The organism is Pseudomonas oryzae, assembly GCF_900104805.1.
GTDB classification, from domain to species: Bacteria; Pseudomonadota; Gammaproteobacteria; order Pseudomonadales; family Pseudomonadaceae; genus Geopseudomonas; species Geopseudomonas oryzae.
The window spans coordinates 2790525-3241388 of record NZ_LT629751.1; the positions used below are offsets into that span (position 1 = coordinate 2790525).

Here is a 450864-nt window from a genome sequence, read left to right on the forward strand (position 1 = left end):
GCTCGCCCAGATCGCGGAACGCCGGCACCGCGGCGAGCATGACGAAGGTCACCGTCATCATCGGCACCACCGCGAACAGGGTGGTGTAGGTCAGCGCCGCCGCACTCTGTGGAATGCGATCGGCGAAGAAGTTCCGGTACAGATGCACCACGAACCCCCGGATCGCCTGCAACAGTTCGAGCATTCCCTCTCCTTGGCTCCTCACGACCACCCGGATGGTTCTGGGGTAGTGGCCGACCCGGTTAGAATAGCGCCCTCCCCCATCCACGGGCCAACCGACATGACCGAACTGATCCTGTACCACAACCCGCGCTGCTCGAAATCCCGTGGCGCGCTCGAACTGCTCGAAGCGCGCGGCCTGCAGCCGCAGGTGGTGCGCTACCTGGACACCCCGCTGTCAGCGAGCGAGCTGCGCGCACTGCTCGGCAAGCTCGGCTACAGCGCGCGCCAGCTGCTACGCAGTGGCGAGGAGCTGTACAAGGAACTCAACCTCGACGATCCGGCGCTCGACGAGGCGGCGCTGATCGACGCGATGGCCGAGCATCCGCGCCTGATCGAGCGGCCGATCCTGGTCGCCGGCGACAAGGCGGTGGTCGGCCGGCCGCCGGAGCGTGTGCTGGAGCTGCTGCCGTGAGCGAACCCTATATCCTGGTGCTCTACTACAGCCGCCACGGCGCCACCGCCGAGATGGCCCGGCAGATCGCCCGCGGCGTCGAGCAGGGCGGCCTGACCGCGCGCCTGCGCTGCGTGCCGGCGGTTTCCCCCGAATGCGCGGCGGTGGCCCCGGAAATCCCCGAGGAAGGCGCCATCTACGCCAGCCTCGACGACCTCAAGCACTGCTCCGGGCTGGTCCTCGGCAGCCCGACCCGCTTCGGCAACATGGCCGCACCGCTCAAGCATTTCCTCGACAGCACCAGCAGCCTGTGGCTGACCGGCGAACTGGTCGGCAAGCCGGCCGGCGTGTTCACCTCCACCGCCAGCCTGCACGGCGGCCAGGAAAGCACCCAGCTGTCGATGATGCTGCCGCTGCTGCACCACGGCATGCTGGTCTGCGGCCTGCCCTACAGCGAGAGCGCCCTGCTGGAAACCCGTGGCGGCGGTACGCCCTACGGCGCCAGCCACCATGCCGGAGCCGATGGCAAACGCCCGCTCGACGAGCACGAGAGCGCACTGTGCCGCGCCCTGGGCCTGCGCCTGGCGCAGACCGCGCTGAAACTGGGGAGCTGAGATGGCCAGAAAGAACAAACCGCTGCCGGCGCTGGACTGGCTGGAGCCCCGCATGCGCCTGGCGCGCTGGCTGAGCCTGGCGCTGCTCGTCGCCCTGATCGCCCTGCTCGGCGTCTGGTACCTGCTGATCGTCGACCTGCACGGCGCGCGCCCCTGGGTGATCCTCGGCGTGCATCTGCTGCCGCTGGCGATAGTCACCCCCGGCATCCTGCTCGGCAACGTGCGGGCACATGCCTGGGCGTGCTATGTGCTCAACCTGTACTTCATCCAGGGCGTGGTGACCGCCTTCGAGCCGGGGCGGCTGCTCTACGGCAGCCTTGAGGCGGCGGTCAGTACCCTGCTGTTCTGCAGCGCCCTGCTCTACACGCGCTGGAGCTACCAGTACCAGCGCAAGCTGGCGGGGGAGTGAGCGTAAGGGGGGGATTAGTCCGTCAGGCTGGCCATCACGATGCCTGACGGCATCGGTGGCGGGTTACGCCGCGCTGCGGCTAACCCACCCTGCACCAGCCTCACCAGCCGAGGGTTTCCTTGAGGAACGGGATGGTCAGCTTGCGCTGCGCCTGCAGCGAGGCGTGATCGAGCTGCTCGAGCAGGTCGAACAATGAGTTCATGCTGCGCGAGCCGCGGGTGAGGATGAAGCGGCCGACTTCGTCGGTCAGGTGCAGACCGCGGCGCGAGGCACGCAGCTGCAGGGCGCGCAGCTTGTCCTCGTCGGACAGGCCATGGAGCTGGAACACCAGGGCCAGGGTCAGCCGCGACTTGAGGTCGGGCAGCTTGATCGGCACCTCGCGCGGCGGTGCCGAGGCCGACAGCAGCAGTCGGCGGCCGGCGTCGCGCAAACGGTTGAACAGGTGGAACAGCGCCTCTTCCCAGGTCGGATGACCGGCCACCAGGTCCACCTCGTCGATGCACACCAGGTCGCACTGCTCGAGGTTGTCGAGCAGCTGCGGGCCGTACATGGCCACTGCATCCAGCGGCAGGTAGACCGCACGGCCGCCGAACTGCTCCATGCGCAGGCAGGCCGCCTGCAGCAGGTGACTGCGGCCGACGCCGGGCGCCCCCCACAGGTAGATGAGGTTCTCCGCCCAGTCGGCGTCGGTTTCGCACATGCGCTCGACGTACCCCAGGGCGGCCGCATTGGCGCCGGGGTAGTAGTTGGCGAAGGTGGCGTCGTCGCGCAGACGCACACCGAGGGGCAGCTGGATGGGTTTCATGGGGACTCCGACGACTCCTGCGAGCCGCCACCCGACTCTCCGTAAAGTGCCGACAGTTTATAGAAGTCGTGCACATGGCGCAGCAGCACCATGATCACCGCCGCCACCGGCAGGGCCAGCAGCACGCCGGTGAAGCCGAACAGCTGGCCGCCGGCGAGGATGGCGAAGATCACCGCCACCGGATGCAGGCCGATGCGATCGCCGACCAGCAGCGGGGTCAGCCACATGCCCTCGAGCAACTGACCGACGGTGAACACCACCAGCACGCCGAGCAGCGGATACCAGTCGAGACCGAACTGGAACAGCGCCGCCACCAGCGCCGCACCGATGCCGACCACGAAGCCCATGTACGGCACGATGCTGGCCAGGCCGGCGAGCAGGCCGATCAAGAGGCCCAGCTCGAGGCCGACGGCCATCAGGCCGCCGGCGTACACCAGCGCCAGCGTCAGCATCACCAGCAACTGGCCGCGCAGGAAGGCGCCGAGCACCTCGTGGCATTCGCCGGCGAGCAGCACCACCAGTCCCTCGCGGCGGCGCGGCAGCAGGTTGCGCAGGTGGGCAAGCATCACATCCCAGTCGCGCAGCAGGTAGAAGCTCACCACCGGGATCAGCAGCAGGTTGCCCAGCCAGGCCAGCAGGGCCAGGCTCGAGGCGGTGACCTGGGAGAGCAGCAGGCCGGCGATGTCGGTGGCCTGGCCGAGGTGTTCGGCGAACATGACCTTGAGGCGGTCGAAGCGCCAGAAGTCGGCGCGCAGACCGAGCTGCTGCTGCAGCCAGGGCAGCGCCGTGCCCTGCAGCCAGTCGAGCATCTGCGGCGCCAGCTCGTAGAGGCGCACCAGCTGCTTGCCGAGCAGCGGCAGCAGCACCAGCAGCATGGCCAGCAGGATCAGGCTGAACAGACTGAACACCGCGACCACCGCCCAGGTACGCGACAGGCCGCGCGCCTCCAGACGGTCGACCAACGGGTCACCGAGGTAGGCCAGCAGCAGGCTGACCAGGAACGGCATCAGCACCGGCTGCAGCTGATGGATCAGCCAGCCGATCAGGACCAGGGCCACCAGCCCCAGCCAGCTGCGTGAATCGCTCAACATGGGCACACTCCGTTGCATCCCCGAACCGGCCCGCGGGCCGTGCGCTTACCAGGCAAAGCGCAGGCGCTTGGCGTCGGCGGCCGGCACCTGCATGGGCTGCACCGGCGCCGCTTGGGCGTCGACCGGCACACTCGCCGCCGGCACCTCGTGCAGACGGCCGAGCTGCAGCTGCGCCCGCAGCTGCTCCGGACTGGCATCCACCTGGTAGACCAGCGTGGCGCCGTCCACAGCCTGCAGGCGCGGGGCGAAAGGCGCGAGCAGACGCTGCAGGGCGGCGTAACGGGCCAGATCGTTGCCCTGCACCTCGAGAGTCAGGGCCTGCGCGGCGCCGCCCTTGCCGAAGCGCGCGGCGAGCTGCTCGCTGACATCCAGCATCAGCGCATCGGCCAGCGCCGCCTGGGTCGCCCCCCGGCTGCTGCCACCGACCTTGTCGCTGCCCAGCCACAGCTGCCAGTCGCCCTGCCAGCCATCGTTGCCGGGACGCGCCACCACGGCGAGCAGGGCGTCGGCGGCATAGCGCGCGGAAGCCTCCTGCAGCGCCTGGGCATCGCTGCCGCGCAGAGTCTCGGCATTGGCCAGCAGCTGCTCGTTGAGATCGCCCAGCGGCAGGCTCAGCGCCACACCGCGGTTGCTCGCCGCGCCGCGCAGCGCCTCGGCCCCCTCCAGCCCCTCGGCCAGCAGGGTGCTGCCACCCTCGCCCTCGGTCAGCCACCAGGCCAGCACACTGGCGCGCTCGCTATTCAGCAGGGTCAGCCCGGCGCCGCGCAGGGCGTTCTGACTGAGCACCGGATCGAACACCACCGACAGGGTGACAGGCTCACCGGACTCGTAGACGTACTGCTGCACCAGTTGCTCCGGATCGGCCAGCAGCGGTTGCAGACGACTGTCCTGGGCCGCCTCGCGCTTGCCGGTCAGGCGCACCACCAGAGTCTGCAGGGCGCGGCTCATCGCCGCGGCGCGCTCGGCCTGATCCTGCGAGGCTACCGGTTCGCGTACCTCGTAGAGGCCCTCGACCTGCGCGGCACCGGCCGACAGGGTGGCGAACAACAGGCAGAAGGCAAACAGTCGGGCGAACAGGCGCATGCGGGCATCTCGGCAGGGGAAGGGCGCGCATCCGGCGCGCGCCATGAACAAAGCCTATACCTTAAACAGCCGTCTGGATCGCGGCAACCGCCCGGATGGCCGCTATCTCGCGAGAATGCTAGAATCGCGCGCTTTCCTGCACTTCCCTCAAAGGCCCGTATTCATGAGCAAGCAACCCTCCCTGAGCTACAAGGACGCCGGTGTTGACATCGACGCTGGTGAAGCACTGGTCGAACGCATCAAAGGCGTGGCCAAGCGCACCGCGCGCCCTGAAGTGATGGGCGGTCTGGGCGGCTTCGGCGCCCTGTGCGAAATCCCCGCCGGCTACAAGCAGCCGGTGCTGGTCTCCGGCACCGACGGTGTCGGCACCAAGCTGCGCCTGGCGCTGAACCTCAACAAGCACGACAGCATCGGCCAGGATCTGGTCGCCATGTGCGTCAACGACCTGGTGGTGTGCGGCGCCGAGCCGCTGTTCTTCCTCGACTACTACGCCACCGGCAAGCTCAACGTCGACGTGGCCGCCACCGTGGTCACCGGCATCGGCGCCGGTTGCGAACTGGCCGGCTGCTCGCTGGTCGGCGGCGAGACCGCCGAGATGCCGGGCATGTACGAGGGCGAGGACTACGACCTGGCCGGCTTCTGCGTCGGCGTGGTGGAGAAGAGCGAGATCATCGACGGTTCCAAGGTGGTCGCCGGCGACGCGCTGATCGCCCTGCCCTCCTCCGGCCCGCACTCCAACGGCTACTCGCTGATCCGCAAGATCATCGAGGTCGCCGGTGCCGACATCGAGAGCGTGCAGCTGGACGGCCAGCCGCTGGCCGACCTGCTGATGGCGCCGACCCGCATCTACGTCAAGCAGTTGCTCAAGCTGATCAAGGAGACCGGCGCGGTCAAGGCCATGGCCCACATCACCGGCGGCGGCCTGACCGAGAACATCCCGCGCGTGCTGCCGGCCGGCACCCAGGCGATCATCGACGTGGCCAGCTGGACCCGCCCGGCGGTGTTCGACTGGCTGCAGCAGAACGGCAACGTCGACGAGCGCGAGATGCACCGCGTGCTCAACTGCGGCGTCGGCATGGTCATCTGCGTGGCCCAGGAGCAGGTCGACGCCGCCCTGGCCAGCCTGCGCGCCGCAGGCGAAACCCCGTGGGTAATCGGCAGCATCGCCACCTGCGGTGACGAGGCCGAGCGCGTGGTGCTGAACAACCTGAAGGCGCACTGATGGCCGATACCTGCAATGTGGTGGTGCTGATCTCTGGCTCCGGCAGCAACCTGCAGGCGCTGATCGACAGCCAGGGCGCGGGTAACCCGGCGTGCATCCGCGCGGTGATCTCCAACCGCGCCGATGCCTACGGCCTGGTCCGTGCGCAGAACGCCGGCATCGCCACCGCCGTGCTGGATCACAAGGCGTTCGAAGGCCGCGAGGCCTTCGATGGCGCGCTGATCGAGGCGATCGACGCCTACCAGCCCGACCTGGTCGTGCTGGCCGGTTTCATGCGCATCCTCAGCCCCGGCTTCGTCCGTCACTACGCCGGCCGCCTGCTCAACATCCACCCCTCGCTGCTGCCCCGCTACAAGGGCCTGCACACCCACCAGCGCGCGCTGGAGGCGGGGGATGCCGAGCACGGCTGCAGCGTGCACTTCGTCACCGAGGAACTCGACGGCGGCCCCCTGGTCGTACAGGCCGTGGTCCCGGTGCACGCGGACGACACGCCACAGACGCTGGCCAGCCGCGTGCAGATCGGCGAGCATCACATCTATCCGCTGGCGGTGCGCTGGTTCGCCGAAGGGCGCCTGCGCCTCGGCGAACAGGGTGCCGAACTGGATGGCGCCCCCCTGTCGGCCAGCGGCCAGCAGATCCGCGACCTGCCACTGTCTCGCTGAGGCCGTGGCGGGCACCCGCAACTCAAGGAGATTCGCCATGCGACGCGCGCTAATGCTTGCCCTCGCGCTGTGCGGCCTGCCCGGCGCAGCCCAGGCACTGGAGCCGTTCAACGCCCAGTACACCGCCGACTGGCAGCAGATGCCGGTCAGCGGCAGCGCCTCCCGCCAGCTGGAGCAGAGTGCCGACGGCAGCTGGAAGCTGGTGTTCCAGGCGTCGATGCTGGTCGCCGGGCTGAGCGAGGAAAGCCACTTCCGCTACGACAACCAGCGCTTCGTGCCGATCAGCTACCGCTTCGAGCGCAACGGTCTGGGCAAGAGCAAGAAGGTCGTCCACGACTTCGACTGGAAGGGCAAGCTGGTCACCGGCATCGACCGCGACCATCCGGTACGGCTGGTGCTCAAGAGCGGCCTGCTCGACAAGTCCACCTACCAGCTGGCGCTGCAGGAAGACGTCGCCACCGGCAAGAAGACCCTGAGCTACCAGGTGCTCGACGGCGACGAGATCGAGACCTACGACTTCCGCGTGCTCGGCGTGGAGCAGGTACCGACCGAGGTCGGCCAGGTCGAGGCGATCAAGGTCGAGCGCGTGCGCGACCCCACCAAGTCCAACCGCCAGACCGTGCTGTGGTTCGCCAAGGACTGGGGCCACCTGCTGGTCCGCCTGCATCAGGTGGAGAAGGACGGCAAGGAATACCAGATCATGCTCAAGCAGGGCACGGTCAACGGCCAGGCCGTGCAGGGCAAGTAGGCCCACCCCGCTCGACCGACACCCGGCCTCGCGCCGGGTGTCTGCTTTGTGCCTCCCGTCATCGACCTGCCGCACACGCAAACCTGCTAGCCTGAGCAGGCACCCATGCGACAACTGCGGGGCCCGCCATGAGCAGCACCTACCGGCCACTGGCCTGCGACCTACACGACTATCTGGAAATCGCCTGCCTGTACGGCTATCGCCTGCGCATCGAACTGGACGACGGCAGCTGGCTGAGCGCGCGGGCGCTGGACACCCGCACGCTGCCGAACAAGGAAGAAATGCTGCTGGTGGAGGCAGCCGGCGCGCAACGCCAGCTGCGTCTCGACCACCTGCGCGCCATCACCGCGCTGACGCCCGGCGCCCGCTTCGGGCGGGTGGCGTTCAAAAGCTGAGGCGGACGGCCATCACCACATCAGGTCGTCGGGCACCACGAAGTCCTTGTACGGATCGTCCTCGTCCGCAGCCGACTCGACCACGGTGTTGAGCAGGATGATCCGGTGCGGCTCGCGCTCCTGGACCTTGAGCGCCGCCTCGCGGGGAACCAGCTCGTACTTGCCTTCCAGGCGCACGATGGCCAGGCTGCCGCGGCTGAGCTTGTCGCGCAGCAGCGGGTTGACCGCGATGCGCTTGACCTTCTTGTCGTCGACGAAGTTGTAGTAGTCGTCGCCATTCAGGCGCGGCAGGCGGGTGCCCTCGATCAGCTGCTTGACCTGGGCGGCCAGCGCCTTCTTCTGCGCCTTCTCCTGCTGCTGGCGGTTCAGCTCCTGGTCGCGCGCCTGCTTCTCGGCCTGCGCCTTGAGCGCCGCCTCGCGCTGCGAGTCGTCCTTCTCCGCCTGGCCCTTGTGCTCCAGACGCTGCTGCTTCTGCTTCTGCTTGACGGCCTGCTTGGCCTGCTTCTCGTTGACCAGGCCTGCCTTGAGCAGCTGGTCGCGTAGGGAAAGACTCATGACGTACCTTGTGTCCGACGAATCCGGCAGGGTGCCGCGCCCGCAGGAAGCGGCACCGGAAAGAATCCAGCTGGGGACCTAGCCGCAGGCGGGGCCTTCGCGCTCCAGGCGCTTGGCCTCGCCCCACAGGGCATCCAGCTCTTCGAGGGGACAATCTTCCATGCGCCGACCGGCTGTGCGCAAGGCCTGTTCGATGAACTGGAAACGCCGCTCGAACTTGCCGTTGGCCGCGCGCAGCGCCGCCTCCGGCTCGACTTTGAGATGGCGGGCCAGGTTGACCACCACGAACAGCAGGTCGCCGACTTCCTCGGCGATGTGCTGCTGATCGCCCTCGGCCATCGCCTCGAGCACCTCGTCGAGCTCCTCGCGCAGCTTGTCCAGCACCGGCAGCGGCGCCGGCCAGTCGAAACCGACCTGGGCGGCGCGCTTCTGCAGCTTGGCTGCCCGCGACAGCGCCGGCAGCGCCTGGGGAATGTCGTCGAGCAGCGACAGCTGCTCCGGCGCGCCGGCCTTCTCGGCACGCTCCTCGGCCTTGATCTCCTCCCAGCGCTGCTTGATCGCCGCCTCCGACAGGCGAGCCAGATCCGGCGCGCCGTACAGGTCGCCGTCGGGGAACACGTGCGGATGGCGGCGCAGCAGCTTGCGGGTGATGCCGTCGACCACCTGGGCGAAGTCGAAGCGCCCCTCCTCGCGGCCCAGCTGGCTGTAGTAGACCACCTGGAACAGCAGGTCGCCGAGCTCGCCGGGCAGATGCTCGAAGTCGCCGCGCTCGATGGCGTCGGCCACCTCGTAGGCCTCCTCCAGGGTGTGCGGCACGATGCTGGCGTAGTCCTGCGCAAGATCCCAGGGGCAGCCGTACTGCGGGTCGCGCAGGCGGGCCATCAGGTGCAGCAGGTCGTTCAGTTGATACATGGCAGGTTCCGGGTTCGGTGATGCAGCGCGCGCCACGGCGCGGGCAAGGGGCCAACCGCCCCACCCCGCGCCGCGGCGACGCCCTGCCGTCGGCAGCCGCTCAGCTCGCGCGGCTGCGTTTGGCCTCGATGATGTTGGGCAACTGGGCGATGCGCGCCAGCAGCCGGCCGAGGGCGGCCATGCCGGGGATCTCGATGGTCAGGCGCATGTTGGCGGTGTTGTCGCTCTTGTCCGACTGGGTGTTGACCGCCAGCACGTTGATCTTCTCGTTGAGCAGCACCTGGGTGACGTCGCGCAGCAGGCCGGAACGGTCGTAGGCGCGGATCTGGATGTCCACCGGATAGGTCTTCGCCGGCGCCTGGCCCCAGCTGACCTGGATGATCCGCTGCGGCTCGCGCTCGCCGAGCTGCAGCACTGCCGGGCAGTCCTGGCGGTGGATGCTGACGCCGCGCCCCTGGGTGATGTAGCCGACGATCGCATCGCCCGGCACCGGCTGGCAGCAGCCGGCCATCTGGGTGAGCAGGTTGCCGACGCCGAGGATCTGGATCTCGTCGGCGCCGCCGCTGCGCGCGCTCGCCGGGCGGCGCGGCAGCAGCTCGAGCTGGTCGAAGCCGCGCTCGGGCTCGAGCAGCTGCTGGGCGGCGTTGACCACGTGGGCCAGGCGCAGGTCGCCGGCGCCGAGGGCGGCGAACAGGTCCTCGGCGTTCTTCAGGTTGCACTTCTCGGCCAGCTTGTCGAAGTCCACCCCCTGCAGGGCCAGGCGGTTCAGCTCGCGCTCGAGGTAGCTCTTGCCGGCGATCACGTTCTGGTCGCGCGCCTGCAGCTTGAACCAGTGGATGATCTTCGCCCGCGCCCGCGAGGTGGTCACGTAGCCGAGGTTGGGGTTCAGCCAGTCGCGGCTTGGCGCACCGTGCTTGCCGGTGATGATCTCCACCTGCTCGCCGGTCTGCAGGCTGTAGTTGAGCGGCACGATGCGCCCGTTGACCTTGGCGCCGCGGCAGTTGTGGCCGATCTCGGTGTGCACCCGATAGGCGAAGTCCAGCGGCGTGGCGCCGGTGGGCAGGTCGATGGCGTGGCCGTCGGGGGTGAACACGTAGACCCGGTCCGGCTCGATGTCGACGCGCAGCTGCTCGGCCAGGCCGCCGATGTCGCCCAGTTCCTCGTGCCACTCGAGCACCTGACGCAGCCAGGCGATCTTCTCCTCGTAGTGGCTGGAGCCCGACTTGACGTCGGTGCCCTTGTACAACCAGTGCGCGCACACGCCCAGTTCGGCTTCCTCGTGCATGGCCTGGGTGCGGATCTGCACCTCGAGCACCTTGCCTTCCGGGCCGATCACCGCGGTGTGCAGCGAGCGATAGCCGTTTTCCTTGGGGTTGGCGATGTAGTCGTCGAATTCCTTGGGAATGTGCCGCCACAGGGTGTGCACGATGCCGAGCGCGGTGTAGCAGTCGCGCACCTCGGGCACCAGCACGCGCACCGCGCGCACGTCGTAGATCTGGCTGAATTCCAGGCCCTTGCGCTGCATCTTCCGCCAGATCGAATAGATGTGCTTGGCCCGGCCGCTGATGTCGGCCTCGATGCCGGTGGCGGTCAGTTCGTCGCGCAGCTGCTGCATCACCTCGTTGATGTAGCGCTCGCGGTCCAGGCGCCGCTCGTGGAGCAGCTTGGCGATCTGCTTGTACTGCTCGGGCTGCAGGTAGCGGAAGGACAGATCCTCCAGCTCCCACTTGATGTGACCGATACCCAGGCGATGGGCCAGCGGCGCGTAGATGTCGAACACCTCGCGGGCCACCCGGTAGCGCTTCTCGTCGGGGGCGTTCTTCACCGCGCGGATGGCACAGGTACGCTCGGCCAGCTTGATCAGCGCCACGCGCACGTCGTCGATCATCGCCACCAGCATCTTGCGCAGGTTCTCCACCTGCGCCTGGCTGCCGAGCACCAGCGACTCGCGCGGGTTGAGGCTGGCGCTGATCGCCGCCATGCGCAGCACGCCTTCGACCAGCTTGGCCACCTGCGGGCCGAAACGCCGTGCCACCTCTTCGAGCTCGGCCTTGTCCTCGCGCACCGCGCGGTAGAGCACGGCAGCCACCAGCGACTCCTGGTCGAGCTTGAGATCGGCGAGGATCTCGGCGATCTCCAGGCCGGTGCGGAAGCTGGACATGCCCTCGGCCCAGATGTGCTTCGCGGCGATGGCCTGCTGCTCGGCCTCGCGAGCGAACTCGCAGGCCTTGCGCAGACTGTCCCGGTCGAGAGCCGGATCGACATCGAGGATGTGATCCAGCCAGGCCTCGAGGTTGATGCTGCCATCGGTGTTGACCGGCTGTTGCGCTCTTACCTGTACCATCGTTTGTCACCTTGTCTGCCACGGTGCGTCATGGCGCACCTGGTCCAGGGCCAAGCCTGGCCCTGATCATGCCGACCTTCTATGGGTCGGTCCGCTTTGGCAGGTCGTCGAACGATGCCGGCTGCTGCGCCGTCAACGTGACCACGACCCGCTACGGACGCTCCGCGTCCGCCTCGAACAACGCCATCGCCTCGACATGCGCCGTCTGCGGGAACATGTCGAGGATGCCGGCGCGCTTCAGGCGATAGCCCTGTTGCGCCAGCAGTGCCGCGTCGCGCGCCAGCGTGGCCGGGTTGCACGACACGTAGAGTATGCGCCGGGCCCCCAGACCGCGCAGCTGCGCGACCACCGCCGCCGCGCCGTCGCGCGGTGGATCGAGCAGCACCGCGGCGAAACCGCCACGCGCCCAGCTCGCCTGCCCCAGCGGCTGAGACAGGTCGGCACGGTAAAAGTGCGCATTGCCCTGCCCGTTGGCGGCGGCATTGGCCGCCGCCCGCTCGACCATCGCCTGCACGCCTTCCACGCCGACCACCTCGGCCGCCCGCCGGGCTAGCGGCAGGGCGAAGTTGCCGAGACCGCAGAACAGGTCGAGCACCCGCTCGTCGGCTTGCGGCGCCAGCCAGTCGAGCGCCTGGGCGAGCATCGCCTCGTTGACCGACGCATTGACCTGGACGAAATCGCCGGGCCGCCAGGCCAGGGTCAGATCGTCGGCCTCAAGCCGGTAACCCAGCGGCTGCGCCGGATCGTCGGCCTGCGGCTCTCCTTCCGCCTGCCACCACAGCTGCGCCCCCTGCGCCGCGCAGAAGGCGCGCAGTGCGGCGCGGTCCTCCTCTGCCAGCGGCTGGATCAGGCGCACCAGCAGGGCATTGGCGGTGCCGTGGAACAGCTCGGCATGGCCGATCGCCTGCGGCTTGCGCAGTCCGCGCAAGACCTCGGGCAGCGCGGCGAGCAGCGGTTGCAAAGCCTGTACCAGCACCGGGCAGTGGTCCAGATCGACTATCGCCTGACTTGCCGCCGCGCGGAAACCGACTTCCAGCTGCCCGCTTTTGGAGCTCCAGCGCACCGCGATGCGGGCGCGCCGCCGATAGCCGAACTCCGGCCCGACCAGCGGCGGCGCCCACTCGGCGGGCTCCAGTGCCGCCACCCGGTGCAGCTGCTCGGCCAGCGTGCGCTGTTTCAGGGCGAGCTGCTCGGCGTGCGGCAGGTGCTGCAGGGTGCAGCCGCCACAGCGCCCGGCCAGCGCGCAGTGCGGCTCGCGGCGCAGCGCACTGGCGACCAGCACGCGCTCGACACGCGCGTCCACCACCTGGCTGCGCGCCGCCAGCACGCGGGCCTCGACCTCCTCGCCGGCCAGGGCACCGACGACGAACCAGGTGCGTCCGCCTTCATGGGCGATGCCCCGGCCGTCGTGCGCCAGGCGTTCGATGGTGAGGCGCTGCTTCTTGCCGACCGGCAGTTGCGCGGCGCGCGAACCGCCGCTCGGCTGGAAGCGCAGCCCTGTAGTGCGTTTGGCCATCAGGCGACCTGCAGAATCAGTGTAGGGTGCGCCACGCGCACCGAGTGGAAAACGGAGTGAGCGGCCGCTTCAGGCCTGGGGCGCGTCGTAGACCCCGGTGGACAGGTAGCGGTCGCCGCGATCGCAGATGATCGCCACCATCACCGCGTTCTCCACCTCGCGCGACAGGCGCAGCATGGCCGCCACCGCGCCGCCCGAGGAGACGCCGCAGAAGATGCCCTCCTCGCGGGCCAGACGGCGCATCACCGTTTCGGCCTCGTCCTGCGCCATGTCGATCACCCGGTCGACCCGGCTGGCGTCGAAGATCTTCGGCAGGTACTCCTGCGGCCAGCGGCGGATGCCGGGGATGGCCGAGCCTTCCTGCGGCTGCAGGCCGACGATCTGCACCGCCGGATTCTGCTCCTTGAGGTAGCGCGAGGTGCCCATGATGGTGCCGGTGGTGCCCATCGAACTGATGAAGTGGGTGATGGTGCCCTGGGTCTGCCGCCAGATTTCCGGGCCGGTGCCCTCGTAGTGGGCCACCGGGTTGTCCTGGTTGCCGAACTGGTCGAGCACCTTGCCGCGGCCCTCGGCCTGCATCTTGAGCGCCAGGTCGCGGGCCCCCTCCATGCCCTCGGCCTTGCTGACCAGCACCAGCTCGGCGCCGTAGGCGGTCATCGCCGCCTTGCGCTCGGCGCTCATGTTGTCCGGCATGATCAGGATCATCCGGTAGCCCTTGATCGCCGCGGCCATGGCCAGGGCGATGCCGGTGTTGCCGGAGGTGGCCTCGATCAGGGTGTCACCGGGCTGGATGTCGCCCCGCAGCTCGGCACGGTTGATCATCGACAGCGCCGGGCGATCCTTCACCGAGCCGGCCGGGTTGTTGCCTTCCAGCTTGACCAGAAGGGTGTTCGAGGTTTGTCCCGGCAGACGCTGCAGGCGTACCAGCGGGGTGTTGCCGATGCAATCGGCAATGGTGGGAAACTGCACGGTCATGGCGCGCTCGGGTCATCGCAAGGCAAGGGAGGCCTATGATAACGACAAACGGCGCCGGTCGATAACACGGGACGGTAGTAGCTTATTCCTTACCGCAATAAGTAAACCGCTCTGCGCAGGGCGTTTCGCCTGTTCCGGCTGCGACGCTTTTGTCCGTCGCCGGGCAGACGCTACACTGCGGCGACCTTCACCCCTCGGGAGCATGGACGTGTTCGACAAACTGGGCATCAAGGGCCGCGTTCTCCTGCTGACCCTGCTGCCGGCCAGTCTGCTGGCGCTGTTCCTCGGCGGCTACTTCGTCTATGTCCAGCTGTCCAACATGCACCAGCAGCTCAGCGAGCGCGGCCAGCTGCTGATCGAACACCTGGCGCCGCTCAGCGCGCGCCTGCTGGCCGCCGGCGACGCACCGCTGCTCGAGCGCCTGGCCACCCAGACCCTCGAGCAGACCGACGTGCGCGCCGTGGCGCTGCTCACCCCGCAGGGCGACCTGCTCGCCCACGCCGGCCCGCGCATGCGCACCGCGCCCCCCGAACGCCTGGCCAACGCGCTCAGCCAGACCAGCAGCGCCAGCGCCACCCGCTTCCTGCTGCCGGTGTACGGCGCGCACCGGCAGATCGGCGGCCACGCGCCGTCCGACGAGGACGACCGGCTGCTCGGCTGGATCGAGCTGGAGCTGTCGCACCAGGGCACCCTGCTGCAGGGCTACCAGAGCCTGCTGACCAGTCTGCTGGTGACCCTGGTCGCGCTGCTGATCAGCGCCGTGCTGGCCCTGCGCATGAGCCGGGCGATCAACCAGCCGCTGCAGCAGATCAACCAGGGCGTCGCCCAGATCCGCGACGGCAAGCTCGACACCCGCCTGCCGGGCTTCGGCAGCCACGAGCTGGACGAGCTGGCCAACGGCATCAACCGCATGGCCGAGTCGCTGGAGAACGCCCGCGAGGAGCTGCAGCACAACGTCGAGCAGGCCACCGAGGACCTGCGCAGCACCATGGAAACCATCGAGGAGCAGAACATCGAGCTCAACATGGCGCGCAAGGAGGCCCTGGAGGCCAGCCGGATCAAGTCCGAGTTCCTCGCCAACATGAGCCACGAGATCCGCACCCCGCTCAACGGCATCCTCGGCTTCACCAACCTGCTGCAGAAGACCGGCCTCAACAGCCGCCAGCTCGACTACCTGCACACCATCGAGAAGTCCGCCGACAACCTGCTGGCGATCATCAACGAGATCCTCGACTTCTCGAAGATCGAGGCCGGCAAGCTGGTCCTCGAGCACGTGCCGTTCAACCTGCGCGACCTGATCCAGGACACCCTGACCATCCTCGCGCCCTCGGCCCACGAGAAGCACCTCGAGCTGGTCAGCCTGATCTACCGCGACACCCCGCAAGCGCTGGTCGGCGACCCGCTGCGCCTCAAGCAGGTGCTCACCAATCTGGTCAGCAACGCCATCAAGTTCACCCGTCAGGGCAGCATCGTGGTGCGCGCCATGCTCGAGGAGGACCGCGGCGACCATGCCCAGCTGCGCATCAGCGTGCAGGACAGCGGCATCGGCCTCTCCGAGGCCGATCAGCGCAACCTGTTCCAGGCCTTCAACCAGGGCGAACACACCGGCGCCCGCCATGCCGGCGGCACCGGCCTCGGCCTGGTCATTTCCAAGCGCCTGATCGAGCAGATGGGCGGCGAGATCGGCGTGACCAGCGAGAGCGGCGAAGGCGCCGAGTTCTGGCTGGTGATCAACCTGCCCAAGGCCGCCGACGACGGCGACGAGCTGCCGCGCGCCCTGCTCGGCGGGCGCTGCGCCGCGCTGCTGGAAAGCCACGAACTGACCCGCCAGTCGCTGCGCCATCAGCTCGAGGACTGCGGCATGCAGGTGATCGAGTTCGGCAGCCTCGACGCGCTGATCGAGGAAGCCTCGCTGCGTCAGCACGGCAACGCGCCACTGGGCATCGCCCTGGTCGGCGTCAACACCCGCGAGCACCCGCCGGAACGGCTGACCCGCCAGCTGTGGGAGCTCAACCAGCAGGGCTGCCAGGCGCTGCTGCTGTGCCCGACCACCGAACAGGCGCTGTACCACGCCAGCGTGCCGGAAAGCCACGGCCAGCTGCAGTCCAAGCCGGTGTGCACGCGCAAGCTGCAGCGCACTCTGATCGACATGCTCAGCCCGCGCGTGCAGCGGGTCGAGGCCGCCGGCGCCAGCTCCGCCCCCCACGCCACGGCCAGCCGTGCGCCGCGCCTGCTGTGCGTCGACGACAACCCCGCCAACCTGATGCTGGTCAAGACCCTGCTCGGCGACATGGGCGCCCAGGTCACCGCCGTGGACAACGGCTACGACGCCCTGCGCGCGGTCAAGCAGGACAGCTTCGACCTGGTGTTCATGGATGTGCAGATGCCCGGCATGAACGGCCGCGAGGCCACCGAGGCGATCCGCCTGTGGGAGGCCGAGCAGAAGCAGACGCCGCTGCCGATCGTGGCGCTGACCGCCCACGCCATGGCCAACGAGAAACGCGCCCTGCTGCAGTGCGGCATGGACGACTACCTGACCAAGCCGATCAGCGAGCGTCAGCTGGCCCAGGTGGTGCTGAAGTGGACCGGGCTGTCGCTGCACAATGGCGATCCGATCGAGGCGCAGCTGCCCGAGCGCGGCAGCGCGACAACCGAGCTGCTGGTGCTCGATCCGGCCGAGGGCCTGCGCCTGGCAGCCGGCAAGCCCGACCTGGCTGCCGACATGCTCAACATGCTGCTCGACTCGCTGGGCGCCGATCAGGCCGCGATCCGCGAGGCGCGCGCCAGCAACGACCGCAGCGCGCTGATCGAGCACATCCACCGCCTGCACGGCGCCACCCGCTACTGCGGCGTACCGCAGTTGCGCGCCGCCTGCCAGCGCAGCGAAAGCCTGCTCAAGCAGAACGCCCCGGCCACCGTCGCCCTCGACGAGCTGGACGCCGCCATCAGCCGTCTGGCCGAGCAGGCGAGCCGAACCACGCCGGAAACGGCGTCCTGACCCGGAGTTCCCCGTGCGCCTGACCCTGTTCAGCAGCAAACCCTACGACCGCGACAGCTTCGCCGCCGCCAACCAGGCGCACGGCTTCGAGCTGCACTTCCTCGAGGCGCGCCTGGATACCGACACGGCGGCGCTGGCCAGCGGCAGCGAGGTGATCTGCGCCTTCGTCAACGACGACCTGTCCGCCCCCGTGCTGGAGCAGCTCAAGGCCGGTGGCACCCGCCTGATCGCCCTGCGCTCGGCCGGCTACAACCACGTCGACCTGGCCGCCGCCCAGGCTCTCGACCTGCCGGTGGTACGGGTGCCGGCCTATTCGCCGCATGCGGTGGCCGAGCACGCCGTGGCACTGGTGCTGGCCCTCAACCGGCGCGTCCACCGCGCCTTCAACCGCACCCGCGAAGGCGACTTCTCCCTGCACGGCCTGACCGGCTTCGACCTCTGCGGCAAGACCGTCGGAGTGATCGGCAGCGGCCAGATCGGCGCGGTGTTCGCGCGCATCATGCTCGGCTTCGGCTGCGACGTGCTGCTCCACGATCCGCACCCCGACGCCGCGCTCGAGGCGCTCGGCGCGCGCTACGCCGGCGTCGACGAGCTGCTCGCCACCAGCGACATCCTCAGCCTGCACTGCCCGCTGACGCCCGCCACCCACCACCTGATCGACCAGGAGAGCCTGGCGCGCATGAAACCCGGCGCCATGCTGATCAACACCGGCCGCGGCGCGCTGGTCGACACCCCGGCGCTGATCGACGCGCTGAAGAGCGGCCAGCTCGGCTACCTGGGCCTGGACGTCTACGAGGAGGAGGCCGACCTGTTCTTCGAGGACCGCTCCGACCAGCCGCTGCAGGACGACGTGCTCGCCCGTCTGCTGACCTTCCCCAACGTGATCATCACCGCCCACCAGGCCTTCCTCACCCATGAGGCGCTGGCCGCGATCGCCACCACCACCCTGGACAACGTCGCCGCCTGGCAGGCCGGGCAGCCCAGCAACCGCGTGCTGCGCTGAAGCCTCGCGGGCAGCGTGCTAGCATGAGCGCACTGCCCGGAGGCTCCATGACCGAACACGATTTCCGCTACAACCTGCTCAACCCGCAACACACCCTCACCGAGTGCCGCGCCCTGGCCCCCGGCCACTATCAGGTCACCGGCAACGGCGGCTCGATCCTGAGCGGCGACAGCCTGCTGGTCACCCTCAAGGGCAGCCGCGACCTGTGCATGCGCCTGACCGTGGAGAAGGTGCGCCACCTGATCAACCCGCCCGGCCAGTGGCTGGCGGTGGCCCGCGGGCCGGCATTCCGCGAGCTGAACATCCACACCTGGCAGGTGGCCTGCGATGGCTGCGGCGCGCAGCTCGATCTCGAGTTCGCCGTCGACGGCGCGCTGGGCGACAAGGCGCGTGCGCCGGCGGCCGAGGCACGCCTCGCCGAACTGGGCTGGCACAACCGCGCCGGCCGCCATCTCTGCCCGGGCTGCAACGCCAAGGAGGCCTGATGAGCCGCAGCATCCTCGCCGGCGCCTGCGCCGCCCTCGCCCTGAGCGGCTGCGCCAGCGCACCGCCGGCCCTCGAGCAGGAGCGCACCTACCGCGTCGAATGGCTCGGCGCCCTGCCACGGGTGGAGCGCAGCTATGTGACCATCACCTTCGGCGCCGACGACCGCGCCTACGGCACCGGCGGTTGCAACCACTGGTTCGCCGGCTACGGCATCGAGGGCGAGATCCTGCGCTTCAGCCGGGTCGGCAGCACCCGCCGCCTGTGCTCCCCGGAGCTGATGGAGCAGGAGCAGCGCTTCTTCGACAGCCTGCGCCAGGTGCGCCGCTGGGACCTCTCGCCGCTCGGCGAGCTGCGCCTGTGGCCCGAGCAGGGCAAGCCGTTGCGCCTGCAGCCCGAGGGCTGACCTGGCCCGCCCTCCTCGCCCGCTCAGAACAGCGCCAGCTGCTCGCCGCCTTCGCTCAGGTCGAGCAGGCGCACCCCCACGCCGATCAGCCGCACCGGCTTGCCGCCACGCGCGAAGGCGGCCGCCAGCAGGCGCTGGTAGCTGTCGGCGTCGCGACCGGCGCCGGCCTGTTCCAGGGTGGTGTGAGTGAAGTCGTGGAACTTCAGCTTGACCAGCGGCTTGTCCGCCCGGTAGCCGCTGTCCAGCCGCGCCAGGCGCCGCTCCAGCTGCTCCAGCAGCGCCGGCAGCTCGACCTGGCAGGCGGCCAGGTCCGGCAGGTCATGATCGAAGGTGTGCTCGACGCTGACGGTCTGCCGGCGCCGCTCCACCTGCACCGGGCGCTCGTCGATGCCGTGCGCCAGCTGCCAGAGGCGCTCGCCGAAGCTGCCGAACTCGCGCAGCAGCGCCAGCCGCGGCCACTCGCGCAGGTCGCGGCAGCGCTGGATGCCCAGGCGCGCCAGACGCTCGGCGGTGACCTTGCCCACTCCGTGCAGACGCGCCACCGGCAGCGCGGCGACGAACGCCTCCACCTCGCCAGGGGTGATCACGCACAGGCCGTCCGGCTTGTGCCAGTCGCTGGCGATCTTGGCGAGGAACTTGTTCGGCGCCACCCCGGCCGACACCGTGATGTCCAGCTGTTCGCGCACCCGCCGGCGGATGTCCTGGGCGATGCGCGTGGCGCTGCCGGCAAAGTGCGCCGCCTCCGAGACGTCCAGATAGGCCTCGTCCAGCGACAGCGGCTCGATCAGCTCGGTGTAGTCCTGCAGGATGGCATGGATCTGCTGCGAGGCGGCCTTGTACGCCTCGAAGCGCGGCCGCACGATGAGCAGCTGCGGGCACAGCGCCAGCGCCTGCCGCGAGGCCATCGCCGAGCGCACACCGAAGGCACGCGCCTCGTAGTTGCAGGTGGCGATCACCCCGCGGCGGTCGGGGGCACCGCCGACCGCCATCGGCCGCCCGGCCAGGCGCGGGTCGTCGCGCATCTCGATGGCGGCGAAGAAGCAGTCGCAGTCGATGTGGATGATCTTGCGCACAGGCAGGCGGCGGGGCCGGACTCTGGAAATGACGGGCAGGCGGTCAGTGTAACGCCGCCGCAGGGGCAAATGCTGCAATCCCCCTGCAAGCCCCGCCGGACGGGCTCTGCAGGGGCATCCGCAGCCGGAGCCGAGCACATAACTGCTTGATCCGGCGTCAGTTTTTTCAGAACCCCGCTTGACAGCCCGGCGTTTTCCCGTAGAATCGCCGCCCACAGACGCGGGGTGGAGCAGTCTGGTAGCTCGTCGGGCTCATAACCCGAAGGTCGTAGGTTCAAATCCTGCCCCCGCAACCACATTCGAAAAGGCCATTCTCCGGAATGGCCTTTTTCGTTTCCGCCGCCGGCATTTTCGCGGCAAGTCATTGATTCAGAAAAACTATTGGTTGACTACCAGCCATTTGCGAGTAGAATGGCCGCCATCAGACGCGGGGTGGAGCAGTCTGGTAGCTCGTCGGGCTCATAACCCGAAGGTCGTAGGTTCAAATCCTGCCCCCGCAACCATATTCGAAAAGGCCATTCTCCGGAATGGCCTTTTTCATTTGCGCCGCCGCAACCGCGCCGGCTGTCCTCAGCTTGGCTTAAGCTTGCCCGTCTAGACTCCAGCGCATCGACTTTCAACGGATGCCAAGGAGCACTCGATGGCCACCACCGCTTCCCGCTACAGCCCCCTCAATATCGCCCTGCACTGGCTGATGCTGCTGCTGATCGCCGCGGTCTACGCCTGCATCGAACTCAAGGGCAACTTCCCCAAGGGCAGCGACATCCGTGAAGGCCTCAAGTACTGGCACTTCGTCCTCGGCCTGAGCATCTTCGCCCTGGTCTGGCTGCGCCTGCTCGGCCGCCTGCTGGGCAAGGCCCCGGCGATCCTGCCCAAGCCGCCGGCCTGGCAGACCGGCCTCGCCCACCTGATGCACCTGGCCCTGTATGCCCTGATGATCGGCATGCCGCTGGTCGGCTGGCTGATCCTCAACGCCGAAGGCAAGCCGGCGCCGTTCTTCGGCCTGGAACTGCCGCTGCTGGTGCAGAAGGATCACGGCCTGGCGGAAACCCTCGAGGAACTGCACGAGTTCGGCGGCCAGGCCGGCTACTTCCTGATCGGCCTGCACGCCCTCGCCGGCCTGTTCCACCACTACGTGGTGCGCGACAACACCCTGGCGCGCATGCTGCCCGGCCGCGGCTGAATCCCGGCCTGCCCATCCAGCCCCGCCCGCTTCGCGCGCGGGGCTTTTCGTTTACCCGCGCGGCACTGGCCAAGCGCGCCGGGCACCGCTAGAATTGCGCACTTTTTGATCAAGGCGCCTGCCGGGCGCTCTCCGAGGTTAGTCTGCATGTCCACCGCCACGCCCAAAGTCGGTTTCGTTTCCCTCGGTTGCCCGAAGGCGACCGTCGACTCCGAACGCATCCTCACCCAGCTGCGCATGGAGGGCTACCAGATCGTCCCCTCCTATGAGGATGCCGACGTGGTGGTGGTCAACACCTGCGGCTTCATCGACAGCGCCAAGGCCGAGTCGCTGGACGCCATCGGCGAGGCGCTGGCGGAGAACGGCAAGGTGATCGTCACCGGCTGCATGGGCGTGTCCGAGGACAGCATCCGCAACGTGCACCCCAGCGTGCTGGCGGTCACCGGCCCGCAGCAGTACGAGCAGGTGGTCAACGCGGTGCACGAGGTGGTGCCGCCGAAGGTCGACCACGACCCGTTCGTCGACCTGGTGCCGCCGCAGGGCATCAAGCTGACCCCACGCCACTACGCCTACCTGAAGATTTCCGAGGGCTGCAACCACAGCTGCTCGTTCTGCATCATTCCGTCGATGCGCGGCAAGCTGGTCAGCCGCCCGGTCGGCGAGGTGCTGTCCGAGGCCGAGCGCCTGGTCAAGGCCGGGGTCAAGGAGCTGCTGGTGATCAGCCAGGACACCAGCGCCTACGGCGTCGACCTCAAGTACAAGCTGGACTTCTGGAACGGCCAGCCGGTGAAGACCCGCATGCTCGAGCTGTGCGAGGCGCTGTCCGGCATGGGCGTGTGGGTGCGCCTGCACTACGTCTATCCCTATCCCAACGTCGACGACGTGATCCCGCTGATGGCCGAGGGCAAGCTCCTGCCCTACCTGGACATCCCCTTCCAGCACGCCAGCCCGAAGGTGCTCAAGGCCATGAAGCGTCCGGCCTTCGAGGACCAGACCCTGGCGCGGATCAAGAAGTGGCGCGAGATCTGCCCGCAGCTGACCATCCGCTCGACCTTCATCGTCGGCTTCCCCGGCGAGACCGAGGAAGACTTCCAGTACCTGCTCGACTGGCTGACCGAGGCGCAGCTCGATCGCGTCGGCTGCTTCCAGTACTCGCCGGTCGAGGGCGCCCCGGCCGAGGAGCTCGGCCTCGAAGCCGTGCCGGACGAGGTCAAGCAGGAACGCTGGGAGCGCTTCATGGCCCACCAGCAGGCGATCAGCGCCGCGCGCCTGCAGCTGAAGATCGGCCAGGAGATCGAGGTGCTGATCGACGAGGTCGACGAGCAGGGCGCCATCGGCCGCTCCGCCGCCGACGCGCCGGAGATCGACGGCAACGTCTACGTCGACAGCGACCAGCTCACGCCGGGCGACAAGGTGTGGGTGCGCGTCACCGACGCCGACGAGTACGACCTGTGGGCCGAAGTCATCTGAGACTTCCCCGCCCCGCCCTCCGACGAGCCCGGCCCAGCGCCGGGCTCGTCGTCTCTGGGCCGGGCCCGGCAAATGCGCTGTAATGGTGCCTCGTCCTGTGCACGGAGGCGCCCATGAATCCCTGGCTGCATATCCTCGGCCTGACCCTGCTGCCCGGTCTGGCCATGCCGCTCGGCGGCCTGCTCGCCTCGCGCGAGCACATCCACCCGCGCTGGCTGGAAACCGAGCTGCGCCATGCGGTGCTGGCCTTCGGCGCCGGCGCCCTGCTCGCCGCGGTCGCCCTGGTGCTGGTGCCGGAAGGCATGCGCGGGCTGCCGATCTGGCTCACCGCACTGTGCTTCGCCGGCGGCGGCGCCCTCTTCATGCTGATCGACCGCCTGCTCGCCGCCCATCGCACCTCGGCCAGCCAGGCGGTCGACATGCTGCTGGACTACATTCCGGAAACCCTCGCCCTCGGTGCCGCCGTCGCCCTCGGCAGCCACGCCGGCCTGCTACTGGCCGGACTGATGGCCCTGCAGAACCTGCCCGAAGGCTTCAACGCCTATCGCGAGATGCACCGCGATGCCCGCTTCGGCACCGGCCGCGTCCTCGGCCTGTTCACCCTGATCGCCCTACTCGGCCCACTGGCCGGGATCTGCGGCTACCTGTGGCTGGCCCCGCACCCCGAGGTGGTCAGCGCGATCATGCTGTGCGCCTCCGGCGGCATCCTCTATTCGGTGTTCCAGGACATCGCGCCACAGGTGCGCCTGCAACGGCACTGGGCGCCGCCGCTGGGCGCGGTCGCCGGCTTCCTGCTCGGGATGATCGGCCAGTCGCTGGGCGCCTGAGCCCTGCGACCTTTGCCGGGATGACAGGGCGACCATCACCCGCCATGCTTGCCGAAGGCCCTCGGCCCGCCATTTCGCGAGAAGACTCGATCATGCCCAGCCACCAACCGGCCCAACGCCACCTCGTCAGCAGGCACCTGCTGCTCGCTTCCGGCCTCGCCCTGCTGACCGCGTGCAGCGGCCCCGCCCCGGCGCCGCAGGCCGGAGCTGCACTGCTGCACGGCCACCTGGCGCTCGGCCCGTATGGCGAGGCCTTCCTGCCCTGCGGCGCCAGCCAGCCGCTGCAGGTGGTCGCCGCCCCCGCCGTCGGTGAGCGCCTGCAGGCGGAATACCTGGACCTGGTCGGCGAACCCCACGAGGAGGTCTTCCTGCGCCTGCGAGGCCGGCAGCTGGCCGCGGAATGCACCGGCTGCCCGCCGCGCCTGCAGGTGGAGCAGATCCTCGAACTGCAGGCGGCCGCCCCGGGCGACTGCCGCTGAACCGCAGCGGCGTTCCGCCCGACCCGCCGACTCGTTAAGATCATCACGATTCCGGGGCCACCGCCCCGGCCCGCGCCGCGGCGCGCTCACTTCAGGATGAGTACCCCACGATGAGTTCTGCCTCCCGTTTCGCCCCCATGCCCGATGCCAACGGCTACTTCGGCCCCTACGGCGGCCAACTGGTACCGCCGGAACTCAAGCAGGTGATGGACGAGATCGACGCCGCCTACGAGGAGATCCGCCAGCGCGAGGACTTCCAGCAGGAGCTGGCCAGCCTGTTCGCCGACTACGTCGGCCGCCCCAGCCCGATCTTCCACTGCCGCCGCCTGTCCGAGAAGCTCGGCGGCGCGCAGATCCACCTCAAGCGCGAGGACCTCAACCACACCGGCGCGCACAAGATCAACCACTGCCTGGGCGAGGCGCTGCTGGCCAAGTTCATGGGCAAGACCAAGGTGATCGCCGAAACCGGCGCCGGCCAGCACGGCGTGGCCCTGGCCACCGCCTGCGCGCTGGTGGGCATCCCCTGCGAGATCCACATGGGCCAGGTGGACATCGAGAAGGAACACCCCAACGTCACCAAGATGAAGATCCTCGGCTGCAAGCTGGTGCCGGTGACCCGCGGCGCGGCGACCCTCAAGGAGGCGGTGGACAGCGCCTTCGAGGAATACCTCAAGGATCCGCACGACTTCATCTACGCCATCGGCTCGGTGGTCGGCCCGCATCCGTTCCCGAAGATGGTCCGCGACTTCCAGTCGATCATCGGCAACGAGGCACGCGCGCAGTTCCTCGCCAGGCACGGCCGCCTGCCCGACCACGTCGCCGCCTGCGTCGGCGGCGGCTCCAACGCCATGGGCATGTTCACCGCCTTCCTCGACGACGAGAGCGTCAACCTGGTCGGCGTCGAGCCGGCCGGCGAAGGCCTGGACAAGGACGGCCGCCACTCGGCCACCCTGTCCAAGGGCAAGCCGGGCGAGCTGCACGGCATGGCCTGCTACGTGCTGGAGGACGCCGAGGGCAACCCGGCGCCGGTGCACTCGATCGCCTCGGGCCTCGACTACCCGGGCGTCGGCCCGCAGCACAGCTACCTGAAGGACCTCGGCCGGGTGAACTATGAAACCGCCAGCGACCAGGAGTGCCTGGACGCCTTCATGACCCTGTCGCGGGTCGAGGGCATCATCCCGGCGCTGGAGAGCGCCCACGCGGTGGCCTGGGCGATGCGCGTGGCGCCGAGCCTGCCGCAGGATGCGCACATCTTGGTCAACCTGTCCGGGCGCGGCGACAAGGACGCCGACTACGTGGCCAAGCTGCTCGGCCTGTAAGGCACAGGGGCGTGCATGGGCGTATCATGCCCGCCCCGCCCGCTCTCCGTTCAGACTCCCGCCATGCACCACAGCGTCAGCCCCGTCGGTTACCTGCGCTCCTGCTTCAAGGAGAAGTTCGCCATCCCGCGCCAGCCGCAGCTGGCCCCGGCCGCGCGCGGCGTGCTGGAGCTGCTGCCGCCGTTCGACAGCGGCGAGGCGGTGGCCGGGCTGGAGCAGGTCAGCCACGTCTGGCTGCTGTTCCTGTTCCACCAGGCGCTGGAGGACACTCCGCGTCTCAAGGTGCGCCCGCCGCGGCTGGGCGGCAACCGCTCCCTCGGCGTGTTCGCCACCCGCGCCACCCACCGCCCCAACGGCATCGGCCAGTCGGTGGTGAAGCTGGACAAGGTGGAGGCCGGGCGCCTGCACCTGTCCGGCATCGACCTGCTCGACGGCACCCCGGTGCTGGACATCAAGCCCTACGTGCCCTACGCGGATATCGTCGGCGAAGCGCACAACGCCATCGCCGACGCGCCGCCAGCGCCCATCGCGGTCGACTGGGAGGATGCGGCGCTGGCCCAGGCCGGCGAGCAGGCGCTGCGCCTGGGCCAGCCGGTGGTCGAGCTGATCGAGCAGTGCCTGGCACAGGACCCGCGTCCGGCCTATCAGATACCGGCGCCGGAGCGGCGCTACGGGGTGCGCTTCTGGGACCTGCAGGTGCGCTGGCACTATCCGCAGCCGGATCGCATCCGCGTGCTGGAGGTGGTGCGCGAGCCGGCGTAGGGTGGGAAACGGCCGCAGGCCTTTCCCACCAGCCAGCCCCGATCGGGCGGAACATCGCTGCGCGGGTTTTCCACAGGGCGGCCCTCCCCCTACTCCGGCTGCGCGGCGGCGACGCCAACGAAAAACGGCGGAGCCCCGCATGGGACTCCGCCGTTTTCCGTTGCGCGGTGCGTCTTATTTTTCGACGAAGGCGCGCTCGATCAGGTAGTCGCCCGGATCGCCCATGCGCGGCGAGACCTTGAGGCCGAAGCTGTCCAGCACCTGGCTGGTCTCGTCGAGCATGCTCGGGCTGCCGCAGAGCATGGCGCGGTCGTCCTGCGGGTTGATCGGCGGCAGGCCGATGTCGGCGAACAGCTTGCCGCTGCGCATCAGGTCGGTCATGCGGCCCTGGTTGCGGAACGGCTCGCGGGTCACGGTCGGGTAGTAGATCAGTTTCTCGCGGACCATCTCGCCGAAGTACTCGTGCTGCGGCAGCTCGTTGGTGATGAAGTCGGCATAGGCCAGCTCGCTGACCCAGCGCACGCCGTGGACCAGGATCACCTTGTCGAAGCGCTCGTAGGTTTCCGGATCCTGGATCACGCTCATGAACGGCGCGAGGCCGGTGCCGGTGCCGAGCAGGTACAGGTGCTTGCCCGGCAGCAGGTCGCTGAGGATCAGGGTGCCGGTGGGCTTGCGGCTGACCATCAGCTCGTCGCCCGGCTGCAGGTGCTGCAGGCGCGAGGTGAGCGGGCCGTTCGGCACCTTGATGCTGAAGAACTCCAGATGCTCTTCGTAGTTCGGACTGGCGATGCTGTAGGCACGCATGAGCGGGCGACCGTCCACTTCCAGACCGATCATCACGAACTGGCCATTCTCGAAGCGCAGTCCCTGATTGCGGGTGGTCTTGAAGCTGAACAGGGTATCGTTCCAGTGGTGGACGCTGACGACGCGCTCGCTCACCAGGTTGCTCATGACGTGACTCCTTGCAGGATGAAGGTACCGGCCGGCACCGTTGCGCATCATTCTAGGCAGGCGCAGAATATCCGTGAAATTTATATTTAAAATATAGTCTATCAGTTATATAGATATGCGATTTACCCTCAGACAATTGCAGGTCTTCGTCGCAGTGGCCCGGCTGGAAAGCGTCTCGCGCGCCGCCGAATCGCTGGCGCTGTCGCAGTCGGCCGCCAGCACCTCGCTGGCCGAGCTGGAGCGCCACTACGACAGCCCGCTGTTCGACCGCATCGGCAAGCGCCTGAGCCTCAGCGCCCTGGGCAACCAGCTGCTGCCCAAGGCGGTGGCCCTGCTCGACCGCGCCGAGGAGATCGAGCAGCTGCTGCAGGGCAAGAGCGGCTTCGGCTCGCTGCAGCTGGGCGCGACCCTGACCATCGGCAACTACCTGGCCACCCTGCTGATCGGCCGCTTCATGCAGGCGCATCCCGAATGCCGGGTGCGCCTGCATGTACAGAACACCAGCCACGTGGTGCAGGGCGTGGCCCAGCATGGCCTGGACCTCGGCCTGATCGAGGGCGACTGCCAGCACCCCGATGTCGAGGTGCAGCCGTGGGTGGAGGACGAGCTGGTGGTGTTCTGCGCGCCGCAGCACCCGCTGGCGCGCCAGGGCACGGCGAGCCTCGACGAGCTGGTGCAGGAAGCCTGGATCCTCCGCGAACAGGGCTCCGGCACGCGGCTGACCTTCGACCAGGGCATGCGCCATCACCCGATGCCGCTGAACATCCGCCTGGAGCTCGAACACACCGAGGCGATCAAGCGCGCGGTGGAGTCGGGCCTGGGCATCGGCTGCATCTCGCGCCTGGCCCTGCGCGACGCCTTCCGCCGCGGCAGCCTGGTGGCGGTGGAAACGCCGGAGCTGGACCTGCGCCGCCAGTTCAGCTTCATCTGGCACAAGCAGAAGTACCAGAGCAGCGCCATGCGCGAGTTCGTCGAGCTGTGCCGCAGCTTCACCGCCGGCGCCCAGCGCAGCGACGAGATCCGCCTGCAGGAGATTCCCTGAGCCAGGAGAAGGCCCGGCTCAGCCGAGCAGGATGATGCCCCACACCAGGGCGATCATCGCCAGCACCACCGACTGGGCGGCGCTGCCCATGTCCTTGGCGTTCTTCGACAGCGGATGGCGCTCCAGGGAGATGCGGTCGATGGCCGCCTCCACCGCCGAGTTGAGCAGCTCGACGATCAGCGCCAGCAGACACACGGCGACCAGGATCGCGCGCTCGCCGCGGCTGACGTCGAGCCAGAAGGCCAGCGGCACCAGTGCCGCGTTGAGCAGCACCAGCTGGCGGAAGGCGGCCTCGCCGGCAAAGGCGGTACGCAGGCCGTCCCAGGAATAGCCGGCGGCATTGACGATGCGCTTGAGGCCGGTACGGCCCTTGAAGGGAGAAAGCATGAACAGGCGTCCATTCGATTGCAGAGACGGCAGTCTGCCGCAGGCGTGCTGAAGAGAACGTTAAGCGCCTCTGCGCGCGGCAGCGGTCAGGCGGCCGGCATCGACTCCATCTGCTGCAGCAGCAGCGCGGCCTGGGTGCGGGTACGCACGCCGAGCTTGCGGAAGATGGCGGTGACGTGGGCCTTGACCGTGGCCTCGGAGACGTTCAGCTCGTAGGCGATCTGCTTGTTCAGCAGGCCCTCGCAGACCATGGTCAGCACGCGGAACTGCTGCGGGGTCAGGCTGGCCAGTCCCTCGCTGGCGGCGCGCACCTCATCGGACATGGCGGCGGCCTCCTCGAGCTGCGGCGGCCACCAGGCATCGCCGTCGAGCACCGCGCGCACCGCATCCTGGATGGTTTCCAGCGGACTGGACTTGGGGATGAAGCCGCTGGCGCCGAACTCGCGCGAGCGCTGCACCACGGCCGCCTCTTCCTGGGCAGAGACCATCACCACCGGAATCTGCGGGTACTGGCCACGCAACAGGACCAGGCCGGAGAAGCCGTAGGCGCCCGGCATGTTGAGGTCGAGCAGGACCAGATCCCAGTCGCGCTTCTCGTTGAGGCGTGCCTCCAGCTCGGCGATACTGGCCACCTCCACCAGATGGGCGTCCGCTCCGAGCCCCATGGTCAACGCCTGCTGCAGAGCGCTTCGGAACAACGGATGGTCGTCGGCAATCAGTATTTCGTAGGCGGCCATGATAAGTCCTGTTGTTGTTCTGAACGGGCGAGTCGCGAGCGGCGCTCAGGATGCCGAGCACACCCTACCCGGTCAAGATAAATACCCGGAAAACCCCTAGGGACTTGGTAGCGCGACAACGCCAGCGCTACACAAGTTCACTGATTCTACCCGTTCGCCAGCGTTTTTCGCCTTTTTTCTGAGGTCCCCCCTGCCATGCACCGCCAATCCCTGCGGGCCGATCTGCTGATGCTGCTCACCGCCCTGATCTGGGGTACCACCTTCGTCGCCCAGCGTCTGGGCATGAACGAGATCGGCCCGTTCCTCTATACCGGGCTGCGTTTCGCCCTCGGCGCGCTGGTACTGCTGCCGCTGCTGCTGCGCCGCCCGGCCGGCGCCGTGGTCGAGCCGCTGAACCGCAGCCTGCTGGCCGGCGGCGTCCTGCTCGGCCTGGCCCTGACGGTCGGCATCAACCTGCAGCAGGTCGGCCTGCTGTTCACCAGCGTGACCAACTCCGGCTTCATCACCGGCCTATACGTGATCATGGTGCCGCTGCTCGGCCTGCTGATCGGCCAGCGCGCCGGCCTCGGCACCTGGGTCGGCGCCAGCCTGGCGGTATTCGGCATGGCCCTGCTGAGCATCGGCCCGGATTTCCATATCGCCTCCGGCGACTGGCTGCAGCTGGCCGGTGCGGTGGTCTGGGGCGTGCACGTGCTGCTGGTCGGCGCCCTGGCCAGCCGCCACGACCCGCTGCGCATCGCCTTCCTGCAGTTCGCCACCTGCGCGGCGATCAGCCTGCTGCTGGCCGTGGCGTTCGAGGAGCTGCAGCTCGACGCCATCCTGCGCGCCGGCCCGGCGGTGCTGTACGGCGGAGTGATCGCCGTCGGCATCGGCTACACCCTGCAGGTGGTGGCGCAGAAGCACGCCATCGCCTCGCACGCGGCGATCATCCTGTCGCTGGAGGCAGTGTTCGCCGCCATCGCCGGCGCCCTGGTGCTCGACGAGTCGCTGTCGGCGCGCGGCTACCTGGGCTGTGTGCTGATGTTCGCCGGCATGCTCGCCGCCCAGCTGTGGCCCAAGCGCCGTGCGACGGTGGCCGCTCAGGGCTGAACGAAGGGGCGCAGGCGCTGGTGCGCCTCGCTCTGCTCGTCCAGCGGCAGCTGGCGCTTGAAGCTCAGGTAGCGCTCGCTGAACACGTCGAGGTAGGCATCCAGCGCTTCGGCGGCCTGGCGGTCGCCGGCCAGCTCCAGGCACAGCGCCGCCACCTCGGCGGTGCACAGGTGCTCGCCGCGGGTCGAGCGGCGCAGGCGATAGCGCGAGTGCTGCTCGGGGCTCAGGCTGAGCACCGGGAAGCGCTCCAGGTAGGGACTCTTGCGAAACATCTTGCGCGCCTCGGTCCAGGTGGCGTCGAGCAGGACGAACAGCGGGCGCTTGCCGCCGGCCGGCGCGACCGTCTGCACCACCCGCTCGGGCGCGGCGTATTCGGCGGGAAACACGATGTAAGGCTGCCACTGCGGATCGTCGAGCAGCGCCAGCAGGCGCTCGTCCACCTCGATGCGCGACCAGCAGAAGGCGCTGTTGTCGGCCACCAGGTCGGCGATCAGCCAGCCGGTGTTGCTCGGCTTGAGCGCCTCGATGTCGTGCATCAGCAGGCACACGCCGGAGCGCGCGGCCACCTGCGGCCGCCAGGCGCACAGGCAGTGGCTGAGCGCCAGCCGGCAGTCCGGGCAGCGCGGCATGCGCGAGCCGCGGGCGACGAAGGGCTTGGCGCTGCGGGCAAGGCGCTCCGCGCGCAGACGGGCGACGCTGTTGCTCATCGGCAGGTCCTGGCAGGAAGGATCGACAAGGGCGCACGGCTCGCTGGGCGGCCGCGCCGGGGCGCGGCAGTCTAGCAGAGCCATGCCCGGGCGAGGCGCGTATCATGCGCCGACGCGAACCCGCCAGCCGACGGCGGGTCGAAGCCTCGGATCTCCAGGAGACAGACTCGTCATGCGCCGCATCGCCCCCCTGCTCGCCACCCTGCTGGCCACCTGCTCCGTGCAGGCCGCCTCGCTGCAGGATTTCGAACTCAACAAGCTGCTCAAGGACGTGGCCCGCAACAGCAGCGTCGGCACCCCGCGGGCGATCAACGAGGACATTCTCGACCAGGGCTACACCGTCGAGGGCAACCAGCTGATCAACCACCTCAGCGTGCGCAGCAGCCATGCCCAGCAGATGCGCAGCAACCCGGACGCCATGCGCAGCCAGCTGCGCGCCAGTGTCTGCAACAACCCCGGCTACCGCCAGCTGCTGGCCAAGGGCGCGGTACTGACCTACGCCTTCAGCGAGTACAAGAGCAATCGCCCGGTGGCGACCGAACGCTTCCAGGCCAGCGACTGCGCGGTCAGCAAGTAAGACCGCCAGCCACCGGCCGGCATTGTCAGCGCAGCAGGGTCGGATCGCCCTTGCCGGCCACCGCGGCGGCCTCCTCGCCGGTCAGCAGCGCGGTGCGCGGCACGTCCAGCAGGCGCGCACAGGCGGCCAGCACGTTGGCCCAGCAGCCACGGTTGGCGAACAGCATGCCCGCCTCGTCGAGCGTGCCACCGCGGTTGCGGTAGCCCAGCGCCGCGCTCTGGCTGGCATCCGGCAGGATCGGCCACAGGTGACCGCGCGCCACCTCCGGGCGCATGTGGGTGAGCAGCACGCGGCCGCGCATGGCCTGCGGGAACAGCCGCTCACGCAGGCTCTCGTCGGCCACCGCCTGCTGCTCCAGCAGGTCGCGCGGCGCGCGGAAGCGTCCCGGCTCCTGCAGGTAGACCAGCCGGTAGGGGACCCGGGCCTCCGCCAGGCGCCGGGCTGCCCGCTGCATCTCGGCCAGCTGGTAGCTGCCGTTGGCGATCAGCAGCAGCGGCTCGTGACCGGGGTTTTCCGCCACCACGATGGCGCCGTCGCGGGCCAGCTGCTGCGCCTGGGCTGCATCGAACACGCAGGGCCGCTCGCGCTTGGGCACCACCAGGCAGGCCAGCTGGCCGCGCGCCTGATAGATCTGCGGCAGCAGCGCCAGGGTGCTGTTGTGGTCGGCGGGAAACAGCACCCGCACGCCATCGCTCATCTCGCCGAGCAGCGCCTCGCAGAAGGTCGGATCCTGATGCGACTGCTGGTTCTTGCCGTTTTCCCAGGTGTGCGAGGTGGCCACCAGCGGCCAGCCGAGCCAGCCGGCCGGCCGACCGACCTCGCGCTGCTGGCGGGCGAAGGTCAGGGTCTGACGCACCGCGCCGAGCATCTTCACGCAGAACGCCTCGTAGCTGGCCACCAGGTTGAGTCCGCCCTGGTTGGCCAGGCAGGCGGCGACCACCGCCTCCTCGTTGAGCGCGGTGATGATCTTGCCGTCCAGCGCCTCGTTGTCGTTCTCCGGCGCGCAGACCCGATGCTTGAGCGCCCGCAGCACGCCACCCAGGCGGTTGCTGGCCAGCTCGTCGGGGTTGCCGACCCGCGGGCGCAGCTGCGGATTGCTGGCCACCAGTTCGACGAAGAAGCGGTCGATGGCGCTCATCGGCGAGCAGGCCTGGTCGTGGAAGTGCAGCGCGGGGATCTGCGGCAACAGCGGCCGGCGCACGGCCAGCGGGTGATCGCGCTCCAGCGGCCGCCCGCCGCGCAGGGCGGCGAAGCGGGCCAGCGCCGCGTCCAGCTCGTCCGGCGCCACCCACAGGGCGGCCACGCCGTCGTTGAACAGCCGGCGCACCTCGGCGTCGTGGCGCGGATTGCCCGGCAGCGGCAGGTTGTGCGCGGCGTTCTCGCCGGCCCCGAAGAAGCCGAAGCCCTTGACCGTCTCGGCGATGGCGAAGGGGATCGGCAGCGGATAGTCGAGGATGCCGCGCGCCAGCTCGTCGACCCGGTGCGTCAGGTGCTGCTCCATCTCGTGCAGGGCGCAGACGAAGGCGGCCGGATCGCGGCCGTCGCAGCGCAGCGGATCGAAGCCACAGCGTCGCAGGTGCTCGACGAAATCGGCCAGCCCCTGCGGGGTGCCCAGCTCGGTGCGCTGTTCGATGCGCCGGCCATTGGCGATCAGCACCGGCAGGGCCACGCCGCAGTCATCGGCGCGCCACCAGCGCGGCATCCAGTCGCTGCCGCGCTGTTCCTCGGCGGCGCCGTCGGAGAGGAAGGCCACCAGGGTCTCGCCGGGCAGCGGCTGATGGGCGTACTGCAGTTCGGCGAAGCCCAGGTAGCCACCCTCGGCGATGCCGCCGGCGGTATGCGGACTGACGTGGCTGCCCAGCGGCACGCCCGGCAGGCCATCGGCCGCCTGGGCATAGCTATAGAAGTCCGCCACCAGGCGACTGAGGCCGGCCTCGTCGCGCCCGTAGCGCGCGGCCTGCTCGGCATGCAGGTTGCCGGTGAGCACGTTGAGCGCCTCGATCGCCGCCACGCAGTGGCCCTGGCCGAGGGTCCAGGCGCGGGTCTCGCCGGTCAGCGCATTGAGCGCCAGGTAGCCGGCGTAGGCCGGCACCAGGTTCAGCGCGCCGCCGGTGTGCCCCTCGGGATGCTCCTTGAAGTCGTCGCCTTGCAGCGGCGCGCCGTCGAGGCGCACGCGGCGGGCGTAGGTCATGTGCGCCACCAGCCAGAGGCCGGCGCAGGTCAGCCGGTCGAGCGCCTGCAGCAGACGGTAGACGCTGGCCAGGTCCGGCTGCCGGCCGGACTGCACCAGGCGGTGGGCAAGGCGGAACACCGCCGCCTGGGTCGCCGGGGTGTGCAGCAGCGGACCGCAGCCCCCGGCCCACTCGGCGAACGCCGGCTCGGCGCGGGCGTGGGCTTGCAGTTCTTCGACGCAAGGCAAAAGCTGGGTCATGGAACAAGACTCCGGGGCAGGCCTGGGAGTAGTCTAGAACCATGACACCCTCCGCGGCTGATTTGCATCAAGCCCCTGCCGCATGCCTGGCAGGCAGCCGCGTCACTCGCGACAAGGAGTTCTTATGGCGCTTCTCACCTTCATGGGAGCCATCCAGCAGGTCACCGGCTCTCGCTACCTGATCGAGACGCGCGACGGCGCCCGGGTGCTGCTGGAGTGCGGCATGTGCCAGGGCCGGCGCGAGGACGAGGCGCACAACAGCGCCCCCTTCGCCTTCGATCCCCGCCAGCTGGATGCGGTGGTCATCTCCCATGCGCACATCGACCACAGCGGCCTGCTTCCGCGTCTCGCGGCCGAGGGCTACCGCGGGCCGGTGTACGCCACCACCGCCACCTGCGAGCTGATGCAGCTGATGCTGCTGGATGCCGCGCAGATCCAGGAAAAGGACGCCGAGTGGGAGAACAAGTGGCGCGCGCGCATGGGCCGCGCGCCGGTGGTGCCGCTGTACACCACCCTCGACGCCGAGGCCGCGCTCAAGCTGCGCCGGCCGGTGGAGTACGGCCAGCGGGTGGAGGTGGCGCGCGGCATCGGCGTGACCTTCCATGACGCCGGGCACATCCTCGGCTCGGCGATCGTCGAGCTGGACGTACACGACCACGGCCTGACCCGCCGCGTGGTGTTCTCCGGCGATCTGGGCAACTCCTGCACGCCGCTGATGCGCGACCCGACGCCGCTGAGCGAGGCCGACGTGGTGCTGATGGAGTCGACCTACGGCGACCGCGACCACCGCTGCGACGCCGACACCCTGGAGGAGCTGGTCGACATCCTGCAGCAGGCCCACCGCGATGGCGGCAACGTGCTGATCCCGGCCTTCGCCGTCGGCCGCACCCAGGACCTGATCTTCCACCTCGGGCGCTTCTACCAGCAGGGCCGGCTGCCGCAGCAGGCCGTGTTCCTCGACAGCCCCATGGCGATCCAGGCCAACGCAATCTACCACCGCTTCCACGAACAGTTCGACCCCAAGGATCGCGAGATGCTGCGCAACAACGGCGTCACGCGCGTCGAGGACTGGCTGCCGATCCTGCGCTGCACACCCAAGGCGGAGGATTCGATGGCGATCAACCGCATCCAGAGCGGCGCGATCATCATCGCCGGCAGCGGCATGTGCAACGGCGGGCGCATCGTCCACCACCTCAAGCACAACCTGTGGCGCAAGGAGTGCCACATAGTGTTCCCCGGCTACCAGGCCCAAGGCACCCTCGGCCGCGCCATCGTCGACGGTGCACCGACCGTGCGTGTGTTGCGCCAGCGCATCGCGGTGAAAGCCAAGGTGCACACCCTCGGCGGCTTCTCCGCGCACGCCGGGCAATCGCAGCTGCTCGACTGGGTGAAACACTTCGATCACCGCCCGGAGCTATATTTGGTACATGGGGAACTGGAAAAGATGAAAGTGCTGCAACAGGCACTACATGATCGCTTGCAGTGGACTGCCAACATCCCGGAACCGGGTGAGCAGATCGCACTCTGAGCGACAGACAACAAGGAGTGGGTTATGCCTTACGAGTCCGATGACTATCTGTCGAGACACTTCCAGACCAGCGCCATCGACCTGGGGGAAAAGGTCGATGAACTGCTCGCCCTGAGCGTGCCGCCCGGAAGTCCCAACCACGCCCTCTACCACGAGATGCTGATGACCGTGGTGCGCATGGCCGAAGCCGACCGCAATCGCTGGGACGCCAAGATCATGATGCAGACCCTGCGCGAGATGGAGAGCGCGTTCAGCATGCTCGAGCAGTTCAAGCGCCGGCGCAAGGTCACGGTGTTCGGCTCGGCGCGCACCAAGCCCGATCATCCGCTGTACCTGCAGGCCCGCGACCTCGGCCGCCTGCTCGCCCACCACGAGCTGATGACGGTCACCGGCGCCGGCGCCGGGATCATGGCCGCCGCCCACGAGGGCGCCGGTCTCGAGCACAGCCTGGGCTTCAACATCACCCTGCCGTTCGAGCAGCGCGCCAACGACGTGGTGCACGATACCGGCAACCTGCTGCCGTTCCACTTCTTCTTCCTGCGCAAGCTGTTCTTCGTCAAGGAGGCCGACGCCCTGGTGCTCTGCCCCGGCGGCTTCGGCACCCTGGACGAGGCGCTGGAGGTGCTGACCCTGATCCAGACCGGCAAGAGCCCGATCGTCCCGGTGGTGCTGCTCGACGTGCCGGAAGGCCGCTACTGGAAGGATGCCCTGCACTTCATCCGCGAGCAGCTGGAGGAGAACGGCTACATCCTGCCCAGCGACATGAACCTGCTCAAGCTGGTGACCAGTGCCGAGGAAGCGGTGGTGGAGATCACCCACTTCTATCGCAACTACCACTCCAGCCGCTGGCTCAAGGGCCTGTTCGCCATCCGCATGAACCGGCCGCTGAACGCCCATGCCCTGGCCTACCTGCACGACGAGTTCGCCGACCTGTGCGTGGAGGGTGGCTTCCACCAGCAACCCTACTGCGAGCTGGAGCAGGACGAGCCGGAGTTCCGCCACCTGATTCGCCTCGCCTTCCAGTTCAACGGCCGCGACCAGGGCCGCCTGCGCGAGCTGATCAACTTCATCAACCTGCCGGAGAACTGGCAGCGCTCCACCAGCCAGGCCTGAACAGCGCACCAGCCAAGCCCCCGACCGGCAACGGTCGGGGGCTTTTTCATGGGCGACCCGCTCAGGCGCAGGCAGCGCTGCCCGTGCTCAGCCTTGCTGGGCGCTGAAGTGGCCGAGGCTCACCCCGTCGCTGTCCTGATGGGTCGGCATGACCCTGACCCGTGCATGGCGCTGCAGGGTCACGCCGAGGAAGAAGGCCGGCGCGCGCATCCACGACAGCAGCATCAGGCCGATGCCCAGCAGCGAGATGACCATGGCGATCACGAACACCAGGCCGATGCCCGCCACCTCCGAGCCGCTGCCGAACTCCGGCGAGATGCTGTCGAGCATGGTCTGGGCGAACACCACGGTGAGGATTGCCCCGCCCAGCAGCGGGCACAGCCCGCGCAGGAAGAAGTGCCGCCAGCTATCGAACAGACTGTGGCGGAAATACCAGACGCAGGCGAAGGCGGTGAGCGAGTAGTAGAAGCAGATCATCATGCCCAGCGCGGCGATGGTGTCGGTCAGCACGTTCTCGCTGAGGGTGCGCATGATCACGTAGAACAGCGCGGCGGCCAGGCCGGCGCAGACGGTGGCGTAGCGCGGCGTCCGCGAGCGCGGGCAGACGCTGGCGAAGCGCTCGGGCACCGCGCCGAAGTGGCCCATGGCCAGCAGGGTGCGCGCCGGCGAGACGAAGGTCGACTGCAGCGAGGCGGCGGTGCTGGCCAGCACCGCGATCGACATCAGGATCGCCAGCGGCCCCATCACCGGCCCGGCCAGGTGGGCGAAGACGTTCTCCTGGATGTACGGATTGCCCAGGCCGACGCCCTCGCTGCCGGTCCCGGAGAACTGCAGGGTGGCGATGGCGGTGAACAGGTACAGGCCGAGGATCAGCAGGACGGTCAGCGCGGCGGCCAGCCCCGGCGTCTGGTGGCTGCCGACCGACTCCTCGCTGACCGACAGGCAGACGTCCCAGCCCCAGAAGATGAAGATCGACAGCGACAGACCCGCCGCCAGCGCCGAGAAGGAGTCGACGCCGAACGGGTTGAACCAGTCCAGGCTGAACTCGACGGCCGGCGCCGCCGACGTGCCGTTCAGGGCGGCGATGCCGAAGCCGATCAGCACCAGCAGCTGCAGGCCGACCAGGGCGTACTGGAAGCTCATGGTGGAGCCGATGCCGCGGCAGCAGATCCACACCGCGAGGGCGATGAACAGGCAGCAGGTGACGACGTTGAGCAGCAGGTTGCCGCTCAGCTGCGCCAGCTCTTCCCGGCCGGTGAGCTGCGCCAGCAGCAGATAGAAGAAGTCCACCGCCACCCCGGCCAGATTCGACAGCACGATGATGGTGGCGATCACCAGGCCCCAGCCGCCGATCCAGCCGATCATCGGTCCGAAGGCGCGGGTCGACCAGGTGAACGAGGTACCGCTGTCGGGCTCGGCGGCGTTCAGCTCGCGATAGCCGAGCGCCACCAGCAGCATCGGCAGGAAGCCGATGATGAAGATCGCCGGCAGATGCACGCCGACCTCGCGCACCGTCGGTCCGAGCGCGCCAGTCAGGGTGTACACCGGCGCGATGGTGGAAATCCCCAGGGCGATGCCGCCGATCAGGCCCAGGCTGCCGCCGGCCAGCCCTTTCCGTGCCCCGGCCCCTGGCCGGGGCGATGCAGTCGTTGCAGTCATGAGTTGTTCCCGTCGTTCTTGGAGTTGTTGTCAGGCTGGCGCCCTAGCGGGCAGAGGTGTGCAGGCGCGGGATGGCGGGGTCCGCCTGGCGGGCGGCGAGGCGTGCCGCGCAGGCCGCGCGGAACGCCTCGAACAGGCGCAGGGACACCGGGTTGTCGGCGAAGCGCCACTCCGGATGCCACTGCACGCCGAGGGCGAAGGCGGCACTGCCGACCACGCTAACCGCCTCGACCAGGCCATCGGGCGCCAGCGCCTCGACCCGCAGGCCCGGCGCCAGGCGGTCGATGCCCTGGCTGTGCAGCGAGTTGACGGCGAACGTCGGCGGCAGGCCCAGGCGCTCGAACAGCCCGCCGGGCTGCACCGCGACGCTGTGCTGCGCGGCGTACTGCTCCGCCACCGCCACCTCCTGCGGCTCGCGGTGGTCCAGGTGGTCCGGCAGCTCGTGCACCCGCTGGTGCAGGCTGCCGCCGAGGGCCACGTTGAGTTCCTGGAAACCGCGGCAGATGCACAGCACCGGAACCCCCAGGTCCAGCGCGGCGCGCAGCAGCGGCAGGGTCAGGCGGTCGCGCTGCGCATCGTGCAGGGTGCCGGCGGCGCTGGCCGGGCCTTCGTAGTGGTGCGGCTCAACGTTGGATGGCGAGCCGGTGAACAGCACGCCATCCAGCCGCTCAAGCAGGCGGCGCGGGTCGATCGCCTCGTCGCGCGCCGGCAGCAGCAGTGGAATCCCGGCAAAGCCGGCCGCTTCGACGTACTTGTCGCCCACGGTGTGCGAGGAGTACTTGCCCAGTTGCTGGCGGCAGGCGGTCACGCCGATCAGGGGAGCGTATGACATAGGTAAGGGACGTCCTGTGGATCCGGAACGCAGCGTCCGGCTCAGATGCTCAGCCGGTCGCGCAGTTGGTAGTAGGTGGCCCCCAGCGCGGTGAACGGCACGCGGAACAGGCGCCCGCCCGGGAACGGGTAGTGCGGCAGGCTGGCGAAGGCGTCGAAGCGCTCGGCCTGGCCGCGCAGGGCCTCGGCCAGCAGCTTGCCGGCCAGGTGGGTGTAGGTCACGCCGTGGCCGCTGCAGCCCTGGGAGTAGTAGACGTTGTCGCCGATCCGCCCGACCTGCGGCAGGCGCGACAGGGTCAGCAGGAAGTTGCCGGTCCAGGTGTAGTCGATCTTCACGTTCTTCAGCTGCGGGAAGGTCTTGAGCATCTTCGGCCGGATGATCGCCTCGATGTCCGCCGGGTCGCGCGCCCCGTAGACCACACCACCGCCGTAGATCAGGCGCTTGTCGGCGCTCAGGCGGAAGTAGTCGAGCAGGTAGTTGCAGTCCTCGACGCAGTAGTCCTGCGGCAACAGGCTGGCGGCCAGCTCGTCGGACAGTGGCTCGGTGGTGAGCACCTGGGTGCCGCAGGGCATCGACTTGGCGGCCAGTTGCGGCAGCAGGTTGCCCAGGTAGGCGTTGCCCGCGACTATCACGAAGCGCGCCGCGACCTCGCCGGCGGCGGTGTGCACCACCGGCCGCGCACCATGCTCGATGCGCGTCGCCGCGCTCTGCTCGTAGATGGCGCCGCCCAGCGAGGCGACCGCCGCGGCCTCGCCCAGGGCCAGGTTGAGCGGGTGGACGTGGCCGCCGCTCATGTCCAGCATGCCGCCGACGTAGCGCTCGCTGCCCACCACGCGACGGATGCCGTCATGGTCGAGCAGCTCGAGCTGGTGATGACCGTAGCGCTCCCACAGCTTCTTCTGCGCCTCCAGATGACGCACCTGCTTGCCGGTCAGCGCGGCGAACACGCCGCCGTCCTTGAGGTCGCACTGGATGTTGTAGCGGGCGATGCGCTCGCGAATGATCCGCCCGCCCTCGAAGGCCATGGCGCCGAGCAGCTCGGCGTGGCGGATGCCGACGGCGCGCTCGATCACGTCGATGTCGCGGCTGTAGCTGTTGACGATCTGCCCGCCATTGCGCCCCGAGGCGCCGAAGCCGACCTTCGCCGCTTCCAGCACCACCACGCTGAAGCCGCTCTCGAGCAGGAACAGTGCGCTGGACAGGCCGGTATAGCCCGCGCCGATGATGCAGACGTCCGCCTCGACACGGCCCTTGAGCACCGGGTAGTCGACCTGCGGGTTCCGCGAAGCGGCGTAGTAACTGCTGACATGTTGCGTCATGGTAAGACTCCTTGCCGTTGCCGGTCGGGCAGCGGCCTCACAGCTTGATCCAGGTGGCCTTAAGCTCGGTGTACTTGTCGAAGGCGTGCAGCGACTTGTCGCGGCCATTGCCGGACTGCTTGAAGCCACCGAAGGGCGCGGTCATGTCGCCGCCGTCGTACTGGTTGACCCACACGCTGCCGGCGCGCAGCGCCTTGGCCGCCCGATGCGCCCGGGACAGGTTGCCGGTCCAGATCGCCGCGGCCAGGCCATAGATGCTGTCGTTGGCGATGGCGATGGCCTCTTCGGTGGTGTCGAACGGAATCACCGTCAGCACCGGACCGAAGATCTCCTCGCGGGCGATGCGCATCTGGTTGTGCGCCTCGTCGAAGATGGTCGGCTCGAGGTACACGCCGCCGGTTTCGCTCAGGGTCTGCCGGCCGCCGCAGAGCAGCCGGGCGTTGTCCGCCTTGCCCGCCTCGATGTAGGACAGCACGCTGTTCAGGTGGCCCTGGTCGACCAGCGCGCCGACGCGGGTCTGCGGGTCCAGTGCATGGCCGACCTTCCAGCCCTGGAGCGCGGCGACCACCAGCGGCATGAACTTGTCCTTGATCGAGCGCTGCACCAGCAGGCGCGAACCGGCGGTGCACATCTCGCCCTGGTTGAAGCAGATGGCCATCGCCGCCGCCTCGGCGGCCTCCTGCAGGTCGGGCGCGTCCTCGCAGACGATGTTGGCGCTCTTGCCGCCGGCCTCCAGCCAGACCCGCTTCATGTTCGACTCGCCGGCATAGATCATCAGTTGCTTGGCGATCCGGGTCGATCCGGTGAACACCAGGGTGTCGACGTCCATGTGCAGGGCCAGCGCCTGGCCGACGGTGTGGCCGTAGCCGGGCAGCACGTTGAGCACGCCGGCCGGGATGCCGGCCTCCAGCGCCAGCCGGGCCATGCGGATGGCGCTCAGCGGCGACTTCTCGGACGGCTTGACGATCACCGAGTTGCCGGTGGCCAGCGCCGGGCCGAGCTTCCAGGCGGTCATGATCATCGGGAAGTTCCACGGCACGATGGCGGCGACCACGCCGACCGGCTCGCGGGTCACCAGGCCCAGCTCGTCGTGCGGCGTGGCGGCCACTTCGTCGTAGATCTTGTCGATCGCCTCGCCGCTCCAGCGGAGGGCGCGCGAGGCGCCGGGCACGTCGACGTTCAGCGCGTAGTGGATCGGCTTGCCCATGTCGAGGGTTTCCAGCAGCGCCAGCTCCTCGGCATGGGCGTCCAGCAGGTCGGCGAAGCGGATCATGATCCGCTTGCGCTCGACCGGCTTCAGGCGCGACCAGACCCCGGACTCGAAGGTGGCGCGGGCGTCGCGTACGGCGACCTCGGCGTCGGCGGCATCGCAGCTGGCGATGCTGGCCAGGAAGCGGCCATCCACCGGGCTGACGCACTCGAAGGTGGCGCCGGAAGCGGCTTCCCGGTATTCGCCACCGATGAAGGCGCGGCCTTCCAGGTGCAGGCGCTTGGACAGGTTTTCCCAGTATTCGCGGGTCAGAGCAGTCATCGAGAGCCTCCCGGCCTCATACCGTGTGCAGGTACCAGTTGTATTCCAGGTCGGAGATCGACACCTCGAACTCCGCCAGCTCGCTTTCCTTGCAGGCGACGAAGACGTCGATGTACTCCGGGCTGATGTACTGGTTGAGCACTTCGCTGTCGTCCAGCGCGCGCAGGGCATCGCGCAGGTTGTTGGGCAGGCTCTGCTCCAGCTGCTCGTAGGAGTTGCCCTCGATCGGCGCGCCCGGCTCGATCCGGTTGGTCAGGCCGTGGTGAATGCCGGCGAGGATCGCCGCCATCATCAGGTAGGGGTTGGCATCGGCGCCGGCGACGCGGTGCTCGATGCGCACGGCGTCGGCGCTGCCGGTCGGCACCCGCACCGCCACGGTGCGGTTGTCCAGGCCCCAGGACGGCGCATTGGGCACGTAGAACTGCGCGCCGAAGCGGCGGTAGGAGTTGACGTTGGGACACAGGAAGGCCATCGAGGCCGGCATGGTTTCCAGCACGCCGCCGATGGCGTGGCGCAGCGCGTCGTTCTCCACCGGCTCCTCGCTGGTGAAGATGTTGCGCCCGGTGGCCTTGTCGAGCAGCGAGATGTGCACGTGCAGACCGTTGCCGGCCTGGCCCGGGTAGGGCTTGGCCATGAAGGTGGTGTCCATCTCGTGGTCGTAGGCGATGTTCTTGATCAGGCGCTTGAGCAGCACCGCGTAGTCGCAGGCCTTGAGCGCGTCCTCGACGTGATGCAGGTTGACCTCGAACTGCGCCGGGGCGCTTTCCTTGACGATGGCGTCGGCCGGAATGCCCTGCTCCTTGGCGGCCTCCAGGATGTCCTGCAGGCAGTCGGCGTATTCGTCGAGGTCGTCGATCAGGTACACCTGGGTCGACTGCGGCCGCTTGCCGGAGATCGGCGAGCGCGGCGGCTGCGGGCGGCCGTTGAGGTTGTCCTGGTCGATCAGATAGAACTCCAGCTCGAAGGCCGCGCAGATCGCCAGGCCCATGGCGTCGAACTTGGCCACCACGCGGCGCAGCACCTCGCGCGGGTCGGCGAAGAACGGCTGACCCTCCAGCTCGTGCATGCTCATCAGCAACTGGCCGGTCGGGCGCTTCTGCCAGGGCTCATTGGCCAGGGTGCCGGGAATCGGGTAGCAGACGCGGTCCGCGTCGCCGATATCCAGGCCCAGGCCGGTGCTCTCGACCGTCGAGCCGTTGATATCCAGGGCAAACAGCGAGGCCGGCAGGTTGATGCCCTTCTCATACACCTTGCGCAGGCTGGCGCGTTCGATGCGCTTGCCGCGCACCACGCCGTTCATGTCGGCGATCAGCAGGTCGACGTATTGGAGATCAGGGTGAGCGACGAGGAATTCGCTCACTTCGGAGGAATCTATGACGCACGGGGAGACCGACGACATGGCTTTACATCCTTTGGTTTTATTGGGGCAGCAACTCGAAGCAAGCCGGCCTCATCAGCGAGGCGGAGCGGACCTGGTCCTGCTTCTCGGTTTTCCGTCAGCACCGCCTGCGCCTTGCCAGGCCGGCGGCTTGCTGTTTGCTCGATCCTTCGTCCGGATTCTATGATGTGCCTTCACGCAACAAACATTGGCACTCAGACAAGCGAAGATTGCACCGATGCAATACAAGATCAGCCATGCCGACCTGAACCTGGTTCTCGCCCTGGTGCGCGGCGGTTCGCTGGCGCGCGCCGCCAGCCTGCTGCGGGTGGACGTGTCGACCGTGTTCCGCGCCATCCGCCGTCTGGAAACCGAGCTGGGCAGCACCCTGTTCACCAAGAGCCGGCGCGGCTACCTGCCCACCGGCATCGCCCAGGCGCTGGCCGAGCGCGCGGAGCAGGCCGAACTCGCCCTGGAGACGGCGCAACTGGTGCTGGAGCAGGGCGAGCAGGTGGTCAGCGGCACCGTGCGCCTGACCTGTACCGATGCGGTGCTCAACCACCTGCTGTTGCCCGCCCTCGCCGAGGTCATGCCGCGCTATCCGGCTCTGTCGCTGGAGCTGGTCACCTCCAGCAGCTTCGCCAACCTCAGCCGCCGCGATGCCGACATGGCTTTGCGCCTGACCAACACGCCGCCGGAGCACTTGGTCGGGCGCTGTCTGGGCAGCACAAGCTACAAGGTCTACGGCGTTGCAGCGTTCCGCGCGACGTTCGCCAGCCAGCCCGCCAGCGTGCCTTGGGTCGGCCCGGATGACGTGCTGCCGGATCACCCGACGGTGGTCTGGCGCCGCCAGCAGCTTCCCGGCATGCTGTCACGCTATCGCTGCAGCGACATGTCGGCGGTCGCGCAACTGGTCAACGCCGGCTTGGGCGTGGCCGCGCTGAGCGACTTCATGGCCGACGACCTGCCCAACGCCGAGGCGCTGAGCGATGCCCTGCCCGGCTGCAATACCCAGCTGTGGCTGCTGACTCGCCCGGACTGCCGCGCCCTGCGCTCGGTGCGCACGCTGTTCGACGAACTGGGGCCGCTGATCCGTGCCCGCCTGGACGAGCCCGCCCGTCCCGACATGGACGAAGGCTGAGCCGCCGTTGTCGCGGAGGCGGATCATCGGTCGTTGCGGCCAGCGATCGTACAGCTCCAGCCCGACACGCCCATGCACGGTTGGCGTCTGCCGACCGGCAATCCGCATTGCCAGGCACGGGGGCGCGAAAAAGAAAAACCCCGGACAGACTGACTGTCCGGGGTTCGATGATGGTGCTCCACCGCTGCCACGGGAGTGCTCCGGGGGAGCCGTTCAGGCCTCGGGATCCATGCGCCCCTGCAGCAAGCGAGTGATGGCGCCGACGGCAAAACCCCGATACGCCAAAAAACGCCCCTGCCGGGCGCGCTCGCGGGCGTCAGTGGGCAGGCAGCCGAACTTGCGCTGCCAGGTCTCGCGCAGGCACCGGTTCCAGTCGATGTCGGAGCTCTCCAGCGCCAGGGCAATCGCCTCGGCCTTCACCCCCCGCTGCTGCAGCTCGTCGCGGATGCGCAGCGGCCCCCAGCCCTTGGCCGCGCCGCTGGCGATGTAGCTGGACAGGTAGCGGTCCTCGGACAACAGCCCCTGCTGCTCCAGCAGGTCCAGCGCCGACTCGATGCAATCGGACTGGGCGCCACGGCGCAGCAGCTTGCGGCCCAGCTCGACACGCCCATGCTCGCGGCGCGCCAGCAGGTCCATGGCCGCCCGCCGCACGGCGGCGGGTGTGTCGAGCTGCGCGGACATGGACGTTTAGATGTCCATTTCCACGTCGGCGTCTTCCTCGCTGGCGGCCGTCACCTTGAGGTTGGCGTTCTGGCCGAGCAGCTGGGAGCGGATCGCGCTGTCGAGGGTCTGGCAGATTTCCGCATTGTCCTCGAGGAAGCGCGCGGCATTGGCTTTGCCCTGGCCGATCTTGCTGCCCTGGTAGCTGTACCAGGCGCCGGACTTCTCGATCAGGCCGAGCTGCACGCCGAGGTCGATGATCTCGCCGGTACGGTAGATACCCTTGCCGTAGAGGATCTGGAACTCGGCCTGGCGGAACGGCGGGGCCATCTTGTTCTTCACCACCTTGACGCGGGTCTCGTTGCCGATCACCTCGTCGCCTTCCTTGACCGAGCCGATGCGGCGGATGTCCAGACGTACGGAGGCGTAGAACTTCAGCGCATTGCCGCCGGTAGTGGTTTCCGGACTGCCGAACATCACGCCGATCTTCATGCGGATCTGGTTGATGAAGATCACCAGGCAGTTGGCGTTCTTGATGTTGCCGGTGATCTTGCGCAGGGCCTGAGACATCAGGCGCGCCTGCAGACCGACGTGCTGGTCGCCCATCTCGCCTTCGATTTCCGCTTTGGGCACCAGGGCCGCCACCGAGTCGACGATAACCACGTCGACCGCGTTGGAGCGCACCAGCATGTCGGTGATTTCCAGGGCCTGCTCGCCGGTGTCCGGCTGGGAGACCAGCAGGTCATCGACATTGACGCCGAGCTTGGCGGCGTAGTCGGGGTCGAGCGCGTGCTCGGCATCGACGAAGGCGCAGGTGGCGCCCTGCTTCTGGGCCTGAGCGATCACCGACAGGGTAAGGGTGGTCTTGCCCGAGGATTCCGGACCGTAGATCTCGACGATACGCCCCTTGGGCAGGCCGCCGATGCCGAGGGCGATATCCAGGCCCAGCGAGCCGGTGGAGATGGCCGGTACCGCCTGGCGCTCGTGGTCGCCCATGCGCATCACCGCACCCTTGCCGAACTGACGCTCGATCTGACCCAGGGCCGCGGCCAGGGCACGCTTCTTGTTCTCGTCCATTGAAGTCCTCTCGTTTCGGAGCGGCCTGCAGGCCACGATCAACTGTATAATTAGCCAGTATTATTCCACAGGGCAGGACACCCGCCTACCCCTCGGCGGGATTTTCCCCTGCCGTCAGTCGCAACAGCCCCTCGAGGGCCCGTGCCACGGTGCGCTCGCGCACCGTCTGGCGGTCCCCGGGGAAGTGACAACGGCAACTGAACACTTGCCCCGCCGCCTGCCAGGCCAGCCATACGGTGCCCACCGGCTTGTCCGGCGTACCACCATCCGGGCCGGCGATGCCGCTGACCGCCACCGCCAGCGCCGCCCCGCTGCGCTGGCAGGCGCCATGTGCCATCGCCTCGACCACCTCGCGGCTGACCGCGCCGACCGTGGCGAACAACCTCTCCGGCACATCCAGCTGCAGGCTCTTCTGCCGGTTGGAATAGGTGACGTAGCCGGCCTCGAACCACTGCGAACTGCCGGCAATCCGGGTGATGGCTTCGGCAATCCCGCCACCGGTGCAGGACTCGGCGGTGGTGACCTGCAGTTGCCGCGCTTGCAGCGCTTCCCCCAGCCGTGCGGCCAGGTGGGTAATGCGATCCATGATTGCGCCTCCGGGGTTAAGCCTGTCCGGGCGATACCGTACACTAGCCGCTTTTGCGAATTGAAGCCGGACCGCGATGAGCAACGATTTCTCCGCCCACACGCCGATGATGCAGCAGTACCTGAAGATCAAGCAGCAGCATCCCGATCAGTTGCTGTTCTATCGCATGGGCGACTTCTACGAGCTGTTCTATGCCGATGCGCAGAAGGCGGCCAAGCTGCTCGATATCACCCTGACCGCACGCGGCCAGTCGGCAGGCCAGCCGATCCCGATGGCCGGTATCCCGTTCCACTCCGCCGAAGGATACCTGGCGCGCCTGGTCAGGCTCGGCGAGTCGGTGGCGATCTGTGAACAGATCGGCGATCCGGCGACCAGCAAGGGCCCGGTCGAACGTCAGGTGGTACGCATCATCACCCCCGGTACGGTGAGCGACGAGGCGCTGCTCGACGAGCGCCGCGACAACCTGCTGGCCGCCCTGCTCGGCGACGAGCGCCTGTTCGGCCTGACGGTACTGGACATCACCAGCGGCCGTTTCAGCGTGCAGGAAATCAAGGGTTGGGAAGCACTGCTGGCCGAACTCGAGCGGCTCAATCCGGCCGAGCTGCTGATCCCCGACGACTGGCCGCAGGATCTGCCGGCAGAAAAGCGCCCCGGCGTGCGCCGCCGCGCGCCCTGGGACTTCGACCGCGCCACTGCGCTCAAGGCACTGTGCCAGCAGTTCGGCACCCAGGACCTCAACGGCTTCGGCTGCCAGGGCCTGACCCTCGCCATCGGCGCCGCCGGTTGTCTGCTGCTCTATGCCCGCGAAACCCAGCGCAGCGCCCTGCCGCACATCCGCAGCCTGCGCCACGAGCGTCTCGACGATGCCGTCGTCATGGATGCCGCCAGCCGACGCAACCTGGAGCTGGACACCAATCTCGCCGGTGGTCGCGACAACACCCTGCAGAGCGTGGTCGACCGCAGCATGACCGCCATGGGCAGCCGCCTGCTGTGCCGCTGGCTGAACCGCCCGCTGCGTGACCGCTCCATTCTCGAAGGCCGTCAACAGGCCATCCGCTGTCTGCTCGACGACTATCGTTTCGAAAACCTGCAACCGCGACTCAAGGACATCGGCGACGTCGAGCGCATCCTCGCCCGCATCGGTCTGCGCAGCGCGCGTCCGCGCGATCTGGCCCGCCTGCGCGATGCGCTGGCGGCCCTGCCCGACCTGCAGCAGCACATGAGCGAGCTGGAGGCGCCGCACCTGCAGGAGCTGGCCGGCAGCATCCGCACCTATCCGGAACTGGCGGAGCTGCTGGCCAGGGCGATCATCGACAACCCGCCGGCGGTGATCCGCGACGGCGGTGTGATCAAGCGCGGCTACGACGCCGAGCTCGACGAGCTGCAGCTGCTCAGCGAAAACGCCGGCCAGTACCTGATGGACCTGGAGGCACGCGAAAAGGCACGCACCGGCCTGCCCAACCTCAAGGTCGGCTACAACCGCATCCATGGCTACTATATCGAGCTGCCGCGGGTGCAAGCCGAACAGGCGCCCGCCGACTATATCCGCCGGCAGACGCTCAAGGGCGCGGAACGCTTCATCACTCCCGAGCTCAAGGCCTTCGAGGACAAGGCGCTGTCGGCCAAGAGCCGTGCCCTGGCCCGCGAGAAACTGCTCTACGACGAACTGATCGAGACTCTGATCGAGCAGCTGGCGCCACTGCAGGACACTGCCGCCGCCCTTGCCGAGCTGGATGTGCTGAGCAACCTGGCCGAACGTGCGTTGAACCTCGACTTCAACTGCCCGCGCTTCGTCGACGAACCCTGTCTGCGCATTACCCAAGGCCGCCACCCGGTGGTCGAGCAGGTGCTGACGACGCCCTTCGTCGCCAACGACACCGTGCTGGACGACAGCACGCGCATGCTGATCATCACCGGTCCGAACATGGGCGGTAAGTCGACCTACATGCGCCAGACCGCACTGATCGTGCTGCTGGCACACATCGGCAGCTATGTGCCGGCCGAAGCCTGCGAGCTGTCGCTGGTCGACCGCATCTTCACCCGCATCGGTTCCAGCGACGATCTGGCCGGCGGACGCTCGACCTTCATGGTCGAGATGAGCGAGACAGCCAGCATCCTGCACAACGCCAGCGAGCGCAGTCTGGTGCTGATGGACGAGGTCGGCCGCGGCACCAGCACCTTCGACGGCCTCTCGCTGGCCTGGGCCGCAGCCGAGCACCTGGCCCGACAGCGTGCCTTCACCCTGTTCGCCACTCACTACTTCGAACTGACCGTGCTGCCGGAAAGCGAACCGGTAGTGGCCAACGTGCACCTCGATGCCGCGGAGCACGAGGAACGCATCGTCTTCCTGCACCACGTGCTGCCGGGCCCCGCCAGCCAGAGCTATGGTCTGGCGGTGGCGCAACTGGCCGGCGTGCCGGATCCGGTCATCCGCCGTGCCCGCGAGCATCTCGCGCGCCTCGAGCAAACCAGCCTCCCCCATGAGATCGCTAGCGTTGCGCCCAGCAAGAAGAACAACAAGGCCGCGCCAGTGCAGCCCGACCTGTTTGCCATGCAGCCGCACCCACTGCTGGAGGAGCTGGAACGACTCAGCCCCGATGACCTGAGTCCGAGACAGGCACTCGAGCTGATATATGCTTGGAAGACCCAGCTATAACGAAGCAGATACCAAGCTGCTAGAATCCCGCGCGCCATGCCGTGGCTGGCGCCTGCCCGTCTGAGGAGATAAAAGAACATGACCTTCGTCGTTACCGACAACTGCATCAAGTGCAAGTACACCGACTGCGTAGAAGTCTGCCCGGTGGACTGCTTCTACGAAGGCCCGAACTTCCTGGTGATCCACCCGGACGAGTGCATCGACTGCGCCCTGTGCGAGCCCGAGTGCCCGGCCCAGGCCATCTTCTCGGAAGACGAGGTACCGGAAGACCAGCAGGAATTCATCGAGCTCAACCGCGATCTGGCAGAAGTGTGGCCGAATATCACCGAGAAGAAAGATGCTCTGGCTGACGCCGAAGAGTGGGATGGCGTCAAGGACAAGCTGCAGTATCTGGAGCGCTGATCAAGCGATCAGCCACCGCAGCGAGCAAGCCCCGACTAGTTCGGGGCTTTTTTCGTCTGCTGGAAAAGCAAGGGGCTTGCCTGGAGCTCACACCGGGAACCCGCCACAGCCTGGGCCTGTGTCTATGGAGCGAGGCACTCGGCAGCAGCACGTGACAGGGACTGGCTCCCCTGCCTGTTGATTGCCGTCAGGCTTGCCTGACGGCGATGGCGCGTGACCATCGCGGACCAGCGCCGCAGCTCCGGCCCTAAAGGCTTCTCCCGCCGGCGCGATAGGCCACCCGAGGCAAGCTTTTCGGCCCGAAAAGACGAAACCCCGACCAGCATGTGCTGATCGGGGTCTCTGTATAGGTGCTTGACGATGACCTACTCTCACATGGGGAAGCCCCACACTACCATCGGCGATGCGTCGTTTCACTGCTGAGTTCGGGATGGGATCAGGTGGTTCCAACGCTCTATGGTCGTCAAGCAATTCGGTTGGGGCATCGCCGTGGCGCTACCCCGAATCGGGTACGTGATAGTCGTATTCGGTAATTTGCGGTTCTGCAAGCTTTCGGCCTGTCTCACGCAAACAATCAGATTGTTTGGGTGTTATATGGTCAAGCCTCACGGGCAATTAGTACTGGTTAGCTCAACGCCTCACAACGCTTACACACCCAGCCTATCAACGTCGTAGTCTTCGACGGCCCTTCAGGGAGCTCGAGGCTCCAGTGAGATCTCATCTTGAGGCAAGTTTCCCGCTTAGATGCTTTCAGCGGTTATCTTTTCCGAACATAGCTACCCGGCAATGCCACTGGCGTGACAACCGGAACACCAGAGGTTCGTCCAACCCGGTCCTCTCGTACTAAGGTCAGCCCCTCTCAAATCTCAAACGTCCACGGCAGATAGGGACCGAACTGTCTCACGACGTTCTAAACCCAGCTCGCGTACCACTTTAAATGGCGAACAGCCATACCCTTGGGACCGGCTTCAGCCCCAGGATGTGATGAGCCGACATCGAGGTGCCAAACACCGCCGTCGATATGAACTCTTGGGCGGTATCAGCCTGTTATCCCCGGAGTACCTTTTATCCGTTGAGCGATGGCCCTTCCATACAGAACCACCGGATCACTAAGACCTACTTTCGTACCTGCTCGACGTGTCTGTCTCGCAGTCAAGCGCGCTTTTGCCTTTATACTCTGCGACCGATTTCCGACCGGTCTGAGCGCACCTTCGTACTCCTCCGTTACTCTTTGGGAGGAGACCGCCCCAGTCAAACTACCCACCATACACTGTCCTCGATCCGGATAACGGACCAGAGTTAGAACCTCAAGATTGCCAGGGTGGTATTTCAAGGATGGCTCCACGCGAACTGGCGTCCACGCTTCAAAGCCTCCCACCTATCCTACACAAGCAAGCTCAAAGTCCAGTGCAAAGCTATAGTAAAGGTTCACGGGGTCTTTCCGTCTAGCCGCGGATACACTGCATCTTCACAGCGATTTCAATTTCACTGAGTCTCGGGTGGAGACAGCGCCGCCATCGTTACGCCATTCGTGCAGGTCGGAACTTACCCGACAAGGAATTTCGCTACCTTAGGACCGTTATAGTTACGGCCGCCGTTTACCGGGGCTTCGATCAAGAGCTTCGCTTGCGCTAACCCCATCAATTAACCTTCCGGCACCGGGCAGGCGTCACACCCTATACGTCCACTTTCGTGTTTGCAGAGTGCTGTGTTTTTAATAAACAGTCGCAGCGGCCTGGTATCTTCGACCGGCATGGGCTTACGTAGTAAATACTTCACCCTCACCGGCGCACCTTCTCCCGAAGTTACGGTGCCATTTTGCCTAGTTCCTTCACCCGAGTTCTCTCAAGCGCCTTGGTATTCTCTACCCGACCACCTGTGTCGGTTTGGGGTACGGTTCCTAGTTACCTGAAGCTTAGAGGCTTTTCCTGGAAGCATGGCATCAACCACTTCGCATTCTAAAAGAACGCTCGTCATCAGCTCTCGGCCTAGATTTCCCGGATTTGCCTAAGAAATCAGCCTACCACCTTAAACTTGGACAACCAACGCCAAGCTGGCCTAGCCTTCTCCGTCCCCCCATCGCAGTAACTAGAAGTACAGGAATATTAACCTGTTTCCCATCGACTACGCTCTTCAGCCTCGCCTTAGGGACCGACTAACCCTGCGTCGATTAACGTTGCGCAGGAACCCTTGGTCTTTCGGCGTGGGAGTTTTTCACTCCCATTGTCGTTACTCATGTCAGCATTCGCACTTCTGATACCTCCAGCGAGCTTCTCAACTCACCTTCACAGGCTTACAGAACGCTCCTCTACCGCTCATCCAAAGGATGAACCCGTAGCTTCGGTGTGTGGTTTGAGCCCCGTTACATCTTCCGCGCAGGCCGACTCGACTAGTGAGCTATTACGCTTTCTTTAAAGGGTGGCTGCTTCTAAGCCAACCTCCTAGCTGTCTAAGCCTTCCCACATCGTTTACCACTTAACCACAACTTTGGGACCTTAGCTGACGGTCTGGGTTGTTTCCCTTTTCACGACGGACGTTAGCACCCGCCGTGTGTCTCCCACGCTGACACTTCCAGGTATTCGGAGTTTGCATCGGTTTGGTAAGTCGGGATGACCCCCTAGCCGAAACAGTGCTCTACCCCCTGGAGTGATACGTGAGGCGCTACCTAAATAGCTTTCGAGGAGAACCAGCTATCTCCGAGCTTGATTAGCCTTTCACTCCTATCCACAAGTCATCCCCTACCTTTTCAACGGGAGTGGGTTCGGTCCTCCAGTCAGTGTTACCTAACCTTCAACCTGCTCATGGATAGATCGCCCGGTTTCGGGTCTATACCCAGCGACTAAACGCCCTATTAAGACTCGCTTTCGCTACGCCTCCCCTATACGGTTAAGCTCGCCACTGAATATAAGTCGCTGACCCATTATACAAAAGGTACGCAGTCACCTAACAAAGTAGGCTCCCACTGCTTGTACGCATACGGTTTCAGGTTCTATTTCACTCCCCTCTCCGGGGTTCTTTTCGCCTTTCCCTCACGGTACTGGTTCACTATCGGTCAGTCAGTAGTATTTAGCCTTGGAGGATGGTCCCCCCATGTTCAGACAAAGTTTCTCGTGCTCCGTCCTACTCGATTTCACTTCAAGGACCCTTTCGCGTACGGGGCTATCACCCACTATGGCCGCACTTTCCAGAGCGTTCCGCTAAAATCCAAGAAGCTTAAGGGCTAATCCCCGTTCGCTCGCCACTACTAAGGGAATCTCGGTTGATTTCTTTTCCTCAGGGTACTTAGATGTTTCAGTTCCCCTGGTTCGCCTCTTGCACCTATGGATTCAGTACAAGATACCCGGCTTGTGCCGGGTGGGTTCCCCCATTCAGAGATCTCCGGATCAAAGTCTGTTTGCCGACTCCCCGAAGCTTATCGCAGGCTACCACGTCTTTCATCGCCTCTGACTGCCAAGGCATCCACCGTATGCGCTTATTCACTTGACCATATAACCCCAAGCAATCTGCAATCCGAAGATCTGATTTCCTGCGGTCATTGTGCGTGAATACGACATTCGCCGAAAACTTGCGCTTGAACTCGCAAATTTTACCTTGACGTGGATGAGTGCAGTGAAAACACTCACCCAGTCTACTTCTATCACTTACCCGAATTTTTAAAGAACGTTCTGGCGCAAAGACCAGAAATCAGTATTCCCACATCAGCCGCACCTGGCGAACTGACTGAATACTCATTTCTGAGCTTTCGGCGATTAAATGGTGGAGCCAAGGAGGATCGAACTCCTGACCTCCTGCGTGCAAAGCAGGCGCTCTCCCAGCTGAGCTATGGCCCCATCTTTCGATCGGCCTGCGCACCACGACAATTGGTGGGTCTGGGCAGATTCGAACTGCCGACCTCACCCTTATCAGGGGTGCGCTCTAACCAACTGAGCTACAGACCCAATCGCCTTTCGCGAGTGAATCAAGCAATTCGTGTGGGAGCTTATGAAGAAGCTGGGATCTTCGATTAAGGAGGTGATCCAGCCGCAGGTTCCCCTACGGCTACCTTGTTACGACTTCACCCCAGTCATGAATCACTCCGTGGTAACCGTCCCCCCGAAGGTTAGACTAGCTACTTCTGGAGCAACCCACTCCCATGGTGTGACGGGCGGTGTGTACAAGGCCCGGGAACGTATTCACCGTGACATTCTGATTCACGATTACTAGCGATTCCGACTTCACGCAGTCGAGTTGCAGACTGCGATCCGGACTACGATCGGTTTTGTGAGATTAGCTCCACCTCGCGGCTTGGCAACCCTCTGTACCGACCATTGTAGCACGTGTGTAGCCCTGGCCGTAAGGGCCATGATGACTTGACGTCATCCCCACCTTCCTCCGGTTTGTCACCGGCAGTCTCCTTAGAGTGCCCACCATAACGTGCTGGTAACTAAGGACAAGGGTTGCGCTCGTTACGGGACTTAACCCAACATCTCACGACACGAGCTGACGACAGCCATGCAGCACCTGTGTCTGAGTTCCCGAAGGCACCAATCCATCTCTGGAAAGTTCTCAGCATGTCAAGGCCAGGTAAGGTTCTTCGCGTTGCTTCGAATTAAACCACATGCTCCACCGCTTGTGCGGGCCCCCGTCAATTCATTTGAGTTTTAACCTTGCGGCCGTACTCCCCAGGCGGTCAACTTATCGCGTTAGCTGCGCTACTAAGTTCTCAAGGAACCCAACAGCTAGTTGACATCGTTTACGGCGTGGACTACCAGGGTATCTAATCCTGTTTGCTCCCCACGCTTTCGCACCTCAGTGTCAGTATCAGTCCAGGTGGTCGCCTTCGCCACTGGTGTTCCTTCCTATATCTACGCATTTCACCGCTACACAGGAAATTCCACCACCCTCTACCGTACTCTAGCCCAGTAGTTTTGGATGCAGTTCCCAGGTTGAGCCCGGGGCTTTCACATCCAACTTGCTGAACCACCTACGCGCGCTTTACGCCCAGTAATTCCGATTAACGCTTGCACCCTTCGTATTACCGCGGCTGCTGGCACGAAGTTAGCCGGTGCTTATTCTGTTGGTAACGTCAAAACTGCAGGGTATTAACCGGCAGCCCTTCCTCCCAACTTAAAGTGCTTTACAATCCGAAGACCTTCTTCACACACGCGGCATGGCTGGATCAGGCTTTCGCCCATTGTCCAATATTCCCCACTGCTGCCTCCCGTAGGAGTCTGGACCGTGTCTCAGTTCCAGTGTGACTGATCATCCTCTCAGACCAGTTACGGATCGTCGCCTTGGTGAGCCATTACCCCACCAACTAGCTAATCCGACCTAGGCTCATCCGATAGCGTGAGGTCCGAAGATCCCCCACTTTCTCCCGTAGGACGTATGCGGTATTAGCGTTCCTTTCGAAACGTTGTCCCCCACTATCGGGCAGATTCCTAGGCATTACTCACCCGTCCGCCGCTGAATCAGGAAGCAAGCTCCCCTCATCCGCTCGACTTGCATGTGTTAGGCCTGCCGCCAGCGTTCAATCTGAGCCATGATCAAACTCTTCAGTTCAAATCAATCCGGGTTTTGAGAAAACCCTAAACTTGGCTCAGCAATCGCAAAAAACTCTCGAATTCACGAGTGTTGCTTGTGATGCTGATAATCTTGCGATCACCAGTCTTACCCCACAAGCACCCACACGAATTGCTTGATTCAACTTGTTAAAGAGCGTTTCGATCAGACTCTGCGGAAGCTTTCGTCTCAACCGAGGCCGCGCATTCTACAGCAGCCTTTTAACCTGTCAAGCGACTTTCGAAAATTTTCTTTTCGATTCAACCGCTTGCGCTTCAGCGCAGCACCAGGCCACCGAAGCGAGGGAGATGAATCATACAGCAACCGGAGCCACTGTCAACCTCACCTCCGCAGCGCCATCCGCTTCGCGGAACAGCGCCGACAAAACCGGAGCCTTGCCACTCACGACCGTAACCTGAAGACAACCCCTTGATTTTCAAGGACTTTCAGCTCACCGCCGGGAGTGGTGCGCATTATAGAGCGGCAAATCTGGACGTCAACGCTTATTTCAAACTTTCGCCCAATCGGACCATCAGCCCACCGACGGAGAAGGCTTCTTGCGCTTGGGCGCAGTGAAGCCATCCCCCAGGGTAGCCGCTGGCGGTCGCTTGTCGCCCTTGCGAGCCGGAGACTTGCCAGCAGCCTTGGCAGTGCTGCCCGCCTTCTTCGCCTGTTTCTTTTTCTTGCTGCCAGCGGCCTTGCCGGAAGCCTTGAGCTTCTTCGGCCCCTGATAGCTGCCCTGCAGCTCCTTGATCAGCCGGCGCTCGAAGGACTGCTTGAGGTAACGCTCGACGCTGGACATCAGGTTCCAGTCGTTGTGGCAGATCAGCGAGATGGCCAGCCCCGCCTGTCCCACGCGCCCCGCACGCCCGATACGATGCACGTACTCGTCGCCGCTGCGCGGCATGTCGAAGTTGATCACCAGGTCGACGCCCTCGATGTCGAGGCCGCGGGCCGCCACATCGGTGGCGATCAACACATTGATGTTGCCCTGACGCAGCCGTTCGACGGCCAGCTTGCGCTCCTCCTGGGTCTTCTCGCCATGCAGCACATAGGCCTTGACGGCAGAGGCACGCAGCACACCGGCCAGACGATCTGCCTGGGCGCGGGTATTGGTGAAAACGATGGCCTGGGCAAAGGCTTCATGCGCCAGCAGCCATTGCAGCAGGCGCTCCTTGTGCGGCACGTCATCGGCCGTGATGATCTGCTGGCGGAGATTCTCGTTCAGATCGTCACGACGATTGAGCAATAGCATCTGCGGCTCGCGCAGGACCTCGCTCACCACATGCCCGAGGGCACGCTCGCCGGCTGTTGCGGAGAACAGCATGGTCTGCCGCTCCGGCGGACAGGCTCCGGCGATCTTCAGCACGTCCTCGCTGAGCCCCATGTCGAGCATGCGATCCGCCTCGTCGAGCACCAGCACTTCGATATCATCCAGTTGCAGGCTGCCCGTCTCGAGATGGTTCAGAACACGTCCCGGCGTACCGATCACGATCTCGGGATTCTTGCGCAGTGCCGCCGCCTGCTCCTTGAAGCCTTCACCGCCGGTTACCAGTCCGGCCTTGAGGAAGGTGAACTGCGCGAAGCGCTCGATTTCCTTGAGCGTCTGTTGCGCCAGCTCGCGGGTCGGCAGCAGAATCAGGGCTCGCGCACCAGCCTGCGGCCTCGGAGTCTCCAGCAGACGGTGGAGCAGGGGCAACACGAAGGCGGCCGTCTTGCCGCTGCCGGTCTTGGCAGTCACCCGCAGGTCGCGCCCATCCAGCGCCGGCGGAATGGCCGCCGCCTGCACCGCCGTGGGTTCGACAAAGGACAACGTGGACAACGCCTTGAGCAAACGCTCATGCAAACCGTAATCAGCAAACACAACCTACCTCGGATGTTCGATATCGTCGGTGCATAGACTAACCCGAGTCGACCTCCGACAGTTGCTTTCCTCGGAGAAAGCCCACGCTCATCCGCCGTACTGCGCCGCCTCCGCACCCCGCAGCTGCCTGCGCAACAGATGGGCACTGTCCAGCCCGACCAGCAGCACCGCCAGCCAGATCGGCCCATAGGTCAGTAGCTGCGCCACACTGAAAGCCTCACCCAGAAGTGTCACGGCGACCACGAACAGCAGTGCCGGCTCGACGTAACTGAGAATACCGAACAGCCCCATGGGCAACAGACGACTGGCGGCCAGCATGGTGGCGAACGCCAGCGCACTCAGCACGCCCAGCCCAGCCAGCAACCACCACAACCGGGGCGCAGCATCGAAGAGCCCCGGCTCGGCCTGCCCGATGACCAGCAGCGCCAGCGGCACCAGCACCAGCATCTCCAGCACCAGGCCGCTCAAAGCGTCCAGCCGCATCCAGCGGCGCAGCATGAAATAAGGCACATAGCCGAGGGCGCTGAGCGCCGTATAGATGGAAAAAGCCCGAGTGAGCCAGAGTTCGTGCAACACGCCGATGGCCGCGCAGCAGACCGCCAGCACCTGCAGCGGGCGCAACCGCTCGCCGTAGAACAGCCGCCCGGTCAGTACCAGGGCCAGCGGCAGCAGGAAATAGCCCAGGGCGACATCCAGGGTGTGGCCGGTCAACGGTGCCCAGATGAACACCGCCCATTGCACACCCATCAGCAGTCCGGACAGGATCAGCGCCGCCAGCAGACGCGGCTCACGCCGCAGACGCTCCAGTGCCTGGCGCAGCAGACCGAGCTGACGCATGGCCAGCATCAGCAGGAGCACCGCCGGCAGGCTCCAGAGCACCCGCTGGGCGATGATCTGCGTGCCGTCCAGCGGCTCGAGCAGCAGCACATAACCGGGAATCAACGAAAACAGCAGCGACGCGCTGATCGACAACAGCACGCCTCGCCCGGACAGGATCATTCACCTTGCCTCCAGCCGGCGAGCCATGGCGGGTACGGCATTGCACCTTCCCGCAGCCAAACGCGGCCAATCAAATCGCACCAAAACAGTGCAATACTAACGTGTTTCGGTATGACCGAGTAGCCGCAGAACGACAAAAAACGGCCGCACAAGGCGGCCGTGAAAGAGCCGCGCGCGAGCGCGCGGCGAGGCAATGCAGATCAGACCGCTTCAGCCAACTGGGCACGCGCCCTGGCCAATCCCTCGATCGCGGCGTCGCCGCCCATGTTCAGGCCTTCGGCATGGATGAAGCTGACATCGGTGATGCCGATGAAAGCCAGCGCCTGACGCAGGTAGGGTTCCTGATGGTCGATCGGAGTTCCCGCGTAGACACCTCCCCGAGCAGTCAGCACATAGGCGCGCTTGCCCTTGAGCAGCCCCTGGGGCCCCTCGGGGGTGTACTGGAAGGTGACCCCGGCGCGCAGCACATGGTCCAGCCACGACTTCAGGGTGCTGGGAATGGTGAAGTTGTACATGGGCGCCGCCAGCACCAGCACGTCGGCTGCCAGCAGCTCCTCGGTCAGCAGGTCGGAACGCTCGCGTGCAGCCCGCTCCACCTCGCTCTGCTCCTCCACGGGCTTCATCCAACCGCCCAGCAGATCGGCATCCAGATGCGGGACCACCTCGCGTGCCAGATCGCGGATCTTCACCTGATCCTGCGGATTGGCCTTTCTCCACTGAGCGACGAACTCCCCGGTCAGCTGACGGGAAATCGAGCCTTCATGACGAACACTGCTTTCAATGACGAGTACATTGGACATCTGCATCGGTCTCCACTGGATCATGCGCTGGTCGATGGAGCGCAGGTTAGGTGGAACAACATCGATAAAAAAGCGGAAAAAACCGCTACGAACAATCGATCAAATTGATGTATTTTCGAGGCATGCCCAAGCACCCAACGCTCCGCCAAACGAAACAGAGGCCGCCACATGAAAGCTCCCCGCGTCACCCTCGATCAATGGCGCACCCTGCAGGCAGTGGTCGACCATGGCGGCTTCGCCCAGGCGGCCGAGGCCATGCACCGCTCGCAGTCGTCGATCAGCTACACGGTGGCACGCATGCAGGAACAGCTGGGCGTGCCGCTGCTGCGCATCGACGGACGCAAGGCCGTACTCACCGAGGCCGGCGCCCTGCTCCTGCGCCGCTCCCGGCAGCTGGTCAAGCAGGCCAGCCAGCTGGAGGAGCTGGCCCATCACATGGAACAGGGCTGGGAAGCCGAAGTGCGTCTGGTGGTCGACGCCGCCTACCCCACTGCCCGGGTGGTCAGCGCCCTGTCCGCATTCATGCCGCAGAGCCGAGGCTGCCGGGTACTGCTGCGCGAGGAGGTGCTGTCCGGTGTCGAGGAAGCGCTGGTCGAGGGCGAGGCCGACCTGGCGATCAGCGGCCTGATCCTGCCCGACCAGCTCGGCAGCGACCTGGCCAACGTCGAGTTCGTCGCCGTCGCCCATCCCGATCATCCGCTGCACCGCCTGCAGCGTGAACTGAACTTCCAGGACCTGGAAACCCAGTTGCAGATCGTCACCCGCGACTCCGGCCGGCGCCAACCGCGCGATGTCGGCTGGCTGGGAGCCGAGCAGCGCTGGACCGTCGGCAGCCTGTCCACCGCCGCCAACTTCGTCGCCAGCGGCCTCGGCTTCGCCTGGCTGCCACGCCACCTGATCGAACCGCACCTGCGCGAAGGCTCACTCAAGCCGCTGCCACTGGGCAACGGCGACCGCCGGGAGATCCGCTTCTTCCTCTATCCGAACAAGGAACGCCAGATGGGGCCCGCCACCCGAATCCTCAGCGAACTGCTGCGCCAGCACGCGCCGACGGGGGGCTGAGCCGGCACAGCGCAGGAAACCTCCTGCGAATTCGACCGTCCTACTGCTATATCCACTTTCACCACCCCACACAGGAAGTCCGCACATGCTGAAAAAACTTGCCCTGGCCGCCTGCGCCTTCGGTTTCTCCGCCGGCCTGCTGGCCGCCGAAGCGCCTCGCGTCCTGCTCGATACCACGCTCGGCGACATCGAGATCGAACTGAACGCCGAAAAGGCACCGATCAGCGTCGAGAACTTCCTCGCCTACGTCGACAGCGGCTTCTACAACGGCGTGCAGTTCCACCGCGTGATCCCGGGCTTCATGATCCAGACCGGCGGCTTCACCGCCGACATGCAGCAGAAGGACACCCGGGCGCCGATCAAGAACGAAGCCGACAACGGCCTGCACAACGTGCGCGGCACCCTGGCCATGGCCCGCACCCGCGACGTCAATAGCGCCACCAGCCAGTTCTTCATCAACCTGGCCGACAACGACTTCCTCGACAACGGCAAACGCGACTTCGGCTATGCGGTGTTCGGCAAGGTAGTCCGCGGCATGGAAGTGGTCGACCAGATCGCCGGCGCGCGCACCGGCAATCGCGGCATGCACCAGAACGTGCCGGTCGAGCCGGTACTGATCGAGTCGGCCAAGCGCCTGTAATCCGCCCCCACCATGGGCTGCGCCCGGCGCAGCCTATGCCTGCCGATAGGGTAGCGCCAAGCGCGCCTCGGCAGCGTAGGCTCGTACCCCAGCGCGCTCCTCCGCGAGGAAATCCGCGACTGCCGCACGCAGCCCCGGATGCAGCAGATAGTGCCAAGAGCGCGTCAGCACCGGCTCGAAACCACGGATCAGCTTGTGCTCGCCCTGGGCGCCGGCATCGAAACGCCGCAAGCCAAGGGCAATCGCCTGCTCCAGCCCCTGGTAGAAGCAGGTCTCGAAGTGCAGGCGGTCGAAGTCGCCCAGACAGCCCCAGTAGCGGCCATACAGACAGTCGCCGTCCGCCAGGAAGAATGCCATGGCCACCAGCCGCCCGGCCTGGCGCGCCAGCACCACGCGAATCGACTCGGGCATGCGCGCCGCCAGCAGGCTGAAGAATGCGCGACTCAGGTAGGGGCGCTGGCCACGCACCGCGTAGGTGTTGGCGTAGCAGGCATGCACGAAATCCCATTCGGCCTCGATCAGTTGGCCACCGCTGCGCCAGTCGAAGTCGATCCCCTGCCCCGCCACCTGCTCACGCTCCTTGCGCAATTGCTTGCGCTTGCGCGAAGCCAGGGCGTCGAGAAAGTCCTGGAAGTCGCGATAACCGCGGTTGAACCAGTGGAACTGGCAACCGAGGCGCTCCAGCCAATCGCCGCGCCCGGCGATGATCCCGTCGGCGAAGGCGTCGGTGAAGTTCACGTGCAGTCCGGACAGCCCCTCGGCCGCCAGTTGCGCCGTGACCTCATCGAGCAGGCGCCCAGCCGCCACGGCATCCCTGGCCAGCAGACGCGCACCGCCCACCGGCGAGAACGGCACCGCCGCCAGCAGCTTGGGGTAATAGGCGATGCCGGCCCGCGCGCAGGCGTCGGCCCAGCTCCAGTCGAACACGTATTCACCTCGCGAATGGCTCTTCAGGTAGGCGGGCATGGCGGCCAGCAGCTGGCCATCCGCAGCGCGCAGCAACCGGTGCGCCGGCTGCCAGCCGGTGCGCGCACTGACGCTACCGCTGTCCTCCAGCGCAGAAAGAAAGGCGTGGCGCAGGAACGGCTGGGCGTCGGGCAACAGACCATCCCATTCGGCAGCGGGGAGCGCGGTGATGGCGGGGAGCGTTTCGAGCGTCATCGCTACAGTCTGGCGTGCCGCACAGACGAAAAAAAGCCCCGCCGAAGCGGGGCTTGAAGGGGTATTCCGGATGAAGCGCGCTGCTTAGAACACGTACTGGGCGCGGAACACGATGCCGTCGCCATCATCGTCGCCGACGGCGTTTTCAGCATTGTCAACCGAGGTCTTGACGTAGACGCCGCTCAGCTTGACCGCTTCGTTGGCGTACCAGTTCACACCCAGGTTGTGCACCTTGGCTTCCACGTCGTCGGTGGCAACGATACCGACAGAGTCATCCTCGACGCTGATGTTGTCGTAGCGATAGAACACTTCCCAGGCACCGATCTGCTTGTTGGCCGGCTTGATCTTGTCGAACTTGCCCAGCTTGTAGTCACGCGCTTCGCCGGTCAGGGTGTAGGCGACCTGAGCGTAGTAGCCCTCAGCCTCGATGTCGTCGACGGCACTGCTGTCGGCGTCCAGCTCACGAGTGATGTATTCACCCTGAATCGAGAACGGGCCGCTGGCGAAGGCTGCCTCCAGGCCGATGGCGCTGTCGTCGGCGTAATCGCCGGCAACGAACTTGGCACCACCCAGGGTCAGGCGGTTGCCGTTGGTGCCCGCATCGTTGCCACCGCCAGTGGAGACACCGCGCATGCCCAGACGGCTCTTGATGGAAGCGTCGCCGGCGGCATCGGACAGATCACGCTGGGCGTAGTTGACGCCCAGGTGCAGCACGTTGCCGGCTTCGTGCATCGGCGCGAACACACCGCGCAGGTTGAACTGCTTGACGCTGTTGCCGTCTTCGTCGTTCTGATCCTTGGCACTCAGACCGGCAGAGCCGAACAGCGAGGCACCTGCAGTGCCGGAAACCTCGATGCCCAGGCCGTTCTGATGACCGTTGGCCCAGTCGACCAGATCGTAGGCGGCGTTACGCTCCTGGGCGGTCACCCACTTGGAGCTGGTGGCCTTCTCCAGACCGAAGGCCGGGTCGAAGCGACCGACCTTGATGGTCACCGGAGCGAAGCCGGTGTAAGCGATGGAGGCTTCATCGAAGTAGCCGTCTTCGGAGCTGCCGGCGTTGTGGGAGAAGTCGTAGTTGATCTGGTAGGCCCAGTCGCGGTAAGCCACGCCGCCGATCTCCAGGAAGGCGCGACGGAAGTAGGCGGCGTCGGCGTTGTCACCATTTTTGGTGTAGAAGCCGTCGAAAGTGCTGTAGTCGGCCTGCAGACGACCACCGATCTTGAAGCTGAACTCCTTGTCGGTGGTGCCCACTTCCAGGCCGCCCTTGGTCTTGACGACCAGATCGGCGCCGTCGGTGGTCACGGTACCGGCAATGGCGTGGGAAGAGATGGCCAGGGCCAGGGCGCTGGCGGCAACGCCGGCGAAATGCTTGCGGATCATTGAAGGTTTCCCCTATTGGTCTTTAGCGTTGGTAAACGTGCGGGCCTGGCCCGTTTGTTTCTGGGGGGAATATTCGCGAGCGGATGTGTCAGCTCCATTGCTCATATGTAAAGTTTTTATGACAACGGAACTTTTTGCGCCGCAACTGCATAAAAAACAACCAACCGCTCTAGCCCGAGGCTTTCCGCCGCACAGAAAGCGAGTCAACCAGTTACAGACGGGAGCGCAGGGCACCGAACGGAACGGCTGATAGCAGCCGGGATGCGCTCGACCGGAGCGCCTTTCGTCGACGGATTGCCCGTCAGCGCGCCATCCCCTACCCTGCCAGCAGACGGTCTCCGCTGCGGCGGAGCGATCAGCGCAACGCGGAGGCGCGTCATGTCCACCCCCAAGCTCGGCCACTACGCTCTCGGCGCCATCGCCGCCTGTTTCCTCGTCAACCTGCTGCTGCGGGCCTGGCTCAAGGTCGGTGGCGTTTTCGCCACCCTGCTGGCCGCCATGCTGGTGGCCGCGGGCCTCGCCCTGGTGTTCCGCTGGCGCACCGGGCGCCGGCCTTATGCGGTGGAGCGCCGGGTACTGGTCGGCCTCTATGCCCTGGGGCTGGGCCTGCTCTACCTGGGCCTGCTGGCGCTGATGTACCTCAAGGAGGAGCCCGGCCTGGCCGGACAGCTGCTGTTCGCCGCCCACTACGCCACCTATCCGCTGCTGGCCTGGTTCGCCCTGGCTCCCGAGCGCGAGCGCCGCGACGAGTGAACCGAACGCGCCCCGCGCTGACCAAGGCGCACCTCCTGCCGTTTTAGTGAACGATGAACGCCATACGCGACCGATCACCGACCGCCACCGACCTGCCCGCCGTCCTGGCCGGCCCGCTGCTGCGCCGCGTCGAAGCCCGGCGCCTGGTGCTCTGGCTGGTCGGCTCCCGCCCGCTGGATCTGCGCCTGCAGCTCGCCTGGGACACCCCGCACGGACTGACGGAGCTCGACCTGCCGCTCGACGAGTCCCGCTGCCAGCACCTGGCCATCGGCCGCCACGCCTGCCTGCATCTGATCGACGTGCATTTGGACGAGCCGCTGCCGGCCGACACCTTCATCTATTACGACCTGCATCTGGCGGAGCACAGCAGCGCCCTGGCCATCGCCGACTGGGCGCCGCACCTGCTGTACCCGGGCCAGCGCCGACCGAGCTTCGTGCGCCGCGGCCGCCTCGACCACCTGCTGCACGGCTCCTGCCGCAAGCCGCACCACCCGAGCAAGGACGGCCTGTTGCAGGCCGACACCCTGCTCGCAGCCAGCCGCGAGCAGCCCGGCGAACGTCCAGCGCTGCTACTGCTGAGCGGCGACCAGGTCTACGCCGACGACGTGGCCGGGCCCATGCTGGCAGCCATCCACCACCTGATCGAACGTCTCGGCCTGTACGGCGAGCACCTCGACGGCGCCACGGTCAGCACCAGCGAGGCACTCTACGCCCACCCGGCCTGCTACTACCGGCGCGAAGACCTGCTGCCCGCCTACACATCCAACGAGGAGCTGCGCGAGCGCTTCTTCGGCGGCGTCCGGAAACCGGTGTTCACCAGCGCCAACGCCCACAACCATCTGGTCACCTTCGCCGAAGTGCTGGCCATGTACCTGCTGGTGTGGTCGCCCGAACCCTGGCGCCTGATCGCGCCGCGCATGCCGGAACTGCCCGAGCATCTCGCCCCCCGCTACCGCGAGGAGGAAAAGGTCATCCGCGCCTTCGTCGACGACCTGCCGCAGGCGGCGCGGGCCCTGGCCCAGCTGCCGTGCCTGATGATCTTCGACGACCACGACATCACCGACGACTGGAACCTCTCGGCGCGCTGGGAGGAAAGCGCCTACGGCCATCCGTTCTCACGACGCATCGTCGGCAACGCCCTGCTCGGCTACCTGCTGTGCCAGGGCTGGGGCAACTGCCCGGACGCCTTCGCCGCCGAGCTGCCGGCGATCCGCGAGCTGCTCGCCGCACCGGACCAGCAGCAGCGCCTGCGCACCGAAGTGCAGGACGCCGTCATCGGTCGCCTGCTGGCCTTCACCCACTGGCACTACAGCCTGCCCGGTCAGCCGCTGCTGCTGGTACTCGACACCCGTACCCGCCGCTGGCGCAGCGAAAGCACCCTCAGCCGTCCCTCCGGACTGATGGACTGGGAAGCCCTCTGCGAGCTGCAGCACGCCCTGCTCGACGAGCCGGCGGTGGTCATCGTCTCTCCGGCCCCGGTGTTCGGCGTCAAGCTGATCGAGATCGTCCAGCGCCTGTTCACCTGGGCCGGCTACCCGCTGCTGGTCGATGCGGAAAACTGGATGGCCCACCGCGGCGCGGCCAAGGTGATGCTCAACATCTTCCGCCACTCGCGCACTCCGGCGAACTACGTGATCCTCAGCGGCGACGTGCACTACTCGTTCGCCTACGAGGTGCACATACGGCATCGCGATCGCGGCCCGCGCATCTGGCAGATCACCAGCAGCGGCATCAAGAACGAATTCCCCAGGCGCCTGCTCGACTGGTTCGACCGCCTCAACCGCTGGCTGTACGCCCCACACTCGCCGCTCAACTGGTTCACCAAGCGCCGCAGGATGCAGATCACCCCGCGCATCCCCAGCCGCAGCCAGCGTGGCGAGCGCCTGTGGAACGGCTCCGGCCTCGGCCAGGTACGCCTCGACGAACAGGGCCGCCCCTGCGAGATCCGCCAGCTGAACGCCGATGGCTCGCAGCCGACGCGCTTCGAGGTGACCGAGCGGGAAGAACTCGCGACTGAACCCGCCGACGCACGGCACGGATGACGAGACAACCTGCTCCGACCAAGCAGCCCTGGCTTGACCCCGATCAGGCCATCAGCAATACAGACAACAGAATCTGACACTAAAATGCCATTAGTGCGCCCTGCAAAACATGATCAGGACTCCCAGATGATGCGCGTGGACTCGACCATTTTCGCCCTGTTGTTCGCTGTGCTGCTGGCACAATCCGTCCACGCCGAAACCCTGCGTGTTGCCACCGAGGGCAATTACGCACCGTTCAGCTATCATGACGAGTCCGGCACGCTGAGCGGTTTCGACGTAGAGATAGCGCAAGCACTGTGCCAGCAGATGCAGGTCGAATGCGAAATCCAGACGATCGTATGGAGCGACCTGATCCCCAGCCTGGAGTCCGGCAAGATAGACATGATTGTCGCCAGCATGGCACGGACCCCGGAACGGGAACTGCGGGTCGATTTCAGCGACTACTACTACCAGTCCCACTCGGTATTCGCCGGGCGTACCGATATCGCCACCGACACCTCGCCCGAATCGCTGGCCGGGTTACGCCTTGCAATCCTCGGCGGCACCATCCAGGCCGCCTTTGCCCAGGAGCGTTATCCGCACAACCCCCTCCTGCTGGTCGCCAACCAGGAGGAGGCCTTCGACCTGCTGCTGGCCGGCAAGGCCGACCTGGTGCTTTCCGACACCATCAACCTGCTCGACTTCCTGCAGCAGCCCGAGGCAGTCGGCTACGACTTCATCGGTCCCCCGCTGCTCGCCGAAACCCTCAGCAGCAAGGCGCACATCGCCGTGCGCGAAGGCGATAGCCGCCTATTGCAGCGCCTCAACCACGCGCTGGAGGAAATCCGCCTGAACGGCGCCTACGACCGCATCAACCGTCACTATTTTCCCTTCAGCATCTATTGAGCACCCAGAGCATGAGTGACTCGCGCCCGCCTGCGCGCTTTCGTCCACGCCTGGCCACTACCGTGCGCCTGGCGCTGGGCGGCGCACTCCTGCTGTTCACCCTCACCCTGTTGCTGTCCATGCCGCTGCTCGGCGGCATCGTCGACAAGGCCAACCGGGTACGCGACGAGTATCTGCCCGACCTGACCCGCTGGCGCTACAACACCCAGCGTATCGAACAACTCTTCGGCTTCATCCAGACCATCTACTGGAGCAACGACGCCCTGGTCGTGCGTAGCAGCCGCCTGCAGGCACAGGTACTGCTCGACAGCTTCCCCCCCGACAGCGAACTGGCGGCACAGGCCAGGCGGATCATCCTCGCCATCCAGACCCTGGCCCGACTGCGCGACAGCCAGCGCGTCGCCTTGAACGCGGTACGAACCGAGGCTGGCAGCCTGCTCCGCGAGGATATGCCGTCCGGCCCCAGCAGCGACCACCTCGTACGCTTTGCTGCAGCCTGCAGCCGCCTCGGCCTGATCGGCACCGACTGGCGGGCACTACGCCAGGAAGCCGGCAACCTGCCAGCCCCCCTCGACCCCGCGGCACGGGATGCCATTGCGCGCCTGCAGGACCACTTCGCACAGCTGCAAGCGCTGGAAATACAGGTCGAACAGACCCACCGGCAGGCGCTCGAGCAACAGAAACTACTGGCGGCCACGCTCAATACCGACACCGCACTGAAGACCCAACAGATCGCCAAGGCCGTCGGCCACGAAGCGACCCTGCTCCGCAGCTACGGTTTGCTGACCCTGATGCTGCTCGGTGCCATCACCCTTGGCGTGCTGTACATCTTCCAGCGCTTCCTGCTGCGCCCGATCCTGCTCTGCAACCAGGCGCTGGAGCAGCTGAACAACGAACGTTCCGCCCAGTTACCCGAGCGCACGCTGTTCCGCGAACTGGACACCATCTGCCAAAGCGTCCGCCAGTACGGCGACATGACCAAGCAGCTGCAACGTGCCAATCGCGACCTGATGCAGCTCTCCCAGCAGGATGGCCTGACCGGCCTGAGCAATCGGCGCCATTTCGATAGCGTACTGGCCACCGAGCATGCGCGAGCCTGCCGCCATGGCCATGAGCTGGCCCTGCTGCTCATCGACGTCGACCACTTCAAGGTGCTCAACGATCGTCACGGCCACCTGTTCGGCGACGACTGCCTGCGGCAACTGGCGACCGTGCTGCGCAGCTTCAGCTGCCGCCCTGGTGATCTCTCTGCCCGCTACGGCGGAGAGGAGTTCGCTCTGATCCTGCCAGAAATGAGTCTGGAACAGAGTCGGCAACTGGCCGAGCGCGTACGACAGGCCATCGCCGAACTCGCCACCCCCACCGACTCGGGCGAAATTGTCCACTTCACAGCCAGTGTTGGCCTGATCCACACTAGCAATGCCCCGCGCCACACAGCGCAGAGCATGATCCACCAGGCCGACCTCGCCCTCTATCGGGCCAAGCAACTGGGTCGCAACCGGGTGGAAGTCGCCGAGGAAACGGTCCAGCAGAGCTGACTTGTCCCAGGCGAGAAATACGACCGGAGAAGAGCATGCTGCCCCGTACCCTCGAAGAGCTGGACGCCCTGCGCGACGAGTGCAAGGCCATGGTGACCAAGCGCGCCGGCCTTTCCGCCGGTGCCGCGGTGCTGCCGATCCCCGGCCTCGACCTGGGCGCGGACGTCGCCCTGCTGATCGAGCTGATCCCGGCGATCAACCAGAAATTCGGTCTGAGCCCGCAGCAGATCGAGGGGCTCGATCCGAAGATCAAGCGGGTGATCCTGATCGGCGCCACCAGCCTGGGCAACAACCTGATCGGCAAGTGGGTGACCCAGCAACTGATCATGCAGATGCTGCAGCGCATCGGCATCCGCGTCGCCAGCAAGACCGCGGCGAAGTTCGTCCCCTTGCTCGGCCAGGCGCTGGCCGCCTCGATCAGCTTCGGCGCGATGAAGCTGCTCGGCAACGCTCATGTCGAGGACTGCTACAAGGTGGCCAGGCAGGCGCTGCTGGCACGGGAGCCTGAGCCGGTACGGGTGATCGAGGTGACGCCGGAGATGGTCGAGGTCGCCCGCCCCTGAAGACACGCCAGCGTCCCCGCTCTGTCGCTGCGTCCGGCAGCGGCGCTCTGCCGGACGCAACACGTCAAGGTCATTTCTCAAGCCTGGTGATCTTGGTGCCCTGGATGCCGATGCCCGCCATCAGGCCCTTCTGCTCGAAGACGAAGGCGTAGATGTCGTCCTTCATAGTAGCGGTGGTGGCGTTCTGCGCCATGCCCTCGTCCACCACCACCACGGTCGGGCCGATCCCCACCTCGAACCCCTCCACCTTGTTCAGCGCCTGGAAGGCCGCATCGGTCATGAACATCATCGCGTAGCCGTACTTCTGCACCCCGGCCTGCAGCCCGTAGGAGGCGCCGGCGGTGCTGTAGTAGCCGGCCGTCTTGCCGCCCTGGAACAGCACCCCCTCGCCATACTGACCGCCGACCACCAGACCGGCCTTGGTGATGCTCGGGAACACCAGGATCGCCTTGGCCTTCTCGCCCAGCACCTTGGCCGCCGGCACCTGCGCATACAGCGACTGCAGGGCGGCCCTGGATTCCCTGTCGAGTTCCGCGGCATCCGCGGCGCGGACCGGGATGGCCACAACGACCAGCCAGATGCCGATGATCGCGGCGAGCAACATCTGCCAGGCCTTGCTCACAGGCATGCGGGGCACAGCGACCGCCTCGGCGCGCGAGACGGACTGGACAAGCTTCATGATTCACCTCCGTTGCAGGAAACACTCGGCGTGATCCAGCCACTTCGAGTCAGGAAACGACGCCTGCCCACGCTGGACGATGCGTGCGGGTATGCACCTGAAGAACGCTAGTCGGTGGCTCGGAGGCGGTCAATTGCCCGGGGCGAACGCCGGGCCGTGCCGGCAAGAGGCGCGCTGCAGCAGCCTCCCGTCCAGGCGCTCTCCCGCAGCGGCATCGCCGGCCGTCAGGCCTCCACCGCCGCCCACTGCTTGTTCAGGCGCTTGTCCGACACCGCCACCCGGGTGCCGAGCTGCTGCGCCCACAGCGATACCCGGTACTCCTCGAGCATCCAGCGATACAGTGCCAGCTCGGGATCGCGCTTGCCTTCCTGGGCGTGCTTGGCGGCGCGCGCCTGGTACTGCTCCCAGTAGCCGGCCAGCTCGCCGCTCCACACCCGGTCGCGCTGCAGCTGGCTGCCGACCTTGTCCAGGCGCTGCTCGATGGCCTTGAGGTAGCGCGGATACTCCTTCAGCCACTCGGCCGGGGTCTGGCGGACGAAGCCGGGGTAGACCAGCTGGGCCAGTTGGGCCTTGATGTCGTTGAGCGCCACCGCCATGGCCAGGTCGATGCGCCCCTTGAAGCGCTTCTGCAGGCCGTGCCAGAGCTTGAGGATCTCCAGCACCAGCTTCGCCAGGCGCTCGGCGTGCTCGCTCCAGCTGCCGCGCTTGCGCTCGGCCAGCGCAGCCAGCGCCGCGCCGTCGCGCGGCAGCGGGCTTTGTCCGTCGAGGATGCAGCTGTCCAGGCTGGCCAGCAGGATGTCCTCGACCAGCGCCTCGACGCGGCCCAGCTCGCGATAGAGCAGGCCCATCTCGGTGATCCCTGGCAGCTTGGTGCGCAGGTACTTGGCCGGCTCGGCCAGCTGTTGCAGCAGCAGGCGCTGCAGGGCGCGGCGGTGCTGGAATTCGGCCTCGGCCTGGGTCGGGAAGCGCCCCTCCTTGACCGCGCCGCCGTCCTCGACCAGCGCCGGGTAGACGGTCAGCGACAGCCCGGCGATCTTCTGCTGGGTGCTCTGCGCCACGCTGAAGCCCTTGGCCTCCACCGGCCTGGCCTCGGCCTTGCTCTCGGGAATCGCCAGCGCGGCCTGGCTGGCTTCGGCGAAGCGTGCGGTCAGCTCGGCCAGGTCGCGGCCCTCGCCGAGGAACTTGCCGCGCGCGTCGACCACCTCGATGTTCATCTTCAGGTGGCTCTCCAGCTGGGCGGCGGACTCCGCCCAGGCCTCCTCCGGCACGCGGGCGCCGGTCATCCGCTGCAGTTCGCGGCCCAGCGCCTCGGGCAAGGCGCCTTCGCCGAAGGCCAGCTTGGCCAGCGCGGCGCCGACGAAGTCCGGCACCGGCACGAAGTTCTTGCGCAGCGCCTTGGGCAGGCCGCGCACCAGCGCCACGCACTTGGCCTCCAAGAGGCCCGGCACCAACCAGTCGAGGCGCTCGGCCGGCAGCTGCGGCAGCAGCGGCGCCGGCACCCGCACGGTGACGCCGTCGCGCGGGTGGTTGGGCTCGAAGTGGTAGGACAGCGGCAATTGCAGGCGACCGATGCTCAGGCTGTCCGGATACTGCTGGGCGGTGACCTCGCGGGCCTCGCGGGCCAGCACGTCCTCCTCGCGCATGATCAGCAGCTGCGGGTTCTTCGCCCCCTCGCGCTTGTACCAGTTCTCGAAGCTGGCGGTCTGGTAGATGTCCTGCGGCAGCCGCGCGTCGTAGAAGGCGAACAGGGTTTCCTCGTCGGCGAGGATGTCGCGGCGGCGCGCCTTGGCTTCCAGCTCGTCGAGCCGCTCCAGCAGCTGGCGGTTGGCGGTGAGGCAGCGGGCACGACTGTTGATCTCGCCACGCACCAGGCCCTCGCGGATGAACAGCTCGCGCGCGGCCGGCGGATCGATGGGGCCGTAGTGCACCGGCCGGCGACCGACGATGATCAGCCCGTACAGGGTCACCTGCTCGTAAGCCACCACCTGGCCGCGCTTCTTCTCCCAGTGCGGCTCGAGGTGATTGCGCTTGAGCAGGTGCGGCGCCAGCGGCTCAATCCAGTCGGGGTCGATCTTCGCCACCATGCGCGCGAACAGCTTGGTGGTCTCCACCAGCTCGGCGGCCATCACCCACTGCGGGCGCTTGCGGCCGATCACGCTGGACGGGTGCAGCCAGAAGCGCCGCTGGCGGGCGCCGTTGTAGTCGCCCTCCTCGGTCTTCTGGCCGATCTGGCTGAGCAGGCCGGCGAGCAGCGCCTTGTGCACGGCAGCGTAGTTCTTCAGGGTCTGCGCGGCCTGCTGGCGTTCGTCCTGGGCGGCCACGGCGTGGCGGGCGCGCTGGTCGAGCTGGCCGCGGCCCTTCTGCGGCTGCTCGGTGGACAAGGCTGCGCCGTTGTCCACCCTACCCTCGCCGATCTCCGGCGCTTCCAGCTTGTTCAGCGGCAGCTTGAGGTCGCGGCAGGTCAGCAGCAGCTGGCGGTGAGCGTCGCGCCACTCGCGCAGGCGCAGGTAGTTGAGGAAGTTCTTGCGGCACCAGTTGCGCAGGGCGTTGGCGCCCAGCGCCTGGCGCTGGGCCTCGAAGCCGTGCCACAGGTTGATCAGCGCGGCGAAGTCGGAATCGGGGTTCTTCCACTGCGCGTGGGCCTGGTCGGCGGCCTGCTGGCGCTCCATCGGCCGCTCGCGCGGGTCCTGCACCGACAGGGCGCTGGCGATGACCAGCACCTCGGCGAGGCTGCCCTGCTGGGCGCCTTCCAGCAGCATGCGGCCCAGGCGCGGGTCGATCGGCAGGCGCGCCAGCTGGCGGCCCAGCGGGGTCAGCTGGTTGTCGCGGCTGACCGCCGAGAGCTCCTGCAGCAGGTTGAAGCCGTCGCTGATCGCCTTGCCTTCCGGCGGTTCGATGAACGGGAAGTCCTGGATGTCGCCGAGGCGCAGATGGAGCATCTGCAGGATCACCGCGGCCAGGTTGGTACGCAGGATCTCCGGATCGGTGAACTCGGGACGGGAGAGGAAATCCTCCTCGCTGTACAGGCGGATGCAGATGCCCGGCTCGACCCGGCCGCAGCGACCCTTGCGCTGGTTGGCGCTGGCCTGCGACACCGCCTCCACCGGCAGGCGCTGCACCTTGGCGCGGTAGCTGTAGCGGCTGATCCGCGCGGTGCCGGAGTCGATCACGTAGCGGATGCCCGGCACGGTCAGCGAGGTCTCGGCGACGTTGGTGGCCAGCACGATCTTGCGCCCGCCGGCCGGCCTGAAGATCTTCTGCTGCTCGGCCGGAGTCAGCCGCGCGTACAGCGGCAGCACCTCGGTGTGGCGCAGGTTGGCCTTGCGCAGCACCTCGGCGGCCTCGCGGATCTCGCGCTCGCCGGGCAGGAACACCAGCACGTCGCCAGGGCGCTTGCCCACCGCGCGCTCGTGCGCCTCGATCTCGTCGAGGGCGCGCAGGATGCCCTGGTCCACCGACAGGTCGTCGAACAGCGCCTCGCCGTTCTCGTCCAGTTCGGCGGCCAGCGGCCGGTACCAGGTCTCCACCGGGTAGGTGCGCCCGGAGACCTCGATGATCGGCGCATCATTGAAGTGCTTCGAGAAGCGCTCCAGGTCGATGGTCGCCGAGGTGATGATCACCTTGAGGTCGGGACGGCGCGGCAGCAGGTTCTTCAGGTAGCCGAGCAGGAAGTCGATGTTCAGGCTGCGCTCGTGGGCCTCGTCGACGATCAGCGTGTCGTACTTCTCGAGGAAGCGGTCGTGCTGGGTCTCGGCGAGCAGGATGCCGTCGGTCATCAGCTTGACCAGCGACTGCTCGCCGCTGTGGTCCTCGAAGCGCACCTGGTAGCCGACCAGCTCGCCGAGCGGGCTGCCCAGCTCCTCGGCGACGCGGGTGGCGACGCTGCGTGCGGCCAGCCGGCGCGGCTGGGTGTGGCCGATCAGGCCGAATAGCCCACGGCCGGCCTCCAGGCAGATCTTCGGCAGCTGGGTGGTCTTGCCCGAACCGGTCTCGCCGGCGATCACCACCACCTGATGCCGCTCGATGGCCGCGCGGATCTCGTCGCGGCGCGCGGCGATCGGCAGGGCGTCGTCGTAGCGGATGCGCGGCACGCTGGCGCGGCGCGCTGCGACCTTGGCCTTGGACACCTGGAAACGCTCCAGCCACTGGGCCAACCGGGCCTCGTCCCACGCCGGCGTGCCGGCCTGCTTGCGCAGTTCGTGCAGCTGCCGGCGCAGGCGGTGGCGGTCGGCGTTGAGCACCTGGTCGAGGTTGTTCAGCAGCTGGTCGAAGGCGGGTACGGCGTCACTCATCGGGCGGGCATCGGCTGGGATCGTCGGAAGGCGGCGATTGTCGCAGATTTGCCCGCCGCCGGGTCAGCCCTCGGCAGGGCTGGCCGGCAGTGCCGCATGGCGCCCGAGCGCCAGCCAGACACCCAGGGCGACGAGGCTCAGGGTCACGCCCGCCGCACAGACAGCGGCCCAGCCGAACGCATCGAACAGCGCCGCCGAGGCCAGCGAGCCCAGCGCGCCACCGGCGAAATAGCCGGTCATGTAGCCGGCATTGATCCGGCTGCGCGCCTCCGGGCGCAGCCGGTAGACCTGATTCATGTTGCTGACGTGGGTCAGCTGCACGGCCAGATCCAGCAGCACCACTCCGGTCAGCAGCGCCACCAGCGAGCTGCCGGCACCAACCAGCGGCAACCAGGACAGGGTAAGCACCACCAGTCCCAGCGTGGTGGCCTGCGCGCCGCGACCGCTGTCGGCCATGCGCCCGGACAGATTGGCGGCCAGCGCACCGATCGCACCGACCACGCCGAACAGGCCGATCACCCCGTCGGAGTAGCCGTAGGGCTCGGCCGACAGCAGGAAGGCCAGCGGCGTCCAGAACATGGCGAACAGCGCGAAGCTCAGCGCGCCGAGCAGGGTACGCAGGCGCAGCTCGGACTCCTCGCGGAACAGCCTCGCCACCGAGAGCAGGAGCCGTGGGTAGCTGATGCGCTCGGCGTGGCGATAGCGCGGCAAAGCGAACCACAGCGCCAGCGCGGTAACCGCCATCACCGCCGCCGCCACAAGGTAGACGCTGCGCCAGCCGGACATGGCCGACAGACTGCCGGCCACGGTGCGCGCCAGCAGGATACCCAGCAGCAGGCCGCTCATCAGCGTACCGACCACCCGCCCGCGCTCGGCAGGCGCGGCCAGGGTCGCCGCGAAGGGCACCAGTACCTGAGCGACCGCGGAAAAGGCCCCGGCCAGCGCCGTGCCGACCAGCAGTACGGCGAAATTCGGCGCGAAGGCACTGAGCAGCAGACCGCCTGCGATCAACAGGGTCATGCCGACGATCAGCCCGCGGCGCTCCCACAGGTCGCCGAGCGGCACCAACAGCAGCAGTCCGAGCCCGTAGCTGACCTGGGCGGTGGTGACCAGCACGCCGGCCCGGGAGTAGGACAGGCCGAACTCTTCGGCAAGGGTCTGCAGCAGCGGTTGGTTGTAGTAGTTGCTGGCCACCGCCACACCCGTGGCGAAGGCCATCAGCAGTACCAGCCAGCGGCTCAAGGAGGGAGTCGGGTGTTCGCGCATCGTCTTGACCTCGCCTGGGAGGAGCGCAGTATCGACCCGGCAAGGCAATGACAGAAATGAATTGTTATGATCATGACCATCTCATAATGAGATGAGCCAATGAACCTCAAGCAACTCGAATTCGCCATCGCCCTCGCCGAGGAAGGCAACTTCACCCGCGCGGCACAGCGCTGCAACGTGGTGCAGTCCGCGCTCAGCCATCAGATCGCCCGCCTCGAGGAAGAGCTGGGCACCCGCCTGTTCGAGCGCCGGCCGCGCAAGGTCGTGACCACCCCGGCCGGCGAGGCCCTGCTCAACGAGGCGCGCCTGATCGCCGAGGCGACCCGGCGGATTCCTGCCCAGGTGGCCGCCGTGGCCGGCGAGGTGAGCGGCAGCCTGACCGTGGGCACGATCTCCTCGCTGGATCTGTTCGACATCGTCGAGCTGCTGGCGGCCTTTCACGGTCGCTTCCCCCAGGTCGACATCGGCCTGCGCCAGGAGCACAGCGACCTGTTGCTGGAGGAAGTACGCAAGGGCAGCATCGATCTGGCGTTCATCGGCGTCGCGGCCAGCAAGCCATTGCCCGGCGTCGAGAAGCGCCTGCTGGTCGAGGAAGAACTGGTCGCGGTCCTGCCGCCCGAGCACCCGCTGGCCGCCCGCACACGCCTGCGCCTCGAGGAGCTGCAGAGCCTGCCGCTGGTGGACTTTCCCGCCGGCAGCAGCGCCCGCCAACAGACCGACGAGGCCTTCGCGGCGCTCGGCCTGAGTCATCGGGTGCGTTTCGAGATCAGTCACATGCTGCTGCTGGAACGCCTGGTCCGTGGCGGTCTGGCGATCGGTCTGGCCCCGGCCAGCAGCGCCGCCACCTTCGCCGGTCTGCTGCGCATCCCGGTGTCCGACGCGCCCAAGCGCCGGGTGTTCGCCATCTGGCCGAACAACCCGACTCCGGCTACCCGCGAACTGCTCGCCGAGCTGGACAGCCTCCTGGCCGCCAGCCCGGTCGGCTGACTCAGGCCGCCGTGCGCTTCTTCAGCTCCTGCTCGCGCAGCTCGCGGCGCAGGATCTTGCCGACGTTGCTGGTCGGCAGGCTGTCGCGGAACTCCACGTGGCGCGGCACCTTGTAGCCGGTGAGGTTGGCGCGCATGTGCGCCAGCACCTGCTCCTCGCTCAGCTCGGCGCCGGGCTTGCGCACCACGAACACCTTGACCGCCTCGCCGGTGCGCTCATCCGGCACGCCGATGGCCGCCCCGATCTGCACGCCAGGCAGCTTGGCCAGCACGTCCTCCAGCTCGTTGGGATACACGTTGAAGCCGGAGACCAGGATCATGTCCTTCTTGCGGTCGACGATGCGGATGTAGCCGTCCGCCTGGATCACCGCGATGTCGCCGGTCTTCAGCCAGCCGTCGGCGCCGAGCACCTCGGCGGTGGCCTCCGGACGCAGCCAGTAGCCCTTCATCACCTGCGGGCCCTTCACGCACAGCTCGCCGGGAGCATCGAGGCCGAGGTCGTTGCCGGCCTCGTCGATCACCTTGCACAGCGTCGAGGGCAGCGGCATGCCGATGGTGCCCGGCTGATTGAAGCCGGACGGATTGACCGACACCACCGGGCTGGTCTCGGTCAGACCATAGCCCTCGCAGATCGCACAGCCGGTGATCTCCTGCCAGCGCTCGGCGGCGGGACGCTGCAGGGCCATGCCGCCGGAGATGGTCAGCTTCAGCGCCGAGAAGTCGAGGCGGCGGAACGCCTCGTCGTTGCACAGGGCGACGAACAGGGTGTTGAGACCGACGAACACGCTGAACGGCCACTTGCCCAGTTCGCGGACCATGGCCGGCAGGTCGCGCGGATTGGTGATCAGCAGGTTGTGGTTGCCGGCCTGCATCATCGCCATGCAATGAAAGGTGAAGGCATAGATGTGGTACAGCGGCAGCGGCGTGACCACCAGCTCGCGGCCGTCCTCGAGGGTGGCGCCCATCACCGCATGGCACTGCAGCATGTTGGCGATCAGGTTGCGATGGGTGAGCATGGCCCCCTTGGCCACCCCGGTGGTACCGCCGGTGTACTGCAGCACCGCCACCTCGTCGGCCTTCGGTTGTGCCTCGCGCAGCGGCCGACCGCGCCCGCGCGCCAGCACCTCGGTGAACTTCACCGCCTGCGGCAGGTGGTAGTGCGGCACCATTTTCTTCACGTAGCGCACCACACCGTTGACCAGCCAGCGCCTGAGCGGCGGCAGCAGGTCGCCGACCTCGGTGACCACCACATGGCGGATCGCGGTGTGCGGCAGCACCTGTTCGGCCAGGTGCGCCAGGTTGGCCAGGCAGACCAGCGCCTTGGCGCCGGAGTCGTTGAACTGGTGCTCCATCTCCCGCGCGGTGTACAGCGGGTTGGTGTTGACCACCACCAGGCCGGCGCGCATGGCGCCGAACACCGCGACGGGGAACTGGATCAGATTGGGCAGCTGGATGGCGATGCGGTCGCCCGGCGCCAGGTCGGTGTGTTCCTGCAGCCAGGCGGCGAAGGCGCCGGACAGCTCGTAGAGTTCGCCGTAGCTGAGGGTGCGGCCGAGGTTGCTGAACGCGGGCTTGCCGGCGTAGCGCTGGCAGGAATCGCGCAGCACGGCGAGGACGCTGGGATAACTGTCGGGATCGATGCTGGCGGGAATCCCGACCGGGTACTTGTCCATCCAGAAGTGTTCGTTCATCGCGGTGTTCCCCGAGCACTGCGCCTGCGGCCGGACCACGCGAGGCGCATCCTGCGCCGCGGCCCACCCTGGCACTCTTGTTGTTTATGGCCCACGCCTCGCTGAACCGCAAGCCGCGGGCTCAAGGACGGCCGTCGAGGATAACAGCCCCCTCCGCCAGCAACCAGCGACGCTCCCGGAGACCTGCCGGCAAGCGGACCTGGTTCATGGATCGACGTGGCGACCGGTCATCGCCCGGCGCTTGCGCGCGGGGCGCGAGGACTACAATGCGGCCATGACCGCTGTGGATTGCCGAGCATGCGTCACGACAGTTTCCGCCTGTGCGCCAGGGACGACTGTCAGCTGCAGGGTTACCGCTGGGTGCCGGAACGGGAGCCGCGCGCCTTGCTGCAGATCGCCCATGACGTGGCCGAGCACGCCGGCCACTACGCCGAACTGGGCGAACGGTTGTGTGCGTCCGGCTATGGCGCCTACGCCCTCGATCTGCGCGGCCAGGGCGCGTCGGGCTGCGCGCATTGCACCGCGCACGCTGGCTGGCACAAGGTGATCGACGACCAGCTCGAACTCAATCACCTGATCCGCCGCCACTTCCCGCAGGTGCCGATCATCCTGCTCGGCCACAGCCTGGGCGGCGCCATCGCCCTCGCCTACCTGCTGCGCTACAGCTGCAGCGTGCATGCCGCGGTCCTCAGCACCTCCAGCTTCGCGCCGCTGTGGCGCTGCCGGATCGCACGTCTGCTGGCCCTGCTGGAGGCCTGGCGCCAGGGACCGCTCGGACGCAGCGGGTTGCTCCCGCACCTGGCGCTCGGCGGCCTCGGCCTGCCCCTGCCGGGCGAACGCACGCCCTTCGACAGGTCGACGCCGAACGCTTATATTGCTGCACCGCACAACGAGCTGCGCTGGACCAACCAGCTGTGGCTCGACCTGTTCGGCGGTCTGGAGGAGATCGCCTCGCGCCAGGCGCTGGCACGCATCGACGCCGAGCTGCCCCTGCTGGTGATCGGCCGCGGGCGCGCGCCGTTCGGCCACGGCCATCGCCTGCAGGAACTGTATCGCGCCCTGCGTGCGGCGGGACTGAACAGTGTCGAGCTGAAGCTGTACCCTGAGGCCCGTCACGCGCCGTTCCACGAACATGACCGCGACGCGGTGATCGACGATTTGCTTGACTGGCTCGCGCATCTCCCTGCGCGCCAGCCCTACTGCCCCCTCGAGGAGAATGCATGAGCCTGGTAGAAAACACGCCCTACGAAGAACTGCAGGTCGGCCAGAAGGCCAGCTACCAGCACAACGTGCAGGAGCGCGACGTGCAGCTGTTCGCCGAAGTGTCCGGCGACCGCAACCCGGTGCACCTGGACGCCGAGTACGCCGCCACCACCCAGTTCAAGGAGCGCATCGCCCACGGCATGCTCACCGGCGCACTGATCAGCGCCGCCATCGCCACCACCCTGCCGGGGCCGGGGACCATCTACCTCGGCCAGAACCTGCGCTTCACCCGTCCGGTGAAGCTGGGCGACGCGCTGAACGTCGAGCTGGAAGTGCTGGAGAAGCTGCCGAAGAACCGCGTGCGCATCGCCACCCGCGTGCTCAACCAGCAGGGCAAGGCGGTGGTCGAGGGCGAGGCGGAGGTGATGGCGCCGCAGGAGAAGCTGCGCATCGCCCTCACCGAGCTGCCGCCGATCACCATCGGCTGACGGCTCCGCATACGGCACAACACCTGCGATAGCCGCGGGCGTTGTGCCGTCAGGACGAGCGAACCGGAAAAATCGCGGACAAAAAAACGGGCGACCGAAGTCGCCCCAAATGCCTTGCGTGCTCTGTGTGTCGGAAAGGATCAGCTGCTCTTCTTGCCCTTCTGGGCGTCCTTCCAGACGAAATATCCGAATCCACCGAGGAAACCTGCGGTAAGGATGACGATGACGATGCCTGCGAGTACTACTTCGTCCATAAACATGGTGGTGTCCCCCGCTCAATTCTGTTCCGTGTCGCTGTTGGGATCAGAATAGCGATGCCCTCCCCCGGGAAATTGACTCGGATCAACAGCCGGCCCGGCCTCGCCGGCGAAGGCATAGCAAAGCTGACATAGATCAACGGAACGGCCCCATCCAGAGGCGCCGGTCCCTCTGCCGGGCAGGACAGCGCCGCCGGGCGAGCGGATGGCGCTCACCGGCACCTCAACGGCGCGATACGGAAAATCGGCAGAAATGACCGAAGCGGTAATGGCCCGCCCGGCTGGAGCGCGACCATCAGGCCACGGAAAAGCCGCTAACGCTTCTTCGGCTTGCCCTTGGCCTTGCGCTGCCTGCCTGCTGGCAGCGGCAATGCCTGCTCGAAAGCCTGGCGGACCTCCTGCAGGCGCTTCTCGTGCAGGTCATGGATGCGCCGCTCGCGCTCGGCGGTGAAGTCGATCGGGGTATCGGCAGCCATGGCGGTACTCCTGCGGCGGGATGGGGTGGCTAGAGGATACTCCTTCCATCGCCCCGCGTGGCGCCACGCAGCGCCGCGGCGCGCTTGCCTTTGGCCTGCCTCTCGCGCTTCCGCTAAAATGCCCGCCTTTCTTTTTCGTGTCTGGAGACATGCATGGCGCAGTATCAACCGGGGCAACGCTGGATCAGTGACAGCGAGGCGGAACTGGGTCTGGGAACCATCCTCGCACAGGACGGCCGCCTGCTCACCGTCCTCTATCCGGCGACCGGCGATACCCGCCAGTACGCGCTGCGCAACGCGCCGCTGACCCGCGTGCGCTTCTCCCCCGGCGACGAGATCACCCACTTCGAGGGCTGGAAGCTGACCGTGCAGGAGGTCGAGGATGTCGACGGCCTGCTGGTCTACCACGGCATCAACGCCGACAACGCAAGCTGCTCGCTGCCGGAAACCCAGCTGTCCAACTTCATCCAGTTCCGCCTGGCCAGCGACCGTCTGTTCGCCGGACAGATCGACCCGCTGCCCTGGTTCGCCCTGCGCTACCAGAGCCTGCAGCACGCCAGCCGCCTGCAGCAGTCCGCACTGTGGGGCCTGTCCGGCGCGCGCGCCCAGCCGATCGCCCACCAACTGCACATCGCCCGCGAGGTGGCCGACCGCGCCAGCCCGCGCGTGCTGCTCGCCGACGAGGTGGGTCTGGGCAAGACCATCGAGGCCGGTCTGATCCTGCATCGCCAGCTGCTCTCCGGCCGCGCCCGCCGCGCGCTGATCCTGGTGCCGGAGAACCTGCAGCACCAGTGGCTGGTGGAGATGCGCCGGCGCTTCAACCTGGAAGTCGCCCTGTTCGACGCCGAGCGCTTCCTCGAGAGCGACGCCGACAATCCCTTCGAGGACTGCCAACTGGCGCTGGTCGCCCTCGACTGGCTGCGTGACGACGGTCGCGCCCAGCAGGCCGTGCTGGACGCCGGCTGGGACCTGCTGGTGGTCGACGAGGCGCACCACCTGGTCTGGCATCCGGAAGGCGCCAGCGCCGAGTACCAGTTGGTCGAGGAGCTGGCCGGGCGCATTCCCGGCGTGCTGCTGCTCACCGCCACCCCCGAGCAGCTCGGCCTGGAAAGCCACTTCGCCCGCCTGCGCCTACTCGACCCGGACCGTTTCCACGATCTCGCCGCCTTCCGCGCCGAGAGTGCCCAGTACCAGCCGGTGGCGGCTGCGGTGCAGGAGCTGCTCGACCACGGCAAGCTGTCTCAGGAGGCCCGCGCCGCCATCCACGGTTTCCTCGGCAGCGAGGGCGATGCCCTGCTGGCCAGCGTCGAGGGCGGCGACGAGGAGGCCCGCGCGCGGCTGATCCGCGAGCTGCTCGACCGCCACGGTACCGGCCGCGTGCTGTTCCGCAACACCCGCGCGGCGGTGCAGGGCTTCCCCGAGCGCCAGCTGCATCCCTATCCGCTGCCGAGCCCGGCCGAATACATGGAACTGCCGGTCGGCGAGCACGCCGACCTCTATCCGGAAGTCGGCTACCAGGCGCAGCTGGAAGACGGCAGCGACGACAGCCAGCACTGGTGGCGCTTCGACCCGCGCGTCGAGTGGCTGATCGACACCCTGAAGATGCTGAAGAAGACCAAGGTGCTGGTGATCTGCGCCCACGCGGAGACCGCCCTCGATCTCGAGGAGGCGCTGCGTGTGCGTTCCGGCATCCCGACCACGGTGTTCCACGAGGGCATGAGCATCCTCGAGCGCGACCGCGCCGCCGCCTTCTTCGCCGACGAGGAGTTCGGCGCCCAGGTGCTGATCTGCTCGGAGATCGGCAGCGAGGGCCGCAACTTCCAGTTCGCCCACCACCTGGCGCTGTTCGACCTGCCGGCCCACCCCGACCTGCTCGAGCAGCGCATCGGCCGCCTCGACCGCATCGGTCAGCGTCACACCATCCAGCTGCACGTGCCCTACCTGGAGAACAGCGCCCAGGAGCGCCTGTTCCACTGGTACCACCAGGGCCTGAATGCCTTCCTCAATACCTGCCCGACCGGCAACGCCCTGCAGCAGCAGTTCGGCCCGCGCCTGCTGCCGCTGCTGGAAGGCGGCGACGACGGCGCGTGGGAGCAACTGCTGGCCGAAGGCCGCGCCGCCCGCGAGGCGCTGGAGGCCGAGCTGCACCAGGGCCGCGACCGCCTGCTGGAGCTCAATTCCGGCGGCGCCGGCGAGGGCGAGGCGCTGGTAGCGGCGATCCTCGAGCAGGACGAGGAGTTCGCCCTGCCGATCTACATGGAGGAACTGTTCAACGCCTTCGGCATCGACAGCGAGGACCACTCGGAGAACGCGCTGATCCTCAAGCCCAGCGAGAAGATGCTCGACGCCGGCTTCCCGCTCGGCAACGACGAGGGCGTCACCGTCACCTACGACCGAAACCAGGCGCTGGCCCGCGAGGACATGCAGTTCCTCACCTGGGAACATCCGATGGTGCAGGGCGGCATGGATCTGGTGCTGTCCGGCTCGATGGGCAACACCTCGGTGGCGATCATCAAGAACAAGGCGCTCAAGCCCGGCACGGTGCTGCTCGAACTGCTCTACGTCAGTGAGGTGGTGGCGCCGCGCGGCCTGCAGCTGGGCCGCTACCTGCCGCCGGCGGCGCTGCGCTGCCTGCTCGACGCCAACGGCAACGACCTCGCCGCGCGGGTCAGCTTCGAGACCCTGCACGACCAGCTGGAAAGCGTGCCGCGCATCAGCGCCAACAAGTTCATCCAGGCCCAGCGCGACGTGCTGGCCAAGCTGATCGCCAAGGGTGAGGCCAAGGTCGCCCCGCAACACGCCGAGCGGGTGAGCGAGGCGGCCCGCCGCTTCGCCGCCGAGCAGGAAGAAGAGCTGGCGCGCCTGGAGGCCCTGCGCGCGGTCAACCCCAGCGTGCGCGACAGCGAGCTGGACAGCCTGCGCAAGCAGCGCGAGCAGGGCATCGCCCTGTTCGACAAGGCCGCCCTGCGCCTGGAGGCGATCCGCGTGCTGGTCGCCGGCTGAGCCGGCGACGGGAAGATGGGCAGCGCTGCGCGGTTGCCCAACCCATGCCAAGGCCGGCCATCGTAGGGTAGAAAACTCGCGTAGCGATTTTCTACCCGCTCTGCGCGCCGAGGCCGGGTGGTGGACAATCGTTGCGCGAGTCGTCCACCCTACCCCGGCGCGTCACTTCCGCTCCGCAGCGGCCTCTTGCCACTGCGCCAGCCACTCCAGGCTGGCCGCGCTACCCGCCTCTCCCGGCCGATACTCGGCCGCCAGCCAGCCTGCGTAGCCCGCCTCGCCGAGCGCCGCCAGCGCAGCGGCAAAGTCGACGCTGCCGCTGCCCGGCGCACCACGCCCCGGGCAGTCGGCGAACTGCACATGGCCGATGCGCCCGCCCAGGGCGGCGATAGACGCCGACAGATCCAGCCCCTGGCGAGCCATGTGGTAGAGATCGAGCTGGGCGGCGAAATTGGGATGATCCACCGCCTCGACCAGCAGGTTGAGGTCGTCCGGGGTATTGATCAGGAAGCCCGGCATGTCGATCGGATTGATCGCCTCGGCCAGCACGCGGACGCCCAGCGGCGCGAAGGCTTCGGCGCTGCGCCGCAGGTTGCCGACCAGGGTGGCCAGCGCCGCCTCGCGCTCCACGTGCTCGGCCAATCGTCCGGGCAGCACGTTGACGAACTGCGGGCGCACGCTGGCGGCGTAGACCAGCGCCTGGGCCAGCGCCGCGTCGAACTCGGCCTGGCGCTCGGGCACCGCGGCCAATCCCGGTCCGCCGCTCATCAGGTCGCCGGCGGGCAGGTTGATCAGCACCAGCGGCAACCGGGCGTCCTTCAGCGCGGCCTTCAGCTCATGCGCGGCCAGCTCGTAGGGAAACTGGATCTCCACCCCGGCGAAGCCGGCCTCGGCCGCCGCCGGGATGCGCTCGCGCAGCGGCAACTCGGTGAACAGCAGCGACAGGTTGGCGGCGAGCTTCATGCCTGCTCCTCCTGGCGGAACATCTCGACCAGGGTCGCCGGATCACGTTCGAGGTTGCCCTGGCTGCCGTGCAGGCGCATCAGCTGCGCCGCCAGGCCGCTCATCGGCGTAGCCGAGCCCTGCTCGCGCGACAGCTTGACCGCGGTGTCGAGATCCTTGAGCAGGGTACGCACGTGCCACTTGATCGGCTCGAAACGGCTCTCGGCCATCTGCGGGGCGAGGATCTGCAACGGCTTCGAGTCGGCGAAACCGCCGGCCAGCGCCGGCGCCAGCAGACTGGCGTCCACCCCGGCCTGCTCGGCCAGCGCCACCACCTCGGCGATCACCAGGGCGTTGCAGGCGACGATCATCTGGTTGCACACCTTGCTCACCTGGCCGGCGCCGACCTCGCCCATGCGCGTCACGCGCTGGCCGAGGTGGGCGAGGATCGGCCGCAGGCGCTCGATGTCGTCCGCCGCGCCGCCGGCCATGATCGCCAGCGTGCCGGCCTCGGCGCCCGGGGTGCCGCCGGACACCGGCGCATCCACCCAGCGCATGCCGCAACGCTCCTCCAGCTCGATGGCCATCTCGCGGGTGGCCGCCGGGTCGGAGCTGGAGAAGTCCACCAGCAGTTGCCCCGGCAGGCCGCTCTCGGCGATGCCGCCCGGCCCGAACACCACCTCGCGCACCGCTCCGGTGTCGGCCAGGCAGAGCATGACGATGTCCGCCTCGCGGCACAGGTCGCCCGGACGCACCACCAGCTGCGCGCCGGCATCCACCAGCGCCTCGCACTTGCCCGGGTTGCGGTTCCACACGCTCAGGGGGAAGCCGGCGGCCAACAGGCGGCGGCTCATCGGCAGGCCCATCAGGCCGATGCCGGCAAAGGCCAGGGAAGGCGGGGTCGACATCGCGGACTCCAGTCGGTATAAGAGGCCGCCATTTTAACCCCCTGGGGCGCCGCACCGACATTCGACCAGCGATCCCCTATACTCACAGCCGTTTTTTCCGCTATTGAACCGGAGAACTCCCATGCTCAAGCGTACCCTGGCGCTGGCCGCCGGCATTGCCCTGTCCGTTTCCGCCGTGGTGGCCAACGCCGCCGACGTCCTCAAGGTTTCCGCCATTCCCGACGAGGCCCCCACCGAGCTGCTGCGCAAGTTCAAGCCGCTTGGCGCCTACTTGGAGAAGGAGCTCGGCATGCCGGTCGAGTTCGTCCCGGTGGCCGACTACGCCGCGGTGGTCGAAGGCATCGCCGCCGACCGTGTCGACCTGGCCTGGCTGGGCGGCTTCACCTTCGTGCAGACCCGTCTGAAGACCGGCAACGCCATCCCGCTGGTACAGCGCGAGCAGGACGAGAAGTTCACCAGCAAGTTCATCAGCGCCGATCCGGCGGTGAAGTCGCTGCAGGACCTCAAGGGCAAGACCTTCGCCTTCGGCTCGGTGTCCTCCACCTCCGGCAGCCTGATGCCGCGCTACTTCATGCAGAAGGACGGCATCGTTCCCGAGCAGTTCTTCTCCCGCGTGGCCTTCTCCGGCGCGCACGACGCCACCGTCGCCTGGGTACAGGCCGGCAAGGTCGACGCCGGCGTGCTGAACGCCTCGGTGTGGGACAAACTTGTCGCCGCCGGCAAGGTCGACACCGCCAAGGTGCACGTGTTCGCCACCACCCCGACCTACTACGACTACAACTGGACCGTGCGCGGCACTCTGGATCCGGCGCTGACCGCGAAGATCAAGCAGGCCTTCCTCGCCCTCGACCCGGCCAACCCGGAGCACAAGGCGATCCTCGACCTGCAGGCCGCCAGCCGCTTCATCGAGACCCAACCGGAAAACTACGCCGGCATCGAGGAAGCCGCCCGCGCCGCCGGCCTGCTGAAGTGAGCATCCGCCTGACCGGCGTGGGCCTGACCCACGCCAACGGTCGGCGCGCCCTGCAGGAAGTCGATCTGACGGTCAGCCGCGGCGAGCGGCTGGCCATCATCGGGCCGTCCGGGGCGGGCAAGACCACCCTGCTGCGTCTGCTGGCCACCAGCCTGCAACCGTCCGAGGGCCGTCTGCAGCTGCTCGGCGGCGAGCCCTGGCAGTTGCCCGCTGCAGCGCGCAAACGTCTGCGCGCGCGCCTCGGCCTGATCCACCAGAGCCCGCCGCTGCCGCCGCGCCAGCGGGTGGTCACCGCGGTGAGCGCCGGCCGCCTCGGCCAGTGGCCGCTGTGGAAGGGCCTGCTCAACCTGCTGCATCCGCTCGACCCGGCCGGTGCCCGCGAAGCCCTCGCCCGCCTCGATCTGGCCGACAAGCTGTTCGAGCGCTGCGACCAGCTCTCCGGCGGCCAGCTGCAGCGCGTCGGCATCGCCCGCGTGCTCTACCAGCAGGCCGAGCTGATCCTCGCCGACGAGCCGGTGTCGGCCATGGACCCGGTGCTGGCCGGCCATACCCTCGGCGTGCTCACCCGCGAGGCAGAGGCCCGCGGCGTCACCCTGCTGGCCAGCCTGCATGCGGTGGAGCTGGCGCTCAACCACTTCCCGCGCATCGTCGGCGTGCGCGACGGGCGCATCGCCTTCGACCTGCCCACCCACGCGGTGACCCCGCAAGCGCTGGACGCCCTGTACGCCAACGAGCAGCTGGAGCAGTCCCACCCCGCATCGCCGGTAGCGCCCCCTCAGCTGGTGACCATCCCGCGATGCTGAGCACCGGCACACCGCGCGACCCCGCCGCCCTGCCGCGCCTGCTGCTGACCCTTCTGGCGCTGGCCCTGCTGTGGCCCGGCATCCAGCTCAGCGAGCTGAGCCTCGGCGTGCTGCTCGACGGCGACAACGCCGCGACCATGGGCAGCTTCGTCGCCGCCTTCTGGCCGCCGGCGCACAACGGCGAGTTCCTCGTCATGCTCGGCCGCGCCACCCTGGAAACCTTGGCCATCGCCACCGCCGGCATGGCCCTGGCCTGGCTGCTCGCCGTGCCCTGCGCACTCGCCGCCACCCGCGTGCTGTCGGTATCGGCCGTGGCCCGCGGCGGACGCCCGCGCTGGTGGGCCAGCGCGCTGCGCTGGCCGGTGCGCCTGCTGCTGATCGTGCTGCGCAGCATCCCGGAGATCGTCTGGGCGCTGCTGTTCGTCCGTGCCGTCGGCCTCGGTCCCACCGCCGGCGTGCTGGCCATCGCCATCACCTACGGCGGCATGCTCGGCAAGGTCTACGCGGAGATCTGCGAGTCGGTCGACCCGCGCCCGGCGCGCGCCCTGCTCGCCGCCGGCAGCCCGCGCCTGGCGGCGTTCGCCTACGGTGTGCTGCCCAACGCGGCGGCGGAGATGCTGTCCTACACGGTGTACCGCTGGGAGTGCGCGATCCGCGCCTCGGTGGTGATGGGCTTCGTCGGCGCCGGCGGCCTCGGCCAGCAGATCGACCTGTCGCTGCGCATGTTCGCCGGCGGCGAGGTGGCCAGCATGCTGCTGACCTTCTTCGCCCTGGTGCTGCTCGCCGACCAGCTCAGCCGCCTGCTGCGGAGCCGCCTGACATGAAGCGCGCGTTCAACTACGGCCTGCTGCTGGCGATCCTGCTGGCGGTCGCCGCGTCCTTCATCGGCCTCGGCCTGGATTTCTCGGGACTGACCAGTGCGCGCAGCCTGGCGCTGATGGCCGACTACGCCGCCGGTTTCTTCCCCCCCGACCTCTCCGGCGCGCACCTCGCCGCCATCGGCCGCGCCAGCCTGGAAACCCTGGCCATGTCGGCGCTGGGCACCCTGCTCGCGGCGCTGCTCGGCCTGCTGCTGGCGCTGCCGGCCGCCGGGCGCTTCGGCTCCGTCGCCGGAGCCCTGGCGCGGCTGCTGCTCAACGCCCTGCGCTCGATTCCGGAACTGGTGTGGGCGGCGCTGATGGTGCTGGCCGCCGGCCTCGGCCCCAACGCGGGCACCCTGGCGCTGGCCCTGCACACCGCCGGCGTGCTCGGCCGGCTGTTCGCCGAGGCGCTGGAGAACACCCCGAGCGAACCGGCCGAGGCGATCCGCCTGGCCGGTGGCGGCCGGGTGACGGCCTTCGTCTACGGCACCCTGCCCGGGGTCTGGCCGCAACTGGTCGCCTACATGCTGTACCGCTGGGAGAACAACATCCGCATGGCCAGCGTGCTCGGCTTCGTCGGCGCCGGCGGCCTCGGGCAGATGCTCTACGTCAGCCTCAGCCTGTTCCAGCAGGCCCAGGCCGCCACGGTGATCCTCGCCATGCTGCTGCTGGTGCTGGCGGTGGACGCACTGAGCGGCTGGGCGCGCCAGCGCTGGGTCAGTCACTGACCTCCGTCAGAGGTCCGCGTTCGGGTCGTGGGCGCTCAGCGGCCCGCCGACCGCCGCCCTGAGCTTGCCGCGCAGATCCTCGAAGGTGGCATCGAACTCCTTGTGATGACGCACGACCGGGCTGTGGTTGGGCGGCATCCCGTGCCGGGCCACGACCTTGCCGATGGCGCCCGCGAAGTTGAATGCGGTGTCATGGGACATCTCGAAGGCTTCCTCGAAAGCCTTGCCATCGATCTCGCCGACCATGCGGAAGTGCACCACCGGCCCCGCCTTGGAGCCCGGGCGCACCTCGTAATAGAGATCGACGTTGTAGGTCGGCAGGCCCAGGGCAGCGACCGGGTTGGAGACGTGTACATGGCCGGGCTCGAACATGGCGTCACTCCTCGTGGCGGAAACTGCTGACAGTCTAGACCAGCCCCATCCATGCGCCCGTGCCGCACCCGATCAGTGCAGGGCAGGCGCCGCCACGCGCTCCTGGACCAGCACCCAGGGCGCCACCACCACGGCCCACAGCTGCGGATCGCGCGCCAGGTAATCCTCGGCATCCAGCACTTCCAGCTTGCGCAGTTCGCCGCTGGCCAGCCACTGGGCGATCCTGCGCTTGTCGTCCTCGGCCAGAGCCTCGGCGACCCCGACCAGATCCAGAGTGCCCTCCACGCGCAGCACGGCGCCGCGCGCGAAGAACGGTTGCAGTTCCTGCCAGGAAATCGCCGCTGTTTCGCCGAGCAGCTTGGTATAGAGAGTGCTAGGTTCTGAAGTAGGAGCAGACATGGGGATCACCTTCTATCGGGGGCGCCATGATAGCGCCAGTCAATCGGCAGGCAAGCCTTCACTCTCGGCTGTCATGCAGCGCAAAATGTCGGGACGCCGCCGGGTACTGGCTTTTTGCGTTCTGACACGGCAACTTAGGCGCGGGATCAGAAGCTTGTTGCAGATTGGCGGCTGAGCCCCGGTCTGCACCACATAAAACGAAGACAACAGTGGAGCATTTATGAGCAAAGTCACAGGGAAGCTTTCCCGCCTGTTCGCCGCCATGGCCCTGGCCGGAGTGGCCAGCCACAGCTTGGCTGCCGACGACACCATCAAGATCGCCATCGCCGGCCCGATCACCGGCCCGGTCGCCCAGTACGGCGAGATGCAGTTCGTCGGCGCGGAAATGGCCATCGAGCAGATCAACAAGGCCGGCGGGGTCAACGGCCAGAAGCTCGAAGGCGTGCACTACGACGATGCCTGCGATCCCAAGCAGGCCGTGGCGGTGGCCAACAAGATCGTCAACGACGGCATCTCCTTCGTCGTCGGCCACCTCTGCTCCAGCTCCACCCAGCCGGCGTCCGACATCTACGAGGACGAAGGCATCCTGATGATCAGCCCGGCCGCCACCAGCCCGGACATCACCGCGCGCGGCTACCAGATGATCTTCCGCACCATCGGCCTGGACAGCCTGCAGGGCCCCACCGCCGGCAAGTTCATCGCCGAGACGATCAAACCGGCCAACGTCGCGGTGATCCACGACAAGCAGCAGTACGGCGAAGGCATCGCCACCGCGGTCAAGCAGACCCTGGAGCAGGGCGGCGTCAAGGTCGGCCTGTTCGAAGGCATCAACAGCGGCGACAAGGACTTCTCCTCGCTGATCGCCAAGCTCAAGCAGGCCGGCGTCGACTTCGTCTACTACGGCGGCTACCACCCGGAGCTCGCCCTGCTGATGCGCCAGAGCGCCGAGAAGGGCCTGAAGGTGCGCTTCATGGGACCGGAAGGCGTCGGCAACTCGGAAATCTCCGCCCTCGCCGGCCCGGCCTCCGAAGGCATGCTGGTGACCCTGCCGAAGTCCTTCGATCAGGATCCGAAGAACCAGGCGCTGGTCGAGGCGTTCAAGGCCAAGAAGCAGGATCCGTCCGGCCCGTTCGTGTTCCCGTCCTACGCCGCCGTGCAGGTGATCGCCGAGAGCATCGACAAGACCGACAGCACCGACCCGGTGAAGGTAGCCGAGGCCCTGCGCAGCAATACCTTCGAGACCCCCACCGGGGCGCTCGCCTTCGACGAGAAGGGCGACCTGAAGGACTTCAGCTTCGTGGTCTACGAGTGGCACGCCGACGGCAGCAAGACCCTGGCGAAGTAACGAAACCGTCCGGCCGGGCACCTACCCGGCCGCGACACCCCCAGGCAGCACCGGCGGCGGATCCCGCCGGTGGCTGCAGGATCCGATCTCTGCGCGGCCGGCCAACCGGCCCGTACGACCTGGTGTAGGCAAAGCTCCGGACGCATGGACCACCGGATCGGCCAGCGGCCGAGGCTCGCACGCACCCGTCACACCCGCGCGAAGATCCTCAGGAGAGGCGTCATGCCCGAGCTCTACCACTACCTGCAACAACTGGTGAACGGCCTCACGGTCGGCAGCACCTATGCCCTGATCGCCATCGGCTACACCATGGTCTACGGCATCATCGGCATGATCAACTTCGCCCACGGCGAGGTGTACATGATCGGCTCCTACGTGGCCTTCATCGCCATCGCCGGTCTCGGCCTGCTGGGGTTGGACAGCCTGCCGCTGGTGATGTTCGCCGCCTTCGCCGCCAGCATCATCGTCACCAGCGCCTACGGCTACAGCATCGAGCGAGTCGCCTACCGCCCGCTGCGCGGCAGCAACCGGCTGATCCCGCTGATCTCGGCGATCGGCATGTCGATCTTCCTGCAGAACCAAGTGCTTCTGGCCCAGGACTCCAAGGACAAGGCCATCCCCAACCTGCTGCCGGGCAACTTCGTGTTCGGCGAAAGCACCATGAGCGGTGTGGTGATCTCCTACATGCAGGTACTGATCTTCGTCGTCACCCTGGCGACCATGCTCGGTCTGACCCTGTTCATCTCCCGCTCGCGTCTCGGCCGCGCCTGCCGCGCCTGTGCCGAGGACATCAAGATGACCAACCTGCTGGGCATCGACAGCAACCGCATCATCGCCCTGACCTTCGTCATCGGCGCCGCCCTGGCCGCGGTGGCGGCGGTGCTGCTGGGCATGCAGTACGGCGTGATCAACCCGCACATCGGCTTCCTCGCCGGCATCAAGGCGTTCACCGCCGCCGTGCTCGGCGGCATCGGCAGCATCCCCGGCGCCATGCTCGGCGGCCTGCTGCTCGGCGTGGCCGAAGCGTTCGGCGCCGACTTCTTCGGCGACCAGTACAAGGACGTGGTGGCCTTCGGCCTGCTGGTGCTGGTGCTGCTGTTCCGCCCCACCGGCATCCTCGGCCGCCCGGAGGTGGAAAAGGTATGAACCACTCGACTACTGGCAAGAATCTCAAGACGGCCTTCTTCAGCGCCCTGCTGGTGCTGGCGGTGGCCTATCCGGTGCTCGGCCTCAAGCTGACCACCGTCGGCGTGCGCGTCGAAGTGCACGGCGCCAGCGCGGCCACCCTGTGGACCATCGCCGCCTGCGCGCTGGCCATGTTCGTCTGGCAACTGCTGCGCGATCGCTTCGCCGCCGCCTGCGCCGGCGCGCCGCGCCTGCCCAGCCTGCCCAGCGGCGCCGGCAACTTCCTCACCCAGCCCAAGGCCCAGCTCTGGGTGGTGCTCGGCCTGGTGGTGGTCGGCCTGATCTGGCCGTTCTTCGCCTCGCGCGGCGCGGTGGACATCGCCACCCTGATCCTGATCTACGTGATGCTCGGCCTCGGCCTGAACATCGTGGTCGGCCTCGCCGGGCTGCTTGATCTGGGCTACGTCGGCTTCTACGCCGTGGGCGCCTACAGCTACGCTCTGCTGTCGCACTACTACGGTCTGGGTTTCTGGGAATGCCTGCCGATCGCCGGGGCGATGGCCGCGCTGTTCGGCTTCCTGCTCGGCTTCCCGGTGCTGCGCCTGCGCGGAGACTACCTGGCCATCGTCACCCTGGGCTTCGGCGAGATCATCCGCATCCTGCTGCGCAACATGACCTGGCTGACCGGCGGCCCCAACGGCATCAGCGGCATCGACAAGCCGACCCTGTTCGGCCTCAGCTTCGATCGCCGCGCGCCGGAGGGCATGCAGACCTTCCACGAGTTCTTCGGCATCGCCTACAACTCCAACTACAAGGTGATCTTCCTCTACCTGATCGCCCTGCTGCTGGTGCTGCTCACCCTGTTCGTGATCAACCGCCTGCTGCGCATGCCGCTCGGCCGCGCCTGGGAAGCCCTGCGTGAGGACGAGATCGCCTGCCGCGCGCTGGGCCTCAACCCGACGCTGATCAAGCTGTCGGCATTCACCCTCGGCGCCTGCTTCGCCGGTTTCGCCGGCAGCTTCTTCGCCGCGCGCCAGGGTCTGGTCAGCCCCGAGTCGTTCACCTTCATCGAGTCGGCGATCATCCTCGCCATCGTCGTGCTCGGCGGCATGGGCTCGCAGCTCGGCGTGATCCTCGCCGCGGTGGTGATGATCCTGCTGCCCGAGCTGGCCCGTGAATTCAACGAATACCGCATGCTGATGTTCGGTGCCCTGATGGTGCTGATGATGATCTGGCGGCCGCAAGGCCTGCTGCCGATGCAGCGTCCGCACCTGGAGGTACGTCAATGAGCCGCTCCCTGCTTGAAGTCCGCGACCTGTCCATGCGTTTCGGCGGCCTGCTGGCGGTCAACGGCGTGGCCCTCGACGTCCAGGAGAAACAGGTGGTGTCGATGATCGGCCCCAACGGTGCCGGCAAGACCACGGTGTTCAACTGCCTGACCGGCTTCTACCAGCCCACCGGCGGCAGCATCAAGCTGCGCGACGAGGCGATCCAGGGCCTGCCCGGCCACCAGATCGCCCGCAAGGGCGTGGTGCGCACCTTCCAGAACGTCCGCCTGTTCAAGGACATGACCGCGGTGGAGAACCTGCTGATCGCCCAGCATCGCCACCTCAACACCAACTTCCTCGCCGGCCTGCTGAAAACCCCGGCGTTTCGCCGCAGCGAACGCGAGGCCATGGACTTCGCCGCGCACTGGCTGGAGCGCGTCGACCTGCTCGAGGTGGCCAACCGTCCGGCCGGCACCCTGGCCTACGGCCAGCAGCGCCGCCTGGAAATCGCCCGCTGCATGATGACCCGCCCGCAGCTGTTGATGCTCGACGAGCCGGCCGCCGGCCTCAACCCGCGCGAGACCGAAGAGCTCAAGCAGCTGATCGGCGTGCTGCGCGACGAGCACGGCGTCACCGTGCTGCTGATCGAGCACGACATGCATCTGGTGATGAGCATTTCCGACCACATCTACGTGATCAACCAGGGCACCCCCCTGGCGGACGGCACGCCGGAGCAGATCCGCAGCAACCCGGACGTGATCAAGGCCTATCTGGGGGAAGCCTGAACCATGTTGAGATTCGAGAACGTCTCCACCTTCTACGGCAAGATCCAGGCGCTGCACGGGGTCAGCCTCGAGGTGCAGAAGGGCGAGATCGTCACCCTGATCGGCGCCAACGGCGCCGGCAAGTCCACCCTGCTGATGACCCTGTGCGGCAGCCCGCGCGCCGCCAGCGGCAGCATCCGCTACCTCGGCGAGGAGCTGGTCGGCCAGGATTCCTGCCACATCATGCGCAAGAGCATCGCCATCGTCCCCGAAGGGCGGCGGGTGTTCGCCCGCCTGACGGTGGAGGAGAACCTGGCCATGGGCGGCTTCTTCAGCAGCAAGGATGACTACCAGGAGCAGATGGACAAGGTGCTCGGCCTGTTCCCGCGCCTCAAGGAGCGCTTTGCCCAGCGCGCCGGCACCATGTCCGGCGGCGAGCAGCAGATGCTCGCCATCGGTCGCGCGCTGATGAGCAAGCCGCGCCTGCTGCTGCTCGACGAGCCGTCGCTGGGCCTGGCGCCGATCATCATCCAGCAGATCTTCGACATCATCGAACAGCTGCGCAAGGACGGCGTCACCGTGTTCCTGGTCGAGCAGAACGCCAACCAGGCGCTGCGGCTGGCCGACCGCGGCTACGTGCTGGAGAACGGCCGCATCGTCCTGCAGGACAGCGGCGAGGCACTGCTGGCCAATCCGGAGGTGCGCAAGGCCTACCTGGGCGGCTGACGATCCAGAAGGTGCGCGCGGCGCACCCTACGCTCGGGCCGCGCTCGTGCTGTAGGGTGCACCGCGCGCACCACAGGCGGCCGCCAATGAATCGCAGGCACAAAAAAGGGCGACCGAAGTCGCCCTTTTTCTCGATCAAGCAGAACTTAGTTCTGGTTGCTCATCTGAGCCTTGATCAGGTCGCCGATGGTGGTCGGACCGGCGCTCACGTCTTGCTTGCGCAGTTCCTTCATGGCTTCCTTCTCGTCGTCGACGTCCTTGGACTTGATCGACAGGCTGATCACGCGGCTCTTGCGGTCGATGCTGATGATCTTGGCTTCGACTTCGTCGCCTTCCTTCAGCACGTTGCGCGCGTCTTCGACGCGGTCACGGCTGATTTCGGAAGCCTTCAGCACGCCTTCCACTTCGGTGGCCAGGGTGATGACGGCGCCCTTGGCGTCGACTTCCTTCACGGTGCCACGGACGATGGCGCCTTTCTCGTTCAGGGCGGCGTAGTTGGAGAACGGATCGTCTTCCAGCTGCTTGATGCCCAGGGAGATGCGCTCGCGCTCCGGATCCACGGACAGGATGACGGTTTCCAGCTCGTCGCCCTTCTTGAAGCGACGCACGGCTTCTTCGCCGGCTTCGTTCCAGGAGATGTCGGACAGGTGAACCAGACCGTCGATGCCGCCTTCCAGACCGATGAAGATACCGAAATCGGTGATCGACTTGATGGTGCCGGAAATGCGGTCGCCCTTGTTGAAGTGGCCGGAGAACTCTTCCCACGGGTTCGGCTTGCACTGCTTGATGCCGAGGGAGATACGACGGCGCTCTTCGTCGATGTCCAGAACCATGACTTCCACTTCGTCGCCGACCTGAACGACCTTGGACGGGTGGATGTTCTTGTTGGTCCAGTCCATCTCGGACACGTGCACCAGACCCTCGACGCCTTCTTCCAGCTCGGCGAAGCAGCCGTAGTCGGTCAGGTTGGTGACGCGAGCCTGCACGCGGGTGCCTTCCGGATAACGGGCCTTGATGGCGACCCACGGATCTTCGCCCAGCTGCTTCAGACCCAGGGAGACGCGGTTGCGCTCGCGGTCGAACTTGAGGACCTTGACCTCGATCTCGTCACCGACGTTGACGATCTCGGACGGATGCTTGATGCGCTTCCAGGCCATGTCGGTGATGTGCAGCAGGCCATCGACGCCGCCCAGGTCGACGAACGCACCGTAGTCGGTGAGGTTCTTGACGATACCCTTGACCTGCTGGCCTTCCTGCAGGGATTCCAGCAGGGCTTCGCGCTCGGCGCTGTTCTCGGCTTCCAGCACGCTGCGACGGGAAACGACAACGTTGTTGCGCTTCTGGTCGAGCTTGATGACCTTGAACTCGAGTTCCTTGTTTTCCAGGTGGGCGGTATCGCGCACCGGACGGACGTCGACCAGCGAACCCGGCAGGAAGGCGCGGATGCCGTTGATGTCGACGGTGAAGCCGCCCTTGACCTTGCCGTTGATGATGCCCTTGACCACTTCTTCGGCAGAGAACGCGGCTTCCAGAACCAGCCAGGACTCGGCGCGCTTGGCCTTCTCGCGGGACAGCTTGGTCTCGCCGAAGCCATCTTCCACGGCGTCCAGCGCAACGTGGACTTCGTCGCCGACCTTGATGGTCAGCTCGCCCTGCTCGTTGTAGAACTGCTCGACCGGGATGACGCCCTCGGACTTGAGGCCGGCATGCACGGTAACCCAGTCACCGTCGATGTCGACCACGATGCCGGTGATGATGGCACCCGGCTGCATGTCGAGGGATTTCAGGCTTTCTTCAAAAAGTTCTGCGAAGCTTTCGCTCATGTTCATACCTGTTGATCAAGGGCACAGGGAATATGCCCGATCCGCACCCCAGCCGGCACGGGTTCGTTTGTCATAGAGAGGCGGCGGAATTGGACTGGTTTCCGTCCGCCTCGCTGGGTCATCCGGCCAGATCGCGCGCGGCGATTTCGGCAAGGATGCGCTCCAGTACCTGCTCGATCGAGAGCTCGGTGGAGTCCAGCAGAACGGCGTCTTGCGCCGGCTTCAGCGGAGCCACGGCACGCTGCGTGTCGCGCTCGTCGCGCGCACGGATCTCTTCCAGCAGACTGCACAGATTAGCATCCGGCACCTTGTCCTTCAACTGCAGGTAGCGGCGGCGGGCGCGCTCCTCGGCGCTGGCGGTGAGGAAGACCTTCAACGGTGCGTCGGGAAATACCACGGTGCCCATGTCGCGACCGTCGGCGATCAGCCCCGGCGCCACGCGGAAATCGCGTTGGCGCTGCAGCAGCGCGCTGCGCACCGAGGGCAGCGCAGCGACCTGCGAGGCGCCGGCACCCGCCTGCTCGGTGCGCAGCTCGTCGCCGACCTCCTCGCCCTCCAGCAGGATGCGCTGGCCGTGCATGCCTTCGGCAGCGGCGACGAACTGCACGTCGAGGTTGGCGGCCAGCGCCTGCAGCGCCGCCTCGTTGTCCAGGGCGATGCCATGCCGTCCGGCGGCCAGCGCCAGCAGGCGGTACAGCGCGCCGGAGTCGAGCAGATGCCAGCCGAGCTGACGCGCCAGGCGGCTGCACACAGTGCCCTTGCCCGAACCGCTCGGCCCGTCGATGGCGACGACCGGTGGCAGCGTGATCATTGCTCGCCTTCCCTGGCCACGCGCACGCCGACCTCGCCGCACAGGGCGAGGAAGTTGGGGAACGAGGTGGCCACGTTGGCGCAGTCGTGGATGCGGATCGGCGCGCTGGCGCGCAGCGAGGCGATGCTGAACGACATGGCGATGCGGTGGTCGCCGTGCGCCCACACTTCGCCACCGCCGATCGGGCCGCCGTCGATGACGATGCCATCCGGGGTCGGCTCGGCCTTGACGCCGCAGGCCTTGAGGCCGTCGGCCATCACCTGGATGCGGTCGGACTCCTTGACCCGCAGCTCCTCGGCGCCACGCAGCACGGTGCGCCCTTCGGCGCAGGCGGCGGCGACGAACAGCACCGGGAACTCGTCGATGGCCAGCGGCACCAGATCCTCGGGAATCTCGATGCCCTTGAGCTTGGCGCTGCGCACGCGGATGTCGGCCACCGGCTCGCCGCCGACCACACGCTGGTTTTCCAGGGTCAGATCGCCGCCCATCAGTTTGAGGATGTCGATCACCCCGGTACGGGTCGGGTTGATGCCGACGTGCTCGAGGACCAGCTCGGAGCCTTCGGCGATGCTCGCCGCGACCAGGAAGAAGGCCGCCGAGGAGATGTCCGCCGGCACCTCGATGTGGGTGGCGGTGAGCTGGTGGCCGCTCTCAACCTTGGCGGTGGCGCCCTCGACGCTCACCGGATAGCCGAAGCCGCGCAGCATGCGCTCGGTATGGTCGCGGGTCGGCGCCGGCTCGGTCACCGAAGTTTCGCCGGCGGCGTAGAGGCCGGCGAGCAGCAGGCAGGATTTGACCTGGGCGCTGGCGATCGGCATGTCGTAGTGCATGCCGGTCAGGCGCTGGCCGCCCTTGATGGTCAGCGGCGGACGGCCTTCCGGACCGGTCTCGATCACCGCGCCCATCTCGCGCAGCGGCTTGGCCACGCGGTTCATCGGCCGCTTGGACAGCGACGGGTCGCCGGTCAGCACGGTGTCGAACGGCTGCGCGGCGAGCAGGCCGGAGAGCAGGCGCATGGAGGTGCCGGAGTTGCCCATGTACAGCGGGCCGGCCGGCGCCTTGAGGCCGTGCAGGCCGACGCCGTGCACGGTGACGCGGCCATGGTGCGGGCCTTCGATCACCACGCCCATGTCGCGGAAGGCCTGGATGGTGGCCAGGGCGTCCTCGCCCTCGAGGAAGCCTTCCACCTCGGTGGTGCCCTCGGCCAGCGAGCCGAGCATGATCGAGCGGTGGGAGATGGACTTGTCGCCCGGGACGCGAATCCGTCCGCTCAGGCTGCCGCCCGGTTGGGCCAGGAAGATCAGGTCGTTGGAATGCATGGCGTCCACATAGGCCCGTTGGGCCAGGATTTTGCTGAAATGCTCGCGGGCGACGCGGGCGCGGGTAAACACGCCCAGCAGGTGATGCCCGTCCCCTTGGTCGATCGCCTCGCGCAGCACGTCGAGGTCGCTGCGGAAGCGGTCGAGGATACGCAACACCGCCTCGCGATTGGCGAGGAAGATGTCGTGCCACATCACCGGGTCGCTGCCGGCGATGCGGGTGAAGTCGCGAAAGCCGCCGGCGGCGTAGCGGAAGATCTCCAGATTCTCGCTCTGGTGGGCCAGCGAGTCGACCAGGCCGAAAGCCAGCAGGTGCGGCAGGTGGCTGGTGGCGGCGAGCACCTCGTCGTGGTGCTCGACGCTCATGTGTTCGACGTCGGCGTCCAGCGCGCGCCACAGGCGGTCGACCAGCGCCAGCGCGCTGGCGTCGGTCTCGGCCAGCGGGGTTAGGATCACCTTGTGGCGGCGGTACAGCTTGCCGTTGGCCGCCTCCACGCCGCTCTTCTCCGAGCCGGCGATCGGGTGGCCGGGCACGAAGCGCGCCACCCGCGCGCCGAAGGCGGCGCGCGCGGCGCGCACCACGTTGCCCTTGGCGCTGCCGACGTCGGTGAGCACGGCATCGCCCAGCTCGAAGGTGGCCAGTTGGGCCAGCACCTTCTCCATGGCGATGATCGGCACCGCCAGCATGATCGCGTCGGCGCCGACGCAGGCGGCGGCCAGCTCGCTCTCGCAGCGGTCGACCACGCCGAGCTGCACCGCCAGACGGCGCGACTCGGCGTCGAGGTCGACACCGACCACCTCGCGGCACAGCCCCCTGTCGCGCAGCCCCTTGGCGAAGGAGCCGCCGATCAGGCCGAGGCCGACCACCACCAGGCGGCCGACGATGGGCTCAGCCTTGCGTTCAGCCACGATCGAGCACCTGGGCGAGCGCCGCAAGGAAACGGGCGTTCTCCGCCTGGGTGCCGATGGACACGCGCAGGAAGGTCGGCATGCCGTAACCGGCCACCGGGCGCACGATCACGCCGCGTTCGAGCAGCCCCTGGTTGATCGGCGCGGCATCGCAGCCGAAATCGACGGCGAGGAAGTTGCCCTTGCTGGGAATCCACTTCAGACCCAGCGCGGCCAGGCCGGCCTCCAGCTGGGCCATGCCGGCAGCGTTGACCCGACGCCCCTCGGCCAGGTACTCGGCGTCGTCCAGCGCGGCGCAGGCGGCGACCAGTGCCAGGCTGTTGACGTTGAACGGCTGGCGCACACGATTGAGCACGTCGGCCACCTGTGGCGAGGAGGCGGCGTAGCCGACGCGCAGGCCGGCCAGGCCGTAGGCCTTGCACAGGGTGCGGGTGACGATCAGGTTCGGGTAGCGCGCGAGGTATTCGAGGCCGTTGGGCAGTTCGGAACCCTCGGCGAACTCGATGTAGGCCTCGTCGAGCACCACCAGCACGTTCTGCGGCACGCGGGAGAGGAAGGATTCCAGCGCCTGCGGGCCGAACCAGGTGCCGGTCGGGTTGTTCGGGTTGGCGACGAACACCACGCGGGTGTTGGCGTCGATGGCCGCCAGCATGGCCTCCAGGTCGTGGCCGTGGTCCTTCGCCGGCACGGCACGACCCTCGGCGCCGGTGGCCTGAGTGGAGATCGGGTAGACGGCGAAAGCGTACTGGCTGAACACCGCGTTCAGCCCCGGTGCCAGCCAGGCGCGGGCGATCAGGTCGAGCACGTCGTTGGAGCCGTTGCCCAGGGTGATCTGCGCCGGATTCAGGCCGAAGCGCTCGCTCAGCTTGGCCTTGAGCGCATAGCCGCTGCCGTCGGGATAGCGGGTGATGTCGCCCAGCTCGGCGCGGATCGCCTCCAGCGCCTTCGGCGACGGGCCGAGCGGGTTCTCGTTGCTGGCCAGTTTGACGATGCCAGCCGGATCGAGGTTCAGCTCGCGGGCCAGTTCGTCGACCGGCTTGCCCGGCACGTAGGGGGACAGCTTCTGCACGCCCGGCACGGCCAGGGCGAGAAAATCACAGCTCATCGGTTTGCCTCCGGCAAGGATCGCCGGCCGCGGGGCAAGGGCGACCCGGGCCGGCGCAGACGCGTTTTACAGTACTGCCTTGGGGTAGGAGCCGAGCACCTTCACGGCGACGGTGTCCTGGCGGATCTTCTCGAGCACACCCTTGACCAGCGGATCGTGCTGGTGACCGACGAAGTCGATGAAGAACACGTAGGTCCACTTGCCGCTACGCGACGGACGGGTCTCGATGCGGGTCAGGTCGATGCCGTTCTGGTGGAACGGCGCCAGCAGGTCGTGCAGCGCCCCCGGCTTGTTGTTGGTGGAGACGATGATCGAGGTCTTGTCGTCGCCGGTCGGCGGCACTTCCTGGTTGCCGATGATCAGGAAGCGCGTGGAGTTGTCCGGGCGGTCCTCGATCTTCTCGTACAGCTTGCTCAGCCCGTACAGCTGGGCCGCCATGTCGCCGGCGATCGCCGCGCTGTTCCACTCGCTCTTCACCCTTTTCGCGGCGTCGGCGTTGCTCGACACCGCCACGCGCTCGACGTTCGGGTAGTGCGCGTCCAGCCACTTGCGGCACTGCGCCAGCGACTGCGCATGCGAGTAGATGCGCGAGATCTTGTCGGTCTTGGTGGTCTCGCCGACCAGCAGGTGGTGGTGGATGCGCAGCTCCACCTCGCCGCAGATCACCAGGTCGTGCTCGAGGAAGCTGTCGAGGGTGTGGTTGACCGCGCCCTCGGTGGAGTTCTCCACCGGCACCACGCCGAAGTTGACCGCACCGGCGGCCACCTCGCGGAACACCTCGTCGATCGCCGCCATCGGCTGGCTGATCACCGCGTGGCCGAAGTGCTTGAGCGCGGCAGCCTGGGTGAAGGTGCCTTCCGGACCGAGATAGGCGACCTTGAGCGGATGCTCGAGGGCCAGGCAGGTCGACATGATCTCGCGGAACAGCCGGGCGACCTCTTCGTTGCCCAGCGGCCCCTTGTTGATCTCCATGATGTGCTTGAGCACCCAAGCCTCGCGCTCGGGGCGATAGAACACCGGCTTCTCGCCGGGCTGCAGCGACGCCATCTTGACCTGGGCCACCTGTTCGGCGCAGCGGGCGCGCTCGCTGATCAGCTCGAGAATCTTCTCGTCAAGGCTGTCGATGCGCACCCGCAGGGCCTGCAGCTGCTCCTTCTCGCTCATCAGCCGTGCTCCTTCTCGAACTCGGCCATATAGGCGACCAGCGCCTGTACCGCGTCGAGGCCGACGGCGTTGTAGATCGAGGCGCGCATGCCGCCGACCGAGCGATGCCCCTTGAGGTTGAGCAGCCCACGCGCCTCGGCGCCGGCGAGGAAGGCCTTGTCGAGCTTCTCGTCGGCCAGACGGAACGGCACGTTCATCCACGAGCGGGCATTGTGGGCGATCGGGTTGGTGTAGAAGTCGCTGGCGTCGATGGCGCCGTACAGCAGTTCCTGCTTGGCGCGGTTGCGCCGCTCCATCTCCTCGAGACCGCCCTGCTCCTTGACCCAGGCGAACACCAGGCCGGACAGGTACCAGGAGAAGGTCGCCGGGGTGTTGTACATCGAGCCGTTGTCGGCGGCGACCTTGTAGTCGAGCATGGTCGGGCAGATCGAGCGGGCGCGGCCCAGCAGGTCCTCGCGGATGATCGCCACCACCAGGCCGCTCGGGCCGATGTTCTTCTGCGCGCCGGCGTAGATCATGCCGAACTGCGACACGTCGAGCGGACGCGAGAGGATGTCCGAGGACATGTCGACCACCAGCGGCACCTCGCCGGTCTGCGGCACCCAGTCGAACTGCAGGCCGCCGATGGTCTCGTTGCTGCAGTAGTGGACATAGGCGGCATCCTTGGAGAGCTGCCAGTCGTTCTGTCCGGGGATGGCGAAGTAGTCGTAGGCCTTGGCGCTGGCGGCGACGTTGATGTTGCCGAAGCGGCGCGCTTCCTCGATGGCTTTCTTCGACCAGATGCCGGTCTCGACGTAGTCGGCGACGCCGTCCTCGGGCAGCAGGTTGAGCGGGATCTGGGCGAACTGCTGGCTGGCGCCGCCCTGCATGAACAGCACCTTGTAGTCGGACGGGATGCTCAGCAGGTCGCGCAGGTCCTGCTCGGCCTTCTCGGCGATGGCGACGTACTCGTCGCTGCGGTGGCTCATCTCCATCACCGACAGGCCCTTGCCGTGCCAGTCGAGGAGTTCGGCCTGGGCGCGCTCGAGCACCGCGGTGGGAAGGGCGGCCGGGCCGGCGCAGAAGTTATAGGCTCGCTTGCTCACGTCTTTCTCTCTCATTCACCGATGACCGCCGCCCGGGGCGACGGTGCGCTGTCAATCTTGTAAGGCGGTCAGCCCGCGGGGCCCGGCTCACGCCCGGCCCGCCGCCGCTCACTCCTCGCTGCCGGCCAGCTCGCCAACCTCGTCGTCGACCGGTTCCTCGCCGTTGTCCGACGGCTCCTGCACCCGCTCTAGGCCGACCAGGGTCTCGCCCTCGGCCAGCTTGATCAGGGTCACGCCCTGGGTGTTGCGGCTGAGCAGCGACACCTCGTCGACGCGGGTACGCACCAGGGTGCCCTGATCGGAGATCAGCATGATCTCCTCGCCTTCCTGCACCTGGATGGCGCCGATCAGCGGACCGTTGCGCTCGTTGGTGACCATGGCGATCACCCCCTGGCCGCCACGGCCGCGGCGCGGGAACTTGGACAGCGGGGTGCGCTTGCCGTAGCCGCGCTCGGAGGCGGTGAGGATCTGCGCGCCCGACTCGGGAATCAGCATGGAGATCAGCTGCTGGCCGCCGCCCAGCTTCATGCCGCGCACGCCGCGGGCGTTGCGGCCCATGGTGCGCACCACGCTCTCGGCGAAGCGGATCACCTTGCCGGCGCTGGAGAACAGCATGACCTCGCGGGCGCCGTCGGTGATCGCCGCGGCGATCAGGGTGTCGCCCTCGACCAGGTCCAGGGCGATCAGGCCGGCCTTGCGCGGGCGGCTGAACTGCACCAGCGGCACCTTCTTCACGGTGCCGAAGGCGGTGGCCATGAAGATGTAGGCGCCGGTCGGCTCGGCGACCAGTTCGGCGGTCTCGCCCTCGGCCTCTTCGGCGGCCTCGGCGGCTTCGACCACTTCGCCCTCGATCACCACGCTTTCGGCGTCCAGATCGTCCTCGCCGCCCGACTGCTGCAGGGCTTCCAGATCGACCTGGAGCATGGCGGTGATGCGCTCGCCCTCGTCCAGCGGCAGCAGGTTGACCAGCGGGCGGCCGCGCGCGGTGCGCGACGCCTCGGGGATCTCGAAGGTGCGCAGCCAGTAAACCTTGCCCTTGCTGGAGAACAGCAGCAGGGTGGCGTGGCTGTTGGCCACCAGCAGGTGCTCGACGTAGTCCTCGTCCTTCACTCCGGTGGCCGACTTGCCCTTGCCGCCGCGGCGCTGCGCCTGGTAGGCGGACAGCGGCTGGCTCTTGGCGTAGCCGCCGTGGGAGATGGTCACCACGCGCTCTTCCTCTGGGATGAGGTCTGCGATGGTCAGATCTTCCTGGCTGGCGCGGATCTCGGTGCGGCGGGCATCGCCGAACTCGGCCTTGACCTTCTCCAGCTCCTCGCGGATCACTTCCATCAGCCGCTCGGGGCTGGTGAGGATGCGGATCAGCTCGCCGATCTGCACGAGGATCTCCTGGTACTCGGCGAGCAGCTTCTCGTGCTCGAGGCCGGTCAGGCGGTGCAGGCGCAGCTCGAGGATGGCCTGGGCCTGCTCGGGCGACAGATGGTACTTGCCACCCTGCAGGCCGTACTGCGGATCGAGGTCGTCCGGGCGGCAGGCGTCGGCACCGGCGCGCTCGACCATCGCCTCCACCGCGCTGGATTCCCATGCGGTGGCGATCAGGCGTTCCTTGGCCTCGGCCGGGGTCGGCGAGGACTTGATCAGCTCGATCACCGGGTCGATGTTGGACAGCGCCACCGCCTGGCCTTCGAGGATGTGACCGCGCTCGCGGGCCTTGCGCAGCTCGTAGACGGTACGGCGGGTCACCACTTCGCGGCGGTGACGGACGAACACCTCGAGCATGTCCTTGAGGTTCAGCGTGCGCGGCTGGCCGTCGACCAGCGCCACCACGTTGATGCCGAACACGCTCTGCATCTGGGTCTGGGCGTAGAGGTTGTTGAGCACCACCTCGCCCACCTCGCCACGGCGCAGCTCGATGACCACGCGCATGCCGTCCTTGTCGGACTCGTCGCGCAGCTCGCTGATGCCCTCGATCTTCTTTTCCTTGACCAGCTCGGCGATCTTCTCGATCAGGCGCGCCTTGTTCAGCTGGTAGGGCAGCTCGGTGATGACGATCTGCTGGCGGCCGCCGCCCTTCTCCATCTCCTCGATCTCGGCGCGCGCGCGGATGTAGATGCGCCCGCGGCCGGTGCGATAGGCCTCGATGATGCCGGCGCGACCGTTGATGATGCCCGCGGTCGGGAAGTCCGGACCGGGGATGAACTGCATCAGCTCGTCGACCGACAGCTCGGGGTTGTCGATCAGCGCCAGGCAGCCGTCGATCACCTCGCCGAGGTTGTGCGGCGGGATGTTGGTGGCCATGCCCACGGCGATACCGCTGGAACCGTTGACCAGCAGGTTGGGGATCTTGGTCGGCATGACCGCCGGAATCTGCTCGGTGCCGTCGTAGTTGGGCACCCAGTCGACGGTTTCCTTGTCGAGGTCGGCGAGCAGCTCGTGAGCCAGCTTGGCCATGCGCACTTCGGTGTAACGCATGGCCGCGGCGTTGTCGCCGTCCACCGAGCCGAAGTTGCCCTGGCCGTCGACCAGCATGTAGCGCAGCGAGAACGGCTGGGCCATGCGCACGATGGTGTCGTACACCGCGGTGTCGCCGTGTGGGTGGTATTTACCGATCACGTCGCCGACCACACGGGCGGACTTCTTGTACGGCTTGTTCCAGTCGTTGCCCAGCTCGCTCATGGCGAACAGCACGCGCCGGTGCACAGGTTTCAGACCGTCGCGCGCGTCCGGCAGGGCGCGCCCGACGATCACGCTCATCGCATAGTCGAGGTAGGACTGCTTCAGCTCGTCTTCGATATTGACCGGGAGGATTTCTTTGGCCAGTTCGCCCATGAGAAGCCTGGTTCCTTTGATCTAGGCGGGGCTGCCAGAGCAGCCCGAACGCGCAATGCGAGAGGCCCGCTCACGGGCCTATATAAACCGCCGGAGCTTACCACAACCGCCGTCCCGGGCACATGCGACCCGGGCCGGCTCAGTGCAGGCGCTTGCGGCACATCAACTGGGCCATCTTTTCCGCGTCCGGGCGCTCGACCACGCCCTTCTCGGTGACGATGGCGTCGATCAGGTCGGCCGGGGTGACGTCGAACACCGGGTTGACCGCCTCGACCTCGGCAGCCACGCGCTTGCCGCCGACCTCGAGCAGCTCGCGGCCGTCGCGCTCCTCGATCGGGATGTCGTCGCCGCTTTCCAGGTTCATGTCGATGGTCGAGCTGGGCGCCACCACCATGAAGCGCACGCCGTGGTGCATGGCGTTGACCGCCAGCTGGTAGGTGCCGATCTTGTTGGCCACGTCGCCGTTGGCGGTGATGCGGTCGGCGCCGACGATCACCCAGCTGATGCCCTCGGTCTTCATCAGATGCGCCGCGGCGGCGTCGGCGATCAGGCTCACCGGCACCTGCTCGTTGGCCAGCTCCCAGGCGGTCAGCCGCGCGCCCTGCAGCCACGGGCGGGTCTCGTCGGCGAACACCCGCTCGACCAGACCGGCGACGTGGGCGGCACGGATCACGCCGAGGGCGGTACCGAAGCCGCCGGTAGCCAGCGCGCCGGTGTTGCAGTGGGTCAGCAGCTTCTGCGGCGAGGCGTCGTGACGACGGATCAGCTCGACGCCGAGCTGGGCCATGGTCAGGTTGGCCTCGCGGTCGCTGTCGTGGATGCCGACCGCCTCGGCCTCCAGGGCGGCGAGCACGTCGTCGCCGTCGGCCAGACGGTTGAGGCGCTCGCGCATGCGCTCCAGCGCCCAGAACAGGTTGACCGCGGTCGGCCGCGACTCGGCCAGCACGCGGAAGTCCTCCTCCAGCGCCGCCTGCCAGTCGCCGCCGGCCGCCAGCCGCGCGCGGGCGCCGAGCACCACGCCGTAGGCGGCGGCGATGCCGATCGCCGGCGCGCCGCGCACCACCATCAGGCGGATCGCCTCGGCCACCCCGGCGGCGCTGTCGTAGCGGTGCCAGGTTTCCTCGAACGGCAGCACGCGCTGGTCGAGCAGATACAGGGCGCCATCGCGCCAGTCGATTGCCTTGACCTTTTCCGCTGCCAGCAATTGCTCACGCATTGGGGGACTCCTCGCCGATTCCTGAAAAAGCCGCCGAGTATACCCCCTTGCGCCGGCCACGGCCGCTTCAAGACGGCCACGCCAGCCGCTACACTCGCAGGCCGTCAAGCCGCTGCACCGGAAGCCCCCATGCCCAGCACCACCGCCCCCCTGGACCTGCTCCTGTTCCCCGAATGGATAGTGCCGGTGGAGCCGGCCGGCGTGGTGTTGCGCGATCATGCCCTGGGCATCCGCGACGGCCGCATCGCCCTGCTCGCCCCGCGCCAGCAGGCGCTGGCCGTGCCGGCCACCGAGCGCCGCGAGCTGCCCGGCATGCTGCTCGCCCCCGGCCTGGTCAACGCCCACGGCCACGCGGCGATGAGCCTGTTCCGTGGTCTGGCCGACGACCTGCCGCTGATGACCTGGCTGCAGGAGCACATCTGGCCGGCCGAGGCCAAGTGGGTCAGCGAGGAGTTCGTCCGCGACGGCAGCGAGCTGGCCCTCGCCGAGCAGATCCGCGGCGGCATCACCGCCTTCTCCGACATGTACTTCTTCCCCCACGTCGCCAGCGAGGTGGCGCACCGCGCCGGCGTGCGCGCGCAGATCACCATCCCGGTGCTGAACTTCCCGGTGCCCGGCGCCCACGACACCGACGAGGCGCTGCGCCGCGGCCTCGAGCTGTTCGCCGACCTGCGCCACCACCCGCGCATCCGCGTGGCCTTCGGCCCGCACGCGCCCTACACGGTCAGCGACGACCGCCTGGAGCGCGTGCGCGTGCTGGCCGAACAGCTCGACGCCGGCATCCACATGCACGTGCACGAAACCGCCTTCGAGGTGCAGCAGGCCCTCGAGCAGCACGGCGAGCGCCCACTGGCGCGCCTGGCGCGCCTCGGCCTGCTCGGCCCGCGCTTCCAGGCGGTGCACATGACCCAGATCGACGATGCCGACCTCGCCCTGCTGGTGCAGCACAACGCCAGCGTGATCCACTGCCCGGAGTCCAACCTCAAGCTGGCCAGCGGCTTCTGCCCGGTCGAGCGCCTGTGGCAGGCCGGCGTCAACGTCGCCATCGGCACCGATGGCGCGGCCAGCAACAACGACCTCGACCTGCTCGGCGAGACGCGCACCGCGGCCCTGCTGGCCAAGGCGGTGGCCGGCTCGGCCACCGCGCTGGACGCCCACCGCGCCCTGCGCATGGCCACCCTGAACGGCGCCCGCGCCCTCGGCATAGCCGACGAGTGCGGCTCGCTGGAGGCCGGCAAGAGCGCCGACCTGGTGGCCTTCGACCTCTCCGGCCTGGCCCAGCAACCGGTCTACGACCCGGTCTCGCAACTGGTCTACGCCAGCGGCCGCGACTGCGTGCGCCATGTCTGGGTCGGCGGCAAGCCACTGCTCGACGATGGTCGCCTGACCCGCTTCGACGCAGACGAACTGAGCGCCAAGGCACGCGCCTGGGGCCAGCGCATCGCCGGGGCCTGAGGAGTGGGGTGCGCCATGCGCACCGTCCCTCCCCTTGTGCTGCGCACCGCGCACCCTACGCAAGGCCGCCCGCCCCCAATCCGCCCAAAAACTGGCAAGATAGGCGGCTGACGCATCCAGCCTTGCCAACGGAATCCGCACCATGAGCAACGTCGATCACGCCGAAATCGCCAAGTTCGAGGCCCTCGCCCATCGCTGGTGGGACCGCGAGAGCGAGTTCAAGCCGCTGCACGAGATCAACCCGCTGCGGGTCAACTGGATCGACGAGCGCGTCGGCCTGGCCGGCAAGACGGTGCTCGACGTCGGCTGCGGCGGCGGCATCCTCAGCGAGTCGATGGCCCTGCGCGGCGCCCAGGTGACCGCCATCGACATGGGCGAGGCGCCGCTGGCGGTGGCGCGCCTGCACCAACTGGAGTCCGGCGTGCAGGTCGACTACCGGCAGAGCACCGCCGAGGCGCTGGCCGCCGAGATGCCAGGCCAGTTCGACGTGGTCACCTGCCTGGAGATGCTCGAGCACGTGCCCGACCCGGCCTCGGTGATCGCTGCCTGCCAGCGTCTGGTCAAGCCCGGCGGCCAGGTGTTCTTCTCGACCATCAACCGCAACCCCAAGGCCTATCTGCTGGCCATCGTCGGCGCCGAGTACGTGCTGAAGATGCTGCCGCGCGGCACCCACGACTTCCGCAAGTTCATCCGCCCCTCCGAGCTGGGCGCCTGGTGCCGTGACGCCGGCCTCGCGGTCAAGGACATCGTCGGCCTGACCTACAACCCGTTCGCCAAGACCTACAAGCTGGGCAGCGACGTCGACGTCAACTACATGATCCAGACCCGGCGCGAGGCATGAGCGGCATGCGGCTACGAGCGGTCCTGTTCGACATGGACGGCACGCTGGTCGACAGCGCGCCGGACTTCATCGCCATCTGCCAGGCCATGCGCGCAGTGCGCGGCCTGCCGCCGCTGGAGCCGCAGCGCATCCGCGACCAGGTGTCCGGCGGCGCGCGGGCGATGGTCGCCTGCACCTTCGGCCTCGACCCCGAGCACCCCGAGTTCGAGGGCCTGCGCCAGGAGTTCCTCGAGCGCTACCAGGAGCACTGCGCGGTGCTGACCCGGCCGTTCGACGGCATCCCCGAGCTGCTCGCCGACCTCGAGCGCGCCCGCCTGCGCTGGGGCGTGGCGACCAACAAGCCGCTGCGCTACGCCGCGCCGATCATGCAGCGTCTCGAGCTGGCCGAACGCGCGGCGGTGCTGGTCTGCCCCGACCACGTGGCACGCAGCAAGCCCGATCCGGAGATGCTCCTGCTGGCCTGCACGCAACTCGCCCTCGACCCGTGCGAAGTGCTCTATGTCGGAGACGACGCCCGCGACATCGAGGCCGGCCGCGCCGCCGGCACGCGCACGGTGGCGGTGCGCTACGGCTACATCCACCCCGACGACAACCCCGCGCACTGGGGCGCCGACCTGGTGGTCGACCACCCGCGCGAGCTGCGCGAGGTGCTGGACCGCGCGCTGTGCGGCTGCTGAGCCGTCCGGCGCGCGTTCGACTTCCGGCGCATAGCCGCTGCCGCGGCGCTGCGCGACACTCGACTGTAGACGCACGGGCAACGGCCCAGCCTGCCCACGGCCGCGACAGCGGCGGCCAGCACTGCATCGCCCGCCCACGCCGGGCCCGGCTACGCGATTTCGATTCGACGAGGCACTACCCATGTTCCAATACTCCGCCCGCCCCGACCTGCTCAAGGATCGCGTGATCCTGGTCACCGGCGCCGGCCGCGGCATCGGCGCCGCCGCTGCGCGCAGCTTCGCCGCCCATGGCGCCACGGTGATCCTGCTCGGCAAGACCATCGAGCACCTCGAGGAGGTCTACGACCAGATCGAGGCCGCCGGCGGCCCGCAGCCGGCGATCTTCCCGTTCAACCTGGAAACTGCCCAGCCGCACCAGTACGACGACCTCGCCGCCACCATCGAGCGCGAGTTCGGCCGCCTCGACGGCCTGCTGCACAACGCGGCGATCCTCGGCCCGCGCACGCCGATCGAGCAGTTCAGCGGCGACAACTTCATGCGCGTCATGCAGGTCAACGTCAACGCGGTGTTCATGCTCACCAGCGTGCTGCTGCCGCTGCTCAAGCTGTCCAGCGACGCCTCGGTGGTGTTCACCTCGAGCAGCGTCGGCCGCAAGGGACGCGCCTACTGGGGCGCCTACGCGGTGTCCAAGTTCGCCAACGAGGGGCTGATGCAGGTGCTCGCCGACGAGGTCGACGGCACCTGCGCGGTGCGCGCCAACAGCGTCAACCCCGGCGCCACCCGCACCGGCATGCGCGCCCAGGCCTACCCGGGCGAGAATCCGCTGCAGAATCCGCTGCCCGAGGACATCCTGCCGGTCTACCTGTACCTGATGGGGCCGGACAGCGCCGGGGTCAACGGCCAGGCCTTCGACGCCCAGTGACCCTCCCGCGGCTGGCCGTCCCATGGCCAGCCGTGCCCGCCTCCCTGCGGCGCCGCGCGAGCCGCGCCGCAGAGCCTTCCCCGATCACGACCTTGGTCGCAAGTCACTGACGGCGCGGCACTTTGCTGCCACACTCTGGCCATCCCGAATCACCGGAGTCGCCCTTTTCCATGTCGCTGTCCAGTGGGCTGATCACCGCGGTCGCCCTCCTCTACATGGCCGCCCTGTTCGCCATCGCCTTCTATGGCGACCGCCGGCAGAACCGCGGCATCAGCCGCCCCCGCCTGCGCGCCTGGATCTACAGCCTGTCCCTGGCGGTGTACTGCACCAGCTGGACCTTCTTCGGCTCGGTCGGCCAGGCCGCCGAGAACCTGTGGTCGTTCGTGCCGATCTATCTCGGTCCGGTGCTGCTGATGCTGTTCCTGCCGCAGATGCTGGCCAAGATGATCCTGATCAGCAAACAGGAGAACATCACCTCGATCGCCGACTTCATCGCCGCGCGCTATGGCAAGTCGCAGCCGCTGGCCATCGTGGTGACCCTGGTCTGCCTGGTCGGCGTGCTGCCCTACATCGCCCTGCAGCTCAAGGGTATCGTCCTCGGTGTCAACCTGCTCACCGGCGCCAAGGCCGACGCCAACGGCGTCGGCGCCCAGGACACCGCGCTGGTGGTGTCGCTGATCCTCGCCCTGTTCACCATCCTGTTCGGCACCCGCAACCTGGACGCCACCGAGCACCACCGCGGCATGGTCATGGCGGTCGCCTTCGAGTCGATCATCAAGCTGCTGGCCTTCCTTGCCGTCGGCGCCTACGTCACCTGGGGCCTGTTCGACGGCTTCGCCGACCTGCTCGACCGCGCGCAGAACACCCCTCGCCTGGACGACTACTGGCGGCAGCCGCTGGACTGGGCCTCGCTGCTGGTACAGACCGGCGTGGCGATGATGGCGATCGTCTGCCTGCCGCGGCAGTTCCACGTCACCGTGGTGGAGAACATCGAGCCGCGCGACCTCAACCTGGCGCGCTGGGTGTTCCCGCTGTACCTGCTGCTGGCCGCGCTGTTCGTGGTGCCGATCGCCCTGGCCGGGCAGATGCTACTGCCCGCCGGAGTCGTTCCCGACTCCTTCGTGATCAGCCTGCCGCTGGCCGAGGCGCATCCGGCGCTGGCCCTGCTGGCCTTCATCGGCGGCGCCTCGGCGGCCACCGGCATGGTGATCGTCGCCAGCGTCGCGCTGTCGACCATGATCTCCAACGACATGCTGCTGCCCTGGCTGCTGCGCCGGCACAGCGCCGAGCGCCCCTTCGAGGTGTTCCGCCACTGGCTGCTGTCGGTACGGCGGATCAGCATCATCGCCCTACTGCTGCTGGCCTACGTGATCTACCGGCTGATCGGTCCCAACATCAGCCTGGCCAGCATCGGCCAGATCGCCTTCGCCGCGATCACCCAGCTCGGCCCGGCGATGTTCGGCGCGCTGTACTGGAAGCAGGCCAACAGCCGCGGCGTGTTCGCCGGCCTGGCGGTGGGCGCGCTGCTGTGGTTCTACACCCTGCTGCTGCCGCTGGTGGCCAGCGGCATGAAGTGGTCGCTGGCGCAGCTGCCCGGCCAGCAGTGGCTGGCGACCAACCCGCTGAGCCTGCCGCTGGACGGGGTGACCCAGGGCACCCTGCTGTCGCTGTGCGGCAACTTCCTGACCTTCGCCCTGGTCTCCTGGCTGTCGCGCACCCGGGTGTCCGAGCACTGGCAGGCCAGCCGTTTCGTCGGCCAGGAGGCTTCGGTACGCCCCAGCCCGCGCATGCTGCTGGCGGTGCAGGTGCAGGACCTCTTGATGCTGGCGGCGCGCTTCGTCGGCGAGGAGCGCGCGCGGCAGAGCTTCATCCGCTTCGCCTACCGCCAGGGCAAGGGCTTCAGCCCCAACCAGACCGCCAGCGGCGAGTGGATCGCCCACACCGAGCGTCTGCTCGCCGGCGTGCTCGGCGCCTCCTCGGCGCGCGCGGTGGTCAAGGCGGCCATCGAAGGGCGCGAGATGCAGGTCGAGGACGTCGTGCGCATCGTCGACGAGGCCTCGGAGGTCCTGCAGTTCAACCGCGCCCTGCTGCAGGGCGCGATCGAGAACATCTCCCAGGGCATCAGCGTGGTCGACCAGTCGCTGCGCCTGGTGGCCTGGAACCGCCGCTACCTGGAGCTGTTCGAGTATCCCGAGGGGCTGATCAGCATCGGCCGGCCGATCGCCGACATCATCCGCTACAACGCCGAGCGCGGCCTGTGCGGCAAGGGCGATCCGGACATCCACGTGGCCAAGCGCCTGTACTGGATGCGCCAAGGCACCGCGCACACCTCCGAGCGGGTGTTCCCCAACGGCCGGGTCATCGAGCTGGTCGGCAATCCGATGCCTGGCGGCGGTTTCGTCATGTCGTTCACCGACATCACCGCCCACCGCCAGGCCGAGGATGCGCTCAAGGAGGCCAACGAGAGCCTCGAGCAGCGTGTCGCCGAGCGTACCCGCGAGCTGTCCGCGCTCAACGAACAGCTGTCCGAGGCCAAGGCCCGCGCGGAAAGCGCCAACCAGTCGAAGACCCGTTTCCTCGCCGCGGTCAGCCACGACCTGATGCAGCCGCTCAACGCCGCGCGGCTGTTCTCCGCGGCACTGGCCCATCAGGAGGCGCTGCCCGGCGAGGTGCGCGACCTGGTGCAGCACCTCGACTCCTCGCTGCGCTCGGCCGAGGACCTGATCGCCGACCTGCTGGACATCTCGCGTCTGGAGAGCGGCCGCTTCACCCCCGAGCGCAGCGCCTTCGCCCTCGACACCCTGTACGACGCCCTCGGCGTGGAGTTCCGCGCCCTCGCCCAGGAGCAGGGCATCGACCTGCGCATCCGCGCCAGCAAGCAGCGCGTCGACAGCGATCCCAAGCTGCTGCGCCGCGTGCTGCAGAACTTCCTGACCAACGCCTTCCGCTACGCCAAGGGCAAGGTGCTGCTCGGCGTGCGCCGCGACGGCCGCCACCTGCGCCTGGAGGTGTGGGACCGCGGCCCCGGCATCCCGCCGGACAAGCTCAAGGTGATCTTCGAGGAGTTCAAGCGCCTCGACAGCCACCAGACCCGCGCCGAGAAGGGCCTGGGCCTCGGCCTGGCGATCGCCGACGGCCTCTGCCAGGTGCTCCAGCACAAGATCGAGGTGCGCTCCTGGGTCGGCCGCGGCAGCGTGTTCAGCGTGCGCGTACCGCTGGCGCGCGGCCGTGCCGTGCCGCTGGCCCGCACGCAGACCGCGGGCGCCACGCCGCAGCCGCTCAACGGCGCCCAGGTCTGGTGCATCGACAACGAGGACAGCATCCTCACCGGCATGCGCAGCCTGCTCAGCCGCTGGGGCTGTCAGGTGCAGACCGCACGCACACGCACCGAATGCGAGCAACTGCTCGCCCAGGGCGGCCTGCCCGAGCTGGTGCTGGCCGACTTCCACCTCGACCACGGCGAGACCGGCCTGGCGCTGATGGGCTGGCTGCGCGCCCACCTCGGCCAGCCGGTGCCCGGCGTGGTGATCAGCGCCGACGGCCGCGCCGAGCTGATCGCCGAGGTGCACGCCGCCGGCCTCGACTACCTGAGCAAGCCGGTCAAGCCGGCGGCGCTGCGCGCGCTGCTCAGCCGCCACCTCAAGCTGCGCTGACCGGCGCGCCCCCGCCTCGGGGGCGCACGGCAGGAGATTCCCAGGGGGCGTTGGTAGACTGAACCTACCCGCCTGCCAAAGGACTGCCCATGACGCCCGAGCTCGACGTCCTGCTGGACCTGGCCAGCGCGCTGGCCATCGGCCTGCTGATCGGCGCCGAACGCGGCTGGAGCGCGCGCGACGGCGCCGACGAGCGCCTCGCCGCCGGCGTGCGCACCTTCGGCCTGGTCGGCCTGCTCGGCGGCCTGGCCACGCTGCTCGCCGGCCACTTCGGCGCGCTGGTGTGGGTCGGCGTGCTGCTCGCCCTGGCCATTCTCAGCACCACCGCCTACGTGATCGGCCTGCGTCACGATCCCGACCAGGGCCAGACCAGCGAGATCGCCCTGCTGCTGGCCTTCCTCCTCGGCAGCCTGGCGCTGGCCGACAGCCGCCTGCTGGCCGCCGGCTGCGCGGTGGTGGTGGCCCTGCTGCTGCGCCTCAAGGAGCCGATGCATGCGGCGCTGCGCCGGCTGTCCGCCGCGGAGCTGTCCGGCGCGCTGAAACTGCTGTTCATCTCGCTGGTGCTGCTGCCGGTGCTGCCCGACCGCGGCTACGGCCCCTGGCAGGTGTTCAACCCCTACGTCACCTGGTGGATGGTGGTGCTGATCGCCGCCCTGGGCTTTGCCGCCTACGTGGCGGTCCGCCTGATCGGCACCCGTCACGGCCTGCTGCTGACCGCCCTGCTCGGCAGCGTGGTGTCCTCCACCGCCATGACCCTCACCCTCGCCCGCCTGCATGGCCAGCGCGAGCTGCACGCCCTGCTCGCCAGCGGCCTGCTAGGCACCTCGGCGCTGGTGTTTCCGCGGGTACTGCTCGAGGTGGCGGTGATCAACCCGCCGCTGGTGCAGGGGCTGCTGTGGCCGCTGGCGGCCGCGACGCTGGTCTATGCCCTCGGCGCCCTGTACTGGTGGCAGCGGGCCAAGGCGACGGAGCTTGACGCGGCAGCCGAGCCACCGCTGCAGAACCCCTTCGAGCTGGGTCCCGCGGTGCGCTTCGCCCTGCTGCTGGCGCTGATCCTGCTGCTGGTGGAAGTCGCCCGCCGCGAGCTGGGCGACCTCGGCGTCTACCTGGTGTCGGCGCTGTCCGGCATGACCGACGCCGACGCCATCACCCTGTCGCTGTCGCGCAGCGCCCTCGGCGGGCTGGACCCACAGGTGGCGGTACGCGGCATCGCCCTGGCGGTGCTCAGCAACAGCCTGATCAAGGGCGTGCTGATCGCCCTGCTCGGCGGGGCGCGCCTGGCCCTGCTGACCCTGCCGATCATGGCCGCCGGTCTCGCTCTCGGCGTCAGCCTGCTGCTCTAGGCCGGGTCCTCGTCCAGCGCCAGCGGCAGGCTGGCCGAGCGCGCCAGCCAGTCCGCCGGCAGGCTCTTGCTGGCGCGGGCGCCGAGCAGCTTGAGCTGTTCGCTGCGCGAAATCAGGTCACCGCGTCCGGCGGTGAGCTTGTTGCGTGCGCTGGCGTAGGCCTTGTCGAGCTGCTGCAGGCGATTGCCGATCTCGTCGAGGTCCTGGACGAACAGCACGAACTTGTCGTACAGCGCGCCGGCGCGCTCGGCAATCTCGCGGGCGTTGAGGTTCTGCCGCTCCTGGCGCCACAGGCTGTCGATCACCCGCAGGGTAGCCAGCAGGGTGGTCGGGCTGACGATCACGATGTTCTGCGCGAAGGACTCCTGGAACAGCGTCGGCTCGGCCTGCAGGGCGGCGGCGAAGGCGCCCTCGAGCGGCACGAACAGCAGCACGAAGTCCAGGCTGTGCAGGCCTTCGAGGCGCTGGTAGTCCTTGCCCGACAGGCCCTTGAGGTGGCTGCGCAGCGACTGCACGTGCTGCTTGAGCGCCTGCGCCCGCGCCGCCTCGTCCTCGGCGGCGACGTACTGCTGGTAGGCGGTCAGGCTGACCTTGGCGTCGACCACCACCTGGCGCTCGCCGGGCAGACGCACCAGCACGTCGGGCTGGAAGCGCTCGCCGCCGGCTCCGCGCAGGCTGACCTGGGTGTCGTACTCGCGGCCTTTCTCCAGCCCGGCGTGCTCGAGCACCCGCTCGAGCACCAGCTCGCCCCAGTTGCCCTGGGTCTTCTGCCCCTTGAGCGCGCGGGTCAGGTTGGTCGCCTCCTCGCCCAAGCGCTGGTTGAGCTGCTGCAGGCGCTCCAGCTCCTTGCCCAGCGAGAAGCGCTCGCGCGCCTCCTGTTGATAACTCTGCTCGACGCGCTGCTCGAAGCTGTGCAGGCGCTCGCGCAGCGGATCGAGCAACTGTGCCAGGCGCTGCTGGCTGCTCTCGGCGAAGCGCTGCTCACGCTCCTCGAAGATCTTCCCGGCCAGTTCGGCGAACTGCGCCCGCAGCTCGTCGCGCGCCGCCTGCACCTCCTCGAGGCGCTGCTGGTGGCCCTGCTGCTGCTCGCGCAGCGCGCTGGCCAGCGCCGCGCGTTCGGCGGCGAGGTCGCGCAGTTCCTCCTCGCGCTGCAGGCGCTCCTGCTGCCACTGCTGTGCCGCTTCGACGGCCTTCTGCCGCTCGGCGCCGAGCAGTTGGCTCTCACGGCGCAGCGCGGCGTTCTCGCCCTGCAGGGTCAGCAGCAGACGTTGCTGGCTCTGCAGTTCGGTCCTGGCCTGGTCGAGACGCTCGCCGAGCTCACCGCGCGCCTGCTCGCTGGCCGCCAGGCGCTCTTCCAGCACGCCTGCCTGCTGCAGCGCCTGACCGCGCTGCTGCTGCAGCCGCCAGAGCAGGATGCCGGCCGGCAGGGCGGCGGCGACAAGACCGAGCAACAGGCTGGATAACTCGAAGGGCATGAGCGAACTCCACAGGCGATGCCGGCGAGTATAACTGCGGCGGACCGACTGAACCGCGCTGGCCTGCGGCCCGGAGCGTTCAATCCACAATTACTGTGGATAACTGGGTGGACAAATTCCGGACAGATCGTCCCGCGCCCTACAGCGCATGGCCCGCAGACAATCTGGTTGTTTTTTGACCAGCGCTTTTATGCTTGTTTTTCAACGGATTATTGCTTCAGGTCATGAGCGCGCGGACGCACCAACGGCGTGCCGCCTGGCTGCGCGCCTGCGCCACGATTCTGTGCACAAGCTCACACGGCGCCTCCGTCTGGCACCACACCGGCGCCTGCTGCGCCGACCCGGCGCCATCATCCGGTGCACAAACGAAGGGGGCCGGCTGCTTGCGCAACCGGCCCCCGGTGAACAGCTCGCCGCAGACGCCTTACAGCGGCTTGCCGCGGTTGCCGTGCTGGCTGACAAACTGCTGGACGGCCTTCAGGTCGTTGGCCAGCACGGTGCAGCGCTCCTCGCGCTGGAACAGGTCGGCCAGATGCGCCGGCAGTTGCGGCGCCTCGCCGACGCCGGCCTTCTCCACCGCTTCCGGGAACTTGACCGGGTGCGCGGTGCCGAGCACCACCATCGGCAGGGCCAGGCTGCGGCGGCACTCGCGGGCGGCCTTGACGCCGATCGCGGTGTGCGGGTCGAGCAGGTAGCCGGTCTCGCCATGCACCTCGGCGATGGTCGCGCAGGTCGCCTCGTCGTCCACCGCCAGCGAGTCGAACAGGCGGCGCGCCTCGGTCCAGCGGTCGTCGGCGACCGCCAGCTTGCCGGTGGCCTTGAACTCGTCCATCAGCTTCGCCACTTCCAGACCGTTGCGGCCGTGCAGGTCGAACAGCAGACGCTCGAAGTTGGAGGAGACCATGATGTCCATCGACGGCGACAGCGACGGATGCAGGGTGTCCTTGTCGTAGCGGTTGCCGGACATGAAGCGGTGCAGGATGTCGTTGCGGTTGGTGGCGACGATCAGCTGGTTGATCGGCAGGCCCATGTTGCGCGCCAGGTAGCCGGCGAAGATGTCACCGAAGTTGCCGGTCGGCACCGAGAAGGCCACCGAGCGGTGCGGCGCGCCGAGCTGCAGGGCGGCGTGGAAGTAGTAGACGATCTGAGCCATGATCCGCGCCCAGTTGATCGAGTTGACCGCCACCAGACGGGTGCCCTTGAGGAAGCCCTGGTCGGCGAAACTGGCCTTGACCATCTCCTGGCAGTCGTCGAAGTTGCCTTCGATGGCGATGTTGTGGATGTTGTCGCCGAGGATGGTGGTCATCTGCCGGCGCTGCACTTCGGACACGCGGTTGTGCGGGTGCATGATGAAGATGTCGACGTTCTCGCAGGCCTTGCAGCCCTCGATGGCCGCCGAGCCGGTGTCGCCGGAGGTGGCGCCCATGATCACCACGCGCTCGCCGCGCTTGGTCAGCACGTGATCGAGCAGGCGGCCGAGCAGCTGCAGGGCGAAGTCCTTGAACGCCAGGGTCGGGCCCTGGAACAGCTCGAGCACCCACTCGTTGGCGCCCAGCTGGGTCAGCGGCGCCACCGCCTTGTGGGCGAACACGCCGTAGGTCTCTTCGAGAATCCGCTTGAAGTCGGCGTCGGCGATGCTGCCGGCGACGAACGGGCGCATCACCCGGAAGGCCAGCTCGTGGTACGGCAGGCCGGCCCAGGAGGCGATCTCCTCGACGGTGAAGCGCGGCAGGTTTTCCGGCACGTAGAGACCGCCGTCGCTGGCCAGGCCGGCGAGCAGCACGTCTTCGAAGTTGAGGGCCGGGGCCTGGCCGCGGGTACTGATGTAACGCATGGGAAAAACCTTCGGTGCGGGCTGCCGGTCAGACCGGCAGCCGTTGACGGATTAGTTGAGCTGCTCGACGCGGATGCGCACGACCTGGCCGGCGACGCCCTCGAGGGCTTCCAGGGCGGCGATGGCGTCGTTGATCTGCGCTTCGCACACGCGGTGGGTGACCAGGATCATCGGCACCAGGCCGTCATGCTCCTCGGCTTCCTTCTGCATGATCGACTCGATGTTGATGCCGCGCGCGGAGAGGATGCTCGCCACCTGAGCCAGCACGCCCGGATGGTCCTTGGCCTGGATGCGCAGGTAGTAGGCGCTCTCGCAAGCCTCGATCGGCAGGATCGGATGGTCGGACAGCGCATCCGGCTGGAAGGCCAGGTGCGGCACGCGGTTCTCCGGGTCGGTGGTCAGCGCGCGGACCACGTCGACCACGTCGGCCACCACCGCCGAGGCGGTCGGCTCCATGCCGGCGCCGGCGCCGTAGTACAGGGTGCTGCCGACCGCGTCGCCGTTGACCATCACCGCGTTCATCACGCCGTTGACGTTGGCGATCAGGCGGTCGGCCGGAATCAGGGTCGGGTGCACGCGCAGCTCGATGCCGGCCTCGGTGCGGCGGGCGACGCCCAGGTGCTTGATGCGGTAGCCCAATGCCTCGGCGTAGTTGACGTCGGCGGTGGTCAGCTTGGTGATGCCCTCGGTGTAGGCCTTGTCGAACTGCAGGGGAATGCCGAAGGCGATGGAGGCGAGGATGGTCAGCTTGTGCGCGGCGTCGATGCCCTCGACGTCGAAGGTCGGGTCGGCCTCGGCGTAGCCCAGCGCCTGGGCTTCCTTGAGCACGTCGTCGAAGGCGCGGCCTTTCTCGCGCATCTCGGTGAGGATGAAGTTGCCGGTGCCGTTGATGATGCCGGCCAGCCAGTTGATGCGGTTGGCGGACAGGCCCTCGCGGATCGCCTTGATCACCGGGATACCACCGGCCACGGCGGCCTCGAAGGCGACGATGACGCCCTTCTCGCGCGCCTTGGCGAAGATCTCGTTGCCATGCACGGCGATCAGCGCCTTGTTGGCGGTGACCACGTGCTTGCCGTTGTCGATGGCCTTGAGCACCAGCTCGCGGGCCACGGTGTAGCCACCGATCAGCTCGATGACGATGTCGATTTCCGGGTTGGCGACCAGTTCGAACACGTCACCGGTGATGGGGGTACCGGTGGTATCGCATTGCGGGTTGGCGTCACGCGCGGCAATCTGGGCCACTTCAATACCACGCCCGGCACGGCGGGCAATCTCCTCGGCATTGCGTTTGAGCACATTGAAGGTACCGCCACCGACGGTTCCCAACCCACAGATACCTACTTTCACCGGTTTCACGCTCAGTTCCCCATCTTCACTACGCAGAACGGCCGGGAATCCCGGCCGATTAAAAGATCCGCACATTACGAACTGGTGGATTGTTAGTCAATCCGCCAGCATCAGTTGCTCTTGGCGGCGAAGGCGGCCTGGGCCAACTGCGGCGCCGGCTGGTAGCCGGGAATCATCTGGCCGTTGGCCAGCACGATGGCCGGAGTGCCGCGCACGCCGATCATCTGACCCAGCTGGTACTGCTTCTCCACCGGGTTGTCGCACTGCGCCGCCGGCACGTCCTGGCGCTGCTTGGCCAGGTCCATCGCCGCCTGGCGATCCTTGGCGCACCACACGCTGACCAGGGTGTTGTAGCCATGGCTGCCGACGCCCTGACGCGGGAAGGCGACGTAGCGCACCTCGACGCCACGGCGGTTGAGCTCGGGCACTTCGCTGTGCAGTTTCTGGCAGTAGCCGCAGTCGGTATCGGTGAACACGGTGATGTGGGTCTTCTTCTCCGCCTTGGCGTCGGCGGGGAATACCACCATCTCGGCCGCCGGGATGGCGTTGATCGCCTTGGCCACGCCCTTGCTCTCGGCCTGCTCGGTGAGGTTGACGGTCTTGCCGTCCTTGACCTGGAACAGGAAGCCCTGCAGGACGAACTGGGCGTCGGCGCTGGTGTAGAGCAGACGCCCGCCCTTGAGCTGGACCTGGTAGAGGCCGGGCATCGGGCTTTCACTGATCGCCTCGATCGGCAGGTCCGGCTGCAGCGACTTCAGGGTCTGGCGGATGGCCTCGTCCGGCTCGGCGGCGAGGGCAACGGCGCTGGCCAGGCCGAGAGCGGCGGCAGCGAGGAAACGGGGCAGGCGCATGGGAACTCCTTGCGGCAACAGCGACTGGAAATAAGAAAGCCTAACACATCCACCCCACCACCCCGCTGTGCCGTCACGCACGCTGCCGGGCGGCGCTCAGCCGCGGGGATGGTGCTCGGCGTGCAGGGCCTGCAGGCGGGCACGCGCCACATGAGTGTAGATCTGCGTGGTCGACAGGTCGCGGTGGCCGAGCAGCATCTGCACCACGCGCAGATCGGCGCCGTGGTTGAGCAGGTGGGTGGCGAAGGCATGGCGCAGGGTGTGCGGCGACAGCGGCTTGTCGATCCCGGCACGGCGCGCGTGCAGCTTGATGCGGTGCCAGAAGGTCTGCCGGGTCATCTGCTCACCGCGCAGGCTGGGAAACAGCACGTCGCTGGGCCGGCCGATCAGCAGCTCGTCGCGGGCCTGGCGCAGGTAGCGCTGCAGCCAGACGATGGCCTCCTCACCGAGCGGTACCAAGCGCTCGCGGGCTCCCTTGCCGAACACCCGCACCACGCCCTGGCGCAGGTTGACCTGCTCAAGGGTCAACGCCACCAGTTCGCTGACCCGCAGGCCGCAGGCGTAGAGCACCTCGAGCATGGCGCGGTCACGCAGGCCGAGCGCCTCGCCGCAGTCCGGCGCGGCCAGCAGCGCTTCGACGTCGGCCTCGCTGAGGGTATGCGGTACCGCCCGCGCCTGGCGCGGCAGGTTGACCAGCAGGGTGGGATCCTCGGCGACCACGCCCTCGAACTGGCAAAAATGGTAGAAGCCACGCAGGCAGGACAACAGGCGGGCGGTGGAGCGCGCGTGATAGCCGTTGTCGAGACGCCAGCCGAGGTGCTCGCGAATCAGCTCGCGATCGACCCGCTCGAGATCGAAGCCGCGCTCCGTCAGCCAGCGGCGGAACAGCGCGAGGTCGCTACCGTAGGCCTCGCGGGTATGCCGCGCCAGACCCTTCTCCAGCCAGAGGGATTCGAGGAAACGTTCGATCAGCGGATGAGCGGGTGCGGACATGACAGGCGGTCGACAGCCTTGGGGCAGACCAGTCTGGCACGCTGCTCGGCTGGCGACCAGCCCGGCCGCCGCGGACCGCTCACGACAGCGCGGCGGGCAAACGCCAGGCATGAAAAAAGCAGCCCGAGGGCTGCTTCTTTCTGCTCAGGGAAGCGGGTCTTAGACCAGCTTCTCCTTGATGCGGGCGGCCTTGCCGGACAGGTCGCGCAGATAGTACAGCTTGGCCTTGCGCACGTCGCCGCGACGCTTGACGGTGATGCTGTCGACCAGCGGGCTGTAGGTCTGGAAGGTACGCTCGACGCCGAAGCCGCTGGAGATCTTGCGCACGGTGAAGGCGCTGTTCAGGCCGCGGTTACGCTTGCCGATCACCACGCCTTCGAAGGCCTGCAGACGCTGACGGTCGCCTTCCTTCACCTTCACCTGGACGATCACGGTGTCGCCGGGGGCGAACGCCGGGATCTCTTTGTTCATCTGTTCAGCTTCGAGCTGCTGAATGATCGGGTTCTTGTTGCTCATGCTGTGCTCCATAGACAAGCCTGCGGCCTGCCATCGATACGTTAACTATCGTTCTGCTGGCGGATATATTCGTCCAGCAGCTTTTTCTCTTCTCCAGAAAGCGAGCGACTATCCAGAAGATCGGCTCGGCGTTCCCAGGTACGCCCCAGGGCTTGTTGCAAACGCCAGCGCCGGATGTGTTCGTGGTTGCCGCTGAGCAGCACCGGCGGAACACTTTTGCCCTCGTACACCTCGGGTCGGGTGTAGTGCGGGCAATCGAGCAGGCCGTCCGTAAACGAGTCCTCCTCGGCGGAATCTGCATGCCCCAACGCTCCGGGCAGCAACCGCGTAACCGCATCGATCAGCACCATGGCCGGCAGCTCACCGCCGGACAGGACATAATCGCCGATCGACCATTCCTCATCCACGTGCGTCTCGATGAAACGCTCGTCGATGCCTTCGTAACGCCCGGCGATGAGGATCAGACGCTCCTCCTTCACCAGTTCGCGGACAGCCGCCTGGTCAAGACGACGCCCCTGCGGCGACAGGTAGATCACCTTCGCCACTCCGCCTGTGGCCGCCTTGGCAGAAGCCAGGGCCAGCTCCAGCGGCTTGATCTTCATCACCATCCCCGGGCCACCGCCGAAGGGCCGGTCGTCCACCGTCTGGTGGCGGTCCTCGGTGTAATCCCGCGGATTCCAGCAGTGCAGTTGCAGGAGTCCCTGCTTCACCGCGCGGCTGGTGATGCCGTACTCGCTGATGGCGCCGAACATTTCGGGGAACAGGCTGAGAACGTCTACCCGCATGGGTCAGAAATCCGCATCCCAGTCCACCCGCATCTCGCCGGCGGCCAGGTCGATGTGCTGCACGCATTGCTCCGTGTAGGGCAACAGGCGCTCGCGATCGTCCAGACTGCCCGCGCAGGGCTTCACCACCAGCACGTCATTGGCGCCGGTTTCCAGCAAGTGATCGACCCGACCGAGCAGTTGCTCGTCCTGGTTGATGACCTTCAGACCTTCCAGCTGATACCAGTAGTACTCGTCATCTTGCAGTGCCGGCAGCTGGCTGCGCGGAACACAGATGAGGAATCCGGTATAGCCACGGGCCTCGTCGCGATCGTCGAGCCCCTTGATCTTGACAGTCAGCGCCTTGCCTTGCAGGCGCCCGCTTGCCAGTTCGACCTGACGAACCTCGCCATCGCGCGTGAGCGTCCAGTGACGGTAATCCAGCAGGTTATCCAGCGGATCGGTGTAGGAATAGACCTTCACTTCCCCGCGGATGCCATGCACCGAAAAGATTTTGCCGAGTACGACCAGATCCTCGGCGGGTGCCGGCGTATGTTGCATGATCAAGGACTCAGGCTTTCGCCGCTTCCTTGAGCAGTTGGGCAGCGCGCTCGGACGGCTGGGCGCCCTGGCTCAGCCAGTACTGGGCACGCTCGGCGTTCACGGAGAGACGCACTTCACCACCAGTGGCGACCGGGTTGAAGAAACCGATGCGCTCGACGAAACGGCCGTCACGGGCGGAGCGGCTGTTGGTCACGGTCAGGTGGTAGAAAGGGCGCTTCTTGGAGCCGCCACGAGCAAGACGGATGGTTACCATTGAACTTCGTTCCTGTAGTAGGTGCTTGCAAAAGCTGTATGCACACTAGGGCCCACGGCCCGAAAGGCCGCACATTTTAAGGATTATCCCGGAAAAAGCAAAGCCATTTTGCGGCACGCGCCATGGCGCGCACCGTTCCGGGGCATCCTCGCTGTCGCGCGCGGCCAGGCCGCGCACTACGTCCGGCGATCTCGCTTGCGCGACACCGCCGATCGATCCTCACATCTTCGGCATGCCGCCCGGCATCAGGCCGCTCATGCCGCGCATCATCTTGGCCATGCCGCCCTTGGCGGTGACCTTCTTCATCATCTTCTGCATCTGCTTGTGCTGCTTGATCAGGCGACCGACGTCCTGCACCTGGGTGCCGGAACCCAGCGCGATGCGGCGCTTGCGCGAACCGCTGATCAGCTCCGGATCGCGACGCTCGGCGGGGGTCATCGAGTTGATGATCGCCTCCATCTGCTTGAACTGCTTCTCGGCGACGTTCTGCACGTTGCCCATCTGGCCGAGATTGACACCGCCGAGCATCGGCAGCTTGTCCATCAGGCTGCCGAGGCCGCCCATGCTCTTCATCTGCTGCAGCTGGTCGCGGAAGTCCTCGAGGTCGAAGCCCTTGCCCTTCTTCAGCTTCTGGGTGAGCTTGGCCGCCTTCTCGCGGTCCATGGTCTGCTCGGCCTGCTCGATCAGGCTGAGCACGTCGCCCATGCCGAGGATCCGCGAAGCCACGCGGTCGGGATGGAACGGATCGAGCGCCTCGCTCTTCTCGCCCATGCCGAGGAACTTGATCGGCTTGCCGGTGATGGCGCGCACCGACAGCGCGGCACCGCCGCGCGCGTCGCCGTCGACCTTGGTCAACACCACGCCGGTCAGCGGCAGGGCATCGTTGAACGCCTTGGCGGTGTTGGCGGCATCCTGGCCGGTCATGGCATCGACGACGAACAGCGTCTCGATGGGGTTGATCGCGGCATGAACCTGCTTGATCTCCTCCATCATCTCGTCGTCGACGTGCAGACGACCAGCAGTGTCGACGATCACCACGTCGATGAACTTCAGCTTGCCCTCGGCGATGGCCGCACGGGCGATGTCCACCGGCTTCTGGCTCAGGTCGGAGGGGAAGAAGGTGACCCCGACCTCGCCTGCCAGGGTCTCCAGCTGCTTGATCGCCGCCGGGCGGTAGACGTCGGCCGACACCACCAGCACCGACTTCTTCTTGCGCTCCTTGAGGAAGCGCGCCAGCTTGCCGACCGTGGTGGTCTTGCCCGCGCCCTGCAGGCCGGCCATCAGGATCACCGCCGGCGGCGCGGCGTTCAGCGCCAGGTCCTCGTTGGCCGCCCCCATCAGCTCTTCCAGCTCGGCGCGGACGATCTTCACGAACGCCTGGCCCGGCGTCAGGCTCTTCGACACCTCGGTGCCGACCGCACGCTCCTTGACCTTGTTGACGAAGTCCTTGACCACCGGCAACGCCACGTCGGCCTCGAGCAGGGCCATGCGCACTTCGCGCAGAGTGTCCTTGATGTTGTCTTCGGTCAGCTTGGCGCGCCCGGTGACGTTGCGCAGCGTCTGCGACAGACGGTCGGTCAAATTCTCGAACATGCACGTTCCTTTAACGAGGGAGCTTGCGGCAAGGCGCGGGATTATAGCCGAGAGCTCCGCGCGCCGACACCGCCCGCAGGCTTTCGTGGATAGCCGGTCTGTGCCAAACTCGGCAACTTCGAGGCTTTCCCCACAAGGACTTATGACGCCTTTGCTGCCCAGCCTGGCGGCGGCCGGCCTGTACGCCGGCGCGGCCCTGTACCAGGCCCTGCTGCTTTCCCGTCGCGCGCTGCCGGACAAGCGCCTGCTCGGCCTGGTCGGCCTGCTGGCCCTGGCGGCCCATGCCTTCGGCCTGCGCCTGCTGCTGATCCACGACGGCGCCCTGCTGCTCGACTTCTTCAACGCCGCCAGCCTGGTGGCCGCCGCGGTGATCGCCCTCACCCTGCTGGCCAGCCTGCGCATTCCGGTGGAGAACCTGCTGGTCCTGCTGTTCCCGCTGGGCAGCCTGACCACCCTGCTGGCCCTGCTGCCCGGCGGCACCACCCAACCGATCGTGGAGGAGCCGGGCATCCTCGCCCACATCCTGCTGTCGATCCTCGCCTACGGCCTGCTGACCATCGCCGTGCTGCAGGCCCTGCTGCTGCTGCTGCAGAACCACCAACTCAAGCACAAGCACCCCTCCGGGATCATCCGCAACTTCCCGCCACTGCAGACCATGGAGAGCCTGCTGTTCGGCTTCCTGTGGGGCGGCTGGAGCCTGCTGTCGCTGTCGCTGCTGTCCGGCTGGCTGTTCCTCGAGGACCTGTTCGCCCAACATCTGGTGCACAAGACCCTGCTCGCCTGCCTGGCCTGGGTGACGTTCGGCGTGCTGCTGTGGGGCCGCCACCAGCTCGGCTGGCGTGGCGGCAAGGCGATCCGCTGGACCCTGGCAGGCTTCCTGCTGCTGATGCTGGCCTACTTCGGCAGCAAGCTGGTCCGCGAATTCATCCTGCACATCTAATCCAGTAGGACAGCCACTGCCGTGGACGACTACCATTCGGGCCTGCTGTTCGGACTGCTGGTGTTCCTGATCGCCTGTTCGGCGTTCTTCTCCAGCTCCGAGACCGGCATGCTCAGCCTCAACCGCTACCGCCTGCGCCACCTGGCCCGCGAGGGACACAAGGGCGCCCGGCGTGCCAGCGAACTGCTCAGCCGCCCCGACCGCCTGCTCGGCACCATCCTGGTCGGCAACAACGTGGTCAACATCCTCGCAGCCTCCATCGCCACGGTGATCGCGGTGGATCTGTGGGGCGAGGCCGGCATCGCCATCGCCACCGTCGCGCTGACCGTGGTCATCCTGATCTTCGGCGAGATCACCCCCAAGACCCTGGCCGCCCTGCGCCCGGAGCAGGTCGCCTACCCCGCCAGCCGCCTGCTCCTGCTGCTGATGCGCCTGCTCTACCCACTGGTGTGGCTCACCGGGGCGATCAGCAACGGCCTGCTGCGCCTGTTCGGCGTCGACCCGGCGCAGAGCCGCCAGGAAAGCCTGTCCACCGAGGAGCTGCGCAGCGTGGTGCGCGAGGCCGGCGGCGGCCTGCCGCTCGACCGGCAGAACATGCTGCTGGGCATCCTCGACCTGGAGAAGGTGTCGGTCAACGACATCATGGTCCCGCGCAGCGAGGTGGTCGGCATCGACCTGGAGGACGACCTCGAGCAGATCGTCACCCAGCTGCGCAGCACCAGCCATACCCGCCTGCCGGTGTACCGCCACGACCTCAACCAGATCGAAGGGGTGGTGCACATGCGCCGCATCGCCCGCCTGCTGACCCACAGCCAGCTGACCCACGAGACCCTGCGCAGCGCCTGCGTGGAGCCCTACTTCGTGCCGGAGAACACCCCGCTGTCGACCCAACTGATCAACTTCCAGCAGCGCAAGAGGCGCATGGGCATAGTGGTCGACGAATACGGCGAGGTGATCGGTCTGGTCACCCTCGAGGATATCCTCGAGGAGATCGTCGGCGAGTTCACCACCCAGCCCGACCTGCACGAGCAGGAGGTTCACCCGCAGGAGGACGGCAGCTACCTGGTCGACGGCAGCGCCAACATCCGCGAGGTCAACCGCGAACTCGGCTGGCACCTGCCCTGCGACGGTCCGCGTACCATCAACGGACTGGTCACCGAGGCCCTCGAGCACATTCCCGACAGCAGCGTGTGTCTAAAGATCGGCCCCTACCGCCTGGAAATCCGCGAGGCGACCAACAACCGGGTGCAGAGCGTGCGCATCTGGCGCAGCGCCGGCGAATCCGCCCCGCACTGACTCCGCAATGCAAAGGGCCGGCCCCTCGCGGGTACCGGCCCTTGCTCAGCACACGCCGCTTACAGCTCGACGCTCACCGCCGCCGCTGCCGCCAGCGCCTTGCGGCGCGCCGCCTCGATCGACTCGTCGCGCGCCAAGGCCACGCCCATGCGCCGCTGGCCGCTGACCTCAGGCTTGCCGAACAGGCGCAGCGCGGTATCCGGCTCGGCCAGCGCCGCGCCGAGATTGCCGAAGCGCACCTCGCGCGATTCGCCCTCGACCAGGATCACCGCCGAGGCCGACGGGCCGAACTGGCGGATCGCCGGGATCGGCAGGCCGAGGATGGCCCGCGCGTGCAGGGCGAATTCGGAGAGGTCCTGGGAGATCAGGGTCACCAGGCCGGTGTCGTGCGGGCGCGGCGACACCTCGCTGAACCACACCTGATCACCCTTGATGAACAGCTCGACGCCGAACAGGCCACGCCCGCCGAGCGCCTCGGTCACCGCGCGGGCGATGCGCTCGGACTCGGCCAGCGCCTTGGGACTCATCGCCTGCGGCTGCCAGGACTCCTGGTAGTCGCCCTTCTCCTGGCGATGGCCGACCGGCGCGCAGAAGGTGGTGCCGCCGATGTGGCGCACGGTGAGCAGGGTGATCTCGTAGTCGAAGTCGATGAAGCCCTCGACGATCACCCGCCCCTTGCCGGCGCGACCGCCCTCCTGAGCGTAATCCCAGGCCTTCTGCACGTCGGCCTCGCCGCGCAGCAGGCTCTGGCCCTTGCCGGAGGAGCTCATGATCGGCTTGACCACGCAGGGGAAGCCCAGCTCGGCGACCGCCGCGGCGTAATCCGCGAAGCTGTCGGCGAAACGGTACGGCGAGGTCGGCAGGCCCAGCTCCTCGGCGGCCAGACGGCGGATGCCCTCGCGGTTCATGGTCAGCCTGGCGGCGCGCGCGGTGGGCACCACGGTGAAGCCTTCGGCTTCCAGCTCGACCAGGGTATCGGTGGCGATCGCCTCGATCTCCGGGACGATGTAGTGCGGCTGCTCCTGCTCGATCACCGCGCGCAGGGCGGCGCCGTCGAGCATGCTGATCACGTGGCTGCGGTGCGCCACCTGCATGGCCGGGGCGTTGGCGTAGCGATCGACGGCGATCACCTCGCAGCCCAGACGCTGCAGCTCGATGACGACTTCCTTGCCCAGCTCGCCAGAGCCGCACAGGAGTACACGGGTCGCGCTCGGCGACAGCGGGGTTCCGATCATGGTCACGGAAGCTTTCCTCAGAGGGGGTTCAACAGTCCTGCGGCCAGGGCGCGCTCGCGGCAGCGCTCGAGCACCGCGCGGCGCTCGGCATTGTCCATGCGTCCCCAGCGGGTGATTTCCTCGCCACTGCGCTGGCAGCCGACGCAGATGTCGTCGTCATTCAGTGCGCAGACATACACGCAGGGCGAGGCGACCGGTTTTTCCTGCCCGACCATCAGTCGTGCTGCTCGGCCAGTTCGCGGGCGTAGCGGCGGGCATTGTCCACGTAGTGGGCGGCATTGCGCTTGAGGCCTTCGATCTGCTCCTCGGTCAGCTGGCGCACCACCTTGCCCGGCACGCCCATCACCAGGCTGCCGTCGGGAATCTCCTTGCCCTCAGGGATCAGCGCGCCGGCGCCGATCAGGCAGTGCTTGCCGATCTTCGCGCCGTTGAGCACCACCGCGCCGATGCCGACCAGGCTGTGGTCGCCGACGGTGCAGCCGTGCAGGGTGACCTTGTGGCCGATGGTGACGCCCTTGCCGATGCTCAGCGGCCAGCCCATGTCGGTATGCAGCACGCTGCCGTCCTGCACGTTGCTGCCCTCGCCGACGTGGATCAGCTCGTTGTCGCCGCGCAGCACGGCGCCGAACCACACGCTGGCATCGGCGTCCAGGCGCACCTTGCCGATCAGGCTGGCATCGGGCGCCACCCAGCTGTCGGGATGGGCTTCTACACGGGCATCGCCCAGTCGGTACTTCATCGGCAGGCTCCTCGGCGAGCTCAACGGTAGTGGACGAAATGCGCCGGCGGTTCGCGCAGCTGGATGCCGGCATCGTAGATCAGGTTGACCAGCTCGACGATCATGATCGCGGTCAGCCCCCAGATCTTGAACCCGGCGTAGCGATAGCTCGGCACGTACCAGCTGTAGCCGAGGTAGTCGATGCGGTGGGTGATCTCGCGCGGATCCTCGCGGAAGAACTGCAGCGGCACGCTGAACACTTCCTCGATCTCGTCGCGGTTGGCAAGGAAGTCGACGCGCTCGGGAATGAAGCCGACGTAGGGGGTGACCTGGATGCCGTGGCGGGAGATCTGCGTGCTGAGCGGGCCGACCACCTCGACCAGGCCAGGCGCCAGCCCCACTTCCTCCTGCGCCTCGCGCAGGGCGGTGATCACCAGCGAGGCATCTTCCGGGTCGCGGCGCCCGCCGGGGAAGGCCACCTCGCCGCCGTGGGTGGACAGCCCGCTGGCGCGCAGGGTCAGCACCAGCTGCGGGTCCGGGCTGCGGGTGATCGGCATCAGCACCGCGGCTTCGGGAAAGCGCTGCTCGCTGGGCAGGGGACTGGGACTGTGGGCCTGCACACGTTGGCGCAGCTCATCCAACATGGGCTGATCTCGTCATCATCGATTCTTCATCGAATCATGGCATGAAACCGCCGGGGCGCCCAAGCCCCGCCGCGACACCGCCTTTTGCCGCCCCGCCCTTTCGCCGGCCACGCGGCTCACCTAAAATTCCCATCACCACCGATACCGGCCGCCGCTGCGGCCCGAAACTCGCTTCAGCGTGACCATCAGCCCTCGCGGCACGCTGCATGAACAACCGGCCGCCGGGCTGACGGCCACTTGGTTTGCACTGGAATGCCTGTCATGCGCTGGTTGATCGTTTTCGCCTGTCTGCTGTTCACTACCCTGACCCAGGCCATGAGCACGCCGGGCTTGGACTCGGGTACCCGGGTCGACAAGGTGCTGGTGGTCAAGTCCGAACGCAAGCTGCACCTGCTCAGCCGCGGCGAGATCCTCAAGAGCTACCGCGTCTCGCTGGGCAAGCAGCCCAACGGCCCCAAGCGCTTCCAGGGCGACAAGCGCACCCCCGAGGGCTTCTACTGGATCGACTGGCGCAAGCCCAGCGACAAGTACAACCTGTCCATGCACATCTCCTACCCCAACGCGCAGGACCTGCAGCACGCCCGGGAAAAGGGCCTGCCGCCCGGCGACATGATCATGATCCACGGCACGCCGCTGGATGACGAATATCCCGAGTGGTACTTCCACACCCTCGACTGGACCGAGGGCTGCATCGCCCTGCGCAACCACGACATGCGCGAGGTGTGGAGCCTGGTGAAGGACGGCACGCTGATCGAGATCCGCCCCTGACCTCCCCCACCCCTGCATGAAAAAGGCGCCGGCATCGAAGGATGCGGCGCCTTTTTCATGCAGGCCGACGACGGCGTCCGCGTCAGAACACCATGTCCGACAGCCGCCAGACATCGAAGGCCGGCGTCTCGTAGGGATGGCTCTGCTTGAGCGCCTTGACCGCGGCGTGGATCAGTTCGTCGGCCACCACCATCTCCACCTTCCACTCCGCCACCCGCGCCAGCTCGCCTTGGGCGCCGAGGTAGGGCTGACTGCCCGGCAGCGGATGGAACTGCCCCTCGCCGAGGGTCTGCCAGCAGCAGCTGTCGTACTCGCCGATGCGTCCGGCTCCGGTGGCGAAGATGGCGGCCTTGACCGCCTCCAGATGGGTTTCGGGAACGAAGAAACACAGCTTGTACATCGAAGTCTCCGGCACGAAGAAGTGAATCGGCAGCAACAGCCCCAGCTATCCTGCCACAACCGCTGGCCGCCTGACGCCTCTTCCTTGACGCTTGGTCAGCGCCATCCACCGACAGCCGCCGCCGACGGCAGACAGAAAAACGGCGCCCGTTGTGCAACGGGCGCCGTCGATCCGGCGAGGCCGCCGCCGGCGCAGGGCACCGGCGGCAGTACCGCGGATCAGTCGACCCAGACCCGCGCGTTGCGGAACATGCGCATCCAGCCGGCGTCTTCCTGCCACTCGTCCGGGCGCCAGGAGTTCTGCACGGCGCGGAACACCCGCTCCGGGTGCGGCATCATGATGGTGACGCGACCGTCGCGGGTGGTCAGGCCGGTGATGCCGCGCGGCGAACCGTTGGGGTTGGCCGGGTAGCTCTCGGTGACCTTGCCGTGGTTGTCGACGTAGCGCAGTGCCACCAGGCCGGACAGGTCGGTCTGCAGCAGGGCTTCCTCGCTGGCGAACTCGGCGTGGCCCTCGCCGTGGGCGACGGCGATCGGCAGGCGCGAGCCGGCCATGCCCTGCAGGAAGATCGACGGCGACTCCTGCACCTGGACCATGGCGACGCGCGCCTCGAACTGCTCGGAACGGTTGCGCACGAAGCGCGGCCAGTGGTCGCTGCCGGGGATCAGCTCGACCAGGTTGGAGAGCATCTGGCAGCCGTTGCACACGCCGAGGGCGAAGCTGTCCTTGCGCGCGAAGAAGGCGCTGAAGTTGTCGCGGGCGCGGCCGTTGAACAGCACCGACTTGGCCCAGCCGCCACCGGCGCCGAGCACGTCGCCGTAGGAGAAACCGCCGCAGGCCACCAGGCCCTTGAAGTCCTCCAGGCTGACGCGACCGGCGATGATGTCGCTCATGTGCACATCGACCACGGCGAAACCGGCGCGATGGAAGGCGGCCGCCATCTCGGTCTGGCCGTTGACGCCCTGCTCGCGCAGGATCGCCATGCGCGGACGCGCACCCTTGGCGATGTAGGGCGCGGCGACGTCTTGGTTGACGTCGAAGCTGAGCTTGACCGACAGGCCCGGGTTGCTCTCGTCAAGCAGCAGGTCGTACTCCTGCTCGGCGCACTGGGCGTTGTCGCGCAGGCTCTGGATGCGGTAGCTGGTCTCGCTCCAGATGCGCTGCAGGATGCGCCGCTCGGCGCGGTAGACCACCTCGCCGGCCAGGCTCAGGCGGATGTCGCCGCCGGCGACCGGACGGCCGATGCGCTGCACGCAGTCGGCGAGGCCGGCGGCGGCGAAGCGGGCGATCACCTCGGCGCTGTCGGCGGCACGCACCTGCAGCACGGCGCCCAGCTCCTCGCTGAACAGCGCGGCGCCGAGCGCCTCATGGTTGCCGGCGATGGCGTCGAGCTGCAGATCCAGGCCGCAGTGGCCGGCGAAGGCCATTTCCACCACGCTGGCCAGCAGGCCGCCATCGGAACGGTCGTGGTAGGCCAGCAGCTTGCCGTCGGCGTTGAGGCCCTGCACGGTGTCGAAAAACGCCTTGAGGTCGGCAGCGGCATCGACGTCCGGCGCGCTGCGGCCGATCCGGCTGTAGACCTGGGCGATGATCGAGCCGCCCAGGCGGTTCTGGCCGCGGCCGAGGTCGATCAGCAGCAGCTCGCTGTCGCCCTGGTCCAGGCGCAGTTGCGGGGTCAGGGTCTGGCGGATGTCCTGCACCGGGGCGAAGCCGGAGACGATCAGCGACATCGGCGCGGTGACGCTCTTGTCCTCGCCCTCCTCCTGCCAGCGGGTCTTCATGGACATCGAGTCCTTGCCCACCGGGATGGTGATGCCGAGCTGCGGACACAGCTCCATGCCGACCGCCTTGACGGTGTCGTACAGGCGGGCATCCTCGCCCGGGTGGCCGGCGGCGGCCATCCAGTTGGCCGACAGCTTGATGTCAGAAATCTTCGCGATGCGCGCAGCGGCCAGGTTGGTCAGGGTCTCGCCGATCGCCATGCGCCCCGAGGCCGGAGCGTCGAGCACCGCCAGCGGGGTCCGCTCGCCCATCGCCATGGCCTCGCCGGTGTAGACGTCGAAGGCGGTGGCGGTGACGGCGCAGTCGGCCACCGGCACCTGCCACGGGCCGACGAACTGGTCGCGGGCCACCAGGCCGGTGATCGAGCGGTCGCCGATGGTGATCAGGAAGCTCTTGCTGGCGACGGCCGGGTGACGCAGCACGCGCTCGACCGCTTCGCCCAGCTCGAGGCCGACGGCGGAGAAGTCGTCGCCCAGCTCGGCCTCGCGGCTCACCGAGCGGTGCATGCGCGGCGGCTTGCCGAGCAGCACCTCGAGCGGCAGGTCGACCGGGTTGTTGCCGAAGTGCTCGTCGTGCACGGTCAGGTGGCGCTCTTCGGTGGCCTCGCCGACTACCGCGAACGGGCAGCGCTCGCGCTCGCAGATGGCCTTGAAGGTTTCCAGGTCGGCGGCGTCGACGGAGAGCACGTAGCGCTCCTGCGACTCGTTGCACCAGATTTCCAGCGGGCTCATGCCCGGCTCGTCGTTGGGCACGTTGCGCAGCTCGAAGCGGCCGCCGCGACCGGCGTCGTTGATCAGTTCCGGCAGGGCATTGGACAGGCCGCCGGCGCCGACGTCGTGGATGAACTTGATCGGGTTCTTGTCGCCCATCTGCCAGCAGCGGTCGATGACCTCCTGGCAGCGGCGCTCCATTTCCGGGTTCTCGCGCTGCACCGAGGCAAAGTCGAGATCGGCGGAGCTGGCGCCGGTGGCCATCGACGAGGCGGCACCGCCACCCAGGCCGATCAGCATGGCCGGGCCGCCGAGCACGATCAGCTTGCCGCCGACCGAGATCTCGCCCTTCTGCACGTGCTCGGCGCGGATGTTGCCGAGGCCGCCGGCGAGCATGATCGGCTTGTGGTAGCCACGCACTTCCTCGCCGCGCGGGGTGTCGATGGCCTGCTCGAAGGTACGGAAGTAGCCGGTCAGGTTGGGACGGCCGAACTCGTTGTTGAACGCGGCGCCGCCCAGCGGGCCCTCGATCATGATGTCCAGCGCGCTGACGATGCGCTCGGGCTTGCCGTAGGGCTTCTCCCAGGGCTGCTCGAAGCCGGGGATCTGCAGGTTGGAGACGGTGAAACCGACCAGGCCGGCCTTGGGCTTGGAGCCGCGACCGGTGGCGCCCTCGTCGCGGATCTCGCCGCCGGAGCCGGTGGAGGCGCCGGGGAACGGGGCGATGGCGGTCGGGTGGTTGTGGGTCTCCACCTTCATCAGGATGTGCACCGGCTCCTGATGGGCAGCGTACTCGTGGCTGCCCGGCTGCGGGAAGAAGCGCCCGGCGGTGAAGCCCTCGATCACCGAGGCGTTGTCCTTGTAGGCGGACAGCACGCCTTCGCGGTGCATCTCGTAGGTGTTCTTGATCATGCCGAACAGCGACTTCTCCTGCGCCTGGCCGTCGATGTCCCAGCTGGCGTTGAAGATCTTGTGGCGGCAGTGCTCGGAGTTGGCCTGGGCGAACATCATCAGCTCGACGTCGTGCGGGTTGCGCCCCAGCTCGACGAAGTTCTTCACCAGGTAGTCGATCTCGTCCTCGGCCAGGGCCAGGCCCAGCTCGACGTTGGCGGTTTCCAGCGCGGCGCGCCCGCCAGCGAGCACGTCGACCACGGTCAGCGCCTTGGGCTGGGCGTGGCTGAACAGCGCCTCGGCCTCCTCCATGCGGCCCAGCACCAGCTGGGTCATGCGGTCGTGCAGCGCGCTGGCGACGGCCTGGGCGTCGGCGTCGGACAGCTCGCCGGCCACGTAGTAGGCGATGCCGCGCTCCAGCCGCTGGATCTTGGCCAGACCGCAGTTGTGGGCGATGTCGGTGGCCTTGCTCGACCACGGCGAGATGGTGCCGAAGCGCGGCACCACCAGGAACAGGCGGCCGCTGGGCTCCTGCACCGGGACGCTCGGGCCGTACTGCAGCAGGCGCGCCAGCACCTGTTCCTCGTCGCCGTCCAGTGCGCTGGACACCTCGGCGAAATGGGCGAACTCGGCGTACAGGCCGGCGACCGCCGGCACTTTCTGGGTCAGTTGCTCGAGCAGTTTGCCGTGACGGAAGGCAGAAAGGGCGGGGGTGCCGCGCAGGATCAGCATTGTCGGAACAGCCTCTTGGGCAAGGAGTGCGAAAGACTGGGCATTCTAGCGCAAAGCGCCCAGCCCGGCACCCGCAGCCGTCGGCGCGTGCGCTCGCGGTCGCGCCCTGTACCTTCGATATATGGTCCGCCGCCCGCCATTGCGTATACTCCAGCCATGCAGAAACTCAATGCACCCCGCCGGGGTCATAGCGCCTGGTGGCTGGCCACCCTCCTTCTCCTGCTGCTGAGTGCTTGCGGCGAAGCGCCCACTGCCCTCGAGCGCATCCAGGAGGAAGGCGTGCTGCGCGTCATCACCCGCAACAGCCCGTCCACCTACTACCAGGACCGCAACGGCGAGACCGGCTTCGAGTACGAGCTGACCCAGCGCTTCGCCGAGAGCCTCGGCGTCAAACTGCAGATCGAGACCGCCAACAGCCTCGACGAACTGTTCGCCCGCCTCAACAGCCCCGCCGGCCCGCACCTGGCCGCCGCCGGCCTGGTCGAGTCCGCGCGCCGCGCGCCGATGGCGCGCTTCAGCCACCCCTACCTGGACATCACCCTGCAGGTGGTGCACCGCAACGGCCAGCCGCGCCCGACCCAGGCCGAGCAGCTGGTCGGCAAGCGCATCACCGTGGTCAAGGGCAGCATCCACGCCGAACGCCTGGCCGAACTCAAGCAGCGCCTGCCCGCCCTGCAGTACGAGGAGTCCGACGATGTGGAGGTGGTCGACCTGCTGCGCATGGTCGACGAGGGGCAGATCGACCTGACCCTGGTCGACTCCAACGAACTGGCGATGAACCAGTTCGCCTTCCCCAACGTGCGCGTCGCCTTCGACCTCGACAGCAACCAGCACCTGGCCTGGGCGGTGCCAGCGGGTGCCGACGACAGCCTGCTGCAGGCGATCAACGCCTTCCTCGAGCAGGCCGAACGCGACAAGACCCTGCAGCAGCTCAAGGAGCGCTACTACGGGCACATCGACGTGCTCGGCTACGTCGGCACCTACACCTTCGCCCGCCACCTGCAGCAGCGCCTGCCGCGCTACGAGCCGGACTTCCGCAAGGCCGCCGAGAAGCACAAGATCGACTGGCGCCTGCTGGCCGCCATCGGCTACCAGGAGTCGATGTGGCAGGCCGACGCCACCTCCAAGACTGGCGTGCGCGGCCTGATGATGCTTACCCAGCGCACCGCCCAGGCGGTCGGCGTGGCCAATCGCCTGGATCCGCGGCAGAGCATCCAGGGCGGCGCGCGCTACTTCATCCAGGTCCACGCCGAACTGCCGGACAGCATCGAGGAGCCGGACCGCACCTGGTTCGCCCTGGCCGCCTACAACATCGGCAGCGGCCATCTGGAGGACGCGCGCAAGCTGACCCAGGCCGCCGGCCTGAACCCCGACAAGTGGCTGCACGTGAAGAAGATCCTGCCGCGCCTGGCGCAGAAGCAGTGGTACAGCAAGACCCGCTACGGCTACGCCCGTGGCGGCGAGCCGGTGCACTTCGTCAACAACATCCGCCGCTACTACGACATCCTCACCTGGGTCACCCAGCCGCAACTGGAAGGCAGCCAGGTCGCCGACAGCGGTCTGCACCGCCCGGCGGTGGACAAGACGCCCAAGCCCGAACCGCAGCTGTGAACCGCCTCAACCCTTCTGCCGGCGCAGGCGGAAGAACTCGCTGAGGATCGCCCCGCACTCCGCCGACAGCACCCCGCCCTCGACCAGCAGGCGATGGTTGAGGAAGGCCTGTTCGAAGAAACGCCCGCGGCTTTCCACCACTCCGGCCTTGGGCTCGGTGGCGCCGTAGACCACGCGGGCCACGCGCGAATGGATGATCAGCCCGGCGCACATGCTGCATGGCTCGAGGGTCACGTACAGGGTGCTGCCGACCAGGCGGTAGTTCTCGAGATTGCGCGCCGCATCGCGGATCGCCACCATCTCGGCGTGGGCGCTGGGGTCGTGGGTGGAGATCGGGCAGTTGAAGCCGCGACCGACGATCTCGCCGTCGACCACCAGCACCGCGCCCACCGGCACCTCGCCCCGTTCGGCACCCTCGGCGGCGAGCGCCAGCGCCTCGCGCATGAAGCGCTCGTCCTGGCTGCGGTCGATGATCACGGGTCTTTTCATGGGCGGTCCGGCGGCATCAAAGAAGCCCGCCAGTTTGGGAAAAGCCGGCACGGAGTCAAGCCCGCACAGCCCGAAGGCTGCCCTCAGGACCGCAGGGTAGAAAACTCGCGCAGCGATTTTCTACCGATGAGCACAGGGCACGGCGCTGCCTGGTAGACAATCGCCGACGCGAGTTGTCCACCCTACCCAACCTTCCCCCTACACCACCGCGATGGCCGCCATCAGCCCGGTTTCCATATGGTCGACGACGTGGCAGTGGAACATCCAGGTCCCGGGATTGTCGGCCACCAGCGCCACCCGCGCGGTCTCCTGCTTGCCTAGCAGGTAGGTGTCGGTGAAGTACGGCGTGATGCTGCGGCGGTTGGAGTCGAGCACCTTGAAGCTCATGCCGTGCAGGTGGATCGGGTGCTGGTACTGGCTGAGGTTGCGCAGCTCGAGGATGTAGCTGCGCCCCTGCCCGAGGGTGGCGATGGGCCGCTCGGCGCAGCTCTTGTCCTTGATGTCCCAGGCCTGGCCGTTGACCTGCCAGAAGCTGTGCGCCGCGCCCTGCGCCAGGTTGGTCGACACCGCGCCGGCCCACTCGAAGTTGAAGCGCAGGGTCTCGGCCGTCGCCAGATCCGGCTCGGCGATCGGGTTGGCCGGCAGCGCCGACGGCCAGTCGCCGGCCGCCTCGCCGCTGGCCACGCTCTTCAGCGTCGCCAGGCGCAGCGGCCCGTTGCGCAGCGGCAGTTCGGTGCCGGCCGCCGGCACGCGCAGGGCCAGCTCGATGCGCATGCCCGGCCCCAGCCAGTACTCCTTGCCCAGCGGCTGCGGCGCCACCGGGTTGCCGTCGAGGGCGTAGATGCGCGCCTCGGCCTGCGGCAGGTTGAGGCGGTAGGTCAGGGTGTTGTCGAGGTTGAGGATGCGCAGGCGGACGATCTGCCCGGCCGGCAAGTCGAGGGTCGGCGCGTGCACGCCGTTGACCGTCGACAGCCGGCCGGCGGTGCCGCCGCGCGCCGCCTCGCGCGGCACGCTGAAATCGGTGAAGGCGCCCGCCGCGTCCACGTGCCAGCTCTTCAGGCTCAGCGTGCGCTCGTGGCGGAAGCCGCTCGGCTCGCGCTCCTCGACGATCAGCGGGCCGACCAGACCGCGGCCGAGCTGCTCGCCGCTCGCGGTGTGCGGGTGGTACCAGAAGCTGCCGGCATCCGGGAGCTGGAAACGGTAGTCGAAGTATTCGCCCGGCAGCACCGGCAGCTGCGACACGTAGGGCACGCCGTCCATCTCCAGCGGCAGGCGGATGCCGTGCCAGTGGATGGTGCTCGGCTCGGGCAGGCGGTTGACGAAACGCACCCGCAGCCAGTCGCCCTGGCGCGCACGCAGCTCGAGGCCCGGCGCCTGGCCGCCGTAGGCCCAGGCGCTGGTGGTGCGCCCGGGCACCAGCTCGACGTCCAACGGCGCGGCGATCAGCTCGTAATCATGCGTGACCGCCTCGGCCGGCCGGCCCAGCCAGTAGCGCGTCCCGCCGCCGGCGATGCCGAGCACGCCGAGGCCGGCCAAGCCGGTGAGGACTTGTCTGCGGGTGAAGGACATAGCGGAGCCTCGCTTGCGAAAACAGGGGGACGCTGCGCCGGCCGGACACTTGACCGCGGACGCAGATGACAGAGTTTCTCATTTTCTTCGGCAGCGATGCGAGCCCCGCCTGCGACAGAACCGCGCTGTCGACGGGCCGCCTGGCTCAGCCGGCGAACAGTCGGGTCAGCGCGTGCAGTCCCAGACCGACCATCCCGCCGACCAGGGTGCCGTTGATGCGGATGTACTGCAGGTCCTTGCCGACGTTGTGCTCGAGCAGGGCCACCAGCTCGTCGCTGTTCCAGCGCTCGACCCGCTCGGCGATGTAACGGCGGATATCCTCGCGATGACGCTCGACCAGCAGCGGCGCCACCTCCAGCAGCTGGTCGTTGATCCAGCGGCGCATCGCCTCGTCGCGCTCCAGCGCCTCGCCCAGACGCAGGCACAGACGTACCAGACGGCGGCGAATGGTCGAGTCGGCGGCGACCAGGTCGGCCTGCAGGCAGTCGACCAGCTCGTCCCACAGCCCGCGCAGGTAGCCGGCCAGCGCCGGGTGGGCGAGCAGCTGCTCGCGGATCTGCTCGCCCCTGAGGCGGAATTCGGGATCCTCCTTGAGCCGGGCGACGAAGCGCAGCATGCAGGCGTCGAACTTGCCGCGCAGTTCGTGCCGGGGATCGCGGCTGATCTCACCGATCAGCTCGGAAACCCGCCGCACCAGCTTGTCCGCCGACCACTGGCCGGCCTTCTCGTCGAGCGGGATGTCCTTGCCGAACAGACGAAAGCGCAGCGCGCTGAACTCGCTGGACAGGCCGGCGGCGATGCGCTGCTGCACCGCCTCGTCCTGCAGCAGCAGGTCGAGCTGGGCGAGCAGCTCGTCGAGCATCGCCTGGTGGCGACGCTCGTAGGTGAGCATGTCGAGCAGCTGGCCGCCGAGGCGCGCCAGGTCGACCTCGCGCAGACGGCGGGTGGCGCTGCGCTGGATGAACTGGCGCACCCGCTCGTCGCGCAGGGCGTTGATACCGTAGCGGGCCACGCCGACCAGCTGGCGGCCGAGCGCCTCGGCGTTGGCCGGTTGACGCAGCCAGCCGGCCAGCCGCGTGGCGGCGTCGAAGGCCTCCAGCTTGGCCATCACCTGCGGCGTGGCGAGGAAGTGGGTGCAGATGAAGTCGGCCAGGTTACGGCCCAGGCGCGCCTGCTTGCGCGGGATGATCGCCGTGTGCGGGATCGGCAGGCCCAGCGGATGGCGAAACAGTGCGGTGACCGCGAACCAGTCGGCGATGGCGCCGACCATCGCCGCCTCGGCGAACGACTGCAGGTAGCCCCAGCCCGGATGCCGGGGCAGCAGGTGGGTGGCCAGCGCATAGAGCGCGGCGGCCAGCAGCAGCAGAGCGAAGGCGATGGCCTTCATGCGCGCCAGGGGGGAACTCCATGGGGACATCGGACACTCCTTGCCGGTCGGTCCCTGCAGCATAGCGAGCCGGGCAGACGCCGAAAATGCGAAAGGGCAGCCGCAGCTGCCCTTTCGCCCTCACACCGACACAGGCCGATGGATCATTCCCACTCGATGGTCGCCGGCGGCTTGCTCGACACGTCGTAGGTGACGCGGGAGATGCCCTCGATCTCGTTGATGATGCGGTTGGAGACCTTCTCCAGCAGCTCGTAGGGCAGGTGCGCCCAGCGCGCGGTCATGAAGTCGATGGTTTCCACCGCACGCAGGGCGACGACCCAGGCGTAGCGGCGGCCGTCGCCGACCACACCGACCGACTTGACCGGCTGGAACACCACGAAGGCCTGGCTGGTCTTGTGGTACCAGTCGAAGTTGCGCAGTTCCTCGATGAAGATGTGGTCGGCGCGACGCAGCAGGTCGGCGTACTCCTTCTTCACCTCGCCGAGGATGCGCACGCCCAGGCCCGGGCCCGGGAACGGGTGGCGGTAGACCATGTCGTAGGGCAGGCCGAGCTCGAGGCCGATCTTGCGTACCTCGTCCTTGAACAGCTCGCGCAGCGGCTCGACCAGCTGGAACTGCATGTCTTCCGGCAGGCCGCCGACGTTGTGGTGCGACTTGATCACGTGGGCCTTGCCGGTCTTGGCGCCAGCCGACTCGATCACGTCCGGGTAGATGGTGCCCTGGGCGAGGAACTCGACGCCTTCCAGCTTCTTGGCTTCCTCGTCGAACACCTCGATGAAGGTGCGACCGATGATCTTGCGCTTCTGCTCCGGATCGCTGACCCCGGCCAGGCGACCGAGGAACAGCTCCTCGGCGTCGGCGCGGATCACCTTGACGCCCATGTTCTCGGCGAACATGGCCATCACCTGATCGCCCTCGTGCAGACGCAGCAGGCCGTTGTCGACGAATACGCAGGTCAGCTGGTCGCCGATGGCGCGGTGCAGCAGCGCGGCGACCACCGAGGAGTCGACGCCGCCGGACAGGCCGAGCAGCACCTTGCGGTCACCGACCTGGGCGCGCACGGAGGCGATGGCGTCCTCGACGATGTTGGCCGGGGTCCACAGCGCCGCGCAGCCGCAGATGTCGAGGATGAAGCGCGACAGGATGCGCCCGCCCTGCTTGGTGTGGGTCACTTCCGGGTGGAACTGCACGCCGTAGTAGCAGCGGTTGTCGTCGGCGATGGCGGCGATCGGGCAGCTCGGGGTGCTGGCGACGATATGGAAGCCGGGCGCCAGCTGGGTCACCTTGTCGCCGTGGCTCATCCACACGTCGAGGCTCAGCAGACCGTCGTCGTCCATGTGGTCCTCGATGCCGTCGAGCAGGCGGCTCTTGCCGACCAGGTCGACGCGGGCGTAGCCGAACTCGCGCAGGTCGGAACCCTCGACCTTGCCGCCGAGCTGCTCGGACATGGTCTGCATGCCGTAGCAGATGCCGAACAGCGGCACGCCCAGGTCGAACACCGCCTGCGGCGCGCGCGGGCTGTCCTCCGCGTGCACCGACTCCGGTCCGCCGGCGAGGATGATGCCGCGCGGGTCGAAGGCACGGATCGCCTCGTCGTCCATGTCGAACGGATGGATCTCGCAGTACACGCCGATCTCGCGCACGCGGCGAGCGATCAGCTGGGTGTACTGGGAACCGAAGTCGAGGATCAGGATCCGGTGAGCGTGAATGTCTTGATGGGCCATGGCCGTCTCTCGTAGCGAATTTCACAAACGACACGGGGCTGCATCACACAGCCCCGTATCGCCAGGTCAGAAGCTCGGCAATCAACCGACGCGGTAGTTGGGCGCTTCCTTGGTGATCTGTACGTCATGCACGTGCGACTCGGCCATGCCGGCGCCGGTGATGCGCACGAACTGCGGCTTGGTGCGCATCTCCTCGATGGTGGCGCAGCCGGTGTAGCCCATGGAGGCGCGCAGGCCGCCCATCAGCTGGTGCACGATGGCGGCCAGGGCGCCCTTGTACGGCACGCGGCCTTCGATGCCTTCCGGCACCAGCTTCTCGGCGCCGGCGGCGGAATCCTGGAAGTAGCGGTCCGAGGAACCCTGGGCCTGGGCCATGGCGCCCAGCGAGCCCATGCCGCGGTAGGACTTGTAGGAACGGCCCTGGAACAGCTCGACCTCGCCCGGCGCCTCTTCGGTACCGGCGAACATCGAGCCCATCATCACCGCGTTGGCGCCGGCGACGATGGCCTTGGACAGGTCGCCGGAGAAGCGGATGCCGCCGTCGGCGATCATCGGCACGCCGACCGCGGCCAGCGCGGCGGAAACGTTGGCGATGGCGCTGATCTGCGGCACGCCGACGCCGGCGACGATGCGGGTGGTGCAGATCGAGCCCGGGCCGATGCCGACCTTGACCGCGTCGGCGCCGGCCTCGACCAAGGCCAGGGCGGCCTCGGCGGTGGCGATGTTGCCGCCGATCACCTGCAGCTCGGGGAAGTTCTCCTTGACCCAGCGCACGCGGTCGATCACGCCCTTGGAGTGGCCGTGGGCGGTGTCGACCACCACCACGTCGACGCCGGCGGCGGCCAGCGCGGCGATGCGGTCGCCGGTGTCGGCACCGGTGCCGACGGCGGCGCCGACGCGCAGGCGACCCTGCTCGTCCTTGGAGGCCAGCGGGTAGCTCTTGGCCTTCTCGATGTCACGGAAGGTGACCAGCCCGCGCAGGTGGAACTGGGCGTCGACCACCAGCATCTTCTCGATGCGGTGCTCGTACAGCTTGGCCTTGATCTCCTCGAGACCGGTGCCTTCCAGGGCGGTAACCAGACGCTCCTTGGGAGTCATGATCGCCGCCACGGTGTCGCCGGCGTTCGGCTTCACGCGCAGGTCACGGCCAGTGACGATGCCGACCAGCTCGCCGCCAGCCACCACCGGGAAGCCGGAGAAGCCGTACTCGCGCACGCGGGCCAGCAGGTCGATGATCTTGGTGTCCGGGGTCACGGTCACCGGATCGCGCACGATGGCGGTCTCGTGACGCTTGACCTTGCGCACCTCGGCAGCCTGCTGCTCGATGGTCATGTTCTTGTGGATGATGCCGATGCCGCCTTCCTGGGCCATGGCGATGGCCAGGCGGGCTTCGGTCACGGTGTCCATGGCAGCGGAAACCAGCGGGATGTTCAGCTCGATGCCACGGGTCAGGCGGGTCTTGAGGGAAACATCCTTGGGCAGAACCTCGGAATAACCGGGGATCAGGAGAACGTCGTCGAAGGTCAGGGCTTCTTGGCTGATACGCAGCATGGCGGGGGCTCCCGGACGGGAAAAATGGAAGCGCGGCATTATACCCGGCACGGGGCTTGGGCTCAACGCGGCTGGTCACCTGTCAGCGCCCGACCACCGACCAGACTCAGCTCGGCGACCTTGTCGCGGCGCTGGGCCAGGTAGCGGGTGCAGCTGACGCGCAGGAAGGAGGCGAAGTTGACCACCTCGCCGCGGTAGTCCATGACCTCCTCGTACAGCTTGGCGATCAGCTGGTTGGTGGTCATGCCGTCGACCTCGGCGATCTCGCGCAGGATGTCCCAGAACTGGTTCTCCAGGCGCAGGGTGGTGACCACGCCGCGGATGCGCAGCGAGCGCGAACGCGACTCGTAGAGGATCGGGTCGGCCTTGACGTACAGCTCGCACATGACGTTTCCTCTCCCGGGCATGGCACCGGCAGCGCCGGGGTGGTGGACAGGGCTGCGCCGTTGTCCACCCTACCAACTGGCGGCGCAGCCTTCGTAGGGTAGAAAACTCGCGCAGCGATTTTCTACCGTCCCACGGCGCGGACTACAGCTCGATGCGCGTGCCGAGCACCTGAAGGAAGGCCGCCAGCCAGGCCGGATGCGCCGGCCATGCCGGGGCGGTGACCAGGTTGCCGTCGGTGTGCGCCTGATCGACCGGAATCTCCATGTAGCGGCCGCCGGCCAGGCCGACCTCCGGCGCGCAGGCCGGGTAGGCGCTGCACGCGCGCCCCGAGAGCACGCCGGCGGCGGCGAGCAGCTGGGCGCCGTGGCAGATCGCGGCGATCGGCTTGCCGGCCTGGGCGATGGCCTGCACCAGGGCGATCACCTCGGCATTCAGGCGCAGGTACTCCGGCGCGCGGCCGCCCGGCACCACCAAGGCGTCGTAGTCGGCGGCCTGCACGGCAGCGAAGTCGAAGTTGAGGGCGAAGTTGTGCCCCGGCTTCTCGCTGTAGGTCTGGTCGCCCTCGAAGTCGTGGATCGCGGTGCGCACGCTCTGCCCGGCGCTCTTGCCCGGGCACACCGCGTGCACGGTATGGCCGACCATCGACAGTGCCTGGAACGGCACCATCACTTCATAGTCCTCGACGTAGTCGCCGACCAGCATGAGGATCTTCTTCGCAGCCATGGTTCTCTCCCTGTCAGGTGGTGAAGATCGCTGCAGTATCGACCATGGCGCGGCGAGCGGGTAACAGCCGCCTACTACAGGGCATGTCTCAAGGATCGACCCGCACCAGCCGCATGGCAAAGCCGAGGCGCTCGGCGAAGGCGTCGAGGAAGTCCTGGCGGAACCGCGCCTCGCTCCAGCCGTTGAAGATGAAACCCAGGTCGGAGAAGCCGCACGGCTGCAGGAACAGGAAGCCGTTGATGTCGTCCTCGAAGCCGCATTCCGGGCAGATGAAGTTGTCGGTCTCCCCCGGCCACCATTGCTCCAGGCTGTCGAACAGCGGCGCGCCGATCTCCTGACGGCACTGCGGGCAACCGGCCTCCTCGCGAAAGTCGCGGGTCGGCGTGTAGATGCAGCGCCGGGTCACGATCTCCAGGCCGTTGTGCGGCTGGCCGAACGGCAACCGCTCGGGGTGCTCGACCACCCGCCGTGCGCCCGGGGCGATGGCGTAGGCCATGCCGTTGCCGCCCTGCCCGCAGGTGGTCGGCAGCGCCGCGACAATCTCGCGTCTGACCAGCCAGTTGAGCAACTGGCGCTCCTTGGCCTCGTGGGCTGGAACGCTGGAGATCTGCGGGACGAGGATGATCTGTGCGGTCATGGTGGCAGGCCGGCTGGGGAGAGCCGGGCAGCTTAGGCGCTGGCGCGGACAAATCAAGTCCGCCGGACGGCGCACCTCGAATTGAAGGCCAGGGTACAGGGCAGGAAGAACAGGACCAGGCCGATGTCGACCGCCTGCTCGCCACCGACGGAATCACTGTCGCTCCCGCCGCGCGCTCGGCTTATCATGCCGGCCATGCTCAACGATCCCTTCCAGCGGCTCGGCCTCGATCGCGAGGTCCTGACCGTCAGCCAGCTCAACCAGCGCGCCCGCCACCTGCTCGAGGACGTGTTCCCCCAGGTGTGGGTCGAGGGCGAGATCTCCAACCTGGCGCGGCCCTCCTCCGGGCACGTCTACTTCAGCCTCAAGGACGCCGGCGCCCAGGTGCGCTGCGCGCTGTTCCGGTCCAGCGCGGCGCGCGTGCGCCAAGCGCTGCGCGACGGCCTGGCAGTGAAGGTGCGCGGCAAGGTCTCGCTGTTCGAGGGCCGCGGCGACTACCAGATGATCCTCGACGCGGTGGAGCCGGCCGGCGACGGCGCGCTGCGCCTGGCCTTCGAGGCGCTCAAGGACAGGCTGGCCGCCGAGGGACTGTTCGCCGCCGAGGGCAAGCGCGCCCTGCCCGCCCATCCGCAGCGCGTCGGCATCGTCAGCTCGCCGAGCGGCGCGGTGATCCGCGACATCGTCAGCGTGTTCCGCCGCCGCGCGCCGCAGGTCGAGCTGACTCTGGTGCCCACCGCGGTGCAGGGCGTCGATGCCAGCGCGCAGATCGTCCGCGCGCTGCAGCTGGCCGACCGCCAGGGCTTCGACGCGCTGATCCTCGCCCGTGGCGGCGGCTCGCTGGAGGACCTGTGGTGCTTCAACGAGGAGGCGGTGGCGCGCGCCATCGCCGCCTGCGCCACGCCGATCGTCAGCGCCGTCGGCCACGAGACCGACGTGACCATCGCCGACTTCGTCGCCGACCTGCGTGCGCCGACGCCTTCGGCCGCCGCCGAGCTGCTCGCCCCCGACTCCAGCGACCTGCAACGCCGCCTCGACGGCCTGCAGCGCCGCCTGACCCTGCGCATGCAGCATCTGCTGGCCGCCCGCCAGCTGCAGCTCGACGGCCTGCGCCAACGCCTGCGCCATCCCGGCGAGCGCCTGCGCCAGCAGGCACAGCGCCTCGACGATCTCGAGCTGCGCCTGCGCCAGGCGATGGATCGCCAACTGCAGGTCGGCCACGAGCGCCTGGCGCGCCTCGATACGCGCCTGGCCGCGCAGCATCCCGAGCGCCTGCTCGCGTTGCTGCGCCAGCGTCTCGAGCATCTGGCCGAGCGCCTGCCGCGCGCCATGCACACCCGCCTGCGCGAACGCCGCCAGCAGCTGGAAGCCGCCGCGCAGACGCTGCAGGTGGTCAGCCCGCTGGCCACCCTCGGCCGCGGTTACAGCATCCTGCTCGACGCCAGCGGCCGCGCCGTGCGCCGCGCCGTCGACACCGCGCCGGGCCAGCGCCTGACCGCCCGGCTGCACGAGGGCGAGCTGGCGCTGCGCGTCGAGGAAGGCCCGGCGACGCCGGGCACGCTGGAACTGCCGTTGTAGGGTGGGTCAGGCCGTAGGCCGTAACCCACCAACCGGCCGCCAGGCCGGCAAGCGCGATGCCGGGCGGCATCGATGGTGGGTTACGCCGCGAGCGGCTAACCCACCCTACGTCACTGTAGGGTGCGCCGCGCGCACCACAAACCTCATGGTGCGCACAGCGCACCCTACGTCACTCAGCCGCCAGGCCTGCGGCACTCCCCGACAGCCGTCACCTCAGTACAGATCGCGCCGATAGCGTCCGGCCTCCTGCAGCTCGGCCAGCGCCGCCGCGCCGAGCAGCTCGCGCAGCACGCCATCGACGCCCTGGCCCATGCCCTCGAGGCTGCCGCAGACGTAGATGGCCGCGCCCTCGGCCAGCCAGGCGCGCAGCTCGTCGGCCGCCGCGCGCAGGCGGTCCTGCACGTAGACCTTGTCCGCCTGATCGCGGGAGAACGCTAGGTCGAGACGCTGCAGATGGCCTGCGGCCTGCCAGGCCAGCAGCTCGTCGCGACAGAGGAAGTCGTGCGCGGCGGTACGCTCGCCAAAGATCAGCCAATTGCGCTGCTGCCCGCGCCAGGCGCGCTCGCGCAGCAAGCTGCGCAGGCTGGCCAGGCCGGTGCCGTTGCCGATCAGCAGCAGCGGGCGGTCGTCCTCGGGCAGGTGGAAGCCGCTGTTGCGGCGCAGACGCAGCGGCGCCGTGGCGCCCTCGGCCAGCTGCACGCACAGCCAGCCGGAACACAGGCCCGGCGTGCCGTCGGCATGCAGGTGCAGGCGGACGATCAGTTCCAGCGCACCGTCGTCGGCCAGCGAGGCGATGGAGTAGCTGCGCGGCCGCGCGCCGGCCTGCGGCGGCAGGATCTCGACCAGATCACCGGCCTGCCAGCGCTGCCCGACCGGCACCTGGAACGCCAGGCGCCAGATAGGTGCGGCGGCACTGCCGGGGTTGAGCCACTGCTTCTCGCGCAGCGTCCACGCGCTAAAGCCGGTCTCGGCCTCGGGCTGCGGCGGCGTGCTGCCGGTCAGCTCGCCGAGCAGGACACGCCAGCGCTGCAGCGCCGAGTGGTCGCCGTTGTCGACCTCCACCGGGGCGAACAGGCTGCGCGCGCCCTGGCCCTGCAGCCAGTCGTGCAGCTGGCGACCGAAGCCGCAGAAGCGCTGGTACTGGCGGTCGCCGAGACCGAGCAGGGCATATTCGAGATGGCGCAGGTCGAACTCGCCGGCCAGCACCCGGCGCACGAAGCCGCGCGCGCTGTCCGGCGCCTCGCCGTCGCCGAAGGTGCTGACCACGAACAGCGCGCGTTCGGCGCCGCGCAGGTCACGCTCCTCGAGCTGGGCCAGCGAGCGCACCTGTACCGTGGCGCCGGCGGCCTGCAGCTGGCCGGCGGTCTGCCAGGCCAGTTGCTCGGCGAAACCGTTCTGGCTGGCGAAACCGATCAGCCAGGGTTGGCCGTTGCCGTTCGCATCTGCCAGAGACTGGCGCCCGGCGCGGGCGGCGCGCCGCGAGCGACGCCGATCCAGATAGAGCTGCCAGCCGGTTATGAAGAACAGCGGCATGGCCAGGCTGGCCAGCAGCATGAGGATGCGCCCTGGCTGGCCGAAGTAGTCGCCGGTGTGCAGCGGGTAGACGCTGCTCAGCAGCTGCTGCACGCCGCTCTTGTCGGCGTAGCGCTGGTGCTGCAGCAGCTTGCCGTCGGCGTCCAGGCTGACGCGGTTGAAGGCGCGGTTGTGTTCGGCGGCCTGCGGCAGGTACATCACCTGCAGCGGCTGACCGGCGCGCTCGGGCAGGCGCAGGTTGGCCAGGCTGTAGTCGTCCTGCACGGCCAGACGGAAGGCCCGCCACTGCGCGTCGATGCTCGCCGACGCACGCGGCGCCTCGGCCTGCGCCTGGCCCTGCGGCGGCGGTCCGCGGCGACCGCCCGCCCCGCCCTTCTGCGGCGCCGGCTCGCCGGCCAGGGTATGCACGCCGTCGCGGTACCACTCGTAGGACCAGTAGAGGCCGGTCAGCGCCGCCAGCAGGTAGGCCAGCAGCACCCAGGTACCGGCCACCGCGTGCAGGTCCCAGAGAAAGCCGCGCCCCGTGCGCCGCCAGTCGAGGGTCAGCCAGGCGCGCCAGCTGCCGGCCCGGCGCGGCCAGCGCAGGTACAGGCCGGACAGACAGAGGAACACCAGTGCCAGGGTGGCCGCGCCGGTGATCGGCTTGCCGGCGTCGCCCATGGCCAGCCAGCGGTGCAGCTGCATCAGGAACTGGAACAGGCCGGCGCCACGCGCGGCGCCGAGCACCTCGCCGCTGTAGGGATCGGCGTACAGCGTCTCGCCGCGCGGCCCGCCGCCGCTGACGCTGACCTTCACCGCGTCCAGCGCGTCGGCGGAGAAGGTCAGGCCGAGCACCGCGCGCCCGGGCAGTTGCTCGCCGACGCGGGCCAGCAGCGCGTCTGGACTCAGCGCCCGCGCGCCGACGGTCGGCTCGACGCTCAGCACGCCGGGATTGATGAGGCGCAGCAGCTCGTCCTGGTAGGACAGGCTGGCGCCGGTCACGCCCATCAGCGCCAGCACCAGCCCGGCGCTGATGCCCAGCAGCCAGTGCAGCTGGAAGAGGATTTTCTTGACCACCTGGGATCACCTGATCGCTATGCCGCGGCTGCGGCGAAGTTGAACTCGGACGCGGCGGGAAACCGCTTCGCACCGCCCTCGACTGCGGTGGTGCGAAGCGATTTTATTCGAGAATGATTTTCAACAAATCGCCTTTACCCAACCTTTACCCGTGCGTGGCACGGGCGGGAAGGCCGGTCATCACAGGGCCCAGCGGCGCAGCAGGTTGTGGTACACGCCGGTGAGCTGTACGCTGGCGGCGTGGTCGGCGCCGAGTTCCTGGTTGAGGCGCTGGATGCCGGTGTCCAGGTCGAACAGCAGGGTGCGCTGGCCGTCGTCGCGCACCATGCTCTGGATCCAGAAGAACGAGCAGACCCGCGCGCCGCGGGTGACCGGGCTGACCCGGTGCAGGCTGGTGGAGGGGTAGAGGATCAGGTCGCCGGCCGGCAGCTTGACGCTGTGCGCGCCGTAGGTGTCCTCCACCACCAGTTCGCCGCCGTCATACTCGTCGGGGCCGGTGAAGAACAGGGTGGCCGACAGGTCGGTGCGCACCCGCGAGCCGCTGGCGCGGTCGAGACGCACCGCGTTGTCCACGTGCAGGCCGAACGACTGGCCGCCCTGGTAGCAGTTGAACAGCGGCGGGAAGATCCTGTCCGGCAGCGCCGCGGCGATGAACAGCGGGTTGCGCTCCAGCGCCTGGAGGATCAGCGCGCCGATCTGCCGCGCCTCGGCGCAGTCCTCGGGCAGTTGCAGGTTGTCCTTGGCCATCGCCGACTGGAAGCCGGCGGTGCTCCTGCCGTCAGCCCAGGGCGCCTGCTGCAGCAGGCGGCGGCAGTCGAGAACCTGTTCCGGAGTGAGCACCCCGGGAATGTGCAGCATCATGGCGTTGCGCTCCTGGTACGGCGAAGCCCCGCGGATGCGGGGCTGGCCTGGACGTGAGGATCAGAAGGAATAGTTGGCCGAGAGGATCGCCGCACGGGCGTCGCCGTACTCGATCGCCGAGGAGCGCGCGTCGGTGCCGGGGTTCTGCCGCACCCGCTCCACATAGTCCTCGTCGAACAGGTTGTTGACGTTCAGCTGCAGGTCGAGATTCCTGCTGACCCGGTAGCCGACCATCGCGTTGTGCAGCCAGTAGTCATCCAGCTTGGCGGTGTCGGTGGAGGTCACGTTGCGCTCGCTGACGTAGCGGGCGCCGTAGCCCAGGGTCCAGCCGGCCGGCAGCTCGTAGGTGGTCCACAGGTTGAGCGAGCGCGGCGGGGTGTTGCCCAGCGCCTGGCCCTCGCGGCTCGGGTCGCTGAGCGACTTGAGGGTCTCGCTGTCGAGGAAGGTGTAGTTGGCGTAGACGTTCCACTGCTCGCTGATCTTGCCGGTCACGCCCAGCTCGACGCCCTGCACGCGCTGCTCGCCGGCCAGCACGTAGGAGCCGTCGGCCAGCTCTTCGCGGGCATCGGTCTTCTCGACGCGGAACAGCGCGCCATCCAGCTGCAGGCGACCGCCCAGCAGTTCCCACTTGGTGCCCAGTTCCCAAGTCTCGTTCTTCTCCGGCGACAGGTCGGCGGTCGTGGCGCTCACGCCGACGCCGCTGGTGGCGAGGAACTCGGCCGAGGGGTTGAACGAGGTGCCGTAGGCGACGTAGATGCGCCCGTTGTCGGCCGGCTTGTACACCAGGCCGGCACGGCCGCTGAGCTGCTCGTCGCTGGTATCCAGGTCGGTGACGGTGCCGGCCGGCAGCGCGGTGTTGCGGTACTCGCCGTCGAGCCAGTCGTAGCGCAGGCCGAGGCTCAGGTCCCACTTCGGATCGAGGGCGATGGTGTCGAAGACGTAGAGCGCCTTGGTGTCCAAGGTGGTTGCGGTGTCAGCGGTACGGGTCTTGTCGACCGGGCCACTCCAGTAGCCTGGCGGGTTGCTCAGGTCATAGCCGTCGGCCGGATAGAGTGCGGTGCCCAGGCCGTGGTTGTAGGTGATGCGCTCGTAGTCCTCGCGGGAGATTTCCGCACCGGTGACCAGGGTGTGGCCCAGGCCGAAGGTGTCGAAGTAGGCGGTCAGGTTGGTCTGGTTGATCCACATGTCGGTGGTGACGTCGCGGCCGTAGGCCTGCGGGCCGGCCGGCTTGTAGTTGCCGGCGCTGACCCCGCTGACGTTGACGTGGGACGCGGAGACCACGGTGTCGCGGTCGATGCGGCTGTAGCGGGTCAGGTTCTGCAGGCTCAGGCTGTCGCTGAACTCGTGCTCCAGCTTGACGCTGAAGGCGTCGCTCTCCACCTCGTCCTTGTCGAGGTTCTTCCAGCCGAAGTAGGCCTCGCGGTCGACGCCGGCGAGCTTCTTGCCGTCGCGGGCCGGCACGCCGTAGTCGGGCAGGTTGTCGTCGGTCTGGTGGAAGTAGCTCAGGGTGAGGCGGGTGGCGTCGCTCAGGCCGAGGGCCAGGGACGGGGCGATGCCCCAGCGCTGGCGGTCGATCTCGTCGCGGCCCGGCACGTCGTTCTCGTGGGCCATCAGGTTGAGGCGGAAGGCGCTGTCGGTGCCGACGCCGTCCAGGGTCTGGTTGGTGTCCAGGGTCAGGCGCTTGTAGTTGTCGGTGCCGAGGCTGGCGCCGAGCCGGGTGAAGTCGCGCTGGCGCGGCTGCTTGCTGACCTGGTTGATGCTGCCGCCGGTGGTGCCGCTGCCGCCGAACACCGAGTTGGGGCCCTTGATCACCTCGACAGCCTCGATGTTGAAGGTGTCGGTGCGGTTGGTCTGCGCACTGTCGCGCAGGCCGTCGATCTGCATGTTGGCGTTGGCGCTGAAGCCGCGGATGTTGATGCTGTCCCCGGAGCCGCCGCCGCCCTCGCCGGCGTTGAAGGTGATACCGGAGACGTTGGACAGCACCTGGCGCAGGCTCAGAGCCTGCTGCTCCTCGATCACCTGCTGCGGCACCACGCTGATGGTCTGTGGCGTGTCCAGCAGCGGTGCGGTGTATTTCGGCGAGGACACCGACTCGGTCTTGTAGCCGCTGCCCTGCTCGCCCTGCACGCTGACGCTGTCTAGCTGCAGGGCACCCTGCTCCTCCGCCAGGGCAGGAATGGCCAGCGAGGCCACGGCCAGGCCGACGGCTGAAGCCAGCAGGCGCTGGGGTTGACGGGACGAAGCCTTGATGAATGCACGCATGAGAATCTCTCCCTGTACTTAATGGGATGCGATTCTATTTGAGAAATACTATCAGTAAAGATCAGGACAAGGTCTTTACGTTTTCTTTACATTCGCACCGGAACCCTCCGCCAGGCAGAAACGACAGACCCCGCCGGAGCGGGGTCTGTCGTGCGGTTCGGGATGCCGGGAAGGGCGTCAATCAGTCCAGGTAGTAGGCCTTCAGCGGCGGGAAGCCGTTGAACTCCACAGCGCTGTAGCTGGTGGTGTAGGCGCCGGTGGACAGCCAGTACAGGCGGTCGCCGCTGGCCAGGTTCAGGGGCAGGCCGTACTTGTAGTGCTCGTACATGATGTCGGCGCTGTCGCAGGTCGGGCCGGCGATCACCACCTCTTCCATCTCGCCCTTCTTCTCGGTCCAGATCGGGAACTTGATGGACTCGTCCATGGTTTCGATCAGGCCGGAGAACTTGCCGACGTCGGTGAACACCCAGCGCTCCACGGCGGTGCGCGACTTGCGCGCCACCAGCACCACTTCGCTGACCAGGATGCCGGCGTTGGCGATCAGCGAGCGGCCCGGCTCGAGGATGATTTCCGGCAGCTCGTCGCCGAAGTCTTCCTTGAGGAAGCGGATGATTTCCTCGGCGTAGGTTTCCAGGCTGTTGGTCTTGGCGATGTAGTTGGCCGGGAAGCCGCCGCCCATGTTGATCATCTTCAGCTCGATGCCGTCTTCTTCCTTGAGGCGCTCGAAGATCACCTTGACCTTGGCGATGGCGGCGTCCCACACGGAGATGTCGCGCTGCTGGCTGCCGACGTGGAAGGACACACCGTAGGGCACCAGGCCGAGGTCACGGGCGAGGATCAGCAGATCCATGGCCATGTCGCTCTGGCAGCCGAACTTGCGCGACAGCGGCCAGTCGGCGGTGGTGGAACCCTCGGTGAGGATGCGCACGTAGACCTTGGCGCCCGGGGCGGCCTTGGCGATGTTGCGCAGGTCGGCCTCGGAGTCGGTGGCGAACAGGCGCACGCCCTTGTCGTAGAAGTAGCGGATGTCGCGGGCTTTCTTGATGGTGTTGCCGTAGCTGATGCGCTCCGGGCCGACACCCTGGGCCATCACCTTGTCCAGCTCGTAGATCGAGGCGATGTCGAAGTTGGAACCCTTGTCCTTGAGCAGGTCGATGATCTCGACCGCCGGGTTGGCCTTGACCGCGTAGTAGGTCTTGGCGAACGGGAAGCAGCTGCCCAGCTGATCATAGGCGCGGGAAATGGTGGGCAGATCAATCACCACGAAGGGAGTGTCTTTCTGGTCGGCGAGCGCCTTCATCTTCTTGAAGGTGTCGCGATCGAAATAGTCTTCAACCTTGATGGACATGCATGGGCTCCAAAATGGCAAAACAAACGACAAGTGAATGTGGTGGAGTGGCCCGTGGGCCGCGAACGCCTGATCAGTTTCCCCACTTTGGTTCGCCTACTTCCCAAGGCATGTCGCCGAAAGCAAAAAGGTCAACCGGCGGGCAGGTTGACCTTGCTGTCTCGTCGTCAGTACTTGAGCCGGATGGATCGTTTCCAGCATGAGCGTTCGGGCGCGAACTTTAGGACCATGGGGGGGCAAGATCAACCAGAAATTTCCTCAATTTTCCCCCTTTCATCACTCGCGGCTTTTCCGGGGGGCGCATCCGCTATAATCGCCGCCTTTTCTGACAGACCGACTACTCGTCGACGGGTTCCCTTTCCGATGACCACTCAGGCCGCCGAAGTCGCGAAGCGCCGTACCTTCGCCATCATTTCCCACCCCGATGCGGGCAAGACCACCATCACCGAGAAGCTGCTGCTGATGGGCAAGGCGATCGCCGTCGCCGGCACGGTGAAGTCGCGCAAGTCCGACCGCCACGCCACCTCCGACTGGATGGAGATGGAGAAGCAACGCGGCATCTCGATCACCACCTCGGTGATGCAGTTCCCCTACCGCGAGCACATGATCAACCTGCTCGACACCCCCGGCCACGAGGACTTCTCCGAAGACACCTACCGCACCCTGACCGCGGTGGACTCGGCGCTGATGGTCCTCGACGGCGGCAAGGGCGTCGAGCCGCGCACCATCGCGCTGATGGAAGTCTGCCGGCTGCGCGACACGCCGATCGTCAGCTTCATCAACAAGCTCGACCGCGACATCCGCGACCCGATCGAGCTGCTCGACGAGATCGAGGCGGTGCTGAAGATCAAGGCCGCGCCGATCACCTGGCCGATCGGCTGCTACAAGGACTTCAAAGGCGTCTACCACCTCGGCGAGGACAAGGTCATCGTCTACCAGCCGGGCCACGGCCACGAGCGCATCGAGCAGATCGTCATCGACGGTCTCGACTCCGACGCGGCGCGCGCGCATCTCGGCGACCAGTACGACAGCTTCGTCGAGCAGCTCGAGCTGGTGCAGGGCGCCTGCCATGAGTTCGACCAGGACGCCTTCCTGCGCGGCGAGATGACGCCGGTGTTCTTCGGCACCGCGCTGGGCAACTTCGGTGTCGACCAGGTGCTCGACAGCATCGTCGACTGGGCCCCGCAGCCGCTGTCGCGCGCCGCCCACGAGCGCGTGGTGGAGCCGACCGAGGAGAAGTTCAGCGGCTTCGTGTTCAAGATCCAGGCGAACATGGATCCCAAGCACCGCGACCGCATCGCCTTCATGCGCATTTGCTCCGGTAAATACGAGAAGGGCATGAAGATGCGCCACGTGCGGATCAAGAAGGACCTGAAGATCGCCGACGCTCTGACCTTCTTCTCCAGCGAGCGCGAACAGCTGGAGGAGGCCTACGCCGGCGACATCATCGGCCTGCACAACCACGGCACCATCCAGATCGGCGACACCTTCAGCGAAGGCGAGGTGCTCGGCTTCACCGGCATCCCGCACTTCGCCCCGGAGCTGTTCCGCCGCGTGCGCCTGAAGGACCCGCTGAAGTCCAAGCAGCTACGCCAGGGGCTGCAGGAGCTGGCCGAGGAAGGCGCCACCCAGGTGTTCTTCCCCGAGCGCAACAACGACATCATCCTCGGCGCGGTCGGAGTGCTGCAGTTCGACGTGGTCGCCAGCCGCCTCAAGGAGGAATACAAGGTCGAGTGCGCCTACGAGGCGATCAACGTCTGGTCCGCGCGCTGGATCGAGTGCAGCGACGAGAAGAAGCTCAAGGAGTTCAAGGACAAGGCCTACGAGAACCTCGCCGTCGACGGCGGCGGCCACCTGACCTACCTGGCGCCGACCCGCGTCAACCTCAGCCTGATGGAAGAGCGCTGGCCGGACGTGAAGTTCCGCGCCACCCGCGAGCACCACTGACGCCCCGCCCCAGCCCGCGCCCGCTTCCGCCCGGAAGCGGGCCGCGCCTACCCCTCCTCACCCCGCCGGTGCCGCCACCAGTGCTCTCGTCTCGCCGCGCTTGAGCAGCGCGTAGAGCACGCCGGTCAGCAGGCTGCCCGCCACTATCGCCAGCAGGTAGGGCAGCGCGTGGTTGATCGCGTTGGGGATCAGCAGCACGAACAGGCCGCCGTGCGGCGCCATCAGCTTGCAGCCGAAGTACATCGACAGCGCGCCGGTCAGTGCGCCGCCGGCGACACTGGCGGGGATCACCCGCAGCGGGTCCTTGGCGGCGAACGGGATGGCGCCCTCGGAGATGAAGCACAGGCCCAGCACGCCGGCGGCCTTGCCCGCCTCGCGCTCGCTCTGGGCGAACTTGCGCCGCGCCAGCAGGCTGGCGATGGCCATGCCCAGCGGCGGCACCATGCCGGCAGCCATGGTCGCCGCCATCGGCGCGTAGCTCTGCGAGGCCAGCAGGCCCACCGAGAAGGCGTAGGCGGCCTTGTTGACCGGCCCACCGAGGTCGACGCACATCATGCCGCCGAGCAGCAGGCCGAGGAGGATGGCGTTGGTGCTGCCCATGCCGTCGAGGAAGGCGGTCAGCCGGGCGAGCAGGCCGGCCACCGGCGCGCCGACCAGGTAGATCATCACCAGGCCGGTGAACAGGCTGGCCAGCAGCGGGATGATCAGGATCGGCTTGAGCGACTCGACGCTGGCCGGCAGGCGCACCCAGCGGGCGATGGCGCGCGCCGAATAGCCGGCGAGAAAGCCGGCGATGATGCCGCCGATGAAGCCGGCACCGAGCGTGCCGGCCAGCAGGCCGCCGATCATCCCCGGCGCCAGGCCCGGGCGGTCGGCGATCGAGTAGGCGATGTAGCCGGCCAGCACCGGCACCATTAGCTTGAACGCCGCGTCGCCGCCGATCTGCATCAGCGCGGCGGCCAGCGTGCCCTGCTCCTTGAACGCCTCGATGCCGAACACGAACGACAGGGCGATCAGCAGGCCGCCGGCCACCACCATCGGCAGCATGTAGGACACCCCGGTGAGCAGGTGGCGGTAGGCACCGCCCTGCGCGGCCTTCGCCGGCGGCTCGGCGCTCGTGCTCCCGGTCGGACGGGCGGCATCCAGCAGCACGCCCTCGCGCAGCGCCTTCTCCAGGGTCTCGCGCGGCTGCTTGAGCGCGGTGCCGGTGCCGCAGCGGTAGACCCTCTTGCCGGCGAAGCGGCTGGTATCCACCTCGATGTCGGCGGCCAGCAGCACCGCGTCGGCGGCGGCGATGGCCGCGGCGTCGAGCAGGTTGCGCGCGCCCACCGAGCCACGGGTCTCCACCTGCAGCTGGTAGCCGAGCCGGGCGGCGGCCTGCTGCAGCGCCTCGGCGGCCATGAAGGTGTGCGCCACGCCGGTCGGGCAGGCGGTGATCGCCACCAGCTTCGGCCGGCCGCCGGACGCCAGCGGCCGGGCGGCAGGCTCGAACGGCGCGGCCCGCTCGGCGGCCTCGCGCAGGAAGCGCTGCGGCTCCTGCAGCGCCTCGGCCGGGGTCGCCTGCACCAGGCGCTTGCCGGCGAAGCGGACGAGATCCAGTTCGGCGGTACGCACCACCACCACCAGCTCGGCGGCGGCGATCTCCTGCGTATCGAGCGGCGCCCCGATCGCCCGCGGATCATGCACCTCGACCCGGGTGGTCCAGCCCAGCTTGTGGGCGGCGGCCTCGAGCAGGCGCGAACAGAGCACGCTGGTGACCCTGCCATCGGGGCAGGCGGTGACGATCAGCAGATTCATCGCGGAAAACCTCTAGTCGTTCTTGTTCTGGTCGAGGGGCTGGATGCGCACTTCGCCTTCGAGGCGCGCCAGCTGCTCGCGGTCGTGGATGCCGAAGCCGAGCTGGGTGACCGCCTGGGCGGCGACGGCGGTGGCCAGGCGCAGGCTGCGCTCGGCCGGCCAGCCCTCGAGCAGGCCGTGCAGCAGACCGGCGAGCAGCGAGTCGCCGGCGCCCACCGTACTGACCACCTCGACCTGCGGCGGTTGCGCGCCAAGGGCGATGCCCGGGCCCAGCCAGCAGACGCCCGCGGCGCCGCGCGACAGCAGCACATGCTGGATGCCGCGCGCACGCAGCGCAGCGGCCGCCTGCAGCAGCTCCGGCAGCGCGGGCCGGTCGAGGCCGCACAGCTCGGCCAGCTCCTCCTCGTTGGGCTTGACCAGCCAGGGCGCGGCGTCCAGACCGGCGCGCAGGGGAGCGCCGCTGCTGTCCAGCGCCAGCGGCAGGCCGAGCGCCCTGAGTCGGCCGAGCAGCGCGGCGAACCACTCGGGACTCACCCCGCGCGGCAGGCTGCCGGCCACCACCACGGCGTCGTGGCCGGGAGCGAGCCGTTCCAGCGTCGTCCACAGCGCGTCCAGATGGGCGGCCGCGACCTGCGGGCCCGGGCCGTTGAGGTCGGTGACGCGCCCGCCGGCCTCGGCCAGCTTGACGTTGCTGCGCGTCTCGCCGGGCACGCGGACGAAGGCGTCGACGAAGCCGCGGCGGGCGAACAGCGCCTCGAACGGCGCCGCGTTGTCCTCGCCGAGGAAGCCGGCGACGGTCAGGCGGTGGCCGAGGTCGGCGAGCACCTGGGCGACGTTGAGACCCTTGCCGGCGGCGTGGCTGCTCTGCGCCAGGCAGCGGTTGACCGCGCCGGGGCGCAGGGCGTCGAGGCGCAGGGTCAGGTCCAGCGCCGGATTGAGGGTCAGGGTCAGGATGCGCGCCATCAGAGGCCCTCCTCGACCAGCGCGCGCACCGCACCGGCGCTTTCCGCGGCGAGCGCGCGCTGCGCCAGGGCGCGGCTGCAGGCGTAGTCCAGCTCGCGCACGCGCGCCTTGACCAGCGGGATGGCGCGCGCTGAGACGCTCAGCTCGTCGACGCCGAGGCCGACCAGCACCGGCACGGCGAGCATGTCGCTGGCCAGTTCGCCGCACACGCCGACCCACTTGCCGTGGGCGTGAGCCGCCTCGACGGTCATGCCGATCAGGCGCAGCACCGCCGGGTGCAGGCCGTCGGCCTGCGCCGACAGGCTGGGGTGGCCGCGGTCGATGGCCAGCGCGTACTGGGTCAGGTCGTTGGTGCCGACGCTGAAGAAGTCCACCTCGCGGGCCAGCACCGGCGCCAGCAGCGCCGCCGAGGGCACCTCGACCATGATGCCGAGTTGCAGGTCGGCGACCGGAATCTCCGCACGCAGGCGCAGGGTCAGGTCGCGGGCGTGGCGCCACTCCTCGACGCTGCCGACCATGGGGAACATGATGCGCAGCGGCCGGCCGGCGGCGGCGCCCAGCAGGGCGCGCAGCTGGGTCTCGAGGATCTCCGGGCGCTGCAGGCTGAGGCGGATGCCGCGCACGCCGAGGAAGGGATTCTCCTCCTCCGGCAGCGGCCAGTAGGGCAGCGGCTTGTCGCCGCCGACGTCGAGGGTGCGCACCACCAGCGGCCGCCCGTCGAGGCCGTCGAGCACGCGGCGGTACTCGTGCTCCTGGGTCGCCTGGTCCGGCGCCTCGGGATGGGCCATGAACACCAGCTCGGTGCGCAGCAGACCGACGCCCTCGGCGCCCAACTCGACCGCCGCGCTGCTTTCAGCACTGGCGCCGATGTTGGCCGCCACCTCCACGGCATGGCCGTCGCGGGTCGCCGCCGGCGCATGGCGTTCGGCATGCGCGCGTTCCTGGCGCTGGCGGGCGACCTCTCGCTCGCGCTGCGCCTGTTCGAGGGTCTGCGCATCGGGGGCGACGCGCAGCACGCCACGGTCGCCATCGAGCAGCAGCGGCGTGCGCTGGGCCAGCGCCAGCACCTCTTCGCCGGCGCCGACGATGGCCGGAATGCCCAGCGCGCGGGCGATGATCGCGCTGTGCGCGGTGGCGCCGCCGCGCGCGGTGAGGATGCCGGCGACACGGCGGCGGTCGAGGCCGGCCACGTCGGAGGGCGCCACCTCGTCCATCACCAGGATGTAGGGCTCGTCGGGCGCGCTCGGCGCCTCGACGCCACACAGGTGGGCGAGCACCCGCCGGCCGATGTCGCGCAGGTCGGCGGCGCGCTCGGCGAGCAGCGCATCGTGCAGCGCCTCCTGCTGCTGCGCCGCCGCCTCGGTCTCGGCGTGCCAGGCCGCCTCGGCGCTGAAGCCGTCGAGCAGACGCGCCTCGACGTCCTCGCGCAGCGCCGGGTCGCGCAGCATGGCCAGATGGGTGACGAAGATGTCGCGGATGCTGGCGTCCTCGCTGGCCTCGACCAGCCGCTGGATGTCCGCCGCGACCTGTGCCAACGCGCTGTCCAGGCGCTGGCGCTCGGCCAGCAGGCCGTGGCCGCGCTGTGGATAGTCCAGCGCCAGCGGCGTGCGCACCAGCGCCGGGCCGATGACGATGCCCGGCGCGGCGGCGACCGCCTGCAGGCGCGCGCCGGCCGGTGGCGCCTGCGGGCGGCTGACCTGCGGGCTGCTGGCGACGGCTTCCGCGGCTGGCGGCGCGCCGGCGCTCGACAGCGGCTCGATGGCCTCGCCGAGGCCGGCCAGCACCGCCGCCTCCAGCGCCGGCAGGGCGTCGGCGGCGATCGCCGGCTCGGCGCTGAATTCCAGCACCTGGCCGCGCCGCGCGCCGAGCGCCAGCAGCTTGCTCAGGCTCTTCACCGACACGCCGCGGCCGGTCTCGCCGGCCAGGCGGATGCGGATCTCGCCGTGGAACGCTTGGGCGATCTCCACCAGCTCCTTGGCCGGGCGGGCATGCAGTCCGTGGGCGTTGGCCAGGGTGACGCGCCGGCTCGGCCAGTCCTCCGGCAGCTCGGCGCCGAGCGCCTCGAGCACGCTGCGGCTGCTGGTCGCCTGGCTGAAGGTAGCGCCGCGCCCCTCGATCAGCAGGTCACACAGGCGCTCGAGCAACTGGCCGGGCGCCTCGCCCAGGCTGGCCAGGCAGAACAGGCCGCTGAGCGGCTGGCCATGGTGCTGCAGCGGCTGCGCGGGGGTGACGAAGGCCAGGCCGGGCTGGCGCACCGCCTGCTCGCTGTGCAGCCACCACAGGCCCTCGCCGAGCGGCAGCGGCTCGCCGCGGGCCAGCCCGGCGGTGAAGCCGGCGGCGACGCAGCCGGCCTTCTTCAGCAAGCGTGCGCCCTGCCAGAGCAGGTCGTCGAGATCCTCGGCGGCGACGCCCAGGCCGATCAGCTGGCTGTCCAGCGCCAGCTCCTTCGGTGCGCCCTGCAGCAGTTCGACGATGGCCGCGGCGCTGGCCGCCGCGCGCAGCGCCTGGCTGAGGTCGCCCTCGCCGAGGGCGCGGGTCAGCAGCTGCAGCAGGTGCAGGTGCTCGTCGGAACGCGCGGCGATGGCGATGGCCAGGTAGGCGCGCTGGCCGCCGCCCCAGTCGACGCCTTCGGGGAACTGAATCAGTCGCACGCCGGTACGATGCACCTGGTCGCGGGTTTCCGGGGTGCCATGGGGAATGGCGATGCCCTGGCCGAGGTAGGTCGAGCCCTGCCCTTCGCGGGCCTGCATGCCGGCGAGGTAGCCCGGCTCGACCAGTCCGTCGGCGGCCAGCCAGTCGGCCAGCAGGGCCAGCGCGGCGGCCTTGTCCGGGACGCGCTGGCCCATCCGAATCTGCGCGGCAGTCAATTCCAGCATGGAGGTCTCCTCAGCTCTTGGTGTTGTTGGCAAGGCAGTCGCCCTATCTGCTGAATCGTTTCATCAAGTGATAGCACGTTACCCGAAAATGAGCGATCCTTGAACCCCAGCCATCCGACCGCCGACAGGATCCGCCGCGTGAAGCTTTCCGACATCGCCCGCCTCGCCGAGGTCTCAGTCACCACGGCCAGCTACGTGATCAACGGCCAGGCCGCCGCCCGGCGCATCAGCCCGGCCACGGTGGAACGCGTGCAGGCTGTGGTCGAGCGCTACGGCTACCGCCCGGACCAGCAGGCCGCCGGCCTGCGCCGCGGGCAGAGCCGCTGCCTGGGCTTCATCCTCCCCGACCTCGAGAACCCCAGCTACGCGCGCCTGGCCAAGCTGATCGAGCAGCGCGCCCGCGCCGCCGGCTACCAGCTGCTGGTGGCCAGCTCCGACGACGATCCGACCAGCGAACGCCAGCTGCTCGAGCTGTTCCGCTCGCGGCGCTGTGACGCGCTGATCGTCGCCAGTTGCCTGCCGGCCGACGACCCCACCTACCCGCGCCTGGTCGAGGGCGGCCTGCCGGTGATCGCAGTGGACCGCGCCCTCGATCCGGCGCGCATCCGCTCGGTGGTCAGCGACGACCGCGAGGCGGCCATCCAGCTCACCCGCACCCTGCTGACCCCGCCGCCGCGGCACATCGCACTGATCGGCGCGCGAGCCGAGCTGCCGATCAGCCAGGCCCGCGAACAGGGTTTCCGCAAGGCGCTGGACGGTTTCACAGGCACCGTCAGTATCGGCCACGCCGAGGAGTTCAGCCGCGCCGGCGGCCAGCGGCAGATGCGCGCCCTGCTCAACGGCGCCGCCGGCCTGCCGGATGCGCTGGTGTGCACCGCCTACGTGCTGCTCGAGGGGGTGTTCGACGCCCTGCGCGAACGCCCCGAGGCCGCCGAGCGCACCCCGCGCCTGGCGACCTTCGGCGACAACCAATTGCTCGACTACCTGCCGCAGCGCATCAACGCCATCTCCCAGCAGCACGAGCGGATCGCCGAGAGTGCCGTCGCCTGGGCGCTGCAGGCGATCGAGCAGGGCCGCTACCAGCCCGGCGTGGAGGCCATCGAGCGCACCCTCAGGCGCCGCCAGCCATGAGCCGCTGGCGACCGGGCGACAAATCGCCGATGCTGTGCGCATGCGCCTGATCGATACCCACACCCACCTCGACTTCCCCGACTTCGACGCCGACCGCGCCGCCGTGCTGGCGCGCAGCCGCGCGCTGGGCGTGGAGAAGCTGGTGGTGCTCGGTGTCTACCAGGCCAACTGGCAGCGCCTGTGGGATCTCGTGCGGGGCGAGGATGGCCTGTACGCGGCGTTCGGCCTGCACCCGATCTATCTGCAGGAGCACCGCGCCGAGCATCTCGCCGAGCTGCGTGGCTGGCTGGAGCGTCTGGCCGGCGAGCCGAAGCTGTGTGCCCTCGGCGAGTTCGGCCTCGACTGGTACGTCGAGGGCCTCGACCGGGAACGCCAGCAGGCGCTGTTCGAGGCGCAGCTGGCGCTGGCCTGCGAGTTCGAAGTGCCGGCGCTGCTGCACGTGCGCCGTGCCCACGCCGCGACCATCGCCACCCTGAAGCGCTACCGCCCCACGCGTGGCGGCATCGTGCACGCCTTCGCCGGCAGCGCCGAGGAGGCCAGGGAATACCTCAAGCTCGGCTTCCGGCTTGGCCTCGGCGGCGCCGCCAGCTGGCCGCAGGCCAACCGCCTGCGCAAGGTGGTGGCGCAGCTGCCGCTGGAGGCCATGGTGCTGGAAACCGATGCGCCGGACATGGCGCCGAGCATGCACCCCGGCCAGCGCAACAGCCCGGAGTACCTGGCGGAGATCTGCGCCGCGCTGGCCGAGCTGCGCGGGGTGACGGCGACGGAGCTGGCCGAGGCCAGCACGCGCAACGCCTGCGCGCTGTTCGGCTGGGACTGAGCGCTGCCCAAGCGGATCGCCGGAGCCCCCGGCGCCAGGAGCCCGGGGGATGGGACCACCATTGTCGCGGCGTAGGCGACGCCCCTACAGCAGCAGAATTCCCAGCGCCAGCGCGCTGTACCAGATCAGCCCGGCGCGCTGCAGCAGGCTCCACAGCTCATCAAGGGTCTCCAGCCCACCGCCCTCGCCCGGGGTGTCGCTCGCTGCGCGACCGGCGTCGGCCACCAGCTGCGCGGCGCTGGCCGGGAAGTCGAGCAGGCGCGGCCACAGCACGCGATTGGCGCTGACGAAGTTGCCGGCCAGCGCCAGGCTGAGCGCCAGCAGACGTGCCGGCAGCCAGTCCAGCATATGGCGCAGGCGCACGGCGTAGCCACGCAGCTCCTCGCCTTCGGCATGCTCGCCGAGCAGCGCCAGCAGACGATAGGCCAGCGCCGGCAGCGGCCCACCCAGCGCGTACCAGAAGATAACCGCGAAGAAACCCTCGTAGGCCTGCCAGAGCAGGAAACCCTGTACCTGGCGGAGCAATCCGGGGGCGTCCTCGGCCTGCAGGCCGAGATCGCGCTCAGCCTCCAGGTAGGCCGCCTGGGTGTCGCCGCGCTGCCAGCGCGCGCGGAACGGCGCCAGACTGTGCTGCGGATCGCCACGGCCCAGGCTCCACAGCAGCAGGGCCACATGCAGCGGCAGCAGCAGCCAGCCGTAGGCCAGCGGCGCCAGGCTCCACAGCAGCAGACCGACCAGCAGCAGCGGCACGCCGAGCACCAGCAGCAACTGCAGCGCCGCCTGCCCCTGCAATCGCGGGGCGCTCTCCAGGCGGGCCAATACCCGGCGCAGCAGCTCGTCGCGCTGCAGGTGCATGCGCCAGCGGCAGAGCTTCTCGAGGAGGAGGATCAGCACCAGGACCAGGAAATTCATGCCGACACCTCGACGAGCAGGGAGGCCCGGTAGCGCGTCCAGTCGAAGGCCGGACCGGGATCGGTCTTGCGCTCGGGCGCGATGTCGCTGTGCCCGCAGATGCGTTCGGCGGTGATGGCCGGATACACGCGCATCAGCTCGCGGGTCAGCTCGCCCAGGGCGGCGTACTGGGCGTCGCTGTAGGGCAATTCATCGGTGCCCTCCAGCTCGATGCCGAGGGAGAAGTCGTTGCACTGCTCGCGCCCGGCGAAGCACGACACCCCGGCGTGCCAGGCGCGTTCGTTGCAGGAAACGAACTGGGTCAGACGGCCGTCGCGCTCGATCAGGAAGTGCGCCGACACCTGCAGGTGGGCGATGCCGGCGAAATACGCATGGCCCTGCGGATCCAGGCGGTTGAGGAACAGGTTCGCCACCTCGCCGGTGCCGAACTGCCCGGGTGGCAGGCTGATGTTGTGGATGACCAGCAGCGACACCTCGCCGGCCGGTCGGGCATTGCAATTGGGCGACGGGCAGCGGCGTGCGCTGTCGCACCAGCCCGTGGTTGCATCGATATGCATCGGAACTCCTGAAAACCAGCGCCGCCCGCTCCGGGCGGCGGCATCCTGCCTGTCACTCTAGAACAGCGGGCCGGTGCGGCCAAGGCGGCGACTTGCGCGCCGCCTCACCGAGGCCACGGCATTCCAGCCTATAATCCGCCGAAAACGTACAGGGAGCCCGTCATGCCCAACCTCCGTCTTGCCGATCTCGGCGCCGAAATCACCGCCAACGTGCGCGCCGCGCTCGCCGAGGATATCGGCAGCGGCGACATCACCGCCCAGTTGATCCCCGTCGAGCGCGTGGCACGCGCCCGGGTGATCACCCGCGAGGCCGCCACCATCTGCGGCACCGCCTGGGTAGACGAGGTATTCCGCCAGCTCGATCCGCGCGTGCAGGTGGTGTGGAACGTGGCCGACGGCGAACGCGCCATGCAGGATCAGACCCTGTTCAGCCTGGAAGGTCCGGCGCGCGCCCTGCTCAGCGGCGAGCGCAGCGCGCTGAACTTCCTGCAGCTGCTCTCCGGAGTGGCCACCCGCTGCCGCGAGTACGCCGATCTGGTCGAGGGCACCGCAGTCAAGCTGCTCGACACCCGCAAGACCCTGCCAGGCCTGCGTCTGGCGCAGAAGTTCGCGGTCACCTGCGGCGGCTGCCACAACCATCGCATCGGCCTGTACGACGCCTTCCTGATCAAGGAAAACCACATCGCCGCCTGCGGCGGCATCGCCCAGGCCGTCGCCGCCGCCCACCGGATCGCCCCGGGCCGCCCGGTGGAAGTGGAAGTCGAGAACCTCGACGAACTGCGCGAGGCGCTGGACGCCGGTGCCGACATCATCATGCTCGACGAACTCGACCACGACGACATGCGCACCGCCGTCGCCCTCACCGCCGGCCGCGCCAAGCTGGAAGCCTCCGGCGGCATCAACCGCGACAACCTGCGCAGCTACGCGGAGACCGGGGTGGACTACATCTCCATCGGCACCCTGACCAAGGACGTCAAGGCCATCGACCTGTCGATGCGGCTGAGCCTGTGAGACTGGCATCCGCCAACCCCACAGGAACGAAAAAGGCCCGCAAGTTGCGGGCCTTGTTGTTTCTGGTGCCGGAGACAGGAGTCGAACCTGCGACCTTCGCATTACGAATGCGCCGCTCTACCAACTGAGCTACACCGGCTGAAAACGTGGCGCGAAGGCTATCATTGAGCCCGGCGTAGACGCAAGGCAGGCGCGTAAGGCGTTGGGTCGACGATGGGCGCCTGCCCCAGCAGCAGGTCGGTGAGCAACTGGCAGGACGCCGGCGCCAGTACCAGGCCGTTGCGGAAATGCCCGCAGTTCAGCCACAGGCCGTCATGCTCGGGAACCGGGCCGATGAAGGGGATGCCGTCCGGCGAGCCCGGACGCAGGCCAGCCCAGTGCTTGACCACCTCAGCCTCGGCGAGCGCCGGCAGCAGCTCGATGGCCGAGGCGCGGAGGCTGTCCAACGCCTCGCCGGTCGGCGTCTTGTCGAAGCCCTCATACTCCAGGGTACTGCCGACCAGAATGTGGCCGTCGCGACGCGGAATCGCATAGCGACCGCCCGCCATCACCATCGCCGGCAGGAAGTCCTCGGCACACTTGAACAGGATCATCTGTCCCTTGACCGGCTCCACCGGCAGCTCGAGACCAAGGGTCTTCAACAGTTCGCCACTCCAGGCACCCGCCGCCACCACCACCGCATCGGCACGCAGCTCGCCCTGGGCAGTCTGTACACCGACCACCCGACCGCTCTCGCGCAGGAACCCCTCGACTGCGCACCGCTCGCGGATCTCGACATTCGGCAAACATTCCAGCGCCGCCCTGAGCGACCTGAGCAGGCGCGGATTGCGCACGTTGGCGACACCGGCCATATGAATCGCATGCCGATAGCCGTGACCCAGCGGCGGCACCGCCACCTCGACCTCGGCCATCGGCACCGACCGCAACGGCCGATCCTCGCGCTCAGCCCAGGCCAGCGCTTCGGCCTCGTCCTCCAGATCCAGCCAGTACAGCCCGGTGACGTGCACCTCGGGATCGACGCCGCCCTCCTCGATCAGCCTTTCGGCCAGGCGCGGATAGAAATCCTGCGACCAGTGCGCCAGCGCCGTCACCGCCTCGCTGTAGCGCCAGGGATACAGCGGCGAGACGATGCCGCCACCTGCCCAGGATGCCTCGCTACCGACCGCGGATTGATCGAGCAAGGTGACAGAACAGCCGGCCTGGGCCAGCAGGCGCGTCGACTGCAGGCCGATGGCTCCGGCGCCGATGATGAGGATGTTGTGCATGGGGGTGCCTTTGCAAAAAATAAGCCCGTACGCTTCACAAAAAGAGTACGGGCTTGATTTTACGCCTCTATAACTATCCTGACTGCGTCAGGATCAACCTGTCGGGCAGGTTCCATCCGTTGTTTTGCTGACCGCCGTGCGACCAGTCGCGGAAATAGAGACAACACGCTCCTGACTGCCGGCGCTGGGACTGAAGCGGCAGATTCGCAGAGTGGCCTGTGTCGCCCCCACGCCCGAAGGGGTGAAGGCAATGCTCGTCAGGTCGGCTGCTGTGATCTGGTAACCCGCAGCCAACGCTTCCTGGCGATGGAGAACGGTGCCCTCGGACAAGACAATCCAGCCCTGCTCCCAGGTGCCGCCACAGCTAGTGCCATTACTGGACGCGCAAAGCGTCACACTTCTGCTGCGTTTTATCGCCTCGCTGCGCGCCAGCTGAGCGCTGGCCGCCAAGCTGTTCGCATAGGAACGCAGCCGACTGCTCAGCGAAAACTCGTTGAAGGACGGCATGGCGATGCTCGCCAGCACTGCCACGACAGCAAGGGTTACCATCAGCTCGATCAAAGTGAAACCGCATTGCCGCCATCTCACCGTGCTCGCCGCGCCACCACACGACTCGGGCACTTGCCCCGTTTGCGCAGTCATGATTAGTTCTGCCCATCCTCGATATTCCAGTACACCCGCGCCTTCGGCTGGGCGGCAACATTCGGCGCCGGCGCCTCACCGCCCTGGAGGGGGGACTCCGGATTGGCGCCAATCACGAAGGGCACCGTGGTTCCATCGTCGAGCGTCACCATCCCCGCCACCGGCGACGGCGGCAGCCCCCCACCAGCAATCTCCTCATAGCGATTCCCGGTGCCATTCATACTCTCGGCATTGGTATAGCTGACGTTGAAGACATGGGAAGTCCCCAAGGTCGGACACTGGCCAGCGACATAATGTTGGGGAATGTGGGTGCTGAAGGTCACTACCCCGTAGACAGTGATCGCCGAAGTTACCACCTGCTCATCGTCCTGCAGCTCCAGATACCAGCCCTTCTGGTTGTTGACCACAGTCTCGGTGGGCGAATCGTCAGTGACACCAATCCGGTACAGCGAACTCAGGCAGACAACCGAAGGGGCGCCACTAGGAATGGAGCAAGTGCTGCGCTCACTGGTCAGCCAAGTCGAATCTGTCGGAATATCACGCACCATATAGAAGTGGTTGGCCACCTTGGTGGCGGCACTGGCCACCCCATCATCATTATTCTCCAGAGGCTTTTCGCGGTCACCGGAACCGACCAGCACATAATGGGTATTGCCGTCCACCACCACATCCGGAGCGAACATGAACTTGCGGTTGGCATTGCAACTACTCAATGTGTCGCAACCAAGGGAAGCAATCGGCATCATGCTCCAGCTGTCTTTGCTTAGCTCGCCGATGGTGAGACGATAGATATTGCCACCCAGATCCGCAGCGTAGGCATAGTCAGCCATGCCGTCAGCGCCATTCAGCAGGGTCACATCACCAACTACGCCCCGTGCGGTCTCGAAGCTGCGGAGAACCTTGCCCGACTCGGCTTCCAGAATATAGATATGGTTGCCTTTGGCAGACGAGTCGCAGTTGTTGTTGCGAGTGCCATCGTCGTAATCCTCGCAGTTGTCATAGCCCCCCCCCATGATCAACAGCGGCTTGCTGCCAGCTTCATAACCCGCGGCGAAAAAGGGCTTGGCCGACGACCAAGTCTGCCCCAGGTCACTGAGATTGTCGCTGCATCCAGTGGTGAGGGAGAGATCCGCCGGGCAGCCGATTCGCCATTGGAGGCGGGGTGACGCCGGATTGCTGACGTCCAAGGCGTACAGAGCACGTCCACCGCGACGCATAGCGGCAAAGATCCAACCATCACTACCTCGCTTGTAGGCGGTCACAGGACCATCGAAGCCATAGCGTTTTGGCTCGGGTTGAGGAGTTCCTTCCACACGGGGGTAATTGGGGAAGTCGATACCTATGGTGTTGTCTCGAATACGCTTGATATGAGGGTAGAACTCCGGCGGCATGAACGACCACAACTCCTGGCCCGGCCCGCGCCCCGAGGTACCGATGCTGCCATCGCCATCCCGGTTACCATTGACCGCACGCAGCAAGCCGTCGTTACCGCCGTAGAACACCACCACTTCCTTGTTGGTATCGCTACTGCCAAAGTTGATCGCCACCGGACGCGAGTGCACCACGTCGCCGTGTACCGAGGGCCGCACTGTGCTGGAGATTGTGCCAGTGGTATCGATGAACTCGCTGGCCGCACCGGCGTCGGCGCCACGCGCCCAATTGATCAGGGCATCACGCTCAGTACTGGAGGTACTGGTCAACCCCAAATCGGTAGAGGTGATCGCAGTATTGCCGGTCGCGAAGTTAGTCAGTGTCGTACAATTACCCGGAGCACAGGTCTTGACCACCCGATCAGGCGCGCTAGCCAGGACCAGCGGCCCCGTAGTACGGAGCTTGTAGGCTTGGGCGCCCTTCTCAACCATGTTGCCATCCGGATAATCCGCCCAAGGTGAGCCTACTGAGATGCAGCCGCCGGCTTTGGCCCCACGTACCTTGCTCCAGTAGGGCAACGTTGCGCTGCTCCAGTAATTCTCGACCGCCTTCGGGGTCCAGAAGCTGCGCACGCATTCGGCAACGAATCCCGTCTTCGTGTTGATTGCCGATACGCCGTCAGCGTCCTGCAGCACCAGCTCATCGCCCGCCATGCCCATCTTGTACTGCTTGAGGTTGCCCGCCCAGCGTGGCAGAGCCTTCTCGTCGGGACGGAACATGCCGACGAACACCTGGTTGAGGTAGGTACCCTGGGTGTTAACACTCACCGGCAGGCTGACAGAGGCGAACACGCTGCTGACCGACTTGATTTCGGAGAGCGCTGTACCGAGAGCTAAGGCAATGGCATTCTCGTTGTTGGCGACAAAGTATTTGCCGCCGCCATTTTCCTCCGACATGCTGCGTAGCAGACGAGTGTGCTCAGCGCTGGGCTGGGCATTGTAGACGTCGATGGCATAGGTGATGACATTCTGGAACCCCTTGGCCGGACTGACGTCGGTCTGATACATGAAGCGTGCTATCTCGTCAGCATAACGGACATCCGAGGAAGAGGTCGCATAGATCTGCTTGGTCGGATCCTCGCCGACATTGCGTAGCAACGCCGCAGCTGCATCCTCCCGCGGACCTGGCCACCCATTGCCAATCAGGATCACATAGTTCTTGGCCTTGCAGACCTCGGTGCCGGGAGATGCCGGGTTGTATCGGGTCTGCGCGGCATCGGCGAAGGCCAACGGATCACGCAGGGAGTATTCTGCATCACCTGAGTAGCGATAGGGGCCGAAGTGGGTCGAACCCTGAGGAGAACCCGGGATATCACTGTAGGCTTGGGCTACGCTGGTATAACCACCGAAGTACTTGAACACCTCGAACATAGCGCGGTCATAACCCACCGAAGAGGCAACCGTATTTTCCGGATCATTGAAATTAGTGAGAATATTATCGATCTTGGCAATGAATGCTGCACGATTGGCCGCGGTCATTTCCATGACCCGCGAGCGCACATAGCCGCCATCGGGGACCGCGGAGCTTTTAGCATCATTGAGCATCATCAGACCGATATTGACCTTGGCATTACCGTCCTCATCGGCGTCCAGACTCTGAACCACCCGCTTGATAGCTCGCAACTCCGACTCACCCTGCGCAGCCCCATCCGGCCAACGCTGTGACTGTCGAGACCAGTTGGTCGAGTTATCCAGCAGAATGATCACATTGGGATAATCGCTACTCGACTGAGACTCCGCACCAACGAATAGATCAATGTCCTCGGCAAGAGCAGTGGAACTGATGGCCGACAGCAATGCTACTGCCAGCAGGGCTTTCCCGAATCGAATTTTCATCATTTGATTCCTTGGCAATCCTTGTGAGCGCCGCAAAGGGCAAAACTCGCCTGATCAGGCTGGCGTCGGACAATTGCTGTTGTTCTTCTTGGCTTCGGAGAGCAGCACACGGATCCCCGAACGTACCAGTACCGAGGCACCTGTCACCGGATCACTTACGGTGGCACGGATATCCCAGACCGTATTCCAAGTGTAACTGGTCACCACGACCAACTGGGCACTGCTGGGTGCAGTCGCATCTGCCATGGTGGCATTCACGCAAACTGGGGTAGCGATCTGCACGGTATAATCCGTGACACCGTCATTATTCAGATCGATATTCGTCGTACTCTCTGCCGGAGAGCCGGAAAAATTGCCACTAGCCAGAATCTCAATCGCCATATTGGCCGCGGCAATCGCCTCGTCGCGACTTTGCATGTTGGCGACGGCCTTGAGATTGGTGCCACTCATGGTGAAGGCACTGCTGACCATCAGGGTGAACAGCAGCAGCATGATGAGGCCGACTACCAGAGTCGCACCACGCTGGGCTCGAGGAAGGGCTATCCGACTCATGGCGTCTCCCTGCGTCCGGAAACATTGTTCAGGCGAACTGTACTGGAGAATACATGGCGCTTAAAACCATCATTGAACGGCCCCAGCGTGGTCGTACCCAATGTATAGGTTTTCGTATCCACGTACCCATTCGTCCGCTCGCGACTACGCACCAGCACATACAACTTCACGGCCACAACATCCTCTAGGTCATCGGCAGTACAAACGCTTGCCGCCGGCTCGGTCGAAGGCGCCGTCGTATCTGCCGCGCGATTTGCCGTCGGGCACCTGATGAACCTGTCGGGCGAACCGTCCCCCCGGTTGGTCGCCGTGGTCTTGTTGTCCGAATCAGTCCAAGCCACTCTCTCGGTGTAATCCACATCCTCGCTGGTGCCGGCCTTGCTCACCTCATCGATACCAAGCTCAACCCGAAAACCTTCTACGCCCTCGACGAGGGCCTGTGCCGACAGCTGCTCGGGATCACCGCCACCGCTAGGCACCCCAAAAGAGGAGCGCATTAAAGTCGGGACACCATCCCCCGGATTAACTGCATAATCGCGGATATAATAGATATTCGATATGAAGCGACGTTTAGGGGCCGCATCAATACACGTCGACCCCGATTTCAGATTAAAACCACTCGTATCGAGGATGTAACTCGGAATGTAGTAGGTCGCCCCCACCGCCGGGACAGTTGCCCAGGGACTCACTATGGCCTTGCGGGTAGCCCCCTCGTAATCCAGAATCTCCCGCGCCTGACCGACTCCCGAACCATTCACGACATAGACCCGCATGCCGTTGTAATAATTGGAATCACTTGCCGCCAAGGCTGCAAGGGTTATACCTGTGGCATCTGCATCCTGCGCCACACCGAAGTTATCCTGCGTGCACCACGAGTTCTGAAAATACAGCTCACCGTCGACATCTGGACAAGCAGATCCGCTCGCCGTCGAGGCTACACAGGTATCAGCATATCGAACGACCAAAAGGTCGGTGTTCGCCTGCTGATTATCGATATCGCAAGTCGCCGGCGCAGTGTCGTAGGCCTGCACGGGAATCCCCAGCAGGTTATTGCGATGTATCAGCTTGGTTGCGCTGTCAGGGCTTGAAGCAGTCCGCCCCCATTCTGCATAGGGTCGACATGGGTCCGGCACGCCTGTCGGGCGTTCAGGAATCGCCGGATAGGCGCCCGTCTCAGCGGTGATACCGAGAGCCGACATATCCAGCGAAAAACTTCCTGCACCGGAAGTAAGATCGTCAAATTCAGGAACAAAACCATCCCAGAAGCCGGCATGAGTCAGATCTTTCTGCAGGATCTGGACGGCGAAACGGCCATTCTCAATCAGGGCGTTGGTTCTCGCCATTTCATCATTGGTGCGACTCACATTCAGGTAAAGCGTCAGGATAGCCATCATGATGAGGAGGCCAATTGCCGAGGCGACCATCAGTTCGACAAGATTGAGGCCAGCCTGGCTACGCGCGGAAGAGAAACTCCCGACAGACTTCATTTTCATAGATCGGCAATCCGGACAATGGTGGTCACGACACGGCGGCACAAGTCATTGCTACATGCAGAACCGTTCACCCCGTCGTATTGATTAGCCCCGCAACTGACACTGGCCGGCGGCGCCGAAATAGGCCCCATTCCCTGCCAGGCAACCGTTATCAGGTATTCGCCACTGCCGAGAGACTCCACACAGCCACGCCCGCCGATCATGGCTCCCAGCTTGCTGGCAGTTGAACCGCTGCCAACGCTCTCCGCGGCTCCCTGCAAAGCCATGCACCATTCCGCATGATCAATCTGCTGGCGCGTACTGCTAGTCGACACCGTGGAGCAGGTCATCCCAGTGCCCAACGCGCCCGTACTCGTTACATAGTCCGCCGCCCGGTTGCGGTTCGTAGCGATACGGCTAGCCATGTCGTCGAGCAAGAGCAGTGCCTGAGAACGCTGGTAAGCCTCCATTTCCGACATCTGCAGGCGTGACTGCAGTCCGGCCACACCGAGAAGACCGATGGAAAGGATCAGGATGGTCACCAACACCTCGATCAGCGTCACGCCACCCTGCCGCCGCAAATTGAGTTGTCGAGCCATATTCACCATTTCCCTGCCGGTGTTTTGACCCCGTCGCTGCCAAGCGTCAGATCGCCATCAGCGACCTGAGTGCCTGTCGCGGTAAAGGTGATGGTATAAGTGGGCATGGCGCCTGCCCCCAAGGTGATGTCGTAGCTATAGCGGCTGCTGACGTCGCTGGGCAGCGCAAAGCCCGAAGCTTCGAGCTGGGCCTTACTCGCATAGCTGCGATTGGCCAGCAGGTACTGCTGCTGACGATTGGCAATATCCATCATCTGCGCTTGAGCAGCGGCACGGTTGCCTCGGATGACATATTGCTGGTAACTCGGGTAGGCAATGGCCGCCAGGATGGCAACGATTGCCACTGTGATCAGCAGCTCGATGAGAGTGAATCCACGCTGTCTTTTCAGTTCCACTGCGCCACCTTCCACGTGTTTCGTCCGATTCTTTTGCATCCTGCCCCCCCAAAAAACGGGACGGCCTCTTGAAGGGCCGCCGGGATTATCCCTGCTTGCCCCCCTGCGATTGACTTGGGGCAGACGCTCTTTCAAGTATTGTGCTGCGAATGATTGCATCCCCGCCGACCAAAGGTGAGCACGAAGTCGACAACTGGCGCATTTCCCGTAATGGTCGGCAAGTCGCTGTGAAGCAGTGCAAATTTCAGCAATGCTTGCACGGCATGCATGGGCACAAGGGCCGGAGTTTGGGTAGCCTTGACTCGCTTCCCGCAGGGCACGGAAAACCTCACGAGACAGAGTGCACGGATGCCATGTCTGACAACAATCGCGGCTTCACCCTGATCGAAGCACTGGTAGCGCTGGCGCTGCTGGCCATACTCAGCGGCCTGGCAGCCCCGAGCCTGAGCCAGTTTATGCATGCGCAGCAGATTCGCCGCGCCAGTATCGATCTCGCCAGCGCATTCATCCTCGCACGCCAGGAAGCGATCACCCGGCAGCGAGCGGTGATCATCACCAACATCGCGGGAAACTGGGCGAACGGCTGGCGGATGTTCGTCGACCAGGACGGCGACGGAATACAAGACAGTGGCGAGCAGCAACTGCGGGTCAGCGACGGCATCGCCGATGGCGTGCGCATCAGCGGCAACACACCGGTCAGTCGTTACGTGCGCTACACACCTTCGGGCGAGGCCAAGCTGCAGAGCGGCGCCTTCCAGGCAGGCACCATCACCCTGTGTCACCGCGACGGGCAACAGGCGATGCGCAAGCTGGTCCTCAGCGCGACCGGACGACTGCGCACGCTCAAGGAAGCCGCAGGCACCTGCTGACTCCGGCCGGTTGGCTCAATCCTCCTGCACCACCCGCAGCTCCTTGGGCATCGAGAAGGTCACGTTCTCCGGACGCCCGTCGAGCTCGACCACCTCGCCGGCGCCCCACTCGCGCAGACGCGCGATGACGCCCTGGACCAGCACCTCGGGTGCGGACGCGCCGGCGGTGATGCCGATCCGCTGCTTGCCGTCGAACCATGCACGCTGCAGGTCCTCGGCGCCGTCGATCAGGTAGGCGGGGGTGCCCATGCGCTCGGCCAGCTCGCGCAGGCGGTTGGAGTTGGAGCTGTTGGGACTGCCGACCACCAGCAGCAGGTCGCAGTCATGAGCAAGCTGCTTGACCGCATCCTGGCGGTTCTGGGTGGCGTAGCAGATGTCGCTCTTGCGCGGCCCCTGGATGGCGGGGAACCTGGCACGCAGCGCGTCGATCACCTTGGCGGTGTCGTCCATCGACAGGGTGGTCTGGGTGACGTAGGCGAGCGCCGCGGGGTTGCGTACTTCCAGGCGGGCGACGTCGCCCTCGTCCTCGACCAGGTAGATGGCGCCGCCGCTGCGGCTGTCGTACTGGCCCATGGTGCCTTCCACCTCGGGGTGGCCGGCGTGGCCGATGAGGATGCATTCCTCGCCGTCACGGCTGTAGCGGGCGACCTCCAGGTGCACCTTGGTGACCAGCGGACAGGTGGCGTCGAACACGCGCAGGCCGCGGCGCGCCGCCTCGTCGCGCACCGTCTGGGAGACACCGTGGGCGCTGAAGATGACGATCACGTCATCCGGCACCTGGTCGAGCTCCTCGACGAAGATCGCACCGCGCGCGCGCAGCCCCTCGACCACGAACTTGTTGTGCACCACTTCATGGCGCACGTAGATCGGCGGGCCGAACACGTCGAGGGCACGGTTGACGATCTCGATGGCGCGGTCGACACCGGCGCAGAAGCCGCGGGGATTGGCGAGGGTGATTTGCATGGGGAGTCTCGGCACGCGGGGATTCAGGGGAGCGCACGCCAGGCCTATGGCCTGGTTGGCGGGTTACGGCCTGCGGCCTAACCCGCCCTACAACAGGCTCAGGCCGGCTGCACGTCGACGATTTCCACGTCGAAGGTCAGGCGCTTGCCGGCCAGCGGGTGGTTGAAGTCGATGGTCACCTGGGCGTCGTCGAAGTCCTTGACCACGCCGGGCAGTTCGGCGTTGGCGGCGTCGTTGAAGATGATCAGCAGGCCTTCGGAGAGCTCCATGCCCTCGAAGCTGCCGCGCGGCATGACCTGCACGTTCTGCGGGTTGGGCTGGCCGAAGCCGTGCTCCGGCTCGATGGCCAGCGAGCGCTTGTCGCCGGCCTTGAGGCCGTAGAGCGCCTGCTCGAAACCGGGCAGCAGGTTGCCGTCGCCGACGGTGAAGGTCGCCGGATTCTTGTCGAAGGTGCTGTCGACCACGTCGCCCGACTCGAGCTTGATGGCGAAGTGCAGGGTTACCTGGCGATCGGGGCCGATGCGCTGTTCAGTCATTGCGGTCTCCGCTTTTCTCGGATTTGAACATGTCCAAGGCCAGCAACACGGCGCCGACGCTGATGGCGCAGTCGGCGACGTTGAAGGCCGGGAAATACCAGCGGTTCTGCCAGTGGACCAGGATGAAGTCGATCACGTGGCCATAAGCCACGCGGTCGAACAGATTGCCCAGCGCGCCCCCCAGCACCAGCGCCAGCCCCAGCGCCAGCCAGCCCTGGCCGCGGCGCGGCAGGCGCCTGAGCCAGACCACCAGCACGGCGCTGACGCCGAGGGCGATGGTTGCGAACAGCCAGCGCTGCCAGCCGCCGTGATCGGCGAGGAAGCTGAAGGCGGCGCCGGTATTGTAGGCCAGGGTCCAGCTGAAGTAGCCGGGCACGACCACGACCTGCTGGTACATCTGCAGGCTGTTGTCGAAGTGCAGCTTGCTGAGCTGATCGAGGACGAAGACGATCCCGCTCAGCCACAGCCAGGGCAGAGCGGAGGTGCGGGTGCTCATGCGCCACACCCCTCCGCGTGCCGTAGGGTGGACAACGCGCGCAGCGCTTGTCCACCGTCCATCGGCACACACGGTGGACAAGGCTGCGCCGTTGCCCACCCTACCTGGATCGGCAGGCGATCAGGCATGCTCGCGCACCTCGCCTGCACCGTGCACGTTGTCGATGCAGCGGCCGCACAGCTCCGGATGCTCGGCATGCTGACCGACGTCCTCGCGGAAGTGCCAGCAGCGCACGCACTTGCCGTGCGCGGACTTGACCACGCGCAGCTTGAGGCCGGCCAGTTCGCTGTCCACCGCATCGGCCGGGGCGTCGGCCAGCGGTGCCAGGCTGGCGGCGGAGGTGATCAGCACGAAGCGCAGTTCGTCGCCCAGCCTGGCCAGCTTGGCGGCCAGCGCTTCCTCGGCGTACAGGGTGACCTCGGCCTGCAGGTTGCCGCCGAGGGTCTTGGCGTTGCGCTGGTTCTCCAGCTCCTTGTTGACCGCGGCCTTGACCGCCATCACCTCGGCCCAGAACTCGCGGCCCAGCTCTTCGCCAGCGTCCAGTTCGAACAGGCCGTCGTACCAGGTGTTGAGGAACACCGACTGGTTGCGCTCGCCCGGCAGGTACTGCCAGATCTCCTCGGCGGTGAAGGCGAGGATCGGCGCGATCCAGCGCACCAGCGCCTCGGCGATATGGAACAGCGCGGTCTGGCAGGAGCGGCGTGCCTGGCTGTCGGCGGCGGTGGTGTACTGGCGATCCTTGATGATGTCCAGGTAGAAGCCGCCCAGCTCCTGCACGCAGAAGTTGTGCACGCGCGAGTAGACGTTCCAGAAGCGGAACTGCTCGTAGGCCTCGTTCAGCTCGCCCTGCAGCTGCGCGGCGGCATCCACCGCCCAGCGATCCAGCGCCAGCATCTGCGACGGTTCGAGCAGGTCGGTAGCCGGGTTGAAGCCGCTGAGGTTGGAGAGCAGGAAGCGCATGGTGTTGCGGATCCGCCGGTAGGCGTCGGCGCTGCGCTGGAGGATCTGCTTGGACACCGCCATCTCGCCGGAATAGTCGCTGGAGGCCACCCACAGGCGCAGGATGTCGGCGCCCATGCTGTCGGTGACTTCCTGCGGGGCGATGACGTTGCCCAGCGACTTGGACATCTTGCGGCCGTTCTCGTCGACCACGAAGCCGTGGGTCAAGAGGCCGCGGTACGGCGCGTGGCCGTCGATGGCCGCACCGGTCAGCAAGGACGAGTGGAACCAGCCGCGATGCTGGTCGGAGCCTTCCAGATACAGGTCGGCGCGCGGACCCTGGTCGTGGCCCATCGGATGCGAGCCGCGCATCACGTGCCAGTGGGTGGTGCCGGAGTCGAACCAGACGTCGAGGGTGTCGCTGATCTTGTCGTAGTCGGCAGCCTCGGCGCCGAGCAGCTCGGCGGCGTCCAGCTTGAACCAGGCCTCGATGCCTTCCTGCTCGACGCGCTGGGCGACCTGCTCCATCAGCTCTACGGTGCGCGGGTGCAGCTCGCCGCTGGCCTTGTGCAGGAAGAACGGGATCGGCACGCCCCAGTTGCGCTGGCGCGAGATGCACCAGTCGGGACGGTTGGCGATCATCGCGTGCAGGCGCGGCTTGCCCCAGCCCGGATAGAACTCGGTCTGCTCGATGGCGTCGAGCGCGCGCTCGCGCAGGGTGGCGCCCTGCTCGGGCTGCTTGTCCATGCCGACGAACCACTGCGCGGTGGCGCGGTAGATCAGCGGGGTCTTGTGCCGCCAGCAGTGCATGTAGCTGTGCTGGATGCCCTCGTGCTTGAGCAGCGCGCCGACCTCCTCCAGCTTGGCGACGATCTGCGGGTTGGCCTTCCAGATGAACTGGCCGCCGAAGAACGGCAGGTCGGCGACGTAGACGCCGTTGCTCTGCACCGGATTGAGGATGTCGTCGTTGCTCATGCCGTAATGCTTGCAGGAGCGGAAGTCGTCCTCGCCATAGGCCGGCGCCGAGTGGACGATGCCGGTGCCGGCGCCCAGTTCGACGTACTCGGCCAGGTACACCGGCGAGAAGCGCGCGTAGAACGGGTGACGGAAGCGGATGTGCTCCAGCGCGGCACCCTTGGTGGTGGCGACCACCTCGCCCGCCAGGCCGTAGCGGGCCAGGCAGCTTTCCACCAGTTCGGCGGCCAGCACCAGCAGGCGCGCGCCGGTGTCGACCAGCGCGTAGTCGAATTCGGGGTGGACGTTGAGCGCCTGGTTGGCCGGGATGGTCCACGGGGTGGTGGTCCAGATCACGATGGCGGCCGGCTTGGCCAGCTCGGCCAGACCGAAGGCTTCGGCCAGCTTGCCGGCGTCCTCGATGGCGAAGGCCACGTCGATGGCGTCGGACTTCTTGTCCTGGTATTCCACCTCGGCCTCGGCCAGCGCCGAGCCGCAGTCGAAGCACCAGTTGACCGGCTTGAGGCCCTTGAACACGAAGCCGCCCTTGACCATCTCGGCCAGGGCGCGGATCTCGCCGGCTTCGTTGGCGAAGTTCATGGTCTTGTACGGGTTGCTCCAGTCGCCGAGCACGCCGAGGCGGATGAAGTCGGCCTTCTGCCCCTCGATCTGCTCGCTGGCGTAGCTGCGGCACAGCTCGCGGGTCTTGTCCGCCGGCAGGTTCTTGCCGTGGGTGACCTCGACCTTGTGCTCGATCGGCAGGCCGTGGCAGTCCCAGCCCGGCACGTAGGGCGCATCGTAGCCGGCGAGGGTCTTGGAGCGGACGATGATGTCCTTGAGAACCTTGTTGACCGCATGGCCGATGTGGATGTTGCCGTTGGCGTAGGGCGGGCCGTCGTGCAGGACGAACTTCGGTCGGCTCTCGCCGAGGGCGCGCAACTGGCCGTACAGGTCGATGTCGCCCCAGTACTTGAGGGTTTCCGGCTCGCGCTGCGGCAGCCCGGCCTTCATCGGGAATGCCGTTTCCGGCAGGTTCAGGGTCGCTTTGTAGTCGGTCATTTCAGGTTCTCTAACGGTTGACCCTGCCAGTGGGCACGGGCGGCGGCGATGTCCGCGGCGATCGCCGACTTCAGTGCCTCCAGGGAGGCGAAACGCTGTTCGTCGCGCAGCTTGCGGTGAAACTGCACCACCAGACGCCGGCCATAGAGATCACCGGCAAAGTCCAGCAGATGTACTTCGAGATGGGCGCGGCCGTCGCCCTTCACGCTCGGCCGCGTACCGATGTTGGCCACCCCTGGCCAGCGCCGGCCATCCACCTCGGTGCTGACCAGATAGACGCCCTGCAGCGCCGGGCGCAGACGGTTGAGCTGCAGGTTGGCGGTCGGCGCACCCAGCTGGCGGCCGAGCTTCTGACCATGCAGCACGCGCCCGCTGATCCGGTAGGGACGCCCGAGCAGACGCTCGACCGCGGCGAAATCGCCGGCGGCGAGTACCTCGCGCACCCGCGTGCTGCTGATCCGCTCGCCGTCCAGCTCGATGGTGGCGGCCGACTCCACGGTGAACCCCTCGCGCGCTCCGGCCTCGACCAGCAGGGCGAAGTCGCCGGTACGGCCCTTGCCGAAGCGGAAGTCGTCGCCCACCTCGAGGTGCGAGACGCCCAGCCCCTCGACCATGATCTGGTGGATGAACTGCTCGGCGGACAGCTCGCGCAGGCGGCGGTTGAAGGTCAGGCACAGCACCCGGTCGACACCGACCTCGCGCAGCAGCTCGAGTTTCTCGCGCAGGCTGGTGATCCGCGCCGGCGCACTGTCCGGAGCGAAGAATTCGCGCGGTTGCGGCTCGAAGATCACCACGCAACTGGGCAGACCGGCTTCTGCCGCGCGCTCGCGCAGTCGCGCCAGCACCCCTTGGTGCCCGCGATGTACACCGTCGAAATTGCCGATGGTGGCAACACAGCCCCGGTGAGAGGGCCGCAGGTTATGGAGACCTCGGACCAGCTGCATAGCACGCGTCTTGTTTACAAAGTGGTCGATTATACCCATGCAATGGGGATCAGGCGTAGGCCCTGTTTGTCCCCCGCCCCACACTCAGTGACGCAGGTGGCGCATGCGCAGCCCCAGCAGGACCATGGCCCCCACGTAGGCGACGATGCCGCCCCCCACCAGCAGGCTCAGCTCGCCGGCGCGACGTTGCCAGCCCCAGGCGAACCACTCGACCGAGGGCGCGTTCAGCCACCAGACCAGCGCCACCATGGCGGCGCAGCCAGCCAGCAGGCGCAGGCCGAACAGCCCCCAGCCCGGCGCCGGGCGGTAGACACCCGCCTTGTACAGCCCCCAGAACAGCAGGACGGTATTCAGCATCGACGACAGCGAGGTGGCCAGCGCCAGGCCGACGTGCTGCAGCGGCCAGATCAGGATCAGGTTGAACGCCATGTTGGCGACCATGCACTGCACGGCGATGCGCACCGGCGTCTTCAGGTCCTGACGGGCGAAGAAGCCCGGTGCCAGCACCTTGATCAGCATGAAGGTGAGCACGCCCAGCGAGTAGGCCTCCAGCGCGTTGGCCGCCTGCACCACGTCCGTCTCGGTCATCTTGCCGTAGTGGAACAGGCTGGCGATCAGCGGTTCGGAAAGGATGGCCAGAGCCAGCGCTGCCGGCACGCCGACCAGCAGGACCATGCGCAGCGCCCAGTCGATGGTCGCCGAGAACGCCTTGGGATCATCGCCGGCGTGCTGGCGCGACAGACTCGGTAGGATCACCGTGCCGATGGCGATACCGAAGGCGCCCAGCGGTAGCTCCGACAGACGGTCGGCGTAGTACAACCAGGACACGCTGCCGGACTGCAGGAAGGAGGCCAGCACGGTGTCCAGCAACAGGTTGATCTGACTGACCGACACCCCGAACAGCGCCGGCACCATCAGCGTCATGATCCGCTTCACCCCCTCGTCATGGCGATTGGGCCGCGGCACCGGCAGCAGCCGGATGCGCGCGAGGAACGGCAGCTGGAACAGCAACTGGGCCAGACCGGCGATGAACACCCCCCAGGCCAGCGCCATCACCGGCTGGTCGAAGTAGGGCGTGAGGAACACAGTGGCGCCGATCATGCAGACGTTGAGCAGCACCGGGGTGAAGGCCGGCACGGCGAAGCGCCCGTAGCTGTTGAGGATGCCGCCGCAGAAGGCGGTCAGCGAGATCAGCAGCAGATAGGGAAAGGTGATGCGCAGCAGCTCGCCGGCCAACGCGAGCTTTTCCGGCTCGCCGCGAAACCCCGGGGCGAACAGCATGATCAGGTAGGGCGAGGCCACCACGCCCAGCGCGGTGATCGCGGTCAGGGTCAGACCGAGGGTCCCGGCCACCCGATCGACCAGTTGCTTGACCTCAGCCAGGCTGCGTTGCGCGCGGTACTCGGACAACACCGGTACGAAGGCCTGGGCGAAGGCGCCCTCGGCGAACAGGCGGCGCATGAAGTTGGGAATCTTGAAGGCAATGAAGAAGGCATCCGCCGCCGGACTCGAACCGAAATAGGCCGCCACCACCATGTCGCGCACCATGCCCAGCACCCTGGACAGCAGGGTCATCACGCTGACCACTGCGCTGGAGCGCAATAAACCGCTTTTGGCAGACTCGCCGGACATGCTTTAATCCCCACCCCTGCAAAGGTCGGCGAGTTTAAGCCAGCGCCAGCCCGTCCGACCAGCATCCAGCGGCCGCCACTGCCCCTTGACAATGCCTACCGGCATCGGCATGATTCGCGGCCTTATTTACTTGGTATCCCCAGTTTTCGAGGAGCTCGACGGTGGCCAACTCCCCCTCCGCCAAAAAACGCGCCAAACAGGCTGAGAAGCGCCGCAGCCACAACGCCAGCCTGCGCTCGATGGTGCGTACCTACATCAAGAACGTGGTCAAGGCTATCGACGCCAAAGACCTGGCCAAGGCTCAGACCGCCTACACCCTGGCTGTGCCGGTGATCGACCGTATGGCCGACAAGGGCATCATCCACAAGAACAAAGCTGCTCGTCACAAGAGCCGCCTGAACGGCCACATCAAGGCCCTCGCCCAGGCTTAAGCTTCTGTTCCGACAAGAAACCGGCTTCGGCCGGTTTTTTGTTGCCCGCAGAAAAGTATCGGACGCTCGCGCGTGGCGAGCGCCCTGCCCCGTCAGGCCTGCTCCGAGGCGAGATCCACACGCGGCGCCGCCTGGTAGCGTGCCGTGCGCCAGGCCGCCAGCATCGCACCGCCGGCGCAGACCAGCATCACCAGCGCCATCGGCCGCGCCGTACCATCGTGCAGCACACCGACCAGCGCCGCCGCCAGCGCGGCGATGCCGAACTGCAGGCTGCCGAGCAGCGCCGAGGCGCTGCCGGCATGGCTGCCCTGCCCGGCCATCGCACAGGCCGAGGTGTTCGGCATCACCAGCCCAAGGATCGCGATGCAGCCGAACAAGGGCGGCAGCAACGGCCACAGCTCCGCCGGCTGCAGCGCCGCGACCACCAACAGCGCCAATGCACAGAACAGATAGAAGGCCACGCCACGCGGCACCCAGAAGGCCGGACCACGCTCGCGCAACAGACGGGAATTGAACTGGGCAACCAGAATGAAACCTGCCGCGTTGCTGCCGAACAGCCAGCCGTACTGCTGGGCCGGCACCCCGTAGAGGTCGATGAACACGAAAGGCGAGCCGGCAATGTAGGTGAACATCGCAGCGATCGCCAGACCGCCGGTCAGCGCATGACCGATGAACACGCGATCCGCCAGCAGCAGCCGGTACTGCCGCCAGGCTCCGCCCAGCGGTGCCGGAGGCGCTTCCTGCGGGCGAGTCTCCGGCAGATGGCAGTACACCAGCAGCAGACAGAGCGCCGCGAACAGGCCGAGACCGACGAAGATCGCCTGCCAGCCCGAGTGCTGCAGCAGGAAGCCGCCCAGCAGGGGAGCGAGGATTGGCGCCAGCCCCATCACCAGCATCAGCCGGGAGAACACCCGCGCCGAGGCCACCGGATCGCACAGGTCGCGCACCACCGCCCGCGAAATCACCATCCCCGCGCAACCACCGAGCGCCTGAACGAAACGCGCAGCCACCAGCCACTCCAGACTCGGCGCCAGACTGCAGGCCAGCGAGGCCAGGGTGAACAGGGCGACACCGAACAGCAGCGGCCGACGCCGACCGAAGCGGTCCGCGAGCGGACCATAAAGCAGCTGACCGACGGCCAGACCGACGAAGTAGGCCGCCAGGCTGAGCTGGACATGCTCGACGTCGGTGGCGAAGAAACGCGCCAGCGCCGGAAAGGCCGGCAGGTAGAAGTCGATGGCCAGCGGCGCAAACGCCGTCAGGGCACCAAGGATCAGCAGGATTCGCAGGGACATCAGCACTCCGGGCAGGAACGGGCGCCATCGGAAGCGCACCACGAGGCGGTCATTTTTAGATACATTCACCCACGTTTGTAAATACGTCCACGATAATTAGCCTGTCTGTCGCCCCGCGACACTCCCCCGCCTGTCGAGGTTCACGGATGCGCCGCACCAAAGAAGAAGCCGAACGAACCCGCTGCGAACTGCTCGCCGCGGCCGAGCGTCTGTTTCTCGAGCAAGGCGTGGCGCACACCTCCCTGGAGCAGATCGCCCGCGCCGCCGGTGTCACCCGTGGCGCCCTCTACTGGCATTTCGCCAACAAGGCCGACCTGTTCCACGCCATGCTCGAGCAGGTGCGCCTGCCTCCGGAGCAGATGGTCGCCCGACTGGCGCACTGCACCGATCACGACCCGCTGCTCACCCTGCGTGAACTGTGCGTGCAGGCCATGACCGGCCTGAAACACAACCCGCAGAAACGGCGGATCTTCACCATCCTGCTGCACCGCTGCGAATTCACCGACGAACTGCGCCACGCCCAGGAACGCCACGAGGCCTTCGTCAACCAGTTCATCGACCTGTGCGAGGAGCTGTTCGCGCAAGCAGCCCGCCAGGGGCGCCTGTCCCCGGGGCAATCGCCGCGACTGGCGGCCCTCGCCCTGCACGGCCTGGTCGTCGGCATGCTCAGCGACTGGCTGCGCGACTCCGGACTGTTCGACGTCGAGCGCGACGCCCCGCTGATGATCGACGCCCTGCTCCGCGGCCTGGTCCGCGACTGGCCTGCCACCCCCTGATCGCACACTGTTCATCGCGGGTTCGCACGACTGTAACCGCCGCGGGGTAAATAGCTGCCATCGATTCACGGAGCAGCACCATGTCGACCCTCACCGAACTCGCCAAACAGATCGCCGAGCTGTACCCGCTCCAGGACAAGACTGCCGGCAAGCGCTATCGCATCGTCAGCGAGCTCGCCGGCCTCACCGAACTGGAAGAGGTCAGCGGCAAGCCGCGCTACATTCCGACTCGCGCACTCCAGGACGACACCATCTGGGACCTCGCCGGCTGAAGAAACCGCTGTTCAGCGCGCCACCCTGCCGAGCGCACCGAGATCGAACGTCCCGCTATCGCTGAAACGGCGACTGCCCAGAGGCGCGCCACCGAGCTTGCCACGCAGTACGTAGGGCACCCGATGCAGCCGCTCAGGCTCCGTCAACCCCAGCGCCTGGCGCACCGCCGAAAATGCCGAGATGCTCACCGGCACGACCAGCAGCGTTTCGCCGAAGCGGGGCACGCTGCCGCGCTGGTCGCTGACCCCGCTGGCCAGCGGACGATCATTGACGCGCAGTTCGACGGCCACCCCCTCGTATGGCAGTTCGCGGTCATTGGGGTTCTGCACCCTCAGCTTGAGGGCAAAACGCATCTCCAGCCCTTCACCGGGCAAAGGGTCGAGCCCGACCAGATGGATATTGAGCGGATCGCGCCCGCCCAAGCCGGCGCAGCCACCCAGGACGAACAGCGTCATGCCTGCCAGCAGCAGGCGATACCAGCGGGCGCGCGACAGGACAGCATCAACGGACATGAGCGAGAACCTCTCGGACGGTGGACGGATCCATGACCAGCACAAGTATCGCCCCGTGCGCCCATGCCTGCCCGCAAGCGGTGCACATCTCGCCCACGGCACGGCGCCCGAAAAGCCCGACAGTGCACCACGAATGGTCACAACCGTCGATCTAGACTGATGCGACGCTGGCGAGAAGGGGCATGAAGGCCCAGCTGCCAGATCGCCCCCCAGGAAAAGACCACACACTTACAAGTGGCATCCGATTTGCTTTTGCCTTGGCGGTGCAATGTCACCTTTCAGACAACACCCTTAAGCCATCACGAGGAAGAACCATGGCTATCGCGATCAACTGGACTGCCGATTTCGAGACGGGTATCGACATCATCGACGAGCAACACAAGCGGATCTTCGAATACCTCAAGGAGATCGACCAGGCGATCTCGCAGCGCTCCATCACGGCGATCGAAAAGGTCATCCGCTCGCTCATCGACTACGCCATCTCCCACAACACCTTCGAAGAAAGCCTGATGGAGCGGGCCGGCTATCCGATGCTGCAGGCACACCACGACGTGCACGAGCGCTTCAAGGAACGCGCCCACGCCTACCTCGACCGCTTCGACAACGGCGAAGACCCGATCCGCCTGGCCCGCGAGGTACGCGGCGACATCGGCCTGTGGCTGACCAACCACATCCGTTGCGAGGACAAGCACTACGTCAACTACGTCAAGCGCGATCTGGAAGGCGGCTTCGTCGCGCGGATGATCAACAAGATCTTCGGCTGAAGGCAGCGAACATCCGCACCGGCCGCCATCAGGGGCCGTGCGGACCAACGGGAAAGAGGATCCCCGCAAGGGCTCGCGGGACCGGGCCGATGCCGCCGATCGGCACCGCAGAAAGCACAAAGCCCCGGATATCCGGGGCTTTGTGTCAGGGTTTGGTGGAGCCGGGGGGATTTGAACCCCCGTCCGCCAGCTCTCCGCTATCGGTTCTACATGCTTATCCCAGTCTATTGAGTTAACCCATTGCGGCCCGACGGGCAGGGTGCTTTGGGCGAGCTGTATGAGTTTTAGCCGTTACGTCTACAGCGAACTTGGCGGCGATCCTGTTCTATCTGACAGTCTCTTCGGGTTTACAGGCATCCCCTGGAGACTGCTGGGGCATTAAGCCGCCAGAGCGTAGTTGTCGTCGTTGGCAACTATGAGTTTGTAACAGCGAATTTACGAGTTCTGTTACCAGCTCGGCATGCCCCTCAAGTTTTGTAACCGGCGTCGAATCCTAATCGGCCCCTGGGTACTTCTGCTTGCTAGGTTGGAGCACAGTGTACGGCAAAGGTTCCCTGCGGCCAAGTCTGCGGTACAGTTGGCAGCCGCCCGACCGACCGGAGGACGGGCACCGACGCGGGTGCCGCGGCCATAGGCAAAAACGATCCTGCTGATTTTTGCAATCAATTATGCCTAAGCTACTGCCGCGGGTAGGATGCACCCCGTCAACAAGCTTTCAACCCCCTGAAGGAGTTCAGTGAATGTCCCTCATCAACACCCAGGTTCAACCGTTCAAGGCCAACGCTTTCCACAACGGCGAGTTCATCCAGGTCACCGAGGAGTCCCTGAAGGGCAAGTGGTCCGTGCTGATCTTCATGCCGGCTGCCTTCACCTTCAACTGCCCGACCGAGATCGAAGACGCCGCTGACAACTACGCCGAATTCCAGAAGGCCGGTGCCGAGGTGTACATCGTCACCACCGACACCCACTTCTCCCACAAGGTCTGGCACGAAACCTCCCCGGCCGTCGGCAAGGCCCAGTTCCCGCTGGTTGGCGACCCGACCCACCAGCTGACCCGCGCCTTCGGCGTGCACATCGAGGAAGAAGGTCTTGCCCTGCGCGGCACCTTCGTGATCAACCCGGAAGGCGTGATCAAGACCCTGGAGATCCACTCCAACGAGATCGCCCGTGACGTCAGCGAGACCCTGCGCAAGCTGAAGGCCGCCCAGTACACCGCCGCCAACCCGGGCCAGGTCTGCCCGGCCAAGTGGAAGGAAGGCGCCGAGACCCTGACCCCGTCGCTGGATCTGGTCGGCAAGATCTAAGCAACCTCCAGAGGTTGTCGCGTCGCGAGGGCTGCTACCCGGCCCTCGCGCTGCCTGAATGCCCGGGTGGGATCCGCCCGGGCATTTTCATATCCGAATTTCGCCAAAGGAATACCGTCGCCATGTTGGATGCCAACCTGAAAACCCAGTTGAAGGCCTACCTCGAAAAGGTCACCCAGCCCTACGAGATCGTCGCGACCCTGGACGACGGTGAGAAGTCCCGCGAGCTGCTCGCCCTGCTCGAGGACATCAACGCCCTGAGCGACAAGATCGCCCTGAACACCGCAGGCCAGGACGCCCGCAAGCCTTCGTTCGGCTTCCGCCGCGACGGCCAGGAGATCGGCCCGCGCTTCGCCGGCATCCCGCTGGGCCACGAGTTCACCTCGCTGGTGCTGGCCCTGCTGCAGGTCGGCGGCCATCCGCCAAAGATTTCCGACGAGCAGATCGCGCAGATCAAGGCGCTCGACGGCGACTACCAGTTCGAAACCTACTACTCGCTGTCCTGCCACAACTGCCCGGACGTGGTGCAGGCGCTCAACCTGATGGCGGTGCTCAACCCGCGCATCAAGCACGTGGCCATCGACGGCGCGCTGTTCCAGGACGAGGTGAACCAGCGCCAGATCATGGCGGTGCCGAGCGTCTACCTCAACGGCGAATCCTTCGGCGCCGGCCGCATGGGCGTCGAGGAGATCCTCGCCAAGCTGGACACCGGCGCCGGCGCCCGCGACGCCGAGAAGCTCAACGCCAGGACCGCCTTCGACGTGCTGGTGGTCGGCGGCGGCCCGGCCGGCGCTTCGGCGGCCATCTACGCCGCGCGCAAGGGCATCCGCACCGGCGTCGCCGCCGAGCGCTTCGGTGGCCAGGTGCTGGACACCATGGCCATCGAGAACTTCATCTCGGTGCCGGAAACCGAAGGCCCGAAACTGGCCCGCGCGCTGGAAGAGCACGTGCGCCAGTACGAGGTCGACATCATCAACCTGCAGCGCGCCAGCAAGCTGATCCCGGCCGAAACCGGCGACGGCCTGCACACCGTGCAGTTCGACAACGGCGGCGAGCTGAAAGCCAGGACCGTGATCCTCGCCACCGGCGCGCGCTGGCGCGAGATGAACGTGCCGGGCGAGCAGGAGTACCGAGGCCGCGGCGTGGCCTACTGCCCGCACTGCGACGGCCCGCTGTTCAAGGGCAAGCGCGTGGCGGTGATCGGCGGCGGCAACTCCGGCGTCGAGGCGGCCATCGACCTGGCCGGCATCGTCGCCCACGTCACCCTGCTGGAGTTCGGCGAGCAGCTGCGCGCCGACGCGGTGCTGCAGAACAAGCTGCGCAGCCTGGCCAACGTCACCGTGATCACCATGGCGCAGACCACCGAGGTGCAGGGCGACGGCCAGAAGGTCACCGGGCTGGTCTACAAGGACCGCCACAACGACGCGGTACACGAGGTCGCGCTGGAAGGCATCTTCGTGCAGATCGGCCTGCTGCCCAACAGCGACTGGCTGAAGGGCACCCTGGAGCTCTCCCGCTTCGGCGAGATCGTGGTCGACGCCAAGGGCCAGACCAGCGTGCCCGGCGTGTTCGCCGCCGGCGACGTGACCACCGTGCCGTACAAGCAGATCGTCATCGCCGTCGGCGAGGGGGCCAAGGCCGCGCTCTCCGCCTTCGACCACCTGATCCGTCAGGGCTGATCGACCTGCCCCGCCAGCGCCGCCCTCTCCCGCCGGAGGGGCGGCGCTGGCGTTTCCGCCGCGCTACTTGGCGCGCAGCGCCGCATTGAGGTTGTCGACCACCTCGGCCCAGTCGGCGTCCTCGAGAATCTCCTCGCGCAGGAAGGCGGCCTGGGCGGGCGTCCAGAAGCTCGCATCGGCCAGCTGGACATCCTCCGCCAGCGGTGAGTGGCGCTCGAGGAAGTCCTTGATCGAGGCGTTGTCGTTGGGCAGCCCCAGCTGCTCGAACAGGTGATGGAAGGCGTGGATCGGCTGGTCCATGGAGTCCTCCGGCTATGCCCGTGGGGTGGATGGGATCAGCACAGAGTATTGCCCAGCCTCGCCGAGGCTGCCGGACAAGCGACGGGGTGTCGTCCGCGCGTCAGCTGACGCCGAGGGTGACCGCCGTCAACGCCGCATAGCGCGCGCCCTTGGCCAGGGTGACACAGAGCAGCACGATCCAGAACGACTCGCGCATCACCCCGGCCACCACGGTGAGCGGGTCGCCGACCACCGGCAGCCAGCTGAGCAGCAGCGACCAGCGACCGTGGCGCTGGTACCAGCCCTGGGCGCGCTCGAGATGCTGCTCGCGCACCGGGAACCAGCGCTTGTGGCGAAAGCGCTCGAGGTACAGGCCGAGCAGCCAGTTGAGCAGCGAGCCGAGCACGTTGCCGGCGGTAGCCACCGCCAGCAGACTCAGCACCGGGTGCTGTTCGGCGAGCAGCAGGCCGACCAGCAACGCCTCGGACTGCAGAGGCAGCAGGCTGGCGGCGCCGAAGGCGGTGAGGAACAGGCCGAGATAGACGGACAGATCGAACATGATGCGCTGGCAGGCCCCGTCGGCTTGAGCGCCGCTTAGGCGTCTTCCTCGCGGATGGTGGCGTAGTCGAAGCCATAGACATCGCTGAACCACACCGGACTGCCCTCGGCCATGCCACCGTAGGTGATGCGCAGCGCCAGCAGGCTGGCACCGTAGCCAAGATCCTGCAGACGCTGACGGAACAGGTCGCGATAGAAACTGCTCGCCTCCTCGTACTCGGCGCTGGCACGCGCCTCGTCGTCGGGGAAGCGCACGTCCAGTTCGGCGTCGAAGCGTTCGAAACGCTCCGAGAAGTCGGCCGAGGCGTAGACGAACTCGTCCTCCTCGCCACCGAAGACGAAGGCCAGGTGCTCGCAGGGGGTTTCCAGGTACTCGTCGTCCTGCTCGACGAACTGCTGCTGGCCACAGATCGGGCAATGTACCCTGGGCGGCTGCAAGCCGAACGGCTGCTCGATGGAAACGTAACCCACCTGACCGATGGACGCGCAAGCGTTGTCCTGCATGAAATCCTCGCTGAGTCGACCCGAAACGACACGGGGCGACTGATCGGTCGCCCCGCGGGTGGTGCAAGTTTACGGTGTCGCGCGCGACGAGGGGTGGAAATTCGCCGCAGTCTGTCGCGTTTCAGAGCTTCCAGGCGTAGGCGATGCCGAAACTGTCCTGCTGCATCTTCAGGTCCACCTCGCCGCCGCCGAAGGCCTGCGGGATCGAGTCGCTGCCCTTGAGCTCCTCGCTGAAGGCATGGGCGTAGAACAGGCTGATCTCGTGGTCGGCCACCGGCGCCCAGGTCGCGCCAAAGGTCAGGTGCTCGCGCACCACGCCGGGCGCCAGGGTATTGAAGAAGGTCTCGCCCTTGTCCAGCGCCTGGTCGGCCCAGCTGTAGCCGCCGCGCAGGGTCAGTTGCGGACTGACGGCGTAGCTGGCCCCCAGCTTGTAGACGCGGATGTCCTCCCAGCCGAAGTTGGGCCCATCCTCGGAGCCGAGCCGGTGGCCGTCGAACAGCACGCTGACCGGATTGGAGATGGCCTTCACGTCGCTGTAGTCGATCTGCTGCACATCGGCGGCCAGGGTCAGCCGGTCGGAAGCCTGCCAGGCCAGGCCGATGCCGTAGTTCTCCGGGATGTCGAAGCTGCCGTGGTCGGCGAACAGCCCCTCGTAACGCTCGAACTTGCCGGTCCTGATCTTCGACGACCAGGCCACGCCGAGGGTCAGGCTGTCGCTGAGCCGGCCGTTCCAGCCCAGGCGCAGCCCCCAGCCATCGGAATGATCATGGCCATTGTCGCTGACCTTACCCGGCGCCTCGGAAGTCATCGCGTCATCGAAGCGACTGAGACCACGCGCCTCGAAACGCTGGTAGGCATAGTTGAGAGCGACGCCGATGGTCTGTCGCTCGCTGATACGCCAGGCCAGCGACGGGGTGACGAACACCTGGGCCAGGTCGACGCCGGCGTCGCCGTGACTGCCGTAGGCGGCGAAGGGATTGCGGCCGTAGTCGGTGTTCATGCCACCGTTGGCGTACACGGCCAGGCCGAAGGCCAGGCGCTCGTCGAGCTGGCGGGTGTAGCCGAACTCGGGAATCAGGAACGCCTCGGTATCGTTGCCGTCGTAGCGGCCATTGGCGCCCGGCACGGGAGAGCCGCTGATGGCCACGCTGCGATCGGGACGGAACCAGGTGACGCCGAGATCCAGGCGGTCGCCCACCAGCGCCGTGCCGGCCGGGTTGCTGGCGGCAGCCAGGGCATCCTGCGGCAGGGCGAAGCCGACGCCGGCCATGCCGAGCGACTTGATGCCGTAGCCGTGAGCGAAATAACCGTTGGTGGCGAGGGCTAGCGGGCTGATGGCGGCGCTACCCAGCAGCAGGGCAGCGAGAAGCGGCTTGTGGAACGACATGGAGATCCCCCGAAAACACGTGGCCGCCAGAGGCCGGCCGGAACGGAGGCAATCCTAAACAAAATATATAATGTTTAATTATAATATTAGCTAATATTTTAATTCCTGATGGATCTATAGAGGCATCCACTGACGCTGTCGCCCTCGCCAGGCGGCCTGGCGCAGACCTAATCCCCGGCGGCCTGCGGGCAGTACAGCTGATAGAGCGTGCCGAGCAGCACCAGCATCTTCGGCTCGGCGATCGAATAGAACATGCGCTTGCCGTCGCGGCGGGTCTGTACTAGGCCCTCGTTGCGCAGCACGGCCAGCTGCTGCGACAGGCTCGGCTGGCGCAGGCCGAGGATCTCCTCCAGTTCGCCGACCGACTGCTCGCCCTGGCTCAACTGACAGAGCAGCAGCAGGCGGTCCGGGTTGCCGAGCGTGCGCAACACGCTAGCCGCCTCGGTGGCAGCGGCACGCATCAGCTGCATGTCGAGATCGGCTTGAACTTCGGTCATGGACGGGAACTCCTTGTGGCGCTGACCTGCGGATGCGAAAGGCAAACATTATCACCCGAAGCCGCTGCCAGCGTCACGGACACTCCCGAAGCCCCGCCCTCAACCGCCGGTGGCATTCATGAAGCGCAGCACCTGCACCTCGCCACTGCTGGCGAACTCGTGACGCAGCGGCTTGCGCTGCAGGGCGGCCTCGATCGCCTCGAGCAGCGGGCGGTCCTCGGTGGGATGCCGACGCACCAGGCCGCGCAGATCCAGCGAGTTCTCGTGCCCCAGACACAGCAGCAGACGGCCCTCGGCGGTCAGGCGCAGACGGTTGCAGCTCGAGCAGAAGTTGTGCGAATGCGGCGAGATGAAGCCGACGCGGGTCTGCGGGTGACCCTCCAGGCGTACGTAGCGCGCCGGCCCGCCGCTCTGCTCGGGGCTGTCGAACAGGTTGTAGCGCTCGGCGATGCGCGCACGCACCTCGTCGCTGGAGCAGAACGCCTCGCCACGGTCGCGACCGACCTGCCCCAGCGGCATCTCCTCGATGAAGCTGATGTCCAGCCCCTTGGCCACGGCGAAGTCGACGAGCGCCGTCACCTCGTCGTCGTTGCGCCCCTTCATGATCACGCTGTTGAGTTTGATCCGCTCGAAGCCGGCCTCGCGCGCCGCCTCGATGCCGGCGAGCACCTGGGCGAGATCGCCGGTGCGGGTGATCGCGTGGAATTTACCGGCATCCAGACTGTCGAGGCTGACGTTGAGGCGCCTGACCCCGGCTTCGACCAGCGGTCGGGCGAGCTTGCCGAGCTGCGAGCCGTTGCTGGTCATCACCAGCTCGCGCAGGCCGGGCAGCTCGGCGATCTGCCGGCACAGGTCGACGATGCCGCGGCGCACCAGCGGCTCGCCGCCGGTCAGGCGGATCTTCTTCACGCCGAGGCCGACGAACAGGCGGGCGAGGCGAACGATTTCCTCGAAGCCGAGCACCTGCTGGCGCGGCAGGAAGGTCATGTCCTCGGCCATGCAGTAGACGCAGCGGAAGTCGCAGCGATCCGTCACCGACAGGCGCAGGTAGTCGATCTTGCGACCATGGCCGTCCAGCAACATGGCGTCGTTCATTCGCTCAGCTCCTCATGGCCGCGCCGGGCGGGTTGCGCGCACAATGCAAGGAGCGCACCAACACCGCGCCATCGCGGGCGATTGCCCTTGGCTGAATAGTTAAGCACACCGCTCGGCTTTGCGTCCGTCCCGACAGCGACAGGCGACGCACCGGAATGCGGCATGTCGCCCCGCCCTACCGCAGCGACGCACCACCGCCGGGCGCGGCCGGCTCACTCCCAGCGCCGCGCCGCCGCCTGGTCGCTGTCGCGGCCATCGACCCAGCGCGCACCGTCCGGAGTGTCCTCGCGCTTCCAGAACGGCGCGCGGGTCTTCAGGTAGTCCATGATGAAGTTGCAGGCGTCGAAGGCGGCCTGACGATGGGCGCTGGCGGTGCCGACGAAGACGATCGGCTCGCCGGGCAGCAGATGGCCGACGCGGTGGACGATGGCCACGCCATGCAGCGGCCAGCGCGCGCGGGCCTGCTCGACGATGCCGGCGAGCGCCTTTTCGGTCATCCCCGGATAGTGCTCGAGGGTCATCGCCGCCACCGGGTCGCCGTCGTTGTAGTCGCGCACGTAGCCGACGAAGCCGACCACCGCGCCGATGCCGACGTTGGCGGCGTGCAGCGCCTCCAGTTCGACTCCGGGCTGGAACGCCTCGTGTTGGACGCGGATCGCCATGTCAGCCTCCGGTCACCGGCGGAAAGAAGGCCACCTCGTCGCCGTCGGCGAGCGGCTCGGCGAGGCTACACAACTCCTGGTTGCGCGCACACATCAGGCTGTTCTCGGCGAGCACCTGCCAGGCGCCGCCGCGCGCCAGCAGCAGGCTGCGCAGCGCCTCGAGCGAACCCAGCTCGGCCGACCACGGCAGGCTTTCGCCGTCACAGTCCAGCGCCTCGCGATAGCGGGCGAAATAGCGCACCTCGATCATGCCGATTCCTCCGCGCGGTAGTCGCCGCTCTTGCCGCCACTCTTCTCCAGCAGGCGCACGCGCTCGATGGTCATGCCGCGATCCACCGCCTTGCACATGTCGTACAGGGTCAGCGCGGCGACGCTGGCGGCGGTCAGCGCCTCCATCTCCACCCCGGTCTGCCCGGCCAGCTTGCAGCGCGCGACGATGCGCACCGCGTCGCCGCCCTGCGGCTCCAGCTCGACACGGATGCCGGTGAGCAGCAGCGGATGGCACAGCGGGATCAGTTCGTGGGTCTTCTTCGCCGCCATGATGCCGGCGACCCGCGCCACGGCGAACACGTCGCCCTTAGGATGGCCGCCGCCGACGATCAGCGCCAGGGTATGCGGCTGCATGCGCACCAGTGCCTCGGCGCAGGCCTCGCGGGCGGTGGCTGCCTTGTCGGTGACGTCGACCATGTTGGCATGGCCGCGGGCATCGAGGTGGGTCAGCGCGGCACCGGTCGGTGCCGCCGGCTGGCCGGTGGGCGCCTCGCCGGAGCCGGCGGGCACCGCCGGACGGAGCACGGCCGTCACCAGCGCATCGGGAGTGTTCAGGTTGGCCAGGCGCGGATCGTCCTGGGCGCAGCCCAGCACCTGGGCGTCGGCGCCGAGCAGGAAGCGCATCGGGCTGCGCTCGCCGGCCTGCCAGAGGCGCTCCAGCTCGCCCTGCAGGCTGCGCGGAATCATGCAGAACAGCGGCTCCAGCTGGGCGCCGCGGCGCAGCATCAACGGCCGCTGCGGCTCCTGCGCCGCCTGGTGGCGCATCGCCGAGAGCAGGTCGTCGTCGATCTGCGGCGCGTCGCAGGGCAGCACCAGCAGCCAGTCGTGACGCATCGCGGCGAGGCCGGCGCGGATGCCGGCCAGCGGGCCGGGGAAGTCGTCGCTGTCGTCCATCACCAGCTGATCGGCCCACAGCGCGTAGCTCTCGGCGTTGCGGTTGCAGGAAATGATCAGGTCGTCGGTGATCGGCTGCACCCGCTCGCTCAGGGTGGCGATCAGCGGGCGACCGGCGAACTCCACCAGCCCCTTGTCCACCCCGCCCATGCGCTGCCCGCGCCCACCGGCGAGCAGCAGAACGGAACAGGGTGGCAGGTCGACAACTGCGGACATGGCGATTCTCCAGGCGGGGTCATGGCAGCGATGTTACACCGCCACGGCAATGCTGCCAGCCGACCCGTTCACCTGCCGGAGCGCATCCGTGCGCCCGCCGAACTGCCGCGACGCTCAGCCCTCCGGCTGCTCCAGCGCGGTGACCAGCGCCTTGAGGAAGCGCGCCGCCTCGCCGCCGGTGACCGCGCGGTGATCGAAGGTCAGCGACAGCGGCATCACCGGGTGGACCTCGACCCGGCCGTCGACCGCCACCGGCTGGTCGCGGATCACCCCGGCGCCGATGATCGCCACCTGCGGCGGCACCACGATGGGGTTGGCGTAGCGGCCGAACAGGGTGCCGAAGTTGGACAGGGTGATGGTCGCGCCCATCATCTCCTGCGGCGGGATCGAGCGCGCCTTGACCGCCTCGCGCATGCGCCGCATGCCCTCGCGCAGGTCGTCGCCGCTGCGCCCGCCGACGTTGCGCAGCACCGGCACGAACAGGCCGTCGGGGGTGTCCACGGCGATGCCGAGGTCGACCTGGTCGTGCTGGCGGATGGCCATGGCCTTGCCGTCGAACCACACGTTGAGCCCCGGCTCGGCCTGGCAGGCGGCGGCGATGGCCTGCGCCACGCGCACCAGCGGCTCACGGGCGGCCGCCGGCCAGCGGCTGAGGTCGGCGTCCTCGACCAGCACCACCGGCACCACCTCGGCATGCGCGCGCGCCATGTTCAGCGCCATGCTGCGCCGCACACCGCGCAGGCGCTCGCCGCCGAAGCTGGTGCGCGCGCTCGCGGCCGCCGCCTCGACATCGGCGCGGGTGATCAGGCCGTCGGCGCCGGAGCCGGTGAGCCCGGCCAGCTCCACACCGAGCTGGCGGGCCAACTGGCGCACCGCCGGGGTGGCGCGCGGCGCCAGGTGCTCGCGGGTCGAGGGTGCGGCGCCGACGAAGAAGCTGTCGCCCGCCCCGCCCTCGCCGGCCTCCAGCTTGCCGACCACGGTGCCGGTGTCTTCGCCCTCGCCCTCGTAGGCGAGCAGCGGCTCGCCGACGTGGAGGATGTCGCCCTCGGCGCCGTAGGTCTTCAGCACCACGCCGTCGTAGGGTGCGGGAATGTCGACGATGGCCTTGGCGGTCTCCACCGAAACCAGCAACTGGTCGGCCTTGACGCTGTCGCCGGGCTTGACGTGCCACTGGACGATTTCCGCCTCCTGCAGGCCTTCGCCGAGATCGGGCAGCTTGAAGTGTTTCATGGCGATTCTCCGTAGGGTGCGCCATGCGCACCGGTCGCTTCAGTCCATGGGGATGCGCACGGCGCACCCTACAGGCTCCGGCGTGGTTCAGACCGTAGGGTGGAAAGCGACCACAGGTCTTTTCCACCGCATCGTGCAACGGTGGACAAGGCTGCGCCGTTGCCCACCCTACCGATTAGCGTTCCTCAGGCGTAGTTCAGCACCGTATCGCAGGCGGCGAGGATGTCGCCGGCGTCCGGCAGGTAGTACGGCTCCAGGCGGTACAGCGGCGGCGGGATGTCCGGCGCGGTGACCCGCTGGATCGGCGCGTGCAGGTCGAGCAGCGCGCGCTCGTACAGACTGGCGGCGATCTCCGCGCCCACCCCGCAGGTCTTCGGCGCCTCGTGGACGATCACGCAGCGGCCGGTCTTGCGCACCGAGGCCTCGAGGGTGTCGAGATCCAGCGGCTTGATGCAGGCGACGTCGATCACCTCGGCACTGACGCCGCGCTCGGCCAGCATGCTGGCGGCCTGCAGGGTCTCGTGCACGCTGGCGCCCCAGCTGACCAGGGTGAGGTCGCTGCCCTCGCGCAGGGTGAAGCAGCTGTCCAGCGGCAGGCGTCGCCCATCGTCCTCCAGCGGCTGCGGGTTCATCCGATACAGGCGGGTCGGTTCGAGGAAGATCACCGGATCCGGATCGTCGATGGCCGCCAGCAGCAGGCCGTAGGCGCGCGCCGGCGACGAGGGGATGACCACGCGCAGGCCGGGGATGTGGGCGAACAGCGCCTCGGTGGCCTCGCTGTGGTGCTCGGGGGCGCGGATGCCGGCGCCCATCGGCGAGCGCACCACCAGCGGGCAGCTCAGCCGGCCGCGGGTGCGGTTGCGCATGCGCGCGGCGTGGGAGATCAACTGCTCCATGGCGGCATAGATGAAGCCGAGGAACTGGATCTCCATCACTGGCTTGAGACCCTGGGCAGCCATGCCGATCGACAGGCCGGCGATCATGTTCTCGGCCAGCGGCGTGTCGATCACCCGCTTGAAGCCGAAGGCGTCGCGCAGGCCGAGGGTGGCGCGGAACACGCCGCCGTTGACGCCGATGTCCTCGCCGAGCACCACCACGTCGTCGTCCTCGCGCATGGCGCGGTGCAACGCCAGGTTGACCGCCTCGAGCAGGGTGTACTTCTTGTCACTCATGATCGGATCCTCCCTGGCGCCGGGCGACGCGCTCGGCGAACTGCTCGCGCTGTTCGGCCAGCGCGGCCGGCCAGCTGGCGTAGAGGTGCTCGAATACCTCCTGCGGGTCCTGCGCCGGGGTCGCCTCGTAGGCCTCGATGGCCTGCTGCAGTTCGGCCTGGCACTCGGCGATCAACGCCTGCTCGCGCGGCTCGTCCCACCAGCCGCGCTCGACCAGGAAGTTCTGCAGACGCTTGATCGGCTCCTCGTGCCAGGCCTGGTTGACCTCCTCGGCGCTGCGGTAGCGGGTGGCGTCGTCGGCGGTGGTGTGGTCGCACAGCCGGTAGCTGATGCACTCCAGCACCGTCGGCCCCTTGCCGTGGCGGGCGCGGTCGATGGCCAGACGCAGGCGCTCGACCACCGCGATCACGTCGTTGCCGTCCACCTGCTCGCCGGCGAAACCGCCGCCGATCGCCTTCTGCGCCAGGGTCGGCGCGCCGCACTGGATGCGCCGCGGCACCGAGATGGCCCACTGGTTGTTGTTGACCACGAACACCACCGGCAGCTGCCAGGCGCCGGCGACGTTGAGCGCCTCGAGGAAGTCGCCCTTGCTGGTCGCGCCGTCGCCGCAGGTGACCAGCGCCACCCGCGCCTCGCCGCGGACCTTGATCGCGGTGGCCACCCCGCAGGCGTGCAGGGCCTGGGTGGCGATCGGCACGCACAGCGGGAAGTCGGCCTGCGCGGAGGGCGCCTGGAAGCGGCTGCCGCGCTCGTCGCCGCCCCAGTACAGCAGCATCTCGGCCATGCTCACCCCGCGCAGCAGCTGGGCGGCGCTGTCGCGGTAGTAGGGCAGGAACACGTCGTCGCCGCGCAGCAGGCTGCCGATCGCGGTACCGACGGCCTCTTGGCCGAGGCTGGAAGCGTAGGTACCGACCCGGCCGGTACGCTGCAGGGCGATGACCTTCTGGTCGAACAGGCGGGTGCGCTGCATGGCGCGGTACAGCCCGACCACCCGCGCGGCGTCCTCGGTCCAGTCGGGCAGCGGGCCGAGCGGTCGGCCCTCGGGGTCCAGATAGCGGGTGTACGGCAGGTCGATGCGGGAGTGCGGCATGGCTTCCTCCTTGGCACCGCTCAGGTGCATGGGCGGCCGGCGGAACGTCCGCAGGCCGGGAGCGACGACTCAGGAACCGTAGATCAGGCGCTCGGCCAGGCTGTCGGCGACCCGCGCCGGCGAGCGTTGCTCGGCGTGGGCCTCCGTGTAGATTTCCTCGAGACGGTGGCCGATCTTCGCCAGATGCGCGGTGATCTCGGCGTGGCTGTGCCCCTGGTGCTGCAGGGCGACGAAGATCAGGCCGCCGGAGTTGATCACATAGTCCGGCGCGTAGAGGATGCCGCGCGCCGCCAGCTCGTCGCCCATCTCCGGACTGTCCAGCTGGTTGTTGGCGGCTCCGGCGATCGCGGCGCAGCGCAGCTTGCCGATGCTCTGCGGGTTGATCACCCCGCCCAGGCCGCAGGGCGCGAGGATGTCGCAGGGCACGGTGAGCAGCGCGTCAGCGGCCACCGGCTGGGCGCCGAGCTGCTCGACCGCCAGCTCCAGGCGGCCCTCGTCGATATCGCTGACGATCAGCCGGGCGCCGGCGACGGCCAGGTGCTCGGCGAGGGCGAAGCCGACGTGACCGAGGCCCTGCACGGCGACGCACAGCCCGTCCAGGCTGTCGCTGCCCAGGCGCGCCCGCGCGGTGGCGCGGATACCGGCGAACACGCCCAGAGCGGTATGCGGCGAGGGATCGCCGCCGGCGGTGGTGCTGGTGACGTGGCGGGTGTACTGGGCAATGCAGTCCATGTCGGCGCCCGAGGTGCCGCTGTCGACGGCGGTGATGTAGCGGCCGCCGAGCTTGTCGATGAAGCGGCCGAAGGCCTCGAACAGCGCGGCGCGGCTGGTCAGGTGCGGCGGGCGGATGATCACCGCCTTGCCGCCGCCCAGCGCCAGGCCGGCCAGCGCCGCCTTGTAGCTCATGCCCCGGGCCAGGCGCGCGGCATCGCGCACCGCGCTCTCCTCGTCGGGATAGGGCAGATAGCGACAACCGCCGAGGGCAGGACCGAGGTTGGTGTTGTGGATGGCGACGATGGCGTGCAGGCCGGTTTGCGGGTCGCAAGCCAGGTGCAGCTCTTCGACGCGCACGGCTTCCAGGGTGGCGAACATGAGACGGACTCCTGACTGGTCTGTGAATACAGGCGTTGTCGCCGGGACTCCCCACCGCCAGGCCGAACCCGCGTCGCGGCAATCCCGCGCCACACCCCGTCTGCCCTGCGGCCCTACACCCTCACCTGCGTGCCCCTCGCAACGCTTCTGTCCTTGAGTATAGGCAGCGCGCGTGGCCAGGCAATCACAGCAGTTTGGCCGCCAGACGTGCCAGCCACGGTTCGGCGTCCTCGGCGGGGGTCACCGTCTCGCTGGCGTCCAGCTGCAGCTGCGACTGCAGATCGCGCATGCCCAGGGCCAGCAACTGCATGTGCGCCTGCAGGGCGGCGGCACAGAAGCTCTCGCCGTAGGCGGTATCGCCCAGGCCGATCACCGCCAGCGGCCGGCCCCGCCAGTCGGGCTGGCTGGCGACCAGCTCGTCGAGCAGTTCCTGCAGGGTGTCCGGCATCTCGCCCATGCCGGTGGTCGAGGTCACCACCAGCAGCGCCTGGGGGTCGAGCGCCAGCAGCTCGGCGCAGCCGATGCGCGGCAGGTGACGGGCATCCAGACCGGCGTCGCGCAGCAGCTGCTCCGCGTGGAGGGCCACCTCTTCGGCGGCGCCGTAGACAGATCCCGAGAGAATTGCGAGTTGAAGCATGGCTGGCTCCCTGGCCGATTCGGCAAAGCCGGCATTATGCGTCAATCCGCAACCCGCCCGCCGCCATGACGACAGGCGCGGGACGGCGACCGGCGTGGATTGTCGCCGCCGGCAACGCCGGCTTAAATTGTGCAGAACATGTACAGAGATGCATACCATGCAAAACAATCCGAGCTGGCCGCTGACCCTCTACTACGACGGCGCCTGCCCCCTGTGCGCCCGCGAGATCCGCCTGCTGCGCCGGCACGCCAGCGCCGCACGCCTGCAACTGGTGGACATCGCCGCGGCCGACTTCGACCCCGCACCGCTCGGCCTCAGCCTGGCCCGGCTGCAGGAGCGCCTGCACGCACGCTTCGCCGATGGCCGCTGGGTCAGCGGCCTGGATGCCACCTTCTGGAGCTGGTGCGCCGCCGGGCTCGGCCGCTGGGCCGCACCGCTGCGCTGGCCGCCGCTGCGCCCGTTGCTGGAGCTCGCCTACCGGCTGTTCTGCCGTCTGCGCCCGCACCTGGGCTGGCTGCCGCACCCGGACGGCGCCGCACGCTGCCGGTCCGAGGGCTGCGCCCTGCCCCGTGCCGAGCGGCGACACCGGCCCTGACCCGGAAAACCACTACACAAAGTGTACAAACACACACGAATCGCACAACAAATCAGATGCCGCCGCCATTACACACCAAAACAAAAATCCTTCAAAAACAATTAGTTGAATAAATTCTGCGCAGACTGCCGACAATCATGGCGTACAAACCGTTGTACAAGAGGCCATCCTGCGCTAGTGTTTCCCGCGGTTCAGCCGGTAACCCGTCCCGCACTTGTCAGGTACCCGGCGGTCTTGCCGCTGAACCATCCCCATTTTCCACGAGGCACGCATGAGCCAGTCCGCCGCTCCCATCCTGATCACCGGCGCCAGCCAGCGAGTCGGGTTGCACTGCGCGCTGCGGCTGCTCGATGCCGGCCAGCCGCTGATCGTCAGCTACCGTAGCGAACGCCCGGCGCTCGACGAGCTGCGCCGGCGCGGCGCGCTGACCCTGCCGGCGGACTTCTCCAGCGAGGCCGGCATCCTCGCCTTCATCGACCTGCTGCACAGCCACACCGACCGTCTGCGCGCCATCGTGCACAACGCCTCGGACTGGCTGCGCGAGGAACCGGGCGAGGAGGCGGCAGCCTTCGCGCGCATGGTCAGCGTGCACATGCTGGCGCCCTACCTGATCAACCTGCGCTGCCGCGCGCTGCTCGAGCGCTCCACCCCGGCGGACATCGTGCATATCACCGATGACGCGGCCCGTCGCGGCAGTGCCAATCGTGTAGCCTATTGCGCCAGCAAGGCCGGCCTGGAAAACCTGACCCTGTCGTTCGCCGCGCAGTTCGCCCCGCGCATCAAGGTCAACGCCATCGCGCCGGCGCTGGTGATGTTCCAGGCGCACGACGACGCGCAGTACCGCGAGAAAACCCTGGCCAAGTCGGCCCTCGGCATCGAGCCGGGGCCGGAAGTCATCTACCAGAGCCTGCGCTACCTTCTGGACAACCCCTACGTCACCGGCACCAGCCTGTGCGTCAACGGCGGCCGCCATCTCGTCAAGTGAAACGGGCGCACGCCGCCACTGAGGACCCCGACATGAGCGATCAACTGTCGCAAATCACCGAGCATTACCGCGAAATCCTCCTCGGCCTCGGCGAGGACCCCGAGCGCGAGGGGCTGCTGGATACGCCCAAGCGCGCCGCCAAGGCCATGCAGTACCTGTGCCGCGGCTATCAGCAGACCCTCGACGAGATCGTCAACGGCGCGCTGTTCGCCTCGGACAACGACGAGATGGTGATCGTCCGCGACGTCGAGCTGTACTCGCTGTGCGAGCACCACCTGCTGCCGTTCATCGGCAAGGCCCACGTCGCCTACATCCCCACCGGCAAGGTGCTCGGCCTGTCCAAGGTGGCGCGCATCGTCGACATGTACGCCCGCCGCCTGCAGATCCAGGAGAACCTCACCCGGCAGATCGCCGAGGCGATCCAGAGCGTCACCAACGCCGCCGGCGTGGCCGTGGTGATCGAGGCGCAGCACATGTGCATGATGATGCGCGGGGTGGAGAAGCAGAACTCGGTGATGAACACCTCGGTGATGCTCGGCGCCTTCCGCGAGTCGGTGAACACCCGCCAGGAATTCCTGCAACTGATCGCCCGGAGCAAGTAAATGCCACGACTGGAACCCGGCATGGCGCGCATCCGCGTCAAGGACCTGCGCCTGCGCACCTACATCGGCATCAAGGAGGAGGAAATCCTCAACAAGCAGGACGTGCTGATCAACCTGACCATCCTCTACCCGGCCCAGGAAGCGGTGCAGGGCAACGACATCGGCCAGGCGCTGAACTACCGCACCATCACCAAGGAGATCATCCGTCACGTCGAGGAGAACCGCTTCGCCCTGCTCGAGCGGCTGACCCAGGAAATCCTCGACCTGGTGATGGCCAACCCGCAGGTACGCTACGCCGAGGTCGAGGTCGACAAGCCGCACGCGCTGCGCTTCGCCGAGTCGGTGTCGATCACCCTGACCGGCCACCGCTGATCCCGCGGCGGCTCTTATGATCGCCGCCTCCGCGCCGTCCAACCTCCCAGCGAGTCCGCCATGACCGAACAGCAACGCCTCGAACTGGAAGCCGCCGCCTTCCGCCGCCTGCTCCAGCACCTGAGCGCGCGCAGCGACGTGCAGAACATCGACCTGATGAATCTCGCCGGCTTCTGCCGCAACTGCCTGGGCAAGTGGTACAAGGCCGCTGCCGACGAACGCGGCATCGAGCTGTCCGCCGAGGACGCCCGCGACACCATCTACGGCATGCCCTACGCCGAGTGGAAAGCCCAGCATCAAAAAGAGGCCACGCCCGAGCAGCTGGCCGCCTTCGACCAAGCGAGCAAGAAATGACCGCACTCACCGACTTCCGCGCCGCCCTGCGCAGCGGCAACCACGTCTTCGCCGACACCCTGGCGTTCATCGCCGCCCACTACGACTACATGCCGCAGGCCTTCGTCAACGGCAGCGTGGAGAACGCCGCCGGCCAGAACGAGGGCTCCTGCAAGCTGCTCGGCCTGGCCCTGCTCGAGGGTCTCGGCGACGAGGAAACCCTGCTGGCCTTCGGCGAGCACTACCGCAGCGTGCTGGCCACCCCCGAGGGCAGCGACCACGGCAACATCCGCGCCCTGCAGGCCTCGGGCCTTGCCGGCGTGCGCTTCGCCGAGCTGCCGCTCGTGCGCAAGGGCTGAGCCCGCGCCCGTCCCGGCCGGAGCGCAACGCGCGCGGCCGGGTCAGTCTTCAGCACACCCCCATCCCCTGCATCAGCAGCATCAGCCCGCCCTGCCGCCAGCCCCACCAGGCCAGCGCCAGCAGCGCCGCCAGCAGCGCCGCCAGCAGCAGTCCACCGCCCAGCCAGGGCAGCGCACGACGCATCAGGCCGCCCCCGCCTGCAGGCGCGCCACCGGCTGCTCGCGCACCGGCCAGTTGAGCAGCGCGGCCATCACGCTCAGACCGACGCAGATCTGCCAGACCAGCTCGTAGCTGCCGGTGCGGTCGTACAGCCAGCCGCCCAGCCAGCCGCCCATGAACGAGCCGAGCTGGTGGAACAGGAAGACGATGCCGCCGAGCATCGACAGGTTGCGCACGCCGAACAGGGTGGCCACCGTGCCGTTGGTCAGCGGCACCGTGGACAGCCAGAGGAAGCCCATGGCCATGCCGAAGGCGTAGGCCGTCCACTCGCTCAGCGGCGCCCAGAGGAAGGCGACGATCACCACGCCGCGGGTCAGGTACAGGGCGGCGAGCAGTTTCGGCTTGGCGTAGCAGCTGCCCAGCCAGCCGGCGGTGTAGGTGCCGAACACGTTGAACAGCCCGACCAGCGCTAGCACCGTGGTGCCGACCTGCGCCGGCAGGTGCTGGTCGACCAGGTAGGCCGGCAGGTGCACGCCGATGAACACCACCTGGAAGCCGCAGACGAAGAAGCCCAGCGCCAGCAGCCAGAAGCCGGAATGCCCGGCGGCCTCGCGCAGCGCATCAAGGAGGGTCTGCGCCGGGCCGTGGGCGACCGGCTGCGCCGGCGCGCGCAGCAGCGCCGCCAGCGGCAGGATCAGGGCGATCAGCACGGCCAGCGCCAGCAGCGCGCCCGACCAGCCGAGCCAGGTGATCAGGCCGAGGCTGCCGGGCAGCATGACGAACTGGCCGAACGAGCCGGCCGCGGCGGCGACGCCCATGGCCATGCTGCGTTTCTCCACCGGCGCGGCCTGCCCCACCGCACCGAGCAGCACCGAGAACGAGGTGCCGGACAGGCCGAGGCCGATCAGCAGGCCGGCACTCAGCGACAGCGAGGCGGGACTATCGGAGAAGGCCATCAGCGCCAGGCCGGCGACGTACAGCACGCCGCCGATCAGCACGGTGCGCTTGACCCCGAAGCGGTCGGCGAAGGCGCCGGTGAACGGCTGGATCAGGCCCCAGATCAGGTTCTGCAGGGCGATGGCGAAGGCGAACACCTCGCGGCCCCAGCCGAACTCGGCGCTCATCGGTGGCAGGAACAGGCCGAAGCCGTGGCGCACGCCCAGCGACAGGGCGAGGATCAGCGAGCTACCCAGCAGCATCCAGCCGCAGTGGCGCCAGAGCGAGGTCATGACTATCTCCTTGAGGCAAAAAGCGAGCATATCACTCGGGTATGCGCTTGCCGACCGCCCCACTCCGGGGACGGCCCGGCCATCGGTTACACTGGCGCATCCGCATTTCCGCCACGAGACCGCCATGCCGATCCGCCACGCCATCGTCCACCTGATCGACAAGAAGCCCGACGGCAATCCTGCCGTGCTGCACGCCCGCGACAGCGAGCTGGGCGAATCGCAGGCCATCGACAACCTGCTGGCCGACCTCAACGACAGCTACAACGCCAAGCCGAACAAGGTGTGGGGCCTGTTCCACGAGGAGTCCGGCGCCTTCCCGTTCAGCGGCTGGCTGGCCGACTACCTCGACGGCGGCCGCGACTTCGTCGCCTTCAGCCGCCAGGCGGTCGAGCACCTCAAGCAGCTGATGGAGCAGTCCAACCTGTCCACCGGCGGCCACGTGCTGCTCGCCCACTACCAGCAGGGCATGACCGACTACCTGGCCATCGCCCTGCTGCACCACAGCGAGGGCGTGGCGGTCACCGACAGCCTCGAGGTCACCCCGGCCAAGCACCTCGACCTCGGCCAGCTGCACCTGGCCGCGCGCATCAACCTGTCCGAGTGGCGCAACAACCAGACCTCGAAGCAGTACATCTCCTTCATCAAGGGCAAGGGCGGCAAGAAGGTCTCCGAGTACTTCCGCGACTTCATCGGCTGTCAGGAGGGGGTCGATGCGCCGAGCGAGACGCGCACCCTGCTCAAGGCGTTCAGCGACTACGTGGAGAGCGAGGACCTGGCCGAGGAGCAGGCCCGCGAGAAGACCGAGGCGCTGGTCGACTACGCCAGCAGCCAGGCACGCCGCGGCGAACCGATCGCCCTCGAGGAACTCTCCGAGCTGATCGACGAGGAGCAGCCGCGCGCCTTCTATGAGCACATCCGCAACAAGGACTACGGCCTGGCCCCGGAGATCCCGGCGGACAAGCGCACCCTCAACCAGTTCCGCCGCTTCACCGGCCGCGCCGAAGGCCTGTCGATCAGCTTCGAGGCGCACCTGCTCGGCTCGCAGATCGAATACGACGAGAGCAGCGACACCCTGATCATCCGCCAGCTGCCGAGCAAGCTGAAGGACCAGCTCAAGCGGCGCAAGGACTGAGCGCCATGCCGCGCCTGCCCGACACCCTGCTCGACGCCTGCCTCGGCGATCCGCGCGCCCCTCGCGTGGCCGATGCCGAGCGCCTGTGCGGCCTGGCGCGCGAGGAGGCACGGGCGCAGCTCGCGGCGCTCAAGCCCTGGCTGGCCGAGCAGCAGACCCTGCTGCGTGCGCGGCGCCAGGAAGCGCTGCTGGTCTGGCTGCAGGGAGCGGACTGCGCCGGCAAGGACGGCGCCATCCGCCAGGTGTTCGGCGGCCTCAACCCGCAGGGCCTGCGGGTGCACGCCTTCTGCCAGCCGAGCGCGGCCGAGCGCGCCGAAGGCTTCCTCGAACGCTACCAGCGCTGCCTGCCAGCGCCCGGCGAGCTCGTGTTGTTCAACCGCACGCCCTACGAGGGCGTGGCCTGCGACCTGTTCGACGGCTTCATCGACGCCGCCGCCATCCCCGCCCGCCTGGCGCAGCTGGCCGCCTTCGAGGACGAGCTGGCCGGGCGCGGCATCCGCCTGCTCAAGGTCTATCTGCAGATTTCCCGCGTCGAGCAGAAGGCACGCCTGCGCAAGCGCCTGCTCGATCCGCGCAAACACTGGAAGCTCGGCGCCGAGGACCTCGCGGCGCACCGCCAGTTCGATCAGCGCGAAGCGCACTGGGCCGGCATCCTCGCCGCCAGCCAGCGCCCGCAGGCGCCCTGGCGGCTGATCCCGGCCAACCACAAGTGGCTGCGCGACATCCTGCTGGCCAGCCTGGTCGCCCGCGAATTCGAGCAGCTCGGCCAGCGCTGGCCGAACCCACCGCTGCCGTTCGGCCTCGACGAGCTGGAGCGGGCCTGAACCCGCCCCCGCACTGCGGGGTGCTCGCCCAGCCCGTAGGGTGGGTCAGGCCGCAGGCCGTAACCCACCAACCGGCCGCCAGGCCGGCAATCGGGATGCCTGTCGGCATCCTTGGTGGGTTACGCCGCGTTGCGGCTAGCCCACCCTACGGATCAGGCGCGGTTGCCGACCACCCGCTCACCAGCCGCTCCTTGGCCGGCTTGGCCAGGCGCTTGATCGCCCGCTCGCGCGACAGCGCCGCGCCCTTGCCGGCGCAGGCCTCGACGTAGACCAGCGCCTGCGCCGGGCTGCTGTGGAAGAAGCGCGCGCCCCTGCCGCTCTGGTGCGCGGCGAAGCGCCGCTGCGGGTCGTCGCTGATCCCGCAGTACAGCGCCCCGTTGGCGGCGCGCACCAGATAGACAAACCAGGGCTTGTCGGCGTCGGCCATCGCGCCACTCCTCTGCGAAAAGGCCGAATTATCGACCTCCGCCACGGAACCGTCATGGGCCGGGTGCACAGCCCGGCGCAACTGGTGATAATTGGACGGTTGCGGGCATGCCGTCCGCCCGCACCAGAAGCCGCAGTCGCGCCGCCCGCCGGCGCGCCAGTCACTTCCCCGTCAACCCGGATATGCCCATGGACGATCGCCAACCCCTGATCCTCGAACCCGCCGAGCCGGCCCGCGCCTGCGTGATCTGGCTGCACGGCCTCGGCGCCGACCGCTACGACTTCCAGCCCCTGGCCGAGGCGCTGCAGCGCGTGCTGCACGGCGTGCGCTTCGTGCTGCCGCAGGCGCCGACCCGCCCGGTGACCATCAACGGTGGCTGGAGCATGCCGTCCTGGTACGACATCCTCGCCATGGCCCCCGAGCGCGCCATCGACGTCGCCCAGCTCGAGGCGTCCGCCGGCGAACTGCTGGCGCTGATCGAGGCGCAACAGGCCGCCGGCATCCCGGCGCAGCGCATCGTCCTCGCCGGCTTCTCGCAGGGCGGCGCGGTGGTGCTGCACACCGCCTTCCGCCGCTGGGCCGGCCCGCTCGGCGGCGTGCTGGCGCTGTCCACCTACGCGCCGACCTTCGCCGACACGGACCAGCTCGGCGCCATCCAGCGCGAACACCCGGTGCTCTGCCTGCACGGCCGCCACGACGAGGTGGTGCCGCCGGACCTCGGCCAGCGCGCCCACGACTGGCTGGTCGCGCGCGGCGTGGCGGTGACCATGCGCACCTACGCCATGGGCCACGAGGTGATCGACGAGGAGGCCCGCGACATCGCCCGCTGGCTGGCCGAACGCTTCAGCCACTGAGCGGCCCGCGCCGGCAAGCGCCGGGAACGTGGCGCGCCCTGAGCGGAAAACCCCGGCAAACGGCTCGCCGGCGCCGGCCGGGGCGCCGCGCGGCTTCGCCCTGCCGGCATCTTGCTTTACACTGCAGTCTGTATCTTTCCCACGCAGATCGAGATCACCGTGCTCAAGGCACTCAAGAAAATCTTCAGCAAAGACGCCGAACTGGCGAAGCAGACCGTCAGCCCCGCCGCTGACGCCCCCACAGGCGCCGCCAGCGACCGCGCCGAGACCGCCCCCGCCGCCACCGAGGCCAAGCGCCCGCCCGAGCGCGGCGACGGCGAACGCCCGCGCAAGCCGCGCAACGACAAGCCCCGCACCGAGAAGAGCGGCGACAGCAAGCCGCGCGGCGAGAAGAGCGACAAGCCCGAGAAGAACGCCGAAGCCCCGGCCAAGGCCGCCCGCCCGCGCCGCGAGCGCGCACCGCGCAAGCCGGCGGTGGACAACTGGAAACCCGAGGACTTCGCGGTCGAGCCGATGGAAGGCAAGACCCGCTTCCACGACTTCAACCTGGATGCGCGGCTGATGCACGCCATCCACGACCTCGGCTTCACCTACTGCACGCCGATCCAGGCCCAGGTGCTCGGCCATACCCTGCGCGGCCGCGACGCCATCGGCCGGGCGCAGACCGGCACCGGCAAGACCGCCGCGTTCCTGATCTCCACCATCACCCAGCTGCTGATCACCCCGCCGCCCAAGGAACGCTACATGGGCGAGCCGCGCGCGCTGATCATCGCGCCGACCCGCGAGCTGGTGGTGCAGATCGCCAACGACGCGCGCGACCTGACCAAGCACACCGGCCTCAACGTGATGAGCTTCGTCGGCGGCATGGACTTCGACAAGCAGCTCAAGCAGCTGGAAAGCCGCTACTGCGACATCCTGGTCGCCACCCCCGGCCGCCTGCTGGACTTCAACCAGCGCGGCGAGGTGCACCTGGACATGGTCGAGGTGATGGTCCTCGACGAGGCCGACCGCATGCTCGACATGGGCTTCATCCCGCAGGTGCGGCAGATCATCCGCCAGACCCCGTACAAGGGCGAGCGGCAGACCCTGCTGTTCTCCGCCACCTTCACCGACGACGTGATGAACCTCGCCCAGCAGTGGACGGTGAACCCGGCGATCGTCGAGATCGAGCCGGAGAACGTCGCCAGCGACACCGTCGAGCAGCACGTCTACGCGGTGTCCGAGGCCGACAAGTACAAGCTGCTGTACAACCTGGTCAGCCAGAACAACTGGGAGCGGGTGATGGTGTTCGCCAACCGCAAGGACCAGGTGCGGCGCATCGAGGAGCGCCTGACCAAGGACGGCATCAGCGCCGCGCAGATGTCCGGCGACGTGCCGCAGCAGAAGCGCATCAAGGTGCTGGAAGGCTTCCGCGAGGGCAAGATCCGCGTACTGGTGGCCACCGACGTCGCCGGCCGCGGCATCCACGTCGACGGCGTCAGCCACGTGATCAACTTCACCCTGCCGGAAGATCCGGACGACTACGTGCACCGCATCGGCCGTACCGGCCGCGCCGGCGCCAGCGGCACCTCGATCAGCTTCGCCGGCGAGGACGACGCCTTCGCCCTGCCGCCGATCGAGGAACTGATCGGCCGCAAGATCCAGTGCGAGATGCCGCCCGCCGAGCTGCTCAAGTCGGTACCGCGCCAGCGCTGAGCCCCTCCCCCCCTGCCGCGCCGGCGGCAGGGGCCTCCTTCATCGCGTTGCCCTGCCCCGCCATGTTCCGACTGCCCCGCCTGCTGACCGTCCTGCTGCTTGCCCTCCTCGCCCCCGCGGCGCTGGCCGAGGGGTTCCTCTCGCGTCTGCTCGACCGCCCGGTGCCCGGCGGCGTGGCGGTGGTCGATCTGGGGGACGCCCCGGCGCGACCGGGCGCCCGCTACCAGGACAAGCCGCTGCTGGTGGTGCGCGAGGACGACCGGCGCTGGATCGCCGTGGTCGGTGTGCCGCTGAGCGCCAAGCCGGGGCAACAGCGCATCGAACTGGACGACGGCAGCCAGCGCAGCTTCACGGTCGGCCCGCGCGACTACCAGCAGCAGCACATCACCCTGAAGAACAAGGAGCAGGTCAATCCCAGCCCGGCCAACCTCAAGCGCATCGACCGCGAGCTGGCCGAGCAGAGCGCGGCCTATCGCCGCTTCAGCGCGCGCCAGCCGAGCAACCTGCTGTTCGACAAGCCGGTCGCCGGCCCGCTGTCCAGCCCGTTCGGCCTGCGCCGCTTCTTCAACGGCGAGGAACGCAACCCGCACTCCGGCCTCGACTTCGCCGTGCCGGCCGGCACCCCGGTCAAGGCGCCGGCGGCGGGCAAGGTGATCCTGGTCGGCGACTACTTCTTCAACGGCCGCACCGTGTTCGTCGACCACGGCCAGGGGCTGATCAGCATGTTCTGCCACCTGTCGCAGATCGGCGTGAAGGTCGGCGACGAGCTGGCGCGCGGCGCCGTGCTCGGCAAGGTCGGCGCCACCGGGCGCGCCACCGGCCCGCACCTGCACTGGAACGTCAGCCTCAACGACGCGCGGGTCGACCCGAGCATCTTCATCGGCGCCTTCCGTCCCTGACGGGCCGCGCCGGCTAAGCTTCACCTGAGTCCCCATCCGGGCGCGCCCCGGCGGCCGCCGTTCCCGGCGATCAGGAGAAGCTCATGCCCGGCGACCTTGCTCTGGCCCTCGACTGGCTGCAGACCCGCCCCTACCTGTACACCACGCTGAGCGTCGCCCTGCTGCTGGCCATCGCCTGGCTGGCCAACTGGACCGTCAAGCACCTGCTGGCGCGCGCCCTGCACCGCACCCTCAGCGCCACGCCGCTCGGCCGCCACCTGCCCAGCTACGAGCAGAGCATCGTCCGCCGCCTGTCGAACATAGTGCCGGCGCTGATCCTCTCCAGCGGCGTCGCCCTGGTGCCCGGCCTGCCCCCGGCGGCGGTGGCAGTGGTGGAGAACGTCTGCCGGGCCTTCATCGTGCTGACCATCGCCCTGGCCATCGGCGGCGCGCTCAAGCAGGCCAACCGCCTTTACGAGCAGCGCCCGGACGCCCACCTCAAGCCGATCAAGGGCTACCTGCAGGTGCTGGAGATCGCCGTCTACGCGCTGGCCACCATCCTGATGCTCGCCACGCTGATCGACCGCTCGCCGCTGATCCTGCTCTCCGGCCTCGGCGCCATGGCCGCGGTGCTGCTGCTGATCTTCCAGCACACCCTGCTGTCGGTGGTGGCCAGCGTGCAGATCTCCTCCAACGACATCCTCCGCGTCGGCGACTGGGTGGAGATTCCCGAACTGAATGCCGACGGCGACGTGATCGACATCGCCCTGCACACCGTCCGGGTGCAGAACTGGGACAAGACCATCACCTGCATCCCGACCAAGCGCTTCATCAGCGACCCGTTCAAGAACTGGCGCGGCATGCACGAGTCGGGCGGCCGGCGGATCAAGCGCAGCCTGTACCTGGACCAGAACAGCGTGCGCTTTCTGGTTGCCGCGGAGGTCGAACAGCTGCGCCACTTCGCCCTGCTGCGCGACTACCTCGGCCAGAAGGAGAGCGAGCTGGAGAAATGGAACCTGATGCTGCGTGAGCAGGGCGCGGCGCCTCTCAACCAGCGCCGCCTGACCAACCTCGGCACCTTCCGCGCCTACGTGGAGATCTACCTGCGCCACAACCCGCAGATCCGCCAGGACATGACCCTGCTGGTGCGCCAGCTCGCCCCCACCGCCACCGGCCTGCCGCTGGAGCTGTACTGCTTCACCGCCACCACCGCGTGGGCCGACTACGAACGCATCCAGGCGGACATCTTCGACCACCTGCTGGCGATCCTGCCGGAGTTCGGCCTGCGCGTGTTCCAGTATCCGAGCGGCGCCGACCTGCGCGAGTGGCGGACACCGGCGGCCGAGGCCGCCGGGCCGACCATGGCACCGTAGGGGAGAAGACGCGCGCAGCGATCTTCTACCGCCCCTCCGCACTGCCGGCGGTGGACAATCGCTGGCGCGAGTTGTCCACCCTGCGGCTCGCAAACTGCCGCTCCGCAGCCAGAGGTCAGGGCGGCGGCATGGCTCAGAAGCTCAGGTCGACCCGCGTCCAGAAGGTACGCCCCGGCTCGTTGACGCGGGTCTCGGCGGGGAAGCCGAAGCCGCTGTTGCCGGCCAGGTTGAGGTGTTCCGAATAGGCCTTGTCCAGCAGGTTGTCGACGCCGGCGCTGAGCTTGAGCTGCTGGCTGACCCGCCAGGCGCCGTTCCACGCCAGCACGCCGAAGCCGGCGCTCTCGTCGAAGTCCTTGCCGACCACGTTGCCCTGGTTCTCGGCGATGCGGTTCTGCGCCGCCACCACGCGCCACAGTCCGCTGGTGCTCCAGTTGCCCTGCTCGTAGGTCAGCCCGAGGCGCGCCTCCAGCGGCGGGATCTGCGGCAGGGAGCGGTCGTCGGAGGTGTTCTCGCCCCAGGCGTAGGCCAGGGTCGCATCGCCCTTCCAGTTCGGCGTGAAACGGTAGGCCAGCCCGGCCTCGGCGCCGGCGATGCGCGCGTCGACGTTCCTCACCACCGTGCGGGTCATGCCGGCCATGATTCCCGGCACGTAGTCGAACAGGATGTAGTCCTCGACCACCCCGGCGTAGGCCGAGGCCCAGGCTTCCAGCGGCCCCTGGCGGTACTGGATGCCCAGATCGAGCTGGCTGGTCTTCTCCGGCCTGACCGTCTCGAAGGCCTGGATGCTGCCCACCGGACCGGCGCTGGCGGAGAACAGCTCCCAGTAGTCGGGGAAACGCTCGGCGTGACCGAGACCGGCGTACCAGGTGGCCGGCACGGCCTGCAGATCCTGTTCGTAGCGCAGGAAGCCGCTGTACAGGGTGTCGTGGCGTTCCTCGTCGGCGCTGGGGTTGGCCCAGGTCTCGCTCTTCATGGTCATCGGGTTGTGGCTGGTGAAGCTCTGCCGATAGTCGTGGGCCTCGGCGCGGTCCAGGCGCGCACCGCCGATCAGGCGCTGGTCACGGTCGAGCGTCCAGGTCAGCTCGCCGAACAGGCCGTAGTTGTGGGTGTCGGCGTCCTTGTTCCACGGGAACTGGTCGGCGTCGGTGTAGCTGCCGCTCATCATGTTGTAGCTGGAGGCACGCTTGCGGTGCTCGCTGCGCTGGGCGTCGACGCCGCCGACCAGCTCGACGTCATCCCAGCGCCAGGTGCCGGCGACCCGCCCGCCGAGGGTGCGGCGGTCGACGTTGCTGGCCATCGGGTTGCGCATCATCGCCATGCTGGCCTTGGGGTCCGGCTCGCGCAGGCGGAAGTTGTCCATCACGTGGTCGGCGTAGTTGTAGTAGAGGTTGGCGTCGAGGCCATGGAACACCTCGCCGATGTAGCTCTTCTTGAAGCGCAGGGCGAGGCTCTCGCGGGCGAACTGGGTGCCGTCCATGCCGCGCCCGGCGTAGCGCGACTCACCGTCGCTCTTGCCGGCGCTCAGCTCGAGGAGGGTGTTGGCGTCCGGGGTCCAGCCCAGCGCCACGTCGCTGTTCCACTTGTCGAAGCGCGACGGCAGCGTGTCGCCGTTGCCGTCTTGGTAGTCGTCGGCCTGCGAACGGTTGGCCAGCACCCGCGCGTAGCCGTCGCGGCTGCCGGCGGCGGCGTCGACGCTGCGGTCGAAGCGGCCGTTGGAGCCGGCCAGCAGACTGGTGTCGAGGCGCCAATCGGGCCGGTCGAACTGCTCGGGGTCACGCTCGAACAGCACGGTGGCCGCCGAGGCGCCCGGCCCCCACAGCACGCTCTGCGGCCCCTTGATCACGGTCAGGCGGTCGTAGCTCTCCGGGCTGATGTAGGAGCTCGGCGAGTCCATGCGCCCCGGGCAGGCGCCGAGCATCTCGCCACCGTTGCTGAGCAGCTTGATGCGCGAGCCGAACATGCCGCGGAACACCGGATCGCTGTTGACCCCGCCGTTGCGGATGGCGGCGAAGCCGGGGATGGTCTTCAGGTAGTCGGCGCCATCGCTGGCCGGCACCGGCTGGCGCGGCTGCTTGGGACTGGTGACCACGGTCAGCGGCGACTTGGGCGCCACGCTGGTGATCACCAGCGGCGCGACTTCCTCGTCGGCGGCACCTTCGCCTGCTTGAGGCTCGGCCGCGTGCAGCGGCAGCGCCAGGGCGCCGAGCAGCGCGGCATGCGCCGGCCACCAGCGGCGCTGGAACGGATTCAGGGCGAACGGACGGGACAGGCGCGACTGCGCCAGGGACGGACGGACAAAAACGGACATGTCGGTATTCCACGCGAAAGACGGACTGCAGCACGTCCGGCGGACGCGCAGCAGCGCGCCGGCTGGCGGACGGCGGTTGGATGCGAGTCAGGCGTGGAACAACGGGGGGGCGCGCGGCTGGCGCGCGTGCGGCGGCGCCTGCGGCAGGCTCTGCGCCGGCGGCTGGTACTGGTGAACGAGACTGGTCGGCGCCGGCAGCGCCAGCTGCAGGCTGGGCGGCAGCGGCGGATGGCCGGTCAGCAGGTTGCAGTAGCCGCACTGCTCGAGGCCCTGCACCCAGAGGGGGGGATCCTGGTCGGCCCGGGTCTGCGGCAGCTCGGCGCAGTGCAGGGCCTCCAGGTCGATCAGCACCAGCGGCAGGCTGTCCAGCGCGCGCAGCTGCGAGTACAGCGGGCCGGCGAACGCCATGAGCATGGCGAACAGGCCAAGCCAGGCTGCCAGACGCATGCGCCCTTGCCGAATCACCCGATGTGCTCTCCCTGGAACGGATCTGCGGCCATGGCCGCCGCGAATGGCCGGGATGATCGCACAGGGCCAGGCTCGCGACCTAGTGCGACACGGCGCCGCAGACAGTCCCGCTCGCTACGCGCCGGGCCGGGCGGCGCCGCGCGGCGCACACGGCCCCGTCCGCTCGCGGCAGCAAAATCTCCGCGCAATAACCACAAACAGAATCGACAAAAGCAGGCACAAAAAGTCTCGATAGAGCATAAAGTGGCCGATTATTCCAATTTTCCAACAATGCTTGCCATTCACGCGCAACGAACGCTAGGGTTGGTGCCATGAACGCTTCCCACACCCTCATCCTGCTGCGGCAATACCTCAGCCTGCGCTTGGTCAGTCCGCGACTGCGCAGCTGAATACCGCCTCGCCGCCTCCGTATTGCCCGCCGCCCCGCGGCCCCGTTTCCAGGAAATCCGCCATGCCCATGCTGAAGAATCCGTCGACCAAGTACCGTCCGTTCCCGCAGATCGACATCCCCGACCGCACCTGGCCGAGCAAGGTGATCGACAAGGCGCCGATCTGGCTGTCCTCCGACCTGCGCGACGGCAACCAGTCGCTGATCGAGCCGATGGACGCCGACAAGAAGCTGCGCTTCTTCCAGTGCCTGGTCGCCGTGGGCGTCAAGGAGATCGAGGTGGGCTTCCCCTCGGCCTCGCAGACCGACTTCGACTTCGTGCGCACCCTGATCGAGGGCGGCCACATCCCGGACGACACCACCATCCAGGTGCTGACCCAGGCCCGCGAGGACCTGATCACCCGCACCTTCGAGTCGCTCAAGGGCGCGAAGAAGGCCATCGTCCACTACTACAACGCCACCGCGCCGAGCTTCCGCCGCATCGTCTTCAACCAGGACAAGGCCGGGGTGATCCAGATCGCCGTCAACGCCGGGCAGATCATCAAGCGCCTGGCCGCGGAGAATCCGGAAACCGAGTGGCGCTTCGAGTACTCGCCGGAGATCTTCAGCTCCACCGAGCCGGAGTTCGCCGTCGAGGTGTGCAACGCGGTGATCGAGGTGTTCCAGCCGACCCCGGCCAACAAGCTGATCCTCAACCTGCCGGCGACCGTCGAGGCGGCCACCCCGAACGTCTACGCCGACCAGATCGAGTGGTTCTGCCGCCACGTCGACCGTCGCGACAGCGTGCTGGTCAGCCTGCACACCCACAACGACCGCGGCACCGGCGTGGCCGCCACCGAGCTGGGCCTCTTGGCCGGCGCCGACCGCGTGGAAGGCTGCCTGTTCGGCAACGGCGAGCGCACCGGCAACGTCGACCTGGTCACTGTGGCGCTGAACCTGTACACCCAGGGCGTCGACCCCGAGCTGGACTTCTCCGACATCGACGGCGTGCGCAAGGTGGTCGAGGAGTGCAACCAGTTGCCGGTGCACCCGCGTCACCCCTACGTCGGCGACCTGGTGCACACCGCCTTCTCCGGCTCGCACCAGGACGCGATCCGCAAGGGCTTCGCCCAGCAGGATCCGGACGGTGTCTGGGAGGTGCCCTACCTGCCGATCGACCCGGCCGACATCGGCCGCAGCTACGAGGCGGTGATCCGCGTCAACAGCCAGTCGGGCAAGGGCGGCATCACCTTCCTGCTCGAGCAGGAGTACGGCATCAGCCTGCCGCGGCGCATGCAGATCGAGTTCAGCCAGGTGGTGCAGCGCGAGACCGACCGCCACGGCCTGGAGATGAGCGCACGGCAGATCCACGACCTGCTGGTCGAGGAGTACCTCAACGGTCCGGCCACCTTCGCCCTCAAGGGCCATCGCCTGCAGGAAGAGGACGGCATCACCAGCGTCGAGGTGGAAGTCGAGAACGCGGGCGCCGTGCAGAAGCTGCGCGGCACCGGCAACGGCCCGCTGGAGGCGCTGGTCGCCGCCCTGCCGGTCAGCGTCGAGGTGATGGACTACAGCGAACACGCCATCGGCGGCGGCAGCAACGCCAAGGCCGCGGCCTACATCGAACTGCGCGTCGACGGCGGCCGCCCGCTGCATGGCGTCGGCATCGACGGCAACCTGACCACGGCGAGCTTCCGCGCCCTGTTCAGCGCGCTGAACCGCGCCCTGCGCCAGAGCGAGGCGCAGGCGGCCTGAGGCTGAACCGAGCGCTACCCCGAACGCCCCGGCCCGTCAGGTCCGGGGCGTTTTCGTTGCGACTCAGAAATCCACCTTGCCCCGCCCGGCCTTGATCGCCCCGCGCTTGCTCTTGCCCTCCAGCCGGCGCTGCTGCGAGCCCCGCGTCGGCTTGGTCGGCCGCCGCGCCTTCTCAACCTTGGCCACGCTGCGGATCAGCTCGGCCAGGCGCGCCAGCGCATCGGCGCGGTTCTGCTCCTGGGTGCGGTACTGCTGCGCCTTGATCACGATCACCCCTTCGGCGGTGATGCGTTGGTCGCGCAGCGCCAGCAGGCGCTCCTGATAGAACGCCGGCAAGCTGGAGGCGCGGATGTCGAAGCGCAGGTGCACAGCGCTGGACACCTTGTTGACGTTCTGCCCGCCGGCGCCCTGGGCGCGGATCGCGGTGAGCTCGATCTCGCTGTCGGGCAGATGGACGGCATTGGAGATTTCCAGCATGGCGAACTCACGGCAGGGTGAACCCGCACAGGATACCCCCGTAGGGGCGAATGCATTCGCCTCACCAAGTGTCTGGCGAATGAATTCGCCCCTGCAGGAAATCTCCGGAGCCGCGCACATCCTTCGCAAGCAACTGTTTTGACTGACTTTTCGATCAGCCGCGGTAGAATCCCCGGCAACCGCATGGATGCGTTTCTCAGTTCGTCGTCGAGATTGCCATGCGTCGCCTGCTCGTTCTCCTGCTCGCCCTCCTCCCGCTCACCAGCGTCCATGCCGAAGCCCCGCGCACCTTCCGCGAAGCGAAGAAGATCGCCTGGAAGCTGTATGCCGACCGTCCGGTGGACTTCTACTGCGGCTGCGAATACCGCGGCAACCGTGTCGATCTGGACAGCTGCGGCTACCAGCCACGCAAGAACGCCAACCGCGCCGGTCGCATCGAGTGGGAGCATGTGGTGCCGGCCTGGGTGATCGGCCATCAGCGCCAGTGCTGGCAGCAGGGCGGGCGCAAGAACTGCACCAGCAACGACCCGCTGTTCAGCCAGGCCGAGGCCGACCTGCACAACCTGGTGCCGGCGGTCGGCGAGGTCAACGGTGACCGCAGCAACTTCGGCTTCGGCATGCTCAGCGCCAAGCCCACCCAGTACGGCGCCTGTCCGTTCGTGGTCGACTTCAAGCAGCGCACCGCGATGCCGCCGGAGTACACCCGCGGCGCCATCGCACGCATCTACCTGTACATGAGCGAGCGCTACCAGCTGCGCCTGTCGAAGCAGGACCGCCGCCTGTACGACATCTGGAACCGCCAGTATCCGGTCAGCGAGTGGGAGCGCTGGCGCAACCAGCGCATCGCCTGCGTGCAGGGCAACGCCAACCCGCATGTCGGCGCGGTGGACCTCAAGCGCTGTGAGCGCCGCGACAGGCAGCTGGCCTACAACTGAGGTCAGCGCGGAGCAACGGTGCGGGGATGCCGCATGGTCCCCATCGGACGCCACCGCGCAGGGGTGCCGCATGCATCGCCTCGCAATCGATGCGCCGGATGGTGCGCATGGCGCACCCTACAGTCCCCGCCGGACGCGCGCCGCGCGCACCAACTCGCCCTGCCGCACGGTCAGGCGATGGACGGCAGCCGACACCGCGGGCTAAGGTGACGCTGAGCTGGCAGAAGGAGAAGGCGATGCGACATGGAGCTCTGCACGCGGCACTGGGTCTGACGGTCCTTGCCGCCCTGGTGGTTTCCGGCATCGCCCCCTACGACCGCGCCACCTGGTGGCTGGAGGTCTCGCCGGTGCTGATCGCCGCGCCGCTGCTGCTCGCCAGCTACCGACGCTTCCCGCTGACCGACCTACTCTACCTGCTGATCGCCCTGCACAGCCTGGTGCTGATCCTCGGCGGCGCGCATACCTACGCGCGGGTGCCGGCCGGCTTCTGGGTGCAGGAGCTGCTGGAGCTGCAGCGCAACCCCTACGACAAGCTCGGTCACTTCATGCAGGGCCTGGTGCCGGCGCTGATCGCCCGCGAGATCCTCCTGCGCGGGGGCTTCGTCGCCCGCGGCAGGATGCTGGCCTTCCTCTCGCTGTGCGTGGCGATGGCCATCAGCGCGGTCTACGAGCTGATCGAATGGTGGGTGGCGCTGCTCGCCGGCGGCGGTGCTGTGGAATTCCTCGGCACCCAGGGCGATCCGTGGGACACCCAGGCCGACATGTTCTGGGCGCTGCTCGGCGCCACTGCCGGCCTGCTCGGCCTGACGCGCCTGCAGGATCGACAGATCGCCGCGTTGCCGCGGGGGCAGACGCAGGGCGGGAGCTGACCCGCCCTGGCGGGGACTCAGCCGATCTTGTGGCCGTGGGCCTGCTGGTCGGCGTGGTAGGACGAGCGCACCAGCGGGCCGGAGGCGACGTTCTTGAAGCCCATCTTCTCGCCTTCCTCGGCGAACCAGGCGAAGGTGTCCGGGTGGACGAAGCGCTGCACCGGCAGGTGGCTGCGCGAGGGCTGCAGGTACTGGCCGAGGGTCAGCATGTCGATGTCGTGCTCGCGCATGCGCTGCATGGTCTCGATCACTTCCTCGTCGGTTTCGCCGAGGCCGAGCATCAGGCCCGACTTGGTCGGCACGCCCGGCACGCGCTTCTTGAACTCCTGCAGCAGATCCAGCGACCACTCGAAGTCCGAGCCCGGGCGCGACGACTTGTACAGGCGCGGCACGGTTTCCAGGTTGTGGTTGAACACGTCCGGCGGCTCGGTGGCAGTGATGTCGAGGGCGATCTCCATGCGCCCGCGATAGTCCGGCACCAGGGTCTCCAGCTGCACGCTGGGCGACAGCGCGCGGATCTCGCGCAGGCAGTCGGCGAAGTGCTGGGCGCCGCCGTCGCGCAGGTCGTCGCGGTCCACCGAGGTGATCACCACGTACTTCAGGCGCAGGTCGGCGATGGCCAGTGCCAGGTTCTTCGGCTCGTCCGGGTCCAGCGCGTTCGGCCGGCCGTGGCCGACGTCGCAGAAAGGGCAGCGGCGGGTGCAGATGTCGCCCATGATCATGAAGGTGGCGGTGCCGCCGGAGAAGCACTCGCCGAGGTTCGGGCAAGAGGCTTCCTCGCACACGCTGTGCAGCTTGTGCTGGCGCAGCAGCTGCTTGATGCGCTCGACCTCGGGGGTCACCGGGATGCGCACGCGGATCCAGTCCGGCTTGCGCGGCAGCTCCTCGGTGGGAATGATCTTCACCGGGATGCGCGCGACCTTCTCGGCGCCGCGCAGCTTGACCCCGGCCTCGACCTTGGCCGGCCCCTTGGTGGTGTTGTCCACAGTGCTCATGTCAGCTCCAGCCCTCCCGCGAGGGTCTCGTATTCAGCGTAGCCAAGCTGGCCGACCAGCTGGCGAACCAGCGCGGCACGCACTTCGGCGAGTTCGATCGGCCCTTGGGCCAGATCCTTGAGTTGGGTCATCGCCATGCCGGCATAACCGCAGGGATTGATGCGGCCGAACGGCTCCAGATCCATGTCGACGTTGAGCGCCAGGCCATGGAAGGAGCGGCCGTGGCGGATGCGCAGGCCGAGCGAGGCGATCTTCGCCGCGCCGACGTAGACGCCCGGGGCGTCCGGCTTGGCGTAGGCCTCGATGCCGTACTCGCCGAGCAGGGCGACCAGGCTGGCCTCCATGCGGCTGACCAGCTCGCGCACGCCAAGGCCCGAGCGGCGCACGTCGAGCAGCAGGTAGGCGATCAGCTGGCCGGGACCGTGGTAGGTCACCTGGCCGCCGCGATCGGCCTGCACCACCGGAATGTCGCCGGGCATCAGCAGATGTTCGGCCTTGCCGGCCTGGCCCTGGGTGAACACCGGCTCGTGTTCGAGCAGCCAGATCTCGTCCGGCGTGTCGGGGCCACGCTCGTTGGTGAAGCGCTGCATCGCCTGCCAGGCCGGCTGGTAGGGCAGCCGGCCCAGCTCGCGGACCCGCAGGGCGGTCATCACAGCACCATGTGCACGCGGCCGGTGGCGCGCAGGTCGAGGTGGATCGCCTGCAGCTGCTCGAGGCCGGTGGCGCGGATCGCCACCTGCACCGAGACGAAGCGGCCATTGCTGCTGTCGCGCATGGTCAGGGTGGTGACGTCGAGGTCCGGCGCATGGCGGCGGACGATGTCGATCACCAGGTCGGCGAAGCCTTCGCCGGCGTCGCCGATCACCTTGATCGGGTAGCCATGGCAGGGGAATTCGATCTTCGGGGCCTGGACTTCGGGAGTAGCGGTCTTGGTATCGGTCATGGTCGTGGCGGGCTTGTGGCCCGCGATGCGGACGCCCCCGGTCGGGGCGCCCGGCTCAGGTCAATGGATCAGTTGAACAAACCGTAGAAAAACAGTCGGATACTATCCCACACACGGCGGAAGAAACCACCCTCCTCGACGGCCTCGATGGCCACCAGCGGCGCGCTGTGCAGCACCTGCTCGCCGAGACGCACCTCGACCTTGCCGACTTCCTGGCCGGCGGCCACCGGGGCGACGATCATCGGCTGCAGGCTCATGCTGGCCTGCAGCTTGTCCATCTGGCCGCGCGGCAGGGTCAGGGTCAGGTCCTCGGCGAGGCCGGCCTTGAGCTGGCGCGTGGCGCCCTTCCACACCGGCGCCTGGGCCAGTTCGGTGCCCTTCTGGTAGAAGGTGCGGGTCTCGAAGAAGCGGAAGCCATAGGTCAGCAGCTTCTGGGTCTCGGCGGCACGCGCCTGCTCGCTGTTGGTGCCGAACACCACGGCGATCAGGCGCTGGCCGTCACGCACCGCGGAGGCCACCAGGCAGTAGCCGGCTTCCTCGGTGTGGCCGGTCTTCAGGCCGTCGACGGTCTTGTCGCGCCACAGCAGCAGGTTGCGGTTGGGCTGCTTGATGTTGTTCCAGAGGAACTCCTTCTGCGCGTAGATCGAGTAGTGCTCCGGATCCTCGTAGATGATCGCGCGGGCCAGGCGGGCCATGTCGTGCGCCGAGGAGTAGTGCTCCGGGTGCGGCAGGCCGGTGGCGTTCATGAAGTGGCTGTTGCTCATGCCGAGCTTGGCGGCGGTGGTGTTCATCAGGTCGGCGAAGGCGTCCTCGCTGCCGGCGATGTGCTCGGCCACCGCGACGCTGGCGTCGTTGCCGGACTGGATGATGATGCCGTGCAGCAGGTCGCCGAGGGCCACCTGGGTGCCGACCTGGACGAACATGCGCGAGCCACCGGTACGCCAGGCGTGCTCGCTGATGCTCACCGGGTCCTTCTCGCCGATCTGGCCCTTGCGGATTTCCAGGGTGGCGATGTAGGCGGTCATCAGCTTGGTCAGGCTGGCCGGCGGCAGGCGCTCCTCGGCGTTGTGCTCGACCAGCACCTTGCCGCTGGCGGCGTCCATCAGCAGGTAGGCCTTGGCCGCCAGCTGCGGCGGCGCCGGAACGACCTGGTCGGCGGCCCAGGCGGCGGGCGTCACGGCCAGCAGGACCAGCAGGAACAAGCGGTGCACGAAGGTGGTGATGTTCATCCGTCTCTCGAAAATTGCGAAGTAGGTCAATCAGGCCCTTGCGGGCATTACAACTGCCGCTGGGCGGTCAATCCGGCCGCACCAGCTTGGGCTGGCCGAGGCTGGCCAGGCGTACACTGTCCTGCAGCTGCAGGACCTCATCCTGAGTGTCGATCGGCCCCAGGCGCACCCGGTGCAGCACCTGCTGGTTGCGCACGACCGAGCTGATAAACACCGGGGCAGTCCCCACCACTCCGATCAGCTTGGCCTTGAGGAGTTCCGCAGCGTCCGGGTTGGCGAAGGCGCCCACCTGGAGATACAGCCCAGCGGCTGGTGCAGAAGCGTTTTTTTTTACCGCCAGCTCGCCGGGCGACACCGCGGCGGCATGCTGCGCCACCGGCGGGGTCCAGGTCTCGATCGGCGCGACCGGCGGCTGCGCCACCGTGCGCACCTCGGTCGGCGCCGGCAGGGCGAGCGGCTTGGCATTGCTGGCGTAGGCGCTGGTCGGCGCGGTCAGCGGCACCGGGCGGCCCTGCTGGGCCCACCACTGGTAGGGGTCGATGCCCTCGACCTTGACCCGCGCGGTGCCGCTCTCGGCGTAGCCGAGCTTCTTCGCCGCGGCGAAGGACAGGTCGATGATCCGGTCGGAGTAGAACGGCCCGCGGTCGTTGACCCGCAGGACCACGCTGCGGCCGTTGTCCAGGTTGGTCACCCGCACGTAGCTGGGCAGCGGCAGGGTCTTGTGCGCCGCGGTCATGCCGTACAGGTCGTAGGTCTCGCCGTTGGCGGTGGCCTGGCCGTGGAACTTGGTGCCGTACCAGGAGGCGATGCCGGTGGCGCGGTAGTTGCGCGCGTCCTGGATCGGGTAGTAGGGCTTGCCGAACACCGTGTAGGGGGTCGCCTTGACCGGGCCGTTGTGCGGCATCGGCACGGCGTCGGGGATGCGCGACACGTCGACGTCCCACCAGGGTTCGCCGTCCTTGTGCGGCCGGGCGTAGTTGCCCGGCCCGGAGATCGCCCCGCCCTCGCCGACCGGCGGGCGCGAGGTGGTGCAACTGGCCAGCAGCAGGCCGGCGGCGATCAGCGCCAGCGGCGCGAGAGCGCTCCCTCTCATCCTCACAACTCCTGGCGCTGCTGCTGCAGCGCGACCGAGAGCTGATGCACGGCCATGGCGTACATCACGCTACGGTTGTAGCGGGTGATCACGTAGAAGTTGGGCAGGCCCATCCAGAACTCGTCGCCCTGCGAGCCGTCGAGGCGGAAGGCGGTCACCGCGAAGTTCTCGTCGACCTTGTCCAGCGGCTCCCAGCCGAGCTGGCGCAGGTCGGCGACCGACTTGACCGGCTCGAGACCGGCGGTGAGGCCGTCGGCGAAGCGCACGCCGGAAACCCGCGCGCGGGTCACCACCGGATCGCCGGCGACCCAGCCGTGGTTGTGGAAGTAGCTGGCCACGCTGCCGATGGCGTCCACCGGGTTCTTCCAGATGTCGATGTGGCCATCGCCGTCGAAGTCGACCGCGTAGGCACGGAAGCTGCTCGGCATGAACTGCGGCAGGCCCATGGCGCCGGCGTAGGAGCCGGTGATGGCGAGCGGATCGACCTGCTGCTCGCGGCTGAGCAGGAGGAACTCGCGCAGCTCCTTGCGGAAGAAGTCGGCGCGCGGCGGATAGTCGAAGCCGAGGGTCGCCAGCGCGTCCATAACCCGCCAGCTGCCGGTGTTGCGGCCGAAGAAGGTCTCCACACCGATGATCGCCACGATCACCTGCGCCGGCACGCCGTAGTCGCGCTCGGCACGCGCCAGTGCGTCGGCGTGGCGGCTCCAGAACTCGACGCCCTGGGCGATGCGCGCGTCGGTGATGAAGATCGGCCGGTACTCCTTCCACGGCTTGACCCGCTCGGCCGGCCGCGAGATGGCGTCGAGGATCGGCTGCTTGCGCTCCACGCCGGCGAACAGCGCTTGCAGTTCGGGCGCGGCGAAGCCGTGGTCACGCACCAGCTCGCCGATGAAGGCGTCGAGCTGGGGCGAATTCTGGTAGTCGCCGGCCAGCGCCGGCGCGGCGCAGCCGATCAGCCCCGCCAGGGCGATCCGGCCCATGCCATGCCGCGCCCACGCGCGCAGTCTGTGCATCGTGCTCTTCACTCTCGGTCTCAATGCTGCAGTCTCAAACCTGGGCGATCCACTTTCGATGGGTGTGGATCGACATCAAAATTCCGAAGCCGGACATCAGCGTCACCAGCGAGGTTCCGCCGTAACTGATGAAGGGCAAGGGCACCCCCACCACCGGCAGCAGTCCGCTGACCATGCCGATGTTGACGAACACGTAGATGAAGAAGGTCAGGGTGATACTGCCTGCCAGCAGCTTGCCGAACAAGGTCTGCGCCTGCACGGTGATCACCAGGCCGCGGGCGATCACCAGCAGGTAGACCAGCAGCAGCAGGCAGACGCCGACCATGCCGAACTCCTCGCTGAGGACGGCAATGATAAAGTCCGTATGACTTTCCGGCAAAAAATCCAGGTGCGACTGGGTGCCCAGCAACCAGCCCTTGCCGAACACCCCGCCCGAGCCGATCGCCGCCTTGGACTGGATGATGTTCCAGCCGGTGCCCAGCGGATCGCTCTCCGGATCGAGGAAGGTGTGCACGCGCTGCTTCTGATAGTCGTGCAGCACGAAGTACCACATGCCCACGGCGATCGGCACCGCCGCCGCCGCCGCGCCGATGATCCACAGCCAGCGTAGGCCGGCGATGAACAGCACGAAGGCGCCGGACACCAGGATCAGCATCCCGGTGCCGAGGTCGGGCTGCTTGAGGATCAGCGCGAAGGGCACGCCGATCAGCAGCAGGGCAATGGCCAGGTGCTTGAAGCTGGGCGGCAGGCTGCGCGTCGACAGATACCAGGCGATAGTCATCGGCATGATCAGCTTCATGAACTCCGAGGGCTGGAAGCGGACCACCCCGGGAATGTTGATCCAGCGCGTGGCCCCCATCGCCGTGTAGCCGAAGAATTCCACGCCGAGCAGCAGCAGCACGCCGCCGGCGTAGGCCAGCGGCGCCCAGCGCGCCATGAAGCGCGGCTCGATCTGCGCGATGATGCACATCGCGGTGAGGCCGATGCCGAACGAGGTGGTCTGCTTGATCAGCAGCCCCCAGTGCTTGCCGCCGGCCGACCACAGCACGAACAGGCCGACCACGCCGAGCAGCACCAGCAGCAGCAGCAGCGGGCCGTCGATGTGCAGGCGCTGCAGCAGGCTGGAGCGGCGGCGCAGCACGTCGTCGCTGGACAGGGTGCGGTCGAAGTTACTGGTCACGGGGCACCTCGGCGGTCTGCGGCGGAGCGAACTCGGGCTTCAGGCGACCCTGCTCGTCGAGCAGCCAGGCGTCCAGCACCTGCTTGGCCACCGGGCCGGCCACGCCCGAGCCGGACTCGCCGTTCTCCACCATCACCGCCACGGCGATCTTCGGATCGTCGGCCGGGGCGAAGGCGACGAACAGCGCGTGGTCGCGATGGCGCTCGCGCACCTTGTTGCGGTCGTACTTCTCGCCCTGGCGGATCGCCACCACCTGCGCCGTGCCGCTCTTGCCGGCGATCAGGTAGGGCGAGCCGAGGCCGATCTTGTGCGCGGTGCCGCGGGCGCCGTGCACCACCTCGATCATGCCGCGGGTCACCTGGTCCCAGTAGCGCGGATTCCTGGCGACGATGTCCGGCGGCGTGTCGCGCTCCTCGAGCAGGCCGGCGGCCATCAGCTGCTCGGCGCTCAGGCCGTCGGCGTCCTTGAGCAGCCGCGGGCGCACCCACTTGCCGCGGTTGGCGATCAGCGCGGTGGCCTGGGCCAGTTGCAGCGGGGTGGTCAACATGTAGCCCTGGCCGATGCCGGTGATCACCGTCTCGCCGGGGAACCAGCCCTGGCGACGGTTGACGCGCTTCCACTCGCGCGAGGGCATCAGCCCGGCGGCTTCCTCGAACAGGTCGAGGGATACCCGCTGGCCGAGGCCGAAGGCGCTCATGTACTGGTGCAGGCGGTCGATGCCGAGCTTGATCGCCAGGTCGTAGAAATAGGTGTCGTTGGAGCGCGCCAGGGCCAGGTTGAGGTCGACCCAGCCGTCGCCGCTGCGGTTCCAGTTGCGGTACTTGTGGCTGTTGCCGGGCAGCTGGTAGAAGCCGGGGTCGTAGACCCGGGTGGCCGAGTTGACCACTCCGGCGTCGAGGCCGGCCAGCGCCACCTGCGGCTTGACCGTCGAGCCGGGCGGATACAGGCCGCGCAGCACGCGGTTGTACAGCGGCCGGTCGATGGAGTCGCGCAGCGCCGCGTAGTCCTTGAAGCCGATGCCGGTGACGAACAGGTTGGGGTTGAAGCTCGGCTGGCTGACCATCGCCAGCACGCCGCCGGTGGCCGGCTCGATGGCGATCACCGCGCCGCGACGGCCGGCCAGCGCCGCCTCGGCGGCCTCCTGCAGCTGCAGATCGAGGTGCAGGCGGATGTCCTTGCCGGGCACCGGGTCGGTGTGCTTCAGCACGCGCAGCACGCGGCCGCGGGCGTTGGTCTCGACCTCCTCGTAGCCGACCTGGCCGTGCAGCACGTCCTCGTAGAACTTCTCCGCACCGGTCTTGCCGATGTGGTGGGTGCCGCTGTAGTCCACCGGATCGAGCTTCTTCAGCTCCTGCTCGTTGATCCGCCCGACGTAGCCGACCGAATGGGCGAAGTGCTCGCCCTGCGGGTAGTGGCGCACCAGCTGGGCGACCACGTCGACCCCGGGCAGGCGGAACTGGTTGACCGCGACGCGGGCGATCTGCTCCTCGGTCAGCTCGAACAGCACCGGCACCGGTTCGAACGGCCGGCGCCCCTGGCGCAGGCGCTTCTCGAACAACGCGCGCTCCTCCTCGCCCAGCTCGAGCACCTCGACGATGGTGTCGAGCACCTTCGCCCAGTCGCCGGCGCGCTCGCGGGTCACGCTGAGGCTGAAGCTCGGCCGGTTGTCGGCGATGATCACCCCGTTGCGGTCGTAGATCAGCCCGCGGGTCGGCGGCAGCGGCTGCACGTGGATGCGGTTGTTCTCCGCCAGGGTCGAGTGGTGCTCGTACTGGATCACCTGCAGGTAGAACATCCGCGCCACCAGCACGCCGGTGAGCAGCAGCACGCAGATCGCGCCCACGACGGCGCGACTACGCACCAGACGGGCGTCGCGTTCGTGGTCCTTGAGCTGGATCGGCTGCGGCATGGGGCGGAGGCGGAAACCGTTACTTGTGGTACGGGTGGCCGGACAGCACGGTCCAGGCGCGGTAGATCTGCTCGCCGAGCAGCACGCGCACCAGCGGGTGCGGCAGGGTCAGCGGCGACAGCGACCAGCGCTGCTCGCTGCGCGCGCACACCTCCGGCGCCAGCCCTTCCGGGCCGCCGACCATCAGGTTGACGGTGCGCGCGTCGAGGCGCCAGCGGTCCAGCTCGGCGGCCAGCTGCTCGGTGCTCCACGGCTTGCCATGGACCTCGAGGGTGACCACGCGTTCCCCGGGCTGCACCCGCGCCAGCATCGCCTCGCCTTCCTGACGGATCAGGCGGGCGATATCGGCGTTCTTGCCGCGGGTGTTGAGCGGAATCTCCACCAGCTCGAGGGTCAGCTCGGGCGGCAGGCGCTTGACGTACTCCTGCCAGCCCTCCTCGACCCAGCGCGGCATCCGCGAGCCGACGGCGATCAGTCGGATGCGCATGCCGGAGGCTTACTCGTGGGCCTGCTGGGCGCGGCTCTGCTCGGCGCCCTGCCACAGGCGCTCGAGGTCGTAGAACTGGCGGGTGGCCGCCTGCATGACGTGCACCACCACGTTGCCGAGGTCGATCAGACCCCATTCGCCGGCGTCCAGGCCTTCGCTGCCGATCGGCCGCACGCCCTGCTCCTTGGTCTTCTCCAGCACGGTGTCGCACAGCGACTTGACATGGCGGCTGGAGCTGCCGGTGGCGATCACCATGAAGTCGGTGATGCTGGTCTTCTCGCGCACGTCGATGGTGAGGATGTCCTGACCTTTCAGTTCTTCCAGGGCGGCGATGACCACCTGGACCAGTTGTTCGGCTTGCATTGTCGAATGTTCACTCTTGGGTAGATGGGGTGGCACGGTACAGACCGTGCGCATGGATATAGGCCAGCACCGCGTCGGGCACCAGGAAGCGGATCGAGCGGCCGGCGGCCAGACGCTCGCGGATCCCGGTGGCGGAGATCGCCAGCGGCATCTGCCAGACGAAGGCGATCTGCCCGGCCGGGCCCCGGAGCGACTGCGGGTCGCTCACGCTGCGCGCGGCCTGCAGGTCGCGCAGCGCTTCCGGCGCCTCGCTGTCGGCGTCCGGGCGCTGCAGCACGACGATGTGGCAGTGGTCGAGCAGTTCCTGCCAGCGGTGCCAGGTCGGCAGGCCGCAGAAGGCGTCCCAGCCGACCAGCAGCAGCAGCTGGACCTCGCCGCCCAGCTCGGCGCGCAGCGATTCCAGGGTATCGATGGTCCACGACGGCTTGTCGCGCCACAGCTCGCGGTCGTCGACCGTCAGCGGCGCCACGCCCTCCACCGCCAGGCGCGCCATGTCCAGGCGCTGCTGCGCGCCGACCTGCGGCGTGCCGCGGTGCGGCGGCCGCGCGCTGGGGATCAGGCGCAGCTCGTCGAGGGCGAACAGTTCGGCCACCTCGAGCGCGGCGCGCAGGTGGCCGATATGGATGGGGTCGAAGGTGCCGCCGAGCAGACCGATGCGTTGGGTCATCAGCCGCGCACGTGACCGTCGCCGAATACCACGTACTTCTCGCTGGTCAGCCCTTCCAGGCCGACCGGGCCGCGGGCGTGCAGCTTGTCGGTGGAGATGCCGATCTCGGCGCCCAGGCCGTACTCGAAGCCGTCGGCGAAGCGGGTCGAGGCGTTGATCATCACCGAGCTGGAGTCCACCTCGGTGAGGAAGCGCCGCGCGTCGGTGAAGTTCTCGGTGATGATCGCATCGGTGTGGTGCGAGCCGTAGTGGTTGATGTGCGCGATGGCCGCCTCGAGGCCGTCGACCACGCGGATCGACAGGATCGGCGCGTTGTACTCGGTGTGCCAGTCCTCCTCGCTCGCCTCCAGCACGCCGCCGCCGAGCAGCGCGCGGGTCGCCGCGCAGCCGCGCAGCTCGACGCCCTTGGCGCGGTAGATGTCGGCCAGCGGCGGCAGCACGCGCTCGGCGATGTCCGCGTGCACCAGCAGGGTTTCCATGGTGTTGCACGGCGCGAAGCGCTGGGTCTTGGCGTTGTCGGCGACGCGGATCGCCTTGTCGACGTCGGCGGCGACGTCGATGTAGACGTGGCAGATGCCGTCCAAGTGCTTGATCACCGGCACCCGCGCGTCGCGGCTGATGCGCTCGATCAGGCCCTTGCCGCCGCGCGGCACGATGACGTCGACGAACTCGGGCATGGCGATCAGCTGGCCCACCGCGGCGCGGTCGGTGGTTTCCACCACCTGCACGCAGGCCGCCGGCAGGCCGGCCTCGGCCAGGCCCTGCTGGATGCAGGCGGCGATGGCGCGGTTGGAGTGGATCGCCTCGGAGCCGCCACGCAGGATGGTGGCGTTGCCGGACTTCAGGCACAGGCTGGCGGCGTCGATGGTCACGTTCGGCCGCGACTCGTAGATGATGCCGATCACGCCGAGCGGCACGCGCATCTTGCCGACCTGGATGCCCGACGGCATGTAGCGCATGTCGCGGATGGTGCCGATCGGATCGGGCAGGCCGGCGACCTGGCGCAGGCCCTCGATCATGTCGTCGATGCGCGCCGGGGTCAGTGCCAGGCGGTCGAGCATGGCCTCGTCGAGGCCGTTGGCGCGGCCGTTGTCGAGGTCCTGGGCGTTGGCGCGGATCAGTTCCTCGCGCGCGGCGTCGAGGGCGCGGGCGGCGGCCAGCAGGGCGTTGTTCTTCTGCGCGGTGGTGGCGCGCGCAGTGACGCGCGAGGCCTCGCGCGCGGCGCGACCCAGGCGGGTCATGTAATCGAGTACGGACTCGGTCATGGTCTCGGCGATCCGGCTGCGGAAAAAGTGCTCGATTATAGCCGCGCCGCCGCCCTGCGCCCAGCGCAAGCAGGCGGACGGTGGTTTAGCGTGCGTTGCCACATGTTGCTACCATCGACGCAAACCGAGCCGCCATCGCCCCGCATGCCCACTCCCGACCGCTCCCTGCCCTGGCCCGCCGCCCGCCCGCTGGCCGACGCCTTCTTCGATCGCGACGCCTGTCTGCTGGCCCGCGAGCTGCTCGGCAAGGTGATCCGCCACCGCGTCGGTGACCTGTGGCTGAGCGCGCGGATCATCGAGACCGAGGCCTACTACCTGACCGACAGGGGCAGCCACGCCTCGCTCGGCTACACCCACAAGCGCCGCGCGCTGTTCATGGACGGCGGACACATCTACATGTACTACGCGCGCGGCGGCGACTCGCTGAACTTCAGCGCCCACGGCGCCGGCAACGCGGTGCTGATCAAGTCCGGCTTCCCCTGGCAGGACGCGCTGAGCGGCGCGGATTCGCTGGCACGCATGCAGGCCAACAACCCCGACCGCCAGGGCCGGCCGCGCCCCCCGGAGAAGCTGTGCGCCGGACAGACCCTGCTGTGCCGCGCCCTCGGCCTCAAGGTGCCGGAGTGGGACGGCGCACGCTTCGACTGGCGCCGCCTGTTCGTCGAGGATGTCGGCGAACGGCCGGCGCAGATCGTGCAGACCACCCGCCTGGGCATCCCCCGCGGGCGCGACGAGCACCTCGAATACCGCTTCGTCGACGCCGACCACGCCCGCCACTGCACGCGCAACCCGCTGCGTCGCGGCCAGCGCGCAGGCACGGACTTCCATCTGCTCGAGGTCAAGGAGCACGACGCATGAGCCAGTGGTTCGACACTCTCACCGCCTGGCTGGGCGCCCACCCCGAGTGGCTGGGCCTGGCCCTGTTCCTGATCGCCTGCATCGAGTGCCTGACCATCGTCGGCATCGTGGTGCCGGGCACCGTGCTGCTGTTCGCCGTCGCCGCCATGGCCGGCAGCGGCGTGCTCAGCCTGTGGGAGACCCTGCTGCTCGGCTACGCCGGCGGCCTGTTCGGCGATGCGCTGTCCTATGCCCTCGGCCGGCGCTTCCACCAGGACATCCGCCGCCTGCCGCTGCTGCGCGATCACCCGGAATGGCTGGCCCAGGCCGAGTTCTACTTCCAGCGCTATGGGGTCGCCAGCCTGCTGCTCGGCCGCTTCATCGGCCCGCTGCGGCCGATGCTGCCGACCGTGGCCGGCATGCTCGACATGCCGCTGCCGCGCTTCGTCGCGGTCAGCCTGGTGGCCGCCGCCGGCTGGGCGCTGGTCTACCTGCTGCCCGGCTGGATGACCGGCGCCGCGCTGCGCCTGCCGCTGCCGGAGGGTTTCTGGTGGCAGGCCGGGGTGCTGGCCGGCGCCCTCGCCGCCCTGCTCGCCCTGATCGGCCAGGCCAGCCTGCGCGAGCGGCGCTCGGCGGCGCCGCTGGCCGCCGCACTGAGCACGCTGCTGCTGGTCGCCCTGTTCGTCGGCTGGCGGCAGTTCGCGGTGTTCGACCAGGCGCTGCTGGCGCTGGCGCAGCGCCTGCGCAGCACGGCGCTGGACGACTGGATGGTCCGCCTGACCCACCTCGGCGACTTCGCCGTGCAGCTCGGCGCCGGCCTGCTGCTCGGCCTGCTGCTGGCGCTGGCGCGGCAGTGGCGCGCGCTGCTGTTCGCCACCCTCAGCCTGGCCGGCACCGCGCTGGCCAACCATGGTCTCAAGCTGCTGTTCGCCCGCGCCCGCCCTGAGATCCTCGCCCAGCCGCTGGACAGCTTCAGCCTGCCCAGCGGGCACAGCTCGGCGGCCTTCGCCTTCTGCCTGGTGCTCGGCGTGCTGGCCGGGCGCGGCGCGCCGGCGCGGGTGCGCCTGATCTGGCTGCTGCTGGCCGGCCTGCCGGCGCTGGCCATCGGCCTGTCGCGGATCTACCTGGGGGTGCACTGGCCGACCGACGTGCTGGCCGGCGCCCTGCTCGCCGGCAGCCTCTGCGCCCTTGCCCTGCACCTGGCGCAGCGGCGCACGCCGCTGCCCGCCCTGGGCCGGCTGGGCTGGGGCCTGCCGCTCGCCGTACTGCTCGGCGCCGGCCTGCTCGCCGCGCTCGGCGGCGACGCCGCGGCGTACCGCCACTGAGCGCCCCCTTGCAGGAGCCAGCCTGCTGGCGATGCCTGGAGCAGCCGATCGCCAGCGCGCTGGCTCCTACGGGAGCGGCGCCGCGGCCCGCGGTCAGGCCACCAGCGCCACCACCAGCGGCAGCAGGATCGCCGTGGCGCCGCCCATCAGGCTCATCGCCAGCGCCGAGAAGGCGCCGGTCTCCTCGCCCTCCTGCAGGGCCTGGGCGGTGCCCACCGCGTGGGCGGTGAGGCCCAGCGCCATGCCGCGCGCCGCCGGGTTGCGCACGCCGATGCGGGTGAGCAGCGCCGGGCCGAGGATGGCGCCGATCACCCCGGTGATCAGCACGAACACCGCGGCCAGCGCGGCGATGCCGCCGAGCTGCTCGGCGACCAGCATGGCGATCGGCGAGGTCACCGACTTGGGCAGCAGGGTCATCTGCATCACGTGGTCGGCGCCCAGCAGCCAGGCGAAGCCGATGCCCAGCGCGGTGGCCAGGCTGCCGGCCAGCGTCAGGGTGATGAGGATCGGCCAGAGCAGCTGGCGGATGCGCTTGAGGTTGAGGAACAGCGGAATGGCCAGGGCCACGGTGGCCGGGCCGAGGAACACGCTGAGCATGCTGACGCTGGCGCGGTACTGGGCGTAGTCGATGCCGCACAGCAGCAGCACGCCGATCACCAGGGTCATCGACAGCAGCACCGGCTGCAGGAACACCAGGCGGGTGCGCTCGAACAGCGCCAGGGCCAGCTGGTAGGCGCCGAGGGTGATGCCGAAGCCGAACAGCGGGTGCTCGAGGATGGCCTGCAGGGCGGCCGCGAAACTGCCCGTCATGCCTGCCGCCCCTTGCGCTGCTGGCGCTCGATCAGCCGCTGCATCAGCCAGCCGGCGAACAGCATGGCGATCAGCAGCGACAGCACCAGGGTGGCGCTCAGCGCCCAGAAGTCGGCGGCGATCGCCTCGGCGTAAACCATCACCCCCACCGCCGGCGGCACCAGCAGCAGCGGCAGGTAGCGCAGCAGGGCGCCGCCCGCCTCGCCGATCGGCGCCGGCACCTCGCCATGCCAGACCAGGAAGACGAACAGCAGCAGCATGCCGATGATCGGCCCCGGCAGCATCGGCAGCAGCAGCACGTTCAACCCCGTGCCCAGCAGCTGGAACAGGACCAGCCAGCTAATTCCACGCAACAGCATCACAATATCTCCTTGAACACGGCAGCATTATAAAAGCGTCCACAACGATTACACTTGGATTGAATGCATCGACTGGCGGCGCCCTGCCCAGAGCCTCTGCCGCCACCTCGCCGTGCAGGCGACCACCCCCGGACAAATAGAACGAGCAGCCATGCCGCATACCAACAAGCCCCGCAACCTGCTGATCTTCGGTGCCAGCGGCCTGACCGGCGAGCACCTGCTCGACCGCGTGCTCAGCGAGCCCACCGTGCAGCGAGTGGTGGCCCCCAGCCGCAGGCCGCTGTCGGCGCACCCGCACCTGCACAACCCACGCGGCAATCTGTTGGAAATCCTCCAGCAGCTCGAAGGTCCGCTGGACACGGTGTTCTGCTGCCTGGGCAGCCCGATCACCCAGAACAGCTCGGAGGCCAGCTTCGCCGCCATCGACCGCGACCTGGTGGTGGCCTGCGCTCAGCGCGCCCGCGAGCTGGGTGCGCGACACCTGCTGGTGGTCAGTTCGCTGGGCGCCGACCCGCACTCGCGGGTGCCCTACAGCCGCATCAAGGGTGAGATGGAGGAGCTGCTCAAGGCCCAGGGCTGGCCGCAGCTGACCATCGCCCGCCCCTCGCTGCTGCTCGGCCAGCGCTGCGACGCGCGTCTGCTCGAGCAGGTCGTCTCACCGATGGCACGGATCCTGCTGGGGAAGTGGCGTGCCATTTCGGTGTGCGCCCTGGCTCGGGCGCTCTGGCGCCTGGCCCTGGAAGACGGCCAGGGCGTGCGGGTGGTCGAGTCGGACGAGCTGCGTCGGCTCGGGCGCTGAGGCCCACATCGGGGTGGCGAGCGGCGGCGGGAACGCCCGACCGCCGATCCACAAGCCGCGACACAGCGGCGAACGCCACAACCCTCGAGGGACCCGACATGACCGTATTCACTTCCTGGCAAGCCCAAGGCCTCACCGGCAACGCCGTGCTGGAGGCGCAGCACTGCTGGCTCGGCCAACTGGCCGAAGGGCTCAGCGCGCGCCTGCAGAGCGACAGCTCGCCGGCGGCGGTCGGTACCTGTCTGGAGCGCCTGCTGAGCGGCCTGCTGCAGTCGCTGGTCAGCGCCGAGGACGCCGTGCAGGCGCAGGGTCTGCCGGTGGAGGCACTGGTCGAGGAACACAACCGGCTGTGCCTGGAAGTGCTCGAGCTGCTGCGCCGCCACGAGCGCGGCGCGCACGTCGGCCTGGAGCTGCTCGACCTGCTGCACGGCTGCCTGGGCAGTCGCGATCTCTACACCCGCCACTGAATCGCCAGCGCACCATTACGGTGCAGGCTTGAACGCAACGCGCAAAGCCGGGCACGCCTGCGACGAGGCGGCCCGGCTGACGGCCGAAAAGACTCACGACCGGCGGGGCCGCCTGGCGCGGCCCCGCCCGCTCGCTTACTCGTTGACCTGGCGCAGGTGCGGCGCCGGCTGCTCGGCGCCAAGGTTGGCCAGCATGCGCTCGCTGTACCAGTCGAGGAAGTTGATCACGCCGAACTCGTAGGTCTTCGAGTACGGACCCGGCTGGTAGGCGCTGGAGTTGATGCCCTTCTGATTCTCCTCGGCCAGGCGGCGGTCCTGGTCGTTGGTGGCGTCCCACACCTTGCGCAGGTTTTCCGGATCGTAGTCGACGCCCTCGACGGCGTCCTTGTGCACCAGCCACTTGGTGGTGACCAGCGACTCCTGGGCGCTGATCGGCCACACGGTGAAGTTGATCATGTGGTCGCCCATGCAGTGGTTCCACGAGTGCGGCAGGTGCAGGATGCGCATCGAGCCGAGGTCGGGGTTCTGGATGCGGCCCATCAGCTTCTTGCTGCCCTGGCTGCCGTCCATGGTCATCGACACGGTGCCCTTGAGCAGCGGCATGCGCACGATGCGGTTGCGCAGGCCGAAGCTGGCGTGGGCGTAGGGGATCTTCTCGCTGTCCCAGGCGGCGGCCGAGGCGGCCACGTGGTCCTTGAACTCCTGGGTGGCACGCGGGTCGGTGACGTCGTCCCACTCCAGCAGGGTGTTGAGCAGCTCCGGGTGCGAACCGCTGCAGTGGTAGCACTCGCGGTTGTTCTCCATCACCAGCTTCCAGTTGGCCTTCTCCACCAGGGTGGTCTGCACCGCCACCTTGGTGTTCTCCATGTCGTAGGGCTCCATGTAGTGGGCCAGGGTGGCGAGGAAGTCGTCGATCGCCGGCGGGTTGTCGGCCAGCGAGACGAAGATGTAGCCGCCGGCGGTCTTCACGTTGACCGGCTTGAGGCCGTACTGGTTGAGGTCGAAGTCGTCACCCATCTCGGTGCCGGCGAACAGCAGGCGGCCGTCCACTTCGTAGGTCCACTGGTGGTAGGGGCAGACCAGCTTGGCGACCTTGCCCTTGTCGCTGGTGCACAGGCGCGAGCCGCGGTGGCGGCAGACGTTGTGGAAGGCGTGCACCACGCCTTCGGCGCCGCGGATGACGATGATCGGGTTGTCGCCGATCTGCAGGGTCAGGTAGTTGCCCTTGGCCGGGATCTCGCAGGTCATGCCGGCGATCAGCCATTCCTTGTAGAAGATCTCCTGCAGGTCGATCTGGTGCAGGCGCTCGTCGGTGTAGAACGGCTGCGGCAGGGAGAAGGTGTGGTCGCGAGTCTGCAGCATCTCGGCGGTGGCCTTGCGGGCGGGCTCCAGCACGTCGCCCAGGCTCAGATTGGTTTTGGCATCCATCGGTGGCTCCTCTGCCGGCATGCGCCGCCGGCTCTCGAAAGTGGCTGATACGGTTGCTACGCAAGGTCGCACCACCGGTCCCTCTCGCTTGGCGCCGAACGCGACCCGTCATGGCGGGTGGGAGGGCCGGAGCGCTTGAAAACCTTCTCGCTCGGCTGGAAACGAGTGTGGGGGCGACACCTCCCGCGACCTTATCCGTGCGCGACACGACCGGATCCGTTTCCGACGACTCCACCCCAGACGCCATCGGCAGGTCGCGATGAGCATGGGAATGTCGCGGACAGGTAAATGGCCCGCCGGAGGCATGCGCACAATCGCCTCAACAGAGCGCGGCGGAGCGCCCCACGGGGGCGTCCACTGCAGAGAAAATCCCGCGACCTTGCGCCGGGATCACAGCCAACGTGCAGAGGTGAGCATGTCCAACTTCCTCAATCCGGTCAGTACCCAGACCTGGACCAACGGCCGCCATCTGGTCCGCTGCGTCAAGGTGATCCAGGAAACCGCCGACGTGCGTACCTTCTGCTTCATGGCCGACCAGCCGATGGTGTTCTTCTTCAAGCCCGGCCAGTTCGTCACCCTGGAGCTGACCATCGACGGCGAGCCGGTGATGCGCTCCTACACCATCTCCAGCTCGCCCTCGGTGCCCTACAGCTTCTCGCTGACCATCAAGCGCGTGCCCGGCGGCAAGGTGTCCAACTGGCTGCACGACAACCTCAAGGAAGGCGACCAGCTCCCGGTGCACGGCCCGGTCGGCCTGTTCAACGCCATCGACTTCCCCGCCGACAAGGTGCTCTACCTGTCCGGCGGCGTCGGCATCACCCCGGTGATGTCGATGGCGCGCTGGTTCTTCGACACCAACGGCGAGGTCGACATGGTGTTCGTGCACAGCGCGCGCACGCCCAAGGACATCATCTACCACCGCGAGCTGCGCCACATGGCCTCGCGCATCGAGAACTTCAAGCTGCACCTGATCTGCGAGAAGTACGAGATCGGCGAAACCTGGGCCGGCTATCGCGGCTACCTCAGCCAGAAGATGCTCGAGCTGATCGCCCCCGACTTCATGGAACGCGAGGTGTTCTGCTGCGGACCGACGCCGTACATGAACGCGGTGCGCCGCCTGCTCGAGGCCAACGGCTTCGACATGCAGCGCTACCACGAGGAAGCCTTCGGCCCGACGCCGGCCGAGGTGCGCGAGGAGGCCCAGGAGCATGCCGCCGAGGCGGCCGAAGCCGCCCAGCAGCCGGTCGGCGAACAGCGCCTGGTGGAGTTCACCGCCACCGGCAAGAGCGTGCACATCAAGCCCGGCGAGACCGTGTACGCCGCCGCCGCCAAGGTCGGCCTGCACATCCCCAAGGCCTGCGGCATGGGAATCTGCGGCACCTGCAAGGTGCTCAAGACCACCGGCGAGGTGAGCATGGAGCACAACGGCGGCATCACCGACGAGGATGTCGCAGAGGGTTACATCCTGTCGTGCTGCAGCGTGCCGCAGGGCGACGTGACCATCGACTACTGAGCCCCGCCGCCGGGCGCCGCGCAGACGGCGCCCGGCCAGGCTGCTCAATAAATCGCCAACCCCGCCCAGGCCGCACCGCTGCTGGTCCGCAGCCATCGTCGCACACGTTGTCCACAGACTGCCGCACCGAAACTGTGGTCAGCCTCCGAGTTGTCCACAGTCAGCGCGCGGGTCTCGTCTGGTTTGCCCACAGCCCCGGACCGCTACCGGGGGTTGCGCAGAAAATCACCAATCCCGCGCAGGCCACGCCGCTGCCGGCCCGCAGCCATCGCCGCACACGTTATCCACAGACTGCCGCACCGAAACTGTGGCCAGCCGCCCGGGTTCTCCACCGCCGGGACGCGGCCTGCGTGCACCTGTCCAGCGTCCGGGGCCGGCGCCGGACCGCTGCGCAAAAAACCAGCAATCGCGCGCAGCCCCCGCCGTTGCTGGCCTGCAGCCATTGCCGCACATGTTGTCCACAGACTGCCGCACCGAAACTGTGGCCAGTTGCCCGGCCGCGCAACGGCAACCGCTCGAAATTTGCCCAATCGCCGGGAAGCCGCGGCCCGCCTGCGCTGCAGCCGGCTGCCGACACGTTATGCACAGCCCCGTCCACCGCCCCTGTGCACAACTGCCGGAATCGGCCTGTGGACAAGCGCGCAGGGCGAATGCGGACACTTTCGCGTCGAACCTGGACAGTTCTTCCCCGCGGCCGCCACCGACAATCAACCGCAATCCGCGTCATCCGGTTGAGGAGTCCGTCATGGCCATCAGCGTGTTCGACCTGTTCAAGATCGGTATCGGCCCGTCCAGCTCGCATACCGTCGGCCCCATGCGCGCCGCCGCCCTGTTCGTCGGCGCCCTGCGCGAGCGTCGCCTGCTCGAGCGCGTCACCCGCCTCGAGGTGCGCCTGTACGGCTCGCTGTCCGCCACCGGCGTCGGCCACGGCAGCGACCGCGCGGTGATCATGGGCCTGATGGGCGAGTGGCCCGACAGCATCGACCCGGCCTGCATCGCCCCGCGCATCGATGAGTTGCTCGCCAGCGGCCGCCTGCTGCTCGACGGCCGCCTCGCGGTGCCCTTCGACTGGGCGCGCGACATGCGCCTGCTCGACGAGAACCTGCCCTACCACCCCAACGCCATGACCCTGATCGCCTGGGGCGAAGCCGGCGAGCTGCGTCAGGACACCTACTACTCGGTCGGCGGCGGCTTCGTGGTCGACGCCGAGCAGGCCGCCGCCGGCCAGCTCGACCAGGACCACACCCGCCTGCCCTACGAATTCGACAGCGCCGCCGAGCTGCTGAGCCTGTGCCGGCAGCACGGCCTGCGCGTCTCCCAGCTGATGATGGAGAACGAGAAGGCCTGGCGCAGCGAGGCGGAGATCCGCGCCGGGCTGATGCGCCTGTGGCAGGCCATGCGCGAGTGCGTGGACAACGGCCTCAAGCACGAAGGCACGCTGCCCGGCGGGCTCAACGTGCAGCGCCGCGCGGCCAAGCTGCATCGCAGCCTGCAGCAGCTGAGCAAGCCCAACGTGATCGGCTCGACCCTGAGCGGCATGGAGTGGGTCAACCTGTTCGCCCTGGCGGTCAACGAGGAGAACGCCGCCGGCGGGCGCATGGTCACCGCGCCGACCAACGGCGCGGCGGGGATCATCCCGGCGGTGCTGCACTACTACGTGCGCTTCAGCCCGGCGGTGAGCGAGGCCGACGTGGTCGACTACCTGCTCGCCGCGGCGGCGGTGGGCATCCTGTGCAAGAAGAACGCCTCGATCTCCGGCGCCGAGGTCGGCTGCCAGGGCGAGGTCGGCTCGGCCTGCGCGATGGCCGCGGCGGGGCTGGCCGAGGTGCTCGGCGCCACCCCGGCGCAGCTGGAGAACGCTGCCGAGATCGGCCTGGAGCACAACCTCGGGCTGACCTGCGACCCGGTCGGCGGGCTGGTGCAGGTGCCGTGCATCGAGCGCAACGCGATCGCCGCGGTGAAGGCGATCAACGCGGCGCAGATGGCGCTGCGCGGCGACGGCGAGCACTTCATCTCGCTGGACCGGGTGATCCGCACCATGCGCGACACCGGCGCCGACATGCACGACAAGTACAAGGAGACCTCGCGCGGCGGCCTCGCGGTCAGCGCCATCGAGTGCTGAGCGCCTGCCCATCTTTGAGGAGATCCGCCCCATGACCGCCATGTTGAACCGGGCGCCCGCGCCGCGCCCCCTGGAATCCATCGCCTTCCTGCTGGTCGAGCACTTCAGCCTGGTCGCCCTGGCCGCCGCGCTGGAACCGCTGCGCCTGGCCAACCAGCTGAGCGGCCGCGGCCTGTTCCGCTGGCACACCCTGACCCTCGACGGCCGCCCGGTGCGCGCCAGCAACGGCATGCTGGTCGCCCCGGACGGCGCGGCGCGTGGCCAGCAGGCGGACGCCCTGATCCTCTGCGGCGGCGACGGCAGCACGCGCCTCGACGACCCCGCGCATGCCCGCCTGCTGCGCGAGCAGGCCACCCGCGGCGTACACCTCGGCGCGCTCGGCTCGGGCAGCTGGACCCTGGCGCGCGCCGGCCTGCTCGACGGCTACCAGTGCAGCACCGCCTGGGAATGCCGCGCCGACCTGCACGCGGGCTTCCCGGCCGTATCGCTCAGCCCGCAGAGCTTCGTCCTCGACCGCGACCGCTACACCGCGGCCGGCGGCACCGCCGCCATGGCGATGATGCTGCAGCTGATCGGCCGCAGCCACGGCGCCGAGCTGATGGCGGCGATCGACGAGACCCTGGCCGGCGCCCACCTGCCGGCCGCCCCCGAGGCGCCGCGCCTGCCGCCGTCGCGCCTGCGCGGCATCGGCCATCCCAAGCTCAAGGAGGTGATCCAGCTGATGGAGAACAACCTCGAGGAACCCATCGACCTCGAGCTGCTGGCCGGCTACATCGCGCTGTCGCGCCGCCAGCTGGAGCGCCTGTTCCAGAAGCATCTGTACTGCTCGCCGTCGCGCTACTACCTCAAGCTGCGCCTGCTGCGCGCCCGGCAGATGCTCAAGCAGACCGACCAGCCGATCGTCGAGGTGGCCAGCGGCTGCGGCTTCCTCTCGGCGCAGAGCTTCTCGCGCTGCTACCGCGAGCACTTCGGCATCCCGCCGAGCAACGAGCGGCCGAGCCGCGCGCGGGTGTGCCGGACGCTGGTGCACTGAGTTTTACGGGTCACATGCACCACCCTTGGACCCGCCCGCGCCAGGTGCGCGGTGCGGGTTCTTTTTTGCCCGTGCGGACATTCGCCGCCGAGCAGCTCCGCTGCGGGTTGCCGCGAGCTGCGCCTGTTGCGCCCTCCGGGACAAGTCACTGTCTCCCGGCCTCGCCCTCCTCCGACACGCTCTGCCCCCTCCCGGGCGCCCTCCCTTGCGTCGCTCAAGCCCAGCGAAAGTGGCTCGCCCCAAGGGCGCAATCACAGCTGCCGCATCGCCCGCGGCTACGGCGACCATCCCACTTTCCGCCCTGGACACCCCTGCGAACCCCACAGCGGATCCGACCAACTTCGGGTCGGAAACGTGCAAAAACCCGCCGCCCCCCTCTGTTGGAATGAATCCAACGACGCCCCACTGCCCTGAGCGTCGTCCACCGAACAACCACAAGGATTCACGCCATGCAGATGCCCCAAACCCTCCGGATCCGGAACGGCGAAAAGGTCAACTCGACGTTCTCCGCCCAGGAATACGCCAACCGTCAGGCCAAACTGCGCGCCCATCTGGCGGCAGAGAACATCGACGCGGCGGTCTTCACCTCGTACCACAACATCAACTACTACAGCGACTTCGTGTACTGCTCGTTCGGCCGCCCCTACGCCCTGGTGGTGACCCAGGACGCCGTGACCAGCATCAGCGCCAACATCGACGGCGGCCAGCCGTGGCGCCGTACCGTGGGCACCGACAACATCGTCTACACCGACTGGCAGCGCGACAACTTCTTCGTCGCCATCCAGCAGGCGCTGCCCAAGGCCCGCCGCATCGGCATCGAATACGACCACCTGAACCTGCAGAACCGCGACAAGCTGGCCGCCCGCTACCCGGAAGCCGAGCTGGTCGACGTCGCCGCCCCGTGCATGCGCATGCGCATGATCAAGTCCGCCGAAGAACACGCGATCATCCGCCATGGCGCCCAGGTCGCCGACATCGGCGGCGCGGCGGTGGTCGAAGCCCTGCGCGACCAGGTGCCGGAATACGAAGTGGCCCTGCACGCCACCCAGGCCATGATCCGCGAGATCGCCAAGCGCTTCCCGGACGGCGAGCTGATGGACACCTGGACCTGGTTCCAGTCCGGCATCAACACCGACGGCGCGCACAACCCGGTGACCTCGCGGCGGGTGAACAAGGGCGACATCCTCAGCCTGAACTGCTTCCCGATGATCGCCGGCTACTACACCGCGCTGGAGCGCACCCTGTTCCTCGACCACTGCTCCGACGACCACCTGCGCCTGTGGGAAGTCAACGTCAAGGTGCACGAGGCCGGCCTCAAGCTGATCAAGCCGGGCATGCGCTGCTCCGACATCGCCAAGGAACTCAACGAGATCTTCCTGGCCCACGACGTGCTGCAGTACCGCACCTTCGGCTACGGCCACTCCTTCGGCACCCTCAGCCACTACTACGGCCGCGAGGCGGGCCTGGAGCTGCGCGAGGACATCGACACCGTGCTGGAGCCGGGCATGGTGGTGTCGATGGAGCCGATGATCATGCTGCCGGAAGGTCTGCCGGGCGCCGGCGGCTACCGCGAGCACGACATCCTCATCGTCAACGAGAACGGCGCCGAGAACATCACCAAGTTCCCCTACGGCCCGGAGAAAAACATCATCCGCAAGTAAACGCCATCGCCAGCCGGCGGCGGGCACCAGGTCCTGCCCGCCGCCCGGCCGGAGCAATGCGCGACGTGACGTGACGCAAGCGGGTCCCGTCTCCGGCCAGCCCCGCGCTGCGCGCCGGAATCGCCACACGCGACGACCGCCGGAACCTTCCGGCGTCCGCCGCCACGCTTGAACTACCAGCTGCCGAACTATCCATTACAAAACAACAGAGGTGTGGGCGATGGTCAGGTTAAACTGCAGCACTCTCCGTCCCGGAGATTGCTGCGCGACATGCGCAGTGCGCGAAGAGGGTGTCCGGCTTTGGGCACCAGTTGCAACGAGAGGGATCGAAACGGGCAATCAACCCTGTGGAGGTGCCCGATGAGCACGCTCAACGATTCCCTGGTCTACGGCGCCACCGGCCGCAGCGACTCCATGGCACAGCGCAGTACCCTGCGCCGCGCGGCCACCGCCAGCTTCATGGGCAACTTCGTCGAATGGTTCGACTACGCCGCCTACGGTTACCTGGCGGCGGTGATCGCGGTGGTGTTCTTCCCGGCGGCCGACAAGACCACCGGTCTGCTCGCCACCTTCGCGGTGTTCGCCATTTCCTTCATCGTCCGCCCGGTCGGCGGCATCATCTGGGGTCACATCGGCGACCGCTACGGCCGACGCAACGCCCTGTCGCTGTCGATCCTGATCATGTCCGGCTCGACCTTCTGCATCGCCCTGCTGCCGACCTACGCCCAGGTGGGCATGCTCGCCCCGCTGCTGCTGCTGCTGATCCGCCTGGTGCAGGGCTTCTCCGCCTCCGGAGAGTACGCCGGCGCGGCGGCCTTCCTCGCCGAGTACGCCCCGGACCGCAAGCGCGGCTTCTACACCTGCCTGGTGCCGGCCAGCACCGCCGCCGGCCTGCTGTTCGGCTCGCTGTTCGCCGCCGGCCTCTACTCGCAGCTCGACAGCGAACAGCTGCACAGCTGGGGCTGGCGCCTGCCGTTCCTGCTCGCCGCCCCGCTGGGCCTGATCGGCCGCTACATCCGCCTGCACCTGGAGGACACCCCGAAGTTTCGCGAGATGGAGAAGGCGCTGGAGAAGAAGGAGGGCAGCCACAAGGCGCCGATCGGCGAACTGCTCGGCGTGCACCGCAAGCGCGTGCTGGTGGCCATCGGCGTCACCTGCCTCAACGCGGTGGCCTTCTACCTGATCCTCAGCTACATGCCGACCTACCTGTCCACCGAGATGGGCATGAGCGAGACCGACTCGTTCCTCGCCTCCACGGTGTCGCTGGCCACCTACATCGGCTTCATCTTCCTGATGGGCATGCTGTCCGACCGCTTCGGCCGCAAGACCATGCTGATCGCCGCCTCGCTGCTGTTCCTCGCCATCACCGTGCCGCTGTTCACTGCCCTGCAGGGGCAGACCTTCGCCTTCATCCTGCTGATCCAGATCGCCTTCGGCCTGATGTTGGCGATGAACGACGGTACCCTGCCGTGCTTCCTCGCCGAGGTGTTCCCCACCCGCGTGCGCTACACCGGCTTCGCCTTCAGCTTCAACACCGCCAACGCGCTGTTCGGCGGCACCGCGCCGTTCATCGCCACCTGGCTGATCAGCCAGACCGGCGACAAGATGGCCCCGGCCTGGATGCTGGTCGGCGCGGCGGGCGTGGCCCTGCTGGCGATGCTGTGCATCCGCGAGACCGCCCACCAGGCACTGAGCGACTGAAACCCGCGATCCTGACAACTTCGGGTCGGATTCGTACAAAAAGATCACCCCGATATCTGCTATCAGGTCCCATCCATGCAGCCAGGCTCCCTGCGGAGCCTGCGCTGCCCTGCGAACAGAGGACACCGGCCCGGCCTCGGGCCGTCCGCTCCACGGAGAACAACAATGAGCAAGAGCGTTTTCGTTGGCGAACTGACCTGGAAGGAATACGAGGCGCGGGTCGCCCAGGGCGACTGCGTGCTGATGCTGCCGGTCGGCGCGCTGGAACAGCACGGTCACCACATGTGCATGAACGTCGACGTGCTGCTGCCCACCGCGGTCTGCCAGCGGGTCGCCGAGCGCATCGGCGCCCTAGTGCTGCCGGGCCTGCAGTACGGCTACAAGTCGCAGCAGAAGTCCGGCGGCGGCAACCACTTCCCCGGCACCACCAGCCTGGACGGCGCCACCCTCACCGGCACGGTGCAGGACATCATCCGCGAGCTGGCCCGCCACGGCGCGCGTCGCCTGGTGCTGATGAACGGTCACTACGAGAACTCGATGTTCATCGTCGAGGGCATCGACCTGGCCCTGCGCGAGCTGCGCTATGCCGGCATCCACGACTTCAAGGTGGTGGTGCTGTCCTACTGGGACTTCGTCAAGGACCCGGCAGTGATCGAGCAACTCTACCCCGAGGGCTTCCTCGGCTGGGACATCGAGCACGGCGGCGTGTTCGAGACCTCGCTGATGCTCGCCCTCTACCCCGGCCTGGTGCACCTGGACAGGGTGGTCGACCACCCGCCGGCGACTTTCCCGCCCTACGACGTGTTCCCGGTGGACCCGGCGCGCACGCCGGCGGCGGGCACCCTGTCGTCGGCGAAGACCGCCAGCCGAGCGAAGGGTGAGCTGATCCTTGAGGTATGCGTCAGCGGCATCGCCGAGGCCATCTACCAGGAATTCCCGCCATCCGACCGCGCCTGAGGCGCGCCAAGCCTCGCCCTGAACCACCGAACAGCGACTTCAACAACAAATACAAAAGGATCCGCGCGATCCGAGAGGAAGTTTCAGCTATGTCGAATTCAGACGCACACAAAGAGTACGGTCTCAGCAAGATCGCCCCGCACGAGCGCAGCTACGGCTTCGTCGATACGGTCTGGACCTGGTTCGGTTCAGGAGTCAACACCGGCTCCTGGTTCTTCGGTGGCATGGCAGCCGCGCTGGGCATGATGTTCGTGCTGCAATACAGCGTGCTGTGGCTACCGCTGATGATGATTCCCTGGGCGGCGGTCGCCTACATCGGTTACCGCTACGGCGCCAGCACCGCGGTGGTGGCGCGTCCGTCGCTGGGCACCAAGGGCTCGCGCCTGACCGGCGTGGCCCAGTTCCTGGTGCTGATCGGCTGGCCCAGCGTGAACAGCTTCATCGCCGCCATCTCCCTCACCCACGTGTTCGGTGCCGCGTTCGACTGGCCGGTGTTCGGCCAACCGGGCTCGGCGGGGCCGATGGTGCTCGGCATCCTGCTGACCGCCGTAGCCCAGGGGGTGATCACCTTCCTCGGCCATGAGGCGATCCGCTACCTGGAGCGCATCGCCGGCATCCTGCTGCTGGTGCTGGGCGGCTGGGTCACCTGGATCGTCCTGTCGAAGTGGAACCTGGAGCAGATCATGGCCTTCCAGGTGCAGAATCCGACCCACAGCGTGGCCTTCTTCATCGATCTGGCCTTCGGCTTCTCCTGGACCTGGGCACAGGTCGCGGACTTCTCGCGCTTCGCCAAGACCGGTCGGGCGGCCACGGTGGGCAGTTGGCTGGGCCTGAACATCGGTCAGGGCTGGTTCATGCTGATCGGCGCCATCGGCACCATCGGCGTGGCGTTGCAGACCGGCAGCATCGACCCGAACAACTCCGATCCGAGCTCCACCCTGGCCACCCTGGGCCTGGGCCTGGTGTCCTTCCTGGTGCTGATCTTCGCCACCGTGAGCACCAACGTCACCGTGCTCTACGGTTCGGGCATGGGCCTGCTGGGCGCCTTCAAGAGCCTGACGCCGAAGAAGGCGCTGGCGATCATCGTGGTGCTGCAACTGGCGCTGTGCTTCGTACCGATGGCGTTCGACTCGTTCCTGCACTACTTCGAGTCGTTCCTCGGCGTGATCGGCGGCCTGTTCATCCCGCTGTGGACCATCATCCTGGTGGACTACTTCTGCGTGCGCGGCAAGCGTCTGTCCGATGCCGACCTGTTCGCCGAAGCCGGCGGGGCCTACTACGGCAGCACCGGCTGGAACGCGGCAGGGATCGCGTCGCTGACCCTGGGCTTTGCCGTGTACTTCGTCCTTGCCCACGGCTTCAAGGACATCGCCGCGCAGATCACCGCCAGCTTCCCGGCGATCGTGGTCTCCGGACTGGCCTACTGGCTGCTGGCCAAGAAAGCGGTGGTAGCCGTGCGCAGCGGGGTCGGGCAGAGCGCCTGACGACCTGTGCTGCTGAAGAATGCCGCTCCCCACCAGGGGCGCGGCATTTTACTTGCTGCCATCAACGCAAAACCCCGCACCAGGCGGGGCTGCGGATGACGCCCGAGCGCGCCTCAGGCGTCGCCGTCGCGCTGTACCGGCACGAACGGCCGCGGCCAGTTGAGCAGCTGGCTCGCCCTGGCCAGCTGGTCGCTGACCATCTCCAGCGCCTCGCTGCCGCGCTCGCCGCCGAGCACCTCGCCGATCAGGTGGTGCGCCTGATCCACCAGCTCGGCGATGGCGATGCGCTCCTGCGCGCGCCATTCCAGTTCCAGCTCCAGCGCCCGGTCCGCGGGCGCCGGGCTCCGCTCGCCGCCGCACTGGCCGCAGCATGCGCGCGGATCGTCTGGGTTCACATTGGTCTTGCAGTTCATTCGAAGTCCCTCTCCATCGTCGCTCGCCGTCGAGCCCAATCGCCCGCACAGTGTCGCCCGCGACGGCGAGGTGGCCGTTGACCTGCTTAACACTTCGCCCAGCCGGTCAGGCGCGGAAGCTTGATCCAGAGCAAGCCCGCGGCTTGGCGCCGCTGCTCGGGGGCCAGCGCCCGCGCTACTCCCGCCGGTCCACGCGGCGGAACACCTGCGCCTCGTACTTCGGATAGAGGTGGCTGACGCTGCGGATCAGCTCGAAGCGGGTCAGGCTGATGGCGGCGAAGCGCTCGGGGATGGGCGCGCGCATGGTCTCGTTCATGTCCAGGCCGGCGGCCACCGAGTCGCGCAGCAGGCCGTCGAGCCAGCCGAGGTAGTCGCGCATCTGCGCGAAGGGTTCGCGCCCCGTGGCGACCGGGCCGTGGCCGGGCACCAGCAGCTTGTAGGGCAGCTGCTCCAGCGCGGCCAGATCGGCCAGCCAGACGTCCAGCCCCGGGGTCTGCGGGGTGGTCAGGGCGCGCTGGTAGAACACCAGGTCGGCAGCGAACAGCACGCCGGTGCTCTGGTCGAAGATCGCCAGGTCGGCGCCGGTGTGACCGCTGAAGGCCAGCAGCTGCAGGCGGTGGCCGCCGATCTCGCGCACGCCGGGCTCCAGCGTCTCGCCGGGCAGGACCAGTTCGGTGCCGCGCATCCAGTCGCCGAGCAGGCGGTACATGTTGTCGGCGAACGCCGGGCCCTGCTCGGCGAGCAGCTCGCGGGTGTGCGCCAGGGCGGCGATCGGCACATCGCTGAAGGCCTGGTTGCCGAACACGTGGTCGGGGTGGTGGTGGGTGTTGATCACCAGGGCGATCGGCTGCTCGGTGACCCGGGCGATGGCGGCGCGCAGCGCCTCGCCGTAGCGCTTGGAGATGCCGGTGTCGATCAGCACCACGCCGGCGTCGGTGACGATGAACGCGACGTTGACGATGTTGCCGCCGTTGGCCATCTCGAAATTGGCGGTGCTGCCCTCCACCAGCCAGGTGTCCTCGGCGATCTGCCGCGGCTTGAGGTCATAGGCCAGTTCGGCCGCGGCCAGCGGCAGGCTGAGGAAGATCGCCACGAGCATGCTCCAGAATCGCATGATGCCTCCTTTGCGGTGCAATGGGTGCGCATGCCGCACCCTACTGTTCTGCGCCCCGAACCGTAGGGTGTGCCACGCGCACCATCCGGCACCACGCTGACGGAACACTCAGAACGCCGCCTCGAATTCGTTGCCGTTGTTGTCGCGCAGCCACAGCTGCTGGCCGGCGTCCTTGTCGCCCAGTTGCAGGGTCAGGGTCGGGTTCTCGCTGACCGAGGGGTGCAGCTCCAGGTCGGCCAGCACCTCACCGCCGGCGCCGCGCAGTTCGGCGCGCTCGATGTAGAACTCGGGGATGCCGCCGGTCAGGCCGTTGTCCATCGGGTGGGCGATGCGCAGACGCAGGCGGCTGCCGTCGCCCTGGGCGAAACGCGCGCCGAACACCTCGCCGAGGTGCTCCTCCCAGCCGGCCTGGGCGCGCACCGCGCTCGGCGCGGTGCAGCCGCCGCCGGCGGCGTCGATGCGCGTCGAGCCGACGTGCCAGACGCCGTCGCGGGTCAGCACCGCGGCGCGCAGCGGGGTGGCCTGCTCGACGCGGATGTTGAGGGCGATGCGCGGCGCCACCGGCCCGCTGGGGAAGAAGGTGAAGATGTGCGGGATCGGGTTCAGTTCGGCCCAGGCGATGATGCGCACCACCTCCTGGCCGAGGGCGGTGGCGTCGATGCTGATCGGCACCTGACGCGAGTCCTCGGCGAACGGCGGCGCGCTGAGCACCACGCGCTCGTCGAACTCGTAGGGCGCCTCGCCGAGGAAGCGCGTCTGGTGGAAGCTCCACATCGCCGACTGCAGCGGGTCGGCCTCGCCGGCCCAGGCGGAGCTGCTCAGCAGCAGCCAGCCAAGGGCCAGGCCCATGCTCCGAATGGTCATGCCTTGCCTCCTTTCCCGTAGGGTGCGCCGTGCGCACCCAGACCTCTGCCGGTGCGCACGGCGCACCCTGGGTACTGATGCTGTCCTGGCTCCGGCGCGGGGAGCGTCCGCCGACGCGCCCACGCCGGAGCGGGGGCGCGAGCATCACTCGCCGCGGGTCTGCGCCTGCACCTCGCCCTCGTACAGCTCCGGCACCTCGTAGCGCAGGCCGTAGTTGGCGTAGATCTTCGCCAGCTCGCCGGAGCCGATCAGCTCGACCAGCCCGCCTTCCAGGGCGTAGGCCAGCTGGCGGTTGCTTTCGTGCACGGCCATGCCGATGTCCCACTGCTGGCGGCCCATCTCCGGGTAGGCGTTGTCGGCCGCCTTGAGCTGCGGATCGTGCGCCTCGTGCAGCAGCCAGTCGACCTCGCCGCGCATGGCCATCACCGCGTCCACCTCGCCCTTGCGCATGGCGGCGAAGGCCAGCGGCGGATTGGCGTAGTGGTGGGTATTGCGGCTCATCCGCCCGCCGAACACCGAGCTCATGTAGAACGACGGCACGCTCTCCAGCTCGACGCCGATCGGGTGGTAGCCGAACACCGCGACGCTGGGCACTTCCTTGAGCCGGCGGGTGTCGTGGGCCACCTGCCAGCGCTCGCGCTGGTAGGGGCCGAACATCACCACCAGCTCGTTGACCAGCTCGCCCAGCTCGTTGCGCTTGAACGAGAAGTTGCGGTCGTAGGGCACCCGCAGCATCACGTCGGCGAGCTGCTCGGGACGCAGGTAGTGGCCCTTCCAGATGAAGTTGCGCAGGTCGTCGTCGAGCTTCTCGCCCGGGGTGACCCACATCAGTTCCAGACGCAGGCCCTGGCTGTCGGCCAGCTTCTGCGCCAGCTCGACGTCGACGCCGCGCGCCTGGCCGTCCTGCTGGAAGCTGTAGGGGGGGAAGTCCTCGTACACCGCCACCTTGAGCACACCCGAGGCGACGATGTCATCGAACGGCCGGACCTGCGCCTGCGCGCCCTGGGCGAGCAGCAGCAGGCTTGCGAACACCAGGGCGAGCAGGCGCATGGCGGGTTACTCCGAAACGGCGACGCTTTCCAGGTAGGTGCGGATGGCCCACAGGGCTTCCTGGCTCAGGTAGTCGGCCATCTTCGGCATGTACACGCGACCGTCGCGCACCGCGCCGTTGATCACCCGCTCCTTGAACCACTCGTCGCCGTCGATGCCGGCATCGAGCATGCGCAGGTCGGGGGCGATGCCGCCGGAAACGGCGTCCAGGCCGTGGCAGCGGGCGCAGTTCTGGGTGTAGGCGGATTTGCCGATCTCCACGGCATGGGCATTCTTCTCATAGGGCGCGCGGTAGGGGTTCTCGTCGCGCCATTCGCTGCCCAGCTGCTCCAGGTCGCTGGTGTTCACCGCCTGCGGGGTGACGTCACCGTGAGCCATGACCTGGGAAGCGACACCGAGTGCCAGGGTAGCCAGCAGGGCGGGCAGGAATTTCTTGTTGTTCATGACGGAACCTCGTTTCGATGCGGTGCAAGGCGGTGCATTCCAGGACGCGGAATGCGTTGATCTCATCTTAGGGAGGCAGTGACCAGCGTCAGTATTCTGCTTTGGTGTCCGCAACCTACTCCCTTGGTAGGAGATGCCCCGGGAGGCCTCTGTCCCGCCCTCGGAACATGAAAACAAGCCATTGTTTCGAAAGGGATTTTTTCCCGGGTTCGGCGGGAAGCCTTCCCTATCGCGGCACGCCGACGCGGACCACCATCGGGGTGAGCGGCTGCCCAGGCAGCCTTCCACCACCCTTCAGGGAACCGCCCCATGACAACAAGAGAGACTCTGCCCTCCGCTGTGCGCCCGCTCGGTCGCGCCATCCACGGCCTGGTGCTGGCCGCCGGCCTGGGCCTCGGCCTACCGGCCCTGGCCAAGCCGGTCAGCTGGGAGGACATCGCCAACGACCACCTCACCACCGCCGACGTGCTGCAGTACGGCATGGGCACCAGCGCCCAACGCTACAGCCCGCTGGCGCAGGTCAACTCAGGCAACGTGTTCAAGCTGACCCCGGCCTGGTCCTACTCCTTCGGCGACGAGAAGCAGCGCGGCCAGGAGTCCCAGGCCATCGTTCACGACGGGGTGATCTACGTCACCGGCTCCTATTCGCGGGTGTTCGCCATCGACGCGCGTACCGGCAAGCGCAAGTGGACCTACAGCCACCGCCTGCCCGACGACATCCGCCCGTGCTGCGACGTGGTCAACCGCGGCGCCGCCATCTACGGCGACAAGATCTACTTCGGCACCCTCGACGCCGCGGTGGTCGCGCTGAACAAGGACACCGGCAAGGTGGTGTGGAAGAAGAAGTTCGGCGACCACGGCGCCGGCTACACCATGACCGGCGCGCCGACCATCGTGAAGGACCAGAAGACCGGCAAGGTCATGCTGATCCACGGCAGCTCCGGTGACGAGTTCGGCGTGGTCGGCCAGCTGTTCGCCCGCGATCCGGACACCGGCGAGGAAATCTGGATGCGCCCGTTCGTCGAGGGCCACATGGGCCGTCTGAACGGCAAGGAGAGCACCCCGACCGGCGACGTCAAGGCGCCGTCCTGGCCGGACGATCCCAAGTCGCCGACCGGCAAGAAGGAAGCCTGGAGCCACGGCGGCGGCGCGCCCTGGCAGAGCGCCAGCTTCGACCCGGCGACCAACACCATCATCGTCGGCGCCGGCAACCCGGCGCCGTGGAACGGCTGGGCGCGCACCAGCGAGGGCGGCGATCCGAAGGACTACGACAGCCTGTACACCTCCGGCCAGGTCGGCGTCGACCCGAGCACCGGCGAGGTGAAGTGGTTCTACCAGCACACCCCCAACGACGCCTGGGACTTCTCCGGCAACAACGAGCTGGTGCTGTTCGACTACCAGGACAAGGCCGGCAAGACCGTCAAGGCCACCGCCCACGCCGACCGCAACGGCTTCTTCTACGTGGTCGACCGCGCCAACGGCAAGCTGCAGAACGCCTTCCCGTTCGTCGACAACATCACCTGGGCCAGCCACATCGACCTCAAGACCGGTCGCCCGGTGGAGGTCGAGGGCCAGCGTCCGCCGCTGCCGGAACCGGGCGAGAAGCACGGCAAGCCGGTCGAGGTCTCGCCGCCGTTCCTCGGCGGCAAGAACTGGAACCCGATGGCCTACAGCCAGGACACCGGGCTGTTCTACGTGCCGGCCAACCACTGGAAGGAGGACTACTGGACCGAGGAGGTCACCTACAAGAAGGGCTCCGCCTACCTCGGCCAGGGCTTCCGCATCAAGCGCATGTACGACGACCACGTCGGCATCCTGCGCGCGATGAACCCGACCACCGGCAAGGTGGCCTGGGAGCACAAGGAGAAGCTGCCGCTGTGGGCCGGCGTGCTGGCCACCAAGGGCAACCTGGTGTTCACCGGCACCGGCGACGGCCTGTTCAAGGCCTTCGACGCCAGGACCGGCAAGGAGCTGTGGCAGTTCAACGTCGGCACCGGGATCATCTCGCCGCCGATCACCTGGGAAATGGATGGCGAGCAGTACATCGGCGTGACCGCCGGCTACGGCGGCGCGGTACCGCTGTGGGGCGGCGACATGGCCGAGCTGACCAAACCGGTCGCCCAGGGCGGCTCGTTCTGGGTGTTCAAGCTGCCGAGCTGGGACAGCAAGACCGCCCAGCGCTGAGGACCTGGCAGGAAAAACCGGGCGTCTCTCCGCCGCCCGGCTTCTGGCGGGGGCGCCCGGTGCGTCCCCGTCCTTTTTCCGCTCACCGCCCGTAGGGTGCGCCGTGCGCACCTCCCCTCTTCATGGTGCGCACGGCGCACCCTACAGGAATGCTGCCATGAGTCCTCTTCTGCTTCTGCCGCTCGCCCTGCTGTCCCTTGCCAGCCATGCCCACGCCGACGACGACGGCGTCACCGTGATCAACGGCTGCCGCCTGCAGGCGGAAAGCCGCTGCCCCGGCGCCGACCTGCGCGGCGCCGATCTGCGTCATCTGGACCTGCGCCGGATCGATCTGTCCGGCGCCGACCTCTCCGGCGCCGACCTGCGCCACGCCAGGCTCGACCTCGCCAACCTGGAGAAGGCCAGGCTGACCAAGGCCGATCTGACCCGCGCCAGCCTGCAGCAGGCAAACCTGCGCCTGGCCGACTTTTCCGGCGCCCGGCTGGTGGCGATCAACGGTTGGGCCGCGCACGGCCAGGCCGCGCGCTTCACCGGTGCCGACCTCTCCGCCGCCAACCTGGAATTCGCCCGCCTGTCCGCGGCGCGCCTGCACGACGCCAACCTCAGCGCCGCCAACCTGGAGATGGCCTGGCTGAGCAAGGCCGACTTCAAGGGCGCCACCCTGCGCGACGCCAACCTGCAGGAAGCCAAGATCAACGACGCCAATCTGGAAAACGTCGACCTCAGCGGCGCCCGGCGCCACTACGCCACCTTCCAGGGCACCAACATGGAAGGCTGCAGGGAGTGCCCGCTGGATTGGGAGAAGTGAGAGAGAACCGGATTTGTAGGGGCGAATTCATTCGCCAGATACCTCGCAAAGGCGAATGAATTCACCCCTACAGGCTCGACACTCAGACGCAGCGGCGTAGGGTTGGCAACTCGCGCAGCGATTGCCTACCAACCGGGCTGCGGCACGGGAAGCGGGAGATAACCGCTGCGCGGGTTTTCTACCCTACGGCCCTGTCCTGCGGCCTGCCCTACGCCCCCGCCTGCCCCACCCGCAGCAGCCCGGTATCGATGGCCAGGTGCACCAGCTCGCCCTGGCTGGCGACCTGCAGCTTGTTCTTCAGCAGGGTCTGGTAGTTGGACACCGTCTTGGCGCTGATGCACAGCTTCTCGGCGATCTGCCGCAGGCCGACGCCGCGGGCGAGCATCACGAAGATCTCCAGCTCGCGCTGGGTCATGCCGCGCAGGCGCGGGTCCTGGTCGTCCTGGCCGGCGCAGGCCAGCGCGGTGGCCAGGCCGTGCTCGAGGTAGGTCTGCCCGGCCAGCACCTTGCGCACCGCCTCGAGCAGCACCTGCGGCGCCGCGCACTTGGTCAGGTAGCCGCAGGCCCCGGCCTCCAGCGCCTTGCGCACCACCGGCAGCTCGTCGTGCATGCTGAAGAACAGCACGCGCAGCCCGGCGTGGCGCGCCAGCAGGCGCCGCGCGGTCTCCAGGCCGCTGATGCCGGGCAGGCCGACATCGAGGATCAAGAGGTCCGGGCAGCCGCGAGCCACCAGCTGGATGGCCTCCTCGCCGCTGGTCGCCTCGCTCACACTCACGTCATCGAGCAGGGTCGCCAGCAGGCTGGCGTAGCCCTGGCGCACCACCGCATGGTCGTCGACTATCAGGATGTGCATGTCGTCCACTCCCGCCATGGAATCTCCACGCACAGGCGCAGGCCGCTAGGCGCGACGCCGTGCAGTTGCAGGGCGGCGCCGAGGCAGCGCGCCCTCTCGCGCATCGAGCGCAGGCCGACGCCCTCGCGCAGGTTGGTCGGCAGGCCGCGACCGTCGTCGCACACTTCCAGGCGCAGCAGCGCGCCACGGCAGCTCAGGACCACCCGCACCCGACTGGCGCCGGCATGCCGGGCGACGTTGGTCAGCGCCTCCTGCAGCAGGCGGTAGACGTGGGCGCGCGCCTCGTCGTCCAGCCGCGGCAGCGGCGCGTCCAACTCCAGTTCGCAGGCAATGCCCTGCTGCGCCTGCCACTGCTCGACGAGCTGGCGCGCCGCCTCGCCGAGGCCCAGGCGCTCCAGCACCACCGGATAGAGATCGCGCACCAGACTGCGGAAGCTCTGCTGCATCTGCTCGCCGTTGTCCTGCAGGCGCCGGCTGATCGCCTCGACCTGCGCCGGCGACTCGCGGCAGGCGTCGAGCAGGTAGAGCTGGGCGCGCATGCCGGCGAGGATCTGGCCGAGGTCGTCGTGCAGGGTCTGCGCCAGACGGGTACGTTCACGCTCCTGGGTGGCCAGCAGCGCGGCGGTCAGCGTCTGGTTGTCGGCACCGGCCTGCTGCAGGGCCTGGGCCATGGCGTTGACCTGGCCGGCCAGCCGCCGCGCCTCGGGCTGCGCATAATCGGGCAGACGGGTGTCCAGCGCGCCGCCGGCGATGCCCTGCAGGGCGCGCAGGATGTCGGTGAGCAGATCGAGGCCGCGGCGTACCAGCCAGGCGCTGGTGCCCAGGCACAGCAGCCAGGCGCCGGCGAACAGCGCCAGCAGCTGCAGCAGCGACTCCCACACCTCCTCCAGTTCGTCGGCGGGACTGACGCGGATGCTCAGCGCCCGCCCGTCGACCAGCGCCACGCGGTACACCGGCAGGTCGGCGAAGCGCCCGGCCAGCCAGGCGCCCAGCGGGTTGCCGCCCAGCGGGTTGCCGCCCTGTGGATCGCCGGCCGGCAGGTTGTCCGGCGCGGAGGTGGCGGCGCCGTCGCCCCAGTCCAGTTCGAGATGGCGCAGGTTGGCAGTCAGGCTCGCGTCGAGCAGCGCCGGATCGTCCGCCGCGCGCAGGGCGAGGAAACGCGCCACGCTGTCGGCCGCTTGCAGCTCGCGGCGGATGTCCAGCTCAGCCTGGCGCAGCAGCAGCGCCAGGCAGACCAGCAGTACGGCGAGGAACAGGCCGCTGACCAGCAGGCTGGCGCGCCCCAGAGCGGAAAGCGGCGCAGTCATGATTGAACTCTCCGAAGGCGCAGAGCCTGTTCACGATCTTGCGAGCCGAGGCCAGACAAGACCTCGGCAACCCAGCGGAGTCGCGAGCCCTGCGGGCCAGCCTGTGGCTGTCACTCCGCAGCGCTGTGCTTCAACGCAGCATGGCTGACGCACAGCTGATCCAGGACCGGCTCTCAGCGCACCACGAACACGCCGAGCATGCCCTTGCCTTCCAGGCCCTTGGCATAGAAGCGGTACTTGCCCGGCTTGATCGGCACGAAGAAGATCTCGGCCTCGCCGGCGTCCTCGAACTCCAGCTCGTTGAGGGTGGTCGCCTTGACCTCGACGCCACCGGCCTCGACCTTGCGCAGGTAGATGGCGCTGGCGAATTCCGGCGCCTGGAAGGCGTACTCCTTGCGCCCGCTGGCGATGATCTTCAGCTGGTAGGCCTTTCCGGTCTCCAGCTGATACTCGGTGCGCGACAGGCTGTAGTCGCTGGCTTCCGAGCCGAGCACCAGGTCGGGCAGCGCCTCGGTGCGGCGGGTCAGGTCGCCGGCGGCCTGCACGGGATCGAAGCCGATCATGCCGAGGATCAGCAGGACGGGCAGGGCCAGGGTTCTGAGCGGGGACATGGGCAAGGCTCCTGTAGTTGTTGTTCTTGCAGCCCATGCTAAGAGCTGCCCCCAGCGGCCGAATCAGTACCTTGGTACCGGTCCGGCGGTACTTTCTGCATATTTGCCAGCTCCGCCACCCTTCCTAAGCTGGCAGCAACCCCATCGGAGGCTGCCATGCGTACCTTGCTGCCCTGCCTGTTCACCGCCCTCGGCCTGCTCGCCGCCGGCCCGGCCAGCGCCGATCTGGAAGTGCGCATCGGTTATCTGGGCTATACCCCGGATCGCGGCCCGGTGCTGTCCAACGTCATCCCCGAGCCGACCGACGCCGGCCGACGCGGCGCCGAGCTGGCCATCGAGGACAGCAACAGTACCGGACGCTTCCTCAAGCACAGCTACCGCCTGGACAGCGCGGAGGCCGCGACCCCGGCGGCGCTGCTCGAACAGGCGCGCGCCCTGCACGCCAGCGGCCTGCGCCTGTTCGTGGTCAACGCCCCGGCCGACAGCCTGCGCCAGCTGGCCGCGGCCCTGCCGGACAGCCTGCTGCTCAACGCCGGCAGCGCCGACGACAGCCTGCGCACCGACGCCTGCGCCACCAACCTGCTGCACACCCTCCCCAGCCGCGCCATGCTCGCCGACGCCCTCGGCCAGTTCCTCGCCGTGCGCAAGTGGAACCGCGCCCTCCTGATCCCCGGCCCGACCGCCGACGACCAGGCCTACGCCGACGCCCTGCGCCGCGCCGCCAAGCGCTTCGGGGTGAAGATCGTCGCCGAGAAGCCGTGGAGCTTCGACAACGACCAGCGGCGCAGCGCCCAGGCCGAGATGCCGCTGTTCACCCAGACCGCCGAGTACGACGTGGTGCTGGTCGCCGACGAGCGCGGCGATTTCGGCGAGTACGTGCCCTACCACACCTGGTACCCGCGCCCGGTGGCCGGCACCCAGGGCCTGACCCCGACCGGCTGGCACAAGACGGTGGAAACCTACGGCGCCGCCCAGCTGCAGAAGCGCTTCGAGGAGCACGCCGGGCGCTGGATGAACGACCGCGACTTCGCCGCCTGGATCGCCGTGCGCAGCCTCGCCAGCGCGGCGAACAAGCTCAAGAGCAGCGACCCCGCGGCGATCCGCCAGCTGGCGCTGTCCGACCAGCTGCCGCTGGACGGCTTCAAGGGCCGCAAACTGAGCTTCCGCGCCTGGAACGGCCAGCTGCGCCAGCCGATTCCCGTGGTCCACCCGCGCGCGCTGGTCACCACCTCGCCGCAGGACGGCTTCCTGCACCCGGTCACCGACCTCGACAGCCTGGGCTTCGACCGCCCGGAAAGCCGCTGTCGCCTCAACGAGAAGGATCTCTGAGCCATGCGCTATCTCTGGCTTCCCCTGCTGCTGTGCAGCCCCCTGGCCCTGGCCCAGGAAACCAGCGACCTGAGCTACGAGGCGTACATCGATAGCGACAAGCGCATCAAGTGCCTGTACGGCTACGCCGCCGAGAAGACCGGCAACCATGCGGCGGCCATGCAGATCTTCGGCGACTGCATCGAGCGCTGGAACGACGTCTACTCGATGATATGGCTGGCGCAGATGTACGAATCCGGCTCCGGCATGCCGGTCGACCTGGCCAAGTCCGCCGAGCTGATACGCCGGGGCGCCACGCAGCCGGATGACGCGCCCTACGTCAGCCTGGCCCGCTACCACTGGGGCGCGGCCCTGACCGAAGGCCGCGGCGTACCCGCCGACCCGCTGGAGGGCCGCCGCTGGCTCGAGAAATCGGCCGCGGCCGGCGAGAGCGAGGCCATCAGCTATCTGCAGCGCCTGGCCACGGATGCCGCCGCCCCCCGCCAATGACAAAAAGAAGGTAGACATCCCATGCACAAGTCCCGCCTTGCCCACCTGATCGCCGCCCCGCTGCTGCTCGCCGCCGGCAGCAGCTTCGCCGCCACCGCCTACGTGTCCAACGAGAAGGACAACAACCTCAGCGTGATCGACCTCGACAAGCTGGAGACGGTGGCGACCATCGACGTCGGCATGCGTCCGCGCGGTCTGGCGCTATCCCACGACAACAAGCTGCTGTACATCTGCGCCAGCGACTCCGACCGCGTGCAGGTGATGGACCTGGCCACGCGCAAGATCGTCAAGGAGCTGCCCTCCGGCGCCGACCCCGAGCAGTTCGCCCTGCACCCCAACAACCGGTGGCTGTACATCTCCAACGAGGACGATGCGCTGGTCACCGTGGTCGACGTCGACAGCGAGCAGGTGCTCGGCCAGATCGACGTCGGCGTCGAGCCGGAAGGCATGGCGGTCAGCCCGGACGGCAAGTGGGCGGTGAACACCAGCGAAACCACCAGCATGCTGCACTGGATCGACACCGCCACCAACCAGCTGGTCGACAACACCCAGGTCGACCAGCGCCCGCGCCACGTCGAGTTCAGCCAGGACGGCAAGTGGCTGTGGGCCTCGGCGGAGATCGGCGGCACGGTGACGGTGATCGACGTCGCCACCCGCCAGCCGGTGAAGACCCTGACCTTCGCCATCAAGGGCGTGCATCCGGACAAGGTGCAGCCAGTGGGGGTCAAGCTGACCGCGGATGGCAAGTACGCCTTCGTTGCCCTCGGCCCGGCCAACCACGTGGCGGTGGTGGATGCCAGGACCTACGAGGTGCTCGACTACCTGCTGGTCGGCCGCCGCGTCTGGCACATGGCCTTCACCCCCGGCGAGCAGCAGCTGCTGACCACCAACGGGGTCAGCGGCGACGTCTCGGTGATCGACGTGGCCAGCCGCAAGGTCACCAAGTCGATCAAGGTCGGCCGCTACCCGTGGGGCGTGGTGGTGACGCCATGATCGGCCTCGAGGTGAAGGGCGTGAGCTTCGCCTACGGCGCGCGCCAGGCGCTGGCCGGGCTGGACTTCAGCCTGGCGCCGGGGCGCTTCAACGCCCTGCTCGGCCCCAACGGCGCCGGCAAGTCGACCCTGATCGCCCTGCTCACCCGCCTCTACGAGCTGCAGGAGGGCGACATCCGCATCGGCGACTGCTCGATCCGCCAGCAGCCGCGCCGCGCGCTGGCGCAGATCGGCGTGGTGTTCCAGCAGAGCACCCTCGACCTCGACCTCTCGGTGGAACAGAACCTGCGCTACCACGCCGCCCTGCACGGCCTGCCGCGCGGCGTGGCGGCCGAGCGTATCGAGCTGGAACTGGCCCGCCAGCAGCTCACCGAACGCCGCCGCGAGCCGGTACGCGCGCTCAACGGCGGCCACCGCCGGCGGGTGGAGATCGCCCGCGCGCTGCTGCACAGGCCGCAACTGCTGCTGCTCGACGAGGCCAGCGCCGGCCTCGACCCGGCCAGCCGCCAGGCGCTCAATCGGCACGTGCGCCGGCTGTGCGCCGAGGACGGCCTCACTGTGCTGTGGACCACCCACCTGTTCGACGAGGTGCAGGCCGACGACCCGCTGCTGATCCTCCATCGCGGCCGCCTGGTGGCACGCGGCACCGCGGCCAGCCTGGCCGCTGAAGGCGAAGACCTGGCGGCCAGCTTCGCGCGGCTGACGGAGGTGGCGGCATGACTACCGGCACGCACGCCCTGCGTAGGGTGCGCCCTGCGCACCAGCGGCCACCCGCGGACCCTCGGTGCGCACGGCGCACCCTACCGAGCCCCACCCATGCCCGCCTTTCTGGAATGCCTGCGCGGCATCGTGCTGCGCTTCGGCCAGCGCCCTGCGCACCAGCCGACGCAGGTCGCGGCATGAAGAGCCCCTCGCTGTGCGCAGACATGCCGCATGGTCGTAGGGTGCGCCCTGCGCACCAGCGGCCGAGCCGTAGACCATCGGTGCGCACCGCGCCCCCTACCGAGACCCGCCCATGACCGCCTACCTGGAATGCCTGCGCGGCATCGTGCTGCGCGAATGGCTGCGCTTCGTCCAGCAGCGCTCGCGCTTTCTCAGCGCGCTGGTGCGCCCGCTGCTGTGGCTGCTGGTGTTCGCCGCCGGTTTCCGCGCGGCGCTGGGCATCGCCATCATCGAGCCCTACGACACCTACATCACCTACGAGACCTACATAGTCCCGGGCCTGGCCTGCATGATCCTGCTGTTCAACGGCATGCAGGGCTCGCTGTCGATGGTCTACGACCGCGAGATGGGCAGCATGCGCGTGCTGCTGATGAGCCCGCTGCCGCGGCCGTTCCTGCTCGCCGCCAAGCTGCTGGCCACCAGCCTGCTGTCGCTGCTGCAGGTCTACGCCTTCCTCGCCATCGCCTGGCTGTACGGCGTGCAGCCGCCGGCCTGGGGGCTGCTCTACGCCCTGCCGGCGCTCTTGCTCGCCGCGCTGATGCTGGCGGCGCTCGGCCTGCTGCTGTCCAACGGCATCCGCCAGCTGGAGAACTTCGCCGGAGTGATGAACTTCGTGATCTTCCCGCTGTTCTTCCTGTCCTCGGCGCTCTACCCGCTGTGGAAGATGCGCGAGGCCAGCGAATGGCTGTACTGGCTGTGCGCGCTCAACCCGTTCAGCCACGCCGTCGAGCTGGTGCGCTTCGCCCTCTACGAGCGCCTGAGCGTCACCGCCCTGCTGGTCTGCCTGGGCGTCACCGCGCTGTGCAGCGTGCTCGCCGTGCTGACCTTCAACCCCCAGCATGCCGCCTTGCGGCGCAATGCCTGAGGCGCGCGGGGGCGCCATGCCCCCGCCGCCGGTCGGACTTTTTCCGCGAATTACTACTTTGGTACTGCCTATCGCCCTCCATCGCAGGATTCCCAAAGCATTGCGCCTGAACGATAAATAGTCGCAAACAACAAGGGGAACCCCCGCCATGTCGCGACTGCTCGCCGCCGTGCTCTGTCTGCTGCTGCTGTTCGCCCTGCTGCCCGCCCGAGCCGGCGAGGAGCAGCTGTTCTCCGTCGACGGCTATCGCCTGGACCGCTACCGCAGCCCCACGCCGACCAGCGTCGAGGGCGCGCAGACCATCGACACCCTCACCCTGCAGCGCATGCTCGAAAGCAGCCAGCCGCCGCTGCTGATCGACGTGTTCCGCCGCCCCTGGCTGCACGGCCAGTTCGTCGGCGACGAGCCGCACCAGAACATCCCCGGCAGCCTGTGGCTGGCCAACGTCGGCGAGGGCCGGCTGGAAGCGCAATGGCAGGACTACTTCGCCCACTACCTCGACCAAGCCAGCGGCGGCGACCGCGCCCGGGCGCTGGTGCTCTACTGCAAGTCCGACTGCTGGCTGTCGTGGAACGCCAGCAGGCGTGCCGCCGCGCTGGGCTATACCCGGCTGTACTGGTACCGTGACGGTATCGATGCCTGGCAGCAGGCCGGCCTGCCGGTGCAGGACGCCACCCCCGCGCCGCTGCCTTGAGCGCCACTCCATCGACAACGACAAGAATCCAGGTGAAGCCCATGTACAAGATCCTGATCGCCGATGACCACCCGCTGTTCCGCGAGGCCATCCACAACGTCATCGCCGACGGCTTCCCGGACAGCGAGGTGATGGAAACCTCCGACCTCGACAGCGCGCTCGTCCTGACCCAGGAGCACGACGACCTCGACCTGATCCTGCTCGACCTGAACATGCCGGGCATGCACGGCCTCAACGGCCTGATCACCCTGCGCAACGAGGCGCCGACCATCCCGGTGGTGATCGTCTCCGCCGAGGAGGACAAGCAGATCGTCCTGCAGGCCATCACCTACGGCGCGGTCGGCTTCATCACCAAGTCCTCGCCGCGCGCGCAGATGACCGAGGCCATCGAGCAGATCCTCAACGGCAACGTCTACCTGCCCTCGGACATCATCCGCGCCAGCAAGCAGACCCCGCGCCGCGCCAGCCACGAGGAACCGGGCATCCCGCCGGAACTGCTGCAGGCGCTGACCCGCAAGCAGCTGCTGGTGCTCGAACGCATGACCAAGGGCGAGTCCAACAAGCAGATCGCCTACAACCTCGACATCGCCGAAACCACGGTCAAGGCCCACGTCTCCGCCATCCTGCGCAAGCTCGGCGTGCACAACCGCGTGCAGGCCATCCTCAGCGCCGGCGACATCGACTTCAGCGCCTACCTGCGCCGCTGAGCCCCCACCCTGCCTGCCGCCCACAGGGAAGTGGGCCACCTGCCAGCCGTGGCCGCTCCGCCGCCCGATTCCGCTACCCCGCCTCTTGAACTAGGCTGAAACTGTGGCGCCGACCACCGCGGGCGCCAACCTGCACGGGTAGCGCGGCCATGCGCGTGATAGCGAACATCGACGTCCCGGAACTCGCTCCGGCGATCGACTTCTACCGCAACGCTCTGGGCCTGCAGCTGGGGCGCATCCTCGACGACGACGTCGCGGAACTGCTCGGCGCAGGCATCACCCTCTGTCTGCTGCGCCACGCCGCCAGCTCGCCGCCCGTGAAAACGCTGCCGCTGCAACGCCATTACGCTCGGCACTGGACACCCGTGCACCTGGACTTCGTGGTGGACGATCTCGCCGCCGCCACGCAACGGGCACTGGCCGCCGGGGCAGTGCAGGAAAGCGCCTGTGTCGAGTGGCGGGGCTCGAAATGCATCAGCTTCGCCGACCCCTTCGGCCACGGCTTCTGCCTGATCGAGTTTGCCGGGGAGACCTACGCCCTCGACAGCGCCTGACCTTGCGCGCCCCGCAGGGTGAGCCACGCGCACCATCCATGCCTCACTCGCCGAAAGCGCCGCAGGACTCGGCCTCGATGCCCCAGTCGGCGGGATAGCGCCCCTCACGCACCAGCCGATGAAAACTCGACCACGGCCAGTCGACGACCCGCGCCACCAGGCCATGCCGCACAGGATTCCAGTGCAGGTAATCCAAGTGCCGCCGATAGTCGTCCTCGTCGCGGATCAGGTGCTCCCAGAAACGCCGCTGCCAGATCCCGCGCTCGCCGCGCAGCTGGCGGCTCAGGCTGAGCGCGCCACTCCCCGGGCAGTCCTGGCTGACCTTACGCTTGATCATCGACCAGCGGCGACCGAAATCGGCGTCATCCGCCGGCAGTTGCCAGAGGCAATGCAGGTGGTCGGGCAGCAACACCCAGCCGTGGATGACGAACGGATGGCGCTGACGCACCTCCTGGATCGCCCGGCGCAGGCTCAGGCGCATCCCGGGTCGGATCAGCAGTGGGCGGCGCTCGTGAGTGACCACGGTGAAGAAATACAGCGCTCCCGCCTCCCGGGAGCGGCGATATTCGGACATTCCCTGTCCCTCGTCTGGCCCATGTCGGCGGCCAGCATAGGAACAGCGCGCCGTCCCATGCCGTGACGGTGCGCACGGCGCACCCTACAGAAGCAGCCGCCCCGTAGGGTGCTCCACGCGCACCGCAAGCCTGCAGCGGATGACGCCGGCGGAGGAATCCGCGCGAGCCAGCGCGCCGCTCAGTCCGCCGCGAAGCAGTACAGCAGCCCCGCGCCGCCCGACGAGGCCAGCGCCGCGGTGCCGCAACCGCCGCGCGACAGGTGCGAGGAGTTCCACGAACGCGCCGCGGCGCTGTCGTCCAGGCCGCGGCGGTCGTGGTGGCCGACCATGGCCGCGCCAGTGGTGCTGCTGGTCCAGTTGCCGCAGGTACGGTCCTCGTCGCCGGCAAAGGCGGTGCCGTCCGGCTGCGAGCCGGTGAGGATGTCGTGCATGTTGGGCGCATCGCCGCGGCCCTTGACCGGCAGGCCGCGCTCGTCCAACCCAGTCTCCTTGGTCAGGTTGTTGTCGCCATGCAGCTGCGCGACATCCTCGGCGATCAGCACACCCCTGGCGTTGTGCCAAGGCCCCGTGCCGATGCGCTCACGGGCGTGGACCGCCGGCTGGCCGTCGCGGGCGCTGGCGCTGAGGTAGGCACGCCAGGTATGGCCGCCGGCCCCGGCCGCCTCGGCGAGCTGCTGGCAATGCGCATCGGCACCGGCCAGGCCGCCGAGGTCGGCGCCCTGGCCGGTGCCGACGCTGGTGACGAAGAAGGTCATGGCGGGTTGCTCGGCGTGCACGGCGACACTGCAGGCCATAGCCAGCGCGGCGCAGGCCGCCTGGCGGGTGAGACGGTTCGGGAACATGGGCAGCTTCTCCTGTGGATAAGTGCACCATCCCTGGACGGTGGGAGATGACCTGTTCAGCCTAGCCGAGAGCGCGAGCCGCGCCGCACCTAACCCTACCCCCTTCCCCGCTCCAGCAGATGGCTCATCGCCGTCTTCAGCTTCATCGGCCGCACCGGCTTGTGCATCAGCACGTGGCCGAGATCGCGCATCTGCTGCTTGAGGTCGTTGCTGTAGTTGGCGGTGATCATCAGCACCGGCAGCTGCGCGCTGCGCCGGGCGTTGAGTTCCTGGACCAGCTCGGCGCCGGTGTGGCCGTTGTCCAGGTGGTAGTCGACGATCAGCAGGTCCGCCGTGCCGCCGACGGTATCGACCTGGCGGGCGAGGTCGTCGCCGGACAGCGCGGTGACCACCTGGCAGCCCCAGCCCTCCAGCAGGGTGCGCATGCCGGCGCAGATCGCCGCGTCGTTGTCGACCACCCACAGCCGCGCGCCGCGCAGGTGTTCGCCGGGCGGCGGCGGCAGTTCGCTCTGCTCGCGCGGGCGCACCACGTTGCGCGCGTAGGGCACCTCCACGGCGAAGCAGGAGCCGTAGCCCTCGCGCGAGTGCACACGGATGCGGTGGCCGAGCATGCGCACGATCTTGTCGACGATGGCCAGGCCCAGGCCCAGGCCGCGGTCCTGGGTGGCGCGCACCGGGGCGCCGCGCTTGAACTCCTGGAAGATCTCCTCGCGCTTGTCCTCGGCGATGCCGGCGCCGGTGTCCCACACCTCGATCGACAGCCCGCCCGCGCGGCGTCGGCAGCCGAGCAGCACGCGGCCCGTGGCGGTGTAGCGGATGGCGTTGCTGAGGAAGTTGCGCAGCACCCGCGCCAGCAGCTGCATGTCGCTCTTGACCAGCGCCGAGCTGGGCACGAAGTCGAGGGTGAGGCCCTCGCTGGCGGCGATCTGCCGGTATTCGGCGGCGAGGTTGTCGAGCAGGTCGGCGACGGCGAAGGCGCCGACGTCGGGCTTGATCACCCCGGCGTCGAGCTTGGAGACGTCGACCAGGGTGCCGAGCAGGCTCTCCACGTCCTCCAGCGAGTTGCTGACGTTGCGCACCAGCCCGGCGCCGGGCGCCGGGATCGGCTGTTCGAGCAGCGCGCTGGTGAACAGCCGCGCGGCGTTGAGCGGCTGCAGGAGGTCGTGGCTGACCGCGGCGAGGAACTTGGTCTTCGACAGGTTGGCCTGCTCGGCCTCGCGCTTGGCCTCGCGCAGGCGCGCCTCGGCGCGGGCGCGCTCGGCGATCTCGTCGCGCAGCTGGCTGTTCACCGCGGTCAGCTCGGCGGTGCGCTCGCGCACGCGCTTCTCGAGGTTCTGGTAGGCCTGGTGCAGCGCCTCGGCGGTGCGCCGGCGCTCGGTGATGTCGCGGATCAGCACGAAGATGCCGAGCACCTCGCCGCCCGGCTGGCGGTTGGGCACGTAGGAACGCAGCATGTAGCGCTCCTGGCCATTGAGGTTGCGCTCGGCCACCTCGAAGGTGACGCACTCGCCGGCGAAGGCGCGCTCGATGTACGGCTCGAGCAGGCGGTAGTGCTCGTCGCTATGCACCTCGTGGATGCTCTGGCCGAGCATCGCGCCGCGCGGCCAGCTGTACCACTCGTCGTAGACCTTGTTGGTGAACTCGTAGGTCAGCTCGCGGCTGATGTAGGCGATCAGCGCCGGCACCTGGTCGGTGATCAGGCGCACCCAGCGCTCGCTCTCGCGCAGGGTCTCGGCGTAGTGGTGGCGCTCGGTGATGTCGGTGTAGGTGTTGACGAAGCCGCCGGCCGGCATCGGGTGGGTGCGGATCTCCAGCACCCGGCCGTCGGCCAGGCGCTGCTCGCGCTCGAGCAGCGGGCGGCCGCCGGCGTCTCGGCTGGCCGGGGTGAGCAGGGCCACCTCGCTGCTCGCCATCACCTCGGCGAACGGCAGGTGCGGCTCCATCGGCGCCAGGCCGGTGAGCTCGAGGAAACGGCCGTTCCACAGCTCCAGTTCGCCCTCGGCGTTGATCACCGCGACGCCCTGGGACAGGTTGTCCATGGTGCGCTGCAGCAGGCGCGACTTCTGCGCCACCGCCTGCTCGCGGCGCACGGTCTCGTTGAGCTTCACCTCGGTGATGTCGATGTAGAGGATCACCAGGCCGCCCTCGCGGGTCGGCCGCTCGCTGACCTGCACCCAGCGGCCGTCGTGCAGGCGGTAGATCGGGCGCTGCTGGTCGGCGCCGCCGTGCGTCTCGACCACCAGGCCGGAGCTGATCGCCAGGCGGCGCATCTCGGTGAGGCGCATGCCGCGGCGGATGCGGCTGTGCATGTCGCCCCACAGCGCCCGGAAGCGGCGGTTGCACAGCAGCAGGCGCTGTTCGGCGTCGAACAGCACGAAGGCATCGGAGATGCTCTCGATGGCGTCGATCAGGTGCTGGTGGGCGGTCTCGGCGCGGCCGCGCGCCTCGCTGAGCAGCGCGTTGCTGGTGCGCAGCTCGGTCATCGCCCGGTTCAGCGCGTCGGTGCGCTCGCGCACCTGCTCGGCGAGCACCACCGAGTGCTGGAAGGCGGCGTAGGACTCGGCGCCCTGCGGCCCGGAGGTCTCGACGCGCTCGATCAGCGCGGCGTTGATCCGCTCCAGCTTGGCGTTGCGCGCCGCCAGCTCGGCGAGCTGCGCGCGCAGTTCAGCGACACAGGCCCCGTCCGGGTCGGCCGATGGCGACGCCGGTGAAGGTCTGGTTGATGTGCATGCCATTGAACTGCTCCCCGTAGGTGTTGAAGCCGATCACCCGCTGGCGCACCAGCAGGCCGGCGGTGTCGGCGACCATGCCGCGCGCCTCCACCTCCATGCGGCGCAGGAAACAGTCGCAGCCGATGGTCAGCAGCAGCGGCCCGAGGCGCTGCTGCAGACCGTCGAACAGCGCCTGCAGGTTGGGCAACAAGGGACCGGGCTGCATGGCGGTGAGGACGATGCCGTTCTCCACCGCGCAGTAGAAGGTCAGGCTCAGGTCGGCGTTGACCCGCTGGATCGAGCGCACGTAGTACTGCTCGCCGAGGCGCACCGCCAGCGGGTGCAGGGCGAAGGTCGGCAGGTCGAGCTGCTGCGGGTCGACGCCGAGCAGGCGGGCGTACTCCAGCGCCGCCGGTTCGGCGTTGAGCTCGAACACCGTGCGGCTGGCCGGGTCGGCGGCGGTGACCACCAGCTTCTCGCCCAGAGGCTGGATGTGATGGGTGGTGAACACCTCGAAGTCCAGCGCGGTGTGCACCAGCACCACCACCGCCGAGCCGGTGTGGAAGCGGCCGTCGTGGTAGACGTGGGTACGCGTCAGGTAGTTGTCGTCGCCGGCCGAGCCGCCGAAGTGCGGGATGCTGCCGAAGGCGGCATTCAGCGCCGAGAGCACCAGCTCCTCGCGGCTGGACAGGCCGTCGAGCAGGGTCAGCGCGAAGCTGTGCCCGGCCACCGGCTCCAGGCGGCTGCCGCGGCATTCCTCGACCAGCTGGGCGACCACCTGCTGGGCGTCGAGCAGACTGAAGCTGTCCAGCGCGTCGATGCGCGCGGCGGCGATGGAGAAGCTGCGGTGGTCGAAGCCGACGGCGCTGACGCAGCCGCGGCCGTAGCCCTGCGGGGTGATTTCGCCGGCGGTGGTGCAGCCGACCAGGCGCACGCCGCCGAAGTACTGCTCCAGCGCGGCGGCCAGCGCCGGCAGGTCGTACTCCGCGCTGCAGAAGAACAGCACGCAGCCGAGGTGCGGGTGCATCAGCTGGCGGGCCAGGTCCTGGGCCACGCTTTCCGGGTCATTCGACTCGGACAGGGCCATGCGGACGACGTCGTTCAGATCTTCTTCCACGTCGCCTCCGGACCGGTAGAACAGACAGACGGGATCATTCTAGAAAGGCACGGGCGGGCGGCTAATGCTACTTGGGTACTGCCCGCCCCCACCTTTGGAGGGGTGTGGCGGGCGCCGGGCCCGCCAATGCGACGGGGCGGCGGCAGGAACCCAAGGTTCCCCGCGCGCCGCCCCGTCGCTGGTTACTGCAATTCGCGCCCCGCCGGGGGATGGAAGGGCCGCTCGACGTCCTTCCACCGCTGCGCATCGACGCCAGGACACCCACGGTCGCCCTGTCGCCTACCCCGGCCGGAGCCCCGCTCTTAGAAGCTCAGCGCGGCGCCGAAGGCGATGGTGCGGGTTTCCTCGTCGAGGGCGTCGGTATCCTTGCCGGCGATCTCGACCTGGTTCAGCTCGGCGACCAGCTTGAGGTTGTCGTTGACGTCGTGGAAGAAGGCGATGCCGCGGGTCTCGTAGTCGGCGGCGGTGCCCAGGCCGTTGCCGTCGTCCTCGGTCTTGCCGTAGGACAGCGCCACGCGGTTCTTGCCGAAGCGGTAGGAGCCCTGCAGCAGGTAGCCGTCGCTGTCGATCTCGCGCAGCTGCGCCTCGCCGGCGTTGTTGGTGTAGAACGGGTTGATGCCCTCGGCCTGGAAGCCGGACGCGGTCAGCGACAGGTTGCCCATCTTGGCCTGCACGCCGTAGCCGACGCCGGTGGAGTCGACGCTCTCGACGCTGTCGTCGGTGTTGTCCGAGCTCTGCTGCATGCCGTTGACCCAGGAGTAGATCTGCGCGCCGCCGACTTCGAACTGGTAGGTGATCTCGGTCTCGAAGCGCGGCGCGTCCTGGTAGGCCTTGTCCAGGTCGGAGCTGGCGTCGTCGGTGGTGTCCACCGGATCCATGATGCCGGCGGCGATGCGCAGGCCGCTCATCACCGGCGAACGGTAGGTGATCTGCGAGGTCGGGAACGGGTACGGGTAGCCGGTGCCGATGTTGCCGAACGACACGCCGCCGAAGTCGACCAGACCCAGGGTGTCGCTGACCTGGCCGTAGCCGGTGAGCATCTCGTCGAGCAGGATGTTGGAGCGGGCGAACAGGCCGAAGTCCTTGCCGAACAGCACCTCGCCCCACTCGGCGCCGGAGGCGGTGCCGTAGAACTGACGCACGTCGATGGCGGTGGCGGTGCCGTTGGTCTCGCTGTCGTTGATGGTCACCCAGAACGAGGAGCGGCCGCCGAGCTTGAGGTCGTCGACCTGCTTGCCGAAGTTGAAGCCGATGTAGTTGGGCAGGAAGCCCATCTTGACGCGCGACTGGTCGCGGTCGAACTGCTCGCCGGCACGATCGATGTCGCTGTTGACATAGAAGGTGTTGAAGTAGCCGTCGGTGGAGAAGGTGGTGCCATCCTTGTCGTACAGCACGATCTCGGCCGAGGCGGGCAGGCTGATTGCCAGGGCGGTGGCAGCCGCCAGGAGGGAGTAGCAGGCTTTCTTGTTGTTCATCGTTATTGTCTCCGCTTGCGTCAGGACGACTGCCTGATCCAACAGTCGAGCGGATTATCCGGAGCGCCCCTGCCCGCCCCGTATTCTGCGCAAGCGCCGGAAACCTTGTGCTTTGGCACGCCAGTACGGTGCGCGTCGGAAGCCGCTCATCCCTGGCGGGCGAAGGTCGTGCTACTTGTGCACGCCATGCAGTGCTTTGGGAGTAACCGGGGTGCTGCTGATAGCGATCCAGACGCCTGGCCGAAAACTAACCGAACGGTTAATTCCGTTCGCTGATCGCACGAAACGTGCCGGCCAGCGCCACTCCGCGCCGGCCAGCGCGGATAATCCCGGTCATCCTCTCCCCGTGGCCGACAGCGGCCGCCTCGCCGGATCGCGCGCATGCCCGACATCCTCGCCATCACCGCCCCGATCTTCATCCTCATCGGCCTGGGCTTCCTCTCGGCCCGCGCCGGCCTGCTCAGCCGTGAGCAGTTCCGCGGCATCGGCACCTTCGTCATCTCCTTCGCCCTGCCCGCCCTGCTGGTCAAGGCGCTCGGCGAGCGGCCGGTCGCCGAGGTGCTCAACGCCGGCTACCTGCTGGCCTACGGCCTGGCCTCGCTGGCGGTGTTCGCCGGCGGCTTCGCGGTGTCGCGCTGGCTGCGCCGGGACAGCCGGCAGGGTGCGGCGCTCGCCGCCATGGGCATGTCGGTGTCCAACAGCGGCTTCATCGGCTACCCGGTGGTAGCCATGGTGCTCGGCCCGCCGGCGGCGCTGGCCATGGCGCTGGGCATGCTGGTGGAGAACCTGCTGATGATCCCGCTGGCCATGGTGCTGGCCGAAAGCGGGCGGCAGCGCGGCGCCGGCCCGCGGCAGATGCTGGCGGAGATCGCCCGGCGCCTGGCGCGCAACCCGATGCTGGCCGGCATCGTCGGCGGCCTGGCGCTGTCGCTGCTGGAGCTGCGCCTGCCGCCGATCCTGCAGCACAGCGTCGACCTGCTCGCCCAGGCCTCGGCGCCGGCCGCGCTGTTCGTCATCGGCGGCTCGCTGTACGGCCTCAGGGCCGGCGGCATGCTCGCCGACATCGGCCAGGTGGCGCTGGGCAAGCTGGTGCTGCATCCGCTGGCGGTGTTCGCCGCCTTCGCCCTGGTGCCGGGTCTGGACCCGACGCTGAAGGTCGCCGCCCTGCTGTTCGCCAGCGCGCCGATGATGAGCATCTACCCGATCCTCGGTCAGCAGTACGGCCTCGAGCAGCGCTGCGCCGCGGCGCTGGTGGCGGCCACCGCGCTGTCGTTCTTCAGCATGAGCGCACTGCTCGGCGTGCTGCCGCAGCCGCCGGTCCACTAGCCGGCCCCACCACGGCGACCGGGACTATTCTGAACAGATCCCCCGCCACGCCGAGACCGCCATGCACGCCTCCCTGCCGCGGCAGCCCGCCGGGCTGACCGGCCTGCGCACCAGCGTCCTTCTTCCGCTCGCCCGCGTCCGCTACTGCGCCCATCAGGACTCCTGCGGCAGCGGCGCCACCTCGGACTGAGACGGATGGACGGCCGCAAGCTGGCGCTGCTCGGCCTGCTGCTGGCGCTGGTCGTGGCGTTCTTCGTCCTCGATCTCGGCCAGTACCTCGACCTCGCCCGGCTCAAGGCCGAACAGGCGGCGCTGGCCGGCGAGGTCGCCGCCCACCCGTGGCGCGCCGCCGGGCTGTTCCTGCTGTTCTACGTGACGGTCACCGCGCTGTCGGTGCCCGGCGCCGCCCTGCTGAGCCTGGTCGCCGGGGCGCTGTTCGGCCTGCTCGAGGGCACCCTGCTGGTGTCCGTCGCCGCCACCCTGGGCGCCACCCTGGCCATGCTGAGCAGCCGCTTCGTGCTGCGCGACTGGGTGCAGGGCCGCTGCGGCCCGCTGCTGGAGGGCATCGACCGCGGCCTGGCGCGTGACGGCGCCTTCTACCTGTTCGCCCTGCGCCTGGTGCCGGCCTTTCCGTTCTTCCTGATCAACCTGGCCATGGGCCTGACCCGCCTGCCGCTGCGCACCTTCGCCTGGGTCAGCCTGCTCGGCATGCTGCCGGGTACCCTGGTCTACGTGAATGCCGGCCGCGAGCTGGGCCAGCTGGACAGCCTGGCCGGCATCCTCTCCCCCGGCCTGCTCGGCGCCTTCGCCCTGCTCGGCCTGTTCCCGCTGCTGGCCCGCCGCCTGCTCGACACCCTGCGCGCGCGGCGGGTGCATGCCGGCTGGGAGCGGCCGCGGCGGTTCGACCGTAACCTAGTGGTGATCGGCGCCGGCTCCGGCGGGCTGGTCAGCGCCTACCTCGCTGCCGCCCTCGGCGCGCGGGTGACCCTGATCGAGAAGGGCGCGATGGGCGGCGACTGCCTGAACCGCGGCTGCGTGCCGTCCAAGGCGCTGCTGCGCTCAGCGCGCTTCGCCGGCGAACTGCGCAAGGCCGCACGCCTGGGCTGGCGGGCCAGCGGCGAGGCGGACTTCGCCGCGGTGATGGCACGGGTGCAGCGGGTGATCGCGCGGGTCGCGCCGCACGACTCGGCCGAACGCTACCGCGAGCTGGGCGTCGAGGTGATCGAGGGCGCGGCGCGCCTGGTCGCGCCCTGGACGGTGGAGGTGGCCGGCCGCCGGCTGACCAGCCGCGCCATCGTCATCGCCAGTGGGGCGCGGCCGCTGCTGCCGGACATCCCCGGCCTGGAGCTGGTCGAGCCGCTCACCTCGGACAGCGTGTGGCACCTGCGCGAACGTCCGGCGCGCCTCCTGGTGCTCGGCGGCGGGCCGCTCGGCTGCGAGCTGGCGCAGGCCTTCCAGCGCCTGGGCTGCCAGGTCAGCCTGGTGGAGATGGCCGAGCGCCTGCTGCTGCGCGAGGACCGCGAGGCCGGCGCGGCGGTGCAGGCGGCGCTGGTCGAGGATGGCGTGGCGCTGCACCTGCGCCATCAGGCGCTGCGCTTCAAGGTGGTCGACGGCGAGCGCCAGCTGGTGTGCCGCGACCTCTCCGGCGGCCATCCGCTGACGCTGGGCTTCGACCGCGTGCTGCTGGCGCTCGGCCGGGTGGCCAACCTCGAGGGCCTGGGCGTCGAGGCGCTCGACCTGGTGCGTCGGCCCAACGGCAGTCTGGAGACCGACGAGTACCTGGCCACGCGCTTTCCGCACATCTTCGCGGTGGGCGACGTCACCGGTCCCTGGCAGTTCACCCATGCGGCCGCGCACCAGGCCGGCTATGCGACGATCAACGCGCTGTTCGGCCATCTCTGGCGCGTCAGGGCCGACTACCGGGCGATCCCCTGGGCCACCTTCACCGCGCCGGAGGTGGCGCGGGTCGGCCTCAACGAGCAGGAGGCGCGCGAGCAGGGCATCGCCCACGAGGTGACCCGCTTCGAGCTGGCGGAGCTGGACCGCGCCATCGCCGACGAGGCCGTCGACGGCTTCGTCAAGGTGCTGACGGTGCCGGGCCGCGACCGCATCCTCGGCGCGACCATCGTCGGCGAGCACGCCGGCGAGCTGCTCGCCGAGTTCGTCCTGGCCATGCAGCACGGCCTCGGCCTCAAGCGCCTGCTGCGCACCGTGCACATCTACCCAACCCTGGCCGAGGCCAACAAGTACGCCGCCGGCGCCTGGCAGCGCGCCCACGTCGCGCCGCTGCTGGTCGAGGCGCTGCGCCGCTTCCACGCCTGGCAGCGCGGCAAGCGCCGCCATCGCCGGGAAAAACCGGCCGAGGGTTGAGCGGCGCTCAGTCGCTGAGCAGCCAGCGCCACGCCGCGCCGCCCAGCGCGCCGGCGGCATCCTGCAGGCCGGTGCGGGTCAGGCGCTGCAGTTCTGCACGGACCGCCCGCTCATGCTCCGCATCGCGCCCGCCCAGCCAGTCGCTGCAGGCGCGCACCAGGCGGGCACGCCGGCCGGCCGGCGCGGCCAGGCCGTCCAGCGCCGCCTGGCGGGCCTGCTGCAGGCGGGCCGCGTCCAGATCGGCCAGGCTGGCGGCGAAGTGGTCGAGAAAGGCGTGGATCGCTCGACGCAGCTGCTGGCTGTCGGCATGCGGCGACTGCACGCCGAACTGCAGCTCGGCGCCCTCCTCGCCGGCGAGGAAGCGGCTGAACAGCGCGTAGCCGAGCCCCTGCTCGACCCGCAGCGCCTGGTAGAAGGCGTTCTGCTGCAGCACCGCCAGCAGCCGCCAGGCCGCCTCCTGCCGGGCCGCGCCGGGCGCCGCCAGCACACGCAGCAGCGCGGCGTGCTCGCCGCCGCCGAGGTCGAGTGACACGACCTGCTCGCCGGACGGCCAGGTCGGCACCGCGCAGGACGGCGCGCCGGCGGCCAGGGCGAATCCGGGCGGGAGGCAGGCCGCCGGCGCCCCGAACGGCCGCGCCAGGCGTGTGGCAGTGGCGAGGAAGTCGTGCAGCAGACGGCGCAGCGCGGCATCGTCCAGGGCATCGAGCGACAACTCCTCGGTCGCCACGCCGGCCAGGCGCCACTGCGCCGCCGGATGGGCCAGCAGGCGGCGCAGCAGCAACTGCTGCGCCTCCGCGGCGCGGCGACGCTGCAGATCGGCGCGCCACTGCGCCGGCTCGCCCTGCGCCAGCGCCTCCAGCAGGCGCTCCAGCACCGCCGGCAGGCTACCCGCCGGGCCGCTCAGGCAGCCGCGCAGCTGGCCGGGACGCGCCAGCGTCTGCCAGTCGTGGCCGAGTCGGGCGGCGCCGTGCAGGGCCTGCTGCCAGTGCCCGGCCAGCGCCGTCTCGCCCAGCTCGGCGGCCAGGCGGGCGGCTGCGCTGGCGTGTTCCGCCCGCCACAGCAGCAGCAGGGCGGCATGGCCGGGGCGCAGGGCCGGATGCGCTTCCGCCACGCCGCCGACAGGCGCGCCGAGAAAGGGATTGGCCGCCGCCGGCTGCCAGTGCGGCGACACGAGCGCCGGCAGCCCGGCCAGCGGCGCGACCTGGCACCGCAGGGGAAACCAGGGGGTCGGCTCGCCGGCGTCCAGGCGCGCACGCGCGCCCTGCACGATCGGCGCGAGCGGCTCGGCCAGCGCCAGGCCGGCGAGCAGCGCTACCGGCTCCGTCGCTGCCGCCCAGGGCTGCCAGTCGGCGTCCTGCCGCGCCCAGCGTTCCAGCCACAGGCCGGCGCGCTCCATCGGCGCCAGTTCGCTCTCCTGCCAGGCGCGCTCGCGCGCCAGCGCTCGCCACTCGGCCGCGCCCGGCGCCAGCGCCGGATCCCGGCGCAGGCAGCGCAGCCAGTCGACGCACAGCGCGGCAACCGCCGCTTCCTGCCCCTCGCCCGCCGCCAGCAGGTCCAGACGCAGGCCGAGCAGGCCCGCGCCGTCAGCGCCGGCCAGCCAGTCGAGCGCCAGCTGCTGCGCCCAGCCGCGCGCGCGCAGCTCGGCCAGCAGGCCGCCGGCCGCCGGCTGGCTGGCGGCCTCGCGCAGCAACGCCAGCAGCTCGTCCTCCTGCGCCGGCAGCAGGCGCAGCGGCAGCCACAGGCTCATGCGCCGCAGCGCCTGCGGCTGCTCCAGCAGCAGCTGCCGCGGCCCCTGCCCTACCGGCCACGGTGCCGGCCAGCACGGCGGCGCCGGCGGCTCGCCCGCCGGCAGGCCGGCACCCAGTTCGCGGGCCAGACGCTCCAGCTCGTCCAGCGGCTGCGGCCCGCTGAGCAGCAGGCGCAGGCCGGCGCCGCGATAGTGGCGGGCATGCCAGGCGCGCAGCGTGGCGAGCAGGCGCGGATCGTCGGTGTCGAGGGTGTCGCGGTTGCCGGCATGGAAGCGCGCCAGCGGGTGGTCGGGGTGCAGCAGCCCGGCCAGGGCGCCCTGCAGCTGGCAGTCGGCGTCGGCGCAGCGCGCGCGGTACTCGGCGTCGAGCACCTCGCGCTCGGCCGCCAGACGCGCGTCGTCGAGCAGCGGCCGGGCCAGCAGGTCGACCAGCCGGCCCAGCGCCGGCGCCAACTCGCGGGCCGGCACTTCCAGGTAGTAGAGGGTCTGCAGGTTCAGGGTGCGCGCGTTGTAACGGCCGCCGCAGCCGTGCACGTAGTCGGCGAACGCGGCGATGCCGGGGTGTCCGGCGCTGCCGAGGAACAGGCCGTGCTCGAGAAAGTGCGCCAGCCCCGGCCATTCGGGCGGCTCGTGGCAGCTGCCGGCCGCCACGCTGGCGGCGACGGCGGCGCGCGGCGCCTCGGCATCGTGCAGCAGGGCGACCCGCACGCCGTTGTCGAGCCGCAGGGTGCGCCGCGGCAGGTGGGGAAATTCGAGGTCCATGGGCCTGGGCTTGTCGCTGGGGTGAGCTTGCAGCATCCGCCCAGGCCGGTCGGCGGGCAACCCTGCGCAAGTCGCAGGCGCCCGCGACCAAAGTAGCGATGTCGCCATGCAAAAAAGGCGCTGCATCGCTGCAGCGCCTTGGCTCAGGCCTCGTGCCGGCCGGCGACCGGCGCGGGGATCACTGCTGGTAACCGCCCTGGCTGCCCTGGGCGCCCGGCAGCGGACGCAGGTTGATTTCCACGCGGCGGTTCTGCTGACGACCGGACTCGGTGGCGTTGCTGGCGATCGGCTGGTCCGGGCCGGCGCCGCGGGTGGTCACCCGGCTCGGGTTGACGCCCTGGGACAGCAGGTAGTTGGCCACGCTCTGCGCCCGGCGCTGGGACAGGCCCATGTTGTACTGGTAGCCGCCGACGTTGTCGGTGTGGCCGACGATCTCGATGCTGTTCTGGTCGAACTGCTTGAAGGAGTTGGCCAGGTTGTTCAGCGGGGCGTAGAAGTCGCTGGAAATGTCGGCCGAGGCGGTGGCGAAGGTGATGTTGCCCGGCATGATCAGCTGGATGTTGTCGCCCTGGCGCTGCACCTCGACGCCGGTGCCCTGCATCTGCTGGCGCAGCTGCTCTTCCTGCTTGTCGGCGTAGTAGCCGTAGCCCGCGCCGCTGGCGCCACCGATGGCGGCGCCGATCAGCGCGCCCTTGCCGCGGTTGTCGTGGCTGATCAGCGCGCCGGCGGCGGCACCGGCCAGGGCGCCGAGGCCGCCGTACTTGGCGGTCTTGCTCATGCCGGTGGACTCGCCGGTCTGCGCACTCTGATCGTAGGGGTTCTGCGTGGCGCAGCCGCTCAGCACGGCCATGGCGACGGCGGACAGGATCAGACGACTCGACAGTTTCATTACGGACTCTCCTTGGACGATTCAGGCCCGCCAATGCGGGCAACTGGCCATTAGAGACCGACGGCGGCAATAAATTCCCGCCAGCCGGCCTCTCAGGCGCGGATGAACGGATTTTCGCGCATTTCTTCCCCCAGCGTAGTCTGCGGACCATGGCCTGTGATCACGGTCGCATCCTCGTCGAGGGTGTACAGGCGCTGTCTGATCGAGCGCTCGATGGTCGCGTAGTCGCCGCCCCACAGGTCGGTACGGCCGATGCCGCGGCGGAACAGGGTGTCGCCGGCGATCAGCAGCTTGGCGTCGGCGAACCAGAAGCTCATCGACCCCGGCGTATGCCCCGGGGTGTGCAGCGCCACGCCGCAGCCGCAGGCCAGCTCCTCGTCGTCCTGCAGATACTGGTCGGGCGCCGGCACCGGGGTGTAAGGCACGCCGAACATGCGGCACTGCAGCTCCAGGCTGTCCCACAGGAAACGGTCGTCCTCGTGCAGGTGCAGGGTGGCGCCGGTGCGCTCCTTCATCTGTCCGCTGGCGAGGAAATGATCGAGGTGGGCGTGGGTGTGGACGATGCTGACCAGCTTGAGGCCGTGCTTGTCCAGACGCGCCATGATCAGCTCCGGATCGCCGCCCGGATCGACGACGATCGCCTTCCTGGTCAGCGGATCGCCGATGATGGTGCAGTTGCATTGCAACGGCCCGACGGGAAAGGTTTCGCGGATCAGGGCGGGCTGGGCGGTCATGGACGGGAGCTCCGAAGGGGCAGCGGGCACAATCGGCTTATGGTAGCGCGAAACGGGGCGGGCCAGACCGCGGGGTGCAGCGGCGCTCAGTAGTAATACCAGCGCAGCCCCACCTGCACCTCGCTCTGCGGGGCGGCGCGCTGACTGAAGTAGCGCTCGGCGGACAACCGCAGGCCGAGGTTGTGACCGAGCTCGATCTGCTGCTCGAGCGTCAGGCTGCGGCGCACCTCGCCGCTATGGAAGTAGTCGCCGCGCGCCTCAAGCAGCAGGTTGCCGGCGCGGTTGCGCCACAACAAGCCGGTGTCGAAGCCGGCGGCCGGGCTGAACCAGGCGGCGAAGTCGCGGTTGTGCTCGACGCGCGCGGTGGCCAGGGTAAAGGCCAGCAGGTCGTCGCCGAGCTGCCAGCTCAGACCGCCGCCACCGTTGAGGTGGCCGACCAGCCGCTGCCCGTCGTCCGCTCCGGGCACCCGCTCCAGGCCGCCGGCGATCTGCCAGGACCACGGTCGGAGCAACTGGGTGCGCGGTGTCAGTGAGCGGATGCCGGCGAGGTCGAGCTGCTGCAACTGCCAGTGGTTGCCCTCGTACTGGCGCAGCTTGAGCTGGGCGATCTCGATCTGCGCACCGAGCGGGAAACCGTACAGGTTGTCGGTGAGGTCATGGTAGGCCATGCGCAGGCCATACTCGGCATAGGCGCGGTCTTCGCGGCTGCCGACGGCGAACTGCAGGGTGCGCGAGTCGTGGCCGTCTTCCGGCAGGCCGGGGCGCTCGATGTCCAGGCGGGGCGGCGGATTCCGGTTGATCGCCTGCAACAGGCGGTAGCTGCGCGCGGCGCTGTCCGCATCGCGCTCGGCCCCGGCGACCTGGTAGCGCACCAGGCGGTAGGCGCCGTCCTGAATCAGCGCACGCCGCTGCTCCGGCAGGGTCTCGAAGCCGGCGGCGCCCAGCTGGTCGGCATCGGCCGCCAGCTGCTGCACCCACAGCTGCTCTGCCGGCACCAGCGGCGCGGCGCGGCTCAGCAGCTCGCGCTCGCGGGAGGGCCGGTAGTCGATGCGCTCGACCAGCTCGGCGCGCTTAACCGCGCGCACGGTGTCGGCGGGGATGGCGGTGAGTGGGAACTGGGCGGTCAGGCCGAGGCCCGGACGGGCGATCTCCAGCAGTTCGAGGAGGCGGTAGGAGCAGTTCTCGTCGAAGAAGAAGTAGTCGAACTGGATCTGCTTGAGCTCCCAGACGTGCTCGAGCATACGCCCGGTTTCCTCGGGCGTCAGGTTGAGGCGGTACTCCCACAGGTCGCGGTTTTCCAGGCGGCTGTATTCGCCGATCTTCTCGCGGTACGGCAGCAGGGCGAACAGCCCCGGGTAACCGCCCATCAGGCCCTTCCAGGCATACAGGATGCTGTTGTCCATGCCCTCGATGGTGGCGCCGAAGTTCAGCGCATAGCTGAGTAGCGCAGTGCCGTTGGCGTCGCTGCCGGGTGGGTCGATGCGCAGCAGGGTGTGGCCGAACATCGACGACGGGCTGTTCAGGTAGGCGGCCGGAAACACCAGCACGCTGGAGTGCGGATCGATGTCGGCGTACCAGGCGCGATACTCCGGGCACTCGACCAGCGGCAGGTCGGTGAGCGCCAGGCGCTCGCGCAGCCAACGGGTGCGCGCCGGGTAGATACATTGTGGATGGCGGTCGCCCAGCGCCGGATCGCGATACAGCGCCTCCAGCGTGGCGCTCAGCTCGGCGGCCGGGTCTGTGGCTCCCGTGGCGGCGAGGAAGAACTCGTCGTCGTCGACATAGCTGCGCCACCCGCCGAGCTTGCCGCTCTCGTAATGACCGAGGGACAACCAGTAGGCGTCGCCGGCCAGGGCCGCGAGGCGGGCGGAATCGATCTGCGGGGCGGCCTGCGCGGCGGCGCAGGCGACGGACAGCAACAGCGGGAACAGGCGTCGCAGCATGGACAGTCAACGGCGGGAGAATGCGAAGGTGCCCGCCGCAGCGGGCACCCGGGGAAAGGGGCGGCCGGCGGCCGCCCGCGGGCTCAGGCCTTCCCGGCGTACTGGGCCAGGCGTGCGTCGCGCTTGAGCACGTCCAGGGTGGCGGCATGCACCTGCTCGGCGGTCACGTCGGCAGAGCTGAAGATTTCCGCGAAGTGCTCGTGGGTCACTGCGGCGAAGTGGGCGCGGTCTTCCGGCTTGACGCCGAGCACCACGGCGTAGGTGGTCAGGGCTTCGCCCTCGCCCTTGGCCATGTCCTCGGACAGCTCGGTCATGATGCCGCTGAGCACCAGCATCGACTTGCCGTCATAGGTCAGGGTGCCCTTGGTCGAGCAGCCGTTGGTACCGGAAGTCATGCCGAAGGTGGCGTTGCCGGAGGTGCCGTTGGTCAGAGAGGCGACCAGGTGCGACGGCAGGCCCTTCTGACCTTCGAACAGCATGTTGCCCCAGCCGCAACCCGGGCCGCCCGGGGCTTCGGCGAAGGCGTTGAGGGAGGCGATGGCGAACAGGGAGCCCAGCAGAATCCGTTTCATGTCTTGTCTCTTCTTCACGTGAATGAGCCGGCCGGCATCCACGCCGGCCTGGAACTGAGCTTTTTGTAATAAGGCGGCAATGTCAAGGCGAATGACCGGCACACTGTGCGGCAATTCGCTTCAGAAGCGCAGCCCCAGCTCCAGGCCGATCTGGTCGCGGTCGACCTGGGTGCTGTAGCGGCCACCGGAGTAGTCGGTCCAGTTCAGGCTGACGCTGTAGCTGTCGCGGTAGGCGGCGGCGATGCCCAGGGTAAGCGCCTGGCGCCCCTCGACGAACACCGCCTCGGGCGCGGGCGAATGGCCGTCGACGTCGTGCGCCCAGGACAGGCTCGGCGCGAGGTCGAGACCGGCGAAGGCGCGCGGGTACTCCCAGCGCGCCTGCAGGCTGTAGCCCCAGGCGTCGCGGCTGGTGAAGCCGGCGTTCTCGCAGTAGCGCCCGGTCGCGCCGGCGGGCAGCGCGCAGCCGCCGGCCTGCGGACCGGGGCCGAACAGCGGGTCGCGGCCATGGCGCCCGGCGAGTTCGCCGACGTGGATCCACGCCAGCTCGCCGGTCAGGGTCAGCCGGCTAGCGCCCATCACCCCGTCGAAATGGTGCTCCAGGCTGCTCTGTAGCTGGCTGACCCCCGCCCGCTGCCAGGCGGCCTGCGCCTGGCCGCCGGCCAGAGCGTCGCCGAGCGCGGGCTGCAGCGGCGCATGCGGGCGATGGCTGAGTTCGCCGCGCCAGAGGCTGCCGCCGGCCAGGGTGGTGGCGAAGCTCAGGCCGTACAGGCGGATGCCCTCGGGCCAGGCGAGGAAGTAGCCGTCCGCGTCCAGCCCGGTCAGCGGCAGGCGACTGTGGTACTCGAGCACGTAGGCGGCGAAGTCGGTGTCCAGCGGCGCGTGGTGGTAGCGCAGGGCCAGGCCGTACTGGCCGCCGTCGCCGGGCTCGCGGTCGGCGCCGCGCGGCAGCGGCGCGCCGCCGGGTCGCGCCAGCCGGTCGCAGCCGGCGGCCTGGTAGTCGCCCGGGGCGAGGAAGGTGGCGCAGTCGTCCAGCGTGGTCGGCCGCCATTCCAGCTGGTAGAAGGCCTCCAGGCTCAGCGCGTCGTTCAGCTCCTGCGCGGCGTGCAGCAGGTTGACCGGCAGGCGCCCCTCGCGCAGCGGCGCCGCCGGCTGGCGCCAGATCGCCGCGTCGAACGGGTTGATAGCGTCGATGCCGCCGGGAATCAGCACGCCCTCGCCCCAGAACAGCAGCTGGCGGCCGAGCCGCAGGCTGCCGGGCTGCCCGGCGACGACGTGCTGGCGCCAGACGAACGCCTCGAGTAGCTCGCTGCCGGCGGCCTGCGCGCCGCGCGCGCGGCCGTGGTCGTCGATCGCGGCGAACGACCGCGCCTCGTCCTCGAGTTCGATGTCGTACCAGTAGCGGCCGCTGAGGTACAGGCCGCGCTCGCCCGACTTCAGCTCCAGGCCGTGCCAGCCGCTGAAGCGCTTGCTGAAGGTCTCGCCGCGCTTGAAGTTGAGCCGGCCGTCGTCGCCACTGGCCGCCGGCGCGGTGCCGCCGTTGGCGACGCCGATCAGCTCGCGCGCGGCGCTGTCGGTGGCCCAGCGCGCGCGCAGTGCCAGCTCGCTGTCGAGCTGCCCCTCAAGCGCGCCGAGATTGAACGACACCGCCAGTGCCGGCGAGGCCAGGCTGGCCGCCAGCGAGGCGGCCAGTACCGGCTGGATTGTGCTTGTCGACGCCACCGCGCCTCCCCTTGCTGCTGATCCGCTCCCTGCCGGACGAGGTGCCCGGCGCAGCATTATCGGACAACTGGCCGCGCCGGTGGTTTACCGCGTTCGCGCCTCTTGCAGTCGACCGCCCAAGGTGTAGAGTCGCCTTTAGTGCACCGCAACAAGAACGCCAAGAAAGCGAGGAACTCCCGATGTCCGAGATCGTGATCGTCAGCGCCGCCCGTACCCCGATGGGCGGCTTCCAGGGCAGCCTGTCGCCCCTCAGCGCGCCGCAACTGGGCGCGGTCGCCATCCGCGCCGCGGTGGAGCGCGCCGGCATCGCCGCCGCCGACGTCGACGAGGTGATCATGGGCTGCGTGCTGGCCGCCGGCCTCAGGCAGGGCCCGGCGCGCCAGGCGGCGCTGGACGCCGGCCTGCCGAGCGCCACCGGCTGCACCACCATCAACAAGCTGTGCGGCTCGGGGATGAAGGCGGTGATGCTGGCCCACGACCTGCTCAAGGCCGGCACCAACCGGGTAATGGTCGCCGGCGGCATGGAGAGCATGTCCAACGCGCCCTACGTGCTGGAGAAGGCGCGCAGCGGCCTGCGCATGGGCCACGCCGAGCTCAAGGACCACATGTTCCTCGACGGCCTGGAGGATGCCCGCACTGGCCGGCTGATGGGTTCGTTCGCCCAGGAGACCGCCGACCGCTACGGCCTGACCCGCGAGGCGATGGACGCCTACGCCATCGAGTCGCTGCGCCGCGCCCAGGCCGCCATCGCCAGCGGCGCGCTGGCCGCCGAGATCATTCCGGTCAGCGTGGCCACCCGCAAGGGCGAGGTGCTGGTCAGGGACGACGAGCAGCCGCTGAACGCCACCCCGGAGAAGATCCCCAGCCTCAAGCCGGCGTTCCGCAAGGACGGCAGCATCACCGCCGCCAACTCCAGCTCGATCTCCGACGGCGCCTCGGCGCTGCTGCTGATGACCGCCGAGGAGGCCCGGCGCCGCGGCCTGCAGCCGCTGGCGCGGATCGTCGGCCACGCCACGCAGAGCCAGGAGCCGGGCGAGTTCACCCTCGCGCCGGTCGGTGCGCTGCACAAACTGTTCGCCCGCACCGGCTGGAGCAAGGCCGACGTCGACCTGTTCGAGATCAACGAGGCCTTCGCCATGGTCACCATGCTGGCGATCCGCGAGCACGACCTCGACCCCGCGCGGGTCAACCTGTTCGGCGGCGCCTGCGCCCAGGGCCACCCGATCGGCTCGACCGGCGCGCGGATCATCGTCACCCTGATCAACGCACTGCGCCGCAAGGGCGGCCGGCGCGGCGTCGCCGCGCTGTGCATCGGCGGCGGCGAGGCCACCGCGCTGGCGCTGGAGCTGCTCTGAAGAACAGGTGGGCACGGCGCACCCTGCCCGGCCAGGCCCGGAGGGTGCGCCGTGCCCACCACTGTCTTATCCCACCTCGCTGAGGGCCAGACGCACGCCGAGGGCAATCAGCACAACGCCCATCACCCGGTCGAACCAGTGGCCCAGGCGGGCGAAGCCGGCGCGTACCCGGCTCTGGCTGAACAGCAGCGCCACCGCGCAGAAGAACGCCGCGGTGGCGCCGGCCAGGTAGACGCCATAGCCGGCCTGGATCAGCCGCGGGGTGTGCGGGTCGATCACCACGGTGAACAGCGAGAGGAAGAACAGCGTGGCCTTGGGGTTCAGCGCGTTGGTCAGGAAACCGCTGGCGAAGGCGCCACGGCCGCTGCGCGCGACGCCGTCGGCCAGCGCTTCCAGGACCGCCGGATCGGCCGGCCGGGCGCGCAGGGCGCGGAAGCCGATGTACAGCAGGTAGGCCGCCGCCAGCCACTTGAGGAGGGCGAACAGCAGCAGCGACTGCGAGACGATCAGGCCGATGCCGAGCAGCGAGTAGGCGACGTGCAGGAAGATCCCGCAGCCGACGCCGAGGGCGGTGAAGAGGCCGGCGCGGCGGCCGTGGCTGACGCTCTCGCGGATCACCACGGCGAAGTCCGGGCCGGGGCTGGCCACGGCGAGCAGGTGGACCAGCGCCACGGTGAGAAACTCCGTCCAGTACATTCAGGGCTCCTGGGCAAGGGGGTACGCGGTGTCCGGGCTGCCAGCGCCGGCGCTTTCCGCTAGGCTGCGGCGATGATAGCGCGCCGCTCCCGGCGGCGCCCGCCCAGCCCCCGCAAGGACAGTCCCATGACCCGAGCCGTATTCCTCGACCATCCCTCCCTCGATCTCGGCGACCTCGACCTGGCGCCGCTGCGTGCGCTGTTCGCCGAGCTGGTGCTGCACGAGCAGAGCGCGCCGGAGCAGGTCGCCGAGCGCCTCAGGGGCGCGCAGGTGGCGATCAGCAACAAGGTGAAACTGGACGCCGCCACCTTCGCCGCCTGCCCCGAGCTGAAGCTGGTGCTGATCGCCGCCACCGGCACCAACAACGTCGATCTGGCCGCCGCGCGCGCCCACGGCGTGACCGTGTGCAATTGCCAGGGCTACGGCACTCCCTCGGTGGCCCAGCACACCCTGATGCTGCTGCTCGCCCTGGCCACCCGCCTGCCCGACTACCAGGCGTCGGTGCGCGCCGGGCGCTGGCAGCGGGCCAGTCAGTTCTGCCTGCTGGATTTCCCCATCGTCGAGCTGGAGGGCAAGACCCTCGGCCTGCTCGGCCACGGCGAGCTGGGCAGCGCGGTGGCGCAGCTGGCGCGCGCCTTCGGCATGCGCGTGCTGCTCGGCCTGCTGCCCGGCCGCCCGGCGCTGGACGGTCGCCTGCCGCTGGACGAGCTGCTGCCGCAGGTCGACGCGCTGACCCTGCACTGCCCGCTGACCGCAGAGACCCGCCACCTGATCGGCGCCCGCGAGATCGCCCTGATGAAGCCGACGGCCTTCCTGATCAACACCGCGCGCGGCGGCCTGGTCGACGAGCAGGCGCTGGCCGACGCCCTGCGCGCCGGCCACCTGGGCGGCGCGGCCAGCGACGTGCTCAGCGTCGAGCCGCCCAAGGACGGCAATCCGCTGCTCGCCGCGGACGTGCCGCGGCTGATCGTCACCCCCCACAGCGCCTGGGGCAGCCGCGAGGCGCGCCAGCGCATCGTCGGCCAGTTGGCGGAAAACGCCGCGGCCTTCCTCGCCGGCGCGCCGATGCGGGTGGTGTCGTAACGAATCTCGTAGGGTGGGAAACCGCCGCAGGCGTTTCCCACCATCGGCGGCAACGGGAGAGCGCTGCGCAGCGGCCCCTTGGTGGACAAGACCTGCGGTCGTTGTCCACCCTACGCTGCAGCAGGTTTGCCAGCCGTCCGCGCTTTGCCTAAGCTGCCCGCCCTTTTGTTCCGGAGGTGTCCATGGATCCGCGTAGCGAAGTGCTGTTGCGTCAGGCCGAACTGTTCGCCGGGCCCGTGCTGCTCGCCGGCCTGCCGACCGATGGCCTGCTCAGCGAACTACCCGAGGCGCAGGGCTGGAGCTGGCAGTGGGACGTGCACAGCGCCATCGCGGCGCGCTATCCGGGGCGCTGCCGGTTCGCCACCCAGGTACCGGATGCGCCGTTCGGCGGCGCCGTGCTGTTCCTGCCCAAGTCGCGCGAGCTGACCGACTACCTGCTCGCCGCCCTGGCCGCGCGCCTGCCCGGCGCGCCGCTGTGGCTGGTCGGCGAGAAGCGCGCCGGCATCGAGCGCGCCGCCAGGCAGCTGCAGCCGTTCGGCCGCCCGCGCAAGCTGGACAGCGCGCGGCACTGCCAGCTGTGGCAGGTGACGGTCGACCACGCGCCGGCGGCGCCGCAGCTGGAGGCCCTCGCCCGCCGCTACCCGCTGGCCAGCGCCGACGGCGAGCTGCAGGTGGTCAGCCTGCCCGGGGTGTTCAGCCACGGTCGCCTGGACGTCGGCTCGCGCCTGCTGCTCGAACACCTCGACGGCCTGCCCGAGGGCGCGGTGCTCGACTTCGGCTGCGGCGCCGGGGTGCTCGGCGCCGCCTTGCTGCGCCGCTACCCGGCCAGCCGCCTGCACCTGCTCGACGTCGACGCCTTCGCCCTGGCCAGCAGCCGCCTGACCCTGGCGGCCAACGGCCTGGCCGGCGAAGTCATCGCCGGGCGCGGCATCGCCGATGCGCCGCACGATCTGGCCGCCATCGTCAGCAACCCGCCGTTCCACCAGGGCGTGCACACCGACTACCAGGCCACCGAGCAGCTGCTGCGCGACGCCGCCCTGCACCTGCGCCCCGGCGGCGAGCTGCGCCTGGTGGCCAACAGCTTCCTCAGGTACGCGCCGCTGATCGAGCAGCACCTCGGCCCCTGCACGGTGCTGGCCGAGCGCGACGGCTTCCGCATCTATTCGGCGCGCCGACGCTGAGCCCGTGATGGTGCGCGCGACGCACCGACACCCCGCCGATGCCTTGCCTCTCGCGCCGCCCTTGGGCACAATGCGCGCCGTCCTGAGGGAGTAGTCTGCCGCCGAGCGATTCGGCGGCGTGCGCGTCAACACACTTGGTCCGCAGACCATGGCGCGCACAACCGGCACCGGCCAGCCCGGCGCCACGGTTCGACAAGACTCATGACACTCACAGCCGACCCGGGGCGGGCAGGCCGTGCGTGTCATGCCGTCGTTGTCCCGCCCCTTTGGAATGCCTGATGGAAGCCCTGCAATCCCTGTTCGTCCCCACCGGCCTGGTGGCCCTCGCCGAGATCGGCGACAAGACCCAGCTGCTCGCCCTACTCCTCGCCGCCCGGTTCCGCCGCCCCTGGCCGATCATCTGGGGCATCCTGGTCGCCACCGTCGCCAACCACTTCGCCGCCGGCGCCATCGGCAAGTGGGTCGCCTCGTTCTTCAGCGAAGCCGCGCTGAGCTGGATCCTCGCCGCCTCCTTCCTCGCCGTCGCTGCCTGGATGCTGGTGCCGGACCAGATCGACGAGGAGGAGGAAGCCTCGCACTTCAAGCGCTACGGGCCGTTCCTCACCACCCTGATCGCCTTCTTCATCGCCGAGATGGGCGACAAGACGCAGATCGCCACGGTGATGCTGGCCGCGCAGTACGAGTACTTCTGGCTGGTGGTCGCCGGCACCACCCTGGGCATGCTGATCGCCAACGTGCCGGTGGTGCTGGCCGCGCACTTCTCCGCCGACAAGCTGCCGATGACGCTGATCCACCGCATCTCCGCGCTGTGCTTCGTCGCCCTGGCCGGCTACGCCGCCTGGAACGCGGCCAAGCTGAGCGGCTGGCTCGGCTGAGGCGCGGCAGGCACATGTAGGGGCGAGCCTGCCGCGCGCAGGCATACGGATCGCCAGCAGGCTGGCTCCTGCAGGGAACCGCGTCGCCGTTCCACCTCCGTCCGATAGCCGTCTGCCGACAAACGGCTTACCCTCTCGAAATGTGGGGGATGACAAGGAGTAGAAGAATGTCCCGGCTCACGCGCGTTCCGCTGTTCACCGCCTGGCGCCAGACCCTGCTGGCCGGCTACGGCCCGCAGGCCCTGCGCGGTGACATTCTCGCCGGTCTCACCGTCGGCATCATCGCCATCCCGCTGGCCATGGCGCTGGCCATCGCGGTCGGCGCGCCACCGCAGCACGGCCTGTACACCGTGCTGATCGCCGCGCCCTTGATCGCCCTGACCGGCGGCTCGCGCTTCAACATCTCCGGCCCCACCGCCGCCTTCGTGGTGATCCTGCTGCCGATCGTCCAGCAGCACGGCCTGTCCGGCCTGCTGCTGTGCAGCATGCTCGCCGGGCTGATCCTCATCGCCCTCGGCCTGCTCAAGGCCGGCCGGCTGATCGAGTTCGTGCCCTACCCGGTGACTCTCGGCTTCACCGCCGGCATCGGCGTGGTGATCGCCGGCCTGCAACTCAAGGACGCCCTCGGCCTGACGGTGAGCGGCAGTGCCGCGCACTTCCCCGAGCAGATGTACCACCTGCTGCTCGCCCTGCCCAGCGCGCACGCCGGCGATGCGCTGGTCGCCATCTGCACCCTCGGCGTGCTGATCGCCTGGCCGCGCCTGGTGCCACGGGTGCCCGGCCACCTCGCCGCGCTGGCGGTGGGCAGCCTGCTCGGCCTGCTGCTGGAGCTCGCCGGGCTCGGCGTCGCCACCCTTGGCGAGCGCTTCAGCTACACGGCAGATGGCCTGACCCACCCGGGCATCCCGCCCTACCTGCCGGGTTTCGCCCTGCCCTGGCAGCTGCCGGATGCCGCGCCGCTGAGCCTGGCACTGATCCGCGAGCTGCTCGCCCCGGCGATGGCCATCGCCATGCTCGGCGCCATCGAATCCCTGCTCTGCGCGGTGGTCGCCGACGGCATGAGCGGCAGCAAGCACGACTCCAACGGCGAGCTGATCGGCCAGGGCCTCGGCAACCTGATCGCCCCGCTGTTCGGCGGCATCACCGCCACCGCGGCCATCGCCCGCACCGCCGCCAGCGTGCGCGCCGGGGCCTTCTCGCCGCTGGCGGCGCTCGTCCATGCCGGCGTGGTGCTGGCCGCCATGCTGCTGCTTGCGCCGATCTTCAGCTATCTGCCGATGGCAGCGCTGGCCGCGCTGCTGCTGATGGTGGCGTGGAACATGGCCGAGGCGCCGCACGTGGTCCACACCCTGCGCATCGCGCCGCGCAGCGACGTGCTGGTGCTGCTTACCTGCCTGGTGCTGACCGTGGCCTTCGACATGGTGCTGGCGGTGGGTGCCGGCCTGCTGCTGGCCGCCGGCCTGTTCATCCGCCAGATGAGCGCGCTGACCGACGCGGCGCCGCTGCCGCGCCAGTTCCACCAGGCCCTCGGCGACCTGCCCGAGCACGTCGCCGCCTACGCGATCCGCGGCCCGCTGTTCTTCGGCGCGGCGGAGAAGGCGCTGAACACCCTGCGCCGCTTCACCCCGGGGGTGAAGGTGGTGATCGTCGATCTGAGCGCGGTGCCGCTGCTCGACATGACCGCGCTGGCGGCGCTGGACACCGTGCTGCGCGACTACCGACACCACGGCGTCGGCCTGATCCTCAGCGGCACCAGCTCGCGGGTGCGCCTGCAGCTGCGCCGCGCCGGCATCCACCTGCACAGCCAGCAGCTGGCCTACGTGCACGACCTCGATCAGGCGCGCGGCAAGGCGCTGAGGTGGCTGGAGGAGAAGGGGGAAGCGGCCGTTGCCGCCGAGTCCGCGTAGAGTGGATTAGGCTGCAAGCCGTAATCCACCAACCAGGCGGCAGGCCTGGCATTACCATGCGCGACCTCGCGGTCGCGATGCTGGGTTACGCCGCTGCGCGGCTGACCCACCCTACCAAAGGCCTCACATGCCCTTGACGGCGAAGATCCCCGGCGCGTTGCGCCAGTAGCCCTTGTAGTCCATGCCGTAGCCGAAGATGTAGCGGTCGACGCAGGGCAGGCCGACGTAGCTGGCGTCCATGTCCGGGCGGGCCTTGCGGTCGTGCTCCTTGTCGATCAGCACCGCGGTGTGCACCGCGCTGGCGCCGGCGTGCTTGCAGTAGTCGACGATGGCGGCCAGGGTGTGTCCCTCGTCGAAGATGTCGTCGATGATCAGCACGTCGCGGTCGATCAGCGACATCTCCGGCTTGGCCTTCCAGAACAGCTCGCCGCCGCTGGTTTCGCCGCGGTAGCGGGTGGCGTGCAGGTAGGACAGCTCGAGCGGGAAATCCAGCTGCGGCAGCAGCTTGCCGGCGAAGATCAGCCCGCCGTTCATCACGCAGAACACCAGCGGGTTGCGCTCGGCGAGGTCGCGGTTGATCGCCCCGGCCATACGCGCGATGGCGGCATCCAGCTCCTCGGCGGTGTACAGGCAGTCGGCTTCCGCCATCACCTGGCGGATGTGGGCGAGATCGACGGACATGGACTAGGTCTCCCGGCAAGTGGGCCCGGTGCGGGCAGGCAAAGGGGGCGAAAGGTACTGATCCGCCGACCATCCGGCAAGTCTCGGCGGACGGCCAGCGCGGGGTACTCGGCCAGCGGCGGGCGGATGCTTTACTCTATGCCACCTTGCCCAGTTTCGCCGGAGACCCGCCATGCCAGTGCACGAAATTCGCCACCCGCTGATCCGCCACAAGCTCGGCCTGATGCGCCGCGCCGACATCAGCACGAAGAATTTCCGCGAGCTGGCCCAGGAGCTCGGCGCCCTGCTGACCTACGAGGCCACCCAGGACCTGCCGCTGGAGGACGAGCACATCGAGGGCTGGTGCGGCACGGTCAAGGTCGAGCGCATCGCCGGCAAAAAGATCACCGTGGTGCCGATCCTGCGCGCCGGCATCGGCATGCTCGACGGCGTGCTCAGCCTGATCCCCAGCGCCAAGGTCAGCGTCATCGGCCTGGCGCGCGACGAGGAGACCCTCGAGGCGCAGACCTACCTGGAGAAGCTGGTGCCGGAGATCGACCGCCGCCTGGCGATGATCGTCGATCCGATGCTGGCCACCGGCGGCTCGCTGATCGCCACCATCGACATGCTGAAGAAGGCCGGCTGCAAGGAGATCCGCGCCCTGGTGCTGGTCGCCGCGCCCGAGGGCATCAACGCGGTGGCGGCCGCCCACCCGGAGGTGCGCATCTACACCGCCTCCATCGACGAGCGTCTCAACGAGCACGGCTACATCATCCCCGGCCTCGGCGACGCCGGCGACAAGATCTTCGGCACCAAGCAGAAGGACGCCTGAGCATGGCCAACCCGCCCATCGCGCCGGCGGCCGAGCCGACCTGGCGCCAGGCGCTGGCCGGCGCGCAGATGCTGTTCGTGGCCTTCGGCGCGCTGGTGCTGATGCCGCTGATCACCGGTCTGGATCCCAATGTCGCGCTGTTCACCGCCGGCCTCGGCACCCTGGTGTTCCACCTCGTCACCGGCGGTCGGGTGCCGGTGTTCCTCGCCTCCAGCTTCGCCTTCATCGCGCCGATCCTCGCCGCCAAGGGCGAGTTCGGCCTGCCGGCGACCATGGGCGGGCTGGCCGCGTCGGGGGTGATGTACATGCTGCTGGCCGGCGCGGTGCGCCTGAAGGGCACCGGCTTCATCGACCGCCTGCTGCCGCCGGTGGTGATCGGCCCGGTGATCATGGCCATCGGCCTGGGCCTGGCGCCGGTGGCGGCGAACATGGCGATGGGCAAGTCCGGCGACGGCAGCAGCGTGCTGGTGCCCTACGCCACCGCGCTGTGGATCTCCCTGCCGGCGCTGGCCACCACGCTGATCGTCGCGGTGCTCGGTCGCGGCCTGCTGCGGCTGATCCCGATCCTGTTCGGCGTCGCGGTCGGCTACGCCATGGCCTTCCTGCTCGGCGCGGTCGACACCGCCGGCGTCGCCGCGGCGCCCTGGCTGGCGATGCCGGCCTTCGTCGCCCCGGAGCTGCACTGGGGCGCCATCCTGTTCATGCTGCCGGTGGCCATCGCCCCGGCCATCGAGCACATCGGCGACGTGCTGGCGATCGGCAGCGTGACCGGCAAGAACTACCTGCAGAAGCCCGGCCTGCACCGCACCCTGCTCGGCGACGGCCTGGCCACCAGCGGCGCCGCGCTGCTCGGCGGGCCGCCCAACACCACCTACTCGGAGGTGACCGGCGCGGTGATGCTGACCCGCAACTTCAACCCGCGGATCATGCTGTGGGCGGCGATCATCGCCATCGTGCTGGCCTTCGTCGGCAAGTTCGGCGCCGCGCTGCAGAGCATCCCGGTGCCGGTGATGGGCGGCATCCTCTGCCTGCTGTTCGGCTCCATCGCGGTGGTCGGCATGAACACCCTGATCCGCAACCAGATCGACCTGTCCGAGCCGCGCAACCTGGTGATAGTCGCGGTGACCCTGGTGTTCGGCATCGGCGGCATGGTGATCGGCGACAGCGGCATGGGCCTCAAGGGCATCTCGCTATGCGGTATCGTGGCGATCCTGCTCAACCTGCTGCTGCCCGGCGCGGGCGGCTGGCACATCAAGGCACTCGATGGACAAGACGCGAAACATGACTGACGCAAGCCGCCCCACCCACAAGCCGCGCCCGCTGATCGACCTGGCGGTGAGCATCCTGCTGCCCTCGGCGGTGCTGATGAAGCTGAGCAGCCCCGAGCGCCTAGGCGCCGACGGCGCGCTGCTGCTGGCGCTGGCCTTCCCGCTGGGCTGGGGCGCCTTCGAGCTGCTGCGCTACCGCAAGTTCAACTTCATCGCCCTGCTCGGCCTGGTCAGCGTGCTGCTCACCGGCGGCATCGGCCTGCTGCAGCTGGACAGCCGCTGGCTGGCGGTCAAGGAAGCGACCATCCCCGGCATCATCGGCCTGGCCGTGCTGTTCTCCACGCGCACCAGCAAGCCGCTGATCTACAGCCTGCTGTACAACCCCAGCGTGCTCGACGTCGAGCGCATCCAGCGGCAGCTGGCGGCGCACGGGCAGACCGCCGCCTTCGAGCGCCGCCTGCTCAACGCCACCTACTGGCTGAGCGCCACCTTCTTCTTCTCGGCGGCGATGAACTACATCCTCGCCCGCTGGCTGGTCACCAGCCCGGCCGGCAGCGAGGCGTTCAACGCCGAGCTGGCGCACATGAACCTGCTCAGCTACCCGATGATCGCCATCCCCTCGATGCTGATGCTGCTGGCGATCCTCTACTACCTGTGGCGCACCATCCACGACCTCACCGGGCTGAGCCTGGAGGAGATCATGGCGGCGCAGCACCGCGACAAGCACTGAGCGGCGGGAAAGAAATGACCGAGCGGCGCCCATTCGGCGCCGCTCTCGCATAGAATGCGCGGCCGTTTTTCCCGGAGCCGCTCCCATGACCCTCGCCTCGCCCGCCCGCGCCTGCGGCATCGACTTCGGCACCTCCAACTCCACCGTCGGCTGGCTGCGTCCCGGCGCCAGCAACCTGATCGCCCTGGAGGACGGCAAGGACACCCTGCCCTCGGTGCTGTTCTTCAACTTCGAGGAGCAGCGTCCGGCCTTCGGCCGCCAGGCCCTCGGCGAGTATCTGGACGGCTACGAGGGGCGCCTGATGCGCTCGCTGAAGAGCCTGCTCGGCTCGCCGCTGCTCAGCAGCGCCACCACCGTGCTGGGCAGCGCGCTGCCGTTCACCCAGATCCTCGGCCTGTTCCTCGGCGAACTGAAGCAGCGCGCCGAGGCCGCCGCCGGCCGCGAGTTCGAGCAGGTGGTGCTCGGCCGTCCGGTGTTCTTCGTCGACGACGACCCGGCCGCCGACCGCGAGGCCGCCGACACCCTGATCGAGGTCGCCCGCACGCTGGGCTTCAAGGACATCTCCTTCCAGTACGAGCCGATCGCCGCGGCCTTCGACTACGAGGCCGGCATCGACCGCGAGGAGCTGGTGCTGATCGTCGACATCGGCGGCGGCACCTCGGACTTCTCGCTGGTGCGCCTGTCGCCCGCGCGCCGCGTCCTGGCCGAGCGCCAGGCCGACATCCTCGCCACCGGCGGCGTGCACATCGGCGGCACCGACTTCGACCGCCAGCTCAGCCTGGCCGGGGTGATGCCGCTGTTCGGCTACGGCAGCCGGATGAAGAGCGACGCGCTGATGCCGACCAGCCACCACATCAACCTGGCCACCTGGCACACCATCAACGCGGTGTACGCACAGAAGTCGCGGATCGCCCTGGAGAACATGCGCTACGACATCCAGGATCCGACCGGCATCGACCGCATGCTGCGCCTGATCGAGCAGCGTGCCGGCCACTGGCTGGCCATCGAGGTGGAGGACAGCAAGATCGCCCTGACCGAGCAGGAGAGCCGCAGCATCGACTTTTCGCGCATCGAGGCGGGCCTGGCCGCCACCCTGACCCGGCCGCTGTTCGAGGAGGCCATCGCCGGCTCGCTCGAGCGCATCAATGCCAGCATCGAGCAGCTGCTGAGCGATGCCGGGGTCCGTGCCGAGGAAGTCGACACGCTGTTCTTCACCGGCGGCTCGAGCGGCATCCCGGCCCTGCGCCAGCACGTCGCCACGCGCCTGCCCAACGCCCGTGCGGTGGAAGGCAACCGCTTCGGCGGCATCGGCAGCGGCCTGGCCATCGAGGCCGGCAAGCGCTACGGCTGAGCCGCCGGGCGGCTGGGCTTGGGAATGCAAACCATCTAGAATGTGACTGCCGTCACATGGCAGGCGCCGCGTCCAGCGCGGCCCGCCGCTGACGGTTCGGCGCGGCCGGTCGCGCGCGAAATCCCGTCCCGGCCGCAGTTCAGGGACCGGAATCCCAGGTACAGGGCGTACGCTGCATGGCGATGAACGACAACAACCTCATGCGTCTGCAGCTGTTCGGCATGCTGGCGCTGGTGTTCGTGCTCACCCTGGCGCTGGGCGGTTACCTCACCGTGCAGCAGTCGCGCAGCTTCCGCGCGCAAAGCGCCACCCTGGAGGCCGCCGCCCTCGACGAGCAGGCCGCGCTGCTCGAGTCCTCGCTGAGCACCCTGCACGACCAGCTCGATCTGCTGCGCGACAGCGCCGAGCAGGTGCTGCGCCGCAAGGTCCGCGAGCAGGTCGACGATGCCGTGCAGCTCGCCCGGGCCATCTACCGCAACGAGCACGGCCGCCGCCCGGACGGCGAGGTACGCCGGCTGATCGTGGAGAGCCTGCGGCCGCTGCGTTTCTTCGACGGCAACGGCTACTTCTTCATCGACGACCTGGCCGGCAACTGCGTGCTGCTGCCGATCAGCCCCGAGCGCGAGGGCACCTCGCTGCTCGACAACCGCGACGCCGATGGCCGCTACGTCATGCGCGACCTGCTGGCCGCGGTGAGTAACCCGAGCCGGCGCGGCTTCACCCGCTACCGCTGGTACCGGCCGGGCTACGATCGCGAAATGGCGGAGAAGATCGCCTATGTGCGGGTGTTCGAGCCTTTCGGCTGGCTGATCGGCACCGGCGAATACCTCTACAAGATCGAGGAAGAGCTGCAGCAGCAGGCCCTGCGCCAGCTGCGCGCCACGCGCATTGGCAAGAACGGCTACGTCGCCGTCATCCATCGCGACGGTCGGGTGCTGCTGTCACCGAGCAACCCGAGCGCCGAGGGGCGCCACGTGGACGAGTTGCCGGAGGACGAACGCGCGGTGATCCACAGCATCCTCGAGACCAGCCGCCAGGGCGGCGGCCTGACCCGCTACCACTGGCGCAGCCTCACCGCCCCCGATCTGGAGAGCAAGCTGTCGCTGGTCAGCAACCTCGACGAGTGGGGCTGGATCCTGGTCAGCGGCGTGTACATCGACGATCTGCAGGCCGACCTGGCGCAGCGCCGGCGCGAGCTGGAACGCAGCCTGCACGAGGGCTACCGCACCACCGCCCTGGCCCTGGTGCTGGTGATGCTGCTCGCCCTGCTTCTCGCCTTCGGCCTGTCGCGCTGGCTGAGCCACCGCTTCACCCGCTACCAGCGCGACATCGACGCCGGCCACGCGCACCTGCGCCGCTGGGCCGAGTCCGACCCGCTGACCCAGTTGCCCAACCGCACCAGCCTGCGCGCCCGCCTCGACGAGGCCATCGTCTACGCCGAACGCGACGGCCTGAGCTTCGCCCTGCTGTTCATCGATCTCGACCGTTTCAAGAACATCAACGACTCGCTCGGCCATGCCGTCGGCGACGAACTGCTGATCCAGGTGGCGCAGCGGCTGAGCGCCGCCCTGCGCATCAGCGACACGGTCAGCCGTCTGGGTGGCGACGAGTTCGTCGTGCTGCTGGAGAACCTCACCAGCAGCAACCAGGCGGCGCAGGTGGCCAGCGCCCTGCTGCAGGCCAGCAGCGGCCTGTACAGCGTCGGCGGGCGCGAGCTGGCGATCACCATGAGCATCGGCATCGCCATGTTCCCCGCCGACGGCCGCGACGGCGAAACCCTGCTGAAGAACGCCGACGCCGCCATGTACCATGCCAAGTCGACCGGGCGGAACAACTTCCAGTTCTTCGCCGCAGCGATGAACACCCGGGTCAGCGAGCACCTGGAGCTGGAAAACGCCTTGCGCCAGGCGCTGGCGCGCGGCGAGATCAGCCTGCACTACCAGCCGCTGGTCGACCTCACCAGCGGCGAGCTGAGCGGCTGCGAGGCGCTGATGCGCTGGCATAGCCCGACCCTCGGTCAGGTGCCGCCGGACAAGTTCATCCCCATCGCCGAGGACAGCGGCCTGATCCTCGGCCTCGGCGAGTGGGCGCTCAACGAGGCCTGCCGCCAGGTCGCGGCCTGGATCGCCGAGGGTCTGCCCCCCCTGCCGGTATCGGTGAACGTGTCGGCGGTGCAGTTCCGCCACGGCGACCTCGCCCGGCAGGTCGAGGACGCCCTGCAGCGCAGCGGCCTGCCCGCCCACCTGCTGGAGCTGGAGCTGACCGAAAGCGTGCTGGCGGAGAACCGCGCCCAGGTCGGCCACACCCTGCACAGCCTCAAGCGCCTGGGCGTGCGCCTGGCGATGGACGACTTCGGCACCGGCTACTCGTCGCTGAGCTACCTCAAGCACTTCAAGCTCGACACGCTGAAGATCGATCGCTCGTTCGTCAGCGGCCTGCCGCGGGACAGGGATGCCACGGCGCTGACCACCGCGATCATCGGCATGGCCCGCGCGCTGGGCATGACCTGCATCGCCGAGGGCATCGAGACCGCCGCGCAGCGCGAGTTCCTGCGCCAGCAGGACTGCGCGCGCGGCCAGGGCTACTTCTTCTCGCGGCCGCTGTCGGCCGAAGCGCTGGGCGCGCTGCTGGCCAGCCGCCGCGCGGATGACCCGGCGGCCGGCGGGACTACCTCGCTCAGTACCTGATGAAGTGTTCGCGGTAGTGGCGCAGCTCGGCGATGGAGTCGCGGATGTCGTCCAGCGCCAGGTGGCTGCTGTTCTTCTTGAAGGACTCCCTGACCGCCGGCGCCCAGCGCGCGGCCAGCTCCTTGAGGGTGGAGACGTCGATGTTGCGGTAGTGGAAGAAGGCCTCCAGCCGCGGCATGTAGCGCACCAGGAAACGGCGGTCCTGGCCGATGCTGTTGCCGCACATCGGCGACACGCCTTCCGGCACCCACTGGCGGAGGAACTCGAGGGTCAGCCGCTCGGCCTCGGCCTCGTCGAGGCGGCTGTCGCGCACCCGCTGGGTCAACCCGCTCTTGCCGTGCTGCTCGATGCACCAGGCATTCATGTTGGCCAGCACCTCGTCGCTCTGGTGGATCACCAGGCTCGGCCCCTCGGCCAGCACGTTGAGCTGCGAGTCGGTGACTATGGTTGCCATCTCCAGGATGACGTCGGTGTCCGGCTCCAGACCGGTCATTTCCAGGTCGATCCAGATCAGGTTCTGCGGGTTCTGCATGGCGGGGATCCTCGGTTGGTCCGCGCATTCTAGCAGGCCGCGGGCGGCCTCCTGCGGCGCCCTGGCGTGCTAGACTCGCCGCCGAATTCATCCACGGAAGCATCATGGCCAAACGCCAACTGACCCGCCGGCAGAGCTGGCGCATCGAGAAGATCCAGGAGGAGCGCGCCGCCCGCGCCGCCAAGCGCGAATCGCGCGCGGTGGAGGAGCTGGAAGGCGGCGACCTCGGTGCCGAACAGAACGGCCTGGTGATCGCCCACTTCGGCGTGCAGGTCGAGGTCGAGGCGCTCGACGGCGAGCTGGCCGGCCAGGTATTCCGCTGCCATCTGCGCGCCAACCTGCCACCCCTGGTCACCGGCGACCGCGTGGTCTGGCGGGCGGGCAACCAGGGCATCGGCGTGATCGTCGCGCAGCTGCCGCGCGCGTCCGAGCTGTGCCGCCCGGACATGCGCGGCGTGCTCAAGCCGGTGGCGGCCAACGTCGACCAGATCGTCATCGTCTTCGCCCCGCTGCCCGAGCCGCACGCCAACCTGATCGACCGCTACCTGATCGCCGCCGATCACGCCGGCATCCAGCCGCTGCTGCTGATGAACAAGGCCGACCTGATCGACGAGCACAACGCCGCCCGTCTCGACGCCCTGCTGGATGTCTACCGCGCCCTCGGCTACCCGCTGCTGGAGGTCTCCGCGCACAACGGCAACGCCCTGGACGAGCTGCGCGCCCGCCTCGACGGGCGGATCAGCGTGTTCGTCGGTCAGTCCGGGGTCGGCAAGTCGTCGCTGGTCAACACCCTGCTGCCCGGCGTCGACCTGCGCGTCGGCGCGCTGTCCGAGCTGACCGGCAAGGGCACCCACACCACCACCACCGCGCGGCTGTTCCACTTCCCCGGCGGCGGCGACCTGATCGACTCGCCCGGCATCCGCGAGTTCAGCCTCGGCCACGTCACCCGTGCCGACGTCGAGGATGGCTTCATCGAGTTCCGCGAGCTGCTCGGCCGCTGCCGCTTCCGCGACTGCCAGCACGACCGCGAGCCCGGCTGCGCCCTGCTCGGCGCGCTCGCAGAAGGCCGCATCCATCCGCAGCGCCTGGCCAGCTACCGGCACATCATCGCCAGCCTGCCCAAGGACGAGTATTGAGCAGGAGTCCTGCGTAGGCTGGACAACGGCGCAGCCTTGTCCTCCATGGTCAGGCTCACTACTGCCGGTTTTGCGCAACAGCCAGTCCTGCGTAGGGTAGAAAACCCGCGCAGCGGTTTTCTACCGACTCACGCCGCAGCCTGACTGGTGGACAAGCGCTGCGCGCGTTGTCCACCCTACGGCGCGCCGGCGCATTTCAGTACACTCCACCCTTTCCCCTGTCACCGGAGCACGCCATGTCCGCCTTTTCCGACCTGCCGCTGGTGATCGAGCCGGCCGAGCTGGCCAGCCGCCTCGACGCGCCGGAACTGATCCTCGTCGACCTGAGCCCCGCCGCCCGCTACGCCGAGGGCCACATTCCCGGTGCGCGGCACGTCGATCCCAAGCGCACCCAGCTCGGCCAGCCGCCGGCGCCCGGCCTGCTGCCGGTGTGGAGCGACCTGCAGGCACTGCTCGGCGAGCTGGGCCACCGCGCCGACGCCGTGTACGTGCTGTACGACGACGAAGGCGGCCCCTGGGCCGGGCGCTTCGGCTGGCTGCTCGACCTTATCGGCCACCGCAGCTGGCACCACCTCGACGGCGGCCTGCAGGCCTGGCTGGCCGAGGGCCGCGAGCTGTCCACCGCGGTGCCGGCGCCGGTCGGCGCCCCGGTCCCGATACAGCCGTGCGCCGACGTGCTGGCCAGCCGCGAGTACCTGCTCGAGCACCTCGACGACTCGCACCTGCTGATCTGGGACGCCCGCTCGGCGGAGGAGTACCGCGGCGAGAAGGTGCTGGCGGCCAAAGGTGGCCACATCCCCGGCGCCATCAACCTGGAGTGGACCGACTGCCAGGACAGGAGCCGCGCCCTGCGCCTGCGCGCGGACCTCGCCGGGCTGCTCGCCGCGCACGGCATCACCCCGGACAAGGAAATCGTCACCCATTGCCAGACCCACCGCCGTTCCGGCTTCACCTACATGGTGATGCGCGCGCTCGGCTACCCGAACATCAAGGCCTACCCCGGCTCCTGGTCGGAGTGGGGCAACCATCCCGATACACCGGTGGAACGCTAAGGACCTGCCATGACTCTCAAAGAACGCCTGTTCCTTCTCGGCCAGTACCTGCTGCCGCACCATGCCCTGTCGCGCCTGATCGGCCTGGCCGCCGAGTGCCGCGCCGACTGGTTCAAGAACCCGCTGATCAGCGCCTTCGTGCGCCGCTACCAGGTCGACATGAGCGAGGCCGACATCGGCAACCCGCACGCCTACGAGCACTTCAACGCCTTCTTCACCCGCGCCCTGCGCGAAGGCGCGCGCCCACTGGACACCACCCCCGGGGCGATCCTCAGCCCGGCCGACGGTGCCATCAGCCAGCTCGGCAGCATCGAGCACGGCCGCATCTTCCAGGCCAAGGGCCACAGCTTCAGCCTGCTCGAACTGCTCGGCGGCGACACACAGCTGGCCGCGCCCTTCATGGGCGGCCAGTTCGCCACCGTCTACCTGTCGCCGAAGGACTACCACCGCGTGCACATGCCGCTGGCCGGTACCCTGCGCGAGATGGTCTACGTGCCGGGCAAGCTGTTCTCGGTCAACACCTTCACCGCCGAGAACGTCCCCGACCTGTTCGCCCGCAACGAGCGGGTGGTCTGCCTGTTCGACACCGAGCGCGGGCCGATGGCGGTGGTGCTGGTCGGCGCGATGATCGTCGCCAGCGTGGAGACGGTGTGGGCCGGCCTGGTCACTCCGCCCAAGCGCGCCCTCAAGCACTTCCGCTACGGTACGACGGCGCAGGAGCCGATCCAGCTGGACAAGGGCGCCGAACTCGGTCGCTTCAAGCTCGGCTCCACGGCTATCGTGCTGTTCGGCCCGGATCAGGTACGCTGGGCCGACGGCCTGGGTGCCGGCACGCCGCTGCGCATGGGCCAGCAACTGGGGCTGCCGCAGCGCTGACCCGGTCGAGGCGCCGCCGGCGGGAACCGCGGCGTCCTGCCGCAGGTCAATATCGGCAGGCGTCTTTTCGCTAGACTGGCCCGTCTCGATCCGCGCGCCAGGGAGCGGCGCTCGGGTCCGGCGCCGGCCAGTCTTTCCACAGATCCGAGCGAGGCACCATGGACCTGCATTCCGCCTTCGACCTGCTGCACGTCACCCCGCCGGACCTGTCGAGCCTGTCCTTCGCTGCCGCGCAGCCGGCGGCACTGAGCCGCTGGCTCGCCGAGCTGCCCAAGGCCAACCTCGGCGAAACCACCCGCCGCCTGTACCTCGCCGTGCAGGAGCTCAATCGCCTGCAGACCGGCCCGGCCACGCGCCTGCAGCTGCTCGAGCTGCTGCAGCCGGAGCTGCAGTTCGCCTGCGCCCAGCTGGAGAAACAGCTGCGCAGCCCGGTGGTGATCCTCGATAGCCGCCGCCAGCAGATCGCCACCCTCTGGCACGCCCTGCTGCTGCAGCTGGCCCGCGCCGCCAAGCTGGCCGCCAGCGAGGCCCGGCGCCTGGCCGCCGGCGACGAGCAGCGCAGCCTGACCGCGCGCGCGCTGCGCCTCGCCCTGCAGGCGCTCTACCAGCTGCTGTGCCAGCATCACGTGCTGTACACCCCGCCCAGCCAGGGCTTCTGGCTGGAGCTGCACCAGCTGTACCGCTTCGCCACCAGCCAGCAGCTCGAACGCCTGGCGCTGCCGGCCGGCGCTCTGGCCACCCTGAGCATCGAGCAGAGCTATCTGGCCTGCCTGCTGCTCGCCTGCGCGCGCACCAACCAGCTGCGGCCGCAGGCCATCCTGCGGCTCGGCGAGGTGCTGCCGGCGTGGAGCCGGCTGGCCCGCCTGCAAGCCGCGCACGCCACCGACAGCCTGTTCGCCTTCGCGCCGGCCACCGACAGCCCGCCGCGCTACACCAAACTGTTGCAGGACGAAGCCCCGGAGCAGCTGCGCGGTCTCAGCGTGCAGGCGCTGGTCGGCGTGCTGCAGGAGTACCTGGCCCTCGATGCCGCGCAGCGCCGGCGCAGCCCGCTGGCGATCCCCGACGGGCTCGACGACGACCTGCTGCAGCACCTGTGCAGCGCCTGGAGCGCACCGAGCGAACGCAGCTTCCGGCGCATCTCCGGCAGCGGCCGGATCAGCGCCTGCCTGGGGATCAGCGCCCTGCACTACCACCTGGCCGGCCGCCGCCGCTTCGCCGACTTCCTGCAGTTGCGCGAGGAGGAGCTCAGCGCCGACTTCCAGCGCCATCATCGCGAGCGCGACCCCTGGGCCAAGGCCTTCGATGCCAGCCGCAACGAGGATCTGCTGAACAACCCGCACCGGCAGATCGACTATGCCCCGGGCAAGGCCGCCCCTGCAGCCGCGGAGCAGGACGGCGAGGAGTACCCCCGCCACCAGCTGCAGGTGATCAACCACAGCCCCGGCGGCTACTGCCTGGCCTGGGACGGCAGCTCGCCCGAACAGCTGCAGACCGGCGACCTGATCGGCCTGCAGCACCCCGACGAGCAGGGCTGGCACGTCGCGCTGATCCGCTGGATCCGCCAGCCGCGCGGCAGCGGCCTACAACTGGGCATCGAGCTGCTCGCGCCGCGCGCCCAGCCCTGCAGCCTGCGCACCGTGCAGGCCGACGGCAGGCCGGGGCAGCACCTGCGCGGCCTGCTCATCGGCGCCATTCCGGCTCTCGGCCGCCCACCGCTGCTGATCGCCCCGCATCTGCCGTTCCAGCAGGGACAGCGGGTCCTGCTGCATGTCGATGGTCGCGACCAGCGCATCCTGCTGAGCCGCCGCCACGTGCTCAGCGGCAGCTTCAACCAGTTCGAGTATCGCTCCCTGGACCCCGCCGAAGCCCCCAAACGGAAGCCGGTCACAGCTTTGAGCCTGGTCGACGACGGGCCGGCGGAAGATTTTGACTCACTTTGGCAGTCCTTGTAGATTCCTCCGCATCCTCCCCATTTCCGCGTCGTGTGCGCCCTTCCGGCGCCGGTTCCAGGCCGTCCATGCCCAGCGAAAAGAAAACCGTCCGCCTCCTGCTCCTCGAGGACTCGCAGAACGAAGCCGAGCGCCTCATCAATCTGTTCCGCAATGCCGGACACGCCACCCGGGCCCACCGCCTGACCTCGGACGACGATCTGGCCGAAGCCCTGCAGCAGACCTGGGATCTGCTGATCGCCGCGCCGCAGAGCGAGAACCTCGAGCCCTGCGACGCCCTGAACGCCATCCGCCGCCAGGGCAAGGACCTGCCCTTCCTGCAGCTGCTGACCGGCAACGACGGCGAGGCGATCACCGAGGCCCTGCTGCTCGGCGCCCAGGACGCCCTGCCGCAGGGCGACGACGAGCGCCTGATGCTGGTGGCCGAGCGCGAACTGCGCAACCTCGAGGAGCGCCGCGCGCGCCGCAGCGCGGAAATGGCGCTGCGCGAGGCCGAGAAGCGCTGCCAGCTGCTGCTGGACAGCTCGGTGGACGCCATCACCTACGTCCACGACGGCATGCACATCTACGTCAACCGCGCCTACGTGGACCTGTTCGGCTACAGCGACGCCGACGACATCGCCAGCATGCCGATGATCGACCTGATCCAGGGCAGCGACCAGGCCGCGTTCAAGGACTTCCTCAAGACCTACCAGCACAGTAGCGAAGCCGCCGAGCTGCACTGCGGCGGGGTCCGCGAGGACGGCAAGCAGTTCCGCGCACGCATGACCTTTTCGCCGGCCACCTACGACGGCGAACCCTGCACCCAGGTGGTCATCCGCGTGGAGAACGACAACGCCGAACTGGAAGAGAAGCTGCGCGAGATCAGCAGCCAGGACCTGGTCACCGGCCTGTTCAACCGCGTGCACTTCCTCGAGCTGCTCGACCAGGCGGTCGGGCGCGCGGTCAACGGCGGCACGCCGGCGACCTTCGCCCTGCTGCGCATCGACCGTTACGCCAACCTGATCGGCGAGATCGGCCTGGCCGACAGCGACCTGCTGCTGGCCGACTGCGCGCAGCTGCTGCGCCAGCACTTCGGCAGCGGCGCCCAGCTGGCACGCTTCGCCGACGACAGCTTCGCCGTGCTGCTGCCCGGCCCGGCCGCTCAGGCCGAACAGGACCTGCGCAGCCTGCTGAAGAAGATCGAGGGGCACCTGTTCGAGATCGCCGGACGCACCGTGCAGATCACCTTCAGCATCGGCGCCGCCGGACTCGACGAGCGGACCGCCCAGGCCGCCGCGGTGGTCGAGCGCGCCCTCCGCTGCGCCGAGCGCCTGAGCGACGGCAACGGTCTCAGCGTCTACGACCCGGCCGAAGAACTGGCTGCCGCCGCCAGCCGCGGCAATCTGGTCGCCATCGTCCAGCAGGCGCTGGATGGCAACGGCTTCCAGCTGCTGTTCCAGCCGATCATCAGCCTGCACGGCGACGAGCGCGAGCACTATGAAGTGCAGCTGCGCCTGAGCAGTCCGCAGGGCGAGCCGATCGCCGCCAGCGATTTCCTCGCCGCCGCGCAGCAGGCCGGCCTCGCCGCCAGGGTCGACCGCTGGCTGCTGCTCAACGCCATCCGCCAGCTCACCGAGCATCGCGCCAAGGGTCACAACACCCGCCTGTTCGTGCCGCTGGGCGCCGCCAGCCTGCAGGACCCGACCCTGCTGCCATGGCTGAGCGCCGCGCTCAAGGCCGCCCGCCTGCCCGCCGACGCGCTGATCATGCAGCTCGGCGAGCCGGACGCGGTGGCCTACCTCAAGCAGGCCAAGGCGCTCAGCCAGGGGCTGGGCCAGCTGCACTGCAAGGTGGCGCTCAGCCAGTTCGGTGGCGCGCTCAACCCGTTCAACACCCTGCGCCACCTGCAGGTCGACTTCGTCAAGCTCGACCCGCAACTGCTCAACCAGCTCGACGATGCCGAACAGCAGGAAAACCTGAAGACGCTGATCGGCGGACTGCATGCCCAGGCCAAATTGAGCATCGTGCCCGGGGTGGACAACCCCAGCGTGCTGACCACCCTTTGGCAGACCGGGGTGAACTACGTGCAGGGCCTGTACCTGCAGGGGCCGAGCGCGAAGATGGACTACGAGTTCTCCTCCGGCGAGGAGTGAGTTTTCCGGCTGCATGAACGAAAAAACCGCCGTGATGGCGGTTTTTTCGTTGTGGGGCTTACCTCACTCGCGCCCTTCGCGATCGCGATGGCCGAGCAGGTAGAGGATGCCGTCCAGGCCGAGGGTGGAGATCGCCTGCTTGGCCGACTGCTTGACCAGCGGCTTGGCGCGGAAGGCCACGCCCAGGCCGGCGATGGCCAGCATCGGCAGATCGTTGGCCCCGTCGCCGACGGCGATGGTCTGTTCCAGACGCAGGCCTTCCTGCTCGGCGAGCTGGCGCAGCAGGTCGGCCTTGCGCTGGGCGTCGACGATCGGCTCCACCGCCACGCCGGTGACCTTGCCGTCGACGATCTCCAGCTCGTTGGCGAACACATAGTCGATGCCGAGCTTGGCCTGCAGCTGGCGCGCGAAGTAGGTGAAGCCGCCGGAGAGGATGGCGGTCTTGTAGCCGAGGCGCTTGAGTTCGGCGAACAGGGTTTCCGCGCCCTCGGTCAGGCGCAGCGAGGCGCCGATGCCTTCCAGCACCTCCTCGGACAGCCCCTTGAGCAGCGCCAGGCGTTCCTTGAAGCTGGCCCGGAAGTCCAGCTCGCCGCGCATCGCCCGCTCGGTGATCTCGGCCACCTGCTCTCCGACCCCAGCGGCCTTGGCCAGCTCGTCGATCACCTCGGCCTCGATCAGCGTCGAATCCATGTCGAACACCGCCAGGCGGCGGTTGCGGCGGAAGATGGTGTCCTGCTGGAAGGCGATGTCGACGTTGAGCTCCTGGGCCACGCTGAGGAACTCGGCGCGCAGCGCCGCCGAATCGGCCGGCTCGCCGCGCACCGAGAACTCGATGCAGCCCTTGCCGCGCTCGGCCGGGGTATCCAGCGGCATGCGCCCGGACAGGCGGTCGATGTGGTCGATGTTCAGGCAGTACTTGGCGGTGATCGAGCTGACCCGGTGCAACTGTTCGGCGGTCACCTTACGCGTCAGCAGGGTGACGATGTGGCGGGCCTTGCCCTGGCCGCCGACCCACTGCTGGTAGTCGGCCTCGGAGACCGGGGTGAAGCGCACCTGCTGGTCAAGTTCGTAGGCGGTGAACAACACGTCCTTGAGCACCGCGGACGCCTGGGCGCCGGGCGGGATCTCGACCAGGATGCCGAACGACAGGGTGTCGTGGATCACCGCCTGGCCGATGTCGAGGATGTTCACCCCCCCCTGGGCCAGCACACCGGTGACGGCGGCGGTCAGCCCCGGGCGATCCTCTCCGGTAATGTTGATCAGGACGATTTCACGCACGGCGCACCTCGCGGAACTGAAAACGCGGCATTTTACCTACAAAGCGCCGCGCCTGCAGTGTGGTTTCCCGATCGGCGAACGCACCGCTATACTTTGCCGCCATCTCCTCTCAGAGCCGAGCCCCACTCGTGAACCGGCCCGCGCCCGTCAAATCCGACAACTTCTTCCTCGTCCTCTTCGGCGCCCTGCGTCGGCGGCGGCTTCCCATCGCCCTGCGCACCGTCAGCCACAGCCTGGCCCTGGTGACCGTGGTCATGCTGGCCTTCGCCTGGGTGTTCAACTACCAGGCCGGCCAGGTCATGCAGGAACACAGCGAGGCGGTCGGCGAAAGCCTCAAGCGCCAGGCGGTGACCTCGGCCACCGAGCTGCTGGCGGCCAACGACCGCCTCAGCCTCAAGGTGATGCTCGACAAGCTCGCCGACAACCCGCTGGTCGCCCACGTGGTGGTGCACGGCGTCGACAACCGCATCATCGCCGAAGCGGGCCACCGCCCGCCGCAGGCCGTGCTCGGCCGCTCGGAGGGGGTGTTCTCCGCGCCCATCGCCTTCCAGGAAGTCGCCGCCGGGCAACTGCACCTGACCCTCGACATGCAGCAGTTCCGCCAGCCGCTGACCATCAGCCTGCAGAACTTCGGCCTGCTCGGCCTGATCGTGCTGATCGCCACCCTGTTCCTCAGCCTGCGCCTGGGCAGCCAGCTGGCACTGCCGCTGCGCCAGCTGCGCCTGTGGCTGCGCGATCCGGACGATCCGGCGCCGGCCCACGACCGTCAGGACGAGATCGGCGACCTGGCGCGCCAGCTGCAACAGCGCCTGGTGCCGCCGAAACCGCAGCCCAGCGCGGCGGCGTTCGACGACACCATCGTCGAGGATGGCGAGGACATGTTCGAGGGGCTGGAGAACCTGCTCGACGAGCGTCGCCCGGCGCCGCCGGGCAAGCCGGCCCCTCGCGCCCCCCAGGCGCTGGCGGACGACGAGCTGGAGCTGGATGAGGCGGCGCTCGGCCTGGACCCGGCCGAGCTGGCGCCAGCGCCCGGCCCCGCAGCGCGACCGCCGCTGCCGGTGGTCGCCAGCGCCGTGCTGGCGATCCAGCTGGGCGGCCAGGAAGAGCTGCAGCGCCGTCTGCCCCAGCAGCGCCTGCGCGAACTGCTGCAGCGCTATCGCGACTGCCTGGAGCGCGCCGCCACCCTGTACGACGGCGACCTGCAACGCCTCGGCGACGGCGGCAGCCTGATCCTGTTCCATGGCAACCAGTCCGGCGAGAACTTCCTGACCCGCGCACTGTGCTGCGGCGAGCTGCTGCGCGCCCTGGGTCATGCCCTGCAGATCGAGGTGGCCGACTGCGGCCTGACCCTGCGCCTGCAGCTCAGCCTGAGTCGTGGCGAAGGGCTGTACGGCCTGCCGCTCAGCGAGCTGCTGCTGCAGCCCGCCGTGCAGAGCACGCTCGGCCTCAACGGCCACAGCCGCAACCTGCTGCTGCTCGATCCGGAGCTCGGTGCCGACCCGGACCTGCGCACGCGGGCGCGCATCCGCGCCCTGGCCAACCCTGCCGGCGCCAGCTGCATCGAGCGCCTGCAGGACCCGCTGCCGGCGCGCCTGGAGCAGCAGCTCGGGCAGATGCTGCAGCGCGCCTGAGCCTTACCCACGCCCTGAAAACACGACGCCGCCCCGGTTACCCGGCGCGGCGTCGTGTTTTCAGGGGAAGATCCCGCTCAGAAGCGATACACCTCGGTGGTCGGCCTGACCACCGGGATTTGCGGCACATCGGCCTTGCGCTCCTGACGCTGGCGCTTCGGCTCCACCGCTGGCGGGGTCCGCGCCGCCGCTGCCCGGCTCATGTTGCCGACCGCCGTGGCCATCTGCGTCGCTAGGCTCTGCAGCAGTGCGCTCTGCGCCCGCACCTGGTCGCCCAGATCGCCGTTGTGCTTTTCCTCCAGACGCACCACGCGGCTGTCGCGCATGGTGCCCTCGCCGTCCAGCAGACGCCACTGCGCCTCCAGCACCGCCGGCTGGAACGGCCCGGAGTCCAGACGGCTGATGCTCAGCAGCAACTGCGCCTCGGGCTTGAAGCCGACGCGATCGGGGTACAGCGCCAGGCGGCTGCTGTCCAGGCGTACGGCCAGCTGACGCAGCAGCAGCTGCGCCACGTCGTCCTGCAGGTTACCCGCCCAGCGCGCCTGCGCGCTGATCGCCAGGGTATCGTCGACCTGGCGTTGCACCAGCGACTCGCGCTGCAGGTAGTCGGCCAGCTTCAGCGGACCGAGCAGCACCGCTACGCCCTGGCCGCTCTGCGGCACGGCGGCACCGCTCTGCTGCAATTGATAGAACTGGGACGGCGGCGTCGCCGCGCAGCCCGCCAGCGCGAACAGCGCGGCGAGCCCCAGGTTGCGGATCAGGCGTGGAACACCCATGAAGAATTCACCGTTTCTTGCCAAAAATAAGCGATTCAGGCTGCTGCTCGAGGCTTTCCGCCGTGCGCTGCAGGGCCTTGCTGGCGCGCCCCAGATCCTCCAGCGCCTGCAGCAACTGGTACTGCGCCTCCGACTCCGGACCGAGGCTGCGCCCCAGCGCCTGCGTCTGCTCGAGCGCAGCGCGCGCACTCTGCGCCGCCAGGCGTAGATCGCCGATGGCCGCGCGCAGCTCGACGCTGCCGTGGCGCGCATTATCCAGCAAAGGCGGGATTTGTCGCTGCAGTTCTTGAGTCAGATTCTCAAGATTACCCAGGCTCACCGCCAGACTGGCCAATCCGCCGTGCAGCTCCGGCGAAGTAGTCAGGCGCTCCAGCGCCTGCAGGCTGTGGTGGGCCGACAGCACCATCTCGCGCAGCGGCAATTCGCGCAGGGTGCCGACCAGATCACGCAACAGGTTGGCTACCTGGTCGACCCGCGACGGCACGCTGGGGATCGCCGGCAGGTCGAGCTCGTTGGGCTGGCGCACATAGCCGGCCTGACCGGGGAACAGGTCCAGCGCCACTATGGCCTTGCCGGTCAGCAGGCTCTGCGTCTGCAACTGCGCGCGCAGGCCGCGCTCGACCAGTTGCTCGACCACGCGGTCGAAGCGCCCGCGCTCGCTGCCGACCCCGGGATCGATGCGCAGCACCACCGGCATCACCACATCCCGCAGCTCGGCGTCGTAGGACAGGCGGATCTCGCGCACGGTACCGACCTTGACCCCGCGATAGGTGACGTCGGCACCGACGTCGAGGCCGTCCAGCGCGCCGGTGAAGTACACCACATAATCGCTCGGCTGGCTGAACCAGTTGTCGCGACCGAGCAGCAAGAGGCCGCTGACCAGCAGGGCCACGCCAGCGAGGAGGAAAGCACCGATCCAGAACGGCTTGCGGGTTTCGCTCATGACAGGACCTCCGCGGCGTGCGGCCCCTGGCCGCGACGCAGGAAACGCTGCACCGTGGGGTGCGGACATTCGTCGAGCAGCTGCGCCAGCGGCCCGAGGGCGATCTGCGTGCGCGACTGATGATCGAGGAACAGACAGGTGTCGGCCACCGCGTAGATGCTCGGCAGCTCGTGGGTGACCAGCACGATGCTGGCCTTGAGGCTGTCGCGCAGCTGCAGGATCAGCTCGTCTAGGGCCAGCGAACTGAGCGGATCGAGGCCGGCCGACGGCTCGTCGAAAAACAGCACCTCGGGGTCGAGCGCCAGGGCACGGGCCAGGCCGGCGCGCTTGCGCATGCCGCCGGACAGCTCGGCCGGATACAGCTCATCGCAGCCGGCCAGGCCGACCAGCGCCAGCTTGAGCGCGGCCAGCTCGTCCAGCTCGGCGCGGCTCAGGTGCGGGTGATAGGCGGCCAGCGGCAGGCAGATGTTGTCGCGCAGGGTCATGCCGCTCCACAGTGCGCCGCCCTGGTAGAGCACGCCGAAGTGCCGCTGCAGGGCGGCCCGCTGATCCGCATCGCGCGCCCAGAAATCCTCGCCGTGCAGCAGCACACGCCCGGCCAGCGGCGCCTGCAGGCCGATCAGATGGCGCAGCAGGGTGCTCTTGCCGCAGCCGCTGGCGCCCATGATGACGAACACCTCGCCGCGACGGATGGCAAAGTTGAGGTCGTGCTGGATCACCCGGCTGCCATAGCCGGCGCTGAGGTGCTCCACGCGCAGGACGACCTCGTTCATCTCAGATCCCCAGCTGGGTGCAGATCAGGGTGATCAGCGCATCGCTGACCACCAGCGCGACTATGATGCTGACCACCGCGCGGGTGGTGGCCTGGCCGACCGCCTGGGCGTTGCGCCCGCAGGCCAGGCCATGGTGGCAGCCGATCAGACCGATCAGCACGGCGAACACCAGACTCTTGAACACCCCGAGCAGGAAGTCGCCCAAGCCGATCAGCTTGAGACTCTGGTTGAGGTAGAGCGGCGCGGAGATGTCGAACAGCCCGGCGCCGATGATGAAGCCACCGAGGATGCCCAGCGCATCGGCGAACACGCAGAGCAGCGGCATGCTGACCAGCAGCGCCAGCAGGCGCGGCAGGACCAGGAATTCCAGCGGCGGGAAGCCGAAGGTCTTCAGCGCGTCGATCTCCTCGTTGGCCTGCATGCTGCCGAGCTCGGCCGCGTAGGCCGCGCCGGTGCGGCCGGCCATGATCACCGCGGTCATCAGCGCGCCCATCTCGCGGGTCATGCCGATGGCCACCATGTTGGCGATGTACAGCTGGGCGCCGAAGGCCTCCAGCTGGGCCGCGCCGACGAAGGCGAGGATCAGGCCGACCAGGATGGCGATCAGCGCGACGATCGGCAGCGCGCCGGGGCCGCACTGGGCCAGCGCGGTCCAGAAGTCGGCGGCGCGCATGCGCGCGCGCCCCCCCAGCAGGCGGCCGAGGGCGAGGATCACCTCGCCACAGAAGCTGCACGCGGCGCCCAGCCCCCCCTGCACGCGCAGGGCCAGCAGGCCGAGGCGCGACACCGGGCCGAAGCGCGGCGCGCTCTCGCCGGCCTCACCGGACGGGGCGGCCGCCATCTGCAGCAGGCGCGTGACCCCCTCCGGCAGGTTGGCGTGCCGCAGCGCGCGCTGCTCCTCGTCGGCCAGCCGCTGCAGGCGGCGCAGCACGGCCAGCAGGCTGCTGTCCCAGGCCTGCAAGGCCTCGACCCGCAGCAGCAGGCTGGTCGGCTTGTCCGCCAGACTGTGCCAGACGGCCTGCAGGTCGGGCTTGACGGCGGCCAGCGTCCAGCTGCCGGACAGACGCAGCACCGCCGCACCGTCCTGAGTGCCGGTCCAGGCCAGTTGCGCCTGTGCTTGTTCTGCTTCCGCCATCCACCCTCCCTGATGGCCTGCCACAGTGGCCAGCCACCCTAGTCGATCCTCGGCCGCAGGGCGGACAACTCGCGCAGCGATTGTCCACCTGTCGAGCGCGCAGGGGGTAACTCGCGCAGCGATTACCTATCAACAATGCCGGCACCGAGTCATCGATTGGCAGAAGATCGCTACGCGAGTCTTCTACCCTACCGACCAGCCGAGATGCTGCCAGACCGTCGCCGGCGCGGCCAGGGCGCCACTATTCCACCAGCAGCGCATCCACGCGCTGGAAGCCGCGCGGCAGCAGGCTGCCGCGGCGCCCGCGCTCCCCTTGGTAATGCTCCAGATCATCGGCGCGAAGCGACAGGGTGCGCTTGCCGGCCTGCAGCACCAGGGTCGCGCCCTGCGGCAGCACCGTCAGGTCGACCAGGTACTCCTCGCGGCTGGCCACCCGCTCGGCGGGGATGCCGATGATCTTGTTACCCTTGCCCTTGGCCAGCTGCGGCAGGTCGGCGACCGGGAACACCAGCAGGCGTCCCTCGCTGGTCACCGCCGCCAGGCGATCGCTGCCCAGCTCGCGCAGCGGCCGCGGCGCCATCACCTTCGCCCCCTCGGGCAGGGTCAGCAAAGCCTTGCCGGCCTTGTTCTTGGCCTGCAGGTCCTCGCCCTTCACCACGAAACCATAGCCGGCATCCGAGGCCAGCACATACAGCGCGTCATCCTCGGGCAGCAGCACGCAGTCGAAGCTGGCGCCGGCCGGCGGACTCAGGCGGCCGGTGAGCGGCTCGCCCTGACCGCGCGCCGAGGGCAGCGAATGGGCCGCCAGCGAATAGCTGCGCCCGCTGGAGTCGAGGAACACGGCAAACTGGTTGGAGCGCCCCGGCGCGGCGGCCTTGAAGGCGTCGCCGGCCTTGTAGGAGAGCGCCGCGGCGTCGATGTCGTGCCCCTTGGCGCAGCGCACCCAGCCCTTCTCGGAAAGCACCACGGTGACCGGCTCGGTGGGCAGCAGGTCGGTCTCCGACAGCGCCTTGGCCTCGGCGCGCGCGACCAGCGGCGAGCGGCGCTCGTCGCCGTACTTCTCGGCGTCCTCGAGCAGCTCCTTGCGTACCAGCTTCTTCAGCTTGGTCTCGCTGCCGAGCAGGGCCAGCAGCTTGTCGCGCTCCTTGGCCAGCTCGTCCTGCTCGCCGCGGATCTTCATCTCCTCGAGGCGCGCCAGCTGGCGCAGGCGGGTATCAAGAATGTAGTCGGCCTGCACCTCGGTCAGGGCGAAGCGCTCCATCAGCACGGCCCTGGGCTGGTCCTCCTCGCGGATGATGCGGATCACCTCGTCGAGGTTGAGGAAGGCGACCAGCAGGCCCTCGAGCAGGTGCAGGCGCTTCTCCACCTTGTCCAGGCGGAACTGCAGGCGGCGGCGCACGGTCTGCACGCGGAACACCAACCACTCGCTCAGCAGCTGACGCAGGTCCTTGACCTGCGGCTTGCCGTCCAGGCCGATGACGTTGAGGTTGACCCGGTAAGAGCTTTCCAGCTCGGTGGTGGCGAACAGGTGCTGCATCAGCTCGTCGAGGTCGACACGGTTGGAGCGCGGCACGATGACGATGCGGCAGGGGTTCTCGTGGTCGGACTCGTCGCGCAGGTCGGCGACCATCGGCAGCTTCTTGGCCTGCATCTGGCCGGCGATCTGCTCGAGCACCTTGGCCCCGGAGACCTGGTGCGGCAGCGCGGTGACGACGATCTCGCCGTCCTCCTTGCGGTACACCGCGCGCATGCGCACCGAGCCGCGGCCGCTCTGGTAGATCTTCAGCAGATCGCTGCGCGGGGTGATGATCTCCGCCTCGGTGGGGAAATCCGGCCCCGGCATCAGCTCGCACAGGCGCTCCACCGTGGCCTGCGGCTCGTCGAGCAGGGTCACGCAGGCGCGCGCCACCTCGCTCAGGTTGTGCGGCGGCACGTCGGTGGCCATGCCCACGGCGATGCCGGTGGTGCCGTTGAGCAGCAGGTTGGGCAGTCGCGCCGGCAGGGTCGCCGGCTCGTCGAGGGTGCCGTCGAAGTTGGGCACCCAGTCGACGGTGCCCTGGCCCAGCTCGGCGAGCAGCACCTCGGAATAGCGCGACAGGCGCGCCTCGGTGTAGCGCATGGCGGCGAACGACTTGGGATCGTCCGGCGCACCCCAGTTGCCCTGGCCGTCGACCAGCGGATAGCGGTAGCTGAACGGCTGGGCCATCAGCACCATGGCCTCGTAGCAGGCACTGTCGCCGTGCGGATGGAACTTGCCGAGCACGTCGCCGACGGTGCGTGCCGACTTCTTGTGCTTGGCGTCGGCATCCAGGCCCAGCTCGCTCATCGCGTAGACGATGCGACGCTGCACCGGCTTGAGACCGTCGCCGATGTGCGGCAGGGCGCGGTCCATGATCACGTACATGGAGTAGTTGAGATAGGCCTGTTCGGTGAACTCGGCCAGCGAGCGGCGTTCGACGCCTTCCAGGCTCAGATCGAGGGATTCGCTCATGTGCGTCCTCTGAAAACTCGTGTATTCGGGGCGCGCCCGCCGCAGGCCGGCGCACCGGATAAGTGGGTCAGCCGTTCCAGCCGCCCGCGGGCGCGGCGAACTGCAGGATCAGCGGACGGCGCTCGCCGGCGGCATTCGGCGCGCCGCCGTTGTCCAGGCCGATCCATACCGCCGAATCGTCCAGCCACAAAGCCTCGGCCACCCCGTAGGGCGTGTCATAGCGCAGGCCGGGAGCCAGCGCGGCGGCGGCGAACGACCAGCAGCGCTCGGCCGCGCCGCTATCCGCGTCGCGGCGGCAGACGCGATGCTGCAGGCGTTCCAGGCTGTACAGCTTGCCGGCGTGCCAGCTCAGGCCGGTGAAGTCCAGCGGCTGTGCCGCGCTGCCCGGCGGATCCAGCGGACGCAGCGCGCGGCCGCTCTCGGCCAGCAGCACGCAGCCGGCCTCCGCGCAGCGCCAGCGCTCGCGACCCTGCTGCAGGGCAAGCAGTCCGCGCCCCTCGCGCTCGGCGGCCAGCCACAGGCGGCTGCCGTCCGGCTGCACCGCCAGCCCCTCGAGCAGGGCATTGAAGTGCAGCAGCAGGCCACGGGCGCGCGCCTGGCGCAGCAGCTGCGGCGGCAGCTCCAGCCAGCGCGCTGCGCCGAAACTCGGCAGCTGCAGCACGCCGACCTGGCTCTCGCTGAGCAGGTAGCGGTTCCCCCCGGCATCGCAGGCCAGGCCCTCGAAGTCCAGGGCACCGCCGCGCAGCGGCGCCAGCAGGCGGTTGCCGGTACTCAAGCCCCAGGGCAGACCGCTGGGCGGTGGCGGCGGGGCGACGAACGCCTCGCCCCGCGCCAGCCAGCGACCATCCCCAGGCTGCAGCCGGTACAGGCGATCGTCCTCGCGGTCGGAGACCGCCCACCAGGCGCCATCGGCGCAGCGCGCCAGACCGGACAGGTTGCCGGACGGCATGTCGTCCACCGGCAGGGCCGCCTGCAGGGTCAGCTCCGCCAGCGGCGCCTCGGCGCGGGCCGGCAGGCCGGGCAGCAACGTCAGCATGCCGGCCAGCGCCAGCCAGGCGGACCTCACACCAGCACCTCGGCGAGGTTGCCCTTGCTCTCCAGCCAGCTCTTGCGGTCGCCGGCGCGCTTCTTGGCCAGCAGCATGTCCATCACCTCCTGGGTGCCGGTGAAGTCCTCAAGGGTCAGCTGCACCAGGCGGCGGGTATTGGGATCCATGGTGGTTTCGCGCAGCTGCAGCGGATTCATCTCGCCGAGCCCCTTGAAGCGGGTGACCTGCGGCTTGCCGCGCTTCTTCTCGGCGGCCAGGCGCTCGAGGATGCCGTCGCGCTCGGCCTCGTCGAGGGCGTAGTAGACCTCCTTGCCCAGGTCGATGCGGTACAGCGGCGGCATGGCGACGTAGACGTGACCAGCCTCCACCAGCGGGCGGAAGTGGCGGACGAACAGGGCACAGAGCAGGGTGGCGATGTGCAGGCCGTCGGAGTCGGCGTCGGCGAGGATGCAGATCTTGCCGTAGCGCAACTGGGACAGGTCCGCCGAGCCCGGATCGATGCCGATGGCCACGGCGATGTCGTGCACCTCCTGGCTGGCCAGCACCTCGCTGCCGTCCACTTCCCAGGTGTTGAGGATCTTGCCGCGCAGCGGCATGATCGCCTGGAACTCCTTGTCGCGCGCCTGCTTGGCGCTGCCGCCGGCCGAGTCACCCTCGACCAGGAACAGTTCACCGCGCATCGGGTCCTGGCCGGCGCAGTCGGCCAGCTTGCCGGGCAGCGCCGGCCCTTGGGTGATCTTCTTGCGCTCGACCTTCTTGCCGGCCTTGAGGCGCCGCCCGGCGTTGCTGATCGCCAGTTCGGCCAGCGCCAGGCCCAGCTCGGGATGCTCGTTGAGCCACAGACTGAAGGCGTCCTTGACCACCCCGGAGACGAAGGCCGCCGCCTCGCGCGAGGACAGGCGCTCCTTGGTCTGCCCGGAGAACTGCGGCTCCTGCATCTTCATCGACAGCACGAAGGCGATGCGCTCCCAGACGTCCTCCGGCGCCAGCTTGACCCCGCGCGGCAGCAAACTGCGGAACTCGCAGAACTCGCGCATGGCGTCGAGCAGGCCCTGGCGCAGGCCGTTGACGTGGGTGCCGCCCTGCGCGGTGGGGATCAGGTTGACGTAGCTCTCCTGCACGCTCTCGCCGCCCTCCGGCAGCCACAGCAGCGCCCAGTCCACCGCCTCGCGGGTGCCGGCCAGGCTGCCGCAGAACGGCTCCAGCGGCAGGCGCTCGAACTCGCCGACCGCATCGGCCAGATAGGAGCGCAGGCCGTCTTCGTAGAACCACTCGACCTTCTCGCCGCTGGCCTTGTCCTCGAAGGACACGCTGAGGCCCGGGCAGAGCACCGCCTTGGCCTTGAGCACGTGCTTGAGACGGCTGATGGAGAACTTGGACGAATCGAAGTAGCTGGCGTCCGGCCAGAACTGCACGCTGGTACCGGTGTTGCGCCTGCCGACCGTGTCGACCACCTCCAGCTCACTGGCCTTGAAGCCGCCCTCGAAGGTCATGCGGTACTCGTTGCCGTCACGCCTGACGCGCACCTCGACGCGGGTCGACAGGGCGTTGACCACCGAGATGCCGACGCCGTGCAGGCCGCCGGAGAACTGGTAGTTCTTGTTGGAGAACTTGCCGCCGGCGTGCAGCTTGGTGAGGATCAGCTCGACGCCGCAGACGCCCTCCTCCGGGTGGATGTCCACCGGCATGCCGCGGCCGTCGTCGATCACCTGCAGCGAGTTGTCCTCGTGGAGGATCACCTGCACGCTCTTGGCGTGGCCGGCCAGCGCCTCGTCGACGCTGTTGTCGATGACCTCCTGGGCCAGGTGGTTGGGCCGGCTGGTGTCGGTGTACATGCCGGGGCGCTTGCGCACCGGATCGAGACCGGAAAGGACCTCGATGGCTTCGGCGGTATAGGTGGTATTGGCCATGGATGAACTGTTCTGTCTGGCAAGAAGGGTCGCCCGCCGGCAGCGGCCGTCGGGCAGGAATTCAGGAGCGCCGGGCCGGCGACAGGCCGGCGAAGGCCAGCAGCTCCGGGATGCGCGCGGCGAATCCCTGGTAGCCATGGTCACCGCCTTCGGCGATCTCCAGCGTGCAGTAGCGGTAATAGTCGGCGGCGTCGCGGTAGTCGAGGGTTTCGTCGCCGGTCTGCAGCCACACCACGAAACGCTGCGGATCGCGCGGCGGCGGCACCTCCAGCTCGGCCAGCGCAGCGACGTGCTCGGCGGTCAGCTCCCAGCTCTCGCCACTGTAGTAGTTGCGCTGCGGGCCGAGGTAGCCGGCGAAATAGCGCTGCACGCGCACCGCCGGGTTGATCAGCAGGGCCTTCAGCGCATGCCGCTCGGCAAGCCAGGTCGCATAGTAGCCACCGAGGGAACTGCCGACCAGCACGGGACGCCCAGCCGCGGCGACCTCCGCCTCCAGCTGGGCGATGGCGCAGCGCGGGTCATGGTGCAGCGCCGGGACGCGCAGGCGGTCGGCCAGGCCCAGGCGCGCGCAGGCGGCGATCAGCTCGCGGGCCTTGAGCGAAGCCGGCGAGCTGTTGAAGCCATGAATGTAGATGAGGGTCGGCTGCGGGAGCATCGACGGCGCCTTCAGACTGTATGGATATACAAGGAAAGCATTATCCGGCGTGCGGGTTCAAGCCCGGCGCGGCACGAACCGCAGGGTGCGTCATGCGCACCGCGGAATTTTCACGCACGAATGGTGCGCAACGCGGCGAACTTCCCTGCGCCACGCAGAGCGGAACAGGCCACATCCACCGCGGCCTCAGTAGCCCTTGATGCTGTAGTCGACCACGAAGTCGATGCCGCTGACCCGCGACACCCCGGTCGCCAGCGAACCGTCGGCATGCAGGTGCAGCCAGCGGTAGCCGGGCGCCTCGCTGCTGACCTGGAAATCCTCGCTACCGGGCGCGAACTGCACGCAGGTGGACGGCGAAGCCAGCAGGCGCACATCGTTGCGCAGCAGATCGACCTCCTGGTGCACATGCCCCCAGAGGATGCAGCGCAGATTCGGATAACGGTCGGTCACCGCGAACAGGGCGTCGGGATTGCGCAGACCGATGGGGTCCAGCCAGCTGCAGCCGACCGGCACGGGATGGTGATGGAAACTCAGCAGCACGTGACGTTCGCCTGCGCCGGCCAGGGCCTCGTCGAGAAGCTGCAGCTGCCCGGCGTCGAGCTGGCCGAACACCGTGCCGGGGATGCTGGAGTCGAGGGTGATCAGCCGCCAGTTGCCGAGGTCGGTGACCATCTGCAGGTGGGGACGGTCGGCGCAGGCGAGCTGCATGACCTGCGACTCGTCGTGATTGCCGGCGAACCAGCGCGACGGCGCCTCGAGCGGTGCGATCAGCTCGGCGAAGCGCCGATAGGATTCGAGGGAGCCATCCTGCGACAGGTCGCCACTGGCCAGCAGCAGGTCGATGTTCGGCTGCTCCTGCAGCACCAGCTCCACTACCCGGCGCAGGCTGTCCGCGGTATCCATGCCCAGCAGACGGCCCGCCGCCTCGGCGAACAGGTGGCTGTCGGTGAGCTGCACCACGACGAGCGGGGCGGACTGTGCTGGGGACTTGGCGCTGAACAAAGGCCGTCTCCTGTCGGCGATGGACCCGCAAATTGCGGAAAGTTAATGGTGGCATGTCGCCAGGGCGGTGGACCGCTATACGGTTCACACTACCGGCGAACGAGCGAATGATCTACCGGGTTTTCCGCCAGATGGCCACACTGCAGGTAATGGCCGAGCCATTCACCGAGGAACAGGTTGAGCTGGCTCTTTTCGTCGGGCTGGTGCATGCGCGGATTCGGGTAGACGTAGCGCGGCAGCAGGCGCCGGCAATGTTCGGCACCGGTGACCTCGGCCATGCGCGCATCGTGATAGACGCGCACCTCCAGACGTGGCGTCGGCAGCCAGGCCAGCGCCGGCTCCTCGTGCACCTCCACGGTGCTGGTATAGGGGCCGGCCTCGGTGACCTTGAGCGCCAGCACCGCCAGCGGCGTGTCACCGGCACTCAGCGCCAGCCGGCGCAGTGCCGGCTGCTCGCGCATGCCCGGCAGCAGACGCATCAGCCGCGCGTAGTTGGCCTCACAGGTCGCCTGCAGGCCAGCCAGATCGACCCGGTAGCGCTCGGCCAGCGCACTCACCGCCATGTCCGCCGCACCCGCTCGCGGTTCAGCGCCAGCCACTGCAGGGCGATGATGCTCGCCGCGTTGTCGATGCGCCCGGACTCAACCGCCGCCAGCGCGGCGTCGAGGCTCATGGGCAGCACGCGGATGTCCTCGCCTTCCTCGACCAGGCCATGGATGCCACCGGCGCCGCGGCTGTCGCAGCGACCGACGTAGAGGTGCACGCGCTCGTCGCTGCCGCCCGGCGAGGGGTAGTAGGCGGCCACCGGCCACAGCTCGCCGAGGGTCAGCCCCGCCTCTTCCAGGGCCTCGCGACGGGCCACCTCCTCCGGCGTCTCGTCCTTGTCGATCAGCCCGGCGACCAGCTCCAGCAGCCAGGGGTTGGCGCTCTTGTCCATGGCGCCGACGCGGAACTGCTCGATCAGCACCACGGCGTCGCACTGCGGATCGTAGGGCAGCACGCAGACCGCATCGTGTCGGACGAACAGCTCGCGACTGATCACCGGCCCCATGCCGCCATCGAACAGCTCGTGGCGCAGGTGCACGCGATCCAGCGCATAGAAGCCGCGAAAGCAGGCCTCGCGCTCGACGATTTCCACCTTAAGTTCAGTCGTTTTCGGCGACTCGCTCATATACTTCCCCCACCCCGCAAGCGCACGTGCCGATCGCCGCGCGCAGAAAATTGCCAACCACACCGGGGAGCCGAGTCCCGCCGACTCGTCACCCTACCCAGCATTGCCTTTCCGCTCAAGGAGTCCCATGCGTCTTTCCACCCTTTTCGCCCTGACCGGTCTGCCGCTGCTCGCCGCCTGCCAGTTTCTCGCTGCGCCGAGCGCACCGCCGGCCCCGCAGCGCCTGGCGTGGGAGCAGCGCCCGGCGGAGTGCGCGCGCGAGCGCTGCAGCCTGGTCAATGTCGACACCCTGAAGTTCGCCGACGAACCGCGCCTCACCGCGCTGATCGAGCAGGCCCTGCTGGCTATGACCCGCGAGAACGCCACACAGGCACTCCCCGCCAGCCTGCGCGTGCGTGGCGACGAGTTACTGCACGAGCAGCCCGAGGGCTGGGAGACCTGGCTGCAGGCCAAGCTGATCGACAGTCACGACGACCTGCTGGTGGTCGAGTTGTCCAGCTACCTGTACCGCGGTGGCGCCCACGGCATGCCGGGGCGCGGCTTCCTCAACTATTCGCAGCGCGAGCAGCGCGTCCTGCGCCTCGACGACCTGCTGCTGCCTGGCCAGGAGGCGGCCTTCTGGCAGGAGGCCAGCGAAGCGCACCAGCGTTGGCTGGCCTCCCAGGAAATCGACGATCCGGCGGAGTTCCGACGCAGCTGGCCGTTCCAGCCCACCACCAATATCGCCCTGCTGCGCGACAAGGTGCTGCTCAAGTACGACGTCTACGCCCTTGCCCCCTATGCCATGGGCCATCCGAGCCTGGAGATTCCCTACGCACGGCTGGAGGGGATTCTCAGGACAGAATACCTGCCGGCGAATGCGCACGGCTCATCCCGCTGAGGCGCGACGATAGGCGGTCAGGCAGTCGGGGATCGGAAGGGGATCGGAAGGGGATCGGAAGGGGATCGGCGCGGCGTGGCGTGGCGCCCGGGAACAGCAAGGAGGGGAAAACTGGAGCCCATGGGCGGATTTGAACCGCCGACCTCTCCCTTACCAAGGGAGTGCTCTACCCCTGAGCTACATGGGCTGGGTGGGCGCGCAGTCTAATGGCCTCGGCGGCGTTCGTCTACTGCAAAATCAACGAGTTACGCGAAAACGCAGCATGCGCCGGGGCGCAGACGACAACGGGCCGCAAGCGGCCCGTTGTCTCTCAGCAGGTGAGTATCACACCTTGTGGTACAGCTGCGAGCCTTGGGCCTTGAACTCGGCGGCCTTGGCCTGCATCTCGCGCTCCAGCTCGGCGGTTTCCAGCTCGACACTGTCGATCTTCTCCAGGCCGGCGGCGTAGTCGCGCACTTCCTGGGTGATCTTCATCGAGCAGAACTTCGGCCCGCACATCGAGCAGAAGTGCGCGACCTTGGCCGATTCCTTCGGCAGCGTCTCGTCGTGGTAGCTGCGCGCGGTGTCCGGGTCGAGGCCGAGGTTGAACTGGTCCTCCCAGCGGAACTCGAAGCGCGCCTTGGACAAGGCGTTGTCGCGGATCTGCGCGCCCGGGTGGCCCTTGGCCAGGTCGGCGGCGTGCGCGGCGATCTTGTAGGTGATGATGCCGGTCTTCACGTCGTCCTTGTTCGGCAGGCCGAGGTGCTCCTTCGGCGTGACGTAGCAGAGCATGGCGCAACCGAACCAGCCGATCATCGCCGCGCCGATGCCGGAGGTGATGTGGTCGTAGCCCGGTGCGATGTCGGTGGTCAGCGGGCCGAGGGTGTAGAACGGCGCCTCGTCGCAGCACTCGAGCTGCTTGTCCATGTTCTCCTTGATCATGTGCATCGGCACGTGGCCCGGGCCTTCGATCATGGTCTGCACGTCGTGCTGCCAGGCGATCTTGGTCAGCTCGCCGAGGGTTTCCAGCTCGCCGAACTGCGCGGCATCGTTGGCGTCGGCAATCGAGCCCGGACGCAGGCCATCGCCCAGCGAGAAGCTGACGTCGTAGGCCTTCATGATCTCGCAGATCTCGTCGAAATGCGTGTAGAGGAAGTTTTCCTGATGGTGCGCCAGGCACCACTTGGCCATGATCGAGCCGCCGCGGGAGACGATGCCGGTGACGCGCTTGGCGGTCAGCGGCACATAGCGCAGCAGCACGCCGGCGTGGATGGTGAAGTAGTCCACGCCCTGCTCGGCCTGCTCGATCAGGGTGTCGCGGAACAGCTCCCAGGTCAGGTCCTCGGCGATGCCGCCGACCTTCTCCAGCGCCTGGTAGATCGGCACGGTGCCGATCGGCACCGGCGAGTTGCGGATGATCCACTCGCGGGTCTCGTGGATGTGCTTGCCGGTGGACAGGTCCATCACGGTGTCCGAGCCCCAGCGGATGCCCCAGGTCAGCTTGGCCACTTCCTCCTCGATGGAGGAACCCAGCGCCGAGTTGCCGATGTTGCCGTTGATCTTCACCAGGAAGTTGCGGCCGATGATCATCGGCTCCAGCTCCACGTGGTTGATGTTGGCGGGGATGATCGCGCGGCCGCGGGCGATTTCCTCGCGGACGAACTCGGGCGTGATCTCCTTCGGGATGGCGGCGCCAAAGCTGTGGCCCGGATGCTGCTGGGCCAGCAGGCCGGCCTCCCGGGCTTCCTGCAGCTTCATGTTCTCGCGGATGGCGACGTATTCCATCTCGGGCGTGATGATGCCCTTGCGCGCGTAGTGCATCTGGGTGACGTTGGCGCCGGCCTTGGCCCGGCGCGGGTTGCGCACGTGGGCGAAGCGCATCTTGGTCAGCTCGGCGTCGTTGAGACGACGGTTACCGAACTCGGAGGTCAGCCCCGGCAGCTTCTCGGTATCGCCGCGCTCGTCGATCCAGGCGCTGCGCACATCGGCCAGGCCCTGGCGCACGTCGATCTGCACGTTCGGGTCGGTGTACGGTCCGGAGGTGTCATAGACCAGCACCGGCGCGTTCTTCTCGCCGCCGAAGTCGGTGGGGGTATCGGCCAGGGAAATCTCGCGCATCGGCACGCGGATGTCCGGGCGCGAACCCTGGACGTAGACCTTGCGGGAATTGGGCAGCGGCTGGACGGACTGCTGGTCCACCTGGGCGGACTCGCTCAGGTTCTTGAATTCGGTGGCGCTCATCGACGGGAATCTCCACGGCACGCGGCAGGAAATGTCGGAGCGAACCTGAAGCAGGAGAGCCCTCGCCGCACGGCGAGGACGTCTTGTTCCCTACGCGGGTACTAGCCCGATCAGGTTCAACGGGATTCGGAACTGTCCGATCTCAGCCTGCGACTCCAGGCACCCCGACAAGAAAACCCGAGTAGTCTAATTGGCCTCTGCGGGTGGGGCCAGTGGTTCGGACGAGTGTACCGCTGCCGCCCGCTCCTCAGGATGCAGCCGGCCCCTCTGCCCCACTCAGTCGCTGCTGATGGATCCAGTCGACGATTTCGCCATCGGGCTTGTAGCCATCCACGGTGGCCCGCAGGATCTGCCGCACGCGCTGGAAATCGTCCGATTTGACGGCAGCCACCAGATCCTCCAGCACCGGGCGGAACTCATCCCAGGCCAGATGAGCCTCGTTGGCGCGCATGATCATCGGGTGCTCGGTGGGCGTCACGTTGTCGCCGATCAGCAGCTCCTCGTAGAGCTTCTCGCCCGGGCGCAGGCCACTGAACTCGATAGCGATATCACCCCTCGGATTCTTCTCGCTGCGCACCGACAGGCCGGACAGGTGGATCATCTTCGCCGCCAGCACGGCGATGCGCACCGGCTCCCCCATGTCCAGCACGAACACGTCGCCGCCCTGGCCCATGGAGCCAGCCTGGATCACCAGCTGCGCCGCTTCGGGGATGGTCATGAAGTAGCGGGTGATGTTCGGGTGGGTCACAGTCACCGGCCCGCCGCGCCTGATCTGTTCACGGAACAGCGGAATCACCGAGCCGGAAGAGCCCAGCACGTTGCCGAAACGCACCATGGTGAAGCGGGTCTTGTTGACCTGCCGTACACCACTGGCATCGTCATAAAGCAAAGGCGCCTGCTCGCCACTGAGCGCCTGCAGCACCATCTCGGCCAACCGCTTGGTTCCACCCATCACATTGGTCGGCCGCACCGCCTTGTCGGTGGAGATCAGCACGAAGTGCTTCACTCCGGCCTGGATCGCAGCCTGGGCAGCATTCAGCGTGCCGATCACGTTGTTCAGCACACCCTCGGCGACATTGTGCTCGACCATCGGCACGTGCTTGTAGGCCGCCGCATGGTAGATGGTATCCACCTTCCAGGTGCGCATCACATCCAACATCCGACGATGATTGCGGATCGAGCCCAGGATCGGCACCAGCGTGAGGTTCAGCGCCTCACGACACACCAACCGCTCCAGTTCCTCATGGATGCTGTAGAGATTGAACTCGCTGTGCTCGAAGAGGATCAGCGTGGTCGGGGCCTGGGTGATAATCTGTCGGCACAGCTCCGAGCCGATCGAACCGCCGGCGCCAGTGACCATCACCACATTGCCGCGAATGCAGCGCTGAAACAGCTCGGGACGCGGTGCCACGGCATCGCGGCCGAGCAGGTCGGCGATGTCCACTTCTTGGAGGTCTTCCACCTTCACTCGCCCACTGGCCAAATCCATGAAGCCTGGCACCGAGCGCACATGCAGCGGAAAAGCCTCCAGCGCAGCAAGAATGTCACGACGCCGTGCCCGACTGGCTGATGGAATCGCCAGCAACACCTCGCTGGCACCGGTCTCCTCGATGAGCTGGGGAATATGCTTGGGTTTATAAACCTTCAGACCAGCGATGATCCGATTGGCCAGACCGCTATCGTCATCGATGAACGCGACAGGGCGCATGACACGCCCCATGCGCAAGGCGGCCAGCAATTGATTACCTGCCGCCCCGGCGCCGTAGATCGCCACCTTGGGCAGGTTGCTGGCATAGTTGAGACGAAGAGTCTGGTCGGAAATGAACCAACCACCCAGAAAAAACTGGCGCAACAGCAGTCGCAACCCGCCGACCAGAAGCAGGCTCAACCACCAATAGTTGAAGACCATCGAACGGGGCACGAACGCCGGCACATCGCGACGCCAGTAGACCGCCAGAGCCAGCAGCAAAGCGGACAAGGTGACGGCCTTGAGAATCGCCAGCAACGCATCGTTGCCCAGATAACGCATTACCGCCCGATACATGCCCGTGCGGACATACAGGGGAATGGCAATCACGGGGGCCAGCAGGAACAACCAGGCATGTCCGCCCAGCGGATCCACCTGCTCGGCGCTACCCAAACGGACGACAAAGGCCAGCCACAGGGCCAGCCAGACCAGCAGAACATCCACAGCCACCTGCATCAGACGCTTGTGGCTGCGCTTCAGACCCAACAACCTCTTGCGGAACATACGCACTCCGTAAGCTGAAACATGCCACTCGCCATCGGGCAAGCAGGCATCGCGCCACTGGCATCAGTCCTTCCTGACGACTCGATCTCCCGCGCCCTTGCCGGCCACGGTCATGAATATGTAGCGGAAATAGTCTTTCCCCGAGAGGCTCTGGATCATCTTCTGATCCATTTCCGCCAGCAGAGCCGGAGTGGACATGTCGACCCCGCTGACCTGCGCCAGACCGGTAATCCCCGGACGCACGGCATACACTCCCCGCCTGGCGCGCTCCTCGGTCAGCTCCTGCTGATTGAACAGTCCGGGACGCGGCCCCACCAGACTCATCTCGCCCTTGAGCACGTTCCACAACTGGGGCAGCTCGTCCAGCTTGGTCCGGCGCAGGAAATGGCCGAAGCGAGTGATCGAGGAGCTGCTGGCCAGGTGGGTAGCGACCGAGGCGGTATCCAGCTTCATGGTGCGGAACTTGAGCAGCGTGAAGGGCTGTTGATCCCGCCCGACACGCACCTGGCGGAAGATCGGCGAGCCGGTATCAAAAAGGCCGATAAGGGTCAGCAACAACAGCAACGGAAAGCCAAGCAGCAGGCCCAGCAGCGAAAGGACGATGTCAAAAAAACGAATCACAGGCTCCATCCCCGAAACAAACCGCTCAATGTGGCAGGCTGAAACAACGTCGCAGCCCCTCCTCCAGCGAACAGGGCGGCGTCCAGTCCAACAACTCGCGAGCCCTGGCAATATCCACCTGCAGCGAGCCAAGCAAGCGCTGCGCCATCGCCTGCCTGCCCAGCAGCGTTGCGCCCAACTGCAGCAAAGCCGCCGGCACGGGAATCAACCGCGCCGGCCGGCCCATGGCCCTGGCTACCGCACGCAGCAACTCAGTGGTGGAAAGATCCTCGCCATCACCCGCCAGAAACACCTGATTGGCAGCAGCTGGATGATCGATGCAGTGGATAAGCAGATCGACCAGATTATCGATGCCGACGAGTGAGCGCTTGTTGTGAATGGCGCCAAGGGGCAATGGCATACCCTTCTCGATCAGACGCCCCATGCTGGCAAAGTTGCCTTTTACGCCCGGGCCATACACCAGCGGCGGCCGGATGATCACCAGCTCCATGCCGGACTCCTGCGCCAGAACACGCAACGCCTGTTCTGCCTCCTGCTTGGAGCGCGCATAAGGATCGAGCGGACACAGCGGACTGTCGGCGGTAAACGGCTGCCCTGCGCTGGTCACCACGCCATGCACCTTGACCGTGCTCAGATAGATAAAGCGCCGCACACCAGCGGCAGCCGCAGCCCGCGCCAACTGGAGGCTGCCATGCACATTCACCGCACGGAAATCGGCTAGCGGATCGCTACTGGTTTCCCGCATCACATGCACACGGGCAGCGCAGTGCACCACCACGTCCACTCCAGCCAGCAGAGCCGGCTCAGCCGGCAAATGGGCCAGATCGCCAAGCCGGCGTACCGTCGCAGCGACCTCACCCGATGCGGCGCGTACACCTGCCAGCGCCCGATAGCCTGGCTCGCGCCCCAGCCGCTCAAGAAGCGCCCGACCTACGAAGCCGTTCGCCCCGGTGACCATCACTGTCAATGACATGACCTCTCCAGTACCTGCAGGATGTCATCGGCCATCCCCCGCATGATCCGTTCGCGGTTATAGCGACTGACAAAATCCTCACGGGACGTGAAACCCAACCGCAAGCTATCCAATACCTGCACAGCACCGGCAACATCGCACGGAGCAAATACTGCGGCATTGGGCACCTCACGACGAATGAAGTCCGCAGCGAACCCTGCGACTCCCGCCCACAGAGGCTTGCCGGTAGCGGCATACTCGAACAACTTCGACGGCAGAACCCGACGAAAAGCCTGCAAATCGTTCAGGTGCAGGAACAGCACATCGGCCTGGCGGTAAGCCTCAACCAGCTGCTCGCGCGACACCGGCGACAGCAGCTCGACATTATCCACTCCGGCCAGCGTCCGCTTCAGCTGCTCGATGCGTCCGCCATCACCAAAGATGCGGAAGGTCGCCCGCCCACGCAACTGGCGCGCCAACTCCGGCAGGATCAGGTGCATGCCCTGCCCCTCGCCGATATTCCCCGCATAAACCACCTGCAGCGGTTCGCACGGCGCCCCCCCATCGTCCAGCCCCGCGACGGGGCTGGCGAACAAACTATCCACGCCATTGGGGAAACAGGCGAACTCGCGTCCCGGATAGCGGGCCTGGAAATAGGGCAAGAACCCCGCCGACACCAGGTTGACTCGCGCAGCACGTGCTACAGCCCAGCGCTCGAGCCGATCGAATGCCCCGAGCAGCGGCTTCCAGTACCAAGCCGTCAGCAGCTCGCGCATGTTCTCCACGAAGATATCGCGCAGGTCCAGATACAACGGCGCAGCCCTGCGACGTGCCAGCCAGGCCGCCAGCACCGCTGTCATCAATCGCGATGAGGTACCGATTACCAGGTCATAGCGCTCATCGCGCGACAACTGCAGCGCCCGACGAGCGAAATGCACGAAGGCGCGCGCCTGATCGAAGAAGCCGCTGCGATGCCCCGGTATGGCGATACGCCGCACCCGCACGCCGTCCATGTGCTCCTCGGTCTCGGCCTGCCGGCTGAATGAATGGTAGCGATTGGGCTGGGTGGTCAGCACATCGACCTCCAGCGCACTCCCGCCCCGGGCGAGCAGCGCCTCGACCAGGGCACCGGCACGGAACGAGCCGGCACACAGATCGGGGGGATAGAAGAAGGTCACCAGCAGAACACGCCGGGGCATGAATGGCTCGCGCATCAGGCGCCGGACCGCCCTGCCTGCACCAGCTCATACAGCGCAACCAGCTCCTGCTCCTGGGCTTCCCAATTGAGCACCGCTGCCGCCGCACGCGAACGTTCGGCGTAATGGCTGCGCAGCCCGGCGTCCTGTACCAGGGTGCGCAGCGCTGCGGCCAGCGCCGGCGAATCACCCGGCGGCACCAGCAGGCCGAGATCGTGACCGCGCACCACGCGGCGGATCTCCGGCAGATCGGAGCTGACCACCGGCAGGCCGGCCTGGACATACTCGAACAGCTTGTTGGAGTCGGTGGTGAAGTGATTGAGGCAGGTGTTCTCGATGGGCTGCACACCGATGTCGGCCGACGCGGTATAGGACGGCAGGTCAGCCAGGCTCACCGTCGGAATGAAGCGCACGCGCTCCTCGAGGCCAAGCTCGGCACAGACTTGCCGCAAGCGGCCTTCCAGGCGACCACCACCGATGTAGACGAAATAGGCATCCGGAACATCGGGAACCACCCGCAGCAGTCTCTCCAGCCCACGCCCCTGCTGGATACCGCCTTGGTAGAGGATGATCGGCCACGGCTGAGTCAGCCCCAGTTCCTCGCGAATGCGGTTGGAGGCCAGGACCTGCTGATGACGCGGGCGGTTCTGCAACACCACAGGGCGCGGCACGCCATAGGCACGAGCGAAGAACTTGGCGCGCGCCTCGGTGGTAGTGATGGTGCCCTGCGCCTTCGGCATCAGGAACTGCTCGACGCAACCGACCAGCTTGCGAAAGCTGGAATAACCCTCGCGGCTGGTGCTGATCTCATGGGCGTCGTAGACCAGCCTGGCTCCGGAGAGCTTCGCCGCCAGCCAGGCGGTGGGCAGCACGTTGACGTCGTGGGCATGTACCACGTCCGGACGATGCGCGACCATCTGCCGGCACAGCCCGGCATGGGTCCACAGCCGGGCGATGATGCGCAGCACCTGGGTACCCAGCCCCATGCGACCGATCGGCGCGCTCGCCGCAGCCTGTGCCGGAACGCGCCGCGCCGACGCAGCAGCTTGCCCACCTACACTCACGCCACGCCTGCCCTTGCGCCACGTCCATAGCGGACTGCGCGCCACTCGCACCACCCCGACCCCGCAGGAAACGACTTCGCGCTCCTGAGTAACCCCCGGCGTATGCAAGGCGAAGACCGTTACCTCATGTCCGGCCTGCTGCAGGGTTTCCGATTCCTTGAGCACACGGGCATCGTTGCGGAATTCGTTCCAGACGATCATGGCAACTCGCATCATGCCCTTTCCATACCCCGAACTATCAAAATCAAATCTATCCTTCCTTCCAGAAGGAACTGCCTGCTCACGGTTGAGCACTAGCGATCTGCAAGCTCTCGCTTACAGCCAACAATTGCGGCAACAACGCACAAGCTTCGCGGTAATACTGACGCTGGCACTGTCTTTCGACGGCAGCCAACAGTGCACATAAACGCACATCATCCAGATTGACCTCACTCAGCTCACTCCGTTGCCGGCAAGCGAGTTCGAGCGCCGCTTCCAGTCCTTCGCCCGTTTCTGGCCAATCTGCACCCAGCGGCTCAAGACTCCAGCGCCCCCAATAAAGAGCCAGCACTCGGCCCTCCTCCGTGATCTGCAGACTATCAGCCAGCAAGTCGGGGTTTACGATAACCAGCGGCAAACCACGCAAACGCAGGCGCAGCTCAGCAAGGCACGAGGACAACCGCTCCACCAGTTGCAGATCCTCCAGCGAGTCAACAGCCAAACGCAGACGATCAATCAGCTTTTCATCCAAGCGCTGCCATAGCAGCGGCCGCGAACACTCGTAGCGGGCAACCAGTTCGGCGGGGGGCTCCACTCCCATCAATGCGGTGCGCAGGCTGGCGACATGCGTCCGCAACTCCCGCGGCACCACGGTCTGACCGCATGGGTCAGCAAAAACATGGCAGTGCACGCCCTGCACCAAGTCAGCACCCAGAAAATGCGGTGCAGGCAGACCGGGCATACCTTCGACCATCAACCCCGCCTCATGCAGGGCCAACGCTCTGCGATTGGTATTGAACAGACGGACCAGATAACGACCGACCAGCTCGCTATCGCGCCAGGCCTCGACCGTCAGAGCCAGCACATCAGCCACACCTGTCTGCCGCCAACTCGACTCCAGTCGCACATCGTCGAGGTCAGCCACATTTCTCAGTACAGCTGCCAGCCAGGTCTGTCGCTCGCTCCGCTCAACCAGATCCCAAACACCCTGTCCTGTCTCTCGGGCGAGGCGTCCAGTGAACACGTGCTCCTGGAAGAACAGAGCATCCAGCTGCGGCTTGCGAGCATACAGCCCCGCGAGGTCGCCAACAGTCAGCGCTAGATGGCGAAACATTTGCCGCAGCAGTAGCAACGATAGAACCGCTATCAGCACCGAAAGGCTGGCACCCAGCAAGTTGTTCGCGACGATGCCGGCGAAACCTGCAAGGAACCCAAGGGATCCCAGTCCCTCGACCACACGTGCCGGCTCGGCCAGCCAACGCTGCCTAAAGCGGGTACTCCAACGCACCAAGCCCATGGCGACGAGCCATGCCAGCAACACATACCCTGCGAAAAACAGCGCTAGCGCCGGGTAGATGACCGCCAGCACAGCGGAAGCCATGAGCGTGAAGATCAGCGCTGCGACGCTGCGCGCGTAGCGCTGGTAGCTGCGACTAGCCACCTCGTCCTGGTTTTCGAAGAGGGTCAGCTTCCTGGTGCTGGCCAGCAAGCGTTCGGCGCCATGTGAGGCTGCTGCCGTGATGACCCTCTCGGCCAGCAGGTGAGCCAGGAAGAACAGTACTGCAAGTGAGCTCAAGCCGACGATCAAGTAACTGCGCTCCAGCTCCCGCAGAAACGCCGGAAAGTATTCCGGCGTACGTGGAGAGCCCAGCAGCAGAATGACCTTGAGCGGCATCAAGGAGGCGAGCAGGAAGGCCAGCTGAGAGCCAAGCGTGGCAAGCACGATCAGTAAGGTAGCCAACGGCACTCCTCGCACGAACTTGGCACCTAGCCTCCAGGACCAGCGTAGGGCCGGCAGCATACTCATCGTCCAGTCCCCCAGGTGCTGCTCGGATCAGCGCCCATGAGTGCCAGCGACATCAACACTCCGCACTCTCAAGCTGCCGGTAAACTCTTTAGAATACTTACCTGTCCCATCGGCTACAGCCGGATAGAGACCAACTTCCACCTCCGTCACCCCACGATCTAATGGCAGGTAGGCATAGAGCATTTGATTATCGCCTTCAAAGGTAACGCTCACGTTTTGCTGTTGCATATTATCCTTTGCCTGCAACTGTCCTGGCTCACAGTGCAGCAGTACATCATGGGTACGCAGCTCAGCTCCTTTTGTCCACACACGCAATAACGGGTTACCTCTTCGACAACCGACAAACTGTACACGGACCATCAGGCCATTGCTGCCATTCACAACCTTACCCAACTCACGTCCTCGTAAGCGGTAACGCATGACATCATAGTTGTCGGCACGCCCATCGGTGATCCGAACAACCCCCCCCTCCTCAATGGAGCGACTAACAGATGCATTCCAAACTTTCTCTCGTCCATCTCCGAGAAGGGGGTACCATAAAACTCCGGGAGCGCTGAATCGCCCTAAATTTCTACTCAGAGACGACGACAATACCGCCCCATTAGCAGCTTTACTTACGCCCCCCCCCAAATCGGAGAAGAATGACGGCAGATCACCTTGTTCCAGCAAGGCTCGGCCGGTTGCCCATGAACCATCCATACTCAAATGTGTTTTATCAAAATAGAGAGGTTCCTTATTCAGGTAAGCACTGCAACGTCCATCCCGACACAGAACACTACGTACGTCGAAATAATATACAGAGGGGCGAGCATCAGCCAGTGCAGCGAGAAATCGGTTTGGCTCGGACTGGCCACGATCGGCCTCGTATCCAGCACTCTGGCAAGACATCATTGTTAGCTTGATCGCTTTTTGGTCGCATTTCCGATCCAGCGCTAGGAAACCCGGCACCTGCCCGAGAATGATCACGCGCTTACCTTGTGCCAACAGAGCATCAATCGTCTGCTCGACAGCAAGACCAAAATCAGGATTAGCTTTGAAATATGTACTCCAAGCGCCACCAATAATAACTGTCGAATAGCGACCAATATGCTTTCTGACCATTTCAATCGAACGCAAGCATGGCTCAACACGATCAGGACGTAAAACTTTCAAAGCTTTATCCGCCCCAGAAAAAACTGGCGGGCAGCTGCTGTGCGCAACATTCCGGAAGGCGAATCCAGCATGCCTCGCAATCATACCTAGAACCCCAACATAGTGGGCAGCATTTGAATCACCCCATAGCAGCACATCCGGCTCACCCACGGAATTCAAAACACACGCATCGGAATTCAAATCCTGCGCTTTGACTTCCCATCGCTGGCATACGTACGGATACCGATAAGCAGGCAACGCCGGCTCCAACGACGTCAGCGCACGGCGGTAATCGTCATTAGCGAAATAAACCCCATATCCATTAGTAATAAAAAGACCTGAACACACCAATAGCACGACCAGAGAACCAGCACCAAAAAATCCTATCACAGTACGATCGAAACTCCACCGCAACTGGCGACAAGGTTTCTCCACATACCGATAACTGAACACCGAGAGCGCCAGCATCAGTACCAAAAGAAGTCCTCCATCGAGAGCATCGACAGCCCCAAAGGCGTAGCGATAGAACGCCAACACTGGCCAGTGCCAGAGGTACAGCGAATAGGAAACAAGCCCTACTAGCACCAACGGACGCAACGACACCAACTGGCCAATCTTATTCGAACCACCACTCCCGGCCAGAATAAACAATGCCGCCCCCAGAGTGGACGGCAAGGCATTGGCACCGGGAAATCCCATTCCCTCTTCAAGCCAAGCCAAACTGGCTGCAATCAGGCCGATGCCTGTTAGACCAACCAGTGTAGCGACTGGGGGCGTCAACACACGCCTATTTCCCGAGAGCCAGATTGCTAGCATTGCGCCTATCAGCAGTTCGCCGGCACGCGTCGGCAGCATGTAATAAGCGAACATTGGCGCTCGCTTCAATAAAGCCTCAGCCAGCACAAAGGAAGCGAGGCCAAGCAATAGAGCCAGTAGCAGCAGACGTATCGTCGACATACGGCCGACCAAAGAGACAAGGAGCAGCGGCCAGAAAAGATAGAACTGCTCCTCCACACCGAGCGACCACAAGTGCAGCAGAGGTTGCAAGCGGCTATCATCCGCAAAATAGCTAGTATCCAAAAAGTAGGTGAAGTAGATATTGGCTGCCGATAGCACAGATGCCCCAGCCGAATAAGCCAACTGAAGATTATCCGCAGGAAGCAATACAAACTGACCAACCACGAGAACAGTCAGCACAACCACAAACATTACAGGCAGGATGCGCAGAATACGCCTGCGATAGAACTCACCCCAAGAAAATCCGCCGGGCGACCGCATATCTTTGATGATATTTCCGGTAATCAAAAAACCCGAAATAACAAAAAATATGTCAACCCCAACAAAACCGCCTGGCAAAAAATCAGGATCTATATGAAAGAACACTACAGCCAGAACAGCAATAGCACGCAACCCATCAATATCCGGCCTATAATGGCTTTTTAAATCATGCCCCTGACGCGCCATCGAAATACCCCCCTACTCTCTAAAAATCCCGGCCTGCCGACAGAGGCGCCAGTAAAAACCAAGTCACTTCTTGAAAAATAAAAGCCTAGCAGCCCCCAAAAGCTCACGACTAAAATGCCAATGACCTTTCCACAGGAAGACTGCAAGGCTTATCGCCGGGACACCTACCGGCGCTTGCCCATCTCATCAGAATAATTCTATTTCTCTGCCAACTATCTGTGGTTCAGCCGTCTGCCCCCTAACTCGAGCGGCAGCAGCACTGGACATGTGCTTGAATAGTTCAGGACTCTCAACCAAGCGAGCAATACCCTCTGCCATTTCCTGGAAGTTGTCGCCAGCAGCCAAAACACCGCAGGATTCATCGACAAACTCAGGGATTGCAGTAATGCCATTCGTCACCGGAACAAGACCGGATGACATGGCCTCATCTCGCGACACGCCTTGCGCATCCATCCGGGTAGGGCAGAGGAAAATACCGTACTCCTTGTGCAGGGCTGCAATTTCGTTTTGCTTGAGGAACCCGCGTTCGATACGCACATTCGGATATTTACGTAGAGGCTCCAGAGTTTCATCAAAGAGCACCCCATCGCCGATCATCCGGATCTCAAGCTCTTTGAACCATGGCTTTTTCGCCAGCAACTCAATCGCCTTGACGCTCAGATCATTGGCGTACTTGGCCGATGCGTAAGGCCTGATCGAAAGGATTTTCTTGCGCTGCTCGGCAGGCTTCTCCTGATAAGAGAACAACTCAGTATTAATCGGATTATGGATGATTTCGTACTGATTCTCAGGAATCCGGAAACCGATATCTTCCATAACCTCTTCAGCGAAATAGCGCGAGACAAACACAAGTTTCAGATTTTCTGGCATTGGCTGCAGCAACCCACGCCAGAACGCCATACGCTTTTCACTTTCCAGCTTTGCAACCTGCAACTGGTCTTCACTGCTGTAGTTGTACTCACGGCGCCACCACGGCTGTACCTCAGCGCCATGCACCCAGACAATGACTTTCAGGCGGGACACATGCTTCTGCAGCACCTCCCACATATCAGGATCGAGGAAGTGCACAAGGACAGACTTGTAGTGACCGCCTTGCAGCATCTTGTCCAGAATTTCCTGTGAGCCAGTAACGACATCGACATCCTGGAACTCGTGGTAGCTCACCGCCTCGCTCTTGCGCAGACGGAATACGTCCACCAGAACCCCACGCTCACGATAGGCAGTCACCCTGCTATGCACGAAACCATTACGATACAGATCCTCGTAGGAGGGGTAATGGTTGGTTACCAACAGGTGCTCGGCCCGTTCGAGCATTTCCGAAGGCTGCAAATCGCGGTGCTCCAGCACCAACCCCTTGACGTCCGTTGAGCCCCCTGAATAGACACGCCAGCCCAGGCGTACGAACGCGGTCTCCGGAGGAATCTCGGCGGTCTGATTGCGGTTGGCGTGATATATCACATGACTGATGCGCTGCTTCTGCGCATCCAGGAACAACAGCACCAATTGCAGACTCAGGCCTGGACCGGCATCAAGGAACAACTTCAGCTTATCGCAGACGCCCAACTCTTCCAGCTTCAGATCGGTGCCTGCATACAGATATTCATGCTTACCGTCCGCAAGGTTAGAGCTGATATGCCAAGCTGCTTCACTCAGTTCGAACTGAACATGCTTGCTGCGAATAGGGCCGAAGATTTTCGCCAACTCCTGGAAGTTGAGAACACGCCCCTGATCGGCAGACTGCACAGCCGGCTTGATGCCCTCGGCACGCGACTGGAGATCATTGATACTCAACCCGACATTGAGAGCCAGGTCGTCTACCTGCTCTGCGGCCTCCGAGGCAGCGACCTCTGCGCCTTGGTGGCAATAGTTGTAGGGATCGATAGCCAGCATCTGCTCGTAACGGAAAAGCTTTCCTTCGAGGTTCTTTGCCCAGTCGAGTGCTGGTAGAGCCGATACCAAGTCAGCTTTGATAGCAGCTCTACGGGCAGCCAGCTCGCGGGCCTGGCGGTAAACACCGCTCTCCTCTACCAGGCAAATGCTGCCCTTGTCACACGCATAATGATCTGCCTTGCCAATCACTTGCGCCTGGCTGTAACAGGTAGCCAAGGCGATATCGAGCAAATAGTTGGGGCCGTAATAGTCCTCCGCACTCATGCCGGCCACCCACTGGGCTCCGTTGGTCAGCTCGCCGAGGGACAAGCCTCCAAGCTGCTCAGGTGTGAGCATGGCAATACGCGGATCATCGACCTTCCTGCGGATGGCCTCCGCGCTATCGGTAACCAGGTACATGCGGGCTTTGGTGTATTGCTGGCGCAGCATGCAGGTCAGCAATTTTTCAGCCTGACGCTCATTCGCTGCATGACCGACAACCACGACTTGCGGCAACGAATCCTGAACAGGCTGCCCCGCAACCTTGGCCAGGACGTAGTTCAAGCGCTGACCGTAGGTGTGCTCCTGCATCACCTTGCGCAATGCAGCAAGACGCAGTTTACCGCTGGTTTCCTCGTCTTGTGCCAGTTCACCCAGGCGACGGACCATTTCCTCTCCGTCGTCGGTAGTGACAACCAGATCACCGAAGAGCAGTCGAACTCCTCGCGAGAAATTGCTGACCGTAACCGTATTGCTGCCGAGCAGTTCGTAGACACGGCGAGCAAACATGCTCTGCGACTGCTTGATTGAGTTCAGGTTGATCGAGTAACGGTAGCCCTTGTAAGCCTTGTCGATCTGATCGAACGGCAGTGTGCCTACGATGTAGGACTGGTATTTCTCGGGGAACTGATAGTTTGGATCATTTTTTCCGTAATTACGATCAAAAATCTCCAGCGGGCGAAACTCGGGAAGCTTGGCAACGAAGTTGTCGAGATCCCGCGTACGCTCGGGATAGCGTACGTAGTAGGCACCGGCGAAACAGAATGCATCCTTGCGCTGGTACAACTCGATGGGGTTATGCACGGCCGGCTGGCATGCAAATGGTAGCAAATACACCCTATCGTGCCCCAAGGCAGCCTTGTAGCGATGGATACAGTCGATATCGGTTGTGAATACGAAGTCGAACTGCTTGGCGGTGGTCAGGAAGGTCTCAAAGTGAACCGGGTCTTCCTTGTTCCAGAACACGGTCGGTACCTTTTTATTACGGCACCAAGCCAGGATACCCTGCAACTCCTGACTGTTGTGTCCGACCTTGCTACCCCACAGATTTTCCTTGCCTCGCCATGCCGATTCGATAAACAGCAGCTCGGGCTGAAAATCCTGCAATTCCACACGCCAGTTATCCGGAGACAATTGCATCAAGTTGCACTCATAGCGGTAGGAGCCATAAGTGAACTCATCCATGATGCAGGCAACCTTCAGTTGGCTCGCCGGCACATCGGCAGTGCGCAGTAGACCCTGCCGAATCTCGCCGGCATTACTCACCTCGGCAAGCGGAGTTACTGCAGGAGAGAAGGGCTTCGCTATCGCAGGGGAAGATGACTGCTTGATGGAAACACTGACTGATGAAAGCTTCTGGCGCCTTTTCTTGCCTTGCCTATAGGCTTTCTTGCACAGCCCCAGCAACGCCTTGGGGAGACGCACAAAGCCACCAACTGAGGTGGCCCCGGCCTTGAGCTGATAACCCAACTGATAAGTTAGGCTGGCACGAGTTTTGATAAGGCGTTGCTCGGCAGCTTGGCGTTTGCTGTTGGCATCTTTCAGACTTGCGCTCAGCTCCTCAATTTTCTTCTGCTGCTCCCGGGTCTTACCCATCAGGGTTTCCAAGTTAGACTTGAAGTGTGGAATTTGCTCCCCGGTGGCGATTCGGTACTTCTGGTTAGCAGATTCCAGCCACCCTTTGGCCGCACCCAGTTCATTTTCGAGACGCTGGCGGATCTCTTCCCATTGCTGGCTGTTTTCATCCAACAGTGTTTCCGTCGCCTCGCGACTTGCTATCTCCTGATCCAATTGCTCCAGCAGGGCGTCGCGCTCCTGGACCTGAGCCTGGCACTTGGCCTCCAGCTCCCGGCGTACATTGATCTCGCCAGCCAGTTGCTCATGGAGGGCATCACACTCCTGCTCAGCCTTGCTTTTCGCCTCATTCAGCGCCTCAGACTTGGTCTTGAGGCTATCAGCCTGTTCCGTGGCAGCCCGGTACTTGCGGTTACTTTCATCCAGCTTAGCCTTGAGCCCAACCAACTCGTCACTCAGGGCAACGCTCTTGGCGCTCTCCGCTGTCAGGTTCTGTTTCAGTGTCGCTACTTGCTCTGTGGAGGAGCGGTATTTCTTGTTTGTCTCGTCAAGTCGCTTCAGTGCGCCACCGAGCTCCTGGCGCAGGCTGCGTTCTACATGTTCAAAGGCGCGTTCCAGAGCAAAAATCTGCTCTGCTGGAAGGTCGCGCTGCGCATCCATGGGGCGCTCTTCCTTCTTGATGGCAACCAATCCCAGCCACTTTCCGAGCATCTTGACCTCTGTAACTTCAAGATGCCGAGCAAGCAGCCTGTAGGGCTCTTGCAAGTAAAACGTATGCTTGTGGTCGATGAAGTCATTGACCCCGAACGGCACAGTCACGATCAACCGACCGCCCTTCTTGAGCAATGAGGAGGCCTTTGCAACGAACAGCTCGGGGCGAACGAGATGCTCCAGCACCTCGCTGATCACGATTGTCTCTACGTCGATATCTTCGACGTCCAGGGCGAGAAAGTCGGCATTTACATAAGTGACGTTCCTCTGCACATGCTCGGGTTCTGCGCGCAGGTATTGGGTGGCCTCTTCAATAGCTTGCGGGCTGGTATCGACACCAATGACCTTACATCCCTCACGGGCAAGCAAGAGTGGCACTATGCCTTGTGAGCATCCGACGTCGAGCACGCTATTCCCTGCAACGTGCGCGCAGATCCAGTGTATGCGCTCCTGGGTTTCCCGCATGAACTGCTCACCCAGCTTCCCGTAGTAAGCTTCCATGACACGGTCATGAATATCAGCCAGTTGAGAACTGGTATCGGCAGATGTTTGCTGGTGAGAGGGCTGGGTGACAGAGTTCATCAAGCTATTACCTAATTAGTTCTCAAGAATGCCGGTTGCATCTACGACACGTACGCCCTGACACAATGCCGGCATATCCAGAAACTCGCGATGCTTAACCAGCAGTACGACGACATCGGCGACCTCAAGGGCCTGCTGTACGTCTAGCTTTGCGTGCGCCGCCAAGCTCTTGGGGAGCTCCTCGATATTCGGCTCGACCAAAACCAGCTTGGTGGAGAGCTCAGATGCCAAAGTCTTGGCAATTCCCAGCGAGGGGCTTTCACGCAAGTCGTCAATATCCGGCTTGAACGCCAGGCCGAAGCAGGCGACGGTAACATCGCGCGCGGTTTGCCCCGGGTTCTCCACCAGGAATGCACCGACGGCCTGCTTGACCTTGTCGATCACCCACTGGGGCTTGCCATCATTGACCTCGCGAGCAGTGCGGATCAGGCGCGCCTCGTCCGGAGTCTGGCTGACGATGAACCAGGGATCGACCGCGATGCAGTGACCGCCGACGCCCGGGCCAGGCTGGAGGATGTTGACGCGCGGGTGACGGTTGGCCAGGCGGATCAGCTCCCACACATTGATGCCGAGCTTGTCGCAGATGATCGACAACTCATTGGCGAAGGCGATGTTCACGTCACGGAAGCTGTTTTCGGTCAGCTTGCACATTTCGGCGGTGCGGGCGTCGGTGATGATGCACTCACCCTCGACGAAGATCTTGTACAGCGCCTGTGCCGCCTTCGAGCACTTCGGCGTCATGCCGCCGATGATGCGGTCGTTTTCCACCAGCTCGCGCAGGACGTGGCCCGGCAGAACGCGCTCCGGGCAGTGGGCGACGCGAACGTCAGAGTCCTCACCATGGGTCTGCGGGAAGGTCAGGTCCGGGCGGGCCTCAGCCAGCCAGGCGGACATGGCTTCGGTGGCGCCAACCGGGGAGGTGGACTCGAGAATCACCAGGTCGCCAGCCTTGAGCACCGGAGCAATGGCCTTACTGGCAGCCTCGATATAGGAGAGATCCGGCTCGTGGTCGCCCTTGAACGGCGTCGGCACGGCGATCAGGAAGGCGTCGGCAGCCTCGGGAGTGGTGGTCGCACGCAGGTAGCCCTCCGTCACGGAGGCGTGCACGACGATGTCCAGATCCGGCTCGATGATGTGGATCTCACCCCGGTTGATGGTGTCCACGGCTTTCTGGTTCACATCGACGCCGATGACTTTCTTCTTGCGCGAAGCGAAGACGGCAGCGGTAGGCAGGCCGATATAGCCGAGGCCGATGACGGAAATGGTCTGGAAGGGCATGGCAATCCTTTCTATCTGGAGTCAAGTAAGGTTGACCCTCCCTGCCTAGTTAGGAGAGAGGATCCTTCAGAGAAAATAGGTAGCGGAACAGGCCTGTTCAGCGATTTGCGAGCAATGCGTCTAGGATACGCTGGCAGGCTTGGCCATCGCCGTAGGGGTTGTGGGCGTAGCTCATGGCCTTGTAGGCGTCTTGGTCAAGCAACAGGCGATTCAGTTCGCGGACGATACTGGCTGCCTCGGTGCCAACCAGTTTGACGGTGCCGGCGGCCACAGCCTCGGGGCGCTCGGTGGTATCGCGCATGACCAGCACAGGCTTGCCGAGGGAAGGCGCCTCCTCCTGAATACCGCCAGAGTCGGTCAGGATGATGTGGGCGCGACTCATCAGGTGGACGAAAGGCAGATAGTCCAGCGGCTCGATCAGATGGATGTTGTCGATGCCGGTCAGCAGGCGGTTGACGGGCTCGCGCACGTTCGGATTCAGATGTACCGGGTAGACGATATCGACATCGGGATGTTGCTGGGCAACCTCCACCAGCGCCTGGCAGATGCGCTCAAAACCACCGCCGAAGCTTTCACGGCGATGACCGGTAACCAGGATCAGCTTGCGGGAGGCATCTAGAAATGCGGTTGGCGCGGCCGCCTTGGCGTACAGCGCATTATCCTGATCCAGGCGATTGACCACGTCGAGCAGGGCATCGATCACCGTATTGCCGGTGACAACAATGCTGTCCGGCGCGACGCCTTCCCTGAGCAGGTTTTCCTGGGAGTTGCTGGTCGGCGCAAAATGCAGGTTGGCCAGGGCGCCGGTAAGCTTGCGGTTGGCCTCTTCCGGCCACGGCGAGTAGAGGTTGCCGGTGCGCAGGCCGGCTTCCACGTGAGCAACCGGGATCTGCTGGTAGTAGGCAGCAAGGCTGGCGGCAAAGGTGGTGGCGGTATCCCCGTGAACCAGCACCATGTCCGGCTTGAACTCGGCAAATACGCCTTTCATGCCTTGCAGGATTGCGCTGGTGACATCGGTCAGGTCTTGGCCCGGCCGCATGATGTTCAGGTCGAAATCCGGCTGAATCTCGAACAGGCCCAGCACTTGGTCGAGCATTTCGCGGTGCTGACCGGTGACACAGACCTTGGCCTCGAAGCGCTCATCGGCGGCCAGGGCAAGAGCGAGGGGGGCCATTTTGATTGCTTCGGGACGAGTGCCGAAGACACAGAGGGTTTTCATGCTAGAGGATCCCTGAAGGGCTTGCGAATTATGAACCAATGTATGTTCTGGACCGCATTGGCCATGCGGACGCCCTGAAAGGGCGATCCCGGTGGCGATCCATATTTCAAACGTCTTGCGGGCCTGACAACCCCCGACGAGAGGGGCCAATTGCCGCCCCGCATCAAGGCGCCATGCACCCGACGAATTTCTTTCAGCCAACGAGGCATCAGACACTGATACCGAGGTAGCGGCTCTTGCACAGACACGCTACCGCCCCAGGATTTCTCGTGTATTTCCTGAGAACGAAGCGCAACGCAGCGGAGCGGGTGAACGCCCAGTAACGAACACCCTTTATAGGCAACAGGCTGGTGCAGCGTGCCTGCTGCCCCAAGCCAGGCGAATCCCAACATGGAAAAGGGGGGCATTTTGCCCGCGCCCCCCTTCACTTTGCAAAACGTGCAAGGTTGTGAGCCCCTAGTTGAGCCCTTCATCCGGCAACAAGTTCGCCACCCCATCCAGCAACCGCCCGAGCGCCCCCTGATTGGCCTGCAGTACGGCCAGCGCGGCACTCCCTCTGCGCTGACGCTCTTGCGGGCTGCCTATGAGCTGCCGCAACTGCAGAGCTAGCTCATGGTCGTCCTCCAATTCCAGCAGCGCCCCCTTCGCACGCAACTGCCCGGCGATCTCCAGGAAGTTGAACAGATGCGGGCCACTCAGCACAGGCAGGCCCAGCGCCGCTGGCTCCAACAGGTTGTGCCCGCCGTTGGGCACCAGGCTGCCACCGACGAAGGCCACATCGGCAAGCGCATAGAGAAACAGCAGCTCGCCCATGGTGTCACCGAGCAGCACCTGGTCGTCTGCGGTCACCGGCTGGCTGGACGAACGGCGCACGGTGCGGAAACCGGCGCGTTGGCATAGGACATGGACACTGTCGAAACGTTCGGGATGGCGCGGCACCAGGATCAGCAGCCCGTCTGATTTCTCGGCCAGCAACTGGCGATGGGCTTCGAGGACGATCTCGTCCTCGCCGGCATGGGTGCTGGCGGCGATCCACACCGGGCGGGCACTCGCTCCCCAACTGGCGCGCAAGGCCTGGGCACGTGGCTTGAGCTCGGGATCGATGCTCAGGTCGAACTTGATCGAGCCGGTGACGCTGACGCACTCGGGGCGGGCGCCGAGTTGACGGAAGCGCTCGGCTTCGGCCGCGGTCTGCACGGCGATCCAGCTCATTTCGACGAGCATCGGCCGGGTCAGTCCCGCAAAGCGCGCGTAGCCGCGGGCGGATTTTGCCGACAGGCGGGCATTGGCCAGTACGGTGGGGATACCGCGCCTGGCGCACTGATGAATGTGGTTGGGCCACAGCTCGGTCTCCATGATCACCGCAAGCCTCGGCCGAACCCGGTCGAGAAAGCGTGCTGCCGCCCATGGCAGGTCGTAGGGCAGGTAGCAGTGCTGCACCCGTTCGCCGAACAGCGCGCGGATGCGCTCGGAACCGGTTGGGGTCATGCAGGTGACGGTGATCGGCAGCTCGGGGTGGCGCTCGAGGAGCGCGCGGATCATCGGCGCCGCGGCGATGCTCTCGCCCACCGACACGGCGTGCACCCAGATACCGCCCGTCCTGAGGGGCGGCAGGCCGAACGAGAAGCGTTCGGACATACGCTGGCGGTAGGCCGGGGCCTTGCGGCCGCGCAGGAACAGACGCAGGACGATTAATGGCAGTGCGAGGTGCAGCAGAAGCGTGTAAATGTGGCGATTCATGGGCGCGGAGCTTACTCCCGGAGGGCCACTGCGCAAAGCGCAAGGCGGCCTGCGCATCGGCAGATAGCATTTTGCTTACAAAAATATGAGCCTTTTCTCACCCCGATTACGGCTGCAGGAGCTGGTGCGCCAGGCAATCCGCCAGCCAGCGAGCCGCCGGGCCGGCGGCTTCATCACGGCGATGGACCAACTCCACCACCAGCGGCGGCGGCCGATGATCACTGTTCAGCTCGACCAGCAGGCCGCGATAGGTCGGATACTCCACCACGTGACGGGGTAGCCAGGCCCAGCCCAGGCCGCGACTCACCAACTCGGCCATGACGTAGAAGCTGTCGGCGCGCCACACCAGCGGTGCCAGCTGCTCCCCACCGGGGTAGCGGTTGTCTCGCGGGGCCATCAGCAATTGCCGGTGGCGGGCCAGCTGCCGGTGGTCGACCCGAACCTCGCTCGCCAGCGGGTGAGCGCCACCGCATACCGTGACCATCTCGATGGCCCCCAGATTGCGGCGCTCCAGTGCCTCGGGCATCTGCTCGTGATGGAACAGCAGACCGAGGTCCGCCTGCCGCTCGAGCAGCTTGCGTGCCACGTCGCCCTGGGCGCCGCTGGCCAGCTGTACTTCGAGACGGGGAAAGGCCTCGGCCAGCGCACCCAGGCTGGCGAGCACCGGTGGATAGGGCATGGCTTCGTCGAGGGCCAGGCGCAGCCGGACCTCTTCGCCTCGGGCGAGGCCCAGCGCCCGCGCCTCCATGCGCTCGCACTGCTGCAGCACCGCGCGCGCCTCCCCCAGTAGCGCCGCCCCAGCCGCCGTGAGTCTCGGCTGCCGGCCGCTGCTACGGTCGAACAGCACTACGCCCAAGTCGGCCTCCAGCAGCGCCACGGCACTGCTCACCGCCGACTGCGCGCGCCCCTGCCGCCGCGCCACTGCGGAAAACGAACTGACCTCGGCGACGCCGACGAACAGTCGCAACTGCTCCAGACTCCAGTGCATGCCCGGCAACCCATCTTGATTGAAGATAGGTTTCAACTTTACCCCATCGCGGATGCCCCTAGAATCCCGCCACAGAGCACTCCGGGAGGACCTGCCATGAGCGGTTATTTCTACCTTGCCATCGCCATCACCGCCGAAGTGGTCGCTACCACCGCACTCAAGGCGGTCGACGGCCTGCAACGTCCGCTGCCCTTGCTGCTGGTAGTCGCCGGCTACCTCACGGCCTTCTGGATGCTGAGTCTGGTGATGCGCAGCATCCCGGTCGGCATCGCTTATGCCATCTGGGCCGGTCTGGGTATCGTGCTGGTCAGCCTCGCTGCCCTGTTCCTCTACGGCCAGCGGCTGGATCTGCCGGCCGTGCTGGGCATGGTGCTGATCGTCGGCGGCGTGCTGGTTATCCAGCTGTTCTCCGCCACCGCCGGGCACTGAACGGGCGGGTTATACTGCGCGCCTGTTTTTAAGCGAGATCCGCCCATGTCCCACCCCCTCAGCACGGACGTCCTGATCGTCGGCGGCGGCGTCGCCGGCCTGTGGCTCAATGCCCGCCTGCGTCGCCTCGGCTATGCCAGCCTGCTGGTGGAATGCGCCGCCCTCGGCGGCGGCCAGAGCGTGAAGTCACAGGGGATCATCCATGGCGGCACCAAGTACGCGCTGAGCGGCGCACTGACCGGCTCCTCCGAGGCCATCGCCGAAATGCCGCGGCGCTGGCGCGAGGCGCTGGCCGGCAGCGGCGAGCTGGACCTCTGCGGCGTGCGCCTGCTCTCCGCTGCACACTACCTGTGGTCGCCGGGCACCCTGGCCGGCAACCTGACCAGCTTCTTCGCCAGCAAGGCGATGCGCGGGCGGGTCGATGCGGTCAAGGGCGCCGATCTGCCGGCGGCGCTGCAGGACCCGAAGTTCAAGGGGCGCGTCTATCGACTGGCAGAACTGGTGCTCGACGTGCCCAGCCTGATCGCGCGCCTGGCCGAACTGGCTGGCGACAGCCTGCTGGCCGGCGCGCGCATCGAGCCGCTGCGCGAGGGTGGTGAACTGGCCGGGCTGGTTGTGGATGGCCGCGAGATCCGTGCGCGCCGCGTGGTGCTGTGCGCCGGGCAGGGCAATGCCGGCCTGCTGCACAGCCTGGGCATCGCACAGCCGCAGCAGCAGCTGCGGCCGCTGCACATGGTGCTGGTCAAGGGGGCGACCCTGAAACCGCTGTACGCCCACTGCCTGGGCGGCGGTCCCAAGCCGCGGGTCACCATCACCAGCCATCCGACTCCTGACGGCCAGTGGGTGTGGTATCTGGGCGGCGATCTGGCCGAGGCCGATGGTGTGGCGCGCGACGAAGCGGCGCAGATCCGCGCCGCGCAGAAGGAGCTGGGCGAGCTGCTGCCGTGGATCGACCTGTCCGCTGCCGAGTGGCGCACCCTGCGCGTCGATCGCGCCGAGCCGGCGCAGTCCGGCCTGGTACGCCCGGACAACGCCTTCCTCAGTGAGCAGGGCGCCCTGCTGGTTGGCTGGCCGACCAAGCTGGCGCTGGCCCCCGACTTCGCCGACCGCGTGCAGGCCGCCCTGGAGCATGCCGCCATCCGCCCCTCCGGCGTGCTCTCCCTGCCGGAACTGCCGCGCCCGCCGCTCGCCGCGCCCCTGTGGGAGGAACTGTTCGCATGACCACCCTGCACGATCTGTGGCGCCCGCTGGGCTCGACCGGCCTGCGCGTCTCGCCACTCGGCCTCGGCACGGTCAAGCTCGGCCGCGACCAGGGCGTGAAGTACCCGAGCGGCTTCACCATTCCCGACGACCGTGCGGCCAGCGAGCTGCTGGCCCAGGCGCACGCCCTCGGCATCAACCTGCTGGACACCGCACCGGCCTACGGGGTCAGCGAGCAGCGCCTCGGCCCGTTGCTGCGCGGCCAGCGCCACGACTGGGTCATCTGCAGCAAGGTCGGCGAGGAGTTCGACAACGGTGCCTCGCGTTTCGACTTCAGCGCCGCGCACACGCGCCTGTCGGTCGAGCGCAGTCTGCGCCGGCTGGAAACCGACTACCTCGATCTGGTGCTGGTGCACTCCGACGGCAACGACCTGGCGGTGCTGCAGCAGGAGGTGTACGCCACCCTGGCCGATCTCAAGCGCGCAGGCCTGATCCGTGCCTTCGGCTTCTCCGGCAAGACCGTGGCCGGCGGGCTGCAGGCCCTGCAGGACGGCGACTGCGCGATGGTCACCTACAACCTCGCCGAGCAGGGCGAACGGCCGGTACTCGACTACGCCGCCGCCCACGGCAAAGGCATCCTGATCAAGAAGGCGCTGGCCAGCGGACATGCCTGCCGTCCCGCGCTGACTGCCGCAGAGGCCGCCGGTTTGGCGGAGGCGGATCCGGTGCGCGCCAGCTTCGAGCTGATCTTCGCCCATCCGGCGGTGAGCAGCGCGATCGTCGGCACCATCAACCCGGCACACCTGGCGCACAACGTGGCCACCGCCACCACCGTGCTCGGCCGCCTGCGGGCCGACGACCGCTGAAACCGGCGATCGCGACGATCGGTCCGACCATGCCGGGCGGACTCGTCTAACCTGTGCTGACCCGCTGCGGGGCCCTGCCCCGCGCCGCAGGGTCATCCCCTTCCCGCCAACCGTTCGTCAGCCGAAGAGGAGCCGCCATGCCGAGGATTCTCGCCCGCAAGAGCCCGGACACCTTCAAGACCCTGCCGCTGTACGTGGAAGCCAACCCACAGTGCCTGGTCTACCAGCCGCTCGGCGCGCCGCTGAACTTCCGCCAGATGCTCGAACGGCGGCGACCGCTGCAGGTGGCCAATCCCCAGCACTTCACCTGCGAACTGGCCAACCTCGGGGTCTCGGTACGCCTGACCCTGGCCTGGCAGGGACGCGACTACTGGCTGCTGGTGCGCCAGCTGCGCCGCGATCGCGGTGACTGCGTGCTCAAGCTGATCTCCGGCTATGTGCCGAGCCACGAGCTGCACCTGCCGCTGCACACCGCCCTGCAGGAAGTGGCCGAGGAGTGCCTGGTGGAAACGCCGCGCGGCTGGCTGGGCGGGCGCTTCGGCGAACACTGGCTGCCCACGCCGCACGCCGACAGCCTGCCGTACCACGACGAGCAGTACTTCCGCCTCAGCCCGCTGTGTGGAGACGCGCGCCGGGTGCACGCCGGCGAGCTGCCGCTGCTGGAGCGTCCGCAGGCCTACGTGCACCTGCCGACCGCATCGCTGCAACTGGTCTACGACCTGCGCCTGGAGTTGCCCGGGGGGGTACAGGCGCCCAGCCTGTATCACAGCGACGAGTATCTGGAAGACGGCGTGCTGGTCAGCCGTCTGGATCCGCAGCAGCCGGATCTCTACCTGCTGCCGATCGAGCGCCCGCGCGAACTGTTCACCCTCCGCCAGGGCGAACTGCACCCCGTCCCGACCGAAGGACTGTGGCTGTCGGAAAGTTTCGCGATGCAGGATGGCTGGCTGATCCGCGACGAGCGGATCAGCTGGACGGACTGGGTGCGGCAGCGGCGCTGCGCATAGGGCGGGCTAGCGCGTAGGGTGGATTAGCCGCGCAGCGGCGTAATCCACCATCAATGGCCACCCGCTCGCCGATTGCCGGCTCAGGCTGGACGGTGGGTTACGGCCTGCGGCCTAACCCACCCTACATGGAATCGCTCCGCAACGCAGCTCAGCGACGCAGCAGTACCGCCGAGCCCCAGGACAGACCGACGCCGAAGCCGCTCATCACCAGGTTTTTCCACTGCGAGCCGTCGAAGGCGTAGCGCTCCATCAGCAGCGGGATGGTCGAGGACACGGTATTGCCGGCGCCGAACATGTCCTTCACGACTCTGTCACCGTTCTCGCCTAGTCTCTTGGCGATGGCATCGACGATCGCGCCGCTGCCCTGGTGCAGGCAGTAGGCATCCACGCTGTCCAGGCTCAGGCCGGCTTCCTCGAGAACCTCCTGCATGTGCGGGATGATCTTCAGGCTGGCGAAGTTGAACACCTGGCGGCCGTTCATGTGGAAGCAGCCGTCGCGCACGATCAGGTGGTCGGCGCCGCTGCCGTCGGTGCCGAAGCGCGCCGGCCCCAGCTCCCACACCGGATCCTCGCCGATCCAGGTGGCGGTGGCGGCATCGCCGAACAGCAGGGTGGTCATGCGATCGTTGCGATCCATGATCTTCGAGTAGGGGTCGGCGGTGACCAGGATGCCGTTCTTCAGACCGGCGGCTTCCATGAAGCCCTTGATCACGTAGAGGCCGTAGACGAAACCGGAACAGCCGAGGGAGACGTCGAAGCAGGCGACGCTGGTCGGCAGGCCGATCTTGTGCTGGGCGATGGCCGAGGTGTGCGGCAGGCCCTCGCCGTCACCGTTCTGGGTGACCACGATCAGCGCCTGGACATCCTCGAGGCGCAGCTCGGGGTTCTTGGCCAGCAGGTTGCGCACGGCAGCGGCGCACAGGTCCGAGGTCTCCTCGGCGGCATCCTTCACGGAAAGGCTGGGAGTGCCGATCTTGCTCGCGACGAAGGCCTCGTCGCGATCGAAGGCAGCGGCCTGGGCGATGTTGTCGATCCGGCCTGCCGGGATATAACTGGCTATGCTCTTTATTCCGATCATTATGTATTCCCACAATTAAACCGATCACAGCCGCCATGCTGCGGATGGCGGGCTGCAGCCCAGCAGTCCGTGCAGAAACGCCTGCTGCCGCCCGAATACCTGCCGGACGCAGCCTTCGACCTCAGGAACGCTCGCGAATCTTCTCGACAATTGCAGTGGTCGAGCAACTATCGACGAAATTAAGCACCTTCACGTCACCACCGTAGGTCCGCACGATGTCGGCCCCGACCACGCCGTCGATGCCATAGTCGCCGCCCTTGACCAGCACCTCCGGGCGCACCTTCTCGAGCAGCGCCTCGGGGGTGTCCTCGGCGAAACTGACCACCCAGTCCACCGCCCCCAGGCCGGCAAGCACGGCCATGCGCCGGTCGACGCTGTTGATCGGCCGCCCCGGCCCCTTCAGGCGGGTTACCGAAGCATCGTCGTTGATCGCCACGACCAGACGGTCGCCAAGGGCACGCGCCTGTTCCAGATAGGACACATGCCCGGCATGCAGGATGTCGAAGCAACCGTTGGTGAACACCACCTTCTCGCCGTGGGCGCGGGCGTCCTCGAGCGCGGGCAACAGCTGATCGAGGGTCATCACGCCGCGGCCGGCGCCCTGCTCGCGCTGCACCGCGCGGCGCAGCTCCGGCGCGCTGACAGTGGCGGTGCCGAGCTTGCCGACCACGATGCTGGCGGCCAGGTTGGCCAACGCCACCGCCTGCGGCAGTTCCTCGCCGGCAGCCAGAGCCGTGGCGAGGGTGGAAATCACGGTATCGCCTGCACCGGTGACGTCGAACACCTCGCGCGCACGGGCCGGCAGGTGCAGGGGCGGATGGCCCTGGCGCAGCAGGGTCATGCCGTGCTCGCCACGGGTCACCAGCAGGGCGCCCAGATCCAGCTCGGCAAGCAGCTCGAGCCCCTTGGCGACCAGCTCGGCCTCGTCGGCGCAGCGACCGACCACTGCCTCGAACTCGGCGAGGTTGGGAGTGATCAGGCTGGCGCCACGGTAGATGGAGAAGTCCTTGCCCTTGGGATCGGCGAGCACCGGCAGGTTGCGCGCGCGCGCCGCGCGGATCAGCCCCTGGTGGTTCTGCAGCGCGCCCTTGCCATAGTCGGAGAGGATCACCACCCGCACCTTGTCCAGCAGCGCGCTCACCTCGCCGAGCAGCGCCTCGCCATCGGTGGCGAACGGCTCCTCGAAGTCGAGGCGCAACAGCTGCTGATGGCGGCTCATCACCCGCAGCTTGACGATGGTCGGCTGGCTGGCGATGCGCTGGAAGTGCGCCGCCACCCCGGCGGCCTGCAGACGCTCGGCCAGGCTGTCGGCCGCCTCGTCCTGACCGGTGACGCCGACCAGCCAGGCCGGAGCACCGAGCGCGGCGATGTTCAGCGCGACGTTGGCCGCACCGCCCGGGCGGTCCTCGATCTGCTCGACCTTGACCACCGGCACCGGAGCCTCCGGCGAGATGCGGTTGGTCGCGCCATGCCAGTAGCGATCGAGCATGACATCACCGACCACCAGCACGGGGGCCTGATCGAAACGGGGCATGGACAGCTGCATGAGGGCTCCGGGGCGCAAGAGAAAACGGCGGGGATCATAACACGCCACGCCAGGTGCGCCGTGCGCGCCATCGAGAAGCGCGCCGACGGCGCACGGCCGGTCGGCCCCGCCGAGGCATCAGGCGATATCGACGCCCTCCTCCAGGCCCATGGCGTGCAACCGCGCGTAGTAGCCGTTCAGCGCCAGCAGCTCGGCATGGGTGCCACGCTCGACGATGCGGCCCTGGTCCATCACCAGGATCAGATCGGCCTTCTCGATGGTAGACAGGCGATGGGCGATCACCAGGGTGGTGCGCCCCTGCATGACGCGATCCAGCGCCGCCTGGATATGCCGCTCGGACTCGGTATCCAGCGCCGAGGTAGCCTCGTCGAGGATCAGCAGTGGCGCATCCTTGAGCAGCGCGCGAGCGATGGCGATGCGCTGGCGCTGGCCACCGGAGAGCAGCACGCCGTTCTCGCCGACCTCGGTATCGAAGCCCTGCGGCAGCTTGTCGATGAACTCCTTGGCATAGGCGTCGGCAGCGGCCTGCTCGATGGCCGCGCGTGGCGCCCCGGCCAGGTCACCGTAGGCGATGTTGCTGGCCACGCTGTCGTTGAACAGGGTGACCTGCTGGCTGACCAGGGCGATATGGCGGCGCAGGTTGCGCAGCGTATAGTCCTCGATCTCCACGCCATCGAGGAATATCTGCCCTTGATCATGGTGATAGAAGCGCGGGATCAGACCGGCCAAGGTCGACTTGCCGCTGCCGGAGCGACCGACCAGCGCCACCATCTGCCCCGGCTCGACGCTGAAACTGATGTCGTGCAGCACCTGCTTGTCGGTGCCCGGATAGACGAAGCTCAACTGCTTGACCTCGAGGCGGCCGCTGACGCGCTCGCGCTCCACCGTGCCGTGATCGACCTCAGGTGCCTCGTCGAGTTGCTCGAAGATGCTGTCGGCGGCCGCCAGGCCCTTCTGGACATTGGCACTGACCTCCGAGAGCTGCCGGATGGGCTTGGGCAACAGGCCGGCGGCAGTGATATAGGCGACCAGGTCGCCCGCCGTGGCCTCACCACGCAGGAACAGCACGAGGAACATCAGGGCGCCCATGGCGCTGTAGATCAGCAGCTGCAGAGTCGGCGTATAGACCGCAGAGGTCTTGACCATACCGAGCTGCTTGTCGCGGTTGCCCTCGCTGGCCCGGAGAAAGCGCGCCTGCTCGTAGGGTTCGCCGCCAAAGCTGCGCACCACCCGGTAGCCCTGGATGGTTTCCGAGGAGACGTGGGTGAGATCGCCCATCGCCACCTGGACCTTCTTGCTCTGCTTGCGGAATTTCTTGCTGGCGCTGGTCACCATCAGGGCGATCACCGGCAGGATGGCCAGCATCACCAGGGTCAGCTTCCAGTTCATCCACAGCAGGTAGCCGAACAGGAACACGACGGTCAGCCCCTCGCGGATGACCACCTTGATCGCGTCGGTCGCCGCGCCGGTGACCATGGTCACGTTGAAGGTGATGCGCGAGATCAGGTGACCGGAGTTGTGCTGATCGTAGTAACGGTTGGGCAAGGTCAGCAGGCTATCGAACAGCGCCACCCGCAGGTCGTGCACCAGCCCCAGCGAAACCCGCGCCAGATAGTAGTTGCCGAGGAACGATCCGACCCCCTGCCAGGCGGCGATCAGCACGATCAGCAGCGGCACGGCATACAGCAGTGGCAGATCGGCCAGCCACTCCACTCCGGGAAACAGCGCAGCCTCGGGGTTGGTGAGGCCGTCGACGAAATACTTGAGGATCCCCGCCATCATCGGCTGGGTCGAGGCGAAGATCACATAACCGAGGATGCTGACCAGGAAGTAGCCCAGATAGGGCTTCACGTAGGACAGCAGGCGCAGGTAGATGCGGAGGCTCGAAGAAGTTGGAGCGTTCGGGGTTTGGCTCATCGCGGGAGACTGGTCCAGAGAGGCAGGTGCGGGATTCTAGCACGCGCCGATGCCTTGCCCCGACCACACGCCGGCAGGGGGCGTGGACTTAGGGGAAGGCACTGGCCGACAATACTCCACTCTCGGGCACAGCCTGCCCCGCTTCCATCCACGCTCGCAAGGCGACCGCATGAACAAGTCCGCGCCCATCCTCCTGCAGCAGCTGCCTCGCGCCGACCTGGAAAGACTCACCACCGGCGGCCAGATACTCGAGGCCGATGGTCTAGGCCCCAAGGTCTATCAGCTCGGCAACGGGCTGATCCTCAAGATCTTCCGCCAGCGCCGCCTGTTTTCCAGTGCCACATTGTTCCCCTATGCCAGACGCTTCATCAGGAACGCACAACGCCTGGAGGCCGCAGGCATAGCGACCATCAGCCCAGTGCAGTATTTCGACCTGCCGGAAAAGCGTACCACCGCCGTCCTCTACCGCCCTCTGCCCGGAGCCACCGTCGCCCAACTGGTCCGCAATGGCCAACTGGAGCCGGCGATCATTCGGGATCTGGCGCACTTCATCCGCCATCTGCACGAGAAGGGGATCTACTTCCGCTCCCTGCACATCGGCAACATCGTCAGGACACCGGATCAGCGCTGGGGACTCATCGACATTGCCGACATGAGTTTCAGACGCAAGTCCCTGTCTCGCGCGCTGATCGAGCGCAACTTCCGCCACTTCAAACGCCAGCTCGACCGTTTCTGCGCCCACTATCGCTGCGAGTTCCCCTGGCAGGCACTGCGCGAGGCCTACGAGGCAGCGGACTCCTGAGGCGTCCTGCTGCGCCGAAAGTCGAGCAGCGCCAGCAGTGTCGGCAGCCAGAAGTAGATCCACAGCGGACGGGGCGAATCGACCAGACCGCTGGAACTGGCGATCACCCCGGCCCAGCCGGCCAGCGAGACGATGAACCAGGACGAGCGGGTCCGCACGCCCTGGACCACATAGACGAGGGCGAAGGCAACGAAGGTGACGGCGCCAAGCAGTCCTGTCTCGACCAGGATCGACAGGTAGGCACTGTGGGCATGGTGGAACTGTCCCAGATACAGCGGCCGCCCCGCCTGGGTGCAACCCAGGACCCACGAGCAGTGGTCACGCAGGCGCAGCAGAGCATCCTGCCAGATGTCGGCGCGGTAGCTGACGCCCCGGGCGAGCAGCGCCTCGTAGCCTCCGGAGACCAGCACCAGCAGGAGCAGCGCTCCGATCAGCAACAAACTCAGCGCTCGCTCTCGGCCGAGCACCAGCCAGCCGCCCAGCACTGCCAGCAACCCGAGCAGCGCCGAGCGCGACTGGAAGACTATACAGACCAGAAAGGCGAAACCAAGCATCAGCGCGAAGCCGCACAGGTAGGCCAGGCGTCCCCGTTCCAGCAGCTTCGGCAGGCCGTAGACCACCCAGAAGCCCAGCCAGCCGGTCAGGATCATCAGCGAAGCGTGCACCGGATTGCTCGCCCCGGCGTACAGGCGGATGCGCGGCGGCACCCCGCTCGCCCGGTAGGCCTCCAGCCACAGATATACCGCCAGGCAGGCGAACAGCAGACAGGCGATGGCGTACACCAGCCCCGCCAGCCGGAAGCCGCGCCCCTCGCGGACGCACAGACAGAGGCCACCGAACAGCAGCAGCAGATAGAGCTGGTGCTTGAGTAGACGCAGCACCGGATCCCCGCTCAGTCCATCGGCCAGCAGCCCACCGAGAAAATACAGCAGGAGACAGCCGCCTGCCCAACCCGGCCAGTTGCGCCAGGCCGCCGGCACGGCGAACAGCAGCGCCGGCACGGCGAACAACGCGTAGTAGATGTTGTTGCGGTACTTGGCATAGTCGAGCAGGAAGTACGACAACAGAAACGCCAGCAGCATGACGCTCAGGTAATGCGCCAGACCGGCGCTCTCCGCGCGCAGGCGCCACCAAGCCGCCAAGCCGCCATCAATCCGCATGGAACCCCTCGCGCGTAACGCGGAAGAAGCGGCAGTCCGGTCCCGGCACGAAGCACTGCGCTTCGCCCCGGGCCAGATGCCCACCCTCGGTCTTGTACTCGCGCTTCCAGTGATTCTGCTTCCAGTAGAGGAAGTGGAAATACATGAAGCTACGCTCGCTGCGGTCGTTGCTCAGCACACCGTCGCGCCAGTACCACTCGCTGGGGAAGTCGCGGCTGCCATCCACCCAGGCGATCCGGCAGTCCGGCGTGGAGAACTGCTCGCGGAACAAGGTCGAAACACCCAGCGGATTGGCGCCAGGCAGCCATTTGCGCAGCCCCTGCGGCCAGCGCTTGTAGCGCAGGAACAGCTTGCTGAAGGCCGCCTCGTCGAGGCGCTGGCTCTTCTGCTCACAGACCTTGGCCGCCCAGTCGGGAATCCTGCGGAACGCCTCGCGCAGCACCGGGGTATTGCGCAGCAACGAGAAGTGCCCGGAGATCCGCGTGTCGTGGGTGGCGATGACATCGTGGCGCAGCACCTCGGGAGTCAGGAAACTGCGCAGATCGCCGAACACCACGTCCAGATCGCAGAACCCCCAGAAGTCGTAGCCGGAAAGATCTTCCTCGTGCAGGTAGCCATACATCGGCTTCAGATCACACAGCTTGTACGGGCGTACCGGATCGAAGGGGATTCCCAAACGGGCGCTGACAAACGCCAGATAGTCCGCGTAGGCGACCTGACGGAACTCGACGTTGGCCGGCGCATCGGCCGGCGCCGGCGAGTCGCCGATGATCAGCCAGTTCACCGTCGGGTTGCGCCGGCAGCTGAGCAGGAAAAAGTCCAGCCAGAACGGCCAGCTGCCGAAGTAGGGAATGATCAGGAGCATTCGACTCACACTAGAACCCCAGGCGATCCCGCCAACTCAGATACGTGGAACGAGGCAGCAGCGGCTGCCGCAGACAGTCGGCCAGGCGCGTGCCCATGCGATCGTAGGCAAAACGCTCCCGCGCCAGGGCGGCCCCCGCCGCGGCGATCCGCTCGACCAGCGGCGGATCGGCGACGAGCCGGGCCAGCTTGCCCTCGAACTCGGACTCGTCGCGGAACAGCACCACGTTGTGCATGTCCACCAGGCCGGTGGCGCGATCCTCGAGTTCGCCCTGGTCATAGGTCATCAGCAGGCAACCAGCGGCCATGGCCTCGAAGTTCTTCGCCATGTACTCGCCCAGGCCGATGTCGGCCGAGACGAAGATGCGGATGCGCGACAGGCTGCGCGCATAGTCCTCACCGGGCGCGGTGCGCAGCACCTGCAGGCCGTGGGCATCGACCTGCCGCTCGATGAACGCCTTGCGCCCCTGGTAGACCCTGGCATCCAGACGGCCGATGAAGCCGAGGAAGATGTCGCGCTCGACATCGCGCGGATAGATGCTGCGCGAATCGTAGCCCTTGGGCAGGAAGTGGGCATCGAAGCCCTCGGCCGCCAGGCGTCGGGCCACCTCGGCCCCGGAGACGATCAGCCGCGGCCCGCCCAGCCGCCGGTAGTGGCGGGAGAAGCGCCCCTGGTACTTGCCGCCGGCCAGATAGTTCTGGCAGGCGTCGTACTCGAATACCACCAGGTTGGGCACCGTGCGCAATACGCGCCACTGGCGCATCTCCTTCTTGGTGCGCAGTGTGGTCATCACCCGGTCGTAGCGGGCGAAATCGAAACGCCTGAGGGTTGCGGCGAGATCATCCTGCTCGTCCGCATCCAGGCGAACCAGCTCGACCTCGGCATGCTCGCGCAAGGCTTCGGCGAGCAGGTCGAAGGCGTGCACCTCGTAGCTCTGGATCAGCCATAACACCCGCATCGGCAGTGTTCCTCACAGTTGGGGGAAAGAGCCGAGCAGGTCCTGCTGGATCCGTTCCAGCCCCGGGCGTCGGTACTCCGCCCGCAACTGTTCGAACAAAGCCGGCCCGCCCGCCAGGACGGTCTGCGGCAGCAGCGGCTGCAGGCCGGAGAGACCGAAGGCGGAGTAGTAGTCGGCGAACTTGTACTCGGAGATACGGCCGCGGGAGAGCAGCAGCCACTGGTTGGGCACACCGAAAGAGTCGGCGACGATCAGCCCGTGCATGCTGGAGGACAGTACGAAGTCGCAGGAGGCGATCTCCGCCAGCACCTGCTTGACCGGCGAAAACACATTGATCAGCCGCGCCCCGGGAATACCGGCAAGCAGCTCGGCTACCGCCGGCTCGGCCTGATCGGCGTAGTGGGGGATCAGGCCGACGCGGATCTGTCTGGCCACCGGCCGCTCCCGGTCGCCCAGCACCCAGGGCGCCAGCAGGCCGGGGTCGCCCAGCACAGGATCGCTACGCAGACCGTCGATCTGCGCGCGGGTCAGGGCACCGCGCACCGCGTGGTAGTGGTGGCGGCCGGAGTAGTGGGCCTGTTCGGCGCCGGTACCGGTGCCCCAGATGTGCAGACGATACGGAAGGAAGCCCCAGCGCTTGGCCTTGGCCTCCCGGCCGAGGATGCTGCCCACGGCCATCAGATCGGCCCGCTGTACCGGCGCATACTCGACCTTGCGCCCCGACAGCAGCTCCACCAGCAGGGGGGACAGGTAGTCGCCGAAGTTCTGCTTGCTCGGGTCGCTGCGCCCTTCGCCGCGGCACCAGTAAAGCTTTATGGGTTTCATCGACAGTGGTCTCACAGACAAGGGGCGGCCGCGCTCAGCCGGCGATCCGCGTCAACAGCGGCAGCCGCCAGAACCGCGCAGCCGCGGCGGCATCGGAAAAACACTCGTGCAAGCGGCTGCTCATCAGCGCCGCGACCTGTTCGGTTGCCGCCTGCGAACGCCGCCCGGCCTGCGCCAGGCACTCGCCGAGGGCCGCCGCGGCGCCCAAGGGAAACAGCCCCCCCACGCCCTCGACCACCTCGCGCCCGCCACCGCAATCCGAGCAGATCAGCGGCACCCCGGCCGCCATCGCCTCGAGCAGCACCATGCCGAAGGGCTCGTGATCGGAGGTCAGCGCGAAGACGTCGAAGGCCTTGAAGTAGCGACGACCCTGCGGCACCTGGCCGAGGAAGCGCACCTGCGCGGCGATGCCCAGTTCCGCAGCCAGCGCCTTCAGCGACTGTTCCAGCCGGCCAGAACCCATGATCGCCAGCAGGCTGCCGGCCGGTAGCTGTGGCAAGGCCTGGGCGAAGCCGCGGATCAGGGTGGCCTGGTCCTTGTCCGGGTGCAGGCGGCCGACGTTGCCGACCACCCAGGCCTCCTGTGGCAGGCCCAGGAAGTCGCGCGCAGCTTCGCGTGAGACCTGCTCGGCCTGCACGGCGGCAACATCGATGCGGTTGTACAAGGTCTCGATACGCTCGGCGGGCCAGCCTGGCAGATGGCGGCGCATCTCGTCGCGCACCGCGTTGGAGACGCCCAGCAGCAACAGGCGCGAGCGGAAGCGGTTGACGAACCAGCGACGCATGCGCCGCTGGTACACGCCGAAGGCGTGGTGCACGCCGATCACCGGCAGGCGGGTGGCCAGCAGGGCGATGTAGATCGGCTTGAAGCGGTGGGCGATGCACAGGCGGAAGTCGCGGCCGGCGACGATCTCGCGCAGCCGGCGCATGGCGCCGAGCTTGAGGCCGCGCACGTCCCGGCTGTCATTACCGAGGAAGATCACCTCGTCGGAGGCCGAGCCGCGCTCGACCTCCGCGCTCGGCGCGCCGGTCAGGTAGACGGTGCACACCTTGTACGGCGTGTCCTTGAACAGCACGGCGTACTGCCGCGCGCAGTCGAGGAACGGGCCGTCGTAGCCGTGGCAGAATTGCAGCACCCACGGCCGATCGGCAGGCGCCTCAGACGCCGCCATACCAATCCACCCCATCCTTGACCACCAGAATGTCTTCCATGATCAGATACTGCAGGTCCGAACCGTAGAACATGTTCAGCGCGTCGGTGGGCGAGCAGACCATCGGCTCGCCGCGGCGGTTGAGCGAGGTGTTCAGCGACACGCCGTTGCCGGTGAGCTTCTCCAGCTCGAGCATCAGGTCGTACCAGCGCGGGTTGTGGCGGCGCTCCAGCACCTGGGCGCGCGAGGTGCCGTCCTCGTGGACCACTTCCGGCACACGGTCCTTCCATTCCTCGTTGACCTCGAAGGTGAAGGTCATGAACGGGCTCGGGTGGTCGACCTTGAGCATCTGCGGTGCCACGGTGTCGAGCATCGACGGGCAGAACGGCCTCCAGCGCTCGCGGAACTTGATCTGCTCGTTGATGCGGTCGGCGACGCCCGGCACGCTCGGGCAACCGATGATCGAGCGCCCGCCGAGAGCGCGCGGGCCGAACTCCATGCGGCCCTGGAACCAGGCCACCGGGTTGCCGTCGACCATGATCCGGGCGATGCGCTGGGCGGTGTCGTCGATGCGCTGCCACTTCGGCGCATTGGGATGGCGCGCGCAGGCGGCGATCACGTCCTCGTTGGAGTAGGCCGGGCCGAGGTAGACGTGCTCCATCTTCTCCACCGGCACGCCGCGGGCCACCGAAACGTAGGCGGCGGCGCCCACCGCGGTGCCGGCGTCGCCGGAGGCCGGCTGGACGAACAGTTCCTTGACCTCGTCGCGGGCGATGATCTTCTGGTTGAGCTTGACGTTCAGCGCACAGCCGCCGGCGAAGGCGATCTTGCCGGTCTGCCGGATGATGTCGCCCAGGTAATAGTCCATCATCTCCAGCGCCAGCTTCTCGAACAGCGCCTGCATGGCCGCGGCGTAGTGGATGTAGGGGTCGTCGGCGATGTCGCCCTCGCGCTTGGGACCCAGCCACTCGATCAGCTTGGGCGAGAAGTAGTAGCCCTTGCCGTTTTCCTTGTAGCGACGGAAGCCGATGACGTTGGCGTACTCGGTGTTGATCACCAGCTCGCCGTTCTCGAACTTGGCCAGCCGCGAGAAATCGTACTTGGCGGCGTCGCCGTAGGGCGCCATGCCCATCACCTTGAACTCGCCGTCGAGCATCTCGAAGCCGAGGTACTCGGTGATCGCGCCGTACAGGCCGCCCAGCGAGTCCGGGTCGTAGAATTCCTTGATCTTGTGGATCTTGCCGTTCTCGCCCCAGCCGAAGAAGGTGGTGGCGTACTCGCCCTTGCCGTCGATGCCCATGATCGCGGTCTTCTCGCTGAAGCCGGAGCAGTGGTAGGCGCTGGAGGCGTGGGCGAGGTGGTGCTCGACCGGCTCGATCCTGACCTTCTTGAGGTCGAAGCCGAGCTGCTGCAGGCACCACTGGATGCGCTTCTTGTAGCGGTAGTAGCGCCGATTGCCGAACAGGATGGCGTCGAGGACGCGGTCCGGGGCGTAGGCGTAGCGCTTGGCGTACTGCCAGCGAGCCTTCTCGAAGATGCTGATCGGCGCGAAGGGAATGGCCACCACGTCGACGTCTTCCGGCTTGATGCCGGCCTGTTCCAGGCAGAACTTGGCCGACTCGTAGGGCATGCGGTTCTTCGCATGCTTGTCGCGCACGAAGCGCTCTTCTTCGACGGCAGCGATCAGCTTGCCGTCGATGTACAGCGCAGCGGACGGGTCATGGCTGAGGGCGCCGGAAAGGCCGAGGACGGTCAGTGCCACAGATGTTTCCCTCTATCTATTCAGGGCAGGTGCCGGGCACCTGCGGTAAACGTTGGTCCAGCAAGCGGTACAGAGCCGAGTCGGCCGGCCAGTTGCGCAGGAAACGCGCACGATCCCTGGCGTAGGCGCGGGCGAAGCGGCGCGGGCAGCGGTGCTGGCGCATGGCGTCGAGGTCGATCAGCGCCCAGCGGCCGTCCTGCCAGAGCAGGTTGGTACCCTTGAGGTCGCCGTGGCCGATGCGCTCGCGCAGCAGCGCGGCGAACAGGCGGTCCAGCGCCTTGAGCTCCGCCTCGGGCGGCGTGCCCTGCACGTGGGCCGCAAAGCGCGTGAGTATATCCTCACCGGCGGCATGTTCGGTAATCAGCCAGGCGCGCCCGCGCAGGCCGAAGCGGCGGCTTTCGCGCATGGCCAGCGGCCGCGGGGTGGCGATGCCGAGAAACTCCAGGCGGTTGCCCTCCACCCAGCTGTGCCAGGCTCGACTCGGCCGCCAGCAGCGCTTGAGCCAGTGGGCGAGGCCCTTGATGTTGTAGCGCTTGATCACCAGCGGCCGGCCGGCCAGCTCGACGCGCGCCACCGTGGCGCTGCCGCCCTGCTTCAGCGCCCGGCCGGCGGCGATGGCGCCGTCGAGATCACCCAGCAGCGGCGCCAGGCTGTCGGCCTGGTCGCGGCGAACGATGGTCAGCCCTTCGCCACTGCGCTGCACGCTGAACAGGCTGCAGTCGCGGCCGAGCTTCTTCAGGTAGTCCTTGAGACGCCAGCGGCGCACCGCGGCGACCGGCTCGCGCAGGTCGGCGGCGCTCAGTTCGGCGCCGGGATTGGCGGTGCGATAGTGCTCCAGCAGCTCGTCGCCGAAGGGTTCCAGTTCGGCCGGCAACTGGGCGAAGAACACGCCGAGATTCTGCAGCGCCTGCGCGCGGGGCAGCGGCTGGCCCGGCGTGGCGGCGCGGATGCCGCCGCCGTCGATCAGGTACAGCCGCCCGTCCCGGCGCAGCAGGTTGTCCAGGTGCAGGTCGTCCTGCCACAGGCCGCGGGCGTGCAGGCGGCCGATGGCGGCCAGCGCCTCGCCGAGCACCGCCCGCTGGGCCGCAGACAGCAACGGCTCGCCGGCCAGCGTCTGCCAGACGCCGCCAAGACTGACCGCGTCGTCGAGGAACGCGAACAGCAGCCAGCCGCCCTCGCCCGCCACCATCCCCTCGCCCAGCAGCTCGGGGGTGTCCAGCCCCTGCTCGCGCAGCCAGCGCGCACCGTCCAGTTCGCGCGCGTGATGGCGCTCGGCCCTGGCGCCGACCAGCAGCTTGGCCAGTACGCGGCGGCCTTGCCATTCGGCCTCGCCGACGTAGCGCTGGCCGGGCAGCACACGCAGCAGGCTGCGCAGGCGCAGCTCGCCGCCCGGCAGGGTAATGCTCAGCGGCAGCGCCGGGCTGCGGCCGGCCGTGACCAGCTCGCTCAGGCGCCGGCTCATTCGCGCCCCTCGAAGAAAGCCAGGACCTTGCGCAGGCGCCGCTTGTCGTTGGCCGACAGCCGCTCACGACCGCGGTACTGCAGGTAGAAGCGCAGGCGCCGGGTGCGCGACAGATGGTACTTGGCCACCTTGTCCAGACAGGCGAGATCCTTGATCACTCGGTAGCGCAGCAGCGGCCCCCACCAGAAGCTGCCGGTCGGACAGTCGATCAGGTACAGCTCACCGGCCGGGTCGACCAGCAGGTTGCGCCACTTCAGGTCGTTGTGGGCAAAGCCGTTGCGGTGCATCCGGCGGGTCGCCTCGGCCAACTGGTGGCTGACCTTGTCCAGCCAGTCGCGCTGGCGCAGGCGCGGGTCGTGGTTGCGCGCCAGCGCGGCGAGATCCTCGGTACCCGCCAGCTCCGCGGTGATCAGCGCACCGCGGCCGAAGCAACCCTTGCTGCGTTCCAGCCCCCAGGCCACCACCGGAGCGGTGGGTATGCCCCACTGGGCGAACAGACGCAGGTTCTGCCACTCGGCCTTGACCCGCGGCCGGCCCAACCAGCGGCGCAGGCCCTTGCCGGCGCTCCAGTACTGCTTGACGTAGTAGCGGAGTCCGCCCACCTCGACGCGCAGCACCTTGGACATCTGGTCAGCCGCAATCCACTCGCCCTCCAGGGCGAACACCCGGTCCAGATCGGCGAAGGCCACGCGCGCGGCGGCCGGCAGGTCGTCCGCCAGTTGCCAGCCGCTCATGCCGAGGCTCCCGGGGCGTACTTGCGCAGGTAGCGCGCGTGCAGCTTCGCCGCCTTGGCCTGCAGCCAGGCCAGCAGGCGCGCTTCCTCGCGCAGGGTCTCGCGCAGCGGGCGCTGGAAGTAGCCCATCAGGAAGCGCAGCAGATCGCGGCGGGTCAGGCCGATGTCCAGCGCCGAGAAGTACAGCGCGGCCAGGTCCTTGTCGCGCCAGCGCCGCGGCACGGCTGCGCGGGTCTGCGCGCGGTGCAGGTCGATCACCGACAGGCGGAAGTCGTCGGCGCTCACGGGCTTGTCCGTATGCAGCAGGAAGTGGCAGATGTAGCAGTCACGGTGGTTGACCCCGGCGCGGTGCATGCCCCCGACCATCTCGGCGAGCCGCTGGATTAGCGCGCGCTTGAGGCGCGGCGCGGGCGGCGTGTCGCGCCAGTCGCGGCTGAAGTCCTCGAGGCTGACGGTGGGCGCCAGCTCCTCGGTGACGATGAACGAGTGCTGGGTCGCCGGATTGGCGCCGCGCGCGCCGAAGGCCACCGCGGTCATGGTCGGCACGCCAACCTCGGTGAGGCGCTGGATCGCCGTCCACTCCTGGCCGGCGCCGAGCACCGGCGCCTTGGCGCTGAGCAGGTTCTTGACGATCTCGCCCCAGCCGATGCCGCGGTGGATCTTGACGAAGTAGCCGCGCCCGGCCACTTCGGTACGCAGGGTGCGGCGGCCTTCCAGCTCGCGGTAGACCTGGCCCTGCAGCTTCTCCACCTCGGCGAAGGCATCCTTGCCCTGCCAGAGGGACCGGAAGGGTTCGGCGAGGATCAGTTGCATGGCATGCCCTCCGTGGGGTGGACAACGGCGCAGCCTTGTCCACCAGTAGTTCGGCAGGGCATCGCCGGTGGATAAACGCTGCGCGTGTTATCCACCCTACGGATCAGGCCTCGGATCGGACTCATGCGCCCTCCCCGAGGATCACGTCGGCGGCCTTCTGCGGCATGGAGTAGAGGTCGGCCGTGTCGGCGAAGGCCAGGCCGTTGGCGCGCCAGCGCGCGCGCGCGGCAGCGTCGGCGAGCATCTCGGCCAGATACTGGTTGAGGCGCTCCTGGGCGAACGGGCTGGGCAGTACCCGGCCGCAGTCGGCCTCGCCGATGTAGTGGGCGTAGCCGCAGACGTCGGTGACCAGCACCGGCAGGCCGGAGACCAGCGCCTCGAGCAGCACGGTGCCGGTGTTCTCGTTGTAGGCCGGGTGGATCAGCAGGTCGGCGCCGAGCAGGAACCGCGGGATGTCGCTGCGGCCCTTGAGGATCTGCACCTGCTCGGACAGGCCGAGGGCCTTGACCTGCAGCAGGAACGGCTTGGGATCGTCCTGGCCGATGGCGATCAGCCGGGTGCGGGCCTTCAGCTCGCGCGGCAGCGCGGCGAGCGCCCGCAGGCTGCGGTCCAGGCCCTTGGTCTTGAACCCCGAGCCGATCTGCACCAGCAGCAGGTCGTCGTCGCCCAGGTCGAACTCCTGACGGAACTCAGCGCGGATCGCCGCGGCGTTGGCCGGGGCGCGGCGGTCCAGGGCGATGCCCGGCGGCAGCAGGTGGAAGCGCTCGGCCGGGGTGGCGTAGTGCTTGACGAACAGCGGCTGCTGCACCTCGGAGATCATCAGGATCTCGGTGTGCGCCTCGGGTGCGAACACCGCGCGCTCGTACTCGGCGAAGTGCCGGTAACGCTTGCCGAAGCGGTACAGCGGGTTGCGCAGGGTCTGCGCCTTGTCCTCGTAGCAGCCGTCGGCGGCGTAGTAGACGTCGAGGCCCGGCATCTTGTTGAAGCCGACCACCCGGTCGACCGGGTCGCGGGCCAGGTCGGCGGCCAGCCAGGCGCTGAACTTCTCGTTGCGATTGTGATTGAAGAACGCCCTGATCGGCGCCACGCGCACGTCGAAGCCGGCGGGCACCTCGCCCTCCCAGATCGGCGTGTAGACGCGGATGGCGTGGCCGCGGCGCTGACACTCCTGGGCGATGCGCAGGAAGTCGCGCTGCAGGCCGCCGAACGGGAAGTACTTGTAGAGCACGAAGGCCAGTTGCATCAGGCGATTCTCGCAGGCAGCAGGGCGGCCAGTTCGGCGGCGACCCGCGCCGGATTCAGACGGGTGAAGCACAGCGGCTGTTCGCTGGCCAGATCGAAGCGCTGGCGGTCCTCGGCCGTCGGCTGGTAGGCGCAGCGCTTCTTCAGGCAGGGCGCGCAGGGGAAGTCGCTGGCCAGGTGGATCTGCCCGCGCCCGTAGGCGCCGGTGAAGCCGGGGTTGGTCGGACCGTACAGGGACACGGTCGGCACGTCGAGGGCGGCGGCCAGGTGGCCGAGGCCGGTGTCCACCGCCACGCAGGCGCGCGCACCGGCCAGCTCGCTGGCGACACCGGCGAGGTTCAGTTTCGGCAGTACGCTGACGTGTGCCAGGCCGGCGGCGATGCGCTCGGCGCGCGCCTTCTCCTCGGCATTGCCCCACGGCAGGCGGATTGCCCAGCCCTGGCGACCGAGCAGTTCGGCCAGCTCGCGCCAGTAGCGCTCCGGCCAGTGCTTGGTGGCCCAGGTGGTGCCGTGCAGGAACAGCAGGTAGGGCTGGTCGTCGCGCCCGGCGAGCAGACGCTGGCGGTCCAGCACATAGTCGCCGGTTTCCGTCGGCAGCGGATAACCGAGCGCCGCGGCGAACAGCTGGCGCACGCGCTCCACCGCATGCACGCCCCAGGGCACCGCGCAGCCGCGATCGTAGAAGCGGCTGGCCAGCGGCTCGCGGGCGCTGGCGCGATCCAGGCCGGCGACCGGGCCGCGCGCGTAGCGGGTGAGGAAGGCGCTCTTGACAAGGCCTTGGGCGTCGAGCACCAGGTCGTAGTCGCGCTCGGCCAGGCGCGCCTTGAACTGCTGCCACTCGCCGCTGCGGAGGGTGCTCCACAGGTTCCTGCGCCAGCGGCGCAGGGCCACCGGGATGACCCGCTCGACCGCCGGATGCCAGGTCGGGATCTCGGCGAAGCCCTCCTCCACCACCCAGTCGAAGCGGATGCCGGGGATGGCGCGCATGGCGTCGGTAAGCGCCGGCAGGGTGTGGATCACATCGCCCAGCGACGAGGTCTTGATCAGCAGGACGCGCACTCAGTGCTCCAGCGGCAACGGATCGGCCAGCGGGTCGCCGGCCAGGCGCTCGAGCGCCTCCAGCACCGGCTGCGGGCGCAGGTCGCGCAGGCAGTTGTAGTGGCCGAAGCGACAGGTGCGCTCGAAGCACGGGCTGCAGTCGAGACCGAGGCGGACGATCTCCACCTGCTCGGCCAGGGGCGGGGTGAACTGCGGCGAGGTGGAGCCGTACACCGCCACCAGCGGGCGACCCAGCGCGGCGGCCACGTGCATCAGCCCGGAGTCGTTGGACACCACCGCCGCGGCGCAGGACAGCAGGTCGATGGCCTCGGCCAGACTGGTCTCGCCGGCCAGGTTAACCGCCTCTTCCTGCAGGCCGGGGATCAGCTCCTCGCGGATCATCTCGCCGACCGGGTGGTCGTTCTTCGAGCCGAACAGCCAGACCTGCCAGCCGGCGCGGATCTTGGCGTCGGCCACCGCGGCGTAGTGCTCGGCCGGCCAGCGCTTGGCCTCGCCGAACTCGGCGCCGGGGCACAGTGCCAGCACCGGACGGTCCAGCTCCAGGCCGAATTTCTGCAGCGCCGCGGCACGGCTGGCCGGGTCGATCTGCAGGTGCGGACGCGGATAGGGTTGCGGCAACGCGGCGCCCGGCGCATAGGCCAGGGCCATGAAGCGTTCGATCATCAGCGGATAGCGCTGCTTGTCCAGCTTGCGGATGTCGTTGAGCAGGCCGTAGCGCAGCTCGCCGACCCAGCCGGTGCGCTGGGGGATGCCGGCGAATAGCGGCACCAGCGCGGATTTCAGCGAGTTGGGCAGCAGGATCGCCTGGTCGTACCGACCGGCCAGCGACTTGCCGATGCGCCGGCGCCCGGCGAGGTCGAGCACGCCGTGGCCGAACGGGAAGCTCAGGGCCTGGCGCACCTCGGGCATGCGCTCGAGGATCGGCCGGCTCCACTCGGGGGCCAGCACGTCGATCTGGCAGTCGGGGTGGCGCTGCCTGAGACACTGGAACAGCGTCTGCGCCATCACCATGTCGCCCACCCAGCTGGGGCCGATGATCAGGATATTCATAGAAAAGCCGGTAGCAGGAAATCGTAGGGTGGGTCAGCCGCGACAGCGGCGCAACCCACCAGGGATGCCGCAGGCATCCGCTGGCGGATCCACCACTTGCCGGCCCGGTGGGCCGGTTGGTGGGTTACGGCCCGCGGCCTGCCCCACCCTACGCCTTCCCAGGTCGTGCTTACTTGACCAGGGTGCGCCACTCGGCGTGGGCGGCGGTCTTGCCGGTGACCAGGTCGAAGTAGGCCTTCTGCAGCTTCTCGGTGACAGGGCCACGGCGGCCGGCGCCGATCTGGCGGCCGTCCAGTTCGCGGATCGGGGTCACTTCGGCGGCGGTGCCGGTGAAGAAGGCCTCGTCGGCGATGTACACCTCGTCGCGGGTGATGCGCTTCTCGACGATCTCCACGCCCAGCTCGCGCGCCAGGGTCAGCACGGTGTTGCGGGTGATGCCGTTCAGGCAGGCGGTCACCTCGGGGGTGTAGATCACGCCGTCCTTGACGATGAACACGTTCTCGCCCGAACCCTCGGCCACGTAGCCTTCCGGATCCAGCAGCAGGGCCTCGTCGGCGCCGGCGGACACGGCTTCCTGCAGGGCCAGCATCGAGTTGATGTAGTGACCGCTGGCCTTGGCGCGGGTCATCGAGATGTTCACGTGGTGGCGGGTGAACGAGCTGGTGCGGATCTTGATGCCGCGCTCCAGCGCTTCCTCGCCCATGTAGGCGCCCCAGTGCCAGGCGGCGACGACCACGTGGACCTTCAGGTTGTCGGCGCGGATGCCCATGCCTTCCGAGCCGTAGAAGGCCAGCGGACGGATGTAGGCGCTTTCCAGACCGTTCTCGCGCACCGCGGCGCGGGTGGCCTCGTTGATCTCGTCCTTGGTGAAGGGGATCTTCATGCCCATGATGTGGGCGGAGTCGAACAGGCGGTCGGTGTGCGCCTGCAGACGGAAGATCGCGGTGCCATCCGGAGTGTTGTAGGCGCGCACGCCCTCGAACACGCCCATGCCGTAGTGCAGGGAATGGGTCAGCACGTGGGTGTTGGCTTCGCGCCACGGCACCAGTTCGCCGTCATACCAGATAACGCCATCACGATCGGCCATCGACATAATTTGCCAGCTCCTAACAAGAATTCGGGGTTGTCGGGGCGCCTCAGGCCAGCCCCAGTTCGCGCCAGATCCGCATCACGCCGCGGCGTTCCTCGTGGAAGTGGTCTCCGCTCACACTGCCGGGCTGCTTTTGCAGGGCCAGGCGGTGGGCGGCTGCGCGATAGGCCTTGTAGGCCTCCTGCAGGAGTCGGACGTCGGAGCTCGCGATCAGGCCAGCCCGCTCCAGCCCTTCCAGAATGCGGATGTTGTCGGTGAAACGCAGCAGTTCAGGGTACTGCCGCGACCAGGCGAGAACGGCATATTGCACCATAAATTCGATATCGACGATACCACCGGCGTCGTGCTTGAGATCGAAGGTCTGCCCGGCCTCGAACGCCTCCGGCGCGGTGCCGCCCAGGGTCGCCTTGCTGCCCAGGTTGTCGCGCATCTTGGCGCGCATCTCGCTCACCTCGGCACGCAGCGCGGCGCTGTCGCGCTCGCGGCCGAGCACTTCGGCGCGGATCGCCTCGAAGCGCGCGCCGACCTCGGCGGAGCCGGCCAGCACGCGGGCGCGCACCAGCGCCTGGTGCTCCCAGGTCCAGGCCTCGCTGTCCTGGTAGCGGGCGAAGGCCGATAGCGAACTGGCCAGCAGGCCCGCCGCGCCGGACGGACGCAGGCGCATGTCGACCTCGTAGAGCGCACCCGAGGCGGTCTGTGCGGTGAGCAGGTGGATGAGGCGCTGGCCCAGGCGGGTGTAGAACTGCGCGCTGTCGATCGGCTTGGCGCCGTCGGTCTCGCTGTGCTGGTCGCCGTTGTGGATGAACACCAGGTCGAGGTCGGAGCTGTGGCCCAGCTCAATGCCGCCGACCTTGCCGTAGCCGACGATGACGAACTCGGGCTCGCTGACGCTGCTGCCGTCCTCGCGGCGCGGGTAGCCATGCTTCAGGCCGACCTGGCGCCAGGCCAGCTGCAGCACCTGCTCGAGGATCGCCTCGGCCAGCCAGGTCAGGTAGTCGGAGACCTTCATCAGCGGCAGGCTGCCGGCGATCTCCGAGGCGGCCACGCGCAGGCCATGGGCCAGCTTGAAGTGGCGCAGCGCCTCCATCTGCTGCTCGAGGTCGTCCTCGGGGATGCGGGTCAGCCGTTCGCGCAGCTCGGCGGCCAGCTCGTCCTTGCCCGGCGGACTGTACAGGCGGCCCTCGTTGAGCAACTCGTCGAGCAGCAGCGGGAAGCGGGCGATCTGCTCGGCCACCCACGGGCTGGCCGCGCACAGGGTCAGCAGGCGGTCGAGGGCGCCGGGGTTCTCGCTGAGCAGCACCAGGTAGGCCGAGCGCCGCGCCACCGCCTCGACCAGCGGCAGCACGCGCTCGAGCAGCAGATCGGACTGACCGTGGGCGACCATGGCGGCGAGCAGGCGCGGCATGAAGGCGTCCAGCCGCTCGCGACCGAGGCGCTGCATGGCGCGCACCTGCGAGCCGTGCTGCAGCCCCTCGAGGCGTTGCCAGGCGCCGACCGCATCGACGAAACCGGCCTCGACCAGTTGCTGGCGCGCCACCTCGGGCTCCAGCGCCCCCTGCCACAGCGGCAGCCACTCGTCGCCGACGCCGGCGAGGTTGGCGCCGGCCTCCTCGTCGGGATCGGCGATCACCTGGCGGAAGTGCCAGTCGATGCGCCCGCGCCAGTGCGCCAGCTGGTCGAGCAGCGCGTTCCAGCCATCGAAGCCCATGATGAAGGCCACCCGCGCGCGCTCCAGCTCGCCGTCGGGGAGCATCTGCGTCTGCCGGTCGGCGATCGCCTGCAGGGCGTGCTCCAGGTAACGCAGGAAGCGATAGCCGTCCTTCAGCTCGTCGACCACCGGCGGCGGCAGGTAGCCCTGGCCGACCAACGTGTCGAGCACCTTGAGCAGCGGTCGCTGCTGCAGGCTGAGGTCGCGGCCACCGTGGATCAGCTGGAAGGCCTGGGCGATGAACTCCACCTCGCGGATGCCGCCGGCACCGAGCTTGATGTTCTCGGCCATGCCCTTGCGCCGCACCTCCTGCTGGATCAGCTGCTTCATGGTGCGCAGCGCCTCGATCGCCGAGAAGTCCAGATAGCGGCGGTAGACGAACGGCCGCAGCATCTGCTGCAGGCGCTCGCCGGCGAGCTGGTCGCCGGCCACCACGCGCGCCTTGATCATCGCGTAGCGCTCCCAGTCGCGGCCCTGGTCCTGGTAGTACTGCTCCATGGCGTTGAAGCTGTACACCAGCGGGCCGCTGGAGCCGTAGGGGCGCAGGCGCATGTCGACGCGGAACACGAAGCCGTCGACGGTGAGCGCATCCAGCGCCTTGATCAGCTTCTGGCCGACGCGGGTGAAGAACTCCTGGTTGTCCAGCGAGCGCCGCGCGCCCTCGGTCTCGCCACCCTCGGGATAGGCGAAGATCAAGTCGATGTCCGAGGACAGGTTGAGCTCGTAGGCACCGAGCTTGCCCATGCCGAGAATCACCAGGTGCTGCTGCTCGCCGCTGCGCGCCCCGACCGGCGTGCCGGACTGTTCGCACTGGCGCGCGTACAGCCAGTGGTAGGCCAGGTCGATGCAGGCATCGGCGAGCTCGGACAGGTCGCGGCAGGTCTCGGACAGGTCGGCCTGGCGGGTGACGTCGCGCCAGATGATGCGACTCTGCTGACGGTTGCGATAGCGGCGCAGGCGGCGCGCCAGTTCGTCCTCGCTGTCGCAGCCCTCCAGCGCCGCCGCCAGCTGTCCGCGCAGCTCGCCCTCGGTCAGGCGCCGCTCCAGCTCGCCACTGGCGGCGAGCTCGACGAGCATCTGCGGGCTGCGCGCGGCCTGCTCGGCGACGAAGTCGCTGGCGCCGAACACCCGCTCCAGCGCCTCGCGGCGCGCCTGCGGCCAGCCCGCCAGGGCGGCCTGGCCGGCCTCGTCGAGATGGCTGATGAAGGTCTCGCGGGCATGCTCGACGAGCGCCTGGAGTTCCGCCGGCAGAGCGGTCAGGGAGGGGAGGCTCATGGTCTATCCTTTTAGCGCGCCTCGACGGCCAACAGCCCCCGTCGACAGCTGTAGTTTTGCTACGAATCATTCTTCATGGGGGGCTGTTTTTAGCGCCGATATGTAGTAAAACTACAAGGCATCGGGAGACCCCCGGTGAGGCTGAACGCCGCAACAGCGCCAGCCCGACAAACACAAAATTCGTGGCGGCCGCCCACAAAGCCGGCCGCGCTTCACACCCGGCTACCGATTCTGGAAGCCTTTCCGCCCTGGAGCAAGCCATGCAAGATCTCGATCCCGTCGAAACCCAGGAATGGCTGGACGCCCTGGAGTCCGTCCTCGATCGTGAAGGTGAAAACCGCGCCCACTATCTGCTGACCCGCATGGGTGAGCTGGCTTCGCGCACCGGCACCCAACTGCCGTATGCCATCACCACGCCGTACCGCAACACCATTCCGGTCACCCATGAAGCCCGCATGCCGGGCGACCTGTTCATGGAGCGACGCATTCGTTCGCTGATCCGCTGGAACGCCCTGGCGACCGTGATGCGCGCGAACAAGAAGGATCCGGATCTGGGTGGCCACATCTCCACCTTCGCCTCCAGCGCGACCCTGTACGACATCGGCTTCAACTACTTCTTCAAGGCGCCGACCGAAGAGCACGGCGGCGACCTGATCTACTTCCAGGGCCACGCCTCCCCCGGCGTCTACGCCCGCGCCTTCCTCGAAGGCCGCATCAGCGAAGACCAGCTGAACAACTTCCGCCAGGAGGTGGACGGCCAGGGCCTGTCCTCCTACCCGCACCCGTGGCTGATGCCGGACTTCTGGCAGTTCCCCACCGTGTCCATGGGCCTCGGTCCGATCCAGGCGATCTACCAGGCGCGCTTCATGAAGTACCTGGAGCACCGTGGCTTCATCCCCGCCGGCAAGCAGAAGGTCTGGTGCTTCCTCGGCGACGGCGAGACCGACGAGCCGGAATCCCTCGGCGCCATCGCCCTGGCCGGCCGCGAGAAGCTCGACAACCTGATCTTCGTGGTCAACTGTAACCTGCAGCGCCTCGACGGCCCGGTGCGCGGCAACGGCAAGATCATCCAGGAACTGGAAGGCGTGTTCCGCGGCGCCGACTGGAACGTGATCAAGGTGATCTGGGGCCGCCTGTGGGATCCGCTGTTCGCCAAGGACACCCACGGCCTGCTGCAGAAGCGCATGGACCAGGTGGTCGACGGCGAGTACCAGAACTACAAGGCCAACGACGGCAAGTTCGTCCGCGAGCACTTCTTCGGTGCCCGCCCGGAGCTGCTGGAGATGGTCAAGGACATGTCCGACGACGAGATCTGGGCGCTCAACCGCGGCGGCCATGACCCGTTCAAGGTCTATGCGGCCTACCACCAGGCGGTCAACCACACCGGTCAGCCGACCGTGGTGCTGGCCAAGACCATCAAGGGCTACGGCACCGGCTCCGGCCAGGCGCAGAACATCACCCACAACGTCAAGAAGGTCGACCTGGAGAGCCTCAAGGCCTTCCGCGACCGCTTCGGCATCCCGATTCCGGACGACAAGCTGGAAGAGCTGCCGTTCTACAAGCCGGAAGCCGACAGCCCGGAGATGAAGTACCTGCTGAAGAGCCGCGAGAAGCTGGGCGGCTTCGTGCCGCAGCGCCGCAGCAAGAGCTTCAGCATCCCGACCCCGCCGCTGGAGACCCTCAAGTCCATCCTCGACGGCACCGGCGAGCGCGAAATCTCCACCACCATGGCCTTCGTGCGCATCCTGTCGCAGCTGGTCAAGGACAAGGATCTCGGCGCACGCATCGTGCCGATCATCCCCGACGAGGCGCGCACCTTCGGCATGGAAGGCATGTTCCGCCAGCTCGGCATCTACTCCTCGGTCGGCCAGCTGTACCAGCCGGTGGACAAGGACCAGGTGATGTTCTACCGCGAGGACAAGAAGGGCCAGATCCTCGAGGAAGGCATCAACGAGGCCGGCGCCATGTCCAGCTGGATCGCCGCGGCGACCGCCTACAGCAACCACAACCAGCCGATGCTGCCGTTCTACGTGTTCTACTCGATGTTCGGCTTCCAGCGCATCGGTGACCTGGCCTGGGCCGCCGGCGACAGCCGCGCGCGCGGCTTCCTGATCGGTGGCACCGCCGGCCGCACCACGCTGAACGGCGAGGGCCTGCAGCACGAGGACGGTCACAGCCACATCCTCGCCTCGACCATCCCCAACTGCCGCACCTACGATCCGACCTATGCCTACGAGATGGCGGTGATCATCCGCGAAGGCATCCGCCAGATGACCGAAGAACAGCAGAACGTGTTCTTCTACCTGACCGCGATGAACGAGGCCTACGCCCAGCCGGCGATGCCGCAGGGCGTCGAGGACGGCATCATCAAGGGCATGTACCTGCTCGAGGAAGACAAGCGCGACGCCGCCTGCCACGTGCAGCTGATGGGCTCCGGCACCATCCTGCGCGAAGTGCGCGAAGCGGCGAAGATCCTCCGCGAGGAGTACAACATCGGCGCCGACGTGTGGAGCGTCACCAGCTTCAACGAACTGCGCCGCGAGGGCCTGGCCGTCGAGCGCCGCAACCGCCTGCATCCGGAGCAGAAGCCGCAGCTGACCTACGTCGAGCAGTGCCTGTCCGGTCGCCGCGGCCCGGTGGTCGCCTCCACCGACTACATGAAGCTGTTCGCCGACCAGATCCGCCAGTGGGTGCCGGTCAAGGAGTACAAGGTGCTCGGCACCGACGGCTTCGGCCGCAGCGACAGCCGCAAGAAACTGCGCCACTTCTTCGAGGTGGACCGCTACTGGGTGGTGCTGACCGCGCTGGAGGCCCTGGCCGACCGCGGCGAGATCGACCGTACCGTGGTGGCCGAGGCCATCGCCAAGTTCGGCATCGACACCAACAAAGCCAACCCGCTGGACTGCTGAGGAGCGAGCCATGAGTGAACTGATTCGCGTACCCGATATCGGCAGCGGCGAAGGTGAAGTCATCGAGCTGCTGGTCAAGGTCGGCGACCGTATCGAGGCCGACCAGAGCCTGCTGACCCTGGAGTCGGACAAGGCCAGCATGGAAGTCCCGGCACCCAAGGCCGGGGTGATCAAGAGCCTGAAGATCAAGCTGGGCGACAAGCTGAAGACCGGCGACGAGCTGCTCGAGCTGGAAGCCGAGGGTGCTGCTGCGGCCCCGGCCGCGGCCGAAGCTCCCGCCGCTGCACCGGCTGCCACTCCCGTGGCCGCCGAGCCCGCCCCTGCCGCGGCGGCTCCGGCCGCTGCGGCGGCGGAGAGCCTGCAGCCGGTGCACGTGCCGGACATCGGCTCGGCCGGCAAGGCGCGCGTCATCGAGGTGCTGGTCAAGGCCGGCGACTCGGTCGCCGCCGACCAGTCGCTGATCGTGCTGGAGTCGGACAAGGCGAGCATGGAGATCCCCTGCCCGCAGGCCGGCGTGGTCGACAGCGTGGCGATCAACCTCAACGACGAAGTCGGCACCGGCGAGCTGATCCTCACCCTGCGCGTGGCTGGCGCCGCGCCGGTCGCGGCAGCTCCGGCAGCCGCTGCCGCCCCGGCGGCGGCCCCGGCTCCCGTTGCGGCGCCCGCGCCGGCCGCCGCCGCTCCGGCGGCTCCGGCCAAGGTGCCGGGCCCGGTCGGCGCGCCGAGCGGCAACGCCGGCAAGGTGCACGCCGGCCCCGCAGTGCGCATGCTGGCCCGCGAGTTCGGCGTCGAGCTGGCCGACGTGCCGGCCACCGGTCCCAAGGGCCGCGTGCTCAAGGAAGACGTGCAGGCCTACGTCAAGGCGATGATGCACAAGGCCAAGGCCGCACCGGAGGCCGCCGTCAGCGGTGGCGCCGGCATCCCGCCGATCCCGGCCGTCGACTTCGCCAAGTTCGGCGAGATCGAGGAAGTGGCGATGACCCGCCTGATGCAGGTCGGCGCCGCCAACCTGCACCGCAGCTGGCTCAACGTGCCGCACGTGACCCAGTTCGAGTCGGCCGACATCAGCGAGCTGGAAGCCTTCCGCGTGGCGCAGAAGGCGGTGGCCGAGAAGGCCGGCGTCAAGCTGACCGTGCTGCCGTTCCTGCTCAAGGCCTGCGCCCACGTGCTGCGCGAGCTGCCGGACTTCAACAGCTCGCTGGCCCCCAGCGGCAAGGCGCTGATCCGCAAGAAGTACGTGCACATCGGCTTCGCCGTGGACACCCCGGACGGCCTGCTGGTACCGGTGATCCGCAACGTCGACCAGAAGAGCCTGCTGCAGCTGGCCGCCGAGGCCGCCGAACTGGCGGAGAAGGCGCGCACCAAGAAGCTCTCCGCCGACGACATGCAGGGCGCCTGCTTCACCATCTCCAGCCTCGGCCACATCGGCGGTACCGGCTTCACGCCGATCGTCAACGCGCCGGAGGTGGCGATCCTCGGCGTGTCCAAGGCGAGCATGCAGCCGGTGTGGGACGGCAAGGCGTTCCAGCCCAAGCTGATGCTGCCGCTGTCGCTGTCCTACGATCACCGCGTGATCAACGGCGCTGCCGCGGCGCGCTTCACCCGTCGCCTGGCCGATCTGCTGGCGGAGATCCGCTCGCTGCTGCTGTAAGCCGCGAACGCCCGCCGCACAAACAGGAACCCCGCCGATCGGCGGGGTTCCTGTTTTCAGCCCGGGGAAAGGCTCAGCCCTTCTGCAGGTCGCGGATCAGGTAGCTGAGCGCCCTGGCCAGCTCCTCCATGCCCGCGTGGTCGCGCACCAGGGTGAACAGCGGCGTGCCGTCCTTGGGGCTCAGCACCTGGCAGGACGGACCGCGGCTCGGGCAGTCGTAGCGGACGAACGGATCGACGCCGTACAGCTCCAGCCGCCGGTTGTGCACCTCCATGCGGCTGCCATCGGCGCTGCGGATCTCTTCGCGCACGTTCAGCGTGCCTTCGCCGAGGATGCTCAGCTGGTACAGCAGATCGTCGGCCCGGGCTTCGCCGACGCGGTAGCCGGCGCGCAGCGCGTAGCTCTCCAGCAGGCGGTTGCAGTGTTCAAGCAGCGCCTTGCGCGGCGCCTGGCGCGGATAGAGGCGCTTGAGCTCGGCCAGGTAGCGCTCCTGATCGGCGCTGCTCAGGCTGCTGGTCTGGGTGCTGCTGGGGGTGCTCTGCGTGCTGCCGGCGTCGCCGCCCTGGCCGCGCTGGCCGTCGTCGCCGCCAGTCGTCTCGGCAGCCGCGCCGGCCGGCAGTGCGGCGCCGAGCAGCGCCAGCAACAGGCCGCGGCGCAGCCGCTGCATGAATCCTGATTGCATGATCCTTACCTTTGCTATCTACATGTTGACAATGACTTGAGCATAATCCAGCCGGCGCGACCTGCGCACGGCGGAACACCCGCCAGTGTTAACAGGATGTGACGCGGCCAGCCAAGCCCGACCATCGTGAAAGATCGCGCCGGTGGCGCTTCCGGTTGCAGGCGTCGCCCGGCACAGGCAAGTTAACAGATCGCGATCGCCACTTTCGGGAGACACGCCATGGTCCTGCGTTCACAGATTCTCGCCCACAAGCTCGAGCTGCCCGGCGCCGGCCAGGCGCTACCGGGACGCGACAGCGCCATGCCGGTCCCCGAGCGCCACTACGTGAATGACCATCCGCTGCTGCCGCCGTTCCCCGAGGGCTTCGCGGAAGTGCAGTTCGGCCTCGGCTGCTTCTGGGGGGCCGAGCGGCGGCTGTGGCAGCAGCCGGGAGTATGGGTCACCGCGGCGGGCTACGCCGGCGGCCTGACGCCCAACCCGACCTACGAGGAGGTCTGCTCGGGCCTGACCGGGCACACCGAGGTGGTGCGGGTGGTCTACGATCCGCGGCAGACCAGCTTCAAGGCCCTGCTCAAGGTGTTCTGGGAGGCCCACGACCCGACCCAGGGCATGCGCCAGGGCAACGACATCGGCACCCAGTACCGCTCGGCGATCTACTGCTCGACCGCCGAACAGCTGGAGGAGGCGCAGGCCAGCGCCGCGGCCTTCGCCACCGAGCTGGCCCGCGCCGGCTACGGCGCGATCACCACCGAGATCCGCGCTGCAGTGCCGTTCTACTATGCCGAGGCCTACCACCAGCAGTACCTGGCGAAGAACCACGGCGGCTACTGCGGCCTGCGCGGCACCGGGGTGTGCCTGCCCGAATAAGGCGATCTCGATGGCCTCCACGCTCCGGCCGGAGCGGCATGCGATGCATGCCCACGCCGAACAGCGGCCCGTAGGGTGCGCCATGCGCACCTGCGGTATCGTGGTGCGCATGGCGCACCCTACGGGCGGCCCCCCGCCTCACCGAGCACCGTAGGGTAGAAAACCCGCGCAGCGGTTTTCTACCAGCCCGCGCGCCGCGGTCCTGCAGGTGGACAATCGCTGCGCGAGCTGTCCACCTTACTCGACACGACGGCGCTCAGCCGCCGGCCTTCTCCTCGATCAGCCAGTCAAGGCGCCAGCCGCCCTGGCTCTGCGCCAGCTGCGTCGCCAGATACGGCAGCAGCTCGCGCAGCTCCTCCTCCAGCGGCCACGGCGGATTGGCGATGGCCAGACCGGAGCCGTTGAGGCCGGCCGGGTTGTCGGCGGGATGCACCCACAGCTCGGCGCGCAGCAGCTTGGGCGCGCCGCTCCTGGCCAGATCCTGATAGAAGCGCTTGAGCTGGCGCTGATCCTTGATCGGATACCAGATCGCCACCACCGCCTGGCGCATGCGGGCGATGGCGGTGTGCAGCGACTCGACGCAGCGCTCCAGCTCGTCGGCCTGCTCGAACGGCGGGTCGATCAGCAGCAGCGCGCGCTTCTCCGCCACCGGCAGCAGCGCCTTGGCCAGGTGCCAGCCCTCGCCCAGGTGCACGGTCACCCGGCGGTCGCCGGCCATGTTGGCCTTGAGCAGTTGGCCGTCCTCGGGGTGCTTCTCGTTGAGCAGCACGCGATCCTGGGCGCGGGTCAGGCGGCGGGCGATCTCCGGCGAACCGGGGTAGTAGCGCAGGCCGCCGGCGGGATTGAGCGCCTCCACCACCGCGCGGTAGTCGGCCAGCACGGCCGGCAGCTCGTCGTTCTGCCACAGACGGCCGATACCCTGCAGCCATTCGCCGGTCTTGCCGGCCTGCTCGCCGGCCAGGTCGTAGAGGCCGACGCCGGCGTGGCTGTCGAGGTAGGCGAAGGGTTTGTCCTTGCGCGCCATGAGGGCGAGCAGACGGCAGAGGACTGCGTGCTTGAGCACGTCGGCATGGTTGCCGGCGTGGAAGGCGTGGCGGTAGTTCATCGGCGGATCCGCAACTGGCGGGCCGGGCGCGCACAGCGGCCGGCGCGAAGGGTGGGTCGGGGCATGCGGCGAGTTTACCAGCTGCCCCGCTCCGGCGCAGGCGCGCTCGGAGCCGCCGAAGGTCGCGCGCCACGAGGCGCAACATCCTGCGAAAAAAACCTGGATATTTTTCGACCATCCGACAAATCAACAGGTTAGAATCACTTGGCACGCCCAGTGCATGATTTTCCCTGCCCGTCAACCCTATTCGGAGCCTGCCGTGGATACCGCCGCCGTCAACAGCCTGTTCTTCGTCGGCGCACTCCTGGTCGGCGTCAGCATCCTGGTCAGCTCGTTCTCGGCGCGCATCGGCATCCCGGTGCTGGTGATCTTCCTCGCCGTGGGCATGCTCGCCGGGGTCGACGGCATCGGCGGCATCGCCTTCAACGACTACTCGCTGGCCTACCTGGTCAGCAACCTGGCGCTGGCGGTGATCCTCCTCGACGGCGGCATGCGCACCCGGGTCGCCACCTTCCGCGTCGCCCTGTGGCCGGCGATGTCGCTGGCCACCGTCGGCGTGGTGATCACCGCCGGCCTGACCGGCCTGGCCGCCGCCTGGCTGTTCGACCTCAAGCTGCTCGAGGGCCTGCTGATCGGCGCCATCGTCGCCTCCACCGACGCCGCCGTGGTGTTCAACCTGCTCAACGGCAAGGGCCTCAACGAGCGGGTCGGCTCGACCCTGGAGATCGAGTCGGGCAGCAACGACCCGATGGCCATGTTCCTCACCGTGACCCTGATCGGCCTGCTCGCCGCCGGCAAGACCAGCTTCGGCTGGGACGTGCTGCTGTCGCTGGTGATGCAGTTCGGCATCGGCATCGTCCTCGGCCTCGCCGGCGGCTGGCTGCTGCTGCAGCTGGTCAACCGGCTGTCGGTGGCCGACGGCCTGTATCCGCTGCTCACCGTCAGCGGCGGCATCATGATCTACGCCCTGTCCGGGGAGATCGGCGGCAGCGGCATCCTCGCCGTGTACGTCTGCGGCCTGATGCTCGGCAACCGGCCGATCCGCAACCGCCACGGCATCCTGCACATGTTCGACGGCCTGGCCTGGCTCAGCCAGATCGGCATGTTCCTCGTCCTCGGCCTGCTGCTCACGCCCAGCGAGCTGCTGCCGATCGCCGTGCCGGCGCTGCTGCTGTCGCTGTGGATGATCCTGTTCGCCCGCCCGTTGTCGGTGTTCATCGGCCTGCTGCCGTTCCGCGCCTTCCACTTCCGCGAGCGCCTGTTCATCTCCTGGATCGGCCTGCGCGGCGCGGTGCCGGTGATCCTCGCGGTGTTCCCGCTGGTCGCCGGCCTGCCCAATGCCCAGCTGTTCTTCAACGTGGCCTTCTTCATCGTGCTGGTGTCGCTGGTGCTGCAGGGCAGCACCCTCGGCTGGGCGGCGCGCAAGACCCGCGTCGAGGTGCCGCCGCAGCCCTCGCCGATCTCCCGGGCCGGCCTGCAGGTGCATCCGACCAGCCAGTGGGAGATGTTCATCTACAAGCTGCGCGCCGACCGCTGGTGCGTCGGCGCCCCGCTGCGCGAGCTGAAGATGCCCGACGGCACGCGCATCGCCGCGCTGTTCCGCGGCCGCGAGCTGCTCCACCCGAGCGGCAGCACGCGCCTGGCGGCAGGCGACATCCTCTGCGTGATCGGCCACGAGAAGGACCTGCCGGCGCTCGGCAAGCTGTTCAGCGAGGCGCCGAAGAGCGGCCAGGACCTGCGCTTCTTCGGCGACTTCGTCCTCGAGGGCGACGCCGAACTCGGCCCGGTGGCCGCGCTCTACGGCCTCCGGCTGGACGGCGCCGACGGCAGCCAGCAGCTCGGTCCGTTCATCGCCCACCTGATCGGTGGTGAACCCGTGGTCGGCGACCAGGTCGAATGGGCTGGCCGCACCTGGACGGTGGCGCAGATGGAAGGCAACCGCATCCGCAAGGTCGGCCTCAAGCTGCCCGCTGGCGGCGGCGGCCCGGCCTTCCTGCTCTAGATCCGCGCCGCCCGCGGCCGCGCCCACCTTGCCGGTCCGGCGGACCGGCGGTAGGCTTTCCGGTTCCTCAGACGAAACCCCGTACCCATGTTCAAGCTTCGCCCGCTTCTCACCTCCCTGTCCCTCGGTCTGCTGCTCTGCACCGGCCAGGTCGCCGCCGCCGACAACCTGCCTAGCGCCAGCGCGGTGCAGAAGCAGCTTGCCGGCCTCGAGGCCCGCAAGCTGCCGGAAGCCGAGCAGAAGGCCCTGCAGGACACCCTGCAGAAGACCCTCGACCAGCTGCAGCTGCTGCAGAGCAGCAGCGACGAGCTGGCCAGCCTCAAGCAGCGCCTGGCCGCCGCCCCCAAGCTGACCGCCGAGGCGCAGCGCGAACTGGCGCAGCTCAAACCGGTGGCTCCCGACGCGCTGGCCCGGCGCTACGCCGACCTGCCGGTGAGCCAGCTGGAAAGCATGCTCGCCGAGCGCCTGGGCAAGCTCAGCGACTGGCAGGCCGAGCTGAGCCAGGTGACCAATGCGCTGATCAACGCGCAGACCCGACCGGAGCGCGCGCAGGCCGAGATCAGCGCCAACCAGACCCGCACCCAGGTGATCCGCGAGCAGATCAAGAGCGGCCGCGACAACAAGCAGCCGCTCGGCAGCGAACAGCTGGCCCAGTTGCAGGCCGAACTGGCCGCCCGGGAAGCGGTGTCCCAGCTGCGCCGCGAGGAGCTGGCCGGCACCACCGCCCTGCAGGACCTCAGCGCCAGCCAGCGCGCCCTGCTCACCCAGCGCATCGCCCTGCTCGAGGCGGACATCCTCGCCCTGCAGAACACCCTCAACGACAAGCGCCGCGAGGAATCGGCGGAAACCGTCGCCCAGCTGTCGCGCGACAGCCTCGACAACCAGCGCGGCAGCCTGCTCGCCACCCAGTCCGACCTCAACCTGGCGCTCAGCGACTACCTGCTCAAGGCCACCGACCGCTCCAACGCGCTGATCCGCAAGAACATCGAGACCAAGCAGCAGCTCGACGCGCTGAACCAGGCCGAACAGGCCCTCGCCGAGCAGATCGACGTGCTCAAGGGCAGCCTGCTGCTGACCCGCATCCTCTACCAGCAGAAGAACGCCCTGCCCAAGGTCAGCATCGACAACAAGCTCGCCGACGAGATCGCCGACCTGCGCCTGTACCAGTTCGAGCTCAACCAGCGCCGCGCCGACATCGTCAACCCGGCGCAGTACGTCAACAGCCTGCTGGCCGGCCAGCCGGGCGAGAACGTCACCGCCGAGCTGCGCAGCCAGCTCGAGCAGCTGGTGCGCGCGCGCCTGGAGCTGCTCGACCGCCTCAACAGCGAACTGGGCAACCTGCTGACCCAGGCCATCACCCTGCAGCTCAACCAGAAGCAGCTGCTGGCCACCAGCGCCAGCCTGAGCCGCACCCTCGACGAGCAGATGTTCTGGATCGCCAGCAACAAGCCGCTCGACCTCGGCTGGTTCAAGGAGATCCCCGGCCGCCTGCAGCGCCAGCTCGAGGCGCTGCCGCTGCAGGACAGCGCCAAGGCCATCGGCCACGGCCTGATCGGCCAGCCGCTGCTGTTCCTGCCGCTGGTGGTGCTGCTCGCCGCGCTGGTCGCCGGCCGCCCCTGGCTGCGCCGCCAGCTGGCGCGCATCGACGACCAGCTCGACCAGCTGCGCCGCTACCGGCAGATGCTCACCCCGCTGGCGCTGCTCTGCCACTTCCTGCTGGTGCTGCCGCTGCCGCTGATCGTCGCCGCCTGCGGCGTGGTGCTGATCCGTGACCCGCAGGCCGCCACCACGGTGTTCGGCGAGTCGCTGCTCAAGCTGGCGCAGGCCATGCTGGTGTTCGGCGTCGGCTACCGCCTGCTGGCCCGCGGCAGCGTCGCCGAGCGCCACTTCGGCTGGGAGCCGGCGCGGGTGCAGAGCCTGTACCGCCAGGTGCGCTGGCTGGGCCTGGTGGTGATGCCGATGGTGCTGGTGGTGAGCATCGCCGAGCGCCAGCTCAGCGGCCTCGCCGAGGACGTGCTGGGCATCTTCATCGTCCTCGCCGGCTTCCTGCTGATGAGCTGGATCCTGCTGCGCATCATGCTCACCCAGCCGCCGTTCTTCGGCTCGCGGGTACTGCACTTCGTCGCCGCCCTGCTGCTGGTCGGCCTGCCGCTGGCCCACGTGCTGCTGGTCGGCTTCGGCTACTACTACACCGCGCTCAAGCTCACCGGCCGCCTGCTCGACAGCCTGTACATCATCGCCATCTGGACGGTGGTGCAGTCCAGCGTGCTGCACGGCCTCGATGTCGCCGCCCGCCGCCTGGCCCTGCAGCGTGCCGAAGCGCGCCGGCAGACTCCGCCGCGCGAGGGCGCCGAGGGCGGCGAACTGATCGAGGAGCCGACCCTGGCCCTGGAGAAGGTCAACCAGCAGTCGCTGCGCCTGGTCCGCCTGTGCCTGCTGCTCGGCTTCGTCGGCATCTTCTACTTCGTCTGGGCCGACCTGCTGGCGGTATTCACCTACCTCGACAGCGTGACCCTCTACGAGTACACCAGCGGCAGCGGCGAGACCGCGGTGCGCGTGCCGATCAGCCTGAGCGACCTGCTCGGCGCCTTGGTGGTGCTGGCGATCACCCTGGCGCTGGCGCGCAACCTGCCGGGCCTGCTGGAGATGCTGGTGCTGTCGCGCCTCAACCTGGCCCAGGGCAGCGCCTACGCCACCACCACCCTGCTGTCCTACGCCATCGTCGCCTTCGGCCTGGTCAGCACCCTGTCGACCATGGGGCTCAGCTGGGACAAGCTGCAGTGGCTGGTCGCCGCCCTGTCGGTGGGCATCGGCTTCGGCATGCAGGAGATCTTCGCCAACTTCATCTCCGGCCTGATCATCCTGTTCGAGCGCCCGGTGCGCATCGGCGACGTGGTGACCATCGGCAACCTGTCCGGCTCGGTGAGCAAGATCCGCATCCGCGCGACCACCATCGTCGACTTCGACCGCAAGGAAATCATCGTCCCCAACAAGACCTTCATCACCAGCCAGCTGATCAACTGGTCGCTGACCGACACGGTCACCCGCGTCACCGTGCGCATCGGCGTGGCCTACGGCACCGACCTCGACCTGGTGCGCCGCCTGCTGCTGCAGATCGCCCGCGCCAACCCGCGCGTGCTGCGCGAGCCGGAGCCGCAGGTGTTCTTCCTCACCTTCAACGAGAGCACCCTCGACCATGAGCTGCGCATCCACGTGCGCGAACTGGGCGACCGCAACGCGGCGATCGACGAGATCAACCGCGAGATCGACCGCCTGTTCCGCGAGCACGACATCGAGATCGCCTTCCGCCAGCTCGACGTGTTCATCAAGAACCTGCACGGCCAGCAGCTGCAGCTGGTCGCCGGCCAGACCCTGGGCGCCAGCGAGGACAGCCGTCGCAGCGGCGACGAGTGAAGCCCGACGCCCGGCCGACTGGACGCCTTCCGGCAATTCCCAGCACAATGCTCGGGAATTGCCGGAGGCCTTCGTGAAAACCCTCGACCAGCTCCAGTTCGACAACCGTTTCGCCCGCCTGGGCGACACCTTCTCCACCCGCGTGGCGCCGCAGTCCATCGAGCAGCCGCAACTGGTGGTGGTCAGCCCCGCCGCCTTGAACCTGCTCGACCTCGCCCCGGACGAAGCCGAGCGCCCCGAGTTCGTCGAGCTGTGCTCCGGGCACAAGCTGTGGCACGACGCCGAGCCGCGGGCGATGGTCTACTCCGGCCACCAGTTCGGCATGTACAACCCGCAGCTCGGCGACGGCCGCGGCCTGCTGCTCGGCGAGGTGGTCAACGCCGCCGGCGAGCACTGGGACCTGCACCTCAAGGGCGCCGGCTACACGCCCTACTCGCGCATGGGCGACGGCCGCGCCGTGCTGCGCAGCTCGATCCGCGAATTCCTCGCCAGCGAATACCTGGCGGCGCTGGGCATCCCCACCACCCGCGCGCTGTGCGTCACCGCCTCGACCACCCCGGTGTACCGCGAGCGCCCGGAAACCGCCGCCATGCTGCTGCGCCTGGCGCCCAGCCACCTGCGCTTCGGCCACTTCGAGTTCTTCTACTACACCCGCCAGCACGACGCCCTGCGCCAGTTGGTCGAGCACGCCCTCGACGCACACTTCCCGCACTGCCGCGACGCCGCCGCGCCGGCGGGGGCGATGTTCCGCGCGGTGGTCGAGCGCACCGCCGCGCTGATCGCCCTGTGGCAGGCCTACGGCTTCTGCCACGGGGTGATGAACACCGACAACATGTCGCTGCTCGGCCTGACCTTCGACTACGGCCCCTACGCCTTCCTCGACGACTTCGACGCCCGCCACGTGTGCAACCACTCCGACAGTGGCGGCCGCTACAGCTTCGAGAACCAGGTGCCGATCGCCCACTGGAACCTCAGCGCGCTGGGCCAGGCGCTGACGCCGCTGGTGGCGGTGGAGCACCTGCGCGAATCGCTCGGCCGGTTCCTGCCGTTCTACCAGGCGCACTACCTCGAGCGCATGCGCTTGCGCCTCGGCCTGCGCAGCGCCGAGGACGGCGACGAGACGCTGGTGCAGCGCCTGCTGGCGCTGATGCAGACAGGCGGCATCGACTACAGCCTGTTCTTCCGCCGCCTCGGCGAGACGCCGGCCGCCGCGGCGCTGCGTCACCTGCGCGAGGAGTTCGTCGACCTGGCCGGCTTCGATGCCTGGAGCGCCGACTTCCTCGCTCGCCTCGCCCGTGACGGCGCCGACGACGAGACGGCGCGGCGCCAGCGCATGCACGCGGTCAACCCCAAGTACCTGCTGCGCAACTACCTGGCGCAGCAGGCCATCGAGGCGGCGGAAAAGGGCGACTACGCCGTGGTGCGCGAACTGCATGCGGTGCTGTCGCGGCCGTTCGACGAACAGCCGGGGATGGAGCGCTACGCCGCACGCCCGCCCGAGTGGGGCAAGCACCTGGAGATCAGCTGCTCGTCGTGAGCAGCCGGGCATGCCTCAGCCCTGCCCCAGCCGGCGCAGCGCCTCCAGGCGCAAGGCCAGATCCTGCTCCAGCTCGGCCAGCTGGCGCTGCAGGCGCTGGCCGGTCGCCTCGTCGGACGCCGCGGCGAGCGCCGTGCGCAGTCGCGCGCGCTGCTGGAACAGCTCGACCTCGGCCGGCGGCACCCCGGCGGCTTTCATCACCTGAAAGGTCATGCGCAGCCCCGGCGGGGTCTGCAGCCAGGCTTCGTCGATCTCCAGCGGCCGGCCGTGGCCGGCCTTGAGCTGGCCCGCCGCCTCGGCCGCGGCCAGCTTGCGGCCGATTTCCTCGTCCAGTGTGTTCATGCCCCCTCCCCATTGCGCGAACGCAGACCTACAGGCCGCCATGTTACGCCCGCATGCGGCGCGCCGGCGGCGCCTCCGCCGACCGGCACACCTCGACGCCAGGCGCCTCGTATAGATCCATAATGCATATAAACCTTATAAACCTTTCTTTGACCGTCTAAAGAAACCCTTCTATCGTTGCGCCCACCGCCCGCGCCACCGACGCCGGGCCGATACCTCTCCCGAGATTCGTCCCAAGGAATTCCATGCTTCCGGCCTCGCTGTCGCTCTGGTTCGTCGCCGCCCTGCTGCTCTGGGTGCTGTACGCCTTCATCCGCGAGAAGTGGAGCCCGGACATCGTCGCCGCGATCGCCGTCGCCGCGCTGCTGGTCGCCGGCCTGCTCGAGCCCAAGGAGGTGCTCGGCGTGCTGTCCAACTCGGCGCCGGTGACCATCGCCTGCATGTTCGTGCTGTCCGCCGCTCTGGAGCGCACCGGCTGCATCGACGCGCTGGGCAACTGGCTGGGCGAACGGGTCGGCACCAGCCCCACCCGGGTGCTGGTCGGGCTGACGGTGACGGCGCTGGTGGTGTCAGCCGGCCTGAACAACACCCCGGTGGTGGCCATCCTCACCCCGGTGGCGATCGCCCTGGCCAAGCGCGCCGGCACCCTGCCCTCCAAGCTGCTGATCCCGCTGTCCTACGCCACCATCCTCGGCGGCACCCTGACCATGATCGGCACCTCGACCAACATCCTGGTCGACGGCGTGGCGCGCAAGGCCGGCCTCGAGCCGTTCGGCATCTTCGAGATCACCGGTGCCGGGCTGATCCTCGCCGCCGCCGGCATGCTCTACCTGCTGACCATCGGCAAGCGCCTGCTGCCCGCGCGCGAGACCCTCTCCAAGCAGTTGCGCCCGGACCTCGACCGCACCTTCATGAGCGAACTGCTGGTGCCGCACGACTCGCCGGTGATCGGCAAGACCCTCAGCGAGGCCAACCTCAACGGCGGCAGCGGCCTGCAGGTGCTGCAGGTCAGCCGCGACGGCGAGCAGATCAGCCGCCCCGACCACCACTTCGTGCTGCAGGCCGGCGACCTGCTGGCCCTCCACGGCCAGGTCCGGAACGTGGTTGACCTGCGCGAGAGCGGCCACCTGACCTTCAACCGCAGCGACGCCTTCGAGACGGTGAGCAGCCACGACGTGGTGCTCGCCGAGGCCATCGTCGGGCGCAACTCGCGCTACAGCCACCGGCCGATGCGCGACCTCGACCTCAGCGCGCGCTACGGCATCGCCGTGCTCGCCGTGCATCGCCAGGACGAGAACGTGCAGGGCAACCTCGACGACTTCCAGCTGCAGTTCGGCGACGTGATGCTGGTCGAGGGCACGCCGGCGCAGATCAAGCGCTTCGCCGACAACGGCGAGCTGATCAGCCTCAACGCCGTGCAGGAGCGCGCCTTCCGCCGCGACAAGGCGCCGATCGCCCTGCTCGCGACCGCAGCGGTGATGCTGCTGGCGGCCTTCGGCGTGATGCCGATCGAAGGCCTGGCGATCATCGGCGCGGTGGCCGTGCTGGCCACCCGCTGCCTGGACGTGGAAGACGCCTACAAGGCGGTGGACTGGAAGATCCTCAGCCTGATCTTCGGCATGCTGGCGATCAGCATCGCCATGGACAAGGTCGGCCTGGTCAAGCTAATCGTCGAGAACGTCATGGGCCTGCTGCCCTGGGCCGGACCGCTGCTGCTGCTGTCGTTCATCTACCTGTTCACCTCGGTGCTCACCGAGGTGCTGTCCAACAACGCGGTAGCGGTGCTGGTCACGCCGATCGCCATCGGCATGGCCCAGCAGCTCGGCGTCGACCCGCGCGCCTTCGTGGTCGCGGTGATGTTCGCTGCCAGCGCCAGTTTCGCCACGCCGATCGGCTACCAGACCAACACCTTCGTCTACAACGCCGGCGGCTACCGCTTCAGCGACTTCATGAAGGTCGGCATTCCGCTGAACGTCCTGCTGTGGCTGGTCGCCTCGCTGGTGATCCCGCTGTTCTGGCCGCTGACTCCGCTCTGATCCGCCACGGCGGGCAATGCCCCCATCGCGCATGGTGGCATTGACCGCGCGGCGGCGCCCTCGGCATGCTGCACGCTTTTCCCTGCCTCGAAGGAATGTGTGCATGAAAGCGGAAACCCTGGCCATCCACGCCGGCTACAGCCCCGACCCGACCACCAAGGCAGTGGCGGTGCCGATCTACCAGACCACCTCCTACGCCTTCGACGACACCCAGCACGGCGCCGACCTGTTCGACCTCAAGGTCGCCGGCAACATCTACACGCGGATCATGAACCCGACCACCGACGTGCTGGAGAAGCGCGTGGCGGCGCTGGAGGGCGGCGTGGCGGCGCTGGCGGTGGCCTCGGGCATGGCGGCGATCACCTACGCGATCCAGACCATCGCCGGGGTCGGCGACAACATCGTCTCGGTGGCCAAGCTGTACGGCGGCACCTACAACCTGTTCGCCCACACCCTGCCGCGCTTTGGCATAGAGGTGCGCTTCGCGCAGCACGACGACATCGCCGCCCTGGAGGCGCTGATCGACGAGAACACCCGCGCGGTGTTCTGCGAGTCGATCGGCAACCCGGCGGGCAACATCGTCGATCTCAAGGCGCTGGCCGACGCCGCGCATCGCCATGGAGTGCCGCTGATCGTCGACAACACCGTGGCCACCCCGGTCCTCTGCCGGCCGTTCGAGCACGGCGCCGACATCGTGGTGCACTCGCTGACCAAGTACATCGGCGGCCACGGCACCAGCATCGGCGGCATCGTGGTCGACTCCGGCCAGTTCCCCTGGGCCGAGCACAAGGAGCGCTTCCCGCTGCTCAACACCCCGGATGCGTCCTACCACGGCGTCACCTACACCGAGGCGTTCGGCCCGGCCGCGTTCATCGGCCGCTGCCGCGTGGTGCCGCTGCGCAACACCGGCGCCGCGCTGTCGCCGTTCAACGCCTTCCTGATCCTGCAGGGCCTGGAGACCCTGCCGCTGCGCATGGAGCGCCACTGCGAGAACGCCCGCAAGGTCGCCGAGTTCCTCCAGCAGCATCCGCAGGTCAGCTGGGTGAAGTACGCCGGTCTGGTCGACCACCCGGAGCACGAACTGGCGCAGCGCTACATGGGCGGCCAGCCGGCCTCGATCATGTCGTTCGGCATCAAGGGCGGCATCGAGGCGGCGGCGCGCTTCATCGACGCGCTCAAGCTGGTGGTGCGCCTGGTCAACATCGGCGACGCCAAGTCGCTGGCCTGCCACCCGGCCTCCACCACCCACCGCCAGCTCAACGACGAGGAGCTGGCCCGCGCCGGCGTATCCCGCGACCTGGTGCGTCTGTCGATCGGCATCGAGCACATCGACGACATCCTCGAAGACCTCGGCCAGGCGCTGGAAGCGTCCCGCGGCTGAGCCCCGCAGGGTGCGCCGCGCGCACCGCCGCCGCTGCGCATCGGTGCGCACGGCGCACCCTGCATCGCCTTGATATCCGCAGCGCCGGCCCCACACTAGGGACATCACCCCGTGGAGCCTGCCATGACCGAGCCGCTGATCATCCCCTGCCCGCACTGCCACGGGCTCAACCGCATCCCCGCTGCCCGCCTGGGCGACGCGCCGCGCTGCGGGCGCTGCAAGAGCGCCGTGCTGCCGGGCCAGCCGTTCGCCGTCGACGGCGCCGGCTTCGCCGCCCAGCTCCGGGGCGACCTACCGCTGCTGCTCGACGTCTGGGCCGACTGGTGCGGGCCGTGCAAGGCCTTCGCGCCGATCTTCGACCAGGCGGCGCGCCAGCTGAGCGGCCGCGTGCGTCTGGCCAAGCTGGACAGCGAGGCCGAGCCGCAGCTGGCCGGCCAGCTGGGCATCCGCTCGATCCCCAGCCTGATCCTGTTCCGGGACGGTCGCGAGGTGGCGCGGCAGAGCGGCGCCCTGGCGCTGCCGCAGCTGCTCGCCTGGCTGCGCCAGCACGGCGTGGCCTAGGCTGCGCCTTGCGCCCCGCGCTTCGACTTGCCCGGTGCGGCTCGCCGCTCCCGCTACGCTCGGCGGGACAGCCCGGGGCCCGCGCGGCATACTGACGACCTTCGTTTCCCTATTGAGGCCGCCATGCTCAAGCACATCCTCGTCGCCCACGACCTCAGCCCCGAGGCCGACCTGGCCCTGCGGCGCGGCGCTCTGCTGGCCCGCGAGCAGGGCGCACGGCTGACCCTGCTGCACGTCGCGGCGACGGCGGAAGCGGCCGACGCCGCGTGCGTGCGAATGCGCGAGCGCCTGGATGCCTGTGGCGCCTCAGGGGCGCAAGTGCGGGCCTGCCACGGCCAGGCGGTGGCGATGCTGCTACACCAGGCCCGCGGCCTGGAAGCCGACCTGCTGGTGCTCGGCACCCATCACCGGCGGTCGCCGGAAGGCTTCGCCGGCACCACCCTGGAGCGTCTCCTCCACGACAGCCCGGCGCCGGTGCTGCTGGTCGCCGGCCATGACCCGGCGCCCTGGCGCAGCGCGCTGGCCGCGCTGGACTTCTCGCCCTGCGCCAGCCGCGCCCTGCAGCTGGCGCGCAGCCTGCTCGGCGCCGGCGCACAGCTGCACGCACTGCACGTGCACGAGGTGGCGGCGATCCATGCCGGCGAGGATCCGGCCGACCTGGCGTTCCAGAACGAGCTGTTCGAGCGCCTGCTGGGCGAGCAGCAGGCGCTCCTGGATGATGGCGTGCAGCTCAGCCACGAGCTGCGTCAGGGCGAGCGGCTGAGTTGCCTGCAGGCGGTGCTGGCCGAGCGCCGGCCGCAGTTGCTCGCCCTCGGCGCGCACAGCCGCAGCCAGTTGGCCGACACCCTGCTCGGCAGCCTGACCCTGGAGTGCCTGCGTCAGCCGCCGTGCGACGTGCTGGTGGTGCGCTGAGCGCCGCTCAGGCGTTTTCCAGCAGCGCGTGCAGCTCGACGAACTGCTGGGTCAGCTTGTGCCGCGGGTCGAGGAAGATCAGCGGCGTGCAGGCCTGGTGCGACTCGCGCATCTTCACCGAGCTGCCCAGGTACACCGGCAGCACCGGCAGCCGTTCGGCGAGCAGCTCGTCGAGCAGCTGCTGCGGCAGCGCGGCGCGCGGCTGGAACTGGTTGACCACGATGCCCTCGACCTCGAGGTCCTCGTTGTGGTCCTCGCGCAGCTCCTCGATCTCGGCGAGCAGGCCGTACAGCGCCTGGCGCGAGAAGCTGTCGCAGTCGAAGGGGATCAGCACGCGGTCGGCGGCGATCAGCGCCGAAACGGTGTAGAAGTTCAGCGCCGGCGGGGTGTCCAGGTAGATCCGCTCGTAGTCCTCACCCAGCTCGTCGAGCAGTTTGCGCAGCTTGTTGATCTTGTGCTTCTGTTCCAGCTTGGGCTGCAGATCGGCCAGCTCGGCGCTGGCGGTGACCAGGTCGAGGTTGGCGAACGGCGTCTCGACGACCCTGACCCGCGGCTTCTTCACCGCGCCGGCGAGGGTCTGCTGGAAGAAGTCGGCGATGCCGGGCGGGATCTCCGCCCCGACCAGACCGCTGAGGTAGTGGGTGGAGTTGGCCTGGCTGTCGAGGTCGACCAGCAGGGTGCGATAGCCCTGCGCCGCGCTCACCGCCGCCAGATTGCAGGCGATGCTCGACTTGCCGACCCCGCCCTTCTGATTGAACACCACGCGTCGCATACCGCTGTCTCCTTCCATCTGCTCGAGGCGCAGGTGCATTTAAGCCCATTCGCGCCGCGCCGGATACTCAACCGGCAGGCGTCTGGCGCTGCCGCTGCGCCTCGCCGGCCTCGCGCACCAGCAGCTCGGCGAAGCGCTGCACCAGCGGCGACTGCTCGCCGCGCCGGCGCACCAGCCAAACCGCGGTGCTCGCCCCGGGATCGCGCAGGGTGCGCCAGACCACGCCGTCGATGCGCATGCGGCTGAACGAGGCCGGCAATATGGTGACACCGAGGCCGGTGGCGACCAGGCCAATCAGGGTCATCGCCTCGCTGGCCTCCTGGACGATGTGCGGGCTGAAGCCGGCGGCCCGTGCCAGACCGAGCACCTGGTCGTAGAGGCCGGTGCCGAAGCTGCGCGGGAAGAACACGAAGGGCTCGGCGGCCAGCTCGGCCAGGGCGATGGCGCCCTCGAGCGCCTGCGGATGGCCGGCCGGCAGCACCACCACCAGCGGTTCGGCGAACAGCTCCAGCGCCTCCAGGCCGGCGGGCAACGGCTCCAGCGGGCGGATCATGCCCACCTGCAGCAGCCCCTCGCCGACCGCTTCGGCGACCTCGCGGCTGCTCAGCTCGCGCAGGTCGAGGTGCACCGCCGGGCAGGCCTGGCGGAAGGCGCGCAGCGCGCGGGGAATCGTCGAGGTGAACGGCGCCGAGGAGGTGAAGCCGACCTTCAGCTCGCCCAGCTCGCCGGCGCGGGCGCGACGGGTCACCGCCACCGCCTTGTCCAGCTGCGCCAGCACCGCGCGCGCCTCGGGCAGGAACAGTTCGCCGACCGCGCTGAGCGCCACCCGGCGGTTGGTTCGCTCGAACAGGCAGGCGCCGAGTTCGTCCTCCAGCGCCTGGATCTGCTGGCTGAGCGGCGGCTGGGAGATGCCCAGGCGCTGAGCGGCGCGGCCGAAGTGCAGCTCCTCGGCGACGGCGATGAAGTAGCGCAGGTGGCGAAGTTCCATGGCGACCGATCGATCTTCTTTGAGTATCAAACGAGTCGAATAATATATTGGAACTAAGAATGGCACCTCACCTATCCTTGCCCTGAGTTTCCGCTCGGGTCGCCATCCGCGCGCCCGCCCTCTGCCAGCCGCGAGGTTTCCATGAACAGCCTGGTCGCCAGCCACGCGCAGGCGGGCTCCGCCCCCGACGCCGCGCCAAGCCATATCGAGAAGGGCACGGCCGCCTTCCGCCGCACCAACTGGGCGCTGTTCGCCGGCGGTTTCGCCACCTTCGCCCTGCTCTACTGCGTGCAGCCGATGCTGCCGGTGCTGTCGGCGGCCTTCGCCCTCAGCGCGGCCGAGAGCAGCCTGGCGCTGTCGATCTCGACCATCACCCTGGCCATAGGCCTGCTGCTCACCGGCCCGCTGTCCGACGCGGTCGGCCGCAAGCCGGTGATGGTCGCGGCGCTGTGCAGCGCGGCGCTGTGTACCCTGCTCACCCCGCTGATGCCCAACTGGCATGCCCTGCTGCTGATGCGCGCGCTGGTCGGCCTGTCGCTGAGCGGCCTAGTGGCGGTGGCGATGTCCTACCTGAGCGAGGAGATCTACCCCCAGCACCTCGGCCTGGCCATGGGCCTGTACATCTCCGGCAACGCCCTGGGCGGCATGAGCGGCCGGCTTGTCAGCGGCGTGCTGGTCGACTTCTTCTCCTGGCAGGCGGCGGTCGGCCTGCTCGGCGGTCTGGCGCTGCTCGCCGCCCTGCTGTTCTGGCGCCTGCTGCCGGACTCGCGACACTTCCGCCCCACCCCACTGAGCTTCGCCAACCTCGCCGAGGGGCTGCGCCTGCACTTCGGCGACCGCGGCCTGCCGTGGCTGTTCCTCGAGGCCTTCCTGCTGATGGGCGGTTTCGTCACCCTGTTCAACTACATCGGCTACCGCCTGCTGGAGGCACCCTACGGCCTGAGCATGAGCTGGGTCGGCCTGCTCTCGGTGGTCTATCTGTCCGGCACCTACAGCTCGACCCAGGCCGGCGCGCTGGCCGACCGCCTCGGTCGCCACAGGGTGTTCTGGCCGGCGATCCTGGTGATGCTCGCCGGCCTGCTGCTGACCCTGTTCGCGCCGCTGGGGCTGATCCTCGCCGGCATGCTGCTGTTCGCCTTCGGCTTCTTCGCCGCCCACTCGCTGGCCAGCAGCTGGGTCGGCCGCCGCGCCCTGCAGGCGCGCGGCCAGGCCTCGTCGCTGTACCTGTTCAGCTACTACCTGGGCTCGAGCATCGCCGGCACCGCCGGCGGTTTCTTCTGGCAGCACGGCGGCTGGACCGGCGTCGGCCTGTTCATCGCCGCCCTGCTCGTGGTCGCCCTGCTGGTCGCCCTGCACCTGTCGCGCCTGCCGCCCAAGCAGCCGCAGACCTAAGCCGCAGGGTGCGCCGTGCGCACCACCGAGCTCCTCGGTTTCGCGGTGCGCATAGCGCACCCTACCCCGGAAACGACGAAGCCCGATCACAGGATCGGGCTTCTGTCATTACCGCGCGGCTCAGTGGTGGTACTGCGCCGACAGCTCGTGCACTGCCTCGATGAACACGCCGGCATGCGCCGGATCGACTTCCGGGGTGATGCCGTGGCCAAGGTTGAACACGTGGCCGCTGCCGTGGCCGAAGCGCTCGAGGATGCGCGCCACCTCGGCGCGGATCGCCGTCGGGTTGGCGTACAGCACGGTCGGGTCCATGTTGCCCTGCAGGGCCACCTTGTCGCCGACGCGCGCGCGCGCGTTGCGGATGTCGCAGGTCCAGTCCAGGCCCAGCGCGGTGGCGCCGGTGTCAGCCATCGCCTCCAGCCACAGGCCGCCGTTCTTGGTGAACAGGATCACCGGCACCTCGCGGCCTTCGTGCTCGCGGATCAGGCCATGGACGATGCGCTCCATGTAGAACAGCGAGAACTCGCGGTAGGCCGCGTCCGACAGGCTGCCACCCCAGGTGTCGAAGATCTGCACGGCCTGGGCGCCGGCGCGGATCTGGCCGTTGAGGTAGGTGGTCACCGACTGGGCCAGCTTGTCGAGCAGCGCGTGCATGGCCTGCGGGTTGTCGTAGAGCATCGCCTTGGACTTGCGGAAGTCCTTGCTGGAGCCGCCCTCGACCATGTAGGTGGCCAGGGTCCAGGGGCTGCCGGAGAAGCCGATCAGCGGTACGCGGCCGTTGAGCTCGCGGCGGATGGTGCGCACCGCGTCCATCACGTAACCCAGATCCTTCTCCGGATCGGGGATCGGCAGGGCGTCGATGTCGGCCATGCCGTCGATGCGCTTCTTGAAGCGCGGACCTTCGCCGGTCTCGAAGTACAGGCCCAGGCCCATGGCGTCCGGGATGGTGAGGATGTCGGAGAACAGGATGGCCGCATCCAGCGGATAGCGGTCCAGCGGCTGCAGGGTGACCTCGCAGGCCAGCTCCGGGTTCATGCACAGGCTCATGAAGTCGCCGGCCTTGGCGCGGCTGGCGCGGTACTCGGGGAGGTAGCGTCCGGCCTGGCGCATCATCCACACGGGGGTGACGTCGACGGGCTGCTTGAGCAGGGCGCGAAGGAAACGGTCGTTCTTCAGGACGGTCATAACGGCTTCCGGCGAAAATTCAGGCGGACATTGTCGCAAAGCGCAAAGCAAAAGGCACGGCGGGGGCCGTGCCTTTCGTAGCTTGCTTGACCGGGGTCAGCCGCGGCGGGCGACCGCCGCGGTCAACTGCCGGATCAGACGCCCAGGTAGTCGAGGATGCCCTCGGCGGCCTGGCGGCCTTCGAAGATCGCGGTGACCACCAGGTCGGAGCCACGCACCATGTCGCCACCGGCGAAGATCTTCGGGTTGCTGGTCTGGTGCTTGAACTGGCCGGCTTCCGGGGCGATCACGCGGCCCTGGCCGTCGATCCGGATGTCGAACTGCTCGAACCACGGCGCCGGACTCGGGCGGAAGCCGAAGGCGATCACCACGGCGTCGGCCGGCAGGATCTCCTCGGAGCCCGGGATCGGCTCGGGGCTGCGGCGGCCACGGGCATCGGGCTCGCCCAGGCGGGTTTCCACGACCTTGACGCCTTCCACCTTGCCTTCGCCGACGATGGCGATCGGCTGGCGGTTGAACAGGAACTTCACGCCCTCTTCCTTGGCGTTCTTCACCTCGCGGCGCGAACCCGGCATGTTTTCCTCGTCACGGCGATAGGCGCAGGTGACGGTCTTGGCGCCCTGGCGGATCGAGGTGCGGTTGCAGTCCATCGCGGTGTCGCCACCGCCAAGCACCACCACCTTCTTGCCGGCCATGTCGATGAAGTCCTCGGCGGACTTCTCGAAACCGAGGTTGCGGTTGACGTTGGCGATCAGGAAGTCCAGCGCGTCGTAGACGCCCGGCAGGTCCTCGCCGGGGAAGCCGCCCTTCATGTAGTTGTAGGTGCCCATGCCCATGAACACCGCATCGTACTCGGCGAGCAGCTGGTCCATGGTGACGTCCTTGCCCACCTCGGTGTTGAGACGGAACTCGATGCCCATGCCGGTGAACACCTCGCGGCGCCGGCTCAGCACGCTCTTCTCGAGCTTGAACTCGGGGATGCCGAAGGTCAGCAGGCCGCCGATTTCCGGGTTCTTGTCGAACACCACCGGGGTCACGCCGTTGCGCACCAGCACGTCGGCGCAGCCGAGGCCGGCGGGGCCGGCGCCGATCACCGCGACACGCTTGCCGGTCGGCTTGACCTTGGACATGTCCGGACGCCAGCCCATGGCGAAGGCGGTGTCGGTGATGTACTTCTCCACCGAGCCGATGGTCACCGCGCCGAAGCCGTCGGCCAGGGTGCAGGCGCCCTCGCACAGGCGGTCCTGCGGGCAGACGCGGCCGCAGACTTCCGGCAGGGTGTTGGTCTGGTGCGACAGCTCGGCGGCGGCGAGGATGTTGCCCTCGGAGACCAGCTTCAGCCAGTTGGGGATGAAGTTGTGCACCGGGCACTTCCACTCGCAGTACGGGTTGCCACAGCCCAGGCAGCGGTGCGCCTGCTCGGAAGCCTGCTGCGGCTTGAACAGGTCGTAGATCTCGACGAATTCCTTCTTGCGCTGGCGCAGCAGCTTCTTCTTCGGATCCTTGCGCGCGACTTCGATGAACTGGAAGTCGTTGTTCAGACGTTCAGTCATATCAGAACCTCTTTGCAGCAGCCTCAAGTCACGTGCTTCAAGCTGCGAAACTCATCAGGGTAACCGGCCGGCCACCACCCTGGAAGGCGGGGCCGGCGGCTCGAGCGGCCTTACTGCGGGTTGGCCCGGGTGCTGGACAGCAGGCTCTTCAGGCTGGCGGCCTTGGGCTTGACCAGCCAGAAGCGGCGCACGTAGTCGTCCAGGTTGTCGAGGATCTGGCGGCCCCAGGCACTGCCGGTTTCCTCGACGTACTCGACCATCACCCGGTACAGGTGAGTGCGATAGGCCTCCATGGCTTCGCCGCTGATGCGCTGCAGGTCGACCAGCTCGTGGTTGACGCGGTCGAAGAAGCTGTTGTCCTCGTCCAGCACGTAGGCGAAGCCGCCGGTCATGCCCGAACCGAAGTTGTAGCCGGTCTTGCCGAGCACGCAGACGAAACCGCCGGTCATGTACTCGCAGCAGTGATCACCGGTGCCTTCCACCACGGCATGCGCGCCGGAGTTGCGCACCGCGAAGCGCTCGCCCGCGGTACCGGCGGCGAACAGCTTGCCGCCGGTGGCGCCGTACAGGCAGGTGTTGCCGATGATGGCGCTTTCCTGGCTCTTCAGCGCGCTGCCGGCCGACGGGGTGATGACCACCTTGCCGCCGGTCATGCCCTTGCCGACGTAGTCGTTGGCGTCGCCTTCCAGGTACAGGTTGAGGCCGCCGGCGTTCCATACGCCGAAGCTCTGTCCCGCGGTGCCCTTGAAGCGGAAGTTCAGCGGCGCGTCGACCATGCCCTGGTTGCCGTGACGACGAGCGATCTCGCCGGAGACACGGGCACCGATGGAACGGTCGCAGTTGCAGATGTCGAGGACGAACTCACCCCCGCTCTTGGCCTCGATCGCCGGCAGGGCCATCTCGACCATCTTCTCGGCGAGCAGACCCGGGTCGAACGGCGGGTTCTTCTCGACCTCGCAGTACTGCGGCTTGTCGGCCGGGATGTGCGCGCTGCCGAGCAGCGGGGTCAGGTCCAGGTTGCCCTGCTTGGCGGTCTCGCCCGGCAGCACCTCGAGCAGGTCGGTACGACCGATCAGCTCGCCCAGGCTGCGCACGCCGAGCTTGGCCAGCCACTCGCGGGTTTCCTCGGCGATGAAGGTGAAGAAGTTCATCACCATCTCGACGGTGCCGATGAAGTGGTCCTTGCGCAGCTGGTCGTTCTGGGTGGCCACGCCGGTGGCGCAGTTGTTCAGGTGGCAGATGCGCAGGTACTTGCAGCCCAGGGCGATCATCGGCGCGGTGCCGAAGCCGAAGCTCTCGGCGCCGAGGATGGCCGCCTTGATCACGTCGAGACCGGTCTTCAGGCCGCCGTCGGTCTGCACCCGTACCTTGCCGCGCAGGTCGTTGCCGCGCAGGGTCTGGTGCGCCTCGGCCAGGCCCAGTTCCCATGGGCTGCCGGCGTACTTGATCGAGGTCAGCGGCGAGGCACCGGTGCCGCCGTCGTAGCCGGAGATGGTGATCAGGTCGGCGTAGGCCTTGGCCACGCCGGCGGCGATGGTGCCGACACCCGGCTCGGCGACCAGCTTGACCGAGACCAGCGCCTGCGGGTTGACCTGCTTGAGGTCGTAGATCAGCTGGGCCAGGTCTTCGATCGAGTAGATGTCGTGGTGCGGCGGCGGCGAGATCAGGGTCACGCCGGGCACCGCGTAGCGCAGGCGGGCGATCAGCGGGTTGACCTTGCCACCCGGCAGCTGGCCGCCCTCGCCGGGCTTGGCGCCCTGGGCGACCTTGATCTGCAGCACTTCGGCGTTGACCAGGTACTCGGCGGTGACGCCGAAGCGGCCGGTGGCCACCTGCTTGATCTTCGAGCTCTTGATGGTGCCGTAGCGCGCCGGATCCTCGCCGCCCTCACCGGAGTTGGAGCGCGCGCCCAGGCGGTTCATCGCCTCGGCCAGGGCCTCGTGGGCCTCCGGCGACAGCGCACCGAGGGAGATGCCGGCTGCGTCGAAGCGCTTGAAGATGGCGCTGAGCGGCTCGACTTCGGCCAGCGGCAGCGGCTGCTCGGCCACCTTGACCTTGAGCAGGTCGCGGATCATCGACACCGGGCGCTGGTCGACCAGCGCGCTGTAGTCGCGGAAACGCGCGTAGTCACCCTGCTGTACGGCTTCTTGGAGCAGGCGCACCACGTCCGGGTTGTAGGCGTGGTATTCGCCGCCATGCACGTACTTGAGCAGACCGCCCTGCTGGATCGGCTTGCGCACGTTCCAGGTCTCGGCGGCCAGCAGCTTCTGCTCGGCCTCTAGGTCGACGAAACGCGCGCCCTGGATGCGGCTGGCAACGCCGCGGAAGCTCAGCTCGACCACCTCGTCGGCCAGACCGATGGCTTCGAACAGCTGGGCGCCACGGTAGGAGGCCACGGTGGAGATGCCCATCTTCGACAGGATCTTCAGCAGGCCCTTGGAGATGCCCTTGCGGTAGTACTTGAACACCTCGCGCAGGTCGCCGAGCACCTCGCCGCTGCGGATCAGGTCGGCCAGCACCTCGTAGGCGAGGAACGGGTAGACCGCGGTGGCGCCGAAGCCGATCAGCACGGCGAAGTGGTGCGGATCGCGGGCGGTGGCGGTCTCGACCAGGATGTTGCAGCTGCAGCGCAGACCGGTCTCGGTCAGGCGGTGGTGCACGGCACCGACCGCCAGCGCGGCGTGCGCCGGCAGCTTGCCAGGCGCGATGTGGCGGTCGGACAGCACCAGCAGCACCTTGCCGGCGCGCACGGCGGCCTCGGCCTGGTCGGCGATGTGGCGCACCGCCGCCTCGAGCCCGACCGATTCCTCGTAGTTGAGGTCGATGATGTGCCGCTCGAAGCCCGGACGGTCGAGGGTCATCAGGGTCTGCCACTTGGCCGGGGAAATCACCGGGGTGTTGAGGATCGCGCGGTTGGCGTGATCGGCGGTTTCCTCGAAGACGTTGCGCTCGGCGCCCAGGCAGGTCTCCAGGGACATGACGATCGCTTCGCGCAGCGGGTCGATCGGCGGGTTGGTGACCTGGGCGAACTGCTGGCGGAAGTAGTCGTAGGGCGAACGCACGCGACGGGACAGCACCGCCATCGGGGTGTCGTCGCCCATCGAGCCGACCGCCTCCTGGCCCTGCTCGGCCAGCGGACGCAGCACCTGGTCACGCTCCTCGAAGGTGACCTGGAACATCTTCATGTACTGCTTGAGCTGCTCGCCGTCGTAGGACGCGCTGGAGGTGTCGTCCTCCATGCCGGCCTGGATGCGCAGGGCGTTCTGGCGCAGCCACTGACGGTAGGGGTGACGGGCCTTCAGGCGATTGTCGATGTCGGCGGTATGCAGCACCTGGCCGGTCTCGGTGTCCACGGCGAGGATCTGGCCCGGGCCGACGCGGCCCTTGGCGATGACGTCCTCGGGGGCGTAGTTCCACACGCCGACCTCGGAGGCCAGGGTGATGTAGCCGTTACGGGTGGTGACCCAGCGCGCCGGACGCAGGCCGTTGCGGTCGAGCAGGCACACGGCATGGCGACCGTCGGTCAGCACCACGCCGGCCGGGCCGTCCCACGGCTCCATGTGCATGGAGTTGTATTCGTAGAAGCTGCGCAGCTCGACGTCCATGGTCTCGACGTTCTGCCAGGCCGGCGGAATGATCATGCGCAGACCGCGGAACAGGTCCATGCCGCCGGTGACCAGCAGCTCGAGCATGTTGTCCATGCTCGAGGAGTCGGAACCGGTGCGGTTGACCAGCGGAGCGATGCTCTCCAGGTCCGGCAGCAGTTCGTTGGTGAACTTGCTGCGCCGCGCCACCGCCCAGTTGCGGTTGCCGGTGATGGTGTTGATCTCGCCGTTGTGGGCGAGGAAGCGGAACGGCTGGGCCAGCGGCCACTTCGGCAGGGTGTTGGTGGAGAAGCGCTGGTGGAACACGCAGATCGCGGTTTCCAGGCGCTCGTCGCCGAGGTCGGGATAGAAGCTGGCGAGGTCCGCCGGCATCATCAGGCCCTTGTAGATGATGTCCTTGGCCGACAGGCTGCAGACGTAGAAGTCGGCGTCGTCCTTCAGCGCCACTTCGGCGCGGCGGCGGGCGAAGAACAGCTTGATCGCCATCTGCTGGTCGTCGAGGCCCTCGCCGCTGACGAACACCTGCTCGATGCGCGGCAGGCATTCCAGGGCCAGACGGCCGAGCACCGAGGTGTCCACCGGCACCACGCGCCAGCCGACCAGGGTCAGGCCCTGGGCAGCGATCTCGGCGTTGAGCGCCTCGCGAGCGCGCGCTGCCTGGGTTTCGTCCTGGCTGAGGAACACCATGCCGACCGCGTACTGGTCGGGCAGATGCACGCCGAACTGCTCGGCAGCCAGCACGCGCAGGAAGCGATCGGGCTTCTGCAGCAGCAGGCCGCAGCCGTCGCCGGTCTTGCCGTCGGCGTTGATGCCGCCGCGGTGGGTCATGCAGGTCAGGGCTTCGATGGCGGTCTGCAGCAGATGGTGGCTGGGTTGCCCGTGCATGTGGGCAATCAGACCGAAGCCGCAGTTGTCCTTGAATTGTTCAGGTTGGTACAGACCAGCTTTCATAGACACTCTCACCGGCTAGCTTCTATTCGATTCGGGCGTTTTTTTCGCAACTTTTACCGCTTTCCTACCATTTTACTGGCGCTTGTTGCGATCACGGATGCGCCATTGTAGCGCGCGGGACATGACCGAAAAAGCAAAAATGGCGCTTTGGCGAAAATTTCATGTCGCATTTATAAAAGAAAACCGGCGATGCGCCTAGACGCATCGCCGGTTTTTTCACCACCCTCAGCGAGTCTAGCGACCGGCCTGGCGGATTTCCTGCTGGATGCTGGCGAAGGTGCGCGGCCAGGGCTTGCCAGCCTGCAGACGGCTTGGCAGAGCGCTCACCGCGGACTTGGCCGCTTCCGGGCTGGCGAAGCGCCCGTAGGTCACCACATACAGCGACTTGCCCTGGTGCAGCTTGCGGAAGTAGTGATACTCCCCGCCGCCCTCGCGCACCATGGTCTGTGCCGCGCTCTCCGAGTTGGTACCGAACAGCTGCAGGGTGTACTGGCCGACCGGCTGGGTCATGTACCAGCTGGCAGCGCCGACTGCCGGAGAACTGGCCACCGGAGCGGCTGCCGGAACGGGGGCAGGCTTGACCTCGGGAGCAGCCGCCAGCGGTGCAGGCGTCGGCGCCGGGGTCGCGACCGGAGCTGGAGCTGACTGCACGGGGGCGGACTCGGCGACGGCAGGTGCCGGAGCAGGCGCCGGAGGCACCGCCGACACGCCTGCGCTCGCCGCAACGGGCGCGCCGGCCGGTACCGCCGGCACCGGGACCGGCATGGCCGCATGGGAAGCATCCAGCTCCTCGACCTCGGCCTGGCCGGCAGCACGCGCCAGCGGCTCGCGCGGTACCGGCTGCCCCTGACCGGCGAGCGGCAAGGGTACGGGCTTGCCATCACCCTCGAACTCGATGGCCGGCGCGCCGGCCGCACCACTCGACTGGGCCGCCAGATTCAGGGCTTCGCCACCGGACGGCGCCAGCTCGGGCTCCTTGCCCTTCATCAGCACTGCGAGGGCCACGCCCGCCACTACCACGGCGAGGGCGAGCAGGTGTTTCTTCGGCAGGCTCATGCCGCCGCTCTCGTGGATCACCGGCTGGTACTCGGCCAGCATGGCCTCGACCATGGACTCGCGCGCTGCCTTGTTGATGGCGCCGGGCCAGCCGCCGGACTCGGCATGAATCTCCTGCACCTGCTGCTCCTCGAGCAGCTCGAGCCCCTGCCCGGCACCCTCCAGGCGCTGCGCCAGGTAGGCACGCGTATCCGCCAGATCGTAGGGCTGCAGCTGCTGGACATGGCAAGCGTCGGCCTTGCCCATCGCCTCCAGGCGCGCCAGCAGTTCCGGCTCAGCGAACAGGAACACATGAGCGCGCCCATCGCTGTCACCGGCGGCCAGGGCTGCCAGGCAGTCCAGCGCCTCGTCCGCCAGATTCTCGGCATCGTCCACCAGCAGATAGACCTCCTGGCCGACCTGGTTCAGACGGGCGATCTGGCCGAGCAGGCTGTCCACATCCTGCGCACTCCCGCCCAGCCCCTGGCTGAAATAGCGCAGCAGCATGCCGCTGCTGCCGGCCTGGCGCGCCGAAACCGGTACGCAGACCACGCTCTGCTTGTTGCTGCTGGCGACCAGCGCCTGGCGCAGCAGGGTCTTGCCACTACCCAGCGGGCCGGTCACCACCTGTATCAGCGCGCTGTAGCGGGCCAACTGGTGCAGCTGGGCCAGTACGCTCTTGCGCTTGGCGGGGAAGAACTTGAAACCCGGCACCCGTGGGGTGAACGGGTCGTGCTTGAACTGGTAGTGCTCAACGAATGCCTCATCGGCCTGAAGGCTGGTCATGAATGCCTCATTCACTTCCGATTTGACGGACCAGTGCCGCGTAGTCCGTACGCAGCGTTGCTTCGAGAATGTCGCGCGGATAGTCGGCGGTCACCACTGCTTCGCCCAGTTGGCGCAACAGCACCAGACGCAGCTGACCATCCAGCACCTTCTTGTCGACCGCCATATGGCGAAGGAATTCCTCAGGCCCCATCTCCTGTGGTGGCACCACCGGCAGGCCGGCACGCTGCAGCAGCCGAATGCCGCGATTGCGCGCCCGCTCATCGATCCAGCCCAGGCGATGCGACATTTCCAGCGCCATCAGCGTGCCTGCGGCGACCGCCTCGCCATGCAGCCAGACGCCGTAGCCCATCTCGGTTTCGATGGCGTGACCGAAGGTGTGGCCGAGGTTGAGAGTCGCCCGCACGCCGGTTTCACGCTCGTCGGCGTTGACCACCCGCGCCTTGGCCGCGCAGGAGCGCTCGACCGCCTCGCTGATCGCTTCGGCATCCAGCGCGCGCAGTGCCTCGATGTGTTGCTCCAGCCAGCAGAGGAACGGCTCGTCGCAGATCAGCCCGTACTTGATCACCTCGGCCAACCCCGCGGACAGCTCGCGAGCCGGCAGGGTGGCGAGGGTCGTCGTGTCGATCACCACGGCCTTGGGCTGGTAGAACGCCCCGATCATGTTCTTGCCCAGCGGATGGTTGATCCCGGTCTTGCCGCCGACCGAAGAGTCGACCTGCGACAGCAGGGTAGTCGGCACCTGGATGAAGTCCACGCCGCGCTGGTAGCAGGCGGCGGCGAAGCCGGCCATATCGCCGATCACCCCGCCACCCAGCGCGATCACGGTGGTGCGCCGGTCATGGCGGGCCGCCAGCAGGCCGTCGAAGATCAACTGCAGGGTTTCCCAATTCTTGAAGGCTTCGCCGTCGGGCAGGATGATCGGCGTGACGCCATAGCCTGCCAGGGTGTCGCACAGCCGCTGCAGGTAAAGCGGTGCGACCGTCTGGTTGGTGACGATCGCCACTTGGCGGCCGGCAATGTAGGGCGAGAAACAGTCGCGCCGACCGAGCAGGTCAGCGCCGATGAAGATGGGATAGCTGCGTTCGCCGAGATCGACGTGAAGAGTCCGCATGTGGCCCCCTATGAGAAAAGGGCCTTAGGATAGCGCAGTTCACGACCCTTTCAGAGCGGCCGTCATGTCCTGCCAGCGATCACGTGCGGACGGTGGCGATCCTGGGCACGCCCCGTAGAGCCTGCCTCATCGCGGGGGCAATTGCTCCAGGCGGGCAAGAACCTCCTGTACCACCAGACGCGGCGGCCGCTGATCGGTCTCGATGATCACATCGGCGATCTCCCGGTACAGCGGATCACGCACCGCCAGCAGGTCACGCAGCACCTGCCCCGGATTGGCGGTACGCAGCAGCGGCCGGTTGCGATCGCGCGCTGTGCGCTCCAGCTGCTGCTCGACCGAGGTGTGCAGGTAAACCACCCGCCCACCCGCGCGCAATGCCTCGCGGTTGGCCTCACGCAGCACCGCCCCACCGCCGGTGGCCAGCACCAGGCCATCCTCATGGCACAGATCGGCAATCACCGCCTGCTCACGGTCGCGGAACCCCTGCTCGCCCTCGACGTCGAAGATCCACGGGATGTCCGCACCGGTTCGCACCTCGATTTCCTTGTCGGAATCCTTGAAGGGCAGATGCAGCTCTTTGGCCAGAAGACGCCCGATGGTGCTCTTGCCAGCACCCATCGGGCCCACGAGTATCAGATTACGCACCAATCAACGGCTCACGGAAATCGCTTGGGTGTCCATGATACGCGGAGTGAGGAAGATCAGCAGCTCGGATTTCGAGTCGCTGACGATATCGCGGCGGAACAGGCGGCCCAGGAACGGCAGATCGCCGAGGAAGGGTACCTTCTCCACCGACTTGCTCTGCGCGTTGCTATAGACACCACCGATGACTATGGTTTCGCCGTCGGCAACCAGCACCTTGGCATTGACCTCGTTCTTGTTGATCGGCGGCACGCCGTCCACGGCATTAGCGAAATCCGGCTCATCCTTGTTGACCTTCACCTCAAGGATCACGCGGTTGTCCGGGGTGATCTGCGGCGTCACCTCCAACGCCAGCGCGGCCTCCTTGAACTGCACCTCGGTACCAGAGTCGCTCACCGTCGAATATGGCACCTCAGACCCCTTGAGGATCTTCGCAGTCTCCTTGTCAGAAGTAACCACCTTCGGCTGGGAGACCACCTCACCGTTGCCGGTACTTTCCATCGCGGAGAGCTGCAGATCGAGGATCACGTTATCGGTGATAAAACCAATACCCAAGCCGGAAGTACTGCCGACTGCCCCCAGATCGACATACGGTGTGGGGGAATCGTCATCGTTCGTCGGCAAGGTACAGTTGCCCGCAAACGGACCACAACTGAAGCCGTCCTCGTCCTCGATACCGACGTTGCCATTCTTGCCATAGGCGACCCACTTGCTGTCATGGGTCATGGCGCCCCCCCAACGCACACCAAGGCTCTTGTCATAACCGACGCTGGCCTCGACGATACGCGCCTCGATCATCACCTGACGTACCGGAATATCCAGCTGGGTGACGATACGACGTAGCTCCTCCAGGCGGTCTTCAGTCAGGTTGGCGATCAGGCTGTTGGTGCGATCATCAAAAATCACCGAACCGCGCATGTCCTTGGATTCAGAACCCTCAGAGTATTCCTTGTAGAGGCCGGCAATATCCGAAGCCTTGGCGTAATTCAGCTGCATCACCTCGCGGCGCAATGGCGCCAGCTCGGCGATCTGCTTCTGTGCCTCTAGCTCCTGCCGCTCACGGGCGGCGATCTCGTCCGCAGGAGCCACCAGCAGGACGTTGCCGATCTTGCGCTTGTCCAGCCCCTTGGTCTTCAGGACCAGATCCAGTGCCTGATCCCACGGCACGTTCTGCAGACGCAGGGTGATGTTGCCCTGCACGGTGTCACTGGCCACCAGGTTGAGATCGGTGAAATCGGCAATCAGCTGCAGCACCGAACGCACGTCGATATCCTGGAAATTCAGCGACAGCTTCTCGCCCGTGTAAGCGAAACGCTCCGCCTTGCGCCTCTCCACGTCGGACTGGGAAAGCGGCTTGACACTGATGGTCAGGCGATTGTCGGTCTGGTAAGCCAGATAGTCGTAATTACCGCTCGGCTCGATGACAATGCTGGCTCGATCGCCGCTGGCCGAGGCAGTGACGAACTGCACCGGGGTGGCGAAGTCCTTGACATCAAGACGTGCACGCAATTGCTCGGGCAACTGCGTCTTGGAGAAGTCGAGGCGAATCTTGCCTCCGCCCTCTTGGATGTCCGGACTGATTCCCGGTTCGGACAGTTCGATAACCACGTTGCCTTCGCCCTGACTGCCCCGCTGGAAATCGATATTGCGGACCGCCTTGCCCGCTGGCATATAAGGCTTAGGCGCCTGTACAACCGGCTGCACCGGTGCAGCAGAGACGGCTGCGGCAGCAGTGCCACTGGCCGATGCCCCACCACCCACCACGACAAACAGGCTGTTACCCTCGACGCGCGTGCTGTAAGGCTGCAACTGATTAAGATTGATGATCAGACGAGTCCGATCTTCCGCTTCGACGACGGTCAGGCTCCGTGCGTTGCCAACCCCCAGTTCGCGATTGCGCGCCCCAAGCTTGCTGCGCACCCCGGGCAAATCCAGGGCAATCCGCGCCGGCTGCTCGATGGTGTAGCCCCGCGGCGCAGTCACCGGCTCGTCGAAGGAAAGCTTCAGCTCGACCCGATCCCCGGGCAGGGCAGCCACATCCACCCCCTGCAGGTCGGCAGCCAGCGCTGCCGGAGAAAGCAGCACTGCCAGCAGCGACAGGCTGAAACGCGAAATGGAACTGTTCATTGTCTGAATCCGTTTTGCAGACCAAATAGGATTATTCATGAGCCCGACCCTCAGCTGCTTTCCTTGAGGGTCAGGGTGCGCGGGCGCTCCAGCCAGCCCCCTTCACCATCCGGAACTATCTCGACAACCTCAATGCGGTCATCATTGATCGCCACGATGCGCCCGTAGTTACGCCCGAGGTAGTCGCCTACCTTGACCCGATGCACCCCGCCCGCCCCGCTGACCAGGGCGAACCGCCCAGCGTCATTGGCCAGCAGTCCGACCATTTCGAACAACTCGATGTTGAAGCCCTCGAGAAACTGCTTGGGCCTCGCCTCGTCCGGCTTGATTTCCGCAGAGCCCTTCTGCCTCTGGCGCAGCTCGATCTTGACTGGCGGCTGGAACGGGCTGCGCAATCCGGAGGCGCTGTAGGTGAAAGCCTCATACGGCGGAAAAGTGGGAACCGGCTCGATCTGTCCCTTCGGGCGAGCACGCACCTCATCCATGTAGGCCTGCAAGTCACTGAACCCCGCCGTGGAATCACAGGCGGTCAACCCCAGCAGCAACAGGCTGCCGATGATCAGACGGGCGCTCTTCATTTCTGCAGCCCCTTGTCGTTGTAACGGTAGGTCTTCGCCACGATGCTCATCTTCAACTTGGAGCCACCATCGGCCACCGGCTTGATTTCGAAATCGTGCAGGGTGACGATCCGCGGCAGGCTGGCCACGCCGCTGACGAAGCTGGCCAGATCGTGATAGCCACCCACCACACGGATCTGGATCGGCAGCTCGATGTAGAACTGCTGGGTGACTTCGGGCATCAGCTTGATTTCCTCGAACTCGAGGCCGCTGCCCAGCCCGGTGCGCGTGATATCCTCCAGCAGCCCCGGAACCTCGGTATCGCTCGGCAGCTGGCGCAGCAAGGCACCGAACGACTGCTCCATCTCAGCCATCTGCTGGCGATATTTCTCCAGATTGGCCGCCTCGAACGCCTTGGTAGCAAACTGCTGCTTGAGGCTTTCCTCCTGACTCCGCTGCTGCTCCAACTGGCCCTGGAGATCCTTGAGGTGGAAGTTGTATCCGAGCGCCAGGACCGCAATCAGCAGGAGGATGGCGGCGACGACCTTGACCGGCGCCGGCCAGGAACCCAGGTTGTTGGCATCCAACTCACTGAAGTTGACCTTGCGCAGACTTTCCAGAGATTGAGCCAGACTCATTTCTTGGCTCCTTGGCTATTGGCTTGTTTACCTTTCCCCGCCGGCGCCGGCGCTGCAACTTGAGCCACGCTCTCCTCTCCCGGCTTGGTTTGCTGGACGGTCAGCTGGAATATGTTGGCCTGATCCACCGCACCCGCGGTCACCGCCTTCACCTCGGTGAGGTTCGGCGCCTGCAGCCACTCGGAGGCATCCAGATTGCGCATCAGCGCGGAAACCCGGTTGTTCGACTCCGCAGCGCCTTTGACGGCGATGTTCTTGCCGGTCATCTTCAGCTCGGTGAAATGCACCCCGTCCGGCAAGGTACGTACCAACTGGTCGAACACTCGGGCGATGATCGGGCGATTGCCCTGCAGATCCTGGATGATCTTCATCCGCTCGAGGAGCTGCTGGCGACGCTGCTTGAGTTCCTTGATTTCCTTGATACGTGCATCCAGCACCGCGATTTCCTTGCGCACGAAGTCGTTGCGCGCATTCTGCTGCTCGATCATGGCATTCAGGTATTGATCGCCAGCGAACACCAGGGCCGCAGCCCCGACCAGTACAGCACCGAGAGACACCAGGAAGCGCTGCTTGCGCTCCTCGCGGCGCTGCTCGCGCCAGGGAAGAAGGTTGATTCTGGCCATCAGTCGAAACTCCTCATCGCCAGACCGCAGGCGATCATCAGCGCCGGCGCATCACTGGCCAGGGCCGCAGCATTGACCTTGCTGCCCAGCGACATGTCGGCGAACGGATTGGCCACCACGCAGGGGGTTCCGATCTTCTGCTGGATCAGTCGGTCGAGATCGGGCAGGGAAGACGTCCCGCCAGCCAGCAGGATGCAATCGACCTCGCTGAACTGCCCGGCTGCGAAGAAGAACTGCAGCGAGCGCGACACCTGCTGGACGACCGCTTCCTTGAACGGCAGCAGAACTTCGCTGTCGTAGTCATCCGGAAGACCGCCCTGCTTCTTCGCGCGCCCGGCTTCCTCGAAGGAAAGACCGTAGCGCCGCTGGATCTCTTCGGTCAGCTGCTTGCCGCCAAACAGCTGCTCGCGGATATAAATGGTCTTGCCATTGTGCAGCACGCTGAGCGTGGTCATGGTTGCGCCGATATCCACCACGGCGACGGTCAGCTCGTCACGTCCGCCAGCCAGGCGCGGCTCCAGCAGCGTGTAGGCCCGCTCCAGCGCGTAAGCCTCGACGTCGACCACCTTGGCGGCCAAGCCAGCCAAGGCCAGGGCCGCCTCGCGCACCTCGACATTCTCCTTACGACAAGCGGCCAACAGCACCTCGACCCGCTCGGGATTACGCGGCGCCGGCCCCTGGACCTCGAAGTCGATGGCCACCTCTTCCAGCGGATAGGGGATGTACTGGTCGGCCTCGATCTTCAGCTGGTTCTCGAGTTCGTCCTCGGACAGGCCGGCATCCATCTCGATGGTCTTGGTGATCACCGCCGATCCCGCCACGGCCACGGCCACGCTCTTCGCGCTGGTACGGGCCTTGCCCAGCACACGAGTCAGTGCCTGACCGACGCCCTCGATCTCAGCAATGTTCTTCTCGACCACCGCATTCGGCGGCAAAGGCTCGACGGCATAGGCCTCGACCTTGTAGCGCCCACCCGAGCGGCTCAGCTCCAACAGCTTGACCGAAGTCGAGCTGATGTCGATCCCCAATAGCGTATTCGCGGTCTTGTTGAAGAGCCCTAGCACGGCCATTTTCCTATCTGCATCCGACATTTACGGACGGTTGATGTATTTCAGCATTAATCCCCCCACTTGACATCAGCTCAAATGGCTATCTCGAGGGAAAAACACCTATAATGTGAACAGCTTTTGCCTTTTCCCCGCGCCACCCGTTTTACTCACCCATCCTCCGGACAAGCAAGACTTCCGATGCGCCTCTTGAAGCTTTTGTCGTGGACCTGTGTCGCCCTGTTCTGCGCCGTGCTGCTCGGCCTGAGCGGCACCTTCCTGTATCTCAGCCCGAACCTGCCCTCGGTGGAAACCCTGCGCAACGTGCGCATGCAGGTTCCCCTGCGCGTCTACAGCGCCGACGCCAAACTCATTGCCGAATTCGGTGAAATGCGCCGCAGCCCCATCCGGTTCGCCGAGATTCCGCAGGACTTCATCGACGCCCTGCTGGCGGCGGAGGACGACAATTTCGCGCATCATTATGGTGTCGACCTCAAGAGCCTGATGCGTGCTGCTGCGCAATTATTGCAAAGCGGGCAGATCCAGACCGGCGGCAGCACCATCACCATGCAGGTGGCGAAAAACTTCTTCCTATCCAACGAACGCAGCTTTTCCCGGAAGATCAACGAGATCCTGCTCGCCCTGCAGATCGAGCGGGCACTCGACAAGAATGAGATCCTCGAGCTCTACGTCAACAAGATCTACCTCGGCAACCGCGCCTACGGCATCGAGGCAGCCGCGCAGATCTACTACGGCAAGTCGATCGGTGAGCTGTCCCTGGCGCAACTGGCGATGATCGCCGGCCTGCCCAAGGCTCCCTCACGCTACAACCCCGTGGCCAACCCCGCGCGCGCCAAGATTCGCCGCGACTGGATCCTGTCGCGCATGTACGAACTCGGCAAGATCGACCAGCAACGCTACCAGAGCGCACTCGCCGAAACGGTCGACGCCCACCAGCAGGTGGTCAGCCCACCCGAGCTGGAAGCGCCCTACGTCGCGGAGATGGCACGCGCCGAAATCGTCAGCCGCTTCGGCGGCGACGCCTATACCGAAGGCTATCGCGTCTACACCACCGTCAGCAGCGAGCTGCAGACGACCGCCAACTGGGCCCTGCGCGAGGGACTGCTCGATTACGACCAGCGCCATGGCTACCGGGGTCCCGAGCAACGCCTGGCCCAGCTCGACCCGACCCAATGGCCGGCCAAGCTGAACGAGCAGAGCATTCTAGGTGGCCTGGAGCCGGCCATAGTGACCGACATCAACGGCGACGGCATCACGGTGCTGACCCGCAGCGGCAGCACCGAGCCCGTCGCCTGGCCAACCATGAAGTGGGCCCGCCCGCACCTCAACACCAACAGCCTGGGGCGCCAGCCCGCCAAGCCGGCCGACGTGGTGCAAAAAGGCGACCTGATCCGCGTGCAGCGCCAGGATGACGGCAGCCTGCGCTTCGTTCAGCTACCCCAGGCCCAGGGCGCACTGGTCTCGCTGGATCCGAGCGACGGCGCGATCCGCGCCCTGATCGGCGGTTTCTCCTTCGAGCAGAGCAACTACAACCGTGCCACCCAGGCCAAGCGCCAGCCCGGCTCGAGCTTCAAGCCGTTCATCTACAGCGCCGCGCTGGACAAGGGCTTCACCGCCTCCAGTCTGATCAACGATGCGCCCATCGAATTCGTCGACCCCTATACCGGCGAGGTCTGGCGACCGAAGAACGACAACAACACCTTCCTCGGCCCGATCCGCATGCGCGAAGCCCTGTTCCGTTCGCGCAACCTGGTATCGATCCGCCTGCTCCAGGAGCTTGGCATCGACTACGTCCTCGACTACAGCAAGCGCTTCAGCCTGCCTCCCGAGGAGCTGCCACGCAACTTCTCGCTGGCGCTGGGCACCGCCAACCTGACTCCACTGGAGATCACCACCGGCTATGCCGTGTTCGCCAATGGCGGCTATCGCGTCCAGCCCTACCTGATCACCCGCATCGAAAGCCGCGACGGCGAGCCACTGTTCGAAGCCAGCCCCGCGCGCATTCCGGCCGCAGACAAGGTAACCGCACCGAAAGTCCTGCCCGGTGCAGTCGCCACCGGCAGCGCGCCGACAGGCGATCCCACTCAACAGCCCGCCCAGGCCGAGCGCGTCATCGACCCGCGCACCGCCTATATCATGACCAGCATGCTGCAGGACGTGGTAAGGCTCGGCACCGCGCGCCGCGCCCTCAGCCTCGGGCGCAGCGACCTGGCAGGCAAGACCGGCACCACCAACGAGCAGAAGGACTCCTGGTTCGCCGGCTACAACGGCGACTTCGTCACCACCGCCTGGGCGGGTTTCGACCAGCCGCAAAGCCTCGGCCGTCACGAATTCGGCGGCACCGTGGCCCTGCCGATCTGGATGCGCTACATGGGCACGGCCCTCAAGGATCGCCCTGCCCACCTGCCACCCGAGCCGGATGGCCTGCTGCGCCTGCGCATCGACCCCGCCACCGGCCTGGCCGCCGCGCCCGGCACCCCCGGGGCAGTGTTCGAACTGTTCAACAAGGACGCCCCGCCGCAACCCTCGCTGGAAAGCAGTGGCGGCTTCGAGGACCAGTTCGGCAGCGAGCCGGCACCGGTCCCCATCGACCTGTTCTGAGCTCCGAGTCCAGGGCTGACCAACAAAAAACCCCGCAAGCGCGGGGTTTTTTGTTGCATGCCGAACGATCAGCCGTTGAACACGTCGTCGGCCGACTTCAGCGGGTAGTGCTTCGGGTAGCCGAGACGAGCCACGCCGGTCTCGATGGCAGCCTTGGCCACCGCATCCGGCACCAGCTGGATCAGGCGCTGATCCATCGGCTTGGGAATGATGTACTCGCGCCCGAACTCCAGGCTGTCGACACCGTAGGCGTCACAGACTTCCTTCGGCACCGGCAGCTTGGCCAGCTCGCGAATGGCCTGTACGGCGGCGATCTTCATCTCCTCGTTGATGCGGGTGGCGCGCACGTCCAGGGCACCACGGAAGATGAAGGGGAAGCCCAGCACGTTGTTGACCTGGTTCGGATAGTCGGAGCGACCGGTGGCCATGATCACGTCCGGACGCACCTCGCGGGCCAGCTCCGGCTTGATTTCCGGATCCGGGTTGGAGCAGGCGAACACGATCGGGTTCGGTGCCATCTGCGCCAGGTCTTCCGCCGACAGCAGGTTGGCGCCGGACAGGCCGACGAACACATCGGCGCCCTGCATGGCGTCACTCAGGGTACGCTTGTCGGTCTCGTGGGCGAATACCGCCTTGTACTGGTTCAGATCGTCGCGACCGGCATGGATCACGCCCTTGCGGTCGATCATGAAGATGTTTTCCACCTTGGCACCGATGCTGACCAGCAGCTTCATGCAGGCGATCGCCGCGGCACCGGCGCCGAGGCAGACGATCTTAGCCTCATCCAGCTTCTTGCCGACGATCTCCAGGGCATTGAGCATGCCGGCCGCGGTGACGATGGCGGTGCCGTGCTGGTCATCGTGGAATACCGGGATGTCGCACTGCTCGATCAGCGCGCGCTCGATCTCGAAGCACTCGGGCGCCTTGATGTCTTCCAGGTTGATGCCGCCGAACGTGATGGAGATGCGCTTGACGGTGTCGATGAAGGCCTGCGGACTCTCGGCGTCCACCTCGATGTCGAACACGTCGACGCCGGCGAAACGCTTGAACAGCACCCCCTTGCCCTCCATCACCGGCTTGGAAGCCAGCGGGCCGAGGTCGCCCAGACCGAGGATCGCGGTGCCGTCGGAGATGACCGCGACCAGGTTGCCCTTGCCGGTGTACTTGAACGCCAGTTCGGCGTCGCGGGCAATTTCGCGCACCGGCTCGGCCACGCCGGGACTGTAGGCCAGGGACAGGTCGCGCGCGGTAGCCGTGGGCTTGGTCAGCTCAACGCTCAGCTTGCCGGGACGAGGCTGAGCGTGGTACTCGAGCGCGGCAGTTTTCAGATCGGACATGTTGGTGCTTCCACTTTCTATTTATAGGTACAGACAGGGACCACGAGCATACGGCATGTGCGAGGCCGCCCACAAGAGCGTCGACCCAGAGCGCAAAATGCGCTTGTCAAGCCCCAAATCGCAAGACTTTTGGATAGCCCTGTCTGCGTCAGAAAGTACAGCTTCTGGCCCCACCTGAGACCTCCCGAGGGTGCGGCAAATCCCCGCAGCCCTCAGTAGCCGAGCATGGCCGGATGGCTCAGCGGCAACAGCCAGCGCGACCGCCCGCGCCCGGATGCACCACGCCGACGGCGATCGATCAACCAGCCGCGCGCCTCGACCACCCGCCCCTGCAGCCGCCACAGGGCCTGCGTGTCGAACTGCGCCAGAGCCTGCGGAACCACCTGCAGCACCAGGTCGCCCTCCAGCTGCAGCCAGAGCCCGCCACTGTTGCGCTCGATCACCATCACCCTCCCGCGCACCAGCACGAAGCCGCCACGCCGCAGTTGCGTCGCCTCGATCAGCGGACTGCGTTGCCAGACGCCCCGCCCGGTGGCACGCGCCGCCGCCTCGGCCGCGAACTGGCAGGCCGCCAGTGCGGTGTTGGGCGCCAGCGCCACGGCGAAGCCGAGACCGGCGGCGAGCTGCTGCGCCTCCCAGTTGCGTCCGTCGCGCCCGAAGGCATGCGCCAGCGTCCGCCCGTACCGGTCACGCGACTGCTCGCCCGACACCAGCCCGACCCGCCCGGCGCTGGCGGCGACCAGCGCCGCGAGATGACGCGTCGCCACCTCGGCCAGGGGCTCGGGCGGACGCCCCTCACGGCCCAGTTCGGGCGCATTGACGCCGATCAGCCGTACGCTGCGGCCGTCATCCAGGCGCAGGGTGTCGCCATCCACCACCCTGGCCACCTGCGCCTCGCGCAGCGCAGCCGGCGGCCGGCACTCGGCCGCGAACGGCACGCGCGGCCAGGCCATGAGCGCAGCACAAACAAAAAAGGCGCCCCAGAGGGACGCCTTTCTTGCTGCATCGGGAAACGGATTGCGCATCCCGATACGTCTCGCTTACTTCTTGGTGGCACCGAAGCCGGCGAAACGCTGCTTGAAGCGGTCGATACGGCCGCCGGTGTCCAGCACCTTCTGCTTGCCGGTGTAGAACGGGTGGCACTCGGAGCAGACGTCGAGGCTCAGGTCCTTGCACAGGGTGGAACGGGTCTTGACCACGTTGCCGCAGCTGCAGGTCGCGGTTACTTCTTCGTACGCGGGATGGATTTCCGGTTTCATCTATGGATCCTCAGGGATGATGTGCCGCCACCTGGCACCATGCCGGGCACCGCACGAGGTAATTCACCGGGGCAGCCAGGCCACCCGGAAAAATAGGGCGGCATGATAACAGACCACCTTCCCGATGCAAGCGCCCGTCCGTCACGGCAGCGCAGGCGGCCCATGCTAAGATCGCCGGCCTTCGCCTGCGGAGCCTCTGCGTGACCCTGCCTATCCTGCGCCTCGCCCTGCCCTCGCCGCTGCGCCGCCTGTTCGACTATCGCGCCCCCGCTGGCTGCGATGCGTCCCTGTTGCAGCCCGGGGTACGCCTGCGCGTGCCGTTCGGTCGCCGCGAGCTGGTCGGCGTGCTGGTGGAGACGGTGGCGCACAGCGAGGTGCCCGAGGAGCGCCTGCGTGAAGCCGGCGCCCTGCTCGACCGCCAGCCGGTGCTGCCGCCGGCACTGCTCGAGCTGTGCCGCTGGACCGCCAGCTACTACCAGCACAGCCTCGGCGACACCTACAGCTGGGCGCTGCCCAACCTGCTGCGCCAGGGCGAATCGGCCGAGCGCGGCGAGGAACGCATCTGGCAGGCCGCGACCGGCGCCCGTCTCGACGACCCGCGCCTGGCCCGCGCGCCGCGCCAGCGCCAGGCGCTGGCCACCCTCGCCCAGCACCCGCACGGCATCAACCAGAACATGCTCGAGCAGTTCCAGCTGTCGCGCGACAGCCTCAAGCTGCTGCACGACAAGGGCCTGGTCGAGGTGATTCGCCGCCAACCGAACGTTCCCGAGCACCACGGCGCCTGGCTGCTGCAGCCCGAGCTGCCGCTCAACGCCGAGCAGCGCAGCGCCTTCGAGGCGGTGCGCGCCGGCGCGGGCCGCTTCCACCCCTGCCTGCTGGCCGGCGTCACCGGCAGCGGCAAGACCGAGGTCTACCTGCAGCTGATCCGCGAGGCCCTCGAGGCCGGCAAGCAGGCGCTGGTGCTGATCCCCGAGATCAACCTCGGTCCGCAGACCCTCGAGCGCTTCGCCCGCCGCTTCAACGCACGCATCGCCCTGCTGCACTCGGGGCTGACCGACCGCGAGCGCCTGGAGGCCTGGCAGGCCGCCCGCGAAGGGCATGCGCAGATCGTCATCGGCACCCGCTCGGCGCTGTTCACCCCGCTCAAGTCACCGGGCCTGATCATCGTCGACGAGGAGCACGACGCCTCCTACAAACAGCAGGAAGGCCTGCGCTATCACGCCCGCGATCTGGCGGTGATGCGTGCGCGCCTGGAGCGCGTGCCGCTGCTGCTGGGCTCGGCCACCCCCTCGCTGGAAAGCCTGCACAACGCCGAACAGGGCCGCTACGCCCTGCTGCGCCTGACCCAACGCGCCGGCGGCGCGCGCGAACCGCGCTTCGAATGCCTCGACGTGCGCAGCCGGCCGCTCGACAGCGGCATCTCGCCGCCGCTGCAACGGCTGATCGGCGAGACCCTGACCGCCGGCCAGCAGGTACTGGTGTTCCTCAACCGCCGCGGCTTCGCCCCCACCCTGCTGTGCCACGACTGCGGCTGGATGGCCAAGTGCCCGCGCTGCGACGCGCGCCTGACCGTCCACCAGCGCTCCGGCGAGTTGCGCTGCCACCACTGCGACCACCGCGAGAGACCGCCGGCCACCTGCCCGCAGTGCCAGCACGTCGACCTGCGCCCGGTGGGCGTCGGTACCGAGCGCAGCGAGGAGCGCCTGCGCATCCTGTTCCCCGACCACCCGATCCTGCGCGTCGACCGCGACAGCACCGCGCGCAAGGGCGCCATGGAGCAGCTGTTCGCCACCATCCAGCGCGGCGAACCGTGCATCCTGGTCGGTACCCAGATGCTCGCCAAGGGCCACCACTTCCCGCGCGTCACCCTGGTCGCCATCCTCGACGCCGACGGCGGCCTGTTCAGCGCCGACTTCCGCGCCAGCGAGCGCATGGCCCAGCTGATCGTCCAGGTCGCCGGCCGCGCCGGCCGCGCCGAAGCCCCGGGGCGGGTGGTGATCCAGACCCACCTGGCCGACCACCCGCTACTGGTGCAACTCAGCGAGCAGGGCTACTTCGCCTTCGCCGCCCAGGCGCTCAGCGAGCGCCGCGCCGCCGGACTGCCGCCGTTCAGCCACTTGGCGCTGCTGCGCGCCGACGCCTATCAACCGGAGCAGGCCGAGGCCTTCCTCGACCAGGCTGCCAACCTCGCCGAACAGCGCCTGGCGGACAGCGGCGAGAGCGGCGTGCAGGTGCTCGGCCCGGTGCCGGCGCCGATGGAGCGCCGCGCCGGTCGCCACCGCGCCCAGCTGCTGCTGCAGGCGCCCGGCCGTGCGGCGCTGCACCGCCTGCTCGGCCCCTGGCTGGTCGACCTGGAGAACCTGCCCGGCAACCGCCAGGTGCGCTGGTCGCTGGACGTCGACCCGATCGACCTGTTCTGAGCGCGACCCAGGTCACGCCGCGCGCCAGGCGCCACACGCCACCACCGGCCAGCCCCTACACTGTCAGCGGTTGGCAAGCCCCGGCGGGCTACGGATAATGTACGGTTTTCGAGCAGCGTCCCGGCGCCCGCGCACTTGGTCTGAAGAGCACACCGATGAAAGACAGCATCCGCCACCTGATCCAGCAAGCCCTCACCCGCCTGACCGACGACGGCGTGCTGCCCGCGGGGCTGACGCCGGCGATCCAGGTGGAGAACACCAAGGACAAGAGCCACGGCGACTTCGCCAGCAACATCGCCATGATGCTGGCCAAGCCGGCCGGCATGAAGCCGCGCGACCTGGCCGAGAAGCTGATCGCCGCGCTGCCCGCCGATGCTGCCATCGCCAAGGTGGAGATCGCCGGCCCCGGCTTCCTCAACTTCTTCCAGAACAGCGATGCCCTGGCCCAGCGCCTGGAGGCCGCGCTGGCAGACGCCCGCCTCGGCGTGAGCAAGAGCGGTCCGCAGCAGCGCGTGGTGGTCGACCTGTCCTCGCCCAACCTGGCCAAAGAAATGCACGTCGGCCACCTGCGCTCGACCATCATCGGCGACGCCGTCGGCCGGGTGCTGGAATTCCTCGGCGACGAGGTGATCCGCCAGAACCACGTCGGCGACTGGGGCACCCAGTTCGGCATGCTGCTGGCCTACCTCGAGGAGAACCCGGCCGCCGCCGAGAGCGAGCTGGCCGACCTCGAGCAGTTCTACCGTGCAGCGAAGAAGCGCTTCGACGACTCCGCCGAGTTCGCCGACCGCGCCCGCGCCCTGGTGGTCAAGCTGCAAGCCGGCGACGCCGAGTGCCTGCGCCTGTGGCAGCGCTTCAACGACGTTTCCCTGAGCCACTGCCAGGCCGTCTACGACCGCCTCGGCGTCAAGCTGAGCCCGGCCGACGTGCGCGGCGAGAGCGCCTACAACGCCGACCTGCCGCAGATCGTCGCCGACCTCGCGGCCAAGGGCCTGCTCAGTGAGAGCGAAGGCGCGCAGTGCGTGTTCATGGAAGAGTTCAAGAACGCCGAGGGCAACCCGCTGCCGGTGATCGTGCAGAAGGCCGGCGGCGGCTACCTGTACGCCACCACCGACCTCGCCGCCATGCGCTACCGCAGCCAGACCCTCAAGGCCGACCGCGCCCTGTACTTCGTCGACCAGCGCCAGGCCCTGCACTTCCAGATGGCCTTCGAGGTGGCGCGCCGCGCCGGCTTCGTCCACGCGGGCATGGACCTCGAGCACATGGGCTTCGGCACCATGAACGGCGCCGACGGTCGACCGTTCAAGACCCGCGACGGCGGCACCGTCAAGCTGGTCGACCTGCTCGACGAGGCCGAACAGCGCGCCTACGCCCTGGTCAAGGCCAAGAACCCCGAGCTGGACGAGGCCGAGCTGCGCAGCATCGCCCGCGCCGTCGGCATCGGCGCGGTCAAGTACGCCGACCTGTCCAAGCACCGCACCAGCGACTACAGCTTCAACTTCGAGCTGATGCTCAGCTTCGAGGGCAACACCGCGCCCTACCTGCTGTACGCCTACACCCGCGTGGCCAGCGTATTCCGCAAGCTGGGCAAGGGCTTCGACGAGATCGGCGGGCAGATCAGCCTGCAGGCCGAGCAGGAGCAGGCGCTGGCCACCAAGCTCGGCCAGTTCGGCGAAGTGCTCAACAACGTCGGCGCCAAGGGCGTGCCGCATGTGCTGTGCAGCTACCTGTACGACCTGGCCGGACTGTTCTCCAGCTTCTACGAGAACTGCCCGATCCTCTCCGCCGAGGACCCGGCCGTGCAGCAGAGCCGCCTGCGCCTGGCCGCGCTGACCGGGCGCACCCTCAAGCAGGGCCTCGAACTGCTCGGCCTGACCACCCTCGAGCGCATGTAAGCCATGGCCGCCCGCAAGCAGAAAGCCAAGCCGCGCGGCGCCAGCCGCACCAGCGCCGCCCCGGCCCGCAGGCCAGTGCCGGGCTGGATCTGGCTGATCGCCGGGGCAGCGCTCGGCGGCTTCTTCGTCTTCCTCTCGCAGCTCGAGCCGGGCCGCGAGGAGGTCAGGCGCGCGCCTGCGGGCAAGGCGGAAAGCGCCACGAGCAAGCCGGTCACCCCGCCGGCGCCGCAGCGGCCCAAGTACGAGTTCTACGAGGAGCTGGCCAAGGCCAGCCCGCCGCCGCTGCCGGGAGTCCAGCCGACGCCGGAGCAGATCCAGGCCGTGGATGCCGCACGCGCCCAGGCCCTGCTCGAAGGCCGCACCCCGCCGCCGCCACTGCTGCCCGCCCCGACCACGACTCCTGCTTCGGCTCCGGCTCCGGCCGCCACGCCCGCGCAGCCGGCGAGCAAGCCGCCGGCCGGCACTCCGGCAACGGCCACTTCGGCCACCAGCACCGCCAAACCCGCCGCGGCCAGCACGCCGCCGCCGGCCGCGAGCAAGCCGGCCGGCGCCGCGCCGACCCGCTTCGTCCTGCAGGCCGGCTCCTTCGCCAGCCGCGAGCAGGCGGAAAGCACCCGCGCCCGGCTGATCCTGCTCGGCCAGGACGCGCGCATCGAGTCCGGCAAGGTCGGCGACAAGACCTGGCACCGCGTGGTGGTCGGCCCGTTCGCCAGTCGCCCGCAGGCCGACGCCGCGCAGAAGCAGCTGAGTGCCGGCGGCGTCAGCAGCGTGGTGCAGCAGCGCCGCTGATCCCCCCAGCGACCGCCCGTCTCGACCAAGGTCGGGCGGGTGGTTGAAAACCCCGCCCGCCCGCCCCATATCCTCCCGCATCCCGGACGCCCGCCGTCCAGCTGCAGGAGATCGCTCCCTTGACCACCATCGTTTCAGTCCGCCGCAACGGCAAAGTCGTCATGGGCGGCGACGGCCAGGTATCGCTCGGCAACACCGTGATGAAAGGCAACGCCAAGAAGGTGCGCCGCCTGTACCACGGCCAGGTGCTGGCCGGCTTCGCCGGCGCCACCGCCGACGCCTTCACCCTGTTCGAGCGCTTCGAGGGCCAGCTGGAGAAGCATCAGGGCCACCTGATCCGCGCCGCCGTCGAACTGGCCAAGGACTGGCGTACCGACCGCAGCCTGAGCCGCCTAGAAGCCATGCTGGCGGTGGCCAACAAGGACGCTTCCCTGATCATCACCGGCAACGGCGACGTGGTCGAACCCGAGCACGGCCTGATCGCCATGGGCTCCGGCGGCGGCTTCGCCCAGGCCGCGGCCATGGCCCTGCTGCAGAAGACCGAATTGTCCGCCCGCGAGATCACCGAGACCGCGCTGAACATCGCCGGCTCCATCTGCGTGTTCACCAACCAGAACCTGACCATCGAGGAAGAAGACTGCGCCCAGTGAGCGCGTCTTCCGGAGCCCCCTTCATGTCCATGACGCCCCGCGAGATCGTCCACGAACTCAACCGCCACATCGTCGGCCAGGACGACGCCAAGCGCGCCGTCGCCATCGCCCTGCGCAACCGCTGGCGGCGCATGCAGCTGCCCGCCGAGCTGCGCGCCGAGGTGACGCCGAAGAACATCCTGATGATCGGCCCGACCGGCGTCGGCAAGACCGAGATCGCCCGCCGCCTGGCCAAGCTGGCCAACGCGCCGTTCATCAAGGTCGAGGCGACCAAGTTCACCGAGGTCGGCTACGTCGGCCGCGACGTCGAGTCGATCGTCCGCGATCTGGCCGACGCCGCGCTGAAGATGCTGCGCGAGCAGGAAGTGCAGAAGATGCGCTACCGCGCCGAGGACGCCGCCGAGGAACGCATCCTCGACGCCCTGCTGCCGCCGGCGCGCACCGGCTTCGGCGACGAGCCGCCGGCCCGCGAGGACTCCAACACCCGCCAGCTGTTCCGCAAGCGCCTGCGCGAAGGCCAGCTGGACGACAAGGAGATCGACATCGAGGTGGCCGACACGCCGGCCGGCGTCGAGATCATGACCCCGCCGGGCATGGAGGAGATGACCAGCCAGCTGCAGAACCTGTTCTCCGGCCTCAGCAAGGGCAAGAAGAAGACCCGCAAGCTCAAGGTCAAGGACGCCCTGAAGATGATCCGCGACGAGGAAGCCGCCGCGCTGGTCAACGAGGAGGAGCTCAAGGCTCGCGCCCTCGAGGCGGTCGAGCAGCACGGCATCGTGTTCATCGACGAGATCGACAAGATCGCCAAGCGCGGCAACGTCAGCGGCGCCGACGTGTCCCGCGAAGGCGTGCAGCGCGACCTGCTGCCGCTGATCGAGGGCTGCACGGTCAACACCAAGCTGGGCATGGTCAAGACCGACCATATCCTGTTCATCGCCTCCGGCGCCTTCCACCTGGCCAAGCCCAGCGACCTGGTGCCCGAGCTGCAGGGGCGCCTGCCGATCCGCGTCGAACTCAAGGCACTCAGCCCGCAGGACTTCGAGCGCATCCTCACCGAGCCGCACGCCTCGCTGACCGAGCAGTACTGCGCGCTGATGAAGACCGAAGGGCTGGACATCGCCTTCGCCGCCGACGGCATCCAGCGCCTGGCCGAGATCGCCTGGCAGGTCAACGAGAAGACCGAGAACATCGGCGCCCGCCGCCTGCACACCCTGCTCGAGCGCCTGCTCGAGGAAGTGTCGTTCAGCGCCGGTGACCTGGCCGCCGACCACAGCGGCCGACCGATCGTGATCGACGCCGCCTACGTCAACGGCCACCTCGGCGAACTGGCACAGGACGAGGATCTGTCGCGCTATATCCTGTAACCCGGGGTGGCCGGCATGGCCGTAGGGTAGGAAACCCGCGCAGCGGTTTCCTACCGCCACCACGCACTGTGGCCTGAGTGGTGGACAATCGCTGCGCGAGTTGTCCACCCTACGGGCTATATCCTGTAAGCAGACGCTGGGGGGGGCAACGCGGCACGCCTGCCCACCCCGCCGCTGACTCGGCGTAGGGTGCGCCATGCGCACCATGCCTTGCCACGGTGCGCATGGCGCACCCTACGACCAATCCGCAGAGAATGCCGCCATGCCCATCCCCACCGCCATCCAGCTGCACAAGGCCTCGAAGACCCTCGAGCTGCACTACGGCGACCAGCGCTACAGCCTCAGCGCCGAGTTCCTCCGCGTGCACTCGCCCTCGGCCGAGGTGCAGGGCCACGGCAACCCCATCCTGCAGTACGGCAAGCTCAACGTCGGCTTCAGGGGCGCCGAGCCGGCCGGCCAGTACGCCCTCAAGCTGGTGTTCGACGACGGCCACGACAGCGGCCTGTTCACCTGGGACTACCTGTACGAACTGGCCACCCGCCAGGAGCAGCTGTGGGCCGACTACCTGGCCGCGCTGGCCGCTGCCGGCAAGTCGCGCGACCCGGACGAATCCGTGGTCAAACTGATGCTGTGAATGGCCGTCTGGTGCGCACGGCGTACCAGACGCAGGCTCGCGCTGCAGGGGGGCGCCGTGCGCACCGCACTCCAGCAGCGCCGAGACAAACTGCCACAGCCCCCGGCAGGCAGCTTCAAGACAAAGCCCGGCGCGGCGATTAGAATGGCCGCCACATTTTTTCAGGTGACTGCGACATGAGCGATCCGCGCAAGCCCGACTCCGCCGAGCCCTCCACCCACTTCGGTTACCAGAGCGTGCCGGAAAGCCAGAAGGCGAAGAAGGTAGCCGAGGTGTTCCACTCGGTGGCGGCCAAGTACGACCTGATGAACGACGTGCTCTCCGGCGGCATGCACCGCCTGTGGAAGCGCTTCACCATCGAGCTGTCCGGCGTGCGTCCGGGCAACCGCGTGCTCGACATCGCCGGCGGCACCGGCGACCTGACCCGCCAGTTCGCCCGCCTGGTCGGCCCGAGCGGCGAGGTGGTGCTCGCCGACATCAACGACTCGATGCTCAAGGTCGGCCGCGACAAGCTGCTCGACTGCGGCGTGGCCGGCAACGTCAAGTTCGTCCAGGCCGACGCCGAGAAGCTGCCGTTCCCCGACAACCACTTCGACGTGGTCACCATCGCCTTCGGCCTGCGCAACGTCACCCACAAGGAAGACGCCCTGCGCTCCATGCTGCGCGTGCTCAAGCCGGGCGGTCGCCTGCTGGTGCTGGAATTCTCCAAGCCGGCCAATGCCCTGCTCGGCAAGGCCTACGACGCCTACTCGTTCGCCTTCATGCCGCTGGCCGGCAAGCTGATCACCAACGACGCCGACAGCTACCGCTACCTGGCCGAGTCGATCCGCATGCACCCCGACCAGGAAACCCTCAAGGGCATGATGGTCGACGCCGGCTTCGACCTGGTCACCTACCACAACATGACCGGCGGCATCGTCGCCCTGCACCGCGGCATCAAGCCCTGATGCTCACCACCGCGCTGCTCGCCGGCGTCGAGGCCGGCCTCAACCGCGTGCTGGCGCTGGACGCCACCGCCGGCCCGCGACTGGCCGCGCTGGAAGGCCGGGTGATCGCCGTCGACTGCACCGCCCCGGCGCTGCGCCTGTACCTGCTGCCCGGCGCCGACGGCCTGCGCCTGGCCGGCCACTGGGCCGCCGAAGCCGACTGCACCCTGCGCGCTCCGGCCAGCCGCCTGCTGCAGCTGGCCATGCGCCGCGACAAGACCGCCGTGCTGCACGCCGCCGACGTCGAGCTGGACGGTCACAGCGGCTGCCTGCTCGATCTGGCCGCGATCCTCCAGGACCTCGAACTGGACTGGGAAGGCGCGCTGGCCGACTGGCTCGGCCCACTGGGCGCCGTGGCGCTGGCCCGCCCGCTGCAGTCCGCCGGCGCCTGGGGCAGCGATGCCCTGGGCAGCCTGCGCCTGAACCTGGCCGACTGGCTGGCCGAGGAAGCGCGCAGCGTGGTCGGCCGTCACGAGGCCGAAGCGCAGTTCACCGCCCTGGACGAGCTCAAGCTCGCCCTCGACCGCCTCGAGGCGCGCAGCGAGCGCCTTGCCCGCCGCCTGGAAAGCGAATGACCGCATGAAGCTGCTCGCCCTGCGCCGCCTGATCCGCATCCAGCGGGTCGCCGTCCGCTACCGTCTGGACGACCTGCTGCTCGACCTGCCGCTGCCCTGGTGGCTGCGCGCCCTGCTGCGCGCCGCGCCCTGGCACTGGCTGCCGCGCGCACCGCTCGCCATGTCGCGCGGCGAGCGTCTGCGCCGTAGCCTGGAAGACCTCGGCCCGGTGTTCATCAAGTTCGGCCAGCTGCTGTCCACCCGCCGCGACCTGCTGCCCGCCGACATCGCCGACGAGCTGGCGCGCCTGCAGGACCGGGTGCCGCCCTTCCCGCCCGAACAGGCGGTGGCGCTGATCGAGCAGCAGCTCGGCGCACCGCTCGAGCAGGTGTTCAGCCGCTTCGAGCACCAGCCGCTGGCCTCGGCCTCTGTAGCCCAGGTGCACGCCGCCCAGCTCAGGAGCGGCGAGGACGTGGTGGTCAAGGTGGTGCGCCCGGGCCTCGAGCCGGTGATCCGCCAGGACATGGCCTGGCTGTTCCTCCTCGCCAAGGTGGCCGAGCGCGCCTCCGCCGACGCGCGCCGCCTGCGTCCGGTGGAGGTGGTCGGCGACTACGAGAAGACCATCTTCGACGAGCTCGACCTGCTGCGCGAAGCGGCCAACGGCAGCCAGCTGCGGCGCAACTTCGACGGCTCGCCGCTGCTCTACGTGCCGCAGGTGTACTGGGACTGGTGCCGGCCCAAGGTACTGGTCATGGAACGCATCTACGGCATCCCGGTGACCGACCTGGCCGCCCTGCGCGACCAGCACACCGACATGAAGAAACTGGCCGAGCGCGGCGTGGAGATCTTCTTCACCCAGGTATTCCGCGACAGCTTCTTCCACGCCGACATGCACCCCGGAAACATCTTCGTCAGCACCCGCACGCCGCACGATCCGCAGTACATCGCCATCGACTGCGGGATCATCGGCAGCCTCACCCCCGAGGACCAGGACTACCTGGCGCGCAACCTGCTGGCCTTCTTCAAGCGCGACTACCGCAAGGTGGCGCAGCTGCACATCGATTCCGGCTGGGTGCCGGCCGACACCCCGGTCAACGACTTCGAGGCGGCGATCCGCACCGTGTGCGAGCCGGTGTTCGAGAAGCCGCTCAAGGACATCTCCTTCGGCCAGGTGCTGCTGCGCCTGTTCCAGACCGCGCGGCGCTTCAACATGGAGGTGCAGCCGCAGCTGGTGCTGCTGCAGAAGACCCTGCTCAACATCGAGGGCCTCGGCCGCCAGCTGTACCCGGACCTCGACCTGTGGAGCACCGCCAAGCCGTTCCTCGAACGCTGGATGCGCCAGCGCATGAGCCCGCTGCAGCTGCTGCGCAACCTGCAGACCCAGGCCGAGCAGGTGCCGCAGCTGGCGAAGAAGACCCGCGCGGCGCTGGAGCGCCTCGGCCAGGGCGGGGCGACCGCCGCGCCGGCACGCAGCGCCTGGCTGGAGCGCCTGCTCGGCGCCGTGCTGCTGCTCGGCGCCGCCAGCCAGGGCCTGGCACCAAGCATGGCAACCTGGCCGACCTGGGCGATGCTCGCCGGCGGCCTGTACCTGGTCCTGCGCCGATAGCCAGCACGCGGCGGCACTGGCAAACTGACCGAATTGTGAACCGGCGCCCAGCGCGCCCCGGACAAGCGAACACGCAATGAGCAACTGGCTGGACGAAATTCACTGGAACGCCGACGGACTGGTCCCGGCGATTGCCCAGGACCACAAGACCGGACGCATCCTGATGATGGCCTGGATGAACCGCGAATCCCTGCAGCTGACCGTCGACGAGGGCCGCGCCATCTACTGGTCACGCTCGCGTGGCAAGCTGTGGCGCAAGGGCGAGGAGTCCGGCCACGTGCAGCAGTTGCACGAGCTGCGCCTGGACTGCGACGCCGACGTCATCGTCCTGCAGGTCGAGCAGCTCGGCGGCATCGCCTGCCACACCGGGCGCGAGAGCTGCTTCTACCGCGTCTACCAGGACGGCGCGTGGCAGACCGTCGACGCCGTCCTCAAGGATCCGCACGCCATCTACGAGCACAAGGGCCACAGCCATGAGTGAGCAGAGCAGCAACGACACCCTCGCCCGCCTGGCCGAGGTGCTGGAGGCGCGCAAGAACGCCGCCCCGGACAGTTCCTACGTGGCCAGCCTGTACCACAAGGGCCTGAACAAGATTCTGGAGAAAGTCGGCGAGGAATCGGTGGAAACCATCCTCGCCGCCAAGGACGCCGCGCAGAGCGGCGACTGCAGCGACCTGATCTACGAGACCGCCGACCTGTGGTTCCACTCCCTGGTCATGCTGGCCGCCCTCGGCCAGCATCCGCAGGCGGTGCTCGACGAGCTGGACCGCCGCTTCGGCCTCTCCGGGCACGCCGAGAAGGCCGCCCGTTCGCAATCCTGATTTCAACCTACTCGGAGATTCCATCATGGGACTCGGCGGCATCAGCATCTGGCAACTCCTGATCATCCTGCTCATCGTGGTCATGCTGTTCGGCACCAAGCGCCTCAAGACGCTCGGCTCGGACGTCGGCGAGGCCATCAAGGGCTTTCGCAAGTCGGTGAACGCCGGCGAGGAAGAACCCGCCAAGCCGCAGGTGGACGAGCCCAAGGGCCACACCATCCAGGGCGAAGTGCGCAAGGTCGACGAACCGGCGAAGAAGGACTGACGCACCCGCGGGTGCTGGAGCTTGGCTGAATCATGTTCGACGTAGGCTTTTCCGAACTGCTGCTGGTGGCCCTGGTGGCCCTGGTGGTGCTCGGCCCCGAGCGCCTGCCGGGCGCCGCGCGCACCGCAGGGCTGTGGGTCGGCCGCCTGAAGCGCAGCTTCGCCGCGATCAAGACCGAGGTCGAGCGCGAGATCGGCGCCGACCAGATCCGTCTGCAGCTGCACAACGAGCAGATCCTCGAGCGCGAGCGCCAGCAGCAGGCTGCGGGCCAGGCTGCAGCGCCTGGCGACGCTAGTGCGCCGGTCTCCGGCGCCACGGCAGCGCCTGCGCTGCCGACCGCCGAGCAGGCCAGTGCGCCCATCGCCGCCAACAGCCGCCTGAACGCGCTCCCCGCGCAGCAGGGCGCCGCCCACACGCCCGCCAGCGGCGAGGCCTCCCCCACCGCCGCCCAGCCCGCGGGCCAGCCGGCGACGCCCACTGAGCCACCGCGCCCGACATGAGCCAACCGTCCGCCCATGACGATCAGGAAATGCCCCTGATCGCCCATCTCACCGAGCTGCGCAACCGCATCCTGCGCTGCGTGGTGACCGTGCTGCTGATCTTCGCCGGGCTGTTCTACTTCGCCCAGGACATCTACGCGCTGGTCGCCGCGCCGCTGCGTGCCTACCTGCCGGAAGGCGCGACCATGATCGCCACCGGGGTGGCCTCGCCGTTCCTCACCCCGTTCAAGCTGACCCTGGTGGTGTCGCTGTTCCTCGCCATCCCGGTGATCCTCCAGCAGATCTGGGGCTTCATCGCCCCCGGCCTGTACCAGCACGAGAAGCGCATCGCCGTACCGCTGCTGGTCTCCAGCATCCTGCTGTTCTACGCCGGCATGGCCTTCGCCTACTTCGTGGTGTTCCCGATCATGTTCGGCTTCTTCGCCAGCGTGACGCCGGAAGGCGTGGCGATGATGACCGACATCGGCCAGTACCTCGACTTCGTCCTCACCCTGTTCTTCGCCTTCGGCGTGGCCTTCGAGATCCCGGTGGCGACCTTCCTGGTGATCTGGATCGGCCTGATCGACGTCGCCACCCTGCGCCGCAGCCGCCCCTACGTGATCGTCGGCTGCTTCGTGGTCGGCATGTTCCTCACCCCGCCGGACGTGTTCTCGCAGACCCTGCTGGCGGTGCCGATGTGGCTGCTGTTCGAGTCCGGAGTGTTCTTCGGCGCCATGGTGCGCAAGCCGCAGGCCGAGGACAGCGCAGCGCCCGCCGAGGCCGGCACCGCCCTCGCCACCCGCGACGACGACCAGCCGCCGGCGCCACAGCCGTGAACCTGCTGCTGCTGGAGGACGGCGACTTCGTCGCCGAAGGCCGCGCGCTGCTGCGCGGTCGGCGCCTGGCGCACCTGCACGAGGTGCACCGGGCGGAGAGCGGCGATGTCCTGCGCGTCGGCCGCCTCGGCGGTGCGATGGGCGCGGGGCGCATCCTGCGCCTCGACGCCGAGGCGGCGGAAATCGCCGTGGAAACCCTCGAGCAGAACCCGCCGGCCAAGCTGCCGGTCACCCTGCTGCTCGCCCTGCCGCGACCGAAGATGCTCAAGCGCGTGCTGCAGACCGTGGCCAGCATGGGCGTGCCGCGCCTGGTGCTGCTCAACAGCTACCGGGTGGAAAAGAGCTTCTGGCAGACCCCCTTCCTCAGCCCCGAGGCGATCCGCGAACAGCTGATCCTCGGCCTCGAGCAGGCGCGCGACACCGTGCTGCCGGAAGTCGTCATCGAGAAGCGCTTCAAACCGTTCGTCGAGGACCGCCTGCCACAACTGGCCGCCGGCACGCTCGGCCTGGTCGGCCATCCCGGCGACCACCCGGACTGTCCGCGCCTGGTGGATGCGCCGGTGACCCTGGCCATCGGCCCGGAGGGCGGCTGGATCCCCTACGAGGTGGAGAAGCTGCAGGAAGCGGGGCTGCAGGCGGTGCAGCTCGGCGAGCGCATCCTGCGCGTGGAAACCGCCGTGCCCGTGCTGCTCGCCCGGCTGTTCTGAGCCCGCGGGCGGCAAACGCGCCCGGCGGCTTCCGCCGCCGGGTCAGCTGCTTCGGCCTTCCCCAACCGCTCAGCAGGCCGCGGCAAGCACCGCCTGCGCCTGCCGGTCGCGCCGCTCGACCGCCTTGAGCAGCAGCAGCAGCGCCGTACCGAGCACCATCAGCGCGGCGGCGAGGTACAGCCCGCCGGCATAGCTGCCCAGGCTGGCCGCCAGCCAGCCGGTCACCGCCGGGCCGATGATCTGCGCCGCGCCGTAGGACAGGGTCATCTTGCCCATCATCTTCGCCGGCCGGCTCGGGTAGTAGCGCCCGGCCATGGTCAGCACCAGGCTGACCATGCCGACGAAGGTGCCGCCGAACAGCAGCGCCCCGGCCAGCGCACCCCACGGCCCGCCGGACAGCGGCAGCAGGATGCCCACCACCTGCAGCACCGCCGAAAGGATCAGCGCGTTGAGTTCGCCGGTACGGCGGGCGATCAGGTCCCAGACGATGCACGCCGGCGCCGAGGCCACGCCGATGGCCAGGAAGCTCCAGCCACCGAGGCCGTCCAGCCCGGGCAACTGGTCGACGATGGCGACGATGAAGGTGGCGCTGACCACGTAGCCGATCCCGGCGCAGAAGTAGGCGGCCATGAACACGCGCAGGAACAGCCGGCTCGGCGGATTGTCGGGCATCGGCTGGCCGCTGCTGGTCAGCGGGCTGGGATCGGGCCTGGGCAGCCAGGCCAGCGCGGGCACCAGCAGCAGGCCGCCCAGCGCGCCGAGGACCAGCCACTGGCCGCGCCAGTCCAGCCACTGGTCCAGCAGCGCCACCGCCACGGAGCAGCCGACGATGCCGAGGCCGACGCCGGAGAAGTGGATGCCCAGTTCGCTGCGCAGGTTGTTGCGGATCAGCCAGTTGAGGATCAGCCCGGTGCCCAGCAGCATGCTGGCCGCCGTGCTCAGGCCGGCGACGAAGCGCGCCACGGCCCACAGGACGAAGTCGGTGGTCAGCCCCATCGCCAGGGTACTGAGCACCGCCAGCAGCATGCCGACACGGTACAGGCGATCCTTGAGCACCAGGTCGCTGATCAGCGAGGCGAGCAGGGCGCCGGCCAGATAGCCGGCGTAGTTGAACGCGGCCAGCCAGCCGCCCTCGGCCAGGCCGAGACCGGCCTCGGCCTGCATCAGCGGCAGCAGCGGGGTGTAGGCGAAGCGGGCGATGCCCATGGCGAGGAGCAGGCTGAAGATGCCCGCGCCGAGCACCTTCATGCGTTGTCCCTGAGAGGTCATGGGCTGGCTTCCTGCGCAGTGGTGGAAGCCACACCATAGAGGGCGCTGCCCGTCGCCTCAAGCGATTCCTGCGACAACCCGCCGCAGAAGGTCACACCTCGAGCAGGAAGGTCACCGGTCCGTCGTTGACCAGGTGCACCTGCATCTCGGCGCCGAAGCGCCCGCTGGCCACCTGCGGATGCTGCTCGCGGGCGCGCGCCAGCAGGTAGTCGAACAGCGCCGCGCCCTGCGCCGGCGGGGCGGCGCTGGAGAAGCTCGGGCGCATGCCGCTGCGGGTATCGGCGGCCAGGGTGAACTGCGAGACCAACAGCAGTCCGCCACCGACATCCTTGAGCGACAGGTTCATCTTGCCGGCCGCATCACTGAACACTCGGTAGTTGAGCAGCTTGTGCAGCAGCTTGTCGGCGCTGGCCTCGCTGTCCTGCGGCTCGACGCCGACCAGCACCAGCAGTCCGCCATCGATGGCGCCGACCACCTCGCCGGCCACCTCGACGCGGGCGCCGCGCACCCGTTGCAACAGCGCCTTCATGCCTCGCCGTCCGGCAGGTCGAGCAGGCGCTTGGCCACCTGGCCGGTGGCGCGCACCAGCGCGTCGGTGATGCCCAGCTCGCCGGCGGCGTGGCCGGCGTCGCGGATGATCGACAGCTCGCTGTTCGGCCAGGCCTGGTGCAGCGCCCAGGCGTTGTCCAGCGGGCAGACCACGTCGTAGCGGCCGTGCACGATCACCCCGGGGATGTGGGCGATCTTGTGCATGTCACGCAGCAGCTGGTTGTCTTCGAGGAAGGCGTTGTTGATGAAGTAGTGGCACTCGATGCGGGCGATCGACAGCGCGCGCTGCGGCTCGGAGAAGCGCTCGATCACCTGGCCGTTGGGCCGCAGGGTGGCGGTGCGCCCTTCCCAGATCGACCAGGACTTGGCCGCGTGCATCTGCGCGATCTGGTCGCTGCCGGTGAGGCGGCGGTAGAAGGCGGCGACCAGGTCGTGGCGCTCCTCGGCCGGGATCGGCGCCAGGTAGTCCTCCCAGTAGTCGGGGAACAGGCGGCTGGCGCCTTCCTGGTAGAACCACTGGATCTCCTGCGGACGACACAGGAAGATGCCGCGCAGGATCAGCGCGTGCACCCGTTCCGGATAGGTCTGCGCGTAGGCCAGCGACAGGGTCGAGCCCCAGGAGCCGCCGAACAGCACCCACTTGTCGATGCCGAGGTGCTCGCGGATGCGCTCCATGTCCGCCACCAGGTCCCAGGTAGTGTTGCACTCCAGGCTGGCGTGCGGGGTCGAACGGCCGCAGCCGCGCTGGTCGAAGGTGACGATGCGGTACACGGTGGGATCGAACCAGCGCCGGCTCGCCGCGTCGCAGCCGGCCCCCGGGCCGCCGTGGACGAACAGCACCGGCAGGCCGTCCGGCGTGCCGCTCTCGTCGACGTACAGCTCGTGCGGATGATCCACCGCCAGCTGATGGCGCGCGTAGGGTTTGATCTCCGGATACAGGGTCAGCATGCAGGGCCTCCGAGGCTGGCGCAGGACCGTCGGTCCTGCCGGGATGAACGGCATCATAGCGAGGATTGGCGCCGCGCGGCATGCCCGGGATCAGCGCCGCTTGCAGGCCGCCGGCCAGCGCCTAAGGTGAAAGCCAGAGACCGGCGAGCGAAGGAAGCGGCCCGTGCGCATCACCCAGCTCAGCCCGCGCGAGGCGCTGGCCAGCCTGCACAGCAGCGCCGGCGGCCTCGGCTCGGCCGAGGCGCGCAAGCGTCAGGACGAGTATGGCCCCAACCGCATCGAACACATCCGCGGCGCGCCGCTGTGGCGGCAGTTCGCCGGCGAGTTCGTGCACTTCTTCGCCCTGATCCTCTGGCTGGCGGCGGCGCTGGCGTTCTTCGCCGAGTCGCGCGAACCCGGCGAGGGCATGGCCACCCTCGGCTGGGCGATTCTCGGCGTGATCGCCATCAACGGCAGCTTCTCCTTCTGGCAGGCCTACCGCGCCGAGCGGGCGATCGCCGCGCTGGGCCGCCTGCTGCCGCAGCAGGTCACCGTGCTGCGCGACGGCCGCGCCAACCGGCTGCACGCCGAACAGCTGGTACCCGGCGACGTGGTGCTGGTCCAGGAGGGCGACAGCGTGCCGGCCGACTGCCGCCTGCTGGAGGCCGACGGCCTGCGCCTGAGCCTGGCCACCCTGACCGGCGAATCGCTGCCGCAGAGCCGCACGGCCGAGGCCAGCGGCAGCAGCGACCCGCTCGGCGCCACCAACCTGCTGCTGGCCGGCACCGCGGTGGTCGCCGGCCACGGCCGCGCGCTGGTGTTCGCCACCGGCATGCGCACCGAGTTCGGCAAGATCGCCCGCCTGACCCAGACCGGCGGCGAGGGCCGCTCACCGCTGCAGGAGGAGATCGTCCGCCTGTCGCGCCTGCTCGCCAGCATCGCCCTGGGCATCGGCGTGCTGTTCTTCCTGATCGGCCAGGCGCTCGGCCTGCCTTTCTGGAGCAACCTGATCTTCGCCATCGGCATCATCGTCGCCAACGTCCCCGAAGGCCTGCTGCCCACCGTGACCCTGGCGCTGGCCATGGCCACCCAGCGCATGGCGCGCAACAACGCGCTGATCCGCCACCTGCCGGCGGTCGAGACCCTCGGCGCGGCCACGGTGATCTGCACCGACAAGACCGGCACCCTGACGCTGAACCGCATGAGCGTGCGCCAGCTGTACGTCGGCGACGGCCTGCTCGAGCTGCCGCTGGACGCCGCGCAGCGCCAGCGCTGCCGGCCGCTGCTGGCGGTGGCGCGGCATTGCCACGACCTGCGCGAGGTCAGCGAGGCCGGCCGCCAGCAGGTGCTCGGCGACCCCATGGAAGTGGCGCTGGTGGAAATGGCCCGCGACGCCGGCGAGGACGCCGGGCATGCCAGCCGGGTCCACGAGCTGCCCTTCGACGCGGCGCGCAAGCGCATGTCCACGGTGCACGACCTGGCCGAGGGCCGCCGGCTGTTCTGCAAGGGCGCCCCCGAGGTGGTGCTGGAGCTGTGCAACCGCATGCTCGAAGCCGGCAGCGTGCGCGAGCTGGACCCGGCGCGGCGCGCGCGCCTGCGCGCGGCCCAGGAGGGCATGGCCGGTCGCGGCCTGCGCGTGCTGGCGCTGGCCTGGCGCGAGCTGGCCGGCGAACCGCTCGGCGCCGAGCTGGAGAGCGGGCTGATCCTCGCCGGCCTGGTCGGCATCGAGGACCCGCCGCGCGCCGAGGTGCCGCAGGCGATCCGCCGCTGCCGCGAGGCCGGCATCCAGGTGATCATGCTCACCGGCGACCACCCGGTGACCGCCACCGCCATCGCCCGCGAGATCGGCCTGGTCGACGCCGCGCCGCCACGGGTGCTCACCGGCGGCGAACTGGCGCACCTGTCCGACAGCCAGCTGCAGTTCGCCCTCGACGCGCCGCAGATCCTCTTCGCCCGGGTCAGCGCCGACCAGAAGCTGCGCGTGGTCGAGGCGCTGCAGCGCAAGGGCGCGGTGGTCGCCGCCACCGGCGACGGGGTCAACGACGCGCCGGCGCTCAGGCGCGCCGACATCGGCATCGCCATGGGCGTGAGCGGCACCGACGTGGCGCGCGAGGCGGCGGACATGGTGCTGCTCGACGACAACTTCGCCAGCATCGTCCGCGCCGTCGAGGAAGGCCGCGCGGTGTACGCCAACCTGCGCAAGTTCCTCACCTACATCCTCAGCTCCAACATTCCCGAGCTGGTGCCCTACCTGGCCTTCGTCCTGCTGCGCATCCCGCTGCCGCTGACCATCATCCAGATCCTCGCCGTCGACCTCGGCACCGACATGCTGCCGGCGCTGGCCCTCGGCGCCGAGCGCGCCGACCCGCAGGTGATGCAGCGCCCGCCGCGGCCGCGCAGCGAGCGCCTGCTGTCCTGGCCGCTGCTGGCGCGCGCCTACCTGTTCCTCGGCCCGCTGGAGGCGCTGGCCGGGATGAGCCTGTTCTTCCTGGTCCTCGACTGGGGCGGCTGGCAGTACGGCAGCCCGCTGGCACGCCTCGACCCGCTGTACCTGCAGGCCACCGGCGCCTGCCTGGCCGCCATCGTGGTGATGCAGGTGGCCAACGTGCTGGTCTGCCGCAGCCCCACCGAGTCGATCCGCAACACGGGCATGGGCGGCAATCCGTTGGGCGGCAATCCGCTGCTGCTTGCCGGCATCGCCTTCGAACTGGCGCTGATCGCGGCGATTGTCTACACGCCCTGGGGCCAGGCGCTGTTCGGCACCGCCGCCCTGCCCGCCGCGGCCTGGCTGGCCATGCTGCCGTTCGCCGGGCTCCTGCTGCTGCTCGAGGAGCTGCGCAAGGCCTGGGTGCGGCGGCGCCAGGGGCCGCCACGGCAGTAGCCGAACGGCGGCTACACTGCAGGTGTCCGGCCAGGGAAGAACGTCCGCATGACTCCGCAAACCCAGCTGCGCCTGATCGTCATCCTGCTCCTGCTGGTCTGGCTGTGGGCGGCGATCGCCCCGCTGAGCCGCTCGGACTGGCTGCTGGAGAACCTGCTGGTGCTGTTCTACGCCGCCCTGCTGGCCGCCACCTACCGGCGCTTCGCCTTCTCGCTGGCCGCCTACTGGCTGTTCGCCCTGTTCATGGCCCTGCACCTGTACGGCTCGCACTACACCTACGCGGAAACCCCGCTGGGTTTCTGGGCCCGCGATGCCCTCGGCCTCGAGCGCAACCACTACGACCGCCTGGTGCACTTCGCCTTCGGCCTGCTGCTGGCCTGCCCGCTGCGCGAGCTGCTGCAGCGCCGCGCCGGCCTGGCCGGGCGCTGGCTCGACTGGCTGGCGCTGAGCGTGGTGATGGCGATGAGCGCCTTCTACGAGCAACTGGAGATGCTCACCGCGCTGCTGGTCAGCCCGGAGCTGGGCTCGGCGTTCCTCGGCACCCAGGGCGACGAGTGGGACGCACAGAAGGACGCCGGCCTGGCGATGCTCGGCGCCATCCTCGCCCTCGGCCTGCGGCCACGGCTGGCGCGCCTGGCGCGCTGAGCCAGGCCCTCACTCCAGCGGCAGCTCGGTGGTGCGCTTCACCTCACTCATGGTGATGTGCGAGTGCGCCTCCTGCACCAACGGGTTCTGCAGCAGGTGGTCGCGCAGGAAGCGCTCGTAGCCGGCGATGTCGCGGGCCACCACCTTGAGCAGGTAGTCGTACTGACCGGCCATCGAATAGCACTCCAGCACCTCGGGATAGCCGACCACGTCCGCCTCGAAGGCCTCGAGGTTGCGCCGGCCGTGCGTCGACAGCTTGATGTCGACGAACACCGTCATGCCCAGGCCGAGCTTGCGCGGGTCGAGCAGGGCGACCTTGCGCTCGATCACCCCCTCTTCCTGCAGGCGATTGATCCGCCGCCAGCACGGCGACTGCGACAGCTCGACCTTCTCGGCGATTTCCGCCGCCGACAGGTCGGCGTCGTGCTGCAGCAGGCGCAGGATGCGCCGGTCGAGGGGGCTCAGCGGACTGTGCATGATCATTTCCCGTTTGGAGTTGTTATGGAAAGAGTCATGCACAACATAGCCATTGCAGACGAAAAATAGAAAGAAAAAGCCCGCTGCCCTGCCCCATATTCTTGTCCACACCGTCTGCCGCGGCGATCCCGCGGACAGGCCGACCGCGGCGCCCACCGGTGCCGCTTCGCTCGCCATAAGAATAAAAGGAGCGCCCCATGTCTCTGGCCGAGATCCGTCTGGACGACAAATACCGCCTTGCCACCGGTCACCTCTACCTGACCGGCACCCAGGCGCTGACCCGCCTGCCCATGCTGCAGAAGCAGCGCGACGCCGCCTTCGGCCTGAACACCGCCTGCTTCATCTCCGGCTACCGCGGCTCGCCCTTGGGCAACCTCGACAAGAGCCTGTGGGAAGCCAAGCAGTACCTGCGGGACAACCACATCCACTTCCAGCCCGGGGTCAACGAGGAGCTGGCCGCCACCGCGGTGTGGGGCAGCCAGCAGACCAGCCTGTTCCCCGGCGCGCGCTACGACGGCGTGTTCGCCATGTGGTACGGCAAGGGCCCGGGCGTCGACCGCTGCGGCGACGTGTTCAAGCACGGCAACTCGGCCGGGGTGTCGCCGCACGGCGGCGTGCTGCTGCTGGCCGGTGACGACCACGGCTGCAAGTCCTCCAGCATCGCCCACCAGAGCGAGCACGCCTTCATCGCCGCGTCGATCCCGGTGCTCAACCCGGCCAACGTCCAGGAAATCCTCGACTACGGCATCCTCGGCTGGGAGCTGTCGCGCTACAGCGGCTGCTGGGTGGCGCTGAAGACCATCGCCGAGAACGTCGACTCCTCGGCGGTGGTCGAGGTCGACCCGCTGCGCGTCGCGGTGCGGATTCCCGAGGACTTCGTCCTGCCCGAGGACGGCGTGCACATCCGCTGGCCGGACCCGCCGCTGGTCCAGGAGGCGCGCCTCAACACCTACAAGATCTACGCCGCGCGCGCCTTCGCCCGCGCCAACCAGCTCAACCAGATCAAGCTGAATTCGCCCAACCCGCGCCTGGGCATCATCACCACCGGCAAGTCCTACCTCGACGTGCGCCAGGCCCTCGACGACCTCGGCCTCGACGAGGCACTGTGCGCCCGGGTCGGCCTGCGCGTGCTCAAGGTCGGCATGAGCTGGCCGCTGGAGCCGGTGTCGGTGCACGAGTTCGCCGAGGGCCTCGACGAGATCCTGGTGGTCGAGGAGAAGCGCAGCATCATCGAGGACCAGCTCACCGGCCAGCTTTACAACTGGCCGGTGGACAAGCGCCCGCGGGTGGTCGGCGAGTTCGACGAGGACGGCAACTCCCTGCTGCCCAACCTGGCCGAGCTGACCCCGGCGATGATCGCCCGGGTGATCGCCAAGCGCCTGGCGCCGATCTACAGCAGCGCGCAGATCGAGGAGCGCCTGGCCTTCCTCGCCGCCAAGGAAGCCGCGCTGGCCGCGCCCAGGCACCACACCGCGCGCACCCCGCACTTCTGTTCGGGCTGTCCGCACAACAGCTCGACCAAGCTGCCCGAGGGCAGCCGCGCCCTCGGCGGCATCGGCTGTCACTACATGACCCAGTGGATGGACCGCAACACCGACACCTTCACCCAGATGGGCGGCGAAGGCGCCACCTGGATCGGCCAGGCGCCGTTCACCGACACCCCGCACGTGTTCCAGAACCTCGGCGACGGCACCTACTTCCACTCCGGCCAGCTGGCCCTGCGCGCCGCTGTGGCCGCCGGGGTGAACATCACCTACAAGATCCTCTACAACGACGCGGTGGCGATGACCGGCGGCCAGCCGATCGACGGCGAGCTGCGCATCGACCAGCTCAGCCAGCAGGTCTACGCCGAAGGGGTGAAGCGCATCGCCCTGGTCTCCGACGAGCCGGACAAGTACCCGAGCCGCGCCGGCTTCGCGCCCATCGTCACCTTCCACCACCGCCGCGAGCTGGACGCCGTGCAGCGCGAGCTGCGCGAGTTCAAGGGCGTGTCGGTGATCCTCTACGACCAGACCTGCGCCACCGAGAAGCGCCGCCGGCGCAAGCGCGGCAAGCTGGTCGATCCGCAGAAGCGCGCCTTCATCAACCCGGCGGTGTGCGAGGGCTGCGGCGACTGCAGCGTGAAGTCCAACTGCCTGTCGGTGCTGCCGCTGGAGACCGAGCTGGGCCGCAAGCGGCAGATCGACCAGAACGCCTGCAACAAGGACTTCTCCTGCGTCGAGGGCTTCTGCCCGAGCTTCGTCACCGTTCACGGCGGCGAGCTGCGCCAGCCCGAGGCGCAGGGCCGCAACGCCGCGTTCGCCGAACTGCCCGAGCCGCAGCAGCCGGCACTGGAGCGGCCGTGGAACATCCTCCTGCCCGGCGTCGGCGGCAGCGGCGTGACCACCGTCGGCGCCCTGCTCGGCATGGCCGCGCACCTGGAGGGCAAGGGCTGCACCGTGCTCGACCAGGCGGGTCTCGCGCAGAAGTTCGGCCCGGTGATCAGCCACATCCGCATCGCCGCCAAGCAGGACGACATCTACGCGGTGCGCATCGCCGCCGGCGAGACCGACCTGCTGCTCGGCTGCGACCTGGTGGTGGCGGCCAGCGAGGAGGCGCTGGCCAAGCTCAACGACAAGATCGCCCACGCGGTGATCAACAGCTTCGAAGCGGCCACCGCCGAGTTCACCCGCAACCCGGACGCCGAGGTGCCCGGCGCGGCCATGCGCGAGGCGCTGCTCGAGGCGGTCGGCGCGGCCAAGACCCACTTCGTCGACGCCACCCGCCTGGCCACCGCGCTGCTCGGCGACAGCATCGCCAGCAACCTGTTCATGCTCGGCTTCGCCTGGCAGAAGGGCCTGGTGCCGGTGTCCGCCGAGGCCATCGCCAAGGCCATCGAGCTCAACGGCGTGGCCGTGGCGCTCAACCAGCAGGCCTTCCTCTGGGGCCGCCGCGCCGCCCATGACCTGGCGGCGGTGGAAAAGCTGGCCGCGCCCAAGGTGGTCGAGGCGCCGCGCTGCGAGAGCCTCGACGAGATCGTCGCTGACCGCGTGGCACGGCTGACCGCCTACCAGGACGCCGCCTACGCGCAGCGCTACCGCGCCCTGGTCGAGCGCGTGCGCGCCGCCGACCGCGATCCGCAGCAGCGTCTCGCTCAGGCAGTAGCCCGCAGCTACCACAAGCTGCTGGCCTACAAGGACGAGTACGAGGTGGCGCGGCTGTACAGCGACGGCGAGTTCGTCCGCCAGCTCGAGGCGCAGTTCCAGGGCGACTACCGCCTGCAGTTCCACCTGGCGCCGTCCTGGCTATGCAAGACCGATCCCACCACCGGCGAGCCGCGCAAGCGCGAGTTCGGCCCGTGGCTGCTCAAGGCCTTCGCCGTGCTGGCGCGCGGCAAGTTCCTGCGCGGCAGCGTCCTCGACCCCTTCGGTCACAGCGCCGAGCGCAAGCTGGAGCGCGCGCTGATCGCGGAGTACGAGCAGGACGTCGAGCTGCTGCTCGGCGCGCTCAGCCCCGGCAACTACGCCAGCGCCGTGGCGCTGGCCGAACTGCCGGCGCAGATCCGCGGCTACGGCCACGTCAAGGAACGCGCCCTGGCCAAGGTCCGCGAGCAGGCTGCGGCGCTGCGCGAGCGCCTGAGCGCCCGCGCGATCCCGGTGGTGCAGCTCTGCCAGCCGGCGGCCTGAATCTCCCCCGCTAACCCCATCCCCCTCTCCCGCCACGGGAGAGGGCTGCCTCCCGACAACCACAAGAAACCGAGGTAATCCGATGTCCGTGTTCTCCCACCCGGAATTCGACCAGCACGAGCAGGTGGTCTTCGGCCACGACCAGGCCAGCGGCCTGAAGGCCATCATCGCCATCCACGACACCAGCCGCGGCCCGGCCCTCGGCGGCTGCCGCATGTGGTCCTACGCCAGCGACGAGGAAGCGCTGCGCGACGTGCTGCGCCTGTCGCGCGGCATGACCTACAAGTCGGCGCTGGCCAACCTGCCGCTCGGCGGCGGCAAGGCGGTGATCATCGGCGACCCGCACCGCGGCAAGAGCGACGCGCTGTTCGAGGCCATGGGCGCGTTCGTCGACAGCCTCGGCGGGCGCTACGTCAGCGCAGCCGACTCAGGCACCGGGGTGGCCGAGATGCAGCTGATGGCCCGGCGTACCCGCCACGTCGCCGGCGCCGAGGCACGCGAGGGCTTCAATGGCGACCCGTCGCCGTCCACCGCCTACGGGGTGTTCGTCGGCCTCAAGGCCGCGGTGCGCCATCGCCTCGGCCGCGACGACCTCGGGGGCCTCAAGGTGGCGATCCAGGGCGTCGGCCAGGTCGGCTTCGGTCTCGCCCGCCACCTGCGCGAGGCCGGCGCCGAGCTGTTCGTCACCGACATCGTCGCCGCCAACGTGCAGCGCGCGGTCGACGAGCTGGGCGCCCACGCCGTGCGCCAGCAGGACATCTACGGCCTCGACGTCGACGTGTTCGCCCCCTGCGCCCTCGGCGCCATCGTCAATCGCGACAGCCTCGAGGCGCTGCGCGCGCCGGTGATCGCCGGCGCCGCCAACAACCAGCTGGCCAGCCCGGAACTGGCCGAGGAGCTGCACAGCCGCGGCTGCCTGTACGCGCCGGACTACGCGATCAACGCCGGCGGCATCATCGACGTCGCCTTCCAGCGCGGCGACGCCACCCCGGCCGAGCTGCGGGCGCACCTCGACGGCATCGGCGCGACCCTGGCGGAGATCTTCGCCCGCGCCGACGCCGAGGGCGCCACCACCACGGCCGTCGCCGACCGTCTGGCGCGCGAGCGCCTGCAGGCCGGCCGCTGATGTACGGGGGCGGTTGCCCGCCCCCTTTCCCTGACCCACTACAAAAACAATGAGGGCAAGCCCCATGAGTCAAGAGAGCATCGCCGCCGGCGCCAGCGCCGGCTCCATCCGCAGCGAGGCCGGCCGCGGCCTGTGGTCGTCGCGCTGGGTATTCTTCCTCGCCGCCACCGGATCGGCGGTCGGCCTGGGCAACATCTGGAAGTTTCCCTATATCACCGGGCAGAACGGCGGCGGCGCCTTCGTGCTGGTCTACCTGGCGTGCATCCTCGCCATCGGCATCCCGCTGCTGATGGCCGAGTTCATGATCGGCCGGCGCGGCCGCGCCAACCCCGAGGGCGCCATCGCCGCGGTGGCGCGCGAGGCCGGCGCCAGCAAGCACTGGCGGCGCATCGGCAGCATGGCGGTGCTCACCGGCTTCCTGATCCTCAGCTTCTATGCGGTGATCGCCGGCTGGACCCTGGCCTACACCCCGGCGGCGTTCAGCGGCAGCTTCGCCGGGCTGGACGGCGCAAAGAGCGGCGCGCTGTTCGAGGCGCTGCTCGCCGATCCGTGGCAGCTCGCCCTGTACGGCAGCCTGGTGCTGGCGGTGACCCTGGGCATAGTCGCGCTCGGCGTGCGCGACGGCCTGGAGCGCGCGCTGCGCTTCATGATGCCGGGGCTGTTCCTGATCCTGCTGGTGCTGGTCGGCTACGCCGCCACCACCGGCAACTTCCTGCAGGCGGTGGAGTTCCTGTTCGCCCCCGACTTCAGCAAGCTCACCGGCCAGGGCGTACTGATGGCCCTCGGCCACGCCTTCTTCACCCTGAGCCTGGCCAGCGGCGCGATGATGGCCTATGGCTCCTACCTGCCGGCCGGCACCTCGATCGTGCGCACCTCGCTGCTGGTGGCACTGGCCGACACCGCGGTGGCGCTGCTCGCCGGCCTGGCGATCTTCCCGCTGGTGTTCGCCAACGGCCTGGAGCCGGGTTCCGGCCCGGGGCTGATCTTCGTCACCCTGCCGATCGCCTTCGGCCAGATGCCGCTGGGCACCCTGATCGGCGGGCTGTTCTTCGTCATGCTGGCGCTGGCCGCGCTGACCTCGACCATCTCGCTGATCGAGCCGGCCATCGCCTGGCTCGGCGAACGCTTCGGCATGGGCCGGGTCAAGGCGGTGCTGCTCAGCGGCGCCGCGGTGTGGCTGCTGAGCCTCGGCTCGGTGCTGTCGTTCAACGCCTGGAGCGAGGTCACCCTGTTCGGCAAGACCTTCTTCGACGCCCTCGACTTCCTCACCAGCAACCTGATGATGCCGCTCGGCGGCCTGCTCACCGTGCTGTTCACCGGCTGGGCGCTGCAGCGCGCGATCGCCGCACAGGCCCTCGGCATTGAACAGTCCGGCGGCTTCGGCCTGTGGTGGCTGGCGGTGCGCTGGATCACCCCGCTGGCGATTGCCCTGATGTTCCTGCACAGCCTCGGCCTGTTCTAAGCGCGGCGAGTGCCGGGGCGGGTCGCGCGCGATCCGCCCCGCGCACGTCAGCGGCGCGCGTCAGCGACGGGCATCGATGAACGGCACGCCGCCGTTGGGCAGCACGGTGGTCGGCAGCACGCCGTTCCAGCGCTCGGCCTTGGTCAGCTCGACCAGGTTCTGGTTGCTGGCCAGCGCCTCGGCGCGGGCGCGGATCGCCGAAGCCTCGGCCTCGCCGCGCAGGCGGGTGGCCTCGGCGTCGGCGCGGGCCTGGGCGAGCTTGGCCTCGGCCTCGGCGCGCGCCTGGGTGACGCGGATCTCCGCCTGCACCTTCTCGGTGGCGAGCATCTGCTCGCGGGTCTTCACCTGCACCTCGGCCTTCATGCGTTCCTCGATGGACTTCTCGTAGGCGTCGGAGAAGTCGATGTTCTCCACCTGCACGCTGTCGATCACCACCGGCCCCTTGATCTCCGTCTTGATCGCCGCGGCGATGTCGGCGACGAACTGGCCGCGGTTCTGCACCGCGTTGATCGCCGTGTAGCGGCCGAACACGTTCTCCACCTGGGTCGGCACCTGGCGGCTGATCAGCCGCGAGACCATGGTGTCGAGGTCGCCGTAACCGCGGTACAGGTCGGCGACCTGACCCGGCTCGACGTGCCAGGACACCGAGACGTTGAGGCCGGCGGCCTGCTGATCCTTGCTGTAGGCCTGCAGGTTCTCGTAGCGCACGGTGTTGTTCTGCACGCTGATGAACTTGACCTTCTCGAAGATCGGCAGCTTGAAGGCCAGGCCCGGCTCGGCGATGCCGATCAGGGCACCGTTGCGTAGCACGACGCCGCGCTCCTTCTCGTCGACCGTGTAGAAGCTGCCGAGCACGACGCTGGCCACGGCGATGCCGCCGATGACCAGGCCCAGGCGCGAGGGGGTGAGCATGCGATTCTCCATCCTTGTTCGAGACTGTTGTGAGCTGCGGCCACTCCGGGCGGGCGCCCGGGAAGCACGCGGGGTTGCGGGGCGCCAGCATGACAGGAAGGCGCCGCGCCGGACAGCCGGATTGACGCCCGCGCCGCTCTGCTGCACCGTTCGCCCATCCCCCGCTGCCCGCACGGACGCCATGTCGCACATACTCATCGTCGAAGACGAAGCCGCCATCGCCGACACCCTGGTCTACGCCCTCGAGACCGAAGGCTTCGCCACCAGCTGGCTGACCCTCGGCGAAGCCGCGCTGGACTTCCAGGCCGCCACCCCGGCGGACCTGGTGATCCTCGACGTCGGTCTGCCGGACATCAGCGGCTTCGAGGCCTGCCGGCGTCTGCGCCGCTTCTCCGAGGTGCCGGTGATCTTCCTCACCGCGCGCAACGCCGAGATCGACCGCGTGGTCGGCCTGGAGATCGGCGCCGACGACTACGTGGTCAAGCCGTTCAGCCCGCGCGAGGTGGCGGCGCGGGTGCGCGCCATCCTCAAGCGCGTGGCGCCGCGTCCGGCTGCGGCGGATGCCGCAGCCCCCCTGCAGCGCGGCCCCTTCCGCCTCGATCCCGCGCGCGTGCGGATCCACTACCACGGCCAGCCGCTGGCGCTGACCCGCCACGAATACCGCCTGCTGGAGACCCTGCTCGGCCAGCCGGAGCGGGTGTTCTCCCGCGAGCAGCTGCTCGCCGCCTGCGGGGTGGCCTGCGAGGCCGGCTACGAGCGCAACGTCGACAGCCACATCAAGAGCCTGCGCGCCAAGCTGCGCCAGGTCGCCGCCGCCGAACCGATCCAGACCCACCGCGGCCTGGGCTATAGCCTGAGGCTGGACTGATGCCGCTGGGAATCCGCATCTTCCTGGTCTACTTCCTGTTCGTCGGCCTGGCCGGCTGGTTCGTGCTCAGCACGGTGATGGACGAGATCCGCCCCGGCGTGCGGCAGAGCACCGAGGAAACCCTGGTCGACACCGCCAACCTGCTCGCCGAGCTGCTGCGCGACGAGCTGCGCGCCGGCACCCTCGGCCAGGGCCGCCTGCCCGAGGTGCTGCGCGCCTACGGCCAGCGCCAGCCGCAGGCGCAGATCTGGGGGGTGACCAAGACCGCGGTGAACCACCGCATCTACGTCACCGACGCGCACGGCATCGTCCTGCTCGACTCCAGCGGCCAGGCGGTCGGCGAGGACTACTCGCGCTGGAACGACGTCTACCTGACCCTGCGCGGCCAGTACGGCGCGCGCTCCACCGCCGAGGACCCGCAGGATCCGGACAGCTCGGTGATGTACGTGGCGGCGCCGATCAGGGACGGCGCGCGGATCATCGGCGTGGTCTCGGTGGCCAAGCCGAACCGCTCGCTGCAGCCCTACATCGAGCGCTCCGAGCGGCGCCTGAGCTGGCTAGGCGGCGGCCTGATCGGTCTTGGCCTGCTGGTCGGCGCCCTGCTGTCCTGGTGGCTGAGCGCCTCGCTGCGCCGCCTGACCCGCTACGCCCAGGCGGTCAGCGCCGGGCAGCGCGCCGAGCTGCCGCAGCTGCGCGGCGGCGAGCTGGCGCAGCTGGCCGAGGCGGTGGAGAAGATGCGCACCGAGCTGGAGGGCAAGGCCTACGTCGAGCGCTACGTGCATACCCTGACCCACGAGCTGAAGAGCCCGCTGGCGGCGATCCGCGGCGCCGCCGAACTGCTCGAGGGCGAGCTGCCGGCCGAGCAGCGCCGCCGCTTCGTCGCCAACATCGCCGGCGAGGGCGCGCGCCTCGAGCAACTGGCCGAGCGCCTGCTCAACCTGGCCCAGGTCGAGCAGCGCCAGGGCCTCGAGGAGCGTGTGGCGGTGGAGCTGCGCGCGCTGGCCGAGGAACTCTGCCAGGGCCAGGCGGCGCGCATCGCCGCCGCCGGCCTCGCGGTGGACAACGCCATCCCGCCCGGCCTGTGCGTGCGCGGCGAGCGCTTCCTGCTGCGCCAGGCGCTGGCCAACCTGCTCGACAACGCCCTCGACTTCACCCCGCAAGGCGGGCAGCTGCGCTTCAGCGCCGCGACGCAGGACGGCCGGGTCGAGCTGCGCCTGTTCAACCAGGGTCCGGCGATCCCCGCCTACGCCATGGCGCGCCTGACCGAACGCTTCTACTCGCTGCCGCGCCCGGCCAGCGGGCGCAAGAGCACCGGGCTGGGCCTAAACTTCGTGCAGGAAGTGGCCAATCTTCACCGGGGGACGCTGGCCCTGGCCAACGTCGCGGACGGCGTGGCGGCGCGCCTGAGTCTGCAGGCGGCCTGAGCGGCGACCTGCACATATCCGGCAACGCTCTGCCAGGTGCGCGGCCCGCGCGGATCGGTTAAACAATCCCCAGGCGCGCCCTGACGTAACAGGAGCCTGTCAGCATCGGCAGTCGACGCAGCGGCACTGGCAGGGAAGCTGCATGAACCTCTCGCCAGCCCCGCCGCGGCGCCACAGGCCCGCAGAACGAGACACCGGAGGGAAACATGAGAACCGTCGCGCAAATGCTCCGCGCCAAACCCAACCAGGACATCTACACCATCGCGCCCACGGCCACGGTGCTCGAGGCGCTGCAGCTGATGGCGGAGAAGAACATCGGCGCCCTGATCGTCACCGAGGGCGACCAGGTGGTCGGTCTCGTCAGCGAGCGCGACTACGCGCGCAAGATGGTGCTGCGCGGGCGCTCCTCGGTGGGTACACCGGTGAGCCTGATCATGGCCTCGCCGGTGATCAGCGTGAACTCGACGCAGAACACCCGCGACTGCCTGCGCCTGATGGGCCGCGGCCACCTGCGCCACCTGCCGGTGATCGACGACGGCAAGCTGGTCGGCATGCTGTCGGTGGGCAACCTGGTCAAGGAAGTGCTCGCCGAGCAGGACGAGATGATCCAGCAGCTCGAGCAGTACATCCGCGGCTGAGGCCGGCCACTCTCCACACAGTCTCCACACGACGGCCACGCTGCCCCCACGGGGGCGCGCCAGACTGGCGCTGTCCGAACCGTCTGGAGACTGTCCATGATCCGCTCCCTTAGCTTCAAACTGGGCGCCATCGCCCTGCTTATCCTGCTGCTGAGCATTCCCCTGCTGATGATCGGCGGCCTGGTCGCCGAGCGCCAGGCGCTGCGCGATGGCGTGGTGGATGACATCGCCCGCTCGTCCAGCCACGCGCAGCAGCTTACCGGCCCGCTGCTGGTGGTGCCCTACCGCAAGCTGGTGCGCAACTGGAACACCCACCCGGTGAGCGGCGAACGCCGGCTGGAGGAGCGCGAACAGCGCGGCCGCCTGTACTTCCTTCCTGAACGCTTCGCCCTCGACGGCGACCTCAGCACCGAGCTGCGCTCGCGCGGCATCTACCAGGCGCGCCTGTACCGCAGCAGCAACCGTATCAGCGGCCACTTCGCCCTGCCCGCGCAACTCGGCATCGCCGAGGACTTCGCCGACTACCGCTTCGACGCGCCGTTCCTCGCCGTCGGCATCAGCGACATCCGCGGCATCGGCAATGCCCTGCAGCTGCGTCTGGGCGGACAGACCGTCGCCTTCCAGCCGGGCTCGGCCGAGCCACTGCTTGGCGCCGGCGTGCACGCGCCGCTGGCCGCCCTCGACGCCAGCCGGGCGCAGCGCCTGGAGTTCGCCTTCGAGCTCGAGCTGCAGGGCACCGGCCAACTCGCCATCACCCCGGTCGGCCGCGAGAGCCAGGTCGCGCTGCGCGCCGACTGGCCGCATCCGCGCTTCGTCGGCGACTACCTGCCGGTCGAGCGCGAGGTGCGCGGCGACGGCTTCGCCGCGCGCTGGCAGACCAGCTTCTTCGCCACCAACCTGGAGGAAACGCTGCAGCGCTGCACCGACGGCCACGGCTGCGAGACCTTCAACGCCCGCCACTTCGGCGTCAGCCTGATCGACCCGGTGGACCAGTACCTGAAGAGCGAGCGCGCGATCAAGTACGCCCTGCTGTTCATCGTCCTCACCTTCGCCGGCTTCTTCCTCTGCGAGGTGCTCGGCCGCCTGGCGGTGCATCCGGTGCAGTACGGCCTGGTCGGTCTGGCGCTGGCGCTGTTCTACCTGCTGCTGCTGTCGCTCGCCGAACACCTGGCTTTCGCCCTCGCCTACCTGCTGGCAGCCGGCGCCTGCGTGACGCTGATCGGCGTGTACGCCGGCTGCATCCTGCACAGCGCCCGGCGCGGTGCCGGCTTCGCGGTCGCCCTCGGCGGGCTATACGCGATGCTCTACGCCCTGCTCGGTGCCGAGGACTACGCCCTGCTGATGGGCTCGCTGCTGGTGTTCGCCCTGCTCGCCGCCTTCATGCTGCTGACCCGCAAGCTGGACTGGTACGCCGTCGGCAAGCCGGCCAGCGCCCTGTGAGCCGCGGGGAGAAGCCGACGATGCGTATCCTGCTGCAGTTTTCCGCCTGTTTCGCCCTCGGCCTGGTGCTGGCCGCCGTGCTGCTGGTCGTCCTGCTGCTGCTCGGCCAGTTCGAGCTGATCAGGGCCTTGCTGCTCACCGGCAAGCCGCTGGCCGGCCTCGGCCTGCTGCTGTTGCCGGACGCCTTCTGGGACGCGCTGACCGGGGTGGCGAATGCCGCCCGCAACCCCTCGGTGCGCTCCTTCCTCGAGCTGTGCACCGCCCTGGCGCAGCTCGCCCTGCTGGCGGCGGCGGGGCTGTTCCGCCTGTGGTACCGGCGATGAGCGGCCTGCGCGAGGAGGCGCGCTGGGCCGCACGCCTGGCCCGGCGGCTCGCCGGGCTGTTGCCGCCGCCCGGCGCAGGGAGCCGGCGGCGGCGCGGGAGGGCTGGGTTACTTGAGGCCCTTGCCGGAGAAGATCAGCACCTTGTCGTTGCCGAACTGGATGCTGACGAAGGGGCCCTGCGTCTCGTTGCCCCAGGAGCAGCTGGTGAAGCCGAGGGCGCCGGCGCACTCGGTGGGTTGGCCGAGCAGCTGCTCGACCTCGGCCTTGGTCATGCCGGCGCGGATCTTGGAGAAGTTTTCCTGATTGACCTTGTTGCAGGCAGCCAGCAACAGGCAGACACCGATCAGGGCGGCGGCGCGGAACGACATGGACGAACTCCTGTGCACGAATGAGCGGCGCAGCTTGCCACAGGGCGCGGCAGGCGCACTGTCGATTGGACGTCAGAAGCGCGAGCCGGGTTCCGCGAGGAAGGCGCACTCCGCGGCCGTCGAGGTGCGCCCGAGGATGGCGTTGCGGTGCGGGAAACGGCCGAAGCGGGCGATCACCGCATGGTGGCGCTCGGCGTAGACGAGAAAGTCGGCGAACAGCGTGCGCTCACCCTCCGCGGCCTGTTCGTGCAGGACGCGGAAGCGGCGCACTGCCTCGTCCTGCAGGGCGAGATCCTCGGCGTGCTCGAGCACCAGGTAGACGAACACCTGGCGGATCGCCGGCAGGGTCGCCTCGCGCCCGGCGGCCAGGCCGTCCAGCGCCAGCGTGCGGGCGCGCGCGTCGCCGGCGAAGGCGCGCGGCGTGTCGCGATGGATCATCCGCGGCAGCTGGTCGAGCAGCAAGAGCAGCGCCAGCCAGCCGTCGCGCGTATCGGCCCAGTCGCCCAGACCGCCGTCCAGTGCCGCGCAAACGAGAACGCCGAAGCGCTCGCGCGCTTCGGCGTCCTGCTGGGCCCGCTTGGCGAACCACAGGCCGTGCTTGTCCGCCGCCACCGCGGCAGCCTCGCTCGCGGGGCCGAACCACCAGTCGAGCAACGGCTGCCAGGGCGCGGCCACGATCAGGCCTGGTGGTAGCCGGTGATGCGCTCGACCTCTTCCCTCGAGCCGAGGAACACCGGCACGCGCTGGTGCAGCGAGGTCGGCTGGACGTCGAGGATGCGCTGGGTGCCGGTGGTGGCGGCGCCGCCGGCCTGCTCGATGATCATCGACATCGGGTTGGCCTCGTACATCAGGCGCAGCTTGCCGGCCTTGTCCGGCTCGCGGGCGTCACGCGGGTACATGAAGATGCCGCCGCGGGTGAGGATACGGTGCACGTCGGCGACCATCGAGGCGATCCAGCGCATGTTGTAGTTCTTGCCCAGCGGGCCTTCCTTGCCGGCCAGCAGCTCGCCGACGTAGCGCTGCACCGGGGCTTCCCAGTGGCGCTGGTTGGACATGTTGATGGCGAACTCGGCGGTGCTCTGCGGCACGCGGATGTCGTCGTGGGTGAGCACGAAGCTGCCCAGCTCGCGGTCGAGGGTGAAGCCCTTGACGCCGTTGCCGAGGGTCAGCATCAGCATGGTCTGCGGGCCGTAGATGGCGTAGCCGGCGGCGACCTGACGGGTACCCGGCTGGAGGAAGGCGTCCTCGCCGAGGTCGCAGCTGTTGTCGCATTCGTCCGGGCAGCGCAGCACCGAGAAGATGGTGCCGACCGAGACGTTGACGTCGATGTTGGAGGAGCCGTCGAGCGGGTCGAACACCAGCAGGTAGGCGCCCTTCGGATAATGGCCGGGGATCTGGTAGGCGTGGTCCATCTCCTCGGAAGCCATGCCGGCCAGGTGGCCGCCCCACTCGTTGGCCTCGAGGAGGATCTCGTTGGACAGCACGTCGAGCTTCTTCTGCACCTCGCCCTGCACGTTCTCGCTGCCGGCGCTGCCCAGCACGCCGCCCAGCGCACCCTTGGACACCGCGTGGCTGATTTCCTTGCAGGCACGCGCCACCACCTCGATGAGGAAACGCAGGTCGGCCGGGGTATGGTTGCTGCGGGTCTCTTCGATCAGATAGCGACTGAGAGTAACGCGGGACATGGAGGGCTCCGGGGTGGGGCAGGTGAAAAATGACCGCATTTTACTCCGTCCCGCCCCGCCGCGCCTCCTGCCTTGCGTCATTCCGGCAGCGCACAGGCGACCGGCTGGCGAAAAATCCGACAAAAACTGCTGCGCGCGCGGCGCCGGCTCCTTATCATCGCGCCCCCGCCCCCACATGCCCGCCCCGACCGAATGACCAAGCTCATACATGGCTACGGCGCCGACCCCGAGCGCCTGGAAACCTGGCTCAAGTTCACCGGCAACCCGATGTGCCTCGACTGCAGCGCCACCTGCTGCAGCCTGCCGGTGGAGGTGCGCCTCAAGGACCTGATCCGCCTCGGCGTGATCGACGAATTCGAGGCGGAGGAGCCGGCCAAGCAGATCGCCAAGCGGCTGATGAAGGAGGGCATCGTCGGCCGTTTCAACCAGAAGTCGGGGATCTTCACCCTGGAGCAGCACTCCAGCGGCGACTGCCTGTACCTGGACCAGAAGACCCGCCTGTGCACGGTGTACGCCAACCGCCCGGACACCTGCCGCAACCACCCGCGCATCGGCCCCAAGCCGGGCTACTGCGCCTGGCGGCCCAAGCTGCAGCGCCGCTGAAACGCCGAAGGGCGCCGCTTGGCGCCCCCTGCCCGGGCAGGGTGGGCTAGCCGCACCGCGGCGTAACCCAGCATGGATGCCGCAGGCACCCGACTGGCGCTGCCCTTATCTCAATCCAGCGGGAACAGCACGTTGCACTGCCCTGTGCCCGAGCTCTCGAAGTACGGGGTGAGCACCTCGGCGCGGCCGCGGTAATTCTTCCAGCCGAGCAGGCCGTAGAGCATGGCGGTGTCGTGCATGCCGCCCTCGCCGTCGCAGTCGCGGGCGTACTGCGGCAGCATGTCGAGGAAGTCGGCGTGGTCGCCACGCTGCCACATTTCCATCACCTTGAGGTCGACCTGCTTGTTGAACGGCCGGCTGATCTTCTGCAGGTGGTCGCTGACCTCGCGGTTGGGCGCGATGCGGTGCGACAGCGAACCGCTGGCAAGGAAAGCCACGCGGCGGTCGGAAGCCTCCACCGCCTGGCGGATCGACTCGCCCATGGTCTTCGAGTCCTCCAGATGGGCGTCGTACAGCCAGGCGGCGATCGAGACGATCTTGATGCTCTTGTCGATGCCCATGTAGCGCAGCGGCACCAGGGTGCCGTACTGCAGGCCGAGCGACGGCACGTCGCTGTGGCAGCGGGTGAACACGTCGTTGGCGCTGGCGGTGGCGGCGATGGCGTTGCCCAGCTCGGCGTCGCCGACGTAGTCGTAGGGCAGGTCGCGGATGAAGTGCGGGAACTCGGTGCTGGTGTACAGGCCCGAGCAATCGCTGTTGGCGTTGATGTGGTAGCCGGCGTTGACCAGCCAGTGGGTGTCGGCGACCACGATGGTGTCGACCGCCAGCTCGCGGACCAGCTCGCCCAGACGACGGTGCCCGGCGATGGCGGCGGCGCGGCAGCCGTGGTGCGGGCCGGGCTGCTCGGAGATGAACATCGACGGAACGTGGGTGACCTTGGCGGCCAGAACGATCTCACCCATGGCGGCTTCCTCTTGTTGTGGGCTCGGGGCAGGCGCCACAGCGGCGCCGGATGAGTCCAGTATCCGCACCCGCCCTGGGGATAACATTGCCGCTGGCGGCAAAAGACTAGCCTTTACGCGCAACTCACTGCATCCAGAGGCTAGGCGTAGGATGGGTAATCGCGGCGCGAGTTACCCACCCTACGCCTGAGCATCGGTAGAAGATCCAGCATGTGAGCGAACCGGTGGCCTGTAGGGGCGAATTCATTCGCCAAAAAGTCCCGTAAAGGCGAATGAATTCGCCCCTACAGGGGACCGGCACCTTCGCCAGTCGC

At 67.9% G+C, this 450864-nt stretch carries 388 protein-coding genes, 6 tRNA genes, 3 rRNA genes, 1 other RNA gene, 1 pseudogene and 1 riboswitch (2 of these 400 running past the window's edge); of the genes and pseudogenes, 168 read left to right on the plus strand and 231 right to left on the minus strand.

Annotated features, from left to right (window positions below):
* Positions 1–184 carry the beginning of a YihY family inner membrane protein gene (locus BLT78_RS12585; RefSeq protein ID WP_090349302.1) on the minus strand. Its footprint begins 1070 nt before the window's first position, so only the first 184 of its 1254 coding nucleotides appear in the window; it begins with the start codon at positions 182–184; the stop codon falls past the left edge of the window.
* 96 nt (positions 185–280) lie between these two features.
* Here BLT78_RS12585 and arsC point away from each other — a divergent pair, with 96 nt between their 5' ends.
* The 3 genes from arsC to BLT78_RS12600 are packed head-to-tail and all read left to right on the plus strand — an operon-like array spanning position 281 to position 1636.
* Positions 281–634 carry an arsenate reductase (glutaredoxin) gene (gene arsC, locus BLT78_RS12590; RefSeq protein ID WP_090349303.1) on the plus strand — a complete coding sequence of 118 codons (354 nt, stop codon included), beginning with the start codon at positions 281–283 and terminating at the stop codon, positions 632–634.
* Complete coding sequence (wrbA, locus tag BLT78_RS12595; RefSeq protein ID WP_090349304.1) at positions 631–1227, plus strand: NAD(P)H:quinone oxidoreductase; 597 nt, start codon at positions 631–633, stop codon at positions 1225–1227. Before arsC ends, wrbA begins: the two co-directional genes overlap by 4 nt.
* A gap of 1 nt (position 1228) precedes the next feature.
* A complete protein-coding gene (locus tag BLT78_RS12600) occupies positions 1229–1636 on the plus strand; it encodes a DUF2069 domain-containing protein (RefSeq protein WP_090349305.1) in 408 nt (135 codons plus the stop codon).
* A 100-nt stretch (positions 1637–1736) separates the two neighbouring features.
* On the opposite strand, the gene hda is transcribed toward BLT78_RS12600, so the two are convergent.
* From hda to BLT78_RS12615, 3 genes are read right to left on the minus strand one after another with little or no spacing between them, the layout of a single operon-like run.
* Positions 1737–2441: a DnaA regulatory inactivator Hda gene (gene hda / locus BLT78_RS12605; protein ID WP_090349306.1), complete on the minus strand. Its 705-nt coding sequence runs from the start codon at positions 2439–2441 to the stop codon at positions 1737–1739.
* Positions 2438–3529, minus strand: a complete 1092-nt coding sequence (locus BLT78_RS12610) for an AI-2E family transporter (RefSeq protein ID WP_090352288.1) — start codon at positions 3527–3529, stop codon at positions 2438–2440. The genes hda and BLT78_RS12610 overlap by 4 nt, the downstream gene beginning before the upstream one ends.
* A 48-nt stretch (positions 3530–3577) precedes the next feature.
* Positions 3578–4615 (minus strand): DUF2066 domain-containing protein, encoded by a 1038-nt coding sequence (locus BLT78_RS12615; RefSeq protein WP_090349307.1) that lies wholly within the window; start codon positions 4613–4615, stop codon positions 3578–3580.
* Between the two features lie 163 nt (positions 4616–4778).
* Between BLT78_RS12615 and purM the strand changes: the two genes are divergently transcribed.
* From purM to BLT78_RS12635, 4 genes are all read left to right on the plus strand, one after another.
* On the plus strand, positions 4779–5837 hold the full coding sequence (gene purM, locus BLT78_RS12620; RefSeq protein WP_090349308.1) for a phosphoribosylformylglycinamidine cyclo-ligase: 1059 nt from the start codon (positions 4779–4781) through the stop codon (positions 5835–5837).
* The gene (purN, locus tag BLT78_RS12625; protein WP_090349309.1) at positions 5837–6499 is read left to right on the plus strand and encodes a phosphoribosylglycinamide formyltransferase; all 663 of its coding nucleotides are present in this window, start codon (positions 5837–5839) and stop codon (positions 6497–6499) included. Before purM ends, purN begins: the two co-directional genes overlap by 1 nt.
* A 37-nt stretch (positions 6500–6536) precedes the next feature.
* Positions 6537–7247 carry a DUF3108 domain-containing protein gene (locus BLT78_RS12630; protein WP_090349310.1) on the plus strand — a complete coding sequence of 237 codons (711 nt, stop codon included), beginning with the start codon at positions 6537–6539 and terminating at the stop codon, positions 7245–7247.
* A 128-nt stretch (positions 7248–7375) separates the two neighbouring features.
* Complete coding sequence (locus BLT78_RS12635; protein ID WP_090349311.1) at positions 7376–7642, plus strand: Rho-binding antiterminator; 267 nt, start codon at positions 7376–7378, stop codon at positions 7640–7642.
* Between the two features lie 12 nt (positions 7643–7654).
* Here the strand turns inward: BLT78_RS12635 and BLT78_RS12640 are convergent, their stop codons facing one another.
* The 5 genes from BLT78_RS12640 to cysM form a co-directional block, all read right to left on the minus strand.
* Positions 7655–8197, minus strand: coding sequence for a DUF2058 domain-containing protein (locus BLT78_RS12640; protein WP_090349312.1), 543 nt, complete (start codon positions 8195–8197; stop codon positions 7655–7657).
* 78 nt (positions 8198–8275) lie between these two features.
* A complete protein-coding gene (mazG, locus tag BLT78_RS12645; RefSeq protein ID WP_090349313.1) occupies positions 8276–9109 on the minus strand; it encodes a nucleoside triphosphate pyrophosphohydrolase in 834 nt (277 codons plus the stop codon).
* A gap of 100 nt (positions 9110–9209) precedes the next feature.
* Positions 9210–11453: a GTP diphosphokinase gene (gene relA / locus BLT78_RS12650; RefSeq protein ID WP_090349314.1), complete on the minus strand. Its 2244-nt coding sequence runs from the start codon at positions 11451–11453 to the stop codon at positions 9210–9212.
* 151 nt (positions 11454–11604) lie between these two features.
* Positions 11605–12969, minus strand: coding sequence for a 23S rRNA (uracil(1939)-C(5))-methyltransferase RlmD (rlmD, locus tag BLT78_RS12655; protein WP_090349315.1), 1365 nt, complete (start codon positions 12967–12969; stop codon positions 11605–11607).
* Positions 12970–13038: 69 nt separating this feature from the next.
* The gene (cysM, locus tag BLT78_RS12660) at positions 13039–13944 is read right to left on the minus strand and encodes a cysteine synthase CysM (protein WP_090349316.1); all 906 of its coding nucleotides are present in this window, start codon (positions 13942–13944) and stop codon (positions 13039–13041) included.
* A gap of 208 nt (positions 13945–14152) precedes the next feature.
* Here cysM and BLT78_RS12665 point away from each other — a divergent pair, with 208 nt between their 5' ends.
* The 4 genes from BLT78_RS12665 to BLT78_RS12680 are packed head-to-tail and all read left to right on the plus strand — an operon-like array spanning position 14153 to position 18834.
* Entirely contained in the window at positions 14153–16942 is a 2790-nt protein-coding gene (locus BLT78_RS12665; protein ID WP_090352289.1) for a response regulator, read from the plus strand.
* A 13-nt stretch (positions 16943–16955) separates the two neighbouring features.
* Entirely contained in the window at positions 16956–17945 is a 990-nt protein-coding gene (locus BLT78_RS12670; RefSeq protein ID WP_090349317.1) for a 2-hydroxyacid dehydrogenase, read from the plus strand.
* 47 nt (positions 17946–17992) lie between these two features.
* A complete protein-coding gene (locus tag BLT78_RS12675; RefSeq protein WP_090349318.1) occupies positions 17993–18430 on the plus strand; it encodes a hypothetical protein in 438 nt (145 codons plus the stop codon).
* Positions 18430–18834, plus strand: coding sequence for an META domain-containing protein (locus tag BLT78_RS12680; RefSeq protein WP_090349319.1), 405 nt, complete (start codon positions 18430–18432; stop codon positions 18832–18834). The genes BLT78_RS12675 and BLT78_RS12680 overlap by 1 nt, the downstream gene beginning before the upstream one ends.
* A gap of 23 nt (positions 18835–18857) precedes the next feature.
* Here BLT78_RS12680 and dinB read toward each other — a convergent pair whose 3' ends face one another.
* A complete protein-coding gene (gene dinB / locus BLT78_RS12685; RefSeq protein WP_090349320.1) occupies positions 18858–19907 on the minus strand; it encodes a DNA polymerase IV in 1050 nt (349 codons plus the stop codon).
* Between the two features lie 219 nt (positions 19908–20126).
* Here dinB and BLT78_RS12690 point away from each other — a divergent pair.
* The 8 genes from BLT78_RS12690 (at position 20127) to tsaA (ending at position 25947) form a co-directional block, all read left to right on the plus strand.
* Positions 20127–20203, plus strand: a tRNA-Met gene (locus BLT78_RS12690).
* 130 nt (positions 20204–20333) lie between these two features.
* Positions 20334–20410 (plus strand) — tRNA-Met (locus BLT78_RS12695).
* A gap of 137 nt (positions 20411–20547) precedes the next feature.
* Positions 20548–21090, plus strand: a complete 543-nt coding sequence (locus BLT78_RS12700; protein WP_090349321.1) for a cytochrome b — start codon at positions 20548–20550, stop codon at positions 21088–21090.
* Positions 21091–21237: 147 nt separating this feature from the next.
* Positions 21238–22560: a 30S ribosomal protein S12 methylthiotransferase RimO gene (gene rimO, locus BLT78_RS12705; RefSeq protein WP_090349322.1), complete on the plus strand. Its 1323-nt coding sequence runs from the start codon at positions 21238–21240 to the stop codon at positions 22558–22560.
* A gap of 113 nt (positions 22561–22673) precedes the next feature.
* A complete protein-coding gene (locus BLT78_RS12710; RefSeq protein WP_090349323.1) occupies positions 22674–23387 on the plus strand; it encodes a ZIP family metal transporter in 714 nt (237 codons plus the stop codon).
* 92 nt (positions 23388–23479) lie between these two features.
* A complete protein-coding gene (locus BLT78_RS12715; RefSeq protein WP_231975625.1) occupies positions 23480–23866 on the plus strand; it encodes a hypothetical protein in 387 nt (128 codons plus the stop codon).
* 110 nt (positions 23867–23976) lie between these two features.
* Positions 23977–25185, plus strand: coding sequence for a tryptophan synthase subunit beta (gene trpB / locus BLT78_RS12720; RefSeq protein ID WP_090349324.1), 1209 nt, complete (start codon positions 23977–23979; stop codon positions 25183–25185).
* A 63-nt stretch (positions 25186–25248) separates the two neighbouring features.
* On the plus strand, positions 25249–25947 hold the full coding sequence (tsaA, locus tag BLT78_RS12725) for a tRNA (N6-threonylcarbamoyladenosine(37)-N6)-methyltransferase TrmO (protein ID WP_090349325.1): 699 nt from the start codon (positions 25249–25251) through the stop codon (positions 25945–25947).
* 174 nt (positions 25948–26121) lie between these two features.
* Here the strand turns inward: tsaA and fpr are convergent, their stop codons facing one another.
* Positions 26122–26898: a ferredoxin-NADP reductase gene (gene fpr / locus BLT78_RS12730; protein ID WP_090349326.1), complete on the minus strand. Its 777-nt coding sequence runs from the start codon at positions 26896–26898 to the stop codon at positions 26122–26124.
* Positions 26899–27013: 115 nt separating this feature from the next.
* Between fpr and BLT78_RS12735 the strand changes: the two genes are divergently transcribed.
* Positions 27014–27940, plus strand: a complete 927-nt coding sequence (locus BLT78_RS12735; protein ID WP_090349327.1) for a LysR family transcriptional regulator — start codon at positions 27014–27016, stop codon at positions 27938–27940.
* An 18-nt stretch (positions 27941–27958) separates the two neighbouring features.
* On the opposite strand, the gene BLT78_RS12740 is transcribed toward BLT78_RS12735, so the two are convergent.
* Together BLT78_RS12740 and erdR are read right to left on the minus strand one after the other, a co-directional pair.
* Positions 27959–28327, minus strand: a complete 369-nt coding sequence (locus tag BLT78_RS12740; protein ID WP_090349328.1) for a diacylglycerol kinase — start codon at positions 28325–28327, stop codon at positions 27959–27961.
* An 86-nt stretch (positions 28328–28413) separates the two neighbouring features.
* Positions 28414–29064 (minus strand): response regulator transcription factor ErdR, encoded by a 651-nt coding sequence (gene erdR / locus BLT78_RS12745; RefSeq protein WP_090349329.1) that lies wholly within the window; start codon positions 29062–29064, stop codon positions 28414–28416.
* A 195-nt stretch (positions 29065–29259) separates the two neighbouring features.
* Here erdR and BLT78_RS12750 point away from each other — a divergent pair, with 195 nt between their 5' ends.
* Entirely contained in the window at positions 29260–30153 is an 894-nt protein-coding gene (locus BLT78_RS12750) for a DMT family transporter (RefSeq protein ID WP_090349330.1), read from the plus strand.
* Here the strand turns inward: BLT78_RS12750 and BLT78_RS12755 are convergent.
* Positions 30144–30860: a tRNA-uridine aminocarboxypropyltransferase gene (locus BLT78_RS12755; protein WP_090349331.1), complete on the minus strand. Its 717-nt coding sequence runs from the start codon at positions 30858–30860 to the stop codon at positions 30144–30146. The two genes, BLT78_RS12750 and BLT78_RS12755, sit on opposite strands and share 10 nt — an antisense overlap.
* Before the next feature lie 172 nt (positions 30861–31032).
* Between BLT78_RS12755 and BLT78_RS12760 the strand changes: the two genes are divergently transcribed.
* Complete coding sequence (locus BLT78_RS12760; RefSeq protein WP_090349332.1) at positions 31033–31437, plus strand: quorum-sensing-regulated virulence factor family protein; 405 nt, start codon at positions 31033–31035, stop codon at positions 31435–31437.
* A 25-nt stretch (positions 31438–31462) separates the two neighbouring features.
* On the opposite strand, the gene BLT78_RS12765 is transcribed toward BLT78_RS12760, so the two are convergent.
* A complete protein-coding gene (locus tag BLT78_RS12765; RefSeq protein WP_090349333.1) occupies positions 31463–33868 on the minus strand; it encodes a phosphoketolase family protein in 2406 nt (801 codons plus the stop codon).
* A gap of 124 nt (positions 33869–33992) precedes the next feature.
* Here BLT78_RS12765 and BLT78_RS12770 point away from each other — a divergent pair, with 124 nt between their 5' ends.
* Both BLT78_RS12770 and BLT78_RS12775 read left to right on the plus strand, forming a co-directional pair.
* On the plus strand, positions 33993–35396 hold the full coding sequence (locus BLT78_RS12770; RefSeq protein WP_090349334.1) for an MBL fold metallo-hydrolase RNA specificity domain-containing protein: 1404 nt from the start codon (positions 33993–33995) through the stop codon (positions 35394–35396).
* Between the two features lie 24 nt (positions 35397–35420).
* Positions 35421–36509, plus strand: a complete 1089-nt coding sequence (locus tag BLT78_RS12775) for an LOG family protein (protein WP_090349335.1) — start codon at positions 35421–35423, stop codon at positions 36507–36509.
* Between the two features lie 87 nt (positions 36510–36596).
* Here the strand turns inward: BLT78_RS12775 and BLT78_RS12780 are convergent, their stop codons facing one another.
* The 5 genes from BLT78_RS12780 to BLT78_RS12800 are packed head-to-tail and all read right to left on the minus strand — an operon-like array spanning position 36597 to position 43249.
* The gene (locus tag BLT78_RS12780) at positions 36597–38168 is read right to left on the minus strand and encodes an APC family permease (protein ID WP_090349336.1); all 1572 of its coding nucleotides are present in this window, start codon (positions 38166–38168) and stop codon (positions 36597–36599) included.
* A 43-nt stretch (positions 38169–38211) separates the two neighbouring features.
* On the minus strand, positions 38212–39000 hold the full coding sequence (locus BLT78_RS12785; RefSeq protein WP_090349337.1) for a gamma-glutamyl-gamma-aminobutyrate hydrolase family protein: 789 nt from the start codon (positions 38998–39000) through the stop codon (positions 38212–38214).
* A gap of 41 nt (positions 39001–39041) precedes the next feature.
* Positions 39042–40319, minus strand: a complete 1278-nt coding sequence (locus BLT78_RS12790) for an NAD(P)/FAD-dependent oxidoreductase (protein ID WP_090349338.1) — start codon at positions 40317–40319, stop codon at positions 39042–39044.
* A 37-nt stretch (positions 40320–40356) separates the two neighbouring features.
* Positions 40357–41850 (minus strand): aldehyde dehydrogenase, encoded by a 1494-nt coding sequence (locus tag BLT78_RS12795; RefSeq protein ID WP_090349339.1) that lies wholly within the window; start codon positions 41848–41850, stop codon positions 40357–40359.
* Positions 41851–41866: 16 nt separating this feature from the next.
* Positions 41867–43249, minus strand: a complete 1383-nt coding sequence (locus BLT78_RS12800; protein WP_090349340.1) for a glutamine synthetase family protein — start codon at positions 43247–43249, stop codon at positions 41867–41869.
* Between the two features lie 217 nt (positions 43250–43466).
* Between BLT78_RS12800 and BLT78_RS12805 the strand changes: the two genes are divergently transcribed.
* A complete protein-coding gene (locus BLT78_RS12805) occupies positions 43467–44369 on the plus strand; it encodes a LysR family transcriptional regulator (RefSeq protein WP_090349341.1) in 903 nt (300 codons plus the stop codon).
* A 213-nt stretch (positions 44370–44582) separates the two neighbouring features.
* Here the strand turns inward: BLT78_RS12805 and recX are convergent, their stop codons facing one another.
* The 3 genes from recX to BLT78_RS12820 all read right to left on the minus strand — a co-directional run bounded on the left by recX (position 44583) and on the right by BLT78_RS12820 (position 46692).
* Entirely contained in the window at positions 44583–45050 is a 468-nt protein-coding gene (recX, locus tag BLT78_RS12810) for a recombination regulator RecX (protein WP_090349342.1), read from the minus strand.
* Between the two features lie 6 nt (positions 45051–45056).
* A complete protein-coding gene (gene recA / locus BLT78_RS12815) occupies positions 45057–46106 on the minus strand; it encodes a recombinase RecA (RefSeq protein WP_090349343.1) in 1050 nt (349 codons plus the stop codon).
* 85 nt (positions 46107–46191) lie between these two features.
* Positions 46192–46692, minus strand: coding sequence for a CinA family protein (locus BLT78_RS12820; RefSeq protein ID WP_090349344.1), 501 nt, complete (start codon positions 46690–46692; stop codon positions 46192–46194).
* A gap of 76 nt (positions 46693–46768) precedes the next feature.
* Here BLT78_RS12820 and mutS point away from each other — a divergent pair, with 76 nt between their 5' ends.
* Together mutS and fdxA are read left to right on the plus strand one after the other, a co-directional pair.
* On the plus strand, positions 46769–49348 hold the full coding sequence (gene mutS, locus BLT78_RS12825) for a DNA mismatch repair protein MutS (RefSeq protein WP_090349345.1): 2580 nt from the start codon (positions 46769–46771) through the stop codon (positions 49346–49348).
* A 78-nt stretch (positions 49349–49426) separates the two neighbouring features.
* Positions 49427–49750: a ferredoxin FdxA gene (gene fdxA, locus BLT78_RS12830; RefSeq protein WP_090213848.1), complete on the plus strand. Its 324-nt coding sequence runs from the start codon at positions 49427–49429 to the stop codon at positions 49748–49750.
* 352 nt (positions 49751–50102) lie between these two features.
* Here the strand turns inward: fdxA and rrf are convergent.
* From rrf to BLT78_RS12870, 8 genes are all read right to left on the minus strand, one after another.
* Positions 50103–50218 (minus strand): 5S ribosomal RNA (gene rrf / locus BLT78_RS12835).
* 126 nt (positions 50219–50344) lie between these two features.
* Positions 50345–53236, minus strand: a 23S ribosomal RNA gene (locus BLT78_RS12840).
* Between the two features lie 268 nt (positions 53237–53504).
* Positions 53505–53580, minus strand: a tRNA-Ala gene (locus BLT78_RS12845).
* A 31-nt stretch (positions 53581–53611) separates the two neighbouring features.
* Positions 53612–53688 (minus strand) — tRNA-Ile (locus BLT78_RS12850).
* A gap of 66 nt (positions 53689–53754) precedes the next feature.
* Positions 53755–55291 (minus strand): 16S ribosomal RNA (locus tag BLT78_RS12855).
* The 16S, 23S and 5S rRNA genes sit together here with 2 tRNA genes alongside, the layout of an rRNA operon.
* 532 nt (positions 55292–55823) lie before the next feature.
* Positions 55824–57155 (minus strand): DEAD/DEAH box helicase, encoded by a 1332-nt coding sequence (locus BLT78_RS12860; RefSeq protein WP_090349346.1) that lies wholly within the window; start codon positions 57153–57155, stop codon positions 55824–55826.
* Positions 57156–57242: 87 nt separating this feature from the next.
* A complete protein-coding gene (rarD, locus tag BLT78_RS12865; protein WP_090349347.1) occupies positions 57243–58154 on the minus strand; it encodes an EamA family transporter RarD in 912 nt (303 codons plus the stop codon).
* A 200-nt stretch (positions 58155–58354) separates the two neighbouring features.
* Positions 58355–58954 (minus strand): FMN-dependent NADH-azoreductase, encoded by a 600-nt coding sequence (locus BLT78_RS12870; RefSeq protein ID WP_090352293.1) that lies wholly within the window; start codon positions 58952–58954, stop codon positions 58355–58357.
* 168 nt (positions 58955–59122) lie between these two features.
* On the opposite strand from BLT78_RS12870, the gene BLT78_RS12875 reads away from it, so the two are divergent.
* Complete coding sequence (locus BLT78_RS12875; protein ID WP_090349348.1) at positions 59123–60016, plus strand: LysR family transcriptional regulator; 894 nt, start codon at positions 59123–59125, stop codon at positions 60014–60016.
* A gap of 85 nt (positions 60017–60101) precedes the next feature.
* A complete protein-coding gene (locus BLT78_RS12880; protein ID WP_090349349.1) occupies positions 60102–60656 on the plus strand; it encodes a peptidylprolyl isomerase in 555 nt (184 codons plus the stop codon).
* A 33-nt stretch (positions 60657–60689) separates the two neighbouring features.
* Here BLT78_RS12880 and BLT78_RS12885 read toward each other — a convergent pair whose 3' ends face one another.
* On the minus strand, positions 60690–61817 hold the full coding sequence (locus tag BLT78_RS12885) for a GNAT family N-acetyltransferase (RefSeq protein WP_090349350.1): 1128 nt from the start codon (positions 61815–61817) through the stop codon (positions 60690–60692).
* Positions 61818–61901: 84 nt separating this feature from the next.
* Complete coding sequence (locus BLT78_RS12890; RefSeq protein ID WP_090349351.1) at positions 61902–63197, minus strand: OprO/OprP family phosphate-selective porin; 1296 nt, start codon at positions 63195–63197, stop codon at positions 61902–61904.
* Positions 63198–63575: 378 nt separating this feature from the next.
* On the opposite strand from BLT78_RS12890, the gene BLT78_RS12895 reads away from it, so the two are divergent.
* The 5 genes from BLT78_RS12895 to BLT78_RS12915 all read left to right on the plus strand — a co-directional run bounded on the left by BLT78_RS12895 (position 63576) and on the right by BLT78_RS12915 (position 68978).
* A complete protein-coding gene (locus BLT78_RS12895) occupies positions 63576–63950 on the plus strand; it encodes a hypothetical protein (protein WP_090349352.1) in 375 nt (124 codons plus the stop codon).
* A 53-nt stretch (positions 63951–64003) separates the two neighbouring features.
* On the plus strand, positions 64004–65992 hold the full coding sequence (locus tag BLT78_RS12900) for an alkaline phosphatase D family protein (RefSeq protein ID WP_090349353.1): 1989 nt from the start codon (positions 64004–64006) through the stop codon (positions 65990–65992).
* A 126-nt stretch (positions 65993–66118) separates the two neighbouring features.
* The gene (locus BLT78_RS12905) at positions 66119–66877 is read left to right on the plus strand and encodes a transporter substrate-binding domain-containing protein (protein ID WP_197673117.1); all 759 of its coding nucleotides are present in this window, start codon (positions 66119–66121) and stop codon (positions 66875–66877) included.
* Positions 66878–66888: 11 nt separating this feature from the next.
* A complete protein-coding gene (locus BLT78_RS12910; RefSeq protein ID WP_090349354.1) occupies positions 66889–68415 on the plus strand; it encodes a GGDEF domain-containing protein in 1527 nt (508 codons plus the stop codon).
* Positions 68416–68450: 35 nt separating this feature from the next.
* Positions 68451–68978 carry a hypothetical protein gene (locus BLT78_RS12915; protein ID WP_090349355.1) on the plus strand — a complete coding sequence of 176 codons (528 nt, stop codon included), beginning with the start codon at positions 68451–68453 and terminating at the stop codon, positions 68976–68978.
* 70 nt (positions 68979–69048) lie between these two features.
* On the opposite strand, the gene BLT78_RS12920 is transcribed toward BLT78_RS12915, so the two are convergent.
* From BLT78_RS12920 to BLT78_RS12930, 3 genes are all read right to left on the minus strand, one after another.
* Positions 69049–69657, minus strand: coding sequence for a lipid-binding SYLF domain-containing protein (locus BLT78_RS12920; protein WP_231975626.1), 609 nt, complete (start codon positions 69655–69657; stop codon positions 69049–69051).
* Positions 69658–69881: 224 nt separating this feature from the next.
* Positions 69882–73949 (minus strand): ATP-dependent RNA helicase HrpA, encoded by a 4068-nt coding sequence (gene hrpA / locus BLT78_RS12925; RefSeq protein ID WP_090349356.1) that lies wholly within the window; start codon positions 73947–73949, stop codon positions 69882–69884.
* A gap of 63 nt (positions 73950–74012) precedes the next feature.
* Positions 74013–75215 (minus strand): MFS transporter, encoded by a 1203-nt coding sequence (locus BLT78_RS12930; RefSeq protein ID WP_090349357.1) that lies wholly within the window; start codon positions 75213–75215, stop codon positions 74013–74015.
* Between the two features lie 99 nt (positions 75216–75314).
* Here BLT78_RS12930 and BLT78_RS12935 point away from each other — a divergent pair, with 99 nt between their 5' ends.
* Positions 75315–76202 (plus strand): LysR family transcriptional regulator, encoded by an 888-nt coding sequence (locus tag BLT78_RS12935; protein WP_090349358.1) that lies wholly within the window; start codon positions 75315–75317, stop codon positions 76200–76202.
* 1 nt (position 76203) lies between these two features.
* Here BLT78_RS12935 and BLT78_RS12940 read toward each other — a convergent pair whose 3' ends face one another.
* Positions 76204–77892: a long-chain fatty acid--CoA ligase gene (locus tag BLT78_RS12940; protein ID WP_090349359.1), complete on the minus strand. Its 1689-nt coding sequence runs from the start codon at positions 77890–77892 to the stop codon at positions 76204–76206.
* Between the two features lie 297 nt (positions 77893–78189).
* On the opposite strand from BLT78_RS12940, the gene BLT78_RS12945 reads away from it, so the two are divergent.
* Positions 78190–79116, plus strand: coding sequence for an alpha/beta fold hydrolase (locus tag BLT78_RS12945; protein WP_090349360.1), 927 nt, complete (start codon positions 78190–78192; stop codon positions 79114–79116).
* Positions 79113–79583, plus strand: a complete 471-nt coding sequence (locus BLT78_RS12950) for a MaoC family dehydratase (RefSeq protein WP_090349361.1) — start codon at positions 79113–79115, stop codon at positions 79581–79583. The genes BLT78_RS12945 and BLT78_RS12950 overlap by 4 nt, the downstream gene beginning before the upstream one ends.
* 140 nt (positions 79584–79723) lie before the next feature.
* On the opposite strand, the gene ccoM is transcribed toward BLT78_RS12950, so the two are convergent.
* Together ccoM and BLT78_RS21550 are read right to left on the minus strand one after the other, a co-directional pair.
* Positions 79724–79843, minus strand: coding sequence for a cytochrome c oxidase subunit CcoM (gene ccoM, locus BLT78_RS21885; RefSeq protein WP_331715125.1), 120 nt, complete (start codon positions 79841–79843; stop codon positions 79724–79726).
* 311 nt (positions 79844–80154) lie between these two features.
* Positions 80155–80316 (minus strand): hypothetical protein, encoded by a 162-nt coding sequence (locus BLT78_RS21550; protein ID WP_090349362.1) that lies wholly within the window; start codon positions 80314–80316, stop codon positions 80155–80157.
* Positions 80317–80469: 153 nt separating this feature from the next.
* Here BLT78_RS21550 and rapA point away from each other — a divergent pair, with 153 nt between their 5' ends.
* The gene (gene rapA / locus BLT78_RS12960; protein ID WP_090349363.1) at positions 80470–83319 is read left to right on the plus strand and encodes an RNA polymerase-associated protein RapA; all 2850 of its coding nucleotides are present in this window, start codon (positions 80470–80472) and stop codon (positions 83317–83319) included.
* A 162-nt stretch (positions 83320–83481) separates the two neighbouring features.
* On the opposite strand, the gene BLT78_RS12965 is transcribed toward rapA, so the two are convergent.
* On the minus strand, positions 83482–84279 hold the full coding sequence (locus BLT78_RS12965) for a hydroxypyruvate isomerase family protein (protein ID WP_090349364.1): 798 nt from the start codon (positions 84277–84279) through the stop codon (positions 83482–83484).
* A complete protein-coding gene (locus BLT78_RS12970) occupies positions 84276–85166 on the minus strand; it encodes an NAD(P)-dependent oxidoreductase (protein ID WP_090349365.1) in 891 nt (296 codons plus the stop codon). The genes BLT78_RS12965 and BLT78_RS12970 overlap by 4 nt, the downstream gene beginning before the upstream one ends.
* Positions 85167–85287: 121 nt before the next feature.
* Here BLT78_RS12970 and BLT78_RS12975 point away from each other — a divergent pair, with 121 nt between their 5' ends.
* Genes BLT78_RS12975 through phnE form a run of 4 tightly spaced genes read left to right on the plus strand, consistent with a single transcriptional unit; the run spans position 85288 to position 88530 of the window.
* A complete protein-coding gene (locus BLT78_RS12975) occupies positions 85288–86139 on the plus strand; it encodes a putative selenate ABC transporter substrate-binding protein (RefSeq protein WP_090349366.1) in 852 nt (283 codons plus the stop codon).
* Positions 86136–86942 (plus strand): phosphonate ABC transporter ATP-binding protein, encoded by an 807-nt coding sequence (locus BLT78_RS12980; protein WP_090349367.1) that lies wholly within the window; start codon positions 86136–86138, stop codon positions 86940–86942. The genes BLT78_RS12975 and BLT78_RS12980 overlap by 4 nt, the downstream gene beginning before the upstream one ends.
* Complete coding sequence (locus tag BLT78_RS12985; protein WP_090349368.1) at positions 86936–87766, plus strand: PhnE/PtxC family ABC transporter permease; 831 nt, start codon at positions 86936–86938, stop codon at positions 87764–87766. The genes BLT78_RS12980 and BLT78_RS12985 overlap by 7 nt, the downstream gene beginning before the upstream one ends.
* Positions 87763–88530 (plus strand): phosphonate ABC transporter, permease protein PhnE, encoded by a 768-nt coding sequence (gene phnE, locus BLT78_RS12990; protein ID WP_090349369.1) that lies wholly within the window; start codon positions 87763–87765, stop codon positions 88528–88530. The genes BLT78_RS12985 and phnE overlap by 4 nt, the downstream gene beginning before the upstream one ends.
* 6 nt (positions 88531–88536) lie before the next feature.
* Here the strand turns inward: phnE and BLT78_RS12995 are convergent, their stop codons facing one another.
* Both BLT78_RS12995 and BLT78_RS13000 read right to left on the minus strand, forming a co-directional pair.
* Positions 88537–88902, minus strand: a complete 366-nt coding sequence (locus BLT78_RS12995) for a DUF5064 family protein (protein ID WP_090349370.1) — start codon at positions 88900–88902, stop codon at positions 88537–88539.
* A gap of 72 nt (positions 88903–88974) precedes the next feature.
* On the minus strand, positions 88975–89301 hold the full coding sequence (locus BLT78_RS13000; RefSeq protein WP_090349371.1) for a DUF2288 domain-containing protein: 327 nt from the start codon (positions 89299–89301) through the stop codon (positions 88975–88977).
* Between the two features lie 220 nt (positions 89302–89521).
* Here BLT78_RS13000 and BLT78_RS13005 point away from each other — a divergent pair, with 220 nt between their 5' ends.
* The 5 genes from BLT78_RS13005 (at position 89522) to BLT78_RS13025 (ending at position 94529) form a co-directional block, all read left to right on the plus strand.
* On the plus strand, positions 89522–90646 hold the full coding sequence (locus tag BLT78_RS13005) for a branched-chain amino acid ABC transporter substrate-binding protein (RefSeq protein ID WP_090349372.1): 1125 nt from the start codon (positions 89522–89524) through the stop codon (positions 90644–90646).
* 222 nt (positions 90647–90868) lie between these two features.
* A complete protein-coding gene (livH, locus tag BLT78_RS13010) occupies positions 90869–91792 on the plus strand; it encodes a high-affinity branched-chain amino acid ABC transporter permease LivH (RefSeq protein WP_090349373.1) in 924 nt (307 codons plus the stop codon).
* The gene (locus BLT78_RS13015) at positions 91789–93060 is read left to right on the plus strand and encodes a high-affinity branched-chain amino acid ABC transporter permease LivM (RefSeq protein ID WP_090349374.1); all 1272 of its coding nucleotides are present in this window, start codon (positions 91789–91791) and stop codon (positions 93058–93060) included. Before livH ends, BLT78_RS13015 begins: the two co-directional genes overlap by 4 nt.
* A complete protein-coding gene (livG, locus tag BLT78_RS13020) occupies positions 93057–93824 on the plus strand; it encodes a high-affinity branched-chain amino acid ABC transporter ATP-binding protein LivG (protein WP_090349375.1) in 768 nt (255 codons plus the stop codon). Before BLT78_RS13015 ends, livG begins: the two co-directional genes overlap by 4 nt.
* 3 nt (positions 93825–93827) lie before the next feature.
* On the plus strand, positions 93828–94529 hold the full coding sequence (locus tag BLT78_RS13025) for an ABC transporter ATP-binding protein (RefSeq protein WP_090349376.1): 702 nt from the start codon (positions 93828–93830) through the stop codon (positions 94527–94529).
* A 146-nt stretch (positions 94530–94675) separates the two neighbouring features.
* Here the strand turns inward: BLT78_RS13025 and rpsA are convergent, their stop codons facing one another.
* From rpsA to mtnA, 8 genes are all read right to left on the minus strand, one after another.
* The gene (gene rpsA, locus BLT78_RS13030; protein WP_090352298.1) at positions 94676–96352 is read right to left on the minus strand and encodes a 30S ribosomal protein S1; all 1677 of its coding nucleotides are present in this window, start codon (positions 96350–96352) and stop codon (positions 94676–94678) included.
* Between the two features lie 118 nt (positions 96353–96470).
* The gene (gene cmk / locus BLT78_RS13035; RefSeq protein WP_090349377.1) at positions 96471–97163 is read right to left on the minus strand and encodes a (d)CMP kinase; all 693 of its coding nucleotides are present in this window, start codon (positions 97161–97163) and stop codon (positions 96471–96473) included.
* Positions 97160–99391, minus strand: coding sequence for a bifunctional prephenate dehydrogenase/3-phosphoshikimate 1-carboxyvinyltransferase (locus BLT78_RS13040; RefSeq protein ID WP_090349378.1), 2232 nt, complete (start codon positions 99389–99391; stop codon positions 97160–97162). The genes cmk and BLT78_RS13040 overlap by 4 nt, the downstream gene beginning before the upstream one ends.
* Complete coding sequence (gene hisC, locus BLT78_RS13045) at positions 99384–100496, minus strand: histidinol-phosphate transaminase (RefSeq protein WP_090349379.1); 1113 nt, start codon at positions 100494–100496, stop codon at positions 99384–99386. Before hisC ends, BLT78_RS13040 begins: the two co-directional genes overlap by 8 nt.
* A 66-nt stretch (positions 100497–100562) precedes the next feature.
* Entirely contained in the window at positions 100563–101660 is a 1098-nt protein-coding gene (gene pheA, locus BLT78_RS13050; RefSeq protein WP_090349380.1) for a prephenate dehydratase, read from the minus strand.
* Complete coding sequence (serC, locus tag BLT78_RS13055) at positions 101660–102745, minus strand: 3-phosphoserine/phosphohydroxythreonine transaminase (RefSeq protein WP_090349381.1); 1086 nt, start codon at positions 102743–102745, stop codon at positions 101660–101662. The genes pheA and serC overlap by 1 nt, the downstream gene beginning before the upstream one ends.
* A gap of 108 nt (positions 102746–102853) precedes the next feature.
* Complete coding sequence (gene gyrA / locus BLT78_RS13060; protein WP_090349382.1) at positions 102854–105571, minus strand: DNA gyrase subunit A; 2718 nt, start codon at positions 105569–105571, stop codon at positions 102854–102856.
* Between the two features lie 139 nt (positions 105572–105710).
* Positions 105711–106787, minus strand: a complete 1077-nt coding sequence (gene mtnA, locus BLT78_RS13065) for an S-methyl-5-thioribose-1-phosphate isomerase (RefSeq protein WP_090349383.1) — start codon at positions 106785–106787, stop codon at positions 105711–105713.
* Positions 106788–106916: 129 nt separating this feature from the next.
* Between mtnA and BLT78_RS13070 the strand changes: the two genes are divergently transcribed.
* The 6 genes from BLT78_RS13070 (at position 106917) to BLT78_RS13095 (ending at position 115678) form a co-directional block, all read left to right on the plus strand.
* A complete protein-coding gene (locus tag BLT78_RS13070) occupies positions 106917–108242 on the plus strand; it encodes a TRZ/ATZ family hydrolase (RefSeq protein WP_090349384.1) in 1326 nt (441 codons plus the stop codon).
* A 142-nt stretch (positions 108243–108384) separates the two neighbouring features.
* The gene (gene ubiG / locus BLT78_RS13075; RefSeq protein WP_090349385.1) at positions 108385–109083 is read left to right on the plus strand and encodes a bifunctional 2-polyprenyl-6-hydroxyphenol methylase/3-demethylubiquinol 3-O-methyltransferase UbiG; all 699 of its coding nucleotides are present in this window, start codon (positions 108385–108387) and stop codon (positions 109081–109083) included.
* 5 nt (positions 109084–109088) lie between these two features.
* Positions 109089–109760 (plus strand): N-acetylmuramic acid 6-phosphate phosphatase MupP, encoded by a 672-nt coding sequence (gene mupP / locus BLT78_RS13080; RefSeq protein ID WP_090352299.1) that lies wholly within the window; start codon positions 109089–109091, stop codon positions 109758–109760.
* A gap of 181 nt (positions 109761–109941) precedes the next feature.
* The gene (locus BLT78_RS13085) at positions 109942–110682 is read left to right on the plus strand and encodes a YciK family oxidoreductase (protein WP_090349386.1); all 741 of its coding nucleotides are present in this window, start codon (positions 109942–109944) and stop codon (positions 110680–110682) included.
* A 170-nt stretch (positions 110683–110852) separates the two neighbouring features.
* Complete coding sequence (locus BLT78_RS13090) at positions 110853–114335, plus strand: hybrid sensor histidine kinase/response regulator (protein ID WP_090349387.1); 3483 nt, start codon at positions 110853–110855, stop codon at positions 114333–114335.
* 89 nt (positions 114336–114424) lie between these two features.
* Complete coding sequence (locus BLT78_RS13095) at positions 114425–115678, plus strand: MgtC/SapB family protein (protein ID WP_090349388.1); 1254 nt, start codon at positions 114425–114427, stop codon at positions 115676–115678.
* Here the strand turns inward: BLT78_RS13095 and rmuC are convergent.
* The 10 genes from rmuC to ffh all read right to left on the minus strand — a co-directional run bounded on the left by rmuC (position 115675) and on the right by ffh (position 125868).
* Positions 115675–117153: a DNA recombination protein RmuC gene (gene rmuC / locus BLT78_RS13100; protein WP_408003085.1), complete on the minus strand. Its 1479-nt coding sequence runs from the start codon at positions 117151–117153 to the stop codon at positions 115675–115677. The genes BLT78_RS13095 and rmuC overlap by 4 nt on opposite strands.
* 424 nt (positions 117154–117577) lie before the next feature.
* Positions 117578–118987 carry a threonine synthase gene (gene thrC, locus BLT78_RS13105; RefSeq protein ID WP_090349389.1) on the minus strand — a complete coding sequence of 470 codons (1410 nt, stop codon included), beginning with the start codon at positions 118985–118987 and terminating at the stop codon, positions 117578–117580.
* 51 nt (positions 118988–119038) lie between these two features.
* Positions 119039–120343, minus strand: coding sequence for a homoserine dehydrogenase (locus tag BLT78_RS13110; protein ID WP_090349390.1), 1305 nt, complete (start codon positions 120341–120343; stop codon positions 119039–119041).
* A gap of 101 nt (positions 120344–120444) precedes the next feature.
* Positions 120445–121185, minus strand: coding sequence for a DsbC family protein (locus BLT78_RS13115; protein WP_090349391.1), 741 nt, complete (start codon positions 121183–121185; stop codon positions 120445–120447).
* 96 nt (positions 121186–121281) lie between these two features.
* Positions 121282–122178: a site-specific tyrosine recombinase XerD gene (gene xerD, locus BLT78_RS13120; protein ID WP_090349392.1), complete on the minus strand. Its 897-nt coding sequence runs from the start codon at positions 122176–122178 to the stop codon at positions 121282–121284.
* A gap of 159 nt (positions 122179–122337) precedes the next feature.
* Complete coding sequence (gene rplS, locus BLT78_RS13125; RefSeq protein ID WP_090349393.1) at positions 122338–122694, minus strand: 50S ribosomal protein L19; 357 nt, start codon at positions 122692–122694, stop codon at positions 122338–122340.
* A 41-nt stretch (positions 122695–122735) separates the two neighbouring features.
* Entirely contained in the window at positions 122736–123479 is a 744-nt protein-coding gene (gene trmD, locus BLT78_RS13130; RefSeq protein WP_090349394.1) for a tRNA (guanosine(37)-N1)-methyltransferase TrmD, read from the minus strand.
* 3 nt (positions 123480–123482) lie between these two features.
* A complete protein-coding gene (gene rimM / locus BLT78_RS13135; protein ID WP_090349395.1) occupies positions 123483–124019 on the minus strand; it encodes a ribosome maturation factor RimM in 537 nt (178 codons plus the stop codon).
* 10 nt (positions 124020–124029) lie between these two features.
* Positions 124030–124275, minus strand: a complete 246-nt coding sequence (gene rpsP / locus BLT78_RS13140) for a 30S ribosomal protein S16 (protein WP_090349396.1) — start codon at positions 124273–124275, stop codon at positions 124030–124032.
* Between the two features lie 219 nt (positions 124276–124494).
* Positions 124495–125868 carry a signal recognition particle protein gene (gene ffh, locus BLT78_RS13145; RefSeq protein WP_090349397.1) on the minus strand — a complete coding sequence of 458 codons (1374 nt, stop codon included), beginning with the start codon at positions 125866–125868 and terminating at the stop codon, positions 124495–124497.
* A 142-nt stretch (positions 125869–126010) separates the two neighbouring features.
* Between ffh and BLT78_RS13150 the strand changes: the two genes are divergently transcribed.
* Together BLT78_RS13150 and BLT78_RS13155 are read left to right on the plus strand one after the other, a co-directional pair.
* On the plus strand, positions 126011–126808 hold the full coding sequence (locus tag BLT78_RS13150; protein ID WP_090349398.1) for a cytochrome C assembly family protein: 798 nt from the start codon (positions 126011–126013) through the stop codon (positions 126806–126808).
* A 21-nt stretch (positions 126809–126829) separates the two neighbouring features.
* Positions 126830–128104: an HlyC/CorC family transporter gene (locus BLT78_RS13155; protein WP_090349399.1), complete on the plus strand. Its 1275-nt coding sequence runs from the start codon at positions 126830–126832 to the stop codon at positions 128102–128104.
* A gap of 59 nt (positions 128105–128163) precedes the next feature.
* Here BLT78_RS13155 and purT read toward each other — a convergent pair whose 3' ends face one another.
* Genes purT through BLT78_RS13175 form a run of 4 tightly spaced genes read right to left on the minus strand, consistent with a single transcriptional unit; the run spans position 128164 to position 130701 of the window.
* Entirely contained in the window at positions 128164–129345 is a 1182-nt protein-coding gene (purT, locus tag BLT78_RS13160) for a formate-dependent phosphoribosylglycinamide formyltransferase (RefSeq protein WP_090349400.1), read from the minus strand.
* A gap of 11 nt (positions 129346–129356) precedes the next feature.
* Positions 129357–129554: a DUF1289 domain-containing protein gene (locus BLT78_RS13165; RefSeq protein WP_090349401.1), complete on the minus strand. Its 198-nt coding sequence runs from the start codon at positions 129552–129554 to the stop codon at positions 129357–129359.
* Positions 129554–130078, minus strand: coding sequence for a gamma carbonic anhydrase family protein (locus BLT78_RS13170; protein WP_090349402.1), 525 nt, complete (start codon positions 130076–130078; stop codon positions 129554–129556). Before BLT78_RS13170 ends, BLT78_RS13165 begins: the two co-directional genes overlap by 1 nt.
* A 20-nt stretch (positions 130079–130098) precedes the next feature.
* The gene (locus BLT78_RS13175) at positions 130099–130701 is read right to left on the minus strand and encodes a CoA pyrophosphatase (protein ID WP_090349403.1); all 603 of its coding nucleotides are present in this window, start codon (positions 130699–130701) and stop codon (positions 130099–130101) included.
* A 261-nt stretch (positions 130702–130962) separates the two neighbouring features.
* Here BLT78_RS13175 and BLT78_RS13180 point away from each other — a divergent pair, with 261 nt between their 5' ends.
* On the plus strand, positions 130963–131469 hold the full coding sequence (locus BLT78_RS13180; protein ID WP_090349404.1) for a L,D-transpeptidase family protein: 507 nt from the start codon (positions 130963–130965) through the stop codon (positions 131467–131469).
* A gap of 82 nt (positions 131470–131551) precedes the next feature.
* On the opposite strand, the gene BLT78_RS13185 is transcribed toward BLT78_RS13180, so the two are convergent.
* Positions 131552–131869: a Nif3-like dinuclear metal center hexameric protein gene (locus BLT78_RS13185; protein WP_090352303.1), complete on the minus strand. Its 318-nt coding sequence runs from the start codon at positions 131867–131869 to the stop codon at positions 131552–131554.
* Between the two features lie 218 nt (positions 131870–132087).
* On the minus strand, positions 132088–135984 hold the full coding sequence (gene purL, locus BLT78_RS13190; protein WP_090349405.1) for a phosphoribosylformylglycinamidine synthase: 3897 nt from the start codon (positions 135982–135984) through the stop codon (positions 132088–132090).
* A gap of 156 nt (positions 135985–136140) precedes the next feature.
* On the opposite strand from purL, the gene mltF reads away from it, so the two are divergent.
* Positions 136141–137595: a membrane-bound lytic murein transglycosylase MltF gene (gene mltF / locus BLT78_RS13195; protein WP_090349406.1), complete on the plus strand. Its 1455-nt coding sequence runs from the start codon at positions 136141–136143 to the stop codon at positions 137593–137595.
* A 6-nt stretch (positions 137596–137601) separates the two neighbouring features.
* On the opposite strand, the gene tadA is transcribed toward mltF, so the two are convergent.
* From tadA to BLT78_RS13235, 8 genes are all read right to left on the minus strand, one after another.
* Entirely contained in the window at positions 137602–138084 is a 483-nt protein-coding gene (gene tadA / locus BLT78_RS13200) for a tRNA adenosine(34) deaminase TadA (RefSeq protein ID WP_090349407.1), read from the minus strand.
* 198 nt (positions 138085–138282) lie between these two features.
* Positions 138283–139653, minus strand: coding sequence for a multicopper oxidase family protein (locus tag BLT78_RS13205; RefSeq protein ID WP_090349408.1), 1371 nt, complete (start codon positions 139651–139653; stop codon positions 138283–138285).
* A gap of 145 nt (positions 139654–139798) precedes the next feature.
* Positions 139799–141070, minus strand: coding sequence for a DUF445 domain-containing protein (locus BLT78_RS13210; protein ID WP_090349409.1), 1272 nt, complete (start codon positions 141068–141070; stop codon positions 139799–139801).
* Between the two features lie 113 nt (positions 141071–141183).
* Entirely contained in the window at positions 141184–142764 is a 1581-nt protein-coding gene (gene guaA, locus BLT78_RS13215; RefSeq protein ID WP_090349410.1) for a glutamine-hydrolyzing GMP synthase, read from the minus strand.
* Positions 142765–142845: 81 nt separating this feature from the next.
* A complete protein-coding gene (guaB, locus tag BLT78_RS13220) occupies positions 142846–144315 on the minus strand; it encodes an IMP dehydrogenase (protein ID WP_090349411.1) in 1470 nt (489 codons plus the stop codon).
* A 62-nt stretch (positions 144316–144377) separates the two neighbouring features.
* Positions 144378–144701 carry a ribbon-helix-helix domain-containing protein gene (locus tag BLT78_RS13225; RefSeq protein WP_090349412.1) on the minus strand — a complete coding sequence of 108 codons (324 nt, stop codon included), beginning with the start codon at positions 144699–144701 and terminating at the stop codon, positions 144378–144380.
* Positions 144702–144843: 142 nt separating this feature from the next.
* Complete coding sequence (locus tag BLT78_RS13230; RefSeq protein WP_090349413.1) at positions 144844–145425, minus strand: DJ-1/PfpI family protein; 582 nt, start codon at positions 145423–145425, stop codon at positions 144844–144846.
* 88 nt (positions 145426–145513) lie between these two features.
* Complete coding sequence (locus BLT78_RS13235) at positions 145514–146062, minus strand: sugar ABC transporter ATPase (protein WP_090349414.1); 549 nt, start codon at positions 146060–146062, stop codon at positions 145514–145516.
* 195 nt (positions 146063–146257) lie between these two features.
* On the opposite strand from BLT78_RS13235, the gene xseA reads away from it, so the two are divergent.
* On the plus strand, positions 146258–147637 hold the full coding sequence (gene xseA / locus BLT78_RS13240; protein WP_090352305.1) for an exodeoxyribonuclease VII large subunit: 1380 nt from the start codon (positions 146258–146260) through the stop codon (positions 147635–147637).
* A gap of 213 nt (positions 147638–147850) precedes the next feature.
* Here xseA and BLT78_RS13245 read toward each other — a convergent pair whose 3' ends face one another.
* The 4 genes from BLT78_RS13245 to BLT78_RS13260 all read right to left on the minus strand — a co-directional run bounded on the left by BLT78_RS13245 (position 147851) and on the right by BLT78_RS13260 (position 154697).
* Entirely contained in the window at positions 147851–150226 is a 2376-nt protein-coding gene (locus tag BLT78_RS13245) for a PepSY domain-containing protein (protein WP_090349415.1), read from the minus strand.
* Between the two features lie 180 nt (positions 150227–150406).
* Positions 150407–151087 (minus strand): Fe2+-dependent dioxygenase, encoded by a 681-nt coding sequence (locus BLT78_RS13250; protein WP_090349416.1) that lies wholly within the window; start codon positions 151085–151087, stop codon positions 150407–150409.
* Positions 151088–151147: 60 nt separating this feature from the next.
* Positions 151148–153349: a TonB-dependent receptor gene (locus BLT78_RS13255; protein ID WP_090349417.1), complete on the minus strand. Its 2202-nt coding sequence runs from the start codon at positions 153347–153349 to the stop codon at positions 151148–151150.
* Positions 153350–153530: 181 nt separating this feature from the next.
* Positions 153531–154697: a type III PLP-dependent enzyme gene (locus BLT78_RS13260; RefSeq protein ID WP_090349418.1), complete on the minus strand. Its 1167-nt coding sequence runs from the start codon at positions 154695–154697 to the stop codon at positions 153531–153533.
* A 363-nt stretch (positions 154698–155060) separates the two neighbouring features.
* Between BLT78_RS13260 and BLT78_RS13265 the strand changes: the two genes are divergently transcribed.
* A complete protein-coding gene (locus BLT78_RS13265; RefSeq protein ID WP_090349419.1) occupies positions 155061–156644 on the plus strand; it encodes a peptide chain release factor 3 in 1584 nt (527 codons plus the stop codon).
* Between the two features lie 57 nt (positions 156645–156701).
* On the opposite strand, the gene BLT78_RS13270 is transcribed toward BLT78_RS13265, so the two are convergent.
* The 3 genes from BLT78_RS13270 to ptsP are packed head-to-tail and all read right to left on the minus strand — an operon-like array spanning position 156702 to position 162280.
* Entirely contained in the window at positions 156702–158441 is a 1740-nt protein-coding gene (locus BLT78_RS13270) for a fructose-specific PTS transporter subunit EIIC (RefSeq protein ID WP_090349420.1), read from the minus strand.
* A gap of 12 nt (positions 158442–158453) precedes the next feature.
* Positions 158454–159404: a 1-phosphofructokinase gene (gene pfkB, locus BLT78_RS13275; protein ID WP_090349421.1), complete on the minus strand. Its 951-nt coding sequence runs from the start codon at positions 159402–159404 to the stop codon at positions 158454–158456.
* Positions 159404–162280, minus strand: coding sequence for a phosphoenolpyruvate--protein phosphotransferase (gene ptsP, locus BLT78_RS13280; RefSeq protein ID WP_090349422.1), 2877 nt, complete (start codon positions 162278–162280; stop codon positions 159404–159406). Before ptsP ends, pfkB begins: the two co-directional genes overlap by 1 nt.
* 138 nt (positions 162281–162418) lie before the next feature.
* Between ptsP and cra the strand changes: the two genes are divergently transcribed.
* A complete protein-coding gene (gene cra, locus BLT78_RS13285; protein ID WP_090352306.1) occupies positions 162419–163411 on the plus strand; it encodes a catabolite repressor/activator in 993 nt (330 codons plus the stop codon).
* A 40-nt stretch (positions 163412–163451) separates the two neighbouring features.
* Positions 163452–164231: a TatD family hydrolase gene (locus tag BLT78_RS13290; protein WP_090352308.1), complete on the plus strand. Its 780-nt coding sequence runs from the start codon at positions 163452–163454 to the stop codon at positions 164229–164231.
* An 84-nt stretch (positions 164232–164315) separates the two neighbouring features.
* On the opposite strand, the gene ampE is transcribed toward BLT78_RS13290, so the two are convergent.
* Positions 164316–165143: a regulatory signaling modulator protein AmpE gene (gene ampE, locus BLT78_RS13295; protein ID WP_090349423.1), complete on the minus strand. Its 828-nt coding sequence runs from the start codon at positions 165141–165143 to the stop codon at positions 164316–164318.
* Positions 165140–165700 carry a 1,6-anhydro-N-acetylmuramyl-L-alanine amidase AmpD gene (gene ampD, locus BLT78_RS13300; protein ID WP_090349424.1) on the minus strand — a complete coding sequence of 187 codons (561 nt, stop codon included), beginning with the start codon at positions 165698–165700 and terminating at the stop codon, positions 165140–165142. Before ampD ends, ampE begins: the two co-directional genes overlap by 4 nt.
* 162 nt (positions 165701–165862) lie before the next feature.
* Between ampD and nadC the strand changes: the two genes are divergently transcribed.
* Positions 165863–166711: a carboxylating nicotinate-nucleotide diphosphorylase gene (nadC, locus tag BLT78_RS13305; RefSeq protein WP_090349425.1), complete on the plus strand. Its 849-nt coding sequence runs from the start codon at positions 165863–165865 to the stop codon at positions 166709–166711.
* A 63-nt stretch (positions 166712–166774) separates the two neighbouring features.
* Here nadC and BLT78_RS13310 read toward each other — a convergent pair.
* From BLT78_RS13310 to BLT78_RS13345, 8 genes are all read right to left on the minus strand, one after another.
* Positions 166775–166850 (minus strand) — tRNA-Thr (locus BLT78_RS13310).
* A 22-nt stretch (positions 166851–166872) separates the two neighbouring features.
* A complete protein-coding gene (thiO, locus tag BLT78_RS13315) occupies positions 166873–167976 on the minus strand; it encodes a glycine oxidase ThiO (RefSeq protein ID WP_090349426.1) in 1104 nt (367 codons plus the stop codon).
* Between the two features lie 93 nt (positions 167977–168069).
* Entirely contained in the window at positions 168070–168618 is a 549-nt protein-coding gene (locus BLT78_RS13320) for a GspH/FimT family pseudopilin (RefSeq protein ID WP_090349427.1), read from the minus strand.
* A 2-nt stretch (positions 168619–168620) separates the two neighbouring features.
* Entirely contained in the window at positions 168621–171884 is a 3264-nt protein-coding gene (locus tag BLT78_RS13325; RefSeq protein WP_231975627.1) for a pilus assembly protein, read from the minus strand.
* A gap of 54 nt (positions 171885–171938) precedes the next feature.
* Positions 171939–172436 (minus strand): pilus assembly PilX family protein, encoded by a 498-nt coding sequence (locus tag BLT78_RS13330; protein ID WP_090349428.1) that lies wholly within the window; start codon positions 172434–172436, stop codon positions 171939–171941.
* Positions 172433–173929 (minus strand): PilW family protein, encoded by a 1497-nt coding sequence (locus tag BLT78_RS21585; RefSeq protein WP_197673118.1) that lies wholly within the window; start codon positions 173927–173929, stop codon positions 172433–172435. The genes BLT78_RS13330 and BLT78_RS21585 overlap by 4 nt, the downstream gene beginning before the upstream one ends.
* Positions 173926–174507 (minus strand): type IV pilus modification protein PilV, encoded by a 582-nt coding sequence (gene pilV, locus BLT78_RS13340; protein ID WP_231975629.1) that lies wholly within the window; start codon positions 174505–174507, stop codon positions 173926–173928. The genes BLT78_RS21585 and pilV overlap by 4 nt, the downstream gene beginning before the upstream one ends.
* A gap of 2 nt (positions 174508–174509) precedes the next feature.
* Entirely contained in the window at positions 174510–174902 is a 393-nt protein-coding gene (locus tag BLT78_RS13345) for a type IV pilin protein (RefSeq protein WP_269458056.1), read from the minus strand.
* 353 nt (positions 174903–175255) lie between these two features.
* Here BLT78_RS13345 and BLT78_RS13350 point away from each other — a divergent pair, with 353 nt between their 5' ends.
* On the plus strand, positions 175256–175771 hold the full coding sequence (locus tag BLT78_RS13350) for a GspH/FimT family pseudopilin (protein ID WP_172830793.1): 516 nt from the start codon (positions 175256–175258) through the stop codon (positions 175769–175771).
* Positions 175772–175786: 15 nt separating this feature from the next.
* On the opposite strand, the gene ispH is transcribed toward BLT78_RS13350, so the two are convergent.
* The 6 genes from ispH to murJ all read right to left on the minus strand — a co-directional run bounded on the left by ispH (position 175787) and on the right by murJ (position 183294).
* Positions 175787–176734, minus strand: coding sequence for a 4-hydroxy-3-methylbut-2-enyl diphosphate reductase (gene ispH, locus BLT78_RS13355; protein WP_090349431.1), 948 nt, complete (start codon positions 176732–176734; stop codon positions 175787–175789).
* A gap of 98 nt (positions 176735–176832) precedes the next feature.
* A complete protein-coding gene (locus tag BLT78_RS13360; protein ID WP_090349432.1) occupies positions 176833–177270 on the minus strand; it encodes an FKBP-type peptidyl-prolyl cis-trans isomerase in 438 nt (145 codons plus the stop codon).
* A complete protein-coding gene (gene lspA / locus BLT78_RS13365; protein ID WP_090349433.1) occupies positions 177263–177766 on the minus strand; it encodes a signal peptidase II in 504 nt (167 codons plus the stop codon). The genes BLT78_RS13360 and lspA overlap by 8 nt, the downstream gene beginning before the upstream one ends.
* Positions 177767–177886: 120 nt before the next feature.
* The gene (gene ileS / locus BLT78_RS13370; RefSeq protein ID WP_090349434.1) at positions 177887–180718 is read right to left on the minus strand and encodes an isoleucine--tRNA ligase; all 2832 of its coding nucleotides are present in this window, start codon (positions 180716–180718) and stop codon (positions 177887–177889) included.
* Complete coding sequence (gene ribF, locus BLT78_RS13375; RefSeq protein WP_090349435.1) at positions 180715–181662, minus strand: bifunctional riboflavin kinase/FAD synthetase; 948 nt, start codon at positions 181660–181662, stop codon at positions 180715–180717. The genes ileS and ribF overlap by 4 nt, the downstream gene beginning before the upstream one ends.
* 84 nt (positions 181663–181746) lie before the next feature.
* On the minus strand, positions 181747–183294 hold the full coding sequence (gene murJ / locus BLT78_RS13380) for a murein biosynthesis integral membrane protein MurJ (protein ID WP_090349436.1): 1548 nt from the start codon (positions 183292–183294) through the stop codon (positions 181747–181749).
* 161 nt (positions 183295–183455) lie between these two features.
* Between murJ and rpsT the strand changes: the two genes are divergently transcribed.
* Positions 183456–183725: a 30S ribosomal protein S20 gene (gene rpsT, locus BLT78_RS13385; RefSeq protein ID WP_090211787.1), complete on the plus strand. Its 270-nt coding sequence runs from the start codon at positions 183456–183458 to the stop codon at positions 183723–183725.
* Positions 183726–183817: 92 nt separating this feature from the next.
* On the opposite strand, the gene BLT78_RS13390 is transcribed toward rpsT, so the two are convergent.
* Positions 183818–185020 (minus strand): multidrug effflux MFS transporter, encoded by a 1203-nt coding sequence (locus BLT78_RS13390; RefSeq protein WP_090349437.1) that lies wholly within the window; start codon positions 185018–185020, stop codon positions 183818–183820.
* A gap of 146 nt (positions 185021–185166) precedes the next feature.
* On the opposite strand from BLT78_RS13390, the gene BLT78_RS13395 reads away from it, so the two are divergent.
* Together BLT78_RS13395 and BLT78_RS13400 are read left to right on the plus strand one after the other, a co-directional pair.
* Entirely contained in the window at positions 185167–185796 is a 630-nt protein-coding gene (locus BLT78_RS13395; protein WP_090349438.1) for a TetR family transcriptional regulator, read from the plus strand.
* A gap of 80 nt (positions 185797–185876) precedes the next feature.
* Complete coding sequence (locus tag BLT78_RS13400) at positions 185877–186068, plus strand: hypothetical protein (RefSeq protein ID WP_090349439.1); 192 nt, start codon at positions 185877–185879, stop codon at positions 186066–186068.
* Between the two features lie 12 nt (positions 186069–186080).
* Here the strand turns inward: BLT78_RS13400 and BLT78_RS13405 are convergent, their stop codons facing one another.
* Positions 186081–186581, minus strand: coding sequence for an LEA type 2 family protein (locus BLT78_RS13405; RefSeq protein ID WP_172830794.1), 501 nt, complete (start codon positions 186579–186581; stop codon positions 186081–186083).
* Positions 186582–186895: 314 nt separating this feature from the next.
* Between BLT78_RS13405 and BLT78_RS13410 the strand changes: the two genes are divergently transcribed.
* Positions 186896–187345 carry a bacteriohemerythrin gene (locus tag BLT78_RS13410; protein WP_090349440.1) on the plus strand — a complete coding sequence of 150 codons (450 nt, stop codon included), beginning with the start codon at positions 186896–186898 and terminating at the stop codon, positions 187343–187345.
* Positions 187346–187498: 153 nt separating this feature from the next.
* Here BLT78_RS13410 and ssrA read toward each other — a convergent pair.
* Positions 187499–187850, minus strand: a transfer-messenger RNA (tmRNA) gene (gene ssrA, locus BLT78_RS13415).
* Between the two features lie 235 nt (positions 187851–188085).
* On the opposite strand from ssrA, the gene ahpC reads away from it, so the two are divergent.
* Entirely contained in the window at positions 188086–188649 is a 564-nt protein-coding gene (gene ahpC, locus BLT78_RS13420; protein ID WP_090349441.1) for an alkyl hydroperoxide reductase subunit C, read from the plus strand.
* 122 nt (positions 188650–188771) lie between these two features.
* The gene (gene ahpF, locus BLT78_RS13425) at positions 188772–190328 is read left to right on the plus strand and encodes an alkyl hydroperoxide reductase subunit F (RefSeq protein WP_090349442.1); all 1557 of its coding nucleotides are present in this window, start codon (positions 188772–188774) and stop codon (positions 190326–190328) included.
* Between the two features lie 63 nt (positions 190329–190391).
* Here the strand turns inward: ahpF and BLT78_RS13430 are convergent, their stop codons facing one another.
* From BLT78_RS13430 to BLT78_RS13495, 15 genes and pseudogenes are all read right to left on the minus strand, one after another.
* Entirely contained in the window at positions 190392–190628 is a 237-nt protein-coding gene (locus tag BLT78_RS13430) for a DUF2789 domain-containing protein (RefSeq protein WP_090349443.1), read from the minus strand.
* Between the two features lie 100 nt (positions 190629–190728).
* On the minus strand, positions 190729–191166 hold the full coding sequence (locus BLT78_RS13435) for a YqaA family protein (RefSeq protein WP_090349444.1): 438 nt from the start codon (positions 191164–191166) through the stop codon (positions 190729–190731).
* A gap of 35 nt (positions 191167–191201) precedes the next feature.
* A complete protein-coding gene (locus BLT78_RS13440; RefSeq protein WP_090349445.1) occupies positions 191202–191669 on the minus strand; it encodes a hypothetical protein in 468 nt (155 codons plus the stop codon).
* 121 nt (positions 191670–191790) lie between these two features.
* Positions 191791–193056, minus strand: coding sequence for an OmpP1/FadL family transporter (locus tag BLT78_RS13445; protein ID WP_090349446.1), 1266 nt, complete (start codon positions 193054–193056; stop codon positions 191791–191793).
* Between the two features lie 167 nt (positions 193057–193223).
* Positions 193224–193553 (minus strand): ArsR/SmtB family transcription factor, encoded by a 330-nt coding sequence (locus BLT78_RS13450; RefSeq protein ID WP_090349447.1) that lies wholly within the window; start codon positions 193551–193553, stop codon positions 193224–193226.
* A 99-nt stretch (positions 193554–193652) separates the two neighbouring features.
* The gene (gene moaA / locus BLT78_RS13455; RefSeq protein ID WP_090352315.1) at positions 193653–194636 is read right to left on the minus strand and encodes a GTP 3',8-cyclase MoaA; all 984 of its coding nucleotides are present in this window, start codon (positions 194634–194636) and stop codon (positions 193653–193655) included.
* A gap of 224 nt (positions 194637–194860) precedes the next feature.
* Positions 194861–195310, minus strand: coding sequence for a molybdopterin synthase catalytic subunit MoaE (moaE, locus tag BLT78_RS13460; protein WP_090349448.1), 450 nt, complete (start codon positions 195308–195310; stop codon positions 194861–194863).
* Between the two features lies 1 nt (position 195311).
* The gene (locus tag BLT78_RS13465) at positions 195312–195560 is read right to left on the minus strand and encodes a MoaD/ThiS family protein (RefSeq protein ID WP_090349449.1); all 249 of its coding nucleotides are present in this window, start codon (positions 195558–195560) and stop codon (positions 195312–195314) included.
* Positions 195557–196030 (minus strand): cyclic pyranopterin monophosphate synthase MoaC, encoded by a 474-nt coding sequence (gene moaC, locus BLT78_RS13470; RefSeq protein WP_269458076.1) that lies wholly within the window; start codon positions 196028–196030, stop codon positions 195557–195559. The genes BLT78_RS13465 and moaC overlap by 4 nt, the downstream gene beginning before the upstream one ends.
* 84 nt (positions 196031–196114) lie before the next feature.
* Positions 196115–196690: pseudogene (gene mobA, locus BLT78_RS21740) on the minus strand (molybdenum cofactor guanylyltransferase MobA); the annotation flags it as partial.
* A gap of 114 nt (positions 196691–196804) precedes the next feature.
* Entirely contained in the window at positions 196805–197920 is a 1116-nt protein-coding gene (locus BLT78_RS13475) for a dihydrolipoamide acetyltransferase family protein (RefSeq protein WP_090349450.1), read from the minus strand.
* Positions 197921–198105: 185 nt separating this feature from the next.
* The gene (locus tag BLT78_RS13480) at positions 198106–199092 is read right to left on the minus strand and encodes an alpha-ketoacid dehydrogenase subunit beta (RefSeq protein ID WP_090349451.1); all 987 of its coding nucleotides are present in this window, start codon (positions 199090–199092) and stop codon (positions 198106–198108) included.
* Entirely contained in the window at positions 199085–200182 is a 1098-nt protein-coding gene (pdhA, locus tag BLT78_RS13485) for a pyruvate dehydrogenase (acetyl-transferring) E1 component subunit alpha (protein WP_090349452.1), read from the minus strand. Before pdhA ends, BLT78_RS13480 begins: the two co-directional genes overlap by 8 nt.
* Positions 200183–200251: 69 nt before the next feature.
* Entirely contained in the window at positions 200252–201274 is a 1023-nt protein-coding gene (locus BLT78_RS13490; RefSeq protein ID WP_090349453.1) for a Glu/Leu/Phe/Val dehydrogenase family protein, read from the minus strand.
* 184 nt (positions 201275–201458) lie between these two features.
* The gene (locus tag BLT78_RS13495; protein WP_090349454.1) at positions 201459–201911 is read right to left on the minus strand and encodes a flavodoxin domain-containing protein; all 453 of its coding nucleotides are present in this window, start codon (positions 201909–201911) and stop codon (positions 201459–201461) included.
* 157 nt (positions 201912–202068) lie between these two features.
* Here BLT78_RS13495 and BLT78_RS13500 point away from each other — a divergent pair, with 157 nt between their 5' ends.
* The 6 genes from BLT78_RS13500 (at position 202069) to BLT78_RS13525 (ending at position 205157) form a co-directional block, all read left to right on the plus strand.
* Complete coding sequence (locus tag BLT78_RS13500; RefSeq protein ID WP_090349455.1) at positions 202069–202506, plus strand: thiol-disulfide oxidoreductase DCC family protein; 438 nt, start codon at positions 202069–202071, stop codon at positions 202504–202506.
* Positions 202507–202777: 271 nt separating this feature from the next.
* Positions 202778–203491, plus strand: coding sequence for a dihydromonapterin reductase (gene folM / locus BLT78_RS13505; protein ID WP_090349456.1), 714 nt, complete (start codon positions 202778–202780; stop codon positions 203489–203491).
* A gap of 32 nt (positions 203492–203523) precedes the next feature.
* Positions 203524–204093 (plus strand): GTP cyclohydrolase I FolE, encoded by a 570-nt coding sequence (gene folE, locus BLT78_RS13510; protein ID WP_090349457.1) that lies wholly within the window; start codon positions 203524–203526, stop codon positions 204091–204093.
* A complete protein-coding gene (gene folX, locus BLT78_RS13515; RefSeq protein WP_090349458.1) occupies positions 204094–204465 on the plus strand; it encodes a dihydroneopterin triphosphate 2'-epimerase in 372 nt (123 codons plus the stop codon). It abuts the gene before it with no gap.
* Between the two features lie 60 nt (positions 204466–204525).
* Positions 204526–204819 carry a DUF1244 domain-containing protein gene (locus BLT78_RS13520; protein ID WP_090349459.1) on the plus strand — a complete coding sequence of 98 codons (294 nt, stop codon included), beginning with the start codon at positions 204526–204528 and terminating at the stop codon, positions 204817–204819.
* Positions 204816–205157: a HopJ type III effector protein gene (locus tag BLT78_RS13525; RefSeq protein ID WP_090349460.1), complete on the plus strand. Its 342-nt coding sequence runs from the start codon at positions 204816–204818 to the stop codon at positions 205155–205157. Before BLT78_RS13520 ends, BLT78_RS13525 begins: the two co-directional genes overlap by 4 nt.
* Before the next feature lie 49 nt (positions 205158–205206).
* On the opposite strand, the gene BLT78_RS21830 is transcribed toward BLT78_RS13525, so the two are convergent.
* Both BLT78_RS21830 and BLT78_RS13530 read right to left on the minus strand, forming a co-directional pair.
* A complete protein-coding gene (locus BLT78_RS21830) occupies positions 205207–205341 on the minus strand; it encodes a hypothetical protein (RefSeq protein WP_269458058.1) in 135 nt (44 codons plus the stop codon).
* Positions 205341–206546: an MFS transporter gene (locus BLT78_RS13530; protein WP_090349461.1), complete on the minus strand. Its 1206-nt coding sequence runs from the start codon at positions 206544–206546 to the stop codon at positions 205341–205343. Before BLT78_RS13530 ends, BLT78_RS21830 begins: the two co-directional genes overlap by 1 nt.
* 124 nt (positions 206547–206670) lie before the next feature.
* On the opposite strand from BLT78_RS13530, the gene yejK reads away from it, so the two are divergent.
* Positions 206671–207678 (plus strand): nucleoid-associated protein YejK, encoded by a 1008-nt coding sequence (gene yejK, locus BLT78_RS13535; RefSeq protein ID WP_090349462.1) that lies wholly within the window; start codon positions 206671–206673, stop codon positions 207676–207678.
* Between the two features lie 5 nt (positions 207679–207683).
* The gene (locus BLT78_RS13540) at positions 207684–208502 is read left to right on the plus strand and encodes a polyphosphate kinase 2 family protein (RefSeq protein WP_090349463.1); all 819 of its coding nucleotides are present in this window, start codon (positions 207684–207686) and stop codon (positions 208500–208502) included.
* A gap of 145 nt (positions 208503–208647) precedes the next feature.
* Here BLT78_RS13540 and BLT78_RS13545 read toward each other — a convergent pair whose 3' ends face one another.
* Positions 208648–208929 carry a GIY-YIG nuclease family protein gene (locus BLT78_RS13545; RefSeq protein WP_090349464.1) on the minus strand — a complete coding sequence of 94 codons (282 nt, stop codon included), beginning with the start codon at positions 208927–208929 and terminating at the stop codon, positions 208648–208650.
* Between the two features lie 188 nt (positions 208930–209117).
* On the opposite strand from BLT78_RS13545, the gene BLT78_RS13550 reads away from it, so the two are divergent.
* From BLT78_RS13550 to BLT78_RS13565, 4 genes are all read left to right on the plus strand, one after another.
* Positions 209118–209783 carry an alpha/beta hydrolase gene (locus BLT78_RS13550; protein WP_090349465.1) on the plus strand — a complete coding sequence of 222 codons (666 nt, stop codon included), beginning with the start codon at positions 209118–209120 and terminating at the stop codon, positions 209781–209783.
* A gap of 159 nt (positions 209784–209942) precedes the next feature.
* Entirely contained in the window at positions 209943–211478 is a 1536-nt protein-coding gene (rhlB, locus tag BLT78_RS13555) for an ATP-dependent RNA helicase RhlB (protein ID WP_090349466.1), read from the plus strand.
* A gap of 62 nt (positions 211479–211540) precedes the next feature.
* Positions 211541–212377 carry a peptidoglycan DD-metalloendopeptidase family protein gene (locus BLT78_RS13560; protein WP_090349467.1) on the plus strand — a complete coding sequence of 279 codons (837 nt, stop codon included), beginning with the start codon at positions 211541–211543 and terminating at the stop codon, positions 212375–212377.
* A gap of 83 nt (positions 212378–212460) precedes the next feature.
* Complete coding sequence (locus BLT78_RS13565; RefSeq protein ID WP_090349468.1) at positions 212461–213729, plus strand: mechanosensitive ion channel family protein; 1269 nt, start codon at positions 212461–212463, stop codon at positions 213727–213729.
* A gap of 133 nt (positions 213730–213862) precedes the next feature.
* Here BLT78_RS13565 and BLT78_RS13570 read toward each other — a convergent pair whose 3' ends face one another.
* Complete coding sequence (locus tag BLT78_RS13570; RefSeq protein ID WP_090349469.1) at positions 213863–216037, minus strand: TonB-dependent copper receptor; 2175 nt, start codon at positions 216035–216037, stop codon at positions 213863–213865.
* Positions 216038–216124: 87 nt separating this feature from the next.
* A complete protein-coding gene (locus BLT78_RS13575; protein ID WP_090349470.1) occupies positions 216125–216484 on the minus strand; it encodes a DUF2946 domain-containing protein in 360 nt (119 codons plus the stop codon).
* Positions 216485–216956: 472 nt separating this feature from the next.
* On the opposite strand from BLT78_RS13575, the gene leuA reads away from it, so the two are divergent.
* On the plus strand, positions 216957–218627 hold the full coding sequence (gene leuA, locus BLT78_RS13580; protein ID WP_090349471.1) for a 2-isopropylmalate synthase: 1671 nt from the start codon (positions 216957–216959) through the stop codon (positions 218625–218627).
* A 63-nt stretch (positions 218628–218690) separates the two neighbouring features.
* On the opposite strand, the gene arfB is transcribed toward leuA, so the two are convergent.
* Positions 218691–219104 (minus strand): alternative ribosome rescue aminoacyl-tRNA hydrolase ArfB, encoded by a 414-nt coding sequence (arfB, locus tag BLT78_RS13585; RefSeq protein WP_090349472.1) that lies wholly within the window; start codon positions 219102–219104, stop codon positions 218691–218693.
* Positions 219105–219322: 218 nt separating this feature from the next.
* On the opposite strand from arfB, the gene BLT78_RS13590 reads away from it, so the two are divergent.
* Complete coding sequence (locus tag BLT78_RS13590; protein ID WP_090349473.1) at positions 219323–220039, plus strand: endonuclease; 717 nt, start codon at positions 219323–219325, stop codon at positions 220037–220039.
* A 236-nt stretch (positions 220040–220275) separates the two neighbouring features.
* The gene (locus tag BLT78_RS13595; RefSeq protein ID WP_090349474.1) at positions 220276–220908 is read left to right on the plus strand and encodes a DUF2238 domain-containing protein; all 633 of its coding nucleotides are present in this window, start codon (positions 220276–220278) and stop codon (positions 220906–220908) included.
* A 17-nt stretch (positions 220909–220925) separates the two neighbouring features.
* On the opposite strand, the gene lipA is transcribed toward BLT78_RS13595, so the two are convergent.
* The 12 genes from lipA to BLT78_RS13655 all read right to left on the minus strand — a co-directional run bounded on the left by lipA (position 220926) and on the right by BLT78_RS13655 (position 232052).
* Positions 220926–221903 (minus strand): lipoyl synthase, encoded by a 978-nt coding sequence (gene lipA / locus BLT78_RS13600; protein ID WP_090349475.1) that lies wholly within the window; start codon positions 221901–221903, stop codon positions 220926–220928.
* Positions 221900–222553: a lipoyl(octanoyl) transferase LipB gene (lipB, locus tag BLT78_RS13605; protein WP_090349476.1), complete on the minus strand. Its 654-nt coding sequence runs from the start codon at positions 222551–222553 to the stop codon at positions 221900–221902. Before lipB ends, lipA begins: the two co-directional genes overlap by 4 nt.
* A complete protein-coding gene (locus tag BLT78_RS13610) occupies positions 222553–222846 on the minus strand; it encodes a DUF493 domain-containing protein (protein WP_090349477.1) in 294 nt (97 codons plus the stop codon). The genes lipB and BLT78_RS13610 overlap by 1 nt, the downstream gene beginning before the upstream one ends.
* A 68-nt stretch (positions 222847–222914) precedes the next feature.
* Positions 222915–224075 (minus strand): D-alanyl-D-alanine carboxypeptidase family protein, encoded by a 1161-nt coding sequence (locus BLT78_RS13615; RefSeq protein WP_090349478.1) that lies wholly within the window; start codon positions 224073–224075, stop codon positions 222915–222917.
* A 67-nt stretch (positions 224076–224142) separates the two neighbouring features.
* Positions 224143–225168 carry a septal ring lytic transglycosylase RlpA family protein gene (locus BLT78_RS13620; protein ID WP_090349479.1) on the minus strand — a complete coding sequence of 342 codons (1026 nt, stop codon included), beginning with the start codon at positions 225166–225168 and terminating at the stop codon, positions 224143–224145.
* Between the two features lie 2 nt (positions 225169–225170).
* Positions 225171–226181 carry a lytic murein transglycosylase B gene (mltB, locus tag BLT78_RS13625; protein WP_090349480.1) on the minus strand — a complete coding sequence of 337 codons (1011 nt, stop codon included), beginning with the start codon at positions 226179–226181 and terminating at the stop codon, positions 225171–225173.
* 34 nt (positions 226182–226215) lie between these two features.
* Positions 226216–227319 carry a rod shape-determining protein RodA gene (gene rodA / locus BLT78_RS13630; RefSeq protein WP_172830831.1) on the minus strand — a complete coding sequence of 368 codons (1104 nt, stop codon included), beginning with the start codon at positions 227317–227319 and terminating at the stop codon, positions 226216–226218.
* 31 nt (positions 227320–227350) lie between these two features.
* Positions 227351–229270 carry a penicillin-binding protein 2 gene (mrdA, locus tag BLT78_RS13635; protein ID WP_090349482.1) on the minus strand — a complete coding sequence of 640 codons (1920 nt, stop codon included), beginning with the start codon at positions 229268–229270 and terminating at the stop codon, positions 227351–227353.
* Positions 229271–229289: 19 nt separating this feature from the next.
* Positions 229290–229757, minus strand: a complete 468-nt coding sequence (gene rlmH / locus BLT78_RS13640) for a 23S rRNA (pseudouridine(1915)-N(3))-methyltransferase RlmH (RefSeq protein ID WP_090349483.1) — start codon at positions 229755–229757, stop codon at positions 229290–229292.
* Between the two features lie 9 nt (positions 229758–229766).
* Positions 229767–230120 carry a ribosome silencing factor gene (gene rsfS, locus BLT78_RS13645; protein ID WP_090349484.1) on the minus strand — a complete coding sequence of 118 codons (354 nt, stop codon included), beginning with the start codon at positions 230118–230120 and terminating at the stop codon, positions 229767–229769.
* Between the two features lie 10 nt (positions 230121–230130).
* Positions 230131–230787 (minus strand): nicotinate-nucleotide adenylyltransferase, encoded by a 657-nt coding sequence (nadD, locus tag BLT78_RS13650; protein WP_090349485.1) that lies wholly within the window; start codon positions 230785–230787, stop codon positions 230131–230133.
* Positions 230787–232052, minus strand: a complete 1266-nt coding sequence (locus tag BLT78_RS13655; protein WP_090349486.1) for a glutamate-5-semialdehyde dehydrogenase — start codon at positions 232050–232052, stop codon at positions 230787–230789. The genes nadD and BLT78_RS13655 overlap by 1 nt, the downstream gene beginning before the upstream one ends.
* 144 nt (positions 232053–232196) lie before the next feature.
* Here BLT78_RS13655 and BLT78_RS13660 point away from each other — a divergent pair, with 144 nt between their 5' ends.
* Both BLT78_RS13660 and BLT78_RS13665 read left to right on the plus strand, forming a co-directional pair.
* Complete coding sequence (locus tag BLT78_RS13660; protein ID WP_090349487.1) at positions 232197–232910, plus strand: DNA-3-methyladenine glycosylase; 714 nt, start codon at positions 232197–232199, stop codon at positions 232908–232910.
* On the plus strand, positions 232907–234214 hold the full coding sequence (locus BLT78_RS13665; RefSeq protein WP_090349488.1) for a bifunctional DedA family/phosphatase PAP2 family protein: 1308 nt from the start codon (positions 232907–232909) through the stop codon (positions 234212–234214). The genes BLT78_RS13660 and BLT78_RS13665 overlap by 4 nt, the downstream gene beginning before the upstream one ends.
* Before the next feature lie 93 nt (positions 234215–234307).
* Here the strand turns inward: BLT78_RS13665 and BLT78_RS13670 are convergent, their stop codons facing one another.
* Positions 234308–235024 carry an LrgB family protein gene (locus BLT78_RS13670; RefSeq protein ID WP_090349489.1) on the minus strand — a complete coding sequence of 239 codons (717 nt, stop codon included), beginning with the start codon at positions 235022–235024 and terminating at the stop codon, positions 234308–234310.
* Positions 235021–235383, minus strand: a complete 363-nt coding sequence (locus tag BLT78_RS13675) for a CidA/LrgA family protein (protein ID WP_090349490.1) — start codon at positions 235381–235383, stop codon at positions 235021–235023. The genes BLT78_RS13670 and BLT78_RS13675 overlap by 4 nt, the downstream gene beginning before the upstream one ends.
* A 151-nt stretch (positions 235384–235534) precedes the next feature.
* Between BLT78_RS13675 and BLT78_RS13680 the strand changes: the two genes are divergently transcribed.
* Together BLT78_RS13680 and BLT78_RS13685 are read left to right on the plus strand one after the other, a co-directional pair.
* Entirely contained in the window at positions 235535–236182 is a 648-nt protein-coding gene (locus BLT78_RS13680) for an NAD(P)H-binding protein (RefSeq protein WP_090349491.1), read from the plus strand.
* A 98-nt stretch (positions 236183–236280) separates the two neighbouring features.
* On the plus strand, positions 236281–236649 hold the full coding sequence (locus tag BLT78_RS13685; protein ID WP_090349492.1) for a hypothetical protein: 369 nt from the start codon (positions 236281–236283) through the stop codon (positions 236647–236649).
* Between the two features lie 135 nt (positions 236650–236784).
* Here BLT78_RS13685 and gbcA read toward each other — a convergent pair whose 3' ends face one another.
* Entirely contained in the window at positions 236785–238077 is a 1293-nt protein-coding gene (gene gbcA, locus BLT78_RS13690) for a glycine-betaine demethylase subunit GbcA (protein WP_090349493.1), read from the minus strand.
* A 415-nt stretch (positions 238078–238492) separates the two neighbouring features.
* Here gbcA and gbcB point away from each other — a divergent pair, with 415 nt between their 5' ends.
* The 7 genes from gbcB (at position 238493) to BLT78_RS13725 (ending at position 248548) form a co-directional block, all read left to right on the plus strand.
* A complete protein-coding gene (gbcB, locus tag BLT78_RS13695) occupies positions 238493–239590 on the plus strand; it encodes a glycine-betaine demethylase subunit GbcB (RefSeq protein ID WP_090349494.1) in 1098 nt (365 codons plus the stop codon).
* Between the two features lie 745 nt (positions 239591–240335).
* Positions 240336–241712, plus strand: coding sequence for an L-serine ammonia-lyase (locus BLT78_RS13700; protein ID WP_090349495.1), 1377 nt, complete (start codon positions 240336–240338; stop codon positions 241710–241712).
* A 31-nt stretch (positions 241713–241743) separates the two neighbouring features.
* Entirely contained in the window at positions 241744–242745 is a 1002-nt protein-coding gene (locus tag BLT78_RS13705; RefSeq protein ID WP_090349496.1) for a GlxA family transcriptional regulator, read from the plus strand.
* 449 nt (positions 242746–243194) lie between these two features.
* Positions 243195–244406, plus strand: a complete 1212-nt coding sequence (locus BLT78_RS13710; RefSeq protein WP_090349497.1) for a M24 family metallopeptidase — start codon at positions 243195–243197, stop codon at positions 244404–244406.
* A gap of 360 nt (positions 244407–244766) precedes the next feature.
* Positions 244767–246107, plus strand: a complete 1341-nt coding sequence (locus BLT78_RS13715; protein WP_090349498.1) for an MFS transporter — start codon at positions 244767–244769, stop codon at positions 246105–246107.
* Positions 246108–246272: 165 nt separating this feature from the next.
* Entirely contained in the window at positions 246273–247064 is a 792-nt protein-coding gene (locus BLT78_RS13720) for a creatininase (protein ID WP_090349499.1), read from the plus strand.
* Between the two features lie 89 nt (positions 247065–247153).
* A complete protein-coding gene (locus tag BLT78_RS13725) occupies positions 247154–248548 on the plus strand; it encodes a purine-cytosine permease family protein (protein WP_090349500.1) in 1395 nt (464 codons plus the stop codon).
* 113 nt (positions 248549–248661) lie between these two features.
* On the opposite strand, the gene BLT78_RS13730 is transcribed toward BLT78_RS13725, so the two are convergent.
* From BLT78_RS13730 to pedF, 5 genes are all read right to left on the minus strand, one after another.
* A complete protein-coding gene (locus BLT78_RS13730) occupies positions 248662–248961 on the minus strand; it encodes a hypothetical protein (protein ID WP_090349501.1) in 300 nt (99 codons plus the stop codon).
* Positions 248962–249136: 175 nt separating this feature from the next.
* Entirely contained in the window at positions 249137–250075 is a 939-nt protein-coding gene (locus BLT78_RS13735; protein ID WP_090349502.1) for a quinoprotein relay system zinc metallohydrolase 1, read from the minus strand.
* Positions 250076–250183: 108 nt separating this feature from the next.
* On the minus strand, positions 250184–250939 hold the full coding sequence (locus BLT78_RS13740) for a quinoprotein dehydrogenase-associated SoxYZ-like carrier (protein ID WP_090349503.1): 756 nt from the start codon (positions 250937–250939) through the stop codon (positions 250184–250186).
* Positions 250940–251083: 144 nt separating this feature from the next.
* Positions 251084–251989 (minus strand): substrate-binding periplasmic protein, encoded by a 906-nt coding sequence (locus BLT78_RS13745; RefSeq protein WP_090349504.1) that lies wholly within the window; start codon positions 251987–251989, stop codon positions 251084–251086.
* 6 nt (positions 251990–251995) lie between these two features.
* Complete coding sequence (gene pedF / locus BLT78_RS13750) at positions 251996–252433, minus strand: cytochrome c-550 PedF (protein ID WP_090349505.1); 438 nt, start codon at positions 252431–252433, stop codon at positions 251996–251998.
* 309 nt (positions 252434–252742) lie between these two features.
* Between pedF and exaA the strand changes: the two genes are divergently transcribed.
* Entirely contained in the window at positions 252743–254617 is a 1875-nt protein-coding gene (exaA, locus tag BLT78_RS13755; RefSeq protein WP_090349506.1) for a quinoprotein ethanol dehydrogenase, read from the plus strand.
* Positions 254618–254774: 157 nt separating this feature from the next.
* Positions 254775–255425 (plus strand): pentapeptide repeat-containing protein, encoded by a 651-nt coding sequence (locus tag BLT78_RS13760; protein ID WP_090349507.1) that lies wholly within the window; start codon positions 254775–254777, stop codon positions 255423–255425.
* A 208-nt stretch (positions 255426–255633) separates the two neighbouring features.
* On the opposite strand, the gene BLT78_RS13765 is transcribed toward BLT78_RS13760, so the two are convergent.
* The 3 genes from BLT78_RS13765 to BLT78_RS13775 form a co-directional block, all read right to left on the minus strand.
* Positions 255634–256278 carry a response regulator gene (locus BLT78_RS13765; protein WP_090349508.1) on the minus strand — a complete coding sequence of 215 codons (645 nt, stop codon included), beginning with the start codon at positions 256276–256278 and terminating at the stop codon, positions 255634–255636.
* A complete protein-coding gene (locus BLT78_RS13770; RefSeq protein WP_090349509.1) occupies positions 256266–257585 on the minus strand; it encodes a sensor histidine kinase in 1320 nt (439 codons plus the stop codon). The genes BLT78_RS13765 and BLT78_RS13770 overlap by 13 nt, the downstream gene beginning before the upstream one ends.
* A 173-nt stretch (positions 257586–257758) precedes the next feature.
* Positions 257759–258196 (minus strand): cupredoxin domain-containing protein, encoded by a 438-nt coding sequence (locus BLT78_RS13775; protein WP_090349510.1) that lies wholly within the window; start codon positions 258194–258196, stop codon positions 257759–257761.
* Between the two features lie 156 nt (positions 258197–258352).
* On the opposite strand from BLT78_RS13775, the gene BLT78_RS13780 reads away from it, so the two are divergent.
* From BLT78_RS13780 to BLT78_RS13815, 8 genes are all read left to right on the plus strand, one after another.
* Positions 258353–259525, plus strand: a complete 1173-nt coding sequence (locus tag BLT78_RS13780) for an ABC transporter substrate-binding protein (protein ID WP_090349511.1) — start codon at positions 258353–258355, stop codon at positions 259523–259525.
* 3 nt (positions 259526–259528) lie between these two features.
* Entirely contained in the window at positions 259529–260014 is a 486-nt protein-coding gene (locus BLT78_RS13785) for a tetratricopeptide repeat protein (protein WP_090349512.1), read from the plus strand.
* Between the two features lie 21 nt (positions 260015–260035).
* Positions 260036–261007, plus strand: a complete 972-nt coding sequence (locus BLT78_RS13790) for a YVTN family beta-propeller repeat protein (protein ID WP_090349513.1) — start codon at positions 260036–260038, stop codon at positions 261005–261007.
* Entirely contained in the window at positions 261004–261726 is a 723-nt protein-coding gene (locus tag BLT78_RS13795; protein ID WP_090349514.1) for an ABC transporter ATP-binding protein, read from the plus strand. Before BLT78_RS13790 ends, BLT78_RS13795 begins: the two co-directional genes overlap by 4 nt.
* Before the next feature lie 295 nt (positions 261727–262021).
* Positions 262022–262813 carry an ABC transporter permease gene (locus BLT78_RS13800; RefSeq protein ID WP_090349515.1) on the plus strand — a complete coding sequence of 264 codons (792 nt, stop codon included), beginning with the start codon at positions 262022–262024 and terminating at the stop codon, positions 262811–262813.
* Positions 262814–262961: 148 nt separating this feature from the next.
* Complete coding sequence (locus tag BLT78_RS13805; protein ID WP_090349516.1) at positions 262962–263507, plus strand: PQQ-dependent catabolism-associated CXXCW motif protein; 546 nt, start codon at positions 262962–262964, stop codon at positions 263505–263507.
* 41 nt (positions 263508–263548) lie between these two features.
* Positions 263549–264214 carry a response regulator transcription factor gene (locus BLT78_RS13810; protein WP_090349517.1) on the plus strand — a complete coding sequence of 222 codons (666 nt, stop codon included), beginning with the start codon at positions 263549–263551 and terminating at the stop codon, positions 264212–264214.
* A 149-nt stretch (positions 264215–264363) separates the two neighbouring features.
* Positions 264364–264768 carry a VOC family protein gene (locus tag BLT78_RS13815; protein WP_090349518.1) on the plus strand — a complete coding sequence of 135 codons (405 nt, stop codon included), beginning with the start codon at positions 264364–264366 and terminating at the stop codon, positions 264766–264768.
* Between the two features lie 43 nt (positions 264769–264811).
* On the opposite strand, the gene BLT78_RS13820 is transcribed toward BLT78_RS13815, so the two are convergent.
* The 5 genes from BLT78_RS13820 to BLT78_RS13840 all read right to left on the minus strand — a co-directional run bounded on the left by BLT78_RS13820 (position 264812) and on the right by BLT78_RS13840 (position 271487).
* The gene (locus BLT78_RS13820) at positions 264812–265342 is read right to left on the minus strand and encodes an REP-associated tyrosine transposase (RefSeq protein WP_090349519.1); all 531 of its coding nucleotides are present in this window, start codon (positions 265340–265342) and stop codon (positions 264812–264814) included.
* Between the two features lie 179 nt (positions 265343–265521).
* Positions 265522–266184 carry a hypothetical protein gene (locus BLT78_RS13825; RefSeq protein WP_090349520.1) on the minus strand — a complete coding sequence of 221 codons (663 nt, stop codon included), beginning with the start codon at positions 266182–266184 and terminating at the stop codon, positions 265522–265524.
* A gap of 95 nt (positions 266185–266279) precedes the next feature.
* Positions 266280–268919, minus strand: a complete 2640-nt coding sequence (gene nahK, locus BLT78_RS13830; protein ID WP_090349521.1) for a hybrid sensor histidine kinase/response regulator NahK/ErcS' — start codon at positions 268917–268919, stop codon at positions 266280–266282.
* Positions 268849–270012 (minus strand): nitric oxide-sensing protein NosP, encoded by a 1164-nt coding sequence (gene nosP / locus BLT78_RS13835; RefSeq protein ID WP_331715130.1) that lies wholly within the window; start codon positions 270010–270012, stop codon positions 268849–268851. The genes nahK and nosP overlap by 71 nt, the downstream gene beginning before the upstream one ends.
* A 302-nt stretch (positions 270013–270314) precedes the next feature.
* Positions 270315–271487: a porin gene (locus BLT78_RS13840; protein WP_090349522.1), complete on the minus strand. Its 1173-nt coding sequence runs from the start codon at positions 271485–271487 to the stop codon at positions 270315–270317.
* A 381-nt stretch (positions 271488–271868) separates the two neighbouring features.
* Here BLT78_RS13840 and BLT78_RS13845 point away from each other — a divergent pair, with 381 nt between their 5' ends.
* From BLT78_RS13845 to BLT78_RS13850, 3 genes are all read left to right on the plus strand, one after another.
* Positions 271869–272813, plus strand: coding sequence for an AEC family transporter (locus BLT78_RS13845; RefSeq protein WP_090349523.1), 945 nt, complete (start codon positions 271869–271871; stop codon positions 272811–272813).
* 61 nt (positions 272814–272874) lie between these two features.
* Complete coding sequence (locus tag BLT78_RS21835) at positions 272875–273003, plus strand: hypothetical protein (RefSeq protein WP_269458059.1); 129 nt, start codon at positions 272875–272877, stop codon at positions 273001–273003.
* 5 nt (positions 273004–273008) lie between these two features.
* Positions 273009–275183 (plus strand): FAD-dependent oxidoreductase, encoded by a 2175-nt coding sequence (locus BLT78_RS13850; RefSeq protein ID WP_090349524.1) that lies wholly within the window; start codon positions 273009–273011, stop codon positions 275181–275183.
* Positions 275184–275190: 7 nt separating this feature from the next.
* Here the strand turns inward: BLT78_RS13850 and pqqF are convergent, their stop codons facing one another.
* The 6 genes from pqqF to BLT78_RS13880 form a co-directional block, all read right to left on the minus strand.
* Positions 275191–277692 (minus strand): pyrroloquinoline quinone biosynthesis protein PqqF, encoded by a 2502-nt coding sequence (pqqF, locus tag BLT78_RS13855; RefSeq protein WP_090349525.1) that lies wholly within the window; start codon positions 277690–277692, stop codon positions 275191–275193.
* A gap of 178 nt (positions 277693–277870) precedes the next feature.
* Complete coding sequence (locus BLT78_RS13860; RefSeq protein ID WP_157719543.1) at positions 277871–278581, minus strand: OmpA family protein; 711 nt, start codon at positions 278579–278581, stop codon at positions 277871–277873.
* A 92-nt stretch (positions 278582–278673) separates the two neighbouring features.
* The gene (locus BLT78_RS13865) at positions 278674–279315 is read right to left on the minus strand and encodes an MBL fold metallo-hydrolase (RefSeq protein WP_090349526.1); all 642 of its coding nucleotides are present in this window, start codon (positions 279313–279315) and stop codon (positions 278674–278676) included.
* A gap of 86 nt (positions 279316–279401) precedes the next feature.
* Positions 279402–281258, minus strand: a complete 1857-nt coding sequence (locus BLT78_RS13870; protein ID WP_090349527.1) for an Lnb N-terminal periplasmic domain-containing protein — start codon at positions 281256–281258, stop codon at positions 279402–279404.
* Between the two features lie 83 nt (positions 281259–281341).
* Positions 281342–281830 (minus strand): DUF3015 domain-containing protein, encoded by a 489-nt coding sequence (locus BLT78_RS13875; protein ID WP_090349528.1) that lies wholly within the window; start codon positions 281828–281830, stop codon positions 281342–281344.
* A gap of 120 nt (positions 281831–281950) precedes the next feature.
* Positions 281951–283549: a DUF1302 domain-containing protein gene (locus tag BLT78_RS13880; protein ID WP_231975631.1), complete on the minus strand. Its 1599-nt coding sequence runs from the start codon at positions 283547–283549 to the stop codon at positions 281951–281953.
* A gap of 179 nt (positions 283550–283728) precedes the next feature.
* Between BLT78_RS13880 and BLT78_RS13885 the strand changes: the two genes are divergently transcribed.
* Complete coding sequence (locus tag BLT78_RS13885) at positions 283729–284904, plus strand: acetyl-CoA C-acyltransferase (protein ID WP_090349530.1); 1176 nt, start codon at positions 283729–283731, stop codon at positions 284902–284904.
* Positions 284905–284970: 66 nt separating this feature from the next.
* Here BLT78_RS13885 and BLT78_RS13890 read toward each other — a convergent pair whose 3' ends face one another.
* Positions 284971–285600, minus strand: coding sequence for a LysE family translocator (locus tag BLT78_RS13890; protein WP_090349531.1), 630 nt, complete (start codon positions 285598–285600; stop codon positions 284971–284973).
* A 126-nt stretch (positions 285601–285726) separates the two neighbouring features.
* Between BLT78_RS13890 and BLT78_RS13895 the strand changes: the two genes are divergently transcribed.
* The 4 genes from BLT78_RS13895 (at position 285727) to dauA (ending at position 290646) form a co-directional block, all read left to right on the plus strand.
* Positions 285727–286683: a 2-hydroxyacid dehydrogenase gene (locus tag BLT78_RS13895; RefSeq protein ID WP_090349532.1), complete on the plus strand. Its 957-nt coding sequence runs from the start codon at positions 285727–285729 to the stop codon at positions 286681–286683.
* Positions 286684–286865: 182 nt separating this feature from the next.
* Positions 286866–287864: a class I SAM-dependent methyltransferase gene (locus BLT78_RS13900; protein WP_090349533.1), complete on the plus strand. Its 999-nt coding sequence runs from the start codon at positions 286866–286868 to the stop codon at positions 287862–287864.
* Between the two features lie 287 nt (positions 287865–288151).
* Complete coding sequence (locus BLT78_RS13905) at positions 288152–288739, plus strand: TMEM165/GDT1 family protein (protein ID WP_090352322.1); 588 nt, start codon at positions 288152–288154, stop codon at positions 288737–288739.
* A 167-nt stretch (positions 288740–288906) separates the two neighbouring features.
* A complete protein-coding gene (dauA, locus tag BLT78_RS13910) occupies positions 288907–290646 on the plus strand; it encodes a C4-dicarboxylic acid transporter DauA (RefSeq protein ID WP_090349534.1) in 1740 nt (579 codons plus the stop codon).
* A gap of 123 nt (positions 290647–290769) precedes the next feature.
* Here dauA and BLT78_RS13915 read toward each other — a convergent pair whose 3' ends face one another.
* Positions 290770–291327, minus strand: a complete 558-nt coding sequence (locus BLT78_RS13915) for a hypoxanthine-guanine phosphoribosyltransferase (RefSeq protein WP_090349535.1) — start codon at positions 291325–291327, stop codon at positions 290770–290772.
* Positions 291328–291499: 172 nt separating this feature from the next.
* Here BLT78_RS13915 and upp point away from each other — a divergent pair, with 172 nt between their 5' ends.
* The 5 genes from upp (at position 291500) to BLT78_RS13940 (ending at position 298174) form a co-directional block, all read left to right on the plus strand.
* Positions 291500–292138 (plus strand): uracil phosphoribosyltransferase, encoded by a 639-nt coding sequence (upp, locus tag BLT78_RS13920; RefSeq protein WP_090349536.1) that lies wholly within the window; start codon positions 291500–291502, stop codon positions 292136–292138.
* Positions 292139–292140: 2 nt separating this feature from the next.
* Positions 292141–293427, plus strand: a complete 1287-nt coding sequence (locus tag BLT78_RS13925; protein ID WP_090349537.1) for a uracil-xanthine permease family protein — start codon at positions 292141–292143, stop codon at positions 293425–293427.
* The gene (locus tag BLT78_RS13930) at positions 293420–294136 is read left to right on the plus strand and encodes a VC0807 family protein (protein ID WP_090349538.1); all 717 of its coding nucleotides are present in this window, start codon (positions 293420–293422) and stop codon (positions 294134–294136) included. Before BLT78_RS13925 ends, BLT78_RS13930 begins: the two co-directional genes overlap by 8 nt.
* An 85-nt stretch (positions 294137–294221) precedes the next feature.
* A complete protein-coding gene (locus BLT78_RS13935) occupies positions 294222–295487 on the plus strand; it encodes an Hsp70 family protein (protein ID WP_090349539.1) in 1266 nt (421 codons plus the stop codon).
* A gap of 176 nt (positions 295488–295663) precedes the next feature.
* Entirely contained in the window at positions 295664–298174 is a 2511-nt protein-coding gene (locus tag BLT78_RS13940; RefSeq protein ID WP_090349540.1) for an EAL domain-containing protein, read from the plus strand.
* Here BLT78_RS13940 and orn read toward each other — a convergent pair.
* Positions 298164–298706, minus strand: coding sequence for an oligoribonuclease (gene orn / locus BLT78_RS13945; RefSeq protein ID WP_090349541.1), 543 nt, complete (start codon positions 298704–298706; stop codon positions 298164–298166). The genes BLT78_RS13940 and orn overlap by 11 nt on opposite strands.
* 104 nt (positions 298707–298810) lie before the next feature.
* Here orn and rsgA point away from each other — a divergent pair, with 104 nt between their 5' ends.
* The 5 genes from rsgA (at position 298811) to BLT78_RS13970 (ending at position 305854) form a co-directional block, all read left to right on the plus strand.
* Positions 298811–299842, plus strand: a complete 1032-nt coding sequence (gene rsgA, locus BLT78_RS13950; RefSeq protein ID WP_090349542.1) for a small ribosomal subunit biogenesis GTPase RsgA — start codon at positions 298811–298813, stop codon at positions 299840–299842.
* 236 nt (positions 299843–300078) lie between these two features.
* Positions 300079–300894: a rhodanese-like domain-containing protein gene (locus tag BLT78_RS13955; RefSeq protein ID WP_090349543.1), complete on the plus strand. Its 816-nt coding sequence runs from the start codon at positions 300079–300081 to the stop codon at positions 300892–300894.
* 9 nt (positions 300895–300903) lie between these two features.
* Positions 300904–301770, plus strand: a complete 867-nt coding sequence (asd, locus tag BLT78_RS13960) for an archaetidylserine decarboxylase (RefSeq protein WP_090349544.1) — start codon at positions 300904–300906, stop codon at positions 301768–301770.
* Positions 301771–301928: 158 nt separating this feature from the next.
* Positions 301929–303722 carry a hypothetical protein gene (locus tag BLT78_RS13965; RefSeq protein WP_090349545.1) on the plus strand — a complete coding sequence of 598 codons (1794 nt, stop codon included), beginning with the start codon at positions 301929–301931 and terminating at the stop codon, positions 303720–303722.
* A gap of 65 nt (positions 303723–303787) precedes the next feature.
* Positions 303788–305854, plus strand: a complete 2067-nt coding sequence (locus BLT78_RS13970) for an EAL domain-containing response regulator (RefSeq protein ID WP_090349546.1) — start codon at positions 303788–303790, stop codon at positions 305852–305854.
* Between the two features lie 63 nt (positions 305855–305917).
* Here BLT78_RS13970 and serB read toward each other — a convergent pair whose 3' ends face one another.
* Positions 305918–307132 carry a phosphoserine phosphatase SerB gene (gene serB / locus BLT78_RS13975; RefSeq protein WP_090349547.1) on the minus strand — a complete coding sequence of 405 codons (1215 nt, stop codon included), beginning with the start codon at positions 307130–307132 and terminating at the stop codon, positions 305918–305920.
* A gap of 128 nt (positions 307133–307260) precedes the next feature.
* On the opposite strand from serB, the gene BLT78_RS13980 reads away from it, so the two are divergent.
* Positions 307261–308763 (plus strand): HAMP domain-containing protein, encoded by a 1503-nt coding sequence (locus BLT78_RS13980; RefSeq protein ID WP_090349548.1) that lies wholly within the window; start codon positions 307261–307263, stop codon positions 308761–308763.
* Between the two features lie 77 nt (positions 308764–308840).
* Here BLT78_RS13980 and BLT78_RS13985 read toward each other — a convergent pair whose 3' ends face one another.
* The 11 genes from BLT78_RS13985 to BLT78_RS14035 all read right to left on the minus strand — a co-directional run bounded on the left by BLT78_RS13985 (position 308841) and on the right by BLT78_RS14035 (position 320667).
* A complete protein-coding gene (locus BLT78_RS13985; protein WP_090349549.1) occupies positions 308841–309539 on the minus strand; it encodes a PqiC family protein in 699 nt (232 codons plus the stop codon).
* A 7-nt stretch (positions 309540–309546) separates the two neighbouring features.
* Complete coding sequence (locus BLT78_RS13990) at positions 309547–310482, minus strand: MlaD family protein (RefSeq protein ID WP_157719544.1); 936 nt, start codon at positions 310480–310482, stop codon at positions 309547–309549.
* Positions 310479–311255: an ABC transporter ATP-binding protein gene (locus BLT78_RS13995; protein WP_090349551.1), complete on the minus strand. Its 777-nt coding sequence runs from the start codon at positions 311253–311255 to the stop codon at positions 310479–310481. Before BLT78_RS13995 ends, BLT78_RS13990 begins: the two co-directional genes overlap by 4 nt.
* Position 311256: 1 nt before the next feature.
* A complete protein-coding gene (locus BLT78_RS14000; protein WP_090349552.1) occupies positions 311257–312390 on the minus strand; it encodes an MlaE family lipid ABC transporter permease subunit in 1134 nt (377 codons plus the stop codon).
* 241 nt (positions 312391–312631) lie between these two features.
* Positions 312632–314881 (minus strand): DNA topoisomerase IV subunit A, encoded by a 2250-nt coding sequence (gene parC, locus BLT78_RS14005; RefSeq protein WP_090349553.1) that lies wholly within the window; start codon positions 314879–314881, stop codon positions 312632–312634.
* Positions 314882–314948: 67 nt separating this feature from the next.
* On the minus strand, positions 314949–315917 hold the full coding sequence (locus tag BLT78_RS14010; protein WP_090352324.1) for an esterase-like activity of phytase family protein: 969 nt from the start codon (positions 315915–315917) through the stop codon (positions 314949–314951).
* 26 nt (positions 315918–315943) lie between these two features.
* Entirely contained in the window at positions 315944–317839 is a 1896-nt protein-coding gene (gene parE / locus BLT78_RS14015) for a DNA topoisomerase IV subunit B (RefSeq protein WP_090349554.1), read from the minus strand.
* Between the two features lie 61 nt (positions 317840–317900).
* Complete coding sequence (locus BLT78_RS14020; protein ID WP_090349555.1) at positions 317901–318494, minus strand: YqiA/YcfP family alpha/beta fold hydrolase; 594 nt, start codon at positions 318492–318494, stop codon at positions 317901–317903.
* 186 nt (positions 318495–318680) lie between these two features.
* Entirely contained in the window at positions 318681–319496 is an 816-nt protein-coding gene (gene cpdA, locus BLT78_RS14025; RefSeq protein ID WP_090349556.1) for a 3',5'-cyclic-AMP phosphodiesterase, read from the minus strand.
* 89 nt (positions 319497–319585) lie between these two features.
* Positions 319586–320059: a DUF1249 domain-containing protein gene (locus BLT78_RS14030; protein WP_090349557.1), complete on the minus strand. Its 474-nt coding sequence runs from the start codon at positions 320057–320059 to the stop codon at positions 319586–319588.
* A complete protein-coding gene (locus tag BLT78_RS14035; RefSeq protein ID WP_090349558.1) occupies positions 320050–320667 on the minus strand; it encodes an NUDIX domain-containing protein in 618 nt (205 codons plus the stop codon). Before BLT78_RS14035 ends, BLT78_RS14030 begins: the two co-directional genes overlap by 10 nt.
* A 127-nt stretch (positions 320668–320794) precedes the next feature.
* Between BLT78_RS14035 and BLT78_RS14040 the strand changes: the two genes are divergently transcribed.
* Entirely contained in the window at positions 320795–321547 is a 753-nt protein-coding gene (locus tag BLT78_RS14040; protein WP_090349559.1) for an RsiV family protein, read from the plus strand.
* 112 nt (positions 321548–321659) lie between these two features.
* Here BLT78_RS14040 and BLT78_RS14045 read toward each other — a convergent pair.
* The 14 genes from BLT78_RS14045 to BLT78_RS14110 all read right to left on the minus strand — a co-directional run bounded on the left by BLT78_RS14045 (position 321660) and on the right by BLT78_RS14110 (position 344692).
* Positions 321660–321734, minus strand: a tRNA-Thr gene (locus BLT78_RS14045).
* A 137-nt stretch (positions 321735–321871) separates the two neighbouring features.
* Positions 321872–323767: a phosphomethylpyrimidine synthase ThiC gene (thiC, locus tag BLT78_RS14050; protein WP_090349560.1), complete on the minus strand. Its 1896-nt coding sequence runs from the start codon at positions 323765–323767 to the stop codon at positions 321872–321874.
* 70 nt (positions 323768–323837) lie between these two features.
* Positions 323838–323944: riboswitch (TPP riboswitch) on the minus strand.
* A gap of 70 nt (positions 323945–324014) precedes the next feature.
* A complete protein-coding gene (locus tag BLT78_RS14055) occupies positions 324015–326018 on the minus strand; it encodes a polysaccharide biosynthesis protein (protein ID WP_090349561.1) in 2004 nt (667 codons plus the stop codon).
* A 63-nt stretch (positions 326019–326081) separates the two neighbouring features.
* Positions 326082–326639 (minus strand): sugar transferase, encoded by a 558-nt coding sequence (locus BLT78_RS14060; RefSeq protein WP_090352326.1) that lies wholly within the window; start codon positions 326637–326639, stop codon positions 326082–326084.
* Between the two features lie 25 nt (positions 326640–326664).
* Positions 326665–327612, minus strand: a complete 948-nt coding sequence (locus BLT78_RS14065) for a UDP-glucose 4-epimerase family protein (protein WP_090349562.1) — start codon at positions 327610–327612, stop codon at positions 326665–326667.
* On the minus strand, positions 327603–328805 hold the full coding sequence (locus BLT78_RS14070) for a glycosyltransferase family 4 protein (protein ID WP_231975632.1): 1203 nt from the start codon (positions 328803–328805) through the stop codon (positions 327603–327605). Before BLT78_RS14070 ends, BLT78_RS14065 begins: the two co-directional genes overlap by 10 nt.
* Positions 328805–330052 (minus strand): glycosyltransferase family 4 protein, encoded by a 1248-nt coding sequence (locus BLT78_RS14075; protein ID WP_231975633.1) that lies wholly within the window; start codon positions 330050–330052, stop codon positions 328805–328807. Before BLT78_RS14075 ends, BLT78_RS14070 begins: the two co-directional genes overlap by 1 nt.
* Positions 330053–330131: 79 nt before the next feature.
* Positions 330132–331790: a hypothetical protein gene (locus tag BLT78_RS14080; RefSeq protein WP_090349565.1), complete on the minus strand. Its 1659-nt coding sequence runs from the start codon at positions 331788–331790 to the stop codon at positions 330132–330134.
* A gap of 93 nt (positions 331791–331883) precedes the next feature.
* Positions 331884–334451, minus strand: a complete 2568-nt coding sequence (locus BLT78_RS14085) for an acyltransferase family protein (protein ID WP_090349566.1) — start codon at positions 334449–334451, stop codon at positions 331884–331886.
* A 186-nt stretch (positions 334452–334637) separates the two neighbouring features.
* Positions 334638–339467 (minus strand): glycosyltransferase family protein, encoded by a 4830-nt coding sequence (locus BLT78_RS14090; RefSeq protein WP_090349567.1) that lies wholly within the window; start codon positions 339465–339467, stop codon positions 334638–334640.
* A gap of 15 nt (positions 339468–339482) precedes the next feature.
* The gene (wecC, locus tag BLT78_RS14095; protein WP_090349568.1) at positions 339483–340745 is read right to left on the minus strand and encodes a UDP-N-acetyl-D-mannosamine dehydrogenase; all 1263 of its coding nucleotides are present in this window, start codon (positions 340743–340745) and stop codon (positions 339483–339485) included.
* A 97-nt stretch (positions 340746–340842) separates the two neighbouring features.
* Complete coding sequence (gene wecB / locus BLT78_RS14100) at positions 340843–341964, minus strand: non-hydrolyzing UDP-N-acetylglucosamine 2-epimerase (protein ID WP_090349569.1); 1122 nt, start codon at positions 341962–341964, stop codon at positions 340843–340845.
* Positions 341965–342420: 456 nt separating this feature from the next.
* Positions 342421–343704, minus strand: a complete 1284-nt coding sequence (waaA, locus tag BLT78_RS14105) for a lipid IV(A) 3-deoxy-D-manno-octulosonic acid transferase (protein ID WP_090349570.1) — start codon at positions 343702–343704, stop codon at positions 342421–342423.
* 106 nt (positions 343705–343810) lie between these two features.
* A complete protein-coding gene (locus tag BLT78_RS14110) occupies positions 343811–344692 on the minus strand; it encodes a LysR family transcriptional regulator (RefSeq protein WP_090349571.1) in 882 nt (293 codons plus the stop codon).
* A gap of 96 nt (positions 344693–344788) precedes the next feature.
* Here BLT78_RS14110 and BLT78_RS14115 point away from each other — a divergent pair, with 96 nt between their 5' ends.
* The 4 genes from BLT78_RS14115 to BLT78_RS14130 all read left to right on the plus strand — a co-directional run bounded on the left by BLT78_RS14115 (position 344789) and on the right by BLT78_RS14130 (position 348194).
* Positions 344789–345121 (plus strand): DMT family transporter, encoded by a 333-nt coding sequence (locus BLT78_RS14115; protein WP_090349572.1) that lies wholly within the window; start codon positions 344789–344791, stop codon positions 345119–345121.
* Positions 345122–345166: 45 nt separating this feature from the next.
* A complete protein-coding gene (locus BLT78_RS14120) occupies positions 345167–346342 on the plus strand; it encodes an NAD(P)/FAD-dependent oxidoreductase (RefSeq protein ID WP_090349573.1) in 1176 nt (391 codons plus the stop codon).
* Entirely contained in the window at positions 346339–347187 is an 849-nt protein-coding gene (locus BLT78_RS14125) for an aldo/keto reductase (RefSeq protein WP_090349574.1), read from the plus strand. The genes BLT78_RS14120 and BLT78_RS14125 overlap by 4 nt, the downstream gene beginning before the upstream one ends.
* Positions 347188–347324: 137 nt before the next feature.
* The gene (locus BLT78_RS14130; RefSeq protein ID WP_090349575.1) at positions 347325–348194 is read left to right on the plus strand and encodes a metal ABC transporter ATPase; all 870 of its coding nucleotides are present in this window, start codon (positions 347325–347327) and stop codon (positions 348192–348194) included.
* Between the two features lie 148 nt (positions 348195–348342).
* Here BLT78_RS14130 and BLT78_RS14135 read toward each other — a convergent pair whose 3' ends face one another.
* The 3 genes from BLT78_RS14135 to msbA form a co-directional block, all read right to left on the minus strand.
* Positions 348343–349272 (minus strand): ketoacyl-ACP synthase III, encoded by a 930-nt coding sequence (locus tag BLT78_RS14135; RefSeq protein ID WP_090349576.1) that lies wholly within the window; start codon positions 349270–349272, stop codon positions 348343–348345.
* Between the two features lie 121 nt (positions 349273–349393).
* Positions 349394–350818 (minus strand): bifunctional D-glycero-beta-D-manno-heptose-7-phosphate kinase/D-glycero-beta-D-manno-heptose 1-phosphate adenylyltransferase HldE, encoded by a 1425-nt coding sequence (hldE, locus tag BLT78_RS14140; protein WP_090349577.1) that lies wholly within the window; start codon positions 350816–350818, stop codon positions 349394–349396.
* A gap of 117 nt (positions 350819–350935) precedes the next feature.
* Complete coding sequence (msbA, locus tag BLT78_RS14145) at positions 350936–352735, minus strand: lipid A export permease/ATP-binding protein MsbA (RefSeq protein WP_090349578.1); 1800 nt, start codon at positions 352733–352735, stop codon at positions 350936–350938.
* 169 nt (positions 352736–352904) lie between these two features.
* Here msbA and BLT78_RS14150 point away from each other — a divergent pair, with 169 nt between their 5' ends.
* Complete coding sequence (locus BLT78_RS14150; RefSeq protein ID WP_090349579.1) at positions 352905–353537, plus strand: lipopolysaccharide kinase InaA family protein; 633 nt, start codon at positions 352905–352907, stop codon at positions 353535–353537.
* Here BLT78_RS14150 and BLT78_RS14155 read toward each other — a convergent pair.
* The 14 genes from BLT78_RS14155 to glnE all read right to left on the minus strand — a co-directional run bounded on the left by BLT78_RS14155 (position 353516) and on the right by glnE (position 370689).
* Positions 353516–354697 carry an O-antigen ligase family protein gene (locus BLT78_RS14155; RefSeq protein WP_157719545.1) on the minus strand — a complete coding sequence of 394 codons (1182 nt, stop codon included), beginning with the start codon at positions 354695–354697 and terminating at the stop codon, positions 353516–353518. The two genes, BLT78_RS14150 and BLT78_RS14155, sit on opposite strands and share 22 nt — an antisense overlap.
* Positions 354687–355562: a DUF6625 family protein gene (locus BLT78_RS14160; RefSeq protein WP_090349581.1), complete on the minus strand. Its 876-nt coding sequence runs from the start codon at positions 355560–355562 to the stop codon at positions 354687–354689. The genes BLT78_RS14155 and BLT78_RS14160 overlap by 11 nt, the downstream gene beginning before the upstream one ends.
* 10 nt (positions 355563–355572) lie before the next feature.
* On the minus strand, positions 355573–356520 hold the full coding sequence (locus BLT78_RS14165; protein ID WP_090349582.1) for a glycosyltransferase family protein: 948 nt from the start codon (positions 356518–356520) through the stop codon (positions 355573–355575).
* A 12-nt stretch (positions 356521–356532) separates the two neighbouring features.
* Positions 356533–357345: a polysaccharide pyruvyl transferase family protein gene (locus BLT78_RS14170; RefSeq protein WP_090349583.1), complete on the minus strand. Its 813-nt coding sequence runs from the start codon at positions 357343–357345 to the stop codon at positions 356533–356535.
* 34 nt (positions 357346–357379) lie between these two features.
* On the minus strand, positions 357380–358516 hold the full coding sequence (locus BLT78_RS14175) for a glycosyltransferase (RefSeq protein WP_090349584.1): 1137 nt from the start codon (positions 358514–358516) through the stop codon (positions 357380–357382).
* On the minus strand, positions 358503–360257 hold the full coding sequence (locus BLT78_RS14180) for a carbamoyltransferase family protein (protein WP_090349585.1): 1755 nt from the start codon (positions 360255–360257) through the stop codon (positions 358503–358505). The genes BLT78_RS14175 and BLT78_RS14180 overlap by 14 nt, the downstream gene beginning before the upstream one ends.
* Positions 360258–360273: 16 nt before the next feature.
* Positions 360274–361719 carry a lipopolysaccharide kinase InaA family protein gene (locus BLT78_RS14185; RefSeq protein WP_090349586.1) on the minus strand — a complete coding sequence of 482 codons (1446 nt, stop codon included), beginning with the start codon at positions 361717–361719 and terminating at the stop codon, positions 360274–360276.
* On the minus strand, positions 361716–362453 hold the full coding sequence (locus BLT78_RS14190) for a lipopolysaccharide kinase InaA family protein (RefSeq protein ID WP_090349587.1): 738 nt from the start codon (positions 362451–362453) through the stop codon (positions 361716–361718). The genes BLT78_RS14185 and BLT78_RS14190 overlap by 4 nt, the downstream gene beginning before the upstream one ends.
* The gene (rfaP, locus tag BLT78_RS14195) at positions 362450–363265 is read right to left on the minus strand and encodes a lipopolysaccharide core heptose(I) kinase RfaP (RefSeq protein ID WP_090349588.1); all 816 of its coding nucleotides are present in this window, start codon (positions 363263–363265) and stop codon (positions 362450–362452) included. Before rfaP ends, BLT78_RS14190 begins: the two co-directional genes overlap by 4 nt.
* A gap of 121 nt (positions 363266–363386) precedes the next feature.
* Complete coding sequence (locus BLT78_RS14200) at positions 363387–364508, minus strand: glycosyltransferase family 4 protein (RefSeq protein WP_090349589.1); 1122 nt, start codon at positions 364506–364508, stop codon at positions 363387–363389.
* On the minus strand, positions 364508–365566 hold the full coding sequence (gene waaC / locus BLT78_RS14205; RefSeq protein WP_090349590.1) for a lipopolysaccharide heptosyltransferase I: 1059 nt from the start codon (positions 365564–365566) through the stop codon (positions 364508–364510). Before waaC ends, BLT78_RS14200 begins: the two co-directional genes overlap by 1 nt.
* Positions 365567–366616, minus strand: coding sequence for a lipopolysaccharide heptosyltransferase II (gene waaF / locus BLT78_RS14210; protein ID WP_090349591.1), 1050 nt, complete (start codon positions 366614–366616; stop codon positions 365567–365569).
* 169 nt (positions 366617–366785) lie between these two features.
* Positions 366786–367709, minus strand: a complete 924-nt coding sequence (locus BLT78_RS14215; protein ID WP_090349592.1) for a branched-chain amino acid transaminase — start codon at positions 367707–367709, stop codon at positions 366786–366788.
* A 43-nt stretch (positions 367710–367752) separates the two neighbouring features.
* Positions 367753–370689: a bifunctional [glutamate--ammonia ligase]-adenylyl-L-tyrosine phosphorylase/[glutamate--ammonia-ligase] adenylyltransferase gene (gene glnE, locus BLT78_RS14220; RefSeq protein ID WP_090349593.1), complete on the minus strand. Its 2937-nt coding sequence runs from the start codon at positions 370687–370689 to the stop codon at positions 367753–367755.
* A 260-nt stretch (positions 370690–370949) separates the two neighbouring features.
* Between glnE and aceE the strand changes: the two genes are divergently transcribed.
* Positions 370950–373598: a pyruvate dehydrogenase (acetyl-transferring), homodimeric type gene (aceE, locus tag BLT78_RS14225; RefSeq protein ID WP_090349594.1), complete on the plus strand. Its 2649-nt coding sequence runs from the start codon at positions 370950–370952 to the stop codon at positions 373596–373598.
* A 10-nt stretch (positions 373599–373608) separates the two neighbouring features.
* Positions 373609–375249, plus strand: a complete 1641-nt coding sequence (aceF, locus tag BLT78_RS14230; protein WP_090349595.1) for a dihydrolipoyllysine-residue acetyltransferase — start codon at positions 373609–373611, stop codon at positions 375247–375249.
* A 73-nt stretch (positions 375250–375322) separates the two neighbouring features.
* Here the strand turns inward: aceF and BLT78_RS14235 are convergent, their stop codons facing one another.
* A complete protein-coding gene (locus BLT78_RS14235) occupies positions 375323–375931 on the minus strand; it encodes a hypothetical protein (protein WP_231975634.1) in 609 nt (202 codons plus the stop codon).
* 219 nt (positions 375932–376150) lie between these two features.
* Between BLT78_RS14235 and msrA the strand changes: the two genes are divergently transcribed.
* Positions 376151–376798: a peptide-methionine (S)-S-oxide reductase MsrA gene (gene msrA / locus BLT78_RS14240; protein ID WP_090349596.1), complete on the plus strand. Its 648-nt coding sequence runs from the start codon at positions 376151–376153 to the stop codon at positions 376796–376798.
* Between the two features lie 256 nt (positions 376799–377054).
* Here msrA and BLT78_RS14245 read toward each other — a convergent pair whose 3' ends face one another.
* Entirely contained in the window at positions 377055–377903 is an 849-nt protein-coding gene (locus tag BLT78_RS14245) for a 23S rRNA (adenine(2030)-N(6))-methyltransferase RlmJ (RefSeq protein WP_090349597.1), read from the minus strand.
* A 220-nt stretch (positions 377904–378123) separates the two neighbouring features.
* Here BLT78_RS14245 and BLT78_RS14250 point away from each other — a divergent pair, with 220 nt between their 5' ends.
* The 3 genes from BLT78_RS14250 to selO all read left to right on the plus strand — a co-directional run bounded on the left by BLT78_RS14250 (position 378124) and on the right by selO (position 384856).
* Positions 378124–379905 (plus strand): potassium/proton antiporter, encoded by a 1782-nt coding sequence (locus BLT78_RS14250; protein ID WP_408003086.1) that lies wholly within the window; start codon positions 378124–378126, stop codon positions 379903–379905.
* 87 nt (positions 379906–379992) lie between these two features.
* Entirely contained in the window at positions 379993–383319 is a 3327-nt protein-coding gene (gene mscK, locus BLT78_RS14255; protein WP_090349599.1) for a mechanosensitive channel MscK, read from the plus strand.
* A gap of 73 nt (positions 383320–383392) precedes the next feature.
* Complete coding sequence (gene selO / locus BLT78_RS14260) at positions 383393–384856, plus strand: protein adenylyltransferase SelO (protein ID WP_090349600.1); 1464 nt, start codon at positions 383393–383395, stop codon at positions 384854–384856.
* A gap of 15 nt (positions 384857–384871) precedes the next feature.
* On the opposite strand, the gene BLT78_RS14265 is transcribed toward selO, so the two are convergent.
* Positions 384872–385198, minus strand: coding sequence for a DnaJ family domain-containing protein (locus tag BLT78_RS14265; protein WP_090349601.1), 327 nt, complete (start codon positions 385196–385198; stop codon positions 384872–384874).
* A 245-nt stretch (positions 385199–385443) separates the two neighbouring features.
* Here BLT78_RS14265 and BLT78_RS14270 point away from each other — a divergent pair, with 245 nt between their 5' ends.
* The 4 genes from BLT78_RS14270 to BLT78_RS14285 all read left to right on the plus strand — a co-directional run bounded on the left by BLT78_RS14270 (position 385444) and on the right by BLT78_RS14285 (position 390088).
* Complete coding sequence (locus BLT78_RS14270; RefSeq protein ID WP_090349602.1) at positions 385444–387234, plus strand: SLC13 family permease; 1791 nt, start codon at positions 385444–385446, stop codon at positions 387232–387234.
* A gap of 103 nt (positions 387235–387337) precedes the next feature.
* On the plus strand, positions 387338–388615 hold the full coding sequence (locus BLT78_RS14275; RefSeq protein WP_090349603.1) for a bifunctional O-acetylhomoserine aminocarboxypropyltransferase/cysteine synthase: 1278 nt from the start codon (positions 387338–387340) through the stop codon (positions 388613–388615).
* A 123-nt stretch (positions 388616–388738) separates the two neighbouring features.
* Positions 388739–389176, plus strand: a complete 438-nt coding sequence (trxC, locus tag BLT78_RS14280; RefSeq protein WP_090349604.1) for a thioredoxin TrxC — start codon at positions 388739–388741, stop codon at positions 389174–389176.
* Positions 389177–389299: 123 nt separating this feature from the next.
* A complete protein-coding gene (locus BLT78_RS14285) occupies positions 389300–390088 on the plus strand; it encodes a universal stress protein (RefSeq protein WP_090349605.1) in 789 nt (262 codons plus the stop codon).
* Between the two features lie 7 nt (positions 390089–390095).
* On the opposite strand, the gene BLT78_RS14290 is transcribed toward BLT78_RS14285, so the two are convergent.
* Both BLT78_RS14290 and BLT78_RS14295 read right to left on the minus strand, forming a co-directional pair.
* Positions 390096–390860 (minus strand): ParA family protein, encoded by a 765-nt coding sequence (locus BLT78_RS14290; protein WP_090349606.1) that lies wholly within the window; start codon positions 390858–390860, stop codon positions 390096–390098.
* Between the two features lie 67 nt (positions 390861–390927).
* The gene (locus tag BLT78_RS14295) at positions 390928–391848 is read right to left on the minus strand and encodes a LysR family transcriptional regulator (RefSeq protein ID WP_090349607.1); all 921 of its coding nucleotides are present in this window, start codon (positions 391846–391848) and stop codon (positions 390928–390930) included.
* 141 nt (positions 391849–391989) lie between these two features.
* Between BLT78_RS14295 and BLT78_RS14300 the strand changes: the two genes are divergently transcribed.
* Positions 391990–393240, plus strand: coding sequence for an MFS transporter (locus BLT78_RS14300; protein WP_090349608.1), 1251 nt, complete (start codon positions 391990–391992; stop codon positions 393238–393240).
* Between the two features lie 120 nt (positions 393241–393360).
* Here BLT78_RS14300 and hemE read toward each other — a convergent pair whose 3' ends face one another.
* From hemE to BLT78_RS14355, 11 genes are all read right to left on the minus strand, one after another.
* Positions 393361–394425: a uroporphyrinogen decarboxylase gene (gene hemE, locus BLT78_RS14305; RefSeq protein WP_090349609.1), complete on the minus strand. Its 1065-nt coding sequence runs from the start codon at positions 394423–394425 to the stop codon at positions 393361–393363.
* Positions 394426–394559: 134 nt separating this feature from the next.
* On the minus strand, positions 394560–395978 hold the full coding sequence (locus tag BLT78_RS14310) for an FAD-dependent oxidoreductase (protein ID WP_090349610.1): 1419 nt from the start codon (positions 395976–395978) through the stop codon (positions 394560–394562).
* A gap of 110 nt (positions 395979–396088) precedes the next feature.
* Positions 396089–400534 carry a glutamate synthase large subunit gene (gene gltB / locus BLT78_RS14315; protein ID WP_090349611.1) on the minus strand — a complete coding sequence of 1482 codons (4446 nt, stop codon included), beginning with the start codon at positions 400532–400534 and terminating at the stop codon, positions 396089–396091.
* Between the two features lie 234 nt (positions 400535–400768).
* Positions 400769–402355: an AAA family ATPase gene (locus BLT78_RS14320; RefSeq protein ID WP_090349612.1), complete on the minus strand. Its 1587-nt coding sequence runs from the start codon at positions 402353–402355 to the stop codon at positions 400769–400771.
* A 7-nt stretch (positions 402356–402362) separates the two neighbouring features.
* Positions 402363–403469, minus strand: coding sequence for a 3-dehydroquinate synthase (gene aroB, locus BLT78_RS14325; RefSeq protein ID WP_090349613.1), 1107 nt, complete (start codon positions 403467–403469; stop codon positions 402363–402365).
* Between the two features lie 126 nt (positions 403470–403595).
* Entirely contained in the window at positions 403596–404114 is a 519-nt protein-coding gene (gene aroK, locus BLT78_RS14330) for a shikimate kinase AroK (protein WP_090352329.1), read from the minus strand.
* Between the two features lie 3 nt (positions 404115–404117).
* Positions 404118–406238 carry a type IV pilus secretin PilQ family protein gene (pilQ, locus tag BLT78_RS14335; protein WP_090349614.1) on the minus strand — a complete coding sequence of 707 codons (2121 nt, stop codon included), beginning with the start codon at positions 406236–406238 and terminating at the stop codon, positions 404118–404120.
* Between the two features lie 50 nt (positions 406239–406288).
* A complete protein-coding gene (pilP, locus tag BLT78_RS14340) occupies positions 406289–406816 on the minus strand; it encodes a type 4a pilus biogenesis lipoprotein PilP (RefSeq protein ID WP_090349615.1) in 528 nt (175 codons plus the stop codon).
* Positions 406813–407433: a type 4a pilus biogenesis protein PilO gene (pilO, locus tag BLT78_RS14345; RefSeq protein ID WP_090349616.1), complete on the minus strand. Its 621-nt coding sequence runs from the start codon at positions 407431–407433 to the stop codon at positions 406813–406815. The genes pilP and pilO overlap by 4 nt, the downstream gene beginning before the upstream one ends.
* Positions 407430–408056: a PilN domain-containing protein gene (locus BLT78_RS14350; RefSeq protein WP_090349617.1), complete on the minus strand. Its 627-nt coding sequence runs from the start codon at positions 408054–408056 to the stop codon at positions 407430–407432. The genes pilO and BLT78_RS14350 overlap by 4 nt, the downstream gene beginning before the upstream one ends.
* Positions 408056–409120 carry a pilus assembly protein PilM gene (locus BLT78_RS14355; protein WP_090352331.1) on the minus strand — a complete coding sequence of 355 codons (1065 nt, stop codon included), beginning with the start codon at positions 409118–409120 and terminating at the stop codon, positions 408056–408058. Before BLT78_RS14355 ends, BLT78_RS14350 begins: the two co-directional genes overlap by 1 nt.
* Positions 409121–409303: 183 nt before the next feature.
* Between BLT78_RS14355 and BLT78_RS14360 the strand changes: the two genes are divergently transcribed.
* Positions 409304–411724, plus strand: coding sequence for a penicillin-binding protein 1A (locus BLT78_RS14360; RefSeq protein ID WP_090349618.1), 2421 nt, complete (start codon positions 409304–409306; stop codon positions 411722–411724).
* Between the two features lie 68 nt (positions 411725–411792).
* On the opposite strand, the gene BLT78_RS14365 is transcribed toward BLT78_RS14360, so the two are convergent.
* The 3 genes from BLT78_RS14365 to rpmE all read right to left on the minus strand — a co-directional run bounded on the left by BLT78_RS14365 (position 411793) and on the right by rpmE (position 414320).
* The gene (locus tag BLT78_RS14365) at positions 411793–413061 is read right to left on the minus strand and encodes a malic enzyme-like NAD(P)-binding protein (protein ID WP_090349619.1); all 1269 of its coding nucleotides are present in this window, start codon (positions 413059–413061) and stop codon (positions 411793–411795) included.
* A gap of 212 nt (positions 413062–413273) precedes the next feature.
* Complete coding sequence (locus BLT78_RS14370) at positions 413274–414014, minus strand: thermonuclease family protein (RefSeq protein WP_231975635.1); 741 nt, start codon at positions 414012–414014, stop codon at positions 413274–413276.
* An 87-nt stretch (positions 414015–414101) separates the two neighbouring features.
* Complete coding sequence (gene rpmE / locus BLT78_RS14375) at positions 414102–414320, minus strand: 50S ribosomal protein L31 (RefSeq protein ID WP_090349621.1); 219 nt, start codon at positions 414318–414320, stop codon at positions 414102–414104.
* A gap of 200 nt (positions 414321–414520) precedes the next feature.
* On the opposite strand from rpmE, the gene BLT78_RS14380 reads away from it, so the two are divergent.
* The 15 genes from BLT78_RS14380 to BLT78_RS14450 all read left to right on the plus strand — a co-directional run bounded on the left by BLT78_RS14380 (position 414521) and on the right by BLT78_RS14450 (position 428326).
* A complete protein-coding gene (locus BLT78_RS14380; protein ID WP_090349622.1) occupies positions 414521–416740 on the plus strand; it encodes a primosomal protein N' in 2220 nt (739 codons plus the stop codon).
* Positions 416741–416895: 155 nt separating this feature from the next.
* Positions 416896–418635, plus strand: coding sequence for an arginine--tRNA ligase (argS, locus tag BLT78_RS14385; protein WP_090349623.1), 1740 nt, complete (start codon positions 416896–416898; stop codon positions 418633–418635).
* 3 nt (positions 418636–418638) lie between these two features.
* Complete coding sequence (locus tag BLT78_RS14390) at positions 418639–419424, plus strand: SPOR domain-containing protein (RefSeq protein WP_090349624.1); 786 nt, start codon at positions 418639–418641, stop codon at positions 419422–419424.
* A gap of 119 nt (positions 419425–419543) precedes the next feature.
* Positions 419544–420074, plus strand: a complete 531-nt coding sequence (gene hslV, locus BLT78_RS14395; protein ID WP_090349625.1) for an ATP-dependent protease subunit HslV — start codon at positions 419544–419546, stop codon at positions 420072–420074.
* Positions 420075–420097: 23 nt separating this feature from the next.
* Positions 420098–421438: an HslU--HslV peptidase ATPase subunit gene (gene hslU / locus BLT78_RS14400; RefSeq protein WP_090349626.1), complete on the plus strand. Its 1341-nt coding sequence runs from the start codon at positions 420098–420100 to the stop codon at positions 421436–421438.
* 262 nt (positions 421439–421700) lie between these two features.
* Positions 421701–422072, plus strand: a complete 372-nt coding sequence (locus BLT78_RS14405; protein ID WP_090349627.1) for a gamma-butyrobetaine hydroxylase-like domain-containing protein — start codon at positions 421701–421703, stop codon at positions 422070–422072.
* A 176-nt stretch (positions 422073–422248) separates the two neighbouring features.
* The gene (gene ubiE / locus BLT78_RS14410; RefSeq protein WP_090349628.1) at positions 422249–423019 is read left to right on the plus strand and encodes a bifunctional demethylmenaquinone methyltransferase/2-methoxy-6-polyprenyl-1,4-benzoquinol methylase UbiE; all 771 of its coding nucleotides are present in this window, start codon (positions 422249–422251) and stop codon (positions 423017–423019) included.
* Entirely contained in the window at positions 423019–423633 is a 615-nt protein-coding gene (locus BLT78_RS14415; RefSeq protein WP_090349629.1) for a ubiquinone biosynthesis accessory factor UbiJ, read from the plus strand. The genes ubiE and BLT78_RS14415 overlap by 1 nt, the downstream gene beginning before the upstream one ends.
* Positions 423634–423637: 4 nt before the next feature.
* Positions 423638–425218: a ubiquinone biosynthesis regulatory protein kinase UbiB gene (gene ubiB / locus BLT78_RS14420; protein ID WP_090349630.1), complete on the plus strand. Its 1581-nt coding sequence runs from the start codon at positions 423638–423640 to the stop codon at positions 425216–425218.
* Positions 425219–425294: 76 nt separating this feature from the next.
* The gene (hisI, locus tag BLT78_RS14425; protein ID WP_090349631.1) at positions 425295–425699 is read left to right on the plus strand and encodes a phosphoribosyl-AMP cyclohydrolase; all 405 of its coding nucleotides are present in this window, start codon (positions 425295–425297) and stop codon (positions 425697–425699) included.
* Positions 425692–426039, plus strand: a complete 348-nt coding sequence (locus tag BLT78_RS14430) for a phosphoribosyl-ATP diphosphatase (RefSeq protein WP_090349632.1) — start codon at positions 425692–425694, stop codon at positions 426037–426039. Before hisI ends, BLT78_RS14430 begins: the two co-directional genes overlap by 8 nt.
* A gap of 25 nt (positions 426040–426064) precedes the next feature.
* Positions 426065–426304, plus strand: a complete 240-nt coding sequence (tatA, locus tag BLT78_RS14435) for a twin-arginine translocase TatA/TatE family subunit (protein WP_090349633.1) — start codon at positions 426065–426067, stop codon at positions 426302–426304.
* Positions 426305–426336: 32 nt separating this feature from the next.
* Positions 426337–426804 carry a Sec-independent protein translocase protein TatB gene (gene tatB / locus BLT78_RS14440; RefSeq protein ID WP_090349634.1) on the plus strand — a complete coding sequence of 156 codons (468 nt, stop codon included), beginning with the start codon at positions 426337–426339 and terminating at the stop codon, positions 426802–426804.
* Positions 426801–427619, plus strand: coding sequence for a twin-arginine translocase subunit TatC (gene tatC / locus BLT78_RS14445; protein WP_090349635.1), 819 nt, complete (start codon positions 426801–426803; stop codon positions 427617–427619). Before tatB ends, tatC begins: the two co-directional genes overlap by 4 nt.
* A complete protein-coding gene (locus tag BLT78_RS14450; RefSeq protein WP_090349636.1) occupies positions 427616–428326 on the plus strand; it encodes a 16S rRNA (uracil(1498)-N(3))-methyltransferase in 711 nt (236 codons plus the stop codon). Before tatC ends, BLT78_RS14450 begins: the two co-directional genes overlap by 4 nt.
* A 69-nt stretch (positions 428327–428395) precedes the next feature.
* Here the strand turns inward: BLT78_RS14450 and BLT78_RS14455 are convergent, their stop codons facing one another.
* The 3 genes from BLT78_RS14455 to pip form a co-directional block, all read right to left on the minus strand.
* A complete protein-coding gene (locus BLT78_RS14455; protein ID WP_090349637.1) occupies positions 428396–429595 on the minus strand; it encodes a YbfB/YjiJ family MFS transporter in 1200 nt (399 codons plus the stop codon).
* 91 nt (positions 429596–429686) lie between these two features.
* The gene (gene dtd, locus BLT78_RS14460) at positions 429687–430124 is read right to left on the minus strand and encodes a D-aminoacyl-tRNA deacylase (RefSeq protein WP_090349638.1); all 438 of its coding nucleotides are present in this window, start codon (positions 430122–430124) and stop codon (positions 429687–429689) included.
* Positions 430121–431092 (minus strand): prolyl aminopeptidase, encoded by a 972-nt coding sequence (gene pip / locus BLT78_RS14465; protein WP_090349639.1) that lies wholly within the window; start codon positions 431090–431092, stop codon positions 430121–430123. Before pip ends, dtd begins: the two co-directional genes overlap by 4 nt.
* Before the next feature lie 163 nt (positions 431093–431255).
* Here pip and BLT78_RS14470 point away from each other — a divergent pair, with 163 nt between their 5' ends.
* Positions 431256–433952 carry a cation-translocating P-type ATPase gene (locus tag BLT78_RS14470; protein ID WP_090349640.1) on the plus strand — a complete coding sequence of 899 codons (2697 nt, stop codon included), beginning with the start codon at positions 431256–431258 and terminating at the stop codon, positions 433950–433952.
* Positions 433953–434000: 48 nt separating this feature from the next.
* Positions 434001–434597: a DUF2238 domain-containing protein gene (locus BLT78_RS14475; protein WP_090349641.1), complete on the plus strand. Its 597-nt coding sequence runs from the start codon at positions 434001–434003 to the stop codon at positions 434595–434597.
* Between the two features lie 9 nt (positions 434598–434606).
* Here the strand turns inward: BLT78_RS14475 and BLT78_RS14480 are convergent, their stop codons facing one another.
* Positions 434607–435074, minus strand: a complete 468-nt coding sequence (locus BLT78_RS14480; RefSeq protein ID WP_090349642.1) for an Lrp/AsnC family transcriptional regulator — start codon at positions 435072–435074, stop codon at positions 434607–434609.
* Positions 435075–435271: 197 nt separating this feature from the next.
* On the opposite strand from BLT78_RS14480, the gene BLT78_RS14485 reads away from it, so the two are divergent.
* The 3 genes from BLT78_RS14485 to BLT78_RS14495 all read left to right on the plus strand — a co-directional run bounded on the left by BLT78_RS14485 (position 435272) and on the right by BLT78_RS14495 (position 441327).
* Positions 435272–438739, plus strand: coding sequence for an indolepyruvate ferredoxin oxidoreductase family protein (locus BLT78_RS14485; protein WP_090349643.1), 3468 nt, complete (start codon positions 435272–435274; stop codon positions 438737–438739).
* An 82-nt stretch (positions 438740–438821) separates the two neighbouring features.
* Positions 438822–439865, plus strand: a complete 1044-nt coding sequence (locus BLT78_RS14490; RefSeq protein WP_090349644.1) for a Leu/Phe/Val dehydrogenase — start codon at positions 438822–438824, stop codon at positions 439863–439865.
* Positions 439866–439929: 64 nt separating this feature from the next.
* On the plus strand, positions 439930–441327 hold the full coding sequence (locus BLT78_RS14495; RefSeq protein WP_090349645.1) for a sodium-dependent transporter: 1398 nt from the start codon (positions 439930–439932) through the stop codon (positions 441325–441327).
* A 60-nt stretch (positions 441328–441387) separates the two neighbouring features.
* Here BLT78_RS14495 and BLT78_RS14500 read toward each other — a convergent pair whose 3' ends face one another.
* Complete coding sequence (locus BLT78_RS14500) at positions 441388–442239, minus strand: prohibitin family protein (RefSeq protein WP_197673119.1); 852 nt, start codon at positions 442237–442239, stop codon at positions 441388–441390.
* A gap of 181 nt (positions 442240–442420) precedes the next feature.
* Here BLT78_RS14500 and creB point away from each other — a divergent pair, with 181 nt between their 5' ends.
* From creB to BLT78_RS14525, 5 genes are all read left to right on the plus strand, one after another.
* The gene (gene creB, locus BLT78_RS14505) at positions 442421–443107 is read left to right on the plus strand and encodes a two-component system response regulator CreB (RefSeq protein ID WP_090349647.1); all 687 of its coding nucleotides are present in this window, start codon (positions 442421–442423) and stop codon (positions 443105–443107) included.
* Positions 443107–444531: a two-component system sensor histidine kinase CreC gene (gene creC / locus BLT78_RS14510; protein ID WP_090349648.1), complete on the plus strand. Its 1425-nt coding sequence runs from the start codon at positions 443107–443109 to the stop codon at positions 444529–444531. Before creB ends, creC begins: the two co-directional genes overlap by 1 nt.
* Positions 444532–444737: 206 nt before the next feature.
* Entirely contained in the window at positions 444738–445169 is a 432-nt protein-coding gene (locus BLT78_RS14515) for a CBS domain-containing protein (RefSeq protein WP_090349649.1), read from the plus strand.
* Between the two features lie 96 nt (positions 445170–445265).
* Positions 445266–446609, plus strand: coding sequence for a cell envelope integrity protein CreD (gene creD, locus BLT78_RS14520; protein ID WP_090349650.1), 1344 nt, complete (start codon positions 445266–445268; stop codon positions 446607–446609).
* 20 nt (positions 446610–446629) lie between these two features.
* Complete coding sequence (locus BLT78_RS14525) at positions 446630–446932, plus strand: hypothetical protein (protein ID WP_090349651.1); 303 nt, start codon at positions 446630–446632, stop codon at positions 446930–446932.
* Between the two features lie 107 nt (positions 446933–447039).
* Here the strand turns inward: BLT78_RS14525 and bamE are convergent, their stop codons facing one another.
* The 3 genes from bamE to BLT78_RS14540 all read right to left on the minus strand — a co-directional run bounded on the left by bamE (position 447040) and on the right by BLT78_RS14540 (position 448985).
* Positions 447040–447300 (minus strand): outer membrane protein assembly factor BamE domain-containing protein, encoded by a 261-nt coding sequence (gene bamE, locus BLT78_RS14530; protein WP_090349652.1) that lies wholly within the window; start codon positions 447298–447300, stop codon positions 447040–447042.
* A 72-nt stretch (positions 447301–447372) separates the two neighbouring features.
* The gene (locus tag BLT78_RS14535; protein ID WP_090349653.1) at positions 447373–447975 is read right to left on the minus strand and encodes a DUF924 family protein; all 603 of its coding nucleotides are present in this window, start codon (positions 447973–447975) and stop codon (positions 447373–447375) included.
* A 2-nt stretch (positions 447976–447977) separates the two neighbouring features.
* Positions 447978–448985 (minus strand): class 1 fructose-bisphosphatase, encoded by a 1008-nt coding sequence (locus tag BLT78_RS14540; RefSeq protein WP_090349654.1) that lies wholly within the window; start codon positions 448983–448985, stop codon positions 447978–447980.
* 192 nt (positions 448986–449177) lie between these two features.
* Here BLT78_RS14540 and BLT78_RS14545 point away from each other — a divergent pair, with 192 nt between their 5' ends.
* Entirely contained in the window at positions 449178–449588 is a 411-nt protein-coding gene (locus BLT78_RS14545; protein WP_090349655.1) for a YkgJ family cysteine cluster protein, read from the plus strand.
* A 110-nt stretch (positions 449589–449698) separates the two neighbouring features.
* Here BLT78_RS14545 and hpaD read toward each other — a convergent pair whose 3' ends face one another.
* Both hpaD and BLT78_RS14555 read right to left on the minus strand, forming a co-directional pair.
* Positions 449699–450550, minus strand: a complete 852-nt coding sequence (gene hpaD, locus BLT78_RS14550) for a 3,4-dihydroxyphenylacetate 2,3-dioxygenase (protein WP_090349656.1) — start codon at positions 450548–450550, stop codon at positions 449699–449701.
* Positions 450551–450834: 284 nt separating this feature from the next.
* On the minus strand, positions 450835–450864 hold the 3' end of the coding sequence (locus BLT78_RS14555; RefSeq protein ID WP_090349657.1) for an AraC family transcriptional regulator. The gene runs 1014 nt beyond the window's last position; 30 of the gene's 1044 nt are visible here — the last part of the coding sequence; the start codon falls outside the window, past its right edge — the gene reads right to left on this strand; its stop codon occupies positions 450835–450837.

What these genes read in the sequence shown, in the direction of transcription:
- arsC (WP_090349303.1), top strand. Translation starts at nt 281, where the DNA reads ATGACCGAACTGATCCTGTACCACAACCCGCGCTGCTCGAAATCCCGT.
- BLT78_RS12600 (WP_090349305.1), top strand. Translation starts at nt 1,229, where the DNA reads ATGGCCAGAAAGAACAAACCGCTGCCGGCGCTGGACTGGCTGGAGCCC.
- hda (WP_090349306.1), bottom strand. Translation starts at nt 2,441, where the DNA reads ATGAAACCCATCCAGCTGCCCCTCGGTGTGCGTCTGCGCGACGACGCC.
- BLT78_RS12615 (WP_090349307.1), bottom strand. Translation starts at nt 4,615, where the DNA reads ATGCGCCTGTTCGCCCGACTGTTTGCCTTCTGCCTGTTGTTCGCCACC.
- purM (WP_090349308.1), top strand. Translation starts at nt 4,779, where the DNA reads ATGAGCAAGCAACCCTCCCTGAGCTACAAGGACGCCGGTGTTGACATC.
- purN (WP_090349309.1), top strand. Translation starts at nt 5,837, where the DNA reads ATGGCCGATACCTGCAATGTGGTGGTGCTGATCTCTGGCTCCGGCAGC.
- BLT78_RS12630 (WP_090349310.1), top strand. Translation starts at nt 6,537, where the DNA reads ATGCGACGCGCGCTAATGCTTGCCCTCGCGCTGTGCGGCCTGCCCGGC.
- BLT78_RS12635 (WP_090349311.1), top strand. Translation starts at nt 7,376, where the DNA reads ATGAGCAGCACCTACCGGCCACTGGCCTGCGACCTACACGACTATCTG.
- BLT78_RS12640 (WP_090349312.1), bottom strand. Translation starts at nt 8,197, where the DNA reads ATGAGTCTTTCCCTACGCGACCAGCTGCTCAAGGCAGGCCTGGTCAAC.
- mazG (WP_090349313.1), bottom strand. Translation starts at nt 9,109, where the DNA reads ATGTATCAACTGAACGACCTGCTGCACCTGATGGCCCGCCTGCGCGAC.
- relA (WP_090349314.1), bottom strand. Translation starts at nt 11,453, where the DNA reads ATGGTACAGGTAAGAGCGCAACAGCCGGTCAACACCGATGGCAGCATC.
- rlmD (WP_090349315.1), bottom strand. Translation starts at nt 12,969, where the DNA reads ATGGCCAAACGCACTACAGGGCTGCGCTTCCAGCCGAGCGGCGGTTCG.
- cysM (WP_090349316.1), bottom strand. Translation starts at nt 13,944, where the DNA reads ATGACCGTGCAGTTTCCCACCATTGCCGATTGCATCGGCAACACCCCG.
- BLT78_RS12675 (WP_090349318.1), top strand. Translation starts at nt 17,993, where the DNA reads ATGACCGAACACGATTTCCGCTACAACCTGCTCAACCCGCAACACACC.
- BLT78_RS12680 (WP_090349319.1), top strand. Translation starts at nt 18,430, where the DNA reads ATGAGCCGCAGCATCCTCGCCGGCGCCTGCGCCGCCCTCGCCCTGAGC.
- BLT78_RS12700 (WP_090349321.1), top strand. Translation starts at nt 20,548, where the DNA reads ATGGCCACCACCGCTTCCCGCTACAGCCCCCTCAATATCGCCCTGCAC.
- rimO (WP_090349322.1), top strand. Translation starts at nt 21,238, where the DNA reads ATGTCCACCGCCACGCCCAAAGTCGGTTTCGTTTCCCTCGGTTGCCCG.
- BLT78_RS12710 (WP_090349323.1), top strand. Translation starts at nt 22,674, where the DNA reads ATGAATCCCTGGCTGCATATCCTCGGCCTGACCCTGCTGCCCGGTCTG.
- BLT78_RS12715 (WP_231975625.1), top strand. Translation starts at nt 23,480, where the DNA reads ATGCCCAGCCACCAACCGGCCCAACGCCACCTCGTCAGCAGGCACCTG.
- trpB (WP_090349324.1), top strand. Translation starts at nt 23,977, where the DNA reads ATGAGTTCTGCCTCCCGTTTCGCCCCCATGCCCGATGCCAACGGCTAC.
- tsaA (WP_090349325.1), top strand. Translation starts at nt 25,249, where the DNA reads ATGCACCACAGCGTCAGCCCCGTCGGTTACCTGCGCTCCTGCTTCAAG.
- fpr (WP_090349326.1), bottom strand. Translation starts at nt 26,898, where the DNA reads ATGAGCAACCTGGTGAGCGAGCGCGTCGTCAGCGTCCACCACTGGAAC.
- BLT78_RS12735 (WP_090349327.1), top strand. Translation starts at nt 27,014, where the DNA reads ATGCGATTTACCCTCAGACAATTGCAGGTCTTCGTCGCAGTGGCCCGG.
- BLT78_RS12740 (WP_090349328.1), bottom strand. Translation starts at nt 28,327, where the DNA reads ATGCTTTCTCCCTTCAAGGGCCGTACCGGCCTCAAGCGCATCGTCAAT.
- erdR (WP_090349329.1), bottom strand. Translation starts at nt 29,064, where the DNA reads ATGGCCGCCTACGAAATACTGATTGCCGACGACCATCCGTTGTTCCGA.
- BLT78_RS12750 (WP_090349330.1), top strand. Translation starts at nt 29,260, where the DNA reads ATGCACCGCCAATCCCTGCGGGCCGATCTGCTGATGCTGCTCACCGCC.
- BLT78_RS12755 (WP_090349331.1), bottom strand. Translation starts at nt 30,860, where the DNA reads ATGAGCAACAGCGTCGCCCGTCTGCGCGCGGAGCGCCTTGCCCGCAGC.
- BLT78_RS12760 (WP_090349332.1), top strand. Translation starts at nt 31,033, where the DNA reads ATGCGCCGCATCGCCCCCCTGCTCGCCACCCTGCTGGCCACCTGCTCC.
- BLT78_RS12765 (WP_090349333.1), bottom strand. Translation starts at nt 33,868, where the DNA reads ATGACCCAGCTTTTGCCTTGCGTCGAAGAACTGCAAGCCCACGCCCGC.
- BLT78_RS12770 (WP_090349334.1), top strand. Translation starts at nt 33,993, where the DNA reads ATGGCGCTTCTCACCTTCATGGGAGCCATCCAGCAGGTCACCGGCTCT.
- BLT78_RS12775 (WP_090349335.1), top strand. Translation starts at nt 35,421, where the DNA reads ATGCCTTACGAGTCCGATGACTATCTGTCGAGACACTTCCAGACCAGC.
- BLT78_RS12780 (WP_090349336.1), bottom strand. Translation starts at nt 38,168, where the DNA reads ATGACTGCAACGACTGCATCGCCCCGGCCAGGGGCCGGGGCACGGAAA.
- BLT78_RS12785 (WP_090349337.1), bottom strand. Translation starts at nt 39,000, where the DNA reads ATGTCATACGCTCCCCTGATCGGCGTGACCGCCTGCCGCCAGCAACTG.
- BLT78_RS12790 (WP_090349338.1), bottom strand. Translation starts at nt 40,319, where the DNA reads ATGACGCAACATGTCAGCAGTTACTACGCCGCTTCGCGGAACCCGCAG.
- BLT78_RS12795 (WP_090349339.1), bottom strand. Translation starts at nt 41,850, where the DNA reads ATGACTGCTCTGACCCGCGAATACTGGGAAAACCTGTCCAAGCGCCTG.
- BLT78_RS12800 (WP_090349340.1), bottom strand. Translation starts at nt 43,249, where the DNA reads ATGTCGTCGGTCTCCCCGTGCGTCATAGATTCCTCCGAAGTGAGCGAA.
- BLT78_RS12805 (WP_090349341.1), top strand. Translation starts at nt 43,467, where the DNA reads ATGCAATACAAGATCAGCCATGCCGACCTGAACCTGGTTCTCGCCCTG.
- recX (WP_090349342.1), bottom strand. Translation starts at nt 45,050, where the DNA reads ATGTCCGCGCAGCTCGACACACCCGCCGCCGTGCGGCGGGCGGCCATG.
- recA (WP_090349343.1), bottom strand. Translation starts at nt 46,106, where the DNA reads ATGGACGAGAACAAGAAGCGTGCCCTGGCCGCGGCCCTGGGTCAGATC.
- BLT78_RS12820 (WP_090349344.1), bottom strand. Translation starts at nt 46,692, where the DNA reads ATGGATCGCATTACCCACCTGGCCGCACGGCTGGGGGAAGCGCTGCAA.
- mutS (WP_090349345.1), top strand. Translation starts at nt 46,769, where the DNA reads ATGAGCAACGATTTCTCCGCCCACACGCCGATGATGCAGCAGTACCTG.
- fdxA (WP_090213848.1), top strand. Translation starts at nt 49,427, where the DNA reads ATGACCTTCGTCGTTACCGACAACTGCATCAAGTGCAAGTACACCGAC.
- rarD (WP_090349347.1), bottom strand. Translation starts at nt 58,154, where the DNA reads ATGATCCTGTCCGGGCGAGGCGTGCTGTTGTCGATCAGCGCGTCGCTG.
- BLT78_RS12870 (WP_090352293.1), bottom strand. Translation starts at nt 58,954, where the DNA reads ATGTCCAATGTACTCGTCATTGAAAGCAGTGTTCGTCATGAAGGCTCG.
- BLT78_RS12875 (WP_090349348.1), top strand. Translation starts at nt 59,123, where the DNA reads ATGAAAGCTCCCCGCGTCACCCTCGATCAATGGCGCACCCTGCAGGCA.
- BLT78_RS12880 (WP_090349349.1), top strand. Translation starts at nt 60,102, where the DNA reads ATGCTGAAAAAACTTGCCCTGGCCGCCTGCGCCTTCGGTTTCTCCGCC.
- BLT78_RS12885 (WP_090349350.1), bottom strand. Translation starts at nt 61,817, where the DNA reads ATGACGCTCGAAACGCTCCCCGCCATCACCGCGCTCCCCGCTGCCGAA.
- BLT78_RS12890 (WP_090349351.1), bottom strand. Translation starts at nt 63,197, where the DNA reads ATGATCCGCAAGCATTTCGCCGGCGTTGCCGCCAGCGCCCTGGCCCTG.
- BLT78_RS12895 (WP_090349352.1), top strand. Translation starts at nt 63,576, where the DNA reads ATGTCCACCCCCAAGCTCGGCCACTACGCTCTCGGCGCCATCGCCGCC.
- BLT78_RS12900 (WP_090349353.1), top strand. Translation starts at nt 64,004, where the DNA reads ATGAACGCCATACGCGACCGATCACCGACCGCCACCGACCTGCCCGCC.
- BLT78_RS12905 (WP_197673117.1), top strand. Translation starts at nt 66,119, where the DNA reads ATGATGCGCGTGGACTCGACCATTTTCGCCCTGTTGTTCGCTGTGCTG.
- BLT78_RS12910 (WP_090349354.1), top strand. Translation starts at nt 66,889, where the DNA reads ATGAGTGACTCGCGCCCGCCTGCGCGCTTTCGTCCACGCCTGGCCACT.
- BLT78_RS12915 (WP_090349355.1), top strand. Translation starts at nt 68,451, where the DNA reads ATGCTGCCCCGTACCCTCGAAGAGCTGGACGCCCTGCGCGACGAGTGC.
- BLT78_RS12920 (WP_231975626.1), bottom strand. Translation starts at nt 69,657, where the DNA reads ATGAAGCTTGTCCAGTCCGTCTCGCGCGCCGAGGCGGTCGCTGTGCCC.
- hrpA (WP_090349356.1), bottom strand. Translation starts at nt 73,949, where the DNA reads ATGAGTGACGCCGTACCCGCCTTCGACCAGCTGCTGAACAACCTCGAC.
- BLT78_RS12930 (WP_090349357.1), bottom strand. Translation starts at nt 75,215, where the DNA reads ATGCGCGAACACCCGACTCCCTCCTTGAGCCGCTGGCTGGTACTGCTG.
- BLT78_RS12935 (WP_090349358.1), top strand. Translation starts at nt 75,315, where the DNA reads ATGAACCTCAAGCAACTCGAATTCGCCATCGCCCTCGCCGAGGAAGGC.
- BLT78_RS12940 (WP_090349359.1), bottom strand. Translation starts at nt 77,892, where the DNA reads ATGAACGAACACTTCTGGATGGACAAGTACCCGGTCGGGATTCCCGCC.
- BLT78_RS12945 (WP_090349360.1), top strand. Translation starts at nt 78,190, where the DNA reads ATGCGTCACGACAGTTTCCGCCTGTGCGCCAGGGACGACTGTCAGCTG.
- BLT78_RS12950 (WP_090349361.1), top strand. Translation starts at nt 79,113, where the DNA reads ATGAGCCTGGTAGAAAACACGCCCTACGAAGAACTGCAGGTCGGCCAG.
- ccoM (WP_331715125.1), bottom strand. Translation starts at nt 79,843, where the DNA reads ATGTTTATGGACGAAGTAGTACTCGCAGGCATCGTCATCGTCATCCTT.
- BLT78_RS21550 (WP_090349362.1), bottom strand. Translation starts at nt 80,316, where the DNA reads ATGGCTGCCGATACCCCGATCGACTTCACCGCCGAGCGCGAGCGGCGC.
- rapA (WP_090349363.1), top strand. Translation starts at nt 80,470, where the DNA reads ATGGCGCAGTATCAACCGGGGCAACGCTGGATCAGTGACAGCGAGGCG.
- BLT78_RS12965 (WP_090349364.1), bottom strand. Translation starts at nt 84,279, where the DNA reads ATGAAGCTCGCCGCCAACCTGTCGCTGCTGTTCACCGAGTTGCCGCTG.
- BLT78_RS12970 (WP_090349365.1), bottom strand. Translation starts at nt 85,166, where the DNA reads ATGTCGACCCCGCCTTCCCTGGCCTTTGCCGGCATCGGCCTGATGGGC.
- BLT78_RS12975 (WP_090349366.1), top strand. Translation starts at nt 85,288, where the DNA reads ATGCTCAAGCGTACCCTGGCGCTGGCCGCCGGCATTGCCCTGTCCGTT.
- BLT78_RS12985 (WP_090349368.1), top strand. Translation starts at nt 86,936, where the DNA reads ATGCTGAGCACCGGCACACCGCGCGACCCCGCCGCCCTGCCGCGCCTG.
- phnE (WP_090349369.1), top strand. Translation starts at nt 87,763, where the DNA reads ATGAAGCGCGCGTTCAACTACGGCCTGCTGCTGGCGATCCTGCTGGCG.
- BLT78_RS12995 (WP_090349370.1), bottom strand. Translation starts at nt 88,902, where the DNA reads ATGTTCGAGCCCGGCCATGTACACGTCTCCAACCCGGTCGCTGCCCTG.
- BLT78_RS13000 (WP_090349371.1), bottom strand. Translation starts at nt 89,301, where the DNA reads ATGTCTGCTCCTACTTCAGAACCTAGCACTCTCTATACCAAGCTGCTC.
- BLT78_RS13005 (WP_090349372.1), top strand. Translation starts at nt 89,522, where the DNA reads ATGAGCAAAGTCACAGGGAAGCTTTCCCGCCTGTTCGCCGCCATGGCC.
- livH (WP_090349373.1), top strand. Translation starts at nt 90,869, where the DNA reads ATGCCCGAGCTCTACCACTACCTGCAACAACTGGTGAACGGCCTCACG.
- BLT78_RS13015 (WP_090349374.1), top strand. Translation starts at nt 91,789, where the DNA reads ATGAACCACTCGACTACTGGCAAGAATCTCAAGACGGCCTTCTTCAGC.
- livG (WP_090349375.1), top strand. Translation starts at nt 93,057, where the DNA reads ATGAGCCGCTCCCTGCTTGAAGTCCGCGACCTGTCCATGCGTTTCGGC.
- BLT78_RS13025 (WP_090349376.1), top strand. Translation starts at nt 93,828, where the DNA reads ATGTTGAGATTCGAGAACGTCTCCACCTTCTACGGCAAGATCCAGGCG.
- rpsA (WP_090352298.1), bottom strand. Translation starts at nt 96,352, where the DNA reads ATGAGCGAAAGCTTCGCAGAACTTTTTGAAGAAAGCCTGAAATCCCTC.
- cmk (WP_090349377.1), bottom strand. Translation starts at nt 97,163, where the DNA reads ATGATCACGCTGCCACCGGTCGTCGCCATCGACGGGCCGAGCGGTTCG.
- hisC (WP_090349379.1), bottom strand. Translation starts at nt 100,496, where the DNA reads ATGAGCTGTGATTTTCTCGCCCTGGCCGTGCCGGGCGTGCAGAAGCTG.
- pheA (WP_090349380.1), bottom strand. Translation starts at nt 101,660, where the DNA reads ATGAGCGAGAAGGAGCAGCTGCAGGCCCTGCGGGTGCGCATCGACAGC.
- gyrA (WP_090349382.1), bottom strand. Translation starts at nt 105,571, where the DNA reads ATGGGCGAACTGGCCAAAGAAATCCTCCCGGTCAATATCGAAGACGAG.
- mtnA (WP_090349383.1), bottom strand. Translation starts at nt 106,787, where the DNA reads ATGCGTGAGCAATTGCTGGCAGCGGAAAAGGTCAAGGCAATCGACTGG.
- BLT78_RS13070 (WP_090349384.1), top strand. Translation starts at nt 106,917, where the DNA reads ATGCCCAGCACCACCGCCCCCCTGGACCTGCTCCTGTTCCCCGAATGG.
- ubiG (WP_090349385.1), top strand. Translation starts at nt 108,385, where the DNA reads ATGAGCAACGTCGATCACGCCGAAATCGCCAAGTTCGAGGCCCTCGCC.
- mupP (WP_090352299.1), top strand. Translation starts at nt 109,089, where the DNA reads ATGCGGCTACGAGCGGTCCTGTTCGACATGGACGGCACGCTGGTCGAC.
- BLT78_RS13085 (WP_090349386.1), top strand. Translation starts at nt 109,942, where the DNA reads ATGTTCCAATACTCCGCCCGCCCCGACCTGCTCAAGGATCGCGTGATC.
- BLT78_RS13090 (WP_090349387.1), top strand. Translation starts at nt 110,853, where the DNA reads ATGTCGCTGTCCAGTGGGCTGATCACCGCGGTCGCCCTCCTCTACATG.
- BLT78_RS13095 (WP_090349388.1), top strand. Translation starts at nt 114,425, where the DNA reads ATGACGCCCGAGCTCGACGTCCTGCTGGACCTGGCCAGCGCGCTGGCC.
- rmuC (WP_408003085.1), bottom strand. Translation starts at nt 117,153, where the DNA reads ATGCCCTTCGAGTTATCCAGCCTGTTGCTCGGTCTTGTCGCCGCCGCC.
- thrC (WP_090349389.1), bottom strand. Translation starts at nt 118,987, where the DNA reads ATGCGTTACATCAGTACCCGCGGCCAGGCCCCGGCCCTCAACTTCGAA.
- BLT78_RS13115 (WP_090349391.1), bottom strand. Translation starts at nt 121,185, where the DNA reads ATGCGCCTGCCCCGTTTCCTCGCTGCCGCCGCTCTCGGCCTGGCCAGC.
- xerD (WP_090349392.1), bottom strand. Translation starts at nt 122,178, where the DNA reads ATGTCCGCACCCGCTCATCCGCTGATCGAACGTTTCCTCGAATCCCTC.
- rplS (WP_090349393.1), bottom strand. Translation starts at nt 122,694, where the DNA reads ATGAGCAACAAGAACCCGATCATTCAGCAGCTCGAAGCTGAACAGATG.
- trmD (WP_090349394.1), bottom strand. Translation starts at nt 123,479, where the DNA reads ATGCGGGTAGACGTTCTCAGCCTGTTCCCCGAAATGTTCGGCGCCATC.
- rimM (WP_090349395.1), bottom strand. Translation starts at nt 124,019, where the DNA reads ATGCAACATACGCCGGCACCCGCCGAGGATCTGGTCGTACTCGGCAAA.
- rpsP (WP_090349396.1), bottom strand. Translation starts at nt 124,275, where the DNA reads ATGGTAACCATCCGTCTTGCTCGTGGCGGCTCCAAGAAGCGCCCTTTC.
- ffh (WP_090349397.1), bottom strand. Translation starts at nt 125,868, where the DNA reads ATGTTCGAGAATTTGACCGACCGTCTGTCGCAGACGCTGCGCAACGTC.
- BLT78_RS13150 (WP_090349398.1), top strand. Translation starts at nt 126,011, where the DNA reads ATGACGCCTTTGCTGCCCAGCCTGGCGGCGGCCGGCCTGTACGCCGGC.
- BLT78_RS13165 (WP_090349401.1), bottom strand. Translation starts at nt 129,554, where the DNA reads ATGGTCGGGCAGGAAAAACCGGTCGCCTCGCCCTGCGTGTATGTCTGC.
- BLT78_RS13170 (WP_090349402.1), bottom strand. Translation starts at nt 130,078, where the DNA reads ATGAAGTACCGACTGGGCGATGCCCGTGTAGAAGCCCATCCCGACAGC.
- BLT78_RS13175 (WP_090349403.1), bottom strand. Translation starts at nt 130,701, where the DNA reads ATGTTGGATGAGCTGCGCCAACGTGTGCAGGCCCACAGTCCCAGTCCC.
- BLT78_RS13180 (WP_090349404.1), top strand. Translation starts at nt 130,963, where the DNA reads ATGCGCTGGTTGATCGTTTTCGCCTGTCTGCTGTTCACTACCCTGACC.
- BLT78_RS13185 (WP_090352303.1), bottom strand. Translation starts at nt 131,869, where the DNA reads ATGTACAAGCTGTGTTTCTTCGTTCCCGAAACCCATCTGGAGGCGGTC.
- purL (WP_090349405.1), bottom strand. Translation starts at nt 135,984, where the DNA reads ATGCTGATCCTGCGCGGCACCCCCGCCCTTTCTGCCTTCCGTCACGGC.
- mltF (WP_090349406.1), top strand. Translation starts at nt 136,141, where the DNA reads ATGCAGAAACTCAATGCACCCCGCCGGGGTCATAGCGCCTGGTGGCTG.
- tadA (WP_090349407.1), bottom strand. Translation starts at nt 138,084, where the DNA reads ATGAAAAGACCCGTGATCATCGACCGCAGCCAGGACGAGCGCTTCATG.
- BLT78_RS13205 (WP_090349408.1), bottom strand. Translation starts at nt 139,653, where the DNA reads ATGTCCTTCACCCGCAGACAAGTCCTCACCGGCTTGGCCGGCCTCGGC.
- BLT78_RS13210 (WP_090349409.1), bottom strand. Translation starts at nt 141,070, where the DNA reads ATGTCCCCATGGAGTTCCCCCCTGGCGCGCATGAAGGCCATCGCCTTC.
- guaA (WP_090349410.1), bottom strand. Translation starts at nt 142,764, where the DNA reads ATGGCCCATCAAGACATTCACGCTCACCGGATCCTGATCCTCGACTTC.
- guaB (WP_090349411.1), bottom strand. Translation starts at nt 144,315, where the DNA reads ATGCTGCGTATCAGCCAAGAAGCCCTGACCTTCGACGACGTTCTCCTG.
- BLT78_RS13225 (WP_090349412.1), bottom strand. Translation starts at nt 144,701, where the DNA reads ATGTGCGAGCTGTACGTCAAGGCCGACCCGATCCTCTACGAGTCGCGT.
- BLT78_RS13230 (WP_090349413.1), bottom strand. Translation starts at nt 145,425, where the DNA reads ATGGCTGCGAAGAAGATCCTCATGCTGGTCGGCGACTACGTCGAGGAC.
- BLT78_RS13235 (WP_090349414.1), bottom strand. Translation starts at nt 146,062, where the DNA reads ATGACCGCACAGATCATCCTCGTCCCGCAGATCTCCAGCGTTCCAGCC.
- xseA (WP_090352305.1), top strand. Translation starts at nt 146,258, where the DNA reads ATGCTCAACGATCCCTTCCAGCGGCTCGGCCTCGATCGCGAGGTCCTG.
- BLT78_RS13250 (WP_090349416.1), bottom strand. Translation starts at nt 151,087, where the DNA reads ATGATGCTGCACATTCCCGGGGTGCTCACTCCGGAACAGGTTCTCGAC.
- BLT78_RS13255 (WP_090349417.1), bottom strand. Translation starts at nt 153,349, where the DNA reads ATGCGTGCATTCATCAAGGCTTCGTCCCGTCAACCCCAGCGCCTGCTG.
- BLT78_RS13260 (WP_090349418.1), bottom strand. Translation starts at nt 154,697, where the DNA reads ATGTCCATCAAGGTTGAAGACTATTTCGATCGCGACACCTTCAAGAAG.
- BLT78_RS13265 (WP_090349419.1), top strand. Translation starts at nt 155,061, where the DNA reads ATGACCACTCAGGCCGCCGAAGTCGCGAAGCGCCGTACCTTCGCCATC.
- BLT78_RS13270 (WP_090349420.1), bottom strand. Translation starts at nt 158,441, where the DNA reads ATGAATCTGCTGATCGTCACCGCCTGCCCCGATGGCAGGGTCACCAGC.
- pfkB (WP_090349421.1), bottom strand. Translation starts at nt 159,404, where the DNA reads ATGGCGCGCATCCTGACCCTGACCCTCAATCCGGCGCTGGACCTGACC.
- ptsP (WP_090349422.1), bottom strand. Translation starts at nt 162,280, where the DNA reads ATGCTGGAATTGACTGCCGCGCAGATTCGGATGGGCCAGCGCGTCCCG.
- BLT78_RS13290 (WP_090352308.1), top strand. Translation starts at nt 163,452, where the DNA reads ATGCGCCTGATCGATACCCACACCCACCTCGACTTCCCCGACTTCGAC.
- ampE (WP_090349423.1), bottom strand. Translation starts at nt 165,143, where the DNA reads ATGAATTTCCTGGTCCTGGTGCTGATCCTCCTCCTCGAGAAGCTCTGC.
- ampD (WP_090349424.1), bottom strand. Translation starts at nt 165,700, where the DNA reads ATGCATATCGATGCAACCACGGGCTGGTGCGACAGCGCACGCCGCTGC.
- nadC (WP_090349425.1), top strand. Translation starts at nt 165,863, where the DNA reads ATGCCCAACCTCCGTCTTGCCGATCTCGGCGCCGAAATCACCGCCAAC.
- thiO (WP_090349426.1), bottom strand. Translation starts at nt 167,976, where the DNA reads ATGCACAACATCCTCATCATCGGCGCCGGAGCCATCGGCCTGCAGTCG.
- BLT78_RS13320 (WP_090349427.1), bottom strand. Translation starts at nt 168,618, where the DNA reads ATGACTGCGCAAACGGGGCAAGTGCCCGAGTCGTGTGGTGGCGCGGCG.
- BLT78_RS13325 (WP_231975627.1), bottom strand. Translation starts at nt 171,884, where the DNA reads ATGAAAATTCGATTCGGGAAAGCCCTGCTGGCAGTAGCATTGCTGTCG.
- BLT78_RS13330 (WP_090349428.1), bottom strand. Translation starts at nt 172,436, where the DNA reads ATGAGTCGGATAGCCCTTCCTCGAGCCCAGCGTGGTGCGACTCTGGTA.
- BLT78_RS21585 (WP_197673118.1), bottom strand. Translation starts at nt 173,929, where the DNA reads ATGAAAATGAAGTCTGTCGGGAGTTTCTCTTCCGCGCGTAGCCAGGCT.
- pilV (WP_231975629.1), bottom strand. Translation starts at nt 174,507, where the DNA reads ATGGCTCGACAACTCAATTTGCGGCGGCAGGGTGGCGTGACGCTGATC.
- BLT78_RS13350 (WP_172830793.1), top strand. Translation starts at nt 175,256, where the DNA reads ATGTCTGACAACAATCGCGGCTTCACCCTGATCGAAGCACTGGTAGCG.
- ispH (WP_090349431.1), bottom strand. Translation starts at nt 176,734, where the DNA reads ATGCAAATCACCCTCGCCAATCCCCGCGGCTTCTGCGCCGGTGTCGAC.
- BLT78_RS13360 (WP_090349432.1), bottom strand. Translation starts at nt 177,270, where the DNA reads ATGACTGAACAGCGCATCGGCCCCGATCGCCAGGTAACCCTGCACTTC.
- lspA (WP_090349433.1), bottom strand. Translation starts at nt 177,766, where the DNA reads ATGAGCACCCGCACCTCCGCTCTGCCCTGGCTGTGGCTGAGCGGGATC.
- ileS (WP_090349434.1), bottom strand. Translation starts at nt 180,718, where the DNA reads ATGACCGACTACAAAGCGACCCTGAACCTGCCGGAAACGGCATTCCCG.
- ribF (WP_090349435.1), bottom strand. Translation starts at nt 181,662, where the DNA reads ATGCAGCTGGTCCGAGGTCTCCATAACCTGCGGCCCTCTCACCGGGGC.
- murJ (WP_090349436.1), bottom strand. Translation starts at nt 183,294, where the DNA reads ATGTCCGGCGAGTCTGCCAAAAGCGGTTTATTGCGCTCCAGCGCAGTG.
- BLT78_RS13390 (WP_090349437.1), bottom strand. Translation starts at nt 185,020, where the DNA reads ATGTCCCTGCGAATCCTGCTGATCCTTGGTGCCCTGACGGCGTTTGCG.
- BLT78_RS13395 (WP_090349438.1), top strand. Translation starts at nt 185,167, where the DNA reads ATGCGCCGCACCAAAGAAGAAGCCGAACGAACCCGCTGCGAACTGCTC.
- BLT78_RS13400 (WP_090349439.1), top strand. Translation starts at nt 185,877, where the DNA reads ATGTCGACCCTCACCGAACTCGCCAAACAGATCGCCGAGCTGTACCCG.
- BLT78_RS13405 (WP_172830794.1), bottom strand. Translation starts at nt 186,581, where the DNA reads ATGTCCGTTGATGCTGTCCTGTCGCGCGCCCGCTGGTATCGCCTGCTG.
- BLT78_RS13410 (WP_090349440.1), top strand. Translation starts at nt 186,896, where the DNA reads ATGGCTATCGCGATCAACTGGACTGCCGATTTCGAGACGGGTATCGAC.
- ahpC (WP_090349441.1), top strand. Translation starts at nt 188,086, where the DNA reads ATGTCCCTCATCAACACCCAGGTTCAACCGTTCAAGGCCAACGCTTTC.
- ahpF (WP_090349442.1), top strand. Translation starts at nt 188,772, where the DNA reads ATGTTGGATGCCAACCTGAAAACCCAGTTGAAGGCCTACCTCGAAAAG.
- BLT78_RS13430 (WP_090349443.1), bottom strand. Translation starts at nt 190,628, where the DNA reads ATGGACCAGCCGATCCACGCCTTCCATCACCTGTTCGAGCAGCTGGGG.
- BLT78_RS13435 (WP_090349444.1), bottom strand. Translation starts at nt 191,166, where the DNA reads ATGTTCGATCTGTCCGTCTATCTCGGCCTGTTCCTCACCGCCTTCGGC.
- BLT78_RS13440 (WP_090349445.1), bottom strand. Translation starts at nt 191,669, where the DNA reads ATGCAGGACAACGCTTGCGCGTCCATCGGTCAGGTGGGTTACGTTTCC.
- BLT78_RS13445 (WP_090349446.1), bottom strand. Translation starts at nt 193,056, where the DNA reads ATGTCGTTCCACAAGCCGCTTCTCGCTGCCCTGCTGCTGGGTAGCGCC.
- BLT78_RS13450 (WP_090349447.1), bottom strand. Translation starts at nt 193,553, where the DNA reads ATGACCGAAGTTCAAGCCGATCTCGACATGCAGCTGATGCGTGCCGCT.
- moaA (WP_090352315.1), bottom strand. Translation starts at nt 194,636, where the DNA reads ATGTTGCTGGACGGCCATGGTCGCAAGATCGACTACCTGCGCCTGTCG.
- moaE (WP_090349448.1), bottom strand. Translation starts at nt 195,310, where the DNA reads ATGGCGATCCGCGTCCAACACGAGGCGTTCCAGCCCGGAGTCGAACTG.
- BLT78_RS13465 (WP_090349449.1), bottom strand. Translation starts at nt 195,560, where the DNA reads ATGATCGAGGTGCGCTATTTCGCCCGCTATCGCGAGGCGCTGGACTGT.
- BLT78_RS13475 (WP_090349450.1), bottom strand. Translation starts at nt 197,920, where the DNA reads ATGAAACACTTCAAGCTGCCCGATCTCGGCGAAGGCCTGCAGGAGGCG.
- BLT78_RS13480 (WP_090349451.1), bottom strand. Translation starts at nt 199,092, where the DNA reads ATGAGTGACAAGAAGTACACCCTGCTCGAGGCGGTCAACCTGGCGTTG.
- pdhA (WP_090349452.1), bottom strand. Translation starts at nt 200,182, where the DNA reads ATGCCGCACTCCCGCATCGACCTGCCGTACACCCGCTATCTGGACCCC.
- BLT78_RS13490 (WP_090349453.1), bottom strand. Translation starts at nt 201,274, where the DNA reads ATGTTCGCCACCCTGGAAGCCGTGCGCGTCGAAGAGCTGCACCTGGCT.
- BLT78_RS13495 (WP_090349454.1), bottom strand. Translation starts at nt 201,911, where the DNA reads ATGCTTCAACTCGCAATTCTCTCGGGATCTGTCTACGGCGCCGCCGAA.
- BLT78_RS13500 (WP_090349455.1), top strand. Translation starts at nt 202,069, where the DNA reads ATGCAAAACAATCCGAGCTGGCCGCTGACCCTCTACTACGACGGCGCC.
- folM (WP_090349456.1), top strand. Translation starts at nt 202,778, where the DNA reads ATGAGCCAGTCCGCCGCTCCCATCCTGATCACCGGCGCCAGCCAGCGA.
- folE (WP_090349457.1), top strand. Translation starts at nt 203,524, where the DNA reads ATGAGCGATCAACTGTCGCAAATCACCGAGCATTACCGCGAAATCCTC.
- folX (WP_090349458.1), top strand. Translation starts at nt 204,094, where the DNA reads ATGCCACGACTGGAACCCGGCATGGCGCGCATCCGCGTCAAGGACCTG.
- BLT78_RS13520 (WP_090349459.1), top strand. Translation starts at nt 204,526, where the DNA reads ATGACCGAACAGCAACGCCTCGAACTGGAAGCCGCCGCCTTCCGCCGC.
- BLT78_RS13525 (WP_090349460.1), top strand. Translation starts at nt 204,816, where the DNA reads ATGACCGCACTCACCGACTTCCGCGCCGCCCTGCGCAGCGGCAACCAC.
- BLT78_RS21830 (WP_269458058.1), bottom strand. Translation starts at nt 205,341, where the DNA reads ATGCGTCGTGCGCTGCCCTGGCTGGGCGGTGGACTGCTGCTGGCGGCG.
- BLT78_RS13530 (WP_090349461.1), bottom strand. Translation starts at nt 206,546, where the DNA reads ATGACCTCGCTCTGGCGCCACTGCGGCTGGATGCTGCTGGGTAGCTCG.
- yejK (WP_090349462.1), top strand. Translation starts at nt 206,671, where the DNA reads ATGCCGATCCGCCACGCCATCGTCCACCTGATCGACAAGAAGCCCGAC.
- BLT78_RS13540 (WP_090349463.1), top strand. Translation starts at nt 207,684, where the DNA reads ATGCCGCGCCTGCCCGACACCCTGCTCGACGCCTGCCTCGGCGATCCG.
- BLT78_RS13545 (WP_090349464.1), bottom strand. Translation starts at nt 208,929, where the DNA reads ATGGCCGACGCCGACAAGCCCTGGTTTGTCTATCTGGTGCGCGCCGCC.
- BLT78_RS13550 (WP_090349465.1), top strand. Translation starts at nt 209,118, where the DNA reads ATGGACGATCGCCAACCCCTGATCCTCGAACCCGCCGAGCCGGCCCGC.
- BLT78_RS13560 (WP_090349467.1), top strand. Translation starts at nt 211,541, where the DNA reads ATGTTCCGACTGCCCCGCCTGCTGACCGTCCTGCTGCTTGCCCTCCTC.
- BLT78_RS13565 (WP_090349468.1), top strand. Translation starts at nt 212,461, where the DNA reads ATGCCCGGCGACCTTGCTCTGGCCCTCGACTGGCTGCAGACCCGCCCC.
- BLT78_RS13570 (WP_090349469.1), bottom strand. Translation starts at nt 216,037, where the DNA reads ATGTCCGTTTTTGTCCGTCCGTCCCTGGCGCAGTCGCGCCTGTCCCGT.
- BLT78_RS13575 (WP_090349470.1), bottom strand. Translation starts at nt 216,484, where the DNA reads ATGCGTCTGGCAGCCTGGCTTGGCCTGTTCGCCATGCTCATGGCGTTC.
- leuA (WP_090349471.1), top strand. Translation starts at nt 216,957, where the DNA reads ATGCCCATGCTGAAGAATCCGTCGACCAAGTACCGTCCGTTCCCGCAG.
- arfB (WP_090349472.1), bottom strand. Translation starts at nt 219,104, where the DNA reads ATGCTGGAAATCTCCAATGCCGTCCATCTGCCCGACAGCGAGATCGAG.
- BLT78_RS13590 (WP_090349473.1), top strand. Translation starts at nt 219,323, where the DNA reads ATGCGTCGCCTGCTCGTTCTCCTGCTCGCCCTCCTCCCGCTCACCAGC.
- BLT78_RS13595 (WP_090349474.1), top strand. Translation starts at nt 220,276, where the DNA reads ATGCGACATGGAGCTCTGCACGCGGCACTGGGTCTGACGGTCCTTGCC.
- lipA (WP_090349475.1), bottom strand. Translation starts at nt 221,903, where the DNA reads ATGAGCACTGTGGACAACACCACCAAGGGGCCGGCCAAGGTCGAGGCC.
- lipB (WP_090349476.1), bottom strand. Translation starts at nt 222,553, where the DNA reads ATGACCGCCCTGCGGGTCCGCGAGCTGGGCCGGCTGCCCTACCAGCCG.
- BLT78_RS13610 (WP_090349477.1), bottom strand. Translation starts at nt 222,846, where the DNA reads ATGACCGATACCAAGACCGCTACTCCCGAAGTCCAGGCCCCGAAGATC.
- BLT78_RS13615 (WP_090349478.1), bottom strand. Translation starts at nt 224,075, where the DNA reads ATGAACATCACCACCTTCGTGCACCGCTTGTTCCTGCTGGTCCTGCTG.
- BLT78_RS13620 (WP_090349479.1), bottom strand. Translation starts at nt 225,168, where the DNA reads ATGAGAGGGAGCGCTCTCGCGCCGCTGGCGCTGATCGCCGCCGGCCTG.
- mltB (WP_090349480.1), bottom strand. Translation starts at nt 226,181, where the DNA reads ATGCACAGACTGCGCGCGTGGGCGCGGCATGGCATGGGCCGGATCGCC.
- mrdA (WP_090349482.1), bottom strand. Translation starts at nt 229,270, where the DNA reads ATGCCGCAGCCGATCCAGCTCAAGGACCACGAACGCGACGCCCGTCTG.
- rlmH (WP_090349483.1), bottom strand. Translation starts at nt 229,757, where the DNA reads ATGCGCATCCGACTGATCGCCGTCGGCTCGCGGATGCCGCGCTGGGTC.
- rsfS (WP_090349484.1), bottom strand. Translation starts at nt 230,120, where the DNA reads ATGCAAGCCGAACAACTGGTCCAGGTGGTCATCGCCGCCCTGGAAGAA.
- nadD (WP_090349485.1), bottom strand. Translation starts at nt 230,787, where the DNA reads ATGACCCAACGCATCGGTCTGCTCGGCGGCACCTTCGACCCCATCCAT.
- BLT78_RS13655 (WP_090349486.1), bottom strand. Translation starts at nt 232,052, where the DNA reads ATGACCGAGTCCGTACTCGATTACATGACCCGCCTGGGTCGCGCCGCG.
- BLT78_RS13660 (WP_090349487.1), top strand. Translation starts at nt 232,197, where the DNA reads ATGCCCACTCCCGACCGCTCCCTGCCCTGGCCCGCCGCCCGCCCGCTG.
- BLT78_RS13665 (WP_090349488.1), top strand. Translation starts at nt 232,907, where the DNA reads ATGAGCCAGTGGTTCGACACTCTCACCGCCTGGCTGGGCGCCCACCCC.
- BLT78_RS13670 (WP_090349489.1), bottom strand. Translation starts at nt 235,024, where the DNA reads ATGACGGGCAGTTTCGCGGCCGCCCTGCAGGCCATCCTCGAGCACCCG.
- BLT78_RS13675 (WP_090349490.1), bottom strand. Translation starts at nt 235,383, where the DNA reads ATGCTGTTGCGTGGAATTAGCTGGCTGGTCCTGTTCCAGCTGCTGGGC.
- BLT78_RS13680 (WP_090349491.1), top strand. Translation starts at nt 235,535, where the DNA reads ATGCCGCATACCAACAAGCCCCGCAACCTGCTGATCTTCGGTGCCAGC.
- BLT78_RS13685 (WP_090349492.1), top strand. Translation starts at nt 236,281, where the DNA reads ATGACCGTATTCACTTCCTGGCAAGCCCAAGGCCTCACCGGCAACGCC.
- gbcA (WP_090349493.1), bottom strand. Translation starts at nt 238,077, where the DNA reads ATGGATGCCAAAACCAATCTGAGCCTGGGCGACGTGCTGGAGCCCGCC.
- gbcB (WP_090349494.1), top strand. Translation starts at nt 238,493, where the DNA reads ATGTCCAACTTCCTCAATCCGGTCAGTACCCAGACCTGGACCAACGGC.
- BLT78_RS13700 (WP_090349495.1), top strand. Translation starts at nt 240,336, where the DNA reads ATGGCCATCAGCGTGTTCGACCTGTTCAAGATCGGTATCGGCCCGTCC.
- BLT78_RS13705 (WP_090349496.1), top strand. Translation starts at nt 241,744, where the DNA reads ATGACCGCCATGTTGAACCGGGCGCCCGCGCCGCGCCCCCTGGAATCC.
- BLT78_RS13710 (WP_090349497.1), top strand. Translation starts at nt 243,195, where the DNA reads ATGCAGATGCCCCAAACCCTCCGGATCCGGAACGGCGAAAAGGTCAAC.
- BLT78_RS13715 (WP_090349498.1), top strand. Translation starts at nt 244,767, where the DNA reads ATGAGCACGCTCAACGATTCCCTGGTCTACGGCGCCACCGGCCGCAGC.
- BLT78_RS13720 (WP_090349499.1), top strand. Translation starts at nt 246,273, where the DNA reads ATGAGCAAGAGCGTTTTCGTTGGCGAACTGACCTGGAAGGAATACGAG.
- BLT78_RS13725 (WP_090349500.1), top strand. Translation starts at nt 247,154, where the DNA reads ATGTCGAATTCAGACGCACACAAAGAGTACGGTCTCAGCAAGATCGCC.
- BLT78_RS13730 (WP_090349501.1), bottom strand. Translation starts at nt 248,961, where the DNA reads ATGAACTGCAAGACCAATGTGAACCCAGACGATCCGCGCGCATGCTGC.
- BLT78_RS13735 (WP_090349502.1), bottom strand. Translation starts at nt 250,075, where the DNA reads ATGCGATTCTGGAGCATGCTCGTGGCGATCTTCCTCAGCCTGCCGCTG.
- BLT78_RS13740 (WP_090349503.1), bottom strand. Translation starts at nt 250,939, where the DNA reads ATGACCATTCGGAGCATGGGCCTGGCCCTTGGCTGGCTGCTGCTGAGC.
- BLT78_RS13745 (WP_090349504.1), bottom strand. Translation starts at nt 251,989, where the DNA reads ATGCGCCTGCTCGCCCTGGTGTTCGCAAGCCTGCTGCTGCTCGCCCAG.
- pedF (WP_090349505.1), bottom strand. Translation starts at nt 252,433, where the DNA reads ATGAACAACAAGAAATTCCTGCCCGCCCTGCTGGCTACCCTGGCACTC.
- exaA (WP_090349506.1), top strand. Translation starts at nt 252,743, where the DNA reads ATGACAACAAGAGAGACTCTGCCCTCCGCTGTGCGCCCGCTCGGTCGC.
- BLT78_RS13760 (WP_090349507.1), top strand. Translation starts at nt 254,775, where the DNA reads ATGAGTCCTCTTCTGCTTCTGCCGCTCGCCCTGCTGTCCCTTGCCAGC.
- BLT78_RS13765 (WP_090349508.1), bottom strand. Translation starts at nt 256,278, where the DNA reads ATGCACATCCTGATAGTCGACGACCATGCGGTGGTGCGCCAGGGCTAC.
- BLT78_RS13770 (WP_090349509.1), bottom strand. Translation starts at nt 257,585, where the DNA reads ATGACTGCGCCGCTTTCCGCTCTGGGGCGCGCCAGCCTGCTGGTCAGC.
- BLT78_RS13775 (WP_090349510.1), bottom strand. Translation starts at nt 258,196, where the DNA reads ATGTCCCCGCTCAGAACCCTGGCCCTGCCCGTCCTGCTGATCCTCGGC.
- BLT78_RS13780 (WP_090349511.1), top strand. Translation starts at nt 258,353, where the DNA reads ATGCGTACCTTGCTGCCCTGCCTGTTCACCGCCCTCGGCCTGCTCGCC.
- BLT78_RS13785 (WP_090349512.1), top strand. Translation starts at nt 259,529, where the DNA reads ATGCGCTATCTCTGGCTTCCCCTGCTGCTGTGCAGCCCCCTGGCCCTG.
- BLT78_RS13790 (WP_090349513.1), top strand. Translation starts at nt 260,036, where the DNA reads ATGCACAAGTCCCGCCTTGCCCACCTGATCGCCGCCCCGCTGCTGCTC.
- BLT78_RS13795 (WP_090349514.1), top strand. Translation starts at nt 261,004, where the DNA reads ATGATCGGCCTCGAGGTGAAGGGCGTGAGCTTCGCCTACGGCGCGCGC.
- BLT78_RS13800 (WP_090349515.1), top strand. Translation starts at nt 262,022, where the DNA reads ATGACCGCCTACCTGGAATGCCTGCGCGGCATCGTGCTGCGCGAATGG.
- BLT78_RS13805 (WP_090349516.1), top strand. Translation starts at nt 262,962, where the DNA reads ATGTCGCGACTGCTCGCCGCCGTGCTCTGTCTGCTGCTGCTGTTCGCC.
- BLT78_RS13810 (WP_090349517.1), top strand. Translation starts at nt 263,549, where the DNA reads ATGTACAAGATCCTGATCGCCGATGACCACCCGCTGTTCCGCGAGGCC.
- BLT78_RS13815 (WP_090349518.1), top strand. Translation starts at nt 264,364, where the DNA reads ATGCGCGTGATAGCGAACATCGACGTCCCGGAACTCGCTCCGGCGATC.
- BLT78_RS13820 (WP_090349519.1), bottom strand. Translation starts at nt 265,342, where the DNA reads ATGTCCGAATATCGCCGCTCCCGGGAGGCGGGAGCGCTGTATTTCTTC.
- BLT78_RS13825 (WP_090349520.1), bottom strand. Translation starts at nt 266,184, where the DNA reads ATGTTCCCGAACCGTCTCACCCGCCAGGCGGCCTGCGCCGCGCTGGCT.
- nahK (WP_090349521.1), bottom strand. Translation starts at nt 268,919, where the DNA reads ATGGCATGCACATCAACCAGACCTTCACCGGCGTCGCCATCGGCCGAC.
- BLT78_RS13840 (WP_090349522.1), bottom strand. Translation starts at nt 271,487, where the DNA reads ATGAACAACAAGAAAGCCTGCTACTCCCTCCTGGCGGCTGCCACCGCC.
- BLT78_RS13845 (WP_090349523.1), top strand. Translation starts at nt 271,869, where the DNA reads ATGCCCGACATCCTCGCCATCACCGCCCCGATCTTCATCCTCATCGGC.
- BLT78_RS21835 (WP_269458059.1), top strand. Translation starts at nt 272,875, where the DNA reads ATGCACGCCTCCCTGCCGCGGCAGCCCGCCGGGCTGACCGGCCTGCGC.
- BLT78_RS13850 (WP_090349524.1), top strand. Translation starts at nt 273,009, where the DNA reads ATGGACGGCCGCAAGCTGGCGCTGCTCGGCCTGCTGCTGGCGCTGGTC.
- pqqF (WP_090349525.1), bottom strand. Translation starts at nt 277,692, where the DNA reads ATGGACCTCGAATTTCCCCACCTGCCGCGGCGCACCCTGCGGCTCGAC.
- BLT78_RS13860 (WP_157719543.1), bottom strand. Translation starts at nt 278,581, where the DNA reads ATGAAACTGTCGAGTCGTCTGATCCTGTCCGCCGTCGCCATGGCCGTG.
- BLT78_RS13865 (WP_090349526.1), bottom strand. Translation starts at nt 279,315, where the DNA reads ATGACCGCCCAGCCCGCCCTGATCCGCGAAACCTTTCCCGTCGGGCCG.
- BLT78_RS13870 (WP_090349527.1), bottom strand. Translation starts at nt 281,258, where the DNA reads ATGCTGCGACGCCTGTTCCCGCTGTTGCTGTCCGTCGCCTGCGCCGCC.
- BLT78_RS13875 (WP_090349528.1), bottom strand. Translation starts at nt 281,830, where the DNA reads ATGAAACGGATTCTGCTGGGCTCCCTGTTCGCCATCGCCTCCCTCAAC.
- BLT78_RS13885 (WP_090349530.1), top strand. Translation starts at nt 283,729, where the DNA reads ATGTCCGAGATCGTGATCGTCAGCGCCGCCCGTACCCCGATGGGCGGC.
- BLT78_RS13890 (WP_090349531.1), bottom strand. Translation starts at nt 285,600, where the DNA reads ATGTACTGGACGGAGTTTCTCACCGTGGCGCTGGTCCACCTGCTCGCC.
- BLT78_RS13895 (WP_090349532.1), top strand. Translation starts at nt 285,727, where the DNA reads ATGACCCGAGCCGTATTCCTCGACCATCCCTCCCTCGATCTCGGCGAC.
- BLT78_RS13900 (WP_090349533.1), top strand. Translation starts at nt 286,866, where the DNA reads ATGGATCCGCGTAGCGAAGTGCTGTTGCGTCAGGCCGAACTGTTCGCC.
- dauA (WP_090349534.1), top strand. Translation starts at nt 288,907, where the DNA reads ATGTCCCGGCTCACGCGCGTTCCGCTGTTCACCGCCTGGCGCCAGACC.
- BLT78_RS13915 (WP_090349535.1), bottom strand. Translation starts at nt 291,327, where the DNA reads ATGTCCGTCGATCTCGCCCACATCCGCCAGGTGATGGCGGAAGCCGAC.
- upp (WP_090349536.1), top strand. Translation starts at nt 291,500, where the DNA reads ATGCCAGTGCACGAAATTCGCCACCCGCTGATCCGCCACAAGCTCGGC.
- BLT78_RS13925 (WP_090349537.1), top strand. Translation starts at nt 292,141, where the DNA reads ATGGCCAACCCGCCCATCGCGCCGGCGGCCGAGCCGACCTGGCGCCAG.
- BLT78_RS13930 (WP_090349538.1), top strand. Translation starts at nt 293,420, where the DNA reads ATGACTGACGCAAGCCGCCCCACCCACAAGCCGCGCCCGCTGATCGAC.
- BLT78_RS13935 (WP_090349539.1), top strand. Translation starts at nt 294,222, where the DNA reads ATGACCCTCGCCTCGCCCGCCCGCGCCTGCGGCATCGACTTCGGCACC.
- BLT78_RS13940 (WP_090349540.1), top strand. Translation starts at nt 295,664, where the DNA reads ATGGCGATGAACGACAACAACCTCATGCGTCTGCAGCTGTTCGGCATG.
- orn (WP_090349541.1), bottom strand. Translation starts at nt 298,706, where the DNA reads ATGCAGAACCCGCAGAACCTGATCTGGATCGACCTGGAAATGACCGGT.
- rsgA (WP_090349542.1), top strand. Translation starts at nt 298,811, where the DNA reads ATGGCCAAACGCCAACTGACCCGCCGGCAGAGCTGGCGCATCGAGAAG.
- BLT78_RS13955 (WP_090349543.1), top strand. Translation starts at nt 300,079, where the DNA reads ATGTCCGCCTTTTCCGACCTGCCGCTGGTGATCGAGCCGGCCGAGCTG.
- asd (WP_090349544.1), top strand. Translation starts at nt 300,904, where the DNA reads ATGACTCTCAAAGAACGCCTGTTCCTTCTCGGCCAGTACCTGCTGCCG.
- BLT78_RS13965 (WP_090349545.1), top strand. Translation starts at nt 301,929, where the DNA reads ATGGACCTGCATTCCGCCTTCGACCTGCTGCACGTCACCCCGCCGGAC.
- BLT78_RS13970 (WP_090349546.1), top strand. Translation starts at nt 303,788, where the DNA reads ATGCCCAGCGAAAAGAAAACCGTCCGCCTCCTGCTCCTCGAGGACTCG.
- BLT78_RS13985 (WP_090349549.1), bottom strand. Translation starts at nt 309,539, where the DNA reads ATGGGTGTTCCACGCCTGATCCGCAACCTGGGGCTCGCCGCGCTGTTC.
- BLT78_RS13990 (WP_157719544.1), bottom strand. Translation starts at nt 310,482, where the DNA reads ATGAGCGAAACCCGCAAGCCGTTCTGGATCGGTGCTTTCCTCCTCGCT.
- BLT78_RS13995 (WP_090349551.1), bottom strand. Translation starts at nt 311,255, where the DNA reads ATGAACGAGGTCGTCCTGCGCGTGGAGCACCTCAGCGCCGGCTATGGC.
- BLT78_RS14000 (WP_090349552.1), bottom strand. Translation starts at nt 312,390, where the DNA reads ATGGCGGAAGCAGAACAAGCACAGGCGCAACTGGCCTGGACCGGCACT.
- parC (WP_090349553.1), bottom strand. Translation starts at nt 314,881, where the DNA reads ATGAGCGAATCCCTCGATCTGAGCCTGGAAGGCGTCGAACGCCGCTCG.
- BLT78_RS14010 (WP_090352324.1), bottom strand. Translation starts at nt 315,917, where the DNA reads ATGCTGACGTTGCTGCCCGGCCTGCCGGCCCGCGCCGAGGCGCCGCTG.
- parE (WP_090349554.1), bottom strand. Translation starts at nt 317,839, where the DNA reads ATGGCCAATACCACCTATACCGCCGAAGCCATCGAGGTCCTTTCCGGT.
- BLT78_RS14020 (WP_090349555.1), bottom strand. Translation starts at nt 318,494, where the DNA reads ATGCTCCCGCAGCCGACCCTCATCTACATTCATGGCTTCAACAGCTCG.
- BLT78_RS14030 (WP_090349557.1), bottom strand. Translation starts at nt 320,059, where the DNA reads ATGGCGGTGAGTGCGCTGGCCGAGCGCTACCGGGTCGATCTGGCTGGC.
- BLT78_RS14035 (WP_090349558.1), bottom strand. Translation starts at nt 320,667, where the DNA reads ATGAGCGAGTCGCCGAAAACGACTGAACTTAAGGTGGAAATCGTCGAG.
- BLT78_RS14040 (WP_090349559.1), top strand. Translation starts at nt 320,795, where the DNA reads ATGCGTCTTTCCACCCTTTTCGCCCTGACCGGTCTGCCGCTGCTCGCC.
- thiC (WP_090349560.1), bottom strand. Translation starts at nt 323,767, where the DNA reads ATGAGCGCCACCGAATTCAAGAACCTGAGCGAGTCCGCCCAGGTGGAC.
- BLT78_RS14055 (WP_090349561.1), bottom strand. Translation starts at nt 326,018, where the DNA reads ATGTTCCGCAAGAGGTTGTTGGGTCTGAAGCGCAGCCACAAGCGTCTG.
- BLT78_RS14065 (WP_090349562.1), bottom strand. Translation starts at nt 327,612, where the DNA reads ATGTCATTGACAGTGATGGTCACCGGGGCGAACGGCTTCGTAGGTCGG.
- BLT78_RS14070 (WP_231975632.1), bottom strand. Translation starts at nt 328,805, where the DNA reads ATGCGCGAGCCATTCATGCCCCGGCGTGTTCTGCTGGTGACCTTCTTC.
- BLT78_RS14075 (WP_231975633.1), bottom strand. Translation starts at nt 330,052, where the DNA reads ATGATCGTCTGGAACGAATTCCGCAACGATGCCCGTGTGCTCAAGGAA.
- BLT78_RS14085 (WP_090349566.1), bottom strand. Translation starts at nt 334,451, where the DNA reads ATGGCGCGTCAGGGGCATGATTTAAAAAGCCATTATAGGCCGGATATT.
- BLT78_RS14090 (WP_090349567.1), bottom strand. Translation starts at nt 339,467, where the DNA reads ATGAACTCTGTCACCCAGCCCTCTCACCAGCAAACATCTGCCGATACC.
- wecC (WP_090349568.1), bottom strand. Translation starts at nt 340,745, where the DNA reads ATGCCCTTCCAGACCATTTCCGTCATCGGCCTCGGCTATATCGGCCTG.
- wecB (WP_090349569.1), bottom strand. Translation starts at nt 341,964, where the DNA reads ATGAAAACCCTCTGTGTCTTCGGCACTCGTCCCGAAGCAATCAAAATG.
- waaA (WP_090349570.1), bottom strand. Translation starts at nt 343,704, where the DNA reads ATGAATCGCCACATTTACACGCTTCTGCTGCACCTCGCACTGCCATTA.
- BLT78_RS14110 (WP_090349571.1), bottom strand. Translation starts at nt 344,692, where the DNA reads ATGCACTGGAGTCTGGAGCAGTTGCGACTGTTCGTCGGCGTCGCCGAG.
- BLT78_RS14115 (WP_090349572.1), top strand. Translation starts at nt 344,789, where the DNA reads ATGAGCGGTTATTTCTACCTTGCCATCGCCATCACCGCCGAAGTGGTC.
- BLT78_RS14120 (WP_090349573.1), top strand. Translation starts at nt 345,167, where the DNA reads ATGTCCCACCCCCTCAGCACGGACGTCCTGATCGTCGGCGGCGGCGTC.
- BLT78_RS14125 (WP_090349574.1), top strand. Translation starts at nt 346,339, where the DNA reads ATGACCACCCTGCACGATCTGTGGCGCCCGCTGGGCTCGACCGGCCTG.
- BLT78_RS14130 (WP_090349575.1), top strand. Translation starts at nt 347,325, where the DNA reads ATGCCGAGGATTCTCGCCCGCAAGAGCCCGGACACCTTCAAGACCCTG.
- BLT78_RS14135 (WP_090349576.1), bottom strand. Translation starts at nt 349,272, where the DNA reads ATGATCGGAATAAAGAGCATAGCCAGTTATATCCCGGCAGGCCGGATC.
- hldE (WP_090349577.1), bottom strand. Translation starts at nt 350,818, where the DNA reads ATGCAGCTGTCCATGCCCCGTTTCGATCAGGCCCCCGTGCTGGTGGTC.
- msbA (WP_090349578.1), bottom strand. Translation starts at nt 352,735, where the DNA reads ATGAGCCAAACCCCGAACGCTCCAACTTCTTCGAGCCTCCGCATCTAC.
- BLT78_RS14150 (WP_090349579.1), top strand. Translation starts at nt 352,905, where the DNA reads ATGAACAAGTCCGCGCCCATCCTCCTGCAGCAGCTGCCTCGCGCCGAC.
- BLT78_RS14155 (WP_157719545.1), bottom strand. Translation starts at nt 354,697, where the DNA reads ATGCGGATTGATGGCGGCTTGGCGGCTTGGTGGCGCCTGCGCGCGGAG.
- BLT78_RS14160 (WP_090349581.1), bottom strand. Translation starts at nt 355,562, where the DNA reads ATGCTCCTGATCATTCCCTACTTCGGCAGCTGGCCGTTCTGGCTGGAC.
- BLT78_RS14165 (WP_090349582.1), bottom strand. Translation starts at nt 356,520, where the DNA reads ATGCGGGTGTTATGGCTGATCCAGAGCTACGAGGTGCACGCCTTCGAC.
- BLT78_RS14170 (WP_090349583.1), bottom strand. Translation starts at nt 357,345, where the DNA reads ATGAAACCCATAAAGCTTTACTGGTGCCGCGGCGAAGGGCGCAGCGAC.
- BLT78_RS14175 (WP_090349584.1), bottom strand. Translation starts at nt 358,516, where the DNA reads ATGGCGGCGTCTGAGGCGCCTGCCGATCGGCCGTGGGTGCTGCAATTC.
- BLT78_RS14185 (WP_090349586.1), bottom strand. Translation starts at nt 361,719, where the DNA reads ATGAGCCGGCGCCTGAGCGAGCTGGTCACGGCCGGCCGCAGCCCGGCG.
- BLT78_RS14190 (WP_090349587.1), bottom strand. Translation starts at nt 362,453, where the DNA reads ATGAGCGGCTGGCAACTGGCGGACGACCTGCCGGCCGCCGCGCGCGTG.
- rfaP (WP_090349588.1), bottom strand. Translation starts at nt 363,265, where the DNA reads ATGCAACTGATCCTCGCCGAACCCTTCCGGTCCCTCTGGCAGGGCAAG.
- BLT78_RS14200 (WP_090349589.1), bottom strand. Translation starts at nt 364,508, where the DNA reads ATGCAACTGGCCTTCGTGCTCTACAAGTACTTCCCGTTCGGCGGCCTG.
- waaF (WP_090349591.1), bottom strand. Translation starts at nt 366,616, where the DNA reads ATGAATATCCTGATCATCGGCCCCAGCTGGGTGGGCGACATGGTGATG.
- BLT78_RS14215 (WP_090349592.1), bottom strand. Translation starts at nt 367,709, where the DNA reads ATGTCGATGGCCGATCGTGATGGCGTTATCTGGTATGACGGCGAACTG.
- glnE (WP_090349593.1), bottom strand. Translation starts at nt 370,689, where the DNA reads ATGAGCCTCCCCTCCCTGACCGCTCTGCCGGCGGAACTCCAGGCGCTC.
- aceE (WP_090349594.1), top strand. Translation starts at nt 370,950, where the DNA reads ATGCAAGATCTCGATCCCGTCGAAACCCAGGAATGGCTGGACGCCCTG.
- aceF (WP_090349595.1), top strand. Translation starts at nt 373,609, where the DNA reads ATGAGTGAACTGATTCGCGTACCCGATATCGGCAGCGGCGAAGGTGAA.
- BLT78_RS14235 (WP_231975634.1), bottom strand. Translation starts at nt 375,931, where the DNA reads ATGCAATCAGGATTCATGCAGCGGCTGCGCCGCGGCCTGTTGCTGGCG.
- msrA (WP_090349596.1), top strand. Translation starts at nt 376,151, where the DNA reads ATGGTCCTGCGTTCACAGATTCTCGCCCACAAGCTCGAGCTGCCCGGC.
- BLT78_RS14245 (WP_090349597.1), bottom strand. Translation starts at nt 377,903, where the DNA reads ATGAACTACCGCCACGCCTTCCACGCCGGCAACCATGCCGACGTGCTC.
- BLT78_RS14250 (WP_408003086.1), top strand. Translation starts at nt 378,124, where the DNA reads ATGATTTTCCCTGCCCGTCAACCCTATTCGGAGCCTGCCGTGGATACC.
- mscK (WP_090349599.1), top strand. Translation starts at nt 379,993, where the DNA reads ATGTTCAAGCTTCGCCCGCTTCTCACCTCCCTGTCCCTCGGTCTGCTG.
- BLT78_RS14265 (WP_090349601.1), bottom strand. Translation starts at nt 385,198, where the DNA reads ATGAACACACTGGACGAGGAAATCGGCCGCAAGCTGGCCGCGGCCGAG.
- BLT78_RS14270 (WP_090349602.1), top strand. Translation starts at nt 385,444, where the DNA reads ATGCTTCCGGCCTCGCTGTCGCTCTGGTTCGTCGCCGCCCTGCTGCTC.
- BLT78_RS14275 (WP_090349603.1), top strand. Translation starts at nt 387,338, where the DNA reads ATGAAAGCGGAAACCCTGGCCATCCACGCCGGCTACAGCCCCGACCCG.
- trxC (WP_090349604.1), top strand. Translation starts at nt 388,739, where the DNA reads ATGACCGAGCCGCTGATCATCCCCTGCCCGCACTGCCACGGGCTCAAC.
- BLT78_RS14285 (WP_090349605.1), top strand. Translation starts at nt 389,300, where the DNA reads ATGCTCAAGCACATCCTCGTCGCCCACGACCTCAGCCCCGAGGCCGAC.
- BLT78_RS14290 (WP_090349606.1), bottom strand. Translation starts at nt 390,860, where the DNA reads ATGCGACGCGTGGTGTTCAATCAGAAGGGCGGGGTCGGCAAGTCGAGC.
- BLT78_RS14295 (WP_090349607.1), bottom strand. Translation starts at nt 391,848, where the DNA reads ATGGAACTTCGCCACCTGCGCTACTTCATCGCCGTCGCCGAGGAGCTG.
- BLT78_RS14300 (WP_090349608.1), top strand. Translation starts at nt 391,990, where the DNA reads ATGAACAGCCTGGTCGCCAGCCACGCGCAGGCGGGCTCCGCCCCCGAC.
- hemE (WP_090349609.1), bottom strand. Translation starts at nt 394,425, where the DNA reads ATGACCGTCCTGAAGAACGACCGTTTCCTTCGCGCCCTGCTCAAGCAG.
- BLT78_RS14310 (WP_090349610.1), bottom strand. Translation starts at nt 395,978, where the DNA reads ATGACTGAACGTCTGAACAACGACTTCCAGTTCATCGAAGTCGCGCGC.
- gltB (WP_090349611.1), bottom strand. Translation starts at nt 400,534, where the DNA reads ATGAAAGCTGGTCTGTACCAACCTGAACAATTCAAGGACAACTGCGGC.
- BLT78_RS14320 (WP_090349612.1), bottom strand. Translation starts at nt 402,355, where the DNA reads ATGACCAGCCTTCAGGCCGATGAGGCATTCGTTGAGCACTACCAGTTC.
- aroB (WP_090349613.1), bottom strand. Translation starts at nt 403,469, where the DNA reads ATGCGGACTCTTCACGTCGATCTCGGCGAACGCAGCTATCCCATCTTC.
- pilQ (WP_090349614.1), bottom strand. Translation starts at nt 406,238, where the DNA reads ATGAACAGTTCCATTTCGCGTTTCAGCCTGTCGCTGCTGGCAGTGCTG.
- pilP (WP_090349615.1), bottom strand. Translation starts at nt 406,816, where the DNA reads ATGAAGAGCGCCCGTCTGATCATCGGCAGCCTGTTGCTGCTGGGGTTG.
- pilO (WP_090349616.1), bottom strand. Translation starts at nt 407,433, where the DNA reads ATGAGTCTGGCTCAATCTCTGGAAAGTCTGCGCAAGGTCAACTTCAGT.
- BLT78_RS14350 (WP_090349617.1), bottom strand. Translation starts at nt 408,056, where the DNA reads ATGGCCAGAATCAACCTTCTTCCCTGGCGCGAGCAGCGCCGCGAGGAG.
- BLT78_RS14360 (WP_090349618.1), top strand. Translation starts at nt 409,304, where the DNA reads ATGCGCCTCTTGAAGCTTTTGTCGTGGACCTGTGTCGCCCTGTTCTGC.
- BLT78_RS14365 (WP_090349619.1), bottom strand. Translation starts at nt 413,061, where the DNA reads ATGTCCGATCTGAAAACTGCCGCGCTCGAGTACCACGCTCAGCCTCGT.
- BLT78_RS14370 (WP_231975635.1), bottom strand. Translation starts at nt 414,014, where the DNA reads ATGGCCTGGCCGCGCGTGCCGTTCGCGGCCGAGTGCCGGCCGCCGGCT.
- rpmE (WP_090349621.1), bottom strand. Translation starts at nt 414,320, where the DNA reads ATGAAACCGGAAATCCATCCCGCGTACGAAGAAGTAACCGCGACCTGC.
- argS (WP_090349623.1), top strand. Translation starts at nt 416,896, where the DNA reads ATGAAAGACAGCATCCGCCACCTGATCCAGCAAGCCCTCACCCGCCTG.
- BLT78_RS14390 (WP_090349624.1), top strand. Translation starts at nt 418,639, where the DNA reads ATGGCCGCCCGCAAGCAGAAAGCCAAGCCGCGCGGCGCCAGCCGCACC.
- hslU (WP_090349626.1), top strand. Translation starts at nt 420,098, where the DNA reads ATGTCCATGACGCCCCGCGAGATCGTCCACGAACTCAACCGCCACATC.
- BLT78_RS14405 (WP_090349627.1), top strand. Translation starts at nt 421,701, where the DNA reads ATGCCCATCCCCACCGCCATCCAGCTGCACAAGGCCTCGAAGACCCTC.
- ubiE (WP_090349628.1), top strand. Translation starts at nt 422,249, where the DNA reads ATGAGCGATCCGCGCAAGCCCGACTCCGCCGAGCCCTCCACCCACTTC.
- BLT78_RS14415 (WP_090349629.1), top strand. Translation starts at nt 423,019, where the DNA reads ATGCTCACCACCGCGCTGCTCGCCGGCGTCGAGGCCGGCCTCAACCGC.
- ubiB (WP_090349630.1), top strand. Translation starts at nt 423,638, where the DNA reads ATGAAGCTGCTCGCCCTGCGCCGCCTGATCCGCATCCAGCGGGTCGCC.
- hisI (WP_090349631.1), top strand. Translation starts at nt 425,295, where the DNA reads ATGAGCAACTGGCTGGACGAAATTCACTGGAACGCCGACGGACTGGTC.
- BLT78_RS14430 (WP_090349632.1), top strand. Translation starts at nt 425,692, where the DNA reads ATGAGTGAGCAGAGCAGCAACGACACCCTCGCCCGCCTGGCCGAGGTG.
- tatA (WP_090349633.1), top strand. Translation starts at nt 426,065, where the DNA reads ATGGGACTCGGCGGCATCAGCATCTGGCAACTCCTGATCATCCTGCTC.
- tatB (WP_090349634.1), top strand. Translation starts at nt 426,337, where the DNA reads ATGTTCGACGTAGGCTTTTCCGAACTGCTGCTGGTGGCCCTGGTGGCC.
- tatC (WP_090349635.1), top strand. Translation starts at nt 426,801, where the DNA reads ATGAGCCAACCGTCCGCCCATGACGATCAGGAAATGCCCCTGATCGCC.
- BLT78_RS14455 (WP_090349637.1), bottom strand. Translation starts at nt 429,595, where the DNA reads ATGACCTCTCAGGGACAACGCATGAAGGTGCTCGGCGCGGGCATCTTC.
- dtd (WP_090349638.1), bottom strand. Translation starts at nt 430,124, where the DNA reads ATGAAGGCGCTGTTGCAACGGGTGCGCGGCGCCCGCGTCGAGGTGGCC.
- pip (WP_090349639.1), bottom strand. Translation starts at nt 431,092, where the DNA reads ATGCTGACCCTGTATCCGGAGATCAAACCCTACGCGCGCCATCAGCTG.
- BLT78_RS14475 (WP_090349641.1), top strand. Translation starts at nt 434,001, where the DNA reads ATGACTCCGCAAACCCAGCTGCGCCTGATCGTCATCCTGCTCCTGCTG.
- BLT78_RS14480 (WP_090349642.1), bottom strand. Translation starts at nt 435,074, where the DNA reads ATGCACAGTCCGCTGAGCCCCCTCGACCGGCGCATCCTGCGCCTGCTG.
- BLT78_RS14485 (WP_090349643.1), top strand. Translation starts at nt 435,272, where the DNA reads ATGTCTCTGGCCGAGATCCGTCTGGACGACAAATACCGCCTTGCCACC.
- BLT78_RS14490 (WP_090349644.1), top strand. Translation starts at nt 438,822, where the DNA reads ATGTCCGTGTTCTCCCACCCGGAATTCGACCAGCACGAGCAGGTGGTC.
- BLT78_RS14495 (WP_090349645.1), top strand. Translation starts at nt 439,930, where the DNA reads ATGAGTCAAGAGAGCATCGCCGCCGGCGCCAGCGCCGGCTCCATCCGC.
- BLT78_RS14500 (WP_197673119.1), bottom strand. Translation starts at nt 442,239, where the DNA reads ATGCTCACCCCCTCGCGCCTGGGCCTGGTCATCGGCGGCATCGCCGTG.
- creB (WP_090349647.1), top strand. Translation starts at nt 442,421, where the DNA reads ATGTCGCACATACTCATCGTCGAAGACGAAGCCGCCATCGCCGACACC.
- creC (WP_090349648.1), top strand. Translation starts at nt 443,107, where the DNA reads ATGCCGCTGGGAATCCGCATCTTCCTGGTCTACTTCCTGTTCGTCGGC.
- BLT78_RS14515 (WP_090349649.1), top strand. Translation starts at nt 444,738, where the DNA reads ATGAGAACCGTCGCGCAAATGCTCCGCGCCAAACCCAACCAGGACATC.
- creD (WP_090349650.1), top strand. Translation starts at nt 445,266, where the DNA reads ATGATCCGCTCCCTTAGCTTCAAACTGGGCGCCATCGCCCTGCTTATC.
- BLT78_RS14525 (WP_090349651.1), top strand. Translation starts at nt 446,630, where the DNA reads ATGCGTATCCTGCTGCAGTTTTCCGCCTGTTTCGCCCTCGGCCTGGTG.
- bamE (WP_090349652.1), bottom strand. Translation starts at nt 447,300, where the DNA reads ATGTCGTTCCGCGCCGCCGCCCTGATCGGTGTCTGCCTGTTGCTGGCT.
- BLT78_RS14540 (WP_090349654.1), bottom strand. Translation starts at nt 448,985, where the DNA reads ATGTCCCGCGTTACTCTCAGTCGCTATCTGATCGAAGAGACCCGCAGC.
- BLT78_RS14545 (WP_090349655.1), top strand. Translation starts at nt 449,178, where the DNA reads ATGACCAAGCTCATACATGGCTACGGCGCCGACCCCGAGCGCCTGGAA.
- hpaD (WP_090349656.1), bottom strand. Translation starts at nt 450,550, where the DNA reads ATGGGTGAGATCGTTCTGGCCGCCAAGGTCACCCACGTTCCGTCGATG.